This window comes from Delftia sp. BGA-UO-ETr-SB1, assembly GCF_059567865.1.
Genome location: NZ_JCAQOW010000004.1, coordinates 1,578,028 through 2,018,688, shown reverse-complemented (window position 1 = coordinate 2,018,688; position 440,661 = coordinate 1,578,028). Strand labels below are relative to the sequence as shown.

Here is a 440,661-nt window from a genome sequence, read left to right as displayed (position 1 = left end):
CAAGTACAAATATCCGCAGTTCTACGGGAAATCTCTATGAATGGATCGGAGGTGCACTCCATAGACTGCGCTCAATGTTTTAAATTTGTACTTTTATGAAGTTCGCAATACTGGGTGGTGGAATGGTCGGCGCCTGCTACATGCAGGCCTTTGTGGAGCAGGGGCACAGCCTGGTGGGCCTGTGCGACCTGCAGCCCAACGCTGCGGTGGCCGACGCCGTGCAGGCCGCTGGCGCGCAGATGCATACCGCGCCCGGTGCCTGGCTGGCCGAGGCCGACGTGGTGGCGAGCGCCGTGTTCGGCACCGTGGCGCGCAGCCTGTTCGAGGCCTGCCTGCCCCATCTGCGCGATGGCGTGGTCTATGTGGACATGACCACGGCCGACCCGCAGGAGATGCGCGAATGCGGCGAGCTGGCCCGGCGCGTCGCCCAGGGCAGGGCGGTGCACTTCGTGGACGTGGCCATCACCGGCGCGGTCAACCTGGGCGGCAGAAAGACGCCGCTGCTCGTGGCCGGTGGCAAGGCCGGTTTTGTACAGGAATTGTTCTTGCCCCTTGGCGGCTCGGTTCGCGTGGTGGGCGGACAGCCGGGCGATGCCGCCGCGCTCAAGCTCCTGCGCAGCATCTACACCAAGGGGACCGAGGCGCTGGCCGTGGAGTGCCTGGTGACGGCCCAGCAGATGGGCCTGCGCGAGCAGCTGCATGCCGTGCTGCAGGACATCGACGAGACACCGCTGCGCACGCTGATGGAGTCCATGGTGCGCACGCACATCCCGCATTCCGCACGCCGCCGCAACGAGGTGGCCGAGGCCCGGCAGCAGATGGCCCGCAACGGCCTGGCGCCCATCGCCTTGCCCGCTGTCGAGGCGCTGTTCGCCGCCACGGCCCGCGCGCATGCGGCCCAGCCGTTCACCGGCACCTCCACCGACGAGGCCATCGATTGGCTGGGCAGCCACGTGCTCGCCAGCCAAGCCTGATCAACGTACCCCTGCGCCAACCGACACCACCAAAGGAGACATCCGCAATGACGACCCCGACCCGATGCCGCCTGGCCCTCGCCGGCCTGCTGGCACTGACCGCTGCCGCCATGGCCCCGGCCCATGCCCAGGGCACCTATCCGCAGCGGCCCATCAGGTTCATCGTGCCCTTTCCGGCCGGTGGCGGCACCGACAACCTCACGCGGCTGGTCGGCACCAAGCTCACCGAGGCCCATGGGTGGGCCATCGTGGTGGAGAACAAGCCCGGGGCCGGTGGCAACCTGGCTCTGGACCAGGTGGCCAAGGCCCCCGCCGACGGCCTGACCCTGGTGATGGCGCAGACCGACAACGTGGTGCTCAACCCGCTGCTGTACTCCAAGCTCACCTACAACCCCGACAAGGACCTGCGCGCCGTGGCCCTGGTCGCCGCCGGCCCGGCCGTGCTCGTGGTGAATGCCGATTCGCCGTACAAGTCCCTGGACGACATCGTCCAGGCGGCGAAGAAGGACCCCGGGCGCCTGAGCTTTGCCACGCCGGGCACCGGCACCATTTCGCACCTCATCAGCGAGGCCTGGCAGAAAAGCTCGAATGTGAAGTTCACCCACGTGCCGTTTCGCGGCATGGCGCAGGCCATGCCCGACCTGCTGGGCGGGCGCATCGACATGTACATGGGCTCCGTCCCCACGCTGCTGTCGCACATCCAGTCGGGCAAGGTACGCGCCATCGGCGTGACCACCGCGAGCCGCTCCAAGCTGCTGCCCGACGTGCCGACCTACACCGAATCCGGCATCAAGGGCGTGGAGCTGGCCAGCGTGTGGGGCGTGATGGCCCCGGCCGGCACCTCCGACGCCATCGTCAAGCAGCTCAACGAAGCCATCAACAAGGTGGTGAACGCACCCGACACGGCCAGGAAGATCGCCGACTCCGGTGCCGAACTCATCACCGGCACACCGCAGGACATGGCCAGGCTCTACGCCAGCGACCGCGCACGCCTGGCACCCATCGTCAAGAGCTCTGGCACCACGCTCGATTGAGCGGCACGGCTTTCATTCCATCCACTCTGAGCACCACACCATGATCGGTCTTCAAATTCTGAAGCGGCAGCGCGCTGTCAGCCTTGATATTGCCAGGCGCTATCTCGACGTGCCTGTTGCCAACGTCAGCGACTGCATGGCCCGCATGACGGCTGGCGGCGCGCGGTTGCGCCCCATGCACGGCGGCGGGCGCATGGCCGGCCCCGCGTTGACCATCAAGACACGCCCGGGCGACAACCTCATGCTCCACAAGGCACTTCAACTGGCCAGCCCAGGTGACGTGATCGTGGTGGATGCGGGCGGCGACCTCACCAACGCACTCATCGGAGAAATCATGGTCGGAGACGCCATGCGTCGCCAGCTGGGCGGGATCGTGATCAATGGCGCGATCCGGGACGCGGCATGGATTCGTGCTGGCAGCTTCCCGGTATTCGCCGCGGGCGTCACGCACCGCGGACCCTACAAGGACGGCCCGGGCGAAATCAATGTGCCTATCGCCATCGATGGCATGGTGATCGAGCCCGGTGACCTCATGATTGGCGATGACGATGGCTTGCTGTGCGTACCGCATGCGCAGGCGCAGGCCCTGCTGGATGCAGCACACGGAAAGCAGGTGGTTGAGGCCAGGATGGTGGCCGACATCGCTGCCGGTACCTACAGCGCGCCATGGATCGACGAGACGCTCAAGCGTCTGGGGTGCCCGATTCAGCCGTAGGGCCGGCGCTGCATCACCCATACAGCACCCATTCAGCACCCATGGCTCGTCCGCCTCAGGCCTCGGCCAGCGCCTTCAGATGGCTTTCCAGGCCGCCCGTGCCGCTGGCCGCGTTCACATGGTCGAAGTAGCCGTACCAGCCGCTGGCCTTGATGCCCGCCAGCAGGGCATCGCGCGCGGCGGTATCGGGAAAGCGCCAGATGCGCATATCCATATGCGGCAGGCTTGTTTGCGATAGCCGGGCTGGCCTTTAGGCTGGCGCGCTTTGACCACGCCATGTCCAGCCCCGTCGCAACTGTCCATTCCGATTCCCGCCCCGGCGCCTTTGCCATTTCATCCCAACCCGCCACGGCGTTGCACCGCGCAACGCCCGTCACGCTGGCGGCCGTGCTGGAGCAACTGCCCTCGGCCCAGGCCCGATGGGCGCGCGCCGCAGGCTTTGATGCGCAGCCGGGCCGCATGCTGCTGTTGCCCGGCATGCAGAGCGAAGGGCAGAGGGAAAGACAGAGTGAAGGGCAGGGCGAGTGCACTGCCCTCGCTGGCGTGCTGGTCGGCGTGGACCCGGACCAGCCGCTGTGGCAGTTGGCCGGCCTGCCGGCTGCGCTGCCGACCGGCACCTACACACTCACCGATGCGGATGAGGCTCAGAGGCCGCATCTGCTGCTGGGCTGGGCACTGGGCGCGCTGCCATCGACCCGCCAGGCGCGGCAGTCGGATGCGGCAACCGCTCCATCACTCGCTCAGCTGGTGGCAAGCCCCGATGAGCAGGCCGCCGTCGCGCCAATGGCCGCAGCCATTGGCGAGGTGCGGCGGCTGGTCAACCTGCCTGCCAACCAGCTGGGCCCCGAACAGCTGGCCCAGGCCGTGGCCGACCTGGCCGCGCGCCATGGCGCGCGCTACCGGCAATGGGAGGGCGACGAGCTGCCCGCCGCAGGCTTTGCCCTGGTGCACGCCGTGGGTCGGGCGGCGTCCCAGGCGGCCCAGGCGCCGCGCGTGGCCGAGCTGACCTGGGGCGATGCCGCGCTGCCCCATGTGGTGCTCATCGGCAAGGGCGTGTGTTTTGACTCCGGCGGGCTGGACCTCAAGCCCGCCGCAGGCATGCGCTGGATGAAGAAGGACATGGGCGGCGCCGCACACGCCCTGGCCCTGGCCGATCTGCTGATGCAGGCGGGCCTGCCCATCCACCTGAAGCTGCTGGTGCCTGCGGTGGAGAACGCCGTGGGTGCCGGTGCGCTGCGGCCCGGCGACATCATCGAGGCCGGTGACGGCCGGCGCGTGGAGATCGAGAACACCGATGCCGAAGGCCGGCTCCTGCTGGCCGATGCGCTGCACCACGCCATTCGCAGCGCGCCCACGCCTCCCGCGCTGCTGATCGACCTGGCCACGCTCACGGGCGCTGCGCGCACGGCGCTGGGGCCGGACCTGCCCGCGCTGTTCAGCAACCATGACGGCTGGGCCGAGGCCCTGCTGGCCCAGGGCCGCGCGCAGGCCGACCCGCTGTGGCGCCTGCCCCTGTGGGCGCCGTACCGCCGCATGCTCCGCTCCGACCAGGCCGACCTGCTCAACGCCGCCAGCACGCCGCAGGGCGGTGCCATCACGGCTGCGCTGTTCCTGGAGAGCTTTGTGCCGCCCGAGCTGCCCTGGCTGCACCTGGACCTGTTCGCCTGGAATCTGGAGGAGCGCCCCGGCCGGCCCAGGGGCGGCGAGGCCCAGGGCCTGCGTGCGCTGTACGCCCTGCTGTCGCAGCGCTTTGCATCTGCGCGCAGCGCATTTGCATAGGCGCAATCGGGCTTTGCGGCGGGCTGGTGGCTCCACACAATCGGCCGTCTGGTGCAGCCGGCGCGGCACCCGCCGCCGCCTTTCTGCGATCTTGTTCCGGCTGCCAGGACACTTCATGACCCAAAGACGCTTCCTGCCTCGCCTTTCCTTGCTGCGCACCCACTTGCGCACCCTGCGAACTTCCGCACTGCTTGCCGCCCTGGCCGCAGCCTTGCTGTGCGCACCGCCCGCCCAGGCCGAAACCCTGCGCTGGGCGCGCTCCACCGACGCATCCACGCTGGACCCGCATGCGCTGAACAACGGCCCCAACCACAACCTGCTGCACCAGATCTACGAGCCGCTGATCATCCGCACGGCCGATGGCAAGCTGCTGCCCACCCTGGCCACGTCCTGGGCGCTGACTGCCGACCCCTCGGTCTGGGAGTTCAAGCTGCGCAAGGGCGTGAAGTTCCATGACGGCAGCCTGTTCACGGCCGACGACGTGCTGTTCTCGCTGCGCCGTGCGCGCTCGGCCACCTCGGACATGCGCTCGCTGCTGACCTCGATCACCGACGTGACCAAGGTCGATGCCTTCACCGTGCACATCAGGACCAACGGGCCCAACCCGCTGCTGCCGGCCAGCCTCATCAACATCCAGATCCTGAGCGCTGCCTGGGCCAAGGCCCACGGCGCGGAGCAGCCGCAGAACGCGCTGGCCAAGGAAGAGAACTACGCCACGCGCAACGCCAATGGCACGGGGCCCTATGTCATCGCCTCGCGCGAGCAGGACACGCGCACCGTGCTGCGGCAGTTTCCCGGCTACTGGGGCAAGGGGCTGTTCCCGCTGGAAATCGACGAACTGGTCTACCTGCCCATCAAGTCCCAGGCCACGCGCGTGGCGGCGCTGCTGTCGGGCGAGGTGGACTTCGTGCAGGACCTGCCCATCCAGGACATTGCGCGCCTGAGCGCCGACCCGCGCTTTCGCATCAACCAGGCCGCCGAGAACCGCACCATCTTTCTGGGCCTGAACGTGGGCGCCGCCCCGCTGTCGCATTCCGATGTGAAGGACAAGAACCCCCTGGCCGACCTGCGCGTGCGCCAGGCCTTCCAGCTAGCCATAGACCGCCAGGCCATACAGCGCGCCGTGATGCGCGGCCTGTCCGTGCCCACCAACATCATTGCGCCGCCCTTTGTGCACGGCTACGAGAAATCCTTTGGCGCCGTGGGCAAGGCCGACCTTGTCCAGGCCAGGAAGCTGCTGGCCGAGGCCGGCTATCCCAACGGCTTCGGCATCACCCTGCATTGCACGAACGACCGCTACCTGAACGACGAGGCCATCTGCCAGGCCATCGCCGGCTTTCTGGGCCGCATCGGCGTGAAGACCGCCGTGTCGTCCCGGCCGCTGGCCATCCAGACGGCGGCCATCAACAACCAGGAGACGGATTTCTACCTCTACGGCTGGGGCGTGCCCACCTATGACTCGGCCTATGTCTTCGACTACCTGGTGCACACGCGCGGCAAGAATGGCCGGGGCAACACCAATGCCACGCGCTACAGCAATGCCGAGCTGGACAGCCAGATCGTCTCCCTGGCCTCCGAGGGCGATGCGCGCAAGCGCGATGCCACCATCCACTCCATCTGGAGCACGGTGCAAAAGGAGCTGATCTACCTGCCGCTGCACGACCAGATCCAGACCTATGCCATGGTGCGCAAGTTCGACATCCCGGTGAATCCCTCGAACACGCCGTACTTCAAGCTGTTCAAGCAGCCCGGTGCGCGCCAGGCTGCGGTGGCCGGCGCGCAATAGGCTCAGTGTGTCGCAGCCGGCTGCGGCCGGTTGACCTCCACCGTGACGTGGACCAGTTCCTCGTGCACGCCCAGCAGCTGGCGCACGGCATCGGGGTCCACGCCTGCGGGCGCGTCCAGCGCCACGATGCAGGCGTAGCGTGCCTTGCCCACGCGCCAGACATGCAGGTCGGAGATCTGCGCGGCAAACGGCGCCTGGGCGATGGCCTCACGCACCTCGCGGACCACGGGGGCGTGCATCTCGGCGTCCAGCAGCACGCGGCTGCTGTCGCGTAGCAGGCCCAGGGCCCATGCCGCCACCAGCACGGCGCCGGCCAGGCCCATGGCCGGGTCCAGCCATCCCAGGCCCCAGGCCATGCCGCCGAACAGGGCGGCGATGGCCATCACCGAGGTGGCGGCATCGGCCAGCACATGCAGGTAGGCCGAGCGCAGATTGAGATCGCCGTGGTCGTCATGGTCACCGTGGTCGCCGTGATGGCTGTCGCCCGCGTGGCCGCCGTGCGCATGCCTGCCGTGCCCGTGGTGATGTCCGTGGTCGTGACCATGCCCATGACCATGGTGATGCCCGTGCCCGCCCTTCAGCAGCCAGGCGCAGACCAGGTTGACCAGCAGGCCCAGCGCGGCCACGCCCAGGGCCTGCTCGTAGTGGATGGGCGAGGGCGAGAACAGGCGCTGCACCGACTGCCAGGCCATGCCGCCCGCCACCAGCAGCAGCAAGATGGCGCTGGTGTAGCCGGCCAGCACCTCGATCTTCCAGGTGCCGAAGGCAAAGCGCGTATCGCCCGCCAATCTGCGCGCGGCCGCATAGGCGCCAGCTGAGAGCCCCAGCGCCAGCGCGTGCGATCCCATATGCCAGCCATCGGCCAGCAGCGCCATGGAGTTGAATCCGTACCCGCCTGCGATCTCCCCGACCATCATGGCCGCCGTCAGCCCCGCAGCCAGCATGGCACGGCGCTCGCCCAGCGGGTTGCCTTCGTCGAAGCGGTGTGAATGCTGCCTGGGGCTGGCGCCGCCAGCGGTCGAGAGGGATGGAATGCTGCGCATGCAGATACTGTACCCCAGTATATGCAGGCGCCTAGAATGGCCCTCATGGCACATACGATTCAGAACAAGAAGCGCTTGCTCACGCGCATCCGCCGCATCCAGGGCCAGGCCCAGGCGCTGGAGCGCGCGCTCGAGGCCGAGCACGACTGCGCGGCCATCCTCCAGCAACTGGCAGCCGTGCGCGGCGCCGTCAACGGCATGATCTTCGAGGTGCTCGAGGGCCATGTGCGCACCCATCTGGCCGATGGCACGGCCGGCGGCCAGGCCCGTGATGACGACGTGGACCTGGTGCTGTCGGTGATGCGCTCGTACATGAAGTGATGGCCGGCCCTGCCGCGGGGCCGCGCATTCATGAGCGCGATTGCGCAATCGCCGCACAGGTCTCAGCAATGCCTGCAGCCATCGCTCCTACGCTTGCACCCTTGTCAATGCAGGAGTGCAGGCGGATATGGACTGGATGGTGTTGGGGCTGCTGGCCGGCCTGGTGTTGGGGGCATATGACTTTCTGACCAAGCTGGCGCTGGGGGAAAAGTCCGTGCTGGAGGTGGTGTTCTGGTGCTCGGCGCTGGGCGCGCTGCTGTGGCTGCCTTTCGTGGCGATGGGCGATTCCTCGTCTGCCGCGCTGGACCTGCGCCAGCAGATGCTGCTGCTGCCCAAGTCGCTGATGATGGTGGCTACCTGGGTGCTGTCGTACTACTCGGTGAAGGCCTTGCCGCTGTCCATCTCTGCGGGCGTGCGTGCCAGCGGGCCGCTGTGGACGGCGCTGGGCGCGTTGCTCCTGCTGTCCGAGCACCTGGGCTGGTGGCAATGGCTGGGTCTGGCGGTGTCTATGGCCTCGTACTACCTGTTCTCCCTGGTCGGCCGGAAGGAGGGCATAGGCTTTGGCAGCAATCTCTGGGTGCTGTGCATGCTGGCGGCCACCCTGCTGTCCTCGGCCAATGCCCTGTACGACAAGCACATTCTGGCCACGCTGCGCATGGACCTGGTTGCCGTCCAGGCCTGGTCTGCGCTGCAGCGCGGCGCCCTGGCCTTGCTGCTGTTGCCCTGGATCTGGCGCGGGCTGGAGCTGCGCAGCATGCTGGGGCGCAACTGGGCCGTGCCCGCCATTGCGCTGGCCTATGTGCTGGCCGAGTCCATCTACCTGGCCGCCGTGCAGATGGAGGGCGCGCAGATTGCCGTGATCTCGGTGCTGCGCCGCGCCAATCTGGTCATGGTGTTTGCGCTGTCGGCACGGTTCTTTGCCGAACGCCATCTGCGGCCCAAGGCGGCGGCCATGGCGGGCGTGCTGCTGGGCATTGCGCTGACCATGGCGCGCTGAGGATGTAAGGACGTGAACGTGTGAATGTGCGAGGCGTGAACGCGGGTGGCGGGTGGCGGCGCCCGGCTATCCGGCCTCGGCCGCCACCGCACGAATCCAGTCCATGACGGCCGCGCCATGGCGCGAGACCATGGCGCGCTCGGAAGCCAGCAGGAAATAGCTCTGGCTGCAGGGGATGGCCGTGTCCGAGACGCGCACCAGGCTGCGCTCGGCCAGCAGGCGCTGGACCAGGGAGCGGCGGCCCAGCGCAATGCCTTGCAGGTTCAGCGCCGCGTCCAGCATGAAGCCCGTGTCCGAATAGCTGAGCTGGCGCTGGGCTGCCGAGATGCGCAGGCCCGCGGCCTGCAGCCAGGGCTCCCAGGGTTGGCGGCTGTGCGAGAGCAGGTTGGCCCGCCGGAACAGCCCGGCCAGATCCAGGCCCTCGAACTGCTCCAGGTAGCGTGGCGCGGCCACGGCAAACCATTCGTCGTCCAGCAGGCGCTCGCAGTGGAATGCCAGAGGTGCCTGAGGCGCCTGGTGTGCAAAGCGGATGGCGATGTCCGCCTCGCCCTGCTGGAGGTTGACGGTGCGCGTGGTCGGATCGATGGCGATGGAAACGTCCGGGTGGCTGCGCTGAAAGGCCGTGAGCGACGGCACCAGCCGCAGCCGTGCGAACGAGGGCAGGGCGCTGATGCGCACCACGTCGCGCCCCTGCACCAGGCTGCCGAAGGTGGTCTCCAGCGCCTGCAGCGGGGCGCGGGTCTGCTGGTGCAGCCAGGCCCCCTCGGCGCTGAGCGTGACCACGCGCGTGGTGCGGTGGAACAGCGGGGTGCCCAGCAGCTTTTCCAGTTCGCGGATGCGGTGGCTGACGGCGCTGTCCGAAAGGTTCAGTTCTTCGGCCGCCTGCTTGAAGCTCTGGCTTCGCGCCACGGCATCGAAGGCGGCGATGAGGTGAAGGGGCGGGATGTTGCGCATGGCTGGCCGGCATCGTACTGGAGCCGCGCGCGCCGATGGCCGGCACCTTCATCCATGCTCTCATTTTTTGCAAACAGTGACTCCTGAAAACCGCCCATCTCGGACACGGCGCCCCATTCGCAGCGGACAATCGTCGGGCCAGGAATATGACGGGATTTCGACAGTTCCCGCCGCCTGCTGGCCAGCCAAGGACTACCGCGCATGACAGAAGACCCCCGCCGAGATTCCCCCGCAGATGCCGCCCCCGCCGCCGCCCAGGCGCCGCAGACGGCCACGCAGCTGCGCATCGGCACCGTCGCCAAGCTCAATCTCGCCGACTTCCAGAACGCCGTGCCCGCGCTGCTGGAGCTGGCCATCGTCAACGAGGGCGAGCTGCCGCTGCAGGCGCTGAGCCTGCACCTGGCCTCGGAGCCTGCCTTCATCAAGCCGCGTACCTGGCGTCTGGAGTCGGTGGCCGCGCACAGCACCTATGCGCTGACCGACCTGGATGTGGCGCTGGACGGCGCCTTGCTCTCGCGCCTGACCGAGGCCGAGCCTGCCGTGCTGCGGCTGGAGCTGCGCAGCGGCCAGCCGGCAGAGACGGTGCTGGCCCGGCACGAGCACCCGCTGGAACTGCTGGCACGCAACCAGTGGGGCGGCCTGGGGCATTTGCCCGAGATGGTGGCGGCCTTCGTGCAACCCAACGACCCGGCCGTGGACCGCGTCCTCAAGGGCGCGGCGCAGGCGCTGGAGGCGGCGGGCAAGTCCGGCGCCATCAACGGCTATGAACAGGGGCCGCAGCGGGCCTGGGAACTGGCCTCGGCCATCTGGACCTCCGTGCTCCAGAAGAAGCTCAACTACGCGCTGCCGCCGGCCAGCTTCGAGCATGCGGGCCAGAAGATACGCGGCGCGTCCCAGGTGCTGGATGCGGGCCTGGCCACCTGCCTGGACCTGACGCTGCTGTTCGCCTCCTGCCTGGAGCAGGCGCACCTGAACCCGCTGCTGGTCTTCACGCGCGGCCATGCCTTCGTGGGCCTGTGGTTGGGCAGGCAGGAATTCTCGACCGCCGTGGTCGACGACATCACGGCCGTGCGCAAGCGGCTCAAGCTGCAGGAACTGGTGGTCTTCGAGACCACGCTGGCCGCGCAAGGCCAGGCCGTGGCCTTCAGCCAGGCCATTGCCCAGGGCGCGCGCCAACTGGCCGAAGAGCATGAGGACCAGTTCGAACTGCTGGTGGACGTGCGGCGCGCGCGCATGCAGCGCATCCGCCCGCTGGCGCTGGCCCAGCCGCAGGACGCCGTGCCCGAGGCCGGCGAAGGACAGGCCGAGCCACGGCTCACCGTGGAGCCGCCGCCCGAACTCCTGGCGCAGGCGCAGGCACGCGAAGTGCCCACCTCCCAGCTCGATCCCAAGGACAGGCTGGCGCGCTGGCAGCGCCGGCTGCTGGACCTGTCGCTGCGCAATGCGCTGCTCAACTTCAAGCCCGGCAAGAAATCGCTGCTGCTGCAGGTGGCCGCGCCCGCGCTGGAGGACACGCTGGCCCGGGGCCAGGTGCTCAAGCTGCTGCCCAGCCCCGAGCTCATGCAGGGCAAGGACCCGCGCAGCCAGCCATTGCACGAGGCGCGCAGCCTGGAAGACCTGCGCGGCGCGCACGCCGAAGAGGCGCTGCAGCGGCGCGAGGTCTTCATCGACCTGGAGCCGCTGGAGCTGGACAGCCGCTTTGTGGAGCTGTTCCGCGGCGCGCGCAACGCGCTGCAGGAAGGCGGCGCCAACACCTTGTTCGTGGCCCTGGGCTTTCTGGTCTGGAGCCGGCCCGACAAGCCCGATGTGCGCGTGCGCGCGCCGCTGATCCTGTTGCCCGTCACGCTGGAGCGCAAGAGCGCGCGCTCGGGCTTCACGCTGCAGGCGCATGAGGACGAGCCGCGCTTCAATCCCACCCTGGTCGAGATGCTGCGCCAGGACTTCCAGCTGGAGCTGGGCGTGCCCGCAGGCGACCTGCCGCGCGACGAGGCCGGGCTGGACATCACCGGCATCTGGGCCCGCGTGCGCGAGGCGATCAAGGACGTGCGCGGCTGGGAGGTCAGCGAGGACGTGGTGCTGTCCATGTTCTCCTTCGCCAAGTACCTGATGTGGAAGGACCTGGCCGAGCGCGCCGACCAGCTGCGCAGCTCGCCCGTGGTCGCGCACCTGATCGACACGCCGCGCGAGCCCTATCGCTCGGAGATCGCCTTTCCCGACACGCGGCGGCTGGACCAGGAGTTCGCGCCGCAGCAGGTCTTCAGCCCGCTGCCGGCCGATTCATCGCAGCTGTCGGCCGTGATGGCCGCTGCGCGCGGCAAGGACTTCGTGCTCATCGGCCCGCCGGGCACGGGCAAGAGCCAGACCATCGCCAACCTGATCGCGCAGTGCCTGGCCGAGGACAAGCGCGTGCTCTTCGTGGCCGAGAAAATCGCCGCGCTGGACGTGGTCTACCGCCGCCTGCGCGAAGTGGGCCTGGGCGAGTTCTGCCTGGAGCTGCACTCCAACAAGAGCCGCAAGCTCGACGTGCTGGGCCAGCTGCAGAAATCCTGGGACTCGCATGGCCAGGTGGATGCCGAGGCCTGGGCCGCCAAGGCCAGCCAGCTCGGCCGCCTGCGCGAGCAGCTGTCGGCCTATGTGGAGCGCCTGCACCGGCGCCACGCCAACGGCTGGACCATCTACCGCGCCATTGGCGCCGTGGCCGGTGGCGAGGCGCTGCCGCGCCTGGGATTTCACTGGCCCACGCCCCAGGCCCATGACGAAGCGGGCCTGGCCCTTTTGCGTGAGACTGCGGGCCGCCTGCAGGCCAATGCCCAGGCCGTGGGCGCGCAGCATCTGAAGGAAGGGCCGCTGGCCACAGTGCAGGCCAGCGACTGGTCCGTGCGCTGGCAGCAGCAGATGGTGGATGCCGCCCAGGCGCTGCACGATGCAGGCCAGGGCTTTGCCGAGGCGGCGCAGCAGCTGGGCCGGCTGCTGCGCATCGAGTGGCCGGCGCTGGGGCGCCAGGCGCGCTCGGCGCTGGGCGTGATCGCACGCGCGCTGCCTGCGGCCGCAGGCCGCAACCTGGCTTTCTGCGTGCTGCCTGACGGCGCGCGCATTGGCGAATCCCTGCAATCGGGCCTGCAGCTGCTGGCGCAGCACGGTGATCTGTCCGCACAGATTCCGGCGCCCTGGCCGGCCGAGCTGCAGGCGCGCCTGGCCCAGGCGCTTGACCTGCTGGCGCAGCGCCGGCGCCTGCAGGCCGGGCTGGGCACGCCCTGGCCCGTGGCCCTGGGCGACGAGCTGGAGCGCGGCCTGCAGTGCATCGACGAGATCGCGGCGCTGCGCCAGGGCCTGTCCGTGAAGTACGGCGCGGGCGTGGGCCAGCTCAATGTCTCGCAGCTGCAGCGCGAATGGGCCAGGGCCGGCAAGTCCTTGTGGCCGCTGTCCTGGCTGGGCCGGCGCAAGGTGCGCGCGGCGCTGGAGGCCACCATCGAAGGCGCGGGCGAGCCGCGCGTGGCCGATGACCTGGCCGCCCTGGTGCGCATCCGGGGTCTGCGCGAGGAACTGGACCAGATCCAGCCCGGCGCCGCAGCCGACGGCCTGTGGGCCGGACACCGCACGCGCACCGACCATGCGCGCAGCGCCCTGAAGGCCAATGCGGCCCTGCTGGCCGCGCGTGCGCAGAAATCCTTCTCGCTCGACGGCCTGGAGGCCGTGGCCGAAGGCCATGGCGGCGAGCGCTGGGCGGCCGAAGTGCAGCGCCTGCAGGCCCTGTACCAGATCGACCGCCAGCTCGATGGCTACCTGCCGCTGGCCGATGCCAGCCACGGCCTGTGGCGCGGCCTGGAAACCGATGCCCAGGCCTTGCAGGACGCGCTGGCCTTCGAGCGCGAGCGCCTGCAACTGACGCGGCGCGGCAGCCTGATGGCATCGCACGCCGCCGTGGCCCAGGGCCGCTGTGGCGCGGCGCTGCAGCAGGCCCATGCGCAGCTGGCGGCCCGCAGCGCCATCGAGGAACAGCTGCTGGCGCTGGACGATCTGCGCTTGCGCTGCCCCGGCGTCTGGGACGGCCTGGACACGCGCCCGCAAGCCGTGGAGCATGCGCTGCGCCTGCAGGGATCGCTGCAGGCAGGGCTGACCGGGCTGGGCTGGCAGGAGGCCGAGCTGGCCCAGGCACGCCAGGCCCTGCACCAGGTGCTGGCCTTGCGCAGCGCCGAGCTGGGCGAGGGCGCCGCGGTCGGCATGGCCTGCCAGCAGTTGCTGGACAGCCTGGCCGGCCTGCACGCGGCCATAGACCCCTTCAGCGCGGCGGCAGCCCATGGCGAGCCGCAGCAGCGTGCCTTGGCCCAGCGCACGGCCGAGCAGCTGGCGGCCACGGCGGGCGGCGTGCTGGCCGGGCAGGGCGGCCTGCATGCCTGGTGCGCCTGGCGCAATGCCCAGGCCGCGGCCCGCGCGGGCGGGCTGGGTGCGCTGGCCGACGCCATCGAGTCCGGCAGCCTGGAACCGGCTCAGGCACCCAAGGCCTTCGAGGTCAACTACGCGCGCTGGTGGCTGGCGCTGGCCGTGGACGAGGACGAGGTGCTCAAGCGCTTCGTCTCTGCCGAGCATGAGCGGCGCATTGCCGACTTCCGCGCGCTGGACGATGAATTCACCTCGGTCACGCGCCAGTGGATACGTGCGCGGCTGTGCGCGGGCCTGCCGTCGGCCGACAGCATCCAGCGCAACAGCGAGTGGGGCATCCTGCGGCGCGAGATCACCAAGAAGCGCCAGCACCTGCCGCTGCGCCAGCTGCTGGAGCAGATCCCCTCGGCCGTTCTGCGCCTGACGCCCTGCCTGCTGATGAGTCCGCTGTCCATTGCCCAGTACCTGAGCGCCGAGACCAGCAACTTCGACATCGTCATCTTCGACGAGGCCTCGCAGATCCCCGTCTGGGACGCCATCGGCGCCATGGCGCGTGCGAAGCAGGTGGTCATGGTGGGCGACCCCAAGCAGCTGCCGCCCACCAGCTTCTTCGGCCGTGCCGACACCTCCGACACCTTCGACGACGACACGCAGGGCGTGGAAGGCGACATGGAAAGCATCCTGGATGAATGCCTGGGCGCCAGCCTGCCCACGCGCAACCTGTCGTGGCACTACCGCTCGCGCCATGAAAGCCTGATCGCCTTCAGCAACCACCGCTACTACGGCGGCGGGCTGGTGACCTTTCCCTCGCCCGTCACCGATGACCGCGCCGTCAGCTTCCACGCCGTGCAGGGCCGCTATGAAAAAGGTGGCGCCCGCATCAACCAGCCCGAGGCCAAGGCCCTGGTGGCCGACCTGGTGGCGCGGCTGCAGTCGCCGGGGTTTGCGCAGTCGGGTGCCACCATCGGCGTGGTCACCTTCAACTCCGAGCAGCAAAGCCTGATTGAGGATTTGCTGGACGAGGAGCGCCGCAAGGACCCGGGGCTGGAGCCGTTTTTCTCCGATGCGTTGCTGGAGCCCGTCTTCGTCAAGAACCTGGAAAGCGTGCAGGGCGACGAGCGGGACATCATGTATTTTTCCATCACCTACGGGCCCGATATCTCGGGCGCGGTGTCCATGAACTTCGGCCCGCTCAACCGCGATGGCGGCGAGCGGCGGCTGAACGTGGCGGTGACGCGGGCGCGGCAGGAGCTTCGCATCTTCTCCAGCCTGCGCGGCGAGCAGATGGACCTGTCGCGCACCCAGGCGGCGGGCGTGCGCGACCTCAAGCACTTCCTGGAATTTGCCGAGCGCGGCCCGCGCGCGCTGGCCGAGTCGCACCATGGCAGCCAGGGCGATTTCGACAGCCCCTTCGAGGCCAGCGTGGCCCAGGCGCTGGAGCGCAAGGGCTGGCGCGTGCACACGCAGATCGGCGCATCCTCATTCCGCGTGGACCTGGGCGTGGTGCACCCGGACCATGCGGGCAGCTACCTGGCGGGCGTGGAGTGCGACGGCGCCACCTACCACCGCTCGGCCACGGCGCGCGACCGCGACAAGCTGCGCGAGCAGGTGCTGCGCGGCCTGGGCTGGCAGATTCTGCGCATCTGGTCCACGGACTGGTGGGTCAACCCGGGCGGCACGCTGGAGCGCATCCACGCGGCGCTGACCGAGCTGTTGGAGCAGGACCGGCGCAAGCGTGCGGCCGAGGTTGCCGAGATGCCGCAGGCGGCTGCAATCGCCGGGGCAGAGCCGGCGCCAGAGACGCCTGAGGCGTCCGAGGCATCCGTGGAGGACGGCGAGGCGCATAAGGTCTGAAAGTCGGCCGTGCGCATGAAATGGGCACTTGCTGAAGCCAGAGACACCAAGGAAGGGCCGCCCCCGCACCGAGGGTGTCGTCCCCCTCCCCCGCAAAGCGGGTAGAGAGGGGGAAGGCGCGAAGCGCCTCAGGGGGTGTCAGTACTTGTCCGGAACGTACATGTGCTGGGGAACGGGGTTGCGTGTGTATTCGGGATTGCGCGTGCGCTCTGGCAGCACGATGGCCGGGTGCTCTATCTCTTCATAGGGCAGCTGCGTCAGCAGGTGGGAGATGCAGTTGAGCCGGGCCTTCTTCTTGTCCACGGCCTGCACCAGCCACCAGGGCGCCTCGGCGATGTGGGTGCGCTCCAGCATGGCTTCCTTGGCCTTGGTGTAGTCCTCCCAGCGGCGGCGGCTCTCGAAGTCCATGGGACTGAGCTTCCACTGCTTGAGCGGGTCGTGCACGCGGCCCAGAAAGCGCAGGTGCTGCTCGTCGTCGGTGATGGAGAACCAGTACTTCACCAGCGTGATGCCCGAGCGCACCAGCATCTTCTCGAACTCGGGCACGGAGCGGAAGAACTCCTCGTACTCCTCGTCGGAGCAAAAGCCCATCACGCGTTCCACGCCCGCGCGGTTGTACCAGCTGCGGTCAAAGAGAACGATCTCGCCACCCGCGGGCAGGTGGGAGACATAGCGCTGGAAATACCATTGCGTGCGCTCGCGGTCGTTGGGCGCGGGCAGGGCGGCCACGCGGCACACGCGCGGGTTCAGGCGCTGGGTGATGCGCTTGATCACGCCACCCTTGCCGGCCGCATCGCGGCCCTCGAAGAGGATGACCACCTTTTTCTTGTGGTGCTGCACCCAGTCCTGCAGTTTGACCAGCTCGCCCTGCAGGCGCAGCAGTTCGCGAAAGTAGGTCTGGCGGCTCACGGAGTCGGCACCGTCCAGATCGTCGCCACCGCTGCCCAGGCGGGCGTCGTCTATCTCCATCTCCAGTTCTTCGTCGTAGCTGTCGAGCAGATCGCGTTCGATGCGCTGCATCAGCGAATCATGGTGGTCGGGCAGAAGTTCGTCGTACATGGTGGGGAATCCGGGCGTCCAGGAGTTGGCGCCTGGGATGGTGGCGTGGATGTGTGACGCGGCTGTGACGGTGCGGCAGGGTGAATACCCTGGCACCGCTCGCCTTCCCGCCGCCTAAAGCCACCCCGCCTTGCGGAACTTGTAGTAGAGCAGGCCGCAAACACCCAGCACGAACAGCAGTGCGGCCGGATAGCCGTATTGCCACTTCAGTTCGGGCATGTTCTCGAAGTTCATTCCCCAGACGCCGAAGAAGGCCGTGCAGATGGCGAAGATACTGGCCCAGGCTGCCAGCCGCTTGGTGACTTCGTTTTCCTCGATGGACACCATGGACAGGTTCACCTGGATGGCCGTGCCCACGGTGTCGCGCATGGTGTCGATCTGGGCGTTGATGCGGCCCAGGTGATCCATCACATCGCGGAAGTAGTCCCTGGAGCCCACGCAGATCTGGGGGACGCGCCCGCCGTTGAGCTTGCCCACGGCTTCCAGCAGGGGGGCCACGGCGTGCTTGAGGTCCATGGCGCGGCCCTTGAGTTCATACAGCTGCTTGATGTTGTCGCGCGCCGCGCCCTTGGTGAAGATCTGCTGCTCGATCTGCTCCAGCTCCACCTCCAGCGCGTCGATGATGGGAAAGTAGCGGTCCACCACCGCATCCATCAGCGCATACAGCACAAAGCCCGAGCCGTGGCGCAGCAGCTCGGGCTCGCTCTCGCAGCGCTCGCGCACGCCCAGGAAACCGCGCTTGCTGCGATTGCGCACCGACAGCACGTAGTTGGAACCCACGAAGACATCGACCTCGCCGTGGTTGAAGTGGCCGGGCCGCTCGGGCTCGGGCTCCAGCAGGTGCATCACGGCAAACAGCGAGCTGCCGTACTCCTCCAGCTTGGGCCGCTGGTGGCCGTGCAGCGCATCTTCCACGGCCAGGGCGTGCAGGCCGAATTCCTGGCGCATCTCCTCCAGCTCGGCCGGCGTGGCGTCCGCCAGCGCCACCCAGACGAAGCAGCCGGGGCGCTCTATGTAGTTGCTGATGTCGGCGACGGGAATGTCCGCCAGCTTGGCCCCGTTTTCGTAGGCGACGCAGTTGATCAGCATGGGAGTTCCCTCGGTAATTCTGGTGCTGGTGATCCTGCCATAACGGGGGAGGGGGAAAAGCCAGAGGCCAAGGTGCCGGCAAAACCGCCAGCAGCTCAGGTTTGCGCATCTGGTAACAATACGTGTATAACCTGTCACGACACTGCTGGGCGCCGCCCAGCGCTTGCGATCCAAGGACTTCGATGATCTTTCGCCAGTGGGGAATTGCGTTGGGTGCGTTGGGCCTGTCGGCCTTGAGCGGTGTATCTGCAGCCGGTGTGCTGGACAAGGTCCAGGCCGGTGGCGCGCTGGTGATTGCGCACCGGGAATCGTCGGTCCCCTTCTCCTACATCGACACGCGCAGCGGCAAGCCCGTCGGTTACGCGCTGGATCTGTGCCTTCGCCTGGCTGAGGCGGTGCGCAAGCAGACAGGCAGGAAGGACATGAAGGTGGAGTTCCTGATGGTCACGCCCGCCAATCGCATGGCCGCGATTGAGCAGGGCAAGGCCGATATGGAGTGCGGTTCGACCACGAACAACGCGCAGCGGCGCCAGACCGTGGCGTTCACGGTACCCCATTTCATCACCGGCGCCCGGATGCTCGTGAAGGCCGAAAGCACCGTCAACGCGATGGAGGATCTCAAGGGCAAAAAGCTGGTTTCCACCAAGGGCACCAGCCCGATGGCCCTGGTGACGCAGGCCAACAGGCAGCGCCTCATGGGCATCACCATTGTGGAGGCCCCCGATCACGCGAGGGCCCTGGAGATGGTGGAGAAGGGCGAAGCCGACGCGTTCGTGATGGATGACGTGCTTCTCAACGGGCTGGCCGCTGCACGGCCCGATCCACGCGCCCTGAAGGTGGTGGGCAAGTTCCTGTCCACCGAACCCCTGGCGATCATGCTGCCGAAGGCCGATACCGCGTTCAAGAAACTGGTCGATGAAGAGATGAAGCGGATCATCACCAGCCGCGAAATCCACCCCATCTACGAGAAGTGGTTCCTGCAGCCGATTCCACCCAGCTCCACGAATCTGAACCTGCCGATCAGCTACCTGCTGCGCGACTTCTGGAAGTACCCCACGGCGGACATTCTGCTGTAGGCCTGTCTGTGCAGCCGCAGCGCCGCATCGGTCAAGCCGCCAGCGCTTGCTCCCTTGGGCGGGCGGCTGGGGCGCCACCTGCCCCCGTCCCCGCCAGCTCCCCCAGCCCGAAATGCCCGCGCAGCGTGCGGCTTTCGTATTCCTCGCGGAACAGGCCGCGCTTGCGCAGGATCGGCACGACTTCGCTGGTGAACAGTTCGAACTGCTGGTTGAGTATGGGCGGCATGACGTTGAAGCCGTCGGCTGCGCCGTGCTTGAACCAGTCTTCGATGATGTCGGCCACCTGTTCGGGCGTGCCGGCCACGGCCAGGTGGCCGCGGGCGCCGGCCAGGCGCTTGAGCAGGCCGCGCAGGGTGAGGCCGTCGCGCAGGCTGGTTTCCACGTAGCCCACGGCGCGGCTGCGCGAGGCTTCGACTTTGTCGGGATCGGGGAAGTCGTCGCGCGTGAGCAGGCGGTCCAGCGGCACGGCCGAGAAGTCGTGGCCGCCAAAGCGTGCGGACAGGCGGGCCAGGCCGACCTCGATGCTGGTCAGGCTGTCGAGCTCTTCCCAGACCTGGCGCGCCTCGTATTCGGTGGAGCCGATGGCGGCGCTGATGCCGGGCAGGATCACGATGTCCTGCGGGCGGCGGCCCAGCTGCTGCGCCTGTCCCTTGATGTCGGCATAGAAGGCCTGGGCCGATTCCCGCGCGCCGTGGGCCGTGAAGATGGCCTCGGCCCATTGCGCGGCAAAGGCGCGGCCCGATTCGGACTGGCCGGCCTGCACGAAGACGGGCCGGCCCTGCGGGCTGCCGGGCACGTTGAGCGGGCCGCGCGTGCGTATGTATTTGCCCTCGAAGTGGATGGGCTGGATCTGCGATGCGTCGAGGAACTGGCCGGCCGCCGTGTCGTCCAGCAGGGCGCTGGCCGGAAAGCTGCGCCACAGCGCATCGACGGCGGACACGAATTCCTCGGCGATGCGGTAGCGGTCGCCGTGGTCCACGTTGTCGGCCAGTCCGAAGTTCAGGCCCGCGTTGGGCGCCCAGGAAGTGACGATGTTCCAGCCCGCCCGCCCCTTGGACAGATGGTCCAGCGAGGCGAACTGGCGCGCCAGCGTGTAGGCATGGCTGTAGGTGGTGGAGGCGGTGCCGATCAGGCCGATGCGCTCGGTGCGCAGCGCCAGTGCCGTCAGCAGCACCAGCGGGTCCAGCAGGCCCGAGGTGATCTGCTGGCCGTTCTCGGGCCCGACCAGGCTGTCGGCCAGGAAGACGGCGTCGAATTTGGCGGCCTCAGCGATGCGTGCGGCATCGACGTACAACTCCAGGTCGGTGAGCGCCTTGCGGTTGGCGCCGGGATGGCGCCAGGCGCCTTCATGGTGGCCGCGCGTCATGAGGAACAGGTTCAGGTGCAGTTGCCGAGACATGGGAGCAGTCCTTTGTTGTGTGGGTTGTTTCGCGGGCGGGGCCGGCGTCAGGCGATCTCTGTCTCGACGCCCAGGCTGCGCAGCAAGGTGGCGCGCAGCTGCATGAAGGCAGGATGGTCGGGGCGGCGGGGATGGGGCAGGTCCACGGCGTGGTCCTCGGCGATGCGGCCGTCCCTGAGCACCAGGATGCGGTCGGCCAGCAGCAGGGATTCGTCCACGTCGTGCGTGACGAGGATGACCGTGGGCCGTATGCGCTCGACCAGGCGCAGCAGCAGGCCGTGCATGCGCATGCGCGTGAGCGCGTCCAGCGCGCCGAAGGGCTCGTCGGCCAGCAGCACGTGCGGGTCGCGCAGCAGGCTGCGGGCCAGCGATGCACGCTGCTTCTGGCCGCCCGACAGCGTGGCGGGCCAGGCGCCGGCCTTGTCCTGCAGGCCCACGTCGTGCAGGATTTGCCGTGCTGCGGGCAGCACGGCGCGCGCGTCCAGACCCAGCGTGAGGTTGTCCAGCACCGACAGCCAGGGCAGCAGACGCGCGTCCTGGAACAGCACGGAGACGTTGCCCTGCGCACTGGCCGCGCCGCTGGACTGCGCATGCCCGTCCAGCCCGGCGAGCGCGCGCAGCAAGGTGGTCTTGCCCGAGCCGGACTCGCCCAGCAGGGCCACGAACTGGCCCGGGGCAATGTCCAGGTCGATGGCGTCCAGCACGTTCCTGCCGCCAAAGCTGCGCGTGAAGCGCTGCAGCCGCACGGCGCCCGGGGTGGGGTGATGGCTCATGATCCCAGCGACCTCCGGTAGGACAGCACATGCGCCTCGATGCGGCGCACCACGGCGTCGGACAGCAGGCCCAGCAGGGCGTAGATGAGGATGCCCACCACGATCACATCGGTCTGCCCCCAGTCGCGGGCGCGGTTCATGAGGTAGCCGATGCCGGTCTGCGTGTTGATCAGCTCCAGCACCACCAGCGCCGTCCAGCACAGCGACACGGCAATGCGCAGGCCCACGAAGAAGCCCGGCAGTGCACCCGGCAGCGCCACCTTGCGGATGAATTCGGCGCGCGACAGGCCCAGGGTCTGGGCCAGCTCCACATGGCCGATATCGATGCCGCGCAGGGCCGCGTGGGTGTTGATGTAGACGGGCACCAGCACGGCCGTGAAGATCAGAAAGATCTTCATGGACTCGCCAATGCCCAGCCAGATGATGGCCAGGGGAATCAGCGCCAGCGTGGGCACGGCGCGCTTGATCTGCACCAGGCCGTCGAGCAGGGCCTCGCCCGTGCGCGTCAGGCCCGAGGCCAGGGCCAGCAGCACGCCAGCCACCACGCCCAGCAGCAACCCGCTGTAGGCACGGCCTGCCGATGCCAGCAGGTGGGGCAGCAGGCTGCCGTCGGCCACCATGCCGTAGCCGGCGACCAGGGCCTGCGAGGGCGCGGTCAGCGTCTCGGGCGACAGCCAGCCCAGGCGCGAGGCCGCCTCCCACAGCACCAGCAGCAGGCCGGGGCCCACCAGCAGCGCGCCCTGCGACAGGCGCGCGGGCACCAGTTGCACGGCGGCCCGGATGGCGGGCTCGGATTGAGCGGCGGCTGCGGTGGCCGGTGCCAGACCGGCCGTGTTGATGTCCAGTTGCGCTTGCGTCATCGTGTGTTTTCTGGCCGGTTCATCGGTTGGCCACGATCACGCGGTCGTAGGTGGTCACGAAGGAGCCGGCCGCATCCAGCCGCTGCGGCAGGCTGCCGGCGGCGTGCAGGATGTCGATCAGCTTCTGGTGGTGGGGTTGCGCCTCGGCGGCAGTCTGGAACAGCAGGTCGGACTGCGATGCCAGGATGGCCGCCGTGCTCTCCGCATCGATGCGCTGGAACTGCGTGTAGTAGTGGCGGCCCCATTCCTGCTCGTGGCCATTGCTCCACTTGCCTGCGCGCACGAAGGCGCCCAGGAAATCGACGATGGCCTGGGACTTGGCCGGGTCGGCCAGCACGTCGGGCCGTGCGTAGATGTACGAGGTGGCGGGCAGCAGCGCGCGCTCCTGCGGATCGGGCACGGGCCGCGCGCCGATCTGCTTACCCAGGCGCGTGACATGGGGCTCCATGAGCACGGCCACGTCCACCGCCTTGGCGCGCAGCGCGTCGTTGAGTTCGGCCACGCGCAGGTTGACCAGCTTCACGTCGGCCAGTGTCAGGCCCGCGCGTGTCAATGCCTCGATCAGGAAGACCTGGCGGCCCGAGCCTTCCACATAGCTCAGGCGCTTGCCGCGCAGGTCGGCCAGGCGCTCTATGCCTGCATCGGCACGCTGCACCAGCCGGTACTGGGCGCGCTCGCGCGTGAAGGTGGCGATGATGGGCAGCTGCACACCGGCGGCACGTGCCTGGATGGGCGGCGTGTCGCCCACATAGGCAATGTCCAGCGCGCCTGCGCGTATGGCCTCGAAGATGGCCGGGCCGCCCGCGAAGTTGGGCAGCTCCAGCTGAAAGCCCAGGCGCTTGCGCTCACCGCTGGCATCCAGCAGGTGGCGCAGCAGCTCGCTCTGGTCGGCGACGACCAATCGGGTCCGGGGATCCGCCGCAGCCCGCGCGGCGGTGGTGGAAGCCAGGGCGGCAGCGGCCAGCAGAGAAGGGCCGGCCAGCAGGAAACGACGCTTGTTCACGCGCTCCATCCTCAAAAGATTGCAATGGGATGGATGCTAGTTAGCGTGCTTCAGTTGTGAAAATACCGATTCCGTATTTGCAAACGCGCGCCACGCACATGGGCGTGGCGCGGGGGGAGGTTCAGCCGAACACCGGGCGCATGAAGCTGCGCTCGTAGCTGAGGATGCAGCGCGTGTCCTCCGCGTAGCGGAAGGCGGCCTGGCACTCGGGGTCCTGCATGGACTTGATGCGGTACTCCTCGTACAGCGCCATGCTGGGGAAGCTGAACATGGCCAGCGCCACATTGTTGGCGCCTTCGGACGGCAGGAAGTAGCCGTGGTGCTTGCCGCCGAATTTCTCGACCAGAGGAATCCAGGTCTTGCCGTACTCCTCGAATTCCTTGGCCTTGAACGGGTCGATGATGTAGCGCAGGTAGCAGGTGATCATGTCTGAAAAGAGAAGGGAAGCGAAGCCTAGAGTTTGAACGATGCCGTCAGGCGGGAGAGCTTCTCCGACTCCTGCTGCAGCACCTGCGTGGCGGCCGAGGACTGTTCCACCAGTGCGGCGTTCTGCTGGGTCACGCGGTCCATGTCGGTCACGGCATGGCCCACCTGCTCGATGCCGCTGCTTTGCTCGCGGCTGGCCGAGGCGATCTCGGTCACGATGCCTGTGATATTGCGCACCGTGGTGACCACTTCGCGCATGGTCTGCCCGGCCTGGTCCACCAGGGTGGCGCCGGCATCCACACGCTCCACCGAGGCCTGGATCAGCGTCTTGATCTCGCGCGCGGCCGAGGCGCTGCGCTGCGCCAGGGTGCGCACCTCGCCCGCCACGACCGCGAAGCCGCGCCCCTGGTCGCCAGCACGGGCAGCCTCCACAGCCGCGTTCAGCGCGAGGATGTTGGTCTGGAAGGCGATGCCGTCGATCACGCCGATGATGTCCACCACGCGGCGCGACGAGGTATTGATCTCGCCCATCGTGCTCACCACCTGGTCCACCACGGTGCCGCCGCGCTCGGCCACCGCGCAGGCGCCCGAGGCGATCTGGCTTGCCTGCTGCGCGTTTTCCGCGTTCTGGTGCACGGTGGCGGTCAACTGCTCCATAGACGCCGCCGTTTCCTCCAGCGAGCTGGCCTGCTGCTCCGTGCGCTGCGACAGGTCCAGGCTACCCGTGGCGATCTCGCCGGCCGAGCGGTGGATGATGCCCGCCGTGTCATGGATGCGCGTCACCAGTTGGCGCAGCTGCTCGCTCATGCGCTGCACCGCCGCGATCACGCTGCCTTCCGGTGCGTGCGATGTCCCCTCCCGCCCGGTTTGCGACAGATCCCCGGCGGCGATGCGGTTGGCGATCGCTGCCGCCACGGCCGGCTCTCCGCCGATGGCATGGAGCACGCTGCGCGTGGCCATCCAGGCGATCAACGACAGCAGTGCGCCCAGCACCGCCAGCGCCGCCACCGACTTGATGATGGTGGCGATGAAGGCCTGCTGGATGTCGTCCACATAGTCACCCGCGATCAGGTCCCAGTTCCAGGAGGTGGATCGCTTGGCATAGGCCAGCTTCTCGCTGGGCTCCTTCGCGCCGGGACGGGGCCACCAGTAGGTGAGATAGCCGTTGCCCTGGGCAGAAGCGCCCACGGCGGCAATGCTGCGGTAGAGGTAGCTGCCCTTGGCGTCCTGGAAGCCGGCCATGTTCTTGCCGTTGATGCCCGGGCTTGCGGGGTTGTTCAGCACCACGGAATCCGTCGTGATGCTGGTGATGTAGCCCGCACCACCGGCATAGCGCAGCTGCCCCACGCGGGCAATGGCCGTGGCCTTGGCGTCTTCTTCAGGCAGCTTGCCGGCCTTGGCCTCTGCCGCAATGGCAGCAATCAGGCTGTCTGCCGAATCGACAAAGTCCCGCAGCGCCTGCTGCCGGGCCTCATAGGCCTTGCTTCGTGCCTGGTAGGCGTTGAACAGGGTCAGCGCAAGCAGCGCCAGCAGGCAGAAAACCAGCGGAGCCAGCAGTTTCTGGCGAAGGGACAGGGCAGGCATGGAAGCGGGTTCGAAGAAGAGGCAGGGACGCCGTGAATGCTACAGAAACTTCTTCTTTGGTTTCATGTGTTTACAAATTTTTCCGCGCTCGCACAGTGCCGGCGCGGTCCCGTTTCTGCGGGACCTGTCCTGCCGCTGCCAACCACGGCACCAGCGCGTGCACCGCGCCGCCAGGTTTCCGGTCCTGCCATCACAAGGGAGAATCAACCCATGCAAGAAACTCCGCCCCCCGCCGCCCAGCCCCGCAATCCGCTGCACGGCGTCACGCTCGAAGCCATCGTCCGTGCCCTGGAGGCCCGCTATGGCTGGCCTGCCCTGGCACGGCAGGTTCCGGTGCGCTGCTTCACGCTGGACCCCAGCGTCAGCTCCAGCCTCAAATTCCTGCGCAAGACGCCCTGGGCGCGCGAGAAGGTGGAAGCGCTCTATCTGGACATGCTGCGCAAGGACAGGCGCAGCCCCGCTTCCACAGACTGAAGGCGCAAGCCGGATGCCACCGGACAAGATGTCCAGTGCGCAGGCACAGGCTGTGCCTATCATCGGCACCGTCTTCGATCCCGCAACCCTTTCAGACACCACCATGACCCAGAGCCAGAACCCTGTCGCCGTGATTGCCTCCGCCATGAAGACGCACGGCATCGTGCCTGCGGATTTCGACATCGCCTCCATCGAGGACGAGTACGCCTTGATGGCGGCACTGCGCCAGCACACCAAGGCCGCCCAGGTCAAATTGTTCGATGGCGGCATTGGCGAAGACAACGAGGCCGACGAAGACTACGTGGCCCTGCTCAAGCGCTTCGCCAAGGCTTGCGGTGGCGCCATCGGCTATGAGGGCATCGAATCCGGCATGGAGGGCGACACCGTCACGCTGCGCTTCCAATCGGGCGGCCAGGAACACAGCTGGTCCTTCGAGCAGGACGGTGACCGCGTCAGCGAGGAGTTCCTGGACTTCATCATTGACCACTCCAAGTCCTGCACGGCGGGGGAGTTCATCAATCTGCTGGACGAGAACTCGCTGCTGACAGGCTTTGTGCCCAAGGACATCTCCAGGCTGCTGTACGAGCACGACATCGTTTACTGAGTGCGGATGGCGGTGGCGGCACGCCCGCCGCGACTTCACATCACGCGCACGCCCAGCCCGCCCACCAGCTCGGCAGCCTGCTCATGCGAGATCAGGCTGCCCTTGAAATGCTGGCTGAGCGAGGCAATCGTCAAGCCGCGCAAGTCCGCCGAGCGCAGGTCCGCGCCATCGAACCGGGCATTCTTGAGATGGGCATCGCGCAGGCTTGCCTTGTGGAAAACGGCATCGCGGAAATCGCAGCCGGCCAGATCGGCATCGCTGAAGTTCAGGCCCTCCAGCGTTTTCTTGCGGAAGGACATGCCGCGCAGATCGGCACCAATCAGCAGGGACTCATGAAAATCAATACCCAGGGTTTGCGCACCGCCAAACCTGGCGCCGGTCAGCTTGACTTCAAGAAAGCGCGCTGAGGCCAGCTTGGCCAATTCCCAGTTGGTGTTGTTCAGGTCGCTCTGGCAAAACAGGGCATCCGTCAGGTTGGCCAGCCGAAAATCGGCGCGGCCCGCCTTGCAATGCAGCCAGCGGGTGCCGGCCAGTTGGCAGCTTTCAAAGCAGGTGTCGGCAAAACTGCACTCCACAAATTGCGCGCCCTGCAAATCGAGTTGATAGAGATTCAATCCATCGAATTCGCATTGCTCGAAACCCAGGCCATGAGAGGCTTCTTGTTTCAATAGCTCCGATAGACTGTCCTGATCAAGAATCTGATTGACGATGGTTTTTGTGGAAGGCGTTTTTTGCATGGTCAATATCAGGCATGGCGTATTTCAGAAAGGCTGGGCAGTGTATGGCCTTGCCGCGCCCAGGTGTGAAATGTCCTTGGGATTTTCCAAGGGCATGCATTGCGCAGTTTGACGGATGAAAAAACCTGTGAGCAAACCGGTTGCGGGCTGCTTCCGGTGCCGGTTCCGCCCTCCAGGAAGGGCGGAACCGGCGTGCCCGCGTCACCCGTGGCTGCGTACCGGGGGCTTGCTGACCAGGTCGCGGCTTGGCGGACATGCATCTGTCGAAAAACCCTTACAGGAAGATGCTATTTGATATTACAAAATGTGTCTCTCGTGGCGAGGGTGCCAGTAAATAATCTGCAGAAAACATGGTTGGCACGCCAGCTGTATTTTCACCAATGCAGTTCTCTGGCAGCCTCAACGAATAATTTATTTGAAATCCAGCACATATCTATGACCGGAATTATCCAGCAAACACTCCAAAATGATATTGATGCCTTGATCCATGATTGGATGGCCCAGGCCAGCGTGGGTGATTCCACGCCCGGGAAGAATGCTGAAAAAGATGCGCGCGGGATTATCAACGCCATTGTGGGCGCCTTCGCTTCCGGCGCCGATCCGCAAAGGTTTTCGGACGAGGGCTGGAATCCCGCGCGGCGCCTGCTGGCCGAGCTGTCCCGCACCCGCGCCGCCCAGGGCCAGCGTGCCGGTGAAACCAGCCAGTTCATCCTGTCGCTGAAAAAGCCGCTGTTCGCACACATCCAGCGCGGGCTGTCGGGCGATCCTGCTGCGGCCATCCAGGAAATCTGGAGGGCCACCGTGCTGGTGGACAACATGGCCCAGCACACGGTCAGCAGCTTCCAGCAGGCACGCGAGGAGATCATCATCCGCCAGCAGGAAGAGCTGCTGGAGCTGTCCACCCCCGTCGTCAAGCTGTGGGAGGGGGTGCTGGCCATTCCGCTGATCGGCACGCTGGACAGCAACCGCACCCAGGTGGTGATGGAGTCCTTGCTGCAAAGCCTGGTGTCGACCGAGTCGGAGCTGGCCATCATCGACATCACCGGCGTGCCCACGGTGGACACGCTGGTGGCCCAGCACCTGCTGCGCACCGTGACGGCCATTCGCCTGATGGGCGCGGAATGCATCATCAGCGGCATCCGGCCCCAGATTGCCCAGACCATCGTGCACCTGGGCATCGACATGCGCGACATCACCACCAAGGCCACACTGGCCGAGGCGCTCAAGCTGGCCATGGGCAAGACCGGCTGGCGCATCACCCGCCAGACACAGGAGTGAGCCATCCATGGACCGCATTCCAATCCTGCGCATGGGCGATGTGCTGCTGGTTTCCATCCAGATCGACATGCAGGACCAGACGGCGCTGGCGCTCCAGGACGACCTGGCCGAGCGCATCGCGAGCACGGGCGCCAGCGGCGTCATGATCGATATCTCGGCGCTGGAGGTGGTGGACTCCTTCGTCGGGCGCATGCTGGTGACCATCTCGGGCATTGCCCGCATCCTGTCTGCCGCCACCGTCGTGGTGGGCATGCAGCCTGCCGTTGCAATCACCCTGGTGGAGTTGGGCCTGTCCCTTGGTGGGGTCAGGACGGCGATGACCGTCGAGAGGGGAATGGCCCTTTTGCGGGCCCAGCAGTCGGGAGCCACCCTTGGAACATGATCGCAGCGGCCAAATGCCGTTACAAAACGAGCAGCAGATTGTTGCCACGCGCCAAACGGTGCGCTCGCTTTGCCAGATGCTGAAGTTCTCGCTGGTCGATCAGACAAAGATGATTACCGCTGCAAGCGAGCTGTCCCGCAATACGCTGATTCATGGAAAAGGTGGCCACATGAACTGGGCCATCATCGAAGTCAATGGAAAACAGGCCTTGCAATTGATTTTTGAAGACACAGGGCCTGGAATCAAGGATCTGAAAATGGCCATGACCGATGGTTTCACCACCGGCATGGGAATGGGCCTGGGCCTGCCGGGAAGCAAGCGGCTGGTGAATGATTTCAAGATAGAAACCGAGCTGGGCCAGGGCACACGAGTGAGTATCACCAAGTGGAAGTAATCCGGGGCTGGACCCATCGTTCATTTCCAATAGGCGATGCGAGCCGTGTGGGCGAGGTCAGGCGCCATGTGGTTGCACTGGCCTCCGACATGGGCTGGGGCGACGAGGACATGGGCCGTTCGGGGCTGGTGGCGACCGAGCTGGCCACCAACCTGGTGCGGCATGCCCGGGACGCTGAAATCTGGATAGCCGCGCGGCCGCCCCTGCATGACATCGAAATCATCTGTGTCGACCGCGGCCCGGGCATCGAGGACATCGCCACCGCCATGCAGGACGGGGTGAGCACCGGCTCGGGCTCGCCGGGCACGGGCCTGGGGGCCATCTCCAGGGTAGCCGACGACTTCTTTGTCGTCTCCGAAGCCACCGGCACGGTGAGCCTGGCGCGGCTGCGCGAAGGCCGCAGGGCGCCGTCGGCACTGTCGCTGCGCATGGGCGCCGTTTGCCTGGCCGTTGCGCCCGAGACCATCAGCGGCGACGCCTGGGCGGTCAGGTCGGGCGCGGGGCTGGCCGAGGTGCTGGTGGCCGATGGCCTGGGCCATGGACCGCTGGCGGGCGAGGCGGCCCGTGCGGCGGTCGATGTCTTTGCATCGCAGAACGGGAACGTGAACGTGAACGAGAACCGGAACGGCGGTGCCGATGCCGCCATGCCGCTGGACGAGTTCGTGGCCCAGGCCCATGCAGCGCTGCGCGGCACGCGCGGGGCGGCCCTGTTGGCGGTGCGCTTCGGCGCACAGGCCGTGCACAGCTGCGGTGCGGGGAACATCAGTGGCAGGCTTTTCAATGGCGTGGCCAGCCTTTCCCTGAGCAGCCAGCACGGCACGGCAGGTGTACAGATCTCGCGGCCCAGGGTGGCCGACTGCTCCAGCCTTGACCATGGCGTTCTGGTGCTGCACTCCGACGGCGTGTCTGCCCGCTGGAAGCATGAGGACTATGCGGGCCTGCTGGGCAGGGACCCCGGCCTGCTGGCCGCCTGCCTTCTCTGGCACAACACCCGCAGCAGGGATGACGCCACCGTGGTCGTCCTCAAGGCCGAGGAAGAACAATGAACGAAGACGAGCTCAAAGCTGAACTGGAACTGTGCCGCGCCGAGATCAGGTCCTTGCGCGAGGAGCTGGACGAGACCAATCGCGGCGTGGTCGCGCTCTACGGCGAGCTGGATGTGCAGGCCGAGAAGCTGCGCAAGGCCACCGAACTCAAGAGCCACTTCCTCTCCTACATGAGCCATGAGTTCCGCACGCCCATAGGCGCCATCCGCAGCAATGCGCGCCTGCTGCTGGACCATGTGGATGGACCGCTCACCACCGAGCAGACCCGGCAGGTCGGCTTCATCCAGGAAACCGCCGCCGAGTTTTCCGAGATGGTCAACGACCTGCTCGACCTGGCCAAGATCGAGGCGGGCCGCCTGGAAATCTCGCCGGGCTGGTTCGAGATGATGGATTTGTTCGCTGCCTTGCGCGGCATGTTCAAGGCCATGGCGGATAACGTGGAGTTGAGCCTGGTGTTCGAAGAGCCCGGTGATCTGCCGCGCTTCTACACCGACAACCGCAAGCTCTCGCAGATCCTCAGAAACTTCATCTCCAATGCGCTGAAATTCACGCCGCAGGGCGAGATCAAGGTGTCGGCAGAACTGGTGGGGGACATGCTGGTGAAATTCTCGGTGGCGGATACCGGCATAGGCATCGCCTCGGAATTCCACGACGCGATTTTCAATGACTTCACCCAGGTCGATTCACCCATCCAGAAGCGCCTGCGGGGCACGGGCCTGGGCCTGGCCCTGTCCAAGCAGCTGGCGCAGCTTCTGGGGGGCTGGGTGGAAGTGCAAAGCGCCCTGGGCGAAGGCTCGACCTTTTCCGTGATCGTTCCCGCGCATCTTCCGGTCGATACCAAGGATCTGAAGGCCTGATACGGCCAAGCCGGTCTTCATCCCATCAAAAACAACAGGAACATCATGCCCAAGAACACGACTGGAATGATTCTTCCCTCATTCGACCGAAGCCTGCACACCATTCTTGTCGTTGACGACAACCCTGCCACGCGCTACTCCACGGCACGGGTCATCAGGGCGGCGGGATTCCAGACGGTCGAGGCGGAAACCGGGGAAAAGGCCATTGCCCTGTCGGAGACCGGCGTGGCAGCCGTGGTGCTGGATGTGCACTTGCCCGATATCTCGGGCTTCGACGTATGCCGCACCATCCGCGGTGCGCGGCACACCAGCCTGATTCCCGTGGTGCACCTGTCGGCCGAGTATGTGAAAAGCAATCACCAGGTGGCGGGCCTCAACGCAGGGGCTGACGCCTACATGGTGCACCCCGTGGAGCCGCAGCTGCTGATTGCCACGCTGCATGCCCTGATCCGCGCACGCCTGGCGGAAGACGGGCTGCGCCGCAGCGAGTCACGCTTTCGCGCCATCTATGACCAGGCGCCGGCGGCCATGATGCTGGTCAGCGCCGGCGGCCTGATCAGCGATGCCAACTCCCAGGCGCAGGCACTGCTGCAGCGCGGCATTGACGACCTGGCGGGCAAGCCGCTGATCGGCTTTGTTCCGCAGGCCGTTCGGGAAAAAGCTGCGCAGCAATTGGCCGAAGACCCCGAAAAGTCCTGGCGCGGCGAGTTCCCCATCCTCCCGGCAGACGGGCAGGAGCGCCTGATCTCCTGGAAGTTCTCCGATCCCATCGAGCCCGGCATCCGCCTGGCCGTGGCCCAGGACCTGACGGAGTCGCTGGAGTTCGAGAGGCAGCGCCAGCAGATGCTGGAGCAGGAGCAGGCGGCGCGCGTGGCCGCAGAGCGCATCAGCCGCACCAAGGATGATTTTGTCGCCGTGCTCTCGCATGAACTGCGCACGCCGCTGTCCCTGCTCAACGGGGGCACGCATTTGCTCAAGCGCGCCAACCTCAGCGAGGCCATGCTCAAGAAGGGCATAGATGCCATCGAGAAAGGCGTGAAGGCGCAAAGCCGCATCATTGCGGACATTCTGGATATCTCGCGCCTGACGACGGGAAAACTCAATCTGCACCGCGAGGAGGTCAATGTCTGCTCATTGGCCGTGCAAAGCCTGGAGCCGTTGCGCGACAACGCCGCCGACAAGAACATCACCCTGCAGTTCGAGGCGCCGTCCGATGAAATCATGGCGTGGATCGATGTCACGCGATTCCAGCAAATCCTGTGGAACCTGGTCTCCAACGCCATCAAGTTCTCCAATGCGCGCAGCGTGGTGAAGGTGGGCCTTGAAATCAGTGACGAAAGCCTGGTGATGAGCGTGGCGGACGAGGGCGTGGGCATCGCGCCTGAATTCCTTCCCCATGTCTTCGAGCGCTTCTCGCAGGCCTCCGCCCCCGCCACCCGTGGCCATTCCGGCCTGGGATTGGGGCTGTCCATCGTCAAGCACCTGGTGGAGCTGCATGGGGGCACCGTGCGCGCCCACAGCGAAGGCGTGGGCCGTGGCGTCACCATGCGGGTGGAGATTCCGCTGCACGAGGCAAGCGCCTCCCAGGCCGACCCGATGAATGTGCATCTTGAAAATGGCGAATCCCTGGAAGGCAAGGACATCGTCATCGTTGAAGACAATGCGGACACCAGCGAAATGCTGAAAGTGGTGCTGACCGACCAGGGCGCCACCGTCAGGAGTGCCGAGAACTTCGACCAGGCCATGGCCCTGGTCCAGGCGCAGTGGCCCAGCCTCATCGTCAGCGACATAGGGCTGCCGGGAAAGGACGGGTTCCAGCTGGTCAAGGCCCTGCGCGAAGCGGAGGCCGCGCACTTTGGCGGAACAAGACAGGTGAAGATCGTGGCGCTCAGCGCCTTTGCCCGGGAGCAGGACCGCACCCAGGCGCTGCAGGCAGGCTTTGACCACTATCTGGAAAAGCCGCTGCAGCCGCACCTCCTCATCCGGGTGCTGCTGGAGCAGGGCTGATCGTCTGGCCCAGCGCCTGGGCCAGGAACTCGGCCGTGACGCGCACCCGGGCCGTGCGCTGCAGGTCGGGGTGCATGACCTGCCAGACCTCGTAGTCGTCCGAGCGCTGGCGCTGGGGCCAGATGCGCAGCAGGCCTTCGCGCTCGCCCATGCTCACGGGCATTTCGCCCAGGCCGATGCCGGCCGCCACGGCCTTGCGCACCAGCAGGCTGGAGTTGGCGGCCATGGCAATCCGGGCCTGGCGCGCGGGCACATCGACCATGGTGGGAACGGGCCGCTGTTCCAGAAAGGGGCCATAGACCACGAGGTGGTGGCCGCGCAACTCGTCCTCTGCCGACGGCTGGCCAAAGCGCGCCACGTAGGCGGCGCTCGCAAACAGTCCCACGGGCCAGGCGACCACGCGGCGCACCACCAGCTCGGGTGCCTCGGGGCGAACGTTGCGAAACGCGATATCGGCCTGGCGGCGGCCCAGGTTCAGCATGTGCGTGGACACCTCCAGATCCACGCGGATGCCGGGCCAGCGCTGCTGCAGGCGCTCTATGGCGGGCAGCAGGAATTCGGTGGCGATCGAGTCGGTGCTGGTCACGCGCACCAGGCCGGCCGGGCTGTCGTCCAGCCCCTCGATGCGCGTGCGCAGGTCCAGCGCCGCGCCTTCCATGCGCCGCGCGGCGCCCAGCGCGGCCTCGCCAGCGGCGGTGAGCAGGTAGCCATCCCTGGCGCGCAAAAACAGCTTGCTGCCCAGCTCGGCCTCCAGCGCGTTCAGGCGCCGGCCCACGGTGGCCTGGTCCACACCCAGGCTGCGCGCGGCGGCGCGCAGGGAGGGCGTGCGCGTCAGCGCGAGGAAGATGCGGGTGTCATCCCAGTTCATGGCGGTTTTTGTGATGCAGATTTGCAGCACTGTAGAGCGAAATCGCTGCGTTTGAGCGGCTTGGAGCAGTCGTAAGCTTTGGGTATCGGACCTTCAACCCTTTTTTGAATACTCATTGCGCAATGAAAGACAGCACAAGCATGCAAGCCATTGTTTTCGACGACTTCGGCGGCCCCGAAGTGCTCGTGGCCCGCGACGTGGCCCGGCCCGAAGTCCGGCCCCATGACCTTCTGGTGCGCAACGCCGCGATTGGCGTGAACCGTGCCGATGTATCCCACCGCAAGGGCGCCTATGGCCGCGCCCACTTTGGCGAATCCGACCTCATGGGCCTGGAGATCGCCGGCACCGTGGTGGAGGTGGGCGCGCAGGTGCAGGGCTTTGCCGTGGGCGACCGCGTCATGGGCATCGTGGGCGGCGGCGCCTATGCCGAGCTGTCGCGCATCGACTACCGCATGGCCATGCATGTGCCCGAGAGCCTGTCCCTGACCGACGCCGGCGCGGTGGCCGAAGTCTTCGTCACCGCGCATGAGGCGCTGTTCCACCTGGCCAGCCTGCAGCCGGGCGAATCGGTGCTGATCCACGCGGCGGGCAGCGGCGTGGGCTCGGCGGCCGTGCAGCTGGCGCATGCGGCCGGCGCGCGCGTGTTTGCCACGGCCAGCGGCGACAAGCGGGACGCCGTCACGGGCCTTGGCGCCGACGTGTTCATCGACTACCGCAGCGAAGACTTCCAGGCCGTGGTGGCCGACAGGACGGGCGGCAAGGGCGTGGATGTGGTGGTCGATTTCATTGGCGCCCCCTACCTGGAGCGCAATATGCGCTCGCTGGGCATGGGCGGGCGCATGGTCTGCGTGGGCCTGCTGGGCGGCGCGCTGGCGGCGGCCGTGCCCATGGATGTGCTGCTGTACAAGCACCTGCGGATCTTCGGGACGGTGATGAAGTCGCGCCCGCCCGAAGTCAAGCAGGCCATGGTCCAGCGCTTCGCCCAGCGCTGGCTGCCCGCGCTGGCGGCCGGCACCATCCGCCCGGTGATCGACAGCACCTACCCGCTGGCCGAGGCCGCGCAGGCGCACCGGCGCATGGAATCGGGCCAGAGCGTGGGCAAGCTGCTGCTGATCCCCGAGCAGGCCGGGCAGTAAGGCGCCTGCCCGGGGCACGCACCCCCTGGGCAGGAATCCTCAAGTTCTGCAATATTCCAAGTCTCCGGATGCGCGCAGCCCTGCGCGCATCCAGTCTCTCAACCAGGAGCGATGACCCCGGCCGCCCTCCCGCGCCGACATCGAGCCGCCTCTCCAGGAGATATCCATGATTGTTGAAATTGCCGAACTGAGGGTCGATCCCGCCAGGCACGAGGAATTCGGCCAGGCCCTGACCCAGGCCGTGGCCGACGTGCTGTCCAAGGCCGGTGGATACCGTGGGCACAGCATTCTTGCCTGCATGGAAACACCCGGCCGCTACGTGCTGCAGGTGAACTGGGAGACCCTGGAAGACCACACCGTGGGCTTTCGCGAGTCACCCGCCTTCGCGCAGTGGCGCGCCATCATCGGCCCGTACTTTGCGCAGGCACCGCATGTGGAGCATTTCGTGGTGAGGGATGCGCGGGCGAACTGAGCCTGGCATCTGCGGCCGCGCCGCCTGCCCGTCGTGGGCGTGGCGGGCGTGGCAGGCGCTGGGGGCGGGCGTGCGTTGGCTTGCGCAGCGCACCTGGCCCGTGCGAGCAAAGGCTGCGCACGCACTCAGCCCAGCTTGTGCCGTGTCCTGAGCAGTCCCACGCCCAGCGCGATGAAGGTGCCGCCCACGATGCGGTTGAACAGCTTGGCGTGCGCCACCAGGTGGCCCTTGATCAGGGAGATGAGCAGCACGTAGCAGGCGTGCGAGATCAGGGCACAGACCGCGAAGGTGGTGGTCAGCACCAGGTACTGCGTGAGCAGCGGCTCGCCCGGGACGACAAACTGGGGAAACAGCGCCGAGAAGAACAGGATGGCCTTGGGATTGGTCAGCGACACGCCCATGCCCTGGGCCACCAGTTGCCAGTTCTTGCGCTCGCGCCGCTGGGTGGGGGGCAGGCCCGCATCGCTGCCCAGCAAGCCGTCCTTGCTGCGCCAGCGCTTGACGCCCAGCCAGATCAGGTACATGGCGCCCGCCACCTTCATGGCCAGAAATGCATGGGCCGACATGGCGAGGATGGTTCCCATGCCGATCATCGCCAGCCCGGACACCACAAAGATGCCGACCGAGCTGCCCAGCGAGCTCAGTGCCGTTCGCCTTGCGCCCACGTCCACCGAGTTGGAGATGGCCAGCAACACGGCGGGGCCGGGGGTGAAGCACATCAGCAGCGAGACGCCGCAGAAAACAAGCCAGTGGGCGATGGTCATGATCGGGGGGAGGTCGGTGGGGGAAGACAGCCAACATTCTCGTGCAATTGGGGGGTCTTCGCGGCCTTGGCGTTGCCAATGGCACCGGCCCGTGCAAACAGCTGCATGGCCCAGCCCGCGCAGGCCGCCGCACAAGCCCAGACCAGCCCCCAGCCCTGGGCCGACAGCAGATGCGGTATGGCCAGGGGCACCAGAAAGCAGACCGCGAACACGGAGGTATTGGCCATGCCCAGCGCCGTGCCCGCGCGGGCCGCACCGGCCAGCCCGGCCAGCTGCGTGTAGGCCACGCCATGCCAGGCGGACACGCAGATGCCGCAGATGCCCAGCATCACCATGAGAGCCCCACCCATCGCAGCAGACCCGGCCGGGTGGCCGGCCCAGCTCAGAACCGCAAGGCCCGTGAACAGCGCCAGGGTGAGCTGGCAGCAGGCGCGCAGAAAGGCGGGCCTGTTCCGGTGCCTGTCGGTCCAGCGGCCGCTCCAGATCCGCAAGGCCATGGAAGCCAGTTGCACGACCGACATGAGGGCCGCTGCCGCGCCCAGCCCCAACTGGGCATGGTCATGCAGGAACACCGTACCGAAGGACAGCACGGCGAACTGCGGGGCGCACAGGATGCCGATGCCGGCGGCCATGCGCCAGGCCTGCAGATCGCGCAATGGTCCGGACGTGGTGGTTGCGGCGTGGTGCGGCGCGGCGGCCTTGCTTTGAAGCGGTGACTGCGGCGGCTCCTGAATCCACAGCGCGGCGAATGCGGCAGCCCCAAGGCACAGCGCAGCCAGCACGCCATAGACGGCGGCAAAGCCTGCATGCGTGGCCAGGCCGGTCAGCAAGGGTGCGCCGATGGCGCCGCCCAGCGGCACGGCGGTCTGGCGGATGCTCATGGCCAGGCCGCGCTCGCCTTCGGCAAACCAGCCCATGACTGCCCGGCCGCTGGCACCGTTCACGCTGCCGCCCAGCAGCCCCACCAGCACCAGGCCGCCAGCCAGCAAGCCAAACGGAGGGACATGGGCCGGCGATGGCGAAGCCCATAGCGCCATGGCCGCCAGGGCCACGGCCGTGCCGCACAGGCCGAGCAGCAGCACCGGCCGGTCACCCCAGCGGTCCGTCAGCAATCCCCAGGGCAATTCACTGAGCGCAATGCCCAGGCCCATCAGCCCCAGCGCCAGGCCCAGCGTCCGGGTGTCCAGCTGGTAGCCCGAACGCATGAGGATGGCCGTCATGGGAATCCCGCTGAAAGCCACGGAAAACGCGGCATTGGCGATGACGCCTGCCGCCAGCACCTTCCATCGGTGGCGTGGCGGGGAGGACAAGGGCAGGGGGCCCGGATCGGCGCCGGGTGCAGGAGAAGAGGAGGTCATGGGCGGCAGTATGTTGGGCCTCGACCATCCTGATAATCACATAATTTCGTATCTACAATCCATTTTTTCAGCACGATTGGGGGCTTGGCAATGACACGCGTTCTCTATGACCTGGATGTGCTGCGCACCTTTTGCACCGGCGTCGAACTGGGCAGCTTTGCCCGGGCGGCGGACCGGCTGGGCCGCTCCACATCCGCCGTCAGTGCCCAGCTCAAGAAGCTGGAGTCCCAATGCGGCACGCCCTTGCTGCGCAAGTCCGGCCGGGGGCTGGTGCTGACGGAGGCGGGGGAAACCTTGCGCGGCTACGCGCTGCGCCTGCTGGAGCTCAACGACCGCGCCGTGGCGGCCGTGCGCGGCAGCGAACTGCGTGGCCTGGTGCGCCTGGGCCTGCAGGAAGACCTGGGCGAAAGCGTGCTGCCCCATGTGCTGGGGCAGTTCGCACGGGCCCACCCGCACGTGCTCATCGAGGCCAGCGTGGCCCGCAGCGATGAACTGCGCGAACGCATGGCCCTGGGCCAGTTCGACCTGGCGCTGCTATGGGATGTGGGCATGAACCATGCCTGCGTGCATGGCGAGCACATCATGCGGCTTCCGCTTCAGTGGATTGGCCCGGCATCGCTGGATGCGGCCGAGGCCGGCTGGGCGCGCGGCCTCAACGGCGGGGCGCAGGGCGATGAGGCGCTGCCCCTGGCCATGCTTGAGGCGCCTTGCCCCCTGCGGGACATCGTGACGGCCGCCCTGGACAAAAAGGGCCTGGCCTGGCGGCACGCCTTCAACAGCGCCAGCCTGACCGCCGTCTGGGCCGCCACGGCGGCCGGCCTGGGCCTGTCCGTGCGCACGCCGTTCGGCCTGCCCGTCCACGTCAGGCCGCTGGATGCACAGGCCCTTGGCCTGCCGGCCCTGCCGTCCATGGACCTGATCCTGGGCCGCGCCGCGCTGGATGCCCCGGAGCCCGTGGACCGCCTTGCGCGCATCCTGGTCGATGCCGTGCGCGAGCATGTGCGCAGGCAGGAAATCGCAATTTGAATTTATTTCTTCGTGATCAGGCCACTGAAATATTCATTCAGGTCACGAAAATCCTTCACCGTCCAGGCATGGGGCGGTACTTTCACGCCGTTTTCGCGCAAGGTCCTGGGAATCAAATCTCCATTCGGGCGAAGAATGACGGACGAGACAATCACGCCCGGATAATCATGCAGCCTTTTTCTGAAGGCGGCGGTCGTCAGGTCGGGCGTGGGAGGGTTGCTCTTGTTGGCCAGCGGGCCCGTGCCCCTGGCGTCTGCCCCGTGGCACATGGCGCATCTCGATGAATAGAGCTGCTTCCCATTGCTGTTGTCCGCAAAGCAGGGCGATGCCTGAATGGCCAACGATATTCCCAATGAAGCGGCGAGGAGTATTTTCATTTGCTCGTGGATTTTTTGTATGAATCTGATCCGCCGCGATCATATTGCCTTCCACGGCCACTCTGGGCGCTTGCCTGGCTGCCAGCCATGCGCCCACGAAAAAGCCCTGCAGTGCAGGGCTTGTGAAGCTTGTGAATGAGGCGAGAGGGCGCGCCTGGCTTACTTCTTCGCGTATTCGAACTTGGGCAGTGCCTTCAGCGCGTCCTTGGTGGCGCCGGGCAGGGTGATCTTGTTGTTTTCCACGCGGAACTGGTTCACGGGAATGGCCACGTCATGCTTGCCCATGCCCAGGAAGCCGCCTGCGCCGATGATGGCGTACGACACGGCCTTGTCGGGTGCGACGATCACATCGTCGATCTTGCCCACGGCCTTGCCTTCCTCGTTGTAGACGCTCTTGCCCAGCACGGACTTCTTCAGGCTCCAGCCCGTGGCCACGGCCTGGACTTCAGTGGCCGCCACGCCCAGCGTGGTGGTGCCCGCCACGGGCTGGGCCCAGCTGGTGGAGGCTGCGCCTGCGATCAGTGCGGCAGCGATCAAACCCATCTTCAGCGTCTTGTGACCTGTCATAGAGAACTCCTGGAAAACAAAATTTGAAGCCCTCATTAGGAGCGCTGCCCAAGCGCACGGAGATCGGAAAAGCAAGCAAAGGCCTGTCAGCCAATCGAGCGGCGCGGCGAGGAGCCTGCCTACAAGCTCCCGCAACCGTGCGCTGGCGGGGTGCAGGCTCCCAATCAGATGGCGCTCAGATGCTCATACAGAATCACCGAGCCGATGCCGATGAGCAGCACACCGCCAACAGCCTCCGCCCAGCGGCCCGCAATGCTGCCCAGCAGGCGGCCGACCATGACGCCCAGGGTCACCATGGCGAAGGTGGCAAAGCCGATGGCCAGGGCCACGGTGGTGATGCTCACATCCAGGAAGGCCAGGCCCACGCCCACGGCCATGGCGTCGATGCTGGTGGCGAATCCGGTGGCCACCAGCAGCCAGAAGCCGTGCCGGGCGGGCTTGGCCTCTTCTTCGCCGTCAGCGGCCTTGAGGGCGCCCAGCAGCATGCGGCCGCCCAGAACCAGCAGCAGCACGAAGGCAATCCAGTGGTCCCATGCCTTGACGTAGTCGGAAGCCGCATAGCCCAGCGCCCAGCCGGCCAGCGGCGTCAGGGCTTCGATGACGCCGAAGATGGCGCCTGTGCGCAGGGCTTCGGACCAACGGGGTTTGAGCAGGGCGGAGCCCTTGCCCACGGCAGCGGCAAAGGCGTCGGTGGACATGGCAAAGGCCAGGAGCAGGATGGATGCGGCGTTCATCTGGGAGGGGTTCTTCACGGCCGGGCAAGCGCACAACGGCACTTCACCGCTGCCCGACCTTGTGACCTGTGTCGCGGTGAAATGCCGATGGTCTCGCCAACCGAAGAACGGATGCCTGCGCCACAGCATGCAGGATGCCGAGTGTGTTGACGCAGGCGCTTGCAGGTTGCAAGCAGGCTACTCCCCAAGGGATGCGTGATTCTAGGAGCGCAGGGCGTGATCGGGGCCTATGCCCCCATCGGCATGCGGCTCTCTGGAAATGATTCGTATCTTCGTGGCTGCCGCTATTTTCCGTTGGCGTACCGATTGCGCTCTTCAACGAATTTCCTGATTTCCGACGCTTCAATGGGCCTGCTGAAATAGTAGCCCTGTATTTCATCGAAACCCAGGGAAACCAGTAAATCAAAGACTTCGGCGCTGTCAACGCCCTCTGCCACCAGGCGATAGCCAAGATCCGAGGCCATGGTCATGATGGATTTCAATACGGACAGGGCCCGGTCATTGGTATCGATGTCGCAGACCATGGACCGGTCTATCTTCAATATCTCGGCAGGCAGATTCTTGAGCGATGCAAGATTGGAATATGCGGCGCCAAAATCATCCAGTGCAACCTTGATGCCGAGTTTCCTGATCTGTTGAAGCGCCTGAACCGTGCCATGGCCTGTCAGCACATCGCTTTCTGTGCACTCGATCACGATGTTTTTCAGCGGAACGCCGTGCTGGTTGCACATGGCGTTCAGGTAGTCCGGAAAATCGATCTCGTCCAGATTGCGCGGGGAGATGTTGATGGAGACCTGAAGATCGAGTTTCTCGGCTTTCCAGGCCGCCACCTGCGCCAGCGCCGTTTTGATCACGAACCGTGTCAGGCTGTGGATCAACGGCGTGGCTTCAACCAGAGGGATGAATTCGCTGGGCGGGATTTCTCCCATTTGTGGATGCTTCCAGCGTATGAGCGCCTCCAGCCCCTTGCAGCTGAAACTGTGGTTGTCGAATTTGGGCTGGTACACCAGCCGCAGCTGCCCATTGCCCAGCGCATGTCCGAAGTCCCGCAGGAGCCGATAGGATCGTTGCTGGAGACTGTCCTCATTCTCCTCATAGCGGTGAAACGATCGAGCGTTGTATCCGGCCTGCTGCACGCACACCATCGCCTTGCGGATGACATCGTCCACCTCGTCCTGGTTCAGGTAGAACCGCACCACGCCTGCCCTGGGTTGAAGTTCGAACCGCAGATCGGCGCTGGTGATGGGTTTTTGCAGGTACTCCAGCAATTGGTTGACCAATGCCTCCTCATCTTCTTGCCTGCCGGCGCTGATCACCCAGGCAAACCTGGCCAGGCCCACGTGGTAGACGGTTGCGTGCGGCCCCGTCATGTCCGTGACTGCCTTGGCAATGTCACGCATGAGCTGCTCGACATAGTTCAAGCCCAGCGCATTGCTCATTTCCAGCAGGCTGGCGTGGTTGAGCACCTCCATCAATACCAGGCCGCGTGCCGATCCCGGGGCCAGAATGCAAAGGCTCTTCAGGTCCAGCTTGAGTTGCGTGCGATTTGGCAGGCCCGTGACTTCGTTTATTTTTCCAATTCTGTGATGGTAGTGAAGTTGAGCCTGAACGATGGCGGCCATGGCTTGCAGTTGCTGGCCTTGCTCTTCGGAGAATGTCCTGGGCTGGGTATCGATGATGCACAGGCTGCCGATGGCGTGGCCGGATTCCATTATCAAAGGCACACCTGCATAGAACCTGATATTGGGCTTGTGGGTGACCAGGGGATTTTCAGAAAATCTGCTGTCCAGGTGCGTATCGGGAATCACCATGATTCCTTCGTTTCTGATGGTGTGGTCACAGAAGGCATCCGTGCGAAGGCTGCCATCCATATCCACACCCACCGGTGCCTTGAACCATTGCCTGTGCTCGTCCAGAACCGTGATGATGGCAATCGGAGCCATGAACATGCGGCTGGTGAGCTCGGTGATGCGCTGAAATTCCTTTCTGGCATTCAGGTCCAGGATTTCAGCGGTCTGCAGTCCGAGCAGTTGCTCTTTCTCGGATTCGGTAGTCCAACGGGTAAGCATCGATTTCCTGCCTCAGTGAACCCATACTATAAAACTGCCGCGCCTTTGGGGGCAAAGGAATTACTGGGCGTCCAGCAGCGGTAAAAGCTCCTGCAGTTTTTCCAGTGCGCCTGGGCCTTGAAGCTCGGAGATGGTACCCAGCGGCTCCGTGTCTTCCACGATCACATAGGCCATGGACCACTTGGCAAAACGCCTTTGATCAAGGCGTGCCTGCGGAAACAGGGGCGTGAAGTTGATGTGTCTTTCATCGCGCGAGATGGACTCCACCAGCAGCGCCAGTTGCTCTGGCGGCCCTTCGACATACTGGAAGAAGCGTTCACCGTCGAAAACCAGCATGCCCGTGATCCCGGCCGACCAGTTGAAGGTGCGCGCCGCCTTGATGATCGCCGCGATGCATGTGGTGTCAGCCCCTGGGGCCAGCTGGCTGTGATAAAGGAAACATTCGAGAGAATTTTCTTGCATACCCTCCGCCTTTCTGAGTTGTTGGGCGGCGATGGTATGCGTTGCGCGAGGGGGGGTCACGTAGGTGCGCAACCCGTTGTTGCATATGTAACCATACTGCTTGCGCCCTGGGCCTGGGCGGCTGCGGGGCCCAAGGACAACAAGCCCCCACAAGCGCTGGCGGGCAGGGCTTGCGGGAGCTTGTGCAAGAGGAGCAGGGTGCTCCAGGCCTGGATTGACGTGGCCGGCCTCACAGGCGCGGCATCGCCTTCATTGCTGCTGCTTTTGCGGCAAGGGCTGGCCTATCTGTCGCTGGTTGGCCTTGGTCTGCTGCTGGGTGTAGTTGCCATCGCTGATGGGCTGGCCCATCTGCATGGGGACATACGAACGGTGATGGGACCCTGCCATGGGAATGAGCTGCTTCATGGGGAGAACTCCTGATCCGGCGGGTGGCGGCTGGGGCCGATGTGCCGGTCCTTAGGGGTTGCGGGAGGAATGCAGCAAGTGTGTGGCGCGCCGTGAAATCCGGGTGTAGGAAAGATCGGAAGCCGTGTAGTCAAGCCTGCGCAAATGCAAGAAAGCGCTGACCTGCACGAAGGGGAAGGGCTCCCCTTGGCACAGATCAGCGCTGTACAGGCCGCGCCTTGTTTGTCAGAACTTCAGGCTGTCACTGCCTTCGGCGCGCAGCGTCTTGGCGTCGAAGTCCACCGAAAAATGGTCGCTGGGCTTGCCAGAGCCCAGGCCCTTGAGGATGGAGAACACCTGCTTGAAGCTGTACTGGAATGGCTGGCCCGCGGGCGTGCTGTCGGCCAGCTTGTCGCCTGTTTTCTGGGGCGCCGAGGTCAGGGCAGGGAAGGCGCTCATCAGCAGGCGGTACTGGTCCACGCGCTGCTTGCCCATGTCGTTCAGCGACAGGCCGCCCGCGTAGACGGTGCGGTGGAAGTCGCCGTAGAAGGTATAGGCCGACACATTGGCCAGCGCGCTGAAGTCCACGCCCGCGGCCTGGGCCTTGGCGCGGGCGGCGTTCTCGGCCACGCTCCAGTCGGCGGCCCACTGCGCGGCATTGCCGGCCACTGGGCTGCCTTGCAGGCAGCCGGCGCTGGGCTTGAACGGCACGGCAACGCCTTGCGCGGCCAGGCCGGCGAGCTGGGCGTAGGTGACCTTGGTGTCCAGCTGGGCCATGGTCAGCATCTGCTGCAGGTTGAGCTGGCTGACCAGGTCCTTCATGTCGCAGGCCCAGTACTCGTCCAGGAAGCGCAGGCGCGACAGCTCGCCGAAGTAGCGGCTGGTGAAGTCACCATAGCTGGTGCTGGACAGAATGGCCTTGTCCCAGCGGCGCTTGGCGTCCTCGGGCTTGCTGCTGCCTTCCACGTACTTCCATTCCATCTCGTACAGCGGAAAGAGCTCGTTGAAGCGCGGCACGTTGTTCAGCGCCACGGTCTGCACGTCCACCTTGCGCGGCGTGTCGAAGCGCACGATCTTGTAGGCCGCGCCGTAGACGGCCAGCGACGGCGACTGCACGTTCACCAGGTACTTGCCGCTCTTGCTCAGGTAGTCGTTGGTGCCGTTGAAGTGCATGTGGCCGCCGATGTGCAGCGGCAGGCCCGTGGCGGCCACCGCCTCGGCCGTGGCCTGCTCGGGCACGCGCGCCGTCTGGAAGGCGCCGGGCTTGAAGGCGGCCTTGATGGCATCGGTCTGGTTGGCGTAGAAGTCCATGGTCGGGTAGTGCGAGAAGGCCACCAGCTGCTTGCCCTGGGCCTTGGCGCGCGCGCTCACCGATTCGATCCACGCCATCACGCTCTTCTTGTGCGTGGTCATCTTGTTCCAGCCTGCATTGCCGGCGCCGGTGAAGCCCTTGGGCGAGTTGGGCTTGGCGGGGTCCAGCTTGTCCGGCACGAAGACGTTGGCGTCCACCGACAGCAGCCACAGGCCCTTGACGGGCTCGACCAGGTAGCTCACATCGGCAATGCTGGTGCAATTGGTGTAGCCGGCCTGCTTGAACCTGCCGCCTTCGCCTTCCTTGCAGATCTCGTAGCTGCGCTGGCCCAGCTGGGCCTGTCTGGCGGCCTCGGCATAGCTGTACTTGTCCTGCGCGTAGGTGCTGTAGGGGGTCTCCCAGTACACGTCCTTCTCATTGGGCATCAGGCCGTAGGGGGCCAGGTCGCGCAGCAGCGAGGCATAGCCTTGCTCCATCAACTGGTCGGTACAGACCACGTTGGCTTCGGCGTTCAGGCAGCCCTGGTAGTTCTTGGCGTAGACCTTGACCGTGCTGCCGTTGGCGGCCATGAAGTCGTCCTTGCCCTTTTCGTCATCGTCGTAGGGGGCGACAGGGTCATGGTTGCCGGGCGCGATGAAAAAGCGCATGCCCTTTTTCTCGTACTCGGCCAGCACGGCGCGAAAGCCGTTCACGTTCAGCGGCTGGCCGTCGTCGGAGAAGTCGCCGGGAAAGGCCACCAGCTTCACGCCCTTGGCCAGCGAATCGTCCAGCGCGGCGCGGAAGGCGAAGTAGTTCTCGTTGAACAGCCGCGTGGAAGTCAGCTGCGCATACATGGTGCGGATGGTGGCGAACATGCCGTTGGCCGTGGGCACGCCCTTGAAACTGCTGTTCTTGAGGTCGCCGTACACATCCTGGAAGTGCACATCGGCCATGAAGGCCACGGCCTGGCTGTTCGTTCCCCCATCTGCCCTATCGCCATCGCTGCCACCACAACCCGCCAGGGCCAGCGCTGCGGCACCGGCCACCATTCCCAATTTCCAGACTTGCATTCTTCGTGTTGCGCGGGGCGCTCTGATTGACAAAGTCCGGCATTGTCTGCAGCCCATGTTTCATGGGTGTGACAGGGCAACCCAGCCAGGCGTGGTAGACGGCGTCCGGCTTTTGCAGGGGGAGGGCGCGCAGCGGGCACGCCGATTGCTACGTATCCATGGCCTGCAACCACAGGCGGAGAGTGCCCATGAATTCCATGAATCACCCCTTGCTGAGGCTGGCCGATTCAACCTCGGCCCTCAGGCCCGGCAAGTACACGGACCACCGCACGTCGGCCGTCTTGCCGCAGCTGCGCAGAATCGGCGTGTTCCGCGCGCGCCGCTTTGGGGATCTGCTGTGCGCCACGCCCGTTCTGCGTGCATTGGCTGCGGCCTGGCCCAAGGCACGCATCACCCTGGTGGGGCTGCCCGAGGCCGAAGGCCTGGCGCAAAGGCTGTCTTCGGTCGATGACTTCGAGCTGTTTCCCGGCTGGCCCGGTCTGCCCGGCGTGCCCTCGGCCAAGGCCGATGAATACAGCTTCTTCCAGCGCCGCATGCGTTCGCGCCGCTTTGACCTGGTGGTGCAGCTGCACGACTCGGGCCGCAACACCAATGCCCTGGTCGCCAACTTTGGCGCGCGCCGCAACGCGGGCTTTGCGGACCCCGATGACTGGGTGCCCGAGGCGGATGCGCTGCGCTTTGTGCCCTGGCCCGGGCAGGGCAGCGAAGTGCTGGGCCTGCTGGCCCTGACCGACTACATGGGCCTGCCGCGCCGCGGCCTCAAGCTGGACCTGCCGTTGAATGCCGATGACCGCGCCCGCGTCCGCCCGCTGCTGCCCGCAAGCCGCCGCTACGCCATCGTGCACCCGGGCGCGCGGCTGGCTGTGCGCCGCTGGTCCGCCAGCGGCTTCGCAGCCGTGGCCGACCGGCTGGCACAGGCGGGGCTGGAAGTGCTGCTCACCGGCAGCGAGGACGAGCGCTCCCTGGTGGCATCGGTGGCCGCGCAAATGCGCCACCCCGCGCTGGACCTGAGCGGCCGCACCGACATCTGGATGCTGGGCGCGGCGCTGGCATCGGCCAGCGTGGCCGTGTGCAACAACACCACCGTCTCCATGATGGCTGCTGCCCTGGGCACGCGCAGCGTGGTCGCCTCGCAAGCCGGCGAAGTGGACCGGGGCCCGCCGCTGGACCCGCAGCGCCACCGGGTCTTCACCCCCGGCAGCAATGCGCATGCCGCCGAAGTGCTGGCGCAAGCAGCGCTGGCGCTGGCGGATGAAGAGCTGGCGTGAGGCGTGCCCAGGGCCAGGGCACCCTCGGCGCCCTCGGCGCCCTCAGTGCGGCCGCCCGGGCGCAAGCGGGACCAGTTCCATCCGGTCCCGTCCCTTGCGCTTGGAGGTGTAGAGGGCTTCGTCGGCCTGCTTGAGCCAGTGGGACAGCTCCACCCCGGGCTGGTCGAACAAGGTGGCACCGATGCTCAGCGACACCGGTTCCGGCGTCTCGAACAGGGTCCGCGCCTGCTGCGCGAAGGCCTCGCGCAAGTCCTGGCCCAGCGCCTGCGCTGCCGCGTGGTCGACGCTGCGCAGCACGATCACGAACTCGTCCCCGCCCAGCCGTGCGGCCAGTGCGCCGCGCGGCAGCGCGCTGCGGATGAGGTCGCTCAGCGTCAGCAGCAGGCGGTCGCCGGCATCGTGGCCGTGCAGGTCGTTGACCTGCTTGAAGTGGTCGATATCGATCAGCAGCAGGGCGCAGGGGCTGGCCGGTGAGGCCTGCTCCAGCAGCTGGGGTGCGCGCAGATAGAGCGCGCGGCGGTTGTCCAGGGCGGTGAGCGGGTCGCGGGCGGCGATCTGCGCGATGCGTTCCTCGCGGCGATGGCGCTCCGTGCCGGTCATGGACATGGCGAGCAGCATGATCGCCATCACGCCTTCCACCAGCGAGACCAGGATCACCGTGCCGTGGAAATTGGCCAGGTTGATGAAGGTGTCCAGCGCCACGGCCGAGGCGGCCTTGGCGAAATAGAACAGGCCGTGGGCCAGCAGAACGAAGCGCAGCTGCGCCGCGCCCACGCCCAGCGTGCCGCCGTGCGGGCGCAGCAGCAGGCCGGCGCGCAGGCTGATGATGGCGATCAGCAGCGACTGGATGCCCAGCATTGCCCTGGACCACCACGGTCCGCTGGGCATGAACAGCATTGCCAGCCAGACGACGGCCACCAGCCACCACAGGCGCGGCAGCCGGGTGTGCGTGAACGCGGCAACGCCGGCCAGGAACAGCCAGTGCGCGCAGATCAGCAAGCCGTTGGGAAACCAGATGCCCAGCAGCACATGGCCGCTGGAGCGCAGCAGGGCCAGCACACAGCCCACGGCGATGATGGCAAACCCCCCGCTCCACAGCAGCAGCGAGCGTTCGCGCACGCTGCCCCATTCCGCAGCCAGATACAGCGCCGAGGCGGCGGCCATGGCCGTGGTGAGAACGAGCAGGGTGAAGGGATCGAGAACCATGGACGATGAAGATATCGGCGCAGGCAGGCCCCGTGCAATAGCTGCCAGGCAAGGCGCAATGCGGCGCAGGTCGGGGCCGTCGCATTGAAATGGAGCGGAGCGCGCGGGCCGAATTGTCGCAGGATGCGGGCCTTCAGGCCCTGGCTGCGCGGCAGTCCGTTGGGTGGAAGTCACGGATCGGGCGGCCCGTGAACGGGAGCCCGTTGCCTGATTTCCGGCCTGATTTCCGTGATGCAGCCGCCGTGGCGCTGGTCAGCGCGGATGCGGCTGGAGTCTTGAGCAGCCCGCCACAGCGGAGCACCGAGGGAGCGGTGACCGGGAAGCCGGCTGTCAGATGGCCGCTGCGTGCAGGCGGGTATTGAAAAGCGGCCCTTGCGTGAAGGCGGCCAGACGCTTGGCCAGCCACAGCACGGCCAGGTCCACCAGGGGCTCCACCAGCACCACGCACATGTAGGCGGCACCAAAGCTTGCGACCTCGGTCATGGTGGCCAGGCTGGCGCCATGGCCGTAGATGGCCCAGAAGGCGACCCACAGCACGATGCCGCCCTGATAGGTGGTGGACAGGGCCAGGGCCTGCCGGTAGCTGATGTCCACATAGGCCGTGCCGGCCGGAATCAGCCGGCGCGCCAGCTGGCTCACTGCATACAGCGGCACCAGCAAGGTGGTGACGTTCATGCCGTACTGCGGCAGGTCGAAGGGTGCAAAGAACAGGCCCTGGACCAGCAGGCCGCACGCCAGGCCAATGGCCGCAGCACCCGCGCCGAACATCAGCAGCAAGGTCGAGCCCAGAATCAGATGGACCTCGGATACGCCGACCGGCTCGTGCGGAAACACCTCGAAGAAGCTGAACACCAGCGCGGTGGTGATCACGCTGCGCACCAGCAGCGCGAGCGCGCCGCCGTTGTCGCGCAGGCTTTGCCGTGCCAGGGCGGCGGTCAGGCCGAAGGCCGCTGCGGCAGTGACGTAACTGAGGGCGATTTTCTCGGGGCTGACGACGCCGGGTTCGATGTGCATGGAAGGTCCTGAACAGGCAAGGTCCGTTGGAGAGCCGGCGGGCACCGACTGCGCAACGGCAAAGGCACCGAGCATAGCCGGGGACGGTGTGCTGCGCCATGTTCATTTCACGCTGTAGCCACGCTGCCGCACTTCGGATAGCCATCGGTTTCACGCCGGGCTCTCGGCCGCTTTTTCGCATGGCCAGGAATCGCTGTGCTGTTCCGCGCAGATCTCCCGTACGCACCCGCGCAGCCACCGGTGCGCCGGATCGGCATGCAGCCTCGGGTGCCACAGGAGTGAAACCGTGATCTCCGGCACAGGGACCGGGAGGGGGAAGCCGTGCATTCCGGCACGCAGGTTTCCCGTGTGCCGTTCGGGAACACTGGCGATCAGGTCGGAGGCCCGGGCCAAGGCCAGCGCCGCTGAAAAGCCGCCAACGATCGCAACGATCTGCCGTTGCAGGTCGAGAGAACCCAAGGCTTCATCGATGGGCCCCTTGTCCTGCCCTCGCCGGGACACCAGGATATGCCTGCCGGCCGCATAGCGCGCGGGCGTGATCTCGCCCTGGCTCAGCGGGTGCCCCATTCGCACGACGCCAATGAAACGGTCTCGGAACAACGCCTGCGCACGCACCTCCGGACCTATCGTGCTCCCGACAACGCCGGTCTCCAGATCGACCGTGCCGTCGCGAAGCGGGCCGCTCCCTTTGTTTGACTTCTGCACAAAGCAAAGGCGAACGCCAGGCGCTTGCTCGCCGACGCGGGCAATCAGGTCCGGTCCGAAATTCTCCACAAAGCCTTCGCTGGTCCGCAGTGTGAACGTTCGGACCAGCTGCTGGAGGTTGGGCTGCTCGGCAGGGCGCAGAACCGCTTCCGTGTCTTGCACGAGCTGGCTGACCCGCTCGCGGAGTTCGAGCGCCCGAGGTGTGGGAACGAGGCCGCGACCGGCCCGGACCAGCAGCGGATCGCCCGTCGTCTCCCGCAAACGCGCCAACGCCCGGCTCATCGCTGACGGGCTCAGCCGCAACCGTTGGGCGGCGCGCGCCACGTTGCCTTCCGCAAGCAATACATCCAGGGTGACAAGCAGGTTGAGATCGGGTCTTGACATGGATCGACCGTAGCACGGCGTGTGGTGACATGGCGCCACACGCACGAATAAAGTGAAAGTGGTGCGCCTTCCGCCATGCCGGGCAGGGAACTACGCTTCCGATAGCTCAATTTCGGGAGTCACCAACGATGAAAATCACACCAGAATCAGCCACGACAGCAAGAGCTGGGATAGCCGCTGGCAGTGCAGAGCAGACGCCGTCGATTCGGTGGGTGCTTGCCAGCCTTTCGCTATCCATGTTGCTGTCATCGCTGGGCACCAGCATCGCCAATGTGGGGTTGCCGACCTTGGCTCAGGCGTTCGGCGCCTCTTTCCAGCAGGTCCAGTGGGTCGTCCTTGCCTATCTGCTGGTCATCACCGCCCTGATCGTCAGCGTCGGACGGCTCGGCGACGTCATGGGCCGCCGACGGCTGCTGCTGGTCGGCATCTTCCTGTTCACGCTGGCCTCGGTCCTTTGCGGCCTGGCGCCCACGCTCCGGCTGCTGATTGCCGCCCGGGCGGTGCAGGGTCTTGGCGCGGCCATCATGATGGCCCTCACCATGGCGTTTGTCGCCGGGACGGTGCCGAAGGAAAGGACCGGCAGCGCCATGGGACTGCTCGGAACGATGTCCGCAATGGGCACCGCTCTCGGTCCATCGCTGGGCGGCGTTCTGATCGCCGGACTCGGTTGGCAGGCGATCTTTCTCGTCAACGTACCGCTGGGTATCGTGGCATGGGTTCTCGCGCACCGTTACCTGCCCGCCGATTGCCGGGGGGAGAAGACGGGGCGGGCCCGCTTCGACAATCTGGGCACCTTGCTGCTGGCTGTGACGCTTGTGGCGTACGCACTGGCCATGACGCTGGGGCGCGGAAGTTTCGGTCCGCTCAACGGGGCTCTTGCGTTGGCCACTGCCCTGGGTGCCGTGCTCTTCGTGCTTGCCGAGGCGAAAGCCGCATCGCCCTTGATTCGATTGGCGATGTTCCGTGATCCAGGCTTCAGCGCAAGCCTTGCCATGAATGCGCTCGTCTCGACGGTGATGATGTCGACGCTGGTGGTGGGGCCGTTCTACCTCGCCCGCGCGCTCGGGCTCAACGAAGCCCTTGTTGGCATCGTGATGGCGGTGGGCCCGTTGATCGCCATATTGAGCGGAGTCCCCTCTGGCCGTGCCGTCGATTGTTGGGGCGCGCCATCCATGGCCATCGTCGGGCTCATCGCCATGGCGGCGGGGGCATTTGCACTGTCCGTGCTTGCGTCGATGTTCGGCGTGGCGGGATACGTTGCTGCCATCGTCGTCCTGACCCCTGGATATCAGCTCTTCCAGGCGGCCAACAACACCGCCGTCATGGCGAATGTCCATCCAGACCAGCGCGGCGTCATCTCGGGCATGCTCAGCCTGTCGCGCAACCTCGGGCTCATCACCGGGGCATCCATGATGGGGACGGTTTTCGCGCTCGCTTCAAAGACGCCCGACATCGCAACGGCGCATCCCGAGGCCGTTGCCAACGCGATGCGGATCACGTTCGCAGTCTCGGCCGTTCTGATCGTCATTGCCCTGGCCATGGCAATGGCAGTTGCAAGCCGTGCTCTCGCGACAAGCCGTTCGTGACGAGGCTCAGTGCACCGGCCGGCTCAGCCGCCTGCTCGCCCTCGATATCGCGTAGTTCACCAGGCAGTACAGCACCGCCACCACCAGGTACACGGGCACCAGCGCGTGGTAGTTTGCGATGAGCACCTTGGCGTTCTGCATGAGTTCGCCGTAGGTGACGATGTAGCCGAAGGTGGTGTCCTTGACCACGATGACCAGCTGCGCGACCAGGGCCGGGACGATGTAGCGCAGGGCCTGCGGGAAGACGACGAACCGGAAGACCTGGACCTCGGTCAGCCCCAGGCTTCGCGCGGCATCGGTCTGGCCGCGAGGGACGGCCAGCACGCCTGCGCGGTAGACCTCGGCCACCACGGCGGCGGTGCTCAGGCCTATGGGCAGGGTCAGCATCCAGTACGTGCCGAGCTTGATGCCGGCTGCGGGAAGCACCAGAAAGCACACGTAGATGAGCAGCAGCGTGGGCGTGCCGCGCAGGAATTCGATGACGGCGATGCTGGGCCAGCGCACGATGCGGGGCCGCGCCAGGCGCCCCGCCAGCAGCACCAGCCCAAGGCTCAGCGCAATGACGGCGGCCATGGCCGACGATGCCAGCGTGCCGAGCAGGCCCTTGGCCAGAAAGGCCCAGGTGGTGGGCCAGGCGAAGAATTCCCAGAACCGGGCCTCGAGCTGGCCTGCGGAATGAAAACGCCACACGACGCCCGCAGCCAGCGCAATCAGCCCGGCCGCGGCGATCAGGCTGACCACCTGCGTGATCTTCCTGGCCTGCGGGCTGGGCGCGCCAAACAGAATGTCTTCCAGAGAACGGCTCATCGCAGTATCCGCAGCTTCTTTTCCAGGATGGCGCCCACCCAGGCAATGAGCAATCCGGTGGCCACGTACAGGGCGGCGGCCACCGCGAACGCGGCCATGCCGGCGGCGGAGTCGTTGGCGATCTTGGACACGAGCGCCGTGAGCTCCCGGCCCGCCAGCGGCACCTGGGACGCCAGCGAGGTGGACAGCATCAGCGCAATGAGCAGCGACGTCATCGGCTGCACCACCGAGCGCAGTGCCTGCGGCAGCACCACGGCCGAGATGATCTGCATGGGCCGCATGCCCAGGCTGAGCGCGGCCTCGATCTGGCTGCCGGCAATGGTGTTGATGCCCGCGCGCAGATAGTCCGCCGTGAACGCGGAGCAGACCAGGGTCAGGGCCAGGATCACGCTGGGCTCATAGTCGATCACGACATTGAGATCGGGCAGCGCGAACACGATGAAGATCAGCAGCGCCACGCTGGGAATGTTGCGGAAGATCTCGACGTAGCCCGTCAGCACGAAGCGCAGCGGCGGCAGCGGAAGCAGCCTGAGCACCGTCACGACCACGCCCAGCAGGAAGCCGGGCAGGAACGAGAAGGCGGTGAGCTTCCAGGTCAGCAAGAGGGCCTGCCAGAAGGCAGGCCCGTGGTCGGCGAGGAGCCGGGAGATGTCACCCATCGTTCAGGGCAGGGCGGGCGGCGTGGGAACGGCCGTGCTGCCGGTGCGCTGTCCGATGGAGACGGTCCACAGCTTGGCCCAGGTGCCATCGGCTTCGATTTTCTTCAGGAAGGCGTTGATGAAGGCCACGCCGTCCGAGCCCTTGGGCAGGCCGATGCCGTAGGAATCCTGGGCGCCAAAGGGCGCGCCTGCCAGCCGCGCGTCGCCAGTGCCCAGGCTCAGGGTGTTGAGCAGCAGGGTGTAGTCGGTCACATAGGCATCCACACGGCCCTGGCGCAGGGAGTCCAGCGCTTCCTGGTGGGTCTGGAACTCCTGCACGACCGCCTTGGGCGCGTGCTGCGCCAGGATGGCGGGCCCCGTGGAGCCGGCCTGCGTGGCCACCTTCTTGCCTGCCAGATCGCTGTACGACTGCACGGTCTTGTTGCTTGCCTTGACAAGCACCCCGGCCTGCGAGGTGTAGTAGGGGCCGGCAAACGAGATCTTCTCTGCGCGTGCGGGGGTGATGGAGTAGGTGGCGATCACCATGTCCGCCTGATTGTTGATGAGCACCTGCTCGCGCGTGGACGAGGTCACCTGTGCGAACTGGTACTTGGACGCATCGCCCAGGATGTAGCGCGTGAGCAGCTGGGCCAGGCCTGCGTCGAAGCCGCGGATCTTGCCGTCCTTCTCGTTGAGCAGGGAGAACAGATTCGAGGTCTGGGTGCTGCCCAGGCGCAGCGTGCCGGCCTGCTTGATCTTGCTGGCCCACGTGCTGGAGGCGATGGTCGCGGCGTCGGCGACGGGGCCTTGCGCCACCAGGGCGTCAAACGCCGCTGTGTTCAGGGGCGCGCCCTGCGCAAAAAGCGATCCACTGCCCACGATCGCCAGCGTCACCACGGTGGATTTCAGAATGGATTTGATGGGCATGTGGTCTTCCTGCTTGGTCTGTGATGTAAATCTGGGGATGGCTGCCAGGGGCAAGGGCCGATTATGGCGACTCGCGGCCCTTGCTGCCGCACAAGGGCTCAGTCCCTGGTCACGCGCCGGTCATGCGCAGGTCACGTCCCGGCCATGCGCCGACCGGGTGCGATGGTGGGGGCTGCGGCATTGAGCGTCTCGATCGCATAGCCGGCCGCTGCCTTGTAGCTGGCCATGAAGCCCTCGCGCTCCTCGCGCGGCAGCACCTCGTCGATATGGTCGAAGACGCCGCCGCAGCGCTCGTCCACCAGCCCCAGCAGGCCGAAGGGGCCGGCCCCGCGGTTGCGCAGAACCAGGGCCGAGATGTCCTTGCACAGCCTGTCGTCATAGGCGCGCAGCGCCTGCGGGCCCACGCCGTGGTCCAGCAGCTGCGCGCCCAGCACGCGCGCGTCCACGATGGCCTGGCTGGCGCCGTTGGAGCCCACCGGGTACATCACATGCGCCGCATCGCCCAGCAAGGCCACGCGGCCGTCCACCCAGGTGGGCACGGGGTCGCGGTCGATCATGGGGTACTCGAAGACATCCGTGGCGCCGCGCAGCATGGCCGGCACGTCCAGCCAGCCGTAGTCCCAGCCCTCGAAGTGGTGGATGAATTCCTCCAGCGCCACGCGCCGGTTCCAGTCGCCTTGCTGCCAGCCGCCGTCGTTGTCCACCGTGATCTCGGCGATCCAGTTGATGGTGGCCAGGCCCGTGACGGGGTCCGGCGGCGTGATGGGGTACAGCACCACGCGATGGCGCAGCGAGCCCACGCCCACGAAGGACGCACCGGTGCGCACAGGCACGCCCGGCGTGGTGCCGCGCCACATGATGGCGCCGCCCCACTGGATGGGCGGCTGAGCGGGGTGCATCTGCGCGCGCACGGCCGAGTGCAGGCCATCGGCCGCCACCAGCAGCGAGCCCTGCACCTCCAGCCGCTGGCCATCGCGGGTGTCGATGAGCGCGGTCACGCCCTCGGCATCCTGCCGGTAGCCCACCACGCGCCGGCCCAGTTGCACGGCATCGTCGCCCAGGCGCTCCCGCACGGCGTTGAACAGCATCATCTGCAGCTGCCCGCGGTGCACCGCGTACTGCGGCCAGTGGTAGCCCGCCTGCAGCCCGCGCGGCTCGGCATACACCTCGTTGCCGTTGCGGCCCACCAGCGCCCATTCCCGCGCCTGCAGGCCGATGGTGTCCAGCACATCGTTGCCGAAGCCCAGGTCATGCAGTTCCCGCACCGCGTTCGGCTGCAGGTTGATGCCCACGCCCAGCGGCTGCAACTGCGCCACCGACTCGAACACGATGCAGGGCACGCCGATCTGGTGCAGCGTGAGGGCAGTGGCCATGCCACCGATGCCGCCGCCGGCAATGAGCACGGGGCGGGATGGATTGTTGTGTGAAGCAGCAGCAGACATGCCGGGATTGTCCATGCAATGGCTGCGGGCGGATGTCCCATCTGCGGCGCGTGCATGGCGCAAACAATGTATGATGACCATCATGCGAAATACAAATTCCAGCGCCCGGGCTTCCGCCAAGGAGGCCACGCATGAGCGCATCGTCTCCGTGGCAGCGCGTGCCATCCGCCGCAGCGGCTATGGCGGCACCGGGGTGGCGGACATCATGAAGGAGGCGGGCCTGACGCACGGCGCCTTCTACGCCCATTTCGCCTCGCGCGACGCCATGCTGGCCGAAGCGGCGGGCAAGGCCTGCGCCGAGTCCTGCGCCGCCGTCGCCGACGTGGTGGCCAAGGCGCCGCCCGGCATGGTGCTGCAGGCCATGCTGGCCGCCTATCTTTCCAAGGAACATGTCCAGCGCGCCGAGGTGGGCTGCCCCCTGGCGGCCCTGGGCTCCGAGACCTCGCGCCAGGCGCCGGAGGTGCGCCGCGTGGCCACGGGCCACATCAAGGAAATGGTCGATCTCATCGCCCGCCAATCGCCGGACTGGGGACAGCCCGGTGCCCATGAGCGCGCGCTCGTCACCCTGTCCACCATGGTCGGCAGCCTGCTGCTGGCACGGGCGGTGGACGATCCGGCCCTGTCCGACAGCCTGCGCGAGGCAGCACTCAAGCATCTGGTGCCGGCCAGCCATTGATGGCGCATGCCCTGTGCATGTGCCTGGATTTTTTTTTGCCGTTACATATGATGATCATCATATAAAGGAAGGCCATGAAGGCATTCATTCTGGAAAGCCATGGAGCGAACCGCGCCTTGCAGCTGGCAGAGGTGCCCGAGCCGCAGCTGCGTGACGACGAAGTCCTGGTCCAAGTCCATGCCGCAGGCGTGAACCAGCTGGACTCCAAGATCAGGGACGGGCAATTCAAGCTCATCCTGCCCTATCGCCTGCCCCTGATCCTGGGCCACGACGTGGCCGGTGTGGTGGTCAAGGCCGGCCCGCGCGTGCGGCAGTTCAAGCCGGGCGACGAGGTCTATGCACGCACGGACGATTTCCGGATCGGTACGTTCGCGGAGTTCGTGCCGGTCAAGGAGTCGTCGCTGGCGCCAAAACCCAAGGGGCTCACGATGGAAGAGGCCGCCTCCATCCCCCTGGTGGGCCTGACGGCCTGGCAGGCCCTGGTGGAGACGGCGAAGCTGACGAAGGGGCAAAGGGTCTTCATCCAGGCCGGCTCCGGTGGCGTGGGCACGTTCGCCATCCAGCTGGCCAGGCACCTGGGCGCCATCGTTGCCACCACCACGAGCGCGGCCAACTTCGAGCTGGTCAGGAGCCTGGGTGCTGATGTCGTCATCGACTACCGCACGCAGGACTTCGAGGACGTCCTGCACGACTACGACGTGGTGCTGAACAGCCAGGACGGCAAGACGCTTGGCAAATCCCTGCGCGTGCTCAAGGGCGGCGCGAAGCTGGTCTCCATCTCCGGCCCACCCGATCCAGCGTTTGGCAGAAACATCGCGGCGCCTGCATTCGTGCGGCTGGTGATGCGGCTGCTCAGCTCCGGCATCAGGCGCCGGGCGCGAGGCCGTGGCATTGACTACTCCTTCCTCTTCATGCGGGCCAACGGCGGCCAGCTGCGCGAGATCACCCGCCTCATCGAGGCGGGCGCCATCCGCCCGGTCGTGGACAAGGTCTTCGCATTCGAGTCCACCAACGAGGCCCTTGCCTATTCCGAAGCCGGCCATGCCAAGGGCAAGGTCGTCATCAAGATCCGTTGAATCTGTTTTTCCCCACCCCTGGAGTGCTCCATGAAAATTGAAAACGCTGTTGTTCTCGTCACTGGTGCCAATCGCGGCATCGGCCTGGCTTTCGCGCGCGAGCTGCTCGCCCGTGGCGCCCGCAAGGTCTACGCCGGCGCGCGCGACCCCGCCACGGTCACCCAGCCCGGCGTGCATGCCCTGCAGCTGGACGTGAACCGCCCGCAGGACGTGGCCGCCGCCGCCGCGCAGGCGTCGGACGTCACGCTGGTGATCAACAACGCCGGCATCGCCCAGCCCGGCGGCTTCATGGCGCCCGACAGCGAAGAGGTCGCCAGGCGCATCTTCGAGACCAACTTCTTCGCCGTGCTGCGCATGAGCCAGGCCTTCGCGCCGGTTCTCAAGGCCAACGGCGGCGGGGCCTTGCTCAATGTGCTGTCGGTGGCCTCCTGGGTGAACGGCGGCGAGCTGGCCGCCTATTCGGCCAGCAAGTCGGCCGCCTGGTCGCTCACCAACGCCCTGCGCAGCGAGCTTGCAGGGCAGAAGACACAGGTGCTGGGCCTGCACATGGCCTATGTCGACACCGACCTCACGCGCGGGCTTGACGCGCCGAAGTCCAGCCCCGAGGACATCGTCAGGCGCGCGCTGGACGGACTGGAGGCCGGGCTCGATGAAGTGCTGGCCGACGAGCTCACCCAGCAGGTCAAGCGTGGCATGACGGCGGCCCGGCCAAGCTATCTGCCGCAGGGCGCCTGAGGTCGGACCGTGCCAGCCATGGGTGCCCATCCGCATGGATCGGCGTGGGCTGGCACGATCGGTCAGCGCCGGTTTGGCCTATATTTCCATATTTGTTGAAATATCGTATGATTCACCCATGGATGAATCTGAAGTCGTCGAATCCCTGGCCGCGCTTGCCCACCCCTTGCGCCTGCGCATCTTCCGCGCGCTCGTCGTGGCCGGGCCCGAGGGGCTGACGCCGGGCGTCATGGCAGAAAGCCTGGGCGCCGCCAACACCACGCTGTCTTTCCATCTCAAGGAGCTGACCCGCTCGGGCCTGGTGACGCAGGAGCGGGCCAGCCGCAACCTGGTGTACCGCGCCGCCTATGAGCGCATGAACGGCCTGCTTGGCTTCCTGACGCAGAACTGCTGTGCAGGTGCGTCATGCGAGGTGGCCGACATGTCCTGCAAGTCCTGCTGACGCTGCTCCCCCGGTTTCCCCGGCCCTAACACTTCCTGCCATGACTTCCGACAAACCCCTGAACGTCCTGTTTCTGTGCACGCACAACTCTGCCCGGAGCATCCTGGCGGAAGGCCTTCTGAATCACCTCGGCGGCGGGCGCTTCAAGGCCTACTCCGCAGGCAGCAGCCCCCGCGACAACCAGCAGCCCCATCCGCTGGCGATTGCGGCGCTGGAGCAGGCGGGCGTGTGCACCGAAGGCCTGCGCAGCAAAAGCTGGGATGAGTTCGGCGCGCCTGATGCGCCCCCTATGGACCTGGTCATCACCGTCTGCGACAGCGCCGCTGGCGAGGCATGCCCCTATTGGCCGGGCCAGCCCGCCACCGCGCACTGGGGCTACGCGGACCCGTCGCAGGCCGAAGGAAGCGACGAAGGCCGGCAGGCCGCATTCCGCCATACCCTGCTGGCCATGCGGCAGCGCCTGGAGCGGCTCGTCAACCTGCCGCCATCTTCCCTGGCCAGGCACGCGCTGCAGCAGTCTGCCCGCGACCTGGCCCGTGACTGAAGCCTGCCACTGACACCTGCTACCGACGCCTGCCACCGACGCCCGCCACCGAAACCGCTGCGGCCCCCGCTGCCGCCTGCACATCCCCGAAGAAAACAGCACATGCTTGCGGCCCTCCTGATCTTTGCAGCCACCCTTGTCCTGGTCATCTGGCAGCCCGCAGGCCTGGGCATCGGCTGGAGCGCGTCGCTCGGCGCCATCGTGGCACTGGCCCTGGGGGTGGTGCACTGGGCCGATGTCGCCGTCGTCTGGGGCATCGTCTGGAACGCAACCGCCACCTTCGTGGCGGTCATCATCATCAGCCTGCTGCTGGACGAGGCCGGGTTCTTCGAATGGGCTGCACTGCACGTGGCCCGCTGGGGGCGCGCAAGCGGCAGGCGCCTGTTTGCCTTCATCGTGCTGCTGGGCGCCGTGGTGTCTGCGGTTTTTGCCAACGATGGCGCCGCGCTCATCCTGACGCCCATCGTGATGGCCATGCTGGTGGCCCTGGGCTTTTCTGCCGCAAGCACCCTGGCATTCGTCATGGCGGCAGGGTTCATCGCGGACACGGCCAGCCTGCCGCTGGTGGTGTCCAACCTGGTCAACATCGTCTCGGCGGACTTCTTCGGCATCGGCTTCAACGACTATGCATCGGTCATGGTGCCGGTGAACCTGGTTGCCGTGGCCGCCAGCCTGGGCGTGCTGTTCCTGTTCTTCCGCAAGGATCTGCCCCGCACCTACGCCTTGGAGCGGCTGCAGCCGCCATCGGCCGCCATCCGGGACCTGGCCACCTTCCGCGCAGGCTGGGCCGTGCTGGCGCTGTTGATGCTGGGCTTCTTCGGGCTGGAGCCGCTGGGCGTTCCCGTCAGCGCCGTGGCCGCGGCCTGTGCGCTGCTCTTGCTGGCCGTCGCCGCCCATGGCCGGGTGATCAGCGCAGGCCGGGTCCTGAAGGGCGCGCCATGGCAGATCGTCGTGTTCTCACTGGGCATGTACCTGGTGGTCTACGGACTGCGCAACGCTGGGCTGACTGGCGCCCTGGCCAGGGTGCTGGAAGTGTTTGCGGGCGGCGGCGTGTGGGGCGCCGCAATAGGCACCGGCTTTCTGTCGGCGGGCCTGTCTTCCGTGATGAACAACATGCCCACGGTGCTGGTGGGCGCCCTGTCCATCGAGCACTCCGGGGCCACGGGGCTGGTGAAGGAAGCCATGGTCTATGCCAATGTGATCGGCTGTGACCTGGGCCCTAAGATCACGCCCATCGGCAGCCTGGCCACCTTGCTCTGGCTCCATGTGCTGGCCCGCAAGGGCATGACGATTGCCTGGGGCTACTACCTGCGCGTCGGCATCGTCCTGACCCTTCCGGTCCTTGCCGTCACGCTGGCCGCGCTTGCCCTGCGGCTGAGCGTGGGCTGAACGCCGGCCGGCCGGCGCGCTGGCCCATCAGCTGCTGCCGTCCTGCGCAGGCATTGGCACATTGGCCCGGCGTTCAAACAGGTGGGCCATGGCTTTGGCGGCTGCCTCGGCCGCTTCAGCGCGGCGCATCTCGGCCGCGTCTTCAAACCCGCAGCCCATGGCCTGGGCCTCGGTGCCGGCGTAGTCGGCCAGCGTCTCGGCGCTGTCGCGGATGCTTTGCAGGGCGCGGGCCACCACGTCCATGTGGCGGTGGCCCTTGGGGGTCTCCAGCCAGGCCAGGGCCAGCTGGGCGATGGCGGAGATTTCTGCACAGCCTTGCTGCACTAGATGGTCCACCTGGGTGAGCGCATTGGACAGCTGCCGGGCGCTGTGGCTGTCCGTGGTTGGAGCGGGCTTGGTGGGGTTCATGCCGTGGCTCTCCGTAGCGGGCGCTGCGTTGGCGTGCGTGGTGGAGGGTGGGCGCCAGAAGAGGGCGCGCAGGCAAGAGCGAGAGAAACGGCGTTCATGGTTCCGTACTCCTATGCGAGATTTGAAACCACCAGCCCCGTGTTTTGAAGCACGGAAAAGGTGGACGGGATGTTCAAAACACGCGCATAGACGTGCGGGCAGCCTTACGGACAGCCCCATCCCGCCCGTAACCGTATGGACGAGCGGGCGGGAGCCCACTTGCCAGGTGTTCAGACGTGACGAGGCCTTCTTTCGGGAAGGCTCAACCGCTATACGACGGATGTTTTGAAGCATCAGCCCCGGGACAGGGGGCCGGTGCGGATGATAGCGCGGGAGGGGAGGGGGCGAGCCGTTTTTGGGGATGCAGCTCGTAGTGGTGGAGTTGTCTGCTGCCGGACCTGAGTCTGCATTCGCGCAGTTGGTGCAGATGGCAGCTATGCAGCGATAACTGTGCCCACTGCCTCATCGCGAGCGTGCGGTCACAACCACATGCGAATTGATCGGATGCAGGGAGTCCAGCGAGCATCATTCGATGCGAAAGAGACTGCCGAAGCCCTCACCTTGCGCTGGCGCGCCCTCGGTGCAGACAGGCATTGGCAGGCCCTGTGCCCATCCGGCTGCCAAGACCTGCACGTCATGCATCGGATTGGACGCCTTGGCACGCTCATTGCGTATGCGGCAGGCTTCCGGTTCGGTGCCGAACAGCCCGCGTGCGAAGACCCGACCCTGTTCCGTCAGCCTTGCTGTTTTCGGGGCGCGGATTCTCGCAAACGCCTGGAATACATCGTCCAAGCCGCCGCTTGTGGCATCCAGGCACCGGGCCAAATGCCACGCATCTTCCAGCGCCTGGCAGGCACCTTGCCCCGATGTCGGCAACGGCGCATGCGCGGCATCACCCACCAGCAGCACGTTCGCCCGGCTCCATGTGTGCAGCGGCTCCAAGTCATGCACCGCAATCAGCCGGATGGCATTCGCGGGCGTGGCCCGGATGATATGCACGACCGGTTCAGGCCATCCCGCGAACAGGTCATCGACCTCCTTGCGCATATCTGCGGCCGGTCTGGCCTCAGACAGGGGCCGAGCCTGGGCCGCAGCCCAATACACCAGTTCGGGGCGAATCGCCACGCAACCAAAGCGCTCGCCCGCCCCCCAGAAATCCTGAATCGCAATATCGTCCACCAGCGCATGCTGCGCCTGCGCCACGCCGATCCAGTTCACGAAGCCCTGATAGACGGGCGTGTTGTCACCTGCGACAAACTTGCGTGCCACAGAATCCATGCGACCGTCTGCGCCAATGAGCAGGTCCGGGCGAGTGCTCGCACCGTTATCGAAATGGGCCATGGCCCTGCCATTGGCATCCAGCTCAATGGCCACCGCCCGGTGCCCGAACTCCACTGGTATCCCTGCCCGAGCCGCATGATCCAGCAATACCTCCTGCAAGTGCCTGCGCAGCACCGTGTAGGTGGGGTATCCCATCATCCGGTCCAGCAAGGCAATATCGAGGCCTCCCAATGCATTGCCCACGGCATCCTGGCGGCGCATTGTCCGTGGTCGGCCGCCAATGGCCTTGATGTCTTGCAGCAGTCCCAGCTCTTGCAGCACAAAGCTGGCATTGGGCCAAAGCGTCACGCCGGCCCCCATGGTTGCCGGCGCCGTTCGGCGCTCGTAGACCCGAGGGTTGTAACCCTGCCTGCGCAAAGTCAGTGCCACGCTCAAGCCTGCAATTCCACCGCCAAGTATTCCGATTTCCACGCTGAATCTCTCCTGTCGATATGGAGCCCTACGCATAGCCCACCGCGTTGCATCGAGCAAAAGTGCATCTTAAATTTCGCCACTACAGGGAACTAGCATGCAAAATTGGGACGTTTTCATACCTCAAACGGGATAATCAATGCGCGATGCACTCGATCTGAATGCCGTCCGCGTCTATACGGCAGTTGTTGATGAGCAGAGCTTTGCCGGCGCATCGCGTTTTTTGGCCATGCCTTCCTCCAACGTCAGCCGCCACGTTGCAGCACTGGAGCGCAGACTCGGTACACGCCTGCTGGAGCGAAGCACCCGTCACCTGCGTATGACGGAAGCCGGCCGTCTGCTCTATGAACGCGCCAAGCCCTTGCTTGACACCCTGCTCTCCACGGAGGAGGAGCTTGGCGCAGTGCAGCGCGAACTGCGCGGTCCTTTGAAGATCTGCATGCATGGCGAGGCACCCAGGCTGATGGCCCCCATCCTCGCTGAGTTCTGTAGCCTTCATCCGGGGATCGAGCTGGAATGCGATACCCGGATGACCGGACTGGAAGTGCTTCGAGAAGACGTTGACCTTTCCATCGTCTTCCACCGGGGTCCTCAGGAAGACAGTGCTTTCATCACCCGCGAACTGGCCACACTGCCCAGCATCGTGGTTGCCGCCCCCTCCTTGCTGGCCAAAACCGGGATGCCACGCCACGTGCGCGAGCTGAAATCTCTGCCCTGCATCACCACCCTCAGTGCGCTGAAGGGCCAGCCCTGGCAGTTTCAAGACGCAGCGGGAGAAATCGTCAAGGTGCCGGTCCGCAGCCGCTACCGCGTCAACAGCGGAGAGCTGGCCGTTGCAGGCGCACGGCAAGGCATCGGCTTCGCGATTGTGGCGGCCTACCCCTGCCAGGAAGACCTTGCAGCAGGTCGATTGCAGGAAGTGCCACTAGACCTTTGTCCTGCCCCTTTGCAATTGCTGGGGGCATACAGCCATCGCCATTCCGTGACTGCGCGTGTCCGGGCGCTGCTGGAATTGATACAGGTACGGTTGGCTGGATCAGTTAACCCTCCCATGAACCCCCGATCTCATGGGTCGCCCTAGGATCGAAGTGATGCACTGGGCTCAAAGTGGAGACCTTCGGAGCGCGAGCAGTCGCTCGGCATGACGTTTAAATGTCAGCTTGTGGCGGTGCGCGACCTTCGCTGGTCGCGGCCCAGGGTGCCGACCGAAAGGGCCCCGGCTGGCGCCCGCTTTACAGCGATTGCTGTCGCTCATGGTCTCATTCAGTCACGGTCGCATGCCGGTCATCCGAGCACCAAGGCTCAAGCCGGCCCAGCGACGGACTTCAGTTAACTAGCTGACGGTGACCCAAGGGACTCCTGGAAATCCGCTATCGCGGCCCACGAATAGGCGCTGGCGACACAAAGCCGGCGTTCAGCGCATTCCACAGGAGCCGAGGCGACTTCGCAGGTGTGTCCCGTCATACTTCACGCAACGCTGAATCATTTGCAAAGTTGCCATGTACACACTCCGCACATCACGTCCTGAAGATGGCGCCGCTCTGGTTGACCTTTGGCGGCGTTCCGTGGACGCCACCCATCACTTTCTCAGTCCCGATGATCGAAAGGCAATTGATGCCGAAGTGGTCGAGTTTCTGCCTCATGCGCCGGTGACTGTTGCTGTGGATGAACATGACCAGCCCCATGGCTTTATGCTGATCGATGGCACGCACATGGAGGCGCTGTTCATCGATCCGGATGTCCGTGGCACCGGCATCGGCCGCAGGTTGTTGCAGCATGGATTGGCGCTGCACGGGGAATTGAGCACAGACGTCAACATGCAGAACTCCCAAGCGGTTGGCTTCTATCAACGGATGGGGTTCGTTGAAACTGGACGTTCGCAGGTGGATTCGCAGGGACGCCCTTATCCTCTTGTTCACCTGCGATACCAGGGCTAGCTGGAAGCAGGCCGCAGCTCGCATGGGGCCTGCCTTGCAGCAGCAGCAACCCCTTACTGTGGACTGTTGCCCCCTTGGTTGACGCTCAGATACACGGTCGGCAACCACCGTTTTTGTACGCTTTGAATTTGATGGATAGACAACCAGATAAAGGCATGATTTTGAAATTTAAGCGGCTCACTGAAGTTGATCCGGCTCATATTGTTTCGCTGAACAACAATCCAGATGTGCTGCGACAAATGCCGCTTGGAAATGCGGATTTCGACCTGGCGAAAGCAAATGAGTGGGCTCAGCAAAAAGATGCCCAGTGGCAGCAATACGGCTATGGGCCATGGGCGTTTGAAATTGATCAGCAATTTGCCGGCTGGGGCGGCTTGCAGTACGAGGAAGGTGATGCCGACCTCGCTTTGGTGCTTCACCCCAAGTTCTGGGGAAGTGGCAAGGCCATCTATCAAGAGATAGTGAAACGTGCATTCACTGGCTTGGGGCTGAACTCCATCACGATTTTGCTGCCACCTTCAAGAACCAGAATAAAAGGGATTCTCAAGCTGGGATTTCGGCCAGATGGCGCATTGGATATCGAGGGGACTCGTTTTTTGCGCTATCGCCTGCATGCACCCGGCAAACCCGCTTGACCAGATATTTGAGCAGCGCGTCTTGATCCCGCGCGCTCATACCTTGGCGAGGAAGGCCGCCGCATCACCCGCTTCACACTTCCAGTCTGCGAAGACTCCAACCAGATTGCATTCCACGCAGTGGCAAGCGATGTAGTACCAGCGCACGTCATGTGTGCCTTCGTACACGGAGACGCCGGACATCAGTTCGAACGTCTCGTTCTCGCACACGCACTCGTGTGCCTCGGGGGTGGCCTCTTCAACATATTCCGCGCTGTCGCCCATCAGGTGTTCCTGCCCGCAGTCGGTGCAGGTGCGGATGGCCACGCCGGCTTCCTCATCCGTCTGCAGCGCAAAAGTCCGGCACCCGCAATCGCATTTGGACGAGGCAAACCGGACGGCCTCATGGCCATTCGCAACGCTGTAGCTGCGCAGCTCGGCTTGGGTGTCGCCGGAAGTCGTCCCGTACCAGAACTCGCCCTTCTTCGTCAGTGCCATTGATACTGTTCCATTCTTCAAGTTGGGCCTCTCGGCAGACCTGACGCCAAGCGTTCCCGATGTTCCGGATTTTGCCTGATGGCACGGTGAATCGTCGCCAAGGGGCCGGGCCGAGGTGGACGCCGATTCTTGGAGATTGCAGCCAGCGACCATCAAGTTCAACTGTTGATCGCCGCCGATGTTCGATGTTGAAGCTCCTGCGTCCAGCTCTCAGCCTGGGACCAGTGTTCGGAAACCTGCAGCTGCCGGCTGCTCCGCAGCGGTTGCTGCCGCCCAGGGCCTCCTCGCGAGCTCGCTGCCGGTGCCGCGCGTCAGCAGCCGTGAGCACGCTTGTGCGAAAGGAAGAAGCGCAGCATCTCGGCGCTGGCGTCGATTCCTCCTGGCGTGGTGTAGCTGCCCTCTGAGCTGCCGCCGGACCATGCGTGGCCTGCGCCATGCAGTTGCCAGTGTTCAATGGCAGTACTTCCGTCGGCCGCGACATAGGCAGAGCGGGTGAATCGCTGGCGGTTCGGCGCATGGCCCTGGATGACGCGAGGTGCGCCTTGGGGACTTTGCGCGCTGCGTGCAGCATTCACCACGGCCGCGCCGTTGTCGTGGTGCACCGTCGTGTCGGCATCGCCGTGAAACACGATCACCGGACACACGCTGGGACCGCTGGCCGAGCCTGATGCTGCGCCTCTTCGCATCGCCTCGAGGGCTGATGGCAGATTGGACGCAGCACCGGCGGGCAAGCCCGAATGCACGCCCACGGCGGCGAACAGCTCAGGATAGGTGCGTCCCAATATGTCCGCCATTGCACCGCCAGCCGATAGTCCGGCGACATAGACACGCGATGCGTCCGCGCCATGGTCAGCCACCACTTGGCGTGTGAGGCCCGCCAGCAGTGCTGGCTCGCCCCGGCCCCGCTGCTGATGCTGGGCCTTGAACCAGTTCCAGCATTTTTGCGAGTTCGCATGCTGTGTTTGTTCAGGATAGAGCACCAATACACCAGCCCTGCGTGCCTGGTCATTCATGCGCGTGCCGGCGGCGAAGTCTTCCGGCCCTTGGGTGCAACCGTGCAGCATGAGGACGAGCGGCCGAGGCCCCGCTTCAAGTGCACTGCCTGGCGGCACATACAGCCGATAGGCCAGCTGCCGGCCTCCGTGCGAGTAGCTGCCGCGCAGCCATTGCTCGTCGCTGCAGGTGTCTGCCTGCGATGAGCCCGCAGGCACGGCGAGTTCGGGAGCATCGTCGATGAAACGGGCTTCGGCATCGACGATCCAGCCTTCTTCCCTGTGACTGGTTGCGGCTGTCTTGCCGTGGGGCGCAGGCGCGGGCGGGCTTTCGCCTCGCAACGTGCGCTGAATCAGCTCGGTTGCTTCCAGCAAATTGCCAGTGCGCGTCAGGCGTGTAGCCTCGCCCAGCATGTCGTGAAAAAGCTGTTTCATGGAATGGTTCTCAGGTAATGCGGCCGGCCAGAGCGGCACGAACGGCGGGGCTGGCCTGGAGCGCTCCCAGCACCGTGATGGATTCGATGGTTTCTGCGGCCAGCTGCGCAGGCACGTCCTGCGCGATGCTGGCCAAGCCCAGCACCCGGATCTGCAGCTTTTCCCCGGCAGCCTGCACCCGCAGGAGATCGGCCTGGGAGAAATGCTGCATACCCAGGACCAGCATCTTGCGGGCGACGACCTGCTGCAACGCGTCTGCGTGGCTGCGCAGGTGATTGCGTATCGCTGTACGGATGAAATCACTGCGGTTTGCGTAGAAGCCTTCGGCGACCAGCAGGTCGATTTGGCCCAGGTCGACATAGCCCAGATTGATGGTGAGCTTCTCGGATTCGCTCACGCGAGGGGTGGAGGTGGTTGTGGCCATGGAACATCCTTATGCCATCCATATGGATGGTTTGAGGATGGTTTCAAGGCCTGATGTTTCAATTTGGCGCTACACGTCGTGTGGCGTCCGGTGGACGGGCTCTCCAGCGTGTCCGTTGCCATCATTGCCCTGTCACGTCTGGGCCTTAGGGTGGCCGGGCCGGGCCACCGCGCCCGGCGTTGCTCAGCCATGCGCCAGGAGGCTCCATGCAAGATTTGCAGGCAGGCTCGCCGCATGGCCCTTGCGTTTGGGGCCAGCCCGGCGAACGGTTCAATACCTGGAGTCATCTGGCATCCCTGCCCGTGGGCCTGGCAGCCAGTGTGGTTCTCATCTGCGAAACGGTGGCCGGCGGCGATGCGCGCAAGATTGTGGGCGCTGCGGTGTTTGGCCTGTCTCTGGCGGCGCTGTTTGGCGCATCGGCCCTCTTTCATGGCTGTACCGGGGTGCGCAAGGGTTTCTGGCAGCGCGTCGACCACGCCTGCATTTACCTGCTGATTGCCGGCAGCCACACGCCCTTTGCCTTGATGGCGCCCCCTGGCTTGTGGGCTTGGCTGCTGCTTGGCGGCGTATGGGGACTCGCATTCCAGGGTGCGATACGTGCACTGGGTTTCGATTCACCGCCGCGCCTGTCCCTGTACATCAGCCTTGGCTGGCTCAGCTTGGGGGGCGCGGTGCCGGTGGCCTTTCGCCATGGTGCGCAGACCCTGGCCTGGCTGCTCGCCGGCGGACTGCTCTATTCGGCAGGAACGGTGTTCTACCGTCGTCTGGCGAGCATGCGCCACGCGCACGGCATCTGGCATCTGTTCGTGGTTGCCGGCAGCGCCTGCCATACCGTCGCGGTAGCCGGTTTGCTCGCCTGACCTCCTGCCATTCATGGCTTCGACACCCTGCCGTCCTGATGAGGCTGTTTGCTTACGCAATTTCGGCGGGGCGGACCTCATGGAAAATTCTGGCATGGGCTTAAAACATGGTCGAGGCGGGGTGCATCTATCTCTTCCTCATCTTCGAGGAGAAGGCCATGACTGCATCGATTTCACTGAGGTCACTGCTTGGCAGGCCTCAGGACCCTGATCTTGCCGATCAGGCGGTCCCTGGGCACGGCGTTCCTTCGCAGGACACCGACCAGGCAGCACAGATTCGAATGGGCAAGGCAGAGGCCTTGCGGGAGTCCAAATCAACCATGGTGGCCGGCTTCATGATTTTTGGCGCAGCACTGGGGTCTGCACTGGGCGCAGCCGTGGGAGGACCGGTTGGAATATTCGTGGGGGGCGCCGTCGGTGGCCTGGTGGGCGCCGGATGCGGTGAGGCGGCTGGAGCCACGTGGATCAAACACAAGGATTGATGGACCGGCCGAATACAGAAACCCGTCCTTTGCGTCCATTGAAATCAAAAAGGGCCCGAGGGCCCTTTTTCGTTACGGAGCGGCTGGATTACTGCTTCGGTTGCCCTTGATGGGCTTGCTTCTTTTGCTCTTCAGCGGAGCCCGGCTGGTGCTGCTTGGGAGCAGTTTGCTGTGGCTGGGGCTTGCTGGGCTGGCCAACGGGCTGCTGGCTTTTGCCTGGCGTGTTCTGGGAAACGGACATGTGAAACTCCTATGGTCTTCAAAAGCCAAGATGGCTCCTGAAAGTCCACTGTGTTCCTGGTCCAGGCGATGGGATGTAGTCAAACCAGCCGCAGACAAATTATGTTGTAAGCGTGGCAGCACAAGGGTTTTCGGGGGGCTTTCTGGATGCGGGGGCCCGCAGGGCCAGGCACAGATGCCACTGCCGGTATGTGCGGTACCGCACAGAGCTGGTGGGCCTGGCCCGTAAGATGCAAGAGCGTCATTTCTGCTGTCTCCAGACTCTCTTGAAGTGCCGGGATGACTGCACTGGAATTGCCTTTATGCCCTCTTGCGCCGCGTCCACCGGCAATCATTTGCTCGCCTCCTTGCCGCCCGAGCCATGGCAGCGGTGGGAGCCTGCGCTGGAGCCCGTGGAGCTTGCCCTGGGGCAGGTGCTGTATGAAGCGGGCCGGGTCATGAGTCACGTGTACTTTCCCACGACGGCGATCGTCTCCCTGCTGTACGTGATGGAGAACGGTGCGTCGGCGGAGATCGCGGTGGTGGGCAACGAAGGGATTGTGGGCATTTCCCTCTTCATGGGCGGAGGGTCCACGACCAGCAGGGCGGTCGTGCAAAGCGCCGGCAGGGGCTATCGGCTGAAGGTCGGCGCCATGCAGGCGGAGTTCGAGCGCGGTGGCCCGGTTCTTCACCTCTTGCTGCGCTACACGCAGGCGTTGATCACCCAGATGGCCCAGACCGCCGTCTGCAACCGTCACCATTCACTTGACCAGCAGCTTTGCCGCTGGTTGCTGCTGAGCCTGGACCGGCTCCAGGGCACGGACCTGGTGATGACGCAGGAGCTGATCTCCAACATGCTCGGAGTCCGCCGCGAGGGAGTGACCGAGGCCGCGCTGAAGCTGCAGCGCGCCGAGATCATCCGCTATTCGCGTGGCCGCATCAGTGTGCTGGACCGTACGGGCCTGGAGCAGCGCTCCTGCGAGTGCTATGCGGTGGTGAGAAAAGAGTACGACCGGTTGCTGCCGGACATCACCGCTTGCTAGGTCCCGATCGCGGCCTCTTGCACAGGGATGACAAAGCAGCTGTGCGCTGCCAGCTCTGTCCAGCGCAGCCTCTGCGATACCTGCAGCATGACCGCCCCCTCCCCGTCACACCTGGCCGCCAGCGCGTCGGTGCTGCCGCGAATCAGGAGAAAGCGCATGCTGCGGCCCTCCCGTTTCAATACCAGTTCGGCCTGGGGCCAATGGGAAGGAAGGCAGGGGGTGAAGAACAGTTCCCCGGCGTGGATGTGCAGCCCCAGGATGGATTCCACCGCGGCGCGATGCATCCATGCAGCCGAGCCCGTGTACCAGCTCCATCCGCCCCGTCCGACAAAAGGGGGCTGGGTGTATACGTCTGCAGCCATGGCGTAAGGCTCGATGGCGTATTGGCTGCCCCATACGGAATGGCTGGCGCGGTGGGCCGGACTCAGGTAGGTGAAGTACCGGTAGGGTGTGTCCTGGAGGCGCTCGCTGCCGGTGGCGGTGGCGTGCGCCGCCTGGCGCAGGGCCAGCGAAGCGGCGGCCATCACGGCCCACGCTCCGGCATGGGTGTACTGCCCGCCGTTTTCCCGCACCCCTGCCGGGTAGGCCTGGATATAGCCTGCATGCGGAAGGCCATGGACCAGGGGCGGTGCCAGCAGCGGGATCAGGCCTGTATCGGGCTGGACCAGCTCCGTGTCCACCGCTTCCATGGCAATGCGCGGGCGCGAGGTGCCTGACGTGGTGACCAGGACCGACCAGGCCTGCGCAATCAGATCGATGCGCGCCTCGGGCTGCCGGGCCGAGCCCAGCACCGTGCCGTCATCGAAGAACGCCCGCCGGTACCAGCGCCCATCCCAGCCCGCAACATCCAGGGCCTGGCGCCAGCCGGCCAGGGCTGTCTGCCAGGCGTCGGCACGTGCTTCGTCGCCGCAGCCGCGTGCCAGCGGTATCCAGTCCGTGACGATGGCGCACAGGAACCAGGCGAGCCATACCGATTCGCCCCGGCCTTGGTGACCAACAGCGCTCATGCCATCGTTCCAGTCTCCTGCGCCCATCAGGGGCAGGCCGTGCACGCCCACGGCAAGGCTGCGGTCGATGGCGCGCGCCGCATGCTCGTAGACCGATGCCGAAACTTCGCTGATGCCCGGTGTTTCGTAGACATCGTCCACGCCGTCGGCAATGGCGGGCGCCTCCAGGAACGGAACCTGCTGCTGCAGCAGCGCCGTGTCGCCAGTGGCCTGGAGATAGTGCGAGCAGGCGAAGGGCAGCCACAGCAGGTCGTCGCTGCAGCGGGTTCGCACGCCGGCACCCGCAGGCGCATGCCACCAGTGCTGCACGTCCCCTTCGATGAATTGCCGTGAGGCGCACAGCGTGATCTGTTGCCGCAGCACGCCGGGATCAGCCCAGACAAGCGCCATGGCGTCCTGCAATTGGTCGCGGTAGCCGGTGGCGCCTCCCGCCTGGTAGAAACCGGCCTTGGACCACAGCCGCGAGGAGACCGTCTGGTAGGGCAGCCAGCGGTTCACAAGCACGTCCATCAGCGGATCGGGCGTGTGGATCTGCGTGGCCTGGAGCAGGCCATCCCAGTAGTCGCTGTTGGCCTGTTCTCGTGCCTGGGGGGCCAGGACGGTGGCTTGCTCCAGCAACTGGCGCGCCGCATCGGGACTCGTTGCATGGCCGATCAGATAGGTCTGCTCCCAGGTCACGCCGGGCCGAAGCGTGGCCAGGCGCGACAGGGCTGCGCAGGGTTCGAGCCCGTATCCGCTGCGCTGCCCCAGCTGTGCCGGGAGCTGCAAATGTCCGTCGGATGCAAAGAACTCGCTGCGGTCGCAGGTCCAGTCAAGGCTGTCGTGCTTTCCGGCGAGGGTACCTTCGCCGGCATGCGATTCGCAGAAGAAAGCCGTGCCGCCGCCAAAGCCGCCCGCAGCCTCGGTCTGGGTGCATAGCAGGCCCAGAAAGCGCTTGTCGGGTGCCGGTGCCCACAGGGCCATGGTCTCCAGCGTGGCGCGGTCGGCCCGGCGCTCGCCCAGCATCCACTCCACCATGCCCGCCATCCTCAGGTGCATCTTGGAGTTGCCATGGTTGACCACGGTAATGCGCACTTGCTTGACGGCCGTCCTGATGTCCACGCACCAGCGCGCACGGATGCCCAGGTCGCCGTGGCGGTGGGCGATTTCAGTGAAGCCCTGGCCATGCACCACGCTGTAGCGGGCCTGGGCATGCCCCCAGGCGCTGGGGGCCACGCTCCATGTCTCGCGTGTGCGCCGGTTCTGGAGAAAAAACCACTCGGACGGCATGTCGCAGACGGGATCGTTGGACCAGGCCGTGACCTGATTGAGCCGGCTGTTGATCGCCCAGGTATTGCCTGCGCCGCTTTCGGATATCTGCCCTCCGAAGCCGGGGTTGGCCAGGACGTTGATCCAGGGCCTGCCCGGACGCCGGGATGCGCTGACATCGAATTGGAACTGGCCATGGTCGCCGAGGAACTGTCCGGTCGATACGGGGACAGCCGAGCCCCGGCTTGGCTGGACCGGTATTTTCTGGGGCAGATGCGCTGTGCGCCGCCGGCTGGCCTGGGCCTCGAACTGCTCGCTCCAGGCATGGATCTGTTGCAGCAATGCACGGCCATCGGCATGCAGGCGCACACATGCCAGGCGCTCCAGGCAGGCCGCCTGCGCGGGGGTGAGCGTGTCCTGGCCCAGGACATGAAAGCCTGTCGTGCTGAGCCCTGAGCGGGCGTTGCCGGCCGCCTCATGCTGTTCGCCGATGGCGTTCAGCTCGGCCTGCACCGGCATGTAGTAGGAGTGGAACTCGCTGCTGAGCACGACCAGGTCGCAGGCCACGCCGGCGCGCGACCATTCGCCCAGGGCCTGTCCCAGTATGCGCAGCAGGCCCAGGCCCTGGGGCGCCGCGGCACTCACCACGATGATCGGCCTGTCGCCCGAAAGGCCCAACTGCCACAGCACGCGCCGGTCCTGGATCTGCGGCAGGCGGACGGCGCCTGCGCGATGCGGGTGCAGGCCGGGCTGCAGCTTGGGCAGGGTGAACATCAGCGCCGTGCCCAGCAGTTGCAGTGCCGGCAGGTACTCGGGCCGGGGCCGGTGCTGCAGGGCATCCTGGCCCTGCGCCAAGGTGGCGGAGATCACGGAGGTGCGCTCCACATAGCTGGGCTGGCGGTACTTGTCCAGGATGGCCATGAGGGTGCTGGCACTGTCGCAGGCAGCCGTCGCAAACACCACGCTCACTTGTCCGCCAGGGCCCACGCGCATGCGCACGCCCAGCACGGCGACGGGGTCCAGGCCGGTGTCCAGCGCGACAGCTTCACCCGGTGCGGGCTCCAGGCACGCCTGCGGCTGGCTGGCCGCGTGATTGCGGCCGGCCCATTTCGCCCGATCGCTCTGGTAGCGCAGGCCCAGGACCTCCCCCTGCGTGCCGGCCACGAAATGGGCCATCTGCACCACCTTCTCCTCCTTGTGGCGGGCAACCCGCTCAAAACGCATGCCCTGCTGCTGCGCCAGCCACTGCGCCTTCACGAACATGCTGGAGAACGCCGGGTGGGCCTCGTCCGCGCCCGCGCCGGCCAGGACCACCTCCATGGCCGATATCAGCTCCACGTCCATGGGCAGGTTACCCAGGTTGTTCAGCACGACCTTGCGCAACTCGATATCGTCTTCAGGGCTGATCCAGACCGTGGTGCGCACACGCCATTGCGGCCAGCGGGCATCGAAGCACATGCGGTCCGGGTGGAACGTGCTGGTGTAGGCCGCCTGCGGATCGGGTGCCGGGCTGCGGGTCACGGACGCCGGGGCGCTGTCCCGGTCCGTTCGCAGGTAGACAAAGCTCCCGTGCGCATCGCGCAGCAGGTCGTCGCGCCAGCGCGTGATGTGGGTGTTGCCCAGGCGGCTCCATCCGGCTCCGTTGGCGCGCAATGCAACGCTGTAACGCCCATTGCTCAGCAAGAGGGTCGGCTCCAGGGCCCGGGCCCCCGGAACGACGGTGCGGATCGCGTTGGCAGGCCGTCGGGACTGGGCATGCAAAAAGGGTGCGGCCAGCGCGCCGGGCCTCAGGCCTGCAAGCTCGCGGGGGGTGCGCTCCTGCAGCAGCGTGGACATGGCCTGGATGCGGGGGTGGTCAGAGCCCCAGCGCTGTGCAACCCCTTGCAGCAGCACATTGGCCAGGGCCACGATGGTCATGCCCTGGTGATGGGCCATGTAGGTGCTGACGAGCGTGAACCTTCCGCCATGGATTTGCCGTGCGGCAGAAAAGTCCAGGGCCTCGTAGAAGCCATAGCGCCCGCGCGCAGCCAGGGCGGCCAGCGCGCGGAAGTTCGCGCACGCGGGTACTGCAGCCACCTGGCAGGCCAGCGCCGTGGCGTAGGGGGCGATGACTTTCTCTGCCATCGGCGTGCGGCGCAATGCCAGGCAGGGCACTCCCTGGGAGGCGTACTGGTAGGCCAGCGACTGGTCGCGCGCCGCATAGGCGCTTTCCGACATGCCCCAGGGAATGCCCAGGCCCTTGGCAAAAGCCATCTGTTCGCGCAGTGCGCAGCGGTTGGCCTCGTCCAGCGCGCTGCCCGCTGGCTCCACTGCCACCAGCGAAGGCATCAGGTACTCGAACATGGACCCCGACCAGGACCGCAAAATCGCGTTGCGGCCATGGGCGAAGAACGGCCGGCCCAACGCCTTCCAGTGCCTGGCGGGAAGGTCGCCCTTGGCAATGGCCAGCAAGCTGGTGGTGCGGGACTCGGAGGCCAGCAGGTCGTAGAACGATGCGTCGAGCTGCTGCTCCTCGAGCCGGTAGCCTATGTGCAGCAATTGCCGACGCGGGTCGAGCAGGAAACGGAAATCCGCATCCCACGCCAGCTGCTCCAGGGTGTGGGCCATCGTCCGCAGGCGCAGGGAGATCGCATCTTGCTGCCCCGCGCCGACGGCGCTGACGTCCAGGGCCGCCGACTGCAGGGTGGCCAGCAGGTCGGCCAGCAGCCATGGCAAGGGGTCCTGCGGCCCGGGCGGGGTGTCGGCCACTGCCCCAGGTTCCGGCAGATCGAGCGCGTGAAGCTCCGCAAAGGCGTCGCGCAGCAATCCCTGCAGCATCATCTGGGCCGATATGTCTGCGGGATCGGCCAGGGGGCTGTCCAGCAACTGGCCGATCGCCGTCTGCTGCAGCGGGCGCTGCAACAGGCGCGCTGCGCCCGCCAGGCAGGGTTTCAACCGGCGCCTGGCCGCATGGATCGCCTGCTGGCTGGCCGCAGGATCCAGCGGGGCGCGGGCCAGCTCAAGGCAGGCGCGGGATACGGCAAGCAGATGGGTTCCGAGGTTGCCGCTGTCCACGGTGGAGACATAGCGAGGCAGCAGCGGCTGCAGGCTCTGGGTGTCATACCAGTTGAGGAAGTGGCCGTTGTGGCGCTCCATCCTGGCCAGCGTGGCCGAGGTCGCTTCCAGGCGCATCAGCAGATCCTGGGTGCCGATCCAGCCGAACTGCCGCGCACAGGCGGCGCTGAGCAGATAAAGGCCGATGTTGGTGGGAGAGGTCCGGTGGGCGAGCACCTCGAACGGCGCCGTCTGAAGGTTGTCCGGGGGCAGGTGGTTGTCGCCTTCGCCCATGCAGCGCTCGAAAAGCCGCCAGGTGTCACGCGCAATGTCCTGCAGCAGTTCGCGGTCTGTGGTCTGCAGCCCTGCATGGCTGAAAGGGGCCCGCCACGGGGCATTGCACAGCCAGACCAGGGCCGGGGTGAAAACCCAGGCGGACAGCAGCAGCCATGCCGCGGCTGGCAGCGGGGCGGGCAGCAGCCACAGGGCCGCCAGCAGCGCAAGCGCGAGCACGGTGCTGTGCCAGTGCCTTGACAAGGCCGGCGCCCAGCCGGGCCGGATGGCGGCATGGGATGCTTCGGCGGTGGTCCATTCCAGCAGATGCCTTTTGCTTACGGCCATGCGGTACAGCGTGCGGGCCACGGCATCCGCGTGGAGCATGGCCTGCGGCAGCAGTTGCGCCAGGTACCACGCGCCGGAAAGTGCCACCTGCAGCAACTGCCGTGCGCACTGCAGTGCGAAGCGGCTGCCCACGAATCGCGCATGGTGCGGAAGGGCACCGGCGATGGCGCCTATCAACGGCCCGGTGATGCAGGCCGCCGCCGCCAGTGCCAGGGACAAAGGCAGGGCCAGGCCATGTCCTGCCATGGACAGCACGATCAGCAGCAGCGACACGGGCGCAACCAGGGAGCGGCGCAGGTTGTCGAACAGCTTCCATCGGTGGATGGCCGCCAGTTGCCAGTACCTGCCGTGCCACAGCACGGGCAGCAATTGCCAGTCCCCGCGCACCCAGCGATGCAGCCGGGCTGCTGCCGTGTCGCTGTGCAGCGGGTCCGACTCCATCACGGTCACATCGGAGATCGCCGCGCAGCGGGCCAGCGAGCCTTCCAGCAGGTCATGGCTGAGGATGCGGTCCTCGGGCAGGCGCTGCGACAGCACGGCGTGCAGGGCCTGCACATGGAGAAGGCCCTTGCCGATGAAACTGCCTTCTCCAAAGAGGTCCTGATACACATCCGAAGTGGCTGCGCTGTAGGGGTCCATGCCCCGCTGTCCGGAAAAAAGCCACTGCCAGGCAGAGGTTTGCCGCGTAAGCGGCAAGGGTGCCACCACGTGCGGCTGCAGGATGCCGTAGCCGCGTATGACCTTGCGCCCGGTGGCATCCAGTTCAGGCTGGTTGTGCGGGTGCTCGGCGATGCCCACCAAGGCCCTGACCTGGCCCGGCGGCAGTTCGGTGTCGCTGTCCAGCGTCAGCACATAGCGCACGCCGGCAGGCAGGTCGGACAGCACGCCCATCTCCAGGAAGGGGGCCGGCATTTCCGTCGCCAGCGCGGCCACCAGTTGCTCTAGCTTGCCGCGCTTGCGCTCCCAGCCCATCCACAGGCCTTGCGTCGCGCTGAAGGACCGGGGGCGGTGCAGCAGCAAAAAGCGCTGCGCCTGGCCCTCGCCGGCGGGGTAGCGCAGGTTGAGCGCCTGTATCTGTTCGCGTGCCTGCGCGAGCAGCGGCTCATCGTCGGCCGTGCCCTGCAGGTCCGCATCCGCCCAATCGCTCAGCAGCGCGAAATGGACACAGTGCTCGGGATTGGCGAGATAGTGCAGCTGCAGGCGGTGTGCCAGTTCGGAGATGGCAGCAGGCTTGCTCAGCAGCGCAGGAATGACGACCAGGGTGCGCGCCGAGGGGCCGATCCCCTCCTTCAAGAGAAAGCGCGGCAGATGCGCTGGAGTGGCGGACTCGCATATGAGCCGGTTCACCAGGGCCAAAACCGCCTCGGAGGCCGGGAAAAACATGAGCAGTCCCAGCAGGGCCAGGCCTGCATGGCCCACCCATGCGTCCAGCGGGCCCAGGGGACCCAGCGGACCCTGTATCGCAGCAGCATTGCCTGCGCCGTTGAGGTGCAGCATCCATGCCACCAGGGCCAGCGAAGCTGCCACAACGGCGCCGATGTAGGTGACCGTGCGCGACAGCAGGAGGATGGCATACCAGCGGTCCGCCAGGGGCCGTCGCGCGCCGAACATGTCCTCCAGTTGGGCGCGTCCCTCGCCCTGCAGCCAGTACCCGGCCAGTTGGGCTGCGCCCTGCGACTGGCCCATCAACCGGATGAGGGCCCTGGCCACAGCGGCTTCGGAGCGATCAGGGCTGCGCGCGGCCAGGCGCTCTATGCCATGCAGCGTAGTGTTGCGGCTGGCATCGTCCTCGGCCAGGAAAACGGGCGATGCCTGCAGTGCGCGCACAACCAGGCTGGTCCTGCCCACGATACCGGGCCAGTCCCCGGCGCCCACCAGCCGCAGCGAGGCCACCGCATTGCCCACGCTCAGGTGGTCGGCCGCGCTGTCGGCATGCTGCTGCACCTGCAGTGCCGCCAGATCGGGCACTGCACTGCGCAGCCACTCTTCGATCTGCATGTACGCGCCGTCGCTGAAGACCGAGCGATGCCCGAAGAGTGTTTGCGCCAGATGGGACAGGAAGACCTGGCCTACGCCGCGCAATTGCATCAAGCGGTGGATTTCGTGGAAGCCGGCGGCATCGAGCCTGTCGATATGGCCCGCAGCCAGGATGGCCACCTCCTTGGCCGCCGCCTGGCACGCAATCCGCTCCGCCAGGCGCCTCAAATTCTCGACCAGAATCACCCGCAGCGTGGTGGGCAGCGCCCAGAGCTCACCCTGGCTGAGTTCGCTCTTGCTCTGGTATGCGTCAAGAAAGCAGGTCAATAGCGATTCATCGAAGGCACCATCGGTGTGGGCGACAAAGGACCATGCCACCTGGTAGATGCGTGGAAGGCCTGTGAGCGGGGCCTCCTGCAAGACGGGCAGCGAGCGGTAGTAGCGGATGGAAAGGCCTTCGCTGATCTCCCGCAGCTGATCCTCGATCAGGTGGAAATTGTCGAAAAGCCACTCTGCGCCGGATCCCAGCTCATGGCCCTCCTGGTGCAGGCCGGCGATGTACCTGAATGAGGTGCGCAGGGATCTGAGATTGTTTTCAAGACGTGGATAGAACGTCGCCTGGCCAAAACGGGGGCGGCCCACGGCATGCGCGCCCCCCAGGGTCATCCCATACTGTTCAAAGTGTGCGCAGCCAAAAAGCTCCGACCTGATGGGTGCCAGGACTTCTCCATGGCGGGCATCCAGCAGGTGGCTGATATGTGGCGGTATCCATTTCCAGCGCTTGCGCATTTGCATTCATGGCTTCCGGGCAGCGCACTACAGAGCAAGCCACACGACGGCGGCCAGGGTTGCGATCAGCAGCATTCCCGTCAGCGTGCGCTCGCCCAGCATGCGGTGGATGGCCGTGAATCCCGTCCAAAGCGCGAGCAATGGCCTTCTCAGCGCATCGCAGTGCGCCAGGTGCTCGGTGAGCATGAGGCGATCCATCTGGGACAGGCTGGCAGGCCCGCCGACGCAGGAGGTGTCCCAGGTCGGGACGAGGTTGGAAAAGCGGGGCATGGGCGGAACTCCTGGTGCGGATTGCGCGGATGCAATCCCTTGGACACATGCCCTCTTGTAGGGGGCGCAGGCCGCGGCGTCTGTGCGCAGACGAACATTCACGGGCAACACGCGGCGATGTGCCCTACCGCACCGACGGCGATGTGCGAACAGGCCACTGTGGGATGGCATGGCAGGCACAGCGCAGCGCGTGGGTGCGGTGGACGGCGTTCCTGACCAGGGCGGGCAGCCTCCACGCCATGCGCCAGTCCACTACGTTTCAAAGAGGTTCTCCCATGAAAAAAATCAAGGTCAATGCGCTCGCCCTGGCGGCGACAGTCCTGCTGATGGGCATGGCCGGCTGCGGCAATATGTCCAAAAGGGATCAAAGCACGGCGATCGGTGCGGGTGCAGGAGCGATCGGCGGGGCCGTGCTCACAGGAGGCAGCGCTGTGGGAACGGTCGGTGGTGCTGCGGTCGGTGGAGTCATCGGCAACCAGGTCGGCAAGGACAAGAAGTAAACCGTGCCATGCAGGCTTGGCATCCTGCATGGCCATGTAGAAATCGCTGGCGGATCAAGGGCTTGTCTGTGAAATGGTGAGGCGATATTCATCTTCCGGATCTGCGAATCATCCGTTTCCCCCAAGCATGGCGAATTCTGAGGAACACCATGGCTCAAAGGTATCCAAGGCACATCGGATCAAGAAGAACAGGTCCTTTTTTTGCAGACGAAGCAGGCCTTCGCCCCCACGCCATCCAGTCGGATTTCGAGCGAAATCACTGGCTGGGCATCTCCGTGGAAAACCGAATGCGCAAGGGGCTTGAAGCCTGTTTGCAAGGCCTGCAGCGGCAATGCGACTCACTGCGCGAGGAGTTGCACAACACGCGTATCGCCCTGGGAAAAGCGCATTTCGAGCTTGACAGGACCAAGGCGGATGAACGCGCAGCGCATCACCTGGCGACACATGACCATCTGACCTCCCTGCCGAACAGGTTCTCATTCCTGGATCGGCTTTCCAGGGCGATCGGCTTTGCCATGCCCCAGGCCATTCCCATCGCGGTGTTGTATATGGATCTGGATGGCTTCAAGACAATCAACGATCTCCATGGCCACAGTGCAGGAGATGAAGTCCTCAAGGTCGTATCGGGCCGCCTGAGATCCTTCATCCGCCGCGAGGATCTGGTGTGCAGGCTGGGAGGCGACGAGTTCGCATGCCTGCTGGAGCCCTCTCCGGAAATGGAGCAGCTGCGCGCCCTGGCCAGAATGATCTGCAGGGAAATAGCCAACCCCATTCACTGCAACGGGCTGGAGCTGAAAGTGGAGGCCAGCATGGGCATCGTGATCGCACACGAATGGCCTGTGTCTGCGGAGCAATTGATTGCTGATGCGGATCGCGCCATGTATCGGGCCAAGCGCATGCGCAGTGGCTATCAGTTCAGTGTTTTTGAGGGCACTTAGGCCCGCCCCGTAAGCAGCAATACCACGACCACCACCACCAGCAGGCTTATCGCGATGCTGGGAGCGTATCCCCAGTTGCGGCTGTGGGGCCATGAAGGCAGAGCGCCTACAAGCACCAGGATCAGGATGATTAGAAGAATGGTGGTCAGACTCATGATGCTCTCCAAGGCGCTTTGCAATGCACGGCGTAGAGTTGCATTGCATCGTGTTTCCAAGCGATGGTCTGTGCGCTGGCGCACGTCCTTGGATTTTTGACTTGTTGACTTTTGGCCTTTCAGGCCGGGGCGCCCATGATTCTTGAATAGATTTGTCTGTCTGCCGCGTAGCAGCTGCACGCCCTGTTTTCCAGCGCTGCGCGGTTCAATACCATCATCTCACCACGTTTGTAGGCAATCATGCCGTCGTTCTGAAATCTGCTGGCGATGTTGGTGATGCTGACACGCCGTACGCCCAGTATCAATGCCATGAATTGCTGTGTGACATGAAAGCTGCCGGCACATCGGTCGCTGCTCATCAACAGCCATCGGGCCAGGCGGGAGGCTGCCGTATGGTAGTTCAGGCAGACTGTGAAACGTGCCTGTTGATGCAAGCGCACAAGTATGAATTTTTTAATCAGTTCACCGAGCATGGGGATCTCTGTGCACTGCTTTTCTAAATCCGTGCGGCTTATTCGCCAGCAGGTACCAGATTGCTGTACCAAGATCTTCCAAGGAAGAGGTGTTGCATGGCCTAGAATGATTTCTGACCCGACCATCGCCTCATTCCCTACCATGCCTATTCCCAGGGAATGTGCCAGGGAATGTCCCAGGGAATGGTTGCTGTTGATTTCCATGACCAAAGAGATGCATCCGCTTTCAGGAAAGTAAGCGTGCTCCAAAGGGTTGCCTGCTTTGCTCAATTCTGATAATGCGATCAATTCGAAGATTTCACAGTGCTCAACAAAGTGATCTGCCGATGCAGGATAAAGCAGGCGTATTATCCTGTTTTCAATATTGGCATGATGGGCGCCCGAATTTTTCATACAATTCCAATGAAATGAGTTTCGTTCATTTCTCGTGATGGATACCTTGATGACTGACGCTGAAGCCAGGTCATCAGATGATTTTTCTCTTCAAGCAGGCCGCACTATTGATCATGGTGCTTTTTTGATTCCATGTATGTGCGGCTGCGTACGCAAAGCCCGCTGCCGGGAAAGCGGCTTTTTCATATGAAACTCAGTTCTGCTGCCGAATCCGAGATGAGGTCATTTAATTGCGCATCCAAAATATTTTTTCCATGATGTGCGCTGGCGAACAGAAAAATAGCAAAAATAGATCCAAAAATAACGCTGGCCGGCCTACGCAACTAAAAAAACGAAGAAATGCCACGCACGGAAGGCGCCATGACCGCCAATTCAAAAATCTCGGAACTTGGGCGCCGGCAGCGCCTTGCAGAACAACCAGCGAGTGACCGGTCTTGACCGTTGCAGCCACTCACGCACTGCGCCGTGAATGTCGCAGGTCAGCCTGAAGCAGCCAACCCAAGCGGGCGTCGCAAGCAGCCGCTCCTGGCCGAACCAGCCCCCGATCACCCCATCCCAAAATCCACCCACCCCATCCCCACCCCCCGATTCACATGCCGCTGCCCACCCACCACCAACTCCGAATCCAGCGTGGCCAAAGCAACAGAGATCCAGACGCCCTCTGCGTAATGCGCGCTGTGCCACGTCAGCGATGAGCCGCATTGCTGGCAAAAGCAGCGCGTGATGCCGGGCGATGAGGCAAAGGAGCGCAATTGCTCCTGGCCCTGGGTGAAGACAAGGTCCTTTGCCGGCACGCTGCCGTAGGTGGCGAATGCGGCGCCGTGGGCCTTCTGGCAGATGCGGCAGTGGCAGTGCGAGACGGCCTTGGGGCTGGACCGCAGTTCATAGGCGATGGCGCCGCACAGGCAGCTGCCGGTCAGGGCAAAAGGGGGGCTATCCGGGGCGTTGCTCATGGTCGGTCGGGCGCAAAAAAGGCGCATGCAATTGTGCATGCGCCCCAATGCCGCGACAGGGACGCGCGGCAACCCCAGGAGTCATCCGTTTCGTCAGTCGCCGATGACCTGCAGCCCGCTGCCGTCCCCATGCGCCTGCAGGCACATTCTTCCGAGGTCGTTGAGAAAGCGCAGCACGGGCATCTCGCCCACGCAGGCGGGGATGGCGGCCATGATGTCGTTGTGCAGTTCCAGCAGCTGGTCGGAGGCGACGAACATGGCGGCGGATTCGCCGTAGTAGTGCCGCCAGAAGTCCTGCAGCAGGCCGTGGCGGGCCTTGCCTACGACCAGCGGATAGCCGTTTTCCCAGACCTGTGCGTCCATGGAAAGGCTGGCCAGGCCAGGGTCAACAGGCCGCGCGCTGGCGGGGATCAACAGTACACGTCGCATGTCCATGCTCATTTGCGTCTTCCAGGTGCGCCAGTGGACTCGGGCAACCCGGTCCGGGAGGAGGGTGAGAGGGTTCGCACCGCAGGCGGCAAGAACCGGTTCCACTTTATTCACGTGTGCACAACAAGAAAATTACAGCTGATTACATGCGGCGAGCGATGCGCCGTGTGCCTGCCGTTCTCCGTTGCAGTTCGCCGTTCAGGCGCTGCGCGCCCCGCCTTCGATCTCGAACGCAAAGTCCCCGAAGCGCAGGCTGCCGCGCCGCCGCTCTACCAGGGCGGGCGAGGCAGCGCATTCGGGCAGGGCGCTGAGGATCTGGTGCTTGGCGCGGAAGATCTGGATGTTCACGTACGAGGGCTCCACGCCCAGCATGCGTGAGAGTGCATCCAGTTCTATCCAGCCCTGGCTTGCGGGGGCCAGGCCTTTTTCTGCGTCCTGCTGGCGCACGCGGGCCAGGGTGACCAGGGTGTAGTGGTGTATGCGTTCGCCCAGCGCAATGGGCTTGCCGTCGCTCATGACGGTCAGGCTGGCGTGCTCTTCGTTCTGGCTGACGGTGAAGCGAAAGGACACCTCCGGCGGCTTGGGCGCACGCGGGTCGAAGCTGCTTTCCCGCGTGGATTCCAGGTCGTCGCATTGCACGAATTCCCAGCTGCCTGCGGAGGTGTGGATCATGGCGCCATCGACCAGGGGCTCGGTGCCGTCGCCGGACTCCTGCAGCCAGCGGCCGTCCTCGAAGAAGACGTTGGCTTCGGGCTCCTGCGCGTCGGGCAGCAGGGTGCCGCGCGGGTTCAGGGCCAGGGGGCCGTCCTGGGGCAGTCCCGGGCCGGGGCTCAGGCAGGTGATGGGCGGTCCCAGGTCTTCCACGGTCCAGGCCGCTTCTGCGCCTTCGCCCATGCTGAGCTTGGCGCCCACCGCCAAAACGGTCCAGCGGCCGGCGACCAGGCGCACGCCGTTGAGCATGGTGCCGTTGCGGCTCTGGTCCACGATTTCCCAGGTCTGCCGGTTCCAGCGGAACAGTGCGTGGACCTGGGAGACGTCAGGCGCCTTCATGACGGTCTGGCAGACCGAGGGATGGCGGCCGAAGGTATGCAGGGGCCGCAGCACGACGATGCGGCCGTCGAGTTGGTTACGAAAGAGGGCCATCGCCTCGAATTCTCCTTGGGGCTTGTGTGAACAGGGGGTGGGCTGAGGGCGCATTGGCCCGGAGCCGGCAGCCTGTTGCCAAGCTGAGAGAGTACATGCCCGCTGCGCGTTTCAGTTTGTCAAACGTACAGAGCCTGCGGATTCAGTTCGGATTCCTGCAGCGGCCGGCTGTGCCAGCCCAGGGCCACGGGTACGTTGCGCAGCCGTGGATTGCCCAGTTCCGGCCAGATATGGCACAGGCCGGGAATCACGACTTTGACGGTGTGCACAGGGATGTCGGGGCGCGAGTGGTCGTAGACGATGGTTTCCAGGCCCAGGCCGCGTGCGATGTCCACGCAGCGCGCAATGGCCTGGGCAATGTCCGGCGGCGCGGTGTCCGGCGTGTGCCCAGACAGTGGCGCAGGCTGTTGCGGCGGCGCATCGGCGCTGTCCGCAGGGTGCAGGAAGGCCTGCAGTGGCTCGGGCACGGCAAAGCTTTTGCCGGCCGCGATCAGCTGGCTGATTTCGGTGAGGGCGCGTTCGCAGGCCAGGGCGCGGTCCAGGCTGCAGCCAAAGCCCACGGCCCATTGGCCGGTGTCAGCGTGGCGGCCCACGGAGACGACCACCGGTATGCCGAAGTCATGCGTGATGTCCAGCAGCCAGTACGACCATTGCGGGCCGCAGCTGCGGTCCAGGCGCTGGCGTATGGCCTGGTCGACGCCTTGCAGCGCAATGGCGGGCCTGCGGATCTGGCCGTACCACCAGATGGCGGCGGCGTCGCGTTCCACCAGTTCCATGAAGCCTTGGAGGATGGCCTCTTCCCGTGTGTTGCCTGCGGCGCAGCCGTTGGAGGTCCAGCCCACGTGGTGCTGGCTTTGCGCGGGCGCATGGGCCAGGCAGAAGGCCAGCGGCAGGTAGCGGCGCGCATCGGCGGTCACGGACCAGGCGGGAGCCCACCACAGGGGCTCGCCCTGGCCGGCGCTGGGGGCCACGGCATGCGGTGGCTTGTCGGTGGCAAAGCCGGCGGTTTGCCGCTCGCTGAAGCGGGCCAGTTCCGTGGGCGCGATGCAGGGCGCGTCCAGCTGCGCGGCGGGGGCGATGACCACGGCTTCGTCGCCCTGGTGGAAGGCGGCGTAGCGTTCCACCGCTTCGCACATGGCGCTGGCGCGGGCCTGCACGGCCGACAGGCCCTTGCCCAGGCACAGCTGTGTTCCGGAGCCGGCCAGGCTGGTGCTGCCGGGGGCCGGTGTTCTGAAGATTTCGCTGCGGTAGACGGTGAGCGCTTCGTCGGTCTCGGCCGTCAGCGGCGTGACCCGGGCAATCACGCCGGTCAGCGGGCTGACGTGCTGCGACAGGCGCTGCACCGTGGTCTCGGCCGGCACGCTGCGCCAGCCGCCATCGGCGCGCGCGGCATGCGTGCCGGGAACTGGCGCAATGCGTTCGCGCTGGCGCAGGGCCATCAGCCCCGGCGTGCCGCAGTGCGGGCATTGCGGGCGGGCGGCCACCGGGTGGGGCTGCTCAGGCTCCAGCGTCCACACGGTTTGCGCCGCATCGGTGTGCGCCAGCAGGCGCTGCACCGTGGGCAGCAGGGCCTGCAGCCGCGTGGCGATGAGGTCGGCGCCGGCGCGCACGGGCGGGCAGCGGTCGCTGTCCTGAGGCTGGCCGTGCTTGCCGCCGCGTGCGGGATGGTTGCGTTGCCAGCGGTGTGCGAGGCAATGCCAGCAGGCCGCTGCCTGGGGTTTGAAAAGCGGTCCCGCCATGGCCTGCTCGCCTGTTGGCCGCACCAGCAGCCAGGGCCGGCCTGCGGCACGCTGGTTGGCGTCAATGGCGCCCAGGCGCGGGTCCAGATAGTCGTCGCAGAAAACGATGGTGAGCGGGGTGGGGGTGGGGGCGGGTGCCTGCGTGGCCACGGCCCCGGCAACGGCAACAGCCCAGTGGCAGGCGGCTGTGCTGTCCAGCGCTGCAGTCAGCATGACGATGTCGATCTGCTCCGATGCCTGCAGGCGCACGGGCGGGGCCGAGAAATCCGGTTGCAGATAACCGTGGCCGTTCACGTCGCTGTGCTGCACCGGCTGGACCAGGCCCTGGCGCAGCAGGGCGCCCAGGGCGTGCAGCATCTGTGCAAGCGGCGCATCGGGCGCTGCGGCGCAGTGCTGCATGAGGCTGGTGCCGGCCTGCAGCGGGGCGTTCAGCGCCAGCACGGCGGCGGAGCCCAGGGCCAGGGTGTCGCGTTCGCTGGCCAGCAAAAGGCGGTCGCCCTGCTGCACGGGCGGCAGGAATTTCTCGTGCCAGCGAAAGGCGTGGGCGAACAGGTCCGGGGCCGTGGGCTCAGGCAAGAGACGGTGCTCCGAGTTCAAGGCGGACGACGGCATAGGGGTGCTGGCCGGTGGTGGCGTGGAAGGCGGTCTCGAACAGCTGGTGCTGCTGCGAGAAGCGGGCATACAGGTGCTCTTGCAGGCTGATGCGGATGGCGGGGTGGATGCGCTCTATCTGCGCGCCGTCCGCAAAGCCCGAGACGACGGGCAGACGCATTCCGCCCACCTGCATGGGCAGCCGCGCAAAGGCCGGGTGCACATGGTCGAGCACGACGGTGCACGGCGGGCTGCCGGGCGCGGCAAAGCGCTGGGCCAGCTGCTGCAGCATGGCCTCCAGCGCAGCCTGGGGAAGATAGGGACAGACGCCTTCCAGCAGCACCAGAACGGGCTGGTTGCCGGGCAGGGCGGCGGTGTCCAGCCAGGAGGTGTCGAGGATGGAGCAGGCGAGGTTGGCTTCAGGGCCTGCAATGTATTGCGCGCGCAGGGCGATGGCGTCGGGCAGGTCCACGTTCAGCCAGCGTGCGGTGCCGGCCTCGGGGGCCAGGCGGTTGCGCCGCGTGCACAGGCCTGCACCCAGCGCAATGCACAGGCCGGATGGATGGGCGGTCAGAAATTCGGTGGTGAGCCGGTCGAACAGCTGCGAGCGCAACACCACGCTGCGTACAAAGGCGGGGTCGGCCGCATGGGCCTCGCTGGCCTGGGGCAGGGCGGCGGCAATGCGGCGCGCCTCGGGGTCGGAAAAAGGCGGCAGGTCCGGCAGTTCCGAGGAAGCTGCCGGACCTGCCGCCCGGGCACGTGCCGCCAGCGTCAGCAGCAAGGTGGCCGTGGCCCCTTGCAGCTGCGCCGGTGCCGTATCAGCAGGTGAAGGGGTAGGCGTCACCGGTGTTGTTGTAGGAGGTGAGGGCGATGGCCCACAGGTCCTGCTCGGCGGGTGCCACCGGGTAGTTCAGCACGATGCCGTTCTTGATGGCCGTGCCGTCTGCGCGCTGCAGGTTCCATTCGCCGCGTGCCGCATCCCAGGTGAAGGCCTGCTCGGTCTCGAAACGCACCTGGAAGTTGAACGGGTTGTTGTAGCCCAGCCATTGGCTCAGCACGGGGGCCTTGTCCTTGCCGTCGTCACGCGTCAGCTCTGCGTGGAACTCGGGCGACTGCCAGGCCAGGGCGATGGCGCGCAGCACCACGCCGCCAAAGGCCAGCAGCGAGTCCGGGCCGCCGCCGGGGATGCCCAGGCCCGTGGGCAGGGCGGCCCTGAGCGTGCCGTTGCTCGGTTCCTCGAACGAGGTGCTGACGCCCATGAAGTTGGGGAACAGCTGGTAGTAGGCGGCAAGCGCTTCGGAGGCGTGGGTCTGGGGCGCCTGGGGCAGGACGATGACGAATTCATCGTCAGGACCGATCCAGCCGGCCGTGAGCACGGGCTTCCATTCGGCGCGCTGGGTGGGGTCGTCGCTCAGGCGCAGCGACACATCGACCTGGGGCCACTGGGTCGGCAGGCTGAAGTCGCGGTGCAGCATGGGCTGGATGTCGCGCTGCCCCAGCAGATCACGGCGGTAGGCGTCATCCTGCCAGGAGCGGGCGATGGCCCGCAGGTAGGCAAGGCGGAATGCGAGCAACGGTTCAGTATTCTGCAGCTGGGTGGTCATGTGACTTCATCCTCGGTTCAAGAAAAATGCGCCTGGCCGGGCAGGGGCCCGGACAGGTGCACGGACAGTTCAGGCCGCAGCGCGGCCAGCTCACTCAGGCGCGCGGCCACGTCCGGCCTGGCGGGTGCCAGGGCCTGCGACAGGGCCAGCGCCTCGGTTTCGGTGCGGTACTTGCCGGCGGTGCGCGCAGTCCCTGCCGCCTGGGCCAGGCTGTCCTGCACGGCTGCGTGGTCGGCGCCCATGGCCAGCAGGAAGCGGGCCTTCTTCAGGTGCAGCTCGCTGCTGTGCAGCCGCTCGTCCAGTACGTCGGCCAGGCGCAGGCATTCGTCGATCTTGTCCAGGGCCTCGGCCCAGCGCCCGCTGGCCGCCAGCATTTCAGCGACGAAAGAGCGGTAGTAGGTCTGGCAGTAGCGGCAGCCCATGTCCCAGAGCAGCTGCGCCGTGCCGCTGGCGCGCTCAATGCCCTCGGCGCTGGCGCTGCCTGCGCCGTCACCCAGCGCCCAGCAGCGGATGATGTCCGCATAGCCCGAGAACGCGGGCAGGCCGTAGCGGGCCGTGATGTCCAGCAGCTCGCCCGTGGTGGCCAAGGCGCTTTCCTTGTCGCCACGCGCCTGGTGGACCAGGGCCTGGTAGAGCAGGGCCATGCTCAGGGAGGGGATGTGCGAAACCTCGTGCGCCAGGCGCACGGCGTCGTTCGCATCGGCCAGCGCGGCCTGGTCGAAGCCGGCGAACCAGCGCACCAGGGCGCGCCCGCAGGTGGCCCAGACGCGCGTGTCGAAGCCGAACTCGGCCGCATGGTGGGCATGTGCCACGGGGTCGTAGCGGGTGATGGCGTCGGTCAGCGCTTCTTCGGCCTGCTCGAATCGGCCGTCGGAGTAGTGGGCCAGGCCCAGGTAGGTCTGCGCGGCCACCAGCACGCCCGTGTCCTGCTGGCGCACGGCCTGCTCCAGCAGGCGGTGGCTGAGCTGGCGCACTTCCTCGCGGTTGCTGGCCACGTGGTGGTAGGTGATCAGCATCCACAGGTGCTGCACCTGCTTGTAGTCGGCCACCGCGTTGGCGCCGGGGCCGGCCAGCAGCTCCTGCGACAGCGCGATGCTTTCCACCACCTGGGCATGGGCCCAGCCGTGCTTGTTCATCAGCGCCTGGGTCACGTAGCTGTTGACGTCCAGCCGCGCCTCGCGCTGGGCCACGCCCTGGAGCTGGTGCAGCCAGTCGTCGATGTGGCGCGCGTAGGCAATGGTTTCATCGTTGAGCGAGCGCAGCTGCGTGATGCGCAACTGCCGCACCGCAAGCGCCACGGCCTGGGCATGGTCGCCCGCGTCTGCCCAGTGCTGGGCCACGCCTGCGGGTTCTGCTGCAACGCGCTGGGGCTGGTGCTGCATCAGGGCCAGGGCCACGTCGCGGTGCAGCAGCCGGCGCTGCGATGCCAGCATGCATTCGTAGGCCGTGTCGCGGATCAGCGCGTGGCGGAACATGAAGGCGCCGGCGCCCGCACGTTCATCGGCAATGACCAGGCCGGCCTGGCCCAGCTGCGCCAGTTCCTGCTCGACCTCGCCTTGCGGGCGTTCCACGCAGGCGCACAGCAGGCCGAAGTCGAAGTGCCGGCCCATGGTGGCGGCCAGTTGCAGCAGCGGCTTGAGCGGGCCGATGCGGTCAAAGCGGCTGACCAGCGAGTCGCGCAGGGTCAGCGGAATGGCGGCCGGCAGCCCGGCATGGCGAAAATCCCAGACGCCGTCCTGCTCCACCAGGTGGGCGTCCAGCAGCATGCGCGCCATTTCCTGGATGAACAGCGGCACGCCGTCGGTGCGCTCCACCACGTGGCGGATCACGGCGGGGCTGAGCCTGCGCGGCGCCAGCGTCTGGCGGGCCAGCTCGGTGGCCTGTGCGTCTTCCAGGCGCCGCACGTCCACGCACTCGGCTTGCAGGCCTTCGGGCGGCTGCCACTGCGGCCGCGCCGTGAGCACCAGCAGCACGCGCCGCCCGGGCAGGCGCGCTCCCAGTTGCTCCAGCAGTTCGATGCTGGTGGGGTCGGCCCAGTGCACGTCTTCGACGACCAGCAGCAAGGGCTGGGCTTCGGACATGTGCAGCAGCCATTGCGCGGTGGACTGCAGCAGCAGCGCCCTTTGCATGACGGCCGAGATGCGGCTGGGCTCGCAGTCGCCCAGGGGCAGCGAGAGCCAGGCGCACAGAATGGGCAGGGCGGCCTCGGCATCGCAGCCTGCGGCGCGCAGGGCTTCGCGCATCTGCTCGCGGTGGTCCTGCGGGGGATCGGCCGCCTCCAGCCGCTGCCGTATCAGGCCCAGGAAAGGGGTCAGCGCGGTGTTGCGGTGCTCGGGCTGGCATTGCAGCACCACGGTGTTCGCGCCCTGTGTCCTGGCGTGGACGAGCAGCATGTCGGCCAGGCAGGATTTGCCGATGCCCGGCTCGCCGCGAATCCACAGCGCATTGCCCCCGGCTTCGCGGGCCCGCGCCCATGCGTCGTTCAGGCGCTGCAGTTCGGGTTCGCGGCCTATGCACTGCAAGGCCGCATCGGACACAGGCCCTGGCAGTGGCTCGGCCGGCTGCTCCAGCTCCAGGCGATAGGTCTGCATGCCCGTGGGCTGGCCGGGCAGGCGCAGGCTGCCGGCTTTCTCGAAGCGCGCATGGCGGGCCAGCAGGCGATGGCTGCTTTCGCTGGCCAGCAGGGTGCCCGCATCGGCGATGGCCTCCAGCCGCATGGCCACGTTGACGGCATGGCCCGAGGGTGCTTCGCCGCCGACCACCACGGCCATGCCGGTGTGCAGGCCCATGCGGATTCCGAGGTGCAGTCCGTGGACCTGCTCGATGGCGGCCGCGCGGCTGCGGCTGAGCGTCAGCAGCTCCTGCGCCGTCATGCCGGCCTGGCGGGCATCGGTGTCGCTGGTGTGCGGGTAGCCGAAGAGCACCAGCATGCGGTCGCCCAGCGTGCCCGCCAGCATGCCTCCGCGCCGGGTGGCAACGTCGGAGAACAGCGTGAGCTCTTCGCGCTGCAGCAGTTCGATGTCTTCGATGTTCAGCCCCTGCGAGGGCTGGCCTGCGGTGCGTGCCGCGCTGTCCATGCCGTGGATGTCGCTGCCCGGCCACAGGGAGACGCTGCAGCACAGCACGGTGAGCTGGCGCACTTCGGAGAACACGCGTGTGGTGGCCACGGTGCGTGTCAGGTCCGCCTGCTGCACCTGGGCGGCGGCGGGCAACTGGCCCACCAGATCGTCCAGCCGCACGCGCATGAGGTCCCTGAGCAGGGCCGCCGCCGAGTCGCTGCGCTCCGCAGGCCGCTTCTTGAGCGCCTTGCGCAGCAAGGTGGCGATGGGGTGGGTGGAGATGGCCGGCGGCAGCTGCACTTCCTGCGGGCTGAGCTGGCGGTGCACGATCTCGGCCACCGAGGCGCCCTGCACGGCGGGCGTGCCCGTCAGGCATTCGAGGAACATCAGCCCCCAGGCATACAGGTCGGTGCGGGCGCTGGGCGGCTCGCCGCGCAGCTGCTCGGGCGCGCTGTAGGCCGGCGTGCCCAGGCACTCGTCGCCCATGGTGAGCTGCGAGACCTGCGGGCCGGCAAACTGGGGAATGACGGTGCCGATGCCGAAGTCCAGCACCATGGCGTGCCGCACGGCGCCCGTGGAGGTGACCATCACGTTGTCGGGCTTGAGGTCGCGGTGCACGATACCGGCGGCATGCGCGCAGTCCAGCGCATCGAGCACCTCGGCCATGAGGCGGCCGGCCTCGGCCGCCGTCAGCACGCCCTGGCGGCGGATCAGGCTTTTGAGGGTCTCGCCGGGCACATATTCGAAGACGCCGTAGACGCAGTCGCCTTGCTCGCCCTTGTCCAGCAACTGGACGATGTGCGGATGGTGCAGGGACGCGCACAGCATGGTCTCGCGGTGGAAGCGCTCCACCTGGCGGCCGCCTTCCTGCAGCCTGACGACCTTGATGGCCACCGATGCACCCGTGCGCCGGTGGCGCGCGCGGTAGACGGTGCCGTAGCCACCCGATCCCAAGGTTTCCAGCAGTTCGTAATCGGGTATTTCCAGGGGGGCTGGCGCCACCGGGGTCACCGCAGCTTGCGTGGGGTTGGTGATGGCATCGTGCATTTCAGCCTCGGTTGGGGGTCCTCCTGGAGGGTATCCAGTCGTCCATTTGTCATACGGCAGACCGTGCTTTTGATACCGTTCGTTACTATAGCGTACGTCCGAATGCAATTGACTGTTTTTGCCTACGTGCTTGCCTATGGTTGCCGTCGCCGTGGCGTCCGGCGCTCAGTCCAGTTGCAGCAGTGCGCTGACGGCGGTCTGCAGCATGTCCACCAGTTCCGGGTCCATGTAGCGGTACTCGTCAGGGATATCGAGCACATGCACGCGCTTTTGCGCCAGCAGCCGGCCGAAATCGACCTTGAGGCGGGACTGGTGCCTTTCCTCCATCACGAGAATCACGTCGGCCCAGGCCACATCGTCGGCCGACACGCGGTGGCGGGCGCCCGCACTGGTGCCGCCCGAGCGCACCTGCAAGGCAGGGTGCCTGCGCCAGACCTGCTCTGCCGTGGGACTGCGCCACTGGTTGCGGCTGCAGACGAAGAGGACCTTGAGGCGGTTGTCATTGCGGGGCATGTTGGAAAGAGGCGTTGGTCTTTGAATGCAAGTGCGCTCAGGCCCAGCTGGCCGCATTGCGCAGCCGTATGCCGCTGGCATGCAGCGAGCTGTCCCAGACGCCGCGCAGCGGCTGCAGCGAATCGACGATGCGCAGCTCGGTGCCGCATTCCGCTAGCGCTTGCGGCAGATCGACCAGCAGGTCCCGGCGCAGGGGCTGCACGGCCTGCCGGCTCACGTACATGCCGGCGTCCTCCAGGCTTTCAAACGTATCGGCCGGCAGCTCGTACCGGTGTATCCGGGCCGCTTGCAGGCGCGCGGCCCAGGCAGTCTCCACATAGGCCACGGCCAGCGCTCCATCGGGCAGGGCGTTCAGCCATTGGGCCCTGTCTTCGCTGGTGCTGTGCTCGTGCGGCCATATGACGATGCGCGGGCATTCGCGCGGAAACAGGTACAGCCGCTGATGCGTCTGGGCGATGGCCCACACCAGGGGGCCGTTGAGCCACTCCTGCCCCTGGCGGCGGGGTGCCGCCTTCAGGACCGGGCGGGGCTGGAATTGCCGGATATCTCCGTCTTCGCTGAAGTGAAAAAGCTGCATGGCGCGCAGTGTAGGGCGCCGCGGTTTGCAGGTGCTGCGCCATCGCCTATGATGCGCGGCACCTGTGAATAATCACAGCTACTTGCAACCCACGGAAAGGTCCACGCACCATGAACGGTCATTGTCTTTGCGGCGCAGTCAGCTTTGTCTCTCCCCAGGCCCGGGAAATCGGGGCCTGCCACTGTGGATACTGCCGGCGCTGGGGCGGTGGCCCCATGCTCGCGGTGCATTGCGGGCCTGATGTGAAGTTCGAGGGCGGCGAGCACATCGGCACCTATGCCTCCTCCGAATGGGCCGAGCGCGCCTTCTGCAGGCAATGCGGCACGCACCTGTACTACCGGCTGCACGCCACGGGCGAGTACTTTGTGCCGGCCGGCGCCTTCGAGTCGCAGGACTTCGAGCTGGCCACGCAGATCTACATCGACAAGAAGCCCGGCTACTACGACTTCGCCAACCAGACGCCGACCATGACCGAGGCCGAGGTCATCGCCCAGTACGCGCCCCCGCAGGAATGAGGCACAGCCCCATGCCCCTGCACGATGACTCCAGCGGCCTGGCAATGGAGCCTGCCGCACGGCCCGGCGATCCGCTCGACCGGGTCGATACACCCAGCCTGGCGCTGGACCTGACCGTCTTCGACGCCAACCTGCGCACCATGCAGGACTGGGCCGACCGCCACGGCGTGGCGCTGCGCCCGCATGCCAAGGCGCACAAGTGCCCGCAGATCGCGCTGCGCCAGCTGGCGCTGGGCGCGCGCGGCATCTGCTGCCAGAAGGTGAGCGAGGCCGTGCCCTTTGTGGCGGCCGGCGTGCGCGACATCCTGATCAGCAACGAGGTGGTGGGACCCGCCAAGCACGCGCTGCTGGCCCGGCTGGCGCGCACGGCGCGCATGGCCGTGTGCGTGGACAACGCGGCCAACCTGGTGCAGTTGTCCGAGGCCATGTCGCAGGCGGGCGTGGAGATCGACGTGCTGGTAGAGGTGGACGTGGGCCAGGGCCGCTGCGGCGTCACGGGCCCCGAGGCCGTGCTGGCCCTGGCGCGGCAGGCGCATGACCTGCCGGGCGTGAATTTCGCGGGCCTGCAGGCCTACCACGGCGCGGTGCAGCACCGGCGCAGCCGCGAAGAGCGTGCGCAGGTTAGCCGGGAGGCGGCGCGCCAGGCGGCGGAATGCGCGCAACTGCTGCGCGACAACGGCATGGCCTGCCACACCATCACGGGCGGCGGCACGGGCAGCGTGGAGTTCGACGCGGCCAGCGGCGTCTACACCGAACTGCAGCCGGGCTCCTATGCCTTCATGGATGGTGACTACGGCGCCAACGAGTGGGACGGGGCACTGGCCTTTCGCAGCAGCCTGTTCCTGCTGTCCACGGTGATGAGCACGCCCGCGCCGGACCGCGTCATCCTGGACGTGGGCCTGAAGTCCACCTCGGCCGAATGCGGGCCGCCTGCCATGTACGGCACGCCGGGCCTGCGCTGCGTGGCCATCAACGACGAGCACAGCGTGGTGCGCGTGGAGCCGGGCGCCCAGGCGCCGGCGCTGGGCAGCGTGCTGCAGCTGCTGCCCTCGCACGTGGACCCGACATTCAACCTGCACGACGAGCTGGTGGTGCTGCACGACGGCGTGGTGCACGCGCTGTGGCCGATTGCGGCGCGCGGGCTGTCGCGCTGAAGACGGCATGAAAGAAGCCGCCGGCCTTGCGGCGCGGCGGCTTTTTTGCGTCTGCGGCCTGCTGTGGCCTGTGGCTTACAGCTCGATCTTGGCGCGGCGGATCACGTCGCCAAAGCGCTTGTTCTCTTCGACGATGAAGGCCTTGAACTCCTCGGGCGTGGGGAAGTAGTTCTCGTAGCCGAAGGTCTGGAACTTGGGCTGGATGTCGGGCTCGCGCAGGACTTTCATGGTGTCCTGGCGGATCTTCTCGACCACGGCCGGTGGCGTGGACTTGGAGACGGCAAAGGCATTCCAGCCGGTGACCACGGCGTCGGCCGGGCCGCCCGATTCGGCCACGGTGGGCACGTCTTCATAGCCCTTGAGGCGATGGGGTGCCAGCACGGCCAGGAAGCGCAGCTTGCCCGAACGCATCAGCGGGCCGGCCGTGCCCGAGGAGCCCAGCGCAAAGGCCAGCTCGCCCGTGGCCACGCTGGTGTACAGCTGGCTGGTTTCCTTGTAGATGACGTGTTCCATCTTGGTGCCTGTCAGCGACTCCAGCAGGGCCGAGCCCAGGTGCACCGGGTTGCCCACGGACCACGAGCCGTAGTTGAGCTTGCCGGGGCGCGCCTTGGCGTCGGCAATCAGGTCGGCCACGGTCTTGTAGGGGCTGTTGACCGGCACGCAGACGAAGAAGAAGGTGCGAAACAGCGGCAGGACGACCTCGAAGTCCTTGTCGATGTTGTAGGGCAGCTTCTTGAACAGGTGGGGATAGGCGGCCAGGTGGACGTTGTCCAGCTGGATGATGTCCGTGCCGTCGGTGGCGCCGCGCTTGAAGGCCTCGATGGCGATGAAGCCGTTGCCGCCGGGGCGGTTTTCCACGATGACGGGCTGGTTCCACAGGCGCGCCAGCTTGTCGGCCACCAGGCGCGAAGTGCCGTCCGGCCCGCCGCCCACGGGGAACGGATTGATGATGCGCACCTGCTTGGTGGGCCAGTTGGCGGCGGCACCCGACTGGGCACGCGCGGGCGCCAGCGCGCCCAGGGCCAGGGCGCCAAGGGCGAGGCCCGCCTGGCGGCGATTGATGCTGAAGGCGCTGTCTTTCATGGTTTGTCTCCGAGTCGCTGTTGGGCTTGCTGGGTGGCTTGGCCCTATGCCGGGAATGCACGGGCCGCTCTTGTTTTCTACGCTCTCTTGCGGGAGCGGCTGGATCATCCAGTCGCCGCATTGTGTCAGTTCGCTGCAAAGCACCTAGCCATGGCTGCCGCTAGCAGCTATAGCAAAATGGCATAAGTGAGGAGACGATAGAACATGAATTTGCAGCAGATAGAGACCTTTGTGCATGTGGCCGAGACCGGCAGCTTCAGCAAGGCGGCCGTGCTGCTGGAGACGGCCCAGCCCGCACTGAGCCGCCAGGTGCGGGCGCTGGAGACCGAGCTGCGCGAAACCCTGCTGATCCGCACCGGCCGCGGCGTGACGCTGACCGACGCGGGCCGCCGCCTGCTGGAGCACGGCCACGCCATCATGCAACGCGTGGCGCTGGCCAAGGAGGATCTGGGCAGCCAGCGCGACGAGCCCGTGGGCCGCATCGTGGTGGGCCTGCCGCCCAGCCTGGCGCGGCGCCTGACGCTGCCGCTGATCGACCTGTTCAGCAAGGACATGCCCAAGGCCCGCCTGGCCGTGGTCGAGGGCTTTTCCATGAACATTGCCGAATGGCTGACTTCGGGCCGCATGGACCTGGGCCTGGTCTATACGCCCGAGCCGCATCCGCACATCGAGGTCACGCCCGTGCTGGAAGAGCGCCTGTGCCTGATCGGCCCGGCGCGCACCCTGGGCGGGCGCAGCGGCGTGCGCTTTGACGAGCTGTCGCAGTTTCCGTTGATCATGCCGCAGCACGGCCAGATCTTCCGCAAGCTGATGGAAGCGCAGGCCACGCTGTCCCAGGTCAAGCTCAACGTGGTCTGGGAAGTGTCCAGCGTGCCGGCCATCCTGGACCTGGTGCGCGGCGGCTACGGCTACGCCGCGCTGACCGACAGCGCCATGCGCAGCCACCTGACCGATGCCGAGCTGGTGGGCATTCCCATCGAGTCGCCCCATGTGGTGAGCACGCTGTGCCTGGCGCAGTCGGCCAAGAAAAAGGCCACGCCGCTGATCCGCAAGACCTCGCTGGCCCTGCGCGAACTGAGCCAGCAGGTGTGCGCGCCGCTCTGAGCGGTTGCAGCGACGGCGGCAGGCCGCAGGTCAGCAGGCCTCAGAGCAGCGGCCGCAGCTCCCGCGCCGCCTCCTGCAGCAGCGGCAGCAGCTCGGCCGCCATGTCGGCGGGCGCCATGCGCTGGGGCGAGGTCACGATGTTGAGCGCGGCCACCGTGCGGCCCTCCATGTTGCGCAGCGGCACGGCCAGGGCCTGCACGGCCAGCTCATGCTCTTCCAGGGCCAGGCAGAAATCCTGGCGGCGCACTTCGTCCAGCACGCCTTCCAGCGCGGCGCTGTCCGTCACCGTGTGGGCGGTCAGGCGCCGCAGATCGTGCGATGCCAGCCATTGCCTGAGCTCGGCCGCAGGCAGGGCGGCCAGCAGCACGCGGCCCGTGGAGGTGGCATGGGCGGGCAGGCGGCTGCCCAGGTGCAGGCCGTGGGCCATGAGGCGCTGGCCGCGCTCGTGCAGGGCGCTGCGCGCGACGATGACCACCTCGTGGCCATCGCGCACCACGCAGGAAAACGACAACTGGGTCTGCGCCGCCAGCCGGTAGAGCACGGGCTGGACGATGCGCGGCAGCCGCGCCGAGGCCAGGTAGCTGCCCGACAGCCGCAGCACCTTAGGCGCCAGCCAGAAATGGCTGCCGTCCGTCTCCAGATAACCCAGGTGCGTCAATGTCAGCAGATGGCGGCGCGCGGCCGTGCGCGTGATGCCAGAGCGCTCGGCCGCCATGGTGGCGTTCAGGCGCTGGCGCTCGGTGTCGAAGCTCTCCAGCACGGCCAGGCCCTTAGCCAGGCCGGCGATGAAGTCATCCGGGTCGATGGGAAAGGGCTGGTTCATGGGCGGGGAGGGCGGGGAGGGCGGGCATGCAGGTAGTGCGCGATTGTCGCGCAGATTGCGCGATCACCGCGCAACGCGTGCTGCAGCCCCTCGTCTTTGCGCTGCCTCAAAACTAATCTTGGGCGCAGGCCATGGCATGAACCGGCCATGACATCGAACAACGCAACGGAGACAAATCAATGCGTACCCAAGTCGCCATCATCGGTGCAGGCCCTGCCGGCCTGCTTCTCGGCCAGCTGCTGTACCGCGCGGGCATAGACAACGTCATCATCGAGCAGCGCAGCGCCGACTACGTGCTGGGCCGCATCCGTGCCGGCGTGCTCGAACAGGTCACCGTGGACCTGCTGGAGCAGGCCGGTGCCGACGCCCGCATGCGCGCAGAAGGCCTGCCGCACGACGGCATCGAGCTGCTGTTCGGCGGCCAGCGCCACCGCATTGACCTGCATGGCCTGACCGGCGGCAAGCGCGTCATGGTCTACGGCCAGACCGAGGTCACGCGCGACCTGATGGAAGTGCGCGCCGCCGAGGGTCTGACCACGGTCTACGAGGCCGCCAACGTGCAGCCCGTGGGCTTCGATGGCGACAGCCCCGTCGTGCGCTACGAAAAGGACGGCCAGGTCCATGAGCTGCAATGCGACTTCATCGCCGGCTGCGACGGCTTTCACGGCATCTGCCGCGCCAGCGTGCCCCAGGACAAGGTGCGCACCTTCGAGAAGGTCTACCCCTTCGGCTGGCTGGGCCTGCTGTCGGACACGCCGCCCGTCTCGCACGAACTGATCTACGCCCAGACCGAGCGCGGCTTCGCACTGTGCAGCCAACGCAGCGCCACGCGCAGCCGCTACTACCTGCAGGTGCCGCTGACCGAAAAGGTCGAGGACTGGAGCGACGAGGCCTTCTGGAACGAACTGCGCCTGCGCCTGGATCCCGAGGCCCGCGAGCGCCTGGTGACCGGCCCCTCGCTGGAAAAGAGCATTGCCCCGCTGCGCAGCTTCGTGACCGAGCCCATGCGCTTCGGCCGGCTGTTCCTGGCCGGCGACGCGGCCCACATCGTGCCGCCCACGGGCGCCAAGGGCCTGAACCTGGCCGCCTCGGACGTGGGCTACCTGTCCAGCGCCTTCGCGCAGTACTACCGCGACAAGGCGCCCGAAGGCATCGACGGCTACTCCGAGCAATGCCTGCGCCGCGTCTGGAAGGCCGAGCGTTTTTCGTGGTGGATGACCTCGCTCATGCACCGCTTCCCCGATGCGGGCGGCTTCGACACCAAGGTGCAGGAGGCGGAACTGGACTACATCGTCAACTCCCGTGCAGGCTCGACCTCGCTGGCGGAGAACTATGTGGGGCTGCCGCTGGTGTGATTCAGCAACGTTGGGTTGCTCAGAACTTTGCTATATGGTGAACGGTTCGGAAGCTAGCGAGAGTAGTCGGAAGCATCTGCCTCGCATAGCTCGAATTTTGAACGCACAGCCTATGTCAGGACGGAATAACACTTGCTGCAAGTGTTATTCCCGAATTACACAGGATTTGTTATTCCATGGTTCCATATGAAACGTCTTCGCGATCACCCCATTCTTTGCAAGCCTGTTTGCCAAAAATAGTAACGGATTTATCCTGCATCTGTGCGGCTAGAAGCATGACGTAGATGGATTTGCCTTGCGCCGTTCCCAGGTTGATTGCCCATTGATTATTATTGCCGCAGGCAGGTGAGCCTGTTTTTATTCCCGCGGTGAAAAATAGGTAATTATCCGCGTTCACGATCAAGGTAGTTACCTTGCCGGAGGATGTTCCAGCTGTTGCTGCAACGGCCTGGGTTATAAAGAAAATAGCGGCGAGGGTCTTTTTCATTTTATTCCTTTGTATTGATTGGGTTTTGCAGGCTGCATTTAATCCAGCAACAGCATGAATAGCGGAGCTATAAGTTTTTTTGTTTCATTGCCAATTTGGTAGCTGACAATTAAGCTTGTGCCCATATAGCTATAAAAACCATGAATCATGATATGGTAATTTCCTGGCGAAGGTGATGGAAAATTGCATTGTTCATTGTTTCCACTAACCCAAGGGCGGCAGTCCCAAGTATCCAAAGTTGGCTGTTGTGCATATCTGACATAAAGATCCAAATCGCCGGAGCCACCACGTGTTTCAATTCGCAAATTCTTGGCGCCGGGTGGAATTGAAGCCGAATAGTACGCAGTCGAGTTTTGTGCGCCTGAGAGATTGGAGATTGTGATTGGAGTTACATATTTCAAAGAACCAGTGGCAGCCGGGTCAAAGGTTGCAGTAATAGTGACGCTGCTATCGGCCGTAATGGCGCAGATGCCGGTACCAGAGCAGTTTCCGCCACTCCATCCGGAAAAAATGCTGCCAGATGCAGGAGATGCCGTGAAATTCAATATGGTGCCCCTGGGAACCGTGAAGGTGCACACGGCCTGATTGCAGGATTGTATATTGCTGGATATGGATCCCTGTCCTTGGCCCGCTTTCGCCAAGGTGATTTGCACATTCGTTTCCACGAATTTGGCAGCTACGCTAACAGTACTATTCATCATGACAATGCAAGTACCCGGTTGGCCAGTGCAAAACTGTGTCCATCCTGCGAAAGCGTATCCGGTATTGGGTGTCGCTGTGAGGGAGACATATGAGCCATGGGGGAAGCTTGCTGCGCAAGAACTGCCGCAATCTATCCCTGCTGGAGAGCTTGTAATTCTTCCCCCTCCCAATGTCTGTACGTCCAGGACATGGTATTGGGTGCTGCCACCCGTGATGCCGAGAGCGGCAGCCAGGTTGATGCGTGGCTTGATGATACCGTTGCGGGGGTCAGCCACAGGTGTTCCTGTGTTTTTGAATGTGTTCAGTATTTCTGTGACAGTCGCACTGGGATTTTTCTGCTTCAGGATGGCCCAGCCGCCCGCAACATGGGGTGCTGCCATCGAAGTTCCATCACGGAATCCATAGGTATTGTCGAGAAGGGATGAATATACTTGAGAGCCGGGAGCCAACAGGCTGAGGAAATGGGCTGAATTGGAGTAGCAAGCGACAGAGTCTAATGCTGATGTTCCAAGGTAATTTCCTTCGCAGTTGTTGCCGGAGCCTGATCTGGCCCAGCTGGCTCCAACGCTGACTGCTGTTGAGATGCAGGCAGGTGCAGACACTCCTCCTGGATAACCGTTGTTCCCTGAGGCAACCACTGTGGCAATGCCCGCACTGGCTAATTGATCGATGATGGCCTTGACGCTGGATTGCTGGGAATCGCAGAACCCGGTGTAGTATCCTCCCCCTAGACTTACATTGACGGAGGCAATTTTGTAAATGCCTCTAAGGCTATATACGCGTTCGAGGGCTTTGATTTGATCTGCGCTGTGCGATGCGGTGCAAGGAGCAGATTTTCCTAGTCCGGCGCAAACGGAAAAATCATTGATTCTGGAGAAAACCTGTATTGCAATGATCTTTGCATCCTTCGCGACTCCAGAGAAACCACTGGTTCCAGAACCTGCAACAATGCCTGCAACATGGGTTCCGTGATCGCAGCCTTCCAAGCTGCAAGGCAGGGCAGAGTCGATGGCCGTTGACTGCGTAACCCCTCCCGGACACAGCGATTGTACGGAGCTGCCAGAGGTCGAAGAGTAACAGGCCTCGGAAACGACTTTGCCTTGAAGAAAGGGATGGCTTTTGAGAACGCCTGAATCCAGAACCGCCACGGTCTGGCCGGCGCCGCTATATCCGGATGCCCAAGCGGTATTTCCACCAATGTGGGGGACGCTGCTATACACGCTAGGGATGGCGAGCTGGTCCCGTTCAATGCTGATGACTTCGGGGGAGTTGGCCAGATCGGCCAATTCACCGGGAGTCACGGTCAGACCCATGAAGGGAATGGTCTCGAAACGGCTCACGGCGTCAGGCGTTGCCGCCAGCGAGGGAAGGCGTTGCAGCATCGACGATTGCATCAGAGCAATTTCGTCACGCTGTTGAGCCACCGCTGAGGCTGACAGCCAAGCTTCTCGAGAAAACGGTACACGCAAGCCCACGATAACCTTTACGTGGCCTGCTTGTGCTGCAGTTTCTTGGAGCCCGCTCAGAGTGGCTATCGTCGATTCATCATTACGTTGAGCAACGGGAGTGTCAGCCTGCGATGCAAGCAGTACGCGTTCCTGGGCACTGGCAGCCAGCGAGAGTGTCAAGGCCAGGCTAAAGACGGAAAAGATCCTGGCGCTGATGACGGCGAATGTTTTTCCCTTGGGATTTCTGTTGGCTGCTGTGTTCACAATGCCCTTTCTTGAGGACGGAGAAGGTGCTGAAGATTTTACGGTCCGCTACTTATCCCGATTGTAGGTGACAAAATGTTTCTTGCGATGGGCTTGTGGCTTCGCTGTCTGGTTCGACAATGGCTGCGAACGGTGACCTCGAAGCCAGCCAGGTGTGCAAGACGTCATCCAATCTTTGCGGTGCAGCTGCTGCCTTTAATCTGCCTGCGTTAGGTATATCCGGTTGATGTATTGCAGCGATTGATGGGAAAAAGAAGGTGGCCTTCGATCTTAGGATGGGTGCGATCCGGTGCCCATAGCTCTGTGTAAAATTGCGCTGTAGATCGCCGCGCGGGCCGCGCACCAAGAGTAAGCTTGCCGGCCATGGCGCACATCACGTTTCCCCCTCCCTATATCGCCCCCCAGAATGCAGCGCAGTCGCTGCGCGACGCAGGCTATGCGGTGCTGCGCCCCGATGAGTTCGCGGCCTGGGCAGGCGTGTCATTGACCGAGCTGCATGCGCTCGATGCCGACTGGGCCCAGCTGCCGCCCGATGCCTTTCTGAAGGACGGCGGGCGCTACCGGCGCCGCCGCCATTCCTGCTTCATCGCGGGGCACAACCAGCTGCAGCAGGTGGAGCACCGCGCGCACTGGCAGCCGGTGGAATACAACGCCCTGCATGGCGGCATGCTGCGCATGTTCGATCCCATGCGCGACGCCACGGCGCAAAGCGCCACCTGGAGCCGGCTGCTGCTGGCGCTGGCGGGCCTGTCCGACCAGGTGTTCTGTGCCCAGGGCAACGATGTGCAGCACGAGCGCTGGTTCATCGAGTCCCACCAGTTCCGCATCGACACCACGGACGGCATTGGCCGGCCCACGCCCGAAGGCGCGCACCGCGACGGCGTGGATCTGGTGGCCGTGATCCTGGTCGGGCGCGAGGGCGTGAAGGGCGGCGAGACACGCATCTTCGAGGCCACGGGCCCCAGCGGCCAGCGCTTCACGCTGACCGAGCCCTGGTCGGTGATGCTGCTGGACGATGCCCGCATGATCCACGAGACCACGCCCATCCAGCCCGAGCAGCCGGGCGGCGTGCGCGATACCCTGGTGCTGACCTATCGCCGCCAGGGTTTCCAGGGCTCGGAGCTGACGCGTCGCCGCAAGGATTGATGCAGCTCAAGACGCTGGCGCATGATGGGCGCACACTTTGGTTCATCGACCCGGCCGCCTCCGATTGTTGACGGCGGCCAAGCACAAAGGAGAAAACGCATGTTCAAGCACATCCTGGTTCCCGTGGACGGCTCCAACAGCTCGATGCTGGCGGTTCACAAGGGCGTGGAGCTGGCCAAGGCCTTTGGCAGCACGCTGACGGCGGTCTACGTGGTGGACCCCTATCCGTTCACGGGCGTGGGCGCCGACTTCGCCTACGGCCAGTCGCAGTACCTGAGCGCGGCCACGGCCGAGGCCAACACCACGCTGGACGCCGTCAAGAAGATCACCGACGAGGCCGGCATCACCGCCACCACCGTGGTGGGCGAAGGCCATGCGGTGCACGAAGGCATCGTGCGCGTGCTCGAGAGCACGGGCGCCGACCTGATCATCATGGGCTCGCAAGGCCGCCGTGGCCTGGAAAAGCTGATGCTGGGCAGCGTGACCCAGCGCGTGCTGGGCGCCGTGCGCGTGCCGGTGCTGGTGGTGCGCGAGTAATCACCGGGCCGCTCGGCCCTTCGCCGGGTGAAACGTCAACGGCTCCCTCGGGAGCCGTTTTTGTTGGTGCGCTGCAAGGGGAGAGGGCGATCAGCGATTGAGCAGCCGTGCCAGCCAGCCTTTTTTCTTGCGCTGCAGTTCCAGCTCCTGCAGCACTTCGTTCTTGAGCCTTTCCTTCTCGGCGGCAGGACTGGACTCGCGCGCCATGCGCAGATAGGCCTTGGCCGAGTCCACGTAGCCGGTGTCTTCGTTGCGGATGTGGTTGAACAGCCAGCGCGAGAGCATGCCGTGCAGCTCGGCGGCCACGTCCTCGCCCGCATCGAAGCGGGTCTGCATCTCGATCACGCGGCGCGTGAACAGCTCGTGTACCTTCTTGTGCGGGCCGGCGAACATGTAGCCGGCGCTCTCGATCAGGCTTTCCTCGAACACGAAGTGCGAGACGGTGTAGTCGATCATCTCGCCGATGACATCGCCCAGGGCCTCACGGTCGGGCGACGAGCGCAGCTCGTAGAGCTTGTTAATGTAATCGACGATGCGGCGGTGCTGCCGGTCGATTTCTGCAATCCCGGTGTCCAGCTCGGGGACCCAGACCAGCAATGCCATGACGTTCTCCAGGAATTCGGTACTTTCATGCAGAGTATTGACCGCCTGCACTTTTCGTTTCTTGACCCAGATCATTGTCTTGTTGAGAGCGTCAATCTGGGGAGAGGTCGGTGAATTGGAGCGAAGGTGCCCTTTGGTGCCAGAAATTGCTGTGGTCATCAGCGTCCGAACGGAGTTATGCTTGGCAGTTTGTGTCCGCGGCCTTGGGGTAGCGGCAGCATTGACTTCTGAAGTGTTTGAGCTTGGGGGAGCTTCAATGCAATGAAAATAATGTAGGGAGAACCCTGGGATGCAACCCAAAAATAACGTCCAAACAATTGATTGGATCCAGGCCTTGCGGGGCGTGGCAGCCGTGCTTGTAGTGCTCACGCATGCCAGAGTGGTGTTCAGCCAAGGTGCTGGTCAAGAGATTGCGTGGAAGTTCTTGGTACACGGGGCTGTAGGGGTTGACCTGTTTTTCATCATCAGTGGGTTCATCATGGTTCTCACTACTCAGAACTGTGATGGATCAGCCAGATACTGTACGGATTTCGTCATTAAGAGATTCTCCCGCATCTGGCCTTTGCTTTTTGTCGTTAGCGTTATTTATTTCTTCATCGCATGGAGACATGCTGGTGATATTTCAAAACCCTACGTCCAGGCATTGCTGAGTCAATTGATCTTCAAGCCTGTCAGTCCCAGTGCCGCCAACTTCTATTCCATGCCTGTGGATTTGGCGTGGACACTTTGTTTTGAGGCATTTTTTTATTTTGTGATTGCCATTTCTCTTTGTTTTGGAAAGTATCGCTGGTGGGTGGCGCTGACTATTTTATCCATGGGGTTGGTGATTTATCCTGCTGTGAATCAGGGGTTTAATTTTAATTTTTATACACAACCGATAATTGAGTGGAATCATTATCTGAATCTGGCAATTCATCCGGTCGTCTGGGACTTCGTTTATGGATTGATTGCAGGGAAACTCTATATTTCCTTGAGAAGAGGGCCGCCGGTGCCCGTGGCAATTTTTCTTCTGTTGCTGGCGCTGCTGGCTTTCATCTCAATACCCTACACCCATCAGGCTGGAATGTACGGCCCCACCATTGCTGGCGGTGGGATGACAATGTTCTTTGCTTTTGTGATGATTTTGCTTGCCAGTAAGAGCATCAAGATACCTGTGGCGGCATGGATGATATGGCTCGGAACGATTTCCTACTCTCTGTATCTCACGCACAGGATAGGGTTTATTTTTGCAAAAGAAATTTCCAGATGGCTGCAGTACACAGGTATGGATGAAATTGCGCGCGAGTGGGTTACTTTTTCTATTTATGTGTTCTTCGGCGTTTTGGCGGGGGCTTTGTTCCACAAATTTGCTGAAGTTCCCTTGTCGGACTTCATCCGGCGAAGATTGAAAAATTTGGTGTCGCTGTTTTTCAATCGGAAAAGAAATGCTGGACTTGAAGAGAAAGTATTGGCTGGAAAGACAGGAGCTTGAGACCAAGGGATGCGGAGGAAGCATCCCATTGTAATTATTCCGATATAGGGGAATTTACTTGAGATGGTTTTTGGGCAGAGGATGCCTGAAGTTGGCTGTGCCAATATCGTCAGTCAATGTTGCTCATTGACCCGGACTGGACCGGCCAATGCATTGGATGGCGCGCATGGCGCGCCATCTCTTTTCACTCGATCTTGGCGCCCGAGGACTCGACGATCTGCTTGGACTGCTTGAAGTCGGCCTGGAACATCTTGTCGAAGTCGGCCACGCTCATGGACTGGGGTTCGGCGCCTTGGGTCTGGATGGCGTCGCGCACTTCGGGCATGGCCAGCAGCTTGTTCACTTCGGCGTTGACCTTGGTCACGACGGCCGTGGGCGTGCCCTTGGGCATGAACAGGCCGTACCAGGTGCTCACGTCAAAGCCCTTGAGGCCCGCTTCGGCCAGCGTGGGCGTATCGGGCAGCGAGGACGAGCGCTTGGCCGATGTGACGGCGATGGCGCGCAGCTTGCCGGCCTTGATCTGGCCGATGGCCGAGGGCACGGAGGACACCAGCAGGTCCACGTTGCCGGCAAGCGCATCCATCAATGCCGGGTTGGATCCCTTGTAGGGCACGTGCACCAGCTGGATGCCTGCCGCCTTCTCCAGCAGCACGCCCGAGATGTGGATGCTGGTGCCATTGCCCGGCGAGCCGTAGGTCACCTTGCCCGGGTGCTGCTTGGCAGCGGCCACGATGTCGGCCAGGGTCTTGTAGGGCGAGTTCACGCTGGTGGCGATCACGATGGGCGTGTAGGCCACGTGGGCCACGGGCACCAGGTCCTTGACCGGGTTCCAGGGCAGGTTCTTGTAGAGGTAGGGGCCCAGGACCACGTTGTCCTTCTGGCCCATGACCATGTCGTAGCCCGTGGGCGCTGCCTTGGCGGCCTCGGTGATGCCGATGGTGCCGCCTGCGCCCGCGCGGTTGTCGGGCACCACGGTCCACTTGCTGACTTCGGTGAGCTTGTTGGACACCACGCGCGCGAGGATGTCGGTGCCGCCGCCGGGCGGGAAGGGCACGATCATGCGCACGGGCTTGTTCGGATAGTCGGCAGCCGCACCTTGGGCGGCTGCGGAAAAGCTCAGGCCCATGGCGGCGGCCACGGCGGTGCAGGTGATCAGTTGGCGGAACATGAAAGAAGAAACTCCAGGGTCTGATGGGGCGGTGCAACCCTCTCGCAGCGGACCGGCAGTGCCGGGCCGCCCATGCGGTGGGTTGTCGATGATCGGGGAGGGTGGTTCCGCCATCTTGCATTGGGAAACCCGCTATTTGGGCGGATTTCCGCAATCTGTGCCACAGGGGCTTCCACCAAGGAGCAGCTTGTGCCTGCTCCAGAGGGAAGCGGGCTATTTTATGCCGCCTTGGTGCCTGGCCGCAGGCCAGGCGCTCAGGCCTGCGCCAACTGCCTGTCCAGCACGCGCACCGTCTCGTACAGCACGCGCGTGCCGTCCAGCAGCTGGGCGGGTTCTATCCACTCCTCGGGCGCGTGGCTGCGGCCGTGGAGGCAGGGGATGAAGATCATGCCCATGGGTCCGGTGGGCGCCATGTAGACGGCGTCATGGCCGGCGCCGCTGGGCATGCGCATGTGGGCGTAGCCCAGGTTGTCGCAGGCCTGCTCCACGCCCTGCATGACGGGCGCGGCGCAGTCCGTGGGCTGGGAGCGGCTCACGTCGGCCATCTCGGCACGCACGCGCAAGGCGGCCAGGCCGGGCAGGACTTCGGCCAGCAGTTCCTCGGGGAAGCGCTCCAGCACGCCGGCGTGGTCGCTGCGCACTTCCATCATCATCTCGACCAGGCCGGGCACGGCATTGGAGGCATTGGGCGTGAGCGATAGCCGGCCCACGGTGGCCACCACATAGTGGGGTTGGCCGCTGAGCGCGGCGGCCTTGCGGTTGGCCGCATCGATGATGCGCGCCGCGCCCACCAGCGCGTCCTGGCGGATGTCCATGGGCGTGGTGCCTGCGTGGTCGGCCTGGCCGCGCACGGTGAAGCTCACGCGGCGTATGCCCACGATGTTCGTCACCACGCCGATCGGCAGGCCGCGCTGCTCCAGCACCGGGCCCTGCTCTATGTGCAGCTCCACGAAGGCGGCCGTGCCGCCGGCGCTGCGCAGCGGGCGGTCCAGTGCCTCGGGCCGCGCGCCGATGCGGCGCATGCCTTCGGCCAGGGTTTCGCCTTGCGGGTTGCGGGCGGCCAGCATGGCGGCGTCCAGCTTGCCCGACAGCGCGCGGCTGCCTATGCAGGAGATGCCGTAGTCGCTGGGTTCTTCGGACAGGAAGTCGATCACCTCGAACGGGTGCTGCAGGGCGATGCCGTTTTCGTGCAGGCAGTGCGCGACCTCGATGCCGGCCAGCACGCCGATGATGCCGTCGAAGCGCCCGCCCATCATCACGGTGTCGCAGTGCGATCCGGTGGAGATGGGGGCGCGTTGCACCGGGCCTGGGGCAGCCGGCAGGCGGCCCACCAGGTTGCCGCCTTCATCCAGATGGACCTGCATGCCCGCTGCCTCGAACTGCCCGCGCAGCCAGGCACGGGCCTGGTCGAATTCAGGGGAGAAGGCGCGGCGGGTCCACGGCACGTCGGGCAGGGTGAAGGTGGACAGGGTCTCCACGCGGCGCCACAGGCGCTCGGCATTGATGGGGGGAAGGTTGGGGGCGGAGGAAGCGGGCAGGGCGGTCATCGGTCTCGGTGGCGTCTGGGGCAGCTGGGATCGGGCAGCCCGAATTCTCGCGCGAAAAAAGCAGTCCTCACGGCAGGGGGCGCAGGCCCGCCAGCAGACGCTCGAGCGTGTCGAAGCTCACGGGTTTGACCAGGTGGTGGTCCATGCCGGCTTCCCGCGATCGTCTCAGGTCCTCCTCCTGGCCCCAGCCCGTGAGCGCGATCAGCACGACCTGGTCGCGGCCGTGCTCTGCACGGATGCGGCGGGCGACCTCCAGGCCGTCCATGCCGGGCAGGCCGATGTCCAGCAGCACCACTTCGGGCCTGAACGCCGCGTGCATGGCCAGGGCGCCGGGGCCGTCGCGGGCAATCTCGACTTCGGCGCCCAGCAGCCTGAGCAGCATGGCCAGGGTGTCGGCGGCGTCGATGTTGTCATCGACCACCAGGATGCGGCCGAAGGCCGTTGCATCCTCGGGTTGGGCATTCGGTGCCTGTCCCGCCAGGGGCTGAGCCTGGGTGGGCAGGGGCAGGTGCAGCCTGAATTCGCTGCCCTGGCCCTTGCCTTCGCTGAGCGCCTGCACGCTGCCGCCGTGCATCTCGACCAGGCTGCGCACCAGGGTCAGCCCGATGCCCAGGCCGCCCTGTCCACGGCGGCCGTTGCGGTCCACCTGCATGAACAGATCGAACACCTTGCCCAGCAGGGCGGGCGGGATGCCGATGCCGTTGTCGCGTACCGAGACCACGGCCTGCGCGCCATCGGTCCAGGCGGCCAGAACGATGTGGCCGCCGGAGTGCGAGTACTTGGCGGCATTGTTGAGCAGGTTGGAGACCATCTGCGCCAGCCGCATCGGGTCGGCCAGCAGCGACACGGGCGCGGCGGGCAGTTCCAGGCGCAACTGGTGGCTGCCTGCCTCCATGACCGCGCCGCTGGCCGCCACCACGCCTTGCAGCACATCGTTCAGGTCCACCAGTTCCTTGCGCAACTGGACCTTGCCGGTGGTGATGCGCGAGACCTCCAGCAAGTCGTCCACCATGCGGATCATGTGGTTGACCTGGCGCTCCAGCATCTCGTGGCTGTGGCGCACGCTGTCGTCGCCGCTGGCGGTGCGCTTGAGGATTTGCAGGCCGTGGCTGATGGGTGCCAGTGGATTGCGCAGCTCATGCGCCAGCGTGGCCAGGAATTCGTCCTTGCGTCGGTCGGCTTCCTTGAGGTGGTACTCGGCCTGTTTGAGTTCGGTGATGTCCTGGATGACGGAGCAGGTACCTATGAGCTGGCCGTCGTCATCGCGCAGCGGCGCGCAGCTGACGCGCATCCACCATTCGCGGCCATCGTCGTCGGTGTACAGCATCTCCAGCCCGGGCATGACCACTTCGCCGCGCAGCGCGCGCTTGCCGGGCCAGTTCTCGGGGGCAATGGGCTGGCCCTTGTCATCCCATCCCTTCCAGCGCGGCATGCGGTCCGCCAGGGTGGAAGGAATGGCGCGCGGCACGAAGCGGTCCATGAGCGCATTGCTCAATACCATGGTGCCGCTCATGTCGGAGACGCCCACGCCCGCAGGCATCTGGTCGATGATGGCGCGCAGCTTTTTCTCGTTGGCCTGCACGGCGGCGTGGACCTGTTCGCGCACACGCACCAGCTGCAGCAGCGATGCGATGCGCGCCAGCAGCTCGCGCGCCGAAAAGGGCTTGACCAGGTAGTCGTCCGCGCCCGCGCGCAGGCCTTCGACCTGGGCCTCCTGGCCGGCCCGCGCGGACAGCATGATGACGGGAATGGCGCGCGTGGTCTCGTCACTGCGCAGCGCATGCAGCAGCTCGAAGCCGTCGAGCACGGGCATCATCACGTCGGCCAGCACCAGGTCGGGCCGCTGGCGGTGGATGCTGGCCAGCGCGGCGCGGCCATCGCCCACGATCTCCACTTCATACAGCGGCTCCAGCAACTGGCCGATGTAGCTGCGCATGTCGGCGTTGTCATCGGCGCAGACGATGCGGGCACGCGGGGGCAGGGCACCACCGTGCATGTTCCGCTGCATGTCCCGCTGCATGGGCCTGGCTTCGTCGCTGGCAGCCGGGGCGGGCTCGCCGGGCAGCCAGCGCAGGGCCTCATCCACCTGCGGGTGCGATGCAGGCGGGCGCGCGGGCCGGTGCTCGGCCGGAAGATGCGCATGCCCCCTGGGCAGGCGCACGGTGAAGCGGCTGCCTTCGCCCTCCGTGCTGCTGACCGTGACGGTGCCGCCATGCAGCCGCGCCAGCTCCTGCACCATGGCCAGGCCGATGCCCGTGCCCTCGTGCGTGCGGGCCGGCTTGCCGGGGATGCGGTGAAAACGCTGGAAGAGATGGGGCAGGTGCTGGGGCGCAATGCCCGATCCGGTGTCGGTGACGGACAGCTCCACCGCACCATCGGCCCCGCCCGCGCCGTGCGCATGCACATCGCGCAACGCCACTGCGATTTCGCCTTGCAGCGTGAACTTGAAGGCGTTGGACAGCAGGTTGAGCACGATTTTTTCGTACATGTCGCGGTCCACATGGACCGGTCCGTCCAGCGGCGGGCAATCCACGCGCAGCCGCAGGCCGGCTTGCTCCACGGCCGAGCGGAACATGCTGGCCAGCTCGGCCGTGGTGCGGGCCAGGTCCGTGGGCTCGTAGCTGGCCTGCATGCGCCCGGCCTCGATGCGCGAGAAGTCCAGCAGGGCGTTGACCAGTTTTTGCAGGCGCAGCGCGTTGCGGTGGATCATCTGCGTCTGCCCGGCCGGCACCTGGCCGCCGTGCTCGCGCAGTGCATCTTCCAGCGGGCCCAGGATCAGCGTCAGCGGGGTGCGCAGCTCGTGGCTGACGTTGGAGAAGAACACGGTCTTGGCGTGGTCCACCTCGGCCAGGGCCTTGGCGCGCCGCGCTTCCTGCTCGTAGGCCTGTGCGTGCGCGACCACGCTGCCCGTGTGGCTTGCCACCATGTCGAGGAAGGCGCAATAGTCCACATCCAGCGGGCGGCGCGGGCTGACGCCCAGCACCATCACGCCCGATACCTGGCCGTCGCCCGACCAGCGCACAGGCACGATGCGCGCCAGGCGCGAGGCCTCGGGCCACGGGCCACCCGGCAGGGACAGGCCCAGGGACGCCAGTTCCACATTGGCGGGCTGGGCCGCCTGATCCGCCTGATGCGCCTGGTCCGTTCGGTCCGATGGATCGGATTGCACGGCCCGGTCCAGCGGCCAGCGCGAGGGGTCGGCCGCCAGCTCCATGTCCAGATCCATGCCCGTGGCGCAGAGCATCCTGAAGGCCGGGCCGCTGGCGCCTGCGCTGCCCGCGGCAGGGGTGTCCACGCATTCGTAGATGATGGCGAAGGGCACGTCATAGGGGTTCTCGTCCAGCACGGCGCAGACTTTCTGGGCGGCGTCCCTGGCGTTGTGCATGTCCAGCGTACGTATGCCCAGGCGGTGCAGCGTCTCCAGGCGCCTGCGGCTGACGATTTTTTCCGTGGTCTCGGTGCAGGGGCAGAACACGCCCTGCACGGTGACGCCGTCATCGGCCAGGATGGGGCCGTAGGTGAAGGTCACGAAGACCTCTTCCTGCGGCAGGTCGCGGTCGAAGAAGTAGCGGGCGTCGGTGGACCAGGTGGCCTCGCCGGTACGCATCACGCCTTCCAGCATGGGGCCGATATCGCTCCAGATCTCGCTCCAGCAGTGCGCGCCGGCCTGGCCCAGCGCCTGGGGGTGCTTGCTGGTTCCCAGGAAGGGGATATAGCCATCGTTGTAGATCAGGCGGAAGTCTTCGCCCCACCAGATGGTGATGGGAAAGCGCGAGCCCAGCGCCAGGCTCACGGCGTTGCGCAGGGTCTGCGGCCAGCCGTCCGGCGCTCCCAGGGGCGTGGCCGCCCAGTCGTGGGAACGCACGCGTGCCGGCATTTCGCCGCGCTGCGGCAGGAATCGAAAACTGTCTTCTGAGTTCACACTTTCTCCCACGGCAATTGCGGGTCTCGGGTCTCGGGCCTGGCCGCAGTCGCGGCTATTTTGACTTGGACTGGCCCGCTTGCCTGCCGCGGCCCGATCCCGACAGCTTGCCGCCGCCGCTTTGCCTGTTCACGGTGGCCCAGGCGCGCTTTTCAGCTTCTTCGTGGCCCACGCCGCGCCTCACACCGTGCGTTTCGTAGCTGTCTTCGATATGTCGAGCCTGGCGCTTTTGCTTATCGGTATAGGCCGATTTGTCACCTTGTGGCATGTCACTCTCCCTTGCGCGTCTGTTCCTGCTCCGGGGACGGTGGCAGCTCGATGGGCGGCGCCGTGGTGGGCGGGTCTATGGGCTCGGGCCCGCGCGGGCGGCCGGGCTGGCGGTTGGGATCATCGGGGGCCACGGGGTCGTTGGGCGTGGTCGGCACCTGGGGAATATTGGGTGCGTGGGGCAGGGGGTGGTTCATGGTGCGTGTCCTTTTGGGGGTGTGTGGTGATGGGGGGTGCATGCCCTCTCAGCGCGCAGGCGTGGAGGTGGGGGCAGGGGCCGTGGCCGGATCAGCCTGCTGCGGCGCGGCGGAAGGCGCGGGCGGCGACGCGGGCTGTGTCGCGGGAGACGGTGAGGGCGAAGGCGTTCCAGTCGCTCCAGTGGCGCTGGGTGCATCCAGCCGGCCCTTGGGGGCCATGAAGTTGAACATCAGCACCAGGATCAGTGCGACGGCGGCGGTGAGTGCGCCTATGCGCAGGGGCCAGCGTCCGTCGCGGATGTGGTTGTTCTCGCTGCGCTGGCGTTCGAGGGGGGCATGCATTCGGCGGGGTGAGTTGTCCATGGCGGGCTCCTTCAGTCCATGAGCTTTCACCTTAGGCCGGGCGGCGGCCTGCAACTGTCGGACAAGGCATGCCCTGCGGGAGCGACAAGCCGCTGCACGGCGGTGGGGCTTGGCAGGACGGGCCGGACAGGCTTTTGGACAGGCACGCCGCTTGCCACCAAGCCAGGTTTCAGGCGTGGCGCCTGCGCCGGTCGGCCGGTTCTATGCGCAGCAGCTGGCGGTACTTGGTGACGGTGCGGCGCGCCACGACCAGGCCCTGGGCACCGAGCTGGCGTGCGATTTCAACATCCGACAGCGGCCGGGCATCGGACTCGGCCGCGATGATGTCGCCGATCAACTCGCGGATGGCCGTGGCCGAGCAGGCATTGCCGCTGGCGCTGAGCATGGGACGCGAGAAGAAATGCTTGAGCTCGAACACGCCCGTGGGCGTGGCCATGTATTTGTTGTTGGTCACGCGCGAGACGGTGGACTCGTGCACGCCCACTTCCTCGGCAATCTCGCGCAGCACCAGCGGCTTCATGGCCATGGCACCGAACTCCAGGAACAGCTGCTGCTTGCGCACGATGGCCTGCGCCACGTCGAGGATGGTGGAAAAGCGCTGCTCCACGTTGCGCACCGTCCAGCGCGCATCCTGCAGGTGGTCGGCCAGTTGGTTCTGGCCGCTGCGGCGGTGGCGCTGAAACAGCTGCTCGTAGACGCGGTTCAGGCGCACGCGCGGCACGACCGCGGGGTTGAGGTGCACGTTCCAGCCGTTCTGGCCCCGGCGCACGATCACGTCGGGAACGATGTAGTCCACGTGGGAGGAGCCGAAGTTCCAGCCCGGCCTGGGGTTCAGCCGACGTATGCAGTCCAGCGCCTGCGTGATCTGCGCGGGCGGCACCTGCAGCGCCCGGGCCAGCCGGGGCACGTCGCGGGCGGCCAGCGCATCCATGTGGTCCTGCACCATGGCCTGGGCCAGCTGGCGCAGGTGGGCATCGCCGATCTGCGGGCATTGCAGCAACAGGCATTCGCCCACGCTGCGGGCCGCCACGCCGGCCGGGTCCAGCGATTGCACCAGGCGCAGGGCAATGAGCATTTCCTGCGCGTCAGGTGAGGGGCTGAGGGCCAGCAGGCCGGCCAGTTCCTGCAGGTCGGTGCGCAGATAGCCGTCGTCGTCCAGCGACTCCACGATGGCGCGGGCCATGCACAGGTCGCGCGGCGTCATCGCCATCACATTGAGCTGGCCGTGCAGGTGCATGGCCAGCGTGGTCTCGCAGGCCGCCAGATCCATGGCCGTGCCTTCTCCATCTACCCCCTGGCGCGAGCCCGTATGCATATCGGCCAGCCACAGGTCGCGGTCGTCGGCGGGTTCGGTGGCGGGGCCGGGCAGGTGGTCGGCCGGGTCGGGCGGGTGCTGCATGCCGGGGAGATCGCGGTCCATGTCCAGACCGATGCCCATGCCGATGCCTTCATCCATGCCCGTATCGGAGGTCAGGCCTGCCTCCGGGGCCAGCCTGCCCATGCCGCCTTCCCTGTCCTCTTCACCCAGCTCCCTGCCGTCGAGCAGCCCCTGTTCGTACTCGCCGTCCTGCGCATCCTGCGGGTCTTCCAGGAACGGGTTGTCCTCCAGCTTGCTGCGCACCACGGCGGCAAAGTCCAGCGAGGACATCTGCAGCATCCGCACTGCAAGCTGCAGGCGGGGAGAAAGCGTCTGGGACTGGCGTATGTCCGCCCTGAGGTGCATGGAACCCATTTCATCTCCTTGGTGCGATGACCCGAAGACGCAAGCTCCATGCCGCACTGCGGGCGGCGAATCGTCTGGATACACTTTGGGCACGAAACCTGCTGTGGTCTCCCTGCGCAGGCGGCACGGGGCCCAGGGTTTTGCCGCCGCTGCGGGGGATCGGTTCTGGAACAGCGGGGCCGGTCATGGCGTCCACGGCAGAAATTGCCGTTTGGGCGCAAGGTTTTCTGCAAACTTTGCCATGTACCAGTCCACCAGCTTCCACACGGTCCCGCCCCCGGGGGCCCAGAATTCCGTTCCACGGGAGGCGCCGCGTGATGCCCTGCCCGAAGATCCCATGTCCATACGCCTGAGGTTGGTCCTGCTGCTGCTGGCCTTGCTGGTCTTTGTGCTGGCGGCCTCGTCCTGGCTGCTGTTGCGCGCCTACCAATCCGAGCATGCGGCGCAGGAGCAGGCCGCGCGCGTCAGCAGCATGGCCGTGGCCCGTCTGCTGGACAAGGAGCCGCGCACGGCCGGCGCCGACCAGGTGCTGGCGGCCTTGCGGCCCTTGCTGGACTCCGGCTGGCCCGGCTTTCTGGTGGACAGCACAGGCCGCGCCCTGCCGGCCGGGCCCGGCGCGGCAGCCGACCTGCCTGCCTTGCCCGCCGATTTCAGCGAGCGGCTGGCGGCCAGCCTGGCGCAGGCTGCGCCCGGCGTGAGAAGTGCGGGGCAAGGCGGAGAGCAAAGCGCTGGGGAGGGCGCAGGGCAGGGCGCTTCGCAGGGCTGGCTGGATCTGCCGGATGCGCAGGGCGGGCCGCTGCGGGCCTTCTTCAGCAAGTCCGCCCAGGGCTGGACCTGGGTGAGCTGGGTCCCCTGTTCTGCGCTGGACCCCGCATGCTCCCGGCCCCTGAAGGGGGTGATCTGGGTGGCCATCGTTTTGTTCGCGGTGGCGGGCCTGGGATTGGCGCGGCTGGCGCTGCGGGGCAGCACGGCCCTGGTGTTGCCGGCAATGGGGGGCAAGGCGCAAGACCAGGGCCAAGGCCAGGGCGGTGGTGATGCCGGCCTGTCCGAAGGCGCTGCGGTGGACGCTGCCGGTCTCGAAGCGGCCGCTGCCCGTCTCCAGAGCGAACGCCTGCAGGTGGTGGGGCGGCTGGCAGGCCGGTTTTCCCATGAGTTCAACAACCAGCTGGGCATTCTGAGCAACAGCGCCTATCTGATAGAGCGGCGCTCCGAGGACCCGGGCCTGCGCCTGCCCGCCCAGGCCATGCTGCGCTCGGTGGACACGGCCAGCCGCCTCACGCAGCAACTGTTGCGTTTTGGGGCGCACCATTGCACGCATGCGCTGGTGGTGGACCTGTACCGCTGGCTGCCCGGCCTGCAGGGCACGCTGGCCGTGGTGCTGGGCAAGCGCATGTCGCTGGAGGTGGCGGAGCCTGCCGAGGCCAGTCAGCCCGGCCAGCCGGCGCCGCGATTGGGCGTGCATGTGGACCCGGATGAGCTGGAACTGGCGCTGATCAGCATTTTTCTCGCCATCCGCGAAGCGATGACCGATGGCGCGCAGGTGCACATGGCCGCCCGGCCCCTGTCCGAGGACCAGGACCACGCCGCAGGTTCTCGCGGGGATGCGCTGGTGGAGATCCGCATCGAGGCCATGGCCCACGGGGCGGGCGCCGCCAGCACCGGCTCCGGTACCGGCGAGTCGGGCGCGCCACGGCTGGAACGTGTGGAAAGGCAGGATCCGCCGCCTGTCTTCACTCCATTGAACGATGCCGATGCGGACGCCACCTGCGGCCTGAGCCTGGCGCGCCGCCTGTGCCTGGAGCGCGGTGGCGTGGTGCGGGCCGAGGGTGAGCATGGCCGCTGCCTGGCGGTCTCACTGGTGCTGCCGCGCGTGGCCATGGCGGCGCAGGACTGCCTGGCGCAAAGGCTGGACTGACAGGCTGCCTGGCCGCTTTCAGCGCGGCACGCTCCGCTTGAACAGGTTGAAGATGGCCAGCAGCGCAACGGCGCAGGCCAGAGAAACGAAGATGGACATGGAGGTGGCCGGCGCCTCCGTCTGCGCATTCATGGCCGAAGGCCCCAGCATCGGCGCCAGCAGCCAGCCGCCCAGCAGTGCGCCTATGGCGCCTATGACCACGTTGAGCAAAATCCCTTGCTCGGCCTGGGTGTTCGTGACCATGCTGGTAATCCAGCCGATCAGGCCACCCACCATCAGCCAGATGAGGAAGTCCATGGCATCGCCCTTGAAAAAAAGTTACGGTTGGTGGTCAAGGGCAATCGGCGTGCCCGGCTCCTGCAGGCCGTTCAGAGCCTCGGCTTGTCAGGGGCGGTGTCTTGGCCCGAGGCAGGACGAATCTCTGCACGCTCCGCCTCATGGCCCGAAGGCGTCTGGGCATCCAGGCCCCGGTCGGGTGACTCGCTGACCTGGGGCAGGTCGGCGGCGTGCTCTATCAATTCCTCGATGATGAAGCGGCCATAGAGTTGGGCGCGCTCGGCGCCGGCGGCCTTCAGGGCATCGGCGGCCGTGCGTGCGGCCTCGTCGTTGTCCACGCGCACCACCAGCCAGTGGTAGCCGCGTTCGGCCAGGGCCTGGTGGGCCTTGACCAGGTTGAGCTCCTGGCCCACGGCGGCAACGGGGCTGGCCTGGCGCAGGTCTTCATCGATCTGGGCCAGCATTTCCCGGTCGGAATAGCGCTGGATGTCCTGGGTGGGCAGGTCCAGCGCCTGCAGCGCGGCCACGCCGTCGTCGGCCTGCGCAGCTGTGGGAAACGAGACCACCATGTGGCCCACGGGCTTGAAGACACCGTAGGCGCGGGGAGGAGAGGAGTCCATGGGCTTGTCCTTGGTTGCACGAAGGTGCAAGCAAGGTGGCAAGCAGCGTGCCTGCCGGCGGGTATCAGCCGTGCTCGGCGTCCGTCTCGCCCTTTTTGCCGCCCGCATAGTCCCTGAGCCGGTTGTACAGGGTCTTGAGGCTGATGCCGAGCACGGCCGCCGTGCGTTCCTTCTGGTACTTGCACTGCTTGAGCGTGGCCTGGATGAGCAGCCGCTCGGCCTGCGCCATGGTCATGCCGATGGGCAGCTGTATGGTGGCCGGCTCCGTGTCGGGCAGGTCGTAGGTGGCGGCTGCATGCGCGTGGTCGGCGGGCGCATGCGCTGTGATGGTGGGGGTAATGGGCGTGGTCGATGGCGATGTCAGTGGCGCGGTCAATGGCGCGCTCATTGGCATGGACCCCGCCTGCGGCATATGTGGCATTTGCGGCAGGTGCAGGGCGTGGGCGGCCGGATGCACCGGGGCCGGCTGCTGGACAATGGCCACGGGCGGCCGGGGCAGCCATTCCTGGCTCACCAGCGGGCCGGGCTCCATCACATAGGCGCGCTGCACGGCATTGCGCAACTCGCGCACATTGCCGGGCCAGCTGTATTGCGCAAGCTGCTTGAGGGCCGATGCCGTGAATTGCTTGGCCTGGCCCTCGCGCTGGGAGATGGCCTCCATGAAATGCTGCGCAAGCAGGGGAACGTCGGTCAGGCGCTCGCGCAGCGGCGGCAGCTCGATGGGGAAGACATTCAGGCGGTACAGCAGGTCTTCGCGCAGCTTGCCGCTGGCCACGGCCTCGTAGGGGCAGCGGTTGGTGGCGGCGATCACGCGCACATCGGTCTGCAGCGTCTGGGTGGAGCCCACCCGCATGAAGCGCCCGGTCTCCAGCACGCGCAGCAGCTTGACCTGCAGCTCCATCGACATTTCCGTGATTTCGTCCAGAAACAGCGTGCCCGTGGCCGCGCGCTCGAAAAAGCCCTGGTGCTGGCGGTCGGCGCCGGTGAAGCTGCCCTTTTCGTGGCCAAAGATCTCGCTTTCGATCAGGTGCGGAGAAATGGCACCGCAGTTGACCGCCAGGAAGGGCCGGCTGCGCCGCTGGCTCAGCTCATGCAGGGTCTGTGCCACGACTTCCTTGCCGGTGCCGCTTTCGCCCGTCAGAAAGACCGTGACCGAGGTGCCCGCCACGCGCTCCATCTGCTGGTACAGCCGCTGCATGGGGGCCGAGCCGCCCCACAGCCGGCCAAAGCGCCCTTCCTGGGCGCAGTAGCCGGCGCCGGGCCTGTCTTGCGGGGTGATCTGGTCGAAGGCCGCGCCCGTGACGGTGCTGGTGCCCGTCTCCGGCAGGCCGGCCGTGGGGATCAGAAAGCGCGAAAGAATGTCCTCCAGCCGCCCGATGCCCACGGGCTTGACCAGATAGTCCATGGCGCCGCGGCGCAGGGCCTCGATGGAGGAGTCCAGGCTGGCGTGGCCGGTCACCAGCACGATCTGCGAGTCCTGCGGCACCTGCTGGTCGCCAAAAAGGTCCATGCCGTTGCCATCGGGCAGTTGCAGGTCCAGCAGCACCAGGCTGGGCGGCTGCATGGCCATCTGCCGGCGCGCGTCGCGCAGGGTGTGGGCCACGGCGACCGAGAAGCGGTCCACGCCCACGAGTTCGCGCATGGTCGCTGCGGAATCCGCATCGTCATCGACGATCAGCACGTGGTTCATCGCATGGCCTCCAGGGGTCCTCGCCGCAACGCGTTTTGACAAAATTTCATGATCTGCCAGTTTAAGGGCGAGCATGCAGGCGTCTTTGTCAGTCCACAGGCACAGTGTTTGCCGGGCGTGCGGGAGGCGGGATCAGGGAGGCGGCTGGCGGCTGGCGCGCCGGCCGCTGCGGGGCTGCAGCAGCCCCAGGAACAGGCATTCCTTTGCGCTCAGTCCGCGCGGGCGCCTGTCCGGTGCGGTGGGAATGTCCTGTCCAGGTTGCTCGCACAGGGCCAGCACCTGGGGATGGATGTAGAACTTGCGGCAAACCGCACAGGTATTGCCCAGGCGCCGGGCGACCTGCGTGACCAGAGCGTTCAGCGCCGCCGCACTGGTGCCTGCGCCTTCTTGCGGCGCTGCCTTGCCTGCGGTCAGAGCCAGTTCCAGCGCAAGTTCCAGCGCGTACACGCTGGCATGCCAGGTGCGGAAATCCTTGGCGCTGAAATCCGGGCCGTCTGCGGCATCTCCGACATCTGCGGCATCAGCCCCATGGGCCGCAGCCTTGCCGCAAATCCTGCGGATGTAGTCGTTCACATGCTCGGATCGCACATGGTGGACTTCGCCTTCATCGTCGATGAACTGGAACAGCCGCTGGCCCGGCAGCTCCTGGCAGCGCTTGACGATACGGGCCACGGCCCGGTCGGACACGCGGGCCTGCTGCAGCACGCCGCTCTTGCCCTTGAAGCTCAGCGTCAGCTCACCTGCGTGCACCTGGGCATGGCGGTTTCTGAGCGTGGTGAGGCCGTAGGAGCCATTGCTCTCGGAATACTCGTCATTGCCTATGCGCAGGGCCGTGCAGTCCAGCAGCCAGACGATGGCGGCCACCACGGTGTCCAGCTGCGGCCGGCCAGGCTTGAGGTCCCGCGCCACCGCCCGACGGATGGCGGGCAGGTGGCGGCCAAAGGCGTGCATGCGGTCGAACTTGACCTGCTTGCGCTGTTCCTGCCACTGCGGGTGGTAGCGGTACTGCTTGCGGCCCCGGCCATCGCGGCCCGTGGCCTGCAGGTGGCCCTGGGGATCGGGGCAGATCCAGACATCCACATAGGCCGGTGGAATGGCGAGTTTGCGGATGCGCGCCAGCGCCTGGGCATCGCGCACTGGCTTGCCGTCCTGTGCCACGTAGGAAAAGCCCTTGCCGCGCCGCACGCGGCGCCAGCCGGGCATGCGGTCGTTCACATAGGTCAGGGCAGGGCCGGGGCCGTCTGCGTTCGCTGCCCTGCCCCTGGCTGGCGCGGAGCTCAGTGCACCCCCTGCGGCGGCGGTGGCGGCGGGGCAATGGGCGGGTCGGAATAAGGCGAAGGTGCCGGGGCCGGTGGCGGGTCGCCCACGGGCGGAACCAGCGGCTCGGTGGGCGGCGGGTTGACGGGGGGCGCGACAGGCGGGGCGACAGGCGGGGCGACAGGCGGGGTGACAGGGGGTGCAGGTACCGAAGTGATCATGGGAAGTTGCTCCTGTAGGGGTGGCAGGCCGGGCCGGCCTTGGTGTTGCCATGGCAAGCGCCATGCCTGGGCCCGAGGGAAATGGCCCGGGTACAAGGTTGGTTGAAGTCCGGCGCGGTGCCATCTGGTGGCAATGATGTGGCTCACGCCGGGACGGGGGTCAGGCCAGCGTTCTCAGCTTCGCTTCGCGGGCCCAGAAGCGCTTCTTGGCGCCTTCGATGAAGGGTTCGGGCTTGTCGATGGGAAACACGCCCTCGTCCGGTGTGATGCCGGCCGTCTTCATGATGTGCTGCGTGGCCTTGCAGGCGGCAATGGCCTTGAGGTGGCCGAAGGCGTCGCGGAACCAGTCCTGCGCGGCTGCCTCATGGGCCAGCGCCTGGCCGCGCTCCAGCGTGATGATGGACACCACGGCATCGAACTGCGCGGATGGCGATCCGGCCAGCTGGCCGTCGGCCGGCAGGTGGCTGCCGTCGTCCAGCGTGGCGCCGCCGATCTTGGGCGCAATGATCTTCACGCTGGCCTTTTGCGCCACCAGCGCCTTGTGGAAGGCGGCAACGTGCCGGGCGCTGGAGCCTTCGTCCACCAGGATGGCAACGCAGCGGCCCTGCAAGGTGGGTTTCATGCGGTCGATGATGCGCGTGGCCGGGCTGGGCGGCAGCTTTTGCGGGGGCACGGCAGGCTTGGCGGCAGGCGGCAACTGGGGCAGGCCCAGGCCGTCGGCCACGCGCTTTGCCAGGTCGGCGTCAATCACCTGCAGGTGGCCGACCACGGCCAGGCGCACATGCGGCGTCTGTACCTTGGACAGCTCGAACACCAGGGCGCTGGCGATGTGGGCCTGCTCCTGCGCGCTCTGGCTTTGGTAGAACATGCGCGCCTGGCTGTAGTGGTCGGCAAAGCTCTCGGGGCGGATGCGGCCCTTGGCGCCCTCCTGCGCGGGCTGCGCAAAGTGCCGCAAGCCGCGGGCTGTCGAGGCGCGCGGGCTGTCGGCCTGCAGGCTGGAGGGCTCATAGGCCACGCGGCCCTTGGGCACCTCGGTCTGCATGTGGCCGTCGCGCTGGTGGTGGGCGAACGGGCATTTGGGCGCGTTGATGGGCAGCTGCGTGAAGTTGGGCCCGCCCAGGCGCGACAGCTGGGTGTCCAGGTACGAGAACAGGCGGCCCTGCAGCAACGGGTCGTTGCTGAAATCGATGCCGGGCGGGATATTGGCCGGGCAGAAGGCCACCTGCTCGGTCTCGGCGAAGAAGTTGTCGGGCCAGCGGTCCAGCACGAAGCGGCCGATCTTGCGCAGCGGAATTTCCTCTTCGGGGATGAGCTTGGTGGGGTCCAGGTGGTCGTAGGGCAGGGCGTCTGCCTGCTCCTGCGAGAACAGCTGCACGCACAGCTCCCAGGCCGGGTAGTCGCCCGCCTCGATGGCCTCGAACAGGTCGCGGCGGTGGTAGTCGTTGTCTGCGGCCTGCAGCTTGAGGGCCTCGTCCCAGACCGTGGACTGGATGCCCAGCTCGGGCCGCCAGTGGAATTTCACGAAGGTGCTTTCACCCTGGGCATTGACCAGCCGGAAGCTGTGCACGCCAAAGCCCTCGATCATGCGCAGGCTGCGTGCAATGGTGCGGTCGCTCATGATCCACATGACCATGTGCATGGACTCGGGCATGAGGGAGATGAAGTCCCAGAACGTGTCGTGCGCCGTGGCTGCCTGCGGAAAACCCCGGTCAGGTTCCATCTTCACGGCATGGACCAGGTCGGGAAACTTCATGGCGTCCTGGATGAAGAAGACCGGGATGTTGTTGCCCACCAGGTCCCAGTTGCCCTCTTCGGTATAGAACTTGATGGCAAAGCCGCGCACATCGCGCGGGGTGTCCACCGAGCCTGCCCCACCGGCCACGGTGGAGAAGCGCACGAAGATCGGCACTTGCTTGCCGGTTTCGGTCAGGACCTTGGCGGTGGTGTATTGCTCCAGCGAATCTGTCAGCTGGAAATAACCGTGGGCGCCTGTGCCGCGTGCATGGACGATTCGCTCTGGAATGCGCTCATGGTCGAAATGCGTGATTTTCTCGCGCAGGATGAAATCTTCCAGCAGCGTAGGGCCTTTTTCCCAGGCGGTGAGAGAGTTCTGATTATCAGGAACCGGAATGCCTTGCTGCGTGGTCAATCCGGGGTGCTGTCCGTCGGCCTGTTGCTGTAATTCTCCGCCATGGCCTGTGGGGGATTGCTTGGACGATTTCTTTTCACCAGGGGATTTCTTAGCCACGATTTACTCCTTGAAAGAAAGAGGATGGCCTGTTGTATGAGGCAATAATTATTGGAAGAGGCGATTGGCTGAACCAAAGGGCATCGTCAGCAAAGCTCTGGAGATAAAAAAAGGGCCCAGGGGGCCCTTTGCCAGTTCACGCTATCGGCAGCTTAACGCTGCTGATGGCTGCCCTGCTTTTGCTGTTCCCCTGGTTGGTTGCGCTGGGGATTGCTCTGTTGCTGCTGTTGGTTGGGATTGTTCGGGTTGTTGGGATTGCTTTGCTGCTGCTGCCCCGGATTGTTCTGTTGCTGCTGCTGCTTGTTCTTGTCGTTTTGCTGGTTGCTGGCCGTGTTGCCTTGAGGGTTGTTGGTCTGTTGCGTCATTTCCGTACTCCTTAAGTAAACAGCGATGCCGTCATCACTGCAATTTCATTGTGCGACCGTGAAAATGGCCGGCTTGTAGGATATTTGGAAGATTACTTTTGGTAAAGCATTGGAATTTGCTATGGAGTAGCTTTGTTCCATTTTGTCGGTACAAATGGATGTATTTCTTATAATGAAATTGCTTTTGTAAAAAATGCAGCCAGGCCAAATATGGGGTTATTTGGCGGCGGGGCGTTTTGCAGGGGCCCTGGCCGGGGTTTTTGTGGATTTTGTCGATTTTCTGGATGCTGGGGTCTTTGCATTTTTTACCGTTGACGCGGTATTTTTTTCCTTGGCTGCGGTGGCAGATGGTCCGCCTGCGCCCTTGCCCAGGCTGTTCTTGAGCAGGGCCGTCAGGTCCAGCACGGCCGCGTTGGCCGGCGCGGCGGGTGGGGTCTCCTGTTTTTCCACGTTTTGGACATCGCCCGCATGCGCCTTGGCCTGCACGAGCTGGTGGATTTCCTCGCTGAAGGAGTTGCGGAACTGGTCGGCGTCCCAGGCCTGGCTCATGTCCTTGATGAGGGCCATGGCCATGGTCATCTCGGCGCTCTTGATGCCGGCGGCCTTGGCGTCCAGAGGCGGCAGGTCCAGTTGCTCGAAGGAGCGGATCTCGCCGCCCCAGCGCAGCAGGTTGAGCACCAGCGCCCGGCCGCAGGGGATCAGGATGGCCAGATGCTGCTTGGTCTGGATGACCACCTTGGCCACACCCACCTTGTTGCTCTTGCGCAGGGCCTCGCGCAGCAGGGCGTAGACCTTCTCGCCACGGTGCAGGGGGGCGGTGTAGTAGGGGCGTTCCAGGTAGATGAAGGGGATGTCCTGGGCATCGACAAAGGCCTCGATCTCGATGGTCTGCGTGGTCTTGGGAAAGGCGGCGGCAATCTCTTCAGCGCTCAGCACCACGTAGCGGCCCTCCTCGAATTCCACGCCCTTGACGATGTCGGCCGTGGCCACTTCCTTGCCCGTGACCTTGTTGATGCGCTTGTAGCCCACGGGCTGCATGTTGCGCTTGTCCAGCCAGTCGAAGTCGATGTCCGAGCTGGCCGTGGCTGCGTACAGGCCGATGGGAATGTGCACCAGGCCAAAGCTGATGGCGCCCTTCCACATGCTGCGCGCGGAGGTGGACGGGCTGGATTTGGGGGAGGCGGCTTTCTTCATGGCGGTGCTTTCTTCGATCCCTGCAGGACGGTGCTCAACGCTGCGCCTCGAAGCCCAGCGCCTTCATGGCGCGGCCCAGGCCCACGGCGGCCGTGCCGTAGTGCTCCCAGGGGGAGTTGCCCAGGCGCAGGCGCTGGTCTACCGAGCGAACGGTCCAATGCGCGCCGCCCGTGAGCCTGTCCAGCTCGTTCCAGGCCACGGGCACGGAGATGCCCATGCCCGGCCGCGCCCGGGCCGTCCACGCGCAGGCCGTGGTGGCGCCGAAGCCGTTGCGCAGGTAGTCCACAAAAATCTTTCCCACGCGGTTGCGCGGCCCGCTTTTGGCCACGAAGCGCTGGGGCACGGCATGGGCCAGGTGCTGGACCACGGCCTGCGAGAAGGCCTTGACGGTGTCCCAGTCCAGCAGCCGCTTGATGGGCACGACCACGTGCAGCCCCTTGCCGCCGCTGGTCTTGAGGAAGGCCGGCAGCTCCAGCTCCTGCAGCAGCACATGCAGCAGGCTGGCGGCCTCCTGCACCTGCTGCCAGGGCACGCCTTCGCCGGGGTCCAGGTCGAAGGTCATGCGGTCGGGCCGGTCGATGCGGTCCTTGCGCGCGTTCCAGGTGTGCCATTCGATGGTGTTCATCTGCGCCGCCGCCACCAGGCCTTCGCGCCGGGACACCTCCATCAGCGGGGCATGGCCGGGGTCCAGTTGCGGCGACAGGGCGGCGATGCCCTGCAGCGGCGCCTGGTCGAGGTGCTTTTGGAAGAACAGCTCGCCCTCGATGCCGTCCGGCGCCCGCACCATGGCCACGGGCCGGGACTTGAGGTGGGTGATCATGAAGGGCGCCACCGTGGCGTAGTAGCGCGCCAGATCCATCTTGGTGATGCCGGTGGAGGGATCGATGACCCGCTCGGGATGGGTGATGGTCATCGAGGCGGGCAGTCGCGCCGCCCTGGCATTGCGGGTTTTCGGTCGTGCGGCGCCAGGCGTGGCTGCAGCGCTGGCGGAAGATGCGGTCGATGGCACGTGCTGTGGCTCCTCTTTGACAATGCTGCGTGCAGGCTTGTCCGCACGCAGGCCCTGGAATACGGCATGGCGGACCTGGCCGTCCTCGGTCCACTGCGCGAACGAGACCTCGGCCAGCAGCGTGGGGCGCACCCAGTGCACCCCGCTGCCAAGGCCCCGGCTGTCCGCCAGCGGCGAGGTGCCGGTGGCAAGGCGCTCCAGGCGCTGGCGCAGGTCGGCCAGGGTGCGCCTGTTGAACCCCGTGCCCACCTTGCCTGCCGCGAGCAGCTGGCCGTCCTCGCCATGCACGGCCAGGACCAGGGCGCCCAGGCCCGTGCGCGTGCCCTGGGGATCGGTGTAGCCGGCGATCACGAATTCCTGGCGCAGGCCGCACTTGAGCTTGATCCAGTCCGCACTGCGCCGCGAGGCATAGGCGCTGCCGCGCCGCTTGCCGATCACGCCCTCCAGGCCCAGCTTGCAGGCGGCGGCCACCAGGTCGGCGGGCGGGGCGTCAAAGGCCTCGCTGAAACGAAGGCGCTCCGAAGGCGCCTTGTGCAGCAGGGCCCGCAACTGCTGGCGGCGCTGCTCCACGGGCTGGAGCCGCAGGTCCTGGCCGTCCTGCCACAGCAGGTCAAACGCGAAGAACACCAGGTGGTCGGTGCGCTCGCCGTCAAAGGCGTTTTGCAGGGCCTGGAAGTCAGGGCGGCTGTCGCTGTCCAGCATCAGCACCTCGCCATCCACCCAGCCCGATTGCAGGGGCAGCGCGGCAAAGGCGCGGGCCAGGGCGGGCATTTTGGTGGTCCAGTCCTTGCCGTTGCGCGTGAAAAGGCGAACGGCGCCGTCCTCGATGCGCGCCAGCAGCCGGTAGCCGTCGAACTTGCTCTCGAAGATCCATTGCCCGGCATCTGCAGGTGCATGGTCCACCAAGGTTGCCAGCTGCGGGGCGATGCTCTGCGGCATGGACGCGGTGACGTGCGTAGCGACGGGCGTGGTGACGGGTGTGGTGGCAGGCGCTGTGGCGGTGGGCAGGGGAAGGCCGGCCACGCTGTCGGGCATGTCCTCGACCACGTTGAATTCGCTGGCAGCACGTTCCAGGCCATCGTGCTCTTTGATCAGCAGCCAGGCGGGCTTTTTGGCGTCGTCCTTGCCGCGCATGCGCACCAGGGTCCAGCGGCCCTGCAGCTTGTGGCCGCGCAGTTCGAACTTGAGCTTGCCCTTGCGATAGCCTTCGGCCGCATCGCCCTCGGGTAGCCAGGTGCCACGGTCCCAGATGATGACCTTGCCCGCGCCGTACTGTCCTGGTGGAATCTGGCCCTCGAAGCGGTTGTAGGCCATGGGGTGGTCTTCCACCTGGACGGCCATGCGCTTGTCGGCCGGGTCGTAGCTGGGGCCCTTGGGCACGGCCCAGCTTTTCATGCTGCCGTCCAGCTCCAGCCGAAAGTCGTAGTGCAGGTGGCTGGCCCAGTGCTTTTGAATGACGAATTGCAGGGCGCCCGCGCCGGGCTGCCCTGCAATCGTCTCACTGGAAGGTTCTGCCGAAGGTTCCGGTGTGCGCGTGAAGTCGCGCCTTTGCCGGTACAGCGCGAGCGAGGCCTGGGGTGTCGCCGCCTTGGCCGTCCCTTTGGTGGGGCGGGCCTGGCGGGATGCCTGGGACTTGCTGCGCGTGGCCGGCATGGCGGCATCCGTCAGTGGATGAGCGCAATCAGGATGATGATGGGAATGGGAACGCCCAGGAGAAAAAGCAGTATGGATCGCATGGCAAGCCTCCGTTGAATGGATTGAATTGGATTGATTGGGTTTCAGTGCCGGGGATTATCAAAAGGCATCGCGTTGACGACCACCCCAGGTGGCGCACAGGCTGCCCACAAAAGCGCCCAGCATCAGCGAAACAAACAGCCAGAGCATGGAATGGGCCGTGGCCTTGCGCGCCTCTTCGGCTGCCTGCTTGGCCTTTTGTTTGGCTTCTTCAGCCTTTTGCTCGGCCTGCTTTATCTGCATTTGCACGGAATCAAAGGTGCTTCGCACTTTCTTTTGCGCATCTTCCACGGACATATCGGAGTTGCGCGCAATCAGCTGGGCCAGGTATTGCTCGTCGGCGGGAGACAGCTGGCCGGTGCGCAGCGACTGGGCAAAGATCACGCCGGCCTCGCGGGTGGCGCTGGCCAGGTCGGCGGGGGTGGCATTGCTGGTGGAGGTAGTGGCGCCGGAGTTGCGGAACAGGCTGCCGGTCCAGTAGGCCAGGCCCTGGGGCGAGGCATCGGCGCCCGAGGCACCGGCCATGGCTGCGGCACCGCCAGCAGCCGCACCGCCGGCGGCGCCGATCGCGCCGCCCACCACGCTGGAGGCGCTGGTGGCCACGGTCTGCGCGGCCTTGAAGGCGCCGGAGACGGCACCGCCTGCAGCGGCGCCCATCAGGGCCACCATGGCGAGCGTGGCCAGTGCCCAGGACAGAAAGCCGTGGGCCGTGTCGCGGAAGTAGACCTCGTCCGTGTGCACGCCTTGCCAGCGTGTGCGCAGCCGCCCGGCCAGATAGCCGCCCACGCCGGCCGAGGCCAGCTGCGTGAAGGCGATCCAGGCCACGGCCGTCAGGCCCAGGGCGCCGGCATCCAGGCCTTCGCCGGACCATACCGACACCGACGACAGGCCCAGGCCCGTGCCCAGAATGAACAGCAGCAGCGACAGCGATGCCGCCGCCATGGCGCCGGCAAATATCGCGGCCCATGAAACGCCGCTGCGTGAGGTATCTACGGTGGCGACCGTGTTGACCACTGGCGCTTCAGCCAGGGGCGCGGATTCGGAATAGGCAATGGACATGGCCGACTTTCTTGGAGTTGAGTGCCCCATTCTTGCCAGTCGCAATAGACGCCGCTGTAGGAGGATTGGAAATGCAGGACTGGCAAACGCAGATGAAAAACGTCATCCTTTGCCAGATGACGCTTTTCAAGCGAATGCGCAGGCCGGATATGGAAAATGCTGCCTGCAATCGGTAATTCTTGCAGAACATTTTCCAGGGCGGGTATTCGGATTATTCAGGTCAGTGCAGCGATGCCTTTTCCATTGCCGGATATTCATCGCCGCATTGAAGCTGCCATCCGGAAAATGCTCAGGGCTGGCGCACGTCGGCCACCACCTGCTCGCCAAAATTGGCACGCTGCAGCCAGCCCAGCACCAGCGCTGCCGCCTGCTCGGGCGTGGACAGCTTGCCGCCCTCCTTGAGCTGGGCGAAGTTGCCTGCATCGGGGAAGGCGGCGGTATCCGCGCTGCGCAACTGCACCTGCATGTCGGTGTCGATGACGCCGGGCGCCAGCGAGCAGATGCGCGCGCCGTGGGGCTTGAGCGCCTCGTCCAGCGCCACGCTGCGGCTGAAATGGTCCATGCCGGCCTTGGCCGCGCAGTAGGAGGCCTGCGAGGCAATGGCGCGCCGGCCCAGGCCCGAAGAAATGTTGAGCACCTTGCGCGGCACGGCCGTCCAGCTTTCGGTGGCGGCCAGGAAGGCGGCCGTCAGCAGCATGGGCGCCTCCAGCCCCACTCGCATGGCCTGGGCAATGTCGGCGGGCTGCAGCTGCGACAGCGGCGCAATCTGCGGAATCACGCCCGCGTTGTTGATCAGGGTGACGCTGGCGTAGCGCGCGGCGTCCAGGCCGGCCAGCCAGTCGCCCAGCCTGCGGGCCGCGGCCTCGGGCTCGCCCAGGTCCACGCTCCACTGCTGCAGCGGCGCGCCCGCCGTGGCGGCCGCCCGGGCCAGGTCTTCGCTGGTGGAGCGCGACAGCGTGACCAGTTCATGGCCGGCATCCAGCAGTTGCCGGGCCATGGCCAGGCCCATGCCGCGCGAGGCGCCGGTAAGAATCGTCAGGGAAAGAAGAGGCGATGCATTGTTCATGCGGGCGATGGTATCGCTTGTGCCCGTGCTGCCGGCCCGGCCGCTGCCTGGGCGGCGACAGGGTCCGATGGCAGCAGCAGCTCGGCGCTGTGCGCCTGCCGGGTGCGCTCCAGCGCCTGCACGATGCGTTCGCAGGCACGCTCGGCCGCCTCGTGCAGGCTGGCGCCCTGCAGCCAGTGCCCGGTGAGCGCGGCACTGAACAGATCGCCCGTTCCCTTGGGCACCGCATCTACCCGCGCGTGGGTGATCACGTGCACGTCATCGCGCGTGACCAGGGCCACGCGCATGCGCTGGGCAGGCTCGCCGTCCAGCTCGGGCGATGCGCTGGTCACGGCCACCCACTGCGTGCGGCCCTTGAGCAGGCTGCGCGCGGCCTGGACCACATCGTCCATGCCGCGCACAGGGCGCGCGGTCAGCCGCTCCAGCTCGAAATGGTTGGGTGTCAGCCCGTCGGCCAGCGGCAGCAGGTGGCGCTGGTAGGCCTCGACCATGGCGGGGTCCACATAGATGCCGCTGTCGTGGTCGCCGATCACCGGGTCCACCACCACGCGCAGGCCGGGCCGCTGCGCCAGCAGGCCGGCAACCCAGTCCGCCAGCAGCGTGGCCTGGGCCGGCCCGCCCAGGTAGCCGGCCAGCACGGCCTGCAACTGCCGCAGCCCGCCGCGCGCGCCCAGGTCCTGCAGATAGCCCGCAAACCACTCGGCGGCAATCGCCCCGCCGTGGATGCTGGGATAGTGCGGCGTGTTGCTGAACACCACCGTGGGCACGGCCGCCGCCGCCAGCCCCAGCGCCTGCAGCGTGGGCATGGCCACGTTGTTGCCAACGCGGCCGTAGACGACCTGGGACTGCACGGACACCACGTCGATGGCCAGGGGTTGCAGCATGTCTTGGGGGGCGCAGGCGTTCATGGGCGTGGGGGAGCAATGAGAGGCAGGGACGTGTTTTATAACGCCTGCGCCCAGGCCGCAGACCCCACAATCGGCCGCGCATGACCAGACCACTGTGCGATCTGCGCGTGAAAAGAAAAAGGCCCGCCAAAGGGCGGGCCCGTGGAGCGCCAGGCGCCTGTGCGTTGTCAGGCGCCCAGGTAGGCGCGGCGCACGGCGTCGTTGGTCAGCAGGTTGGCGCCGGTGTCTTCCAACACCACCTTGCCGGTTTCCAGCACATAGCCGCGGTCGGCGATCTGCAGGGCGCGGTTGGCGTTCTGCTCGACCAGGAAGACCGTGACGCCGGCCGTGCGGATGGTCTGGATGATCTCGAAGATCTGCGCAATGATCAGCGGCGCCAGGCCCAGCGTGGGCTCGTCCAGCAGCAGCAGGCGGGGCTTGCTCATCAGCGCGCGGCCGATGGCCAGCATCTGCTGCTCGCCGCCCGACATGGTGCCGGCGCGCTGGTGGGCGCGCTCACGCAGGCGCGGGAAGAGGCCGAACACATGTTCGATGCCGGCCTCGATCTGCGGCTTGTCCAGGAAGAATCCGCCCATCTTCAGGTTGTCCGTGACCGTGAGGTCCGAGAAGATGCGCCGTCCCTCGGGCGAGACCGCGATGCCCTTGCGCATGATGTGGTGCGAGGGCAGCTGGGTGATGTCCTCGCCCTCGAACGAGATGCGGCCCGAGCTGGCGCGCGGGTTGCCGCACACCGTCATCAGCAGCGAGGTCTTGCCGGCGCCGTTGGAGCCGATCAGCGAGACGATTTCGCCCTGGTTGACGTGCAGGCTCACGCTGTCGACCGCGCAGATGGCACCGTAGTGGGTGGAGATGTTCTCCAGTTGCAGCATGGCAGGCATCAGGCTTCTCCCAGGTAGGCCTTGATGACCCGTTCATCGTTGCGGATGGCGTCCGGCAGGCCCATGGCGATGGGCTTGCCGTACTCCATGACCAGGATGCGCTCGGACACGCCCATGACCAGGCCCATGTCGTGCTCGATCAGCAGCACGGCAATGCCGTACTGGCGGCGCAGCTGGTCGATCAGGCCCTGCAGGTCCTTCTTCTCCTGCGGGTTCAGGCCGGCGGCGGGTTCGTCGAGCATGAGCACGCGCGGCTTGGTGATCATGCAGCGCGCGATCTCCAGGCGGCGCTGGTGGCCGTAGGCCAGGTTGCCGGCCTCGCGGTTGACGAACTCGCGCAGGCCCATGACGTCCAGCCAGTGCAGGGCGCTCTCGATCTTTTCCTCTTCGCTGCGGCGGTAGCTTGCCGTGTTGAACAGGCCCGACAGCAGGTTGACGCCCGAGCGGCGGTGCTGTGCCACCAGCAGGTTTTCCAGCACCGTCATGGACTTGAACAGCCGCACGTTCTGGAAGGTGCGCACCACGCCGTGGTTGGCCACGTGGTGGCTGCTGCGGCCCTCGATGGCGCTGCCGTCCAGCGTGACGGAGCCGCTGCTGGGCTGGTAGAAACCGCTGATGCAGTTGAACACCGTGGTCTTGCCGGCGCCGTTGGGGCCGATGATGGCAAACACTTCCTGCGGGCGCACGTTGAAGCCCACATGGTCCACGGCCAGCAGGCCGCCGAAGCGCATGCACAGGTCTTTGACTTCTAGCAAATACTCGCTCATTGCCGGCCCTTGCTGCTTTCTGTTGTCCCAAAAATCATGGTGTCGGCATGCCTCATGAGCGCACCTCCACATGGTGGCGGCGCATGGGCAGCAGGCCCTGCGGGCGCCAGATCATCATCAGCACCATCACCAGGCCGAAGATCAGCATGCGGTACTCGGAGAACTCGCGCGCCAGCTCGGGCAACACCGTCAGCAAGATGGCCGCGATGATCACGCCCAGCTGCGAGCCCATGCCGCCCAGCACCACGATGGACAGGATCAGCGCCGATTCGATGAAGGTGAACGATTCGGGGTTGACGATGCCCTGGCGCGCCGCGAAGAAGGCGCCGCCCAGGCCGGCGAACATGGCGCCCAGCGTGAAGGCGGACAGCTTGATCTTCATGGGGTTCAGGCCCAGGGAGCGGCAGGCGATCTCGTCCTCGCGCAGCGCCTCCCAGGCGCGGCCTATGGGCATGCGCACCAGGCGGTTGGAGATGCACAGCGTGATCACGGCCAGCAGCAGCGCCATCAGGTACAGGAAGATCACCATGTGCAGCGAGCTGAACTCCAGCCCCAGGAACTGGTGGAAGGTCGTGCCGCCCTCGGTGGAGGGATTGCGCGTCATCTCCAGGCCCAGCACCGTGGGCTTGGGGATGCTGGAGATGCCGTCCGGCCCGCCCGTAATGCTGGTCAGGTTGACCAGCATCAGGCGGATGATTTCGCCGAAGCCCAGCGTCACGATGGCCAGGTAGTCACCGCGCAGCCGCAGCACCGGAAAGCCGAGCACGAAGCCGAACATCGCGGCAGCGGCGCCAGCCAGCGGCAGCGCTTCCCAGAAGGACCAGCCGGCCCAGTGGAACAGCAGCGCATAGGTGTAGGCGCCCACGGCGTAGAAGCCCACGAAGCCCAGGTCCAGCAGGCCGGCAAAGCCCACGACGATGTTCAGGCCCAGGCCCAGCATCACGTAGATCATGGCCAGCGTGGCGATGTCCACCGCGTTGCGGCCCGCGAAGAAGGGCCAGGACACGGCGATCAGCAGGGCGGCCAGGATCAGGCCGTTGCGGTGGCTGGGGCGTGCGTGCGGCAGCGAGGGCAGCGAGACCTTGGGCATCTTCGCCGCGATCAGCGGGCGCAGCAGCTGCACCAGGAAGACCAGGGCGCAGGCCCAGGCCACCACCGTCCAGTCGGGGTTGATGATGGTGCGGGTGCCGGCGCGCTCCAGGTGCAGGCCGAAGATGGGCGTGACGACCACGGCCGTCATCACCGTGGCGATCAGGGCGTCGCGCAGGTTCAAGGTGGGTTTGGCTTTCATCAGACCTTCTCCACTTCAGGCTTGCCCAGCAGGCCCGTGGGGCGGAACAGCAGGATCAGCACCAGCAGGCCGAAGGCCACGATGTCCTTGTACTCGGACGAGATGTAGGCCGCAGCAAAGGTCTCGGCCACGCCCAGCAGCACGCCGCCCAGCATGGCGCCAGGGATGGAGCCGATGCCGCCCAGCACTGCCGCCGTGAAGGCCTTGATGCCGGCCAGAAAGCCGATGAACGGGTTGAGCTTGCCCACGGCCAGCGCGATCAGCACGCCGCCCACGGCCGCCAGCATGGCGCCCAGCACGAAGGTGAACGAGATCACGCGGTTGGTGTCGATGCCCAGCAGGCTGGCCATGTGCATGTCCTGGGCGCAGGCGCGCGAGGCACGGCCCATGCGGGAATGGCGGATGTACAGCGTCAGCAGCACCATGAGCACGATGGCGACCACGATGATCAGGATGCGCGAGTAGGGCACATAGATCTCGAAGCCACCTTCGGCGCCGAAGCGCAGCGCGCCCGGCAGCAGCGAGGGCACGGCCATGTCGCGCGCGCCCTGGCCCAGGGCCACCCAGTTCTGCAGGAAGATGGACATGCCGATGGCCGAGATCAGGGCCACCAGGCGGGGGCTGCGGCGCAGCGGCTTGTAGGCCACCTGTTCCACCACCAGGCCGTAGACGCCGGTGACGAAGACCGACACCACCAGCATCAGGCCGATGATGGCCCACACGGGCAGGCCGCTTGTCGTGCCGATGGCCGACAGCGTGACCAGGCCGATGTAGGCGCCGATCATGTAGATGTCGCCGTGGGCGAAGTTGATCATCCCGATGATGCCGTAGACCATTGTGTAGCCGATGGCGATCAGGGCATAGATGGCGCCCAGGGACAGTCCGTTGAACAGCTGCTGTATCAGCTGAGGTAAGAGTTCTGACATGGTGTAATGCCGCCCCAAAACAGGAAAAGGCCTAAAAGGCCAGGATGCAGACAACCGGGACACGCGCAAGCGTGCCCCGGCCAGTCAACGAGGGGGATTACTTGGCAGCGACCGACTTGCTGCCGTCCTTGTGCCATTCGAACACCTGGAAGTCGAAGGACTTCAGGTCGCCCTGCTTGTTCCAGCCCACCGAGCCCAGAACGGTCTCGAAGTTGGACTTGTGCAGGTGGTCAGCCACCTTGGCGGGGCTGTCGCCCACGGCCTTGATGCTGTCCAGCAGCACTTGCGTGGCGGCAAATGCGGTCAGCTGGAAGGCGCCCGAGGGATTGCGCTTCTTGTCCTTGAAGGCCTTGACCACGGCGGCGTTCTTGGGGTTGGCCGAGAAGTCTGCAGGCAGGGTCACCAGCATGCCTTCGACGGCGTTGCCGGCGATGGCGTTGACTTCGGGGTTGCCCACGCCTTCGGGGCCCATCATGCGGACCTTCAGGCCCTGCTCGGAAGCCTGGCGCAGCAGCAGGCCCATTTCAGGGTGGTAGCCGCCGTAGTAGACGAAGTCCACACCGGCGCTCTTGAGCTTGGTGATGACGGCGGAGTAGTCGCTGTCGCCGGCGTTGATGCCTTCGAACAGGGCCACTTCCACGCCGGCCTTCTTCAGGTCGTCACGCACGGAGGATGCAATGCCCTGGCCATACGACTGCTTGTCGTGCAGCACGGCAACCTTCTTGGGCTTGGCCTTGTCCAGGATGAACTTGGCGGCGGCCGGGCCCTGCTGGTCATCGCGGCCGATGGTGCGGAAGATGAAGTGGTAGTTCTTGCCGTCGGTCAGGGCCGGGGAAGTGGCCGAGGGGGTCACGACGACCACGCCTTCGTTGTTGTAGATCGGGGCGGCGGCAATCGATGCGCCCGAGCAGACGGGGCCGATCACGTAGCCGATCTTGGCGTTGACAACGCGGTTGGCGGCCACGGGGCCTTGCTTGGGTTCGCAGGCGTCATCGACGGACACCAGCTCGATCTTCTTGCCATTGACGCCGCCAGCCGCATTGGCCATTTCCACGGCGGTGTTCACGCCTTCCTTGACCATGTCGCCGTACTGCGTCAGCGGGCCGGTGGTGGGAACCACCATGGCGATCTTGATTTGCGCATGCGCTGTGGAGAACAAGGCGGCACCAGCCAAACCCAGGGCGGCGACGACGGTGTGCATGCGGAACGGAATGCTCATGAGTACTTCCTTCAACTTTGGGTAAAGCGTTCTGAAAAACGCGGTGGCTCCTGTAGGGGCGATCCGCGCAAAGAAGCACAGATTAATCTCCTGGTTACCAATGGCAACAGGGTATCCCGGGGCTGGCGCGCATGCAGGCTTTTCGCTAAGGGCTGGATGCCATCGCAGGCCGCTTGTCAACGCTGGTTTTGGGCGACGAAAACGCCTGATGCCGACGGTGCACCCAGACGGTGCTGCATGAAACCAATATGACCGACTGCAAGAAGGGGAAACACGTACACGGAATGTTGCATTGCAGCAACGCGCCAGAGGGCGCCGGTTTGCGTGTTTCTGCGGTGGATCAAAACGGCACGGCGGATTCGAAACGCAGCGTTTGGCCCGACAGGGGATGGGCCAGCTCCAGCTGGTGCGCATGCAGCAGCAGGCGCGGCGACAGGGCTTGCACGGCGGCATCGGCATAGAGCGCATCGCCCAGGATGGCATGGCCCAGCGCCGCCATGTGCACGCGCAACTGGTGGGTGCGGCCCGTCACGGGCTGCAGCTGCACCCGCGTGGTGGGTGTGCCCTGGTCTTCGGTGGCTGCGGGCATGGCGCGCCACAGGGTCTGGCTGGGCTTGCCCTGCAGGGCGTCGATGATGCGCAAGGGGCGCCGCTCCCAGTCGGCGGCTATCGGAAGGTCGATGCTTTGCCAGGCGTCGGCCTGCTGCGCGGCAGGGCGGCCGGCGACCACGGCCACATAGCGCTTGTGCACGCGGCGCTGCGCAAAGGCTTCGCTCAGGAGGCGCTGGCTGGCCAGGCTGCGCGCCATGACCACCAGGCCCGAGGTGGCCTGGTCCAGCCGGTGCACGACCAGTGCATCGGGCCAGCGCTGCAAGGCGCGGCCGCTCAGGCAGTCCTGCTTGTCGGGGCCGCGCCCGGGCACGCACAGCAGGCCGGAGGGCTTGTCCAGCACCAGCAGCTCGGCGTCCTCGTACAGGCAGCAGACACCTGCATCGGTATCTGCATCGGCATCGGCATCGGCAGCAGTACCAGCACCGATGCACTCCTGCGGCGTTTCAGTGTTCAAGCCGCTCACCGTTCATTCAGGAGCCTGTGCACGGTGGCGCACAGCTCCTCCACGTCATTGGGCTTGTGCACCAGGGCCCGGGCGCCAGCGGCCATGGCGGCCTGCTCGATCTCGGCAGTGATGTAGCCCGAGGCCAGGGCGATGGGCAGCAGGGGCTGGATGGACAGCGCCTCGTACACCAGGTCGATGCCGCTATAGCCGGGCATGTTGTAGTCGGTGACCAGCAGGTCGTAGTCCTGCGGGGCGGCGCGCAGCGCCTCGGTGGCCTCGTGCGGATCGGTGAAGCCGCTGACCTGGTAGCCACGACGGCGCAGCAGGCGCTGCACGAGGAAGACCAGGGCCTGGTCGTCGTCCACGTACATCACATGCTGCTGTGCGGCCTGCGGGTCGGGCAGCAGGGCGAACTGCGGGCCGGTCGGGGTTTCTGCGGCTGCCAGCGGCTCCGGCAGGCTGGGCGGCGTTTCGGCCGCGGGCGCCTGGGCAGGTGCGTACTCGGCGGGCGCCAGGGCGTCGGCCGGGGGAAAGTACAGCGTGAAGCGGCTGCCTTGTCCTGGAATGCTGTACACGTCCACGGCGCCGCCGTGGTTGCGCATGACGCCGTGCACCACGGGCAGGCCCAGGCCCGTTCCCTGGCCCACGGGCTTGGTGGTGAAGAAGGGCTCGAAGATGCGCTGCAGCGTGCGCGCATCCATGCCGGGGCCGTTGTCCTGCACCGACAGCGCCACGTAGCTGACGGGTGGCAGGCCCAGGCGCTCGCACAGGCGCTGGTCGGGGCGCACCAGGTCGGCGTCCATCTGGATCAGGCCGCGCCGCTCACCCAGGGCGTGCATGGCGTTGGTGCACAGGTTGAACAGGGCCTGCTCCACCTGCATGGCGTCGGCCAGCATGGGGGGCAGCTGCGGCGGCACATGCACCTGCAGCTCCACGGCGGGCGGCAGGGTCACGCGCAGCAGCCGCGCCGTGTCGCCCATGACTTCGCGCGCCTGCACGGGCTTGCGCTGTGGCGGCTCGTTGCGGCTGAAGGTCAGGATCTGGCGCACCAGGTCGCGCGCGCGGCGGCCGGCCTTTTCGATCTCCTGCAGGCTTTCGATGGCCGCGGCATTGCCGCCGCAGTCGGCCTTGGCCAGCTCCACGTTGCCCAGGATGGCGCCCACGATGTTGTTGAAGTCGTGCGCAATGCCGCCGGCCATGGTGCCCAGGGCCTGCATCTTGTGCGATTCGCGCAGCTGGTCTTCCAGTTCGTTGCGCTGGGCCTCGGCCTTCTTGCGGCTGGTGAGGTCGCGCGCGAACACGGTGGTGGTCTCGCCGCCGCTGTGGTGCTCGAAGGAGACACTGACCTCGACCGGAATCTCGCGGCCGCTGGCCGTGCGCGCCGTCATCTCGCCCAGCACGGCCTGCGTGGTCAGCGGTGCAAAGGACAGGGCCTGTGCCGCATCGGGCAGGAAACGCTCCAGCGGGCTGCCCAGCGCGTCGTGCGGCGGGCACAGGAACAGGGCGGCTGCCGTGGGATTGAAGACGGTGATGCGCTGGTCCGAGTCCAGGCAGATGATGGCGTCCAGCGCCGAGTTGATGACCGATTCCAGCCGCCGCTCGCTCAGGAACAGCTGGTGGTTGCGCTGCTGCAGCGCCAGGCGCTCGGCCAGCAGCGGGCCCTGGTCCACCACGGCGCACAGGTACTGGGCAATGGGCGGGCCGCTTTGCTGGGGGATGGCGATGCAGGCCACGTGCAGGTCGGCGCGCAGCTGGTGCTGCTCGGTGATCTCGAAGCAGACCTCGTGGGCCTCGGTGCGGCCCAGCTCGCGTGCGGCGGAGAAGGTCTCGCGCACGCGCTCGGCGTCGTCCGGGTGCACGAAGGGCGCGAAGTTCACCAGCAGCCGGTCATGCTCGGAGGGCTGGAAGGCGCTGTGCGCCATGGCGTTGGCCTGCACCACCATGTCGTGCTCGTCCACCACCAGCAGGGGCAGGGGAATGCTGGCGAACAGGGCCTCGAAGCGCTCGGAGGCGCTTTCGGCCACGGCCTGGCTGTAGTCCAGCACGCGGTTCTGGATTTCCAGTTCGCGCTGGTAGTTGCGCAGCTCGGCCACCAGGGCCTGCAGCGGGTCGTCTTCGGGCTGGAAGGGGGGGAAGCGTTCGACGGGGGGCAGGTCGGCGCCGGGCGCCAGCAGCGCATGCAGGGGCAGGTGCTCGTCGTCGCGAGGCGGATCGGAATGGTCTGGGCTGCTCATCGCGGGCTGGCGCTGTGGAAAGCGGCACATGCCGCACAAATCCTGGTGGCCCGCGCCCGGCGTCCGGCAGATTACCGGAGCCCGGCGCGGGCAGGGCCGCAGTGTACGCGCGCCAGGCGGGGCGCCACAAGCGCCCCTTTCGGTGGCAGGTGCTTCAGCTCAGGTAAGCGTCCACGGGGATGCAGCTGCAGTACAGGTTGCGGTCGCCGTAGACGTTGTCCACGCGGCCCACCGGGCACCAGTACTTGGACTGGCGCAGGGCGGCCACCGGGTAGGCAGCGGCCTCGCGGCTGTAGGGGTGGGCCCATTCCGAGGCCAGCAGCGTCTCGGCCGTGTGCGGCGCGTTCTTGAGCGGGTTGTCGTCCTGGGGCAGGCGGCCCTGCTCGATGGCGCGGATTTCCTCGCGGATGGCGATCATCGCGTCCACGAAGCGGTCCAGCTCGTACAGGCTTTCGCTTTCGGTGGGCTCCACCATCAGCGTGTTGGGCACGGGGAAGGACAGCGTGGGCGCATGGAAGCCGTAGTCGATCAGGCGCTTGGCCACGTCCTCGGCCATGACGCCCGTGCTTTCCTTGAACTGGCGCAGGTCCAGGATGCACTCGTGCGCCACATGGCCGTGCTCGCCCGCGTACAGCGTGGGGTAGTGGTCGCGCAGCCGGGCGCTGATGTAGTTGGCGCTGAGGATGGCGGTCTCGGTGGCCAGGGTCAGGCCCTGGGCACCCATCATGCGGATGTACATCCAGCTGATGGGCAGCACGGCCGCATTGCCCAGCGGCGCGGCACTGATCGCACCCGTGCCGCCCGCAAGGCCCGCCGTGGCATGGCCGGGCAGGAAGGGGACGAGGTCCTCGACCACGCAGACGGGGCCCACGCCCGGGCCGCCGCCGCCGTGCGGAATGCAGAAGGTCTTGTGCAGGTTCAGGTGGCTGACATCGCCGCCGAAGCTGCCCGGCGCGGCCAGGCCCACCAGGGCATTCATGTTGGCGCCGTCCACGTACACGCGACCGCCGTGGTCATGCACCAGCTTGCACAGCTCCTTGACCTGGGTCTCGAACACGCCGTGCGTGCTGGGGTAGGTGATCATGATGCAGGCCAGGTTGGCACTGTGCTGCTCGCACTTGGCCGCCAGGTCCGCCATGTCGACGTTGCCGTTGGCATCGCAGGCGGTGACCACCACCTGCATGCCCACCATCTGCGCGCTGGCGGGGTTGGTGCCGTGGGCGCTGCTGGGAATCAGGCAGACGTTGCGGTGCGACTGGCCCCGGCTCGCATGCCAGCCCTTGATGGCCAGCAGGCCCGCGTACTCGCCCTGGCTGCCGGCATTGGGCTGCAGGCTGATGCCGGCGTAGCCCGTGGCCTGGCACAGCCAGTCGCGCAGCTGCTTGTCCAGTTCCGCATAGCCCTGCTGCTGGTCGGCCGGGGCAAAGGGGTGCACCTGGGCGAACTCGGGCCAGGTGATGGGAATCATCTCGCTGGTGGCGTTGAGCTTCATGGTGCAGGAGCCCAGCGGGATCATGCTGCGGTCCAGCGCCAGGTCCTTGTCCGACAGCTGGCGGATGTAGCGCAGCATGGCGGTCTCGGAGCGGTGGGTGTTGAACACCGGGTGCGTGAGGAAGTCGCTGCTGCGGCGCAGGCCGTCAGGGATCAGCGGCTCCACGCCCTTTTCGAAGGCGGCGAAGCTGGGCAGGGCCTGGCCGTCCCGGGCGAAGATCTTCCACAGCAGCTCGACATCGGCGCGCGTGGTGGTCTCGTCCAGCGAGATGCACAGGTATTCCTTGAAATACACGCGCAGGTTGGCGCCCAGGGACACGGCACGCTCCACGATGGCCTGCGTGGCCGCACCCGTGTGCAGGCTCAGCGTGTCGAAGCTGGGCACCTCGCGCAGCGGCGCGCCCAGCTCGGCCAGGCCGCGCGCCAAGATGGCCGTGTACGAGGCCACGCGGCGGGCGATGCGCTCCAGGCCCTCGGGGCCGTGGTAGACGGCATACATGCTGGCCACCACGGCGGGCAGCACCTGGGCCGTGCAGATGTTGGAGGTGGCCTTTTCGCGGCGGATGTGCTGCTCGCGCGTCTGCAGTGCCAGGCGGTAGGCGGGCTTGCCGTGCACGTCCACGCTCACGCCGACCAGGCGGCCGGGCAGGGAGCGCTTGAACTCGTCGCGGCAGGCCATGAAGGCGGCATGCGGGCCGCCTGCGCCCATGGGCATGCCAAAGCGCTGGGTGGTGCCCACCACGATGTCGGCACCCCATTCGCCGGGCGGCGTGATCAGGGTCAGCGCCAGCAGGTCGGTGGCCACGATGAAGGCGGCCTGCTTTGCATGGGCCTTGTCCACGTCGGCACGCAGATCGTCGATGCGTCCGCTGGTGGCGGGGTACTGGGCCAGCACGGCGAAGTAGTCGCCCTCCATCAGCTGGTTCCATTCTTCCAGCGAGTTGGCCAGCAGCACCTCGATGCCCAGCGGCGCGGCGCGCGTCTGGATGACTTCGATGGTCTGGGGGTGGGCATCGCCCGCCACCACGAAACGGTTGCTCTTGCTTTTGACGGAGCGCTTGGCCAGCGTCATGGCCTCGGCGGCCGCCGTGGCCTCGTCCAGCATGGAGGCGTTGGCAATCGGCATGGCCGTCAGGTCGCAGACCATGGTCTGGAAGTTGACCAGGGCCTCCATGCGGCCTTGCGAGATCTCGGCCTGGTAGGGCGTGTAGGCCGTGTACCAGGCGGGGTTCTCCAGAATGTTGCGCAGGATGACGCCGGGCGTGTGCGTGCCGTAGTAGCCCTGGCCGATGAAGCTTTTGAGCAGCTGGTTGCGGCCTGCCAGCGCCTTGAGTTCGGCCAGCGCCTGTGCCTCGGTGGCCGCTGGCGGCAGCGCCATGGGCTGGTGGCGCCGGATGGAGGGCGGGACGATGGCGTCGATCAGCGCATCGCGCGATGCCGCGCCAATGGCGCTGAGCATGTGGGCCTCGTTTTCGGGCGCAATGCCGATATGGCGGGCCACGAATTCGGTGGCGTTCTCGAGGGCGGCAAGGGGCTGGGTGGAGGACATCAGCATGGAGGGACCTGTCTCAAAAGCTGAAAAGCGCCAGGGCGGGCCCTGGCGCCCGTCCTGGCCGGAAAGTGGCGTCAGTTGCTCTGTGCGAAGGCCGTGTAGGCGGCTTCGTCGAGCAGCGCGGCCAGCTGGCCTGCGTCGCTGAGCTTGACCTTGAAGAACCAGCCTTCGCCCAGCGGGTCGCTGTTGGCCAGGGAGGGGTCGTCGCGCAGGGCTTCGTTGACTTCGACGATCTCGCCGCTGACGGGCATGTAGACATCGGCGGCGGCCTTGACGGACTCGACCACGCCGGCCACATCGCCCTGGTTGAAGCTGGTGCCCACGGCGGGCAGATCGACGAACACCACGTCGCCCAGCGCATCCTGCGCGTGGAGGGTGATGCCGACGATGGCCGCGTCAGGGTTGGCGGCGTTGATCCATTCGTGGTCCTTGGAATACTGGATGCTCATGGCTTGCTCCGATAGAAACTGAAAAGAAACCTGTGAAAGGCGGTTTGAGAAAGGTCAGTGCGCACTGTAGCGGCATGCGATGGCAGGAAAAACGAATCCGCCGAACTCGTTCCACGCCAAGCGCGCAGGCTGTCCTCAACCGCGGTGATAGCGGGGCGCCACGAAGGGCGTGGCCTGCACCTGCATGGGCACGGCCTTGCCGCGCACCATGGCCTGCAGCGTGGTGCCGATGGCGGCGCTGCCCGGCTCCACATAGGCCAGTGCCACGGGCTGGTTCAGGGTGGGCGACAGCAGGCCGCTGGTGACCTGGCCGACCTTGCGGCCGCTGGCGTCCAGCAGCTCCGTGCCTTCGCGCACGGGTACGCGCTCCAGGGCCACCAGGCCCACGCGCTTGCGCGTGAGCAGCTCGGGCGACTGCAGCTGGGCCAGCACGGTGGCCGCGCCGGGAAAGCCGCCTTCGCGCTCGCCACCGATGCGGCGGATCTTCTGCACGGCCCAGTTCAGGGCGGCCTCGGCCGGGGTGGTGGTCGTGTCCAGATCGTTGCCGTACAGGCACAGGCCGGCTTCCAGGCGCAGCGAATTGCGCGCGCCCAGGCCCACGGGCCTGACTTCGGGCTGGGCCAGCAGGGCACGGGCAAAGGCCTCGGCGTGGCTGGCGGGCAAGGAGATCTCGAAGCCGTCCTCGCCGGTATAGCCGCTGCGCGTGATGTACAGCTCGGCGCCTTCCCAGTCGAAGTAGCCGCCCGTCATGAACACCAGCCCGGCCGTGTCGGGCAGCAGGCGCTCCATGGCGGCTGCTGCCTGCGGGCCCTGCAGCGCCAGCAGGCCCCGGTCGAACTGGGGCTCGATTTCACAGCGCTGGCCGATGCGGGCCTCTATGTGCGCCAGGTCTTCATGCTTGCAGGCGCCGTTGACGATCAGGAACAGGTCGTCCTCGCGGCGCACGAACATCAGGTCGTCCAGAATGCCGCCCGCGTCGTTGAGCAGCAGGCCGTAGCGCTGGCGGTGTTCGCCCAGGCCCAGCACGTCCATGGGCAGCAGCGATTCCAGCGCCGCGCCGGCATCCGGGCCGCGCAGGCTGATCTGGCCCATGTGCGAGACATCGAACAGGCCTGCCGCCTCGCGCGTGTGTAGGTGCTCGGCCATCAGCCCCTGCGGGTATTGCACGGGCATGGAGTAGCCGGCAAACGGCACCATGCGCGCGCCCAGTTCCTGGTGCAGGTCGAACAGCGGGGTCTTGAGCAGATCGGTGGTGGAGGCAGCGGTCAAGGAGGGACTCTCTTTTCGGCAAGGGGCAAGGCACAACGCCATCCCGGAATCCCGGGATGTCCTGCCCTGCTGTCCGCTTTACCTGAGAGATTCACCCGCACCTTCCATGCGTGGGGCTTGCTCCTTCGGTGGATGGGGCACACCGCCGTGCCCTGCATCTCTCTCCAGCTAGGAACGCCTGCGGCCGTGGCGGCAGGCGGTGCCAGTCCTTTTGCCTGAGCGTTCGGGACGAACCCTGCGCCTTCGGCGGTGCCGCTGCCTGTGACCATTGCGGCCGGGCGGGCACTCTCTCCTGACCGGCGCATTCTAGCTGCGGCCAGCGTCCGCGCGGCTTCGGGATTTCCGCGGGCCGGCCGCTACTCCATGCGCTTGCCTGCATGGATGCATTTGCAAATTGCATAACTGTCTAAAAAATCTCCTACATTGAGATGCATCGATATATGAAATCTCGTGAGCGAGAAGGAAGAAGCGCACATGCAGCAGACGCTGGGAGACACATTGGCCTGGCCGGCACGTTACCTGCCGAACAAGGAAGCCCTGGTCGCTTGGGAGGGCGGCGAGCGCCGCGCCTGGACCTACGCCCAGCTCGATGCCGAAGTCAACCGCCACGCCCACGGCCTGGCCGAGCTGGGCATAGGCCATGGCGACGTGGTCGCGGCCTTTCTCTACAACACGCCGGCCTTTGTCTTCACCATGCTGGCGGCCGCGCGCCTGGGCGCCATCTTCAACCCCATCAACTACCGGCTGGCGGCGCAGGAGCTGGCCTTCATCCTCAAGGACGGTGCTGCGCGCGCCCTGGTGTTCGAGCACGAGGGCGGCGAGGTGGCCGCACGCGCCCAGGCCCTGCTCAAGGCCGAAGGCGGGGGTGGCACTGGCGCAGGCACCGAGCACTGGATCTTTGCCGACGATGCCCCGGCCGACCCGCTGCCGGTCTGGGCCACGCAGCGCCTGTCCGCACTGGCCAGGGGCCGCAGCAGCGCGCCGCCCCAGGCCCATGTGCGCGAGAGCGACCCCTGCATCCTCATGTACACCAGCGGCACCACGGGCCGGCCCAAGGGCGTGCTGCATACGCACCGCAGCAAGCTGGCGCACAACGCCCTCATGCACCAGACCATGCAATTCACGCGCGACGACGTGGGCCTGGCCATGGCGCCGCTCAACCACACGGCCGAGCTGCACACCAGCTTTTTGCCGCGCCTGCAGGCCGGGGCCACCCAGGTGCTGCTGCGCCGCTTTGACGTGACCGAGGCCTGGCGCCTGATCCGCGAAGAGCGCGTGAGCTTCTTCTTCGCGGCGCCCACCATGGTCACCATGCTGCTGGCCGACCCCATCGCCTCGCCTGAGCAGGCGCCCGCGCTGCGGCTGGTGGAGTACGGCGGCGCCTCCATGGCTCCCCACCTGATCCGCGAATGGACGCGCAAGGTCGGCAGCGACCTGGTCCAGGTCTACGGCACCACCGAGATGGGGCCCTGCATGTCCATCCTCCTGCCGCGCGAGCAACTCTCGCACGCGGGCTCGGCCGGGCTGCCTTCCATGGGCCATGACCTCATCGTGGCGCGCCTGCGCGAAGACAACGCCCCCACCGATCCGGCCGAGGCCTGCCTGCCAGGCGAGGTGGGCGAGATCCTGGTGCGCGGCCCCTGCATGATGGCCGGCTACCTCAACCGCCCCGACGCCAACACCCGCGCCCTGGCGCACGGCTGGTACCACACGGGCGACCTGGGCCACATCGACGACGACGGCTATCTCTGGATCCGCGACCGCATCGACTACATGATCAATTCGGGTGCCGAGAACGTCTATCCGCGCGAAGTGGAAGACGCGCTGGTCGAGCATGCCGACGTGCTCGAAGTCGCCGTCATCGGCGAGGATGATGAGCGCTGGGGCCAGATCGTCGCCGCCCACGTGGTCGCCAAGCCTGGCGCCACGCCCACGGCCGAGGCGCTGGACGCCTTCCTGGTCCACGGCGACCGCCTGGCCGCCTACAAGCGCCCGCGCCGCTACCACTTCCGCGAGGCCCTGCCCAAGACGGCCAGCGGGAAGATACAGAAGCAGTTGCTGAGGGTGGTGGTGGCGGCCTGAGGCTGCGGCCTGCACTTACTTCTGTGTTTGCCCCTGCGCAGTGCAGCACTGCGCCATCGAGTTGCGCAGCCACCGGTGCATGGCATCCCCCTGCTTGCGCACATGCCAGGCCTGCTGGTAGGCGAACCGGGGCAGCTTCAGCGGTGGCGTGAAGCGGCGCAGCGTTTTGTGGCGGCGCAGGTCGCCAATGGCGCGGCTGCCCACGGTCAGCACGAGGTCGGTGCCTGCCAGCACCTCCAGCGCCGCGCTCCAGTGGGGCAGGGCCAGCACCACGCGGCGGCTCAGGCCTTGGGCGGCCAGCGCCTTCTCGATTTCCTCGCTGGCGTCGGGCCGCATGGCCAGCATGACGTGCGGGCGCTGCAGCCAGTCCTGCAGTGACAGCCCGCCGCGTGCCGGCAGCACGGCCTGGTCGGCCACGCTCACGAATTGTTCCTGGAACAGATCCTGCACCTCGATGCCTTCGGGCAGGTCGGGTGCGTCGGGGAAGGGCCCCAGTGCCAGGTCCAGTTCGCCATCGGCCAGCTGGGCCAGCATCACCTCGCGCGTGGACTGGCTGATGGCCAGGTCCAGCCCGGGTGCGTGCTGGCGCAGATGCCGCATCAGCGGCGGCAGCACGATGCGCGATGCGTAGTCCGACAGTGCCAGCCGCAGCCGTCCGCGTGCGTGGGCCGGGTCGAACTCCGCCTGTGCCAGCAAGCCGTTGAGGCTGCCCAGCGCATCCGCCAGCGGTTGCACCAGGCCTTGCGCGCGTGCCGTCAGCGCCATGCGGCCACCGCGCCGCACCAGCAACGGGTCGCCCAGATGCTCGCGCAACTGCGCCAGCGAATGGCTCATGGCCGGCTGGCTCTTGTGCAGGCGCAGGGCCGCGCGCGTCACATGTTTTTCGGCCAGCAGGGCGTGCAGGGCCAGCAGCAGGTTGAGGTCGATCCGGCGCAGTTCATCCATGCCATGAATATAGACCGTGCACACAAACGATTTCCATCAACAAGCTGGATGCGAGAGCATGCAGGCATCGATTGACAGAAGAAGAAAGGTCTTGCCGCATGACAGGTAAAAGCACATTCACCGCCCTTGCTCCCGTGGCCCTGGCGCTGCTGGCGGGGGCCATCCTGCCATTCCAGGCCGCCAGCAATGCCCTGGTGGGCCGCCTGCTGGGCCACCCGCTGTGGGGCGCGCTGGTCTCGCTGGCCGTGAGCGTCATGGTCGTGGTGCCTGCACTGTGGGTGCTGCGCGCGCCCGCTCCGGCCATGGCCCAGGCGGCAGCGGGGCCATGGTGGCTATGGATAGGCGGTGTGCTGGGGGCCATCTATGTGGCCAGCGCGGCCGCCGTCACGCCCAGGCTGGGCGCAGGCGGATTCCTGGTCTGTGTGGTGGCGGGGCAGATCGTGGTCTCGGTGCTGGTGGACCACTTTGGCCTGATGGGCCTGGGTGCACGGCCGGTCAATGCGACGCGCCTGGCCGGCGTGGCCTTGATCCTGGGTGGCGTGCTGCTGGTGGTGCAGGGCGGGACGGCCCGTGCAGCGGCGGCCCCATGAGCGCCGCGAGCACGCCCTGCTTCAGCGGCGAAGGCCCCGGCCTTGCCCGCGTCAGGCGGGCATGCCCGGCGGCACGGCGGCCGGCCTTGCCGCTGGCGGACGTTCCTGGCGGGCATCTGCCGTGCCGGGCAGGAACCGGCCCAGCCGGATGACAAAGCAGGCCCCGCCTCCGGCAGCCGGCTGGAAGAACGCGTCGCCTGCGTGCAGCCTGGCGATACGCCTCACCACGGACAGGCCCAGACCATGCCCGTTGACGTGCCGGGTGGCGCTTGCGCGCTCATAGGGCTCGAAAACCTGTCCTGCCGCTTCGGGCGCAAGGCCCGGTCCCTGGTCGCTGACGGAAATCAGCAGGTCACCGGACGCATCGCAGCGGGCGGCCAGGGTGATGTCGCCCGCCTTGGCATATTTGATGGCGTTGCCGACAAGGTTGGAGATGGCGATGCGCACCAGGACAGGGTCGCATTGCCATTGCTGCGGGCCGTGTTCCAGATCCAGTTTCAGGCGATGCCGCCGGGACCAGCCGACGAGCTCTGCAGACTCCTCCAGGAGTTCATCCAATGGCGTCTGCTCCAGTTGCAGCCGGAACGCGCCCGCGTCCAGCCGGTCGTTGATCAGGCAGGTGTCCACCAGGGTCATCAGCCGGCGCGAAGCCCTGCGTATTTGCGACGCCTGCTCGATGAGGGAGTCCGCGTCCGTCGTCGGGAACGTCTGCAGCTCGGTCGCGGCGCCGTCCACGATGGTGAGCGGGGTGCGGAACTCGTGGTTGATCATGTTGAAGAACTGGCGCTGCTCCAGCCGCATCTCCCGCTCGCTGTGCAAGGCCGTCTGCAAGGCCTGCTGGGCCGTTTGCAGTTGTGCGGTGCGCTGCAGGACCTTGGACTCCAGCTCGCGCTCGGCAGCCTGGGCGCGTGACAGGGCCTGCATCCGCTCACTGCGCAGGGCGCGCTCCGCCACCCGCGTGCGGTTGGTCACCGCCATTCCCAGCAGGATGGCCTCGGAAACACGCCCGGCAAACCACAGCATCTGTGCCGATGGCAGCGCAACATCCGGCAGCAGGCCCTGGGTTCTCAGCAGGTTCAGGATGCCCAGGGCGGAAGGCACCGCAAACGCCAGCGCGCCCGGCAGGTATTGCCACTGCCTTCGGACCACCAGCAGGTACAGCACGAAGACCGCACCGAACGATGTGGACACCAGGGCCGTGAACACCACGGCACGCGAGATCTGCGCATAGCCACCCAACAGTGCCAGGCCCAGTGCGATGGCATTCAGCCAGGCCACTACGCTGAAGAGGTGCGCAGCCCAGATCCAATGGCGGCGGAACTCGAACAATTGGCTGAAAAACACCGTCGCCACCACACAGAAGCTGCAGTAGGCGATGGACAGCGCATGCTGGGGCTGGTCGGCGCCGGGCAGCCACAGGCCTTCGGGCCGGTAACGGAAAGCAGCGTAGGCAAAGCCGGCTGCCAGGAGCGCGGCGCAAAGAATGTAGAGCCTTTCCCTGAGCCAGCACCACAGGATCAGGCTCATCAGCGTGATGGCCAGGGCCGAGCCCATGTACGCGTAAAGCAGCATGGCGGCCGGCGCCATGCTCCTGCCGGGAAAGACCGCAATGCCCTGGTCTGCCTGGGGGTTGGGCAGCAAGCGGGTGAGCAGTGCCAGAAGCGCTGCAGCTGCCAGGGCCTGCACCAGGGTCTGCACGAGCCATTGCGCTGCAGCACCTGTTTGCCAGTGCCCCCGGCCGCCTTCGGTGGGGTTGTCTTGCGTGTGGATCAAGGGTCCGATTGGTTGATGTGGCGTGCGCCCGTATATGTCCGCCGTGCAGGCTTGCGGGGGGCCATTGTGCACCGGCGGCCATTGCGGGAAAGCGCTGTCTGCCGTCTGCCAGGTGCCCCAATGCAACAGGCCGCCCCGCTGCGGATAAGCGGGGCGGCCTGTAACGGGCTCCTGGTCTGGATCACGCATCCGGGCGCTGGCGGTAGTCGGCGGGGCTGGGTGAATGGTTTTGCTGCGCCGGTAAGCGTGCTCCCATGCAGACAAGTGTGCGCGTTTGGTCTCAGAAAATGCTGCTTTATTTCTTCAAAACAGGCGTTGCTACAGAAAATTATTCTGCGCCTGCCTGTTTTGCAGTAGATTGCCGGCCATGGACATCCTCGACAGAAAGATTCTTTCCGCCCTGCAGGCCAACGCGCGCGCCAGCCTGCAGGAAATCGGCGCCGCCGTGGGCCTGAGCGCCTCGCCCTGCTGGGCGCGCATCAAGAAGCTGGAAGAGGCGGGGGTGATCGAGGGCTATACCGTGCGCCTGAACCCGCTGGCGCTGGGCCTGGGCGATACGGTGCTGGTGCAGGTCACGCTGGACAGCCATTCGGACAACACGCTGGAGAAATTCGGCGAGATGCTGGCGACCATTCCCGAGGTGGTGGAGGCGCATCTGGTCTCGGGCGAGTACGACTACCTGCTGCGCGTCGTCGTCAAGGACACGCGTGACTACGAGCGCCTGCTGCGCGAGAAGCTCTACAAGATCAAGGGCATACGCCACAGCCAGTCCAGCTTTGTGCTGCGCACGCTGAAGAAGGCCGACCTGCCGTTGGGAGTCTGAAATCCATGCCCTCTGGCCAGGCGCCGCCGCCCGCCCCCTACCGCGAACACTCCCCGCCGCCCGCCCTGCAGCCGCACTTCCAGTGCCTGTGGAGCAGCACCGTGGCCCCGGACTATGCCGGTGGCTTTCTCGTGGTGCCCGATGGCTGCGTGGACATCGTCTGCAAGGGCGGGCGGCTGCTGGCCGTGGGGCCTGACAGGATGGCTGCGCGGCCCGCGCTGGTGCCGGGGTCCGAGGTATGGGGGGCGCGCTTCGGCCCCGGTGCGGCCAGCGCCTGGCTGGGCCTGCCCATGGACGAGATCGTGGGGCAGGCGGTGGAACTGGGCGATCTGCTGGGGCCGCGCGCGCGGGAGTGGGTGCATCGCATCAACGATGCGCAGCCGGGCGCAGGGCAGGCCGTGTTCATCCATGGACTGGTGCAAATGGGCCGCGACGCCCCAGCGCCGGACCGGCAGGCCATGCAACTATTCAGTGTGGCGGCTGCAGCCGGGCGGGATGAATCCGGTGTGCTGGCCGCCATGCGCGCGCAGCTGGACATGCCGGAGCGCAGCCTGCGCCGCTTGTGTCACGCGCAGTTTGGCTACGGCCCCAAGACCCTGGAGCGCGTGCTGCGCTTTCAGCGCCTGCTGGCCCTGGCACGGTCGGACCGGCAGGCAGGTCTTGCGGCGCTGGCGGCGGACGCCGGCTATGCGGACCAGGCGCATCTGTCGCGCGAAGTGAGGGCGCTGTGTGGCATCACGCCCCGCGCTGCCATGGCGCAGCTGCTGGATTGAGCAGTCCGGCTGGCCGTTTTGTTCAAGATGCCGTGCCCCTGCGTGGCCGATGATGGCGGCCTACCGACATTCAATGGAGCATCACATGGGCATCAGGGGCAAGAACCACCAGATCGACAACATCGAGTTCAACGTGGCCGACATCGCACGCAGCAAGGCGTTCTACGGCGAGGCCTTCGGCTGGACCTTCACCGACTACGGGCCGTGCTACACCGAGTTCAGCGACGGCCGGCTGACCGGCGGCTTCACCACCGGCGAGGAGGTGCGGCCCGGCGGCCCGCTGGTCATCCTCTACGCCGACGATCTGGCCGAGGCACAGCGCCGCGTGGAGGCGGCCGGGGCCGTGATCAGCCGTGCGGTGTTCGCGTTCCCGGGTGGCCGCAGGTTCCACTTCACCGATCCGGACGGCTACGAACTGGCCGTGTGGTCGGCAGAGGCCTGAAAGCCAACAGCCCGCATCTGCGGGCTGTTTTTCATGGGGACTGGGCCGGGCGTCAGTCGACGTTGGAGCCCAGTTGCATGTCCTTGTACTTCACGATGTGCGTGCCCTTGACCAGGCGGTAGCCGCCCCAGATCAGCAGGAACAGCGGCAGGCCGATGTAGGTGGCGACCACGCCGGTCCAGTCGATGCGGTCGGCCATGAAGGCCTCGTAGTTCTGGCCCAGCGTGATCACCATGCACAGCACGAAGGCGAAGATGGGGCCGAACGGGAACCAGGATGCGCGGTAGGGCAGCTGGTTCAGGTCCAGGCCCTGGGCCTCGAAGCCCTTGCGAAAGCGGTAGTGGCTGATGGCAATGCCCAGCCAGGCGATGAAGCCTGTCATGCCCGACAGATTCAGCAGCCAGATGTAGACCAGTTGCGGGCTGAAGATGTTGGTCAGGAAGCACAGCGCCGCCACCACGGTGGTGGCCAGCAGGGCCAGCGTGGGCACGCCGCGCTTGTTGACATACGAGAACATGCGCGGCGCCATGCGCTGGCAGGCCAGCGTGTAGAGCATGCGCGTGGAAGCGTACATGCCCGAATTGCCGGCCGACAGCACCGAGGTCAGCACCACAGCGTTCATCACGGCGGCGGCCGACAGCAGGCCCGCGCGCTCGAAGACCAGGGTGAAGGGGCTCACGCTGATGTCGCCCAGATCATTCTTGAGCAGGTGCGGATCGGTGTAGGGGATCAGCAGGCTGATGACCAGAATGGCGAAGACGTAGAACAGCAAAATGCGCCAGAACACCTGGCGCACGGCGCGGGGCACGTTCTTGGCGGGGTTCTCGGATTCGCCAGCGGCAATGCCGATCAGTTCCGTGCCCTGGAAGGAAAAGCCCACGATCATGGCCACGCCGATCAGCGCCGAGAAACCGCCCGCAAAGGGCGCGTCGCCCTGGCTCCACAGGGCAAAGTTGCCCCAGACGCCTTCAGGCGCGCCGCCCCGCACGATGCCCAGGATCATGAGCACGCCCACGCCGATGAAGAGGATGACGGTGGTCACCTTGATGGCGGCGAACCAGTACTCGGCCTCGCCGAAGCCTTTGACCGAGATGGCGTTGAGGCCGAACATGATGGCCAGGAACAGGGCGCTCCACAGCATGCCGTTGCCGTCGGGGAACCAGTAGGCCATGACCAGCTGGGCGGCCACCAGGTCCACGGCAATGGTGACGGCCCAGTTGTACCAGTAGTTCCAGCCCAGCGCGAAGCCGAAGCCTTCGTCCACATAGCGCGCGCCGTAGGTGGCGAATGAGCCCGAGACGGGAAGGTTCGCGGCCATTTCGCCGAGGCTGGTCATGAGGAAGTAGACCATCAGGCCCACGATCATGTAGGCCAGCAGGGCGCCGCCGGGGCCGGCCTGCGAGATGGTGGCGCCCGAGGCAACGAAGAGGCCGGTGCCGATGGAGCCGCCGATGGCGATCATGGACAGATGCCGCGCCTTGAGTTCGCGCCTGAGCGCGGTGGGAGCGGCATTCTTGGAGTTTTCTGCTGCCATGGATGTGTCGATTGGTGGATCAGATCCCGCGCGGCCGCTGGCCGGCGCGGGGGCAGGAATGCAAAACAGGAAAAACAAAAGAGCCGCTGTGTCGCGGCCCCATCAAGGTGCATGCACCACGAAAAGGCGTGATTGTCCGAGAACGCTGCCATCGTGGAAAGGCAGGAGTTTAATCCCCCTTCACCCACATAAGCGGAACTGAATCCGAACCCACTGTGTGCATGGCGCCACGCCGTCTGCGGCCCGCCTGCCTGCTTACCACTGTGTCTGCGCCAGCAGCAGCTGGGCCAGTGCCTTGATGCGCGGCGAGGCCTGGCGCGTGCGCGGGTAGACCAGGGACAGTTCGCGGGCGCGGCCCTCGTGCTGGGGCAGCAGCCGCACCAGCCGGCCCGCCTGCAGGTGCTCGCGCACCGCGAACTCCATGACCTGGGCCACGCCCAGGCCGCCCAGCGAGCCTTCCACCAGCGGATCGCCGCTGTCGAAGGTCACGGTCTGTGGCGCAGGCCAGTCCAGCATCTCGCCATTGCCGGCCAGGAACTGCCAGGGCACGCGCCGGCCCAGGTAGTGGTTGTAGACGGCCATGCAGCTGTGCTGCGCCAGCTCCTGCAGCGTCTGCGGCGTGCCGCGCGCCGCCAGGTAGGCGGGCGAGGCCACGGTCACCCAGCGCAGCGGCGGCAGGGCGCGGGCAATCATGCGGCTGTCTGCCAGCGGGCCTATGCGCACGGCCGCGTCAAAGCCTTCCTCCACCATATCCACCATGCGGTCGGTGAAGCTGGTGTCGATCTGCAGCTGCGGATGCTCGCGCAGCAACTGTCCCAGCAGCGGCACCAGCACGATGCGGCCCAGCATGGACGGCGCCGTCATGCGCAGCACGCCGCTGGGGGCGCAGCGCCGGTCGCTGACCAGCTGGCGCGCCTCTTCCAGCCCGGCAATCAGCGGGGCGCAGCGGTCCACCAGCGCACAGCCATCAGGCGTGAGCGAGACGCTACGCGTATTGCGGTGCAGCAGCCGCGTGCCCAGGTCTTTCTCCAGCTGCGCCACGGCGCGCGAGATGCGTGGCTGGCTGGTGCCCAGCAGCGTGGCGGCCTGGGTGAAGCTGCGGCTTTCGGCCACCTTGATGAGCAGGTGCACGGCGTTGAGATCCATGGCATGTCTCCAGATTCGATTAATGCAGTTTTGCATAAGAAAAATGAAAATCTGCTGTTTATCTTCACAAGTGCATTAATTAGGATCGGCGCCATGCCAATGACCGATTCCCCCGGCGCCCTGCGCCATCCGCGCGCCGCGCTGGCGCTGCTGTCCCTGTCCCAGCTGCTGATTGCGCTGGATGCCACCATCGTCTTCGTCGCGCTCGACGCCATGGGCCAGCAGTTGCAGATGGACGCGCACCATCTGCAATGGGTGGTCAGTGCCTACAGCGTGGCCTTTGGCGGCTGCCTGCTGCTGGGCGGGCGCTGCGCGGACCTGCTGGGCAAGCGGCGCATGTATGTGGCGGGCATGGCGCTGTTCGGCCTGGCCTCCCTGGTCGGCGGCTTTGCCTCGCAGCCCTGGCAGCTGGTGCTGGGCCGCGCAGGGCAGGGCGTGGCCGGGGCGCTGCTGTTTCCGGCCACGCTGTCGCTGATCAACACCTTGTATGCGGCAGGGCCCGAGCGCAACCGCGCCCTGGCCGTGTGGAGCATGGCGTCGGCCGGCGGGCTGGCGGCCGGTGCGCTGCTGGGCGGCGTGCTCACGCAGACACTGGGCTGGAACTGGGTGCTGTGGGTGCTGGTGCCCGTGGCCTGGCCGTGTGCCATGGCGGCGCTGCGCTTTCTGCCGCCCTCGGCCCAGACCGGGCGCGCCGCGCCGGGCCAGGGCTTTGATCTGGCCGGCTGCCTGAGCGTGACCGTGGGCAGCAGCCTGCTGGTGACGGCTCTGGTGCAAGGTCCTGAATGGGGCTTTGCCAGCGCCGCCACGCTGGGGACGCTGGCCGTGGCCATGGCGGCGCTGGCCCTGTTCTGGCGCATCGAGGCGCGCATTGCCTCGCCGCTGATGCCGCTGTCCCTGCTGCGCGTGCCCAGCCTGCGCGCGGCCATGCTGCTGACCATGCTCTTCATGAGCAGCTTTGGCGTGCAGTACTACTTTCTGGCGCTGTATTTCCAGCAGATCTTCGGCTGGAGCCCGCTGCAGGCCGGCATGGCCTTTTTGCTGCCCACGGCGGTCTGCACGCTGGGCATCCGCTGGGCCGAACACTGGCTGCACCGCTCCACGCCGCGCGCCGTGCTGATGGGGGGCTGGGCCGCAGGCACCATCGGCCTGGCCTATATGGCCTGGGCGCTGCCGCTGGGCGGCAGCTATGTCTGGCTGGTGCCCGGCTTCGTGGTGCTCAGCCTGGGCCAGGGCGCGTGCTGGACCGCCATGTGGGTGGTGGCCGGCCAGGGCGTGGCGGCTGCGCAGCAGGGCGTGGCCTCGGGCATTGCGGCCACGGCCCAGCAAGTGGGCGCGGCGCTGGGGCTGGCCCTGCTGGTCATGGTGGCCACCGCGCCGCTGGCCGGAATCACGGCGCCCGATGCGCTGCGCGAGGCCACCGCCCGGGGGCTGCAGCAGGCCGAATGGGGTGCTGCACTGATCGCGCTGCTGGGGTGGGTGGTGTCGGCGGGCATGCGCCGCGCACCGGCAATCCAGGCCGTGCCGGGCGCGGAGCAGCCAGCCTGCTCGCCTTGAGGTCACCAGCCCGCAGTTACCATCTGCGGCTGCTTTGCACACCCCTCACCACCAACCCACATGGCAGAAACGAGCATCTCCAGCGACTGGGTCCGGCATTCGCAGCTGGGCGCAGGCCTGGAGCGCATCGAGGCCTACTTCGGCGGGCACGGCTATGCGCCCCACAGGCACGACACCTATGCACTGGGCCTGACGCTGTCCGGCGTGCAAAGCTTTGCCTACCGCCGCAGCCAGCGGCACAGCCTGCCGGGCGGCGCCATGGTGCTGCACCCCGACGAATTGCATGACGGCCACGCGGGCACCGACGCAGGCTTTCGCTACCGCATGGTCTATGTGGAGCCGGCCCTGATCCAGCAGGTGCTGGGCGGCAGGCCCTTGCCCTTTGTCGAGGGCGGGCTGTCTGCCGACCCGCGGCTCAAGGCCGCGCTGCTGCCGCTGCTGCAGGGCCTGGATGAAGACCTGGAGCCGCTGGCCCGCGACGACGCCATCTACGACCTGGCATGGGCGCTGGACGCCGTGGCGGGCCGCCGCAACGTCCGGCGCCTGCCCGACCTGGGGGCCGTGGAGCGCGCCCGCGCCTGCATCCATGATTCGCTGGAGCAGGGCGTAACCCTGGAGGCGCTGTCTCAGGCCAGCGGCCTGGACCGCTGGCGGCTGTGCCGTGACTTCCGCGCGCTCTACGGCACCAGCCCCTACCGCTACCTGACCATGCGCCGGCTGGACACCGTGCGGCGCCTGCTGCTGGCGGGGCAGGGCGTGGCCGATGCTGCACTGCAGGCCGGCTTCTTCGACCAGAGCCACATGGCGCGCCAGTTCGCCATGGCCTATGGCGTGCCGCCGGCGCGCTGGCTCAGGCGCCTGGGCGCGGCCTGAGCTGCACGATCGTGCAAGACCGAAGGGATGGCGCTTCCTAGCATGGAGGCTTCACACGCTTTCATAAGGTCTGCCCATGACGTTCCCCGCTGGAAACCGCCCCTACGAGGCCATCAACTTCCCCGAGAAATTCAGCCGCTTCACCGGCCAGTGGAGCCCCCGCGTCGTCGCCGAGATGAACGACTACCAGTTCAAGATCGTGCGCGTGCAGGGCGAGTTCATCTGGCACTCGCATGCAGAAACGGATGAAGCCTTCCTGGTGCTGGACGGCGAGCTGCGCATCGACTTCCGTGATGGCCATGTGCTGCTGCGCCAGGGCGAGCTCTACGTGGTCCCCAAAGGCACGGAACACAAGCCCAGCGCCGAGCGGGAAGCACGCCTCATGCTGATCGAGCCGCGCGGCGTGCTGAACACCGGGGAGGAAGGCGGCGAGAGGACGGCGATGAACGATGTGTGGGTATAGCCAGCCCGCAGCCATCCCATGAACAAGGGGCGCCGCAGCGCCCCTTGTTCCCGGAAGTGCGGAGCGCTCAGCCCAGCAGCAGCGCGTCGTCGGCCAGCTTTTCGCCGCGCACCTTCTCGAACATGTGCAGCAGATCTGGCACGTCCATGCGGGCGCGTTCTTCGCCGCTGACGTCGAGCACGACCTGGCCCTGGTGCAGCATCACCGTGCGCTCGCCCACGTCCAGCGCCTGGCGCATGCTGTGGGTGACCATCATGGTGGTGAGCTTGGCCTCGGAGACGATGCGCGCCGTCAGCTGCAGCACGAAGTCGGCCGTGCGCGGGTCGAGCGCGGCGGTGTGCTCGTCCAGCAGCAGGATGCGCGAAGGCTGCAGCGCCGCCATCAGCAGGCTCACGGCCTGGCGCTGGCCGCCAGAGAGCAGGCCGATGCGGTCGGTCAGGCGGTTTTCCAGACCCAGGCCCAGGATGGACAGGCGCTCGCGGAAGTTGTCGCGCATCTCGGCCTTGACGGCGCGGCTCAGGCGGCGGAAGGTGCCGCGGCGCTGGGCCAGGGCCATGTTTTCCTCGATGGTCAGGTCCTCGCAGGTGCCCGCCATGGGGTCCTGGAAGACGCGGGCCACGCGCTCGGAACGTGCCCACACGGGCAGGCGCGTCATGTCCTGGCCGGCGATCTCGATGCGGCCCTTGTCCACGGACAGGTCGCCCGAGACGGCGTTCAGGAAGGTGGACTTGCCGGCGCCGTTGGAGCCGATGACGGTGACGAACTGGCCGTCGGGAATGTCCAGCGACATGCCGCGCAGCGCCCGCGTTTCGATGGGCGTGCCGGGGTTGAAGGTGATTTCGAGTTGTTGTGCGCTCAGCATGAGGGTTCTCCGGCGATCAGGACTTGCGCTGTGCAAATTTGCGCTTCAGTTGGGGGATCACCAGGGCGACGGTCACCAGCAGGGCGGTGACGAGGTTCAGATCCTGGGCCTTGAGGCCGATGAAATCGCTGTTGAGGGCCGCTGCAATGAAGAAGCGGTAGACGATGGCGCCCACCACCACGGCCAGCGTGGCCCAGACGATGCGGCGCGAGGGCAGGATGGACTCGCCCACGATCACGGCAGCCAGGCCGATGACGATGGTGCCGATGCCCATGGAAATGTCCGAGCCGCCCTGGGTCTGCACGAACAGCGCGCCGGCCAGGCCGACCAGGCCGTTGGAGATCGCCATGCCCAGCAGGATCATGGCGCCGGTGTTCACGCCCTGCGAGCGTGCCATGCGGGCGTTGGAGCCCGTGGCGCGGATGGCCAGGCCCCGCTCGGTGGCGAAGAACCAGTCCAGGCCCAGCTTGGCGATCACGACGATCACGAACAGGATCACCGGGCGCATCACATAGTCAGCCACGCTGTCGGGCTGCAGCAGGGTGAACAGCGTGGTCTCGTTGATCAGCGGCACGTTGGGGCCGCCCATGATGCGCAGGTTGACCGAATACAGGCCGATCATCATCAGGATGGAGGCCAGCAGGTCCATGATCTTCAGGCGCACATTGAGCCAGCCCGTGATCAGGCCCGCGACGGCGCCTGCGGCCGTGCCGGCCAGCGTGGCCAGCCAGGGATTGGTGCCCGTGGAAATCAGGATGGCGCAGACGGCGCCGCCCAGCGGGAAGCTGCCGTCCACCGTGAGGTCGGGAAAGCGCAGCAATCTGAACGAGATGAAGACGCCCAGCGCCACCAGGCTGAAGATCAGGCCGATCTCGACGGCACCGAGCAATGAGAAAAGAGACATAGGAGGAGCGACAGGCGCGTGGGACAGAAAACGACTTAAAAAAAGGGCAGGGCCATGTTGCCATGGCGCCTGCCACCGTGGGCGCACTGCCCGGGTTGGTCCCGGGCAGGCAAACCCCGGGTATTACTTGATCACCTGGGCGGCCGACTTGACCAGCGCGTCGGACAGCTTGACTCCTTGCTTCTCGGCGGCGCCGGGATTCACGAACAGCTCCATCTTGGTGCTGACTTCGGTCTTCATGTCGCCGGGCTTTTCGCCCTTGAGGATGCGCACCACCATGCGGCCGGTCTGCTCGCCCAGATCGCGGTAGTTGATGCCCAGGGCAGCCACGGCGCCGCGCTTGACGGAGTCGGTGTCCGAGGCCACCAGCGGGATCTTGGCGTCCTGGCCGACCTTGACCAGCGACTCGTAGGCCGAGACCACGTTGTTGTCGGTGTTGGTATAGATCACGTCGACCTTGCCGACCAGGCTGCGCGCGGCGCTGCTGACGTCCACGGAACGGGGTGCGGCGGCTTCCACCAGGGTCATGCCCAGCTTGGGCAGCAGGGCCTTGAGTTCCTTGACCACCACGGCGGAGTTGGCCTCGCCGGGGTTGTAGACCATGCCCACGCGCTTGGCGTTGGGCACGACCTGCTTGACCAGATCCATCTGCTTGTCCAGGGCCAGCAGGTCGGACACGCCGGTCACGTTGTTCTTGGACGGCTCCCAGCTGGGCACCAGCTTGGCGGCCACGGGGTCGGTCACGGCGGAGAACACCACGGGCACGGTCTTGGTCGAGGCGACCACGGCCTGGGCCGAGGGCGTGGCGATGGCCACGATGGCGTCAGGCTTGTCGCCCACGAACTTGCGTGCGATCTGCGCGGCCGTGCCGGTGTTGCCCTGGGCACTCTGGTACTGCCACTTGAGGTTCTTGCCGGCTTCGTAGCCTGCTTCCTTGAGCGCGGCCTGCACGCCGTCGCGCACGGCGTCGAGTGCAGGGTGCTCGACGATGGCGGTCACTGCGACCGACTTCTCGTCAGCGGCGTGGGCGCCGCCCGCGATGGCGGAAATTGCCAGGGCCAGCGCGCCCAGGGGCGCCCAAGACAAGTGCTTCATACGTGTATCTCCAACGTGCTTGTGTTTGTTCCTGTTTGCTCAGCAGAAGGCCGCACAGGACGGTCGCGGCGCTTCGCGGCAAAGTCTACTGCAGCCGCCCTGTACGCCTTGGCGTTTGGACGACCCGGTTTTCACCTATAGGTTTGTATCTAAAAATTGGCATGAAATCTGCGGGGAATGCCCTAGGTGCAACTTTTTCATGCGTGTTGGACAGGTTTGGCGGTGCAGGTTTGCGTCTTCAGGGGCTTGTTTTGGGCTTTGTCGTGCATTTTTATTGCGTGCAAGTGCCTTTCGGATGGCCTTCTATGCTTTCTGGGCCTGCATGGCTTTGACGGCGCTCAAAGAAAAAGCCTGCACAAGCAGGCTTGGGCAGGCTTCAGAGGAAGGCCGGTGTGGCGTGCGGATCACATGCCCGCGTAGTTTGGCCCGCCGCCGCCTTCGGGCGTGACCCAGACGATGTTCTGCGTGGGGTCCTTGATATCGCAGGTCTTGCAGTGCACGCAGTTCTGGGCGTTGATCTGCAGGCGCTTGCCGCCCTGGGCCGTGTCGTCCACGAACTCATAGACGCCGGCCGGGCAGTAGCGCTGCTCGGGGCCTGCGTACTTGGCCAGGTTGATGGCCACGGGCACCGAGGCGTCCTTGAGCGTCAGGTGGGCGGGCTGGTCTTCGGCGTGGTTGGTGTTGCTGATGAAGACGCTGGACAGTCGGTCGAAGGTCAGCTTGCCATCGGGCTTGGGATAGTCGATGGGCTTGCACTCGGCCGCAGGCTTCAGGTAGGCGTGGTCGGGCTTGTCGCGGTGCAGCGTCCAGGGGATGTTGCCCTTGAGCACGAACTGCTCGATGCCGTTCATCAGCGTGGCCGTGGTCAGGCCCTTCTTGAACCAGGCCTTGAAGTTGCGCGACTTGTTCAGCTCTTCGTACAGCCAGCTGTTCTCGAAGGCCTCTACATAGGCGCCCAGCTCGTCGCCCTGGCGGCCCGCGACGATGGCGTCATAGGCGGCCTCGGCGGCCAGCATGCCGGTCTTGATGGCGGCATGGCTGCCCTTGATGCGGCTGACGTTCAGGAAACCTGCGTCGCAGCCCACGAGCGCGCCGCCCGGGAACACGAACTTGGGCAGGGACAGCAGGCCGCCGGCCGTGATGGCGCGCGCGCCGTAGCCCAGGCGCTTGGCCGGCTTGATGCCCTTGGACTCGTCGCCTTCCAGGTAGTAGCGGATGTTGGGATGGGTTTTCCAGCGCTGGAATTCCTCGAAGGGGCTCAGGTAGGGGTTGGCATAGTCCAGGCCCGTGATGAAGCCCAGCGTGACCTTGTTGTCGTCCAGGTGGTAGAGGAAGGCGCCGCCGTAGGTCTTGCTGTCCATGGGCCAGCCGGCCGTGTGCATCACGAAGCCGGGCTTGTGGCGTGCCGGGTCGATTTCCCACAGCTCCTTGATGCCCAGGCCGTAGCTTTGCGGGTCCTTGCCGGCGTCCAGCTGGTACTTGGCAATGATCTGCTTGCCCAGGTGGCCGCGTGAGCCTTCGGCAAAGATCGTGTACTTGGCGTGCAGCTCCATGCCCAGCTGGAAGTCGCCCGTGGGCTCGCCGTCCTTGCCGATGCCCATGTTGCCGGTGGCCACGCCCTTGACCGAGCCGTCCTCGTTGTAGAGCACCTCGGCGGCAGCAAAGCCCGGGAAGATTTCAACGCCCAGTGCCTCGGCCTGCTCGCCCAGCCACTTGACCACGTAGCCCAGGCGAACGATGTAGTTGCCGTGGTTCTGAAAGCAGGCCGGCAGCAGGAAGTTGGGCGTGCGCAGGGCGGATTTCTCGCCCAGGAAGACCATGGCGTCATCGGTGACGGGCTGGGTCAGGGGCGCGCCCTTTTCCTTCCAGTCAGGGATCAGCTCGGTCAGCGCACGCGGGTCCATGATGGCGCCCGAGAGGATGTGGGCACCGGGCTCCGAGCCCTTTTCCAGCACGACGACGGAGACATCCTGGCCTTTTTCGGCCGCCAGCTGCTTGAGGCGGATGGCCGTGGCCAGGCCGCCGGGGCCGCCGCCAACCACCACCACGTCGTATTCCATGGCTTCGCGCGGCCCGTACTGGGCCAGGATTTCTTCGTTCGTCATCGGGGTGTCTCGCTTGGATATTGAAAAAACAGGATGTTCGGCAGACCGAACGTTCGTTCGGCTGCAGCGCAAATGCCGCAATGCGGTGGATTCTATGACGTGCGTGGACCCCGTCGTTGCTGATAGGTGACAGCGCGGGAATCCGCCCTGCTGCACAGTGACCGGGGGCTGCGGGGCATGGTGCCTTGCGGTGGCGCTACAACAAGGAGACTGCAGGCATGCGCATAGAGATTCCAGAATATAAAAAATGGGTTCACGAGATGCGATTCAAAGTGCGCTGGGGCGACATGGACGCCATGGGCCATGTCAACAACGCCATGTACTTCCGCTATCTGGAGACTGCCCGCATCGACTGGATGGTTGAAGCGGGCATGGCGCCTACGCCGGGCGGGCAGGGGCCGGTCATCGTCAATGCGTTCTGCAACTTCCACCAGCAGCTGGCCTATCCCGACGAGGTGCTGCTCAAGATGTACGTCAGCGACCCCGGCCGCACCACCTTCGAGACCTGGGGAACCATGGAACGCATCTCCGAGCCCGGCGTCATCTGCGCCGCCGGCGGCGGCACCGTGATCTGGGTGGACTTTCCCAGGCAGAAGGCCATCGAGTTGCCGGGCTGGGTGCGGGAAATGGTGGGATAGCGGCCCTGGCGCCCTTCAGATGATGTGCCTGTGCACTGCACGCCAGGCCATGGCGCCCGGAGTGCCTGCGGGCGAGGGAGCCTCGCGGATCATCGGGTGAACGACACATGCCGTGTCGTCCATGCCCGCATTCCCCCGGAGGTTCGATATGGATTGGTTGCAAAAGCTGCTGTGCCGGCTGTTTGGCTATCGCTGCCCGTTGAGCATCGAGCTCAACGGCGACAGCATTCTCAACGGCTACGGCGTGGACATCACGCCGGTGCAGCGCATCCAGGCGGCACGCCCCTGGTGGACGCTGGATGACAGGTGCATCAACGGCCTGCGGCTGCAAAAACTCATGCTGACGTTTGCCGACGTGCCGCACAACAGCCGCGTCACGGTCATCGCCCTGGGCGCCAATGACGGCTTCGGCCTGGTCCCGCCAGACGAGTACCGGGCCGACCTGCTGGAGGCCGTGCGCATCAGCCGGGAATGTGGCTCCACTCCCGTGTTCACGGGCCTGCCCGGCATGCCGCTGGGGCGCTTTCCCGTGGAATGGACGGACAACCTGGACGCCCTGAACGCGGTGATGCACGACATCGCCACGCAACAGGGCATACCGCACGCCGGCTGGGATGCCGATTTTCGCGGTGACGAGGACCTGAACCCGGATGGCGTGCACCGCACCCAGGCCGCCAGCGACAGGTTGGCGCAACTGCTGATCCAGACGATTGACGGGCTACCGCGCTGAGCCTGCAGAGCCGGGCCGCCGAGCAGCACAGTTCAGGCCGACTGGCGCAGGACCCGCTTCGGTCTGGCTGGCAGCAAGGCGGCGGCCAGCTCGCCGCGCTCGGCAGGGCGCGCATGCCCCTTTGCTCAGAGGGGGAGGGGAATTCGCGACGGATTCGTTGAGCCGTGGAGCATCGGCTGCAGCCCGAGCATCAGATCAAGGTTCTGCACCGCCGCGCCGGCGGCGCCCTTGCCCAGGTTGTCGAACACGGCGGTCAGCAGCACCTGCTGCTCCTGCGGCTGTCCGAACACCGCGAGCCGCATCCGGTTGCTGCCATTGAGCGCGCGCGGATCGAGCCGTTGCGCATCGGCGTCCGCCACCAGGGGTTGCAGCTCGATGCAGGGCTGGCCCTGGTACCGCGCCTGCAGGGCAGCGTGCAGGCTGCGGGCGGTCACACCAGCGGGCAGCAGCCGCAGATGCAGGGCGATGGTCAGCACGATGCCTTGCCGGTAGTGGCCATAGGCCGGCACGAACACCGGCGCATGGGCCAGGCCGGCATGCTGCTGGATCTCGGGCACGTGCTTGTGGTGCAGTCCCAGGCCATAGACCTGCAGGGGCACGGCAGTCGCTTCGGCAGCGCCCTCATGGTCCAGCAGTCCTGCGCGGCCCCGTCCCGAATAGCCCGATACCGCGTGAATGGCCAGCGGGTAGTCGGGCGGCAGCAGGCCCGCGTCGATCAAGGGCCTGAGCAGTGCCAGCGCACCTGTCGGATAGCAGCCGGGATTGCTGACGCGCCGGGCATGGGCGATGCGTTCAGCCTGGCCTGCCTCCAGTTCCGGCAGGCCATAGACCCAGCCCGGCGCGGTGCGATGCGCAGAACTCGCATCGATCACGCGCACGCCGGGCCGGCGCACCAGCGCCACGGCCTCGCGCGCAGCCTCGTCCGGCAGGCACAGCAAGGCGATGTCGCAGTCGTTGAGCGCCTCGGCCCGGTGCGCCGTGCTTTTGCGCAGGTCGGCCGGCAGCTGCAGCAGGCGCAGGTCGGTCCGATCCGCCAGCCATTCGCGCACCTGCAGGCCGGTGGTGCCTTGGTCGCCGTCGATGAAAACAAGAGAGGTCATGGGTTGCTCCGATTGGGTGTGGAGCGCATGTTGCAGCGCCTGCCGCATGCAGGCCAGTTGAATCTGACAAACTACGGATTCATGATTCCTGAATTGCTGGCAACCTGGGACACCGCACCATGCGCGAAATCAATCTGGACCGTCTGCGCACCCTGCTGACGGTGGCCGACCTGGGCTCATTCGCCGCCGCCGCCAAGGTGCTGCACCTGGCGCCGCCCACGGTGACGCTGCATGTGGCGCAGCTCGAAGAGCGTCTGGGAACACGTCTATTGCACCGCGCACCGGCCGGCGTCACCGCCACATCGGCGGGCAGCCTGCTGATAGACAAGGCGCGCCAGCTCCTGGCCGAGGCCGACGATCTCCTGCAGACCGTGCAGCGCCAGATCGCCACGCGTGGGGGCCGCGTGCGCCTGGGCGCCTCCACCGGCGCACTCGCGCACCTCTTGCCCCAGGCGCTGGAAACCCTGGCCGCCCGGCATCCCGAGATCGATGTGCAAGTGGCGGTGATGACCAGCGAGGAAGCCCTGGCGCGCCTGGCTGCCGGCAGCCTGGACATCGGCATCGTTGCCCTGCCACAGCCCGTGCTGCGCGGGCTGCAGGTGCAGGCCTGGCGCCAGGACCCCGTGCTGGCCTTCATCCCGGCCGCCTGGAAGCCGCCGCGGCACATCACGCCCGCCTGGCTTGCGGCCCGTCCGCTGATCGCCAACGACCGTGGCACCCGGCTGTCGCGCCAGACCGCCGAATGGTTTGCCGCAGGCGGCGCCCGGCCGCAGGCACGCATCGAGCTGAACTACAACGACGCAATGAAGAGCCTGGTGGCAGCGGGCTACGGCGCCGCGCTGCTGCCCCATGAGGCCGGCGCACCGCAGCCTGACCCCCGCATCACCACGCGGCCCCTGCGGCCGGCACTGTCAAGGGCGTTGGGCATCGCGCATCGCAAACGGCTGGATGACGACGCGACGACGGTGACGATTGAGGTTTTGATGGGGATGCGGGGGCGTTGAAGGGGGAGGGGGCGCCGTGCGTTCGGGGCAATGGCTGATGTTGCTTGCGCCGCATCAAGCGCGGCCTGGTCGCCCGACTTTGCCCCGGAGCTCGCTGGGGTTGAGTACGTACTCCGGGCTGTCCGCCAGACGTTGAACGGCCAAATCGATGAATGCACGGGCTCGTACTGGCTGGGACGACCTGCTTCCGAAGTAGACGAAGTAGCTGGCGTAGTCCGGCATGTGGTCCACGAGGATCGGGATCAGCTTGCCGGAGCGGATAAACGGTGCCGCGGTGACGCCCGCGAGCTGGGCCAGCACCTTGCCGGCCAGGACGGCTTGCAGCTCAAACAGCTCGTCGTTGCTGCAGATCGTCGGGGCAACTGGCTGGTCGGCGGCCTGGCCGTCGATCTTCACCCGCCACGGCAGCACTTTCCCCGTGCTCGGATGCCGATAGGCGCTGCAGCGGTGTGTGGCCAGGTCAGCCAACGACTCGGGCACACCGTGCTTCGCGAAGTAAGAAGGCGCGCCGCAGATGGGCAACTGAACCGGGAACAGCCGTCGTGCAATCACGCCCTCATGGGGCGACGGGCCGAGGCGAAAGCCCACGTCCACACGATCCTCCACCCAGTTGCCGATACGGTCGTCCAGCAGGACGTCGGGCTGGATCCCTGGATGCATAACGCAAAACTCGTCGACCAGGCGCCAGAGAATCGGCTGGAACGTGGTGCGAGGTCCCGTGATGCGCAGCGGGCCCGCAAATTCATCCCGTGCCGACTTGGCGGACTGCAGCGCTCTGTGCATTCCCGTCACGGCCGGCCGCACGTCTTCGAACAGCCGCTGTCCTGCATCGGTCAGCGACATCACACGCGTTGTCCGATGGAACAGGCGCACGTCCAGATGGGCTTCCAGCTGGGCCAATGCCTTGCTTGCCGCCTGGGGGCTGATGCCAAGGTCTGCTGCAGCTTTGCGCAGGCTGCCAAGTTCCGCTGCCTTGATAAAGGTCGTGATGGATCGAAGCTCGTTGATCGCCATGAATGGCCTCCTCGCGGCTTTCATTGTCATTGAATTGATGCTAATTCAACAACTCAAATGCATCTATTCAGATGCCAGTCCGTTGCCTAAAGTTCGTGCCATCGAACCTCTACAAGGCAAAGCTCATGCAACACGTCGTTCTGAACAACGGTCTTCACATGCCCATGGTCGGGTATGGCGTCTTCCAGATCGCCGATGCCAATGAGTGCCAGCGCAGCGTCGTCGATGCCATCGAAGCCGGCTACCGGCTGATCGATACCGCAGCCTCCTACATGAACGAAGAAGCGGTCGGCAAGGGATTGCGCTCCAGTGGCGTGCCGCGTGACCAGCTCTTCGTCACCAGCAAGCTCTGGGTGCAGGAGACCGGCTACGAGCGCACGCAGCAAGCCATCGACAAGTCCCTGCGTCGGCTGCAGCTCAGCTATCTCGACCTGTACCTGATTCACCAGCCCTTCGGCGACGTCCACGGGTCGTGGCGCGCGATGGAGGACGCCTACCGCGCGGGCAAGCTGCGCGCCATCGGCGTCAGCAACTTCCAACCGGACCGCCTGATGGACATCAAGGCGTTCAACGAGATCGCACCGGCGGTCAACCAAGTCGAAGTGAATCCCTTCCAGCAGCAACTGGAAGCCGTGCCGTTCATGAGAGAGATGGGTGTGCAGGCCGAGGCCTGGGCTCCGTTTGCCGAAGGCCGCAACGGTCTCTTCCAGAACGAAGTGCTGATCGGCATCGCCCGGCACTACGGCAAGTCGGTCGGCCAGGTGGTGCTGCGCTGGCTGGTACAGCGCGGGATCGTCGCGCTCGCCAAGTCGGTCCGCAAGGAGCGCATGGCAGAGAACATCGCCATCTTCGACTTCGCACTCAGCGACGCCCACATGGCAAGCATCGCCACGCTCGACACCAACACGAGCAGCTTCTTCTCTCACCGCGACCCGGCCATCGTCAAGTGGATGTCCGAGCGCAGGCTGGACATCTGAGTGACCGCGATGAACGCCGCGCAATCCTGCCCCATCCGCAACGAGAACAAGGTCCTGGCCATCATCGTTGCCAGCTACCTGATGATCGTCGTGGACATTTCCATCGTCATCACGGGTCTGCCCCGCATCCAGGCAAGCCTGGGCTTCACTTCGGCGCAACTGTCCTGGGTGACCAATGCCTACACGCTGGCTTTCGGTGGCTTGCTGCTCCTGGGTGCCCGCGCTGGCGACATCCTGGGCCGCCGGCGGATGTTCATCCTGGGGCTGGCGCTGTTCACACTCGCCTCCGTCTCCATCGGCCTGGCGCCAGGCGCAAGCTGGTTGCTGGTGTCCCGCGCTATTCAAGGTGTAGGCGCCGCCGTCCTTGCGCCGTCCACGCTCGCACTGCTGTCCACGCATTTCGCGGAGGGGCCAGGCCGCACCCGGGCGCTCTCGCTGTACGCGGCGGCTGCCGGTGTCGGCGCAACCCTGGGCCTGGTCCTGGGTGGCCTGTTCGCTGATTTGGTGTCCTGGCGCGCAGGCTTTTTCATCAACCTGCCGATAGGGTTGCTGTTGATCGTCGCTGCGCGTGGCCACATTGCCGAGACCCAGAAGCAGGAAGGCCAGTTCGACGTGGGCGGCGCCCTCAGCTCGACCATAGGGATGACGGCGCTGGTCTACGGCCTGGTTCGAGCAGCCGAAGCTGGCTGGCACGATGGCCTCGCTCAGGGGGCCCTGGTCGGGGGCATGCTGATGATCCTGCTCTTCATCGGCATTGAGCGCCGGGTCCGGCAACCCATCCTGCCGATGCGCCTGCTCACCAGTCCGCAGCGAGCCGGTGCGTACATCACGCGCATGCTCTTCCTGGGCGGCGCCGTTGGCTTCTGGTTCTTCTGTACGCAGTTCCTGCAGGGCGTGCTGCATCTGCGGCCCATGCAAGCCGGCATTGCCTTCCTGCCCGTGACGCTGCCCAACTTTGCCTTGGCCATGGCCGTGCCCGGGCTGGCCCGCCGCTTCGGCAACGAGACGCTGCTTCTCGCCGGCCTGCTGCTCGGGGTGGTGGGCCTTGCCTGGTTGGGTCAAGCGCATGCGCTATCGAGCTATTGGACGGGCATCGCCCCGCCCATGGTCCTGATCGGACTGGGCCAGGGCTTGTTGCTGGCACCGCTGACCGCGGCCGGTGTGGCGGGAGTGGCGCGTGAGGACGCGGGTGCTGCCTCCGGCCTGGTCAACGTGGCTCACCAGTTGGGGGGAGCACTGGGGCTTGGGCTGCTGGTTCTTGTCTTCGCCAGCGCTGGTTCGTCCATCGAGCAACAAGACAGTGCTGCCCTCGCGCATCGCATTGCTGCCGTCATGGACGTGGCTGCTTTGTTGCTCGGCCTGGCGCTGATCGTCTCGTGGTTCTTTATCGTCAAGCCGCACCGCCGCCATCAGGCGAAACAACAGGAGGCGCTCTCGTGAAATCACTGCTTTCAATGGCCCTGAGCGGTGCGGTGACAGCCGCTGCGGCGCAGTCAGCCGGTCCTGGCGCAATGCCGCCCGTCGTCGAAGTTCGCCCCGCGTCTGCGCAGCAGGTCAGCGTTGGATCGGCCCAGACGTTCACCGGCGACGTCCGCATCAGCTCACCCTTTCAGGCGCTGCTCCCCGCAACGGCCGGTGGAGCGACCGTCACGTTCACGGCCCGTGCGCGGACGGCCTGGCATACCCATCCGCTCGGTCAGACGCTGATCGTCACCGAGGGACAGGGCCTTGTGCAACAACAAGGCCAGCCGGCGCTCATCATTCGCCCGGGCGATGTCGTGACCATCCCGCCCAACGTGCGCCACTGGCATGGCGCCGGGCCGTCAGGCTCCATGACCCACATCGCCATTGCCGAGAAAGAAAACGGCAGCGCTGTGGCCTGGCAGGACAAACTCTGCGAGCAGGACTACCAGGCCGCCGTGGTGAGCGCAGGCCTTTCCGCGATGACCGGCCAGAGGGCACAGCAGCCACAGCAGCCACAGAAGCCACAGGAGCCACAGAGGGTCGTGCAGCCTGCGTCCGATTCGCTGAGCCCCAGGCAACGCGCCATTCCGCTCATGGCCGCCTTCACGGCAATCAGTGACATGCCCCGGCTGGGCATGGCACTGAACCAGGGGCTGGACGCGGGCATGACAGTCAGCGAGGCCAAGGAGGTCCTGGTGCAGCTCTACGCCTACGCGGGCTTCCCCAGAAGTCTCAATGCGCTCGGCGAACTGCTCAAGGTCGTCGAGCTGCGCAAGCAGCGCGGCCTGCAGGACGCTCCGGGTCACGACCCCAGCCGAGCCGTGTCCACCGGCCGTGAGTTGGTGCTGGCCGGCCAGGCCAATCAGACCGAGATTTCCGGTGGACCGGTCCAGGGCCCGGTGTTCGAGTTCGCGCCGATCATCAATCAGTTTCTGCAGGCTCACCTGTTTGGCGACATTTTCGAGCGCGACAACCTCGATTGGCGCAGCCGCGAGCTGGCCACGGTCGGAGCGCTGGCTGCGACACCGGGTGCAGAGAACCAGCTGCGGTCCCACATGCGAGCCAGCCTGCGCGTGGGTCTGACCGCATCGCAACTGCGGCAGCTGAGCCAAGCGCTGGCGCAAGAGGTCGGCCCCGAGGTGGCAGCCCGCGCCAATGACGCACTCGTGCAGGCCCTCGACGCTGCATCCAAAGGCAGATGATGAGCATCACCCGCATCTTCCGCGCAGGAGCACTTGTCTTGGCTGTATCGCTGGCAGGTTGCGCCTCTCATTCGGACAGTTCGCCGAGGCCCCTGGCCATTCAGCGCCAGGGCAGCTTCGCGGTCGGTGGCGTTGTGAAGACGGTGCCCGGCGTCTACGACAACGACAAGCCGACAAGCGCAGGGCAAAGCTTCCACGGCGATCACCTCTACGCCTTCTATCAGGTCCCGCAGAATCCGAGGCCTTTGCCCATCGTGATGCTGCACGGCGCCTTCCAGTCGGCTCGGAGCTGGGAAACGACGTCGGATGGCCGCGAGGGCTTCCAGAACCTGTTCCTGCGCCGCGGCTTCCCGGTCTACCTTGTCGATCAGCCGCGCCGAGGCCGGGCCGGCAACAGCACCGTCGCCACGACGACCGAGCCGACGCCCTACGACCAGCTGTTCTTCGACCAGTTCCGTTTTGGCAAGTGGCCGAGCTATTTCGACAACGTGCAGTTCGACCGCCAGCCGGAGACACTGAACCAGTTCCTGCGCTCGGTGACGCCGAACACCGGTGCCTATGACGCCAACGTGATCGCCGAGGCGATGGCTGCGCTCTTCACCAAGACAGGCCCGGCCATCCTCTTCACGCACTCACAGGGCGGCGGACCTGGCTGGCTGACAGCCATCAAGAGCGCCAACGTCAAGGGCGTCGTGGCGTTCGAGCCGGGCAGCGGCTTCATCTTCCCGCCGGGGGAGTTGCCGGCCGCCATGCCCAGCGCTGCGGGAACCCTGGCGCCGGAGGCTGTCTCGGCACAAGACTTCCAAAAGCTCACCCGCATCCCCATCGTCATTTACTACGGCGACAACTTTCCCACTGAGCCCACCACCGAGCGCGGCCAGGACAACTGGCGCGTCCGGCTCGCCATGGCTCGCCTTTGGGTGGACGCCGTCAACAGGCACGGCGGAGATGCGCAGCTCGTGCATCTGCCTGAGGTGGGCATACGCGGGAACACCCACTTCATCATGTCCGACCTGAACAACGTCCAGATCGCGGACCTGGTGTCTTCCTTCCTCACCAGGAAGAGGCTCGATTGACCCTTTCGCCTGGTTCGCAAGAACCGCACAGATGTCTCAGTAGATCGGACGACCCATGACCCACGTATCCATTGACACGAAGCGCCGCGAGTTCCTGGGCACTTCGGCCATCGCAATTTCTGCAGCAGCCCTCGGAGCTACAGCCATGGCCTTTCCCTCGCCGTCAACAGCGGCCGATTACAAGAAGAACCCCTTCACGCTCGTCTATGGCGACGCCATCACGCAGAACCTGCCTGGCAAGGTGAACATCCACCCGGTGAAGTACAAACTTGGCGGCTTGGACATCGTGGCCAATGTCTATACGCCGGCGAACTTCGACCCGGCAAGGAAGTACCCCGCTGTCGTCGTTGCACACCCCAACGGTGGTGTGAAAGAACAGACCGCCGGTCTGTATGCCCAACGCTTGGCCGAGCATGGCTACGTGGCGATCACGGCCGATGCAGCCTATCAAGGCGGCAGCGGTGGCCTGCCGCGTTCAGTGGACACGCCGATGAACCGCATCGAGGACATTCATGGCATGGCGGACTTCATCACCACCTACGCGGGCGTCGATGCGGATCGTCTCGGCCTCCTCGGCATCTGCGGTGGCGGCGGCTATTCGCTGGCAGCGGCGAAGACGGACAAGCGCTTCAAGTCCGTTGCAACGCTGAGCATGTTCAATTCCGGCAGGGTCCGCCGCAACGGTTTCGCAGACTCGCAGCTATCCACGATCCAGCAGCGCCTGAAGCAGGCCTCGGATGCCCGTGCTCAGCAGGTGGCCGGTGGCAAGATCCTCTACTCGGGCGACGCGGACATGACGGACGAGCAGATCGCAGCGCTGCCCTTCGAGATGTACCGACAGGGCTATGAGTACTACTGGCGCACGCATGCCCATCCCGGCTCGACCTTCAAGTACACGACGAGCAGCCTGCTGGACCTGATGCGCTGGGACGCCACTGACCAGATCGAACTGATCGAGCAACCCTTGTTGATGATTGCCGGCAGCAAGGCGGACAGCCTCTACATGACCGAGGAGGCGTTCGCCAAGGCCAGCGGTGCCAAGGACAAGGAGCTGTTCAAGATCCAGGGCGCAACCCACATTGAAACCTATTGGGTCCCTGAATACGTTGAGGCCGTGGTGGCCAAGCTGGTCCCGTTCTACGGGAAGAACATTTGACAGGGCGGGGGGAAACACTCCGATGCAATACGGGCGTGTGAAGGCGGCTGAGTCCAATGACAGTGAACGCCAATGCAGCCTGGCGGCTGCTGGAGGGCCGTTCTCGCGGCTCATGGATGGGCGCTGCCGGCCCGAACCGGGCCTTCACCAGGTGCACCAAAGCAGGTCGCAGTGTCCAGGCCCCAGGCCCCAGGCTCCCCGGCATGATGGAGACGCCGGGGTTTTGCAGACAGCCATTTGTCTTTGACCTGGTATCAGGGATCTGTAGTTTGCCGCTTGACCTTCAACTCAAGTTGAAGCTTAAGCTCCATATCCTCTCATCACACAAGATGCTGCAAGGATCGATATGCAAACCATTTTGGGCGCCAATGGCCAGATCGCTGTGGAGCTGGCGCGCGAGCTCCAGCGCAACTACACGCAGAACCTGCGCCTGGTCAGCCGCAAGCCGCGCAAGGTGAACGATACGGACGAGCTGGTGTCCGCCGACTTGATGAATTCCGCGCAAACCCTGGAGGCCGTGCGTGGCAGCGAGGTCGTGTACTTCACCGCTGGCCTGCCACCAGACACCGAGTTATGGGAGGGGCAGTTTCCTGCCATGCTGCGCAACGCGCTCGATGCCACGCGGGCAGCGGGGGCCAAATTTGTCTATTTCGACAACACCTACATGTACCCGCAAAGCGCGCAGCGGCAGACCGAGGAAACCGCCTTTGCCCCGGTGGGCCGCAAGGGGCGCGTGCGCGCCTTGATGGCCGAGATGGTGCTGGCCGAGATGCAGCGCGGCGATATCCCCGTCGCCATTGCCCGCGCGCCAGAGTTCTACGGCCCCGGCAAAACCCAAAGCATCACCAACACCCTGGTGCTCGGCCCGCTCAAGGCGGGCCAGAAGGCCAAAGTGCCGGTCCGTGACGACAAGCTGCGCACCCTCATCTGGACGCCCGATGCAAGCCGCGCCATGGCTGCCATTGGCAATGCGCAAGATGCGTATGGCCAGACCTGGCATCTGCCTTGCTGGGACGAGCGGCTGACCTATCAGGCCTTTGTGAACCTGGCGGCTGCAACCTTTGGGGTTGAGCCGCGCTACAAGGTACTGAGCCACCTGGCCATGGTGGTTGCTGGCTGGGTCTCCAAGCCTGTGCGCGAACTGCGTGAACTACTGCCACGCTACGCACACGACAATGTGTTTGATTCGTCCAAGTTCAAGCGCCGCTTTCCCGACTTTGCTGTCACCAGCTACGCACAGGGCCTCAAGCAAATCGCGCAGGAGTCTTCATGAGTACGCCACGTGTCTTGCATGTCGTCACCAATGTCGCCCATTACGACGACCCTGCGCACGCCACAGGGCTGTGGCTGTCGGAGCTGACCCATGCCTGGGATGTGTTTGCTGCGCAAGGGTACCCGCAGCAACTGGTGAGCCCGCTGGGTGGCGCCGTACCACTGGAGCCGCGCGCACTCCAATGGCCTTTCTTCGATGCCTCGGCCAAAGCCTGGCTCGATGATCCCGCGCGCATGGCCCTGCTGGCGAACACTGCAGCACCTGCCGATATCGATGCGAACGATTTCGATGCCATCTACTTCACTGGAGGGCATGCGGTGATGTGGGATTTTCCCGATAGTGCGGGGCTGCAGCGCATCACACGCAGCATCTGGGAGCGAAGTGGCATCGTTGCATCGGTTTGCCACGGCTACTGCGGCCTGCTCAATACGCAGCTCAGCGACGGCTCTTTGCTGGTCGCGGGCAAACGGGTCACGGGTTTTTCATGGACGGAAGAAATCCTGGCCGGAGTGGCCCGGTCCATGCCCTACAACGCCGAGCAGGAAATGAAGATGCGCGGTGCGCGCTATCAAAAAGCCTTGCTGCCTTTTATCTCGTATACGGTGGCCGATGGCCGCCTCATCACCGGGCAAAACCCGGGGTCGGCCAAAGCGACTGCAAAGCAGGTGGTGCAGGCTCTGGCAAGGCGCTAGGGCCGCGTGCCAAACTGCCGAAGGCCTATGCCACGCTTGCCCGCTTCCTGTGTCCGGTGCGCATGAGCTTGCCCATTTTTTCTTCAGCCGCTGCTTCAGAGGCCAGGGATTCGGATTGCTGGGCCAGTACATGGGAGAGCACACGGCGTGCGTTGTCGTGGCAATCCATGTTGTCTGGCCGCGCTTCAATATCGGTCAACAAAGCCTGCAACTGCTTTTTGCTGGTCTGCAGCTTTTTCTCCATGGCCTTGATATCGGCAATTTTTTGGCGCAGCGCGCCCACGACCGCCTCATGGTCCCAGCCTTGCAGGCCGGGCGGCAAGAGTGCACGAATTTCATCCAGGCTGAAGCCCACGCCCTGCGCCATCGCAATCAGCTCCAGCATCTGCACCATCTCAGGCGGATAGCTGCGGTAGCCATTCAAGCCACGCTCAGCCGCTTGCAGCAGGCCGCTTTGCTCATAAAAACGAATGCGTGATGTGGACAGGCCTGTGCGTTTGCTCAGTTCACCAATGTTCATGCGCAACCTTCGGCAAGGGGTCCTTGACCTTCAACAAGGCTTGAAGCTTATCGCATTCGCAAGCCCTTCGTTGCGGCGGCAATTTGCGGCGAGCGCGACGTGCCCTTGTCGAAGAATGCGTGCTGGCGGCCATTCAAGGGCCAAGACACCTACCTCGCATCGCCTGGCTTCCTTGTTCCACTGCGTCGCATACAGACGTACGGCAGCACGAAGAGGTACAGACCGCTCAACAGCAAGAGAAAGAGCGGGGGCAGCGGCGAGTAGCTGACCCAGGAGGGAGGTTCCCCCTGCGCCCGGACAATGAAGTTGGCGAGGACGGTGACCGTGAAGGCGACGGACAGCCAGCGGTGGATCTGCCGGATCCGGTGGTTCCAGTTCAAGGCGGCCTCCCTTAGCGGCGCGCCTGGATCATCTTCCACCCGTTCCCCGACGGATCGCGGAAGCCTGCGTCCACGGTGCCGTACCGTGCCACGGGTTCCTGCGTGAATTCCACCCCGCTTGCGAGCATTCGGTCATAGGCCGCGCGGCAGTCATCCACGGTCAGTACGAGGGGCGGCATGGCGCCTTTGGCCACAATCGCGCGCACTGCCTGCGCCGTTGCTGCGTCGAGCACGGGCGGGCCGGGTGTGAACAGGCCGAGCTGGAACGACGGCTGTTCCGGGTGCTGCACCGTGAGCCAGCGATAGTCGCCGTTTGCCACGTCCGTGTGGACGCGGAACCCGAGTTTGTCGACATAGAACGCGAGTGCTTCGTCTTGATCGCGCACATACAAACCAACCACTTCAACGCCTTGAATCATGGGATCTCCTGTTGTTCGGGTTCGTTTGTATCGCTTGTTGCCCGGCGTCGCTTCTCCGAAACTGCGGTCGTGAGGTCGGGGCGGTGCGCGGCGCTGACGATGCAGGCGGGCACGCGGCCCAGCTCGCGCATCGTCGCCCGGGCGCGCACCCGGACTGCGCTGGGACTGTCGCCTGTGATATCGCGGAAGGTGCGCCCGAAGGTGCCCAGGCTTGCCCAGCCTGTATCAAAGGCGATGTCGGTAATGGCCAGATCGGTTTCGCGCAGCAGCGTCATTGCCCGCTCGATGCGCCGCGTGAGCAAGTACCGGTGCGGCGGACTGCCGAAGGCCTGCTTGAACGACCGGGCGAAGTGCGCTTCGGACACGCCACTGACCTGCGCCAGTCGCCCGACAGGCCAGGCCTCGTGCGATGCGGCGTCAATGCTGTCCTTCGCGCGCAGCAGCCGGCGCAACAGTTCAGGATCCTGGTGTGCAAGGTCGTTGTTCATGCCGTCTCCGGTGCCATCGGGAAGCATTTTCGTCTCTTGGGAGTCCACGGTTTGGGAATAGACCCCTGCGCGCGAACTGTATGGATGGACAGTAGAATTTCGGGCTCGATAGTTTCCACAAGGGAAGGGTCTGGACATGTCCGCAGAACTCGAACAAGAAGTCGTCTCAATCTTCGAAGACCGCCTTTGGCATCACAACGGCTGGGAGGCCCGCGTCATCAAGAATGAAGACGACGATGGCTGGGCCGTTGCCATGACCCAGGACGGCCAGGTGGAGCCAAGCCTGGTCGGCCCGTGGACCATGGGCCGCGACAAGAAAAATCCCAAGCCGCTGGACGTTTCCGCCTTCAACACGCTGGTGAAGACGGCGCACGAGGTGATGCGCCGGCATGAGCAGCATCTGGCAGCGCAGTTGCACAAGGATGTGCAGATCGTGGTGGGCGGGTCACGCGTGACCGTCTCTCTGGATATCGAGCCCGATGAGGACAATCCCAGCGCCACGCTCACCGCCACTGCCGCCGACGGCAGCGAGCTGGCCAAGGTGGGAGTCAGGCCGGACCATCAGCTCACCCGGACGTCTGCGCAAGCCTGGGCAGAGGCTGGCTACCCCCGTCCCAGCGAGGACTGAGCCGCGGGCAAGGCCGGGGAATCAGGGGGCTGCTTCACAGCTGCCTTCCAAGGCGGATATGCGGCTTTGCGGCTTTGCCACACGCTCTAGATGTGCAGCATGGCCAGCCCGCCCACGCCAAGGCCTAGCGCTGCCACGCCGAGCATGGCGTATTCCAGCCATTTCTTCTTGGTCAGCAGCGCGATGGCTGCAAGGGCAATGGCGACCTGCAGCGCGGTGGTGGCCTGCGCCCAGCGGTGATGCAGGTGCATCTGCATCTCGGACTTCTCGTCCCATTGCCGGGCCTCGGCTTCCAGGCGGTCGGCATCGCGCTTGATGTCGTCCTTTTCCTTTTCGTAGCGCTCCACCTTGGCCTGGTAGGCCGCCCGCCTGTCCTCCGTGGTCGCCAGATCACGCGCGAACTCGGACAACGATTGCTTGGTGCTCTTGGCCTGGAAGAAGGCCCATTGGTTGGCCGCTTCGGTCTTCTTGATGGCTGCGTCGTTCTTGTACAGCCCGGCATTGGCCTGGGTGGCGCCGCCCATGTACGCGAAGATGGCGCCCACCGTGGCGATGACTGCCGTGCACATGGCGATCTGGTTGGTCAGGCTGCCGCCGCCGATGCCGTGGTGGGCGGTTTGGCCATGCTCGCCCTGGGCAGCATGTTCGAGTTCGTGATCGTGTGGGCCGTGGACGTGAAAGCCGCCGGAAGACATAGGTGCCAATTCCTTGATGCAATGGGGTGGCGCATTATGGGGCCGGCCTGGCGGCAATCCAGGGCTCCCAGGATGTGCGGGGCGCATGGCCCGCTTGGAGGTCAGCGCCTTGGCTGGCGGCCTGCAGATGGGGGAGTGGGATCAGGCGGCAGTCGCGCGGTGCGGCAGCGCTGCGAGCAGTATTTGACCTCGTCCCAATCACGTGCCCATTTTTTGCGCCATGTGAACGCAAGACCGCAGCACGCGCACAGCTTGGAGGGCAGGTGGGGCTTCTTGTGCATGGTGCGGGCGTTCCTGTGGTTCAGCGCGTCAGCGTGGCCAGGGCGCGCCGGGCCAGCGCCCGTCCGCTGAGCCAGGCGCCTTCGACGCCTGCGCCGCACATCCAGTCGCCGCACAGGCCCAGGCCCGCAGGCGCGTCCCACCAGCAGCGGTTGACCAGGTGCGGTGCCGGCAGCGCATAGCGCCAGCGGTGGGCTGTGACGCGCAGGCCGCCTGGCAGAGAGCCGGACAGAGAGCCGGACAGTGGGCCGGCCAGGGCCTCGAATGCCTGCAGCAGTTGCCGGGCCACGGATTCGGCGTCCGACTCGATGTGATCCTGGCTCCACCGCGCACTGGCATGCAGCACCCAGGTCTGAGGTCCTTGCAGCACTTGCGGCCCCTGCCGCCCTGGCTTGGCGCTGTCGCGTGCCACCCAGCACAGCGGGCCATCCGTGATTTCTGCCGCATCCCAGTCCAGCGGCAGGGGGGCGTCGGTGCGCAGCATGGCCACCCAGCAAGGCTGCATGCGCGCGCTGGCAGCCAGTGCCGACGCATAGGGCGAGACCGGCTCCAGCAAGGCTGCCGCCTGCGGTGCAGGCACTGCCAAAACCAGGGCGCAGTATTCCGATCCGATCTGCCCGTGTTCGGCACAGTGCACAGTCCAGCAGGCAGATTCGTACTGCAACTGCTGAACCGTGGTTTGCAGGTGCAGCCGTGCGCCATGCCCCTGTTGTGCAAGCCGCTGGACAAGAAACGCTGCGGGAGAGGTCATGCGCGGCACGCCCACCCAGCGGTCGGGGCCTGCATCTGCTGGCACCACGTGTGTGCCCTGCAGGCGCACTGCGCGCGGACGCCAGGTGGCGACAACGCCGTGCTGCTCCCACTGGCGCACCTCCTGCACAAACTCCGGGTCCTGGGCCGCAAACGATGGCGCGCCGTGATCGCACTGCCACGCACCCTGCGGATCCTGCGCGCGCCGCGTGCTCATGCGCCCGGATGGGCCTCGGCTTTTCTCGAAGATATCCACGCGGCAGCCAGCCTCGGCCAGCAGCTGTGCACATGCCAAACCCGCCATTCCCGCGCCGATCACCGCGACGGGGGGCGCGCCGTTCACAAGGCCTCCTGGCTGTGCGCTTCCTGGTGGCGCTCATGGCTGACCCAGATCAGCGCGCCGGTATCGACGCCCAGTTCCGCGGCCTTGGCGACGATGGATTGCAGCGTCTGCGGGGGCAGTTTCGGCTCTCTGGCCAGTATCCAGCAGTACTGCGTGTCCGGCCCGAGGACCAGCGCCCAGCGGTAGTCAGGGTCCAGGGCGGCCACATGGTAGCCGCCGTAGAACGGGCCGAAGAAGGAGACCTTGAGCGAAGCCGTGTCCGGCTTGCCCGTGAACAGGGCCTTGCCGACGGCGCGCTGCCACTGGCCCCGGGGCACGGAAAACCCCCGGTTCACCACCTTCACGCTGCCGTCTGCCTGCGGCGTGTACTCGGCGCTCACATCGGTCATGCCCCGCTCGAAACCATGGTCCAGCCGTGCCAGTTCGTACCACAGGCCCTGGTAGCGCTGCAGATCGAACGGTGAGACGGGCGTGACCGAGCCGGGCGGGCGCATGCTGGCGCAACCGCTTGCCAGCAGGCCGGCGCCAAGGGCCGTTGCCAGCAGGGTGCGCCGCCTGGCGGTGAAGACAGGGCGGGGGGCGGGAAAGTTCATGCGTATGTCCTTGATGTTCTTGTCGCCTGCCGCCATCGGGCGACCAGCGGTGGCAGATCCGTGAGATGGCGCACCGGCGTCATGCCCGCGACCGGGCTGGAATAAAGCGCCGGGCATGCTCCACCGGCCCACAACTCGATCGACGGCGGCAGGTGGCTGCGCAGCTCGCCCAGGCAAGCCTGCGCCATCGCTCCGTTGTGTGCGCTGCTGAAGCTCAGCCCCACGATGTCGGCGCGATGCGCCCGCGCGGCCTGTGCCACGTCGCCGATGGGCGTCTGGGTGCCCAGCGATACGCAGTTGCAGCCTTCCAGGGCCAGCAGGGCTTCGACCATGAGCAGCCCAAGTCCATGCATCTCCTGCGGCAGCGTGGTCAGCAACACCTTGGGCGCGGGCGGCGGGGAAGGAGGGGCGAGCGAGGCGATCGCCTGCCTCAGGACGCCGGTGAGCACCTCGGTGTACAGGTGCTCTTCGAACACTTCAAAACGCCCCTGTGCCCAGAAATCGCCGACCGCCGTGGTCAGCGGGGCCACGAGCGTGATCACGAAACCGGCCAGGCCCATGCGCGACTGGGCCAGGCTCAGGCAATGCCTGAGCTGGGCGGGATCATGGGCGGCAATGGCGTTGAGCATGGGGGCGAAGCGGTCAGAGTCCGCTGCATTCTCTGGATTTGTCCTGGACAAATTCTTGCCCGGCGAGGTGTCGGCGCGTGCCAGCAGCGCCTGCAGGCCGTCCAGATCCACGCCCATCAGCTTGCTGGGGCGCAGCCCCGTATCCATGAGCCGCCGGATCAGGGTCAGTTGTCGAACCTGGTCTGCCGGGTAGCGGCGATCGCCTGCCGAATCCCGTTCAGGCCTTGGAAAGCCGTAGCGTCTTTCCCAGACACGCAGGGTGTCCTTGGCAAGTCCGGTCTCGCGTTCGACGGCCGAGATGGGCAGCCCGGGGCCAGGCGCCAAAGGCAGGGGGGCAGAAAGTGGCGTCATTGATCTGAAGGGGACAAAACGTCCGGTCATGGCCGGGATGTTTTGAGGGATTTTGCGAATTGTCTAGGACAAAAATATGTTTTGTCCAATATATTACATAGAGAAACAAAACGCAGACCCGCTGGCCGCCACCCGGCAGCCGCTGGCGCGAGTGCTTTGTAGATCCCGGCCAGGAGATGACGGCCCCAGGCGCAGGCGAGGCTTCACACCACGATCGCCGCGCCCTTGTGCAGTCTTTCCGGCCACGCAGTTCGTACCGATGATCATCATGAATTTGTCCAACTGGCCACTGGCCCGCCGTCTCGCAGCTGCCTTCGCATGCGTCATCGCCACTTTTCTTCTTGTCATCGCGCTGGCCGTGAGCAGTCAGTCCCGGCTCAAGGAGGCCCAGCAATGGAACGAGCACACCTTCAAGGTCATGTCCCAGGGACAGCGCATGCTCACGGGCATGGTCAACATGGAGACGGCCTCGCGGGGCTATCTCCTGTCGGGTGACTCCCGTTTTCTGGCCCCCTGGGATGAAGGACTCAAGGAGTTCGAGGCCTCCTGGCAGGAGGCCGTACGCCTGACCGAGGACAACCCCGCCCAGCAGCGCCGCCTCGACGGTATCCGGCTGCGCCACCGTGAATTCGTGCAGGCGGTGCAGCCGCTGCAGGCTCTGCGGCGGCAAGTTCAGGATGGCACGGCGACGGTCGAGGATCTGGTCCGCGAGTTCTCCCTGGGGCGCGAGAAGGCGGCCATGGATGGGCTGCGCGCACTGCAGGCGGACTTGGTGCGTGAGGAGGAGCAGCTCATGGCCGAGCGCCTGACGCGCACCGAGTCGCTGGCGGCAATGACGCTGGCGTTCGAGCTGGGCGGCGCGCTGGTGGCCGTCGTGCTGGCCGCTCTGCTGGGTACCTGGGTCACGCGCTCCATCACCGGCCCCATCGGCCGGGCCATCCAGGTGGCGCGCGCGGTGGCATGCGGGGATCTGACGCAGCGGGTGGAGGCCACCACCCACGATGAAGTGGGGACCCTGCTGCGCAGCCTCGGCGATATGAGTGATGCGCTATCGCAGGTCGTGGCCGTCGTGCGCAGCGGCAGCGAATCCGTGGCAAGTGCAAGCACGCAGATTGCCCAGGGCAACACCGACCTGTCCTCGCGGACCGAGAGCCAGGCCAGCGCGCTTGAACAGACGGCGGCCTCCATGGAGCAGCTCGGAGCCACCGTGACCCAGAACGCGGATGGCGCGGGCAAGGCCAACGCGCTCGCGCAGCGGGCCAGCGGCGTGGCCGGGCAGGCGGGCGAGGTGGTCACCCAGGTCGTGGACACGATGAAGGGCATCAGTGAAAGTTCGCGCCGCATCGCCGACATCATCAACGTCATCGACGGCATCGCGTTCCAGACCAACATCCTGGCGCTGAACGCTGCGGTGGAGGCTGCGCGTGCCGGAGAACAGGGCCGTGGCTTCGCTGTGGTGGCCTCCGAGGTCCGCAGCCTGGCCGGCCGCAGCGCAGCGGCGGCCAAGGAGATCAAGGCCCTGATCTCCGACAGCGTCGAGCGGGTCGAACAGGGCTCTGTGCTGGCCGACCGTGCGGGGGGCACCATGGCTGAAGTGGTGACGAGCATACGCAGCGTCACCGACCTCATGGGCGAGATCAGCGCGGCTTCCGCCGAACAACGCAGCGGCGTTGCGCAGGTGGGCGAGGCGGTCATGCAGATGGACCAGGCGACGCAGCAAAACGCGGCCCTGGTGGAGGAAATGGCGGCGGCAGCCACGAGCCTGCGCCAGCAGGCGCATGACCTTGTGCAGTCCGTGAGCGTTTTTCGCCTGGGGCCCCAGGCGCAGGGTTGAGGCAGGGTTGGCGCAGGGTTGACGCACCGGTGAAGACACGGTGCGGGACCCTGGGAGAGCGGGCCCCTCTACAGACGCCGGAGCATCAGCTGCTGCTGCCGTCCTGCCCGGACATCGGCCGGCGTTCAAACAGTTGTGCCATGGCTTTGGCGGCTGTCTCGGCCGCTTCCGCGCGGCGCATCTCGGCCGCGTCTTCAAACCCGCAGCCCATGGCCTGAGCCTCGGTGCCGGCGTAGTCGGCCAGCGTCTCGGCGCTGTCGCGGATGCTTTGCAGGGCGCGGGCCACCACATCCATGTGGCGATGGCCCTTGGGCGTCTCCAGCCATGCCAGGGCCAGCTGGGCGATGGCGGAGATTTCTGCACAGCCTTGCTGCACGAGATGGTCCACCTGGGTGAGGGCATTGGACAGTTGACGGGTGCTGTGGCTGTCCGTGGCGGGAGTGGGCTGGGTGGTGGGGTTCATGCCTTGGCCCTCCGTGGGGAAGGGGCGGCGCCAGCAGAGGGCGCGCAGGCGAGTGCGAGGAAAACGGCGTTCATGCTTGATGCTCCATTGCAAAGCGAATTCACTGGCCTTTGCGATTGCATTGATCCGTGAATTGCATTGACAGACCTCGCTTTCGAAGAGGTTGTGCCGCTGTGTGATGGAGGTGTTTTGAAGCACCGGCCCCGTGACAGGAGGCCGGTGCGGATGATAGCGCCGGCCGGGAGGGCCGGAGGCGGCAGGCCCGGCTATCCGGTTTTCCGAACGACGCAGGCGTTCCATCGTTCGGATTTCCGTGCCACCTTATGCATAAAAGTAAGGTCGATATAGGCGAATCAAGCAGTTAGCGCGGGGTGCAGGTGCCGGATGCGGCTGGCACGGTCTGTGCACTGTCAGGCGCAGGCCACGTGCATCGTGGTTGTGTATGCAGGGAGACAAGCCCGTCTTCGCTGTGGCATCCGGCCCGTGGCCGGCAGCCGTGGTGGCCGGGCTCGCTTGCAAGACCGAAATACGTCCAACGAAAAAATCCGCATGAAATTCAACCGCTTGACCACCATGGTGCTCGTGGCCATGGTCCTCGGCGTGCTGGTGGGCTATGCCTGCAACAGCTACGCACCCACGCCCGAGGCCGCCAAGGAAATCGCCAGCTACTTCGGCATCCTCACCGATGTCTTCCTGCGCATGATCAAGATGATCATCGCGCCCCTGGTGTTCGCCACCCTGGTGTCGGGCCTGGCCAACATGGGCGACGCCAAGGCCGTGGGCCGCATCGGCGGCCGCGCGCTGGGCTGGTTCATCGTGGCCTCGTTCTGCTCGCTGGCCATCGGCCTGATCTATGCGAACGTGCTGCAGCCCGGCCATGGCCTGAGCGTGGCCCTGCCGTCGTCGGCCGAGGGCCTGAACCTCAAGACCTCGGCGCTGAACCTCAAGGACTTCATCGCCCACGTGTTCCCCAAGAACATCTTCGAGGCCATGGCGACCAACGAGGTGCTGCAGATCCTGGTGTTCGCGCTGTTCTTCGGCATTGCGCTGGGCAACCTGCACAACCAGGCCGCGCGTTCCATGGTGGGCCTGATGGACGAAGTGGTCCACATCATGCTCAAGGTCACCGACTACGTGATGCGCTTCGCCCCCGTGGGCGTGTTCGGCGCCGTGGCCGGCACCATCACCATCCATGGCCTGGGCATGCTGTCGGTGTTCGGCAAGTTCATGCTGTGCTTCTACCTGGCCCTGGCCACGCTGTGGGTGCTGCTGATCGTGGCCGGCTACTGCGTGCTGGGCCGTGACATCTTCCGCCTGCTGAACCTGATCCGCGGCCCGCTGCTGGTGGGCTTTTCCACGGCCAGCAGCGAATCGACCTATCCCAAGCTGATGGAGCAGCTGGAGAAGTTCGGCATCAAGCCGCGCATCATCGGCTTCGTGCTGCCGCTGGGCTACTCGTTCAACCTGGACGGCTCGATGGTCTACACCACCTTCCTGGCCATCTTCATCGCCCAGGCCTACGGCATCGACATGACGCTGACGGCCCAGATCACCATGCTGCTGGTGCTGATGGTCTCCAGCAAAGGCATTGCCGGCGTGCCGCGCGCCTCGCTGGTGGTGGTGGCCGCCGTGCTGCCCATGTTCGGCCTGCCCGAGGCGGGCATCCTGCTGATCCTGGGCATCGACCATTTCCTGGACATGGGCCGCACCCTGACCAATGTGCTGGGCAATGCGATCGCCACGGCCGTGGTGGCCAAGTGGGAAGGCGCCGTCGATCCGACCGCGGCCACGGATGACGACGAGTCCCTGCTGCCCACGGACCATTCCGAGCAAGGGCGGCCCGCTGTCTCGGCCTGAGGCCCAGGCGGCGCTGGGGGGCACTGATAACATCGGTGCCTTCACCATGCCCGCCCGCCGCCCCCTGCGCCAGCTCATCCTGCTTTTGCTGTGGCTTGCCCTGAGCGGGCTGAGCGGCTGGGGTGCGTACCTGCTGGCGCAGCGGCTGGGCATCGCCGATCTGCGTGCCACGGGCATGCACCGGCTGGAGCTGTACGGCGCCAGCCTGCAGCGCGAGATCGGCAAATACGCCTTCCTGCCCGACGTGCTGGCACTGGAAGGCAATGTGCAAAGGCTGCTGGCCGAGCCCGGCGACGAGCAGCTCACCAATCGCGTCAACGCCTACCTGGAGCAGCTCAACGACCGCGCGGGCACGCTGACCGCCTACCTGGTCGATGCGCGCGGCCACGTCGTGGCCTCCAGCAACTGGCGGCGCACCGACAGCTACATGGGCGAGGACCTGAGCTTTCGCCCCTACTACCGCACGGCCATGGCCACGGGCAGCGCGCGCTTCTTCGGCATAGGCACCACGCGCGGCGAGCCCGGCTACTACCTGGCCTCCACCCTGGGCGACGACACCCACACGCTGGGCGTGGCCGTGGTCAAGGTCAGCCTGGACCAGCTGGAGCAGTCGTGGTCCACGGTGGAGGCGCCTGTGCTGGTGGGCGACGAGAACGGCGTCGTCATCCTGGGCACGGTCTCCGACTGGAAGTTCACCACCCTGCGCACGCTGGACGAGGGCACGCGCGCCGCCTTCGACCACACGCGCCAGTACAACCGCCGCGCGCTGGAGCCGCTGGGCCTGCAGGTGCTGCGCGACCTGGGCCAGGGCGCGCGCCTGGTGCGCATTGCCCGCCATGGCGAGGAATCGCCAGGCTCGGTCTACCCGGTCAGCGGCCGCTTCCTGGCCCAGTCGCGCCAGCTGCCGGGCACGCCCTGGACGATCACCGTGCTCTCGCACCTGGAGCAGGTCGACCAGCTGGCCCAGAGCCGCGCGCTGGCCGCGGCCGTGGGCGCGGCCTTTGTGCTGCTGCTGGCCATGATGGTCAACGAGCGCCGCCGCCACCTGCGCGACCGGCTGGCCGCGCGCGAGGCGCTGCAGGCCGCGCACGACGAGCTCGAGCGCAAGGTGGAGCAGCGCACGGCCGACCTGTCGGCCGCCAACGAGGCGCTGCAGGCCGAGGTGGCCGAGCGCACCCACGCCGAGGCCACGCTGCGCGCCGCCCAGGACGAACTGGTGCAGGCCGGCAAGCTGGCCGTGATAGGCCAGCTGTCCACGGGCGTCGCCCATGAACTCAACCAGCCGCTGACGGCGCTGCGCACCCTGGCCGGCAACAGCCAGCGCTTTCTGGAGCGCGGCGATACCGAAACCACGCGCGTGAACCTGGAGCGCATGGCGCAGCTGGCCGACCGCATGGGCCGCATCACGGGCCAGCTGCGCAACTTCGCGCGCAAGTCCAGCGGCGCCAGCCAGGCCGTGCCGCTGGCGCATGCGCTGGACAATGCGCTGGCCGTGCTGGAGTCGCGCGTGGCCGAGACCGGCGCCCGCATCCTGCGCGATGACGGCGTGCCCGAGGCCGTGGCCTGGTGCGACCGCAACCGCATCGAGCAGGTGCTGATCAACCTGATCAACAACTCCCTGGACGCCATGCGCGGCCAGCCCGCGCCCTGCCTGGAGCTGGCCTGCGCCGTGGCCGATGGCCGCGCCCAGGTCACCGTGCGCGACCACGGCCCGGGCCTAAGCGAAGCGGCGCAGGCCCATCTGTTCCAGCCGTTCTTCACCACCAAGGAAGAGGGCGTGGGCCTGGGCCTGGGGCTGGCGCTGTCGGCCGGCATCGTGCGTGAATGCGGCGGCACGCTGACGGGCAGCAACCATCCGGGCGGCGGCGCCGTCTTCACGCTGAGCCTGGCCCTGGCACCCTCCACACCTTCTGCCGACACACCATGACCGACGCCCTCAAAGTCCTGATCATCGAGGATGACCCCGACATCGTGCTCGGCTGCGAGCAGGCGCTGCAGCTCGAAGGCATCGCCTGCGAAAGCGTGGGCAGCGCCGAGCAGGCGCGCCGGCGCCTGTCGCGCGACTTCGCGGGCATCGTGGTCAGCGACATCCGCCTGCCGCGCATGGACGGCATGGCCTTTCTGCGCGAACTGGTGGCCATGGACCCGGAACTGCCCGTGGTGCTGATCACCGGCCACGGCGACATCTCCATGGCCGTGCAGGCCATGAAGGACGGCGCCCAGGACTTCATCCAGAAACCCTTCGCCCCCGAAACCCTGGTCGGCGCCGTGCGCCGCGCCCTGGAGCGCCGCCGCCTGGTGCTGGAAGTGCGGGCGCTGCGCCAGCAGCTGGACCAGCGCGACAGCCTGGAGCACCGGCTGATAGGCCGCGCGCCCAACATGCGCCAGCTGCGCCAGATGCTCACGGGGCTGGCGCAGAGCGCGGCCGATGTGCTGATCCAGGGCGAGACCGGCACGGGCAAGGAACTGGTGGCGCGCTGCCTGCACGAAGCCAGCGCGCGGCGCGAGGGCAACTTCGTGGCTGTCAACTGCGGCGGCCTGCCCGATACGCTGTTCGACAGCGAAATGTTCGGCAGCGAGGCCGGCGCCTATACCGGCGCGGGCAAGAAGCGCATCGGCAAGCTGGAGCACGCCAGCGGCGGCACGCTGTTCCTGGACGAGATCGAGAGCATGCCCCTGCCCATGCAGATCAAGCTGCTGCGCGTGCTGCAGGAGCGTGTGCTGGAGCGCCTGGGCTCCAACACCCTGATCCCCATCGACTGCCGCGTGATCGCGGCCACCAAGGTCGATCTGCTCGAACTCAGCAGGCAGGGCCTGTTCCGCGCCGACCTCTACTACCGCCTGAACGTAGCCACCGTCTCGCTGCCGCCGCTGCGCGAGCGGCGCGAAGACGTGCCGCTGCTGTTCGAGCATTTCGCGCTGCAGGGCGCGGCGCGCCACCAGCGGCCCGTGCCCGAGCTGACCACGGCGCGCGTGCAGCAACTGCTGGGCTATGACTGGCCCGGCAACGTGCGCGAGCTGCGCAACGTGGCCGAGCGCACGGTGCTGGGCATCGAGACCGGCTCGCCCCCCTTCGGCCAGCCGGCCGGCACCACCGCGCAGGACGCCGCCCCCCGGCCGCTGTCCGCTGCTGTCGAGGCCTTCGAGCGCGCCCTCATCGCCGACGCCCTGCGCCGCCACGCCGGCAGCCTGGCGCGCACGGCCGAAGCCCTGTCCATGCCCAAGACCACGCTGCACGACAAGATCCGCAAGTACGGGCTGGATGGATAGGCACCCTCAACCCCGCTCCCCGAACTCCACGCTTTCGCGCGTCCAGCGCCGCGCCTGTTCGCTCAGGCTCAGTCCCAGGCCGGGGCGCGTGGGCACGAGCATGCGGCCATTGGCGATTTCCAGGCGTTCGTTGAACAGCGGCTCCAGCCAGTCGAAGTGTTCCACCCAGGGCTCGTTGGCGCAGGTGGCGGCCAGGTGCACGTGCAGTTCCATGGCGAAGTGGGGCGCCAGGCTCAGGTGGGCCAGTTCGGCCTGGGCCGCGATCTGCAGGAAGGGCGTGATGCCGCCCACGCGCGGCGCGTCGGGCATGAGGAAGTCGGCGCTGCGGTGGCGTATGAGATCGCCGTGCTCGGCGGCGCTGGTCAGCATCTCGCCGGTGGCGATCGGCGTGTCGAAGCGCGCGGCCAGCGCGGCGTGGCCTTCGTGGTCGTAGGCGTCCAGCGGCTCCTCGATCCAGACCAGGTTGAATTCCTCGAAGACACGGCACATGCGCTGGGCCGTGGGGCGGTCCCATTGTTGGTTGGCATCGACCATGATGGGCGCGGCATCGCCCAGGTGGGCGCGCATGGCCTCCACACGCCGTATGTCCAGCGCGCAGTCGGGCTGGCCCACCTTGAGCTTGATGCCGCCAATGCCGCGCTCCAGCGAGGCGCTGGCGTTGCGCTTGAGCTCATCGAGCGGCGTGTGCAGAAAGCCGCCCGAGGTGTTGTAGCAGCGCACGGACTCGCGCTGCGAGCCCAGCAGCTTGGACAGCGGCAGGCCCGCGCGGCGCGCCTTGATGTCGTACAGCGCCACGTCAAAGGCCGCGATGGCCTGCACGGCCAGCCCGCTGCGGCCCACGGAGGCGCCGGCCCAGCACATGCGCGTCCACAGCCGCGCGATGTCGCTGGGGTCTTCGCCCAGCAGCTGGGGTGCGATCTCGCTGGCATGGGCGAACTGGCCGGGGCCGCCTGCGCGCTTGGCGTAGCTCAGGCCCAGGCCCCGGCGGCCGTCGCGGGTCTGGATCTCGGCGAACAGCATGGCGACCTCGGTCATGGGCTTTTGGCGGCCCGTGAGCACCTTGGCATCGCTGATGGGCCGGGCCAGGGGGAGGTAGCAGGACGACAGGCGTATCCACTGGATGCGGTCCTGGCTGGTGGTTTCGGAAAGCGCGGAAGAAGTCATGGCTGCGGGAGTGCGGTGGTTGGAAAAAGGACAGGGGCAGGCATCAGTCGATGCTGATCTTTCCGGCCTCGATGACCGTCTTCCAGCGCGCGTATTCCTGGCGCTGGAATTCGGCGAACTGCTGGGGCGTGCCGGCCACCATCTCGTAGCCGATGGAGACGAACTGCTCGCGCACCCGGGGATCGTTGAGCGCTTCGACAAAGGCCGCATGCGCCTTGTCGCGCAGCGCAGGCGGCAGGCCCTTGGGCGCGACGATGGCCTGCCAGGAGGCGACTTCCACGTTCTTCACCCCGGCCTCGGCCAGCGTGGGCAGGTCCGGCAGCACGGGCGAGCGGCGCGGGCTGGTCACGGCCAGGGCGCGCATCTTGCCGGCCCGGATGTGCTGGATCACGGCATTGATGTTCTGGAACGAGGCATCGACCTGGCCGCCGATCAGGTCGGCATGGGCGGGCGCGCCGCCCTTGTAGGGGATGTGCACGCCCTGGGTGCCCGTCTGCTGCCAGAACAGTTCGGCCGTCAGGTGGTCGCTGGAGCCGTGGCCGGCCGAGGCAAAGCTCATCTTGCCCGGATGGGCCTTGAGGTGGGCGACCACGTCGGCCACGCTTTTGTGCGGCGAGGCGGCAGGCACGACCAGCACGTTGGGCGACTGCACGGCCACGGTGATCAGGTCGAAGTCCTTGAGGGCGTCGTAGGGCAGGTTCTTGATCAGGTGGGGCACGATGACCAGCGGGCCCAGCGAGGTGACGAGAAAGGTCTGCCCGTCCGCCGCCGCGCGCTGCACGAAGGCTGCGCCGATGGTGCCCGTGGCGCCGGCCTTGTTCTCCACCACGAAGGACTGCCTGAGCTTCTCGCCCAGCCTGGGCGCCACGGCGCGCGCGACCTGGTCGGTGGAGCCGCCGGCAGGGAAGGGCACGACCAGGGTGACGGGCCTGTCGGGCCAGGCCTGGGCCGATGCAGAAAAGGCAGCGAGCGCGGCCAGGGCCAGCGCCATGGCACGAAGAATGTGATTCATCTTGTCTCCTGATTTGTGAATGACATCGTTGTCATTTCCGGAGAAATGAAAAAGCGCCGATGCCAATTTGTAGATGCAAGGATTTGCGCTTTCAGCAAAATGATATCGTTGTCATTTTGGCTGTCAATCATGATTTCTTCGATGCAGGGCAGGCCTGGCGCCCGTGCGTGGAGGACGGTCTGCTATCTTCAGGCCCGTCCCCGATACCAGCCCGCGATCGCGCTTGCCCATGAACACACCCACACCACCCAGGCCCGCCACGCTGCACGACGTGGCCGAGGCGGCCGGCGTCTCGCTGATCACGGCCTCGCGCGCCCTGGGCAATCCTTCCATCGTTTCGGAGAAGACGCGCGAGCGCGTGCGCCAGGCCGTGGAGGCCACGGGCTATATCCCCAACCTGCTGGCGGGGGGGCTCAAGTCCAGGCGCAGCCGCATGGTGGCGGGCGTGGTGCCTGCGCTTTCGGTGTCGCAATTCCTGCCCACGGTGCAGTCATTGACGGCCACGCTGGCGCAGGAGGGCTATCAGCTGCTGCTGGGCCAGACCTTCTACGACGAGCAGCGGGAGGAGGAGGTACTCAACGCCATGATCGGGCGCCAGCCCGACGGCATTGTGATGATGGGCCTGGTGCAGTCCGACAAGGCGCGCGAGCGGCTGCGCAGGACCGGCATTCCCGTGGTGGAAACCTGGGACTTCAGCGACCGGCCGCTGGACATGGTGGTGGGCTTCTCCCACCTGAAGGTGGGCAGCGCGCTGGCCGGCTATTTCCTCTCGCGCGGCCTGCAGCGCGTGGGCATGGCCACAGGCAGCGACCACCGGGCCCAGCAGCGGCGCGAAGGCTTTCTCGCAGCCTGGGGCCGCGAGGTGCCCACGGTCACCGTGTCCGCGCCCGGCAGCCTGGAGCTGGGCCGGCAGGCGCTGGGCCAGTTGCTGGCGCAGCAGCCTGATCTGCAGGCCGTGGTCTGCAGCTCGGACATGCTGGCCCACGGCATTTTGGTGGAAGCCCAGGCGCGCGGCCTGCGCGTGCCCGTGGACCTGGCCGTCTCGGGCTTCGGCAATGCCGATTTCGCGGCCCATCTGCTGCCGTCGCTGACCACCGTGCATGTGGACGGGCCGGGCATAGGCCGCCTGGCCGCCGAACTCGTGCTGGCACGCTGCAAGGGCCACAGTGCCGGGCGCTCGGCGTTCGACCTGGGGTTCGAACTGATCGAGCGGGATTCGACCCGCCGAGCTTAGAGGGTCAGCACACGGCAGCTGCCTGGCGCTCGGTCGCCAGCCCGAACAGGCTGCCCAGCGCGTGCTGGATTTCATCAGGCGCCAGCTGCCTGGTCTCGGTGCCGCTGGCCGTGATGGTCTTGAGCGCGTCGCCCACCAGGATCATGCGGCCGGCCGGCTGGTGCAGCACCACCACCCGCTTTTGCACAAAGATGGCGTCCGGGTGCGTGGAGTTCAGGTAGTTGGCAGGAGCGAAATCCACCCACTCCTGGGGCGACAGGTTGAAGGCGTACTGGTTGGCCCATTCACCGTCCACGCGGGCCTGCAGCAGGTATTCGCCCTGGTCGTCCAGGCTCAGGCGGAAGGTGTCGCCGTCCTGGCGGACCTCGGTATCCAGCTCGTCCAGGGCCATGGGGGCGCGTATGCCGTAGCTGCCAAAGCCCAGGTCGCACAGCCAGCGCCGTCCCTCGACCTCGGCCACCAGGGCTATGTGGGTGCGGGGGCGGCGGGCCGGATAGAACATGGGCCGCGCCGCCACAAAGCGGTAGGCAATGCCCAGGGCCTGCAGTGCCATGGCGAACAGGCCGTTCACCTCATAGCAGTAGCCGCCCCGGGCGCCGCCGAGGATCTTGCCCGCAATGTCTTCGGGCACCAGAGAGACGATCTTGCCGGCCTGCACGTCCAGGTTCTCGAAAGGCACGGAAAACAGCTGCTGGCGCATCAGCGCATGCAGGGTGGCGGCATTCGCCTGGGCGGAGTCCCCGGCACTGAAGCCGATGCGGCGGAAGTAGGCCTGGAGATCGAAATTGCTGGCTTGCATGGGTTTCCTCGGGTTGCTTGATGGCTGCAACGATAAATCGGGGCCATCAATGCCTGTATAAGCAGAATCCAAGAAAACTGACCTGTACAGATTGGCATGCCCACCACCAACGAACCCTTGCCCCAGTACCGCCGCATTGCCCAGGCCCTGCGCCAGACGCTGGCCTGTGGCGCACTGCGCCCCGGCGACAGGCTGATCTCCGCCCGCAGCCTGGCCGAGCGCGAGCAGGTCAGCCTGCCCACCGCATTGGAGGCGCTGCGCTGCCTGGAGGCCGAGGGCCTGATCGTGGCGCGCCCGCGCTCGGGCTACTTTGTGCGGCAGGCAACCGGTGGCGCGGCGCTGCAGGCGTCCCGCCCGTCGTCACGCCCCGTGCCCGTGACTCTGTCGGCCCTGGCGCGCTCGCTGTTCAGCAGTCCCGACACGCGCCTGATCCCGCTGGGTGCGGCATTGCCCGATCCGGCCTGGCTGCCCACGGCCCGGCTGCAGCGCGCGCTGCAGACCGCCGGGCGCCGCCTGGACGCGCACGGGCAGACCTACAGCATGCCGCCGGGCCGTGCCGACCTGCGCGGCCAGATCGCAGCCCGGGCCGCGCAATGGGGTGCGCGCTTCGGCCCCGATGACCTGGTCCTGACAGCCGGCGCCACCCAGGCCGTGCGGCTGGCCCTGCGCGCCGTGTGCAAGCCCGGCGATGTCGTGGCCGTAGAGCGGCCCGCCTATTTCGGCAGCCTGCTGCTTCTGGAGGACCTGGGCCTGAAGGCGCTGGAGATTGCCACCGATCCCCGCGAAGGCCTGCTGCTGGAGCCGCTGGCCGAGGCCATTGCCCGCCACCGGCCGGCTGCCGTGCTGGCATCGCCCACCGTGCAGAACCCGCTGGGCGCCAGCATGCCGGTGGAGCGCAAGCAGGCCCTGGTGGCGCTGCTGGAGCGGGCGGGCATTCCCTTGATCGAAGACGATGTCTATGGCGACCTTGCAGGCGACGGCCAGCGCCCGCCGGCCTGCAAGGCCTTCGACGCCAGCGGCAACGTGCTGTATTGCGGCTCCGTGTCCAAGACCCTGGCGCCGGGCTGGCGCGTGGGCTGGATTGCGGCGGGCCGCTTCCATGCCCAGGTGCTGCAGGTGCGCCTGGCGGGCGACTGGGCCGGTGCGCCGCTGCTGGAGGCTGCCGTGAGCGAGGTGCTGGCCAGCGGCGACTACGACCGGCACCTGCGCCGTCTCAAGTCCCGCGTGCAGGCCGGGGTGCAGGCCGTCACGGCCAGGGTCGAGGCCAGCTTTCCGCCCGGCACCCGTGTCTCGGCCCCGCGCGCGGGCTTTCTGCTGTGGGTGGAATTGCCGCGCCAGGTGAATGCACTGGAGGTGCACCGCCGCGCGCTGGAGTTGGGCATTGGCGTCAGCCCCGGCCCGCTGTTCTCATCGCGCTCGGATCTGCCCAACCACCTGCGCCTGAACTGCGCCAACGAGCCCACGCCGCGCCTGCTGGGGGCCGTGGGGCAGGTGGGGGAGATATGCCGGGGTTTGGTCGAGGGTGCTGCGGCGCGCCAGGGGGCGCAGGTCGGCCAGACTACTTCTTCTCGCGCGGCACGCGCCCCATGAGGAAGAACTCGGGATTGGGCTGCATGCCGGCAAAGCTGGCCATGCGGTTGGACAGACCGAAGAAGGCGGTGATGGCGGCGATGTCCCAGATGTCCTCGTCGTCGAAGCCATGCGGGTACAGCGCCTCGAAGTCGGCCTCGCAGATTTCATGGCTGCGTTCGCAGACCTTCATGGCGAAGTCCAGCATGGCGCGCTGGCGGGCGCTGATGTCGGCCTTGCGGTAGTTGACCGCCACCTGGTCGGCCACGTAGGGCTGCTTTTCGTAGATGCGCAGGATGGCGCCGTGGGCCACCACGCAGTACAGGCACTGGTTGGCCGCGCTGGTGGTGGTGACGATCATCTCGCGCTCGCCCTTGGTCAGGCTGCCTTCTTCCTTGAGCATGAGGGCATCGTGGTAGGCGAAGAAGGCGCGCCACTCGGCGGGGCGGCGCGCAAAGGCCAGGAAGACGTTGGGGATGAAACCGGCCTTTTCCTGCACTTCAAGGATGCGGGTGCGGATGTCCTCGGGCAGGCTGGACAGTTCGGGCTGGGGGTAGCGGGCGGTGGCCATGTGTCTTGTCTCCTGGGTGTGGTGGTTGTCGTTGCGGGCCATGTTCGCATGGCCTGCGCTGCGCGGGGTGAACGCGCATGACAGCCTGTCTGCCGCCGAGGTTGCAGATTGCGCCCGGGCTCAGGCGGGCGCCATGTCCGGCTCAGGCCGTTGTGCAAACCAGTCGCCCAGAAAGCCGGTGAGCGCGCGGATCCTGGCCGACATCTCGCTGCGCGTGGCGTGCACCAGGTAGATGTCGGCCGCAGGCAGCTGCCATTGGGGCAGGACCTCGCGCAGCGCGCCTGCGGCCAGCGGCGCGGCCACGTCCCAGAGCGAGCGCTGCAGGATGCCGTGGCCGTCCAGCGCCCAGGTCAGGGCTGCAGCGCCGTCGTTGGTGCTCATCACGCCGTTGACCTTGATGTTGTGCTCGCTCAGGCCCTGGCGCGTGCGCCGGCTCAGGCGCCAGCTGCCGTAGGTTTCGTCGCTCTCGCGGATCACGATGCAGCGGTGGGCCTGCAGGTCGGCGGGCTGGCGCGGCTCGCCATGGGCGTTGAGGTAGGAGGGCGCGGCGCACAGCACGCGGCGGTTGGGCAGCAGCAGGCGGGCGGTGAGGGCGGAGTCGGGCAGGGCGCCAAAGCGCACCACGGCGTCAAAGCCCTGCTCGACCAGGTTGACGGGCCTGTCCGTCAGCTGCAGTTGCACCTGCACCTCGGGATAGGCGCGCGCAAAGGCCGACAGCGCGGGCGCCAGCCGCTGGCGGCCAAACCCCAGCGTGCAGGCAATGGACAGCGGGCCGCGCGCCGTGGCGCGCGTGCCCGAGATGCTGCGCTCCAGGGCCTCCAGGTCGGCCAGGATGCGCGCGCCGTCCAGCAGGTAGGCTTCGCCCTCGGGCGTCAGGTGGATGCGCCGTGTCGTGCGCTGCAGCAGGCGCACGCCCAGGCGCCGCTCCAGCAGGGACAGGCGGCGGCTGACGGCGGGCGGTGTCACGCCCATCTGCTGGGCCGCAGCGGCCAGGCTGCCTTCGCGGATCAGCAGCGAGAAGAAACGCAGGTCGGAAAAGCCGTCCATGGTGGATGCGGTGGATGGTTGATTCGTAAATTGAACTGATGGATCAATGCAGTATTTTGCTATTTATGCAGCCTGGTTTACTGATTAGCATGGCAGGCTGACAGTCATGAACAACGTAGAAGGAATCTCCGGGATGCACACAGATCCATGGATGCCGGGCCTGCGCCAGCAGCGCATCACGGTCGATGACGGGGTGGAGATCAATGCCTGGGTGGGTGGCCAGGGGCCGGCACTGCTGCTGGTGCACGGCCACCCGCAGACCAGCGCCATCTGGCACCGCGTCGCGCCCCGGCTGGCGCAGCAGTTCACCCTGGTGCTGGCCGACCTGCGCGGCTATGGCGACTCCTCGCGCCCGGCCGGCGACCCCGAGCATGTCAACTACAGCAAGCGCACCATGGCCCGCGACCTGCTGCGGCTGATGGCGCGGCTGGGCCATGAGCATTTCAGCGTGCTGGCGCATGACCGGGGCGCGCGCGTGGCGCACCGGCTGGCCATGGACTATCCCGCCAGCGTGCAGCGTCTGGTGCTGCTGGACATTGCGCCCACGCTGGCCATGTACGAGCAGACCGGCGAGGCCTTTGCGCGCGCCTACTGGCACTGGTTCTTCCTCATCCAGCCCGCGCCGCTGCCCGAGCGCCTGATCGAGGCCGATCCCGCCGCCTATGTGCGCGAGATCATGGGCCGCCGCAGCGCCGGCCTGGCGCCGTTCGACCCGCGTGCGCTGGCCGAGTACCAGCGCTGCCTGGCGCTGCCGGGCAGCGCGCACGGCATGTGCGAGGACTACCGCGCATCGGCCGGCATCGATCTGGAGCATGACCGCGAAGACCGCCGGTTGGGACGCAGGCTGCCCATTCCGCTTCTGGTGCTCTGGGGCGAGGAGGGCGTGGTGCACCGCTGCTTCGATCCGCTGCGCGAGTGGCAGCTCGTGGCCGACGATGTGCGCGGCCGGCCGCTGGCCTGCGGGCACTACATCGCCGAGGAGGCGCCCAATGCACTGCTGGACGCGGCCCTGCCATTTCTGCTGCAGGCCGGGTGAGTGCCGTCATTGGAGGTACTCGGTACGGCATTCGGGCAAGCCGGCAAAGACGGGAAAGGTGCATTCACGCCATATCCGTGACGCCATATGCATGACGCCATAGCGTTTTCCTCCGAATTCAATTGGCATGCGAATCATGTGCGGCAATGGTAAGCAATTGAAAAATCCGGGTGCCTGTCTTGCGCGGGCAATGCCGGGGGCGCAGATCTTGAAAACCGCTGCAGGCAAGGCCCGGCAAGCCCTGGGCAAGGGCCTGCGTCCATGCGTGCCTGCGACAGGAGGCATGGCTGCGTCAATGCGCAGCCCATTGCCGATCTGTGGTGAAACGCCGAACTGATACAGTCGCGCGGCCCGCCCGAGGGGGAGGGTCTTATTCATCACGGGATATTCACAATGAGCAACAAGAAAACCGTAGTGGCCGCTGCCGTGGCATTGGCCGTCGTGGGCTATGGAGGAACCACCTGGTATACCGGCCAGCGGGCCGAGGCTGGCTACAAGGAGGCCGTGGCCGAATTGCGCAAGGTGCTGGGCGAGAAAGTCGTCGTGACCGACGAGTACCACAAGGGATTCCTCTCCTCCCAGGCCAAGCTGGTGCTGCAGTGGCCTGCGGCGGAAGCTCAGGCCGCCGAAGCGGCTGAAACGGCTGACGCGGCAAAAGCAGCCGACACAGCTGAAGCGCCCGCCGCAGCAGAGCCGGTCGCTGCGTCCAAGCCCGTGCGCCTGGTGGTGGACACCACGGTGCGCCACGGCCCGCTGGCCGGTGGCCGACTGGCGGCAGCGGTTTCCGAGACGCGCTTTGCGCTCGACGGCCTGGACGAAAAGAGCACTCAGATGCTGGCCAAGGCCGCAGCCCCCACGCTGACCAGCGTGCACCACTTCACGGGCGGCCAGGATGTGCGCCTGCTGCTGCCCGCCGGCGAGCTGGGCGACCAGGAAGTCACCATGCGCTGGCAGGAAATGGTGCTGGACACGGCCCTGGGCGGTGGCAGCGTCAAGGGCACCTGGCGCTGGCCCGAGGTGGCCCTGCTGGGCCTGCCCAGCCGCGACAAGTCCATGGGCGTGGAAGAGGAAGAGGGCGAGGAGGAGGAATCCGACAACGACGAGGCCCTCCCCACCGAGCCGGCCGCAGTGCCGGTGGAGCGCACCAGCATCATGCTCACGGGCCTGGAGAGCAGCTTCGAGAACAAGGTCATCGACGGCCTGTGGGGCCTGGGCCCCGGCAAGGCCAGCGTGCGCATCGCCCGCTTCGGCATGAGCAGCACGCCCGCCGAAGGCGGCGAGGCCAAGACGCTGCTGGACCTCAAGAACGTGGACGGCAGCTCGGTCATCGAGTCCGATAAGAGCACGCTGGGCATGACCACCCAGGTCAAGGGCACGGGCCGCATCGGCCCCATCGATTTCGAGTCCGTGGGCTACGAGGAAAAGATCCAGCGCCTGGACATCGAGGCGCTGCGCGGCTTCCAGCGCGTCATGGTCGAGGGCTACCGCAAGGAGGGCCTGGCCAAGGCGCTGGAATCGCTGGAAGAGCAGGGCATGGGCGTGCTGATGCAGAACGCCCCGCGCCTGGTGGCGGCCCTGCCGGCCTACTCCATGAAGCTGCAGGCCACCTACCAGGGCCAGACCGGCCACCTGGAGTACGGCGCCGAAGTGCAAAGCGCGCCCACGCAGGAGCAGGTCGCCCAGGCCGGCTGGATGCCGGCGCTGCTCAAGACCTCGGCACTGCAGGCCAATGCCAGCCTGCCCAAGGCCTGGCTGGAGCCGCTGATCAAGGCATCGGGCAAGCCCGATGTCTCGGCCGAGGATGTGGAAGGCATGCTGGGCATGGCCCAGGCCACGGGCTATGCCCGCCTGGAAGGCGACAAGCTGGTCAGCGCGCTCAAGATGCAGGCCGGCCAGGTCACGCTCAACGGCAAGCCCATCGCCCTGCCGATGGGCGCGCTGCAGTAAGCGGCCATCCACCTTCCGGGCGTCGCCCCGGAAGGGGTTCTCAGGGGTGCCACTGGCTGGCGCGCACCACAGGGGCCTGTGTGCTGGCGCTGCCCGCCAGCGCATAGGACAGCTGGTTGGCCGCCGCCACCACGGTCTGCGCCATGGCTTCCAGCCGGGACTCGGGCAGGCGCGATGCCGGCCCCGAGATGCACACCGACCCCATCAGCCGCCAGTGCATGCCGAACACCGGCGCCGACACCGTGGCCACGCCCTGTTCGCGCTCGCCGATGGACCAGTGGTAGCCGCGCTGGCGGATCTGCTCGTACACCGGCCCCGGCTCGCCTGAAAACGCCAGGATCACGCGCCCCGGCGAGCCCTGGTCCAGCGGCAGCCCCTCGCCCATGCGCGCATGGTGGCGCAGGGCCTGCGGCCCTTCCACGCGCACGAGGCAGGTGCGCACATTGCCTTCGCGCACATAGAAGGCCGCGCTCTCGCCGCTGGCCTGCGTGAGCGCGCGCAGCGCGGGCTCCAGCACGTTCTGCACATCAAAGCCCGCCTGGTAGCGCGCACCCAGCCAGCCTGCCGCCGGGCCCAGGCGCCAGTCCCCATCGTCCCTTTGCACCATGAAGCCCGACTGCGCCAGCGTGCGCGCCAGCCGCAGCACCGTGGTCTTGTGCAGCGCGCAGCGCCGGCTCAGTTCCGCCAGGGACAGGTGCGACTCCCCGAGGGCGAAGGCGCCAAGCAGCTGCAAGGCACGCGTGACGGCGATGACGCCGCCGTCCTTGGCCGGGCTGGCCTTGTCATCGGATGGCTGCGCCGGGGAAGGGGTGCTGGGGGGCTTGTTCATGGTGCAAGGCGTGCAATTGGTTGCGCTGTATGAAACGGCATTGTATGGGTTGAAACGTTTTCATAAAGTTCGTCCCACGCACCGCAGCCATGCGGGCGTTGGACACAACAAACGGAGACAAACCGCCATGCCGATTCCCTCGCTTTCGCGTTGCCTCAACGCACGCCTTCTTGCCGCCCTGGTGGGCGTTGCCGCCATCGTGCCCATGGGCGCTGCCCAGGCCCAGGACACCTATCCCCGCAAGCCCATCCGCCTGGTGGTGCCGTTCCCGCCCGGTGGCGGCACGGACATGATCGCGCGCACCGTGGCCCAGCGGCTGGCGGACCACAACAAGTGGACCGTGGTGGTGGACAACCGGCCTGGCGCCGGCGGCAACCTGGGCGTGGATGCCGTGGCCAAGGCCGCGCCGGACGGCCATACCCTGGTCATGGGCCAGACCAGCAACCTGGCCATCAACCCCTCGCTGTACGCCAAGCTGCCCTATGACCCACTGAAGGACCTGGTGCCCGTGGCGCTGGTGTCCTCGGCGCCCATCGTCATGGCCGCGCCCGCCAACTCGCCCTACAAGACCTTTGACGACCTGGTCAAGGCCGCCAAGGCCAAGCCCGACGGCCTCACGCTGGGCTACTCGGGCAACGGCACGGTGGCGCACCTGGCCGGCGAACTGGCCGAGAACGCGGCCGGCATCAAGCTGCGCCATGTGCCCTACAAGGGCGCAGCCCAGGCCATGACCGACCTGGTGGGCGGGCAGATCGATTTCTACATGTCCGCCGTGCCCACGCTGCTGGGCCAGGTGCGCAACGGCAAGCTGCGCGCGGTGATGGTCACCTCGCTCAAGCGCTCCGCCCAGCTGCCGCAGACGCCCACGCTGGCCGAGTCCGGCTACCAGGACTTCGAGGCCGTCACCTGGTTCGGGGTGCTGGCGCCGGCGGGCACGCCGCAGGCCATCGTGCAGCAGTTGAACAAGGCCATCAACGACGCGCTGCTTGTGCCCGAGGTGGCCGAGAAGCTGCGCTCCGAAGGCGGCGAGGTGCTGGGCGGCTCGTCCGAGAAGTTCGCCGCGCTGCTGCGCGCCGAGGTGCCGCGCTGGGCACGCATCGTCAAGGACTCGGGCGCCAGCCTGGACTGAGCCCGGGGGCAGGGGCGCCAGCCCTTTCGCTTCCTTCTCGCTCCCACCTCCCTTCCTTTCCTTTCCTTTCCTCCATCGAGATCTCGCCATGGACTGCGACAGCCTTGCCGTGCCCGTCCGTTTCTCGCAGGGCAGCGCCCGGCCCCGTGCCACGCTGCCCCCGGATGCCTGCGACTGCCATGTGCATGTCTATGACGGCCGCTACCCGGCAACCCCGGGCGCGCGGCTGCTGCCGCCCGACGCCTCGGCCGGCGACTACCGCGCGCTGCAGCGGCGCCTGGGCACCTCGCGCTGCGTGCTGGTCACGCCGTCCACCTACGGCAGCGACAACCGCTGCATGTTGGATGGGCTGGCCGCCCTCGGCCCGCAGGCGCGAGGCGTGGCTGTGATCGATGGCAGTGAAAGCGATGACCAGCTGCAGCGCCTGCACGGCCTGGGCGTGCGCGGCGTGCGGCTGAACCTGTCGCTGGGCGTGACGGGCACGGCCGAGCTGCTGGTGCCGCTGGCCCGCCGCATCGCGCCGCTGGGCTGGCACCTGCAGCTGCTGATGGCGCCGGACCTGCTGGCGTCCCTGGCCGGCGTGCTGCGGCAATTGCCGGTGCCGCTGGTGTTCGACCACTTCGGCCGCATCGCCCCGGTGCAGGCGGGGCGCCATGCGGGCCATGCGCTGCTGCTGGAGCTGCTGGAGGGCGGCAGGGCCTGGGTCAAGTTGTCCGGCGGCTACATCGTCAGCGCGCTGCAGTCGGTCGAAGACCCGGCGCTGGATGCCCTGGCCGCCAGCTTTCTGCGCTGCGCGCCCGAGCGCGTGCTCTGGGGCAGCGACTGGCCGCATGTCAGCGCCTTGGCAGGCATGCAGCCCCTGCCCGATGACGCCCGCCAGATCGACCGCCTGGCCGACTGGACCTCCCATGCCGGCGGTGCCGCCACGCTGCAGCGCGTGCTGGTGGACAACCCCCGGGCGCTGTACGGCTTCGAGACGGCAGCGCCGACATCGCTTTGCACACAAGCAGGAGACAAACCATGAACACCTTCCATCCCGCGCGCCGCGCCCTGCTGGCCGCAGGCGGCGCCGCCCTGCTGGGGCCGCTGTGCAGCCCCGCCGTCCACGCGCAGCCCGCATGGCCGGCAGGCAAGCTCATCACCTGGGTCGTGCCTTACCCGCCCGGCGGCAGCACCGACGTGCTGGGCCGCCAGGTGGCACTGCAACTGGGCAAGGCCCTGGGCAGCACCGTGATCGTGGACAACCGCGCGGGCGCCACGGGCACCATCGGCGCGGCCTATGTGGCCAAGGCGGCACCTGACGGCCACACGCTGCTGGGCACCTCCATCGGCCCGCAGGCGATCGCGCCCCACCTCATGGGCAAGCTGCCCTATGACCCGATTGCGGGCTTCGAGCCGGTCATCACCATAGGCACCATCCCCCATTTGCTGGTGGTGGGCGCGGCCCAGCCCTTCCAGTCGGTGGCCGATCTGCTGGCCGCCGCCAAGGCGCAGCCGGGCCGGCTGGCCTTTGCCTCGGGCGGCAGCGGAACCATCTTGCAGATGCAGGGCGAGCTGCTGCAAAGAAAGGGCGGCGTGCGCTTCATCCATGCGCCCTACAAGGGCGACACGCCCGCGCTGCAGGACACGCTGGCGGGCCAGGTGCAGTTCATGTTCGCCCCCGTGGCCGCGGCGCTGCCCCATGTGCAGGGCGGCAAGCTGCGTGCGCTGGCCGTGACCTCGGCGGCGCGCCTGAAGGCCCTGCCTGACGTGCCCACCATGGCCGAAGCCGGCATCGGCGACTTCGTGGTCGAGCAGTGGCAGGCCGTCTTTGCGCCGGCCAGGACGCCGGCCGCCATCGTGCAGCGGCTGAACCAGGAGATCGGCCAGGCGCTCAAGGACCCGGCCGTCGTGGCACTGGCCGAGCGGCTGGGCGTGGCCCTGGTCGGCGGCACGCCGCGGCAATTGGGCGAGCTGCAGAAATCCGACTCCGCCAAGTGGGCCCAACTCATCCGCGAGGCCGGCATCAAGGCCGACTGACGCGCTTGCTTCTTCCTGTTTTCCTTCACCTCATCTCACTGGACCATCATGAGCCAACTCCCAGAAATCATCCGTGACATAGAGCGCGTGGACGCCCAAGTCGTGCAACGCGCAGCAGGCTTTCAGGCCGCCATCCTGGCCGACGTGGCGGGCCGCCGCGGCACCATGCATGCGCGCGTGGCGCCCGTGCACCAGGGCATGAAGGTGGCCGGCCCGGCCTTCACCGTCGAGGTGCGCCCCGGCGACAACCTCATGATCCACGCCGCCATCGCGCTGGCCCGGCCCGGCGACGTGCTGGTCATCGACGGCAAGGGCGACCAGACGGCCGCGCTCATGGGCACGCTGATGCTCAGCGCCTGCAAGAAGCTGGGCCTGGCCGGCGTCATCGTGGACGGCGCCATCCGCGACCGGCTGGAGCTGCTGGAGCTGGACTTCCCCGTGTTCAGCGCAGGCTTCAATCCCGCAGGCCCGACCAAGTTCGTGCCGGGCCGCATCAACCACGCCATCTCCGCTGGTGGCACGACGGTTCACCCGGGCGACCTGGTGGTGGGCGATGCCGATGGCGTGGTCGTCATCGAGCGCGCCAAGGCCCCCGCCATGCTGGAGCTGGCCGTGAAGAAGGTGGCGGACGAAGCCGCCCGCATCGAGGCCATTGCGCGCGGCGACACCGCATCGAAATGGCTGCCCGCCGCCTTGCGCGCGGCCGGCGTGCTCAAGGAAGGGGAATCGCTGTGAGCACCATCATCGTCACCGGCGCCGATCTGGCGCAACAGGCGCTGGAGCTGCTGGCGCAGCACGACATCGTCTATGCGGGCAAGACGCCCACCGAAGAGGACCTGGTCGCGCTGTGCCGCGCCCATGATCCCGTGGCCATCATCGTGCGCTACGGCAAGGTGGGCGCGGCCGTGATGGATGCGGCGCCCTCGCTGCGCGTGATCTCCAAGCACGGCAGCGGCACGGACACCATCGACAAGGCGGCCGCCGCCGAACGCGGCATTGCCGTGGTGGCTGCGGCCGGCGCCAACGCGGCGGCCGTGGCCGAGCAGGCACTGGCCCTGCTGCTGGCCTGCGCCAAGTCGGTGGTGGCGCTGGATGCCCGCATGCACGCAGGCCACTGGGACAAGGCCACGCACAAGAGCCTGGAGCTGGGCGGGCGCACCGTGGGCCTGGTGGGGCTGGGCGCCATCGGGCTGCGCTTTGCGCGCATGGCCGATGCGCTGGGCATGCGCGTGATCGGCTTCGATCCCTTCGCAAAGAACCTGCCCGCCTACGTGCAGCCCGTGGACCTGGAGACCATCTGGCGCGAGTCCGACGCGATTTCGCTGCACTGCCCGCTGACCGAGGAAAACCGGGGCATGCTCGGCGCCTCCACGCTGGCGGCCTGCAAGCGCGGCGTGATCGTGGTCAACACCGCACGCGGCGGCCTGATCGACGAGGCCGCGCTGCTGGCCGCCGTGCGCTCGGGCCAGGTCTTGGCCGCAGGGCTGGACAGCTTTGCGGTGGAGCCCATGGTGGCCGGCCACCCGTTCCAGGGCGAAAGGAACTTCGTGCTCAGCCCCCATATCGGCGGCGTGACCGGCGATGCCTACGTGAACATGGGCGTGGGCGCGGCCCGCAATGTGCTGGAGGTGCTGGCCCGCGTGCCTGCGGCGGCCGGCGCCTGAGCCAGGGCAGGGGCGCCGTGCGCGCCCTTGGCCCATGCATGTGCATGCATGTGATTTGAGGAGACAAGCGATGTCGAGGAATTTCCAAGAGGTCCGCCGCCTGGCCTTGCGCGGCAGCCTGCTGGCCGCCGTGGGGCTGGCCGCGCTGGGCGCCCAGCCCGCGCTGGCGCAGAAGGACTATCCGGCCAAGCCCGTGCGGCTGGTCGTGGGCTTTGCGGCGGGCGGCCCCACCGACGTGGTGGCACGCGCCTTTGCCGACCATGCGGGCAAGGCGCTGGGCCAGCCCTTCGTGGTGGACAACAAGCCCGGGGCCAACACCATCGTGGCCGCGCAGGCCGTGGCTGGTGCGCCGGCCGATGGCTACACCCTGCTGTTCGGCGCCACCAACCACAGCATGATCCCGGCGCTGTACCAGGGCCGCGTGAAGTTCGACGTGGTGCGCTCGTTCCGGCCGCTGTGCACGGTGGCCAGCAGCCCCACGGTGCTGGTCGTGGGGCCGGGCATGCCGGCGCGCAGCCTGCAGGAGTACATGGACCAGGCGCGCAGCCGGCCCGGCAGCGTCACGGCCGGCACGGCGGGCATGGGCAGTTCGGGCCATTTCGCCACCGAGATGTTTGCGCGGGCCAAGGGCCTGAAGCTCAACCACGTGCCCTACAAGGGCGCGGCGCCCGTGGTCACGGATCTCATGGGCGGCCAGCTCGACAGCTCCTTCGCCACGCTGGGCTCGGTGCTGCCCCAGGTGCGCAGCGGCAAGCTCACGGCGCTGGCCGTGGCCTCGCCCAGACGCGCGTCCCTGCTGCCCCAGGTGCCGACCTTTGCAGAAGCGGGGGGCGGCGACTACTCGGCCGATGTCTGGTATGGCGTGCTCGCGCCGGCCGGCATTCCCGACAGCGTGGCCCAGGCGCTGGAGCGCGTGGCCGTGGAGTTTGCCAAGAGTGCATCGGCCGCGGACAAGCTGCACGGCCTGGGCATGGATGCCGAGTCGAGCTGCAGCAGCGCCTTCGCGCAGCGCGTGGCAGGCGAAGTGGCGTCCTATGCGCAGATCGCCCGCGAACTGAACCTGAAGGCGGATTGATTCGGCCGCCGCCCCCTCGAAAAAATCTGGAGACAAGCCATGAAATTCCTTGCCGGAACCCTGATCGCGGCCTGCGCCCTGGCCGCCGCCGTGGCCCAGGCCGCCTTTCCCGAGCGTCCCATCACCCTGGTCGTGCCCTATGCGCCCGGCGGCGGCGCCGACGCGGCCGCGCGCCTGCTGGCCACGCGCATGGGCGCGCGGCTGGGTACCAGCATCATCGTGGACAACCGGCCCGGGGCCAGCGGCACGATTGGCGCCAGCCAGGTGGCCAAGGCGCGCGCCGACGGGTACACGGTGCTCTACGACGCCACGCCGTTTTCCATCAACCCGCATCTGTTTGCCAAGCTGCCCTATGCGCGCAGCGCGCTGCAGCCGCTGTCGCTGGTGCTGCTCATGCCCAATGTGGTCGTGGTCAAGGCCGACTCGCCCGTGCGCAGCGTGGCCGACCTGGCGGCCAGGGCCAAGGCGCAGCCGGGCAAGATCAACTTTGCCTCGGGCGGCAGCGGCACGGTGCAGCGCCTGGCGGCCGAGCTGTTCCGCCAGCGGCTGGATCTGGACATGGTCCATGTGCCCTACAAGAGCGGCGGGCCGGCCATTGCCGATGTGATGGGCGGGCAGGTGGACTTCATGTTCGGCACCATGGCGGCCACCTATCCGCTGGTCACGGGTGGCAAGCTGCGCGCCCTGGCCGTGGCCGCGCCCCAGCGCTCGGCCCGCCTGCCCGATGTGCCCACCGTGTCCGAGACCGTGATTCCCGGCTACGAGGCCTATGAGTGGAACGGGATCTTCCTGCCCACGGGCACGCCCGAGCCCGTGGCCGCGCGCCTGCACCAGGCGCTGTCCGAGGTGCTGCAGGAAGCCGAGGTGCGCCAGCGCCTGAGCGACCTGGGCGCACAGCCCATGGGAACGACGCCGGCCGAGTTCGCGGCCTTCCTCCAGAAGGAAGACGCCAAGTGGGGCGAGGTGGTGCGCAAGGGCGCCATCGTGCTGGACTGAGCGCATGGGCATGAACGCATCGACCATCGCCGTTGCGCATTCGGCCGGCACGAGCCGGCCTGCGCGCACGCTGCCGCCGCTGGCCTGCGACAGCCACATGCACATCTTCGATGCGCGCTTTGCACCGTCGCCGCACTGGCCGCGCACGCCGCCGCATGCCGACGTGGCCATGTACCGTCAACTGCAGCAGCGCCTGGGCACTTCGCGCGCCGTGGTGGTCACGCCCTCGACCTATGGCACGGACAACGCCTGCACGCTCGATGCGCTGGAGCGCCTGGGCGATGTGGCGCGCGGCGTGGCCGTGGTCGCCCACGACGTGGCCGATGCCGAGCTGGACCGGCTGGCCGCGCACCGCGTCTGCGGGCTGCGCGTGAACTTTGTCTCGCCGCAGTCCTGGGGCGAGACCACGGCCCACATGCTGGTCACGCTGGCGCACCGGGTCGCACGGCTGGGCTGGCATGTGCAGGTCTTTGTGCAGCCCGAACAGCTGGTGGCGCTGGCGCCCGTGCTGGGCGCGCTGCCCGTGCCCCTGGTCGTGGACCACCTGGGCCGCATCGACCCGGCCGAGGGCATGGAGGGCATGGAGGGCGTGGCTGGCGTGGAGGGCGCGGCCCATGCTGCGCTGCGCCGGCTGCTCGACGGCGGCAACACCTGGGTCAAGCTCTCCGGCGCCTATATGCGTTCATCGGTGGGCGGCCCTTCCTATGCCGACACGCTGCCGCTGGGCCGCGACCTGGTGCGCGCCGCGCCCGAGCGCCTGGTCTGGGGCAGCGATTGGCCGCACACCACCGAGGCGCCGGGCTCCGTCAATGACGCCGACCTGGTGGACCTGCTGCAGGCCTGGGCGGGCACGGACGAGGCCATGGACCGCATCCTGGTGGACAACCCCGCAAGGCTGTATGGCTTCGACGGCGCGGCCTGACACTCCAAGAAAGACAGACACCATGTTCCTGCTGCAAACCCCCCAGGTCTGCGAACTCGAATCGTTCACCACCATGCCCGACGCCCTGCGCCGCCCCGAGCGCAGCGACTGGGCCGATGCCAACCGCAGCGGCGCCGTCACCGATTCCTTCCTCGAAGGGCCGGTGTTCGACGCGGCCGGCCATCTGTACGTGGCCGACATTCCCTGGGGCCGCGTCTTCCGCATCGATCCGCAAGGCGCCTGGACGTTGGTGGCCGAGTACGACGGCGAGCCCAACGGCATGAAGTTCCTTGACGAGCGCACGCTGCTGATCACCGACTACAAGAACGGCCTGATGTGCCTGGAGGTGGCCACGGGGCGCGTCAGCCCCTATCTGCAGCGGCGCAACAGCGAGCGCTTCAAGGGCGTGAACGACCTGGTCTTCGATGCCGAGGGCAACCTCTACTTCACCGACCAGGGCCAGAGCGGCCTGCACGACCCCAGCGGCCGCCTGTACCGCCTGCGGCCGGACGGCCGGCTGGACCTGCTGCTGGCCAACGTGCCCAGCCCCAACGGCGTGGCGCTGTCGCCCGATGGCCGCGTGCTGTACCTGGCCGTGACGCGCGGCAACTGCGTCTGGCGCGTGCCCCTGCTGCCCGATGGCAGCGTGGCCAAGGTGGGGCAGTTCTTCACCTCCTACGGCCCCAGCGGCCCCGACGGCTTGGCCGTGGATGACCAGGGCCGGCTGCTGGTGGCCAACCCGGGCCTGGGCCTGGTGTGGGTGCTCAACCACCGTGCCGAGCCCGTGCAGGTGCTGCGTGGCGTGCCGGGAAGCTCGCTCACCAACCTGGCCTTTGGGGGCGTGGACCGCCGCACGCTGTATGTGACGGACTCCACGCACGGGCGCATTCTGCGTGCCAGGCTGGAAGCGCCGGGGCTGGCGCTGCACGGCTTGAACAAGGGCTGAGGCGGCCGTCGCGACCGTCTCAACCGTCTCAGTCGTCGCAACCGCTTCTCAGGGCCTGGCCGGCATGTCCAGGATCTCCCGGGCTTCCTGCAGCAGGCCTATCCACAGCTGCTCCTGCTGTATGCCGGCCTTGAGCACCAGGTGCTGCAGCCGCCGCTCGCGCGTGGGCGGCTTGTCCAGGAAGTCGCGCTGCTCCAGCCGCTGGTAGACGTCCAACTGCGCCTGGTGCAGTGCCAGCAGCCGCTGCACTTCGTCCTGCAGTCCGCAGGGGCCCACCACCGCCTCGGCACGCAGGCGGACCATCCATTCCTCGCGCAGCGGCTTGGGGTCTTCCTGCTCGGCCACCCAGCGCTTGAGCTCCTTGCGGCCCGTGGGCAGGATGCGGTACTGGCGCTTGCGGCCCCGGCCGGATTCGGCGGGCAGGGCCTCGATCCATTGCGCCTCTTCCAGCCGGGCGAGTTCGCGGTAGATCTGCTGGTGCGTGGCATTCCAGAAATAGCCGATGGAGCGGTCGAAGCGCTCGGCAAGTTCCGAGCCCGAGCAGGGGTGCTCGACCAGGGCAGTGAGAAGGGCGTGTGGCAGGGACATCGGCAACAAAGGGACTGGCGCTGGGCGCCATCTTACGGGCCTGCATGGAGGTGTGGCCAAGCGCTGCAGTCATTTCTGCAATTTTTTGCGCAACCAGTTGCATAAATAAAGGAGGCTGACTACATTCATGCAATCAGTTGCATAAAAAAGCGAGACAGGCATGACCCACTACCCCCACCTGAATGCCGAACTGGACCTGGGCTTCACCACGCTCAGAAACCGCGTGCTCATGGGCTCCATGCACGTGGGCCTGGAAGAGGCGCCCAATGGCTTCGAACGCATGGCCGCCTTCTACGCCGAGCGGGCGCGCGGCGAGGTGGGCTTGATCGTCACGGGCGGCATCGCCCCCAATGAGTGCGGCCGGCCCATGAAGGGCGGCGCCATGATGGTCAATGAGCACGAGGCGGACCAGCACCGCATCGTCACGCAGGCCGTCCATGCCGAGGGCGGCAAGATCGCCATGCAGATCCTGCACTTCGGCCGCTATGCCTACCAGCCCGGGCTGGTGGCGCCCAGCGCGCTGCAGGCGCCCATCAACCCCTTCGTGCCGCATGCGCTGACGGGCGACGAGGTGGAGCAGACCATCGAGGACTTCGTGCGCTGCGCAGCCCTGGCCCGCCATGCGGGCTACGACGGCGTGGAGATCATGGGCTCCGAGGGCTATCTGATCAACGAGTTCATTGCGGCGCGCACCAACCACCGCGATGACGAATGGGGCGGCAGCTACGCGGGCCGCATGCGCTTTGCGGTGGAGATCGTGCGGCGCACGCGCCAGCGTGTGGGGCCGGACTTCATCATCATCTACCGCCTGTCCATGCTGGACCTGGTGGAAGGCGGCTCCACGCTGGAGGAAGTGATCGCGCTGGCCCAGGCCATCGAGGCCGCGGGCGCCACGCTGCTGAACACGGGCATAGGCTGGCACGAGGCGCGCATCCCCACCATCGCCACCAAGGTGCCGCGCGCCGCCTATGCCTGGGTCACGCAGCGCGTGATGGGGCAGGTGGGCATCCCGCTGATCACCTCCAACCGCATCAACACGCCCGAAGTGGCCGAGCGCCTGCTGGCCGAGGGCTATGCCGACATGGTCTCCATGGCACGGCCGCTGCTGGCCGATGGCGACTTCGTGCGCAAGGCGCGCCAGGGCCGTGCCGACGAGATCAACACCTGCATTGCCTGCAACCAGGCCTGCCTGGACCATACCTTTGGCGGCAAGATCACCTCCTGCCTGGTCAACCCGCGCGCCTGCCATGAGACCGAGCTGGTGATTGCGCCCGCGCCCGCCGCCAAGCGCATCGCCGTGGTGGGCGCCGGCCCGGCGGGCCTGAGCTTTGCCGTCACCGCCGCGCAGCGCGGCCATGCGGTGACGCTGTTCGATGCGGCCAGCGAGATCGGCGGGCAGTTCAACATTGCCAAGAAGGTGCCCGGCAAGGAGGAGTTCCACGAGACGCTGCGCTACTTCCGCCGCCAGCTGGAGCTGGGCGGCGTGGACCTTCGCCTGGGCCACCGCGTGGATGCGGCCCAGCTCATCGAGGGCGGCTATGACGAGATCGTGCTGGCCACGGGCATACGGCCGCGCGTTCCCGCCATCGACGGCGTGGACCATCCCAAGGTGCTCGGCTACCTGGACGTGCTGCAGGGCGACAGGCCCGTGGGCGAGCGCGTGGCCATCATCGGCGCGGGCGGCATAGGTTTCGATGTGGCCGAGTACCTGACCCACGCCGGCGACAGCGGCGCCGTGGCGCCCGGCAAGTTCTATGCGGAGTGGGGCATAGACACGGACTACGCCCGGGCCGGCGGCCTGGCGCAGCCGCAGGCCGAGCCCTCGCCGCGCCGCGTGCACCTGCTGCAGCGCAAATCCACCAAGGTGGGCGACCAACTGGGCAAGACCACGGGCTGGATACACCGCACCTCGCTGAAGGCACGCAGTGTGGCCATGGGCTCGGGCGTGGCCTATGAGCGCATCGACGACGCCGGCCTGCACATCACCGTGGACGGCCAGCCGCAACTGCTGGAGGTGGACAACGTCGTGCTCTGCGCGGGCCAGGAGCCGCAGCGCGAGCTGCATGCGGCCCTGAGCGCGGCGGGCTGCAGCGTGCACCTGATCGGCGGCGCCGACGTGGCGGCCGAACTCGACGCCAAGCGCGCCATTCTGCAAGGCACCACGCTGGCGGCCAGCCTTTGAGGGCGCCGCCCGATTCCGTTTTCCACCTCAACCACCAGGAGACAAGCATGTCCCAGCCCCCGAAGAACGCCCATCCCGCAGTCGCCCGCTCCCTGGAGCTATGGCATCGCATGGTTGCCGCCAGCGACCTGGGCGAGCTGCACACCATCGTCCATCCCGATGCAGTGTTCCGCTCGCCCATGGCGAACACGCCCTATGCCTCGGCTCCCGCGCTGCTGCTGGCGCTGTCCACCGTGGTTCAGGTGTTCGAGAACTTCACCTACCACCGCCAGATGGCCAGCGATGACGGCCTGGACGTGGTGCTGGAGTTCAGCGCCAGCGTGGGCGGCAAGAACCTCAAGGGCATCGACTTCATCCGCTTCGACGAGCAGGGGCTGATCCGGGAATTCGAGGTCATGGTGCGCCCCATGAGCGGCCTGCAGGCCCTGGGCACGGAGATGGGCAAGCGGCTGGGCGACAAGCTTCCCGCCTTCAAGGCCGTGGCCTGAGGGCAGGGCGCGCCATGAAAAACGCCCCCGAAGTTTCGGGGGCGTTTTGCCGTGGGCGTCAGCCGGTCAGAGCGTGCCGGCCTTCTGGCGGGCGATGGCATCGGCCACGCCCTTGCCGTAGGCGGGGTCGGCCTGGGTGCAGTGCGCTATGTGCTTTTGCACGATGTGCTCGGACACACCGGCGATGTTGCGCGCCGTGTTCTCGAACAGGCGCTGCTGCGCATCGGGCGTGAGCAGGCGGAACAGGTCGCCAGGCTGGGTGAAGTAGTCGGCATCGTCCTCGCGGTAGTTCCAGCGGTCGGCCGCGCCGTGCAGGGCCAGCGGCGGCTCGGCGAAGGCGGGCTGCTCCTGCCACTCGCCCTTGGTGTTGGGCTCGTAGGCGATGGTGCCGCCGTAGTTGCCGTCCACGCGCATGGCGCCGTCGCGGTGGTAGGCGTGGTAGGGGCAGCGCGGCGCGTTCACGGGGATCTGGTGGTGGTTCACACCCAGGCGGTAGCGCGCGGCATCGCCATACGAGAACAGGCGCGACTGCAGCATGCGGTCGGGCGAGGGGCCGATGCCCGGCACCAGGTTGGCCGGCGTGAACGAGGCCTGCTCCACATCGGCGTGGTAGTTGCGCGGGTTGCGGTTGAGCTCCATCACGCCCACTTCGATCAGCGGGTAGTCCTTCTTGCTCCAGACCTTGGTCAGGTCGAAGGGGTGGAAGCGGTAGGTCTCGGCTTCATGCTCGGGCATGATCTGCACGCACAGCTTCCAGCGCGGGAACTCGCCGCGCTCGATGGCTTCGAGCAGGTCGCGCTGGCTGCTTTCACGGTCGGAGGCGACCACGGCGGCGGCCTCGGCATCGCCGAAGTTCTCGATGCCCTGCTGGCAGACCCAGTGGAACTTGACCCAGTGGCGCTCGTTGCTGGCGTTGATGAAGCTGTAGGTGTGCGAGCCGAAGCCGTGCATGTGGCGGTAGCCGCGCGGAATGCCCCGGTCGCTCATGACGATGGTGATCTGGTGCAGCGCCTCGGGCAGGCCGGTCCAGAAGTCCCAGTTGTTCTCGGGCGAGCGCAGGTTGGTGTAGGGATCGCGCTTGACGGCCTTGTTCAGGTCGGGGAACTTGAGCGGGTCGCGGAAGAAGAACACCGGCGTGTTGTTGCCCACCAGGTCCCAGTTGCCTTCCTCGGTATAGAGCTTGACGGCAAAGCCGCGGATATCGCGCTCTGCGTCGGCCGCGCCGCGTTCGCCAGCCACGGTGGAAAAGCGCGCGAACACTTCGGTCTGCTTGCCGATGTCGGAGAACACCTTGGCGCGGGTGTAGCGCGTGATGTCACCCGTCACGGTGAAGGTGCCGAAGGCGCCCGAGCCCTTGGCGTGCATGCGGCGCTCGGGAATCACTTCGCGGTTGAAGTGGGCCATTTTTTCCAGATGCCACAGGTCCTGCAGCAGCATCGGGCCACGCGGGCCGGCCGTGAGCGAGTCCTGGTTGTTGGCAACCGGGGCGCCTGCGGCGGTGGTGAGCTTGTGGGTCATGGTCTCTCCTTGATCGAGGGGTGGTAGCGGCGCCGGCTTGCACGCAGGCAGCGCGGCGCTTGGAAAATCAATAGCTGCGTGCTATCGAATTGCTTTTATTGTTGTTTCGTTCTATGGATGCGGCAAGGCTTTGGCGATTGGCAAATCTCAACTGCGCCATAGCCAAAAAATTTCACCGCCTCCCGCATGCGCCATGCCGGGCATGCTTTTTGCCAAGGCATTGTGTTGCGTGGGCGGATACGGCCCGTGTAGGCCGTCGCCCTGTCAGCCAGAGACCAGCTTGTGGACCAGATCGGCGGCAGTGGAGGCGCCGTACTTGCGCATCAGCCGTGCGCGGTAGATCTCCACCGTGCGGTGGCTGATGGCCAGGGCGCGGCCGATTTCCTTGGAGGTCAGCCCCTCCAGCAGGCGGGCGGCCACCTCGCGCTCGCGCCCCGTGAGCTCGGCCTTGACGGGACGGTGGGCGCTGAGGTCCTCGAAGCTCCAGATGCCCGAGGCATGCGGGTCGCTGCGGTCCAGCGTGCGGCCCGTGACATGGCACCAGAACGTTTCGCCGTTGGCGCGCTTCATGATGCGGTTGTCCGAGTAGAACCCCCGGGCGTTGAGAATGGGCGCGATGCGCGCGCCCAGCCGCTCGTACTCGTCGGCGCTGGGGTAGAGGATCTGGAAGGTCTGGCCGATCAGCACCTCGCGCGAGGCCTCGAACATCTCGCAGACCTGGCGGTTGCAGTCGATCATGGTGCGATTGCGCGAGATCACGAGGCCGACGGGGGCGGCTTCGAACGCCAGCCGGTAATCTATATCCATGGGCAAATCTTTACGAAAAACTACCTATGCAAGTACGTAGTATCGTAGCGCATCCAATCTGAAGGAGACATGTGTGAAAAAGCTCTACCCCTCCGCGGAGCAGGCGCTCCAGGGCGTCGTGGCCGACGGGCAATTGCTGGCTGTAGGCGGCTTCGGCCTGTGCGGCATTCCCGAGGCCCTGATCGACGCGCTGCGTGATAGCGGCGCCAAGGGCCTGACGGTGATTTCCAACAACGCGGGCGTGGACGGCTTTGGCCTCGGCAAGCTGCTGGAGACGCGCCAGATCAAGAAGATGATCTCGTCGTATGTGGGCGAGAACAAGGAGTTCGAGCGCCAGTACCTGGCCGGCGAGCTGGAGCTGGAATTCACGCCCCAGGGCACGCTGGCCGAGAAGCTGCGTGCAGGCGGCGCCGGCATTCCCGCCTTCTTCACCAAGACCGGCGTGGGCACCATGGTGGCCGAGGGCAAGGAGCTGCGCGAATTCGACGGCGAGACCTATGTGATGGAGCGCTCGCTCGTGCCCGATGTCTCCCTGGTCAAGGCCCACCGTGCCGACAAGAGCGGCAACCTGCAGTTCCGCCTGACGGCGCGCAACTTCAACCCTGCCGCCGCCACGGCCGGCAAGGTCTGCATCGTGGAAGTGGAAGAGGTGGTCGAGGTCGGCGAGATCGCACCGGACGACATCCACCTGCCCGGCATCTACGTGCACCGCATCGTGCACAACCCGAATCCCGAAAAGCGCATCGAAAAGCGCACCATCACAGAAAAACAAGGAGCCTGACCATGCCGTGGACCCAAGACCAGATGGCCGCCCGCGCGGCCCAAGAACTCGAAGACGGCTTCTACGTCAACCTGGGCATCGGCATTCCCACCCTGGTGGCCAACCACACGGGTGACAAGGAAGTGTGGCTGCAGTCCGAGAACGGCATGCTGGGCATCGGCCCCTTCCCGACCGAGGATGCCGTGGACGCCGACCTGATCAACGCAGGCAAGCAGACCGTGACGACGATTGCCGGCTCGTCCATCTTCGGCAGCGACCAGTCGTTCGCCATGATCCGCGGCGGCAAGATCAACCTGTCCATCCTGGGCGCCATGCAGGTGTCCGAGAAGGGCGACCTGGCCAACTGGATGATTCCCGGCAAGATGGTCAAGGGCATGGGCGGCGCCATGGACCTGGTGGCGGGCGTCAAGCGCGTCATCGTGCTCATGGAACATGTGGCAAAGAAGAAGGACGGCACGATCGACCTCAAAATTCTTCCCGCCTGCACCCTGCCTTTGACCGGCGTGGGCGTGGTGGACCGTATCATCACCGACCTGGGAGTGATGGACGTGACGCCGCAGGGCTTGAAGCTCGTGGAACTGGCCCCCGAAGTGAGCTTCGAGGACATCCAGTCCAAGACCGGCGTGACGCTGATTCGCTGATGTTGCCGTGCACGGCCTGCCTTGGCAGGCCTGCGCAACGAGAGCCCGCCTTGCGCGGGCTCTTTTGCTTATATTTCAGATTTCGAGCCAATGGGAGCCTCTATGACGGATGTCGCGGCCGTGCGCAATCCACCGACAGCGCAGGGATGGAAGGACGAGGGCGTGCATTTCCTGCGCGCCGTCACCGACATGGCCGAGCATTGCAACGTGGTCACCGGCGAGCCCATCTTCAACGACAAGGGCGTCAAGCTCGTGGACAAGGGTGCGCGCATCGACGGCAACATGTACGAGCGCCTGGTCAAGCACAAGCTGCGCGACCCCATCGACAAGCACCTGGGCGTGGACAACCGCGTGGACGTGCTGGCCATCGAGGCCCAGGCCATGGTGCAGTGCGAAACCGTGGACCTGATGCGCCGCCTGGTGCAGTCGCTGGGCGGCACGGACCGGCTGCTGGCGCCGCTGCGCCTGATGGTGCTGCCGCCGCAGATCGCCTTCAAGCTCACGGTCATGCGCGAGCAGCGGCCCGAGCTGTTCGCCCACAGCCTGCAGATGATGCTGGTGGCCATCTACCTGGCGCTGCAAAGCGAATGGAGCGAGCGTGAATGCGGCCCGCTGGCCACGGCGGCCCTGCTGCACGACGTGGGCATGCTCTACATGGACCCGGCCTGGACCGACCCCAACTACCGGCTCACGGGCGCCGAGCGCAAGCACCTGGTGGCGCACTCGGTCACGGGCATGCTCATCATGCGGGGCGCGGGCGCGTATTCGCAGGACGTGGAAATGGCCGTGCTCGAGCACCACGAGCGCATGGACGGCACGGGCTATCCGCGCGGCGTGCATGGCGAAGCCATCTCCAAAATGGGCCGTATCCTGTTGCTGGCCGAAGTGGTCTCGGCCTTCTTCGACAAATTCCAGGACCTGCCCGGCCAGCGCCTGTCGCTGATGCTGCGCATGAACCACCGCCGCTATCCGGCCGATCTGGTCGGCATCCTGCTGCCGCTGCTCTACGACGAGATCTCGCCGGGCACGCCGCTGCCGCCGCTGCAGGCCGAGGTCACGCACAGCGTGGCAGCGCTGTCTGCCGCCTTCCAGATGTGGGACACGTTCAGCCAGGCCTTTCCCGAGCGCTGGCAGGCCATGCCCGACCACCAGGCGGCCGTCTACATCGACTCCAGCATCGGCGGCCTGCAAAAGCAGCTGGCCGAGGCCGGCCTGCATCCCAGCCAGCAAACCGACCTGCTGGCCTACCTCAAGGACGATGTGCAGGGCATGAGCGAGCTGGCCCTGCTCAGCCGCGAGGCGCTGTGGCAACTGCAGGCCATCGTCAACGCCTGCCTGCGCCGCTGGCCCGCCATCAATGCCCGCACCCACGCCGTGGACACAGCGGTCGCGCAATGGTGCGAAGCCTGCATGCAGATCGACGCCACACCCCCAGCGGGCGGCGCAGCGAGAGCGCCAGCGCACTGAGACAGCCGGGCTTGCCCGGCTTTTTTACATCCGTGGATCTCTTGGAAATCAAGAGTGCTGTATATTCATACAGTATTTGAGATTTTCCCCATGACCACGCCCCACGCCTCCCAACCTGCGCAGCCCGCCCCCATGGCGGGTGCGGCGCGTGTGCTGCCTCAGTTGCAGGGCGTGTGGCGTGGCGATGGCTGGCAGCAGGCGCTGCAGCAGCGGGTCCAGCCTTCGGGCCATGCGCTGCTGGATGCGCAATTGCCGGGCGGGGGCTGGCCGCTGGGGGCCATGGTCGAGCTGCTGCAACCCGCCCATGGCCATGCCGAATGGCCGCTGCTGCTGCCGGGCCTGGCGGCCCTGATGCAGCGCAGCGCGGGCCAGGTGGTGCTGGTGGCGCCGCCTTGCAGGCCTTTTGCACCGGGACTGGAAGCGGCGGGCGTGGCGGCGCACCGGCTGTGCTGCGTGGAGGCCGACACCTACCCCGGCGCCCACCCCGGCGCCCACCCGGCAGGCGATGGGGCAGGGCTGGCCTGGGTCTGTGAGCAGGCACTGCGCTGCCGCGACGTGCTGGCCGTGCTGGCCTGGCTGCCAGCCGGTCTGCCCATGGCCACGCTGCGCCGGCTGCAATGGGCGGCCGCTGCGCAGGGGCGCATTCTGTGGCTGTGGCGCGAGGCCTCGGCCGCCCTGCAGACGGTGGCCTCGCCCGCGCCGCTGCGGCTGCGCGTGGAGACAGAGTTGGGGGAGCCGGGCGAAGGCGGCACGCCAGCCTGCCTGCGCGTGCAGTTGCTCAAGCGCCGGGGGCCTGCGCTGGAGCATCCCTTGAAGCTGCCGCTGCACCACTGGGCCTGGCAGGACGTGCTGCAGGCCCAGGCCCAGCGGCGCACCCGGCAGGCGGACGAGGCGCAGCGCTGGCTTCATGGACACGGGCAACTGCTGCCCGCCGAGGCGCCCGCCCTGCAGGCGGCAGCGCACACCCTGGGGTGAGATGCCATGGCACAGCCGAATCAAGCACTGCACTGGATTGCCTGGCCGCTGCATGCCGCGCAGGGCGATGGCCAGGGCAACGGCGACAGTGATGGCGAAGGCAGTGCCTGCGCGCAGCAGGCCTGGTGGGCCCTGCGCTGGACGCCGCGCGTGGCTCTCTGGTACGGGGCAGGGCAGGCCGTGGCGTTGATGGAGGTGGGCAGCGTGGAGCGCCTGTGGGGCGGTCGCCAGGCCATGCTGCTGGGCCTGCTGCGCGCGCTGCGCGAACAGCAGCCCGAGGATGGCCAGGCGGGCGGCCCCCGGATGCCGTCCTGGGCCCGGGGCGCCACGGCATGGCAGGCGCTGGCGCGTCTGCGCTGGCGCATGCAGGGCGCGGATTCGCGCCAGCCCTGGCCGTCTGCCGACGCACTGCCCATCTGGACACTGCCCGCACTGGAGCCGTATGCGCCGGCCCTGGAGCGCATGGGCTGCCGCCGCTGGGGCGAGCTGCGCGCCCTGCCGCGCGCGGGCCTGGCGCGGCGCATCGGGCTGCCGGCCCTGCTGGCGCTGGACCAGGCCTATGGCAGCAGCCCTCATGCGCTGGACTGGCTGGAGCTGCCCGAGCACTTTGCATTGCGCGCCGACCTGGGCTATCCGGCCAGCGACGCCCAGGCCCTGCTGCAGGCCGCCCGGCCCCTGCTGCGTGCGCTGCAGGCCTGGCTGCAGGCCCGCCACCAGGGCGTGCTGGGCCTGCAGCTGCGCTGGCACCACGATCTGCGGCGCGTGGACGGCACGGAACTGCCGGCCTGGGAAGCGCTGGACATCCGCACGGCCCGCCCCGCCCAGGCGCTGGAGCACATGGAGCGCCTGCTGCGCGAACGCCTGGCCCACACGCCCTGGCGCGCGCCTGCGGACATGCTGGAGCTGGTGGCGCTGGACACCGCGCCTTTCGCGGCCGATGCCGGCAGTTGCCTGCCACCGGCCGCGCCCGGCCCGGCGCCGCTGGGCGAGGCGGCAGGCGCGGCAGACGCAGCCGGCGGCATGGCCTGGCATGAATGGGTGGAGCGCGTCTCGGCCCGCCGTGGTGCGCAGGGCGTGCGGGTGGCGCAGCTGCAATCGGACCACCGGCCCGAGGCCATGCAGCGCTGGACCCCGGCCTGCGAGGCCTTGCAGACCCCGCAGGCCCCGCGGCGGCCCGCGCACGCGCGCAAGGCGGCCAACCCCTGGCAGGGCCTGCTGCCGCCCTGGCTGCTCGATCCGCCCCAGCCGCTGCTCCTGCAGGGCAGCCGCCCCTGCTGGCAGGGGCCGCTGCAATTGCTGGCCGGCCCCTATCGGCTGGAGGCCGGCTGGTGGGGAGAGCCGCAGGCCGATGCGGCGCTGGCCGTGCGTGACTATTTCGTGGCGAGCAACGCGGCTGTCGGCCATGTCTGGATCTACCGCGAGCGCACGCCTGCATCGGAGCGGCTGCCAGGCATGCCGGCCCTGCTGTCGCCCGCCGCCTGGTTTGCGCAAGGCATCTATGGCTGAACAGGACATCCTGCTGGAGCCGCCGCCCCCGCAGCTGCAGCGGCTGCAGCCCCCGCCCCAGGCCACCGGGCCGGTGTCCGGCATGGCATCGGGCCCGGGCCTGCCCGGCTATGCGGAGCTGCACTGCCTGTCGAACTTCAGCTTTCTGCGCGGCGCCTCTTCACCCGCCCAACTGGTGCAGCGCGCCAAGGCCCTGGGCTACCAGGCGCTGGCCCTGACCGACGAATGCTCGGTGGCCGGCGCCGTGCGCGCCTTCGAGGCCGCACGCGACTGCGAGATGGCCCTGATCCATGGCAGCGAATTCGCCTGGGGGCCGCTGCGCGTGGTGGCGCTGGCGCGCGATCTGAACGGCTGGGGCAACCTCTGCGAATTCATCAGCGCAGCGCGCGCCCGTGCCGAAAAGGGCCGGTACCTGGTCGATGCCGACAGCCCCTGGCATCTGCTGCGTGAAGGCTGCGAATGCATCGTTGTGCCGCAGCGTGCGCAGCTGTTGCCCGGCGATGTGCCCGCCATGGCCGAGGCCGTGCAGGCCGCCGTGGCGCAGCTGGGGCAGGGCTGTTGGCTGGGCGTGGAGCTGCTGCTGGCGCCCGACGACAGCCTGTGGCTGCAAAGCCTGCAGGACGTGGCAGGGTTGCTGGGCCTGTCCTGCGTGGCCTGCGGCGACGTGCACATGCATGCGCGCTCGCGCAAGCCGCTGCAGGACCTGGTGACGGCGCTGCGCCTGGGCTGCACGGTGGCCGAGTGCGGCTTCGAGCTGCACCCCAATGCCGAGCGGCATCTGCGCTCGCGGTTTCGGCTGGGCGGCATCTATCCGCGCGCCATGCTGGATGCAACCTTGCAGATTGCCGCGCGCTGCGATTTCAAGCTCAGTGAGATCAGCTACCACTATCCGCAGGAAAGCGTGCTGCCCGGCATGGACGCGCGCCAGACATTGGCCTGGCATACCTGGCAGGGAGCGGCGGGGCGCTATCCGCAAGGCATTCCCGAATCGGTCGCCAAGCAGTTGAAGGATGAGCTGGAGCTGATCGCCGAATGCCGCTACGAGATGTACTTTCTCACCGTGCACGACATCGTGCGCTATGCGCGCAGCGAAGGCATCCTGTGCCAGGGCCGTGGTTCGGCCGCGAACTCGGCCGTCTGCTATTGCCTGGGCATCACGGCCGTGGACCCGAACAAGACCACGCTGCTGATGGCGCGCTTCATCAGCCGCGAGCGCAGCGAACCCCCAGATATCGACGTGGACTTCGAGCACGCGCGGCGCGAGACCGTCATCCAGTACATCTACGAAAAATACGGCCGCGGCCGTGCGGCGCTGACGGCCGTGGTCAGCTGCTGGCGCACGCGTGGCGCACTGCGCGACGCGGGCAAGGCCCTGGGCGTGGATGCGGTGCTGATCGACGCCATGGCCCGGCAGCACCACTGGTTCAGCGATGCCGAGGACCAGGCGGCCGAGCCGGAGCCCGAACCCGATGACCCCGCCCTGGGCTGGGTGCGCTCCAAGCTGCTGCGCCTGGCCCGGCTGCGCGAGCGGCTGGGCGACGACTGCCCGCAACTGTCGCCCCAGCGTGCGCGGCTGTGGCTGGAGCTGGCCTTGCAGCTGCGCGACAGCCCGCGCCACCTGAGCCAGCACGTGGGCGGCTTTGTGCTGACCGACGGGCCGCTGACGCGGCTGGTGCCCGTGGAGCCGGCCGCCATGGAGGGCCGCTCGGTCATCCAGTGGGACAAGGACGATCTGGACACCATGAATCTGCTCAAGGTCGATGTGCTGGCCCTGGGCATGCTCACCGTGCTGCGCGGCAGCCTGCACGCGCGCGCCGCGCTGCGCGGCCCGCGCTGGGAGCTGGCCGACATTCCCAAGGAGGACGCCGCCACCTACGACATGATCTGCCGCGCCGACACCGTGGGCACCTTCCAGATCGAGAGCCGCGCCCAGATGAGCATGCTGCCCCGGCTGCGGCCGCGCGTGTTCTACGACCTGGTGGTCGAGGTCGCCATCGTGCGGCCCGGCCCCATACAGGGCGGCATGGTCCATCCCTATCTGCAGGCGCGCGAGCGTCGGCGGCAGGGCGGCGAGCTGGTCCTGGAAAAGCCTGCGCTCGAGAAGGCGCTCAAGCGCACGCTGGGCGTGCCCATCTTCCAGGAGCAGGTGATGCAGATCGCCATGATCGCGGCGAACTTCTCGGCGGGCGATGCCGACGAGCTGCGCCGCTCCATGGCCGCCTGGCGGCGCAAGGGCGGCGTGCACCGCTTCGAGCGCCCATTGATCGACGGCATGCTGGCCAACGGCTACAGCGCTGATTTTGCCCAGGCCATCTTCCGCCAGATGCTGGGCTTTGGCGAATACGGCTTCCCAGAAAGCCATGCCTACAGCTTCGCCATGCTGGCCTATGCCAGCGCCTGGCTCAAGCGCCATGAGCCGGCCTGTTTTCTGATGGCCTTGCTCAATGCCCAGCCCATGGGTTTCTACACCCCCTCGCAACTGATCCAGGACGCGCGCCGCCACGGCGTGCGCGTGCTGCCCGTCGATGTGCGCCACAGCGACTGGGACTGCACGCTGGAGGCGCCGCACGAGCGCATTGCCGGCGTCGAGCTGCCGCAGCCGGCCGTGCGCCTGGGTCTGTGCATGGTGGCGCAGTTGCCAAAGACTTCGGGCGAGCGCGTGGCGCAGGTCCGCGCGCAGGCGCCGTTCAGGAGCACCGAGGACCTGGCCCTGCGCGCCCGGCTGCAGCGCGCCGAACTGCAGGCCCTTGCGGCGGCCGATGCGCTGCAGGGCCTGTCAGGCCACCGCCGCCAGCAGATGTGGGATGCAGCGGCCCTGCAGGTGCAGCCCCCGCTGTTCGCGGGCGTGCCCGTGCATGAGGCGCCCGTGCAACTGGCTGCTGCGCCCGAGGGCGAGGAAATCCTGTTCGACTACGCGGCCACGGGCCTGAGCCTGCGCCGCCACCCGCTGGCCCTGCTGCGTGACCGCCTGCGCCGCCACGGGCTGCGCACGGCGCTGGAGCTGCGCGACACGCTGGCGGGCATGCGCGTGCGGGCCTGCGGCATCGTCACCGTGCGCCAGCGCCCGCCCACGGCCAAGGGCACCCTCTTCATCACGCTGGAGGACGAGACGGGCACGGTCAACCTGGTGGTCTGGCCCGATACCGTCACGCGCTGGGGCGAGCCCTTGCTGGGCGCGCGGCTGCTGGCGGTGGAGGGCATCTGGCAAAGCAGCTCGGATTGGGGCGGCGGCAAGGACTGCGGCGAGCCAGCGCCTGCAGAGCAGGCCAGCCAGGAGGTGCCCGCCGTGCGCCATCTCATCGTGCACCGCGCCCGCGACATGAGCCGCTGGCTGGGCCGCCTGGGCGGCGCCGGCGTGGCAAGCCGCAATTTCCACTGAGGGCTGTTGCCGTTGCTGCCGAAGCAGGCTCAGGCCATGCGGTCGTCCGCGCGGATGTCGGGCATCTGGTCGATACGCTTGCCGAACCAGCCTATGCGCTCGGTCTGGCGCACATCCAGCCTGGGCACGTAGGGCTTGATGTCGAGCACGGGCGTGCCGTCCAGCATGTCGTTGCCCAGGAAATGCAACAGCAGTCCTTCGCGCCGAACCAGGCGCACGATGGACAGGCCCAGCCGGTTGGGCCGCGCCGGGGCGCGCGTGGCGAACACGCCGTGGCTGCTGTCGTCCATGAAGGGCACGACTTCCAGCTTTTCCACGGCCTGGTGCAGGTGGGTGATGAGGATCAGGTAGTCAAAGCCTTCGATGTCGCGCAGCCCGGCCTCGAACTCGGGCAGCAGCTCCACGCGGCCGGCCTCGTCGGCCGCGCCCGCCGTCTGTATGGGCATGCCCACCGGGTCGGTGAAGCGGCTGCGCACATGGCCGATGGGGCGGCAGGCGACGGCCTGCGCCGTGGAGCCGGTCGCGCTCATGCGCTCGTTCCCTGGGGATTGAGCAGGCGTGTCAGCGCGGCGATATCGGCCGCCGCCGCCATGCGCGCCGTGGTCTCTATGGAGCGGTAATGCCTGACGATGGCTTCGCCCGTGGAGGTGAGCGAGGCGCCGCCGCCATGGGCGCCGCCGGCGCTGGTGTTGACGGCCGGCGTCTGCAGCGCGCGGTTCATCTCGTCGACCAGCACCCAGGCGCGCCGGTAGGACATGCCCAGCGATCGCGCTGCAGCCGAGATGGAGCCCGCCTCGGCAATGGCTTCGAGCAACTGCACCTTGCCGGGACCGATGGCAATGGTGCTGTCGTTGTATACGCGCAGGCGGAACTGGACTTTGGAGGACATGGGGAAAGGACTTGGCACAGGAGAAAAGCGAACGTCAAGGTTAAGCGAAATCAACGGCTTGCGCCGTCACAGGGGCTAAGGGGAAATACGCAATGCATGGATCGCTACAGCGAAGGGGTGCTCTGGCAGGGCGTTCCTGCACACTGGCCGTCGGGGCCGGCGCGCTGGCGCTGCCGCCAGGGCGCCCGCTGCCTGCGCATCGTCTGCGAGTGCATTGGCGAGGCTCTTGACCTGCCGGCGCCGCGTCTCGATGCCTGTGTGCTGCGGCGCTATTTCGTCACATTGCCACCGGGTTTGCTAGCCTTTTTGCGCCAATGCAGCGCGGCGCTTGCCGCGCATCCGGGCCACGCGTTTACTTCTTGCTGCTTTCTGCCAGCAGGCGCTGGCATTGCGCATCTTCCTCGGCGGCCGGCACCGTCAGCGGCACCAGCGCCAGGGCGGCGGGTGCCACCACGGCGGCGGCCACGGCCGCGCCCGCGCGCAGCAGCAGCGGGCCGGGCTCCACGCCCACCTTGGGGTTGGCGAAGCTGCCGCGCACATACAGGGGCGTGCGCAGAGAGAAGAACTTCCACTTCAGCGACTCGGGCACGATGCGCAGGTCCATGGTCTCCTGCGCCAGGCTGATCTGTCCGGTGGCCTCGATGATGGCCTCGGGCGTGGCCAGCTTGACGTTGCGGGTGCGCGCAATGCCCTGCTTCACGGTCAGGTCGGCAACGGCGCAGTTGAGCTGCACTTCCTTGTCGGCGCCGAACAGCTTGGTGACGATGACGCTGCCCAGGTTCAGCGCGGCCAGGTCCAGGAGCTGCTTGCTGAAGCGGCCATCGCGCACATACAGGCGGATGTCGCCCGAGCTGGTGCCCAGCCATTCGGCAATGGACTGGCCCCGGCCCTCCAGGCCCAGCGCGCCATCCATGCTGCCCAGGCTTTTCTTCATCAGTTCGATCTCGGGGAACAGGGCCGACAGCTGCAGCCCCTGCACCTTGCCCTGGAGGCTGGCCTTGGGCGGCTTGGCGCCGCTGTCCACCACGGCCTCGATGTCCAGCCGGCCCTTGGCCATGCCGAAGCGCAGCGGGGACAGGCGCAGCACGCCGTTGTCCATGACGGCATGCACGCTGAAGTCCTCGATGGGCAGGGCCTGGGGGCGCTCGATGCGGTCGCTCTTGAAGCGCACATCCATGTCCATGGCATTCCACTTGCTGGTGTCAAAGCGCTGCGTGGGCAGGGCCTTGCCGCTGGCTGCCTGCCGGGTCTTCTGGCCCTGCCTGGTGGACGGTGCTCCCACCACCGGCCCCAGGTCGGCCAGGCGCAGCTTGCGCGAGGCCAGATCGCCGCTGAGCTTGGGGCGCGGCTTGCCCGATGCGTAGTGCAGCGTGCCGCGCAGATCGCTCTGGCCCACGCGGCCATCGAATTCCTCGTAGTCCCAGACGGCGCGCCCCGGCTCCAGGCTGCCGACCAGATGGCCATTGGTGTCGAAGGGCGGTGTGCGCGGCAGCAGCAGACCCGTCAGCGGGAACAGGTCGGCCATGCTGGAGCCGCGCAGGCGCACCTGCAGGTCCATGCCCTTGAGCGCCCTGGGATTGTCGAGAATGCCCTCGGCCCGGGCGCGCAGGCTGCCCGCATGGGCCCACAGCTTCACGGGAAAGCGTGCCTGTTCGCTTTGCAGGTCCAGCACGGGGCCGATGAGGCCCTGGGCCTCGACCGTGGCCTTGGCGATGCGGCCAGTCAGGCCGACGCGCATGCCATACGGAAAGTCTGGACTGGGCGGCTGCACAAGGCTGTCCAGACGTGCGCGCACCGCCATCTGGCGCACGCCATCGCTCCAGCCCACCAGGCCGCCGCGCAGGCTCAATTGCGCTACCTGAAAACGCCAGCGCGGCCCTGTGTGCTCGGGGCGCTTGAAGGTCCAGTTGTTGCTGCCATCCTTGCGCCGGGCAAAGACCAGGTCAGGGCCTTCCAGTTGCAGATGGTCCAGCAGCACATGCCGGCCCAGCAGCGGCCACAGCCGCAGGCTGGCCGTGGCGCGCGCGGCCGTGGCCATGGTGTCGGCGTCGCGCGGGGGTGGGGCCATTTTCTCGTCGGCCAGGACGATGCTGTCGCTGTCGATCTTGGGCGCGGAAGGGCTGGCCTGCGAGTCCTTGTCCTTGCCTTCATCCTTGTCCTTCGCCTTTCCCTTGGGCTGTTCCTTGGCTTTCTCCTCGGGCAGGCGGCCCTTGTTCAACTGGTCGGGCGGCGCAGGCAGGGCGGGCAGCTCGGCACTGCCCTTGGCCGGCTCCTGCTCAACCTCCCAGCCCTCGGGCTGGCCCAGGGTCAACTGCTCGGCCTGGACGGTGACGCCAGGAATCCAATGGCGCCAGCCCTGGTCCAGGGGCTGTGGCCAGGTCCAGCGCAGGCGCAGGTCGCCTTCAATGGCGAAGTGGCGGCCGGTGCTTTCGCTGACGCGCTCGTTCACCCAGGGCTTGGCCCGGTTCCAGTCGAAGGTGGCAATCAGGACCACAACCGCGGCGAGCAGCAGCACCAGGGCCGACACCGTCCACAAAAGGGCGCGCAGCCAGCGGCGGCGGGCTGGGCGGTGGGGTGCTGGTGTGGCGGGGCTGTGGTTCGCTGTGTCGGTCGCTGTGTCTGTCATGGCGCAGGGGGGCCGCTAAATGGGGTTCGGTCCATCCTATCGCCATGAAAACGCTTGCCAAGGCCCGGGACGCGCTGGCGGGCAGCCGGCAGGCCCGCATACAGGAGATTGACCTACAGCGCGGCCTGCGGCGGGGAAGGGGCCGTCATCACGGCGTCTCCTGGCCCTGGCGCAGCCGGGTGGATGCCAGGGCGGCCACCACCAGCAGGCCCGCCATGATGAACAGGCCGTTGCGCGTGCTGCCCGTGGCCTGTTCGATCATCCCCATCACCGTGGGGCCGATGAAGCCGCCCACCAGGCCGCAGGTATTGACCAGGGCTATGCCGCCCGCCAGCCCCGCGCCCGCCAGCCGCGAGGCGGGAAACAGGAAGACCACGGACTGCACCACGAAGAACATCAGCGCCGTCAGGCTGAAACCCAGCAGGCCCAGGGCGGGCGAGGCCTTGCCCGCCAGCGCGGCCACCAGCAGGCCGGCGGCCATGGTGGCCAGGCCCGCCAGCAGCATGCGCCGGCAGCGCTGCGGGTGGGTGGCAAAGCGCGGCAGCCAGGCCGCACCGATGGCCGCTGCGATCCAGGGCACGGAGTTGAGCGTGCCGATCTGCAGCGGCGAGAGCTGGCCGTAGGTGCCGATGATGCCCGGCAGGAAGAAGATCACCGTGTAGATGCTGATCTGGTGGCAGAAGTAGACAAGGATGGCCAGCCAGATCTGGCGGTCGCGCAGGCAGTCCCTGAGCGAGTGGCCCACCTGGCCGGCGCTGGCCTGCTGGTCCTGCTCGGCCTGCAGGCGTTGCAGTACCTCGCGCGATTCGGCGGCCGTCAGCCAGGGTGCGCTGGCCGGGCCGTCTGGCAGCTTCTTCCAGACCACCCAGGCCAGGGCCACGGCGGGCAGGCCCTCGATCACGAACATCCATTGCCAGCCGTGCCAGCCCAGGAAGCCGTCCATCTGCAGCAGCGCGCCGCCCACGGGGCCGCTGAGGATGTTGGCAATGCACACGCCCAGCAGGAAGTAGCCGATGGCGCGGGCCCGTTCCTCGCGGCCGAACCAGTAGGTCAGGTACAGCATCACGCCGGGGAACAGCCCCGCCTCGGCCGCGCCCAGCAGCACGCGCATCACGTAGAACGAGGTCTCTCCGGTGATGAAGGCCATGCCGGCCGACAGCAGGCCCCAGGTCACCATGATCCGTGTGATCCAGAACCGCGCGCCCACCCTGTGCATGATGAGGTTGCTGGGCACTTCCAGCAGGGCGTAGCTCAGGAAGAACAGCCCCGCGCCCAGGCCGTAGGCGGCCGCCGAGATGCCCAGGTCCACCTCGATGTGCGACTTGGCCAGCGCAATGTTGGTGCGATCTATGAAGCTGATCACATAGGACAGCACCAGCAGCGGCATCAGCCTGCGGAAGATGCGGGCGTTGAGCAGCGACTGCCTGTCGCCGGCGGCCGGCTGGGGCCGTGCGGGCGGCGCGTGAACAGGGGAGGGCGATGGGTGATGGACCATGGCAAATCCTTGGAAAGATGGGTGGATGAAAGCGGAGTCAGGCGGTGGCGGTGGAGGCGGCGTTGCCGCGCGTGCCCAGCTGCAGGGCCACGCCGCCCAGCGCGCAGCCGGCCATGACCAGGAAGCACAGGGCATAGCCGCCGGGGCTGGTCCAGCCGCCGCCCAGGGCGATCAGGCTGCCCATCAGCACGGGCGCGATGCCGCCGCCCACGAACATGGCGGTGGTGATGATTCCGTTGGCCGTGGAGGTGGCCGCAGGCTGGGCGCAGTCCGAGGCCACCGCGTAGTAGATGGGCCAGACCGCATTGGAGACCAGGCCGAACAGCAGCTGCATCACCACGACCAGGGCCATGGTGTCGGCGAAGTAGAAGGCGCCCACGCTGGCGGCCATCCACAGGCCGCAGATCACCAGGGTGACGCGGCGCCCGATCACGTCCGACAGAGCCGGCCAGACCAGCTGGCCCACGATGCCGGTGAGCGTGAACACCACGCTCATGCCTGCCGATTCGGCCAGCGACAGGCCCATGATGTTGTAGAGGTAGGCCGGCAGCACCACGTTGATGCCCATGTAGACCACCTGCGTGAGCAGGGTGTTGCCAGCCGTCAGGGCGATGCTGCGGTTGGCCAGCGTGCTGCGCAGGGTGCGCCAGGCCTGGCCTTTTTCCACCTGCGCCGCCACGCTGGCCTGCGGCGGGGTCATGCCCCGGGCGGCGATGTCGGCATACAGCAGTTCCATCTTCTGCGGCGTGGAGTAGCGCGCCCAGAACCACATCAGCGGGATGGCGACGACCAGCGCGACAAAGAACACATAGCGCCAGTTCTCCTCGCCGAAGGCGTACAGCACAAAGCCGGCGACCAGGCCGCTGAGCATGGCGCCCACCGGATAGCCCGTGTGGTGGGCGCCCAGCGCGAAGCCGCGCCGCTCCACCGGCCACCACTCGGCGGTGTTGCTCACGCCCACGGGCTCGCCCCAGCCGGCGCCCAGGTTGACGCCGACGCGCAGCGCCACGAAGCCCGCCAGGCTGCCGCTCAGCGCCTTGAAGCCCGAGGCGAACGACAGCGCCGTATAGCCCAGCACCAGGGGCACCTGAAAGCGTGCGCGCTTCCAGCCCGCGCCGTAGCGGTCGCTCCAGATCGCCCCGGGAATGTCCAGCACGGCCAGGGCCAGCATCACGATGGTGGCTACCGTGCCCCATTCGTCGGCCGACAGGCCGAAGTGCCGGGAGATGGTCGGCCCCAGTCGCAGCACGATCTCGCGGTCGTAGGCATTCAGTACCCAGATCAGCCAGCAGACCAGCAGGGATACCCATGAATAGCGGTGGATCTGGCGCAGCGAAGCGCGCGGGGGCTGGGCCATGACAGTCTCCCGGGCACCAGCGGTGGGTGCCGTTTCATTGTTGTGTGGATGAAGGCGCCGCGGCGGCGTTGCGGTGCGAAGGCTCCGGGCCTGCATGCCCGGCTCCGTGCTCAGGCGCCGAAGCGCTGCTCGGGCAGGCCACGCACGCCCAGCCCCTTGACGGAGAACAGCGCGCCGCGGGACTGGCCGTCGCCCGGGAAACGCGGCAACGGCGGCTTGCCCATGGAGGTGACGTACAGCGTGTCGAGCCCGGGCCCGCCGAACATCACGCTGGTCACCTTGCGCACCGGCATCTCTATCACCCGGTCCACCCGGCCGTCCGGCGTGTAGCGCACCAGCTGGCCCGCGTACACCAGGGCCTGCCACAGGCAGCCTTCGGCATCGACCGTGGCCCCGTCGGCCGCGCCGCCACCGCTGGTGTCGACTGGGGCAAAGGTCCGGCGGCCGCTGGCATGGCCCGTGGCCGTGTCGTAGTCGTAGGCCCGGATCTCGCCGCTCCACGTGTCCGAGAAATAGAGCGTCGTGCCGTCCGGGCTCCAGCACGGGCCGTTCGAGCAGATGATGCCCTCGTCCAGCACATGCAGGCTCAGGTCCGTGTCCAGCCGGTACAGCCGCGCCGAAGGCTGCTCCTCCAGGGTGTCCATGGAGCCGAAGACGAAGCGGCCCTGCCGGTCCACCTTGCCGTCGTTGAGCCGGTTGCCGGGAAGGTGGGACTCGGGGGCGACGACCAGCTCCAGCTCGCCGCTTTCCAGGTCCAGCGTGTGCACGCCGCCGTGCAGCGCCACCAGGGCCGAGCGGCCGTCGCGGCGCAGTGCCATGGAGCCAATCTTCTGGCCGACTTCCCAGGCGCGCAGTTCCCGCCCGTCGGCCGTGCAGCGGAAGATGCGGCCGTCGAAGCTGTCTATCCAGTACAGGCGCTGCTGCCCGACGTCCCACAGCGGGCCTTCGCCCAGCGTGGTCTTGAGGTCGGCGACGATATCGATCTGCATGGGAGTCTCCTGTTCGGTGGCATGGGGGCTGGCCCGGGAAGGCGATTCAGAAGGCGACGTTGGCTGCACCCTTGAGGCCCAGCATGCTGCGCGCCTCGTCAGGCGTGGCGACGTCGACATTCAGGGCCTCGAGCACGGTGCGGATGCGGCGCACCTGCTCGGCGCTGGAGGTGGCCAGCTGCCCCGGGCCTATCCACAGAGAGTCTTCCAGCCCCACGCGCACATGCGAGCCCATGGCCGCGCCCATGGTGGCCAGCGGCAGCTGGTTGCGCCCGGCGCCCAGGATGGACCACTGGTAGTTGCTGCCCAGCAGGCGGTCGGCCGTGCGCCGCATGTGCATCAGGTCCTCCGGGTGGCCGCCGATGCCGCCCAGGATGCCGAACACCGACTGCACGAACACGGGCCCCTGCACCAGCCCCCGGTCCACGAAATGCGCCAGGTTGTGCAGGTGGCTGATGTCGTAGCACTCGAACTCGAAGCGCGTGCCCTGGGCCTGGCCCAGGCGCAGGATGCCTTCGATATCGGCAAAGGTGTTCTTGAAGACCAGGTTGCGGCTGTTTTCCAGGTGCTCGCGCTCCCAGGCGTGTTCCAGGTTCTTGAAGCGCTCCAGCATGGGGAACAGGCCGAAGTTCATCGAGCCCATGTTCAGCGAGGCCAGCTCGGGCTGGAACTCGGTCACGGGCCGCATGCGCTCTGGCACCGTCATGTGCGGGCTGCCGCCCGTGGTGATGTTGACGATGGCATCGCTCTCGGCACGGATCGCCTTGAGAAAGGGGCGGAACAGCTCCGGGTCCTGCGAAGGGCGCCCGTCGCGGGGATCGCGGGCATGCAGGTGCACGATGGCGGCGCCGGCCTCGGCGGCATCGATGGCGGCGCGCGCAATCTGCTCGGCCGTCACGGGCAGATGGGGCGACATGCTGGGCGTGTGGATGGCGCCCGTGGGCGCGCAGGTGATGATGGCTTTGGTGCGGGTGGCCATGGAAGGTCCTTGCGAACGGTGAAAAAGGCGAGAGGAGTAGAGGGGGAGAGGAGGACGAGAGGGCGCTCAGCTCAGCGCCTGGGTCAGCCCATCGACGGCCAGCTCCTGGCCCGTGACATGGCCGGCCAGCGGGCTGGCGGCAAACACGGCCATGTTGGCAATGTCGCGCGCCGTGGCCATGCGGCCCAGCGCGGCCTGGTGCGTATAGCTGCGCGTGACGTCTTCCAGCGGCAGGCCGCGTGCCTGCGCCTTGGCGGCAATCACGTCGCGGATGCGCGGGCCGTCCACGGCGCCCGGCAGGATGGCGTTCACCCGGATGCCGTCGGCGCCCAGCTCCAGCGCCAGCGACTTGGTGAAGCCGATCACGGCCCACTTGGACGCCGAATAGGCCGAGCGGCCCGGCATGCCCAGGTGGCCTGCCGCCGAAGACAGGTTGACGATGGCCGCCTGCCGGCCCTCGCGTGCCGATTGCCGAAGCCGGGGCACGGCCAGCCGCGTGCACAGGAAGGCGCCGGTGATATTCACATCCAGCGTGCGCTGCCAGTCGGCCAGGTCCAGCGTCTCCACCGCGCCCGTGGGGCCGGCCACCCCGGCGTTGTTGACGAGGATGTCCAGGCCGCCCAACTCGTTGTCCACGGCCTTGAACAGGGCCTGCACCTGCAAGGCATCCGACACATCGGCAAGACGGCTGCTGGCGCCGGGCAGGGCGGCAGCCAGCGCATCCAGGCTGGCCTGGGCCACGTCACAGACCATGACGCGCGCGCCGGCCTCGGCAAAGGCGCGGCTGATTTCCAGGCCGATTCCGGCGGCGCCCGCCGTCACCAGGACGCGCTGGCCGGCCAGAAGATCGTTTTTCCACATGAGGGGACTCCTTGGGAACTCAAACAAAGGTGAAAGGGATTTGGGTTGGGTTTGGATTTTGTATCTGTGATCACAGATCAAATATGGTGAATACCCTATGCGGCATGACAGCGGCGGCGCCGCGCTACCATCGCCGCCATGGCCATCAACGAACTAGTCACCCCACTCAAACGGCAGACCCTCAGCAGCGATGTCTATGCACAGCTCAGGGAATTGCTGATCACGGGCCAGATGATTCCGGGCGAGCAGATCTCGCTGCGCACCACGGCCAGCGCGCTGGGCGTCAGCGTCATGCCCGTGCGCGAGGCCGTGCACCGGCTGGTGGCCGAGCAGGCGCTGGAACTCACGCCCAACCGCGCGCTGCGCGTGCCGTTGATGACGGAAAGCGCCTTCCGCGAGATCACGCGCATCCGCGTCAACCTCGAAGGCCTGGCCACGGAGCAGGCGGCCCGGCAACTGCCGGCTGCCGAGCTGGAGCGCATCGCCGCCCTGCAGGACCGCTTTGCGGCCGAGATGGCCAGCGCCTCGCCGGACGGTGCGCGGCTCATCGCCTTCAACAAGGATTTCCACTTCGCCGTCTACAGCGCGGCCGGCATGCCCATGCTGCTGCAGATGATCGAGGCGCTGTGGCTGCGCATAGGTCCCATCCTCAACCATGACATGCGCTCGGGCTCGCGCCGCGTGAGCGAACAGGTGGCGGTCGGCCACCACGCGCGCCTGGTCGAGGCGCTGCGGCGCGGCGATGCGCCAGCCGCCAAGGAGGCGCTGCGCGGCGACATCGAAAGCGCGGCCGACTACATCGTTTCGGCGGGCGTGCTGGTGACGGCGGACAGCGGGTTGAACGGCGTGAGTGGACTGAGCGGGCCAGCCTCGCAAGGTGAAGAGGCCCGGTGAGACGCAGAGGAATGAGGTAAGGAAGTAAGATTTCCGTGTTTTCTCTCATTTGCAGGAGCCGTCCATGCTTGCCAAATTGACGTCGAAGAACCAGATCACCCTGCCCAAGGCCGTGGTGTCCGAGGTGGAGGCCGCAGAGTATTTCGAGGTGGCCGTGGAAAACGGCCGCATCGTGCTCACGCCCGTGCACGTGCAGCGTGTCCAGCGCGCACAGGCCGTCCGCGACAAGCTGCAGCAGATGGGCATCACCGAAGAGGATGTGCAGGAGGCGACCTCCTGGGCGCGCAAATGATGCGTGTCGTCCTGGACACCAACGTCGTGCTCTCGGCATTGCTGTTCACGTCGGGCCGTCTTGCGTGGATACGCCGGGCCTGGCAGCACCAGCAGTTGAAGCCCCTGGTCTGCAGGGAAACGGCCAGCGAATTGCTGCGTGTGCTCGCCTACCCGAAGTTCAAGCTGTCAACGGCCGAGCAACAGGCCTTGCTGGAGGATTTCCTGCCCTGGGCCGATGTCGTCACACTGCCGCAGCCCTGGCCTGCATTGCCGTTGTGCCGGGACGACAAGGACCAGGTGTTCCTGGTGCTGGCGCATGTGGGCCGGGCCCAGGCGCTCATCACCGGCGACGGCGACCTTCTGGCGCTGCGTGACAGCTTTCCCGGCCTGATCGTGACGCCCGATGAGTGGGCAGCGCTGCACAAGCGCTGAGGGCAGGAATCCATGCACAACGCCCACGACCCCAAGGTTCTTCCCATACGCGACGGCGTCAGCCCCAGCTGCGTGGTGCTGCCCAGCCAGGGCGGCGGGTTGCTGATCGATTTTCTGGCCGAGCGCCTGCCGGCCGTGGCGCGCGAAGACTGGCTGCGGCGCCTGGCGCTGCGCGAGGTGGTGGACGAGCATGGCCGCGCCGCCGATGCAGGCACGGCCTTTGCGCCGGGCCTGCGCTACTACTACTACCGCGAGCTGCAGGCCGAGCCGCCCATCCCCTTCGAGGCCGAGGTCCTCCACCGCGACGCGCATCTGCTGGTGGCCGACAAGCCGCATTTCCTGCCCGTGGTGCCGGCCGGCAAGTACCTGCAGCAGACGCTGCTGGTGCGGCTCAAGCGCGAGTTCGACCTGCCCGAGCTGTCGCCCATCCACCGCATCGACCGCGACACGGCGGGACTGGTGGTGTTTTCGGTGCAGCGCGCCACGCGCGGCATCTACCAGGCGTTGTTCCGCGACCGCGCCATCCACAAGACCTACGAGGCCGTGGCCCCCTGGCGCGAGGACGTGGTTTTCCCGCGCACGCATGAAAGCCGCATGGAGGAAAGCGGGCACTTCTTCCGCATGCACGAGGTGGCAGGCGCGCCCAACACCCGCACCCACATGCAGGTGCTGGAGCAGCACGGCCGCTGGGCGCGCTACCGGCTGGAGCCCGAAAGCGGCAAGCGCCACCAGCTGCGCGTGCACATGGCCGCCCTGGGCCTGCCGCTGTGGGGCGACGGCTTCTATCCCGAAGTGCATGACATGCCCGAGGGCGACTACTCGCGCCCGCTGCAGCTGCTGGCGCGCAGCCTGGCCTTCACCGATCCTCTGGACGGCCAGTCGCGGCGCTTTGACAGCCGCCGCCAGCTGCTGCCGCTGACCGACCTGTAGAGGCTTTTCCACTGCCGGAAACCGCTGGTTTTTTGCCCATGGCCCCGCCATGGGATAGGCCGGTTGCGGACATTTAACGGACAACTTTGTCCGATAATTGTCCGCATGACTTCCAAAAGACCCAGTGCCGATATCCGCCGCGCCCAGCTGCTGGACGCGGCCGATGCCGTGTTCTCCGAGCATGGCGTGACCGCGCCGCTGGACCTGGTGGTCGAGCGCGCCGAGGTCGGCCGCGCCACGCTGTACCGCCAGTTTCCTGACCGGCGCGCGCTGATGCTGGCGCTGCTGGAGCGTTCGCTGGACAACATGCGCAGCGCGGCCGAAGCCATGGCCGAGGATGACGATGCCTTCTACAAGCTGCTGTCGCGCCTGGCCGAGCGCATTGCGGTCTCGGCCCCCATCACCGATTACTGGCGCACCGTGGAGCGCGGCGACGAGGTCATCGCCCAGGCGCGCGTTGCCATGTGGCAGATCTTTCGGCCGGCCATGGACCGGGCCGTGGCCTGCGGCCATTGCCGCCAGCCGCTGACGCAGGCCGAGCTGTCCCTGGTCTTCGGCATGCTGGGCGCCTCGCTGCGCGGCGAGACGCCGCAGCAGCGGCGCACGCTGGCGCGCAAGGCGCTGCAGATCGTCTGGCAAGGCCTGAAGGCCTGACATGGCCACCACACCCACTCCACCGGGGCCCGTGCTGCCCCCGTCGCCCCCCGTCGTCTACCTCAAGCCCCCGCCGGACTGGGAAGAGCATGAAAAGCCCAGCCTGCCGGGCTCGCCGTCCATGCCGCTGCACCAGCCGGCCGTGCGCGCCGCCTATGGCCTGATCGCCGTGCTGGTGGCGTTGACGGGCGGCCTGGGCAATGCACTGTTCACGGCCAACCTGCCCACCATCCAGGGCCAGATGGGGCTGACGTCTTCCGAGGCCGCCTGGCTGACCGGCGCCTACGTCATGCTCAACATGACGGCCAACCTGCTGGTCTACAAGTTCCGCCAGCAGTTCGGCATGCGGCTGTTCGCCGAGATCGGCCTGGGCCTGTATGCGCTGCTGACGCTGCTGCACCTGGTGCTGGGCAGCTACACCAGCCTGCTCATGCTGCGCGCGGCCAGCGGCCTGGCGGGCGCCACCTGCAGCACGCTGGGCACGCTCTACATGCTGCAGGCCGCGCCGCGCAAGCATGTGCTCAAGATGCTGGTGATCGGCGTGGGCCTGGGGCAGATCGCCACGCCGCTGGCATGGATCCTGTCGCCGGGCCTGCTGTTCAACAGCGAGTGGCACAACCTCTACCTGTTCGAGGCCGGCCTGGCCCTGATCTCGTTCGCGGGCGTGGTGGTGCTCAAGCTGCCGCCGGGCGTGCACATCCGCAGCTTCGAGCGGCTGGACTTCCTGACCTTCTTCCTGATGGTGCCCGGCGTGGGCCTGCTGATCGCCGTGCTGGTGCAGGGCTACAACCACTGGTGGCTGGACACGCCCTGGCTGGCCTGGATGCTGATCGGCTCCATCGTCCTGCTGAGCGTGGCGCTGTACATCGAGCACCACCGCCGCAACCCCATGCTGCAGACGCGCTGGTTCGTGCTGGCGCCCACGGTGCGCTTCGTGATCGGTGCGCTGCTGCTGCGCTTTCTGACCACCGAGCAGACCTATGGCGTGATCGGCATGCAGCGCATGCTGGGCATGACGGTGGACCAGATGCAGCCGCTGTTCATCGTCATCCTGCTGGGCACCATCGCGGGCATTGCCGTGTCGGCGCTGACCTTCGGGCTGGAGAACATGGGCAAGCAGATCGTGGGCTCCATCGTGCTGTTCGCGCTGGCAGCCTGGCTGGACCACAGCCGCACCAGCCTGGCCCGGCCCGAGGACTTCTTCGGCAGCCAGTTCCTCATGGCCGTGGGCGCGGGCCTGTTCATGGGGCCGCTGATGCTGATCGGCGTGGTGCAGGGCCTGAAGTTCGGCGCGCACTACATGCTGACGGCCATCGTCACCATCTCCATGACGCAGGCCATGGGCGCGCTCATGGGCTCGGCCCTGCTGAGCACCTACCAGATGCACCGCGAGCAGGTGTATTCGGCCGCCATCGTGGCCGACGTCGATCCCACCGACCCCATCGTGGCCGACCGCCTGCGCCTGCAGCAGCAAAGCCTGGCCCGCGTCATCGCCGACCCGGCCCTGCGTGCGGCCCAGGGCACGGCCCAGCTGGCGCAGGCCGCACGCCGCGAGGCCAATGTGCGCGCCTACAACGACGTGTTCGCCCTCACGGCCGGCGTGGCCGTGCTCTACCTGCTGTGGATGCTGGCCCTGGCTGGCCGCGCACGCCAGCGCGCCTTCGTGGAGCGCATGCGCGCCGCCGCAGCCGATGCCTCGGCCATGCGCGGCACCGATGCCGCCGCGCCGCAGGACGCGCCGGGCCAGCCGCCCACCCAACCCGTCGCCCGCGCCTGAAACCGTTCGCCCAGAGAAAAGACAACAACATGAGTGACTCCGAAAATTCCAATGGCGGCACGGCCGCCTCTGCCTCGCCTGCGCCGGCTCCCGCTGCGGCGCCTTCGCCTTCACCTTCGCCATCGCCCAAGCTCATCAAACCCTCGCTGCGCAGCGTGCTGGTGATGCTGGTGGTCGCCCTGGCCGGCGTGCTGCTGGTGCTGCGTGCCTGGAACCTGTTCCCCTTCGCGGGCACCGTGGTCAGCACAGACAACGCCTATGTGCGCGGCGCCGTCACCGTGCTCGCGCCCCAGGTCAGCGGCTATGTGACCGAGGTGCTGGTGCAGGACTACGAGAACGTCAAGGCCGGCCAGCCCCTGGTGCGCATCGACGCACGCACCTACGAAGCTGCCCAGGCACAGGCGCAGGCCCAGCTGGCCAATGCCCGCGCACAGCTGGCCAATGCCGACCAGACCCAGGCCCAGAACCGCGCCACGCTGGGCGCCAGCCGCGCCGGCCTGGCGGCGGCGCAGGCCGAATCCGACCGTGCCGCAGCCGAGCTGCAGCGCGTGCAGGCGCTGTCCGAGCGCGGCTCCGTCTCGCTCAACGAGCGTGACAAGGTGCGTGCCACCGCGCGCCTGGCGGCCACCAACGTGGCCAAGGCCCAGGCCGACATCGAGATCAACGCCCAGAAGATCAAGGCGACGACGGTGAACCGCGCCTCGCTCGAAGCCCAGGTCCAGATGGCCGAGGCCCAGCTGCGCCAGGCACAGATCAACCTGGACAACACCGTGGTGCATGCGCCAGGCGATGGCCAGGTCAGCGAGGTGGGCGTGCGCCGGGGCCAGTACGTCACGGCCGGCTCCCAGCTCATGTACGTGGTGCCGCACACGCTGTGGGTGGTGGCCAACTTCAAGGAAACCCAGACCGCCCAGGTGCGCATAGGCCAGGCAGTGCGCTTCAGCGTCGATGCGCTGGGCGGCGCCCACCTCACGGGCCGCGTGCTGGAGATCGCGCCGGCCACGGGCTCGGAATTCAGCGTGCTCAAGGCCGACAACGCCACGGGCAACTTCACCAAGGTCGTGCAGCGCCTGCCGGTCAAGATTGCAATCGATCCCGACCAGGAACTGGCCGCCAGGCTGCGCGCGGGCATGTCGGTGGTGGTGCGGCTGGATACGGCGCAGCCTGAGCCCCAACCCACACAGCAGCCCGCACCCCAACCGGAGGCCCGCCCATGACCGCCCGCGCACTGGCCATGGCCATCGCCTGCGCCACCGCGCTGGCCGGCTGCAGCGTGCCGCCGCTGAGCACCGCGCCTGAAGCGGCCCGGCCCGCCATGCCCGCCCAGTGGAGCGGAGCAGGGCAGGAGCCGGCCGCCGCCGTCCAGACATCGTGGTGGCAGGCCTTTGGCGATCCGCTGCTCACGCGCTGGGTGGAACTGGCCCAGTCCCGCAACAACGATGTGCTGCTGGCCCTGTCGCGCGTGGATGAGGCGCGGGCCAACCTGGATGTGGCAGGCGCTGCGGGCCTGCCCCAGCTCTCGGCCACGGCCGGCGCCTCCACGGGCCGCAGCCTGGGCGCGCGGGGCCTGGCGCACACGCGCTCGGTTCAGCCCGGCCTGCAGGCCAGCTGGGAGCCTGATCTGTGGGGCCGCATCGCCCACCTGGAAAAGGCCGCCGCCCTGCGCCTGCAGGCCAGCGAGGCCGACCGCGACGCCGTGGCCCTGGCCGTGGCCGCCACCACGGCCCAGGCCTATGTGGGCCTGCGCTCGCTGCAATCGCAGCTGCAAGTGGCCCAGGCCACGGCCCGCTCGCGCGAACAGGCCCTGCGCCTGGCTGACGATCAGGCGCGCGTGGGCTACACCTCGCAGCTGCAGCTCACCCAGGCGCAGGCCGAGCTGCAATCCGTGCAGCAGGCCGTGGAGCAATTGGAGCTGTCGCTGGCACGCCAGCGCACGGCGCTCCTGCTGCTGGCCGGCGGCGAGGGTGACGAGCAGGCAGCCGCGCTCATGGCAACAACCGACGGCCAGTCCGCTGCGCTGGGCGCACCGCCGCCTGCGCCGGCCGCCGGCCTGCCTTCTGCCTTGCTGCAGCGCCGCCCCGACATTGCACGGGCGCAGCTGCAGCTGGCGGCCGCCGACGAAAGCCTGGCCGTGCAGCGCACCGCCTTCCTGCCCCAGGTCTCGCTGACGGCCAGCGCCGGCAGCCTGCTGGTCAACGCCCTGCAATACCACCCGGCCACGGTCTGGGCCCTGGGCGGCAGCGTGCTGGCGCCGCTGTTCACGGGCGGCCGGCTGCAAGGGCAGTTCGACGCCGTGACCGCCCAGCGCGACCAGGCCGCCTATGCCTATCGGGGCGTGGTGATCAAGGCCCTGGCCGATGTGGAAAACGCCCTGGTCGGCACCCGGCGCCTGCAGTCGCAGTGGCAGCACGCCAGCGAGCGCGAGGCGGTGCTGCAGCGGTCCCTGGGCTTTGCCAAGGACCGCTACGAGGCCGGCTACGCCAGCTACCTGGAAGAGCTGGACGCCCAGCGCAATCTCTACCAGGCCCAGCAGGAAGTCATACGCCTGCGGCAGAGCCAGCTGGAAAACGCCATTGCGCTGTACCAGGCGCTGGGGGGCGGCTGGCAGGCCGACGCTGCACCTGTCGCCAGCTCCGCCCGCTGATCAGACCTTCTCGATGCGCGCAGGCAGGCCCTGGCGCACCGTGGCGCCAGACACCCAGTCCACCCACACGTTTTTGCAGCCGGGCCGCGTGGGATCGGCAAAGCCCAGGTCGTTGAGGTTCACGCCATTGGCATGCTCGGCGTTCACCGGCATGGGCTGGCCGTCGATGCTGTGGCGGCCCGCGCCCAGCTCGCGGTGGCCGTAGCCGTGCTCGATGGCCACGGTGCCCGGCATCACGCCGTCGCGCACCATGGCCACGGCCGTCACCGCGCCGCCCGGCGTGCGGATGCGCACCGTGTCGCCGTTGGCGATGCCCAGCCGCTCGGCGTCATCGCGGTGCAGGGACACCGGGTTGTGCGGATGCACCTGGCGCAGCCGCGAGACGGCAATCGACATGGAACTCATCAGGTTGGACTTGTACGAGGTCAGCAGCAGCGGCCATTGCTGCTCGCCGAAATGCGTGCGCATGGCGCTGCCGTCGGCCAGCCGCGCCGGATACCAGGTGGGGCAGCCGCTGTAGCGCTCGCCCGTCATGGCGTGGCGCATGCGGGCCAGCTCCTCGCTCCAGACCTGCAGGGCAGGCGCGTGGGCCTTGCGGGTGTGGCCGTCCTTCCAGGCGTCCTCGATGCGGTCGAAGCGCCCGCCGCGCGTCAGCAGCATGGCCACCTGGCGCCATTCATCGTCCTTCAGGCGCTGGCGCAGCGCGGGCACCAGCCTGTCCACGCCGGTGATGGCGATGTCGTCATCGCTGGCCGCCGGCACGGGCTTGCCGCCTGCCCAGGCCACGTTGGCCAGTGCATGGATGAAGAAGTCCTCGGCCGAGCGCAGCGCATGGGGCTGGCCCTGGGCGTCCTTGATGGCGGCCTCGCCAAAGCCGGGCAGGCCCAGCCGGTCTGCCACGGCGAAGAGGAAGCTCTCCACATTCACGGGCTGGCCGCCGGCCGTGCGCGCCACGGCGGGCTGCACCACGGGCCAGCGCACGGTGGAGCTTTTGGCCACCACGTCGGCCCAGGGCGCCGAGATGCCCCAGCTCTCGTAGGTCACGGTATCGGGCACGATGAAATCGGCCAGCGCGCTGGTCTCGTTGATGAAGGGATCGATGGAGACGATCAGCGGCAGCTTCTTCGGGTCCTTGAGATCGTCCACCAGCGCGTTGCGAAAGCCCGCAATGCCGTAGACGGGGTTGCTCATGTGGTTGATCCAGGCCTTGGCGCGATAGGGGTAACCGGCCAGCGCGCTGGCCAGCATCTCGCTGGACAGGCCGCCCACGGCCGGGTACCACGGGGCCTGGGCGGCGGGGTAGTTCTTCGCGCCCTCGGGCTGGCCCTCGCGCTTGCGCTGGAATTCCGCGCTTTTCTCGTAGGGCTGGCGGTGGCGTGACAGCGCCAGGCCGCGCGGCTTGACCTTGCCGTCGAAGTTGGCGAAGTCGTAGCGCGGGCCCGGGCCGAAGGGGCCGAACGGGCCGGCATCCAGCACCAGGCCGCCCTGCACGTTGAGGTTGCCCACCAGGGTGTTGAGCATGCTGATGGCGTAGGCGGTGTAGAAGCCCGCGCCGCTCATGGTGCCGCCATGCGCATCGGCTACGGCGCGCTTGCCATGGCTGGTGAACTCGCGCGCCAGCGCCTCGATCTCGCCGCGCGCCACGCCGCACAGCGCCGCGTACTCGTCCAGTGTCTTGAGGCTGGCCTGCTCATGCAGCTTGGCCAGCGAGGAGCAGACCGACAGCTCGGGGGCCTGGTCCGCGCCTTCGGCCTTCAGGCCGGGCACCGCCACGCGGGTGCGCACCATCAGCTGTGCAGGCTCGGCCTGGGTGTGCGGCGCCAGGCTGCCATCGGCACGCTGCACCACGAACACATCCTGGGACGGCTTGCCGTCTTCGGCTGGCGCGGGCAGGGCCCAGCCCAGGTCGGCGCCACGCAGAAAGCTGCCGTGGCGCGGGTGGCCGGGCTCGTTGACCAGCAGGTGCGTGGCATTGCTCCAGGACGCCTCGCCCGCGGCCTGCATGGCGGCCGGGCCGGGCTGGGCGAGAAAGCCCGTGTCATGGCGCGCCTCGTCCAGGATGACGCGGATCAGCGCCATGGCCAGGGCCAGGTCGCTGGCCGGCTTGACGGCCAGCCAGCGGTTGCCGCTGCCCGCAGCCAGGCTGGAAGAAGTGGGCAGCACGGGCGAGACCACCACGTAGCGGAAACGGTTGTCCTCGCGCGAGCGGGCCTCGGCCAGTTCGCGGCCCTGGCGCTGGAAGGGGTTGCCGGACTGCGCGGGTGCCGCGCCGATGAACAGGCCGAAGCTGGCATGGCTCCAGTCGGGCTTGCCGTGCGGCATGCCGGGCAGGTCGCCCAGGGCCGCTGCCGCACCCACGCGAAAGCTCTGGCCGCAGTAGGCGCCGTGGTTGCTGACGTTCACGGTGCCGAAGGACGGCCCCGCAAAGCGGCGCAGCAGCTGGGCGCGGCCTTCGTTGGAGGCGTCGGTCACCAGCAACTGGTTGGAGCGCGGGCCGAACTCGGGGTTGTCGGCGTCCAGCGGCGTCTTGGTGTCCCAGATGGCGCGCAGGCCCTCGACCTGGCCTTCACCGAACAGATCGCCGCCCTCGCAGACTTCCTGCACCAGCTGCTCGAAGGAAATGCTCTGCCAGCGGCCGCTGCCGCGCGGGCCCACGCGCTTGAGCGGGGTGAGCACGCGGTGCGGTGCGTTCTGGTGCTCCAGCATGGACGAGCCGCGCGCGCAGGCCGTGGCCCGGCCCTCCAGGCCCAGCTCCTTGCCCAGTTTGGCGTAGACCTCGCGCACGGGTTCTTCCATGGCGGCTGGCCGCGTGGTGGCCAGCGGGTGGTAGGGGTTGCCTGCCACGCGCAGGATGCGGTTGCTGGCGGTATCGACACGCACGCGCACGCCGCACTGCGTCCAGCAGCCCAGGCAGCTGGAGGGGCTGACCACCTGGCCGGGCTGGGTGGCGAGCGCGCCCGTGGCCGGGTCGATGCGGAACTCCGGCGTCAGCGAATTGCCGCGCGTGGCGCTGGCCGTGGGCGTGCCCGAGGTGCCTGCGACCAGGCCCTTGGCGCCACGTGCCAGCGTCTCGCCGTAGCCGGCCGCAAAGGCGGCCAGCCCACCGGCGGTGAGGCCACCGCGCAGCAGCAGGCGGCGGCGGGCGGCCTCGGCATCCAGGGAATCTTCGGGAGCTTGGGGGAGTTTCTTCTTGTCGGTCATGAAAGGCTTTCTGTGGCGCGGCCGGCCGGTGGCGGGCCGCGCTCCGTGAATGGGTGAGGGGTCGTCAGGGCGGCGGTGTCAGACGGCGCGGGCCGCGGCCGAACGCGCGGGAAACAGCTCCAGCGCCCAGGTGGCCAGCGTCACCAGTGCAATGCACAGGCCGGCCACGCCCAGCATGCCCAGCAGGCCGTCGCCGCCCAGCGGCATGTGGTAGATGTACAGGCCCGCGCCGTACTTGGGCACGCCTTGCACGCCCATGAACAGCGCCCAGCGGAAGGCCCAGGCCGCGGCGGCCAGGCCCAGCCCCAGGGCCAGCGTGTAGCGCGGGCAGGCCATGCGCTGCCCACCCCGCACCAGGGCCCACAGCAGGGCGGCACCGGCCACGGCCGAGCCCAGCATGCTCAGGCGCCAGACCGGAAACTGCTGCCACAGCTGCAGCGCTGCCAGGAAGGAGCGGCCCTGGCCCAGCCAGCCGGCAACGGCCCAGACCGCCACCATGGCCAGCAGGCACAGCGCCAGCGCCAGGCCCAGCACGCGCAGGGCCTGCAGGGCGCCGGCATCGGGGCGGTGGCGGGCGGGCAGAAAGCGCGCCGTCAACAGCATGCAGCCCACGGTGGCCAGCCAGCCCGTGAGTGCCAGGTTCAGCGGCACCCACAGCGTGTTCCACAGCGGGCGCGAGCGCACGGCCATCAGCTCGGCGCCGGTATAGGCGGTGATGGTCAGCGCCGACACGGCCAGCAGCGGCGCCAGCCAGCGCAGCCACTGCGGCCGGCCCAGCCACCAGGCCAGCACGAAGGCCAGCGCCAGTCCCACGAAGGCCGGCAGCAGCAGGGCGCCCACCGACATCCACGACCACGGCGTGAAGTGCGCATAGAAATGCCAGAAGCGCGCAGGCTGGTGCAGGTCGGCCAGCAGCGACACGGGCGCGGCGATGGCGCTGACGGCCAGCACCAGCACGGCGGCCGGCAGCAGGCGCGCCATGGCGCTGGCACGCGGCGCCCAGGCGCAGGCGGCGGCCAGCAGGGCGGCGCCCGTGGCAATGCCGGCCAGGAAGAAGTACTGCACGGCCCAGGGCAGCCAGGCCGATTCGTAGGCGGGGGTCAGGAGTTCGACGATGTGCATGGGGTGCTCCTTGCGTTCAGTGGGAAGTGACCAGCCGCACGCTGGCCTGCCCGTCCACGCCGTCGACGAAGGCGTCGGGCAATCCCAGGTAGTACACATGCGGGTCCGTGCCCATGGCGGGCTTGAGCACCTTGAGGTCCTTGGCGTGCTCGCGCATGCGCTGGCGGATCTCGCTGCCCTCGTCGTTGAGGTCGCCGATCACGCGGGCGCCGCCCACGCAGCTTTCCACGCAGGCCGGCAGCAGGCCGGCTTCCAGGCGGTGCTCGCAGAAGGTGCACTTGTCGGCGGTCTGCGTCTCGTGGTTGATGAAGCGCGCGTCATAGGGGCAGGCCTGCACGCAGTAGCCGCAGCCCACGCAGCGCTCGTTGTCCACCAGCACGATGCCGTCGCTGCGCTGGAAGGTGGCCTGCACCGGGCAGACCGGCACGCAGGGCGGGTTGTCGCAGTGGTTGCACAGGCGCGGCAGGTTGAGCATGGCCGGCGGCAGGTCCTCGTTGCCCGCGTGCTGCACCTCGTACTGCAGCACCGTGGTGCGGAACTGGCCCAGCGGCGGCAGGTTCTCCATGGAGCAGCTCACCGTGCAGGCCTGGCAGCCTATGCAGCGGCGCAGGTCCACCAGCATGCCGTAGCGCCTGCCGGCCTCGCCGGGGCGGCGCGGCGGCTGGAAACCCGGGGTGCCGGGCGCAGCCGCCGCCACGGGCAGGGCCACGGCCGCCATGGCGGCGGCCAGCAGGTCCTGCAGGAAGCCGCGCTTGCCGGCGGCGGGCTGCGCATGGGCGGCGGTGCGGGCGGGGATGTCCTGGGAGGAGGGCTTGCAGCTGCAGTCGTTGCAGCCGCTGCCGGCGCGGGATGTTTTTGGCATGGCCTGTCTTTCATCGTCCTGCGGCCACGGAGGGTGGTCGCTCAAACTCAATAAATCATTAAAAATATGCTTTTTATATTGAATTTAATATATGAAATTCAGGGCCTTGGCGGCTTGATGTGAGTCAAGCAATGGGCTTTCCAAGTGCCTGCCGAGTGCTTGCAAAGCGCCACCGACTGCCTGCCATGGACAGGCGTCCAAGGCAGTCCATAGCGTGTGGCGCAGGGATTAAGACGGGGTTAACAGGGTGACTGCATTCCTCGGGAATGCGGGGCGCGTATCGGAAATCACCCTCTTGTTTCCGCGCGCGGCCCCGGTCTACGCTGCTTGTGTCGCCACTGCCAAGGAGTTCTCCATGAACCATGCCCTGAACAGCCTTGCTTCGGAACTGGACCTTGCCGCCGAAGCCGGCGAGCACCTGAGGCTGCAATTCACACAGGCCTGCGTGGACCGCATCGCGCACCTGCTGGAAGACCCGGACGTCATCCGCTGCGCACAAGGCCTTCGCCGCTACCTGGACGGCCAGATCGACAGGCAGGAGCTGGACCGCCTGGCCCGCGAGGCCGCCAGCCTGGCCAACCACCACCAGGGATCACGCTCCCTCGACGGCTGCGGCCATGCCGCCGTGTCCGCCACCTATGCCACGGCCCATGGGCTGGCGGGCCGGGCGCTGCAGGCGGCCGACTATGCGGCCTACGCCATGGTCTATGGCGAGGGCGGCCACGGCGCCGTCACGGACCGCGAATCGTTCGAGCCCGAGTACCAATGGCAGGCGCGCTGCCTGGCCTCGCTGGCGCAGGCCGCTCAGCAGCGCACGTAGCACCAGGCCGACTGCTGCAGCAGGGCCAGTGACTCGATGCCGCCCTGCGGCAGCACGCGCATGCCGGCAGGCGCCTCGCGGCCCAGCTTCCTGAGCGTGTTCGGGCAGACCAGCGCATGGGCCAGGGCGGCCGCATCCAGATGCTGCGGCGTGCCCGGCGCGGCGTCCAGCAGCGCCTCGACGGCTGGGCCGTTGATGACGATGCGGACTTCGGCACCGGGCCGGTCCTGGCGCAGGTTGGCCAGATTGCTGCGTGCACGGGCCAGGGCGCCGGGCGTGGGCGCATGCAGCACGATGCGCAGCGGCGGCGCATCCGGCCGGGCGGGGAACAGGTCGCTCCAGTCGTTGGAGGCGGTGGAAGCGGCGGGACAACGGCTTGTGCTCATGGTCGTCCTCGTCATTTCCTGCCACGCGGCCCCATGACCTCTTCCAGCAGGCCCGGCGGCAGGCCGGTGCGCACCTGCACCAGCCCCTTGTCATCCTTCCAGACCAGGGCCGGCGTGGCACGCAGGCCCCAGGTGGACATCAGCGAGGCATGGCTGGCCAGCACCTGCCGCGTGGCCTGCGGCACCGGGGCCAGCGGCGTGGCGCCCGCGCCCTCTGCGCTGGCGCGGCCGGCCTTGGCATAGGCGCGTGCGTGCTCGGCCAGGGCCTGCTCGGGCTGGCGCGCGGTCAGCAAGGCGGCGGCCTTGCCCTCGCTGCTGGGCTTGAGGATGCCGACCAGAATGTGGCGCAACTGCACCTGGCCGCTCTCCACCCAGGGCCGGGCATCGTTCCACAGCTGGTTGCAATAGGGGCAGTTGGGGTCGGTGAACACATAGACCGTGCGCGGCGCGTCGGCGCGGCCATCCGGTATGGACTGGGCGCGCTGCACATCGCCCCACAGTTGCTCGCCCATGGGCTTTTGCACGGCGGCCTGCAGGGCCTGGGCGTTCACGTCGCGGCCCTGGGCGTCGATCACCGTGCCCAGCACCCAGTGCTTGCCGTCAGGCATGCGGTAGATGGGCACGGGCTGGCGGTCGCGGTAGGCGGCCCAGGCCTTGAGTCCGCCCACGGCCGGCAGCGGTCCCACCAGGGTCAGTCCCTGCTGGGCCAGGAAATCCTCCGATGGCAGCTCGGACGCCGCGGCCGGCAGGGCCAAGGCTGCCGACAGGGCCAGGGCTCCTGCCAGTGCAGGCAGGGGAAACAGGGGGGAAGCGCTCATGAACATTCCTTCAGATGCTGGGCCAGGCTGGCGCGCGACAGCTCGCCCATGCGCATGCCGCACAGCCGGCCGTCGGCGCCATAGAAATAGGTGGAAGGCAGGCCCTGCTGGCGCCAGTGCCGGCCGGCCTGCTGCTGCGGGTCGAACAGCACCTGGGCCAGCGGCAGCGGGGCCGTCGCCTGCTCGCGCTGCAAATAGCCCATCACGGTCTCGGCAGGCTCGCCCTGGTTGATCCAGATGAAACGCACATCGGGCCGCTGCTGCTGGGCCTGGGCCAGCACCGGCATCTCGCGCCGGCAGGGCGGGCACCAGGTGGCCCAGAGGTTGATCACCATGGGCTTGCCATCGGCCTGCTGCAACTGCTGCAGCGAGACCGGGTGCGCCTGCCCGTTGACCAGGGTGAAGGCCGGCAGGGCCGGTGCATCTGCGGACGGCAGCGCCTGCAGCAGGCTGCCCAGCACCAGCAGGGCAGCCCCCGCGCCCAGCGCCAGCCCTGTGGCGCGGCGCAGCACCGGGGAGCGGCGGCTGCGCCACAGCATGTACAGCAGCGCGGCCAGCAGGCCGGCCCAGAGGTTCCATCCCCCGTCGCGGATATCGATGATGCGGCCTGCGAAGGCCGGCATCCCGCTCCAATCCCAGGGGGCCGGCGCGACCTCGGTCCACCACTGCGCGACATAGGCCAGGCGCGCCGCCACCAGGCCGGCCAGGGTGCTTTGCCACAGCAGCGCATCCACGGCCTGGCCGGTGCGCCTTTCATTCCTGCGCGCCAGCCACTGCGCCAGCAGCCAGGCCAGCATGGCCACCACCACGCCCATCGGCAGGGCCAGCGGCCCCAGCGCCAGGCTGGCAGGCAGGTGCAGCCAGGCGCCCGCCGCCGATAGCGCTGACGGCCCGCCAGGCTCTGCCGCTCCGGCAAGAACAGGCGAAGGCGCCAGCAGCAGGCCAGCAAGCAAGGGCAGGAAGGACGAAAGAAGAGGGGATGACCGGAGATGCATGGAAGGGAGTTTCAGCCATGCGGGCTGACAGGCCGTGGATGCTGGCAGCGGGGAATTAACGGGGGGTTAACGGCCTCATGGCCATCAGGCTGCGACCGGTCCATTTCGCCCAACCAATCCCATGGCCGCAGACAGCAGCAAGGCCGCAGCGGCAAATCCGCCAGACAGCCAGAGCGTGGCGTGCAGCCCCCAGCCATCGACCAGTTGGCCGCCTGCCCATGAGCCCAGCGCAATACCGATGTTGAAGACGCCAACGTACAGCGCCGTGGCAATTTCCACGGCGCGTGGCGCAGCCTGCATCATCCAGGTCATCAGTCCCACCGATACGCCGCCGTAGGCCAGGCCCCAGACCAGCAGCACGGCGCCACCACCGGTTGGCGAGTCGCCCACGGACAGGAACAGCACAGGCGCCAGCAGCAGGCCCAGGGCGATCGCCGCCAGACTCGGCGCCGTGCGGCGCGCCGCGATGATGCCCGCCAGGAAGTTGCCCGCAATGCCCGCGATGCCGTAAGCCAGCAGCAGCGCGCTCATCCATTGCGCATCGAACCCCGACACCGTCAGCAGCAGCGGGCGCACGAAGGTGAAGGACATGAAATGCCCGGCCACCAGCAGCAGCGTCAGTGCCAGCCCGGCCTGCAGCCTGCGGTTGGCCAGCTGATGGCTGAACTGGCGCAGGTTGGCCGAGCCTGTGGCAGGCAGGGAGGGGAGAACGGCCACGTGCAGCGCCAGCACCAGTGCGCTGAAGCCTGCCATGCCACCGAATGCCCAGCGCCATCCCGCGAAATCGCCGATCAGCGCGCCCAGCGGCACGCCCAGCACCGAGGCCGCCGCCACGCCGCCAAAGATGACGGAAGTTGCCAGGCCCATCGACGCCTGGGGTACCAGCCGTGCCGCCAGCCCGCCCGCGATTGCCCAGATGCCGCCCATGCAAAAGCCCACCAGGACGCGCGCGGCCAGCAGCCAGATCAGCGACGGCGCCAGCGCCGAGGCCAGGTTGGCCAGCACGAGCAGGGCCAGCAGTCCGCACAGGATGCGGCGCCGGTCCATGCCGCCCGCCGCCATCACCACCAGCGGCGCGAACAGCGCGGCCAGCAGCGCCGGCAGCGAGAGCATCAGGCCGGCCCTGCCCATGGAGGTGCCCAGGCTGCCGGCAATCGATGTGAGCAGGCCGACCGGCAGCATTTCCGTGGTCACCACGGAAAAGGTGGCCAGGCCCACGGCGGACACGGCCAGCCACGGGCGGCGCGCGGCGGGTTCGGGCCGCGTGGAGGAAGACGAATTCATGGTCCAGATCCCTTCAAACAGGTGGGGGGTGTTGCACCGCCGTCGCGGGACAGAGAAAATACATACGCTGCGTATGAATAGAATCCTATATACATACGTAGCGTATGTAAATAATCATGCACGCCGTATGCAAGGAGATTGGCCATGGTTCGCCGCACCCGCGCCGAGATGGAAGAAACCCGCGCCACGCTGCTGGCCACGGCCCGCAAGGCCTTTGGAGAGCAGGGCTACGCCGATGCCTCCATGGACGATCTCACCGCGCAGGTGGGCCTGACGCGGGGCGCGCTGTACCACCATTTCGGCGACAAGCAGGGCCTGCTGGCGGCCGTGGTCGAGCAGATCGATGCCGAGGTGGATGAACGCCTGAAGGCCATCACCGCCCATGCCCAGGATCCCTGGCAGGGCTTTCGCAGCCGCTGCCGGGCCTACCTGGAAATGGCGCTGGAGCCTGAAATCCAGCGCATCGTGCTGCGCGATGCGCGAGCGGCTTTGGGCGGTGCGCTGCCGCAATCGCAGCGCCACTGCATTGCGTCCATGCAGGCACTGATTGCGGACCTCATGGCGCAGGGCATCGTGGCCCGGGCCGATCCGCAGGCGCTGGCATCGCTGATCTACGGCAGCCTGGCCGAAGCGGCTTTCTGGATTGCCGAGGGCGAGGACGCCGACCTGCGGCTGGAGCGCGGCGCGGCGGCGCTGGACCTGCTGCTGGGCGGGCTGCTGGCCCGGCCCTGAGCGGGCCACCTGGCCGCATTCTTGTGCGCGTGCCTGCGAGATTCGGCATGCTGGCGCACACCTCGCTACAAATCTGCGATGCTCAGTCGCTTTTCGTTCCCGACTTGGATACAGACGGCGGGGCCTGGCGCCAGGCCCTGCGGACAACAACATGCATGTTCTCTTGGTGGAAGACAACGCGCTGGTGGCCAGCGGCGTGCGAGCCGGCCTGCAGCTGCAGGGCTTTGGCGTGGATACCGTGGCCTCGGCCGGGCAGGCGGATGCGGCCATCCGCTCCTCGCATTTCGATGCCTGCGTGCTGGACCTGGGCCTGCCGGACGAGGATGGCCTCTCGCTGCTGGCGCGCTGGCGCGGCCAGGGCCTGCAGGTGCCCGTGCTGGTGTTGACGGCGCGCGATGCCGTGTCACAGCGCATCGAAGGCCTGCAGACCGGCGCCGACGATTACCTGGTCAAGCCCTTTGACCTGCACGAACTGGCGGCGCGCCTGCATGCGCTGCTGCGCCGCGCGGCCGGCCGCAGCGTGGACTGGATCGAGCTGGGCGAGGTGCGCATCAACCCCGCTGCAGGCCACATCCAGCGCCAGGGCCGCACGGTGGAGCTGTCGCGCCGCGAGTGGTCGCTGCTGCGCGCGCTGCTGCAGTCGCCGGGCCGCATCCTGAGCACCGAGCAACTGCGCGACAGCCTCTACGGCTACAGCCAGGACGTGGAGAGCAATGCCGTCAACGTGCATGTGCACCACCTGCGCCGCAAGCTGGGCCATGAACTGGTGGAGACGGTGCGCGGCGAGGGCTATCGCCTGGGCCTGCACCCATGATGCGCAGCCTGCGCGTGCGCCTGCTGGCATGTCTGTGCCTGGCGCTGTGCACGCTGTGGGGCGGGGTGGCGGCCTGGATGTTCTCGGACATGCGCAACGAACTGCGCACCGTGCTGGATGACCGGCTGATCGCCTCGGCGCGCATGGTGGCAGGCATCGTCCACCAGTTCCGGCCTGCCCGGGAGCTGCCGCAGGACTGGAGTCCCATGCTCAACGTGATCGCGCGCGACGGCGTGGCCTGCGAGGTCAGCCTGGTGCGCGGCGAGGTCCAGCCCGTGCGGCCCGAATCGGCCCTGCCGCAGGTACTGGCCAAGACCGAGGGCAGCCCCGTGTTCCCGCAGAGCATGCCGCTGGGCTTCTCGACCATCATCAAGGGCGGCAAGCCCTGGCGCACCTATGTGCTGGAGGACCACGGCGTGCGCATCGCCACGGCCGACCGCATCGATGTGCGCGAGGGCCTGATCCACGGCTTTGCCTACACCATCGTCCTGCCCTTCGTGCTGGCGCTGCTGGCCAGCATGGGGCTGATGTGGTGGGCCGTGACCCAGGGCCTCAGGCCGCTGGAGGCCCTGCGGCGCGAACTGGCGCGCCGCCCGCCCGGCGACGACTCGCCCGTGGCCCAGGGCCTGCAGACGCGCGAGCTGGCGCCGCTGGTGGGTACGCTCAACCAGCTGCTGCATCGCGTGCGCGCGGCCATCGACCGCGAGCGCCGCTGGAGCGACGACGCCGCCCATGAGTTGCGCACGCCGCTCACCGCCATCAAGACCCATGTGCAGGTGGCGCAGATGGCGCTGGCGGCGCCCGGCATGCCTGCCGGCCTTCTGGCGGCGCCGCCCGGCTCCATGGCCCGCGATTCGCTGGCCCAGGCGGGCGAGGGCGTGGAGCACCTGCAGCACACGTTGGAGCAATTGCTGCTGCTGGCGCGGCTGGAGCAGCATGAACCTGGCGCTGCCTCCGTGCTGGCCTGCGGCGATGCGCCTGCCGATGCGCTGCAGGCGCTGGACAAGGCCTGGCAACTGGCTGTGAATGCCGTGAGCTCCCAGGCCCCAGCGCCCGCGCTTCGTACATGGCTGGACAACGGCCAGCCCGTGCAGGACTGGCCTCTGGCCATCTCCGAGCCCCTGCTGGTCTCGGCCCTGCGCAATCTGCTGGAAAACGCCCTGCGCCATGCGCCGCAGCATCCCGTGGAACTGGCCGTGCGCCCCATTGGCGCCATGCCGGGCAAGACACAGCAGCCGGGCACAGGCTATGTGGAGTTCACCGTGGCCGACCACGGCCCGGGGCTCAGCGCCGAGGAATGCGAAGAGGCCACGCGCCGCTTCTGGCGCAAGCGTCCCCAGGAGCATGGCAGCGGCCTGGGACTGCCCATCGTGCAGCGCATCGCCGAATGCGCAGGCGGCTGCCTGCTGCTGCAGCCGCGCAGCCTGTGGCGGCCCGAGGAAGGCCAGGCCAGCGGCCTGGTCGCGCGCCTGTACCTGCCGCTGGCGGACGGCCCGGGCCCGCAGGCCCCGGCCCCCGGCCCATTAACGCCTGCCCATTAACGCCGGCTTAATCTCGGTTTCGTATCGTGCGGGCCTGGCTGGCCAGCCCTGCGGGCATTGCGCCTTGCGGGGCGGCGGCCGGTATCCCTATTCGATCCTGTCCGCCGCAGCCGCGCGCTCCTGGGTGCGTGGCGCGGACGCATGGCAGGGCAAATGCCTCTTCCCACGATGATCCGCATGAACAAACAGACCCTGTCCCGGTCGTGCATCGCCATCGGCATCTGCATGCTGATGGGCAGCGCCTGGGCGCGAGACGCCGCGCCCAAGGCACCAGCGCCCGCAGCGGCGCCCACAGCTGCGGTGCAAGGCAGTGCAGCAGTCGGCCAGAAAATCGCCCAGTCGGGCACGCCCCAGGGTGCGGCGGCATGTGCCACCTGCCACGGCGCCAAGGGCGAGGGCATGGCGGGCTTTCCCGCCCTGGCCGGCCAGCACGCCGGCTATCTGGCGCGCCAGCTCCAGCACCTGGCCGACGGCAGCCGCCAGGCCCCCGTGATGGCGCCCATGGCCAAGGCCCTGTCGGCCCAGGACCGTGCCGACGTCTCGGCCTATTACGCCAGCCTGCCGCTGCCCATCCAGCCCGTGCGCGGCCCCCTGCCCAAGGGCAAGGACGATGACGGCGCCTGGCTGGTCGAGCGTGGCCGCTGGGCGGACGGCATTCCCGCCTGTGCCCAATGCCACGGCCCGGGCGGCGTGGGCGTGGGCGCCGATTTCCCGGCCATCGGCCACCTGACGGCCGACTACATGCAAAGCCAGGTCGCCGCCTGGAACAAGGGCCAGCGCGAGGCCGGCCCGCTGGGCCTCATGGGCAAGGTCGCGCAAAAGCTCACGCCCGCGGACATCCAGGCCGTGGCGGCCTACTACGCCCGCCTGCATGGCGCCAGCACCAGCACCAGCACCGCAGCCACGGCCTCCGCGCCAGCCAAACCCTGATGGACCGGGAGCCGAACATGTCCGACACACAACCCACCCGCGCCTCTCAAAACTCCAATACCGCCGAGTACGTCGTCGTCGCCTGCCTGTTCGCCGGCCTGGCGGGCGCGCTCGCCTATGGCATGTACATCAGCCAGCCAGACATGCCACCTGCGCCGGCCCGCGTGGGCGCGGTCCCCGCTGCGGCTGCCACCGCAGCCAGGGCCGATGCAAATGCGAATGCCCAGGTCACCTCCCAGGCCGGGAAAGTGGCTGCCGACGGCGAAGCCTTCACACCCCCCGGCGCCCGCGACATCCCCGACACGCCCATGGGCGAGTGGATTCGCCGCGGCGAGGCCATCTTCCTGCGCACGCCGGCCAACGCCGTGGGCTTTTCGGGCAACACCCTCAACTGCGTGAACTGCCACCTGGACGCAGGCCGGCTCAAGGGCGCCGCACCCATGTGGGGTGCCTACCCGCTGTACCCGGCCTACCGCAAGAAGACCAACCACGTGGACACCTTCGCCGAGCGCGTGCGCGGCTGCTTCATGTACAGCATGAACGGCAAGGCCCCCGACGACGGCCACGACATCCTCGTGGCGCTGGAGGCCTACGCCTACTGGATGGCCCAGAAGGCGCCCACGGGCGAGAAGCTGCCGGGTGCGGGCTTCACCAAGGTGGGCAAGGCCGCGCAGGAGCCCAGCTTCGAGCGCGGCGCCAAGGTCTACGAGGCCAAGTGCGCGCTGTGCCACGGCGCGCAGGGCCAGGGCCAGGAAGCGGGCGGCGTGACCGTGTTCCCGCCGCTGTGGGGCAAGCAGTCCTACAACTGGGGCGCGGGCACGCACGAGGTGGACAAGGCTGCCAGCTTCATCAAGGGCAACATGCCCTACGGCAACCCCACGCTGGACGACCAGGAAGCCTGGGATGTGGCCACTTACATCAACAGCATGGAGCGCCCCCAGGACCCGCGCTTCACCGGCAACGTGGCCGACACGCGCAAGCAGTTCCACGACACCCCGTTCTCGCTGTACGGCACCGAGGTCAACGGCCGGCTGCTCAAGGGTCTTTGAGCAGGTCGGACAGGCAACGGCAGGCCGGGCGCAGGCCTGCGTTGCCGTGCATGGCAGGGCGCTGACGGCCGCCCTGCAAGCGCATCTGCGCCGGTGCGGCCTTTGCACCAGACGGCGTACGGTCATCGGTTTGACGGCCGGTATTTCATGATTTAATAAGAATCATTCTCACTGATTTGCCAGCGCATCCGGCTTGCATCGCAGCACACCGCCTTGCCGGCAAGCCAGGCCCGTGCCGCACAGGGCCATGCGCAAAGGCCTTCGCGCGACCACCGCGCAATGCTCAGGTTTGCCGAGGAAACCATGACCCAGACCTTGGACGACATTCAGCAACTGGCGCATGAGCACCAGGTGCTGCTGCGTGGCTACGGCCACGCCCAGTTGCGCAGCAGCGAGCTGCTGTGCCTTCAAGCCCAGGAAATAGAGAGGCTGCAAAGGCTGGTGATCCGCCAGCGCGCGGCCTTGATGGCCAAGGAAACCCAGCTGCTGTGGGCGCGCGAGGAGCGCGAGGCGCTGGAGAAGGCCATTCCCGGCCTCTCGCGCCGCGTCACATTGGCACGGCGCGTGGAGTCGCTGCTGGTGCGCGTGCAGGACCTGTTGCGCGAGCGCGCACGCTGGCAGCGCCAGACGGCCGCGCCCCTGGCGCAGCCCGCCATGCCTGCGCGGGAGCCCGAGCAGGACGCCGAGGCCTTCGAGGCCAGCCTGCGCGAGGCCGATCTGGTGATCTGCCAGACCGGCTGCCTGAGCCACGGCGAGTACTGGCGCGTGCAGGACCATTGCCAGCGCACGGGCAAGACCTGCGTGCTGGTGGAGCAGCCCGATGCGCTGCGCATCGTCCGCATACACCGGGGTGCCGAAGGCGGCGACAACCCCGCCATGACACTGACACACGGAGACACCACCGCATGACACGCAGCAAGATGCCCCTGAGCCCGGGTGGCGAACCCGAACTGCGCAGCGTCGGCCTGAAGGCCACGCTGCCGCGCATGCAGGTGCTGGAAATCTTCAGGCAGAGCGCGTCGCGCCACCTGCATGCCGAGGACGTGTTCCGCCTGCTGGCCGAGCGGCGCGCCGAGGTGGGCCTGGCCACCGTCTACCGCGTGCTGTCGCAGCTGGAGGCCGCAGGCCTGCTGCTGCGCCAGACCTTTGAAAGCGGCAAGGCGGTGTTCGAGCTCAATGAGGGGCCGCACCATGACCACCTGATCTGCCTGCAATGCGGACGCGTGGATGAATTCAGCAACGACCACATCGAGGCGCTGCAGCACCAGGTGGCCCAGGCCCACGGCTACCGCCTGGCCGACCACCGCCTGGCCCTGTACGGCCATTGCGGCGCGTGCTCGCAGCTGCCACCCGAATCACCGGCACAGCCCGAGCAGGCAAGACAGCCTGCGCTGCAGGACAACGAATGAGCACCAACGACAGATCCCTGACCCCCGAGCAGCGCGCCGCGCTGGACCTGCTGATGTCGCGCCAGTCACGCTGGCCGCTGCAGGAGCCGGCGCCCGGCCCCGGCGTGATCGACACCGTCATCGACGCGGCCTTGCGCGCCCCCGACCACGGCCAGCTGCGCCCCTGGCGCTTCGTGCTGGTGCAGGGCGATGCGCGCCATGCGCTGGGCGAGGTGTTCGTGCAGGCCGCCAAGGCGCGCGACCCGCAGGCCGACGCCGAGCGATTCCGCGCCAAGGCCCTGTCGGCCCCGCTGATCATCGCGCTGGGCGTGCACCTGCAGCCCGAGCACAAGGTGCCCGAAAGCGAGCAGCTGCTGGCCGGAGGCGCTGCCGCCATGAACATGCTCAACGCCCTGCACATCCTGGGCTTTGGCGGCTTCTGGGCCAGCGGCGCCAACAGCCACGATGCCCGTGTGCGCGAGGCCCTGGGATTCGAGCCCCATGACCGGCTCGTCGGCCTGCTGTATGTGGGCACGCCCGTCTCGGCCGGCCGCGAAGCCCTGCGGCCGCCGCGCAACCGCTTTGTCCGCGAATGGCAGCCAGGGCAAGGCCTGGTGCAAGGCCGGGCCCTGGCCCTGTCCTCCAGCGCGGCCGACGAAGGCTGATCCTGGTTCCCTGAAACAAGGATGCCCGGCTTGACCGGGCATCCTTCGTTGCGGCTGCGCAATCGGCCTAAGCCGCCGTCTCGACCGACTTCAGCTGGTAGATGGCATAGAAGTGCACGCCATAGGTCCAGCGGAATGCCGGCCCCACCAGCGAGTAGGGCGGGCCGTAGCCTTCCATCACCTGGTGCGCGGCCACCAGCTGCAGGCGCGGATGGGCTTGCGCCAGATCGGCCTCGCGGCGCAGGCCCCAATGGAACTGGGCCTGGGTGAGCCGGACCGAGGGGTGCTGGCTTGCGCGCCCGGCGGCCAGCCAGCACATGGCGTCGAACACCAGTTCCGAACCCGGCGGGCTGCATTGCGCAAACGTGGTCCACAGCGCCTGTATCTGCTCTTTTTGCAGGTACATGGAAACGCCTTCGGCCATCATGAAGACGGCAGGCCCTGACCTGTCGGCCGGCAGTCCCAGCCGGTGCCACCAGTCGGCGTCGCCCAGGTCGAATTCGCGGATCTCCTGGCGCTCCGATGGCCAGGGCAGCAACTGCCTGCGCAGTGCAACGACCGGCCCCAGGTCCGCATCCGTCATATGCATCTGCCCGTTGTCCAGCCATTGGAAATAGTCGCTGAGGCCGCAGCCCAGGTTCACCACATGGCCCTGCGGCTGGCGCCGGAGAAAGTCCTGCGCCAGCGCGCGAAAGCAGTGCGTGCGCGCCAGCACGCCGTAGATGCTCTGCCTGTCCTGCAGCCAGCGGCTGCCGTCGTCGCCCAGCTGGGTCAGGGTGTCCAAGGCATGGGCATCGCTGACGGCCATGTCCGGGAACAGCCGGTCGCCCAGGGCGCGGGCGGTCAGCGGAATGCGCAGCGTCTCGCTGACGTCGGACAGTTTTTCCTGCCGGGGCGTGGAGGGCGGCGCATCGGTGAAAGCCGGGCCGGCCGACGGTGCAAGAGGTTCGGGCATTGCTCGCTCCTGTGGTGCGCTGCAGGCCAGCATGCCAGGCCTGCGCACGTCATGAACCAGTTAACGGAAATCATTCATATTGGTTTGATGCAAGGCTGCCACGGCACGACCCGCGACGCTTCCAGGGCCATCATGCGCGAAGTCCGTTCAGAACCGGCAGTCCGCAGTCTGCACCAGTTGCGCAAAGGCGCCGCCCAGCGTGCGGTTGTGGTGGCCGATGATGAGCTCGGCCTGCAGCAGCGGCGAATCGGTGGTGGTATGGGCATCCGCCACCAGCACCGGGCGAAAGCCCAGGCCGGCTGCGGCACGGCAGGTGGTGTCCACGCAGAACTCGGTCTTCATGCCGGCGATGACCAGTTCGGCAATGCCGGCTTCGGCAAGCCAGGTGGCCAGGCCGGTGCCCTCGAAGCAGCTGGGCCGTGTCTTGTCGAAGACGCGGTCCCGCTGCGCCTCGATGCCCAGCTGCGGCAGCAGCTGCGTGAGCGGGCTGCCCGGGGCGATCGGCGAGCCTGCAGGGCCGGTGTGGCGCGCAGCGAAGATGGGCGCGCCGGCTTCACGGGCGCGGGCGATCAGTTGTCGGGTGTTCGCCAGCACGCGGTCCTTGTCGAACGGCGCATCGCTGCCGTTGAAAAGACCTTGCTGCATGTCGATGACGAGCAGGGCACGCCGTGGGGCGTCCGGTGCGGCCGTCGAGGATGGGGAGGAAGCGGCGGATGGGGCGGAAGCGGTGGAAGGGGGAATCTGCATGAAGTCTCTCCGGTGATGCCCTGGATGCACGGAGAAACGCAAAGGCCCCGTCCATCGTGGGCGGGGCCTTGGGGGATGGTGGCTGCCTTGCGGCGCTCAGGTATCCGTCCACGGTCCGCCGTTGGCGGTCGTGGTGGTGGTCGTGAGGCGGTGCGTGGCAAAAACCATCCGCGCATCCTGAGGCCGGCGATGCGGCCTGTCAACCCTTGCGTGCGCGGGCCTGGCCCTCACGACTTGTTGACCTTGTGGTCCTCGCCCTTGGCTTCTTCCATGGCCTCGGGCTCCAGTTCCTCGGCAGAGCGATTGAGGTGGATGAAGGCGCCCCAGCCCAGCAGCAGGACACCCACGGCGCTGACCAGGGCGGCGGGGTAGAGCAGGTGGGCGGGTTCTTCCTGCGTCTTGAAGGCGGCGACCAGTGCTTCGACGGCCAGCGCGACGACCAGCACCACCAGAAAGCGCGAGAGAAAGCGGCGCACGCGCGTGGGGCCGCTGATGTGGGCCTCGCGGATGACTTCCTCTTCGGTGATGGTCTGGGCGATCTGCAGCGCAACCACGCCGGAGGCCAGGATGCCCAGCGCCTCGACGATGCGCAGGCCCGATTCGCCATCCACGCCATGCGCCATGGCGTTCCAGCCCTTCAGGCCCGCGATCCAGAGCAGGGCCACGGCGGCCAGCGAAAACAGCAGCGCGATGAGGGCGTGCAACACGGTGAAAAGGGTATGGATGGCTTTCATGGCAGAGGGCGGAGAGTGGGCCGTGGCGCATGTTTCCACGGCGCCGGCGCGCCGCTTGTAGGAAGCGGCGAACAGCGGTGGACAGGCGGCCTGCCTGTCTGCGGTTCACGGGCATGGATAGAATCCGAGGACCATGTCCAGATGGTTCATCGCGGTTTTCTCCCTGCACTTCGTCGTCAGCGTGGCCTTGTCCACGCTGGGGCTTGCGCCATGGCGCGCCCTGCCGGACGAGCCATGCGAGCCGCCCGGTGTCCACCCGCGCGCGGCCTGCGCCGGCCCGGAGCGCGCGGCGGCGCCGCGGGTGGACACGGTCTCCCTGCTCGATGACTTCGACCACGCGCTGATGGACGATCAGCAGGACCTCCCCGATGTCGTGCACGCCGTGGACGGCATGCCGGCACCCCGCCTGCAGGCCGGGCGCCACATCACCGCCAGCCTGCGCGAAGGCCCGTGGCGCAGCCTGGCACCGCCCGACCGGCCTCCCCGGGCAGCCTGATCCCCCATTGCCTTTTTCTGACCTGCAGTGCCCTGCGCCTGCGGTGCCTCTGCCGCTTCGGGACCCTGTCCTGAATGCCCGGCCGCCGGGTTGGCCCCTGGCTTTCCTTCTTCCCGGACCCATCGCCGCATGGGCCCTTTCTGCCGCAGCTGCGGCTCCCGGTTCCCACAACACGCATCATGGAAATTGCCATACTTTTTGCGCTGATCCTGCTCAATGGCGTCTTCGCCATGTCCGAGATCGCGCTGGTGACGGCGCGCAAGGCGCGCCTGCAAAAACTCATTGACGAGGGCGATGCCGGCGCCGCCGCCGCCGCGCAGCTGGGGGCCGACCCCACGCGCTTTCTGTCCACCATCCAGATCGGCATCACCTCCATCGGCGTGCTCAACGGCATCGTCGGCGAGGCCGCGCTGGCCGCTCCCCTGGCCGAGTGGCTGCAGCGCATGGGCGTGCCCGCGCCCTATGGCGGCTACACGGCCACGGCGCTGGTGGTGGTGCTGATCACCTATTTCTCCATCGTCGTCGGCGAGCTGGTGCCCAAGCGCATCGGCCAGACCTACCCAGAGACTTTTGCGCGCCTGATCGCACGCCCAGTCAACTGGCTGGCCCATCTGACCAAGCCCTTCGTGGTGCTGCTGTCCGTGTCCACCCATGCGCTGCTGCGCCTGCTGGGCGTCAAGGAAAACAGCGGCAGCGCCGTCACCGAGGAAGAGATCCACGCCATGCTGGCCGAAGGCACGACGGCCGGCGTCATCGAATCGCACGAGCACACCATGGTGCGCAACGTGTTCCGCCTCGATGACCGCCAGATCGGCTCGCTCATGGTGCCGCGCAGCGACGTGGTCTGCCTGGATGCCGATGCGCCGTTCGAGGACAACCTGCGCGTGATCGAGCAGTCCGACCACGCGCGCTTTCCCGTGGTGCGCGGCGGCATGGACTCCATCATCGGCGTGCTCAACGCGCGCCAGTGGCTGTCGCGCGCGCTGCAGGGCAAGGAGCAGGGCCTGACCGACCAGCCCATGCAGACCGCGCTCTATGTGCCCGAGACCATCACCGGCATGGAACTGCTGGAGAGCTTTCGCCTGTCCGACGTGCACATGGCCTTCGTGATCGACGAGTACGGCGAGGTCCAGGGCATCGTCACCCTGCAGGACCTGGTGGAAGCCATCACGGGCGAGTTCCAGCCGCGCGATCCGCGCAACTCCTGGGCGCTGCAGCGCGAGGACGGCAGCTGGCTGCTGGACGGCCACATCCCCGTACCCGAACTCAAGGACCGGCTGGAGCTGGCCACCGTGCCCGAGGAAGAGCGCGGCCGCTACCACACGCTGGCCGGCATGGTCATGCTGCTCACGGGCCGGCTGCCGCGTGTCACCGACACCGTGCAATGGGAAGGCTGGCGCTTCGAGGTGGTGGACATGGACGGCAAGGCCATCGACAAGGTGCTGGCCATGCGCGTGGACGTGTCGCTGCAGGTACCGGGTGATGAAGACGGTGGTGCGGCCCATGCCGCGCGCTGAACGCCGGGGCCCGCGCGGCGCATGGAAACTGCTGGCATGCGCAGGCGCCGTGGTCTTCATGGCCGCCTGCCTGGACGGCGTGCAGGGCTACCCGCAGCAGCAGGCGCCCATCATCAGCCCCTACGACATGACCCAGGAGCAGCGGCTTGCCGAAATGAACGCCATGGGCGCGGCCGGCCATGCCGACCACCGCTGGACCTACGAACTGCGCCCCGGCTGCGTGCTGCGCGTGGACCTGGACGGCCCGCAGGGCCCCAGGCCTTCGCATGACATCGCGCTGCTGGGCAGCGTGGTGGCCGTCACGGCCCAGCGCGAACGCGGCAGTTTCCGCGTGGAGCTGCAGCCCGGCGACGGCCTGCAGGCCGCGCGCTCCCTGGTGCTGGAAAGCGCCAAATGGGCCGACGCCAGCTGGACCCAGCTGCTGTTGCGCCTGATGCAAAAGGGTTGCGTGGAAATGCAGGGCCTCTCGCATGGCCGGGCCGCAAGCCGGCACTGACACTGGCGTTGAAGGCGGCATCGCCATGGCACGGAGCGCGGCAGGCAAGCCGCTTTGCGCGCGCTTGAAAACAAAAGGCGGCACCGAAGTGCCGCCGGTTTGAACGCGGGACGAGAGCCCCGCGCACAAGGCAGATCGCCGGCTTACTTGGCCAGCGTCAGCGTGCCCTTCATCAGCGCGGAGTGGCCGGGGAAGGAGCAAAAGTAGCTGTAGGCCTCGCCGGCCTTCAGGGCGGCGGTGGAGAAGGTGACGGAATCGCTCTCGCCGCCGCCGATCACCTTGGTGTGGGCGATCACGCGGGCATCCTTTTCCTTCACGAAGTCCTTGGCCGCACCAGCGGCGATGCCGTCATTGGCCACGGGCTGCAGGTCGGCCGTCTTGCTCAGCACCCAGTTGTGGCCCATGGCCGTCTTGGGCAGCTTGCCCACATGCTTGAGCTTGACCGTGAACTGCTTGCAGCTGGCGGGCACGCTGATGGTGGGCTTGTTGAACTGCATGGCGTCATTGCCTTCGATCTCGACGGCGCAGTCGGCGGCCAGCACAGGCGCGGCGACGGCAGTCATTGCGAGGGCCAAGAGGACGGGCTTCCATTGCTTTGCCATTGTTTTCTCCTTGAAAAGCGGGTGAGGTGGCTGGCATCCGAGGGCCATGGACCGGCAGGCGGTCTGTCGCCATGGATGCCTTGTATGGCTGCCCCAAGCATAGACAGGATCGGGGGCGGCAGGTTGATTTGAATCAAGTCAAAAGAGTTCGAAGACTTGCGCTTGGAGCATGCGGTATGGCGTTGCGCATGCAGGGCATGCATTCGGGCTGCCGCAGGAAAACGGTTTTGCCGCCCGTGGTCTTTTGGCGACGGGCAACCCCACAGCTCGCATGCCTCTACTCACGTCAGTCACATTTGGGTACGATTGCGGGAAATAGAGGGAATGTATGAGATTGCTTGTTTTCATAGGCTCAATCATTGGCGCCATCTTTCTGCTGACGGCGTTCTTCGTCGACAGCTCCCATCAACAGGCGGCGCTGGCGGCCATGGCCTGCGCCAGCGTCCTCATTCCCTATGTGCTGTTCAGATTGCACTCGATCGCCGTCGAGCATGACCAGCTCGACCAGATCCTGCAACTGGTGCGAAAGTCCGGTAGCCAGGGCGAGGGGCTGGCGCAGGGAGGCGATGGGCCCCCTGAGGCGAGCGGGCCTGTGGCGCCCAGGTCCTGGATGTCCTGAGGCCTGGCATCGACAGGTCTGGGGGGTGTCAGGCGAACTGCACCACCACGCGCCGGTTGGTGCGGCTTTTCTTCTCGATCTTGGTGACGGCCACCGTGCCTATCTCGGCCGTGCTGCGCACATGCGTGCCGCCGCAGGGCTGGCGGTCCAGGCCGGGGATGTCGATGATGCGGATCGTCGCCGTGCCGCCCGGGGGCGCTGCGCCTGCGGTGCGCACCAGGTCGGGCTGTGCAGCCAGTTGCTCGGGCGTGATGCGGTCCACGTTCACGGCATGGCTGGCGGCGATCAGGGCGTTCAGGCGCTCCGTCAGATCGGTCTTGTCCAGCGTGGACTCGGGCAGGTCGAAATCCAGGCGTGCCGAGTCCGGCGAGATGCTGCAGCCCGTCACGGGCACAGGCACCAGCACGCCCAGCAGGTGCAGGCAGGTGTGCAGGCGCATCAGCCGGTGGCGCCTGTCCCAGTCGATCACCACCTGGACACGTTCACCCACCTGGGGCGGGGCATCGGTCTGCAGCACATGCAGGATGCGCTGCCGGTCATCGGCATAGACGGTGTCGATCAGGGCCAGGCTGCGGCCATCGGCCAGGGTCAGCGTGCCGGTGTCGCCGGCCTGGCCGCCGCTGCGGGCATAGCAGACGGTGGCATCGAGCTCGATGCCCTCGGCGCTGACGGCCGTCACGGTGGCTTCGCAGCGGTCCAGGTAGGCGTCGTCATCAAAGAGCTTGTGCGTCTGGGGCATGGGGTGTCTCCGGGGTCCTGGTTCTTGGGTTAGGGGCTTCAGCGCAGGGCGCACAGGCCCTGGGCGGTTTCCATCTGGGGATCTGGGGGCGTGGGAGCCGCCGGCCCGGGGTGCAATGCCCCGCAGGTCGGCCGCATGCTGGGCGCCGCGGTCCAGACCGGCTGCGGCGGCGATGAGATGGGCAGGCTCCCGTGTCATGTCGCGGTCCATGGTATCGGCGGCATGGCGGGGCCGGGCAGTACGCCTGGGCGAAAAGTCCCCAGTACAGTCCATGGCCCGCAGCGGTGGCAGTCGCCTGCTTGACAGCCTGTCAAGTGGCGGTGCCCGCGACCTGACAATATCGGCGCCCGCACCGCGTGCGTGCCGGGGAACAATGGCGTGGCCGTTGCGGATGGCGCTACAGATTTTTCCAAAGCTGACGACATACGCAGGGCATGAATCTGTGAGTTTTCCTAGGGACTGTCCGGATGGATCAAGAACTTTTGCTTCCGTCCGGTGCAGGCTCCACCCCCGTCTCCATCCCGGCAGGCCCTGGTTTGCGGCTGCCCACATTGTTCATCTCCTCATCTTTATGAGCACTACCGATCTTCACGCAGCTTCCCTGAGCGATCTCTATGACCGGCTGCATGAAAGCCTCAGCGACGAGGCCTTTGCCGCCGAACTCGACGCCCGCCTGCATGACGGGCGGGCCGACGAGGCATGCACCTTCCTGCGTGGCTGCGAGGAGCGTTGTCTCAACATCCTGGGGCATCTGAGCGGCAGCGACGCACCCTGGTCGCGTGACGGCGATCGCTGGCTGGCCTTTGCGCGGCTCACCGTGCCGCGCGGCCATGTGCTGTCGGGCCGCAGCGAGGAGCTGACCAATGCCCATGTGGCTGCCGAAGTGCGGGTGCTGGCCGAGCAATGGCTGGCCCACGCCCGCAGCGCCGACCTGCCTGTGTACAAGGGCATAGGCTTGGTGCTCGGCAGCCTGCTGCCCTGGCTCAGTTATCCCGGCATGCCCTATGACGAGGTGACGTCCACGCTGGACTGGGCGCTGGCGCTGCGCGAGGAGGCCGGGTTCCGCCGCAACCATGAGTACCACGCGGCCTGGAAGCCCCTGGTCGCCCAGCTGAACGATGCCGACCTGCTGCGCTACGCCGCCGTGGGCGGCAAGCTGTTCGACGATGTGCTGGACCACTACCGCAACGATCGCCAGCCCGGGCAACCCAAGGGCCAGGGCTGGAAGGACTGGCTGCCTTTCTTTGCCGAGCATCCCCAGCTCTTCGACAAATCCTACATAGATGATCCCGACCTGATCGGGCAACGCTGGGCCAGTGCCGGCGCGCCCCGGCGAGAGGAACTGGCCGCGCTGCTGCTCAGCCAATTGACCTACTCCCAGCGCGCCGAGCGGACGAGCGCATTGCAATTGCTGGACCGCCTGATGGCAGAGGATCCCGCGCCCTTTGCCAAGCAGCTGCGTGAGAACGGCCGCTACCAGATCAGCCTGGCGCTGGCCATGCATGTCATGAAGCACGACGATGCCGCCTTGCTGCCCCTGCTGCTGCCCGCCATGGCCCAGCGCTGCGACCGCGAGGACGAACTGCGCCGCTACCGCAGCGTGATCCGCGAACTGGTGACCCGCCGCCCGGCCGATCTGGCCGAGGTGCCTGTCAAGGACCTGGTCAATGTGCTGCCCGTGCTCGACACCGCCAGCCTGAAGGCCGCGCTGCCCACCTTGACCCCGCTCATCGCAGGCAGCAGCGCAAAAGGCCTGCGCGCCGCCATGGCCGGTCTGGCCGCCCATATTCCGCTGGCCAGCTTGGTGGATGCCGGCTGGCTGAACAAGCCGCCCAAGAACCTGCTGCTGACCTGCCGCGACGTGCTGCTGGCCCACCCCGACCCCGCTGTCGGTCCCTTGCTGGCGCAGTTGCTGGCCGGCGGCAAGCTGGATGCGGCCTCGGCCAGCAGCGTGCAGCAGCGGCTGCAGCAGTTGGGCCTGACAGGGCAGGGCGCCTCGACATCGGAAGAAAGCCAGGCAGATGCCGCATCGCCAGCGTCTGCCGCTGGCGGCGTGGATCTGGAAGCCCAGCTCGCCTCCATCAAGCGCCTGAGCGCGGCCATCAAGCCTTTTGACACGCCCGAGCTGCTGGCGCTGTGCGCGCCGCTGTCCGAACACGCGGCCCGCGTGCTGCTGCACGTATCCGCCATTGCCGAAGGCGGCCTGCCGCCGCTGGCCGGCGAGCTGCTGGCGCGCATTCCGGCCGACAACCGTGCCCGCCTGGCGCTGGCCATGGTGCAGCAATGGATTGCTTCCGAGGGCGAGCCCAAGCAGCGCTGGGCGCTCAGGCTGCTGCCCGGCCATGCCGATGACCGCGTGGTCGATGCGCTGGTGTCCGCCGTCCAGGCCTGGAACCGCCCGCGCCTGCAGCGCGCGGCCGCCGCCGTGGAGCATCTGGGCGAGGTGGACAGCCTCTACGCTCTGCTGCGCGTGCAGGAGATCTCCGAGTCGCGCTCGCTCAAGGACCAGGTGCAGCGCACGGCGCGCAGCGCCCTGCGCGCTGCCGCCGCGCGCCGCAAGATGAGCGTGCCCGAACTCTTCGACGAGCTGACGCCGGACTTCGGCCTGGGCCAGGGCCTGACGGTCACGGTCGGGCCGCAGAGCTACCGCGTGGAGCTGCAGGGCGATCTGAGCCTGCGCGTCATCAACGACAAGAACAAGGCCAGCAAGACCATTCCTGCGGTCAAGGACGAGGCGCTCAAGCCCGAATGGGAGGCCGCCACCGCGCAGCTCAAGACCCTCGCCACCAGCCTCAAGACCGTGGTCAAGCAGCAGGCGCCGCGCATGCTGGCGGCCCTGGTCAGCGGCAAGCGCTGGCCGCTGGATCGCTGGCAGCGGCTGTTCGTGGCCCACCCGCTGCTGCGCATCGTGGGGCGCAGCCTGATCTGGCGCGCAGAGGATGCGCCGGGCCTGGCGCGCACCAGCTTCCGCCTGGCCGAGGATTTCTCGCTGGTCGATGTGGAGGATGAAACCGTGGCCCTGCCGGCAGGCTGCAGCATCAGCCTCTGGCATCCGGCCACGGCCCAGCCCGGCGAGCGCGAAGCCTGGCAAACCTACATGGCCGACTATGAGCTGGAGCCCCTGGTTGACCAGCTGGGCGCCTGCGCCGAGCAGCCCGCGCCAGGCCAGTTCAAGAACGGCATGCTGCTGCCGCCCGCGCCGATCACGCTGGCGCAGGAGCAGCTCGGCGGCCTGCTCAAGAAGTTCGGCTACCGGCCCGGCCCCGTGGGCGATGGCCCCAGCATCAATGAGCATGTGTGGCGCCTGCCCGCGCTTGAGCTGAGCCTGGAGCTGTCGCACGGCTATTTCCCGCCCTACCTGGACCTGGGCCTGCCCGTGGCCGTGGAAGGCCTGCGCGTGCACGACCTGAGCAAGGAATACGGGGCCAGCGCCGACCCGGCGCGGCTGCCCAAGCCGCTGCTGGCCACGCTGCAAGGCCAGTGGCTGGCCCTGGCGGCCAAGGCGGCTGCCTGAGCCTTTGTGAACCTTTGCTCCCTTGAAACGTTGGCCGCCCGACCGCCCATCACCCAAGACTCCACAGACCATGAGCAACAACGAGACAGCAGTGCTTCCCCTGCAGGCTTTGTACGAACTGCACACGGCCGCGCCGGCCGGGCGCGAGGGCATGCCGGCCTTTGCCGCCGAACTGGCAAAGCGCCTGGCCCAGGGGCGCGATGCCGAGGTGGCGGACTTCCTGCGCGACAGCAGCAGCCTGTGCCAGGAACGGCTGCACCAGCTGCCCGGCGAGCATGCGCCCTGGCAGCGCGACCACGCGCTGTGGCTGGCGCTGGCGCGCATCAGCCTTCCGCTGGGACAGTTCTATGGGGGCAACTCGGGCGTGCCCCGGCGCAGTGCCGAGCTGACCGCAGAGCTGACGGCACTGGCCCGCGCCTGGCTGGATGACTGGGGCAGCCGCACCCACCAGCCCTGGAGATTGCGCGATGGCTACGACCTCGTGCTCAGGCAGGTGTTTGGCATGCTGGGCCATGAAGGCATGTCCAGTGCCGAGATCACCGGCCTGCTGCGCTGGGCGCGGGAACTGAGCGCAAAGGCCGGCATTGCGCCCGGCGCGCAGTACTACTGCCACTGGCAGCACCTGCTGCACCAGCTGCCCGAGCCCGAACTGCTGGCCATGGCCATCGAGGACGGCGGCGGCCAGCTCAGCCGCGACATCGTCCAACGCCAGCTGCCGCTGCAGCGCACGCGGCCTGCAGCGCAGCGCTGGGCGCTGTGGCGGGATTTTTTTGCGCAATTCCCCACCGTGCTTGACCAGCTGCGCCTGCCCGAACCCGTGCTGATCGCATCGCGCTGGGAAACGGCCGATGCCGCGCGCCGCGACCTGCTGGCCCAGGACCTGTTCAAGGCCTTGTGCTTTGCCTCGGACGATGACTGGCCGCATGACCGTGCCCTGGTGGAGCGCATGCTGCAGACCGATGCCGCACCGCTGGTCGCCTGGTTCAAGCAACTGGGCCACCTGGCGATCAATCCCGTCGTGGCGCAGCGGCTGTGGGACGCCCGGTGGCCGGCCCTGCTGCCGCTGCTATTGCCGGCCTGCGCAGACGGCTGCAAGCACGAATCCGACCGCGCCGGCTACGCCCCGGTGGCCGAGACCCTGCTGGCCGATCGCCCTGGCGACCTGGCCCGGCTGGCCGCCGGCCCGCTCACGCACCTGCTGCCCGCGCTGCGCGTGGACACGCTGCAGCGGCTGCTGCCGCAACTGGGCAAGGCCGCCTCCAGCAGTGCCTCCAAGGGCTTGCGTGCGGCGCTAGCCCAGGCCCTGTCTGCCCTGCCCGTGGATGCGCCCCAGGCCGCCGGCTGGCTGGCCAAGCCCAACAAGAACCTGGTGCTGGCCTACCGCGATGTGCTGGTGGCCCATCCTGATCCGGCGTCTGGCAGCCTGCTGTCGGCACTGCTGTCCGGTGGATTGCTGGAGGTGGCCGAGCAAGGCCCGGTGCAGGCGCGCCTGAAGGATCTGGGTGCCGCAGCCCCGGTTGCGGACGCAGCCAGGCCACCTGCCGGCGAGGCCGCGCCGGCAGGCAGCTATGGTGCCGGCTCCCTGGCAGAGCTTGAAGCCCAGGCCGCCAGCCTGCAGCGCCTGTCGCCCGCCATTGCCGCGCTGGACCAGCCGGCGCTGCTGGACCTGCTCGCGCCCCTGTCGGCCCAGGCCGCGCGCGCGCTGCTGCACCTGGCGGCCACCAGCCCGCAGGAGCTGCCGGCGCTGGCCCACCACCTGCTGGCCCAGGCCAGCGCCGAGAATCGCGCGCGGCTGGCCCAGGCCCTGGTCCAGCACTGGGTGGCTGCCGATGGCGCGCCCGAATCGCGCTGGGTGCTCAAGCTGCTGCCCGGCGCGGCGGACGACCGCATCGTCGATGTGCTGTCCTCGGCCGCCCTGGCCTGGCACAAGACGCGCAAGGAGCGTGCCGTGGTCGCGCTGCAGCAGCTGGGCCGGCTCGACACCGTCTACGCCCTGTCCTGCGTGCAGGCCCTGGCCACCGGCAAGACGCTCAAGCCCAGCGTGCTGGCCGCCGCGCAGGCCGTGCTGGCCGAGGCCGCCACGCGGCGCGGCATGGCGCTGGCCGACCTCAGTGATGAGCTGACCCCGGACTTCGACCTGGGCCGGGGCGTGCAATTGCAGGTGGGCGCGCAGACCTATGACGTGCTGCTGCAGGGCGACCTGTCGCTGCGCCTGCGCACGCCGGCCGGCAAGCTGGCGCGCAGCCTGCCGGCCCTGGCCGACGAGGGCCTGCGCACGGAGTGGGAGGCGGCCGCCGCGCGGCTCAAGACGCTGTCCAAGGGCATCAAGGCCGTGCTGCAGCAGCAGGCGCCGCGCCTGCAGTCCTGCCTGATGCTGGGCCGGCACTGGCCGCTGGACACCTGGCGCCGCCTCTTCCTGGAGCACCCGCTGCTGCGCGTGGTGGCGCAGGGCCTGGTCTGGCGGGTGGAGCCCGCGGCCGGCCAGCCGTTCAGCCTGCGCATTGCCGAGGACCTGTCCCTGGTCGATGCCGAGAGCGACGCGGTGCAACTGCCGGCCGAGGGCCGCATCGCCCTGTGGCACCCCGCGCAGGCCACCGACCAGGAGCGTGCGCAGTGGCGCGAATGCCTGGCCGACTACGGCCTCAAGGCCCTGGTCGAGCAGGTCGATGCGCCCGCCGACCTGCCGCTGGCCAGCCAGTGGCAGCAGGAGCTGCTGCAGCCCCTGGCACCGATACGGCTCACGCAGCAGGCGCTGGACGGCTTGGCAGGGCCATGGCGCTTTCATGCCGGCCCCGTGTGCGATGGCCCCGGCATCTACCTGCACCTGCGGGACTTTGCCGTGCAGCGCTGGCGCGTGGAACTGCTGCACAGCGCGGCCATGCCGTACTACGAGCCCGGCCATGAGATCGACATCGAAGGCTTTGCCCTGCGCGACATGGCCGCCGACCGCCTGCTGCCCCCGGCCGAATGGCCGCTGCCGCTGCAGGCATCGCTGTGCGCCATGCTCCAGGCCCTGGCCTCGCGCGCTGCGGGCGCGGCAGCCGCAGCAGGTGCAGCCCAGGTTTGACTCCCTCCAGAACCCCTGAATCCATGACCTCTTCGACCCTAGAACACACCGACCAGGCCACGCTGGAGGAAATGAGCGCCTCGCTGCCGCCCGCCGAACTGGTCCAGGTGCTGGCCAGCCGCATGCGCGCGGGCCGGCATGACGAAGTGGGCGCCTTCACGCGCAAGGCCTTCGACGACTATTCCAACCCCATCCGCGCCCTGGGCAACTTCGATCTGCCCTGGACCCATGACCATGAACTGTGGCTGGCCTTCGCGCGGCAGACCATCCCCTTCGGGCGCAGGATCGACGGCAGCCTGGACGGCGACATTCCACGCCACAGCCCCGAGCTTGCGGCCGAGTTCGAGCAGATGGCGCGCGCCAGCCTGGCCCGTCCACCTGCGCCGGACGGCGACAACGACTACCGTGAAATCCGCATCCTGGACATGTTCGGCTGGCTCTGGTACCCGGGCATCAGCCGCGAACGGGTGATGCAGCTGCTGGACTGGGCCGCGGAGCTGAACGTCCAGTCCGGCGCCAGGTATGACAGAGCCGACTGGAAGCTGCTGCTGGGCAGCCTGGACGACCAGGACCTGATGGAGCTGGCCGGGCGCGGCGGCGCGCTCTATGCCGACATCCGCGATGTCTACATGAAGCGGCACCGCGACGTTCCGCACCCGCAGCGCTGCGCGCCCTGGTACGACTTCTACCGCCGCCATCCCGACTGGTTCGACGACAAGCCCATCAACGAAGACCCGGGCCTGATCGCGCTGCGCTGGGACCTGGGCGCCGACGCCCAGCGGCGGCTGGAACTGGTCAACCTGCTGCTGGGCAGGGCGGACCGCGAGCCGGCTGATTACTTCATCCCCATTTTCGACCGCCTGGTGCGTGAGGATGCCGCGCCCTTCGTCGCCTGGATCGAAGGATGGCAGCCCAAGTACCACTTCGATGCGGTGGTCGCCCGCCAGATCTGGACGGCACGCTACCCGGAGCTTTTGCCCCATCTGCTGCGCTGCATATTGCAGGTATCGCGGATTGAGCCCTTCATCGGCCTGCTCAACCAGATGCTGGCCGAGCAGCCCGACTATCTGCGCGAGATTCCCACCGTGCGCCTGGCCCCGCTGCTGGCGCAGCTGGACCCGGCCATGCTGCATGCCCGGCTGCCCCTGCTGGGCGAACTGCTGGCGGCCAGCAGCTCGCGGGCGCTGCGCGAAGCGGTGGCGCGCTTCATGCAAGGGCTGGATGCGCAGGCCGTAGGCGCTGTCTTCGAGTCCAACGCCTGGCTGCAGCGGCGCGAGAAGGCGATGCAGCTGGCCTGCCGCGACATCCTGCTGGCCCATCCCGATCCCGGGGTCGCGCCGCTGCTGCAGGCGCTGCTGCGCACGGGCCTGGACCTGGGCTCCGAAAGCATGGTCGAGGGCCGGCTGCTGGCCCTGGGTGTCCCAGTGCCGGGCGCTCTGACCGTGGCGCAGGGGGAGGGGGGCCGGGTCCCGCTCGATGCGCTGGAGTCCCGCGTGGCGCGCTTCAAGCGCTTTTCCAGCAGCATCAAGGCCTATGACCAGCCAGAGACCCTGGCGCTGTTCGCGCCGCTGTCCGGGCATGCGGCCCGCACCGTGCTGCACCTGGTGTCCACGGCCGAGGAAGAGCTGCCGCCGCTGGTGGAGCAGTTGCTGGCCCATGTGCCGGCCGAAAGCCGCGCCCAGCTGTCCCTGCACCTGGTCAATGCCTGGGTGGCCCTGGAGGGCGAGCCCAAGGCGCGCTGGGCGCTGCGACTGGCCAACGGCCATGTCGACGACCGCCTGGTGCAGACCCTGGTGGCCGCCGTGAAGGCCTGGGGCTGGAGCAAGAAGCTGCGCGCCATCATCGCCGTGGAGCAGCTCGGTGCGCTGGACACGCTGTATGCGCTGTCCCAGGTCCAGACCCTGTCCACCTCGCGCAAGCTCAAGGACCTGGTGATTGAAGCCACGCATGACGCGCTCAAGGCGGCCGCCCAGCGGCGCGGCCTGAGCCTGATCGAGCTGTATGACGAGCTGACGCCCGATTTCGGCCTGGGCGGCGAAGGCCTGGTGCTGGAGGTGGGCTCGCAGCGCTACCGCCTGCAGCTGCAGGGCGACCTGAGCCTGCGCGTGGTGGGCGACAAGGGCAAGGCCTCCAAGACCCTGCCTGCGCTCAAGGACGAATCGCTGCGCCTGCAGTGGAATGCGGCCCAGGCCGAATTCAAGACCGTTGCCGCTGGCGTCAAGGCCATCGCCAGGCAGCAGGTGCCGCGCCTGGGTACCGCCTTCATGACGGGCCAGCGCTGGTCCGTCCCGCGCTGGCGCAGATTGTTCCTGCTGCATCCCCTGCTGCGCATCGTGGGCCGCAGCCTGATCTGGCGGCTGGAGCAGGGCGCGAGCTTTCGCATTGCCGAGGACTTTTCCCTGCTCGACGCCAAAGACGATGCCGTGGAGCTGCCCGACGATGCGCAGGTGCTGCTCTGGCATCCGGTCGATGCCGCAGCGGGCGAGGTTGAGGCCTGGCGCACCTGCCTGGCCGACTACGAGCTGCAGCCGCTGATCGACCAGCTGAACGCAGGCGCACAACTGCCCGAAGCCGGGCAGTGGAAGAACCATGCCCTGCACCCCGCCGGCCCGCTGCAGATACGCCAGGGCGCGCTGTCCGGCCTGCTGGCCAAGTGGAACTACCGCCCCGGCCCCGTGGGGGACGGCCCCGGCATCTACGAGCACAAGCTGGACCTGGCAGGCCCGCAGCTGTACATCGAACTCCACCACGGGCGCTACCTGCCGTTCATGGACCTGGACAACCGCGTGGACATCACCCATGCCGTGGTCTACGACAGCAGCCATCGCGGCGAAGATGGCCGCTGGCCCCGGCTGCAGCCGCAGCAGTGGCCGCGCGCGCTGCAGGCCACGCTGATGGCGCAGTTCGCGGCCATCGCCGCCAAATCGGCCAGCACCAAAGAGAGCGACTGATGGCCACCAAACGCATTGCAGCGGCCACCCCGGAGCCTGCCGCCCAGCGGCTGCCGGCCGAGATGGCCCACGCCCAGGAACTCGCGGCCCTGCAGGCCGCCGACCAGGGCCCGCGCCCCGACGGCTGGCGCTTGAGCCCGCGCTCCGTGCGGCGCTTCATCCTGGGCGGTGCGGAACCTGACGGCGGCGGACCGGCCATCGCGCGCAAGATCCACGGCAACGATGCCCTGGTCGAGCGCGCCATCGTCACCCTGGCCGGCCAGCGCGGCCTGATGCTGGTGGGCGAGCCGGGCACGGCCAAGTCCCTGCTGTCCGAGCTGCTGGCCGCCGCCATCAGCGGCGACAGCAAGCTCACCGTGCAGGGCGGTGCCGGCGTGGTGGAGGAGCAGATCCGCTATGGCTGGAACTACGCCCTGCTGCTGCGCGACGGCCCTGGCCCCGAAGCCCTGGTGCCCGGCCCGCTGCACCGCGCCATGGGGGAAGGGCGGCTGCTGCGTTTCGAGGAAATCACGCGCTGCTCCACCGAAGTGCAGGACTGCATGGTGCCCGTGCTCTCCGAGCGGCTGCTGCAGATTCCCGAACTCAAGCACGAGCAGCCCTGGCTGCTGGCACGGCCGGGCTTCAATGTGATTGCCACGGCCAACCTGCGCGATCGCGGCGTCAACGAGATGTCGGCCGCGCTCAAGCGCCGCTTCAACTTCGAGACCATGCGCCCGCTCGAAGGCGTGGCCGCGCAGGCCGCGCTGATAGGGCAGGAGGTGGGCCGCGCACTGGCGCAGCAGCGCATCGGCACCACCGTCGCGCCCGATGTGCTGGCCCTGCTGGCCACGGCCTTCCAGGAGCTGCGCAGCGGCAGCGTGGAGGGCACGGCCGTGGAGCGGCCGGGCACCGTGCTGTCCACGGCCGAGGCCATCGACGTGGCCTTCAACGCCGCCTGCCAGTGCTGGTACTTCGGGCAGGAGCAGGTGGGACCGGCCCACCTGGCGCGCCACCTGCTGGGCACGGTGATCAAGGACGACGACGAGGACCGGCGCCGTTTCGCCGAATACCTGCGCGTGTTGGCACGCCAGCGCGCAGGGCAGCCGCAGTGGCAGGACTTTGTCGCAGGCGGCCGTGAGCACTGACGCTGCCGCGTGGCTGGCGCCGCTGCCGCAGCTGCGCCTGGTGCCCGTGCGCCACCACAGCCCGCGCTGCGCCCACCACCTGCGCGCGCTGATGCGCGAGTTCAAGCCCACCCACGTGCTGATCGAAGGCCCGGGCGAGCTCGATGCCCTGCTGCCCGCGCTGCAGCACGCCCAGGCGCGTCCCCCGCTGGCCGCCTACCTGCATGCGGCCATGGCCGGGCCCGGCGCGGCCGAGCAAGACTGGCGCTGCCGTTGCTATGTGCCCTTTGCCGCCTTCTCGCCCGAATGGGTGGCCCTGCGCGAGGCGGCGCGGCTGCGCAGCGCCGTGCGCTTCATCGACCTGCCCTATGCCGACAGGCTGGCGCAGGCCGCGCAGCTGGACTACTTCGCCTGCGCGCCCGAACCCCTGCTGGCCGACGAGCCCGCGCGGCGCGCGCCCGACGTGCTGGCCGGCCTCATCCAGGCCAGCGGCTGCCGCGATTTCGACGAATGGTGGGACCGGCATTACGAATCAGGCAACGAGGACGCCTCGCCCCAGGCGTACTTTGCCGGCGTGCTGGCCTTCAGCCAGCTGCTGCGCGAGCAAGGCGCGGACGGCGGCGGCATGGATGCCGAGGACCTGGCGCGCGAGGCCCACATGGCCGCCCAGGTCAGCGCGGCCCTGGCCGAAGGCGGGCGCTGCCTGGTGGTCTGCGGCGGCTTCCATGTGCCCGGCATCGTTGCCGGCCTCTCGGCCCCCGCCCGGCCTGCGGACGCCAGGCCCGCCATCGATGTGGGCGTGCACCTCATTGCCTACACGCTGCAGCGGCTGGAGCGCGCCAGCGGCTACGCGGCCGGCATGCCCATGCCCGGCTACTACCAGGGCGTATGGCAGGCGCTGGAGCAGGGCGCTTCGCAACCCGATGCCCAGGCCTGGCCCGAGATGGCGGCACGCACCGTGAACAGCCTGCGCGCCCGGGGCATGCCCGCCAGTCTGCCCGATGCGGCCGAGGCCGTGCGCCTGGCCCATGGCCTGGCCGCCTTGCGCGCCTGCCGCGGCGGCCGGGCCGAGCTGCTGGAAGCGCTGGACAGCGCCGTGTTCAAGGAGCATGCCCAGGCCCTGCGACCGCAGCCTATGGTGCAGCAGACCGGGCAGCAGATTGGTCAATGGCTGCTGGACGCCGACGACTACGGCCAGCTGCCACCCAACGCGCCGGCCGCCCCGCTGCTGGTCGATGTGCAGGCTTTCTGCCTGCGCCACCGCCTGCCCGTGCGGCCTGCCGCACCCGTGCGCAAGGAGCTGGACATCTACCGCAGCGCGCGCCACCGCCGGCTGTCGCAGGGGCTGCACCGCCTGTGCTACCTGGGCGTGCCCTATGGGCAGCGCCTGGCCGGGCCGGACTTCGTGGCGGGCACGGGCCTGGCGCGTGTGCGCGAGGTCTGGACGCTGGGCTGGCAGGTCGAGACCACGGTGGCCCTGACCGAGGCCATGTGCCACGGCTCCAGCCTGGAGGAAGCCGCGGTGCACCTCGTGCGCGAGCGCCTGGCGCAGACGGCCCACACGGAGCCCGCGCAGCGCGTGCTGGAGGTGCTGGTCATGGGGCTGGACGGCATCGCCCAGCAGGTGCTGGACACCGTGCAGGCCTGGATGGAGCGCAGCCACGACGCGCTGGCCCTGGCCCGCGCCACGGGCTGCCTGGCCCTGGCCTACGAGGCCCGCCATGCGCTGGGCGGCGTGGGCCTGGCGCTGCTGCGGCGCTGCTTTGCCCAGGCCTGCCTGCGCCTGCCCTGGCTGGGCGAGGGCGATGCATCCCAGCAGGCACAGTCCCTGGATGCCCTGGCCGATCTGCACGGCATGGTCTGCCGCCACGCGCCCTGGGCCGACGCCGGCCTGTTCCATGATGCCTGTGCCGCCCTGCATGAGGCAGGCGCCGACAGCACGCCCGCGCGCGTGCGCGGCGCCACGGCCGGCATTCTGAGCATGGCCGGCCGCTGGCAGATCGCGCAGACCGATGCCGCCCTGCGCGCCATGCTGGGCCTGGCGCAGGTCGATGGCGCCGCCATGGGCGAATACCTGCAGGGCTTTGTGCGCGTGGCCAAGGGCTGGCTGCTCAGCCATCCGCCGCTGCTGCGCCTGCTCAGTGACGGCATTGCGCACTGGCCGGAAGACGCCTTCCTGGCCGGCCTGCCGGCCTTGCGGCTGGCCTTTGCCCAGCTGACCCGTGCCGAACTGCGGCAGCTGGCCGGGCGGCTGGCGGGTCTGTCGGGCGCGGCCACGCCACCCGGCGCAACCACACTGGCCTCCGTGCATCTGCCAACGGACGAGGCCCTGGCGCACAGCCGCGCCTTGGCGGCCCAGGTGGGCCGGCTGCTGCAACCCTGGGGACTGTCATGAGCCGGGAAGATCCGCCAATGCACGAGCCGCCAATGCAGGAACAGGCAATCGATGCCGCCACCCTGCGGCGCTGGCGCCTCATCCTCGGGCCCGAGGCCGCCCAGCCCTTGGCTGCCGCGCAGCCGCTCGATGACGCCGATGCGCGCCGCGACGCGGCACTGGACTATCTCTACCAGCGCGAGCACCGCCTGCGCGAGCAGCCCGACGGTGCAGGCACCGACGCCTGGCAGGGCACAGGCGGGCTGTCCGCGCGCCAGGGCGGCAGCGGCGTGCCCGAGCCCCAGGCCGTGCACTGGCTGGGCGAGGTGCGCGACCTGTTCCCGCGCAGCGCCGTGGAAACGCTGCAGCGCGATGCGCTGTCGCGCTATGGGCTCCATGGCCTGCTCAGTGATCCCCTGGTCCTGGCCGAGGCCACGCCCAGCATCGAGCTGGTGGCCGCCTTGATGGCGGTGCGCGCCAGCCTGCCCCCCGAGGTGCTGGCCGAGGCCCGCCGGCTGGTGGCGCGCGTGGTGGCCGATCTGCAGGCGCGGCTGTCCTCGCGCGTGCACTCGGCCCTGGGGCGGCGGCGCAGGCGCCGCAGTAGCCGGGGCCAGGGGCAGATGAGCGATCTGGACTGGCCGCGCACCCTGCGCCACAACCTGCGCCACTACCAGAGCGAGGAGCAGGTGCTGGTGCTGGAGCGCCTGTTCTTCAGGGAGAACGAAGCACAGCGCCTGACCTGGGACCTGTGGCTGGTGGTGGACCAGAGCGGGTCCATGCATGAATCCGTCATCCACAGCGCCGTCATGGGCAGCATCTTTGCGCGCGTGCGCGCCCTGCGCACCCATGTGCTGCTGTTCTCCGATGCGGTGGCCGATGTCACCGGCCAGCTGCATGCGCCCGAAGAGCTGCTGCTGGGCGCGCAACTGGGCGGGGGCACCAACATCGGCGCGGCACTGGCGCATGTGGCCGGGCAGCTTGCCGCGCCGCGCCGCAGCGTGATCGTGCTGATCACCGACCTGTACGAAGGCCATGACGAGGCCCGCGTCGTCGCCGAGACCGAGCGGCTGGTTGCCAGTGGTGCCCGCGTGCTGGTGCTGGCTGCGCTGGACCGCCGCGCCCACCCCGACTATGACCGCGACCTGGCCGCGCAACTGGTGGCGCGCGGCGCCCAGGTTGCCGCCATGACGCCCGACCATCTGGTGGATTGGCTGGCCCGGGCCATGCAGGGAGGGCGGCCCTCATGATGCAGGAATGGCTGCGCACCCTGGACGATGACGCCATTGCCGACTGGGCCAACAAGGGCCTGCTCAAGCGCGGGGCCAAGGCCCTGGCGGCGGTGGATGCAGGGCAGTGGGAACTGGCGGCCAACCAGGCCCGCGCCGGCATCGAAGGCCATGTCCAGACCCTGGCCGGCGCGGGCTTTGCCACGCTGCAATGCAGCTGCCCCGCCTTTGGCCCCTGCCACCATCTGTGCGCCTTGCTGCTGGGCCTGCGGGCGCGGCTGGCCCACGAGACCCCGGCCGATGGCATGGCCCAGGCGCCCGCTGCCCCTTGGCTCGACGGCGATGCCGGCGCCGTGGCCCAGGCCTTTGGAATGGCCGCCCAGCGCAAGGCCCTGCGCTGGATGGCCCAGGGCTTCGAGGCAGTGCTGGAAGAGGCCCCGGCCACGCTGATTGGCGAACTGTCCAACCCCGACGAAGTCACCGTGCGCCTGCCGCGCGCCGGTGGCCTGGCAGCGGCCAGTTGCAGCTGCAAGGCAGCGGCCTGCGCCCACCGCGCCCTGGTGGCTTTGCAGGCCCGGCGCCTGGCGGGCGCACCCATGCCGGAGCTGCCGGCGCATGCGCTGGAAGCCGGCGCACTGCAGCGGCTGGCCCAGGCGCGCCAATGGCTGACCGGCTGGGTGCTGCAGGGCCGTGCCGGCATGAGCCCGGCCTTCCTCGACCAGGGCGAGGCACTGGCCACCGAACTGCGCCAGGCCGACCTGCCGCGCCCTGCCAGCGTGCTCAACCTGCTGGTACGCGCCTTGCGTGACGAGCGCGCAGGGCGTGCCGGTGCGGCCGAACGCGTGGCGCCCTTGCTGGCCGCGCTGTGGATGCTGCTGCGCGGCCTGGCGCAACAGACCATGCCACGGCCCCTGAGCGAACTGGCGGGCGTGCACAGGCGCAGCTACCGGCGCGTGCAAGGCCTTTGCCTGCACGCCGTGGCAGCCGAGCTATGGCATGCGCGCGGCGGGCAGCGCGGGTTTTCCGTGCATTTGCAGGACGCGGCCAGCGGTCGGTATCTGACCTGGTCCGCATCGCGCGCCGAAGGCTTCGACCCGGAGTGGGAACCGGCCGGGGCGCTGGACTCGGAAACCCTGGGCGGCCTCACCGCAAGGCAGCTGCTGCAAGGCCCCCATGTGCTGCTGGACGGCTGGGCCAGCGACGATGGCCGCCTGTCGGCGCGCGACGCCACGCGGCTGGCACCGGCCCAGACGACCGGCCCGCTGCCGATCCAGGTGACCAGCCCGCTGCCGGTGGCCGACGATCCCCAGGCCCTGCTGCAGCGCCATCTGCAGGAGCTGCATGCCGACCCCTGGCGCCAGCAGCCGCCCCTTTGGGCACGGCTGCAGGTGGCCGGCAGCGGCCTGGCGCAGCGTGACGAGCTGCTGCAGCGCTGGACGATTGCATTGCAGTCGCCGGTGCCCGGGCCTTCCTTGTCCCTGGTGGGCGATCTGCACGGCATGCAGGGCAGGGCGGGTGAGGCACTGCGCAGGGAGCTGGCGCGCGGCCGCGTGCTGCAGGAAGTCTTTGGCCGCGTGGAATTTGTGGCAGGGCAGCTGCAGATTGCCGTGGCTTCCGTGCGCTGGCAGGACAGCGTGGACTGGCACCATCCCAGCACGGCCTGGCCGGCGCCGCTTGCCGAAGTCGGTTTGGAGAAGGCTCCATGAGCAATTCAAGCAAAGCAAGCAACGGGAGCACCACCGCACCGCTGCGCCATTGGCTGGCACAAGGCCAGGCCTGGCTGGCCGACATGCAGGCCGCAGGCCTGGCGGGTGCTGGCGCACCGCTGCTGGCCGCAGGCCGGGCCTGGGCCGACGAGGGCGCGCTGCTGGGCTGGGGCGCCCTGGCAAGGCAGATGGACGGCGTGCTGGACCCGCAGCTGCCGCCGGCGGAGCGCGCGGCCGCCCTGCTCGATATCGCGGTCTGGGTCATGACCGCGCAGCGGCTGCAGGCCGGTGCGGATCAGTCCTTGCCCTGAAAAAACCCATTGAGTTCGGCGCCCGGCGTGGCCTGGGCGAACGCGTCGAAGCGCCCCGTCTCGGCAATGGAGCGCGCCGCATGCAGAAAGCCGCCCCAGGCTGCGCGCGCCAGTGCGCCGCCCACGCTGATGCGGCGCACGCCCATGGCCTCGGCATCCTGCAGGCTCCATTCGCTGGCCCCTCCGATCAGCAGATTCACCGGCTTGGGCGCCACGGCCGCCACCACGGCACGGATCTGCTCGGCGCTGCGGATGCCGGGTGCGTACAGGCAGTCCGCGCCGGCCTCGGCATAGGCCTTGAGCCGGGCCATGGTGTCGTCCAGATCGGGCCGGCCCACGAAGAAATTCTCCGCACGCCCGACCAGCAAGGTGCCGCCACCGGCCTCGTCGATGGCGGCACGGGCGGCGCGCAGCCGGGCCACGGCTTCCTCGATGCTGCGCAAGGGGTTGGCTGCATCGCCCGACGAGTCTTCGATGGACAGGCCCGCCACGCCGGTGTCCACGGCCATGCGCACGCTTTCGGCGACCTCCTGCGGACCCAGGCCGAAGCCGCTTTCAAAGTCCGCATTCACGGGCAGATCGGTGGCCGCGACCAGGCTGCGCAGATGCTCCAGCGTCATCTCGCGGGAGATGGCGCCATCGGGCTGGCCCAGCGACCAGGCATGGCCCGAGCTGGTGCTGGCCAGCGCCTTGAAGCCCAGGCCCTGCAGCATGCGGGCGCTGCCCGCATCCCAGGGATTGGGCAGCACAAAGCAGCCCTGGCGGTGCAGGGCGTGGAAGGTGGCGCGCTTTTGTTCGGTGGTGGGGGTCATGGGGGCACTCCGTTGCGGGGTCAGGGCGCTGGTGGAAACAGCAGGGGCCGCGCGGCCAGGGACGGCAGCACGCAAGCCACATCATGGGCGCAGTCCGGCACCACGACGAAGCGGCGTGGCCGCTGCGGCGCAAGCAGCTCGCGCTCGTAGGCCGCGAAGGCGTGGCCTCGCTGCAGCCGGAACGGGCCTTGCAGCATGGCGGCGCAGGACTTGTCGAGGATGGGATAGAACGCGCCCTTGTCCGCGCTGCTGTCCAGGGCGCCTTCCAGGTAGTCGATCTGCGCGGCCGCATAGCGGGCCCGCGCGGCAGCCGCATCGCGCCCCAGGTGGCCGGGCAGGTCCTGCAGGCCGTACTTCCAGCGGTCATGGCCTGGACAGGCGCTGGCGGCGGGCGGCACCTGGAAGACATAGCTGCACGCCCCCGGAAACGCCGCGCCTGTGCCGCAGGCTGCCCAGTCGGTGCTCTGCCCGGCCATCTGCGGCTGTGGCCGCACGGGATCGAAATACAGCCAGGTGCCCGGGTCGGCGATCACGTAGCGCAAGGTCACGGAGCCCGGCGCATCGGCAGCAAAGGCCACGCTGTGCTGCAGCATCTGCGCCCCTGCCGAAAACCCCGCCAGGGTCACGCTGCGCAGGCCGGGCCAGCGCTGCAAGAGCTCGGCCACCAGCGCATCCAGCGCGGCGAAAGAACCTATCGGATGCGGCCCCAGCGAGGGTTCGCCGGCCAGCCAGCCCGCGCAGGTCCATGCCGCGTCTGCGCTTCCGGCTGCGGGCACGCCACGGCTGTGGCAATGCGCAGCCTGGTCTTCGGGCACCTGGTACAGCGGGGCGATGACCAGGGTGTCCTGCAGCCGCTGCGCGCCTTCGGCGGCCCGCAGGCCGGCCTCGAAGCTGCGGTTGGCATCGCGCGGATGCCCGTGCATCACCACCAGCGCGGACCGGGGCATGGCGCCCTTGCTGGCCCCCGGCGCCTGCGATGCGTAGTAGCGCATGCGCCCCGCATCGCCGGGCAGGTTGAAGGATTGCAGGCAGGCGGTGTCGGCCCGGTGCCTGCAAACGGAAGCATCGGCGGAAGCATCGGCGGATGCAGTGGCAGACGCAGCCGCGGTGACAGGTTCGGGAGCTGGCGCTTGCGCCAGCGCCTCGACCGAGATCGCCAGAAACAGCAAAAGCAGGGAGCGCAGAGGACGGATGGACGGCATGTGCGGGACGTCATTCGCAGGGGTGGGTCGGCCTGCTAGTATGCGGGCGGCCGCAAGCCATGGCCTGGCTTGTTTCTCAAGACCCACTCCCTTGTCGCATATGCCACTTCTGCCGCGTTTCAGCCTTGTCCTTGCCTGTCTCGCACTGCCGGCCTTCGTTCACGCCGCAGACTTCGACAAGAAAAACTGCACCTACAAAGGCATCCGCCTCTACGGCAAGGTCCAGATCGTGCACTCCTTTCCCGACATCAAGGTCCAGGCCACCAGCTCTTTCCCGGACCTCAAGGTCAAGGTGGTGGACTCCTTTGCAGACAGTTGCGGGGAGTGGAAGATCGTCACCTCCTTCCCCGACTTCAAGGTCCAGATGGTCAGTTCCTTCCCGGACCTGAAAGTCGACATGGGCAGCTCGTCGCCCGGCGTGCGATAGCCGCCTGGCACTGTCCAGCATTGCCCCACCGCAGCACCGTGACCTCCTCCACACCCGACGAATTCGAAGCCCTGCACGACCAGGCCTATGCAGACATGGAATGCGGCGCGCTGGCCGAGGCCGCCCAGGCCTTCGAGGCGCTGGCAGCCCACATGCCGGACAACCGCCACTACCACTACATGCTGGGCCTGGCGCGCAAGTACCAGCGCGATTGGCAGCCATCGCTGGAGCACAACCTGCGCGCCATTGCACTGGCCGGGGAAGACGATGAAGCCAGCCTCTGGAATGGCGCCATCGCGGCCACGGCGCTGTCCGACTGGACCACGGCGCGCAGGCTGTGGAAGGCCTGCGGCATCCAGGTGCCCGGTGAGCAGGGCCCCATCGAGGGTGACTACGGCGTGGCCGTGGTGCGCCTGCACCCCTGGCAGGGCGGCGAGACCGTGTTCATGCGCCGCATCGACCCCGTGCGCGCCCAGTTGCTCAACGTGCCGCTGCCCGAAAGCGGCCATCGTTTCGGCGACATCGTGCTGCACGACGGCGCCTCCACCGGCCAGCGGTTCAACGGCCAGCGCGAAGTGCCGGTCTTCAACGAGCTGCAGCGGCTGGAGCCCTCGGCATTCCAGACCTTCGTGGTCTTCATCACCTGCGCCAATGCGCAGGACTTGCAGGAATTGCTGGGTACCGAAGCCCCGGGCATCGGCTATGCCGAGGACTGGACGGCCAGCATCCGCCACTACTGCATGCGCTGCAGCTACGGCACGCCCCACCAGCATGCCGAGGCAGCTTCGCCACGCGAGGGCGAACCGTCCTGGCAGACCGATCGCAACCTGGGCATCGCCGCAGTGGACCGCGCCGCCGTCGATGCCTTGCTCAACGCATGGCAAGCCGGGGGCGCCGGGCGCCGTATCGACGCAGTGCAGACCCGCGAACTGCCCGTGCCCGACGAGGAAGAAAGCTGGGCCTGGTGGGTAGGGCCGGAGGGCGCGGAGGATGAGGCGCCGTAGCTGAGCAATGCGAGCGAGCATGGCCCGCATCGATCACCGACCCTGTGCGCGGGCCCCCTCAAGTCCGGGCGCGTGAAGCCGGACCCTGAAGCCTTCCGACACGCTGTAGCGAGGGATGCCGTGCCCCTCATACCGCCGCATCAGGCAAAGAAAGCGGTGCTTGAGCTGCATGGCCGCGCTGAACTCTTCCCAGGCGATCAGCGCACAGGGTGAATCGCCGTAGGTACTGCAGATGCGCACCTGGCGCTGGTCCGGCTCCATCTGCGCCCAGCCGTCCTCACGCAGGCTGACTGCGCGCACCTGAGGATTGCGCAGATCCAGAAGCTCGGCGAGATAGGGCAGGTCCAGGTCGTTGAGCCAGAAGTAATTGAAGAAGTGGTGCATCACGTCCAGTGCATCGGGCGAGCCCCGGGCTTCGAGATCCATGTGCATGCGTGCGATGCCATCGCAGACGCTCATGCCCCGCACACGCACTGCGCTCAACTGGATGTCTTCGGTGGTGTTCTCGCAAGAGAGGGTGTGCTGCATGCTGCCTGGTGAGGTGGGACGGATACGGTGCTTGCCAATGTAGCGTGCACGGCCCCGGATGGACGATGGACTTGCTTGATCCGCGACGGATTGGCCTTGGCCGTGCGTTGAAGTGATGTGGCAAGCCGGCATCGGCTTTCTGCAAGCAACGTCCGTCCACATCCTTTCAAGGAGAAACACCATGTCCCTGCGCAAAGCCTTCATGCTCGTCATTGCCACTGCTTCGTTGGCCGGCCTCGGCAGTGCCGCATCCGCCGCCACCTGGGACCAGGCCCATCCGCGCCGTGCCGAGGTCAACGGCCGCCTGGCCAACCAGGATCGGCGCATCCACAACGAAGTGCGCAAGGGCGAGATCAGCCATGGTCAGGCGGCTGCGCTGCACCAGCAGGACCACAGGATCCGCCAGGAAGAACGCCTCATGGCCAGCCAGAACGGCGGTCATATCACGCGCAGCGAGCAGCATGTGCTGAACCAGCAGGAGAACCAGGTCAGCCGTGAGATCGGCCACTGAGCAGGCACCGAGCAGCCACCGGTCAGATCTCGCCAGATCTTGCGCACATGACACAAGGGCCGGCCGCCTTGAGGCGCCGGCCCTTTTTCATGTTGGCGTGCGGCCCGCGTTCAGGACCTCAGCAATGGCGGCAGCGACCGCGCCGGGGCACCGCCTGGTAGGGCATGGCCTTGGGGGAACAGGTTGCGCGCCAGCCGCTGCGGGTCGATGCCGAAGCACTCGCCGGCTGCCGAGGCAATCAGCGCATCGACGCTGGTGGTCGGTTTCAGATCCCGGTTCTCCAATAGCTGGCCGGGCTGCAGGCCAGGCCAGTCGGCCAGCACGCGGCCGCCCTGAACCGCGCCGCCCATCAGCATGGCGACGGCGCCTGTTCCGTGGTCGGTGCCGCCGGTGCCGTTGGCCGCGGCCGTGCGGCCGAACTCGGTGGCCACCAGCACCACGGTCTGCGACCAGGTATCGCCGAGGCCGTCATGCAGCGCCGCAATCAGTGCATCGAGGTTCTTGAGCTGGGCTGCCAGCCGGTTGTTTTGTGCACTGTGCGTGTCCCAGCCGCCGGTTTCGATCATGGCGATGCGCGGCCCGTCCTGGCGGGCAAGAAAGCCGGCTGCCAGCTTGCCCAGGCTGGCGCCATCCAGGCGCGGCCGGTTGTTGCCACCGTCCATGGCCACGCCGCGCGTGTCCATGGCGGAAGTCCAGAGAGCATGCAGCTGCGCATCTCCCTCGTAGAGCCTGGCCACGCGCAGCAGCAGGTCGTCACTGGCCTGGGGCAGGGAGGAAGGCGCGTAGGAGGCCACTTCCGCCGCCCCGCGCAGCGCCATGGGCACGGTGGGCGCGAAGGCAATGGCCTCTTCCCGGTGCGGCAACTGGGCGACCAGGCGGTTGAGCCAGCCGTCCTTGACCTGGTAGGGCGCGCTGCCTCCGGTTTCCAGCACGTTCTGACCGTCGAAATGCGAGCGGTCGCTGTAGGGCGATGCGACCGCGTGCACGAACAGCGCCTGGCCCTGGGCGTAGAGCCTGCCGGTCTCGGCCAATGAGGGATGCAGCGCGAACATGCCGTCCAGCCGCGTGGCCGCAGCCGTGTCCACGGCGATGGCGCCGCGCAGGCGGGCGTAGCCGGGGTCGGCATAGGGAATCAGGGTCTCCAGCCCGTCGGCCGCGCCGCGCTGGATGATGAACACGAAGCGGCGCTCGGTGGCAGCACGCGCCAGCGCCAGGTGGGGCGCGGCCAGTGCCAGCCCGGTTCCTGCGGCCAGCAGGCCCAGGAAATGTCGGCGATTGCGCCTGGCCATCGTGGTGGCCGCGATCGCCGTGCTGGTCGCGATGTTCGTGGCGGTCGTATGGATCGTGGTCATGGTGTTCACCTGCGCAGGAAGTCGGGCGAGACCAGCAGCAGCGCGAGTGCGCCGCTGCCGCTTTCGGATCGGGCAATGGCCTCGGCCGTGCCCGCGCCCAGTGCATCGCCGGGCAGCAATCGGGGTGCCAGCGCGCGCGCATCGACGCTGTTGCCGGCCTGGGCTGCGAGCCGCTGCGCCAGCTCGACACGGCGCACCAGCGCATCGGGCGCAGCCCAGCTGGCGGCGATGTCGTCGTAGCCGGCCGGCGAGCCGGGGCGCCACACCGGCTGGCCGAGCTGGTTGAACAGGCCGGCGGCCTGAGCACCCTTCAACTCGCGCCGGCCCAGTGCGCGCATGGAAGAGACGGCCCATTCCCAGGGTGTCTTGAACTTCGTGGCTGGCGCGGCCCAGGGTTCTGGCGAATCGATCAGCGCGCGGTAGACGGCTGGCAGGTCCCCGCCGCTGCGCTGGTAGGCGGCCGCAAGGCGCTGCACCAGCGCGGGCGGCGGATCGTCGGCGACGAAGTGCCGTGCCAGCTTGGTCGCGACATGGAGCGCGGTAGCGGGGGAGGCCGCCAGGTCGCGCAGGATGGCCAGCGCCTGCTCCTGCCCGCCTGCGGCATAGCTGCGGCCCAGCAGGCGGCGCGGTCCGGGCTCGTGCAATGCCGGGCGGTACTGGAAGCCGGCACCGGCGGCCGGGCTGCCTGCGTCATTGCCCAGGCTCCAGCCAGTGAGCGCGCGGGCGAACTCGGTCACGTCCTGCTGGGTGTAGCCGCTGCGCACGCCCAGGGTGTGCAGCTCCATGATTTCCCGCGCCAGGTTTTCGTTCAGGCCGCGTGTCTTGTCCGGGTTGCGCCGGGCGGCGCGCTGTGCAGCGGGGCTGGCGGGTCCCACCGACTGGGCCTGGTCCAGATAGACGAGCATGGCCGGGTGGCGCACGGCGGCAAGCAACAGGTCCTCGAATCGGCCCAGCACGTGCGGGCGTATGGCCTCGGCCTCGTAGGCGCCGGCCAGGTCGAGCACCACGGGCTTTTCCACCGAGACCGCGAAGTGGTTCGACCAGAAATGCACCAGGCGTTCCACAAACGGCGCGGGTGTGTCGATGGCGCTGGCCAGGCGCGCGTTCACTGCGTCCAGGTAGCCGTTGCGTGCGCCACGGCGCAGCTGCTGGCGGGCGGCGGCGCGCTGGTCTTCAGGCAGGCTGCGCAGCTCGCGCTGCCGGGACTGGTAGTCGGACAGCAGCGCGTCCGTTTCCGTGTGACCGGCCCAGGCAGGGGGCTGTGGCTGGTAGCGCGCGAACTGGTCCAGCAGCCAGCGCTGCGGGTCGGCAGGCAGTGCTTCGTCAGGGCGGGCGCCCAGGCCGAAGCGGTTCAGGGCGATGGCGACAGAATTCATGGCTTCACCTCGAAAATCGCGGGCGTGGCGGGCGTGGCGGGCGTGGCGGGCGTGGCAGGCGTGTCCTGTGCTCCTCAGCGTCTGGCCGGGGATGCGGGCACATGGAAGGGGCCTTGCTGCGCTGCCAGCCCCTGCACCAGTGTCTGTCGCTCGGCCGGCGTGAGCTGGGCCGCGAAGTCGACCACGTGCGCCTCCACGCGCTCGCGCACCGCCGTGTCGGCGGCCCGGGTGCGTGCCAATGCAGCCTCGACGGCAGCGCGATCGAACTGCGGCGCAGCCAGCAGGCGAACCACCTCGGCGCGGCCTTCGCGGCTGCCTTGGGTCAGCGCAGCAGCCTCGCGCCGCACTTCACGCAGTCCTGTGCGGAAAGCCTGGCGCCGCTCGGGCGGCAGGCCGTCTGCGGCAAAGCGCAGTCCGCGCGCAGTGGCCGGGGGGCTGCCTGCCTGTGCTCCGGTGGGCGTTCCTGTCTGCGTGGACGTGGCTACCGACCTGGCCTCGGCCTGGTGTGCCCACCAGCGCCAGGTGCCACCGGCAATGCCGCCCACCAGAAACAGATTCAGCAGAGCAGAGGCCCACAGCCAGCGGCGCAGGTGCGTCGTGCGGGGGGCATCGCCGGTGGGGGATTCGTTCATCGTCATTCCTCGCTTCCTTCCACCAAGGCGCCGCCCGTGTCGAAGGCGGTGCCGGGCCACCAGCCGCCTTCGGACTGTGCCGGCCGGGTCGTGGGCAAGACCGTGCCTATCAGCAAGGCCACGGCCAGGGCGCCTGCGGCCACACCGGCCAGGCCCGCACCGGCGATGCTGGCGCCGGACCACCAGCCATGCCAGGGCTTGCGGCCGCTGGCGCGCACCGGCCGTGCGGGCGCAGTACCACGGGGCTGCGGCCATGCATGCGGCGATGGTTTGCCTGGCGCAGTCGCCATGCCTGGGCGCGCTTGCAAGCCGGCCAGCACTGCGCTTGCCAGCGCTGCGCTGGGGGGCGCGACGGCATGGCTGCCCAGCAGCGTGTCGAGTTCATTCGCACGGGCGAGCAAGGCCCGGGCCGCAGGCGCAAAGGCCGGCTGTTCCATCAGCGCGCGTGCCGCCGCCTGCTCCTGTGCCGGCCAGCGCCGCAGGTCGGCGCCCCAGGCGTCGGCCAACTGTTCAAAGCGATCTGGCGTCATGGTGGTGATCCTCCAGGGTCTGCGGGTGCAGCGATTGCGCTCGTGCTTGCGTCCTGCAGGCGGGCGCGCAAGCTGCGCCGCGCACGGGCCAGCAGGCTTTCCAGGGCATCCACGGAGACGCCCATGAGTGCTGCCGCCTCGGCCTGGGGCAGTGCCTGGTAATAGTGCAGCACCAGCGCCTCGCGCTGGCGCGGCGGCAGTGCATCCAGGGCAGCGGCGACCCGGGCGCTGTGCTGCGCGTGGTCCAGCTGCTGCTCCGGTGTGGGGCCGGGGTCGGCGAAGGCGGCGGCTTCGGCGTGCTCGTCCAGCGCTTCTTCGCGCCGCACCGCGCGCCGGCGTAGCCGGTCGCGGCACAGGTTGAGCACCACCTCATGCAGCCAGGTGTCAAAGCGGGCCTGGCCCGGCCGCCAGTGGCCAACCTGCTGCCAGGCGCGCACCAGGCCTTCCTGCGCCACCTCTTCAGCCTCGGCCCGGTTGCCCAGCAGGCGCTGGGCCAGACCCAGCATGCGTGGCAGCTTGCGCTCCACCAGTTCGCGGGCGGCCTGCGGCTCACCGCGGGCCAGTCTCGCCAGCAGGTCGGCATCCGGGTCATCGATTTCAGCCAAAGGGCATCGGTGTAGTGGCGGGGTCAGCCAGTGTCGCGCGGCTCAACGCCAGCCGCGATGCCAGCCGTAGACCGGATGGTGCCAGCCCCAGCCGTAGCGCGGGTGGTATTGCCACACGAAGCCGACGCTGGGCATCGGATAGGCAGGCGCCACATAGGCGACGCCCGGCGGCACCACATAGGGCCCAGGCGCCACGGGCGCAACAGGCGCTACCACGCAGCCGGCCAGCGCGGCCAGGCTGCCGGCGGCAAGCGCCAGCGCAAGCGGACGGACAGCGCGGCGAACAGTCAAACGCAATGAGGACATGAAAGACTCCTGCATCGGCCACATCAGGTGGCCTTATTGCGTTCAACGCGCGGGCAGCACAGATCCGTCGCGGGGGAGCGAAAAAATGTCGCGGAGAAAAGCGGGGGAGAGGTCGGCGGAGGGATAGATCGGGCCCGCGCGGAAGGCGGTCCGTGGGATATCAGTGGCGGATGTGTATCCGGGACTGATGGGCTTTGCTCCAGGAAATCTGGAGCGGGCGAAGGGAATCGAACCCTCATCATGAGCTTGGGAAGCTCAGGTCCTGCCATTGAACGACGCCCGCTTTGGCTAAGTCATTGTCAAGGCACGAATTTCCTCGCTAAGTGCTTGTTCTTCTTCGAAATCTCGCGCCGTTCTTGCCGCAAAACTTCAACTTAGCACCCAACGAAATCTATCTACACTTAGGACTTTGGCGTAGGTTCTGGCGTAGGTTTTTGCTTCCCCTACGCCTTTGGCAATAAAGCCTACGCCATGACTCTGGGGGAATTCTAGTGCTATTCGATTCGCGGTCCGCAAAGCAGCTTCAGCCAGGCTCGCATCTGCTCGTGCAGGGATGCGATGGATTGCGATTGGTCGCGTCCCAATCGCGCAAGACGTGGACCTATCGCTACAAGGACTCTGCTGGACTCATGAAACAGGTCAGGCTCGGCCATTGGCCAGAGATGTCGCTGGCTGAAGCCGTTTCGGCTTGGGGAGAAAAGCGAGATGGCCGCAGTGCTGGAGTTGATCCCGTTGCAGCGCGGCGCCAGGCAACCATGGCCAAGAATGGCCCAGCAGTGGCTACGACCGTGCGTGCGCTGCTGGAAGGCTTCCGCGATCACCTTGCTGGGCTACGCCAAGCCGAGGGCGCGGCCAGGGCTTGGAGCGCGTTGGAACGGATGCTGGATGAGGAGCCGGTGCTTGCAAAGACGGCGCCGCGTGACGTGACCCGCGCCCAGGCCTACGACGTGCTCGACAAGCGGCGAGACCTTCCTGCGGCAGCCAAGAAGCTACGGGCACTGCTGGGGCAGGCGTGGGATTGGGGGCTCGATGCAGGGAAGATCGATGGCGCGGCGCCGAACTGGTGGCGTAGCCTTCTCAAGGGCCAACTGCGTTCAAAGGGGAAAATCGTCGGGGGGGAGCATGTGGGGTTTCGGCGCCGGGTGCTGTCCCAGGCGGAGCTGCGCAAGCTCCTGCCGTGGGCCCGGGCCAATATGTCGCAGAGCGCGCTGGATGGGCTGCTGCTGTACCTCTACACCGGCATGCGGGGTGTCGAGATTTTTGCATTGCGCACTGAGTACGTGTCGCAGGAGGAGGATGGCTGGTGGATCACGTTCCCCGCACACCTGCTGAAGATGGAACGGGATGCAGACACTGTGGATCACCGTGTTCCGCTGTTCGGAGAGGCGCTGGAGATCGTGCAGCGCCGCGTGTCCGGAGCCTGGGAGGGATGGTTGTTCTTCACGGGCCGGGGCGGGAAGTTCCGGCCGTATCACCGCAACACGTTTTCCAGCTACGTCTATTCGTTGATGCCGGAGTCGGCCAAGGCCAAGCGGCGTGCCGGCGATGGGCTGATCTGCCCTGTGGCGGATTGGTCGCCCCACGCACTTCGGCGCACGGCGCGCACGCTGCTCAGCGCCATTGATTGCCCGGAGGATGTGGGCGAGGCCATCATCGGTCACAAACCCGGAGTCATGGTGGCCAGCTACAACCTCCACACCTTCGATGCCCAGAAGCAGGTCTGGGTGAAGAGGCTGTACCAGACCGTGCGCAAGCTTGAGGGTCTGCCTGCTTAGCCAGGTGGTGAGGCGGACTTGCCAGGTTTCCCTGCGCGGCCGTAGCCGCTGTCTGGCGCCGGCAGGCACTCGGACGGTGGCCGCGACATCACCCAGGCCTCCACCTCTGCAACGATGAAGCCCACGCGGCGCGCACTGAGCTGCCGAGGCCTGGGGAAATCGCCGGTCTGCACCAGCTTTTGTATCTGCGACTCGGACAGATCCACCGCCCGTGCTGCCTCTTGAAGGCTGATCGAGATGGGGCGCATCGTCACGATGGCCAGTGCATCACCGCCGCTGGCAGCTTCGATTTTTTCTTTCTTGGTCATGGCGTGTTCCTCGCGTGCCTGCGGTTGGTGCCAGGCGTGAAAAGGCCCGCGGGTGCGGGCCAGGTGATTGGTTCTTCGTCGCGGTGTGGCGCGCGCTTGTCGTGCCAGCCGTGTCGCTTCTTGCTGGCCATGGTCAGGTTTCCTTGATGCCTGGCAGCGGCTTGCGCGCCTCCAGCGCTGCTCTGGCCAGCCCGGTGCTCATGTTGTCGATCTGCGATATGACGCCGCGCAGCTCGTCGCAGAGGCCGAACTTCACCGCGCCACTGGCGTAGTCCGGATCGCTGCTGTAGTGCTTCTGGAAGAGGCTCATCGCAAGGCTGCTTGCCTCGCTCATGGCCTGCGCCTGGTCGGCCTGCAGGCGCTCGTTATCGGCCTGCACTCGGGTTAGCTCAGGCTCCAGGGCCTCAACTTTGCATAGGGCGTCGTGGCGCTCTGTGCGGAGGCGGTCGTTTTCTCGCTCCAGGCGTTGTAGTGCTGCAGCGGCTTCCAGCGCATCGATGCGGGGGATCGTCACTTGCGGCATGTCGGGCAGCGCGGCTGCAATCTCCAGCGCGCACGACAGCCGCCAGACCTGCTCGGAGGGTGTTGGTGCTGTGGTCACGGGGTCTGTCCTTTCTCGGCAGCCGGATCGATCTGCTTCAGAGCCTCGCGCACGGCATTGCAGATGCGCTCCAGGTAGCCGTACTCCGGGTTTGGCTCCTCGGATTCAGGGCCAAGCGCGTACCACCACTCCTGGTGGAAAACTTCTTCGAGGAGCTTGGAATGGCTCCAGCAGGAGCCCTGTGTTTCGCAGTCACTGAGATCGTCGGCTTCGTCAAACAGCTCGCGCGCCTGTTCTTTGTCTAGGCTCCCGTATTTCATCTGCGTGCGATGGTCCCGGAATCGGCGGCGCAGGCAGATCGTCTTGCGCGCGAACTTCGCCAGCGCCTCGCCGTTGAACCGCGTGGAGTTCAGGCCAGGCGCGAAGTTCTTGATCAGGTAGTGGTTGTCGCAGCTGGCGAAGAACTGCGCGATGCCCTGATCGCCCATGGCGCCCCAGTACGACGCCCAGGCTCTGCCGTAGCACTCGATGGTGATTCGGCCGCGCCCTGGCTCGATGTCATCCAGCGTGACGCGGATCGGGTCCAGCCGGTGGGATTCCATGATGTCGCTGATCGTGATGTGCACGACCGCGTTTGAGCGCTCAACCTTCATGTGGTCCTTTCTGCTGCGCCTGGGCGCGCTGCTCTCGAAAGTCCGCCACTGCCTTGATGGCCTCGGCCGTGGCCTGCTCGGCGAGGTCGGGGCGGCCGAAGAGCGCGAGGGTCCGAGCCAGTTCGCGCTGTGCGCTGGCAAGGCCCTCGAACGGGTCACGGCACATCGGGTTGCGGTTCCCAGCGCCGAAGTGCACTTCGCTGGAGTACCCGTCATCGCTGGTGTATGCGATGACGACGCGGATTCGTTTCAGTTTCGGGTCTGCCATGTGTCAGCTCTCCTTGTGCGCTGCGGGGCGCTGTGGCATGTGCACGCTGACGGTGAGTCCCGGCTCGTCCGTCAGGTCACGCAGCAGGGCTTCGGTCAGCAGGACGAGGCGGGGCAGGGCCTGCTCGGTGGGGCGGCGCACGATCTCCTGGGCGGTGGCCAAGTACTCGCGGCGCAGTGCCATGGGGTGAGTGGGGATCGCATCAGCCATTGCCGTGCTCCCCCTTGGCTGCTGCCTGGGCTGCGAGGCGGGCGTCGATGGTCGAGTCCAGTTCATCGCCACGCAGTACATCCCCCTTGCCATCGATCACGCTCCAGTGCTGGCCGCGACGGAGAAGGCGATAGCGGGCATCGTTTTGAACGATCAGCTCCGTATCGCGCACGACGTCCCCAATGACCGTCCCTGGCGCGAACAGCGGTTCCGCATCCACTGCAGGCGCAGCAGGTGCTGCCTGTGCACGCAGTACACGCGCTGCTCGGGACGGCCCGCTCAGAATCACGCCTTCCTCTTCTGGTGCGTCTGGCAGGCTGTCGAAGAATTCGAGGATGGCTTCCATCTTGTCGGCCTCGTCCTTGTGGAACTTGACCTCGCAGGAGCCATCCGGGAACGACTCGCCCCAGTCCTCCACTGCCGTGTTCACGATGCGGGCCAGCTGCAGCAGGTTCTCGATGACCTGCGTTGCGAGGGCCGAGGGCGCAGTAGGTGCTGCCAGCAGATGGTCCAGGTACTCGGATGGAGACATGGGCGGGGCGAGTTTTTCTTCCCGCTTGTTGACCGAGGGCGCAGCAGGTGCCTGGGGCGCTGCCTCGGCTGCCCGCAGAGGCGATCCCTGCAGGCCATTGCGCTTCAGGTAGTTCAGCGCATGGCCCGCGAGATCGTTGTCAGGTGCGGCCGCGCTCAGAGCCTGGGCGAGGTTCTCCACGAGCGCGACCAGGTCGTCCGTATATGCCGCAGGTGGCGGTGTAATGGTTGCCAGCATGCGGCTCCACATCTCCTTGCGCGCCCATTCCTCCTGAATGCTCACGCTGTCCGCGCCAGACCGCCGGCCTGCGTTCAGCATCTCCTGCGTTGGCTCAATCGGCACCAGCGCGAAGCCGGTCGGCACGGCCGGGGCTGCAGGCGCTTCCTGCGCTGGAGTCTGGGGCGCTGCTGCCAGCATGCGGTCTATCTCTTCATCCGCTTCGAGCGCCCGCGTGCGCAGCTCGCTGTCGTCGTAGGTCTTGCCGATGGCGTGGAGCGCGCGCCGGGCACGGTGCAGCGCTTGTACCTGCGCAGAGGTAGCCGGGGCTGCAGGCGCATCAAGGGCGGGCGCGGCGGCGCGGGCCATCCATGCGGCCCGCGCGAACTCCCACATGCCCTGATATGGCGTTCCCTGCTGGCATTGGAACCACTTCGTGAAAGCGACCTCCTCATTGCCAGCAGGGGCTGCAGGCGCTTCCAGGGCGGGCGCTGCCGGGGTGACGCGCATGTAGGCCAGCGGCATGCCGGGCTCCGTCGCAGCGTCCAGTGCGATGCCTGCCACATCGAAGTCCAGAAAGGGGCGGCGCGCCAGCCCCAACAGCAGCGTTGCCAGGGAGTCGCGCGTCTTGTCCCAGGCTACCCCAGCCACAGCGGCTGGCTGCGAAAGCGCGTGCTCCAGCACTCGCAGCGTCTCGGGCAAGTCGAGCTTTGTCTGGGCAAGGTCGCTGCCAGAGTCCTCGCCATTGATCAGGCGGCGGGCCTCGGCCTGAGCGGTACGCACAATGCCCAGCAGATCGCGCGCCCGGGGCGCCCCATCGGCAGGAGCTGCCCCGGCGTAGAGCGGCTGCGTGAACTTGCCGCCCGGGGTCACGCGCGCAGGCAGGTAGCGGCCAGCTTTCTCGCTCTCTGGGCCTTCGGGGTTGCTGTGGTTGGCCAACTGCCCAGGGCTCACGTACAGCACGGGCTGGGCCGGCTCCTCGATCTGGGCCAGGCACTTCGAGTCGCGCGCTGCGGCAAACACGTCCCTGCCGTAGGCCAGCAGTGCCGCGCGATCTGCGCCCGTCACGAAGTTCAGGGAGTGGGGCGCCATCAGCGACGTCAGGTGCAGGTCGTCGCCGGGCTGGATCTTTGTTGCTGTCATGCTGCTTCCTTGAGGATGCGCCAGTGGCTGGCAGTGGTGTTGATGACGTGGCCTGCGCGCTTCTGCAGCTGCTGGCAGGTCGGGGGCGGGGTCGGGGTCATGGGGTGCGGAAAAAGCAAACCCGCCGAAGCGGGCGGGTCAGTTGCGGAGCGCTCTGGCGAGCCGGGCGCCGATCCAGCGCACGACAGGCACTGGCCAGCTGTTGCCCAGAGCCTTGTATCGGGGGCCGTCTGGGCAGGCGTCAGCGGGCTTGCCGCGCCAGGGGATAGCCGTGTAGCCATCAGGAAATCCCTGCAGGCGCTCGCACTCGGTGGGCGTGAGGCGGCGGACCTGCATGGCGGTGATCAGCGCAGGCGGCGGGCTATTCGCATCAAGGCACGTCGTGCGCTCTTCAAAGAATTTCCCGGCGTTGTTGCTGCCGGTGTTGTGCAGCTTGGTCGTGTAGGCCACGCCGGTTGGATTGGTCGCTCCCAGGGCCGGGCTCAGGTTCTCGGTACTGGCATGCTGGGTCGCGGACATGCGTGCCGTGGCGACATCGATGGCGCCGCTCTGGTTGTTGCCGCCGTAGGCCTGAATCAGCCCGCCATCGCAGTCGAAGTCGGTTCCGAGGTCACCGCCGCCAGTGCTGCGTGAAGGGATCGCGGGAGCGACTTTCCCCGCTTCTCGGCTCGGCGCAGTATCCCGGCGCATGCCGTCCCACTCAAAAAGAACCGCTGCGGGATCGAACCCGTTTCGAGCGCTTGCGACAACGAACACACGGCGGCGTCGTTGGGCCACTCCGAAATATTGGGCGTCCAGGGTCCGCCATGCGACTGAGCGCGCTGGTCCATACACAGCACCAGCGTTTGCCCAGCGGCCCCCTGGTGGCTGAAGCGGCTCATCTTCTCCGGCAAGGCCTGCCAGAAAGCACCCGAATGCGTTGTCCTTTGTGCTGAGGACGCCCGGGACGTTTTCCCAGAGGATGCCGGCTGGAGGCTTTCCAGCGGCAAGTCGAACATGGTCAATTGCATCTGCAAGCTCCACGAATTTGAGGGTGAGATTGCCGCGGGCATCGGCAAGGGAATTGCGCAGGCCCGCGACGCTGAATGCCTGGCAGGGCGTGCCGCCACACAGGACATCGGGCGCGGACACCTCGCCGGAGAGCACGCGCCGCGCGATGGTGGTCATGTCGCCCAGATTCGGCACGGCCGGGTAGTGGTGGGCCAGCACTGCGCTGGCAAAGGGATCGATCTCGCTGAGCCAGGCGGGCACGAAGCCCAGCGGACCGAGCGCCACGCTCGCGGCCTCAATGCCGCTGCAGACGCTGCCGAATGTGATGGGTGGCGCGTTCGCCATGCAGGGTTCCTTTGGGCCAAAAAAAAGCCCTCGTGGCATACCGGGAGGGCTTTGGGGGAGGGGAGGTATCAGGGAAGGAGCCGCACGGCCCCTTCGCTCATGCATCGTTCAGTCGGGTGTGATCTGGAAGGGAGTGCGGTCCTTGCCGTTGATCCAGTTCGGCGGCTTGCCCCGGCCGGTCCAGGTGGAGCCGGTGGCGGGGTCGCGGTACTTCGGGGCGCCCACGCTGCCCTTGGCCTTGCCCTGGGGGAAGACATCGGCAGCGGTCAGGCCGTGCTCTGCGATCAGCGCGCGGGCCGCGGCGATGCCCTCGGCTTTGCGCTCGGCCTGGGCCTTGGCGATCTGGTCGTCCAGTTCGGCCTTGCGGGCCAGCAATTCGGTGTAGGAGGTCATGGGTTTCCTTTCGTGGCGCCGCGCGGGCGCCGTGGGTGGTTCAGTGGATGGTTCAGGCCTGGTCGCCGGTCACGGCCGCCGCGAATGCGTCCTCGGGCGTCTGGTTCACAGGGTGGTTCGGGTCGGTGGGCGGTTCGTCCTCGCCACCCACCTTCAGCTCCTGCTGGTCCTCGTTGTCCGGCTGGCTGGCGGGCGTGTCCGGCTTGCCGGCGCGGTAGCCCTTCTTGGCTTGCTGCAGCTCGGCCGGGGCCAGCAGCTTGATGTAGATCTCGCCCTCGGCTGCCAGGCCGGACAGCTCGCCGAAGACATCGTTGTCCTGCAGCTCGTCGCCGTTGTATTGGATGGTGCCCTTGATGGTGACGCTGCCGCCTTCGCTCAGCTCGTAGTGCAGGCCGGTCAGTACGGCGTCCATGAAGTCCACGTGGGCGTCTTCGATGCCCCAGTCCCAGATGAAGCGGTAGCCGCGCCACTTCTGGCCCTTGCCGTAGTGGTAGAGCAGGGGCAGCTGTGGGTGCCGCAGGTTCGGCAGCGGGATCAGCACGCCGGGCAGTTCGACCTGGCCGGCCGTGGCCGCCTTGTTGCAGTAGTGGTGCTCGCGCAGCCCAGGCTCCAGCAGGTCCAGCAGGGTGTTCTCGCCCGTGAGCGTGAACGAGATGTCGATTGCGCGCACCTTCTCTTCGCCGTGCAGCTCGCGCCGCGGGTTTGCGTTGGTAATGGTGACGGCCGTGGATTCGGCAAGTTCAAAGGCCATGGTGGTCCTCGGTGGTGGTGGTGGAAACAGGGATGGTCTGGCCCAGGGCCTGGGCGGCGTACTCGCGGCCGAGCTTCTCGGCCTCCAGGGAGACGCGGAAGAAGGCGCCGGAGACCTGCTCAGGGGTGAGGCTGTCCGCGCCGATGGGCAGACCTGTGATCAGGCCAGCCAGCCGCTGGGCGAACTCGGCGGCCGGGATGGTGGCGGCGGTCATGCCCCGGGCATCTCCGCGCGCAGGGCCTCGTACTTGGCATTGAGGTTCCTGCGGTCTTCCTCGACAGGCAGGTCGCCGATGAAGCTGGCCACCTCGTCCAGCTTCTCCGGGCTCTTGGCCTTGAGCATCTGGGCGAGCAGCTCGGGCGCGCTGTAGCCGATGGCGGGCGGCTGTGCTGGAGCCTGGGCGGACGCGGCCGGCGCTGCAGCGGAATCGATCGCGCCGTCCTGCTGCTGGTCGTCGCCGTGCGGCATGTCGTCCGGCATCATGGTGAACTCGCCGTCGATGATGTTGCTGTTGTCCAGGTTCTGGTCCTTGCCGGCCTCGGCCATTCCATCCAGCGCCGCGGCGGTCTGGAACTCAATGGACAGCGGCAGGTACTTGGCCAGGCGGCGGATGACGGTTTTGCGGCCCATCTCCGTGAAGTTGTCCTTCCAGGGGCCGTATTTGCCCTTGCTCTGGGTGCCGGCCATGATCTGCTCGACCTGCAGACGGCTCATGAACTCGAAGCAGTGGCCGCCATCCTTGAGCTTGGCCACGGCGTAAAAGCCGATCACCTCGCCGCGCTCGCCCATGGCGGGCCGGTGCTCCAGCTTCTCGTCCAGGCCGTAGACCAGATCGAAGGTATCCTGCTCGCAGACCTCGTGCGCCGCGATGCTCACGATCTGCCCGCTGCGCCGGGCCAGGTCGATCAGGCCTTTGTAGCCGATGATCACCTGCACGCTGTTGACCCAGCGCTCGACACCCTGCGCATCCTTGCGCTTCGTGTTGAAGGGCACGAGGTAGGCGTGGCCCAGTACCGTGTTGGGCTCCAGGCCCATCTGGGCGCACTGGCCGATGGCGCCGACCAGGCTGGCCACGTCGCACTTGGCCAGGGCCGGCGTGGTGGTGGCCGCGATCTGGGCTACCTTCAGCAGCCGCTCGGCGTTGAGGTGCTTGGGCAGCATCTTGGCGATCTCGCCGCGCTTGCTCTGCAGTAGGTGCGCGATCTGCTCCTTGGGCTTCATCTGCGCCAGGGGGCGGGCGGCGGCGGGCGCCGGAGGAATGGTGGTGGTCATGCAGGTTGCTCCTGGGTGTTGCCGCGCAGGGCGGCTTCGTACTGGTCCACCAGCTGCTTGAACTGCAGCAGCTCGGCTTCCATGGTTTCGATGTAGTCGTCGTCGCGTGGCACGCGCCAGCGCGTGAAGTCGCGGCCCATGGCGGCCAGGGCTGGGCAGTAGATGCAGAAGTCCCACCAGCGCCTGCCGGTGATCCACATCCCGCCTTGCACCTGGTCCATGAACTCGCTGATGTCGTTGTCCAGCAGGCTGGCGCGCAGGCGCAGCGGGTCGATGAGGCACTTGTATTCGGCGCCGCCGTCCGGCTCGATCAGGCCGTCTGCGCTGGCACCGAAGAAGCGGTCGGGCGTGGTGATGAAGCCGCAGGGCAGCACCTCGACGTCGGCATGCACTTCGTGCGCGGCGCGCGCCATGGGCTCCAGCTCGTGCCCGCGCCGCATGGCGTAGGTCTCGAAGCCTTCGTCCAGCGGCTCGCGGCTGCCGCGCTCGATGGCCAGGCGCAGGGCATAGCTCTTGGCGGCCTCGCTGAAGTCGCCGATGGGCAGCCCGTCGATGGCGCGCTGCACGGTCTCGGTGAGCTTGGGGCGCGTCTTGTAGCCGGCCTGCGCCGCCGCGGCATCCATGGCCATGCCGGCGCGGATGCCTGCCACCAGGGCCGCCTGTTGCTCCGTCAGGCCACCAACGCGCTCGCGCGCAGTGGAGAACATGCTGGCCGTGATGACGCCGGAGCGGTCGCGCTTCCATTCGTCCGTGCCCTGGGCGCTGTAGTGGACGATGAACTGGGGGGCGTCGGCCAGCGTGGTCATGCCAGCCCCGCAGCCACGCCCGCCAGGGCCAGCATCAAGGCGCTGATCCCGAGCCACAAGAAGAGATAGAACAGGACGTTCATGGCGTGGCCTGCTCCTCGGCCTCCGCATCCGCCTTCTTGGCCGCAGCCACACGCTGCGCAGCCTCCTTGGCGACCGCCTCCTGCACGAACTCCAGCACGGCCAGGGGGCGGTATTCCTGGGTGAGGTGGCCTTCACCGTGCAAGCGCTTGATGGGAAGAGGGAAGCCCTTGGGCTGCTGGCCGTTGCGCAAGGTGATGGACATGTAGGCGTTGCGCAGGAGGTGGTTCACTGCTCCATTGGCCAGCAGCTGGATGTCGTCGTCGGCGTAGTACTTGCTCATGCTTTTTCTCCCGTGGATTTCTTGAGAGCCTTTTCGGCGAGGTCCACTTCCCAGAAGTGGCTCCAGGATGTGGTGTGGCCGACACCCTTGAAGCCGGCCACGCCCGCGCTGTCTTTGACGATGGCCAGCAGGGCCTGCAGCGCGTGCGCCAGACCACCGTTGATCTCGGCCATGCGCAGCAGCTCGTCGGTGTTGGGGTGCTCGCGCTTCATGGCGTGCTCCAGGTGCAGGCCATGGCCGCCAGGTGGCGGGCCGCAGCCTTGTCGATCACGGACTGCACGGCGGCGCGTGCGCTTTGCGCCATCACGTCAAGCACCGAGTCCTTGATGGCCTTTTCATAGTCCCAGTACGGGAAGACGCACCCCTCGTAAGCGGACCTCAGCGCGGCAAGTGCAGCCTCTTCACAGAGTGCGCTGCTGAAGACATAGCACCGCTTCAGTGACTGCACGTCGGAGCGGATGCACTGCCGATACCCATCCATGGACCCGCTCCACCAGTGGTCTTTGAGTTTTTTCGTGGTGCCGTCCTTCATCGGGATCGTCAGTTCGCGGCCGGCGAAGGCTACGAATCGGCCGCTGCCGCGCGAAAAGACGAGCGCGTCACGGAATGGGCCGTCGGAACCGATGTAGTCATTGCCTACGCGCTCATATGTCAGCTGCAGCGGACGGTTGAGCACCAGGGCCTCTTCATCGTTGAACTGGACCACGGCCACGACGGACAGCGGCGCCAGGGTTGTCGCTTCAGGCATCTATCTCTCCTTGAAACACGAAACTGATCCGGCCTCGAAGACCGGGGTGAGGCCCTCGCAGGCACGGGCCGCGGCGCGCGCCATGCGCTGCTCCTGCGCCGTGGGCTGGGGCTCCTGGGCTTCTGCGGGGCTGCCGCCGGCCATGGCCAGCGCGACCAGCAAGCCCAGCACCAGTGCGAGCCAGCGGCCGTAGCGCGGCGGGCGCGACACGTCGAAGAAGGCAACTGCCTGCCGGGCATCGCACGGGAAGGCCTCGGCCAGCGTGCGGCGGTAGCGGGCGTCGGGGTCGGGGTTGAAGGGCTCTGCCGGGGTCACGCGCTGCATGGGGCATCCTCCAATTGAGAAGGCCTCCCGGAGGAGGCCTGCTGAACACGCTTGAACTCGACCACCCAGACCCAGGGGTTCTGGGCCCAGGAGCCGGGGCCGTTGATCTTTTCCCAAAGGGCGCGATAGGCATCAATGGCGCCATCGCCGCAGCCCTGCGCATCACACTGTTGCGGTTCGCCGCCGATGCACAGCCAGCCGCAGTCCCCGCACCGTTCGCACGATTCGGACTCCTCGGGGATGCCCTCGGCAATCGCATCCGCCTCGCTGATGTCATGCAGGCGCTCCACGCGCACACTGGTGATCTCCAGCAGGATGCGGCTGGCCCAGCGGGGCATGTGGATGCTCGGGCGCCAGCCGTGCCGGGTGGTTTCGCCGTCGGCCCTGTATTCCACGTCATCGGCGGTCAGGGCTGGCGGGTAGTAGCCCGTCTCGTGGTCGCATTCGTCCTTGAACCACCAATGCGACTCGCGCACCCACAGCCGGTCGCACACACCTCCATAGGGCGACGTGAACTGGATGCTGCCTTCTTCATCGCCGAAGGTGGTCCCGTTGTAAATCTGGCCGCGCTCCTGCGGGTCTGGCACTTCGACAACGTGGCTCAAGTTGTGGGCCATCGCTGGCTTGCAGATCCGGCGCGTCTGCGTCTTCGTGCCGGCCAGCAGGGCGCGAACCATGCTTCCTGAAAACAGGATCGGTCGTTCTTTCATGGCGTCCTCAGATTGCATCGGCGCAGTGCTGCAGCGCCTGGGGTTGGGTTGCGAGCGCAGCGCGCAAGGCTTCGGGTGCCAGCGGCTCAGGCCGGGCCAGCAGGGCGCGCAGGGATGCCTGCAGCCCGGCGTTGCTGGCCTGCAGTTGCTCGATCACGAACTCGGCCACGGCAGGGTGGCGCGCGGCCATTGCGGGGTCAGGCAGCATTGATGCCCTCCGGATAGCGGCTGGCGATGTGGGTCATGACGGCGGTGCGCACGTGGCGCGCGGCATCGCTGACCATCAAGGCGCCCAGTGCGACCAGGCTGTCGTGGTCACCGTCGGCGATGGCCTCGGCCAGCATCTCGTCGAAGGACATGGGCAGTCCAAACGGGCCGGGCATGCGCTCGTGGAACCAGTCCACCGGCGTCATGAAGGCCGCCGCGCGCTGCAGCTTCTGCATGGCGCGGGCCCTGTCTTCATCAGCCGCAGCGGCGCGGTGGTCCATCTCGCTCTCCCAGCGCTCCGCATCCGCGCAGGGGTTGGCGGTCATCAGCATGGCTGAATCTCCTGTGGTGGTGGCCGCTGCGGGCCGGGAATGAAAAAGGCCCGGAGCGGTGAAGCTGCGGGCCAGTGGAAAGAGCCGGCGCCTTTCGGCACGCCTGGGGAGTTGAAGGTTGGGAGGAGACAGTCCCCCAGGGCCCGGCTGGAAAGCTAGTCCGCGTGCTACGTGCGGACGGCGTCAGTAGCAGTTCACGCAGTACAAAGCGAGGACAGCAAAGACGAGTACAAAACGGCAGATACGCACTTGAAGCTCCTTGAAAGCGAGATGTTGGTTCTCGTATAGCTTCAAGCACGGTTTTTTGATCAAACCTCAGCACCCTCTCGGAAGACGCTGAGGTTTGGACCCTTGCGGACCCAATCGCGACGCACCCACGCCGCTGGTTTTTCTTGCTCTTGGGTTCCACCCTCACCGGAGGATTGGCTTGCATCCGGGCGCCCCGGGACTGAGTCCCTGGCGACTTGCAGCTTTGGCCTGCTTTGGAGCAGGTGGCTGGGTCGTTGAGGTGGATTCTTTCCCAAATGTGGGATGCAAGTCAACCCAAATTTGGGAATTCAGTGCAAATTTTTTCCCGCAATTGGGCGTTGCAGGGTGTTCTCGGGTGTTGCGGGGGCACAAAAAAGCCCGCTGGTGCGGGCATTCGGTTTTGAACTTCTTGGGGCGAGCGGCAGCGATTCTATGGAGCCCCATCCTTTTTCGAAGCTTCCCACTCCTGATAGACGTCCATAGCTTTGGCCTCGATCATCCCTTTTCGCCGGTCGGGCAGCGCGGCAAATTGCTGCGGAGAGATGTCCTCGAATGGCCAGGGCGACGTGCCCACTCCGCTCAATGGATCGAACTCCTCAGAGAGCAAGGCCCATATGGGTATTTGAAAGGCGCGCGCAATTCCAGCCAAGTGATCAACGCCAGTGTTGGTCTCGGCCTTGGTCATCCGCTCGACCACCCCCTTAGATACACCAGAGGCTTCCGACAGTCGCACGATCGTTCCGAGACGTGGATTGGCCTGCATCAGCGCGCGCACGTTTTTGGCAAGGATGTGTCGTGGTTCCGAACTCATCCTCCGAGTGTGCCGAAGGCTGTATCCCAGGAATGGGATTGACTGTGTCCCAAATTTGGGATTATGCTCGGCAGCCATGGAACCCATCATCTCTTTCCTCAAGCGTCGTCTTCGCGAGGCGGGCGCCGCGCGCTGGGAGTTGATTGCGGCGGATGCCGGGGTAGCAAAAACGCTGCCCCGGAAGATCGCTTGCAACGACCGAGACAACCCCGGCGTGCAGACCATCCAGCCTCTTCTGGACTACTTCCGCCTCGTTGACCTCGGCGAACGGAAACTTCCCGAACTGCCATCTGCAGCCCCGGCCCCCGCCCCCCAGGAGGCCGCATGAAGCTCTTCTCCTTCACCAAGCGCCAGAGGCCCGACCCTGTGCCGGAAGACTTTCCAACGCTCTCCGAGGTTGACGAGAAGGCCATTGAGATCCTGAAGTCGCTCAAGGGCATGCGGATGTGCGACGCCGAACAGGCCTTGTTCGGCGCCCACAACGTGCTGCTGCATTGGCATGAAAGGGCTCCTTTCGCCTGCCTTCCTCCGTCGATGAGCCTGGCGCCCAAGGGTGCCAAGCCCGCCCAGGAGCCCGGCCATGCGTAGCCGCACCGCCAAGAGGCCGGGCCCGCTGCAGCACCAGCAGCGCCTGCACCGTGCCCGTGAACAGCGCCGCATGGAGGCCTGGCACCAGGCCAGCCTGAACCTGCACGCTGCCATGCAGACCCTGAAGTCGCATCAGGCCTTGATCCAGGGGCTGAGCCATGCGTAGCCGCACGATCACCCTGCGCCCTGGCGAGTCCTTCGTCACGGCCGATGGCCTCACGGTGGAAGCGCGCACCGAAGAGCAGGAGCGGCGCGAGCAGGCCTCGCTGGGAGCGATCGAGAAGGCCCGCGCCGACACGGCGGCCGATCTGGTTCGCAGCGCTGGCGTAACGAGCCTCCCGCGCGACGTGGCCATCACCGATTTGGACGACCGCGTGGTCATCACGGTGGGCGATGTCGTGCTGCGCCTGACCCCGGAGGAAGCGGCCTGCCTGTTCTCCCTGGGATCGGTCTATGGCCGCAAGCCGCAGGCGTAGGGGACTGCAGTGCCATCCCGCTACGCCCGCCGCCGCGCCAGCCCATACAGCAACGCATCCAGCTCCCTGCGGCTGACGTCCCATTCGTCCGCTTCGCAGTCCTCCACCACCACAGCCAGGACCGAGAAATGAACCAACAGCAGCCTGCCTTCGCGCGCAGTCGCAACCCTGAACTGGACCGCACTGACCTGCGCGCCACGGTCCGCAAATTCACCATGGACGTCATCGATGCCGAGGTGAACCACCGCATCCGCCACACCGACGCGGGCGCGAGCCGGAACATGGTCATCAACGAGATCCTGGAAGCGTGGGCGTCTGAGCAATGGCATAGGGCAACTATGACCGTAGCCCTGGCGCCTATCAATCCGTTGCTGCAGGAATCGGAGCAGGGCGGGGAGGGCGGCAATGTCTGAAGTCGTCAGCCTCGACCGCATCAAGGCCCTGGCGCATGCAGCTCGCGCCGCTGGCCAGCCCCTCGAACAGGCATGCCCTTGGCCCGTGGAATCGCTCGCTGGCCAGGTCTTCGCTGCCGCCTATGAAGGGCACGCGCAGTGACTGAAGCCACCGAAAAAACCAAGCGTCCGGCGTTCCAGTTCTACCCTGCGGACTGGCGCAAGGATGTCGAGCTGCAGTCGTGCTCCATGGCCGCCCAAGGCCTGTGGATCAACGCCATGTGCATCGCACACGAGTGCGAGCCCTACGGCCACCTGATGGTCAACGGCCGCCCCATGAACACCGCGCAGCTGGGCCGCCAGGTCGGTCTTTCCGTGAAGGAATGCGAGGGCCTGGTCTCCGAACTTCTGGACGCTGGCGTGGCCCGCCGCACCGAGGAAGGGGCGTTGTTCTCCAAGCGCATGGTGCAGGACGAGACCACCCGAAACGCCCGTGCTGCTGGTGGAAAGACTGGCGCAGAGCACGGCGCGAAGGGGGCTTCTCATGGAAAGAAAGGGGGGCGTCCTGCTCAACCGAAGGGGGGTTCTGAAACCCCCCTTGCTGGAAACGAAACTACCCCCCTTCTAGGCTTCGAAGAACCCCCCCCTTCTTCTTCATCTTCTTCTTCACCTTCGGGGTTTAAAGAAGGAGCTAACGCTCCTCTGTCGAAAGCGAGGCTTCCGACCTGCCCGAAGCAGGCCATTGTCGACCTGTACCACGAGGTGCTGCCCGAGCTGCCCGGCGTGCGGGTCATGGACAAGGACCGGGAGAAGGCCCTGGCCGAGATCTGGCAGTGGGTGCTGACCGTGCCGAAGAAGGACGGTCAGCCCCGTGCCACCGACGCTGCAGGTGCATTGGCCTGGCTGCGCGGCTACTTCCTCCGTGCCCGCAGCAACGACTTCATCATGGGTCGCGGTTTCCGCTCTGCTGAGCACCAGAACTGGCGCTGCACGATCGAATACCTCGTGTCGAGCCGTGGCCGGAAAAAGGTCATCGAGGAGACGCAGGAGGTCGCAGCATGAACGCCCGCTCCATGCCCCCCCTGGACGAAGATTTCGACGGTGGCAGCACGATGCCGCTGGCCAGCTTCGAGGCTGAGCACGCCGTGCTGGGCTCCCTGCTGCTGAGCAGCGGCCTGTACGACGTGGTGGGCGACATCCTGCAGCCTGCGGACTTCGCCGACGAGACCCACGGCGCGATCTACGGCGCCATCTCCGCGCTGGCCGTGGCCGCCAAGGCTGTGGACCCGCTGACCGTGTACGAGCAGCTGCGCTGCGCGGTAGAGCTGACCTACCTGAACGACCTGGCGCAGGCTGGCTCCGTCTCAGGCTCGTCTGCCCGGCGCTACGCCGAGATCGTCCGGGAGCGTGCGCTGAGCCGCCAGCTGCTGGGCGTGGTGGACAAGGCCCGAGAGCTGGCGCGCGACCATGCGCTGCCCATCGGTGACCGCATCGAGCAGGTCTCGGCGCAGCTGGCCGGCCTAGCCTCCGATGGCCCGGGCGACGAGTGGATTGGCGCAGACGCTGGCGTCGTGTCGTTCCTGGAAGACCTGGACCAGCGCAGCGTCGGCATCGAAGAACCGTTCCTGCCCACGGGCCTGCGCGACCTGGACCGCATCCTCGACGGCGGCACGCGGCCGGGCGACTTGGTTGTCATCGGCGCGCGCCCCTCCATGGGCAAGACCGCGCTGGCCCTGGCCATCGGTGAGCACGCCGCGAAGCTGGGCCAGACCGTCGCCATGTTCTCGCTGGAGATGTCGTGCGCAGCGCTGTACGAGCGCCGCATCGCAATGGAGTCCGAGGTGTCGATGAGCATCATCCGGCAGCCCAAGGGCCGCATGACCGACAGCGACTATGCGGCTGTGTGCAGGGCAGGGGAGTGCATCCGCCAGCGCCCGTTCTACGTCAACGACCGCACAGGCCTGAACATCAACACGCTGCGCACCAAGGCCCGGGCCCTCAAGCGCCGGCACGGCCTGCGCCTGCTGATCGTGGACTACCTGGGCCTGATGGAGGGCACGAACCCCAAGGACACGCGCACCGCGCAGCTGGGCGAGGTCACGCGGAACCTGAAGAAGCTGGCCAAGGAGCTGGGCATCACCGTGCTGCTGCTGGTCCAGCTGAACCGCGAGGTCGAAAAGCGTGTGGACCAGATGCCCATGATGTCCGACCTGCGCGACTGCGGCGAGATCGAGCAGGACGCGGACATCATCCTCTTCCCCCACCGCCCCATCCACCTCAAGCCCAGCCTGGGCGATGCCTGGCGGTACTACGCCAGCCTGCGCGTGGCCAAGCAGCGCGGCGGCGCCACGGGCGATCTGAACCTCAGGTATGTGGGCCACCTGGTCCGCTTCGAGAACTGGAACGGCGACAAGCCGAGCACCACCCCTGGCCGTTCGGCCGACTTCGAGTGAAAGCCCCATCCATGATCACCCTCACTCTCCCGTACCCCATCAGCGCGAACCGCTACTGGCAGACCCGCGTGATCCGCAAGGGCACGACCAGCATGGCCATGACCTACGTGAGCACCGAGGCCAAGGCCTTCAAGGAGCGCGTGGGCTGGCTGGCCAAGGCCGCAGGCGTGCGCAGCCCCATCGCTGGCCGTGTGGCCATCGCCTACACCCTGCACCCGCACCGGCCCCAGGACTGGGCGCGCCGGGCGAAGCGCGACCCCATGGCCTGGGACGACACCGTGCAGTGCATCGACCTGGACAACGCCCAGAAGGTGCTGCTGGACGCGCTCAAGGGCGTGGCCATCGAGGACGACCGCTGGGTGCGCAGCATCAACGCCCAGCGTGGCGAGCCGGTGGAGGGCGGCAAGCTGGTCGTGACCATCACGTCGCTGGCTGTGGCCACCGCGCCCGTGCCGGAGCAGGGCGACCTGCTGGGAGCGCTGGCATGACCACGACCATCACCCTGGGCGAAATCAAAGCCCGGTGCGAAGAAGTCGGGGAGTGCTGGCTCTGGCAAGGCGCGACCAGCGACAACGGCTATCCCATCATGAAGCGCGGCGGAGGCCCATGCCTGCTTGTGCGCCGCGTGGTGGCTGGCATCCGGGGCACACCTCCCGCGGCCCGCCAGCCTGTGGTCGTGACCTGTGGCGAGAAGTGCTGCTGCAACCCGGCACACGTCCGCCTCTCGACCGTCAAGAAGGTGGCTGAAGCAGCCGCGAAGGCTGGCGCGTATTCGAGCATTGACCGCTGCGCGAAGGTTGCCAAGGCTCGCCGCACAGCGCCTGGCGCAAAGCTGGACGAGGGAAAGGCGCGCGACATCCGCCTGTCCGCGAAGACCAGTGCGGCGCTGGCCACGGAGTACGGGGTCAGCCTGAGCCTTATCAAGTCCATCCGAGCAGGACGCGCATGGAAGGACTACGCCAGCCCCTTCGCCCGCCTGGGCGCGAGGCCTCAGCAGGTGCGCCAGCCCCTGGCGCGTGGGGCGTCTGTATGAACGGACTGAACCGCCGCCCCTTCGGCCGCCGGCCCGCCTCCGCGCCAGCCCAGGACCGCGAGGAGCGCCTGGCCCAGCGTGCCGCGCGCGCCCTGGCTAGCGCCCGCGCCACGGCCGGTATGGCGTGCGCCAGCGCCGTGACCATGGGCTCGGCCACAGGCCAGGCCCAGCCCAAGGCCGAGATTCTCGAATGCGAAGCCTACCGCCGCGCAGTCGCTGCGCTGCCTTGCATCTGGTGCGGCATCGCCGACTACAGCCAGCACGCCCACCTGAACCTCGGCAAGGGCTTCGCGCTCAAGACCGACGACCGCACCGGCTTTCCGCTGTGCTGCACACGCCCGGGCATTGAGGGCTGCCATGCCGCTTATGACCAGTACCGCCTGGTTGAAGGCGGCAGGGAAGGGCACCGCGCCTACGGCCTCGAATGGGGCCGCATCACTCGCCACACGATCCAACAGCGCGGCCTCTGGCCTGCGCGCCTGCCTCTCTGTAAGGAAGACCAATGAGCGAACACCTCACCATCCTGCTGAAGGACACCGAGCAGGCCCACGTGGCCGTGACGAGCGCGTGGCGGCGCGCCAAGGGCTGGCTGGCCGACGGCAAGCGCCTGGTGCTGGAGATCCGACCTGAGCGCCGGCAGGAGCGGCACAGCCGCCACTTCCACAGCCTCATCAACCAGATCAGTGCACAGGTCGGCGGCGACCTGGCCGACACCGACGACGCCAAGCGCATCCTGATCAGCGCCTTCCGCCTGGACACCCTGCGCGATGCCCAGTTCTGCGACGAGTGGGCCCGCTTCGGCGAGGCACGCATGGGGCGCGGCCTGCGCGGCGAGGTCGTGGTGCTGGGGACGCAGACGAAGAACTTCACCGACAAGCTGGCCAAGGGCTTCGTGGAATGGCTGTACGCCTTCGGCGCCGAGGCAGGCGTCACCTTCAAGCCCTGGGAGGACCGGCCATGAAGCGGCACCACCAACACCGCGCGCCGGCGCAGCTCCCGAAGTTCTGGCGCCCGAAACTGGCCGAGTCCACAAAGCTCGAGGCCAAGCTCGTGCACCACGACCTGCTGCAGACCATCGCCCAGGGCGGCGCCACCTTTGCGGTTCTTCTCGATTGGATGGAGACCGGCACCACCTACAGCCGAATGATGTGGTTGCTCCAGCAGGATGGCGAGCCGCTGACCGAGGAGGCCGCCCAGGCCGTCAATGCGCAACTGGAGCTGTACGAACCGGTGTGCGCCCGCTGGGCACGCTGGGGGAAGGTGCAGCTGACGCAGCCAGAGCTGGAAATCGCGCTGCAAGCTGCCCAGGTGTTCGACCAGTTGCTGGAGATCGACCGCAATGGCATTGCCGTCGAGGCCGCGCACTGGTCAATGAAGGAGATGCTGAAGTTCCGGCAGATCCGGCCCGGATAAAGGAAAGCCCGCGCGAGGCGGGCGATCCCGGTCCTGTGACCTGAGCAATCGCAGTTTACCGGGAGAAGCCATTGACCACCACCACCACCACGCCGCAAATCGACGACCGCACCAGCGCCGACATCATCTGGGCCACCATCCAGGACCTGCACACCCAGGGCCAGGTCTGCGCACGCAGTGAGCTTCAGTCCATCACAGGCCTGAAGATGACCATCATCGACGACCACGTCTCGCGCCTGATCGATGACGGCCGCCTGCGCCGCATTCGGGATGGTGTCTTCGCGCCGATGATGGGCCGTCCCGAGCCCGAGGCAGTGTCGATGACGGAATTGCCGGAGGGGCTGGTGATCATTGAGGCCGGTGACCAGCAATTGCGCGTCAATGAGGCCACAGCCCGGCGCATTGCCCGTATGTTTCAGGGCTACGCAATGCAGTTCTCCAACATGCAGACCCAGCACGATATGGGCGCCATCCTGACGGAGTTCACAGTGCGCAATCGGCACCAGGCCGACGAGATCCTGGAGCTGCGCAAGGTGGTGCAGCAGCTGCAGAAGAAGGTGCAGGATGGGGATGCGGGGCAGATGTCGCTGATTGGGTGATGCGTTGATCTGAATTAGCCATTCTTTCGCTTCTGAGTTTGAAGTTATGCTGCTGCTTCCAATTCAACCACCTTAAAGGAAAGATGACGTGAATCTTACGAATGCAGAGAAGCTGATTGTCAGCATGCTTGCCGATGTGCAATTGAAGATTGGTGTTGAGAACGGAAATGCTGAGTTCATTAAGGCGGCAGTTCTTGAGGGGCAGACATGGGCGTTAAGCTGGGTACTGAAAGGCGTGGTAGGAGACACGCCAGATGACACGCCGGAAGAGGTGTCTGAAGTTGTTGCTCTGCTCGATATGTGGTCACGCCTTGAGCGGGTTATAGAGAAATTTGGCCCTGGAGAGAAAGAGGCATTCGATTCATGGTGGGGAGGCGGCCGCAAGTTCGAAGGATTTGATGGCAACAATGAGGCCGAGGAGATGGGTATAGCGAACTTCTTGATCCATCGAATGGATCGATTTACGGAATTCAAGGATCGTGAAATTAACAGTCGCGCGCCAACATTGGAGCGCTATCGAAAAATCTATGAAGCTTACAAGCCATTCAAGGATGGCTTGATGGCTGGCGCCCCCATGTCGCCAACCTCACTCGTCGAGATACTTCGTGCAGGGGCACCCCGCTAGGGTTCGCCTAAAAGACACGCGCCCGGGAGACTCCGGGCATGCCATCTTCACCGCATCCCGACCAAGCCCCCAGCGCAGGGGGCGTAGCCCCCGGCCCCCGCTCCCCTGACTGGGAGCGCATCGAGCTGGACTACCGGGCCGGCATCAAGAGCCTGCGCGAAATCGCCGAAGGCTCCGGCACCAGCCATGTCAACATCTCCAAGCGCGCCAAGAAGCTGGGATGGACGCGAGACCTCACAGCCAAGATCCAATCCAAGGCCGACGCACTGGTTAACGCGGCCCTGGTTAACACCCCGGTTAACAATGCGTCTCCAGCGGCAGAGCGGGAGACGGTGGACGCGGCTGCCACGACTCAGGCGGCTGTGCGTCTGGCCGAGCGTGGCGACATCGTGCGGTGCCGGCGCATCTGTATGGGCCTCATGGATGAGCTGGAGCAGCAGAGCGCGAGCCCGAAGCTGCTGAGCGATGTGGCCGCCATCCTGCGCAGCGCCCCGGCCGAGGAACTGACCAAGGAGCAGCGCGGCAAGCTGGCCGAGGCGGCGGGCAAGGCTTCCAGCCTGGCAAACCGCAGCAGCACCATGCGCTCCCTGTCCGAATCCCTGCGCGTGCTCATCGGGCTGGAGCGCCAGGCCTATGGCATCCGTGACGAGATGCCCGAGCCACCGGCCAAGGGGATGGAGAGCGTGACCACGGCCGAGCTGCTGGCCATGCGCGATGCGGTGAGGGCGCGCGCATGAACCTCTCCCCTGAGAAGCAGGCCGCCATGCTGGCCATGATCGAGCGGGAGCTGGCGGCGCGGCAGCTGGACCAGTACGGCCCCTACGGCAAGCAGCGAGAGTTTCACCGTGCTGGCGCGTCGTTCAGCGAGCGCCTGTTCATGGCCGGGAACCAGCTCGGCAAGACCAAGGCCGGCGGCGCCGAATGGGCCATGCACCTGACGGGCCGGTATCCGGACTGGTGGGACGGTGCCACCTTCGCCAAGCCGGTGACCTTCTGGGCGGGCTCTGTGACCAGCGAAGCCACGCGCGACAACCCGCAGCGCATGCTGCTGGGCCCGCCGGCCACGGTGGATGCCTGGGGTACGGGTATGGTGCCGCGCGATGCCATCAAGGCCACCACGCGCGCCATGGGCGTTGCCAACCTGCTGGACAGCGCCGTGATCCGCTGGGGTGGTGGTGGCGATGTGCAGGCCGGCGAATCCATCATCGCCTTCAAGTCCTACGAGAAGGGCCGCGAGAAGTGGCAGGGCCCCACCGTGGATGGCGTCTGGTTTGACGAGGAGCCGCCGCAGGACATCTATGCCGAGGGACTGACCCGGACCAACAACGGCCAGCGCGGCCAGTTCGCACAGACCACCTTCACCCCGCTGCTGGGCATGTCGGACGTGGTGATGCGCTTCCTGATGCCCGAGGCAGACGACCCTGGCGCCAAGGCCCGGCACGTCACCAGCATGACCATCTGGGACGTGGACCACTACTCGCTGGAGCAGAAGCAGTCCATCGTCGCCAGCTACCCGGCGCACGAGCGGGAGGCGCGCTCCAAGGGCATCCCGACGCTGGGTAGCGGCCGGATCTTCCCCGTGGAAGAGGACAGCATCAAGGTGCAGCCCTTCCCGATCCCTGCTCACTGGGTGCGCATCAACGGCCTGGACTTCGGCTGGGACCACCCCACGGCTGCCGTACAGCTGGCTTGGGACAGGGACAGCGACTGCCTCTATGTCACGCAGGGCCACAGGCAGAAGGAGTCCACGCCCATCCTGCACGCCGCAACCATCAAGGCATGGGGCGAATGGGTGCCCACGGCCTGGCCCCATGACGGCCTGCAGCACGACAAGGGAAGCGGCGAGCAGCTGGCCGTCCAGTACGCGAAGACCGGGCTGAAGATGCTCAAGGATCGCGCCACCTTCGAGGACGGCAGCAACGGCGTCGAGGCCGGCCTGATGGAGATGCTGCAGCGCATGCAGACCGGCCGGCTCAAGGTGTTCGCGCACCTGGAGGACTGGTTCAGCGAGTTCCGCCTGTACCACCGCGAGGACGGCAAGGTCGTGAAGAAGCAGGACGACCTAATGAGCGCCACCCGCTACGCCGTGATGATGAAGCGCAAGGCCATCGTGCGGCCGGCCCCGGCCCGCGCTGCAGCCTCGGCCTGGCAGCCACTGGACAACGAGATAGGGTACTGACATGCAAGCCACCACCAACCATGGGGGCCTGCTGGCCCAGCAGCACGACGACAGCGGCGAGCCTCAGCGCGACCTGCGCGCCGAGTTCGTCCTGACGCTCCTTTCCAAGCGCCGCGAGGCCATTGCCGGCCGCGCCGGCTCCGGTATCGAGGAGGAGTGGACCGAGGACGAGGAGCACTACCAGGGCATCGACGACGCCAACCGCAATTTCCAGAACGCCAACCAGCTGTACCGCAGCAGGAAGATGGCCATCGTGGGCGGCCAGCCCAAGCAGCAGGGCCCGGCCCGGTCGGTGGTGTTCCTCAACATCACGCGCCCCTATACCGATGCGGCCAGCGCCCGCGTGGCGGACATGCTGCTGCCTACGGATGACAGGGCCTGGGAGATCAAGGCCACGCCTTTGCCGACGCTCAGCCCAGCATTGCGCCAGCGGCTGATGGATGCCATGGGCGGGATCTACAAGCAGAAGACCGTGGAGGAATTCGTCCAGGAGCAGATCCACAATGCGGCCGAAGCCGCCAAGGGCATGCAGCGCGCGATCGAGGATTCGCTGGTCGAGAGCAATTGGCATGGAGAGATGCGACAGCTGATCGAGGACTCGGCGCGCATCGGCTCCGGTGTCTTCAAGGGGCCCTATCCCGTGATGCGCACCAGCCGGATGGCAATCAAGGACCCGGTGACGCAGACCACGCAGTTCGTCAAGTTCGATGAGATCAAGCCCGGCTCCAAGCGCATTGACGCCTGGAACTTCTTCCCGGACCCGGCCTGCGGGGAGAACCTCCACAACGGCAGCTACACGTGGGAGCGCGAGCACATCGGCCGGCGCCAGATCAAGGAGATGGCGGCCGATCCCAGCTATGAGACTGCCGAGCTGCTGGCCGCGCTGCGCGAAGGCCCGTCCCGAACCCGCGAGGGCACCGAGGCCGTTTACCGGCCGGGCGAGGACGAGTTCGAGATGTGGATCTTCTACGGCCACTGCGCCCGCGAGCACCTGGCGCGCCTGGGCGTGGAGATGGAGGAGGGCGACGAAGACCGCGTGCCCACCATGGCGGTGATGATCAACGACCGCCTGGTCAAGGTCGTGCTCAGCCCCCAGGAGGACGGCGAGTTTCCCTATGATGTGCTGGCCTGGCAGCGCCGCCCCGGCATGCCCTGGGGTGTCGGCATCAGCCGGCAGATCCGCACGGCACAGCGCATGCTCAATGGCTCGGCCCGCGCCATGATGGACAACGCCGGCCTGTCGGCCTCGCCGCAGATCGTCATCGGCAACGGCATCACCCCGCAGGACAACAGCTTCTCGCTGCGCCCCGGCAAGGTCTGGCGCGCCGAAGCCGATGCAGACGCCTCCGATGTGCGCGCCGCCTTCAATGCCTTCGTCGTGCCCAGCGTGCAGGCCCCGCTGATGAACATCATCAACTTCGCCCTGAAGATGGCCGAGGACACCACGGGCATGCCGGCCATGCTGCAGGGTATCCGCGGCGATGCACCCAACACCCTGGGCGGCATGCAGATGCAGAACAACAACGCCACCAGCGTGCTGCGGCGCCTGGCCAAGCGTTTCGACGACTACATGACCCGGCCGCACATCCAGCGGTACTTCGACTGGATGATGACCTACTCGGACGATGAGTCCATCAAGGGCGACTTCCAGATCGACGTGCGCGCCAGCTCGGCCCTGGTGGAGCGTGACGCCCAGCAGCAGTTCCTGATGACGCTGCTGCAAGTGTCGGCCAATCCCATCTACGAGCTGGACCCGGCCAAGCTGGCGGCCGAGCTGTGCAAGGGCCAGCGCCTGGACCCGGCCAACTTCCAACTCACGGATCAACAGAAGGCCCAGCGCGCCCAGCAGGGCCAGGACCCTACGGTGCGGGCCAAGGCCCAGCTGCTGGCCGCCCAGGCTCGCAAGGCCGATGCCGACGCCACCAACATCGGCATGGAGACGCTGTACAGCAGCGTGCAGACGGGCATGGGCATCGCTGGCAATCCTGCTGTCGCCCCTCTGGCCGACGGCTTGGCCAGGTCTGTGGGGTTCAAGGACCAGGACGCCGCGCCCATCGTGCCGCAGGGCGGATGGATCACACCCCAACAGCAGCCTGATCCTGGCGCCATGCCCAACAACACCGACCCGCTGACACCGCTGCGCCCGGACAGCCCGCTGCTGGGCGTGCGCCAGGGCATCGAGACACCGGCCGCTGACGGCGCGCGGGGCTGACCCCCGGCCAGGGTTCGCTCCAGAGGGCGTTCCTCTGGACACTGCAGCCATGACAAACCCGGGCCTGGACTTCACCTCACCGACATGGCGCGCCATCGAGCGCCATGCCAACGCGCAGATCGACACCCTGCGCAAGAAGAACGACAGCCCAACCATGGACGCGCTGCGCACCGCCGAACTGCGTGGGCGCATCGCGGCCTGGAAAGAACTGCTTGCGCTGGCCCCGTCAGCCCAGGCACAACCCGCCGACGCTGGTGGCGAAAGCTACTGACCTTGGCATGACACACAGGAGTGCATGACGCATGGATCCGCAACAACAGCAGGAACAGGCGCAGGAGCGGGCAGCTTTCGAGCAGGCCTTTGCCAGCGTGACCGGAACGGAACCGCCGCCAGCCCCCGCCGCAGCATCTTCGGATGCCTCGGCCGAGACTGGTGCAGCGCCCGCGCCGGCACCTGCAGAAGCCCCCGCACCAGCGCCCGCAGCCGCAGCGCCCCAGGCCAGCGTTGCACCACAGGACGGCTCCGATGCGCCGCCCGCACCCGAGGGGCAGCATGCCCAGCCGGTGCCCGCAGCAGTCGATGACGACCCCGTGGTGTTCGAGGGCTACAAGCGCAGCGAGATGCAGCGCCTGCTGGGCAGTGCAGCCAAGGTGGAAACGCTCGAGCAGCAGCTGCGCAAGGCCAACGGGAAGATCGGCGAGCTCAACAGCCGCATCCAAGCCCCGGCGCCCGCGCCAACTCCGACGCCAGCCCCGGCGCCCGAGTTGCCTCCGGAGCTCAAGCAGCTGGAGCAGGACTACCCCGATGTCGTGCAGTTGGTTCGCCACATGGTCGCAGGCCAGCAACCCCGCCAGGAAGCCCCGCCGGCTGAAGTGCAGCAACCCGTGGCCACGGGCGGCGCACATGCAGCTCAGGCCGAGCTCGACCCCATGGTGGTGGAGATGGCAGTGCTGGACCGCACAAACGCAGGTTGGCGCGAAAAGATCGACTCACAGGAATTCAACCTGTGGCTGACCTCCCAGGGGGAGCAGGTGCAGCAGGAGTTCGCCGAAGTGGCCACGGCCGACGGCATGGGCTCCCTGCTCGGCAAGTACGACGCATGGACCAACGCTCGCGCCACCGCCGCCGACAAGGCCGCGAAGGGGCAGGCACGGCTCAAGGCCGCCGTCACGCCCACAGGCAACGCACAGCGCCCCCAGACCGCGCCGACCGAACAGGAAGCATTCATTGCCGGCTTCAAGTCGGTGGTTGGCCGATAAGGCCGAAAGGAGAACATCGTGACTTTCACGACCGGAAATCCCGCCGAGCGAATCGGCAAACTCAAGGGTGAGATCCTGGGCCACGCCGTCGGCGTCGAAGTCCTGGGTATCACGGGCAAGCAGAGCGCCATGCCGCGCAATGTGGGCCAGACCATCGTCTATCGCCGTTACCTGCCCTACGGCGCGACGGCGGCGGACTTCAACACCATCAACCGCCCTCTGGTGAGCGTCAATGCCCACGAGCTGCAAGAAGGTGTGACGCCCTCGGCCGACTCCCTGGTGCCGCAGGACATCGAGGTGAAGCTGCGCGAGTTCGGCTGCCTGTACCAGCTGACCAACCGCGTGGCCGACACCTACGAGGACGACGTGCCCGCCGAGATGAAGAAGCAGTGCGGCGAGCGTGTGGGCCTGCTGCGCGAGATGATCCGCTACGGCGTGATCAAGAGCTGCGCCAACGCCTTCTATTCGGGCGGCTCCTCGCGCAATGCCGTCAGCGGGAAGATCACCTCGAACCTGCTGCGCAAGATCAGCCGCAACCTGCAGGCCAACCACTCCAAGCGAGTGACGGGCATTCTGGCTCCGTCGGCCAACATCAGCACGTCGCCTGTCGAGGCCTCGTATCTGGTGTTCGTGCACACCGATGCCGACTCCGATGTGCGTGATCTGCCCAAGTTCACGCCCGTGGCCGAGTACGGCAGCCGCAAGGTAGTGAGCCAGTACGAGCTGGGCAGCGTGGAGAACTTCCGCTTCATCACTTCTCCCGAGCTGGCTCCCTACGCCAACGCTGGCGCGGCCATCGGCAGCACCGGCCTCATGGGCGGCACCAATGTGGACGTCTACCCGTTCATCGTGGTGGGCGAAGACGCATGGGGCCAAGTGGCTCTGCGCGGGGACAACGCGCTGGACCCCACCTACATCCCGGCCGGCCAGAAGGACAAGAGCGACCCGCTGGGCCAGCGCGGCTACGTGGGCACGCGGTTCTACATGAACTGCACGCTGCTCAACGAGGGCTGGATGGCGGTGGCCGAGGCCGGCGTCTCTGCGCTGACCTGAAGCCACGGCGGCGCGAAAGCGCTCCCGCTTCCAACCCATTGAACCGACAAGGAGCACATCATGGCTGACAACGTTGCGGGCCAGACCCGCACCCGCTCGGACGACCAAGGCACGCCTGGCTTTGCCCAGGGCAAGGTCGTCTTGGACGCCACCACCATCGTGGCCGGTGACGATCTCTTCTTCCCTGTGGGCTTCAAGCCGCGCTATGTGCGGCTGCAAAGCTCCAGCGGCGTCTGCATCGAATGGTATGCAGGCATGGCAGAGAACTCGGCCTTCAAGGCTGCTGCTGACGGCGCACGCACGCTGTCCGCATCGGCTGGCGTGAAGACCGACCCGCGCGGCTTCCGCGTTTCTCAGAACGCCACGTTGGCGGCCGTGGTCGCGTCCCAGACGCTGTACTACGTCGCCCAGGTCTGATCCAAAGCCCGGCCCAGTGCCGGGCGCAACCCCCTCATTTCAGGAGAAACGCATGGCACGCAACACCACCGCAGTGGATGCAACCAACCAATACCTCGGCAAGGAGTCCACGGTCCAGATCGGCGAGATCGGCCAGGGCGACGTCGAGGTCGTCGACAAGCCGCTGCCCTCTGGTGCGCTGGAGCTCGAAGCCTTCATGAACGAACCCGTCACGGTCATGGTCTACGAGTCCACCGACGAGAACGACATGGACATGGTGCTGGTGGGCGTGAATGGCGTTTCCCAATACTTTCGCCGCGGCGTGGCCCAGACCGTGAAGCGGAAGTTCGTGGAGCGTCTGGCACGCGCCAAGCGCACCGACTTTGACCAGAAGCTCGATGACCGTTTGGGTGAGGCCATGAACAACCTGCGTCAGCGCCACGGCCTGCGCTACCCCTTCACCGTCGTCGAAGACCGCAACCCCCGTGGCGGCGCGTGGCTGAAGGGCGTGCTGGCTGAAACCCAGTAATCGAGCCGAGGCCCGCCATGAACCTCCAGGAGATGATCCAGCTGTATCGAGCCCAGGCCGACGATGCCGAGCCCGATCCGCTGTGCCGGGACCCGATCCTGACGATCTACGCCAACGAGGCCCAGGAGGAGGCGTGCCGCCGCGCCCAGCTGCTGCGCGATTCCACCTCTCCCATGTGCAAGGTGGCATTCGCAGCGGGCGACGAGTCTGTGGGCCTGGCTCCACAGGTGGTGCGCGTGCTGCGCGCCTTCGTGGTCGGCCAGGCCGTGGAAGTGCTCAACGTGGAAGAGATGGACTGCGCCATGCCGGGCTGGCAGTTCCAGGAACGCCAGGACGTGCCGCAGCGCCTGATCACCGGCATGACCACGGGCCGGCTGCACCTGTGGCCTACGCCAGCAGCAGCCGGCGAGATCCAGCTGACCGTGCAGCGGCTGCCCCTCAAGCCCCTGCGCTGCGACATCGACAAGCCCGAGATCCGCCCGGAGCTGCACAAGGCCCTGGTCGAATGGATGCTCTACCGGGCCTACAGCACCCAGGACACCGAGCTGTACAACGATGCCAAGGCGGCTGTCTGCATGCGCCGCTTCGAGGAAGAGTTCGGGCGCAAGGCCAGCGGGCGCAATGAGGAATGGGTGCGGACAATGGACGCGGGATTGGGTCCCGGACCCATTGCATAGGCTATTTCCTGCAGTTCATCAAGCTTTGCCAATCAGTTCCCAATCGTCTGAGTCGTCTCGCTTGTCTGCGCCTGAAACGTAGTAATCATTCACCTCACGAAAGACTAAGAGTGGATGCTTGCAATGAGGACAATTCAACTTGATGTCCTCTTTGCCCTTGAGCAAGTCGACTTGCTGCATAGCTTCTTCCATCAGATCTTCAGACAACTCTTTGGCGCAGTTGGGGCAGGTGGCTTTCATCAGGCATTTCCTTGGTTGAAGTGGGGAGGGCGATTCTATGTTTGTGCGTATGTGTGTCAATGAGCAGCTTGTAAACGGATATGCTTCACCCACCCAAGGTTGGAGTTCCAAGGTTGCTATCCGCACACTGCCATGAAGCAACCAAGGAACGCTCATGGCCACCAATCCTTTCCTCGAAGAAGCCCGCCGACGTGACGCTCTGGTGGGTCAGATCCCAACCGGCGGCCAGCGTCAGGCCCCGGCAGCGGACGGCTCGCAAGGCAACATCCTGAACAACGACCTCGGCCGTAACCTGGCCGCGCTACCCAGCGTGGGCAACATCCCAGGTGCGGCACTGCGTGGCACCGGGCTGGTCGCCCGGGCCTTCGGTGCTGCACAGCCTGCAATGTCCGGCGTGGGCCAGGCCGCGCAGGCAGCAGCACCCTATGCGCCCGTGGTGGCCGGCGGTGCCGCACTGGCCGGCGCCGCGAATGCCGACAGCCCAAGCACCACGCCGCCGCCCATGGCCCGGCCTGTGGCGCCCCTGGTGCAGGCTGCGCTGGACAACCCGGTGACGCCCACGCCCGCACCTGCTGCTGCACAAGCACCCGCTGCAGCACCGGCCACCACCTCCAACGTCTCCCGCATCGGCAACAGCTACTCGGGCACCAACGTGGCTGGCGACATCTCGATCAACGGCTCCGCGCCGCGTGGCTCCGTCACGACGCTGCCGGCCGGCGCCGCGCCCTCTGGCTTCGGCGGCCCCCTGGTCCAGGCCGCTGGCATCAGGCCCTGGGGCAGCGACCCGCCCGGCTTCAGCATCATGGACAACCCCCTTGTGGCGCGCGCCCTGGGCAATGGTCCCAGCGCGCAGAACATGGGTGCCGCAGACAACCTGGCCGCCCAGGGCAACATCGAATCCATGGCCCGCCTGCGTGCCTCGGGCCAGATCGCATCGCCTGGCCCCGGCCCGTCCATGAGCCTGTCCGGTGGCACCCTCGGTATCCGCCGTGCCCCGAGCATCGTGGCTTCCGAGCTGGGCGCACAGCGTGGCTTTGACCGTGCCGAGGGCCGCGACCCCGCATCCCTGCAGCGCGCCACTTCCATCTACCAGGCGCTGCTCCAGCAGCAGGGGCAGAACCAGCGGGCCGGCATGCAGGCCGGGCTGGACCAGCAGCGGATCAACATGGACCGGGAAACGCAGGGCTTCACGAACCGCCGCCAGAGCATCGTGGAAGCGTTGCGCAGCCAGGTGGCGCAGGAGCCGGACCCGACCAAGCGCCGCAGCATCGTGCAGTACATGCGCGACGTGGAGGGCGCGCAGACCCCCAGTGATTGGGATGTGAAGGTCACGCCGACCACGAAGAACGTCGATGGCTCAACAACCATGGGTAGCGTCATCCGCCACAACAGGGCTACAGGACAGGTGGAGCAGGTGCCGATGGGGCAGGGGGGCGGCCAGCCTCCGTCGCGCGACAGCCTAGTGCGCGGCCAGATCTACCAGACCCCACGCGGGCAAGCACGCTGGAACGGCACGGCATTCGATCCAGTGTGATCAGTTGCGAGCGGGTGGCAGGCCGTAGGCCTCTTCGTAGGTGAAGGACTTTTCATACAGCCTCCTGCACGCCATCCCAATGAGCTCCGCTGCCCTGGTGCTGCGCGTATCTCCCGCCTTCTTCGCTGTGCACTCTGGCCCGGACTTGAACCCCAGCATGCCCCGGCCATCTCCCTGGGGCACGGCCTGAATCCCGCCCGGGTGCTCAGCGCTGCAGACCTGGAACACTGCCTGGGCTGCGACATCGTTCTGCGTGCCGGGGAGCTTGTCCAGCAGGCAAGTGGCCATGTTGGCGGCCAGGGCGGGGGCGGCGAGGAAGAGGGCGGGAAGGAAGAGGAGGGGGCGCATGGGCGGAATGTAGCAGGAGAAGGATTCGCACAATGGGGAGAAATGGGGCGCTCTTCAATTGCTACGCTAATGTACAGTGCTGGCTTCTATTGACAGGAGGAGCAGTGATGGCAGAGAAAGACAGCACGCAAGAAGGCGCTCAGATTTTTGTGGCTTCTGACTACAAAAACATTCCAGCAGAAACAATGGGCGTTGCGCTCATGAATGATCGATCTCTTGCGCGCCGCATAGTTCTCAATGTGTTCAACAATGTTCCGACCCCCGATGGCATCGGTGGGAGCAACTACGAAGTCGACATGCGACTCACGGCGATGGCGGGGGTGAGCATGGATGTTCCAGTGGCGAAAAATCTTGTTGATGCGCTCAATCGAGCGATTGTTGCGATTTCCAAAGAAGAGCCAGAGTCGTCAGGAGCCGTCGACGCATCAATTCCTGCAAAAGAGTAGTGCAATGGCCGCGCCGAATAAGATTCATGGCTTTGAACTAATTGAAGGCGGAAAGGGGCGGATGGTTGGTCAGGGCGGCTCCGGATCTGCTCATGACCAATCAACGTCGGTTGGGGTCCTAGACGCTGGGCGACCGATGAAAATCTTTGGCGAATTCCGCCCCGCGAGGGGTTGGCTCAGCGGAAGTGCAGTTGGCGATGATCGGGCTGCATCTGAGCCAGGGTCTTCTGAAGATTTCGACACTGCACGGCTCAAAGCAAGCCTGGAGCAAATGGAGCAGAGGTTGGTATCGTCCTTTAAGGCGGCTGTCGACGTGACTAACGCCCGCACGACCGCCCCTAATCCTGAGGTACCCCCACAAGTTGAAAAAGCGCACAATCCACCCATGACCGAAGTGACCCGTGAACTCCTCGATGCGAAGCTCGACAGCGTGCGCGCTGAGGTGCGTGCGTCCATCGCCGAGTCATCCAAGGAGACTGTCGCTGCCATGGGCCAGCTCAACACGCAGATGGCCACCATGCAGGGCGAGATGCTGACCCAGATGCAGGGCCTGCGTGCCGACTTCGCCAACATGTTGAAGGACGTAGCCAAGGAGATGGCGGCAACCAGTGTTGCTGTGGCGGGTCAGGGCGAAAAAGTTGCCAACCTTGACGCCAAGCTCGCAGAGACACGGGGCGCGATACAGGGCGTCAATGGCTCAATTGATGGCCTCAAGTCGTCTATCACCACGCTCCAATGGGTGGTTGGTATTGCTGCGGCAGTTGCGGCAATCGTGATTGGCATCTTGCAGTACGACATCGCAAAGAACCCGCCTACTAATGCAGCCCCGGCTGCTGCTGCGACCCAGCCAGCAAAGTAGCCATCCACACCCCCAACTAAGCCCGCCCCGAGCGGGCTTTTTCACGCCCCCGCCCAGGGTTCGCGCCCCAGCCCCTGTGTGGGAACACTGGGGGCAAAGAAAAAGCCCGCTGGGCGGGCTTGGGTCTGAAATCAGGCCGTGGCCATTACATGCTCTACCTGTCGTAGCACGGGCTCATAGCCCTCAGTGGCAACGGCGAGCAAACGCCCAAATCGACACTGGCGACTGAACGAGTTCTCGCACAAGGTCAAGAGGGCCTTGAGTTGCTTCCATCCGTAGAGCAGCTCGTCACAGGAAGGCGACGTGTTGCGTAGTGCCCGCACCGATTGCAGTGCAAGCTGGACTGAGAGCAGCACATCTGTCTCGTGCTCCTCCCACTCCTCGTCCACGCGGGATGCCTCAACGGTAGAGGCCAGGTCCTTTTCGGCTATCGCCAAAGCCAAGCTCATCAGCTGCTCTGGGGTGATGGGCTGCGAAGGTAGCGCAGCCGGGGGGGCACAGGTATCATCCATGCTGAATTCCGTTCTGTGATGGTTCGGGTTCACCTTGAAAGCCTCGACGGGTCCAAGCGTCGGGGCTTTCTCCTTTTTGGGGCTGCCTACGACAGCAACAGCTTTTGCACCATGTCCAGCTGAGGGGACTCGCCGTGCAGCTTGGCCTGGTTGTCTGTGATGCGCTGCCAGTCGTTGCGCGTGTCCTGACCCAGCATGAAGCGGTCGCAGAAGTCAGCTACCTCAGCAGACTGGGCCTTAGTCATCTCCCGGAAGCTGAGCGACCCGGCGTATAGGTTCAAGAAGGCGTAGACCTTGGAGAACATCAGCCGGTGCTTGACCATCGCCTCGACAGCGAAGTGGTACAGCGGCAGGCGGTCCTGGATGTTGCTTCGCTTGTTCCCATCAACCATCGGCTGCCGGGCCTTGGTCGTGAAGTAGCAGTCTTCCAGTTGCTCGAAGACCTCCCAGGCTGCGTCGGTCTCCAGCATCTTGGCGTGCCGCGCCGCGCCGCGCTCGGTCCACAGGATGAGATGTGCGGCGCGCTTGGCAACCACACGACTATCAGTCGGTTGGTTGTTTTTGAATTCGCGCAGCTCGTCGCCCTCGATCTTGAAAAAGTGCTTCCCTGCTTCAAAGCGATCAGCATTGCGCTCGAAGTTCTTCTGGATGCTCCCCTGGTCGCTTCCGTACAGCTTCGCCAGCAGTTCGGTCGTGATGACCTTGGTGCCTTGCCACACGATGGCAGGCAACGCCTGCGGGGTGACGGGGTCGGTTTGGTTAGAATCGCGCACGATACTTTCCTCTTTCACATTGGTTGTGTCACTCGACGCCTCAGGACTCCTACCTCCTGGGGCGTCTCCTTTTGTGCCGCTCATGCGGCTGCGCCTTGCGGGCGCATGTTGCCGGCTTGTAGACGCCGGCTCTCCTCCAAGCGATAGACGACCTCCTGTTGAAGGGTGCGACCGTTGTCGATCGCTGCATGCTTCAGCCAAGTCTTGAGGTCAGTCTCGATGCGCACTTGCGTCATAGGGGTGGGTTGGGGTGTCTGCTTCATAGTTCCTCGGTTGCTTCACACCGCATCGGTGTAACTAAAATATGCCACGTAGTATGAGACATTACAACATGTTTGATGCAATCTGTGGGCGCGAACATGGTCCTGTACACTCTGTGGTCCATAGTTGCGATCAGAGGTATATATGGCGGAAGACAAGCGCAAGACGGCTGGGGGCAAGCTCTCTCGGTCGGAGGTGGTCACCGTGCGCTTCGATCAGAAGCTTCGCTACCTTGCCGAGCTGGGTGCGCGCAAACACCGTAGAACTCTCTCCAGCTACATTGAATGGGCCGTAGAGCAAAGTCTGAAAGAGGTGCTGCTCTATGACGGCGAACCCTACGACACGGATAACAGGCGCAGCGTCGCAGATGAAGCAAGCGCCCTCTGGGACATAGATGAGTCCGAGCGGTTCATCCGGTTGGCGATCAACTACCCAGAGTTGCTCACGCACGAAGAGCAAGAGCGCTGGAAGATGCTGTCGGATAGTGACTTGCTTGGACCCGCAAAGGGCCCTCGGGATCCTAGCGGCCATCTCTCGTGGAGCCGTGCAACCATGGACGATGAGGTTTATCCAATGGTCCGGCGCTACTGGCAGGGACTTCTTGACGCGCACAGCGGTGGCGCTGAAAGTCAGCGCAGATGGATTGATGAGACACTTGTGGCGGTACGTGCAGGCAAGGTCTACCCCGGCTACAAGTCGCCTCAGCAAAGAGCACCACGCTCTGGCTTCGATGATCTGGACGACAAGATCCCCTTCTAGTCCACGTTCCTGAAGTCATCCAACAACGCCCGCACCTGCGGGCTTTTTTTCGCCCGCGCGTACCCCCTACAGGGTTCGCCTGCCTTGGTCTCTGTGGCGAGACTGAGGCATGGCAAATGGCTCTTTCTCCTATGAGGAGGCCTTCGGTCCTCCATCCGCCGGCGGCAGCACTGCACAACAGCAGGGCAGTAGCTTCTCCTATGAAGACGCGTTCGGGCTTCCTCCTGCCCAGCCCAAGTCCCGCAACCCCCTGGCCGTCCTGAACGACACGGCCATTGAGGCGGCGAACGCGGCGGCCGGCGGTGTCTCGGCGGCGGCCAACTTCGTCAAGCCCGGCAACGATGTCTCGGGCTGGATCGACAAGAACATCATCCAGGCCGGCGAGGCTGCGCAGAGTGATGTGGTCAAGGCCTCGAAGCAGCAGTTCCGGCAGGAGGTGCAGGACGCTGATGGTGTAGGCGGCGAGTTGGCGGCCGTGGGCAAGTACGTGGCGCAGAACCCGCTGCTGGCTGCGGCGCAGGCTGCGGGCTCGTTCGCTGGGCCGGGCCTGGCGGTGAAGGGTGCCGGGCTGGCGGCGCGTGCTGGCGGCCTGGCTGGCAAGGCGGTGGAGACGGCGGGCCGCGCGGGTGGCGTTGCTGCTGGTGCTGCGCTGGCTGGCGGTGATGCCGCTGGCACGGCCTACGACCTGGCGAAGCAGGGCGGCGCCACCGAGGACCAGGCTGTTTCTGCTGCGCGCGGGGCCAGCGTGCTGCCGGCCGTGGTTGGTGGTGCTGGCGGTGCCTTCGGTGCCGAGCGGCTGCTGGCCGGCGGCAAGGGTTTTGCTGGTGGTGCTGCTGCGCGTGCCGTGAAGACCGGGGCCAGCGAGGCTGCGCAGGAAGCAGTCGAAGAGGGCGTCACCCAGTACGAGGGCCAGCGGGCGGCCATGCCGTTCGACCCGAGCATCGACCCCTCGAAGGGTGTGGCGGCTGCGGCCGGCATGGGCGCGGCCCTGGGCGGCGTCACGGGCGCCGGCACGTCGCTGCTGACGGGCGGGCATACGCGCGGCCAGCAGCCGCAGCAGGGCGACCAGCAAGCACCTGCCGAGGAAGCTGCCACGCAGGCCCCGCTGCTGCTGGGCAACCAGACGCCCGAGCGCCTGATCTCCTTCCCTGATGGCAGCGTGGGCCGCGTGGGTGAGGTCGAGAGCTACCTGGCCAACCTGCCCGAAGACCAGCGGGAGGAAGCCCGGGCCAAGATCATGGGCCAGTCCATCCGCGAGGTGAACGATCCAGCCGCGCAGCAGGCCCGCCGCTGGTGGGAGAACTACGGCGACGGAGCGCCCCAGGCGCCAGGCCCCGACTACCTGGCCGAAGTCCAAGCCGCCGTGCGCAGCGGCACCCAGTTCTCCACCCAGCAGACGGTGGACACGGTGCGCGATGCGATGGAAGACGCCTGGCTGGCCCAGAACGTGGGTGCCGATCCTGCTGATGCGCCAGCCCCTGGTGCCGGGCTGCAGGCGGCTGATGCCATGGGCGTGCAGCTGCAGGGCCAGTTCCAGCAGGCCAGCGAGGACGCCGGCATTGCCGCCGTGGACGCCCGCGTGCGCACCGGTCGCATCCTGTCCGGGCTGCAGAACCTGCTGGATGGCGGAGCCGAGAACAGTGCCCAGGTGCTGGGCGGCCTGAACGAGGGCCTGGCCCGCATCAACGAGCAGCCGCTGGACACCGCCGAGACGCAGCGCGTGCGCCGCATGGTGGATGCCTACATGGGATTCCGGGGTGTTGGCGAGCCGGCACCGCTGCCGGCCGACCGCGCACCAGCGGTGGACCCCTTCGCAGACAACGCCGCCATGGAGGCGCTGATCCCCCAGCGCCCGCTGCAGCGCCCGTCCGAGCGCATGGGCATCAACCCCGCAGACGGCCCGCTCTCGCGCGGCGCGGCCATGGCTGTGGATGCCGGCTTCGACGCCACCCAGCAGGCCGCCCTGCAGGCCCAGGAGATCGCAAATGCCCAAGGTGCCCAGGCACAGGCTGCCGCCGTGGCCGCCCCAGCAGCCATTCCCCCAACCGGACCCGGCGCCCTGGAAGCCGCTGGGCCTGGCCCCCTGACCCAAACCACAGGAGCCACCTTTGCCCCGCAAGCCGATCAAGCCCAGCAAGCTGGCGCGCAACCTCCGCAAGCAACTGGAGCGCCAGGCGCGCCGGCTGCTGGTGCTGCTGCAGCGCAGGAAGGTCTGACGAATGCCAGCACCACGACTTTCAACGATGGCGCGCAAGGCGGCCCGGCGCCAGGCCCGCAAGGACAAGCGCAGGCAGCAGCAGCCCGCCCGGCCAACTGGCGATCCAGCGCGCTTCCTGCCGGCCGCGTGGCCAGGAGTCTGGGAATAGATCCCAAGGGCAAGAGGCTGGCGCAGATCCTGGCTGAGGTGGATGCTGCTGATGCGGCGCGCGCCGGCCAGCAGCAGCCCAGCCTGCAGTTCAGCCGTGGCCCTGGTCCGGACAGCGAAGGAACGGCGCCGGCTGCAGCGCAGCCGCCGGCCATGCGCCGTGCCACCACGTTCGCCGAGGCACGCCTGGCGGCCAAGGCCTTTCAGGGTAAGCAGCTGACGAACGGGCAGACGGGTCTGCAGGCGGTGGTCTCGCGCAACAGCCTGGACAAGATGCTCAGCAGCAAGGCTGTCGGCAAGTCCTCGGGGGCGCCTGCGCACTCCACCGCCGTGGCCAGCGTGGATCGTCTGTTCGAGGGGGCAATACTGGGCTGGTCGAAGGAGGATCGAGACAGCAATTCGAACTTGGCCGCCGTGCATCGGTTCTTTGCGCCCATGGTGTTCGATGGGCGCCAGATGCTGGCCAAGATCACGGTGAAGGAGACGGTTGACCCGAATCACTCGAATCCGGTCTACACCGTGGAAGCCGTGGACTTCAACGAAAAATCCCCCGCAGCTCAATGGGTGGACGCATCTGCCAGGGCCGATGGCCTTGACCTGACTTCCATCCGCTCTGCGGGGGACGTGGTCAGTTTAGCGCAGGCCATCGAACAGCGCAACGCAGGGGGTCCCCAGCAGCGGGTGTGGGCCGGCGAGATAGCTGGCGAGACCGCCAGCCCTAGAGCGACCCTCACGCAGCCCCGCGACGTGAATCCGGGCCGCTCTACCGAGGACGGCGCCAGTGTAGGCCAGACCGGCGCGGAGCCCGAATTCAGCCGCAACATGCCCGAGGAGCTGGCCCAGGCCATCCGCCGCCTGCGCCCGCCGCCGGCTGCCGCCACGAATTCCTCTGTGCGCCAGGCCGTGAACCAATTGGTGGGCGGTATGGGTGTGCTGCCCAACAGTCTGGGCCGCATCGTGGTCACCACCTCAGACGACATCCGTGCCAACTGGGAGCCGCTGATCGGCCCGGTGGCCATGGGAGCCGAGGGCGGCGGCAAGGCCCAAGGCTTCTACGACCCCAACACCAAGACCGTGTTCATCATTTCGGACCACATCGTGGCCGGCGACGAGTTGGGCGTGGTGGCGCACGAGCTGATGCATAAGCACGGCCCTGCGGTGCTGGGCGAGGAGGGCTGGAACCAGCTGCATGGCGCCATCGGCGGCTGGGCCCGTGCGCCCGAAGGCAGCCTGGAGCGGCAGGTCTACAACGAGGCCACCGCCCGCGTGCAGGCCTCCGGCCCGGAGCTGTCCACCCAGGAGCTGTTCCCCTATGCCGTGCAGGTCGCCCTGGAGATGGGCGTGCGCCCCAGTCCCCTGGCCAAGCCTGGCACCGTGGCGCGCTGGCTGGACCAGGTGCGCAAAGCACTGCGCCAGGTCTGGGCCAAGATCACCGGCAACCGCAGCGACTTCGCCAGCCAGGACCTGGTGAACCTGGCCTTCGGCATCGCGCAGCGGGAGAATCCCGCCTTCGCTGGCGAACTGGACGGCGCTGCCACAGCCCAGGAGGCATCGAGCCCAACCGCAGCCCCGGCGCCATCGGCGCCCACGCCAGCGCCTGCCCGCCAGGACGTGCAGTTCAGCCGGGCCGCGCCCACGGCCAGCGACTACACCCCCAAGCAGGCCCGCGCCGCAGAGCGGGTCTTTGGCGCACAGGTCAAGCAGACGCTCGCCGAGAAGGCCCTGGCCATGCGCCACAACATCGGCACGAGGCTACGCCAGGGCCTGGTGGACCAGTTCGCACCTCTCAAGGAGATCAGCGAGAAGGCCTACATCCTGGCGCGCATGTCCAAAGGTACGGACGGCGCCGTCGAGGCTACGCTGCTCTACGGCAAGATCTACCTGCGCGATGGCATCTATGACGTGGACATCAAGGACGGCGGTTTCGCCAAGGCGCTGGCCAGCCTCAAAGGCGAGCACGACCGCTTTTTCCAGTGGGTGGCGGCGGTCCGTGGTGAAAGGCTGAAGGCGGAGGGTAAGGAGAATCTGATGTCCAGTGAGGATATCTCGGACCTCAAGACGCTCAACGCTGGCCGCATGGCCGACGGCACGGCACGCATGCCGCTGTACGCCGCGGCCCTGCGGGAACTCAATGCCTACAACGAGGCGGCTTTGAAGGTCGCCCAGGAATCGGGCCTGATTGATCCTGCAGCGCTGGAGATCATGAAGGGCCAGCCGTATGTGCCGTTCTACCGCCTCATGGAGGATGGCGACATGAAGGGACCGCGTTTCAGCGCAGGCCTCACGAGCCAGGAGTTCTCCAAGAAGCTCAAGGGCGGCACCCAGCAGCTCAATGCAGACCTGCTCCAGAACACACTGCTGAACTGGAGCCACCTCTACGCCGCTGCGGCGCGCAATCGGGCTGCCCTGGAGACCATGGCTGCAGCAGACAAGATGGGTGTCGCACATTTGGCGGTGCGTGCCGACAAGGACGGCAACTACCTCCTGGCAGGGCAGGAAAAGGGCATGATCAAGGTGATGCGCGATGGTGTGGCCGAATACTGGACTGTCGAGGATCCCTATCTGCTCGATGCCATCTCGGCCATGAGCTACACCCCCAGCGGCGCGGCCAAGGCCATGGCGCCGTTCAAGCGCCTGCTGACCTTCGGCGTGACGGTGAACCCCACCTTCAAGATCCGCAACCTGATCCGCGACAGCCTCTCGGCCATCGCCCAGAGCGACCTGAGCTACAACCCGCTGGAGAACGTCGCCAAGGGTTGGAAGGCCACGGACAAGAACAGCCAGACCTACGCCTCCATGCTGGCCAGCGGCGGCATCATCAAGTTCGGCACGCAGGAGAACACCAACCAGCTGCGTGGCCAGATCGAGCGCCTGGGCGGCACCATGCTGGACAAGCAGGGCTTCGACAAGCTCAAGGACCAGATGCGCTCTCTGTGGGAGGTGTATGAGGAATTCGGCGACCGCACCGAGAACGTGAACCGCACGGCGCTGTACGAGCGCCTGCGCGCCAAGGGCCTGAGCCATGCCGAGGCCAGCTTCCAGGCCCGGGACCTGATGGACTTCAGCATGTCCGGCAAATGGGAGACGGTGCGTTTCCTGGCCCAGACGGTGCCGTTTCTGAACGCCCGCCTGCAGGGCCTGTACAAGCTGGGCCGTGCTGCCGGCGAGGACCCGCGCCGCTTCGCCGCCATGGCCGGCGCCGTTTCCATGGCCAGCCTGGGCCTGCTGGCCGCCTACGCCGATGACGACGACTGGAAGAAGCGCGAGGACTTCGACCGCGACAACTTCTGGTGGTTCAAGATCGGCGACAAGGCCTTCCGCATCCCAAAGCCCTTCGAGGTGGGTGCCATCGGCACGGTTGCCGAGCGCACGGCCGAGCTGATGATGAGCGAGGAGATGACGGGCAAGCGCTTCGGACAGCGCATCAGCGACATGGTGTTCAACACCTTCGCCATGGACCCGACGCCCCAGGCCATCAAGCCCTTCCTGGACGTCTACGCCAACAAGGACAGCTTCAGCGGCCGGGCCATCGAGGGCATGGCCGACGAGCGCCTGCGTCCGCAGGACCGCTACAACGAGCGCACCTCGGAGGTGGCGCGCCTGCTCGGCTCCTGGGGTCTGCCCGATCCGGTGCGCCTGGCCAAGGGTGAGTACTCGGGCCTGAGCCCCAAGCAGGTGGACTTCCTGCTGCGCGGCTACTTCGGCTGGCTGGCCACGGTCAGCACGACGGCCACGGACACCATCGCGCGCCCGATGCTGGACCGTGGTGAGCGCCCGTCCATGCGCCTGCGCGATACCTTCCTGGCCGGCAACTTCGTCGAGGAACTGCCCACGGGCTCCAGCCGCTACGTGACCACGATGTACGAGCAGGCCAAGGGCGTGGAGCAGGCCTGGGCCAGCCACCAAGCCGCCATCAAGTCGGGCGACATCGAGCTGGCGCGCAGCATCCAGGAAGAGGAAGGGCCGAAGCTGCGCAACCGCATGGCCATCAATGCCGCCAAGCAGCAGATGGCCGAGCTGGGCCAGCGCGCCAAGAAGATCGAGGGGGATCGGCTCATGACCGGCGAGATCAAGCGCGAGCGCCTCATGCAGATCGAGCAGCAGCGCAACGCCATCGCGCAGCGCGTGGCCAAGCTCACAGACTGATGGCGCCGCGCCGGATGAACTGCCAGATGAAGCCCACGGCGCCGAGCCCGATGATGATCAGCCAGTAGGTCTCGATCATCGAGCGACGCTCGGCGGGCGTGGTCAGCTTGAAGAAGAGGATGGCTGCGATCACGAGCAGCCAGAAGATGATGCCGGGCATGCTGCGCATCGTAGGCGGCCTGGGGCGCCAGGGCAATCCTGGCAGCCCGGCATGACCCCCGCCCAGGGTTCGCCCAAATAGCGCACTCTCGGGAGACTGCAGTCCATGGCTGCAATCCGCTCCTTCCGAGGCTTGAACAACGTCACCGACCCGCTGCGGCTCGGCATGTCGTGGTTCACCCGCGCCGACAACGTCGATGTGACGGAATCGGGCGGGGTGCAGCGGCGCGCCGGATATGCGTTGGCCCAGGCTGGCGCACCGACCGGCATCTACGCCACCAAGGATGAGACCCGCCTGTATGTGATCGACGGCGGCGAGCTGCGCCAAGTCCTGGACGACATGACCGTGCGCCCCTTGGCGCAGGGTCTGGGCCGCGATGCGTACTGGACCGAGATCAACGACCAGGTGCTGTACGTGGCCGGCGACGCGGCCGGGATCATCACCGCCGAGGGCGAGGCGCTGCCCTGGCGCCTGCCCGTGCCGGCCGAGCCGCGCGTCCAGGTGGGCGAGGGTGGCCAGCTTCCGGCGGGCCAGTACCGCGTCTGCGCCACCTTCGTCATGCCCGACGGCCGGGAGACACCTGCCAGCATGGCGGCCGAGGTCGTGGTGGAGCAGGGCGCTGCACTGCAGATCAGCGGCATTGAGCAGCTGCCCGGCTGCGTGACGCGCGTCTATGTGGCGGCGGCCGACAGCACCGCATTTCAGCTTGCCTTTGGCGATGCCGGCCCGGCAGCAGTCTGGGCGCAGCCGCCCGAGGCTCTGGGCCAGGAGCTGCTGACCGATGGGCTGGACCCGCTGCCGCTGGGCGTGGACGTGATCGCCGAATGGCGCGGCCGTATTTTCGCCGCCCAGTACCTGCCCGAGGACGACAAGACCGTGGTCTGGCGCAGTGAGCCGCTGGCGCCGCACCTGTGGGATCTCTCCGAAGGCTTCTTCATGGTGCCGGGCAAGGTTTTGGCCCTGGCGCCGAACGACGCCGGCCTGGTGGTGGGCACCGACCGCGCCATGCACGCCTACACGCCCGAGGGCCTGGCCCTGCTGGCCGACTACGGCACGGTCCCGGGCCTGCCCTGGGCGCTGGACGGCAAGCGGACGCTCATCTGGTCTCAGCGCGGCCTATGCCAGTTCCCCGAATTCGCCAACCTGACCGCCTCGCGCGTGAGCGTGGCGCCCGGCCTGCAGGCTGGCGCGGCCGTGCTCGAGCTGGATGGTCAGACCCGTTTCCTTGCCTGCCTGCACGCGGGCGGCACCCCTTTCAACCAACGACGCGAGGTATCTCCATGACCGTCAAACTCTCTACCGGCCTGCGCAACGCCATGGCCGGCCTGGTCGGCTTTGCCGGCGCAATCAATGGCGGCGTGATCGAGGTCTACACCGGCCCCCAGCCGCTGACCGCTGATGCGGCGCCCACGGGCACACTGCTGGGCCGCGCCACGCTCAACGGCGCAGCCTGGAACGCTGGCGACCCCACGAACGGCCTGGTGCTGGATGCGGCCACGGGCGGTGGCGTGGCCAAGCCTTCAGGAGCGACCTGGAGGCTTGTGGGCCTGGCCGCGGGCAATGCTGGCTGGTTCCGCTTCCGCGCCAACGCCGTGGATGATGGCTCGGTCTCCACCACGCTGGTGCGCATCGATGGCGCCATTGCGGTGGGCGGCGGCGATGCCAAGTTCAGCACCGTGGCCATCACCGTGGGCCAGCCGGTGACCATCGACGTCTTCTCCTTCTCGATCCCGGCCCAGTAAATGGCCGAGCGCCTGCTGGTCACGTCGGCGGAGGCGGCGCAGTTCGTGCCGTTCGCCCGTGGCCGTGTGCGCACGCTACGTGCTGCAGGCTTCGAGTACATCACCCAGCGCTACGAGGTCGAGGGCTACCGCATCCGCGTCACGCTGCACGGGCAGGACGAGGTGATCGAGATCCAGGGCGGCACTGCGGGATATGAGTTCTGGGTGAACGACGACTTCCGCATCTACCCGGACGGCATCGGCTCGCAGGGCGAGGTCGGCGTGCGGCCCACGGACAGCGATGGTGTCGAGATCCCGGGCGAGGAGCCCAGCGACTTCGCAGCCGGGCATGCCGTGGCGCTGTCGCGCAAGGGCGAGGCCAAGGCCCGGTACAGCACGAACATCGAGCCCACCGACGACGGCCCGCAGTGGCCTGTGGTGTCGCCCCGGCGGCTGACCACGCTCACGCCGTCAAGCGGCACGGTGGCCGAGAAGGGCTGGTTCTACACGAAGTGGTCGTGGCAGGACCAGAAGCTCTTCGAGCACAGCTGGTGGAAGGACAACAAAGGCCCCTGGCTGATGACATCGGCCATCGGCACCAACTACGGACTGGCCACGAATGCGCCCCAGCGCGGCCCAGGCACCACGGCGTACAGCTACCGCTCCAACTTCCTGCTCAAGATGGGCGGCGACCGCCAGACCGACCCGCTGATGGGCGATGAGGGCTTCGACATCAAGACCTGCTGCTACTCGCGCGCCGGCGGCGTGCAGGTCGGGGCCAGCCGGCAGCAAGGGCCGAACGTCTGGTACCGGCGCGCGGCCGTGCAGACGGTGACGCTGCCCAGCGGGGCGAAGCGCGACTATGTGGTGCACTCCGACACCCATGGCCGCTTCACCATCTGGCCGCTGGGCGAATACCAGAACGTCCAGAAGTACCCGGAGCTGTACGAGCAAAACCCCATCGCCTATGCCGACCTGCCGTCCAGCGTGGCCCGGGTCTTCCTGCCGGCCTACCCGGCCTGGGTGGCCGTGCCCGACACCTCCAAGGCCGTGGCGACAGAGCACTGGACATGGCAGTTCAACAAAACCGGCACGCACGCGGCGACCGTGGCGCACGAGAAGGTCGAGGCATGGGTCTGGGTGTGGGTCAAGCCCGGCGAGACCAATGGCTTCGTCTACTACCTGGTGGACGGCAAGGCCCTGATGCCTGGGGCGCAGTTCAACAACTTCTATGCCACCCTGGGCGAGACGCCCGGCTATTACGACATCACTGCGCCAGGCCGCGAGGCGGACGGCTCGTTCCGGCCAGACCCCAATGACGACACCTGGGAATACATGCGGGTGCGCGAATACCGCCTGCCGCGCAGCTCCCAGAGCGACCAGGCTTTCGGCCGGGCCTACATGATCAACGGCGTGCTGGTGGCCTGCTCCACCGAGACAGGCGCGGACTCTGGCAGCCCGCGAGCTTGGCGCGCCGTGTCCACGCCTGAGCAGTACGAGCCGGCCTTTACCTACCTGCCCGGCCTTGTGGAGGTCGGCATCACGGTCTCATCGACCAACGAGACCGACCCCAACGATTTCACCGCAAGCTTGCAGGTGCTGCGCGACGAACCCTACAGCGCGACGAAGCGCTACCGCGTGGACGCTGCCTACTATGTCGCCACGCCGCGCACCACGGCATTGGACGCGGCCCAGGGCCTGGCCGACGACGATCTGCTGGTGGCCGAGGTGGAGGTCTACTGGCGCCCCGGGCAGGGCATCACGGACGACGGCCCCGGATTCCCAGCCGACCCCGTGGGCAGCAACACCTTCCGCCACCTGATTGCCGGCTGCCAGCACGCGCAGGGCGGCTCGCTGCTGGAGGGCATCCCAGGCCCGGCCGGCACGTCGAGCGGGCGGCGCTTCCATGACCACATCGACGAGCCATATCTGGAGAGCGCGCTGACCGCGCGCTTCAGGGCCGAGGGGGTGCACGCCTACTACACCGTTCGCAAGCACGACAGCCAGGCCATCGTGCAGCGCCTGTGCCTGGCGCACAACGAGCGCTGGGAGTGGGACGGATTCGACATCCTGACCGAGTTCCTGATGGCTGGGCAGGACCAGGCCCGGTCCTTCTTCCAGGCGGACGGCACTTCGGCGCCCTACGGTGGGCGCATCTTCATGCCGCGCACGACCATGAACACCGGCAGCGATGCGTTCGAGGTCGGGCTGGCGCGTGCGCAGATGATCAGCACAGAACGCATGCCGGCCACCTGCGTGACCATGATCGATGTGGCGGACTTGCGGTTTCTCAACTTTGTGACGCGGACCTACCAGCGCGCGGCGGCCACGCCCAGCAGCTACCAGCGCTCAACGATCCCGGGCACGAGCACCGTGGCATGGCAGACGACCGGGGCCAGGCGGCGCTACCTGAGCACGGTCTACCCGAACCACCACCTGCGCATTCACGGGTTGCCGGCCCGAACCATCCTGTACGCGCCCGATGTGGCAGAGCTGGGGCCGGACCCGGCCGCCAACCTGAACACGCCACCCGACGACGTGGTGCTGCTGCCCAGCATCCCGCGCGGCACGGCGCCCTGCGGCAACGAGGGCGCGGCCCTGGCCATGCAGCAGGAGTTCGCGGCCCGGCTTATCACCCCGAGCCTGATGCCGGGCAACAGCATTCCAGCGCACCCGGGCGGGCACTGGTCGGCCTGCCTGAACTGCACGCAGGGCGGCATCGAGTTCGTTGGTGATCTGCAGCCGCCCATCGCTACAGGGGAGCTGATTTCCCCCCTCCAGGGTTCGACCGAAGGGGGGCTGTCCTGGTTTGATGTGATCCATGTCCAGGGGCGCTCTGCAGAGACCTCGCACAAGGCGGCATTCAATGCCGCGTTCGGTCAGCAGCGCGACTACGGGCACTACGCCGATCCCGATGGGATTGGTGACGACGAGGAGTTTGGCGGCTTCATGGCCGGCGCCCTCTGGATCATGAATTGAGCGAGGACTGCCATGACATTCAAAGTTTCCACCGGCCTGCGCAACCACATGCTGGCCACTGGCTCGGCCCAAGCCGCTTTGGCTGGCGGCAAGATCAACATCTACAGCGGCCCGGAACCTGCGACTGCTGACGCGGCTGCCACGGGCACACTGCTGTGCGTCATCGACAAGGACGGCGCCGGCGCGGGCTTCTCGCTGGACACCACGGCGGTGGGTGGCGCGATCGCCAAGGTGCCCGCCGACGTGCTGCGCGGCACGGTGCTGGCCAGCGGCACGCCGGGCTACTACCGGCACGTCGGAGCCAGCGACACCGGTGCGGAATCCACAACGGAGCCGCGCCTGCAGGGCCGCATCGCCCAGTCCGGCGCTGAGGGCAACATCACCAACATCCCGATGGTGTCCGGCGCAACGCAAGACGTTGACGAATACAGCTTCGCGCTGCCCACGTTCTAAGCGGGGCGCATATGGCCGAGTTGGCTGGGTACGCCTATTGCAGTCGCACGGAGGTGCAATACACGCCTCCAGGTAGCCCCAATTCCTGGCAGGCCCAGGTGCATGTCCATGCGGTCAGCAACGATGGCAGCGTCGCATACCTCGGGGTTGCGCTCTACAAGGCCTCCTATGTCGATGCCGAGGGCATCACCTATGGCTACCGCCCCGAGCCGGATATCGACAATCCAGCCTATGAGGGGTACTACGACCTGAACCCCTCCTCGTTGCGCCACATCCGCCTGTCGCCTGAGCAGCCTCGCGCGTACCGCTATGCCTCCAATGCCACTGGCAGCTTTTTGCTATCTGGCGAGCCATACGATATCAGCGAACTGTCTGGTATTGACCCAGATACCGAATACATGGTGTGGTGCTATTGGGAGCAGCCGGACGAATGGGGCAGCTTTCCAAGTCCTGCACGGGCCGCCTTCATCGTGCCCATCACGCCCGCGCTTTGGCATGGCATGTATGTCGAGCAGGAGTGGCACCGGTTCGCCATTGGCTCGGATGCGGGCGGGCAATTGCCGACATTTTGGACTGACCTGGTCGGCGTCTCCGAGGTGCTGTGATGGCCAACGACCTGAAAAAACGCACCTTCATCTCCTACCAGCCCGAGATCCAGGCTCAGGCAGCAGTCCCGTACAGCCCGGCGCGCGCGGCATGGACAGAGGTCAAGACCACGCGCGTCTGCGAGATCGTGACCAAGCCGCAGGGCGGCACGACGGGCGGCCTAGTCAAGGTCGTCACGTACAAGGACGGCAAGCTGACCGTCACATGGGAGTACGCCGATGCCGTGCCGCCCACGTTGGTACGCACGCGCGTCTGCCAGGACGTCACGACGACCATCCACCACCCAGCCGTGCCAGAACAACTGGCGCGCCCGGCGGTGGGCTATCGGCCGGCAGGCCTCGTGCACGACTTCGGCCTGGGCTGGAATGCTGGCGCACGCTCGGTAAAGTTCCTGGTGGCCAGCGGCTACGCCGAGTTCAGTCTGGCTGGCGTGGGCGTGGCGGCCGGCTTCGCGCAGGACCCCGAGGGCCAGCTGTGGACCGACATCGAGCACGGGTTCTATGCGACCCGCCGCACGCTCAAGATCGTGGAGCAGGGCGTCGAGAAGTTCGCTGCCGGCAGCTTCGAGCCCACGGACGTGCTGCGCATCGAACGCATCGGCTCCCGCGTCCAGTTCCGCAAGAACGGCACGCTGCTCTACACCAGCACCCAGCCCAGCACGCGCCCGGTGTACCTGGATGCCTCGCTCTATTCGGGCGGCGACCAGGTGTCGAGCCCGAAGCTGGAGACCTTGAACGCCAGCAATGGCCGCATCGTTGCTTCCATGCGCCCGCCGCAGGGCATGCTGTCCGACCGGCCCTATGCCGTCTTCCGGGCCGAGATGGCCGCGCCTACAGGCGAGCTGTCGGCGCTGCGCACGCGCTTCCACGGCGCCATGCGCCCGGCCACTGCGCTGTGGGCTGATCGCCCCTATGCGCGCTTCCGTGCAGAGATGCGAACGCCGTCCGGGCGCCTGGTCACCGGCCTGCCGCCGCCGGCCTACGCACTGTTCAGCGCCCTGATGTATCCGCCCGTCGGCACCATGAACATGCTGTCGGGCGGCCTGCTGTCCATCAACACGATCATGGTGCCGCTGGACACGCTGTGGGCTGACCGGCCCTATGCCGCGTTCCATGCGGAGATGGCGCCAGCGATTGGGCAGTGGGTCGATTCCGGTTTCACCCAGCGCCCGGTGGCCCGTCTGCCGCGCGCCGGCCTGTTCCTGGCCACGGGCGTGCACGTGGAGCTGACCGGCCCACGCGCGCAGATGCTCATGGAGGCGCACGACGTCTCCAGCCGCGTCGAGCTGGTTATGCCGGCTGCATCACTGCAGTTGCAGACCGGCGCCCATGTGGCCCTGGCTGCGCCTGCGGCACGCATGGCTCTTGAGGCCGACGTCGCGGCCATCGCGCGCTTCGAACTGTCCGCCCCGGCAGCCAACATGCACCTGGAGGCCATGGTCGACGCCCTGGCCGAGATCACCCTGCAGGCACCGGCCATCCGCGCCGAGATCGTGACGGGCGGCCTGATCAGCATGCAGGGTCCTGTGCCCACCATGCACGCGGAGGCAACCACCGAGGTGCTGGCCGAGATCAGCATGGTGGCCCCGGCCGCGCGCTTGCTGCTGGAGGCCCAGGGCGAAGCCACCGCCGAATTCGTGCTGCGCGCCCCGGCCATGGTGGCGAACGGCTGGGTTGAGGCGGTGCTGTTCATGCCCCTGGCACGCGCACGCCTGGAGGCCACGGTGGTGGTGCCGGTCTCCTACGAGGCCTATGCCATCAACCTGCGCACTCAGGTGGAGGCCGGAGGCAATGAGGTCACGCGCTACACGGCTTTCCCCTTCACGCGCATCGTGCGCTGGCGCGGCCGCTACGTGGCCATGGCCGCCGATGGCCTGTATTTCCTGGGTGGCGACACCGACTCCGGCCAGCCCATCGCCTGGCACCTGCACACCGGCACCACCGACTTCGGCAGTGCGCAGCGCAAGGCGTGGGTCAGCTGCTACGTCGGCGGGCGCATGCCGCCCTGCAGTCGCTTCACCGTGGCTGTGGGCGAAAAGTGCGAGGAGCGCTACCCCTACGACACGCCACGCGGCGCAACGGCGCAGAACTACCGCCAGAAATTCGGGCGCGGCATGGATGCCCGGTATTACGCCCTGGAGCTGTCCGGCCGTGGCGCGCTGACCATCGACGACCTTGATTTCGAGGTCATCGCCAAGACACGGAGGATCTGACCATGGCGACCGCAGAAGAAATCATCGACGACGCCCGAGGCTACGCCGCCGGGGTACTGACAGACGCTCAAGCTGCGCTGGCCTCGGCCACGAGCACGATCACAGGCATCGGCTATGTCTCGCCCAACGTGGACGCGCCGACGCTGGACCAGCCGCTGGACCTTCCGGTGATCCGGTCTGTGCCAGGCCTGTCGGATGTGGTGTTCGACCTCCCGGCGCGGCCAGGAGATGCACCCGAGTACCAGGACATCGGCACCATCGACATCAACGGCGCGCCCACCAGCACCGTCACAGCGCCAACCCTGGTGATGCCGTCCATGCCCAGCAGCATGGAGGCGTTCCAAGGGGAGATGCCCATGGTCTTCACATCCATGGCTTTCCCCGACGCGCCGGATCAGCTGACGAACCCGGCGCCCAGCGAGCCCACCATCGTGGACCGCCAAGCGCCTACGGCCCCCAACATCGTGCTGCCCACCTTCGACGCTGATGCGCCGATCTTCTCGGCCGTGGCGCCCACGGACCTGGCTGGCAAGATGGAGCAGAGCTACTACGGGGCCAGCCCGGCCATGGTCAGCATGCTGGATGGCCAGGTCGATGCGCTGCTGGCGAAGTACTGCCCCGGCTACCAGGCCGGCATGGCCGCCATGGAGTCCAAGCTGGCCCAGTTGATGGCAGGCGGCTCGGGCTTCACGCCCGATGTGGAGCGTGCAGTCATGGAGCGGGCGAAGGACCGAAACCTGGGCGAGTATCGGCGTACGCGCGACGCGGCCTGGGCGGATGCTGCTGATCGCGGCTTCACGCTCCCCACCGGCGCGCTGCTGTCGGTGGCAGCCAAGGCGCGCCAGGCCGCCGCCGACAACAACGCCCGCGCCAACGTCGAGCTTGTGGCCAAGCAGGCCGAGCTGGAGCAGCAGAACCTGCAGTTCGCAATCAGCACATCGCAGGCCCTGCGCCAGGGCGTGCTGTCGGCCATGCTGGGATTCCACGGCAACCTCATCCAGATCAACGGCCAAGCTTTGGAGCACGCCCGCAGCGTGGCGAACCTGCAGGTGGAGACCTACAACGTCCAGGTCAAGGCCTATTCCGCGCAGCTGGATGCGTGGAAGGCAGAAGCCGGCGTCTATGAGGTGCGCCTGCGCGCCGCCACCGCCATGATCGACGTCTACAAAGCCGAGATCGACGCCCTGCAGGCGCTGTCGCAATACGACGTGGCCAGAGTGAACGTGTACCGGGCGCGCATCGACGGCATGCAGGCCCTGGCAAATGTCTACCGGGCTCGCATCGATGCCGTGGTGAGCCAGGCCCAACTGGAGCGCGTGAAGATCGACCGCTTTTCCGCCCAGGTCCAGGCATACAGCGCCCAGGTGCAGGCCAAGGCAAACGAGTGGCAGGGCTACCGCGCCGCGCTCGACGGCGAGCAGCTCAAGGTCCAGATCTTCGACAGCCAGGTGCGTGCTGAGGGCCAGGCCGCCCAGGTCTGGAAGACCAAGGTGGAAGCCATGGGCGAGGCCGTGCGCGCGGCGGCCCTGACCAATGACGCCCGCGCGCGCCAGTACGAAGTCCGGTGGCGCGCCTACACGGCCGAGGTGGCTGCGAAAGGGGAGGTGGCCCGGACGCAGCTGGAGAGCGATCGGCAGCAGCTGCTGGCATTCCAGGCTGAGACACAAGCCGCCAGCACGTATGCGCAGGTCCAGGCCACGCATTACAAGGCCAAGGCAGATGTGGAGATCAGCTACATGGGCATGAAGCTGCAGGCCCAGATGGGTCAGATCGACAGCATGCGGAACTTCCAGAGCGTGCTGGCAGGTCTTGCCAACGTGAATGCTGATCTGAGCGGTCGCTTGGCGGGGATGGCTATGGGTGGTATCAACACCCTAGCAATCAAAGACCAGTGACCAAGTTTCGCCCCCCGCTACTACCAATTCGTATTTTCACTGGACACTACCCTGGCGGATGCCTGACTTCCCATCGATTCGGAGTGAAAACGGAAACGTATTGCTCCGTGTCGCTGCAATAGCTTCCATCTGCTCGTTTTATAGCAGTTTTAGCTTCTGGTTTGATGCGTAGCACGTATTGATCCGAGGTGTAGGAGTAGTACCGAAGCCGCTCATAGAGAGTCGCTACGGCTTGCTGCAAGGGGGCATCAAAACGATGAAAGATTGCTTCGTCATTGAGTGGTGCATCTCCCCCGTCGAGGAACGCCCGATATGCATAATTATTGTGGTGGCGCACCATGCCCTGATCAATCTGCTGGAACAGATCAGAAAATACCGGTAGATAGTCGGTGGTATGCATGTCGACGATATGGGCGGTCTCACCTTGCCGAGTATGCGGCCAACGTGGTGGCTGATTCATTGAGGATCACCTTCACTTTTGAAAACTTAGTGTTTCATAGTGTATCAGTGAATTAATGAGACCTCTTTTATAAAGCATCAGTACTTTTAGCCGCGGAATGCGCCAGAGCATTTGTCCCCCCGGCTAGGGTTCGCCTCACGCGTCCCTGCCGGGAACACTGCGGGGCATGACAACCCCGGCATGCCTCGACTTCACCATCTACCAGGGCGCAACCTTCCGCACCGCCCTGGAGCGCTACAGCGTGGCCTATCCGGTGCGCGAAGAATGCGATGGGGTGGTGAAGGCCTGCAGCGGCGAGCCGGTGCCGGATGCCGACAAGGTGCCCGAGGACTACACCGGCTGCACGGCCCGCATGCAGCTGCGGCGCGAGATCGATGACCCGGAGGTGCTGCTGGAACTGAGCACTGCGAACGGCGGGATCGAGCTGGACGGCGCCTGGCTGCGCCTGCTGATGACGGCCGAGCAGACTGCCGCCTTTGAGTACGGCCCCGTTGCGCCCGGCTGGACATCGTGCATCGGCCAGATCGAAGTCACGCGCCCCAGCGGTGACGTGGAGCGGCAGTACGAGCTGCGCTTCGTCCTGTACCCGGAGAGCACCCGGTGACCACCGTCGTCTCTTCCGATCCCTCGGCCGCCGTCATCGAGCGGCAGACCTCGGTCGTGGTGACGCGCGAGGGTGGCAAGACCCATGTGGTTCAGCAGCCGGCGCCGCCCGCTGTCGTCGTGACGCGGGGCATCCCTGGTCCCCAGGGCCCCCAAGGCCCGCCCGGCGGCGGCGCTGGCGCGACCTACACCCACATCCAGAGCGTCCCGGCAGCCGTCTGGACCGTTGCCCACAACCTGGGCCGCTACCCCTCCATCACCGTCGTGGACAACCTCGGCGGCCAGCTCTACCCCGATGTCCGCTACGTGGACGCCGACATCGTCCAGATCACCCACAGCGTGCCGCTGACCGGCCGCGCCTATTGCAACTGAGGGCCCAGCCATGAAGATCACGAACAACCTTGACGCCTCGGGCAACCGGGTCATCAACCTGGCCGACGCGGTCAACCCGCAGGATGCTGTCACGAAGGCCCAGCTTGACGCTGCAGTGCAGGGCTACAAATGGAAGGAGCCCGCGCGCGCGGCCACCACGGCCAACATCACGCTGTCCGGTGCCCAGACCATTGACGGCGTGTCCATCGTGGCCGGCGACCGGGTGCTGGTGAAGAACCAGACCACGGGCTCGGCCAACGGCGTCTACCTGGCCGCTGCCGGTGCCTGGACGCGTGCCACGGACTTCGACGCCGCCAGCGAGGTGCTGGGCGCCGCGGTCTTTGTCTCCGAGGGCACGACACAGGGCAATCAGGTCTGGCTGATGACCACGGATGCACCAATCACCATCGGCTCCACGGCGCTGACGTTCGCCCAGGTCGGTGGCGGTGCCAGCTACACGGCGGGTAACGGCATCACCATCAGCGCCGGCGTCATCGCTGTTGATACCGGCGTGGTGGCGCGCAAGGCCTCGGCCACCGTGGGCGACGGCACGGCCACGACCATCACCGTGACCCACAGCCTCAACACCCAGGACGTAGTGGTCAGCGTGCGGGAGACCACGACGAATGCTGGCGTGCTGTGCGACTGGGTCGCCAACGGCGTGAACACGGTGCAGCTGACCTTCGCTGTGGCGCCCACCACGGGCCAGTACCGAGCCACCATCACGGGCTGATACTATGAAGCACGTCGGCCGCCGCACAGATCCCAAGGACATCGTGTCCCGGGACCAGCTTGTTTTCCGCGAGCTGCTCACCGCTGCGCGCACCTACTACGTCCGCACCGATGGCAGCGACAGCAACACCGGGCTGAGCAATACGGCGGGCGGGGCATTTAAAACTCTTCAGCGAGTTGCTGAAATTGTTGTGCCTATAGATTTCGGCGGATACACAATCACCGTGCAACTCGCTGACGGCACTTACACTGACTCTGCCGTATTCACCAAAACATTGAACGGTAGGGTGTCGATTGTCGGGAACGCGTCGAGTCCAAGCAACGTCGTCATATCGACATCTGCAAGCTGCATCACGTCCTCCGGTGCAGGTACTGACGTGACGGTCTCGAAATGTCAGCTTCAATCGTCATCTGTTTCTGCGCTGGTCGGCACAAATGGTGCGTACATCACCGGTACCGACAACATCTATGGGGTGTGCGCCTTCGCGCATGTAGCTGCACTGCTCCGGGGGCAAGTCGTCATCACGGGCACGGCGCAAATCATTGGCAACGCCCCATCCTTTGCAAACCTCGATAACGGCTTCCTCGACACCACACTTGTGGCGTTCACTCTTACTGGCTCTCGATCCTTTGCGGCGGCATTTATCTACGCTGGCTCGCTGAGCTATGCGCGCGTCGTACTTCCTACATTCACAGGTTCTGCAACCGGCTCACGTTTCACCACTGCGGGCAATTCGATGATCAACGTGAATGGGGCGGGGGACAGCTTCCTGCCTGGCAATGCGGCGGGGACTAGAACCAGCGGGGGTGAATACGCATGATCAGCTACCAGTTGTCGACCGAAGCGGGGCATGTATTTCTGTGGCGTGACGGCGTGCGCTCCACGATTCCGCTGGCTGACGTCTTGGGCTTGCCAACGAACACACACGCCGTGGAATACCGCGCCTGGCTCGCAGCCGGCGGCGTGCCGCTACCTGCCGAACTGCGGCCGGCCGCCGAGATCGCTGCGGGCCTGCGTTTGGCCTTGGCTGCCGAGTACCGCAAGCACATCCAGGTGATCGCCGCAGGCTATCCCCTGAGCGAGCGCGAGAGCTGGCCCGTGCAGACGGAGGAGGCGAGGGCGCTCGAGGCTGACCCCGCAGCCGCAACGCCGTGGATAGACGCTGCAGCGCTGGCGCGCGGGCTGGACCGCCTGGTGCTGGCCGATCGCATTCGGGCCAAGGATGACGCATATCGCCAAGTGCACGGCCTTCTGACGGGCACGCGCCAGCGCATCGAGGACCAGATCGACGCTGTGGCCGACGACGCCCTAGCGCTGTCCCAGATCGACGTCGGGGCCAGCTGGCCTGCGGCCCCCGTGTAGGGTTCGCCAGCGCGGCCCTGCCCCGGAATCATCGGGGGCATGAAAACTGAAACCCTCGACACGCTCGCAACGGCAGGCAGTCGCACCACCGGCGGCGGGGCTGTCGTCGGCTTTCTCGGCTGGCTCGCCTCTTCCCAGGCCATAGGCTTACTGGGCATCTGCATTGCGCTTCTGGGCACATTGGTGAACTGGTACTACAGGCGGGAGGCCAGCAGGCGTGCCACTGCCAGCCGGCAAGAGGAAGCTGCCGAGCATGCGCTGCGCATGGAGCTGATGCGCAAGACCGGCATCCCGCTCCGGCCAGTGCATGACGAGCCAGATACCTCTCCAACCGACATGGGGGTGTTGTGAGCAAGGCCCCGCGCACCGCCGTCGCCGCGCTCACCATCTCGGCGGCTGGGCTGCTGGCCACGCTGGGCGTTGAGGGCTTCCGGCCTGACCCGCACATCCCGACGCAGGGCGACCGACCGACCATCGGCCACGGCTCCACGGTCTACGAGGACGGCACGCCCGTGCAGCTGTCGGACCCACCGATCACCCGCGAGCGAGCGCTGCAGCTGGCGCGCAGCCACACCTCCAAGGACGAGGCCATGTTCCGAGCCAGCCTGCCGGGCGTGGCCCTGTATCAGGCGGAATACGACCTCTATCTGGACTTCACCTACCAGTACGGCATCGGCGCCTGGCGGACCAGCCTCATGCGCACCCGGCTGTTGGCCGGGCAGTTCGCCCCCGCCTGCGAGGCCCTGCTGGGCTATCGCTTCATGACCAGCCCGAAGCGCGAGGGACCGGGATGGGAGCCTCACCAATGGGACGCGGCAGGCCGGCCGAAGCGATGGCGCTACGACTGCAGCACGCCCGGCAATCGCATCTGCCGCGGCGTCTGGACCCGTCAGCAGGCTCGGCACGCCGCGTGTATGGAGGCCCAGCCATGAACGCTCTCTGGATCGCGATGTGGTGGTACTGGTGGAGGGGCGGGCGATGAAATGGCTCAGCCGCGACACGGTGCGCTTGCCGTACATGACCCTGTGCCTATCTCAGGCCGAGTTCTTGAAGGTCGCCACTCGCTGCAACGTGCCAGATCCAGGGGTCTGGATGGATGTCGATCGCCAATTGGCGGTTGTACACACATGGGAAAACGACAGCGGCTTGTTCTGCGTGGTTTGTTTGAACCAATCGGCCGCAGAGGCGGACCCCATATCCGTCGCATGCGCTTTGGTCCACGAGTCGGTTCACGTCTTCCAGAGACTGTGCGACAGCATTGGCGAGGAGAAGCCTTCGAGGGAGTTCGAAGCCTATTCCATCGAGCGCATCTCTGAAGCACTGATGCGCGAGTACGCCAGGAGGGTGTGCACATGATCCCCGCGCTCTACACCCATGGGGCCGCCGCCGCTGTGGCCGCCGTGCTGGCGTGGCAGTTCCAGGGCGCGCGCCTGGGCGCCGAGCTAGCCGAGGCCCGGCTGGAAACGACCACCCAGCAGCTGGCCACCAGCACCGCTCAGCGCGCGGCCGACGCCCGCGTGCGACAGGCCGAGAAGGCAATGACCACCAAGTATCAAGGAGCTCTCAATGCCGCCCGTGACCGCGAGGCGCTGCTGCGCCGTGATCGTGACCAGCTGCTCGCTATTGCTGACGGCCTGCGCGAGCAATCCGCAGATGCCGCCCGCCGACTTGCCAGCGCTCCCCCTGCTGCCGTCCTTGAGTACGCCTCTGCCCTCGGAGTCGTATTTGAAGACTGCCGCGCAGCGTATGGCGACATGGCAGCAAAGGCTGCAGGGCACGCAGCTGATGTCCAAACCCTCGGCGCCGCCTGGCCCGTGATCCCGAGCCTGCCGGCCGCAGGCACCACCACAGAGAGCCACCCATGACACAACACACCTGCGGCAGCAATGGCTGCGGCCATGCCTCCGATTGCGCTATCCACAACGAGCCCGCCATGCCGGCTGGGCCCTGCGACTGCGCCACCCGCATGCCTGGCACACTGGAGTCCAAGGCCTATGTCGATGGCACAACAGCCACCGGCCCAGGCCCTCTGCCCGAGCTCTCTCCGGCTGAGCAGTCCATCGAAGACGAGATCCAGGCCAAGGGCCTGACCGCGCCGCGCGTCACGCCGGATGACATCCTGCGGGAGATCGTCAGCGAGCACTATTTCACTGCGGCGGAGGGCGTTGCAGGTGAAGCGAGCCTCCGACGTGGCCTGGTTGTGGTCGGCGATACGACCCCGCCGCCAACCCTGGGCCTGCTGACCTTCTGTGTACTGGTCCTGCGGAACGGCGCCAAGGCGGTCGGCGTCAACTACGGCACCATCGATCCCGCGCAACACAGTGCGGAGCGCGGCCGTGAAGAAGCACGCGCGCAGGCCGTGGAGAAGGTTTGGGAGCTGCTGAACTTCCGGCTGCGCGACAAGCTTGCGGGCATCAACGACCCCAGCAAGGCGGAGCAGGTCTTGGAGGAAGTGCTGTCTGTCGTGCAGCACTTCCTCCCGCCGGATGGCGGGACGGTCCATGAAGCGATGGACAAGATCATCGGGCTGGTGGATCCCTGGCCATTGCATGCCCGGCCATTGACCTGTGGCGCGCAGACACGCACAACACAGTCGCCCATCGACGTGGCAGCTGAAGAATATGCCCGCGCCGAGCAGAACCTGAGCATGTCCAAACTGCACAGCCGCGAGGCACAGGATGCGGCCACAGCCGCCTTTGAAGCTGAGCGCGCCTCAGAAGAGGCCTGTAAAGCCGCACTGGTCAAGCTGGCCGAGGCGGCGTTACCGGCGCATCCTGACGCCATACAGGGCTGAGAGACAGTCCGCGGCGTGGGTCAGAACGGCGCAGGCGAGCGGATTACTTCGACAGGCCCGAAGCCACGGTAGACGACATTGCCGTCCGGGTCCAAGACGATGGACCACCACGGGGTTGTGTGAACAACCCGGTAGCACTCGGGGGCGAGCGGCAGGATCTCCTGCCCGCAAACCGCAGTCCACCCTGATGGCCACACAACTGTCGGGTGCAGGCAGTTCAGCGGATCGTCATCGTCATACATCGCGGGCCGCCAGAATCTGAACCGGCCCGAGGCCGCTGTACACCAGGGCCCCGCCCGGCCCACGGACTTCAAACCACCCAGGCTGCGCTTCCACGATCCGATAGGCCTCCGGCGGCGCTGGGAGGGCCTCCAGTTCGGGCACGCCGAACCACTCAGGCATGCTCAAGAGAGAGAATTTCGGGGATGGCTGCGGGGTGATCATCTGGACCTCCTGGAGATCGGGTTTGCATAATAACTGTACATTCATACAGTGAAAATGTCATGACCCACGATTCAACAGGGTTGCCCGATCTACCGGGCCGATACCGCTCAGAGGGCTGTGCGCCAGGCAGCGAACGGGAGCGCCAGGGTCAAGTCGATGCCGGCTGGCGCACGACGATGCTGCGTTTGCGCTTTTGCGGCGTCTACCTGTCCGTGCCGATGTTGCGGAGCGTGCACTGCGTCACAGGACTGCTGGTGACCACCCGGGCATACGAAAATGACCGTGTAGACATCGTTGACCCCGGAGGCTCGGGGCCCATCACGCGCGGGCTGGGGCAAGTTGAGATGCTGCGCATGCGCGAAGATGGGTCAATGCTGCTGAGGGGCTTGGAGTGGGATGAGGGCGATCTGAGGCGATGGCCGCAGACATGGTTGTGTTGCCCGGATCGCGCCGGCATCGACGCGGCACTCGTGCCTATGGCCAGTTGGCTGGGGCAGCGTTACGCTGCGGCCAAGGCTGCAATCGAGCGGCCCACCAAAAGGTGGCCCTATGTGTAATAGATACCAGTCGCCGCGAGAGACGGAGATCGAGCGTGCCTTCGCCCTGGGGCGGCAGGCTCCGAATAGGTGGTGGAAGCCGCACGTCACACCACTGGCCCTGGGTCCGTACATCAAGCCTGGCGGAGAGATGGAGGTGGGGCAGTGGGGAATGATTCCGCGCAGCTCACCGACGCGCCGGCCTATGACGGCCGACGGCAAGCCGATGAGCACGAACAACGCGCGGCGCGAGACCCTGGCGAAGTCCTGGACCTATGCGCCGGCATGGCGCGCGGGCCAGCGCTGCCTCATCCCCGTCGAGTCCTGGGTGGAGCCGTACTGGGGCTTGGGCAGCCGCAATGTGTGGTGGTCGTTCCAGCGGGCCGATGGGGAGCCCGCGGCTCTGGCCGGGCTCTACAGCGAGTGGACGGACCCAGAAACCGGCGAGCTGGTGCCGAACTACACAATGATCACGCAGCCCGCGGACGGGCACCCGGTGCTGTCGCTGATGCACCGGCCCGGCAAGGAAAAGCGCGGGGTTGTGATGCTGGAGCCCAGCGACTGGGACGCCTGGCTGCATGGTACGGCCGCGCAGGCGGATGCACTGATCAAGCTGCCTCCGCTGGGCGCGCTACGGTCAGGCGCGGAGAAGCCCGAAGAGGAGGCGTTGCTGCCGGCCGAGCAGCTGCAGGCGCTGCGTGCGGAAACCTGAAGCGACCCGAAGTCTCACCAAAAAGACGGCCCGCGATGCGGGCTTTTGGTGTCCAGTTTGGCGTAGGTTTTGGCGTAGGTTTTCGGGAATTCTCGCTGTTTTCAGAGGAGGCTTACGTTCTGCCATTGAACGACGCCCGCTTCTACTGGTGGATCAGCATCTTACGCGATGCCGGCATTTGACCCAATGCGGAGCGCTCCGCATTTTCAATGTCCTGTACTTGATGCCGCACCGGCACAAGCCTCTGCTTGGTCGCCTGAACCTTGGCGCCGCTGGCGCTTCGCTGTGCGCACCCGATGTATGAGCGCCTTGCATCTCTACAAAGCGGGCCAAAGCCGCAAGCGGCCCCCACAGAAAAGAAGCCCGCCAGCGGTGCTGCGAGCTTGTGAATGCCTGCGAAGTGCAGGCACGGAGAAGAAAAAGTCCGGTGCCCTTTTCAGGGCATGCCTATGAATTCCAGGAGGAGAACCATGAGTCAACCATAGGCCCGGCTGTTAACCGCATTTCAGCTCGTGACGGGGAACATCGGCCCTGCCAGCGTGGAGATGTACAGCGAGATGAGGGTCACCACGGACCAGAAAAATGTGAGGAAAATATGTCGCATCACAATCTCCTTCAAGTCATTGAACAAGTGCGCGAACCGCCCGAATGCAAGCCTTCGCAAAACGTCGCAAGGGGCTGCGAGATCTGGTGCTGCGCAACTGAATGAGCTGGTAGCTGCCCCTTACCGGAAAGGCATCCAGGAGACTCCGGTGGTAGCGGGCATCAGGGTCCGGATTGAAAGACTCACTCGGTACGACTTGACTCATGCTTATCTCCATCAGCAGGGCATTGCGGGCCTCGAATAGACGTTATTTCAACTGCTTGTGAGGCTTCCCTGTGCGAGCCAAGTAAGGGTGCTCATGTAGGTCGAGCATGCCCCGTATGTATGAGTTCTTTCGACACGGTGTCCGCTTGGAGCTGCGGCCGTTGAAGGGGCAACGAAAAGGGCCCGCAAGCGGCGAAGCTGCGGGCCCTGGAAGAAAAATGCCGATGCCGTGGTGGCGTGCCTGGGGAAGGGATTTGAGAGGGAGGGAGGAGAAAGCTCGCAGGCTCGGCGGAATCCGTTGCTGGCCAGTATGCAGACCTTTTCTGAAGGAAAGCTTTACGTCGTGTAAAGAAGTTGCAGGTCTGCTGTGTGATGCAGTTGGGCCGTGGCTTGAAGGCGGCCGTGTTCGCGCCTGCTCCGCGCGTAGGATGTTCAGGACGCGGCCAAGATCCCCTCCAGTCGTCGCGGCGTCAGGCCACTGATTGCCGCCATTCTATGCAGGACCTGGCTGCACCCTTCTTTAGGGTGTCCAGCGCGGGTCTCGTCATTTAAGGGGCGGCTGGTGCGCCCTGGGAAGAGCTACTTTCACACCCTGGAGTGATGCTGACCAGTGAGCCGCTGAGGTCACCACGAGCTGCCTACAATGGGCCTGGCCCTAGATATTTCCCAGAAGATCACGCACTGCCAGCCGCCCCACATATGAGCCGTCCAACTCCAGCACCGCACCTGCGAGACCCAAACTTGAACAATCCGCTGAGCTTCGAAGAGGCTTGGCATCAGGCCCATACGCAGCCCGAGCGGATCTACCATACCGCGAGAGGGTCAGCTTTTCGCGTGCGTGCCGCCTTGGCCGGCAGAGGGCCGCGCAAAGGCCAACGGGTTCTGCGGTTCATGCGCCCGTCTGGCGAGAGTAGCCGGGCATATCAAGAATGCTGGGGCTGCGTCTCCAACGTGAACCGCACCTATATCGACGTCTACACGCAGGCAATGCACCCGTAGTCGCAGGTCACCGCTCGTTCCTCAAGCCCGCCCCGCGCGGGCTTCGTCTTTTCAGGGCGCTGGTGCCACGAGCCAGCAACTGTGACAATGCCCCGCATGCACGAATGCGTCTTCACTCACAACGGCGTTGAGTTCAGCGCAGACTACGAGGCCTGTGGCGACGTGCTTCTGGTCTTCTTGCCGGACGACTCTGCCAGGGAATCGCCGTTGAGAGGTCGTGACCCGCACGCTGTAGCTCTGGATCACCTCATGTTCTACGTGGACACGCTGGGGACGAGGTAAAGCGCTGGGTCTCTGCCTATCCGTTGATCAGCAGCGTCAGCACACCCAGCACCACAGCCAGCCGAACGATGGCCAGCGCGGCCAAGCCAACGGTCACGGCTGGGCTGTTGTCGTCGTCTTCGTCCCGCTCCCTGTCTCGGCCTTCCATCGTTCCTCCGGTGCACGGCCATTGGGTGATCCTATGCACCAGCATGGGGCCGCCGCATTGGGATCATTCCTGTGGCGAGGGAGAGAGCGACACACGAAAAAGGCCCGTTGTACGGGCCTATTCGTCAGTAGTCGCCAGGCTTCGTCCCTGGCTTGCCTGTGTGCGGATTCACGTTCCCCTGCGTGGTCCAGTTATTGTTCTTTGTGTCGTCTCGATTGGTGGCGTGGTGGGGGGCGACATAGGTGCCATCTTTGCGGGTGTAGCCCTGAACAGAGTGGCTGCTTGACGAGCCACCGCTGTGCGAACCGGAGTAGCTGTGGGAACTGCTGCTTCCCCGGCTCGAAGACCCTCCGCTGTGGCCACCTCCGCCTTTGGCCAGCGCCAATGTGCATGCCGAAATTGCCGCTATCAGGATCACTGTTTTCTTCATTCTGACTTCCTTTAAACGTTCGGGTAGACGCACCGGTATGGGGCGTCTGTGACATTCTGCTACAGGTGTCGGATGAGAGCTGTTGGCCTTTTACGATGCGGGAATGGCCATGTCGACAGACGGTGTCAGCTGCTGCTGAGCGCCTGCGCTGAGCATCAGTTACACCAGCGCGATTCCAGAGAGTTCGAGTGCTTTGGTCGTGGGGTAGCTCTATGTGCCCTCTGAGCGCTACTGGGGCGGTGGTTGCCGACATGTGCGATCGCCAGCGCTCCAGAGGGGGTTCGGACAACCCCTAACTCGGCGCTTGATTTTGGGGCGTGCCTGTGGGGTACAACAGGTTCAGCGCATTTTTTCGCACAGTTTTACCCGGGGTGTCGCCATGCCAGATTCCATCCAAAGTCCATGCCCCTTGTGCAATCTTCCCTGTATCGCCTATCTCGAAGACTATGGAAAGTGGATGCACTTTTCCTGTCGCTGTTGTCACGAACTGAAGGTGAGCAAGATGGTGATCAGCAAACTGCGTGCCGAATCTGTCGATGTGCGCGAGCAGCTGTCGCAGCGTGCGCGGGCCCTAAGGGATGGCGAATACCTTCACATCGCTGCGACGGATCAGGGCTCGTTACAGCCCAGAGGGCAATCTGCCTGGACAGCTGAGGTGCGGACGCGGCCGATTTGAGCATTGCCCAAGAAAAAGGCTGCATGGGCGGGCCTGGCTGCCTGTGCGGCAGATGAGCGGGCTGAGCACTCGAAGAAGGAGGGCTCGATTTCTGAACTGCCTATGCGGCAGCGCACTCTCTGATCATCACCATCATCTCCATCGCCCTTTTCTGAGCAGCCTCATTGGCGGTGCCCGAAGCGTACCACTCCACGCCGGACGGGCACCCGCCTACGCCAGCGTGGCAGCGATCAACGCTGCTTACAGCCGAAACTGATATGTGCGGTACTCCAGACTCCGGTCACCAGCGATGTGCGTAAAGTCAAAACTGATCATCGCCAGCGTCAGGCATTCTGCGAGCGCAGAGCAGTGCACAGCCAAGGACTCAGCAGGAATGTCGTATCCATCGCCGTGAATCTCAAATGGCGCCTTGGGGTCGATGTTGCCCACATATCCAATCTCGAATTGTTCAAAGCGCAGTGCCCATTGACCGACTTCCACGGCGAATCCGGCAGACGTGAGGACCTCTGCCAAGGCCTCCTTGGAACCAAAAAAGTAGACAGTTCCCGCTGCATAGGATTCTTGATCGATCATTGCTTGTCTGGTTTCTGAAATACCTGCTTGGCAGTGCGCAGAGCCTACCATCTGCGACCCCGCCCTGGGTTCGCGCGATCCCGCACCGGTGCTGAGTCGGGGTAAAAAATGCGCACATCCGGTAAGCACCATGCACGGCTCAGCTATAGTTCGGCCGGTCCCGCTTTCTCACCTGGATACCAATGCGCAGTCGCTTTTCGTTGCTTGCAGTTGTTTGCACGGTTCTGTTCTGCGACGGAGCGGCGGCGCAATGTAGTAGCCCTGAAAAGATCGACGCGACCGCGAACCAAGCGCTAGATCGCTTGCAGAGCCTAGTGAATGCTCAGGAAAAACAGGGTGAGAGCCTAAAGAGCATCGCCATGGAGAAGGCACGGGAGAACAACTGGGATGCGGCCAAAATCCGTGAAGAGGTGCAGCGGTACCTCTCCTCTCCAGAATATCTGGCAATGGAGAGAGAAAGGGTGCCTCACCTGCAGCAGATTAGTGAGATTAAAGCGCTCCTCAGAACTGGACTGCAGCCGGGCAAGCGGTCTCAGGTTGAGCAGCAATTCTGCATGGACAGCGAACGGCTGATGGAGGCGATCGAAGCGAGTTTTGCGATCAACACGCGCGAAGTCGCTCTCGGCGCGAAGTTCTTTTCGGTTGAGAAGTAGCCACGCCTACGTCGCCGAGCTCCGGGACAAAGTGGCGCGACATGTACCTATGAGATAGCCCCCTGATTCCCCGGCGCCGGCCTATCGCTTATCTTTGAAGATAGGAACAGGACTGTGCATATGACTAGGCATATGGAGTCAATCGAGGTAGTCGTGAAGGACCAGCGCCGCAGGCGCTGGTCCCTCGCAGATAAGGCGGCGCTGGTGCGCTGAACCTACGAACAGGGCATGAGCGTGTCATTGGTCGCTCGGCAGGAAGGCGTTTCGCTAGACTGCTGTTCCAGTGGCGGAAGCTCGAACGCCAGGGTGCTTTGACCGCCGTCTCCGCTGGCGAGGCAGTCGTGCTGGCATCCGAGCTGGCGGCTGCCCGCGCGGAAATCGCCAAGCTGCAGCGCGTGCTCGGCAAGAAAACCTTGGAGAACGAAATCCTCAAGGAAGCCGTGGAGTACGCCGCAGAAAAAAAGTGGATTGCGCGCTCGCCATTGTCGCCCGGGGAAGACCAGTGAAAACGGTCTGCCGGGCGATGGGGCTGGCGCGCTCGTATGTGCGCGACCTGCTTGGGCGTGGTGAAGACTGGGCCGATGGCCGCAGCCATCGCACACCCAGCGACGATGCGGGGCTGCTCGCCGAACTGCGCCAGGAAATTGCCGACTTGCCCAGCTATGGCTACCGACGTGCCTGTGCTTTGGTGACGGTACTGGCGCAACTGCCAGTGGCCTTCGAGCACTTCAACGAGGTGCATCCGCATTCTTCGCTGAAAATGCGGTCGCCTCGGGAGTTCAGGCGGCAACAGGCTGCAGGGGTTGACCAGGCGTTTTATTGCGAACAGGACGGGGTCGGGAATACGGGGGCAAGATCACCTGGCCGGCAACTTCGTCGAGGAACTGCCCACGGATCCCAGCCGCTACGTCACCACCATGTGCGAGTAGGCCAAGGGCGTGGAGCAGGCCTGGGTCAGCCACCAGGCCGCCATCAAGTCGGGCGACATCGAGCTGGCGCGCAGCATCCAGGAAGAGGAGGGGCCGAAGCTGCGCAACCGTGTGGTCATCAACGCCGCCAAGCAGCAGACTGCCGAGCTGGGCCAACGCGCCAAGAAGATCGAGGGGGACCGGCTCATGACCGGCGAGATCAAGCGCGAGCGCCTCACGCAGATCGAGCAGCAGCGCAACGCCATCGCGCAGCGCGTGGCCAAGCTCAAAGACTGATCGCGCCGCGCCGAATGAACTGCCAGATGAAGCCCACGGCGCCGAGCCCGATGATGATCAGCCGTAGGTCTCGATCATCGAGCAGCGCTCGGCGGGCGTGGTCAGCTTGAAGAAGAGGACGGCTGCGGTCACGAGCAGCCAGAAGATGATGCCGGGCATGCTGCGCATCGTAGGCGGCCAGGGGCGCCAAGGCAATCCTGACAGCACGGCGTTCGCGAGATGAACAAGGACCGCACGGATCGAATCGCCGACGCGTCACCCAAGGCGCTGAGGCAGCAGATGCGGGAGATGGCTGCGGGAGTGGGCTGATTCTCCCGCAGACAAACTGGCAAATGAAGCGAACGACGTCGAGCCGCCCGGCGTTCAGTCAAATAGAAAATCTGCGATTATTTTAACCGCCATAGTCCTTGCGAAGTCTAAACACCCCGCCACCATCGAAATATCCGCAACGTCCTAGCCTCGGTTGGATTCCATCGTATAGAGGCCGCCCATTTGAATCGATCCAACTCCATCCATCCATTCCATAACTGGAGCAAACATATACTTCTGCACCCTTCGGAAGATTGCGAGTATCCCTTATGTGAAAGATGGTGTTAGAGGAATAGCCCGGGCAGCTGCCAGTAGATGTTTTATATACGGCCATTCCTCGTGGCAGGCTTAGATGGCAACTCGTTGAAAGGTCGCCTCCGTCATACACTTGGAACTCGCGCCAAGCCACCCAGGATGGGCTTGCAGTGGTTTGAAGAATGATTGTTCTGACAGGAATTTCCTTGGTGTTTTTGTATTCAAACCATTTGTTGTCCTCTGTTATTTCTCCAATTTCACCAAAGTCAAACCACTGTCCCGCGTTATTTCTACCCCAAACATGATGGATAGTTCGGCCAGCTGGACTTTGCATCGGAAGCATACGCAGTATAGAGAACACCCGCTCTGAACCAAGGTCAATGTCTATCCACTGTGTAGGTCCGCCACCGGCATTCCATGCGGTGTATGGGTTGTTATCGGCTGCCTTGCTCATGTCGGCTACGTTAGCCGACGCATTTGTGATAGTTATCGGCAGCAAAACTCCATGGCTTTGTGCAGCAGCTCCAGTCGTGAACAAAGTGGTGGCTGCAAAAAATGCGGCCGAGGCTATCTTGAATAATTTCATTTGCAACTACTCCTCCAGTGTGTGAAGCCATGCATGCTAATAGAGTTTTGCTTGAGAATTTGAAGAAATGCTCTATTGGAACTGTGAATGTGTTTCTTATTCATTCGTTATTGAGCAAACTATTACTCTGCTAACGATTTAAGATTTGGCAATGTAATTAATCGCACACTTCTGCGGAGCATGTGCCCCGGCTAGGGTCCGACGCATTCAGAGCCGCTCGGCAAAGTCGCGGTATGCCAGCAATCCGCTCCTTCCGAGGCCTGAACAACGTCACCGACCCGCTGCGGCTTGGCATGTCGTGGTTCACTCGCGCCGACAACGTCGATGTGACGGAGTCGGGCGGGGTGCAGGTTCGTGTCGGCCGCTCGCTGGCGATGGCATGCACGCCCACGGGCCTGTATTCCACCCGCGATTTCAGCCGGCTGTGTACGATCGACGGCGGCGAGCTGCGCCAAGTTCTGGACGACATGACCGTGCATCCCCGGCGCAGGACCTGGGCCGCGATTAATGATCGGGTGCTGTAAGTGATCGGCGATGCGGCCGGGATCATCACCGCCGAGGGCGAAGCGCTGCTGCGCCGTGATCTTGACCAGCTGCGTGCTGTCTTTGACGGCCTGCGCGAGCAAGTCAGGGATGCCGCCTGTAGATTTGCCGGCGCTCTCCCCGCCGCCGTCCTTGATGGCGTGACTCTTCCTTCTGGGACAGCGGCCACTCGGGCGGGGAAAAGGCCGAATCACGGATCTCGGGATTGGCCGACGAATCTGTGCCAACGATCTTGCCGGCCGATCTGGGCCAGAGTCCCAGGCTTCTGAACGCGGAGGTACCGGCCTCACCGTATGACGAGCATTACGAGATGGCGCTTGTTTATTGCGTGGACCGCACGGCGAACTATGTGTTCTGGCTCACCCGTTTCCCCGATCAGGATGAGATCGAGCTGATGGTGCTGGACCAGTTGGTAACGAGGGTGCGAGATCTTGAAGTCACCCTGGATGACCAAGTGCTGCGCGCTGATTTACCGCCTGAGGTAGCGCGCGATTTGGACGGAACACGCCAGTACGTGGTGACCCTGATGGCCACCGAGGTGGAACTGTAGCAGGTGAAGGATGCATTGGCGAAGATCTTCGAGGGCAAGGCCGGGCTGTTCATTGCCTCGTGATCGGAGCCCACGCAAGAAAAAGGCTCGCTGGGGGGTATCACTGCCTGCGCGGCCGTGAGCTGTGCATTTGCGCAGTGACGGCTGGGCGTTAACGGCTTGCTTGTCGTTCGTGCAGAGCGCTATCCCACTACTTGGCCGGATGGTCCTTGCGGTACAGCGTCCACTCTTCCATTTCCGTCCCGTTCGGCAGCACGCAGATGCCTTCCTGGCCCTGGGGCGTCTTCTCCATCCGGACTTGTCCGCCGATTTCACCGCAATAGACCGATGCGGGATTGGCCATGCCCACGGAGGGTGCCAGCTTCTGTTGGGCGCATGCGCTGAGTGCCAGTGCCACCAGGGCCACCAGCGCGATTCCTGAGAGTTCCAGTGCTTTGTTCATTGCGCCACTCTATACCTCTGGAGGTTGGGAGTGTTGTTGCATCCGCAACCTTCGGTTTGCGATGCAAAGGTATGTCAGCGCGGCATTTTGTGCATAGAATACTGACTCGCTAGCATACAACCCAAGAAAAGTCCATGACACCTGATTACAAGACGCTCCTGCAGCAAAAGGCAGAGATCGAAGCACGCATTGCCGAAGTCCTGAAAGCCGAAAAAGGCGGGGCCATCGCCAAGGTTCGCGAGCTCGTCCAGCAATTCCAATTGACCCAGGAAGATGTGTTCAGCACGGGCAAGCGCAAGTCGCCCGTCGGTGCAGGCGTGGCCAAGTACCGTGATCCGTCCACCGGCGCAACGTGGACCGGCCGGGGCAAGCCTCCTGCGTGGATCAAGGATGCAGTGGACCGCACTGCCTTCGAAATCTGACCAGCAGCCCGCACCCGCGGGCTTTGTCTTTTCTGGCCACTTGCGCTCAGTGGGCCCACGGCAGTTCACAAGCGTCACCTTGCGCCAAGGCCGACGCCCTTGTCATGCTCTGCGCTGATTGCCTTAGCTGTGCTTGTCCGACAGGGCCGGTCCCGGGCGGCGACCATGCTTGAGGCCATGAACAAACCTACTCCCAATACCCCGGGCCAAGTGCCCACCTCGTCTTCCCGCAACCGGTTCGCCACCAAGAGAACCATGTACATCGTTGCCGCTATCGTGGCTGTGGCACTGGTGATCATGTTTGTGCCCTGGTAGGCGCGCATCGACGTCCCGCTCCCGCGCCCGCTCATGTCCGCAAGGGCATGAGAAAGCCCGCCATCTGGCGGGCTTTCGTTTTGGGGAATCGCTTGCCTCAGTGCGCGTGGTGCGCCGTGGGTGCTTGCGCCGGGGGGAGTTGGGCCAACTTCTGCGAGCAGTCGCTGCACACATGCCACGCGTGGAATTGGCGGGCTCCTGTGGCGGGTTTTTCCTGTTCGCACTGGATGCAGAAGACGGCGGGGGCCAGGTCCATGAGCCGGATCGGCTCTCGGCCTTTCTTGGGACTACGCATAGCTCTCCTTCAAAGTGTTGCTCCTCGGTATCCATTGGGCGCCGGGTTGGAAAGGCCGGTCGTCAGCGGGCGCGCCATGGCGCAGCAGAAGCCAGCGCCATCGAGGGTGCGTGTTCAACTTACAGCCAAGCCGTCTCACGGTTGTGACTTCCGCATGACCGTGTGGGGAACGCGCCGCAGTGGTTTGACAGTGCAATTTGCGCAGTCTTAGAATTTGCCTCTTCCATTCCTGCGACCGCTGCGAGCCTGACATGAACCTGTGACGCCTTCGGACCCTAGTCCGACCGATCCCCCCGAAGCCCATTCCCGGCCCACGGCGGACGCCCGCGTCACCACCTGCATGCCCGTTGACTGCTCCGCGTTTTCTGAACGCAACCTCGCGTCGCCGTGCGGCCTCTTTATGAAAGAGTGCCCATGACAGAACCCATCGACATCCTTGCCCACAACACCGCCGCCTGGAACCTGCAGGCAGCGAAAGACTGCGACTGGTCGCGCCCGGTCGACAGCGCTGAAATAGCCCGGGCCCGTGCCGGAAGCTGGCAGGCGCGGCTCACGCCAGGCCCCTTGCCAGCGGGCTGGCTGGATGATGTGCGCGGCCTGCGCATCCTCTGCCTTGCCGGCGGCGGCGGCCAGCAGGGGCCCATTCTTGCGGCGGCGGGTGCGCAGGTCACCGTGTTCGATGCCTCTGCCGGGCAGCTTGCACAGGACCGTCATGTGGCGCAGCGCGAAGGCCTTGCGCTGACCTGCGTGCAGGGCGACATGCGCGATCTGGGCGTTTTTGCAGATGCCGGCTTCGATGTGATCTTTCACCCCATCTCCAACCTCTACGTGCCTGATGTGCGGCCCGTATGGCGTGAATGCGCGCGGGTGCTCGCGAAGGGTGGGCGCCTTCTGTCCAGCTTCTGGAATCCGGTGGTCTTCGTGGAGGACCGCGATCCCGCGTTGCGCGAGCAAGGGCTCATGCGGCCTGCGCGGCGCCTTCCGTATTCCGATGTGGTGGATTTGCCGCCCGCAGCGCTTGATGCCAAGCGGGAGCGCAATGAGGCGCTGGTGTTCGGCCATACGCTGGCCGATCAGATCGGCGGCCAGCTGGATGCGGGGCTGGTGCTGACGGGCTTTCATGAAGACTGGCAGCCCCATGCCCGTTTTGTGATCGAGAAGTTCGTGCCGACCTTCATTGCGACACGTTCGGTGAAACTCTGAAGGTACTGCTGCCTGGCCTTGACGCCCTCAGGTCGGCCTTAGGTCGCCCTTAGGTGCGCAAGGCCGGCGTCCAGGTCTGTTGCTGGGCGGGTTCGGTCACGGGCTGCGCCGGCTTCGGTCGGGGAGCCGGGCCCTTGGCCTGGGACGAGGGCTGGGCCTGCCGTGCTTGCTCGGCGCCGGATTTGGCCAACAGCATCATCACGGCCATGCAGATCAGCGTCAGCATGAGCACCACGCAGATGGGGCCCAGATCCACGGAGGCGATGTCCAGCCCCTTCAGCGACTGCCAGCGTTCTGAGCGTACTTCCAGTGGTTCTTCGGGATCGGCCATGGCACCTCCACTGCGTTGAGTGTGGACACATGCTAGGCGTAAGTGAGCATGCAAACAATATGGGGACTTCGCCAGGATGTGAGGGTATACAGCAGCCCCGGCTCGGTTGGCTTCACGCTGGAAGGCTCTTTCCGCTGCTGCCGTGTGACAGCTACTTGACCCACATCAACTGCACCGCCACGGCCAGGGCGATGGCCAGCAGCCCGAGCAGCACGGCCACTGCCACGACGGTGACCGCCCTGCGGCGCTTTGCCTTGCGGGGGTTGCGCAAACGGGGCGGGGTGGGAGGGGGCTGCGTGGCATCCAGGGCCGCAATTCTTGCCAGCCAGTCTTCGGCTGTGGGCAAGGTGGGGGTGGGCAATGCGCAGGGTGAGGCGGGGGGCGATGCGGGTGGTGAGACGGGCTTGCCACGGTTCATGGCCCCAGCTCCTGACGCATCTCTTCAAGCACCTGCACGGCGCCCTGGATCATGGCCAGCCTGTGCTGCAGCGCAGCCTTTTGGGCCTGCAGCCGGTCCAGCTGCTCGGCGACCAGCGCCTCGTCGGCCCGCAGCTTCTTCAGCCGCTCCTGTATGGCCTCCATTTCCGGGGCGCTCATCTGCCAATCCTCCAGCATCGAAGGGCGCCGAGCGTGGCCCGGACCCTTCTCACAATTCACACGAATGCCGGCAATTATCTGTGCGCCTTAGTGATTGGCTATGAATGAATTGACATAGATTGTCATCGACCGGCGCAGAAGGCCGAAGGCTGTGCAGTTGTTCAAAGCAGCCAGGTCCGGTTGGGCCGGTTGCCGTCGATTTCCACAAGTCCTGCGTCCTGCAGTATGGGCAGGATGTAGGTGATCACCACGGCTGCGTTGTCGTTGGCCTGTTTGGCCGCAAAGCCCAGAAAGCCGGGCCGGTGCTGGCTGGAGGCCACGATGCAGGGCCGCTCGGCGCCGTGATGCTCCTGGGCCAGATGGCGCAGCACGGCGCCGAAGGCTTCCCGCCTTATGCGCACCGTGTTGCCCTTGTGCGTTCTGACTTCCAGGCCGCTGTCGCTGCGGCGGATGACAGTGAAGGACGCGGTGCGTCCCTTGTCGGGCGTCTTCAGGGGCTTGTCCTGGGCGATGCCGTCCCAGAAGGCATTGAAATCGTTATTGGAGAGCACGCGCACGAAAAAGAGGTCCATTGCCTGGAGGTTTTCTTGGACGTGGAGTCTCCCTGGCTTCGACTGGCCGAAGATGAGCAAATCTGAGCAGTTCCGCTCAATGCGCGAGAAATTTGAGGAAGATCCGGCCTTGCCGCGTTCTGACCTCGGTCCCTTCGATAAAGCCCATCAGTCTGGCCGAACCGTCCATGGAGTACAGCGCCGGTCCATCGATGCGGTAGATGGGCCTGGTCCCGCAACGGACGAATTCATCGCCTTCGACACGCCCGATTTCGTTTCCGTGCCCATCAAGCACAGTCCACGAGCCTCCTGCAATCATGGCCTCACCCGGCAGTTGCCGGTTCCCAAGTGAAACCACCAATCTAAGGAACGCGAGGTGTCTGAATCTGAGCGAATCTGAGCAGTCGTGTAAAGCTGGGCCGCCGATGCCTTGGACAGGGTCCTGTGGAAATTCGTGTGCGCCAGGCCCAAGTCGCATCGCACCGGCCAAAAGAAGCTGGCTGCGATCTAGGGGCACTGCATGCGTGGGCGATTGAGCGGTTCGCAGCCAAGTAGAATTGTTTCATATCAAAGACATGCTGCTCTGAAAGTTGCAGCGACCGGGCCCGCTTGGCGGGCCTTGTGCATGGGGCGCGGTCCCGCAGCCGGTATCTGGGTGCATGTCCTGATTCTCTGTAGGCCCGGCCTGCGATCCAATCTCGCGCATGGGGCTGAGCCTTCTCGTCAAATTGCTCTCATTTATGAAGATCTGCTGTCGCCAACCGGATGCGCCTGCGGCATTGCCTTTCGGCTTGCCCGGGGGCCATGCCGTGTGGTGCACGCCGCGCTGCGGAGGGCGGGCGTGAGCGAACAGGCGCTGTACGATCTGGCCCCCGTTCTGGAGCTGATGCTGCTGGGCCTGTTGCTGGCGCTGGGCCCCCTGGCCTGGGTGTGGCTGCGCAACCGCAGCGGCGGCTCGCTCAAGCGGCTGCAGGCGCTGTCGGTGCTCACGCTGTTCCTGACCTTCGATCTGGTACTGTTCGGCGCCTTCACCCGCCTGACCGATTCCGGCCTGGGCTGCCCCGACTGGCCGGGCTGCTATGGCAGCGCCAGCCCCATGGGCGCCCGCGCGCAGATTGCCGAGGCCCAGGCCGCCATGCCCACCGGGCCGGTGACGCATGGCAAGGCATGGATAGAGATGGTCCACCGCTATCTGGCAACCACCGTGGGCGTGCTCATCATCGCCATGACCATCATGGCCTGGCGGCGCGCGCGGCGCCTGGGCAGGGCGGGTGGCGCAGGGGCCGAACGTACAGGGGCGGAGGGCGCAGGCGGTGCCCTGAGTCCGTGGTGGCCCACGCTGGCGCTGTTCTGGGTCTGCCTGCAGGGCGCCTTTGGCGCCTGGACCGTGACCATGAAGCTTTTTCCGGCCATCGTGACCCTGCACCTGCTGGGCGGCACGGGGCTGCTGGCCTTGCTGTGCGTGCCCGCCGTGGGGTTGAGCCGTGCTGCGCGTCAGCAAGGGGCGACCGTGATTTCGCCCGCGCTGCGCGCGGGGCTGTGGCTGGGTCTTGCGCTGCTGGTGCTGCAGGTGGCGCTGGGCGGCTGGGTCAGCACCAACTATGCGGTGCTGGCCTGCAGCAGTTTCCCGACCTGCCAGGGCAGCTGGTGGCCGGCCATGGATTTTTCGCAGGCGCTGCAGATCTGGCGTCCGTTGGGCCTGCTGCAGGACGGCAGCAACATCAGCTTTGCGGGCCTCACGGCCATCCACTATCTGCACCGCCTGGCGGCCTATGTGGTGGTGGCTGCGCTGGCCGGGCTGTGGTGGCGTTTGGGTGAAGTGCCCGCACTGGCGTCGCAGCGCCGCGTGCTGGGTGCGTTTTTGGTGCTGCAGGTGCTGACAGGCCTGTCGAACGTGGTGCTCGATTGGCCGCTGGTGGCCGCGGTGCTGCATACGGGCGGCGCAGCTGCGCTGGTGACAGTGATTGTTTGGTGCCTGGCGGCCAGCCGCCCGGGCGCACTGCGGGACGGTCTGCCGGTTGCCCGTGGAGAGATTGCATGAGTAAACAAGCTTCCCTGAGTGTCGAGCCCTCGCGCTGGACACAGTTCTATGCCCTGACCAAGCCGCGTGTGGTGCAGCTGATCGTGTTCTGCGCACTGATCGGCATGGTGCTGGCAGTGCCGGGCTGGCCCAACGCCGACCAGTGGCTGCACATGGCGCTGGCCTGCCTGGGCATCTGGCTGGTGGCGGGCGCGGCTGCCGCCTTCAACTGCCTGGTGGAGCGCCATATCGATGCGCGCATGAAGCGCACCTCCTGGCGGCCCACTGCGCGCGGCGAGCTGAGCAGCCAGCAGGCGCTGGCCTTCTCGGCCATCCTGTGCACGCTGGGCGCGCTGGTGCTGCTGCTGTGCACCAACCCGCTGACCATGTGGCTGACGCTGGCCACCTTCGTGGGCTATGCCGTGATCTACACGGTGATCCTCAAGCCTGCCACGCCGCAGAACATCGTGATCGGCGGCGCCTCCGGTGCCATGCCGCCCGTGCTGGGCTGGGCCGCGATGACGGGCCAGGTCGGTCCCGAGGCGCTGATTCTGTTCCTCATCATCTTCCTGTGGACACCGCCCCATTTCTGGGCGCTGGCGCTGTATCGCGTGGAAGACTACCGCCAGTCCGGCCTGCCCATGCTGCCCGTGACGCATGGCAGCGAGTACACGCGGCTGCAGATCCTGCTGTACACGGTGATTCTGTTTGCGGCCTGCATGCTGCCCTTCATGTACGGCATGAGTTCCTGGCTGTACCTGGTGGTGGCCGTGGTGCTGAGCGTGGGCTTCTGTGCCTATGCCTTTGCACTGTGGCGCAATTACTCGGACCAGCTGTCGCGCAAGACATTCCGCTTCTCGCTGATCCACCTGAGCGTGCTGTTCCTGGCGCTGCTGGTCGATCACTACCTCTGGCTGGGCTGATGGGTTGATGGCCTGAGGGCCATGGCCGCGCAATGACAAACCGGGCCCTTGAGGCCCGGTTTGCCTTTTGGTGCCTGCCGCCTTACTTGATCTGCCGCTTCTCCAGCTTGCGCGCCAGCGTGCGCCGGTGCATGCCCAGGCGACGGGCGGCTTCGGAGATGTTGAAATCGCTCTCGGCCAGGGTTTCGTGGATGTGTTCCCACTCCAGCGTCTTGATGGAGGTGGGGTTGCGCGACAGTTCCACGTCGGTGCGGCCTTCGAGGCGGCCGAAGGCGGCCTCGATATCGTCGGTGTTGGAGGGCTTGGCCAGATAGTGGCATGCGCCTAGCTTGACCGCCTCCACGGCCGTGGCAATGCTGGCATAGCCTGTGAGCACGACGATCAGCGCCTCGGGGCTGTGCTGGTGCAGCATCTGCACGCAGCTCAGGCCCGACGCGTTGCCCGCCAGCTTGAGGTCCATGACGGCGTATTGCGGCGAGTGCGTCTGCAGCAGCTCGCGCACTTCCTCGGCGCTGGCGGCCTGCAGCACGCGGTAGCCGCGCCGCTCGAACGAGCGCGTCAGCGTGCGCGCAAAGGTCGCATCGTCTTCAACCAGCAGCAGGAGGCGGGAGCTGTCCATGGGCGATTCGGGTTCCTGTGGGCGCCGCTTCAGGCGCCGGGTTCAATGGCAATCGATGACAGGGGCAGGCGGATCTCCACCTCACTGCCCCGCGGCGGGGTGTTCCTCACCTGAACGCGTCCGCCCAGCGAGCGCGCAACGTTGAGCACCAGGAATAGGCCCAGCCCCCGGCCCGGGCGCTCCGTCTTGGTGGAGATATGGCGCTGGCCCAGCTGTTCCAGCACGGCGGGTGCAAAGCCCGGTCCCTTGTCGCGCACGGTGATGCACAGCATGCCGGTGCGCACGGCCAGGTGCAGCGCCACATGGCGGGGTGAGGCTTCGGCCGCATTGTCGAGCACATTGCAAACCATTTGCTGCAACGCGGTATCGGAAAGAATGGGGAAGTCCTCGCCGGCCTGTACATAGTCGAAATGCTCCACGGCATGGCGTGACTGCCAGTGCGCGACCACGCCGTCCATGAAGGCGCGCAGCGTGGTGGCCTGTGGCGCATCGGCGCGGGTCTCGCCGGCCGACATGAGCACGCTGGAGACGATGGACTTGCAGCGCAGCAGCTGCTGCTGCATTTCCTGCAGGTCGGCCAGCAGGTCGGGGTCTTGCGTGATGGCGGGCATGCGCTGCCAGTCGCCCAGGATGACGGACATGGTGGACAGCGGCGTGCCCAGCTCGTGCGCCGCGCCCGTGGCCAGCAGGCCCATGCGCACGATGTGCTCCTCTTCGCTGGCACGCTGGCGCATGTTGGCCAGCCGTGCGTCACGCCGGCGCAGGTTGGAGACGATGCGGCGCAGGAAGACCACCAGCAGCACCGTGGTCAGCCCGAAGCTGATCAGAATGCCGCTCACATACAGGCCGGGCAGCCCGTCCGGTCCCGCCGCGCCAATGGGCAGGGGCCAGTGCACGATGGCCAGCACCAGGGTGCACAGCGAGGTGCTGGCAACGATGATCCAGGCGTGCACGGGCCTGAGCAGCACGGCGCCCAGAATGCCCTGCAGCAGGAACAGATAGATGAAGGGATTGCTGGCGCCGCCGCTCAAATACAGCTGTATGGCTAGGGCCAGCACGTCGGCCAGCAGGGCCAGGAACAGGTTGCGCGCCGAGATCTGGCGGCGGTGGCTGCGGTACCAGTAGATGTAGCCAAGATTGGTGAAGACGCTGGCCATCAGCACCAGGGCCATGGCCGGCAGCGGCAGGGTGATGCCGAAGCCGTAGTGCACCAGGGAGATGGTGATCACCTGCCCGACCACGGCAAACCAGCGCAGCTGTATCAGCAGCTGCATGTTCTGGCGTTCGGTGGTGCGCTCGACGCGGAACAGGGACTCTGAAGGCGAATTCACGCGGGCGATTGTGCGCTACCGCAGGCAGCCGTGGCGCGGCAGGGTCTTGTAGAGGACTGGCGTAAAAAAGGCCACCGATGTCATCGGTGGCCTTGTTGCCTGGAGCGACGGCTCTACGGCTCTACGGCTTTACGGCTTTACGGCTTGCTGCTTGCCTGCCGGTCATTGCGCCTGACCAGCCAGGCCGCGCCGACCACCATCAGCGCCAGCCCGTACCAGGTCAGCGCATAGACCAGGTGGCTGTTGGGGAAGCGGATCACGGTCATGCCCGGGCGCGGCCAGGTGCCGTCTGCCACGGGCTGGCCCGGCAGGCCTGCGTCGATGAAGTAGGGGGCTGCATGGTCCAGGCCCTGGGCCTGTGCAATGGCCGCCACATCGCGCGAGAACCAGCGCTGCTGCGCGGGATCGTTCTCTCGCAGGAAGCCGCCGCGCGGCTCGCTGATGCGCAGCAGGCCGGCCACCGTCACCGGGTCCTGGGGTGCCTGTGCGGGCTGATCCTGCCAGCGCGCGCGCTGCGCTGTGGGAATGAAGCCCCGGTTCACCAGCACCTGGTTGCCGTCGTCCATCTGCAGCGGCGTCAGCACCCAGAAGCCGGCGCCCAATTCGGTCACGGCCTGGGTCAGCACGGTCTTGCCGGCCAGCCAGTGGCCGCTGGCCTGCACGGCGCGGTACTCGTGGTCGGCGGCCGTGATCTGCGGCCATTCGGCGGGCGGGGGCAGGGCAGCGGGCGCGGCGTGCACGCGCTGGTCCACGCGCTCTATCAAGTCCAGCTTCCAGGCACGGCGCTGGACCTGCCAGCTGCCCAGGAAGATGAAGCCCAAAAACAAGGCGATGCCCACCGAGATGAGCATCGCCTGAGCGAGTGGGCCACGCCGGCGCGATGCGCCGGCGTGGCTGGAGGGCCCGGAGTTTCCGGATGCGGTCAAGGCGTGACCGAGGCCGGAGCCGTCTGCGCGGCGGGGTCGGCCGGCATGGTGTGCTGGGGCATCATGTTGGTGTTCATGTGGAACATGACCCACAGGGTGCCCGCAATGCCGATGGCCACGAAGACCACGGTGAAGATGGTGGACAGCAGGGTCCAGCCGCCTTCGATCTTGCCGTTCATGTGCAGGAAGAAGACCATGTGGACCAGGATCTGCACCACGGCGAAGCCGCCGAGCACCATCACGGCCGTTGCACGGTCCGAGATGACATTGCTCATCACCAGCCAGAACGGGATGGCCGTCAGGATGATCGAGAGCACGAAGCCCCACATATAGCCCGAGAACGTGCTGTGCGGGCCTGCGTCGTGGTGGTGATCGTCATGGCCATGATGGTCGTGGTGACCGTGGCCATGGCCGGCGTGGATGTCGTGTGCAGCCATTTACAGCACCCCCATCAGGTAAACAAAAGTGAAGACGCCGATCCAGACCACGTCCAAGAAGTGCCAGAACATCGACAGGCACATCAGGCGGCGGTTGTTCTCGTGCGTCAGGCCGTGCTTGTTGATCTGGATCATCAGCGTGACCAGCCAGATCAGGCCGAAGCTCACGTGCAGGCCGTGGGTGCCCACCAGCGTGAAGAACGAGGACAGGAAGGCGCTGCGCTGCGGGCCCGCGCCCTCGTGCAGCAGGTGGGAGAACTCATAGAGTTCCAGGCCCAGGAAGCACAGGCCGAACAGGCCGGTGATGGCCAGCCACAGCTGGGTGCCGCCCAGCTTGCCCTGCTGCTTTTGCAGCATGGCGAAGCCGAAGGTGATGGACGACAGCAGCAGGAAGGCCGTGTTCATCGCCACCAGGGGCAGGTCGAACAGCTGGGCGCCCGTGGGGCCTGCAGCGTAGTTGCGGCCCAGCACGCCATAGGTGGCGAACAGCGCTGCAAAGATCAGGCAGTCGCTCATCAGGTAGAGCCAGAAGCCCAGAGCGGTGCCGTTTTCGGGATGGGGCTCCTCGGCGAGGTGGTACTCGCGCGGGGCCAGGGCGGCAGCGCCGCCTGCGGTGTAACGGGTATCAGACATGACGTGCCAGCTGTTGTGTGCGCAGTTCTTCCGTGGCCGCGACTTCCGCGGCGGGGATGTAGTAGTCGCGCTTGTAGTTGAACGTGTGGATGATCGACGCCAGCACGGTGGCGGCGAACGACGCAATGGCCAGGGGCCACATGTGCCAGATCATCGCGAAGCCGAAGACCGTGGACAGCGCGGCGATCACGACGCCGGCGCCGGTGTTGGACGGCATGTGGACGGGCTTGAAGCCGGTCAGCGGACGCTGGTAGCCGTGCTTCTTCATGTCCCACCAGGCATCGATCTCATGCACCACGGGCGTGAAGGCGAAGTTGTACTGGGGAGGGGGCGAGGAGGTGGCCCACTCCAGCGTGCGGCCTTCCCATGGGTCGCCGGTCACGTCACGCAGCTGGTCGCGCTTGAAGTAGCTGACCACCAGCTGGATCAGGAAGCTGCCGATGCCCAGTGCCACCAGGCCGGCGCCCAGGGCCGCGATCACGAACCAGATCTGCAGCGAGGGGTCCTCGAAGTGGTTGGCACGGCGTGTCACGCCCATCAGGCCCAGCACGTACAGCGGTGTGAAGGCGACCCAGAAGCCGACCAGCCAGAACCAGAACGAGCACTTGCCCCAGAACTCGTCGAGCTTGTAGCCGAAGGCCTTGGGGAACCAGAAGTTGATGCCGGCGAACACGCCGAACACCACGCCGCCGATGATCACGTTGTGGAAGTGGGCGATCAGGAACAGGCTGTTGTGCAGCACGAAGTCGGCCGGGGGAACGGCCAGCAGCACGCCGGTCATGCCGCCGATGGCGAAGGTGCACATGAAGCCCACGGTCCACAGCATCGGCACCGTGAAGCGGATGCGGCCGCGGTACATGGTGAACAGCCAGTTGAAGATCTTGGCGCCCGTCGGGATCGAGATGATCATCGTCGTGATGCCGAAGAAGGTGTTCACGCTGGCGCCGGAGCCCATGGTGAAGAAGTGGTGCAGCCAGACCAGGTAGGACAGGATGGTGATACACACCGTCGCGTACACCATGGAGGTGTAGCCGAACAGGCGCTTGCGGCTGAAGGTCGAGACGATCTCCGAGAAGATGCCGAAGCAGGGCAGGATCAGGATGTAGACCTCGGGGTGGCCCCAGATCCAGATCAGGTTCACGTACAGCATGGGGTTGCCGCCCAGCTCGTTCGTGAAGAAGTTCGTGCCGACGTAGCGGTCCAGCGACATCAGCACCAGGGCTGCGGTCAGGATGGGGAACGAGGCCACGATCAGCGCGTTGGTGCACAGGGCGGTCCAGGTGAAGACGGGCATCTTCATCAGGTTCATGCCGGGTGCGCGCATCTTGATGATGGTCACGATCAGGTTGATGCCTGACAGCGTGGTGCCGACGCCGGCCACCTGCAATCCCCAGATGTAGTAGTCAAGCCCGACCCCGGGGTTCTGCGCCCCCAGGTTGGACAGTGCCAGCCAGCCGGAGGTGGAGAACTCGCCCAGGAACAGCGAGATCATCACCAGCACGGCGCCGCCCGTGGTCATCCAGAAGCTGAAGTTGTTCAGGAACGGGAAGGACACGTCGCGGGCGCCGATCTGCAGCGGCACCAGATAGTTCATCAGGCCGGTAACGAAGGGCATGGCCACGAAGAAGATCATGATCACGCCGTGGGCCGTGAAGATCTGGTCGTAGTGGTGCGGAGGCAGGTAGCCCAGGTTGTCGCCGAAGGCCATGGCCTGCTGCAGGCGCATCATCAGCGCGTCGGCAAAGCCGCGCAGCAGCATGACCAGACCGAGGATCATGTACATGATGCCGATCTTCTTGTGGTCGATGCTGCACAGCCAGTCGCGCCACAGCGGGCCCCACAGGCGGAACTTGGTGAGCAGGCCCAGCACGGCAAGGCCGCCGAGCACCACGGCGATGAAGGTCGCCAGCACGATGGGCTCATGCGCCATCGGGATGGAGTCCCAAGTGATGCGTCCCAGCAGCCAGTGGGCCTGTGCCGGGGAGGTATGTTCAGACATATCGAGTCTCTTAGGTCGTGATGGGAGCGGGCGGCGGTCTGGCCGTCGTCCGCGTCCGCTAACTGCTTATTGCTGCGCAGCGGCTGCGGAGCCGTCGCGCTGGTCCAGGAAGGCCACGACGCGGTCGGCGTTTTGCACCGTGCACACATCCTGGGGCAGGTTCATGCCCACGGCCTTGAGATAGGCTTCGCCGCCGGCAGCGTCGATGGCCATCATGTGATGCATGCACATCTTGCCTTCTTCGACACAGCGGTTGAGCACCTTGTCGTACAGGCCTTCGTCCACCGTGGCGAAGCGCTCGACCGGGTTGCGCTCGCTGGGCTTGACCAGGTTCAGGTAGGTATCGCGCGTCAGGGCCTTGCCTTCGGACTTGGCCTTGGCAACCCAGTGGTCGAACTCTTCGTTGCTCAGGCCATGGAACTTGAACGTCATGCCCGAGAAGCCGGCGCCGCTGTAGTGCGATGCCAGGCCGTGGAACACGCCGGGCTTGTTGATCACGGCGTTCAGCTCGGTCTGCATGCCGGGCATGGCATAGATCATGCCGGCCAGGTCAGGCACGTAGAAGGAGTTCATCGTCGAGGTGGCGGTCAGCTTGAAGTGGATGGGACGATCCACGGGAGCGGCCAGCTCGTTGACGGTGGCGATGCCTTTTTCAGGGATGAAGAACAGCCACTTCCAGTCCATGGCCACGACCTGCACCTCCAGCGGCTTGACATCGGTGCTCAGCGGCTTGGTGGCCGAGACGCGGTCCAGCGGACGGTAGGGGTCCAGCTTGTGGGTGCTGATCCAGGTGATGGCGCCCAGCGCGATGATGATCATCAGCGGCACGGACCAGATCACCAGCTCCAGCGTGGTGGAGTGGTGCCATTCGGGGTCGTAGTGGGCCTCGGTGTTCGACTGGCGGTATTTCCAGGCGAAAAGCAGCGTGAGGATGATCACCGGGATGATGATGATCAGCATCAGCAAGGTGGCCGTGACCACCAGGTTGCCTTGCTGCGCGGCGATGTCGCCGGCGGGGTTGAGCACGACGGCTTTGCTGCAGCCAGTGAGACTGGCTGTCAAAGCGGCCGCGGTGAGCCACGCAGGCCCACGGAGTTCCTTGATTTTTAGCATGCTAGGGGCGCAACAAGAGCGCGTTTACATAGAAACGCGGATTACAAGATCCGGGCAAATGTATTACGAAGTATAAATTTGTCCATTGGACATTTTGTCCAACGTCAAGGAGAACCCGGGAACTTTCTGCTACCTGGGCGGGTGCACGGCAGGCGCCTGGCGGTCCGGAGGCCGCATTTTCGCGTCGCGCGCAGCAGGACAAACACCGAGGCCGGTCGAGGTGGAAACCGCCTTGCGCCAGATCAAGCGAGGGCGTAGAACAGAGCTGTCAGTGAGACGAGACAAGGAGCATCCATCTATGAGCGGCCTCGACACAACTGCAAGCTTCCCCGGCGGAAGCTATGAGAGCAAAGAATCTCTGTCCCGCGCCGACACCCACGAAGATGTCACGCCCAACGAAATCGCCGTCGGCGTGATCATCGGGCGATCCTCGGAGTACTTCGACTTCTTCGTGTTCGGCATCGCCTGCGTGCTGGTCTTCCCGGCACTGCTGTTTCCCTACCTTTCCAAGCTCGACGGCACGCTGATGTCGTTCGCCATCTTCTCGCTGGCTTTCGTAGCCCGGCCGCTGGGCACGGCGCTGTCCATGGCCGTGCAGCGGCGCTGGGGGCGGGCGACCAAGCTGACACTGGCGCTGTTTCTGCTGGGCGTGTGCACCGTGGGCATGGCCTTCCTGCCCAGCTACCAGCAGGCGGGGGTGAACGCCATCATCGTGCTGGCGCTGCTGCGCATAGGCCAGGGCATTGCGCTGGGCGGCTCGTGGGACGGCCTGCCGTCGCTGCTGGCCATGTCGGCGCCCAAGAACCGGCGGGGCTGGTATTCGATGATGGGCCAGTTGGGCGCGCCGCTGGGCTTCGTGCTCGCGGCAGGGCTGTTTGCCTTCATCTACGCCCATGTGGGAGCCGACGAGTTCCTCAGCTGGGGCTGGCGCTATCCCTTCTGCGTGGCCTTTGCCATCAACGTCGTGGCACTGTTTGCCCGGCTGCGCCTGGTCGTGGGCCAGTCCTACACCGAACTGCTGCAGCAGCGTGAGCTGGAGCCCATGGGTGTGCTGCCGCTGATGCGCGACGAGGGTCGCAACGTGGTGATCGGCGCGTTTGCCGCCCTGGCCAGCTTTGCGCTGTTCCACCTGGTGACCATCTTCCCGCTGTCCTGGATCTCGCTGTACTCGGACCAGTCGGTGACCCATGTGCTCGGGGTGCAGATCGTGGGCGCCTTCTGTGCGGCTGCCGCCATCATGGTCTCGGGCTGGCTGGCCGACCGTGTGGGCCGGCGCAACACGCTGGGCACCATGGCCTGCCTGATCGGCATCTTCAGCTTCCTGGCGCCCTGGCTGCTGGGCAGCGGAACGATGGGGAACAACGTGTTCATCATCGTCGGCTTCATCCTGCTGGGCCTGTCCTATGGCCAGGCGGCCGGCACGGTGACGTCCAACTTCCCCTCACGCTATCGCTACACGGGTGCTGCTCTGTCCTCGGACATGGCCTGGCTGGTGGGCGCGGCATTCGCTCCGCTGGTGGCCCTGGGCGTGTCCTCGCGCTTCGGACTGGTGGCGCTGGGGATCTATCTGCTGTCGGGTGCGCTGTGCACGCTGGCGGCGCTGGGCATCAACCGCGCCATCGAGACGCGCGACTGAACGGGCGCAGCAAATCAAAGGCCGGCTCTGCCGGCCTTTTTCGTTGTGACTTCGCCTCAGGGGTTTTCACCGTAGCGCTGCTTGAAGTCGAATTCGAGCCTGTCGCAGTCCTGCACCGATTCAAACTGCTGCGTCTTGCGCTCGGCCTCTGGCCGCGCGGTTTCCTTGCGGCAGATCTTGATGGTTTCGCGCTCCACCCAGCGCGCCTCACCTTCGGGCGTGGACAGCAACTGGCCAGCCAGCATGAGCACAGCGAAGAAGGCCACGGGCAGGCCGATGAGCCAGGGCACGATGCGGCTTTTTGGTGGCTTGGGCGGTTTCGGCGGTGTTGGCGGTTTGGCCGGATCGGATCCGTTGGCGCTGGCAGCGGTGGCCGGTTCGCTGGAATGGGGCTCGGGTGTCTGTGGTTGCGCCATGGTGTGCTTGCTGTGGTTCCGGCTGGCGATTATCCAGGGCGCCCATCGCGCGCAGTCTGAGCGGGATCAGGGAACGGCGAGATCGCCTGTGCTAGCCATCTCCCCCATCTCCTGCACCAGCCATTTCTCCAGCGCAAGAATGTCGGCCCTGCGGCCCGGATGGGGCGCCACCCACAGCTGCAGGCGCCGTGGACCGGCCAGTCGCGCGCCGCTGTTGCGCGCTCGGGCAGATGGGAGGAGAGGCCTTCTTTGGCCACGTGCGTGATGGAGGCCAGGCAGGGCTCGCTGCCGCAACCATGGGGCAAACCTATAATGCGCGTTGGTCCCGACGGGACACCCTCCCGCCAGGGACAGCGCCCCGCGTGCGCGCTCCGAACTCCTAGACACCATGAGCACACCCACTTTCACCGTTGCCGACATTCGCAAGAGCTTTCTGGACTTTTTCGCATCCAAGGGCCACACCATCGTGGAGTCGAGCCCCCTGGTGCCCGGCAACGATCCGACGCTGATGTTCACCAACTCGGGCATGGTCCAGTTCAAGGACGTGTTCCTGGGCACCGACAAGCGCCCCTACAAGCGCGCCACCTCGGTGCAGACCTGCCTGCGCGCAGGCGGCAAGCACAACGATCTGGAAAACGTGGGCTACACGGCCCGCCACCACACCTTCTTCGAGATGCTGGGCAACTGGTCCTTCGGCGACTACTTCAAGCGCGAGTCGCTCAAGTGGGCCTGGGAGCTGCTGACCGAGGTCTACAAGCTGCCCAAGGAACGCCTGCTGGCCACGGTCTACGCCGAGGACGACGAGGCCTATGACATCTGGACCAAGGAAATCGGCCTGCCGCCCGAGCGCGTGATCCGCATTGGCGACAACAAGGGCGGCCGCTACAAGAGCGACAACTTCTGGATGATGGCCGACACCGGTCCCTGCGGCCCCTGCTCGGAAATCTTCTACGACCACGGCGCGCACGTGGCCGGCGGCCCTCCGGGCAGCCCTGACGAAGACGGCGACCGCTTCATCGAGATCTGGAACAACGTGTTCATGCAGTTCGACATGGACGAGCAGGGCAACGTCAAGCCGCTGCCCGCGCCCTGCGTGGACACCGGCATGGGCCTGGAGCGCCTGGCCGCCATCCTGCAGCATGTGCACAGCAACTACGAGATCGACCTGTTCCAGGCGCTGATCAAGGCCGCTGCGCGCGAGACGCACATCACCGACATCGAGACCCCCTCGCTCAAGGTGATCGCCGACCACATCCGCGCCACCGCCTTCCTGGTGGCCGACGGCGTGATTCCCTCCAACGAAGGCCGCGGCTACGTGCAGCGCCGCATCGTGCGCCGCGCCATCCGCCACGGCTACAAGCTGGGCCAGAAGACCCCGTTCTTCCACAAGCTGGTCAAGGACCTGGTGGCCGTGATGGGCGATGCCTATCCCAAGATCCGCGAGCAGGAAGCGCGCATCACCGAAGTGCTGCGGGTCGAGGAAGAGCGCTTCTTCGAGACCCTGGCCAACGGCATGGAAATCCTGGACGCAGCGCTGGCCGGTGGCGCCAAGGTGCTGCCCGGCGACGTGGCCTTCAAGCTGCACGACACCTACGGCTTCCCCCTGGACCTGACCAACGACGTCTGCCGCGAGCGCGGCCTGAGCGTGGACGAGGCGGGCTTCCAGACTGCCATGGAAGAGCAGAAGAACAAGGCCCGCGCAGCAGGCAAGTTCAAGATGGACCGCGCCCTGGAGTACACGGGCGATGCCAATGCCTTCACGGGCTACCAGAAGCTGGCCGAGGCCGCCAAGGTGGTGGCACTGTATGCCGAAGGCAGCGCCGTGCAGGAACTCAAGGCAGGCCAGAGCGGCGTGGTCGTGCTCGACACCACGCCTTTCTACGCCGAGTCCGGCGGCCAGGTGGGCGACCAGGGTGTGATCAGCACTGCGGGCGCACGCTTTGCGGTCGAGGACACGCTCAAGATCAAGGCCGATGTGTTCGGCCACCATGGCGTGCTGGAGTCCGGCAGCCTCAAGGTGGGCGATGCCGTGCAGGCCGAGGTGGACACGCAGCTGCGTGCCGCCACCATGCGCAACCATTCGGTCACGCACATCATGCACAAGGCCCTGCGCGAAGTGCTGGGCGATCACGTGCAGCAAAAGGGCTCGCTGGTCAACGCCGAGCGCACGCGCTTCGACTTTGCCCACAACCAGCCCGTGACCGCTGAAGAGATCCGCGAGATCGAACGCCGCGTGAACGCCGAGATCCTGGCCAACACGCCCACCGATGCGCGCGTGATGGACATCGAATCGGCCAAGGCCACGGGCGCCATGATGCTGTTCGGCGAGAAGTACGGCGACTCCGTGCGCGTGCTGGACATCGGCAGCAGCCGCGAACTGTGCGGCGGCACCCACGTGCAGCGCACGGGCGACATCGGCCTGTTCAAGGTGGTGGGCGAAGGCGGCGTGGCCGCCGGCGTGCGCCGCATCGAGGCGGTGACCGGCGAGAACGCGCTGGCCTACCTGCAATCGCTGGAATCCACGGTGGACCAGGCCGCCGCCGCGCTGAAGGCGCCGACGGCCGAGCTGAACACCCGCATCGGCGGTGCGCTGGAGCAGATCCGCGCGCTGGAGAAGGAAGTGGCTGCGCTCAAGGGCAAGCTCGCTTCCAGCCAGGGCGACGAGCTGGCCGGCCAGGCCGTGGACGTCAAGGGCATCAAGGTGCTGGCCGCCAGGCTGGAAGGCGCCGACGCCAAGACCCTGCGCGACACCATGGACAAGCTCAAGGACAAGCTGGGCGCCGCAGCCATCGTGCTGGCCGCCGTCGATGGCGACAAGGTGCAACTGGCCGCAGGCGTGACCAAGGCCGAGACCTCGCGCCTCAAGGCTGGCGATCTGGTGAACTTCGTGGCCAGCCAGGTCGGCGGCAAGGGCGGCGGCAAGCCCGACATGGCCATGGCCGGCGGCACGGACGCTTCGGGCCTGCCCGCGGCGCTGGCCGGTGTGCAGGCCTGGGTGGCAGAGCGCGTCTGACCCAGCTGCGCGGCAGATGATTCCTGCTGCCCCTTCTTCGGGACGCCCCGGTGGACTCCACCGGGGCGTCTTGCCGTGGGCGCTGCGTATGACCTACATGGCCTGGGTGATGGGCGTGCTGGCGCAGTCGGCCGCTGCCGCCGCGCAAAGCGTGGTCTTCATCAACCCCGGCCGGTCCGATGAGCGCTACTGGACCACGGTCAGCGAGGCCATGCAGGACGCGGCCAGCAGCCTGGGCATGCAGCTGCAGGTCCGCTATGCCCAGCGCGACCACCTGCGCCCCATCGAGATTGCGCGCCAGATTGCCGCCTTGCCCAAGGCGCAGCGGCCCCGGTACGTGATGTTTACCAACGACTACAGCGTGGCGCCGGAAATCCTGCGCACGCTGGAGGCCGCAGGCATCGACAGCTTCATGGCCTTCAGCGGCGTGCCCGAAACATTGCGCGGCCAGACCGGCGTGGCGCGGGAGCGCTATCGCCACTGGCTGGGCAGTCTGGAGCCGGGCGCCGAAGAGGCCGGCTACCTGACCGCCAAGTCACTGTTCGCCGCTGCACGGGCATCGGGCCAGGCGCGTGCGGCCGATGGCCGGCTGCACATGGTGGCCATTGCCGGGGACCGCTCCACGCCCTCCTCGGTGGAACGCAATGCCGGCATGCGCCGCGCGGCGGCCGAGGCCAGCGACGTGGTGCTGCAGCAGGAAGTCTTTGGCGAATGGCGCCGCGAACGCGCCGAGCAGCAGGCGGCCGTGCTGTTCCAGCGCTATCCCGAGGTGCGCCTGGTCTGGGCGGGCAACGACGAGATGGCCTTTGGCGCCATGCAGGCCTGGCGCGCGCGGGGCGGCTCGCCGGGGCGTGATGCCTTCTTCAGCGCCATCAATTCATCGGCCGCCGCCATGACGGCGCTGCGCACGGGCGAGCTGTCGGCACTGGCGGGCGGCCATTTCCTGACCGGTGCCTGGGCCCTGGTCATGCTCTACGACCATGCGCACGGAACCGATTTCGCCTCCGAAGGGCTGGAGCAGGTGCGGCCCATGTTCACGCTGCTGGACAAGTCCCAGATCGACCGCTACGAGCACAGGATCAGCGCGCCGCTGGCCCCTCTGGACTTTCGCAGCTACAGCAAGCACCTCAATCCCCGGCTGCGGCGCTACGGATTCGAGCTCAAGCACCTGCTGCGCTGAGCGCCTTCCATGCCCCGCTTCCGTTCGATCGCCTCCCTGCTGATCCTGCGCATCATGCTGCTGGCCGTGGCCTGCATGCTGGTGTTTGGCGGCGCCCACGCCTGGTGGGAGTACCGCAAGGGGCAGCAGGAGTTTCGCCGCTCCATGGAGACGCTGGTGGCCAACAGCATGATCTCGCTGTCCGCCGCGCTGTGGGACATCGAGCCGGCCCTAGTGCGCGAGCAGGTGCAGTGGCTGGGCAAGCTGCCCCTGGTGGGACATGTGCAGCTGCGCGTCACCTCCACGGGCGAGATGTACGAGGCGGGCGAGCCCAGGGATGGCCGCGCGCCCGCCGTGTCCATGCTCATTCCGGCACCGCGTCACAGCCAGTCCAGCCTGCCGCTGGGCGAACTGCAGGTCTGGGAGAACCGGGGCCACTACCTGGAGGTGCTGCGCGACTCCACGCTGCGCGTGCTGCTGGGCTATGCGCTGTTCACGGCCCTGGTCTGCCTGATGGTGGCCTGGGTGATGCGCAGGGAGCTGCGCCAGCCGCTGCAGCAGATTGCGGGCTTTGCGGCCAACCTCAAGCCCAATGAGTTGTCGAGGCCCTTGGTACTGGAGCGGGCGCGGCGCGGGCAGCGCGACGAGATCGACATGGTGGTGCAGGGCTTTGGCCAGTTGCAGCATGACCTGCGCGGCCACATCGAACATCTGGACCTGCTGGTGGCCCAGCGCACGGCCCAGCTGGAGGAGCTGGTGGAGGAGGTCAAGCGCATGTCGCTGACCGATGCGCTGACCGGATGCCTCAACCGCCGCGCCATGGACGAGCGCCTGGCCTCCGAGGTCGCCCAGGGCCAGCGCCTGGGTGCGGCCCTGAGCGTGATGTTCGTGGACGTGGACCGCTTCAAGCAGGTCAATGACAGGCACGGCCATGCCGCAGGCGATGCCGTGCTGCGCGAGGTGGCACGGCGTTGCCGGCACGCACTGGAGCGGGAGCCTTCGGCGCAATGGATGGCGCGCTATGGCGGGGAGGAGTTCCTGATCGTGATGCCCGGTGTGGCTGCGGCCCAGGCCTGGGCGCTGGCCGGGCAGCTGCGCGAGGCCATACGCTCCACGCCCATACAGGTCCATGGCCTGGAGCTGGCGGCGACGGCCAGCTTTGGCGTGGCGCAACTGCAGGGTGCCGAGAGCGCGCAGGAACTGCTGCAGCGCGCCGATGCCATGCTCTACGAGGCCAAGCACGCCGGGCGCGACTGCGTGCGCGTGGCCGGCCTCACCTGAACGGCACGGCGCCGGGCCGGCTCAGAACAGTTCGATGTCGTTGCTGTTCACCTGGGGGGCCAGCAGCCCCTGGGTGATCAGATCACCGTAGTACCAGGTCTGGTTGCGGCCATGCTCCTTGGCGTGGTAGAGGGCCTGGTCGGCATGGCCCAGCACCTCCACGGGTGCGCCCGTGCCCATGGCGGCAAAGCCCGTGCTCACGGTGATGCGGCCGACCTGGGGGAACTCGTAGCTCTCCACGTCGTGGCGCAGGCGCTCCAGCGCCTTGCGGGCATTGACCAGGCTGACCGAGCGCAGCAGCACCACGAATTCCTCGCCGCCGAAGCGGAACACACGGTCCTTGGCGTCGAAGCAGCTGCGCAGGATGTTGGCGACCAGGATCAGCACCTCGTCGCCATACAGGTGGCCAAAGCGGTCGTTGATGCGCTTGAAATGGTCGATGTCGATGGCGGCCAGCCACTGGCCGGGAACGTCTTCCGTGGCCACGCCCGGCATGGCCATCGGCGCCTCCTGCAGCGACAGGCGCAGGAACTGCTCGTCGAAGGTCTTGCGGTTGAGCAGGCCGGTCAGCGCATCGCGTTCGCTGTAGTCCAGCAGGCTCTGGTAGTTGTGATAGACGCCGAAGATGCCCTGGATCACATCGAGCCGGCTGGGCGAGAAGGCCGTGGACTGCGTGATCTCCAGGCAGTGGTAGGCCGTCTCCTGGCGCCACAGCGGCAGCCACAGCACGTGCTGGCCATCGGGCTGCACGGCCGAGGCGATGAGGGCGCGCTGCTGCAGCGCCTGCTGCAGCGCGGGCATGGAGGCCAGCTCCACGCTTTGCGGGTCGTACAAGGCCTCGGCATCGGTGGACATGACCTGATCGCCCTGGCTCCAGGTGCGCGCACGCACGCAGTGCCTGCCGTCGGGCATGGCGAACAGCTCCAGCGCCCGGACCTGCACCACGCCATTGAGCTTGAACAGGGTGGACAGCACCGAGATTTCCAATCGCAGATGGTCCCTGTGGGCCGTCATCTCGACCAGATTCTGTAGCAATGGCTGCATGCGAGGCCTTGTATTGGAAGAGGGCGCGACCGGCTCAGCGGCGCTCAAACACCAGATCCCACACACCGTGGCCCAGGCGGATGCCACGGTTTTCGAACTTGGTCAGCGGCCGGTAGTCGGGCTTGGCGGCATAGCCTTCGGCCGTGTTGGCCAGCAGGGGTTCCGCGCCCAGCACTTCCAGCATCTGCACCGCATAGGGCTCCCAGTCGGTGGCGCAGTGGATGTAGCCACCGGGACGCAGCCGGCGTGCCAGCTTGGCCACCAGAGGCTCCTGGATCAGGCGGCGCTTGTTGTGCTTTTTCTTGTGCCAGGGATCGGGGAAGAAGATGTGTATGCCGTCCAGGCTGGCCTCGGGCAGCATGTTGTCGATGACTTCGACGGCGTCGTGCGGCAGGATGCGGATGTTGGAGATGTCCTGCTCGCCAATGCGCTTGAGCAGGGCGCCCACGCCGGGCTCGTGCACCTCGCAGCACAGGAAGTTGTCATCGGGGCGCACGCGCGCGATGTGGGCCGTGGCCTCGCCCATGCCGAAGCCGATCTCCAGGATCAGGGGGGCCTGGCGGCCATAGGTGGCCGAGGCGTCCAGCGGCGCGGCCTGGTAGCTCAGCACGAAGCGCGGACCCAGCTCCTCGAAGGCCTTGGCCTGGCCTGTCGTGGTGCGGCCGGCGCGGCGCACATAGCTCTTGATGGTCTTGGGATGGGCCACGCCCTCGGGCGGCTGGCCTGTACGGGCGGCCGCAGGTGTGGAGGGCGAAGAGGAATCGTGCGGCGCACCGGGGGCAGCGGACATGGTGTTCGGGGTATCGCCGTCCATGGACTGCTCGGCTTGGGGGGAAGAAATTGGGTTCACGGGCTCAATTGTATGTATGGCGCCAGCCCCTGACCCAGAACTGCAGCGCTTCGCCCAATGCGGCCTGGGGTGATGGCTGGGGCAGTCCCAGGTGGGCGGCTGCGGTACGCAGCGCGGCCACGGGGGCGCTCAGGTCCAGTGCGGGGGCGCCGTGCTGCTTGGAAAGCTTTTCGCCGTCGGGCATGAGTACCAGCGGCGTGTGCAGGTACTGCGGGTGACCTATGCCCAGGGCGCGCTGCAGCAGCATCTGGCGGGGCGTATTGTCGGCGAGGTCGGCGCCGCGCACCACATGGGTGATGCCCTGCAGGCCGTCATCGACGACCACGGCGAGCTGGTAGGCCCACAGGCCGTCGGCCCGGCGCAGGACAAAGTCGCCCACGCCGTGGATCACATCCTGCTGCTGGGCGCCCAAGCGGCGGTCCTGCCAGTGCAGCACGGGGTCGTGGCGGGTGAAGCTGTCCAGCGCAAAGCGCCAGGCCCGGGCGCTTTTGCCGTGCAGGCCGTCGCGGCAGGTGCCGGGGTAGGGCCGTTCCACATGGCGCTCATGGGCCCAGCCCAGGTTTTCCCAGGCTGCCTCGATGTCCTTGCGCGTGCAGCCGCAGGGATAGGCCAGGCCGCCGGCCTTGAGCCGCTCCAGTGCGCTTTCGTAGAAGGTGTGGCGGCGGGACTGCCAGACAGGCTCTTCATCCGGCAGCAGGCCGCAGGTGGCAAGCTGGTTCAGGATGGCGGTGTCGGCACCGGGCTGGCAGCGCGGAGGGTCTATGTCCTCGATGCGCACGAGCCAGCGGCCGCCATGGGCGCGTGCATCCAGCCAGCTGGCCAGCGCCGCCACCAGGGAGCCTGCATGCAGCAGGCCCGTGGGTGAGGGCGCAAAGCGGCCGACATACGGGGATGGGGCGGGTGCGGAGCCGGTTTCGGCGGATTCAGGGGCGGCGGGAATCATCGGGGCCGGATGTTAAGGCCTTGCGCCGCCCCCTGCCAGGACCTGGTGGCCTGGTTCAGTCCGCAACCAACGCCAGGGCCATTTCCAGTCCCGAGACAAAGGCATCCTCCACGCGGCGGCCAATGCACCAGTCGCCGCACAGGCCAAGGCCCGCATCCTTGTTGCGCAAATGGCTGCGGCCCAGCGGCGACAGGGTCTGCGCATGGGGCCAGAGGTAGACGCTGGCATGGCGGGGAGGGATGCGGATGCGCGTGATCTCGCCAAAGGCCTTCTGCATCTTGGCCAGCACGCGCGGGGCGTCGTCGGCGCGGTGCTCCTGCGACCATTGGGGGCTGGCCAGCACGGTCCAGCGTTCGCTTTGGGAGCGGCCCGGCTTGGAGGATTCTCGTGCCACCCAGACCGCGCGCTCATGCGTGGTGCGGGCCGCATTCCACTGCGGCCCCAGGGTGGACAGGCCGGCCTCGGTGGCCATGGGGTAGGACAGCGTCAGCGCCCAGCAGGGCGCCATTTCCACGGCCGCCATGCCCTGCACCAGCGACAGGGCCAGGGGCGTGGTCTGCAGCAGCTGGCGCGCCTGTGGAGCGGGCAGGGCGAGTATTACTTCATCGAAGCCTGCGCGGATCTGCGTGGTCGGCTCGGTCGTCTCCACATGCAGGCTCCAGCCGCGCGAGCCGGGCTGGCGTTCGAGCTTGGTCACGCGCTGGCCCAGGTGCAGGCGGTCGGCATCCCACAGCGGCGCGGCCCAGGCCAGCGGCAGGGCCTGCATGTCGGGCGTGGCCACCCAATGGGCTTCGGTGGGTGCGGGGGCAGCGCTGGACTGGCGGCCCTGCGCATCCAGCACGCGCAGCGTGCTCACGCTCCAGGGGCGGCACAGGCCGGGCACGGTCTGCAGGGCCAGCTCGAAGCGCTTGTCGCGCACGGTGAAATACTGCGCGCCGATGTCGAAGGCGCCATGCGCGGCGTTGACAGAGCGCATGCGCCCGCCCACCTGGGGCAGCCGCTCGTAGACATGGACATCGTGGCCGGCCTGCATCAGCGTGCGTGCGCAGGCCAGGCCCGCCATGCCGGCGCCAATCACGGCAATGCGGCGTGCGCCGGCCTTGGGGCGCGCCTTGGAGGCTTCGGGGGGCTTGGTGGCCTTTTTCTTGACCGTGGACTTGGAGGCAGCGCGGGAAGCGTTCATGGAGCAGACCTTTGCGGGCAGTGGCAGATTCCGGGAAGCATGTCCTTTCCGGCCTGCTCCACCGCAGCGGCGTGGCAGGCCGGGACCTGTAACCACTCTACACCCGCGAAGACCGCCCGGCGGCGTGCGCCAGCTCAATGTCGGTGATGATTTTCCATGAGAGCGCGGCGCGTGGCGGGGCTCTCCAACTGCTGCAGCCACCACTGCAGCGCGCGCGGCGGAACCTGCTGCGGCGCGCCGGACCATGCGTAGTGCACGCGCACATTGCGCGAGGGCCGGGCGACCTGGCGCGTCACCAGCAGGCCGGCCTGCACATACACATCGGCCATGAAATGGGGCAGGAAGCCGCAGCCTATCCCGCGCACCTGGGCCTCGATCTTGGCCTGCATGGAGTCCACGGTGAAGATGTCCTGGCCGCTGAGCAGGCCCATGCTGGCGCTGTCGCGCAGGCCTGAATCGGCCACGGCGATGATGCGGTGCTGCAGCAAGGTGGCGTCGGTGATGGGCTCGGGCGCCGTGGCCAGCGGATGGTGGGGCGCCACGGCAAAGACAAAGTCCAGCTCGCCCAGCTCGCAGGCCTGCAGGCCTGCCACGTTGCTGGAGTTGACCGCCACCCCGATGGCCAGGTCGGCGCGGCCCGAGGTCAGCGTCTCCAGCGTGCCGGTGAGGATGCCGTCGCGCAGCTTCAGCCGCGTGGGTGGCTGCATGGCGTAGAAGGCCTCGACCAGCTCCAGCATCGGCGTGCGCGCCACGGCACCATCGACCACGATGGTCAGGTGCGGCTCCCAGCCCGTGGCCACGCGGCGTACGCGATGCGCCACGGTGTCGATCTCATGCAGCAGGCGCACCCCCTCGCGCAGCAGTTCCCGGCCGGCCTCAGTGGGCTGGGCGTGGCGCGAGCGGCGGTCGAACAGCAGCACGTCCAGCGCATCTTCGATCTGGCGCACACGGTAGGTCAGGGCACTGGGCACCAGGCCCAGCTGGCGTGCAGCGGCGGCAAAGCTGCCGGCCTCGGCAATGGCCTGGAGCATGGCCAGGCTGTCGGGGGTGAGCACGTCACGGGGGCTGGGCATGGGGCGTTATGGCTTCAAAAGCTTTGAATGATGCCATCAATCCTGCTGCGCCTTGCCTGCGGCAGCGGCTTCTACAGTGGAGCCATCGACGCAAGAGTTTCGAAGATCTGACACGTTGGAAAGGGACAAAAACATGATCGCCCTGCGCAAATCCCGGGAACGCGGCCATGCCGACCATGGCTGGCTGCGCTCGCACCACAGCTTCTCGTTTGCGGGCTACCACGATCCGCGCCACATGGGCTTTGGCAACCTGCGCGTGATCAACGAGGACCACATCGCCCCGGGCACGGGCTTCGGCTCCCATGGCCACAAGGACATGGAGATCATCAGCTACGTGCTCGAAGGCCGGCTCTCGCACAAGGACAGCATGGGCAACGAGCAGACCATCTCGCCCGGCGAGGTGCAGCGCATGAGCGCCGGCTCGGGCGTGGTGCACAGCGAGCACAACCACGCACCGGGCCAGACCACGCATTTCCTGCAGATCTGGCTGCTGCCCAGCGAGACGGGCATTGCGCCCGGCTATGCGCAAAAAGCCTTTGCCGACGAGGAAAAGCGCGGCCGGCTGCGCCTGGTGGCCTCGCCCGATGGCGCGGATGGCTCGGTCAGCGTCCATGCCGATGCCCGCCTCTATGCAGGCCTGTTCGACGGCGATGAGCAGGCCGAACTGGAACTGCCCGCCGGCCGCAAGACCTATGTGCACCTGGTGCGCGGCACGCTGAGCGTCAATGGGCAACGGCTGACAACGGGCGATGCGGCCCTTGTGGAGAATGAACCGCGACTGCGCCTGCACGACGGGGAACAGTCCGAGGTCCTGGTCTTCGATCTGCAAGCCTGAGAGCGTGCGCAGCACGCTCTGAAGATTCACGAGGAGTACCCATCATGTTGAACCGTCTGAGCAACCCGCTGGCGCTGGCCGGCCGCATCCTGATCGCGCTGATGTTCGTGCCTGCGGGCTTTCAGAAAATCGGAGGCTTCGCCGGGACCGTGGGCTATGCCGCATCGGTAGGCATGCCCATGCCGCAGATCGGCGTGGCGATTGCCCTGGTGGTGGAGATCGTCGGCGGCCTGGCCTTGCTGCTGGGCTGGTGCACGCGCTGGGCGGCCCTGGTGCTGGCGTTCTTCACGCTGGTGGCCAGCTTCTTCTTTCACGCCTACTGGAGCGTGCCGGCCGACGCGGCCATGATGCAGCAGCTGCTGTTCTGGAAGAACATCGCCGTGACTGGCGGCCTGCTGGGCTTTGCCGCCCACGGTGCCGGTGGCTGGAGCGTGGATGCGCGCCGCCATTGAGTGGGTCGGGCAGCGTTGGCCATGCCCTGATTTTTGTTAGGCTACTGTCTTGAGTGGGCCCCGCAGCAGCGCTGCGGGGCCCTTTGGCGTGGATGGATTGATGAATGCGGCGCTGGCTGGCCTGTGGCTGCGCAGGGCGTTCGAGGATTGGATTTCTTGTATGGCAGATATCGTGGTGGTCTACCACTCGGGTTACGGACACACCCAGCGCATGGCCCAGGCCGTGGCCGACGGCGCAGGCGCGCGCATGCTGTCGATCGACAGCGACGGCCAGCTGCCTGCGGGTGGCTGGGAGTTGCTGGCGGCGGCAGACGCCATCATCTTTGGATCGCCCACCTACATGGGCGGGCCGAGCTGGCAGTTCAAGCGCTTTGCCGATGCCTCTTCCAAGCCGTGGTTCGTGCAGGCCTGGAAGGACAAGCTGTTCGCCGGCTTCACCAACAGTGCCAGTGTCAACGGCAACAAGCAGACCACGCTGGACTATCTGTTCCAGCTGGCCATGCAGCATGGCGGCCTGTGGGTGGGCAGCGGCATGCTGCCGTCCAACGCGCGCGCCGCGCAGCGCAATGACCTCAACTGGATAGGCGCCTTCAGCGGCGCCATGGCGCAATCGGCCTCGGATGCCTCGGCCGCCGAGATGCTGCCGGGCGACCTGGAGACGGCGCGCGTGTTCGGCGAGCGCGTGGCGCAGCAGGCGCTGCGGCTGAAGGCTTAAGCCTTGCCTGGCGGGCTTGTCGGCTGTATCGGCTCCAGCGGCTCTGCCGGAGCCAAGGGCGTGATGGCCAAGTCTGCACCCACGGCCCGGCGCTCGTCAAAGACGAAGCAGCCGCCGTTATAGAAGGCGCCGTCGGTTTCCTCGAAGTACTTGAGGATGCCGCCTTCCAGCTGGTAGACATGCTCCAGGCCTTCGTCCCGCATCAGGATGGCGGCCTTCTCGCAGCGTATGCCGCCCGTGCAGTAGCTGACCACGGTCTTGTCGGCCAGCTCGGCCTTGTGGGCGCGCAGCGCGGGCGGGAACTCGGTGAACTTGGTGATGCGCCAGTCGATGGTGTCCTTGAAGGCGCCGGCATCGACCTCGAAGTCGTTGCGCGTGTCCAGCGTCACCACCTCGCGGCCCTCGTCATCGTGGCCCTGTTCCAGCCAGCGGCGCAGCGTGGCGGGGCTGACCGATGGCGCGCGGCCCTCTGCCGGGCGGATGGTGGGGTGGTCCATGCGGATGATCTCGCGCTTGACCTTGACCAGCATCTTGCGAAATGGCACGGTGTCGGACCAGCTTTCCTTGGGGGCCAGGTCGGCAAAGCGCTCATCGGTGCGCAGCTGGTCAACGAAGCTGTGCACCGCCTGGGCGGGGCCGGCCAGGAAGAAGTTGATGCCTTCCTCGGCCAGGAGGATGGTGCCCTTCAGCGCCAGGGCCTGGGCGCGTTCGGCCAGGGTGTCGCGCAGCGCCGCTGCATCGGGCAGCGGCGTGAACTTGTAGCAGGAAATATTGAGAATGTCGGACACGGGCAGGCAGGCGGGTGCGGCACAGGCCGCGGGTTGGATCGGGGTGCCGGCGAGAGGCGACCCGATCAGCCGCCCGACACCAGCAGGGCCTTGATTTTATTGGCCAGCTGGGCCACTGCCAGCGAAGCCGGTGCGCCGGGCATGGATTGCAGCAGCAACTGGCGGCGCATCACCGCCTCGCGCACGGCCGGGTCGGATGGAATATCGCCCAGGTGCGTGAGCCGCAATGGCTCGCCGGAGGCCGTGTTGACAAAGCGGTTGAGCACCTGCTGCAGCTGGCCCGTGATGGCGCGGCCATCTCCGGGGCGTGCCGCCTGGTTGATGGCCAGGCGGATCTGCTGGCGCTTTTGCTGGATGGCCAGCACCTTGATGGCCGCATAGGCATCGGTCAGCGAGGTGGGCTCGGGCGTGGCGATGACCAGCACCTCGGTGGCCATGGACACGGAGAACAGCACCACGTCCGAGATGCCTGCGCCGGTGTCCAGCAGCACGATGTCGTAGCGCGGGGCCAGTGTCTCGATGGTGTGCGTGAACTGCTGGCGGATCTCGGGCGTGAGCCGCGAGTACTCGATCATCCCGGAGCCGGCCAGCAGCACCGAGTAGCCGCCGGGCGCGGGCAGGATGGCTTCCTCCAGCGAGGAACGGCCGGTGAATACATCGTGCAGCGTGACCTTGGGGTAGAGGTTGAGCACCACATCCAGGTTGGCCAGACCCAGGTCGGCGTCAAGCACCAGGACCTTGAGGCCATGGCGTGTCAGCGCTGCGGCCAGATTGGCCGAAACGAAGGTCTTGCCCACGCCGCCCTTGCCGCTGGTCACGGCGATGATGTGTCCGCGCGGCTTGGCGCGCACGGCATCGCTCATCGGAACGGCAGCGGGCAGGGAGGGGTGGGGAATGGCGTTGTCGCTTACCACCTGGCTATCAGCGGAGTCCATCTTCGGGGTCCACATCGGTTGCAATATCTGGATTCAGCCCATTGTCAAACGGGGACGGGGCATACAAAGGTCCGAAAAGCAGGCTTTTTTCCTCCGCGCTTACCGTACTGTCAGGTTGTTCTTCAATGTGCACGCGGTTGCGGCCGGCGGATTTGGCCAGGTACAACTGTTTGTCGGCACGCTCGGTCCACAAGGTTGTGGTGCTGCGTATCCACTGCAGCGCATAGGCGCCGCCGATGCTGATGGTGATCTGCAGTGTCAGCGTGGGTGAGATGACGACCGGCATGCGCTCGATGGCGCTGCGTATGCGTTCGGCCACGGAGACACCGAAGGTCGCAGGGCAGGCGGGCAGCACGATGGCGAATTCCTCTCCTCCGTAGCGGGCCAGCGTGTCCATGGGGCGCACGCAATTGGTCAGGGTACGGGCCACCGACTGCAGAACCCGGTCGCCCACGATATGGCCGTGCTGGTCGTTGATCTGCTTGAAATGGTCGATGTCCAGCATCAGCATCAGGGCCGCTTCGCCAGACCGCGCCACGCGGTCGATCTCGCGCTCGGCAATGGTGCGGAAATGGCGGCGGTTGGCCAGCCCCGTAAGCGGGTCGCGCAGCGACAGCGAGCACAGTTCATCGATCAGCGCCTGCAGATATCGCGTCGGCGAATCCGTGGGCAGATGGACCGCCCCACCAGCGTGGGTAACCAGCGCGTGGGCTGTGGCCAGGCGCAGGTCGCGCAGGTATACGGATTGGTGGGATGCGGGGGCAGTCACGGAGGGCTGAATGAAAAGCCAGTGAAGTGTATCAGTGTGTAGGCTCGATTGTCGCCGCGCCGGCATCGACTTTTGCACCATCGGTGGTAACAGATGTTGATCCTGGTGCAGGCACGAACGGCGGCAGGGCAAGGGCGGCGAGGAATTCCGCATCGGTGCGGTACAGCCTCAGGTGCGGTCCGCGGTGCAGGGCGCCCGCCCGCCGCAGCACCTGTTCGGCCGGCAGCTTCAGGCCCACCACATGCAGCACGCCGCTGCGCTTGGCCGCCAGCAGTTGCAGGCGCACGAAGGTCTCCACGCCCGTCACATCGATGCGGTTGATTGGCTGGGCCAGCAGGCACAGATGGTGTGTCTCCGGGCGCAGCGCCCATTCGTCACCGATACGACGCTCCAGGGCCGAGGCCGAGCCGAAGTCCAGCTCGGCATCCATGCGCAGGGCCAGCAGGCCCGGCGCCAGCGGCGGCAGTTGCCAGAGGTTGCGGTCGCGCAGGCTGCCGTCGGGATGCTGGCCCACTTCGATGATGCGCGGATGCAAGCGCTGGTAGAGGAAGTAGCCCAAGCTCAGCACAATGCCCGCGAACACGCCCCAGTACATGCGCGGCGCCGTGACGATGGTCAGCAGCAGCGTGGCCAGCGCAATGCTGCCCTCCACGCGCGACACCTTGAACAACTGCAGCAGCACGCGCGGCTTGACCAGGTTGACCACGGCCGTGATCACGATGGCCGCCAGTGCCGCCTTGGGCACGTGGTACAGCGCCGGGATGAACCACAGCACCACGATGACCACCAGCAGGATGGAGAACACGTTGGACCAGCCCGTCTTGGCGCCGGCCAGCAGGTTCACGGCCGAGCGCGAGAACGAGGCGCTGGTGGCAAAGCTGCCGAACAGGCCCGCACTGATCTTGGACAGCCCCTGGGCGACCAGGTCCTGGTTCTCGTTCCAGCGCGTGCCGGCCTGCTGGTGCTCCACCTGGGCGCTGGAGGCCGTCTCCAGAAAGCTCACCAGCGAGATCACCAGCACCGGCATCACCAGGGCGCCGAACTCGTCCCAGCTCAGCAATCCCGGCAATTGGAAGCTGGGCAGGCCTGCCGGCAGGTGGCCGACCACGGCGCCACCGTCATCGGCAAAGTCCGTGGCCCAGCTGATCACGCCGGTCAGCGCAATGATGAAGATGGCCGAGGGAAAGGCCGCGCGCCAGCGCTTGGCCAGCACCAGCAGCGCAATGCTGGCAATGCCGTAGAGGATGGACTGCCAGTCGAAAAGCTGCAGTGAAGGCGTGTTCCAGACCGCGCTCCAGGTCGAACGCAGTCCCAGCAGGGTGGGCAACTGCGAGGCCAGGATCAGCAGCGCTGCCGCCTGTGTGAAACCCGTGAGCACGGGCGAGGTCACCAGGTTGAGCAGCCAGCCGGCGCGCATCAGGCCCAGCGACCACTGCACCAGGCCCGAAAGAATCGCCATCCAGGCGGCCAGGGCCACCCAGTGCGCGGAGCCGGGTTCGGCCAGGCCCGTGAGGGAGGCGCCGATCAGCAGTGCACTCAAGGCCGTGGGCCCCACACCCAGGCGCGGCGAGCCGCTGAACATCACGGCCACCAGGGCAGGGACGATGGATGCGTAAATGCCGGTGATCAGCGGCATGCCGGCAAGCGCCGCATAGGCCACGCCCTGGGGCAGAAGCATCAGACCAACGGTGAGACCTGCCCAGAACTCCCCGCGCAGCACGGCTGCCGAGGGTTTGGGCCATGCCAGGAAGGGAAACCAGCGCGCCAGGGAATGCATGGCCGCTATTGTCATGCTAACTGGATGGTGCCGGGATGTTCGGGCTTGTCCTACAGGCGCTTGCGTCGGCGTCGTATGGGTTTGTCCCAGGGCCATAAATAAAGTCGAGGCCTGTGTTGACCGCCTCACAACTATTCAAGGAGTAACCGCATGACTTTCATCACCCAACGCTGCTGCCACATCCTCGCCGTGTCCGCCCTGGCCTTCGGCCTCGCCGCATGCGGCAAGACCGAAGACACTGCCGGCCAGAAGCTCGACTCCGCCGTCCAGCAGTCCCAGCAGGCCGCGCAAAGCGCAGGCCAGAAGATCGACAACGCCATGAGCAGCGCCGGCACCAAGATCGAGGAAGGCGCGATGAAGGCCGAGACGGCCACCAACAACGCCATGAGCCAGGCGGGCGCCGCGCTCGACGATGCTGGCATCACCGCCCAGATCAAGGCCGACCTGATCAAGGAACCCGATATCTCCGCCCTCAAGATCGACGTGGACACCAAGGCCGGCGCCGTCACGCTGACCGGCTCGGTGCCCAGCGATGCGCTCAAGATGCGTGCCGGCGACATTGCCAAGGCCGTCAAGGGCGTGAACAACGTCAGCAACATGCTGGAGATCAAGGCCAGCTGATCGCAGCCACCGGCTTTGCTCCCCCAATGAAAACCAGGCGCTTCGTCCGCCTGGTTTTTTTATGCCTGAACGCCGTGGCCCAGCGCATAAGATGCGCTGCATGAGCACACCCGACCTGCAGATCAGCACCCATCTCATCCACCATCCCTACCAGCCGCCCGAAGGCTTTGTCGCACCGCAGCCGCCGGTGCACAAGGCCTCGACGGTGATCTTCGAGAACGTGGCGGCCATGCGCCGCCGCCAGTGGCTGGACAAGAGCAGCTACACCTACGGCCTGCACGGCACGCCCACCACCTTCTTGCTGGAAGAGCGCCTGAGCGCGCTGGAAGGCGGCCTGCAATGCCTGCTGGTGCCCAGCGGCCTGGCGGCCATCGCCACCACCTCCCTGGCCCTGCTGCGCACCGGCGACGAGATGCTGCTGCCCGACAACGCCTACGGTCCCAACAAGACCCTGAGCGAGGGCGAGCTGGCCCATTTCGGCGTGCGCCACCAGTGCTACGACGCCATGGATGTTGCCGACCTCGAAGCCAAAATCACGCCCAAGACGCGTTTGGTCTGGCTGGAGGCGCCGGGCTCGGTGACCATGGAGTTCCCCGACCTCATCGCCATGGTGCGCCTGTGCCGCGCGCGCGGCATCACCACCGTGCTGGACAACACCTGGGGCGCGGGCCTGGCCTTCAATCCCTTCGACCTGCTGGGCGACGGCTCGCACAGCCTGGGCGTGGACGCCACCGTCCATGCGCTCACCAAGTACCCCAGCGGCGGCGGCGATGTGCTCATGGGCAGCATCATCACGCGCGACCAGGCGCTGCACATGCGCATCAAGCTGGCCCATATGCGCCTTGGCCTGGGCGTGGGCGGCAACGACACCGAGGCCGTGCTGCGCTCGCTGCCCAGCATTGCGCTGCGCTACCACGCACAGGACCGTGCCGCGCGCGAGCTGGCGCGCTGGCTGCAGCAGCAGCCGGCCGTGGTCCAGGTGCTGCATCCCGCGCTCGAGGGCGCTCCGGGCCACGAGAACTGGAAGGCCCTGTGCGGAGCCGGCGGCGGCGGCGAGGGCGTGGCGGCCGGCCTGTTCAGCGTGGTCATCGACCCGCGCCACGGCCAGCCGGCCGTGGACCGCTTCTGCGACAGCCTGCGCCTGTTCAAGATCGGCTACAGCTGGGGCGGTCCCATCAGCCTGGTCGTGCCCTATGAGCTGCCGTCCATGCGCAGCTGCCCCACGCCCCAGCTGCGCAGCGGCACCGTGGTGCGCTTTGCCATCGGCCTGGAGGCCGTGCAGGACCTGCGTGCCGACCTGGAGCAGGCCCTGGCCGCTGCGTTCGCATAGTTGAGCGCCAGGCGCCGGTGACATGTGCCTGTCACCGGCAGCACCGATGCTCGTTGGCTTCATACCATCCCACGGGGGCCTCCAGGCCCTGGTCCAGCATGAAGCACAAAGAGAGCATCACCAATATCCTGCAGCACGCGAAGACCGCGTCCAATGGGTCCGGCATCGTGGCCAGCCGCCGCCATTTCGTGCGCGGCATGGGCGCATCGGCCCTGGCGCTGCCACTGGCCGGCTGCGGCGGCTCCGATGGCGACAGCAGCATTCCCGTCGAGTTCCGCCACGGCGTGGCCAGCGGCGACCCGTTGAGCGACCGCGTCATCCTCTGGACCCGCGTGACGCCGCCCCAGGGCCATTCCAGCGACATCGAGGTGGAGTGGGAGCTGGCCTCGGACGCCGACTTCAAGACCATCGTGGTGTCGGGCAAGGCCATGGCGCGCGCCACCCAGGACTTCACCTTCAAGGCCGACGCCACGGGCCTCAAGCCCGCCACGCGCTACCACTACCGCTTTCGCTGCCAGGGCATGACCAGCGCCACGGGCCGTACGCGCACCCTGCCCGTGGGCGCGGTGCAGCAGGTCAAGCTGGCCGTGTTCTCCTGCGCCAACTACCCGGCGGGCTACTTCAACGTCTACGCGCATGCCGCGCGCCAGGGCGACCTGGATGCCACCGTGCACCTGGGCGACTACATCTATGAATACGCACGCGGAGGCTATGCCAATGGCAAGGCCGAAGCCATGCAGCGCCAGAGCCTGCCGGCCAACGAAATCGTCAGCCTGGCCGACTACCGCCAGCGCCATGCCCAGTACAAGAGCGATGCCGACCTGCAGGCCCTGCATGCGGCGGCTCCCATGATTGCCGTCTGGGACGATCACGAAATCTCCAACGACACCTGGATGCACGGCGCCGAAAACCACCAGCCGGCCACCGAGGGCGATTTCGAACTGCGCAAGGTGGCAGCGCTCAAGGCCTATCACGAGTGGATGCCCACGCGCAACGCGCAGCCCGAGATCATCTACCGCAGCTTCGCCTTCGGCGACCTGCTGGCGCTGCATATGCTGGACACGCGCGTCATCGGCCGCGACGAACAGCTGGACTACGCCGACTACTTCACCGCCCAGGGCCTGGACGCGGCACGCTTCACCTCCGACATGGCCAATCCTGCGCGCCAGCTCATGGGCGCCACCCAGACCCAGTGGCTGGGCCAGCAGCTGGCAGCCTCGCAGGCCACCTGGCAGGTGCTGGGCCAGCAGGTGCTGATGGGGCGCATGGAGCTGCCGGCGCCCTTGCTGATGGACATCCTCAGCCCCGGCAGCGGTGTCTCGCTGCCGGCCTACGCGGCGCTGCTGGCCAAGGCGCAGGCGAACCCGGCCAGCCTGACGGCGGCGGAAAAGGCCATCCTGGCCCAGCCCAGCATTCCCTACAACCTCGATGCCTGGGACGGCTATGCCGTGGCACGCGAGACCGTGCTGGCCACGGCGCGCAGCCTGGGCAAGAACCTGGTCGTGCTGGCGGGCGACACCCACAATGCCTGGGCCAGCGAACTGCGTGACCGCAGCGGGCAGGCCGTGGGCGTGGAGTTCGCGACCTCGTCCGTCAGCTCGCCGGGTTTCGAGGAATACCTGTCGGGCCAGGACCCGGCCCAGCTGCGTGGCGCGCTGCTGCAATTCATCTCCACGCTCAAGTACTGCGATACCTCGCGCCGTGGCTACATGATCGTCACGGCCACGCCGCAGGCCTGCCAGGCCGAGTGGATCTACGTGGACACCGTGTTCAGCCGCCAATACCAGGCTGTGCGCGATGCGGCCTGGAAGGTGCTGCCCGGCCAGCCGGGCAAGCTGGTCCAGGCCTGAGTGCAGACTCGGGTACAGACCTGGGGGTCTGGGCGGGCCTCGGTAGTTTCCGCCATGGCAGCAGTGCCATGGCTGCGATAACTTTGGACTCGCTGATCCAGGAGGTCCAGGCATGCAGGCACCCCCCGCTCCCGAGAAAGCTTCCGACAACCCGGCCGGCATGCTGCAGGTGCAACTGCTGCGCATGGCCGATCCCTGGCGCTGGCTGGCCCTGGGCTGGCGCGATCTGCGGCGTGCGCCCGGCGTGGCGCTGTTCTACGGCCTGTGCTTCTGGGCCATGGCCCTGCTGATCGGCTGGGTGTTCCGCGCCAGCCCGGAATACAGCATGGCCATGGCCAGCGGCTGCCTGCTCATCGGCCCCTTCCTGGCCATGGGCCTGTACGACACCAGCCGCCGGCTGGAGCGGGGCTTGCCGCCCCAACTGAGCAGCTCGCTGACCTGCTGGGACACGCAGATGGGCAGCATGGGCATGCTGGTCATGGTGCTGCTGGTTCTGGAGATGCTCTGGGCGCGCGCCTCCATGGTGGTCTTTGCTGTGTTCTTCGATACCGGCATGCCCACCACGGCCGGCATGCTGCAGGCCGTGGCCCGGCCCGAGAACTGGGAATTCCTGGCCATTTACCTGCTGGTCGGCGGCGCCTTCGCGGCCCTGGTATTCGCCAGCATGGTGGTGGCGCTGCCGGCCATGCTGGACCGGGGCAGCGATGCGCTCACGGCCTGCATCACCAGCATGCGCGTGGTCGGCCTCAACCTGGCCGTCATGCTGCAATGGGCCGCGATCATCACCGTGCTGGTGGCTGCTGCGCTGTGGTGGCACGGCACGGGCCTGCTGCTGGTGGGGCCTTTGCTGGGCTGTGCCAGTTGGCATGCATACCGTTGCAGCGTGGGCGATTCCGCCGTGCCTGCGTCCACCATATCCTGAGGTTTTCCTGGCATGCCCCGTCTTGCGGCTACAGTGGGGCTTGCAACAACAGAGGAGTCCACCTGTGGCGACACCCAATTACGCCTATGAAAAACGCCAGCGCGAACTGGCCAAGAAGCAGAAGAAGCTAGAGAAGGAGAAGGCCAAGGCCGAAAAAAGACCCGACGACCATGAGGGCGGCGGCTCAGAAGGTAACGCGCAGGCATCTCCTGCAGCAGCCCGTCCCGGCGAGGAAGGCCGCGGCAGCTGACACCCTGCCTGCCCTGAGCTCAGGGCAGCAGCTTGCTGAGCTGGGGCCAGACGTTGTCCAGCATGCGCGGCTGGGCCTTGGCCGTGGGGTGGATGCGGTCGGCCTGGAACCACTGGGCCGAATCGGCCGCATCACCGATGCCGGCCAGCAGGAAGGGCACCAGCGGCACCTTCTGCTCCTGCGCCACCTTGGCAAACAACTGCTCGAACTGGCGCGTATAGCCGCTGCCATAGTTGGGCGGCACCTGCATGCCCACCAGCAGTACCTTGGCTCCGGCATCCCGGGCCGCGCGCACCATGGCGTCCAGATTGCCCTGCGTGCTTTGCAGCGGCAGACCCCGCAGCGCATCGTTGCCACCCAATTCGATCACCACCACCGATGGCTTGTGCTGCTTGAGCAAGGCAGGCAGGCGAGAGCGGCCGCCCGAGGTGGTCTCTCCACTCACGCTGGCGTTGACCAGCGGCACATTCTTTGGGCTCTCCTGCAGGCGCTTTTGCAGCAGTGCCACCCAGCCCGTGCCACGGGCCAGTCCGTATTCGGCACTCAGCGAGTCGCCCAGCACCAGCAGCGGGCCCGTCTCGGCTGCCCACGCGGACGTGGCCGTCCAAGTACCCAGCAGGCCGAAGGCCAAGCCGGCCGATATAAAGTGGCGGCGTCGGCGCATTGCGCGCAGCTTGTCTTGCATCGTCTTCCCATCCTCCATGTCACAAAGCACTGCCCAGCCCCTGATCGAAGTCGAGCATGTCTTCAAGTCGGTCAGCGATTCGACCGGAACACTGGATATTCTGCGGGATATCGATCTGCGTTTTGCCGCAAGGGAAACCGTGGCCATCGTCGGTGCCTCGGGCTCGGGCAAAAGCACGCTGCTGTCCATTCTTGCCGGCCTGGATACGCCCACGCGCGGCACGGTGCGGCTGCAGGGCCAGGACATGTTCGCGCTGGATGAGGATGCACGCGCCGCCGTGCGCGCGCAAAAGCTGGGCTTTGTGTTCCAGAGCTTCCAGCTGCTGGGCAATCTGACGGCGCTGGAGAACGTGATGCTGCCGCTGGAGCTGGCGGGCAGCCGCGAGGCCCGCCGCCGCGCCACCGAGATGCTGGAGCGCGTTGGCCTGGGGCAGCGCCTGGGCCACTATCCCAAGCTGCTGTCGGGCGGCGAGCAGCAGCGCGTGGCGCTGGCCCGCGCCTTCGTGGTCGAGCCCGCCGTGCTGCTGGCCGACGAGCCCACGGGCAGCCTGGACTTTGCGACCGGCGAAACCATCATGGAGCTGATGTTCGCGCTCAACCGCGAGCGCGGCACGACGCTGGTCATGGTCACCCATGACCGAGCCATCGCCGCGCGCTGCGAGCGCCGCGTGACCATCGAGGCCGGCCGCGTCGCCAGCATCGAAGAGGGGCAGGCGCTGGCGGCCTGATCGGGGCGCCAGCAAGGGGTGGCGCTCAGGCCGCCACGGCCTCACGGCGCCCGGCTGCCTCGCAGGCAGCTGCCGTGAAGATCACGTCGGTCGAGGAGTTCAGCGCGGTTTCGGCCGAGTCCTGGATCACGCCGATCACAAAGCCCACGCCCACCACCTGCATGGCCAGATCGTTGGAGATGCCGAACAGGCTGCAGGCCAGCGGAATCAGCAGCAGCGAGCCGCCGGCCACGCCCGAGGCGCCGCAGGCGCAGACCGCGGACACCACGCACAGCAAGATGGCGGTCAGCAGATCGACCTCGATGCCCAGCGTATGGGCCGCAGCCAGCGAGAGCACGCTGATGGTGACGGCGGCGCCGGCCATGTTGATGGTGGCGCCCAGCGGGATGGAGACGCTGTAGGTGTCCTCATCCAGGCCCAGGCGCTTGGCCAGCGCCAGGTTCACGGGGATGTTGGCGGCTGAGCTGCGCGTGAAGAAGGCCGTCACCGCGCTCTCGCGCAGGCAGGTCAGCACCAGCGGATAGGGGTTGCGGCGCGTCTGTGTCCAGACGATGAGCGGGTTCACCACCAGGGCCACGAAGAGCATGCAGCCCAGCAGCACGGCCAGCAGGTGCGCGTAGTCCAGCAGCTTTTCCAGGCCCGACTGGGCAAAGGTGCCCGCCACCAGGCCGAAGATGCCCAGCGGCGCCAGCCGGATCACACCCTGGATCACGCGGGTGATGGCCTGGCCCAGGTCCTGCATCACGGTGCGCGTGGACTCCGAGGCATGGCGCAGGGCCATGCCCATGGCCAGTGCCCAGGCGAGGATGCCGATGTAGTTGGCATTCATCAGCGCACGCACGGGGTTGTCGAAGGCGCTTTGCACCAGGGCCATCAGTACTTCGCCAATGCGCCCGGGCGCGCCCTGGGCCGGGGCGGCATCCTTGAACTGGATGGTGGAAGGGAAGGCCATGCTGGCCGCCACGGCGACCACGGCCGCCGCAAAGGTGCCCAGCACATACAGCCACAGGATGGGGCGGATCTGCGTGGCCTGGCCAGGCCGGTGGTTGCTGGTGGCCGAGACCACCAGCAGCAGCACCAGCACGGGCGCCACGGCCTTGAGGGCGGAGATGAACAGCGTGCCCAGCAGGGACACGGACTGGGCGGCCTCGGGCCAGAGCCAGGCCAGCAGGCCGCCAGCGACCAGGCTGATGGCGATCTGGCCGACCAGGCTGGTGCGGGCAAGCCGGGCGAAGAGGGCTTTGAGCATGATGGTTGGCAAAGAAAAGGAAAAAACTCAAGCGATGGAAAAATGCAAAGCGGCATGCCCGTGGCTACGGTGCATGCCGCAATGTGCAGGGCTGCTGGAAGGCGGCCAAGCCGCGCAGTGTAGCGGCTACGTAAAAACCACAGGAGCCGTTGCGCGCAGACGGGCTTCGCAAGGCGGGGCCCGGGGCACCGCTCAATTGGCGGGATAATTACGCCCCATGTCGTCCCCCAAAGTTCTCTTCGGCTTCCACGCCGTCGGCGTGCGCATGAAGACCGCGCCCCAATCCATCATCGAGGTCTACTACGAGGCCACGCGCCGCGATGCGCGCATGCGCCAGTTCCTCGACCGCGCCAAGTCGGCCGGCGTCCGGCTGATCGAGGCCGACGGTGAACGCCTTGCCAAGCTGGCCGGCAGCCACGGCCACCAGGGCGTGGCCGCTCGCGTGGAGGCGGTGGCCCAGGTGCATTCGCTGGACGAATTGCTGGAGCAGCTGGAGGCAGACGGCATCAGCAAGCCGCTGCTGCTGGTGCTGGATGGCGTGACCGATCCGCACAACCTGGGGGCCTGCCTGCGCGTGGCCGATGGCGCCGGCGCCCATGCGGTGATTGCGCCCAAGGACCATGCGGTAGGCGTGAACGCCACCGTGGCCAAGGTGGCCAGCGGCGCGGCCGAGACCGTGCCCTATTTCATGGTCACCAACCTGGCGCGCACGCTCAATGAGCTCAAGGAGCGCGACATCTGGATCATCGGCACCAGCGACGATGCGCCCAAGACCCTGTACGAGGTGGACCTCACGGGCCCCACGGCCCTGGTGCTGGGCGCCGAAGGCGACGGCATGCGCCAGCTCACGCGCAAGACCTGCGACGAGCTGATCGGCATCCCCATGATGGGTGCCGTCTCCAGCCTCAACGTGTCCGTGGCCAGCGGCGTGTGCCTGTACGAAGCGCTGCGCCAGCGCGGCCAGGGCACCACGCCTGCCGTGTCTGCCGCCCCGGCTGACCAGATCTAGGCCGGCGCGCCGCTGGCGCCCGCACTTGCACCCTCGCCCGTGCCCAGTTCCACCACGCTCTCGAAGCCGCCCCAGAACATGCGCTTGGCGTCGAAGGGCATGGTGGCCGGGTCCATGGAGGCAATGCGCGGGTCCTTCATGACGGCGGCATTGATGCGATCGCGCTCCGCGCGCGACGCATAGATGATCCATGAGAAGAACACGATCTCGCCTTCCTTGAGCTGCACGGCCTGTGGAAACGAGGTCAGCTTGCCCATGGGCACGTCATCGCCCGCGCATTCCCAGTACTGCAGCGCGCCGTATTCCATCCATACCTTGCCTGCGGCCTGCGCCACCTCGCGGTAGGCCTGCAGGTTGGCCCGGGGAACGGGCAGCACGAATCCGTCGATGTAGTGCATGGCTCTCTCCTGGTGAAATCCGGCTTCAGAGCCGGGCTGCGAGCTCGGCCAGCTGGTCAGTGCACTGGCCCCAGCCGGTGTGAAAACCCATGGCTTCGTGCTGGGCGCGGTCGGCAGCACTCCAATGGCGCACCCGGGCGGTATAGCGGGTCTGGGCGCCCTCGGGATCGAAGCTGACGATGCCCGTCATGAAGGGCTTGTCGGCAGGCACCCAGCCTTGGGTGTATGCGTCGGTGAAGACCAGGCGGCGGTTGGGAATGACTTCCAGATAGACGCCGCGCCCGGGCATCTCCTGGCCTTCAGGGCTGCGCATGACGATGAGGCTGTGGCCGCCGGGCCGCACATCGTTGTCCACGCGGGACACGCTCCAGGGGCTGGGCGCAAACCATTGCTGGATCAGCGCGGGTTCGGTCCAGCAGCGGTAGAGCCTGTCGGCGGGAATGTCCAGCAGGCGCGTGAGCACCAGGTCGTTGGCGTGTTCGGGAAGGTCTTGTGCTGTCATGGCGCTTCTCATTGCATGGAATGCAGGCCGATTCGGTTGCCCTCTGTGTCCACCACGACGGCGCAGTGCCCGTGGGGGCCTATGGAGAATTTGGCCTGCTCGATGCGCCCGCCTGCGGCCTCGACGCGGCCCTGTTCGATGGCGCAGTCCTCGCAGCCGAAATAGACCAGGGTGCCGCCGCCGCCGGAAGGTGCGCCGTCCATCCGCACCAGCATTCCGCCCGCGCCGGGGCCTGTCATGTCCATCGGAAAGGACAGCATCTCCTGGCTGTCGGAGCCATCGGGCGCGGGCAGATGCTCCAGCTTGCCCTGGAAGACGGTTTCATAGAACCGGCGCGCACGCGCCATGTCCTGCACATGGATCTCGAACCAGACGACGGGATTGGCGTTCATGAAGACTCCTTCTTGGGTGACAGAGGCAATGTGTCGGCCGGCCTTGTTCAGGCCTCGCCCTTGACGTTGACCATCCAGGGTGTGTTGAAGCGGTCCGTCACCATGCCAAAGCCCGGTGACCAGAACGTGGCCTGGAAGGGCATGGTCACCTTGCCGCCTTCGGCCAGCGCGTTGAAGATGCGGCCGCCTTCGGTGGCGTCGTCCACGCCGATCGAGATCCACATGCCCTGGGCCTGCTGGTAGCCACCGCCACCGCAGTTGTCGGTGGCGTCCGAGGCCATGAGCGCCTGGTCCTTGATCTGCAGGTGGGCATGCATGATGAGCCCCTTGGCGGAATCGGGCATCTGCTCCATGCCCGGTGTCTCGCCAAAGGTGCTCTGGTGCACGATGGTGCCGCCGAACAGCCTGGCGTAGAAGGCAAAGGCCTCGGCGCAGTTGCCGTTGAAGTTCAGATAGGGGATGAATTGCATGGAACGCTCCTGAAGTGGATGGGGCGAGGGGAGGGGGAGAGGAGTGGGGGGATGGGCGCAGGAGGCCTCAGCGGCCGTCATGCGCGCGCTCAAGAGCGGCGATGTCCAGCTTTTGCATGCCCAGCAGGGCCTGCATCACGCGCTGGGCGGCGGCCATGTCGGGGCCCCCCATCCAGCCCGCCATCTGGGCCGGAACGATTTGCCACGACAGGCCATGGCGGTCCTTGAGCCAGCCGCATTGACGCGCCGCCGGGTCGCCGCCCTCGGACAGTGCGCCCCAGTAGTGGTCTATCTCGTCCTGCGTATCGCAACTGACCATCAGCGAGACGGCCTCGTTGAAGCGGAACATCGGGCCGCCGTTGAGCGCCAGAAAGGGCTGGCCGTCCAGCTCGAACTGCACCGTCATCACGCTGCCCGCCGGCCTGCCGTGGATGTCGTGGCCGGCTTCGCCATAGCGGGCAATGGCCGTGATGCGGGAATCGGGAAAGACTTCCGTATAAAAGCGCGCCGCCTGCTCGCCCTGGTTGTCAAACCAGAGGCAGGGCTGGATGCGGCCGGTGTGCAAAGCCATGCTTGTCTCCTTGGTGACGGTGAAAACCGTTTTTGCCGTTCGATGCCGGCTTTTTATCGATTTCTGCCCGGCGTGTGTACGCCGTTCACATATGCTAGGGACTAAAATGGACGCTGTCCACATCAGGCGCTGTCAGCTTCGGTGTCAAGCTGTAAATCGGCGGGGCAGGGCTGTCGTCCCTTGCGTGTGACGTGGTCATGCAGAAAGAAAAAGGAACTAAAACAGTGACGCAGCGACGTGTCAGGCGTGAGTCATACCACCATGGCGACCTGCGCCAGGCCCTGGTCGAGGCTGGCCTGGCACTGGCGCGTGAAGGTGGTCCCCAGGCCATCGTGCTGCGCGAGGCCACGCGCCGGGCGGGCGTGGCGCCGAATGCCGCCTATCGCCACTTTGCCAATCGCCAGGCCTTGTTTGATGCCGTGCGCGCCGCCGCCCTGGGCGCACTGGCCACAGCCATCGAGGCCGAAATGGCCCTGGCCCACACCCTGCCCGATGTGCTGCAGCGCTCACGCGCCTTGCTGGCTGCCGTGGGCCGGGGCTACCTGGGCTTTGCCCAGACGGAGACCGGCTGGTTCCGCACGGCCTTTGCCTCCGTCGAGTACGACGTGGACCTGCCGCCCGACACCACGCGTGCGGCGGCCATGGGCCTGAACCCGTTCGAGCTGCTGGGCTACGCGCTGGACAGCATGGCCGAGGCCGGCGTGCTGCCGCCCGAGCGCCGTCCCCAGGCCGAGTTCCTGGCCTGGTCGGCCGTGCACGGCATGGCCTTGCTGGTGATCGACGGCCCGCTGCGCCGTGCCACACCCGAGCAGCGGCGTGCGCTGGCGCTGCGCCTGCTGGAGATGGTGGAAAAAGGCATTTGATGCGCCCTGGGGCGGCGCTGCCGCACAATGGCCTGCTTTTTTTCCTTCGCCCTCCGATGCCCGACGAACCTTCCCCCACTTCGCTGCCTGCGGCTGCCGCCGAACTGCCCGGCCAGGGTGAGCTGCACGAGCTGCGCGAGCGCATCGCGCATGCAGCGCACATCGCCGTGCTCACGGGCGCAGGCGTCAGTGCCGAGTCCGGCGTGCCCACGTTCCGCGATGACAAGAACAGCTACTGGGCGCAGTTCAACCCGCAGGACATGGCCAGCGAGGCGGGCTTTCGCGCCCATCCGCAGCGCGTGTGGCAGTGGTATGCGCACCGGCGCGAGGCCGTGGCGGCAGTGCAGCCCAATGCAGGCCACCATGTGCTGGCGCAGTGGGCCTTGCAGCACCCGGGCCGCATGACCCTGGTCACGCAGAACGTGGATGGCCTGCACCAGCGCGCGGGCAGCCCCGGCGTGCTGTGCCTGCATGGCGAGTTGATGCGCGACCGTTGGCTCGAGCGGCCCCGCGCCTGCTGCGACCTGGCAGGGCTGAACCCTGGCGAGCCTCCGCAGTGCCCTGTTTGCGGCAACCTGGTGCGCCCGGGCGTGGTCTGGTTCGGCGAGTCCCTGCCCATGGGCGTATGGCAGGCCGCCGAGGCTGCCGTGCAGCGCTGCGAGGTGCTGCTGGTGGTCGGCACCTCGGGCGCCGTGTATCCGGCAGCGGGGCTGGCCCGAATCGCGCGCCGGGCAGGCGCGCACGTGGCCGTCATCAATCCGGCGCCTTCCGAGCTGGATGACGCAGCGCACCAGTGCCTGCGCGGCCCATCGGCCCAGATCCTGCCCGCGCTGCTGGCGGGCTGAGAGGCCCCGGGCCAGGGCGGGCAGGCTGCCCTGGCCTGCGCAGGTCAGTCCCTTGCGCCTTCTTCCTGACTGGCCTGGTTGAGCTCGGCCACGTCCTGAGCCGACAGCTGCAGGCGCGTGGCCTGCACCAGTTGCTGCAACTGGGCCAGCGAGGTCGCGCTTGCGATGGGAGAGGTCACAAACGGGCGCTGCATCTGCCAGGCCAGGGCCACGCACGCGGGCTGGCTGTTCAGGCGCGCGGCCACGGCGTCCAGGGCCTGCACAATGCGCAGGCCGCGCGGGTTCAGGTAGGTGGCCACGGTCTTGCCGCCGCGCGCACTCTTGGCTGCGTCTTCGCTGCTGCGGTACTTGCCCGTCAGAAAACCTGCTGCCAGCGCATAGAAGTTGATGATGCCCACCTGCTCGGCCGCGCACAGCGGCGCCAGATCGCGCTCCAGCACGGCGCGGTCGTACAGGTTGTACAGCGGCTGCAGGCTCTCGTAGCGCGGCAGGCCCAGCTCGGCGCTGGTGCGCAGGGCCTCGGCCAGGCGCGGCGCGCTGTGGTTGGAGGCGCCGATGGCCCGCACCTTGCCTGCGGCGATCAGGTCTGCAAAGGCGCCCAGGGTATCGGCCAGCGGCACGCTGGCGTCGTCGTCATGCGACTGGTACAGGTCGATGTAGTCCGTCTGCAGGCGCTGCAGCGAGGCATCCACGGCCTGGCGGATGTACTCGGGGCGCAGGCCCACCCGGCCCTCGCCCATGTCCTTGCCGACCTTGGTGGCCAGCACGATGTCGGCGCGCCGTCCGCTGCGCTTGAGCCATTTGCCGATCACGGTCTCCGACTCGCCGCCCGCATGGCCCGGCGCCCAGCGCGAGTACACGTCTGCCGTGTCGATGAAGTTCATGCCGGCATCCAGCCAGGCGTCGAGCAGCGAGAACGACGTGGCCTCGTCCACGGTCCAGCCGAAGACATTGCCGCCAAAGCACAGCGGCGAGACCTGCAGGCCGCTGCGGCCCAGGGAACGAAGGGAAGGGGCTTGCGCCATGTACGGCTCCTTTTGACGAAAAAACCAGGGTAGTCCTCAGGACCTCTCAGATCCAGCCCAGCGCACCCAGCAGCGCGCCCGCGCCCAGCAGCCACAGCAGGTGGATGCGCGTGCGCCACACCAGCAGGGCGCAGGCCAGGGTCAGCAGCCACAGGCGCCAGTCCTGGGCCGGGCGGCCGCTGGCGCTGCCCAGCAGCCAGCCCGTGGCCAGCAGCAGCCCGATGACCAGCGGCCCCATGCCCTGCTTGAAGGCACGCACGCCGCGCCGGTTCTTGTTGCGCTGGCCCCAGCGCGAGGCCTGCCAGGCCAGCACGGAGCTGGGCAGCAGGATGCCGACCATGCAGATGGTCACGCCCAGCGCGCCAAAGGTCCATGCCAGCGGCCCGGTGCCCCCGCCCGCGTTCAGGCCCAGGTTCCAGCCCAGCAGGGCGATGAAGAGCACATTGGGCCCGGGCGCCGCCTGGGCGATGGCGATGGAGCTGCTGAACTGCGCCTCGCTGAGCCAGCCGTGGCCATCGACCAGGAAGCGGTGCATGTCAGGCGCCGTGGCAATGGCGCCGCCCACGGCCATCAGCGACAGCGTCAGGAAATACAGCAGCAACTGCAGCCAGTCGGCGGGCTGCAGGTTCAGGGCGATCTGATGGGCGGCGTTCATGGGGCGAGCTTTCTCCAGGTCAGCACGCAGCCGGCACCGCCGACCACCAGCAGCACCCAGGCCAGCGGCACGCGCAGCACGGCCATGGCAATGAACGAGGCCAGCGCCAGGGCCGCGCTGCACCAACGCCCCAGCGGGTGGCGGCTCAGCGTGCTCGTCAGCTTCAGCCCCATGCCCGCCACCAGGCCGGCCGCGACGGCGCCCATGCCGCGCAGCGCCCCGGCCATGGCGGGGTGGTCGGCCAGCTGCGAATAGATCACGGTCAGCGTCAGCACCAGCAGCATGGGAAAGCACAGCATCCCGCACACGGCGACCACGGCGCCACGCCAGCCGAAGTAGCGCTCGCCAATGGTGATGGACAGGTTGACCACATTGGGCCCGGGCATGATCTGGGCCACGGCCCAGTCCTCCACGAACTCGTCGTTGGTCAGCCAGCGCTTTTTTTCGACCAGCTCGCGCTGCACCACGGCCAGCACGCCGCCAAAGCCCTGCAGGGCCAGCCAGGTGAAGGACCAGAACAGGTCGCGCAGGTTGGCCGGGGCGGGGCGCTGGGCAGGCACATCGGCGGGGTCGTGTGGCGGGTGGGCCTGGGGCGGCGATGCGGGCATGTTCTGGCTTGTATCTGGGCCGCCCGGGCAGGGCCCGGGGACGGCATCGCTGTTGTCATGGGGTGGAACCGTGCGGGCCGGTCCTGTCTCCGTGCCTGCCTCGGGGTGGCACGCACGGAATATTAATCCTGCGCAGCGGCCTCGTCGGCAGCGGCCCCATCGGCAACGGCGATGGGGGCATTGCAAGCGCAGATGGCTTGCTGCCGGCATGCACCCGGGCCTGCCCGCCGGCCTGCCTGAACAGGAGTAGATTCTCTCCACCCACACAACCCGAGGATCTCCGGCATGGACATGGATTGGAGCAAGGCGCTGCAGGAAAGCCTGGTCTGGCTGGCGGCGGCCTCAGTGATCACCGTCGTGGCTTTCGCGGCCGTGGCGCTGCTGGTGGTGCGATTCACCCGCTGGGGTCGGCAGTTCTGGCAGCTGGCCGGCCCGTTCCTGCACCCCAGAAACAGCTGGTGGCCGCTGCTGGTGTTCACGCTGCTGCTGGTGCTGGCCCTGGTCTCGGTGCGCATGAACGTGCTGTTTTCCTACTGGTACAACGGGTTCTACAGCGCGCTGCAGGAACTGGACCAGAAGGGCTTTTGGCGATTCCTGGGCATCTTCGCGGTGCTGGCCACCATCCATGTGATGCGCGAGCTGTTCAATTACTACGTGAACCAGGCGTTCCGCATCCGCTGGCGGGTCTGGCTCAATGAGCGCGTGACCACCGACTGGATGCGCGGCGATGCCTACTACCGCAGCCACTTCCTGGACGAGCCGGTGGACAACCCCGACCAGCGCATCGAGCTGGATGTGAACACCTTTGTCTCGAACTCGCTGACCCTGGCGCTGGGCGCCGTCAGCGCCGTGGTCTCGCTGGTGGCGTTCACGGGCATTCTCTGGGGGCTGTCCGCGCCCATTGCCGTGGCGGGCGTGGAGGTTCCGCGGGCCATGGTCTTTGCGGTCTACGTCTATGTGATCATCGCCACGCTGATCGCCTTTCGCCTGGGCCAGCCGCTGATCCGGCTGAACTTCCTGAATGAGAGGCTGACCGCCAACTTCCGCTATGCCCTGGTGCGCGTGCGCGAATACGCGGAGAACATCGCCTTCTACCAGGGCGCGGCCATCGAGCGCAACACGCTTTTGACGCGATTCTCGGCGTTGATCGCCAATGTCTGGGCCCTGGTCTACCGCAGCCTGAAGTTCGACGGCTTCAACCTCACCGTCAACCAGGTGGCCGTGGTCTTTCCCTTTCTGCTGCAGGCGCCGCGCTTTTTCAGCGGTGCCATCAAGCTCGGTGATGTGATGCAGACCTCGCAGGCCTTTGGGCAGGTGCAGGATGCGCTGTCATTTTTCCGAACCTCGTACGACACCTTCGCCCAGTACCGCGCTGCGCTGGACCGCCTGTGCGGCTTTCTGGATGCCAATGCCCAGACCCGCGAACTGCCCCAGGTCGTCCACAAAGAGCAACCCGGCGCCCTGGACATCGAGGGTCTGCAGGTCAGCCGCCCTGATGGCCACCACCTGCTCAGCGGCCTGCAACTGAAGCTCATTCCCGGCCAGGCGTTGCTGATCAAGGGGCCTTCGGGCAGCGGCAAGACCACCTTGCTGCGGTCCATTGCCGGCCTGTGGCCGCACGCCGAAGGCACGGTGGGCCGCCCGGGCGGCCACCAGGCGCTGTTCCTGTCTCAGCGTCCGTATCTGCCCCTGGGTGACCTGCGCACGGCCATTGCCTATCCCGCCGATGCATCGCCGCAGGACGACGAGCGGCTGCAGCAGGCGCTGCGCCAGGTCAGCCTGGCCCACCTGGCCGACAAGCTGGATGTCAACCAGGATTGGTCCCGCATCCTGTCGATTGGCGAGCAGCAGCGCCTGGCCTTTGCCCGCGTGCTGTTCAACCGGCCCGCCATCGTCTTTCTCGATGAATCCACCTCGGCCATGGACGAGGGCCTGGAGCATGCGCTGTACAACCTGCTGCGCGAGCAGATGCGCTCGACCATGCTGGTGAGCGTGGGCCACCGCAGCACGCTGGCGGGTTTCCATACCCACGCGCTGGCGGTCGATGGCAATGGCGGCTGGACGCTGTCGGAAGGAAGCGCACCGCAGAGCGCGCCCCGGGCTTGATCCGCGTGCGGCCCTGGGCCGCGCGCGATCAATCGTCCATGGGCAAGGGATCGCAGTTGCCCAGGTCGGAGGGCGGCGGCTCGCGCAACTGGCTTACCGCGTCGCGCAGGGCGGTGCGCAGGCCCTCTTCCAGCACGGGGTGGTAGAAGGGCGCACGCAGCAGCTCGTGCACGGTTAGTTGCTGCTGCACGGCCAGGGCCAGCAGATGGGCCAGATGCTCGCCGCCCGGTGCGCACATTTCCGCGCCCAGCAGCAGGCCGCTGGCCGGGTCCGCATAGACGTGAAGCAGGCCCGCGTTGCGCTGCGCAGCACGGGCGCGTCCCTGGTGCGCAAAGTCCACACGGCCCACCACAAAGTCCTGACCCAGCAGCGCCTTCATGGGCTGGCCCACGACGGCTGCCTGGGGCGAGCTGAAGACGATGGACAGCGGCGTGCGCCGCTCGAAGCAGGCCACGTTCTCTGCCATGGCATTGGTGCCCGCGATATGGCCTTCGTCCACGGCCTCATGCAACAAGGGGCGGTCGCCATTGGCATCGCCCGCGAGGAACAGCGGCAGCTCGCCGACCTGCAGTGTCTCGCGGCTCACGGGCGGCTGCCCATGCTCGTCCAGCTCAAGCCCCAGCGTCTCCAGCCCCAGGCCTTCGAGCTGCGGGCGCCGACCCATGGCGGCCACCACGTGGTCCACGACAATGCGGGTGTCGCCTGCACGCACGACGATGCTGCTGTCCGGGCCCTTGCTCAACTGCACTTCATGGTCGGTGATCACCGTCATCTCTTTCTCAAGCAGATGCCGCAATGCATCGGTAACGTTCGGATCGGACAATCCCGCCAGCTTCGGGCCGCGTCCCAGTGCGGTGACCTCCAGTCCCAGCCGTGCCAGCGCCTGTGCAATCTCCACGCCCAGCGGACCCAGGCCGACGACGGCCACGCGCGGGCCCAGCGTCTTGCGTTCGAACAAGGTGTCCGTGGTCAGGATGCGCTTGCCAAAGCGCTTCCATTCCTCGGGCACCACGGGGCTGGAGCCCGGAGCGAGGATGAGCTTGCGCGCAGCCAGCACCTTGCCGTTGACCTCGATCCGATTGGCTGCCAGCAGCCTGGCACGCCCGTCGATGGCCCGCCAGCCCAGGCCCTCCGTGGCCTTGATCGTGCTTGCCACGAACTCGTCTCGCAGCTTGCGCACGCGGCGCAAAACGGCGGGCAGGTCCAGCTGCAGCCCGCTCGCGCCGCGTATGCCGAAGGTATCGAAGTGATGGCGCGCATGGAAGGCGTTGGCCGCCTCGATCAGGAGCTTGGACGGCATGCATCCCACCCGCGCACAGGTCGTTCCCCAGGGCCCGTCGTTGACGATGGCGAAATGCTCCGTGTGCTTGCGCACCTCGCGCAATGCCGACAGTCCGGCCGAGCCGGCACCGACGATGATCACGTCGAGGGCGGTGGTGGGTGGGTTTTTCATGCTGTCTGATTCCTTTGACTGTGGCACCAGGTCCCGAGGAGGTATCCGCTGCCGGTGGATGTGCCGAAAGGTGTGCCGACGGGAGTGCCGACAGATGGTCGAGATGACTGCCTCGCCTGCCATGGGACATGCGTGCCAGTCTGCATGCTGGCGCTCGCGGCAGTCGTAGGCGAAGGGCCGAAACCGCTGCTGGACATTCAGGCCCGGCCCGTGCCGCGCAGGGGCTAGCCGGATGCCCAGTGTTGCCATGCCGCGTCCGTGCGGCTGCCTGATGCGCCGAAATCCGCTTCCCGCGCAAAGCGCCTGAGGGATGTCTCGGTAACCCTCAAATGGCTGACACGGCACAAGCGGCTTTGTGCCGTCTGCAGCCAGCGGCGCAGGGACCAATCAAGCTGCGCCACCACCCCGCCGTGCACCTGTGCGCTGTGCAGGCGCAGGCGGCCATCGAGGATGAAGGCCTTCACCGTCCGGGCGGACAACTGCAGGTCCTCGCAGACCTGCCGCAGCCCGACGCCCTCGCGGACCCGGGTGCTCAGGCCGCGCCTGTGCATCTGGCAGCGAACGGAGCGCTCGCTGCGGTTCAGCCGGCGGCAGATCACCTGCACGGGCAGGACGCCGGCCCAGCGTTCGAGTGCAAGCAGTTCTGCGGGACTCCAGCGGCGGCGAATTGCGCCATTCGGCCATGCGCTGTCGGATGTCAGGCAGTGTTTGATTGCCATGGAAAGCTCCCATTCATATGGCGCTGCGCTGTGGCATGGCCTGAATCCCGGATGCCGATGAGACAATTATTGATGGGGGATTCTTTTGCAAGCTTTTGATTTTGTTGATTGTTTTTGTTGTTTTGATTGCTGCTCGGATGGACGGCTCCATACCGCGATGCCTATCGTGGAGCCGGGACGCGGATCACGGAAATAGCGTCTGCACCGGCGCGCATATGCCAAGCCCCATGCGGATTTCCTGTTCGGCGCCCTATTTCCATGAACGACTTCTTTGCTTTTTCAGGAGAACCCTTCATGCGCCTTCAGCCAAAGCATTTGAATTTTTCCGTTGCGTGCCTTGCGTTGCTGGCGCTGCCGGCCGCGCAGGCCCTGCCCATGCAGGACGTGGGCACGTCGGCAGGCCCGCAATGCGTGGGCCTGGACATCAACAACAGCGGCCACGTCGTGGGCTCCTGTGCAGAGAGCGACGGCTCGTCCGCAGGCTTCGTGTCGCTGGCGCCGGGCAGTGCGGCAGACCTTGTGCGCCTGTCGCCGGGGCGCAACTGCAACGCGGCGGCCATCACCAACAGCGGCCAGGTGGTGGGCAGCTGCCTGGACGGCAATTCGGTGTCCGTGGGCGTGTTCTGGAATGCGGCCACGCCGGCCACGGTGCAGACACTGCAGCCGCTGACGCTCGATGTGCGCAGCATGCCCACGGCATTCAACCAGGGCGGCTATGTGGCTGGCGTCAGCCTGAGCGGCAGCAACACGGCCCGCCCTGTTATGTGGCGCAACAATGAAACCACGGCACGCGCGCTGCCGGCGGGCCTGCTGGGCCTGAACAGCACCAACTGCATTCCGTCCGATGTGGACAATTTCGTGGTGGGCGGCAACATGCCGGGCATCGTGGGCAACTGTCCCGACAACAGCGGGCATCCGCGTCCTGTCTATTGGTCTGCCGCAGTCCTGGGCGGCTATATGGCCACGGCCCTGAACCTGCCTCTCAATGCCGTCTTCTGCCGCGCAAAGACCGTCGTCAATACCCGCATCATGGGCTACTGCGATTTTGGTGCCCAAGGTGGACGCACCGTCGTCTGGCTCAACTCGTCCTCCAGTCCGCAGGTGCTGTCCATATCGTCCCCGCCCGCGCGAAACAGCGGCGTCGATCTCAACATCCTCGGCGAGGTGATTGGGCACTACCAGTTGGCAGACGGGCGCAGCATGCCCTATTACTGGAACAGCCAGACCGGTGTCATCCGCGATATTCCTCCGCTGCCTGGCGGCATGAATGCACGTGTGGTGGATATCGGTGACAACGGAACGGTGGCGGGTCGCAGCGAGCTTGGCGATGGAAGTTCCCACGCTATCACTTGGACGCCGACGGGCGGCACGGTGGACCAGGGAACCCTCGCAGGCGGCGAGAACAGTGCGGCCTCGGCACTGAGCCAGGATGGCTGCTATATGACAGGCAAAAGCGAAGTCACGCAGCTTGCGACGCACGCTTTCATACAGAACCTGTGTGCGCCATGAAAGCCTGAAATCATTTCAAATCCAAAAAAGGTGATTTTATGAAAAAGCGATATGCAAGATTTACAGCGGCAGTGTCAGTTGCCATTGCGGCTTTTTGGTCATGTGGAGTCCAAGCAAATAGTATAGGGATGTGGTCATTGGAAAATCCAATTTACTCTTTTGGTGGATATTCTTCATTGGTTGGAATGGGTAAAGATGTCCAGCAAAAACTGATCGATGATCATTTTCTGTTTTGAGCACAACTGCCTTCGTTTCAAGCCGATTTCGCATATCCCTGGTGGCCGACCCAAGACCGCCGCTGAAGCGCTGCCTGTGGTCCTTGTCGGCCCTTGCAGAGGCCTCAGCCCGGCCGGGCAGGGCAGAGGCCTTGCCTATGCGACGGCTGGAGGGCCATCGCACATCAAATCGACCATCAGGCCTCGCAGGATTGCCAGCGTCGGCGCCTCGCTGCGCTGACGCAGCGTGACCAGTCCGAAGCGGGCGGTGCTGCGCATGGGCGGGTCCATGGGCAATTCGGCCAGGTCCGGGGCGACGGCGCGAACGGCCAGCAGCACGGTGTCGCTGTTGCGCGCAACGTCCACGAGGCTGGGCAGCTCCTCGCACTGCAGTGTGACGAACCGCGCCGGGTGGGCCATGGCGCCATAGGTCTCCACCAGCAGCCAGGCCACCTGGTCGCTCAGCGGGGTGGAGGCGACGGGGTAGCGCTGCACATCCTCGAAGCGCAGATCCCGCTGCAGGCGGGCCAGTGGATGGTCGGTGCGGCACATGAAGGCGGCGCGCATTTCGTGCACGACGTCCAGCGCAAGGTCGGGTGCGGGCCTCAGCGCGCGCAGGTCCACGACCAGGGCGTCGAGCAGGCGCTCGCGTAGCGAGTGCACCAGCAGATCGGTGCTGCCGCGCGCCACCTCGGTTCGCACGCCGGGATGGTGCACGGTCATGTGCTGCAGGAACGGCGTCATCAATATTGCGCCGGGGCCCGATCCCAGGCCCACACGCACGGTGCCGGCCGCACCCTCGCGCAATTGGCGCCCCCTGTCACGCAGCTCGTCGGCTTCAGCCACCAGGGCGCGCGCCCGTCCCAACATCTCGCGGCCGAAGGCTGTGAGTTCGCTGTGGCGGCCGATGCGGTCGAACAAGGGTATGCCCAGCTCCTGCTCCAGCGCGCGCACGCTGCGGCTGAGGGCCGGCTGTGTCAGATGCATGGCCTCGGCCGAGCGGCTGAAGGAGCCGGTCTGCGCCACCGATATGAGATGCCTGAGCTGCACCAGCGTCATGATTTTTCGCGCCCTGAAGTCTGCATGAAACTCATGCTAATGCAGCCAACAATGCATTGGACGTTCGATGACCCGGCTCCTAGGATGCCGCGTATCCGGCCGACCGAGCCGGAGCCATCCACCAAGGAGACATGATGAGATTTTTGTTCCAGCGCGTTTGGCTGACGGGCGCCGGCCTGCTGCTGAGCGCGGGCCTGGCCTGTGCGCAGAGCCCGTCCTCCAGGCCCGTGAGCCTGATGGTTCCCTATCCGGCCGGCGGCCCTTCGGATGCCATTGCCCGCATCTTCAGCGTGCCGCTGTCCAAGGCACTGGGCCAGCAGGTCATCGTGGAGAACCTGGGCGGCGTGAGCGGCGCCATGGCCGCGCAGAAGGTGCTGGCCGCTCCGCCTGACGGGCACTACGTCTTCCAGGGCTCGCCCAACGAGGTGATCCTGTCGCCCCTGGCCAATGCGGCCGTGCGGCTCAAGACGGAGGATTTCCGCCTGGTCCATCCCGTGGCCGAGGCCGTGATGGTGTTTGTCGCCCGCAAGGACCTGGAGGCCGGCAATGTGGACGAGCTGATCGCGCTGGCCCGCAAAAGCGCCAGCCGGCCGCTGTCGTACGGCAGCGTCGGGATTGGCTCGCTCTACCACCTGATTCTGGAGAAGGTGCAGCAGGACGCTGGCATACAACTCATGCATGCGCCCTACAAGGGCAACGCGCCGCTGCTGCAGGACATAGGCAGCGGGCAAGTCGATTTCGCTGTGCTCGTCTACAGCGCAGCCATGGGCGCGCTGGCCGAGCAGGGCCGGCTCAAGATCCTGGGCCAGCTGGGGGAGCAGCGATCGGAGTTGCTCAAGAATGTGCCCACGGTGCGTGAGGGCCGGGAGCTGAAAAACTTCGCCTACAAGACCTGGACCAGCTTTCTGGTGCGCAAGGACACGCCGCAGGAGGTGGTGCAAAGGCTGCACCAGGCGATAGGCGCCATGCTCAAGGACCCGGGTGTGCGCGAGCAATTGGCCCTGCAGACGCAGCTGGCCGCAGCGCCCATGTCGCTGGCCGAAGCCGCGCAGTTCTATGAGGCCGAGACCGCCCGCTACCGCAGCATTGCCCGCTCCATCCGCCTGCAACCCCAGTGAGACGCCGCACATGAACACCCTTCTGGACACTTTGCGCGGCTCGGCCGCAGCTTTCGTCGATGTGCGCCGCGACATCCACAGGCACCCCGAACTGGGTTTCGAGGAGCACCGCACCAGCGCCCTGGTCGCGCAGCAACTGGAGCAATGGGGATACCAGGTGGAGCGCGGCCTGGGCGGCACGGGCGTGGTGGGGCGGCTGGTGCGCGGCAGCGGCAGCCGGCGCCTGGGCCTGCGCGCCGACATGGACGCGCTGCCCATCGCCGAGACCAATGCCTTCGCCCACGCCAGCAAGCATGACGGCGTGATGCATGCCTGCGGCCATGACGGCCATACCGCCATGCTGCTGGCAGCGGCCCGGCATCTGGCCGAGCACGGCGGCTTCGACGGAACGCTCACGCTGATCTTCCAGCCTGCGGAGGAGGGCGGCGGCGGTGCCCTGCGCATGATGGAAGACGGGCTGTTCGAGCGCCACCCCTGCGACGCCATCTTTGCCATGCACAACATGCCGGGCATGCCCCAAGGGAGGCTGGCGCTGCGCGAGGGCGCAGCCATGGCGTCCTCCGACTACGCCACGCTCACTCTCACCGGCGTGGGAGGGCATGGCGCCATGCCGCACCGCACGGCCGATCCCATCGTGGCGGCCGCCAGCATCGTCATGGCCTTGCAGACCATCGTCTCGCGCAACATCGATCCGCTGCAGATGGCGGTGGTGACCGTGGGCGCCATCCATGCGGGCAAGGCCAACAACGTGATTGCCCACAGCGCTGTGCTGGAGTTGAGCGTGCGTGCGTTGGATGCCGATGTGCGCAGGCTGCTGGAGCAGCGCATTCGCGAACTGGTGAGTGCGCAGGCCGAGAGCTTCGGCGTGCAGGCGCAACTCGAGTGGCGACCCGGCTATGCGGTGCTGGTCAACACGCCCAAGGAGACGGACTTCGCGCGCCAGATCGCGCTGGAGCTGCTGGGTCCGGAACATGTCACGCTGCAGGCGCCACCCTTGCCGGGCAGCGAAGACTTTGCCTTCATGCTGCAGCGCGTGCCAGGCAGCTATCTGCTGATTGGCAATGGCGAGGGAAGCGAGCAAGGCGCCTGCATGGTGCACAACCCGGGCTATGACTTCAACGACGACAACATCGCCGTGGGCGCCGCCTATTGGGTGCTGCTGGCGCAGCGGTTTCTGGTGGCCGGTTGAACTGCTTGAGCCCGGCGCATCTCATTCGCCGTGGTGGACTTCCATCCAGCCCACGCGTCCTTGACCGCTCTCGTTGAGGCGGCTCACAAAGCCTTCAGCCTGCGACTGCGGCAGGCGCAGATCGAACTGCACCAGGGAGCCATGCTCGACCTGGAGCAGTTCGGCGCCTGCTGCATCGATCTCGCGGCGCACCAGGCCTTCCAGCGCATAGGGCACGGCGCAGCGCAGCGATTGCATGCGCTGCAGTGTCACTTTCTCGGCGGTCAGCAAGGCCTGGGCCACGGCATCGGTGTAGGCGCGCACCAGGCCACCTGCGCCCAGCTTGACGCCGCCGAAGTAGCGCACCACGGTGGCCAGCACGCCTTCCAGGTCCTGGTGGCGCAGCACGTCCAGCATGGGGCGGCCTGCCGTGCCGCTGGGCTCGCCATCATCGACGGCTGCCGACTGGCCGCCTGCCAGCAGCGCCCAGCAGACATGGGCGGCGCCGGGGTGCTCGCGCCATAGCGCATCGACCACCGCCTGGGCGCTGGCGCGGTCGGCCATCGGCTGCACGCAACCGATGAAGCGGCTTTTCTTGATGATGAGTTCGCTGTGCGCGGGCGCGCGGAGTGTCTGTGGCATGGAGGGCGGCAAGCTTACCCGATCGCCCCTGGCCCGGGGTTTGGCGCATGGATTCATTACGCCTTTATTACGAAGCGCTACACATTTGTGAGCATGCGTACCTTGTGTCATTTCAGCTTCAGAGGGTTGCATCCAGGTTTGTCCTACAGAAATCGTGAAAGATTCGCAGTAAGCTTTCTGTCAAGGAGGCGCAACCATGAACACCCCACCTTCCCGCGATCCCGTTCTCACCGAACACACCTTTGGCCGCGATCATTTCAGTCCCCCGCCCATGGCGCTGGAGCAAGCTGGTCAGGACCATGAAGCCGCTGGCGGCGGCATTCCTCTGGATCTGGACCAGCGCATCCGCAACGTCGGCGAATGGTGATGGCAGGTGCCGCCTGGCCAAGGGCCTGCAGCGGCATCAGTGCTGTCAGGTCCGGCTGGACCGTGCAGCGGCCCGCCGACAGGCGGTGACCCTCAAGCGAACAGGCCGCGAACCAGGCGCAGCAGGCTCTTGCCTCGCTGCGCTGGATTTATCATTCCAGTTTCCACATACCCACCCAGGCCGGCTGCGCGAAGCGCCGGCCTTTTTGCATTCCTGCAGGAACCATGAGCGCTGACACAGGGCGCAGCCATTGGCTGCTGGCGCCTGCCTCCGCCAGCGACGCCAGCCTGCCCGTGCCCCTGGGCGATGTGACGGCGTTGCTGGAGCAGGTGGGCCGCTCCAGCGCCAGCAGCGACGAGGTGGCCGGGCAGTTGCTGCATTTGCTGGGCCGGCACGTGCCGCTGGCGCAGTGCACCATCTTCTCGTTCCAGGGCCGATCGCGGCCGCGCATCGTGGGTTTTGGCGACCGGGCACGCACGGGGGCGCTGCCCATGATTTCGCAGGACTACAGCGAGCGCTTCTATCCGCTCGACGGCGCGCAGCGCGTGATGCAGGCGGAACTTGCGCGGCAGCAGCGCGACCCCCAGGCTCCCGCGCGCGTCTGGCTGCACCGCCAGCGCCCCTGCGATGTCAGCCATCCCGAGTACCGCCATGTCTGCTATGGGTTGCCGCGCCTGGTGGAGCGGCTCTCGCTGCTGACCCTGCAGCCTGGCGCGCGGTGGCTGGCAGTGAACCTGTACCGGGGCGAGGAGCACGGCTGCCTTGATGCGCAGTCCATCGCACGCATCGAAGCCTTTGCGCCCCTGGTCATGCAGGCCATGCGCCTGCACTATGCGGGCCAGGCGCTGCAGGACGATCTGGCGGGGCTGGTGCTGGCGCGCCTGGCCGGGCGCTTTGCCCATCTCACGCAGCGCGATCTGGACGTGGTGCGCTGCGTGATCGAGGGACTTGATGCCGAGCGGCTGGCGCAGCGCCTGGGCATCACCGTGTCCAGCGCGCGAACCTATCTCAAGCGGGTCTGCGCCAAACTGGGCGTGCAGGGGCAGCGTGAGCTGTTTGCCTTGTTGATGGCGCCCGAGTCGCTGTCCTGAGCCCCGGAGGCGGGCGCCGCAGTCTGTCCCCATCTGGGGACATCGCCATGGCCGGTGCTGCCTACACTGCGCCCTGAACAAGACGCACGACGGAGACCCCCATGCACCAGCCCCATGCCCAGCCCAGGCAGTCCATCTACTACCGCTACCAGGTGCATCGGCCCTGGCTGCCATCGGAGCATCCGGGGGTGCAGCGGCACCCCGTCGTCATCGTCGGAACGGGGCCGGTAGGCCTGACCACGGCACTGGAGCTGGCGCGCCACGGGCAGCGATGCGTGCTGCTGGAGTCCGAGCTGCAGGTATCCGAAGGCAGCCGCGCCATCGTCTTCACGCGCCGCTCCATGGAGATACTCCAGCAGGTGGGCGTGGCCGGGCGGGTCAGCGACAGCGGGCTGCCATGGCGCTTTGGCAACTCCTTCTACCGGGGCCAGCGCGTGTTTCGCATGGAAGCACCGCACAGCGAGGACGACCGCTTCTTCCCCATGACCAACCTGCAGCAGCAGTACCTGGAGGAGTACCTGGTCGATGCCGTGCTGGCCCATCCGCTGATCGAGTTGCGCTGGGGCAACCGCGTGGAGCGGGTGGAGCAGGCTGGCGAAGGCGCCGCTGCAAAAGCGCGGCTGCAGGTGGACACGCCCGAGGGGCCGTATGCGCTGGAATCCGACTGGCTGGTCGCAGCCGATGGCGCACGCTCGGGCATACGCACGGCCATGGGCCTGGTCATGGAAGGGGCGTCATACGAAGGCCGCTTCGTGATTGCCGACATCCGCATCGACCTGCCGCTGCCCACCGAGCGCCTGGCCTTCTTCGATCCGGTGTGGAACCCCGGCAACACCATCCTCATGCACCGCGAGCCGCACGGCATCTGGCGCGTGGACTACCAGTTGCCTGCGGGCGAAGATCCGCAGCAGGCACTGCAGCCCGAATCGCTCAAGGCGCGCATCGATGCGCAACTGGAGATGATCGGCTTTGGCGGCACCCCCTGGGAGATGGACTGGAGCTCGGTCTATTCGGCGCGCGCGCTGACCTTGCCGGACTACGTGCACGGCCGCGTGGTCTTCACGGGCGATGCGGCCCACCTGCTGCCCATCTTCGGGGTCCGCGGCGCCAACACCGGTTTCCAGGACGCCCAGGCCCTGGCCTGGCGCCTGGCCCTGGTGGCGCGCGGCGTGGCGCCGGCCCGCTTGCTGGACAGCTACAGCAGCGAGCGCGTGGGCGCGGCGCGCGAGATTGTCGAAGAGGCCGGCAAGAGCACGCGCTTCATGGCGCCGCCTTCGCGCGGCTTCCGGCTGCTGCGCGATGCCGTGCTGTCGCTGTCGCTCACCCAGGCCTTCGTGCGCCCGCTGTACCACTGGCGCACATCTCGCCCCCATGAGTACGCCCGCTCGCCCCTCAACAGCAGGGACGACGACAACCATTTGTTCAAGGGCGGTCCTGCCCATGGCGCGCCGCCGCAGAACGTGTGCCTGGCGCCGGACGACTATCTGCTGGACCACCTGGGCGGCGGATTCGACCTGCTGTATTTCACCGATGGCTCGGCCGTGCCGCCCGCGTTGAGCGAGGTTGCCCGCGTGGTGCGCGGCCGCGGCGTGGGCCTGCGCATCGTGGCCATCTCCAGCCAGGCGCAGCCGCAGCCAGTTCAGGGCGCTGACCTGACCCTTTCCGATAGTCAGGGCCGCTGCCGCGAACGCCATGGCGTGCCCGCTGATCCACCTTCTGGCGCCGCCTACCTGCTGCGGCCCGACCAGCACGTCTGCGCACGCTGGCTGGCGCTGGATGCGCGGCGCCTGCAATCCGCACTCGACAACGCCACCTGCACGCAAGGAGCCCAGGCATGAGCCCAGCACACACATCGCCAGACACGCTTGAATCGCCCGGCACCCTGGATATCGCCGGTCTGGAGGCCGTCTACGACCAACTGGCCACGGCCATTGACGCGGCAGGCCCGCAGCAGTCCGAGCTGTTTCTGGTCAAGCTGGCACTGCTGGCTGCCGAGCGGCTGGGCAGCGCCCGGCAGTTCTCCGAGCTGGTGCAGGCGGCGCAGCAGGATCTTCAGCCTAGGGTAAACAGCTAGCCCTGCCGGGTGGTTGCGAGGCCGGCGCTGGCTAACATCGGCCCGGAATCAAGGATGCCACGACCCCATGGATGTGCTGAGCGAAGTTCTCGATATTTGCCGGTCAGAGCGCGCCGTGACGGCGCGTTTTGCGCTGACCGCGCCGTGGAGCCTGAAGTCCACGGGCGTCACGGGCGCCATGATCCGCATGGCGCGCGGCGCGCCCTACTGGATACAGGTGGAGGGCATGCAGCCGCTGCGGGTCGAGCCGGGCGACCTGGTCATGCTGCCCATGGGTGCGGCACATGTGGTGGCCTCGGACCTGGGCATGGCCTGCGAGCTGTTCTCGCGGCTGATCTCCCGACATGCCGAAGGCCCGCAGGACGAGAATCCGCTGGTCTTCAGCCATGGCGGCGGGGGCGAGGCGACCGACATGTTTTCGGCCCTGCTGTGGTTTTCAGCCTATTGCCGGCATTCGGTGTTCCGCATCCTGCCGCCGCTCATCCACATACGTGCAAGCGATCTGCCACTGGCCGATTGCCTGGCCGCCACCATGCAGTCGCTCACGCTGGAGACGCTGGCGCGGCGCCCGGGCTGGCGCCTGTCGGCCGCGCGCATGGGCGAGCTTTTGCTGGTCAACATCCTGCGCGAGCACCTGGCGCGCGAGGCCGCCGTGGGTGAAGGCTGGCTGCGGGGCCTGGGCGATGCCTGCATTGCCCGCGCCATCGTCTGCATGCACCGGGAGCCGCAGCGCAGCTGGAGCGTGGAGACGCTGGCGGCCGAGGCCGGCATGTCGCGCACCCGCTTCAGCATGCGTTTCAAGCAGCTGGTGGGCGCCACGCCCATCGGCTACCTGACGGCGCACCGCATGGCGCTGGCCGCCCAGCAGATGGAAGCCGGCGGGCTGTCATCGGCCCGCATCGCAGAGAACGCGGGCTACGACTCTCCCAAGGTGTTTGCGCGGGCCTTCCGCCGCTGGTCCGGGCACACGCCCAAGGCCTATCTGGCGCAGGAGGCCGCAAAGAGGTCGGGCTGGCAGCAGCAGGAAGGCCGTATCAGGGGGCTGGAGCAAGACCCTTAGCCAGCAGGGTTGAGTGCCGAAACGTACACTGGCCGGTTCCTTCCGCACAGGCTCCCAGAAGCCGAACCGCCCATCATGAACGCCCCCGTTGACGTTTCCTTTTTCCATCGCGCTGCCAAGCCGCTGACCAGCTACCGACCGTACTGGGCCAAGCGCTTCGGCACGGCCCCGTTCCTGCCGATGAGCCGGGCCGAGATGGACCAGCTTGGCTGGGACAGCTGCGACGTGATCCTGGTGACGGGCGATGCCTATGTGGATCACCCCAGCTTCGGCATGTCGGTGATCGGCCGGGTGCTGGAGGCGCAGGGCTTTCGCGTGGGCATCATCGCCCAGCCTGACTGGCAAAGCGCCGAGGCCTTCAAGGCCCTGGGCCGTCCCAACCTGTTCTGGGGCGTGACGGCGGGCAACATGGATTCGATGATCAACCGCTACACGGCCGATCGCAAGATCCGCTCCGACGATGCCTACACGCCGGGCGACGTGGGCGGCAAGCGCCCTGATCGCGCGGCCATTGTGTACAGCCAGCGCTGCCGTGAGGCATACAAGGACGTGCCCATCGTGCTCGGCGGCATCGAGGGCAGCCTGCGCCGCATCGCCCACTACGACTACTGGAGCGACAAGGTGCGCCGCTCCATCGTGGTGGACAGCAAGTGCGACATCCTGCTGTACGGCAACGCCGAACGCGCCCTGGTCGAGGTGGCCCACCGCCTGGCCGCGCGCGAGCCCGTGGAGAGCATTACCGATGTGCGCGGCACGGCCTTCTTCCGCCGCGAGTCGGAAGCGGGCTGGTTCGAGCTGGATTCCTCCGTGGTGGACGAGCCTGGCGTGGTCGAGCCCCACATCAACCCCTACATGACCACCAGCGAGCAGGCCGAGGCCCAGGGCCAGACCTGCTCCAAGGAAGAGGGTGATGCCGCCGCGAAGCCGGACGGTGCCTCGGTCGCCGCCGTTCAGACCATCCAGTTCGTGCCCAACCCGTCGCTGCGCGGCAAGGGCAAGCAGCCGCCGCGCGACAAGACCGTGCTGCGCCTGCCCAGCTACGAGCAGGTCAAGGCCGACCCCATCCTCTACGCCCATGCCAACCGCGTGCTGCACCTGGAAACCAACCCCGGCAATGCCCGCGCCCTGGTCCAGGCCCACGGCGAGGGCGTGACCGCACGTGATGTGTGGCTGAACCCGCCCCCCATTCCGCTGACCACGGCCGAGATGGACTGGGTCTTCGGCCTGCACTATGCGCGCAGCCCCCATCCCAGCTATGCCGACGCCAGCGGCAGCCATGAAGGCGAGACCAAGATCCCGGCCTGGGAGATGATCCGCACCTCGGTCAACATCATGCGTGGCTGCTTTGGCGGCTGCACCTTCTGCTCCATCACCGAGCATGAGGGCCGCATCATCCAGAGCCGTTCCGAGGAGTCCATCATCCAGGAGGTCGAGGACATCCGCGACAAGGTCAAGGGCTTCACCGGCACCATCTCCGACCTGGGCGGCCCCACGGCCAACATGTACCGCCTGGGCTGCAAGAGCCCCGAGATCGAGGCCGCCTGCCGCAAGCCCAGCTGCGTGTTCCCCGGCATCTGCCAGAACCTGCACACCGACCACGCCCCGCTGGTCAAGATCTACCGCCGCGCGCGCAATCTGCCGGGCATCAAGAAGATCCTGATCGGCTCGGGCCTGCGCTACGACCTGGCCGTGAAGTCGCCCGAGTACGTCAAGGAGCTGGTGCAGCACCATGTGGGCGGCTACCTGAAGATTGCGCCCGAGCACACCGAGTCCGGGCCGCTGACCAAGATGATGAAGCCCGGCATCGGCAGCTATGACCGCTTCAAGCAGATGTTCGAGCAGTTCAGCGAGGAAGCGGGCAAGAAGCAGTACCTGATTCCGTACTTCATCGCGGCCCACCCGGGCACCAGCGACGAGGACATGATGAACCTCGCCATCTGGCTGAAGAAGAACGGATTCCGCGCCGACCAGGTGCAGACCTTCTATCCCAGCCCCATGGCCACGGCCACGGCCATGTACCACTCTGGCCGCAACACGCTGACCAAGGTGCGCCGCGAGATGCGCGACGTGAACGAGGAGTCGGTGGACATCGTGCGCGGTGAAAAGCGCCGGCGCCTGCACAAGGCGTTTCTGCGCTACCACGACCCGAACAACTGGCCGCTGCTGCGCGAGGCCTTGAAGGCCATGGGCCGTGCCGACCTCATCGGCAACGGCAAGCAGCACCTGATCCCCACCTTCCAGCCCCTGGTCGATGGCGGCTACCAGAGCGCGCGCCGCAAGAACAGCACGCAGGGCACGGGTGTGGCCGCACGTGCCGTGGTGTCCCAGCAAGGCAAGGCCTACGCCCTCAACAAGGCCGGCGGCAAGAATGCCGGGCCGGGCAAGGTGCTGGCAGAGTCGCGCGAGCCTGCGGGCGATGTGCGTTTCCGTTCCAGCCAGCCCCAGCCGGGCCGCATGCTGACCCAGCACACGGGCCTGCCGCCGCGCCCCGGTGTGGGCGGTCCTGCCCGTTCTGCGGGCGCTGCCGGTTCAGGCCGCAAGGCGGCGCCGGGCGGTCGCAAGCCGCGCTGACGCGTCTTTGCCTCTAGCTGGCGGCCGGCGCCAGCGTGCCCTGCCATTCGCGGCGGGCAGCCTGGGCGCCGCTTTCAAAGTAATGCGTGTCCAGCGGCACGGGCCGTGCCAGGGCAAAGCCCTGTGCATAGTCCACGCCCACGGCCTGAAGGGCCTGGGCGATCTCGCGGGTTTCCACATACTCGGCCACGGTGCGCTTGCCCAGAATGTGGCCTATGCGGTTGATCATCTCCACCATGGCGTGGTTGCTGGGGTCCTGGAGCATGTCGCGCACAAAGCCGCCGTCGATCTTCAGATAGTCCACGGGCAGTTGCTTCAGATAGGTCAGCGAGGACATGCCCACGCCAAAGTCGTCCAGCGCAAAGCGGCAGCCCAGGGTGCGCAGGGCCTGGATCAGCCGGGTGGCACTGGACAGGCTGGCGATGGCGCTGGTCTCCGTGATCTCGAAGCACAGCAGCTGCGGCGCAATGCCATGCGTGCTCAGCTGTTTCTGCACGAAGTCCAGCAGCCCGTCGTCATCCAGGCTGGGGCCTGACAGGTTGATGGCGCAGGTGTCGATGTGGCGCAGTGCGGCCGGATGCTGGGCCAGCGTGGCCAGCGTTCTGGCGATCACCCAGCGGTCCACCGTGGGCATGATGCCGTAGCGCTCGGCCGCGGGAATGAAGGTGGCCGGCGAGATGATCTGGCCCTGCTCGTCGCGCAGCCGCAGCAGCACCTCGAAATGCAGGCCCCGCTGGCCGTCGGGCTGCAGCGGTGCAATGCTTTGGGCGTACAGGCAAAAGCGCTCCTGCTCCAGCGCCATGCGTATGCGTGTCACCCATTCCATCTCGCTGACGTGGCGGGTGTACTCGCCATCGTCGCTGCGGTAGACGTAGATGCGGTTGCGGCCGCGCTCCTTGGCGCGGTAGCAGGCCATGTCGGCCATGCGCAGCAGGTCCTGGGCCGACTGGACCTCGCCGCCGATGTGCACCAGGCCGATGCTCAGCCCCGTGCGCAGCACCTGCTTGCCCCAGTGCACGTGCAGGGCCTCGGTGGCCTGGCGCAGCTTCTCGGCAATGCGCAGGGCGGGCTCGGGCGGGCAGTTCTCCAGAAGAACGCCGAATTCATCTCCGCCCAGCCGCGCGAGGGTGTCGGTCTCGCGCAGGTTGTGCAGCAGCAGGCGGCTGACCTCGCACAGCATCTCGTCGCCCGCCGGGTGGCCACAGGTCTCGTTGATGAGCTTGAACTGGTCCAGGTCCATGTACAGCACGGCCGAGGGCCGCAGCCTGTGCTGGCCCTGGTTGAGCAGGCGCTGCAGGCGGCGCTCGAACTCGACGCGGTTCTCCAGCCCGGTCAGCCCGTCGTGGCTGGCATGCCAAGACAGTTGGTCCAGATACTGCTGCTCGCGCGAGACATCCCTGAGCACGATCACCGCACCGGCCGGGCGCTCCCCGCCGCCGCTGATGGCCGACCCCATGAGCTTGACCGGCACGATGCTGCGGTCATGGCGCCGCAGCCAGCGCGTATGCTCCTCGCGCAGTTGCTGGCCCGACAGCAAATGGGCCAGCAGGCTTTCCGCGGTCTGGGTGGTGTCAATGCTGTTGAAATGCAGGCCCTTGGCCAGGTGCTGGCCCTTGAGCTGCTGCTCGCTGCTGCCCAGCAGGCCCAGCGCGGCGGGGTTGGCATAGTCCACCACGCCCTGGGCGTCCGTGGTGATCACGGCGTCGCCCAGCGAGGCCAGCGTGGTCTGGGCCCTTTCCTTTTCCGTCAGCAGGTCGTTTTGCACCTGCTGGCGCTGCTGCAGCATGCGCCGCGTATGCCAGAGCGCCACCAGGATCAGCGCCACACCCAGCACCAGATGGATGCCCTGCAGCCACATCACCATCTGCCGTGAACTGCGGCCCAGCGAGGCGCTGAACTGCTGGGTGGCCGGTGTGACGCCGGCGTTGATCTGCTCGATCTCGCGTTTCCAGGTGATTGCGTCCTCGGCGCTGACGCTGCCAACTGCGTGGCGCTGCTCTATCTCCTGGGCCAGCCTGTCGAGCTGCTGCAGATACTGATCGCCTTGTTTCCAGTAGCGATAAGGCTCTTCCAGAAGCTCGACATGGCGGAAGGTCTGCATGAGCCAGATCAGCGCCTCGGCATCGTCAGGGTGGTTGCCTCCCAGAAGAATGCCGGCACGCGCATCCTTGACCCTGGCTGGCACATCGTCCAGCGCCATGCGCGCCTGCCAGTCGCCCGCGGGAATGGCCATGGCCTGCTCGAAGCGCGCCATGTCGCGCGCCGAGCCGCTGTCCACATAGCGGCTCAGGGCGTAGATGGCGTCCTTCTGTGCCTTGGACCACAGGCTTTCCCCGGCCACGAAGGCGCGCACAGCAGACACAAGGTAGAGACTGCCGCTGGCCATGACCACCAGCACCACGACCACCAGCACTAGGGGCCAGATGCGCTGCACCAGCTGCAGTACCGGCACATGGGCTGGGGGCTGGCTTTGCATGGGTGGAGCAGGGGAGGGTTGGCCGTGTGGGCGGCTCAGGCGCTGGCGCCAATGCGCCGCAGAACTGGCGCCAAATGGCTGGGTGGCTGACGCGTCCCGGATATCCAGGCGGTTGATGGATGTTCTCGAACCATGGGGCTGCCTCCAGATAAGCCGATTATGGGTGTTTCCAGATGTGTTCGGGTTGTCCGGTTGTATGCGCAACTCCGATTTAAGAGGAGCGGGCTATTACGGTAAAGAGGGTCATTGGCCGCAGCATGCCCGCATACTGCGGCCAGCCATGACCTGCGCGGCTTGTAGGTTGCGGACAGGTGGTGCTTTTAGGTGTCCGCCTACAAGCGAGGCCGTGCCTGGGGTTGGCCGGGAAGAGGATGCAGGGGCAGATCGTGCTGCTCGGCCAGGTCTGCCAGCTCGGCGCAGGACAAGGGGGCCAGGAAGGCTTGCAGGGCTGCGTGCATGGCGGGGCTGCGCATGCTGGCGATGCTGCCATCGCCATTCACCGACGCCACGGCGCACAGGCGGGCCGCGAAATGCGGCTCCAGGGCCGCCACGGCCACCGATCCATCGGCGCAGGCGTAGACGCGATAGCCTGCGTGCGCACCGCCCACATCGCCATCGGGCCGGGTCAGGCCCCAATGCCAGGGTAAAGCCAGCCACTGCGCGGCCTGGGCCAGGCCTGTTTCCTGGAGACTGCCGTGGCCGCTGCGCTGGCGCAGCAGCCACGCCTTGAGCACGGCTTCGCTGGCCATCAGCGCACCGGCCATGTCGGCAAACAGGCTGGGTGGCATGGCGCCGCCCTGTACCAGCCCCGCCTCGGCCTGGTAGGTCAGGTCATGGCCCGGCACATCGGCCAGGGCTCCCGCGCTGCCGACGATGCGCACCAGCGACAGCCGCGGATGGCGCTGCTGCAGCGACGCCCAGTCCAGCCCCAGCTTGGCCAGTGCGGCGGGGCGGAACGAGGTGAGCAGGATGTCGGCCGCATCCAGCGCATCGTGCAGCGCCGCCTGTCCTTCCTCGCTCTTGAGCTGTGCCTGCCAGACCGCAACGCCCTGGTGCATATCGGCATAGGCTTGCGGGCTGTAGTGCGCCATCGGATCCGCGCCGGCCGCAGCGGGCTGTGCAGACGGAGGCTCCAGCTTGCTGCACTGCGCGCCCATGGCGGCACAGCGCATAAGGGCGGCGGGGCCGGGCAGATTCAGGGCCAGACTCAGGATGCGCACGCCCGACAAAGGCAGCCCGTTGGTGGGGGAAGAGGAGAGGGGCGCTTGTAGCGCAATGGGTTCAGGAGGCGCGTGATCGGGCATGGGAATGGAGCGTCTCGTTGTGCATTCGGTGTTTCAACTGCACGCATGATCGCACCCATGCCTCCCAGGGCCTGGCGCATACCGGACGGTGAGGGTGCAAAAGCCGCCCGGAAAAAGAAAATGCCGCCAGGGCAATGCACCGTTGGCGGCATGTCTGCAAACCCGGCGCATGGCCGGGCAGCCGGGGTGGGGGTCAGACCACCTTGGCGATCGACTGGCAGACGTAGTCGATGTTCTTGCTGTTGAGCGCGGCCACGCACATGCGGCCCGTATCCGTGCCGTAGACGCCGAACTCGGTGCGCAGGCGCACCATCTGGTCCTTGCTCAGGCCGGAGTAGCTGAACATGCCGATCTGGGTGGTGATGAAGCCCATGTCCTGCTGGACACCGGCAGCCTTCAGGCCGTCAACCAGCTTCTGGCGCATGGCCTTGATGCGCACGCGCATCTCGCCCAGTTCCTTTTCCCACAGTGCGCGCAGCTCGGGGTTGTTCAGCACGGCGGCCACCACGGCGCCACCATGGGTGGGCGGGTTGGAGTAGTTGGTGCGGATGACGATCTTGAGCTGGCTCAGCACGCGGGCCGCTTCTTCCTTGTCGTTGGCCACCACCGACAGCGCGCCCACGCGCTCGCCGTACAGGCTGAAGCTCTTGGAGAACGAGGTCGAGACGAAGATGTTCAGGCCGGCGGCCACGAACTTGCCGATCACGGCGCCGTCTTCGGCAATGCCGTGGCCAAAGCCCTGGTAGGCCATGTCGAGGAAGGCCACCAGACCCTTGGCCTTGACGGCGGCGATCACCTGGTCCCACTGCTCGGCCGTGATGTCATAGCCAGTCGGGTTGTGGCAGCAGGCGTGCAGCACCACGATGGTGCCGGCGGCCGCTGCGTTCAGGTCGGCCAGCATGCCTTCGAAGTTCACCTTGCGGTTGACCGCGTCGTAGTAGGCATAGGTGCCCACTTCGAAGCCTGCATTGGTGAAGATGGCCTTGTGGTTTTCCCAGCTCGGGTCGGAGATCAGCACCTTGGCGGCGGGGCTGATCTTCTTGAGGAAGTCGGCGCCGATCTTCAGGCCGCCGGTGCCGCCGATGGCCTGCACCGTGGACACGCGGCCGGACTTGACGACGTCGGACTCGGCGCCGAACACCAGGCCCTTGACTGCGGCATCATAGGCAGCGATGCCGTCGATGGGCAGGTAGCCGCGGGCCGTGGGCTTGTCCATCATCGCCTTCTCGGCGGCCTGCACGCATTCGAGCAGGGGCAACTTGCCGTTGTCGTCGAAGTACACGCCCACGCCCAGATTCACCTTGCTGGGGTTGGTGTCGGCAGCGAACTGCTCGTTCAGACCCAGGATGGGGTCGCGGGGGGCCATTTCGACGGCGGTAAACAGAGACATGAAGCGTCCTTGGGATGTCTTGGGAGGTGGAAAAAACGCGGCTAGCCCCAAGCTACGGTAGGCTTTCGGGTTAACCCATGAATTCTAGCGATCTCGCCGGCCGATACTCACTTTTGCGAACCCACGTCATGCACGAAGTCTCTGATTCCTCTCCAGCACCTGAGGCCTCCGGCCAGTTCGTGCATTTCGCGGACTCCCCCTTCGAGCTGTTCCAGCCCTATCCGCCGGCCGGCGATCAGCCCGCCGCCATTGAAAAGCTGGTCGAAGGCATCCAGGACGGCGAATCCTTCCAGACCCTGCTGGGCGTGACGGGCTCGGGCAAGACCTTCACCATGGCCAACGTGATTGCCCGCCTGGGCCGCCCGGCCATTGTCTTCGCGCCCAACAAGACGCTGGCAGCGCAGCTGTACAGCGAATTCCGCGAGTTCTTTCCCAAGAACTCCGTCGAATACTTCGTCAGCTACTACGACTACTACCAGCCCGAGGCCTATGTGCCACAGCGCGACCTGTTCATCGAAAAGGACAGCGCCATTAACGAGCACATCGAGCAGATGCGGCTGTCGTGCACCAAAAGCCTGATGGAGCGGCGCGACGTGGTCATCGTCGCCACGGTCTCGGCCATCTACGGCATCGGCGAGCCCGAAAGCTACCACCGCATGATCATGACGCTGCGCACCGGCGACCGCATCAACCAGCGCGACGTCATCGCGCAACTGATCCGCATGCAGTACCAGCGCAACGACCAGGACTTCAGCCGGGGCAAGTTCCGCGTGCGCGGCGACACCATCGACGTCTTCCCTGCCGAGCATTCCGAGCTGGCCATCCGCATCGAACTCTTCGATGACGAGGTCGAAAGCCTGCAATTGTTCGACCCGCTGACGGGCCGCGTGCGCCAGAGCATTCCGCGCTTCACCGTCTACCCCAGCAGCCACTACGTCACGCCGCGCGACAAGGTCCTGGCCGCCGTGGAAACCATCAAGCTGGAACTGGCCGAGCGGCTCAAGCAACTGGTGGGAGACGGCAAGCTGGTCGAGGCCCAGCGCCTGGAGCAGCGCACACGCTTCGATCTGGAGATGCTCACCGAGGTCGGCCACTGCAAGGGCATCGAGAACTACACCCGCCACCTCTCAGGCGCCGCACCCGGCGAGCCGCCCAGCACCCTGACCGACTACCTGCCCGGCGACGCCCTCATGTTCCTGGACGAGAGTCACCAGATGATCGGCCAGCTCAACGCCATGTACAGCGGCGACCGCTCGCGCAAGACCACGCTGGTGGAATATGGCTTTCGGTTGCCTTCGGCGCTGGACAACCGGCCGCTCAAATTCGAGGAATTCGAGCAGCGCATGCGCCAGGTCATCTTTGTCTCCGCCACGCCGGCAGACTACGAAAAGACCCACTCGGGCCAGGTCGTGGACCAGGTCGTTCGCCCCACAGGCCTCATCGATCCTGAAATCGAAGTACGCCCGGCCACCAATCAGGTGGACGACGTGCTGCAGGAAATCCGCCTGCGCGTCGAACGCACGGAGCGCGTTCTCATCACCACGCTGACCAAGCGCATGGCCGAGCAACTCACCGACTACCTGAGTGAAAACGGCGTCAAGGTGCGCTATCTGCACTCCGACGTGGAAACGGTGGAGCGCGTGGAGATCATTCGTGACCTGCGCCTGGGTGTCTTCGACGTGCTCGTGGGCATCAACCTGCTGCGCGAGGGGCTGGACATCCCCGAAGTCTCGCTGGTCGCCATCCTCGATGCCGACAAGGAAGGCTTTCTTCGCGCCGAACGCAGTCTCATCCAGACCATCGGCCGCGCCGCGCGCAACCTGCATGGCAAGGCCATCCTCTATGCAGACCGTGTCACGGAGTCCATGAAGAAGGCCATTGGCGAGACCGAGCGCCGCCGTGCCAAGCAAATAAGCTTCAACGAGGAAAACGGAATCGAACCCAAGCAGATTGTCAAGCGGGTGAAAGACCTGATTGATGGTGTCTACAGCGAAAAAAGTGGCAAGGAAGCGGAACGCCTGCAGGCCAATCAGCTCGAAAGAGCGCGTGTCGAGGACATGTCCGAAAAAGATGTGGCCAAGGAAATCAAGCGTCTGGAGAAGCAGATGCTCGAACATGCGCGCAGCCTGGAGTTCGAACAGGCCGCGCGGGTACGCGATCAGCTGGCGCTGCTCAAGGAGCAACTGTTCGGGGGCTCATCCGTGCAGGTTTCCTGAGGCGGCGCCTGGTCTGAAGCCCGTTAGCTCCTGTTACCCGACAAAATTGATGGGGAATGTGGTACACTAAGGGTCAACACTCAACAACAACAAAAACTTCGATGAAAAGAAGGGCTCTGAACCTTTTGAACAGGACGGAGTAAGGGCGGAGACTGTGCCCAACTCCAGTCAAATCGCTGGAGCGGGTGTTTCTGTAACGTACAAGCCTGACTGAAGGAGCTCGTAATGCGTCTCACCACCAAAGGCCGTTTTGCGGTCACTGCCATGATCGATCTGGCCCTGCGCCAGAACAATGGCCCTGTCACGCTGGCAGCCATCAGCCAGCGGCAACAGATTTCCCTGTCGTATCTGGAACAGCTGTTCGGCAAGCTGCGCCGCCATGAACTCGTCGAGTCCACCCGTGGACCCGGCGGCGGCTACACACTCGCCCGCAAGGCTGGCGACATCACCGTGGCCGACATCATCGTCTCCGTGGACGAACCCATTGACGCTACCCAGTGTGGCGGCAAGGAAAATTGCCTGGGCGAAGCCGGCCGCTGCATGACGCATGAGCTGTGGGCCGCACTGAACCAGCGCATGGTCGAGTTCCTCGATTCCGTGACGCTGCAAAAGCTTGTGGACGAACAACTGGCCAAGGGCATCCAGATCGAGGACAAGCCCGTGGTGCGTCGCGCGATTTCCACGGCTCCCGTGGTCAAGCCCATCCGTGTGAATGCCCCGAACTCGGTATTCGCGCTGGGCAACGCCTTCGCCAAGTCCTGATCGACTTTTGACACCCTGAGGGCAGGGCACCGCCGCGCATGGCTGTGTGGCGCGGTGTTGTCCGCCTGGATGGATTCACCGGAGTTCATCGCCTTCCCGTTTTTTGCCAGCCTGAACCTTGATAAGAGCCAGTCATGGACATGACCCCGCATTTCCCCATCTATCTCGACTATGGCGCGACCACCCCCGTGGACCCTCGCGTGGTGGACGCCATGATTCCTTGGCTGCGTGAGCATTTCGGCAACGCCGCATCGCGCAGTCATGCCTGGGGTTGGGAAGCCGAGGAGGCCATCGAGAAGGCCCGCGGCCAGGTCGCAGACCTGATCGGCGCGGATCCCCGTGAGATTGTCTGGACCAGCGGTGCCACCGAGTCCATCAATCTGGCCATCAAGGGCGCGGCGCATTTCTACCAGGGCAAGGGCAAGCACCTGATCACGCTCAAGACCGAGCACAAGGCCGTGCTCGACACCATGCGTGAACTTGAGCGCCAGGGCTTTGAGGTGACCTACATGGACGTGCAGCCTGACGGCCTGCTCGACATCGAGGCATTCAAGGCCGCGCTGCGCCCCGACACCATTCTGGTCAGCGTGCTCTTCGTGAACAACGAAATCGGCGTCATCCAAGACATTCCCACCATCGGCGCGCTGTGCCGTGAGAAGGGCATCCTGTTCCATGTGGATGCCGCGCAGGCAACGGGCCGCGTGGAGATCGACATGTCCAAGCTGCCGGTGGACCTGATGAGCATGACCGCGCACAAGACCTATGGCCCCAAGGGCGTGGGTGCCCTGTATGTGCGCCGCAAGCCACGTGTGCGTCTGGAAGCTCAGATCCACGGTGGTGGCCATGAGCGCGGCATGCGCTCGGGCACGCTGCCTACGCACCAGATCGTCGGCATGGGCGAGGCCTTCCGCATTGCCAAGGAAGAAATGGCTGAAAGCAACGCCAAGGCCTACGCGCTGCAGCAGCGTCTGCTCAACGGCTTGAAGGACTTGGAGCAGGTCTTCATCAACGGCAGCATGGAGCACCGTGTGCCGCAGAACCTGAACATGAGCTTCAACTTCGTCGAAGGCGAGTCGCTCATCATGGGCATCAAGGGTCTGGCGGTGTCCTCGGGATCGGCCTGCACGTCGGCCAGCCTGGAGCCCAGCTATGTGCTGCGTGCACTTGGCCGCAGCGACGAACTGGCGCACAGCAGCCTGCGCATGACGATCGGCCGCTTCACGACCGAAGAGGAAATCGACTACGCGATCAGCACCATCCGCACCAATGTGGTCAAGCTGCGCGAACTCAGCCCGCTGTGGGAGATGTTCAAGGACGGCATCGATCTCAGCACCATCCAATGGGCGGCTCACTGAGCATTGGCCGGCACGCGAATCAAGTATTGAAGAGGTAGACATCATGGCTTATTCCGACAAAGTGGTAGACCACTACGAAAATCCCCGCAACGTGGGCTCGTTCGACAAGAATGACGAATCGGTGGGCACCGGCATGGTCGGCGCTCCTGCCTGCGGCGACGTGATGAAGCTGCAGATCAAGGTCAACCCCGAAACCGGCGTCATCGAGGATGCGCGTTTCAAGACCTATGGCTGCGGTTCCGCGATTGCCTCGTCTTCGCTGGTGACCGAGTGGGTCAAGGGCAAGACGCTGGATGAGGCGGCTGCGCTGAAGAACAGCCAGATCGCCGAAGAGCTGGCTCTGCCTCCCGTCAAGGTGCACTGCTCCATCCTGGCCGAAGACGCCATCAAGGCAGCAGTCGATGACTACCGTGCCAAGCGCACTGCGGTGGTGGCCGCCTGATATGGCGATCTCGCTGACCGATTCTGCGGCACGCCACGTGAGCCGCTACCTGTCGCGACGCGGCAAGGGCATCGGCGTGCGCCTCGGGGTCAAGACCACGGGCTGCTCTGGCCTGGCCTACAAGCTGGAGTATGTGGACGAGCAATTGCCCGAGGACGTGATCTTCGAGGACCACGGCATCAAGGTGCTGGTCGATCCCAAGAGCTTGGCCTATATCGACGGCACGGAGCTGGATTTCGTGCGTGAGGGCTTGAACGAAGGCTTCAAGTTCCACAACCCCAACGAGCGTGATCGCTGCGGTTGCGGCGAGAGCTTTCGCATCTGACTGGCATCTGCCGGGCGGCCGGGCCTTTATGGCCTGGCGGCATGCCCGGCAGGCCCTGATTTCTTCTACTCCCTCAAGAGGCCGCCTTCGCTTCGGTGCTGGCGGCTTTTTATCGACATGAACCTGCAATCGGACGATTTCGAGCTGTTTGCGCTGCCGCGCCAATTTGCGCAGGAGCGCAGCACCATTGACGCGCGCTGGAAGGAGTTGCAGCGCGAGGCCCACCCTGACCGCTTTGCTTCGCAGGGAGCCGCCGCGCAGCGCGTGGCCATGCAATGGTCGGTGCGCATCAACGAGGCCTACCAGCGGTTGAAAGAACCACTCAGGCGCGCAGCGTATCTCTGCGAATTGCTGGGTGCACCCGTGCGTGCCGAGGACAACACGTCCATGCCCACCGCCTTTCTGATGCAGCAAATGGAGTGGCGCGAGGCGTTGGAAGAGGCGCAGGACGAGGCCGCCCTGGATGCGCTGGACGACGAGGTGCTGCAGGCGAGAAAGAGCATGCTGGCTGAATGCGGTCGTCAGCTGGATGAGCTGCACGATGCGCAGGCGGCTGTGCAGCAGGTCAGAGCCCTCATGTTTGTTGCGCGATTTGCGCAGGACATAGAGCGTCGCCGCGATCAACTGGGACAATAACCCGCGATCCGCACCTCCCACGAGAGACCCTCATTCACAAGGCAGGCCGGCCGGCCCGGACCTGCAATTTCCCCGAGTATTTTCATGGCGCTTTTGCAGATTTCCGAACCCGGTCAGTCCCCCGATCCCCACCAGCGGCGCATTGCCGTGGGCATCGACCTGGGCACCACGCATTCGCTGGTCGCCGCTGTCCGCAATGGCGTGGCCGAATGCCTGCCGGATGACCAGGGCCGAGTGCTGCTGCCTTCTGTCGTGCGCTATCTGCCCCAGGGCCGCCGTGAGATCGGCCACGCCGCCCAGGCGGCACTGTCTACCGATGCGGGCAACACCATTGCCTCGGCCAAGCGCTTCATGGGCCGCACGCTGGCTGACATTGATGCGCCGGAAAAGCTGCCTTACCGCTTTGCGGAGCAGGAGGCCGGCCGTGGCGTGATCGGGATCGAGACCGTCGATGGCACCAAGACAGCCGTGGAGGTCAGTGCCGAGATCCTGGCCACGCTGCGTTTCCGTGCCGAAGACACCTTCAATGACGACATCCATGGCGCCGTCATCACCGTGCCCGCCTACTTTGACGATGCACAACGCCAGGCCACCAAGGATGCGGCAAAGCTCGCCGGCATCAACCTGCTGCGCCTGATCAACGAGCCCACGGCTGCCGCCATTGCCTACGGCCTGGACAACGGCTCCGAAGGCGTCTACGCCGTCTACGACCTGGGTGGCGGGACCTTCGACATTTCTATCCTGCGTCTGTCCCAGGGTGTGTTCGAGGTCGTCTCCACTGGCGGCGATTCGGCCCTGGGGGGTGACGACTACGATGCGGCTTTGGCCGAGTGGGTGGCCCAGCAGACCGGCGTGATTCCCCAGACGGCCGAGGACAAGGCGCGCTGGCGCATGGCGGCACGCCTTTGCAAGCAGGCATTGACGGATGCACAGGTCGCAACGCTCACGGCCGAGCTGTCTACCGGCGCTGTGCATTTCGATGTAAAGCGCAGCGATTTCGATGCGAGCACGGCCCATCTGACGGCACGTTCGCTGGCGGCCGTGCGCCGCGCGCTCAAGGACGCAGGGCTGGCGCGCGACGAAGTGCAGGGCGTGGTGCTGGTCGGCGGTTCCACCCGCATGCCCCAGGTGCGCGAGGCCGTGGCCGAGTTCTTTGGCCGCGATCCTCTCATCAATCTCAACCCCGACGAAGTCGTCGCGCTGGGGGCCGCCATCCAGGCCAACCAGCTCGCTGGCAACAGCTCCAGCGGCGACATGCTGCTGCTCGACGTGATTCCTCTGTCCCTGGGCGTGGAGACCATGGGCGGCCTTGTCGAGCGAATCATCAGCCGCAACGAGACCATTCCCACAGCCCGTGCCCAGGACTTCACCACCTACAAGGATGGTCAGACGGCCCTGGCCGTCCATGTGGTGCAGGGCGAGCGCGACCTGGTGGCGGACTGCCGCAGCCTGGCGCGTTTCGAGCTGCGCGGCATCCCGCCCATGGCGGCTGGCGCGGCCCGCATCCGTGTGACCTTCACCGTGGATGCCGACGGCCTGCTGTCGGTAGGCGCCAAGGAGCAGACCAGCGGCGTCGAGGCCCATATCCATGTCAAGCCGTCGTACGGCCTGTCGGATGACGAGGTTGCCCGCATGCTGCAGGACGGCTTTGCCACGGCCCAGCAGGACATGCAGGCCCGCGCACTGGTGGAGGCACGTGTCGACGCCGATCGCATGCTGATGGCCACCGAAAGCGCTCTGCAGGCCGATGGCGATGTGCTCGCCGCAGACCAACGTGCAGCCATCGATGCGCTGATCGACGCCCTGCGCGCCAGCGTGGGCTCCGAGGATGCCGCCGTCATCGAGGCCGCGACACAAGCGCTGGCCAAGGGCACGGAGTCCTTTGCCGCCGAGCGCATGAACCGCAGCATCCAGCAGGCCCTGGCCGGCAAGAGCGTGCAATCCCTTTCCTGATTTCTGATCCGACAGCAGATCCGTCATGCCCGTTATCAAAATACTTCCCCACGCCGAATACTGTCCCCAGGGTGCCGAAATCGAGGCGCCCGCCGGAACCTCGATCTGCGAGGCCCTGCTGGACAACAACATCAAGATCGAACATGCCTGCGACATGAGCTGCGCATGCACCACCTGCCATGTGGTGGTCAAGGCGGGCTACAACTCGCTGAACGAGGCCGAGGAAGAGGAGGAAGACCTGCTGGACCGTGCCTGGGGCCTGCAGCCGCAGTCCCGCCTGTCCTGCCAGGCCATCCTGGCACGCGAGGACGTGACCATCGAGATTCCCAAGTACTCGCTCAATCACGCCAAGGAAAACCACTGAGGGCCAGCACATGTCGCGTCAAATCATTCTCGACACTGAAACCACTGGCCTGTCAGCCGACAATGGCGACCGGCTCATCGAGCTGGGCTGCGTGGAGATGGTCAACCGCAAGCTGACCGGCAACAACCTGCATCTGTATTTCAATGCGGGGCGCGACAGCCATCCGGACGCGCTGCGCGTGCACGGCATCACCACCGAATTCCTCAAGGACAAGCCGCGCTTCGAGCACAAGGTCGAGGAGATCTGGGAGTACCTGCAGGGCGCTGAGCTCATCATCCACAACGCGCCCTTTGACCTGGGGTTCCTGAACAAGGAGCTGGAGCTCGCCAACCGCCCGCCGATCCGCCAGTGCGTGAGCGGGGTCATCGACACCCTGGTCATGGCCAAGGAGATGTTCCCTGGCAAGCGCAACTCGCTCGATTCGCTGTGCGATCGCCTGGAGGTGGACAACTCCGGGCGCACGCTGCACGGCGCCTTGCTGGATGCGGAGCTGCTGGCCGATGTCTACATCAACCTCACGCGGGGCCAGGAAGCCCTGTTGATGGCGGAAGAGCCTGTCCAGTCCGAGGGTGGGCTGGTCGTGGCGCAGGTGGATCTGGCCAGCTTCAAGCTGCGCGTGGTGCACGCCAATGATCAGGAGCTGGCCGCACACGAGGATGTGATGGTGCAGATGGACAAATCGAGCGGCGGCAAGACAATTTGGCGCGGCTTCGAAAATCAGTCCTAGAAGTTATGACATAATCTAAGTCTTGTCGCAGTAACGACATATGGGTGATTAGCTCAGCGGTAGAGCACTGCCTTCACACGGCAGGGGTCACATGTTCGATCCATGTATCACCCACCATTTTTTCCAAAGAGGTTGGCCTAGCAGCCAGCTTCGCGGGTGATTAGCTCAGCGGTAGAGCACTGCCTTCACACGGCAGGGGTCACATGTTCGATCCATGTATCACCCACCAGTTTTTTCCAAAGAAGTTGGCCTAGCAGCCAGCTTCGCGGGTGATTAGCTCAGCGGTAGAGCACTGCCTTCACACGGCAGGGGTCACATGTTCGATCCATGTATCACCCACCATTTTTTCGAAGAAGTTGGCCTTGCAGCCGGCTTCGCGGGTGATTAGCTCAGCGGTAGAGCACTGCCTTCACACGGCAGGGGTCACATGTTCGATCCATGTATCACCCACCAATCAAGCCCTCCTGAAATCTGTTCAGGAGGGCTTTTTCATTTCCGCTCGGTGCATGGTTTTCAGGCCCTGGAAATTCCAATGCGCCCAGATGATCTGTGGCGCATTCGTGTCTGACGCCGTCTGATAATCGGCTGCTGGACGGCGAAAGGGCAGGCAAGATGAGCGAACAGGTCGATTGCGTGGTGGTGGGTGCGGGCGTGGTGGGGCTGGCGGTGGCCAGGGCGTTGGCGTTGCAGGGCAGGGAGGTCATGGTGCTGGAGGCAGCTGAAGCCATTGGCACGGGCACCAGCTCGCGCAACAGCGAGGTCATCCATGCCGGCATCTACTATCCCGAAGGTTCGTTGAAAGCCCGTTTGTGCGTCGAAGGCCGGCAGCGCCTCTACGCCTACTGCGGTGAGCGCGGCATTGCCCATCAGCGCTGCGGCAAGCTCATCGTGGCAACGGATGAGGCGCAGCGCGGCCAGCTCCAGACCATTGCACGCAAGGCCGAAGCCAATGGCGTCCATGACCTGCGCTGGCTTGAAGGTGCCGAGGCACGTGCCATGGAGCCCGCGCTGCACTGTGCGGCGGCACTGCACTCCCCCAGCACCGGCATCATCGACAGCCACGCACTGATGCTGGCCTTGCAGGGAGATCTCGAAAACGCAGGCGGCATGGTGGTCTGCCATGCCGAGGTGCAGGAGGCAGCCATCCATCCAGGCGGCGTGTGGCTGCGCACGGCCGATGGGACGGAACTGACGGCCCGCACCCTGGTCAATGCGGCAGGTCTTCAGGCGCCATTGCTGGCGGCCCGTTTGCAGGGGTTTCCGCAGCAGTTTGTTCCGCAGGCCTTCTATGCCAAGGGCAACTATTTCACGCTGTCCGGGCGGGCACCGTTCTCGCGCCTGATCTATCCCGTGCCCGAGGCGGCGGGCCTGGGCGTGCATCTCACGCTGGACATGGGTGGCCAGGCCAAGTTCGGCCCCGATGTGCAGTGGGTCGAGAGCCCAGGTGATCTGCAGGTCGATCCCGTGCGCGCCGATGCCTTCTACGCAGAGATCCGCCGGTATTGGCCGGGTCTGGCCGATGGCGCGCTGGTGCCCGGCTACGCCGGCATCCGCCCCAAGATCAGCGGCCCCGGCGAGGCCGCCGCAGACTTCGTGATTCAGGGGCCTCAGACCCACGGCGTTGCGGGCGTGGTGCAGCTGCTGGGTATCGAGTCACCGGGATTGACCAGCTGCATGGCCATTGGCGCGCACGTGGCGCAATTGCTGGCCTGAGGATCTGCCGGTTCACGACACACGGCCACGGCAGGCCTTGTCTGACAAGGCTCAGGCCCTCTCGCTTCCCGGAAGCCCCGGAACAATTGGATAAGATGCTTGCATGTAACAAGGGCCTTGCCCATGTTGCGTGACAGGTATCGGGCGACATGATTGCCTGCTCCCCGCTGTATTTGTTTTCACCTCAATAGAAAGGCTCATCATGACGAAATCGATCACTGACACCGTCTCCACCGCACAAGCCGATCTTGAAAAACTGGTCGGCGACCTGCGTGGTCTGCTGTCTGCCAAGGAGCTGGATGCCGTGCCGGAAATCCATATGCTGCGCCAGCGTATCGATGATGGCATGTCCAATGTGCGTGAGTCCGCGGTGCGTGCGGCGCAGGAAGCGGCCCGCCAGGCCAAGGATGCCGCCTACGCTGCCGATCGCTACGCCCACGATGAGCCGTGGCGCGTTGCAGGCGCGGCCCTTGCCATGGGCGCCTTGCTGGGCTTCCTGCTGGGTCGTCGCTGATCAACGGCATGCCTGACCAGAAAAGGATGCCTGTGAATTGGATTTCCCTTCTGGGTTTGGATGCCTGGGTGGCGCGCTGGCGCGCTTCCGTGATCGAGCTGGCCATTGCCGCAGAAGACCGCACGGACCTCGCGCGGCTTGAATGGGCCGAGCACAAGCGCAGCATGCAGACGGTGGTCGTGCTGCTGATTGCGCTTGCTGGACTCAGCGTCGTGGTCATGCTCACGCTGTCGGTGGCCTTGCTCGTGCAGTTCTGGGACACCGAGCACCGCGTGCTGGTGGGCTGGCTGGTGGGCGGTGGCTGGCTGGCGGTCTGGGCCATTGCCCTGTGGCAATTGCTGGCTGCCGTGCGCCGCCTGGCCCGCCCCTTCATCCTTACCCGCAACGAGCTGAGCCAGGACTGGCAGGCGCTGAAGAAGAGGCTGTAGCCATGGTCGATGCTTCCAACGCTTCCCCGTCCCGCAACGCTGTCACGCCACCCGCGCCCACGGGGCTCAATGCGGAGCTCTGGGTCACATCCACCGTTGAGCAGCAGCAGGTGATGCAACGCATTGCCCAGCAACGCGAGCGCCTCAAGGCGCGCTCTGCGGCCGTGGCCCAGGCCCGGGCATTGAGCCGCTCTGCCACCCAGGTGCAGCCTGATGCACCGCTGGTGGAGCGTGCCATCACCTTTGCGCGCCTGCATCCCGTGGCTGTGGCCGTAGCGGCCGGTGCCGCACTGATGGTGGGCCCGCGCAAGCTGCTGCGATTCGGCACCACCGTCATGCCCCTGATCCTGCGCTGGCAGCAGCGCAGGGGGTGAGGGCCGAGAAGCCTGCTTCTCTCCCAAAGAAAGAAAACGCCCGGCATGCCGGGCGTTTTCGCGTTCAGCGTTCAGTGCGCCAGCACTGGCTGTGTCTTGACTCAGCTGCCTTGGCTCGAAACGCCAGGCAGCCACCTGTCTGGCACGGGCCTCAACGCAGCTGGGCTATGGCGCGTGCGGTCTCGGGCACCAGGGCAGGGCCTCGGTAGATCAGGCCGCTGTAGATCTGGACCACGTCGGCGCCTGCGCGGATTTTGCTGACGGCATCTTCGCCGCTGAGAATGCCGCCCACGCCGATGATGGGGTAGCGACTGCCCAGGGCGGAACGCAGTTGGCGGATGACCTGGTTGCTGGCCTCCAGCACTGGCGCACCGGACAGGCCGCCCGTTTCCTGCGCGTGGGGCAGGCCCTTGACGGCTTCCCGGCTGATCGTGGTGTTGGTGGCGATCACACCATCCATGCCATGGCGCTGCAGCGTGGCGGCGATGACGCCGACCTGCTCTTCATCCAGGTCGGGTGCAATCTTCACGAACACCGGCACCCGATTGCCATGCTGCGTGGCCAGATGCTCACGGCGCTCGGCAATCGCACCCAGCAGGGCGTCCAGCGCTTCGTCGCTTTGCAGGGCGCGCAGGTTCTTGGTGTTGGGCGAGCTGATGTTCACCGTCACGTAGTCGGCATGCGGGTACACGCCGTCCAGCGCCTTGAGATAGTCGCTGGTGGCATCTTCGATGGGAGTGGTGGCGTTCTTGCCGATGTTCAGCCCCAGCAGCATGGGTTTGCCCTGGGCGCGGGCCTGTGAGCGCTTGACGTTGCTCAGAAAGGCATCCAGGCCTTCGTTGTTGAAGCCCAGGCGGTTGATCAGCGCATTGCGTTCGGGAATGCGGAACATGCGCGGCTTGGGGTTGCCCGGTTGGGGGCGGGGCGTCACGGTGCCCACCTCGACGAAGCCGAAACCCATGGCGGCCAGCGCGTCGATGCAGCGTGCATTCTTGTCCAGACCCGCTGCCATGCCCACGCGGTTGGGGAACTTGAGGCCGGCAAGCTCGACGGGGTCACTCACCATGGGCTGTGCCCATGCCTGCTGCAGGAGCGTGTTCTGCCCCTTTGCCATCAGGTTCATCGTGAGATCGTGGGCGGATTCGGGGTCCATGCCGAAGAGAAAGGGACGGGTCAGGGCGTAGGGGATCAGAGACATGGGGATAATCAAAGGATTACCTGGATTTTCCCTCATGACGACATCTGCTGCCTCTTTTTCCCAAGATGAACTCAAAGCCCTGGTCGGGCAAGCCGCTCTGGCCTATGTGGTGCCCGGCGAAATCGTCGGCGTTGGCACCGGCTCCACGGTCAACAAGTTCATCGATGCACTGGCCACCATCAAGGACCAGATCCCGGGCGCCGTGTCCAGCTCCGTGGCCAGCACCGAGCGCCTGAAGGCGCTGGGCATCAAGGTGCTGGACGCCAACGAAGTCGCCAGCCTGTCGGTCTATATTGACGGCGCCGACGAGATTGACGGCCGCGGCTACATGGTCAAGGGCGGCGGCGCCGCGCTGACGCGCGAGAAGATCGTCGCTGCGCTGGCCGAGCGCTTTGTATGCATTGCCGATGCCTCCAAGCGCGTCGAGGTGCTGGGAGACTTTCCGCTGCCTGTGGAGGTGATTCCCATGGCAGCTGCCCAGATTGCGAACCGTTTCAAGGCCATGGGTGGCTGCGCCGAGATCCGCATGAAGGACGGCGCGCCCCTGGTGACGGACAACGGCCAGCACATTCTTGATGTGCGCGGCCTGAAGATCGCAGAGCCTCTGGCCTTCGAGTCCGACGTCAACCAATGGCCTGGCGTGGTGACCGTGGGAGTGTTTGCGCACCAGAAGGCATCGGTCTGCCTGCTGGGCACGCCCGAGGGCGTGCAGACGCTCAACTATTGAGCGAAGACCTTCCGGCCTCGGCTAGCCGAGGCTCTCGAACGCCACGGCGCCTGTGATCCAGGCGAGCAGGGCCAATGCACCCAGGCACAGCGCGCGCAACGAAGCTTGCGCGCGTTGTTTTTTGTGGCGCTGCATGAGCAAGGCGATGGCCGCCAGCCCCGTGTAGACGGCAAGGAACGCAGCCGTCGCCATGTAGTAGGCCAGACGGTTGAGGCCATTGCCCAGGCCTCCGTCATGCATGAACCACAGCGTGATCAGGCAAGGCACCAGCGCCAGGATGGCCAGCCTGAAAGGCTCGCGCCATGAAGGCCTTGCAACCAGGGTCCACGCGATGAGCGCGGGCAAGCCGACAAGCGTGGCAAGCCTTGCCATGGTCCAGACCACATCGGACAGCATGGAATCCACTGCCGGGCTCCTGATTGCGGCAGGCGCTTGCCTAGAAGCTCAGGCCTGCCGGGTTGTCGTTGGTGCGTGCACCAGGCGCTGGGGCGGGCATGGGGGTGCGTCTGCTGCCCGGGTCCTCGGCAGCGGCGGGTGCTGCTGCGGGCGCCGATGCCGCCGATGCAGCGGGCGTAGGCGTGGTCAATGGCTGTGCCGATGGCCGCTTGTACTGGGCAGGCAGTTGCGAGGTCGCAGGATAGCCTGCGGCATCCAGGTATTGGGTCCATTCGCTGGACGAGAAGCCGCTGAGGAACTGCTTGCCAACGGTGGCAAACGGCAGGCTGTTCTGGCCGCTGAGCTTTTGCAGGGCAGAGGCGTCCGCCTCGGTCTGCACCAGGCGTTCAGCATAGGGAATGCCTCTGGATTGGAGCAACTGGCGCGCGCTGTCGCAGGGCGCGCAGTCGGACGAAGTGTACAGCGTCACCGGAAAGCGGCCTGCGATCTGGCGCAACGCATAGGGCAGGG

The 440,661-nt window shown here is 66.7% G+C and carries 429 protein-coding genes, 5 tRNA genes, 1 pseudogene and 3 riboswitches (1 of these 438 only partly in view); of the genes and pseudogenes, 223 read left to right on the top strand and 212 right to left on the bottom strand.

Translation table 11 applies throughout. From position 1 onward, the window contains the following. Positions 1-95 precede the first annotated feature (95 nt). From AC57B5_RS09875 to AC57B5_RS09865, 3 genes are read left to right on the top strand one after another with little or no spacing between them, the layout of a single operon-like run. A complete protein-coding gene (locus AC57B5_RS09875) occupies positions 96-974 on the top strand; it encodes an NAD(P)-dependent oxidoreductase (RefSeq protein ID WP_496399392.1) in 879 nt (292 codons plus the stop codon). A gap of 47 nt (positions 975-1,021) precedes the next feature. Further along, positions 1,022-2,008: a Bug family tripartite tricarboxylate transporter substrate binding protein gene (locus AC57B5_RS09870; RefSeq protein ID WP_496399391.1), complete on the top strand. Its 987-nt coding sequence runs from the start codon at positions 1,022-1,024 to the stop codon at positions 2,006-2,008. Between the two features lie 40 nt (positions 2,009-2,048). Further along, positions 2,049-2,723: an RraA family protein gene (locus tag AC57B5_RS09865; protein ID WP_063325658.1), complete on the top strand. Its 675-nt coding sequence runs from the start codon at positions 2,049-2,051 to the stop codon at positions 2,721-2,723. Positions 2,724-2,778: 55 nt separating this feature from the next. On the opposite strand, the gene AC57B5_RS09860 is transcribed toward AC57B5_RS09865, so the two are convergent. Further along, entirely contained in the window at positions 2,779-2,937 is a 159-nt protein-coding gene (locus AC57B5_RS09860; protein WP_170961986.1) for a DUF6616 family protein, read from the bottom strand. 62 nt (positions 2,938-2,999) lie between these two features. Between AC57B5_RS09860 and AC57B5_RS09855 the strand changes: the two genes are divergently transcribed. After that, entirely contained in the window at positions 3,000-4,502 is a 1,503-nt protein-coding gene (locus AC57B5_RS09855; RefSeq protein ID WP_496399390.1) for a leucyl aminopeptidase family protein, read from the top strand. Between the two features lie 115 nt (positions 4,503-4,617). Beyond that, the gene (locus AC57B5_RS09850; RefSeq protein ID WP_496399389.1) at positions 4,618-6,288 is read left to right on the top strand and encodes an ABC transporter substrate-binding protein; all 1,671 of its coding nucleotides are present in this window, start codon (positions 4,618-4,620) and stop codon (positions 6,286-6,288) included. A 2-nt stretch (positions 6,289-6,290) separates the two neighbouring features. On the opposite strand, the gene dmeF is transcribed toward AC57B5_RS09850, so the two are convergent. Continuing rightward, complete coding sequence (dmeF, locus tag AC57B5_RS09845) at positions 6,291-7,331, bottom strand: CDF family Co(II)/Ni(II) efflux transporter DmeF (RefSeq protein WP_496399388.1); 1,041 nt, start codon at positions 7,329-7,331, stop codon at positions 6,291-6,293. Positions 7,332-7,376: 45 nt separating this feature from the next. Here dmeF and AC57B5_RS09840 point away from each other — a divergent pair, with 45 nt between their 5' ends. Further along, positions 7,377-7,652, top strand: a complete 276-nt coding sequence (locus AC57B5_RS09840) for a metal/formaldehyde-sensitive transcriptional repressor (protein WP_026062191.1) — start codon at positions 7,377-7,379, stop codon at positions 7,650-7,652. Positions 7,653-7,779: 127 nt separating this feature from the next. Then, positions 7,780-8,649: an EamA family transporter gene (locus AC57B5_RS09835; protein ID WP_496399387.1), complete on the top strand. Its 870-nt coding sequence runs from the start codon at positions 7,780-7,782 to the stop codon at positions 8,647-8,649. 66 nt (positions 8,650-8,715) lie between these two features. On the opposite strand, the gene AC57B5_RS09830 is transcribed toward AC57B5_RS09835, so the two are convergent. Beyond that, positions 8,716-9,603 (bottom strand): LysR substrate-binding domain-containing protein, encoded by an 888-nt coding sequence (locus AC57B5_RS09830; RefSeq protein ID WP_088164358.1) that lies wholly within the window; start codon positions 9,601-9,603, stop codon positions 8,716-8,718. A 201-nt stretch (positions 9,604-9,804) separates the two neighbouring features. Here AC57B5_RS09830 and proA point away from each other — a divergent pair, with 201 nt between their 5' ends. Then, on the top strand, positions 9,805-15,837 hold the full coding sequence (proA, locus tag AC57B5_RS09825) for an anti-phage protein ProA (protein WP_496399386.1): 6,033 nt from the start codon (positions 9,805-9,807) through the stop codon (positions 15,835-15,837). A 138-nt stretch (positions 15,838-15,975) separates the two neighbouring features. Here the strand turns inward: proA and ppk2 are convergent, their stop codons facing one another. Both ppk2 and corA read right to left on the bottom strand, forming a co-directional pair. Continuing rightward, the gene (gene ppk2 / locus AC57B5_RS09820) at positions 15,976-16,896 is read right to left on the bottom strand and encodes a polyphosphate kinase 2 (protein ID WP_374617573.1); all 921 of its coding nucleotides are present in this window, start codon (positions 16,894-16,896) and stop codon (positions 15,976-15,978) included. Between the two features lie 114 nt (positions 16,897-17,010). Then, positions 17,011-17,985 carry a magnesium/cobalt transporter CorA gene (gene corA / locus AC57B5_RS09815; protein WP_012206223.1) on the bottom strand — a complete coding sequence of 325 codons (975 nt, stop codon included), beginning with the start codon at positions 17,983-17,985 and terminating at the stop codon, positions 17,011-17,013. A gap of 182 nt (positions 17,986-18,167) precedes the next feature. Here corA and AC57B5_RS09810 point away from each other — a divergent pair, with 182 nt between their 5' ends. Further along, positions 18,168-19,061, top strand: coding sequence for an amino acid ABC transporter substrate-binding protein (locus AC57B5_RS09810; protein WP_088164361.1), 894 nt, complete (start codon positions 18,168-18,170; stop codon positions 19,059-19,061). 31 nt (positions 19,062-19,092) lie between these two features. Here AC57B5_RS09810 and AC57B5_RS09805 read toward each other — a convergent pair whose 3' ends face one another. The 6 genes from AC57B5_RS09805 to AC57B5_RS09780 all read right to left on the bottom strand — a co-directional run bounded on the left by AC57B5_RS09805 (position 19,093) and on the right by AC57B5_RS09780 (position 25,106). Further along, positions 19,093-20,460, bottom strand: a complete 1,368-nt coding sequence (locus AC57B5_RS09805) for an LLM class flavin-dependent oxidoreductase (RefSeq protein WP_496399385.1) — start codon at positions 20,458-20,460, stop codon at positions 19,093-19,095. Positions 20,461-20,507: 47 nt separating this feature from the next. After that, complete coding sequence (locus tag AC57B5_RS09800; protein ID WP_496399384.1) at positions 20,508-21,233, bottom strand: ABC transporter ATP-binding protein; 726 nt, start codon at positions 21,231-21,233, stop codon at positions 20,508-20,510. Further along, a complete protein-coding gene (locus AC57B5_RS09795) occupies positions 21,230-22,093 on the bottom strand; it encodes an ABC transporter permease (RefSeq protein ID WP_496399383.1) in 864 nt (287 codons plus the stop codon). Before AC57B5_RS09795 ends, AC57B5_RS09800 begins: the two co-directional genes overlap by 4 nt. Before the next feature lie 19 nt (positions 22,094-22,112). Beyond that, the gene (locus AC57B5_RS09790) at positions 22,113-23,105 is read right to left on the bottom strand and encodes an ABC transporter substrate-binding protein (RefSeq protein WP_496399382.1); all 993 of its coding nucleotides are present in this window, start codon (positions 23,103-23,105) and stop codon (positions 22,113-22,115) included. Positions 23,106-23,217: 112 nt separating this feature from the next. Next, positions 23,218-23,523 carry an NIPSNAP family protein gene (locus tag AC57B5_RS09785; RefSeq protein WP_012206218.1) on the bottom strand — a complete coding sequence of 102 codons (306 nt, stop codon included), beginning with the start codon at positions 23,521-23,523 and terminating at the stop codon, positions 23,218-23,220. Positions 23,524-23,549: 26 nt separating this feature from the next. Then, entirely contained in the window at positions 23,550-25,106 is a 1,557-nt protein-coding gene (locus tag AC57B5_RS09780; RefSeq protein ID WP_496399381.1) for a methyl-accepting chemotaxis protein, read from the bottom strand. 210 nt (positions 25,107-25,316) lie between these two features. Between AC57B5_RS09780 and AC57B5_RS09775 the strand changes: the two genes are divergently transcribed. Both AC57B5_RS09775 and AC57B5_RS09770 read left to right on the top strand, forming a co-directional pair. Next, on the top strand, positions 25,317-25,580 hold the full coding sequence (locus AC57B5_RS09775; protein ID WP_034395743.1) for a VF530 family protein: 264 nt from the start codon (positions 25,317-25,319) through the stop codon (positions 25,578-25,580). Between the two features lie 103 nt (positions 25,581-25,683). Next, on the top strand, positions 25,684-26,184 hold the full coding sequence (locus AC57B5_RS09770) for a hypothetical protein (RefSeq protein ID WP_143290011.1): 501 nt from the start codon (positions 25,684-25,686) through the stop codon (positions 26,182-26,184). A gap of 35 nt (positions 26,185-26,219) precedes the next feature. Here AC57B5_RS09770 and AC57B5_RS09765 read toward each other — a convergent pair whose 3' ends face one another. Beyond that, positions 26,220-26,921 carry a pentapeptide repeat-containing protein gene (locus tag AC57B5_RS09765; protein ID WP_496399380.1) on the bottom strand — a complete coding sequence of 234 codons (702 nt, stop codon included), beginning with the start codon at positions 26,919-26,921 and terminating at the stop codon, positions 26,220-26,222. 435 nt (positions 26,922-27,356) lie between these two features. Between AC57B5_RS09765 and AC57B5_RS09760 the strand changes: the two genes are divergently transcribed. The 6 genes from AC57B5_RS09760 to AC57B5_RS09735 are packed head-to-tail and all read left to right on the top strand — an operon-like array spanning position 27,357 to position 32,885. After that, positions 27,357-28,199: an STAS domain-containing protein gene (locus AC57B5_RS09760; protein ID WP_496399379.1), complete on the top strand. Its 843-nt coding sequence runs from the start codon at positions 27,357-27,359 to the stop codon at positions 28,197-28,199. Between the two features lie 7 nt (positions 28,200-28,206). After that, entirely contained in the window at positions 28,207-28,581 is a 375-nt protein-coding gene (locus AC57B5_RS09755) for an STAS domain-containing protein (RefSeq protein WP_012206213.1), read from the top strand. Further along, entirely contained in the window at positions 28,571-28,975 is a 405-nt protein-coding gene (locus AC57B5_RS09750; RefSeq protein WP_012206212.1) for an anti-sigma regulatory factor, read from the top strand. Before AC57B5_RS09755 ends, AC57B5_RS09750 begins: the two co-directional genes overlap by 11 nt. Positions 28,976-29,022: 47 nt before the next feature. After that, positions 29,023-30,021, top strand: coding sequence for an ATP-binding protein (locus tag AC57B5_RS09745; RefSeq protein ID WP_496399378.1), 999 nt, complete (start codon positions 29,023-29,025; stop codon positions 30,019-30,021). Continuing rightward, complete coding sequence (locus AC57B5_RS09740) at positions 30,018-30,878, top strand: sensor histidine kinase (RefSeq protein ID WP_043821193.1); 861 nt, start codon at positions 30,018-30,020, stop codon at positions 30,876-30,878. Before AC57B5_RS09745 ends, AC57B5_RS09740 begins: the two co-directional genes overlap by 4 nt. Positions 30,879-30,923: 45 nt before the next feature. Then, entirely contained in the window at positions 30,924-32,885 is a 1,962-nt protein-coding gene (locus AC57B5_RS09735; protein WP_496399377.1) for a hybrid sensor histidine kinase/response regulator, read from the top strand. On the opposite strand, the gene AC57B5_RS09730 is transcribed toward AC57B5_RS09735, so the two are convergent. Continuing rightward, positions 32,857-33,753 (bottom strand): LysR family transcriptional regulator, encoded by an 897-nt coding sequence (locus AC57B5_RS09730; RefSeq protein ID WP_034398816.1) that lies wholly within the window; start codon positions 33,751-33,753, stop codon positions 32,857-32,859. The genes AC57B5_RS09735 and AC57B5_RS09730 overlap by 29 nt on opposite strands. Positions 33,754-33,893: 140 nt before the next feature. On the opposite strand from AC57B5_RS09730, the gene AC57B5_RS09725 reads away from it, so the two are divergent. Together AC57B5_RS09725 and AC57B5_RS09720 are read left to right on the top strand one after the other, a co-directional pair. Then, positions 33,894-34,889, top strand: a complete 996-nt coding sequence (locus AC57B5_RS09725; protein ID WP_097202034.1) for an NAD(P)H-quinone oxidoreductase — start codon at positions 33,894-33,896, stop codon at positions 34,887-34,889. 166 nt (positions 34,890-35,055) lie between these two features. Then, the gene (locus AC57B5_RS09720; protein WP_043821188.1) at positions 35,056-35,361 is read left to right on the top strand and encodes an antibiotic biosynthesis monooxygenase family protein; all 306 of its coding nucleotides are present in this window, start codon (positions 35,056-35,058) and stop codon (positions 35,359-35,361) included. Positions 35,362-35,486: 125 nt separating this feature from the next. Here AC57B5_RS09720 and AC57B5_RS09715 read toward each other — a convergent pair whose 3' ends face one another. Both AC57B5_RS09715 and AC57B5_RS09710 read right to left on the bottom strand, forming a co-directional pair. Next, the gene (locus AC57B5_RS09715) at positions 35,487-36,125 is read right to left on the bottom strand and encodes a LysE family translocator (RefSeq protein ID WP_097202036.1); all 639 of its coding nucleotides are present in this window, start codon (positions 36,123-36,125) and stop codon (positions 35,487-35,489) included. After that, positions 36,122-37,483 carry an MFS transporter gene (locus AC57B5_RS09710; protein WP_496399376.1) on the bottom strand — a complete coding sequence of 454 codons (1,362 nt, stop codon included), beginning with the start codon at positions 37,481-37,483 and terminating at the stop codon, positions 36,122-36,124. The genes AC57B5_RS09715 and AC57B5_RS09710 overlap by 4 nt, the downstream gene beginning before the upstream one ends. 90 nt (positions 37,484-37,573) lie before the next feature. Between AC57B5_RS09710 and AC57B5_RS09705 the strand changes: the two genes are divergently transcribed. Then, positions 37,574-38,509 (top strand): LysR family transcriptional regulator, encoded by a 936-nt coding sequence (locus AC57B5_RS09705; protein WP_496399375.1) that lies wholly within the window; start codon positions 37,574-37,576, stop codon positions 38,507-38,509. 2 nt (positions 38,510-38,511) lie between these two features. Here the strand turns inward: AC57B5_RS09705 and AC57B5_RS09700 are convergent, their stop codons facing one another. The 7 genes from AC57B5_RS09700 to AC57B5_RS09670 all read right to left on the bottom strand — a co-directional run bounded on the left by AC57B5_RS09700 (position 38,512) and on the right by AC57B5_RS09670 (position 45,463). Further along, positions 38,512-38,886, bottom strand: a complete 375-nt coding sequence (locus tag AC57B5_RS09700; protein ID WP_043782271.1) for a cytochrome c — start codon at positions 38,884-38,886, stop codon at positions 38,512-38,514. 159 nt (positions 38,887-39,045) lie between these two features. Further along, the gene (locus AC57B5_RS09695) at positions 39,046-39,453 is read right to left on the bottom strand and encodes a PRC-barrel domain-containing protein (RefSeq protein WP_034395775.1); all 408 of its coding nucleotides are present in this window, start codon (positions 39,451-39,453) and stop codon (positions 39,046-39,048) included. A gap of 164 nt (positions 39,454-39,617) precedes the next feature. Continuing rightward, a complete protein-coding gene (gene mntP / locus AC57B5_RS09690) occupies positions 39,618-40,187 on the bottom strand; it encodes a manganese efflux pump MntP (protein WP_043824905.1) in 570 nt (189 codons plus the stop codon). 16 nt (positions 40,188-40,203) lie between these two features. Continuing rightward, positions 40,204-40,385: riboswitch (yybP-ykoY riboswitch) on the bottom strand. An 86-nt stretch (positions 40,386-40,471) separates the two neighbouring features. Continuing rightward, positions 40,472-42,256 (bottom strand): putative bifunctional diguanylate cyclase/phosphodiesterase, encoded by a 1,785-nt coding sequence (locus tag AC57B5_RS09685; RefSeq protein ID WP_496399374.1) that lies wholly within the window; start codon positions 42,254-42,256, stop codon positions 40,472-40,474. Between the two features lie 60 nt (positions 42,257-42,316). Next, positions 42,317-42,718, bottom strand: a complete 402-nt coding sequence (locus AC57B5_RS09680; RefSeq protein ID WP_034395786.1) for a BLUF domain-containing protein — start codon at positions 42,716-42,718, stop codon at positions 42,317-42,319. A gap of 249 nt (positions 42,719-42,967) precedes the next feature. Continuing rightward, entirely contained in the window at positions 42,968-43,123 is a 156-nt protein-coding gene (locus tag AC57B5_RS09675) for a hypothetical protein (RefSeq protein WP_012206197.1), read from the bottom strand. A 225-nt stretch (positions 43,124-43,348) separates the two neighbouring features. Further along, complete coding sequence (locus AC57B5_RS09670; RefSeq protein ID WP_496399373.1) at positions 43,349-45,463, bottom strand: metallophosphoesterase; 2,115 nt, start codon at positions 45,461-45,463, stop codon at positions 43,349-43,351. Positions 45,464-45,651: 188 nt separating this feature from the next. On the opposite strand from AC57B5_RS09670, the gene AC57B5_RS09665 reads away from it, so the two are divergent. Then, positions 45,652-46,731, top strand: a complete 1,080-nt coding sequence (locus tag AC57B5_RS09665) for a glycosyltransferase family 9 protein (protein WP_496399372.1) — start codon at positions 45,652-45,654, stop codon at positions 46,729-46,731. 42 nt (positions 46,732-46,773) lie between these two features. Here AC57B5_RS09665 and AC57B5_RS09660 read toward each other — a convergent pair whose 3' ends face one another. The 3 genes from AC57B5_RS09660 to AC57B5_RS09650 all read right to left on the bottom strand — a co-directional run bounded on the left by AC57B5_RS09660 (position 46,774) and on the right by AC57B5_RS09650 (position 50,040). Then, positions 46,774-47,937, bottom strand: a complete 1,164-nt coding sequence (locus AC57B5_RS09660; protein ID WP_496399371.1) for a GGDEF domain-containing protein — start codon at positions 47,935-47,937, stop codon at positions 46,774-46,776. A gap of 330 nt (positions 47,938-48,267) precedes the next feature. Then, positions 48,268-48,951 (bottom strand): energy-coupling factor ABC transporter permease, encoded by a 684-nt coding sequence (locus AC57B5_RS09655; RefSeq protein WP_034395797.1) that lies wholly within the window; start codon positions 48,949-48,951, stop codon positions 48,268-48,270. A gap of 150 nt (positions 48,952-49,101) precedes the next feature. Continuing rightward, positions 49,102-50,040 (bottom strand): LysR family transcriptional regulator, encoded by a 939-nt coding sequence (locus tag AC57B5_RS09650; protein ID WP_496399370.1) that lies wholly within the window; start codon positions 50,038-50,040, stop codon positions 49,102-49,104. 128 nt (positions 50,041-50,168) lie between these two features. Between AC57B5_RS09650 and AC57B5_RS09645 the strand changes: the two genes are divergently transcribed. Next, a complete protein-coding gene (locus tag AC57B5_RS09645) occupies positions 50,169-51,626 on the top strand; it encodes an MFS transporter (protein WP_496399369.1) in 1,458 nt (485 codons plus the stop codon). 6 nt (positions 51,627-51,632) lie between these two features. Here AC57B5_RS09645 and AC57B5_RS09640 read toward each other — a convergent pair whose 3' ends face one another. The 4 genes from AC57B5_RS09640 to AC57B5_RS09625 all read right to left on the bottom strand — a co-directional run bounded on the left by AC57B5_RS09640 (position 51,633) and on the right by AC57B5_RS09625 (position 55,440). Then, entirely contained in the window at positions 51,633-52,433 is an 801-nt protein-coding gene (locus AC57B5_RS09640) for an amino acid ABC transporter permease (protein ID WP_013801876.1), read from the bottom strand. Beyond that, positions 52,430-53,092, bottom strand: a complete 663-nt coding sequence (locus AC57B5_RS09635) for an amino acid ABC transporter permease (RefSeq protein ID WP_096916659.1) — start codon at positions 53,090-53,092, stop codon at positions 52,430-52,432. Before AC57B5_RS09635 ends, AC57B5_RS09640 begins: the two co-directional genes overlap by 4 nt. A 3-nt stretch (positions 53,093-53,095) precedes the next feature. Then, on the bottom strand, positions 53,096-53,998 hold the full coding sequence (locus AC57B5_RS09630) for a glutamate ABC transporter substrate-binding protein (protein WP_319073623.1): 903 nt from the start codon (positions 53,996-53,998) through the stop codon (positions 53,096-53,098). 131 nt (positions 53,999-54,129) lie between these two features. Next, positions 54,130-55,440, bottom strand: coding sequence for a flavin-dependent oxidoreductase (locus AC57B5_RS09625; RefSeq protein ID WP_496399368.1), 1,311 nt, complete (start codon positions 55,438-55,440; stop codon positions 54,130-54,132). Between the two features lie 70 nt (positions 55,441-55,510). On the opposite strand from AC57B5_RS09625, the gene AC57B5_RS09620 reads away from it, so the two are divergent. The 6 genes from AC57B5_RS09620 (at position 55,511) to AC57B5_RS09595 (ending at position 60,302) form a co-directional block, all read left to right on the top strand. Further along, positions 55,511-56,116, top strand: coding sequence for a TetR/AcrR family transcriptional regulator (locus AC57B5_RS09620; RefSeq protein WP_496399367.1), 606 nt, complete (start codon positions 55,511-55,513; stop codon positions 56,114-56,116). 74 nt (positions 56,117-56,190) lie between these two features. Continuing rightward, a complete protein-coding gene (locus tag AC57B5_RS09615) occupies positions 56,191-57,192 on the top strand; it encodes an NADP-dependent oxidoreductase (RefSeq protein ID WP_496399366.1) in 1,002 nt (333 codons plus the stop codon). 30 nt (positions 57,193-57,222) lie between these two features. Further along, positions 57,223-57,927 carry an SDR family oxidoreductase gene (locus tag AC57B5_RS09610; protein WP_097202048.1) on the top strand — a complete coding sequence of 235 codons (705 nt, stop codon included), beginning with the start codon at positions 57,223-57,225 and terminating at the stop codon, positions 57,925-57,927. 118 nt (positions 57,928-58,045) lie between these two features. Next, positions 58,046-58,369 (top strand): ArsR/SmtB family transcription factor, encoded by a 324-nt coding sequence (locus AC57B5_RS09605; protein WP_013801883.1) that lies wholly within the window; start codon positions 58,046-58,048, stop codon positions 58,367-58,369. A gap of 40 nt (positions 58,370-58,409) precedes the next feature. Beyond that, positions 58,410-58,913, top strand: coding sequence for an arsenate reductase ArsC (locus AC57B5_RS09600; protein WP_496399365.1), 504 nt, complete (start codon positions 58,410-58,412; stop codon positions 58,911-58,913). A gap of 102 nt (positions 58,914-59,015) precedes the next feature. Continuing rightward, positions 59,016-60,302 (top strand): arsenic transporter, encoded by a 1,287-nt coding sequence (locus AC57B5_RS09595; protein WP_496399364.1) that lies wholly within the window; start codon positions 59,016-59,018, stop codon positions 60,300-60,302. A 27-nt stretch (positions 60,303-60,329) separates the two neighbouring features. Here the strand turns inward: AC57B5_RS09595 and AC57B5_RS09590 are convergent, their stop codons facing one another. Next, positions 60,330-60,710: a hypothetical protein gene (locus tag AC57B5_RS09590; RefSeq protein ID WP_496399363.1), complete on the bottom strand. Its 381-nt coding sequence runs from the start codon at positions 60,708-60,710 to the stop codon at positions 60,330-60,332. Between the two features lie 564 nt (positions 60,711-61,274). Beyond that, positions 61,275-62,501, bottom strand: coding sequence for an FAD-dependent monooxygenase (locus tag AC57B5_RS09585; RefSeq protein WP_496399362.1), 1,227 nt, complete (start codon positions 62,499-62,501; stop codon positions 61,275-61,277). 139 nt (positions 62,502-62,640) lie between these two features. Between AC57B5_RS09585 and AC57B5_RS09580 the strand changes: the two genes are divergently transcribed. The 3 genes from AC57B5_RS09580 (at position 62,641) to AC57B5_RS09570 (ending at position 65,073) form a co-directional block, all read left to right on the top strand. After that, positions 62,641-63,582, top strand: coding sequence for a LysR family transcriptional regulator (locus AC57B5_RS09580; RefSeq protein WP_278537993.1), 942 nt, complete (start codon positions 62,641-62,643; stop codon positions 63,580-63,582). Positions 63,583-64,000: 418 nt separating this feature from the next. Further along, on the top strand, positions 64,001-64,438 hold the full coding sequence (locus tag AC57B5_RS09575) for an acetyltransferase (RefSeq protein WP_496399361.1): 438 nt from the start codon (positions 64,001-64,003) through the stop codon (positions 64,436-64,438). A gap of 155 nt (positions 64,439-64,593) precedes the next feature. Continuing rightward, positions 64,594-65,073, top strand: a complete 480-nt coding sequence (locus AC57B5_RS09570; RefSeq protein WP_496399360.1) for a GNAT family N-acetyltransferase — start codon at positions 64,594-64,596, stop codon at positions 65,071-65,073. A gap of 36 nt (positions 65,074-65,109) precedes the next feature. Here AC57B5_RS09570 and AC57B5_RS09565 read toward each other — a convergent pair whose 3' ends face one another. From AC57B5_RS09565 to AC57B5_RS09555, 3 genes are all read right to left on the bottom strand, one after another. Further along, positions 65,110-65,550, bottom strand: a complete 441-nt coding sequence (locus AC57B5_RS09565) for a hypothetical protein (protein ID WP_043825141.1) — start codon at positions 65,548-65,550, stop codon at positions 65,110-65,112. A 311-nt stretch (positions 65,551-65,861) separates the two neighbouring features. After that, positions 65,862-66,977 (bottom strand): extracellular catalytic domain type 1 short-chain-length polyhydroxyalkanoate depolymerase, encoded by a 1,116-nt coding sequence (locus AC57B5_RS09560; RefSeq protein ID WP_496399359.1) that lies wholly within the window; start codon positions 66,975-66,977, stop codon positions 65,862-65,864. A gap of 10 nt (positions 66,978-66,987) precedes the next feature. Then, positions 66,988-67,401: a CopG family transcriptional regulator gene (locus tag AC57B5_RS09555; protein WP_034394959.1), complete on the bottom strand. Its 414-nt coding sequence runs from the start codon at positions 67,399-67,401 to the stop codon at positions 66,988-66,990. 206 nt (positions 67,402-67,607) lie between these two features. On the opposite strand from AC57B5_RS09555, the gene trhA reads away from it, so the two are divergent. The 3 genes from trhA to AC57B5_RS09540 all read left to right on the top strand — a co-directional run bounded on the left by trhA (position 67,608) and on the right by AC57B5_RS09540 (position 70,005). After that, positions 67,608-68,261: a PAQR family membrane homeostasis protein TrhA gene (gene trhA, locus AC57B5_RS09550; RefSeq protein WP_496399358.1), complete on the top strand. Its 654-nt coding sequence runs from the start codon at positions 67,608-67,610 to the stop codon at positions 68,259-68,261. Positions 68,262-68,419: 158 nt separating this feature from the next. Further along, on the top strand, positions 68,420-68,743 hold the full coding sequence (locus tag AC57B5_RS09545; RefSeq protein WP_199962451.1) for a bacteriocin: 324 nt from the start codon (positions 68,420-68,422) through the stop codon (positions 68,741-68,743). 542 nt (positions 68,744-69,285) lie between these two features. Continuing rightward, positions 69,286-70,005 (top strand): Crp/Fnr family transcriptional regulator, encoded by a 720-nt coding sequence (locus AC57B5_RS09540; protein WP_013801895.1) that lies wholly within the window; start codon positions 69,286-69,288, stop codon positions 70,003-70,005. Here AC57B5_RS09540 and AC57B5_RS09535 read toward each other — a convergent pair. After that, positions 70,002-78,557: a glycoside hydrolase family 94 protein gene (locus AC57B5_RS09535; RefSeq protein ID WP_496399357.1), complete on the bottom strand. Its 8,556-nt coding sequence runs from the start codon at positions 78,555-78,557 to the stop codon at positions 70,002-70,004. The genes AC57B5_RS09540 and AC57B5_RS09535 overlap by 4 nt on opposite strands. 150 nt (positions 78,558-78,707) lie before the next feature. Beyond that, positions 78,708-78,950 (bottom strand): hypothetical protein, encoded by a 243-nt coding sequence (locus AC57B5_RS09530; protein WP_013801897.1) that lies wholly within the window; start codon positions 78,948-78,950, stop codon positions 78,708-78,710. Positions 78,951-79,225: 275 nt separating this feature from the next. Between AC57B5_RS09530 and AC57B5_RS09525 the strand changes: the two genes are divergently transcribed. Further along, positions 79,226-79,450 (top strand): YMGG-like glycine zipper-containing protein, encoded by a 225-nt coding sequence (locus tag AC57B5_RS09525; RefSeq protein WP_496399356.1) that lies wholly within the window; start codon positions 79,226-79,228, stop codon positions 79,448-79,450. 287 nt (positions 79,451-79,737) lie between these two features. Then, positions 79,738-80,388, top strand: a complete 651-nt coding sequence (locus AC57B5_RS09520; RefSeq protein WP_049801383.1) for a GGDEF domain-containing protein — start codon at positions 79,738-79,740, stop codon at positions 80,386-80,388. Here AC57B5_RS09520 and AC57B5_RS09515 read toward each other — a convergent pair. The 11 genes from AC57B5_RS09515 to AC57B5_RS09465 form a co-directional block, all read right to left on the bottom strand. Then, complete coding sequence (locus tag AC57B5_RS09515) at positions 80,385-80,543, bottom strand: DUF3309 family protein (RefSeq protein ID WP_013801900.1); 159 nt, start codon at positions 80,541-80,543, stop codon at positions 80,385-80,387. The genes AC57B5_RS09520 and AC57B5_RS09515 overlap by 4 nt on opposite strands. A gap of 119 nt (positions 80,544-80,662) precedes the next feature. Then, positions 80,663-81,409, bottom strand: a complete 747-nt coding sequence (locus AC57B5_RS09510) for a Crp/Fnr family transcriptional regulator (protein ID WP_496399355.1) — start codon at positions 81,407-81,409, stop codon at positions 80,663-80,665. Between the two features lie 545 nt (positions 81,410-81,954). Beyond that, the gene (locus AC57B5_RS09505; RefSeq protein ID WP_496399354.1) at positions 81,955-82,362 is read right to left on the bottom strand and encodes a GFA family protein; all 408 of its coding nucleotides are present in this window, start codon (positions 82,360-82,362) and stop codon (positions 81,955-81,957) included. Positions 82,363-82,455: 93 nt separating this feature from the next. Continuing rightward, positions 82,456-82,791 (bottom strand): hypothetical protein, encoded by a 336-nt coding sequence (locus AC57B5_RS09500; protein WP_223275358.1) that lies wholly within the window; start codon positions 82,789-82,791, stop codon positions 82,456-82,458. Positions 82,792-82,989: 198 nt separating this feature from the next. Beyond that, positions 82,990-83,934 carry an FHA domain-containing protein gene (locus AC57B5_RS09495; protein ID WP_065346240.1) on the bottom strand — a complete coding sequence of 315 codons (945 nt, stop codon included), beginning with the start codon at positions 83,932-83,934 and terminating at the stop codon, positions 82,990-82,992. A gap of 119 nt (positions 83,935-84,053) precedes the next feature. Then, entirely contained in the window at positions 84,054-86,285 is a 2,232-nt protein-coding gene (locus tag AC57B5_RS09490) for a TOMM precursor leader peptide-binding protein (RefSeq protein WP_496399353.1), read from the bottom strand. Continuing rightward, entirely contained in the window at positions 86,242-87,108 is an 867-nt protein-coding gene (locus AC57B5_RS09485) for a class I SAM-dependent methyltransferase (RefSeq protein WP_496399352.1), read from the bottom strand. The genes AC57B5_RS09490 and AC57B5_RS09485 overlap by 44 nt, the downstream gene beginning before the upstream one ends. Beyond that, a complete protein-coding gene (locus tag AC57B5_RS09480; RefSeq protein ID WP_013801906.1) occupies positions 87,083-87,868 on the bottom strand; it encodes a BMA_0021/BMA_0022 family TOMM bacteriocin in 786 nt (261 codons plus the stop codon). Before AC57B5_RS09480 ends, AC57B5_RS09485 begins: the two co-directional genes overlap by 26 nt. Positions 87,869-87,885: 17 nt before the next feature. Further along, positions 87,886-91,974, bottom strand: a complete 4,089-nt coding sequence (locus tag AC57B5_RS09475) for a TOMM system kinase/cyclase fusion protein (protein WP_496399351.1) — start codon at positions 91,972-91,974, stop codon at positions 87,886-87,888. 165 nt (positions 91,975-92,139) lie between these two features. Beyond that, entirely contained in the window at positions 92,140-92,487 is a 348-nt protein-coding gene (locus tag AC57B5_RS09470; RefSeq protein WP_013801908.1) for a low molecular weight protein tyrosine phosphatase family protein, read from the bottom strand. A gap of 37 nt (positions 92,488-92,524) precedes the next feature. After that, positions 92,525-93,064, bottom strand: a complete 540-nt coding sequence (locus AC57B5_RS09465) for a DUF6886 family protein (RefSeq protein WP_043825556.1) — start codon at positions 93,062-93,064, stop codon at positions 92,525-92,527. Between the two features lie 110 nt (positions 93,065-93,174). Here AC57B5_RS09465 and AC57B5_RS09460 point away from each other — a divergent pair, with 110 nt between their 5' ends. Both AC57B5_RS09460 and AC57B5_RS09455 read left to right on the top strand, forming a co-directional pair. Further along, on the top strand, positions 93,175-93,579 hold the full coding sequence (locus AC57B5_RS09460; protein ID WP_013801910.1) for a GFA family protein: 405 nt from the start codon (positions 93,175-93,177) through the stop codon (positions 93,577-93,579). A gap of 11 nt (positions 93,580-93,590) precedes the next feature. Beyond that, the gene (locus AC57B5_RS09455; RefSeq protein ID WP_496399350.1) at positions 93,591-94,733 is read left to right on the top strand and encodes a DSD1 family PLP-dependent enzyme; all 1,143 of its coding nucleotides are present in this window, start codon (positions 93,591-93,593) and stop codon (positions 94,731-94,733) included. 75 nt (positions 94,734-94,808) lie between these two features. Here the strand turns inward: AC57B5_RS09455 and AC57B5_RS09450 are convergent, their stop codons facing one another. Continuing rightward, positions 94,809-95,816 (bottom strand): Bug family tripartite tricarboxylate transporter substrate binding protein, encoded by a 1,008-nt coding sequence (locus AC57B5_RS09450; RefSeq protein WP_013801912.1) that lies wholly within the window; start codon positions 95,814-95,816, stop codon positions 94,809-94,811. A 204-nt stretch (positions 95,817-96,020) separates the two neighbouring features. Here AC57B5_RS09450 and AC57B5_RS09445 point away from each other — a divergent pair, with 204 nt between their 5' ends. Continuing rightward, entirely contained in the window at positions 96,021-96,920 is a 900-nt protein-coding gene (locus tag AC57B5_RS09445; protein WP_013801913.1) for a LysR family transcriptional regulator, read from the top strand. Positions 96,921-96,960: 40 nt separating this feature from the next. Here AC57B5_RS09445 and AC57B5_RS09440 read toward each other — a convergent pair whose 3' ends face one another. Beyond that, entirely contained in the window at positions 96,961-97,743 is a 783-nt protein-coding gene (locus AC57B5_RS09440; protein ID WP_012206162.1) for an IclR family transcriptional regulator domain-containing protein, read from the bottom strand. A 179-nt stretch (positions 97,744-97,922) separates the two neighbouring features. Between AC57B5_RS09440 and pobA the strand changes: the two genes are divergently transcribed. Beyond that, a complete protein-coding gene (gene pobA, locus AC57B5_RS09435; protein WP_016446365.1) occupies positions 97,923-99,098 on the top strand; it encodes a 4-hydroxybenzoate 3-monooxygenase in 1,176 nt (391 codons plus the stop codon). Positions 99,099-99,267: 169 nt separating this feature from the next. On the opposite strand, the gene AC57B5_RS09430 is transcribed toward pobA, so the two are convergent. Both AC57B5_RS09430 and AC57B5_RS09425 read right to left on the bottom strand, forming a co-directional pair. Further along, positions 99,268-99,585 carry a hypothetical protein gene (locus AC57B5_RS09430; RefSeq protein ID WP_192366633.1) on the bottom strand — a complete coding sequence of 106 codons (318 nt, stop codon included), beginning with the start codon at positions 99,583-99,585 and terminating at the stop codon, positions 99,268-99,270. Positions 99,586-99,623: 38 nt separating this feature from the next. Continuing rightward, positions 99,624-101,999, bottom strand: a complete 2,376-nt coding sequence (locus AC57B5_RS09425) for a S8 family serine peptidase (RefSeq protein WP_192366634.1) — start codon at positions 101,997-101,999, stop codon at positions 99,624-99,626. A 363-nt stretch (positions 102,000-102,362) separates the two neighbouring features. Here AC57B5_RS09425 and AC57B5_RS09420 point away from each other — a divergent pair, with 363 nt between their 5' ends. Next, positions 102,363-103,145 carry a 2OG-Fe dioxygenase family protein gene (locus AC57B5_RS09420; protein WP_096916640.1) on the top strand — a complete coding sequence of 261 codons (783 nt, stop codon included), beginning with the start codon at positions 102,363-102,365 and terminating at the stop codon, positions 103,143-103,145. Positions 103,146-103,244: 99 nt separating this feature from the next. Next, positions 103,245-103,682: a universal stress protein gene (locus AC57B5_RS09415; protein WP_012206159.1), complete on the top strand. Its 438-nt coding sequence runs from the start codon at positions 103,245-103,247 to the stop codon at positions 103,680-103,682. 90 nt (positions 103,683-103,772) lie between these two features. Here the strand turns inward: AC57B5_RS09415 and AC57B5_RS09410 are convergent, their stop codons facing one another. Further along, positions 103,773-104,285, bottom strand: a complete 513-nt coding sequence (locus AC57B5_RS09410) for a bacteriohemerythrin (protein ID WP_016451486.1) — start codon at positions 104,283-104,285, stop codon at positions 103,773-103,775. 289 nt (positions 104,286-104,574) lie between these two features. Between AC57B5_RS09410 and AC57B5_RS09405 the strand changes: the two genes are divergently transcribed. Further along, positions 104,575-105,756, top strand: coding sequence for an acyltransferase family protein (locus AC57B5_RS09405; protein ID WP_496399349.1), 1,182 nt, complete (start codon positions 104,575-104,577; stop codon positions 105,754-105,756). 184 nt (positions 105,757-105,940) lie between these two features. Here AC57B5_RS09405 and AC57B5_RS09400 read toward each other — a convergent pair whose 3' ends face one another. The 7 genes from AC57B5_RS09400 to rpoN form a co-directional block, all read right to left on the bottom strand. Next, positions 105,941-106,924 carry a Bug family tripartite tricarboxylate transporter substrate binding protein gene (locus AC57B5_RS09400; protein ID WP_099750693.1) on the bottom strand — a complete coding sequence of 328 codons (984 nt, stop codon included), beginning with the start codon at positions 106,922-106,924 and terminating at the stop codon, positions 105,941-105,943. 254 nt (positions 106,925-107,178) lie between these two features. Then, positions 107,179-108,471 carry an N-carbamyl-l-glutamate amidohydrolase ErtE gene (gene ertE / locus AC57B5_RS09395; RefSeq protein ID WP_313235762.1) on the bottom strand — a complete coding sequence of 431 codons (1,293 nt, stop codon included), beginning with the start codon at positions 108,469-108,471 and terminating at the stop codon, positions 107,179-107,181. A 67-nt stretch (positions 108,472-108,538) separates the two neighbouring features. After that, the gene (locus AC57B5_RS09390) at positions 108,539-112,393 is read right to left on the bottom strand and encodes an ATP-binding protein (RefSeq protein WP_496399348.1); all 3,855 of its coding nucleotides are present in this window, start codon (positions 112,391-112,393) and stop codon (positions 108,539-108,541) included. Between the two features lie 55 nt (positions 112,394-112,448). Beyond that, a complete protein-coding gene (locus AC57B5_RS09385) occupies positions 112,449-112,661 on the bottom strand; it encodes a hypothetical protein (protein WP_192366636.1) in 213 nt (70 codons plus the stop codon). 1 nt (position 112,662) lies between these two features. Then, positions 112,663-112,857 (bottom strand): hypothetical protein, encoded by a 195-nt coding sequence (locus AC57B5_RS09380; protein WP_012206153.1) that lies wholly within the window; start codon positions 112,855-112,857, stop codon positions 112,663-112,665. Positions 112,858-112,905: 48 nt separating this feature from the next. Further along, entirely contained in the window at positions 112,906-113,220 is a 315-nt protein-coding gene (locus tag AC57B5_RS09375) for a hypothetical protein (protein ID WP_063325606.1), read from the bottom strand. 169 nt (positions 113,221-113,389) lie between these two features. Beyond that, positions 113,390-114,952, bottom strand: coding sequence for an RNA polymerase factor sigma-54 (gene rpoN, locus AC57B5_RS09370; RefSeq protein WP_496399347.1), 1,563 nt, complete (start codon positions 114,950-114,952; stop codon positions 113,390-113,392). Positions 114,953-115,280: 328 nt separating this feature from the next. Here rpoN and AC57B5_RS09365 point away from each other — a divergent pair, with 328 nt between their 5' ends. Continuing rightward, the gene (locus AC57B5_RS09365) at positions 115,281-116,858 is read left to right on the top strand and encodes a nitrogen regulation protein NR(II) (RefSeq protein ID WP_496399346.1); all 1,578 of its coding nucleotides are present in this window, start codon (positions 115,281-115,283) and stop codon (positions 116,856-116,858) included. A gap of 18 nt (positions 116,859-116,876) precedes the next feature. Here AC57B5_RS09365 and AC57B5_RS09360 read toward each other — a convergent pair whose 3' ends face one another. The 21 genes from AC57B5_RS09360 to gcvT form a co-directional block, all read right to left on the bottom strand. Then, on the bottom strand, positions 116,877-117,155 hold the full coding sequence (locus tag AC57B5_RS09360; RefSeq protein ID WP_496399345.1) for a GlsB/YeaQ/YmgE family stress response membrane protein: 279 nt from the start codon (positions 117,153-117,155) through the stop codon (positions 116,877-116,879). Between the two features lie 71 nt (positions 117,156-117,226). Beyond that, on the bottom strand, positions 117,227-117,754 hold the full coding sequence (locus tag AC57B5_RS09355; protein WP_496399344.1) for a hypothetical protein: 528 nt from the start codon (positions 117,752-117,754) through the stop codon (positions 117,227-117,229). Between the two features lie 64 nt (positions 117,755-117,818). After that, positions 117,819-119,444 carry a sigma-54-dependent transcriptional regulator gene (locus AC57B5_RS09350; RefSeq protein WP_496399343.1) on the bottom strand — a complete coding sequence of 542 codons (1,626 nt, stop codon included), beginning with the start codon at positions 119,442-119,444 and terminating at the stop codon, positions 117,819-117,821. Positions 119,445-119,576: 132 nt separating this feature from the next. Beyond that, on the bottom strand, positions 119,577-120,647 hold the full coding sequence (locus tag AC57B5_RS09345; protein WP_496399449.1) for a DNA topoisomerase IB: 1,071 nt from the start codon (positions 120,645-120,647) through the stop codon (positions 119,577-119,579). Between the two features lie 435 nt (positions 120,648-121,082). Then, on the bottom strand, positions 121,083-123,170 hold the full coding sequence (locus AC57B5_RS09340; protein ID WP_496399342.1) for a catalase: 2,088 nt from the start codon (positions 123,168-123,170) through the stop codon (positions 121,083-121,085). Positions 123,171-123,322: 152 nt separating this feature from the next. Next, positions 123,323-123,535, bottom strand: a complete 213-nt coding sequence (locus AC57B5_RS09335) for a hypothetical protein (RefSeq protein ID WP_012206144.1) — start codon at positions 123,533-123,535, stop codon at positions 123,323-123,325. Positions 123,536-123,751: 216 nt separating this feature from the next. Next, positions 123,752-124,729: a non-homologous end joining protein Ku gene (ku, locus tag AC57B5_RS09330; protein ID WP_496399341.1), complete on the bottom strand. Its 978-nt coding sequence runs from the start codon at positions 124,727-124,729 to the stop codon at positions 123,752-123,754. Between the two features lie 34 nt (positions 124,730-124,763). Next, positions 124,764-127,391 carry a DNA ligase D gene (gene ligD / locus AC57B5_RS09325; RefSeq protein ID WP_496399340.1) on the bottom strand — a complete coding sequence of 876 codons (2,628 nt, stop codon included), beginning with the start codon at positions 127,389-127,391 and terminating at the stop codon, positions 124,764-124,766. A 141-nt stretch (positions 127,392-127,532) separates the two neighbouring features. Then, positions 127,533-128,531, bottom strand: a complete 999-nt coding sequence (locus AC57B5_RS09320) for a hypothetical protein (RefSeq protein ID WP_496399339.1) — start codon at positions 128,529-128,531, stop codon at positions 127,533-127,535. Positions 128,532-128,820: 289 nt separating this feature from the next. Continuing rightward, positions 128,821-129,597 (bottom strand): SDR family NAD(P)-dependent oxidoreductase, encoded by a 777-nt coding sequence (locus AC57B5_RS09315; RefSeq protein ID WP_496399338.1) that lies wholly within the window; start codon positions 129,595-129,597, stop codon positions 128,821-128,823. Then, positions 129,594-130,505, bottom strand: a complete 912-nt coding sequence (pdxK, locus tag AC57B5_RS09310; protein WP_013801933.1) for a pyridoxine/pyridoxal/pyridoxamine kinase — start codon at positions 130,503-130,505, stop codon at positions 129,594-129,596. The genes AC57B5_RS09315 and pdxK overlap by 4 nt, the downstream gene beginning before the upstream one ends. A gap of 167 nt (positions 130,506-130,672) precedes the next feature. Next, complete coding sequence (locus tag AC57B5_RS09305; protein WP_034398706.1) at positions 130,673-131,374, bottom strand: ABC transporter ATP-binding protein; 702 nt, start codon at positions 131,372-131,374, stop codon at positions 130,673-130,675. Positions 131,375-131,382: 8 nt separating this feature from the next. Next, complete coding sequence (livG, locus tag AC57B5_RS09300; protein ID WP_012206137.1) at positions 131,383-132,150, bottom strand: high-affinity branched-chain amino acid ABC transporter ATP-binding protein LivG; 768 nt, start codon at positions 132,148-132,150, stop codon at positions 131,383-131,385. A gap of 52 nt (positions 132,151-132,202) precedes the next feature. Then, positions 132,203-133,441, bottom strand: a complete 1,239-nt coding sequence (locus AC57B5_RS09295; protein WP_043824703.1) for a high-affinity branched-chain amino acid ABC transporter permease LivM — start codon at positions 133,439-133,441, stop codon at positions 132,203-132,205. Then, the gene (gene livH, locus AC57B5_RS09290) at positions 133,441-134,367 is read right to left on the bottom strand and encodes a high-affinity branched-chain amino acid ABC transporter permease LivH (protein ID WP_012206135.1); all 927 of its coding nucleotides are present in this window, start codon (positions 134,365-134,367) and stop codon (positions 133,441-133,443) included. Before livH ends, AC57B5_RS09295 begins: the two co-directional genes overlap by 1 nt. Positions 134,368-134,464: 97 nt before the next feature. Continuing rightward, entirely contained in the window at positions 134,465-135,586 is a 1,122-nt protein-coding gene (locus AC57B5_RS09285; RefSeq protein WP_012206134.1) for a branched-chain amino acid ABC transporter substrate-binding protein, read from the bottom strand. A 340-nt stretch (positions 135,587-135,926) separates the two neighbouring features. Next, positions 135,927-136,625 carry an RluA family pseudouridine synthase gene (locus AC57B5_RS09280; RefSeq protein ID WP_496399448.1) on the bottom strand — a complete coding sequence of 233 codons (699 nt, stop codon included), beginning with the start codon at positions 136,623-136,625 and terminating at the stop codon, positions 135,927-135,929. Positions 136,626-136,657: 32 nt separating this feature from the next. Continuing rightward, positions 136,658-138,877 (bottom strand): PAS domain-containing hybrid sensor histidine kinase/response regulator, encoded by a 2,220-nt coding sequence (locus AC57B5_RS09275; RefSeq protein ID WP_141832499.1) that lies wholly within the window; start codon positions 138,875-138,877, stop codon positions 136,658-136,660. 154 nt (positions 138,878-139,031) lie between these two features. Beyond that, positions 139,032-141,923 carry an aminomethyl-transferring glycine dehydrogenase gene (gcvP, locus tag AC57B5_RS09270; RefSeq protein WP_496399337.1) on the bottom strand — a complete coding sequence of 964 codons (2,892 nt, stop codon included), beginning with the start codon at positions 141,921-141,923 and terminating at the stop codon, positions 139,032-139,034. 71 nt (positions 141,924-141,994) lie between these two features. After that, the gene (gene gcvH, locus AC57B5_RS09265; protein WP_012206130.1) at positions 141,995-142,369 is read right to left on the bottom strand and encodes a glycine cleavage system protein GcvH; all 375 of its coding nucleotides are present in this window, start codon (positions 142,367-142,369) and stop codon (positions 141,995-141,997) included. 135 nt (positions 142,370-142,504) lie between these two features. Further along, entirely contained in the window at positions 142,505-143,638 is a 1,134-nt protein-coding gene (gcvT, locus tag AC57B5_RS09260; protein ID WP_455905940.1) for a glycine cleavage system aminomethyltransferase GcvT, read from the bottom strand. 59 nt (positions 143,639-143,697) lie between these two features. Next, a riboswitch (glycine riboswitch) is annotated at positions 143,698-143,816 on the bottom strand. A gap of 15 nt (positions 143,817-143,831) precedes the next feature. After that, positions 143,832-143,943: riboswitch (glycine riboswitch) on the bottom strand. A 169-nt stretch (positions 143,944-144,112) separates the two neighbouring features. Here gcvT and AC57B5_RS09255 point away from each other — a divergent pair. Beyond that, positions 144,113-145,720 (top strand): fatty acid--CoA ligase, encoded by a 1,608-nt coding sequence (locus tag AC57B5_RS09255; RefSeq protein WP_496399447.1) that lies wholly within the window; start codon positions 144,113-144,115, stop codon positions 145,718-145,720. 15 nt (positions 145,721-145,735) lie between these two features. Here AC57B5_RS09255 and AC57B5_RS09250 read toward each other — a convergent pair whose 3' ends face one another. Next, positions 145,736-146,665, bottom strand: a complete 930-nt coding sequence (locus tag AC57B5_RS09250; protein ID WP_013801942.1) for a LysR family transcriptional regulator — start codon at positions 146,663-146,665, stop codon at positions 145,736-145,738. A 98-nt stretch (positions 146,666-146,763) separates the two neighbouring features. Here AC57B5_RS09250 and AC57B5_RS09245 point away from each other — a divergent pair, with 98 nt between their 5' ends. Beyond that, positions 146,764-147,255 (top strand): DMT family transporter, encoded by a 492-nt coding sequence (locus AC57B5_RS09245; RefSeq protein WP_046985421.1) that lies wholly within the window; start codon positions 146,764-146,766, stop codon positions 147,253-147,255. Between the two features lie 51 nt (positions 147,256-147,306). Here the strand turns inward: AC57B5_RS09245 and AC57B5_RS09240 are convergent, their stop codons facing one another. Continuing rightward, on the bottom strand, positions 147,307-149,028 hold the full coding sequence (locus AC57B5_RS09240; protein WP_375708210.1) for a sensor histidine kinase: 1,722 nt from the start codon (positions 149,026-149,028) through the stop codon (positions 147,307-147,309). A gap of 367 nt (positions 149,029-149,395) precedes the next feature. On the opposite strand from AC57B5_RS09240, the gene AC57B5_RS09235 reads away from it, so the two are divergent. The 3 genes from AC57B5_RS09235 to AC57B5_RS09225 all read left to right on the top strand — a co-directional run bounded on the left by AC57B5_RS09235 (position 149,396) and on the right by AC57B5_RS09225 (position 151,066). After that, positions 149,396-149,851, top strand: a complete 456-nt coding sequence (locus tag AC57B5_RS09235) for an Lrp/AsnC family transcriptional regulator (protein WP_012206124.1) — start codon at positions 149,396-149,398, stop codon at positions 149,849-149,851. 5 nt (positions 149,852-149,856) lie between these two features. Beyond that, positions 149,857-150,624: a DUF6597 domain-containing transcriptional factor gene (locus tag AC57B5_RS09230; protein ID WP_496399336.1), complete on the top strand. Its 768-nt coding sequence runs from the start codon at positions 149,857-149,859 to the stop codon at positions 150,622-150,624. A gap of 85 nt (positions 150,625-150,709) precedes the next feature. Then, positions 150,710-151,066, top strand: coding sequence for a VOC family protein (locus AC57B5_RS09225; protein ID WP_496399335.1), 357 nt, complete (start codon positions 150,710-150,712; stop codon positions 151,064-151,066). A 52-nt stretch (positions 151,067-151,118) separates the two neighbouring features. Here the strand turns inward: AC57B5_RS09225 and AC57B5_RS09220 are convergent, their stop codons facing one another. Together AC57B5_RS09220 and AC57B5_RS09215 are read right to left on the bottom strand one after the other, a co-directional pair. Further along, the gene (locus tag AC57B5_RS09220) at positions 151,119-152,600 is read right to left on the bottom strand and encodes an amino acid permease (protein ID WP_034394868.1); all 1,482 of its coding nucleotides are present in this window, start codon (positions 152,598-152,600) and stop codon (positions 151,119-151,121) included. A gap of 255 nt (positions 152,601-152,855) precedes the next feature. Then, positions 152,856-153,746: a LysR family transcriptional regulator gene (locus tag AC57B5_RS09215; protein WP_012206120.1), complete on the bottom strand. Its 891-nt coding sequence runs from the start codon at positions 153,744-153,746 to the stop codon at positions 152,856-152,858. Positions 153,747-153,839: 93 nt separating this feature from the next. On the opposite strand from AC57B5_RS09215, the gene AC57B5_RS09210 reads away from it, so the two are divergent. The 3 genes from AC57B5_RS09210 to AC57B5_RS09200 all read left to right on the top strand — a co-directional run bounded on the left by AC57B5_RS09210 (position 153,840) and on the right by AC57B5_RS09200 (position 156,636). Then, the gene (locus AC57B5_RS09210; RefSeq protein ID WP_496399334.1) at positions 153,840-155,300 is read left to right on the top strand and encodes an MFS transporter; all 1,461 of its coding nucleotides are present in this window, start codon (positions 153,840-153,842) and stop codon (positions 155,298-155,300) included. A gap of 60 nt (positions 155,301-155,360) precedes the next feature. Continuing rightward, positions 155,361-156,173, top strand: a complete 813-nt coding sequence (locus AC57B5_RS09205) for an AraC family transcriptional regulator (protein ID WP_097202092.1) — start codon at positions 155,361-155,363, stop codon at positions 156,171-156,173. A gap of 76 nt (positions 156,174-156,249) precedes the next feature. Further along, entirely contained in the window at positions 156,250-156,636 is a 387-nt protein-coding gene (locus tag AC57B5_RS09200; protein WP_496399333.1) for a cupin domain-containing protein, read from the top strand. Between the two features lie 67 nt (positions 156,637-156,703). Here AC57B5_RS09200 and AC57B5_RS09195 read toward each other — a convergent pair whose 3' ends face one another. From AC57B5_RS09195 to AC57B5_RS09180, 4 genes are all read right to left on the bottom strand, one after another. Then, a complete protein-coding gene (locus AC57B5_RS09195) occupies positions 156,704-157,498 on the bottom strand; it encodes an ABC transporter ATP-binding protein (protein WP_012206116.1) in 795 nt (264 codons plus the stop codon). Between the two features lie 16 nt (positions 157,499-157,514). Continuing rightward, positions 157,515-158,402 (bottom strand): ABC transporter permease, encoded by an 888-nt coding sequence (locus tag AC57B5_RS09190; RefSeq protein ID WP_043825488.1) that lies wholly within the window; start codon positions 158,400-158,402, stop codon positions 157,515-157,517. A 123-nt stretch (positions 158,403-158,525) separates the two neighbouring features. Next, positions 158,526-159,497 carry an ABC transporter substrate-binding protein gene (locus AC57B5_RS09185; protein ID WP_012206114.1) on the bottom strand — a complete coding sequence of 324 codons (972 nt, stop codon included), beginning with the start codon at positions 159,495-159,497 and terminating at the stop codon, positions 158,526-158,528. Positions 159,498-159,901: 404 nt separating this feature from the next. Next, a complete protein-coding gene (locus AC57B5_RS09180) occupies positions 159,902-161,602 on the bottom strand; it encodes an electron transfer flavoprotein-ubiquinone oxidoreductase (RefSeq protein WP_063325586.1) in 1,701 nt (566 codons plus the stop codon). 218 nt (positions 161,603-161,820) lie between these two features. Between AC57B5_RS09180 and AC57B5_RS09175 the strand changes: the two genes are divergently transcribed. Together AC57B5_RS09175 and AC57B5_RS09170 are read left to right on the top strand one after the other, a co-directional pair. Then, positions 161,821-162,240, top strand: a complete 420-nt coding sequence (locus AC57B5_RS09175; RefSeq protein WP_141831558.1) for an acyl-CoA thioesterase — start codon at positions 161,821-161,823, stop codon at positions 162,238-162,240. Positions 162,241-162,388: 148 nt separating this feature from the next. Next, positions 162,389-162,970, top strand: a complete 582-nt coding sequence (locus AC57B5_RS09170) for a GDSL-type esterase/lipase family protein (RefSeq protein WP_013801954.1) — start codon at positions 162,389-162,391, stop codon at positions 162,968-162,970. A gap of 125 nt (positions 162,971-163,095) precedes the next feature. Here the strand turns inward: AC57B5_RS09170 and argC are convergent, their stop codons facing one another. After that, a complete protein-coding gene (gene argC, locus AC57B5_RS09165; protein WP_496399332.1) occupies positions 163,096-164,070 on the bottom strand; it encodes an N-acetyl-gamma-glutamyl-phosphate reductase in 975 nt (324 codons plus the stop codon). A gap of 119 nt (positions 164,071-164,189) precedes the next feature. On the opposite strand from argC, the gene AC57B5_RS09160 reads away from it, so the two are divergent. Continuing rightward, positions 164,190-165,074 carry a LysR family transcriptional regulator gene (locus tag AC57B5_RS09160; protein ID WP_496399331.1) on the top strand — a complete coding sequence of 295 codons (885 nt, stop codon included), beginning with the start codon at positions 164,190-164,192 and terminating at the stop codon, positions 165,072-165,074. Between the two features lie 54 nt (positions 165,075-165,128). Here AC57B5_RS09160 and AC57B5_RS09155 read toward each other — a convergent pair whose 3' ends face one another. Then, positions 165,129-166,088: a LysR family transcriptional regulator gene (locus AC57B5_RS09155; RefSeq protein WP_496399330.1), complete on the bottom strand. Its 960-nt coding sequence runs from the start codon at positions 166,086-166,088 to the stop codon at positions 165,129-165,131. 125 nt (positions 166,089-166,213) lie between these two features. Between AC57B5_RS09155 and AC57B5_RS09150 the strand changes: the two genes are divergently transcribed. The 7 genes from AC57B5_RS09150 (at position 166,214) to AC57B5_RS09120 (ending at position 173,928) form a co-directional block, all read left to right on the top strand. Beyond that, positions 166,214-167,065, top strand: a complete 852-nt coding sequence (locus AC57B5_RS09150; RefSeq protein WP_454708614.1) for an aldo/keto reductase — start codon at positions 166,214-166,216, stop codon at positions 167,063-167,065. 9 nt (positions 167,066-167,074) lie between these two features. Then, complete coding sequence (locus AC57B5_RS09145) at positions 167,075-168,505, top strand: MFS transporter (RefSeq protein ID WP_496399446.1); 1,431 nt, start codon at positions 167,075-167,077, stop codon at positions 168,503-168,505. Next, positions 168,502-169,731, top strand: a complete 1,230-nt coding sequence (locus AC57B5_RS09140) for a (R)-mandelonitrile lyase (RefSeq protein ID WP_496399329.1) — start codon at positions 168,502-168,504, stop codon at positions 169,729-169,731. Before AC57B5_RS09145 ends, AC57B5_RS09140 begins: the two co-directional genes overlap by 4 nt. Beyond that, positions 169,728-170,807, top strand: a complete 1,080-nt coding sequence (locus AC57B5_RS09135) for an alpha/beta hydrolase (RefSeq protein ID WP_496399328.1) — start codon at positions 169,728-169,730, stop codon at positions 170,805-170,807. The genes AC57B5_RS09140 and AC57B5_RS09135 overlap by 4 nt, the downstream gene beginning before the upstream one ends. Positions 170,808-170,862: 55 nt before the next feature. Further along, a complete protein-coding gene (locus AC57B5_RS09130; protein WP_496399327.1) occupies positions 170,863-171,963 on the top strand; it encodes an alpha/beta hydrolase in 1,101 nt (366 codons plus the stop codon). A gap of 346 nt (positions 171,964-172,309) precedes the next feature. After that, positions 172,310-173,236 (top strand): NAD-dependent epimerase/dehydratase family protein, encoded by a 927-nt coding sequence (locus AC57B5_RS09125; protein WP_496399326.1) that lies wholly within the window; start codon positions 172,310-172,312, stop codon positions 173,234-173,236. Next, the gene (locus tag AC57B5_RS09120; protein WP_496399325.1) at positions 173,233-173,928 is read left to right on the top strand and encodes a type 1 glutamine amidotransferase domain-containing protein; all 696 of its coding nucleotides are present in this window, start codon (positions 173,233-173,235) and stop codon (positions 173,926-173,928) included. The genes AC57B5_RS09125 and AC57B5_RS09120 overlap by 4 nt, the downstream gene beginning before the upstream one ends. A gap of 25 nt (positions 173,929-173,953) precedes the next feature. Here AC57B5_RS09120 and AC57B5_RS09115 read toward each other — a convergent pair whose 3' ends face one another. The 3 genes from AC57B5_RS09115 to AC57B5_RS09105 all read right to left on the bottom strand — a co-directional run bounded on the left by AC57B5_RS09115 (position 173,954) and on the right by AC57B5_RS09105 (position 175,735). Further along, the gene (locus AC57B5_RS09115) at positions 173,954-174,448 is read right to left on the bottom strand and encodes a MerR family transcriptional regulator (protein WP_043821582.1); all 495 of its coding nucleotides are present in this window, start codon (positions 174,446-174,448) and stop codon (positions 173,954-173,956) included. A 391-nt stretch (positions 174,449-174,839) separates the two neighbouring features. Further along, positions 174,840-175,247 carry a VOC family protein gene (locus tag AC57B5_RS09110; RefSeq protein ID WP_013801980.1) on the bottom strand — a complete coding sequence of 136 codons (408 nt, stop codon included), beginning with the start codon at positions 175,245-175,247 and terminating at the stop codon, positions 174,840-174,842. Beyond that, complete coding sequence (locus tag AC57B5_RS09105) at positions 175,244-175,735, bottom strand: helix-turn-helix domain-containing protein (RefSeq protein WP_088165458.1); 492 nt, start codon at positions 175,733-175,735, stop codon at positions 175,244-175,246. The genes AC57B5_RS09110 and AC57B5_RS09105 overlap by 4 nt, the downstream gene beginning before the upstream one ends. Before the next feature lie 136 nt (positions 175,736-175,871). Here AC57B5_RS09105 and AC57B5_RS09100 point away from each other — a divergent pair, with 136 nt between their 5' ends. Continuing rightward, on the top strand, positions 175,872-176,363 hold the full coding sequence (locus tag AC57B5_RS09100; RefSeq protein ID WP_012206106.1) for a hypothetical protein: 492 nt from the start codon (positions 175,872-175,874) through the stop codon (positions 176,361-176,363). Between the two features lie 86 nt (positions 176,364-176,449). Here the strand turns inward: AC57B5_RS09100 and AC57B5_RS09095 are convergent, their stop codons facing one another. The 5 genes from AC57B5_RS09095 to AC57B5_RS09075 all read right to left on the bottom strand — a co-directional run bounded on the left by AC57B5_RS09095 (position 176,450) and on the right by AC57B5_RS09075 (position 180,003). After that, positions 176,450-177,058 (bottom strand): DUF4337 domain-containing protein, encoded by a 609-nt coding sequence (locus AC57B5_RS09095; protein ID WP_012206105.1) that lies wholly within the window; start codon positions 177,056-177,058, stop codon positions 176,450-176,452. 101 nt (positions 177,059-177,159) lie between these two features. Next, positions 177,160-177,339 (bottom strand): DUF2256 domain-containing protein, encoded by a 180-nt coding sequence (locus AC57B5_RS09090; RefSeq protein WP_013801983.1) that lies wholly within the window; start codon positions 177,337-177,339, stop codon positions 177,160-177,162. A gap of 20 nt (positions 177,340-177,359) precedes the next feature. Further along, the gene (locus AC57B5_RS09085) at positions 177,360-178,430 is read right to left on the bottom strand and encodes an NAD(P)/FAD-dependent oxidoreductase (RefSeq protein WP_496399324.1); all 1,071 of its coding nucleotides are present in this window, start codon (positions 178,428-178,430) and stop codon (positions 177,360-177,362) included. Next, positions 178,427-179,059: a lipocalin family protein gene (locus AC57B5_RS09080; protein WP_496399323.1), complete on the bottom strand. Its 633-nt coding sequence runs from the start codon at positions 179,057-179,059 to the stop codon at positions 178,427-178,429. The genes AC57B5_RS09085 and AC57B5_RS09080 overlap by 4 nt, the downstream gene beginning before the upstream one ends. After that, positions 179,020-180,003 (bottom strand): MerR family transcriptional regulator, encoded by a 984-nt coding sequence (locus tag AC57B5_RS09075; protein ID WP_496399322.1) that lies wholly within the window; start codon positions 180,001-180,003, stop codon positions 179,020-179,022. The genes AC57B5_RS09080 and AC57B5_RS09075 overlap by 40 nt, the downstream gene beginning before the upstream one ends. Before the next feature lie 259 nt (positions 180,004-180,262). Between AC57B5_RS09075 and AC57B5_RS09070 the strand changes: the two genes are divergently transcribed. After that, positions 180,263-181,837 (top strand): methyl-accepting chemotaxis protein, encoded by a 1,575-nt coding sequence (locus AC57B5_RS09070; RefSeq protein ID WP_496399321.1) that lies wholly within the window; start codon positions 180,263-180,265, stop codon positions 181,835-181,837. Positions 181,838-181,922: 85 nt separating this feature from the next. Here AC57B5_RS09070 and AC57B5_RS09065 read toward each other — a convergent pair whose 3' ends face one another. Beyond that, entirely contained in the window at positions 181,923-182,300 is a 378-nt protein-coding gene (locus AC57B5_RS09065) for a hypothetical protein (protein ID WP_202760158.1), read from the bottom strand. A 549-nt stretch (positions 182,301-182,849) separates the two neighbouring features. Between AC57B5_RS09065 and AC57B5_RS09060 the strand changes: the two genes are divergently transcribed. Genes AC57B5_RS09060 through AC57B5_RS09050 form a run of 3 tightly spaced genes read left to right on the top strand, consistent with a single transcriptional unit; the run spans position 182,850 to position 187,427 of the window. Next, a complete protein-coding gene (locus tag AC57B5_RS09060; protein ID WP_043821572.1) occupies positions 182,850-184,157 on the top strand; it encodes a dicarboxylate/amino acid:cation symporter in 1,308 nt (435 codons plus the stop codon). Between the two features lie 46 nt (positions 184,158-184,203). Next, positions 184,204-186,084, top strand: a complete 1,881-nt coding sequence (locus AC57B5_RS09055) for a sensor histidine kinase (protein WP_034394780.1) — start codon at positions 184,204-184,206, stop codon at positions 186,082-186,084. Further along, positions 186,081-187,427 carry a sigma-54-dependent transcriptional regulator gene (locus AC57B5_RS09050; RefSeq protein WP_043821568.1) on the top strand — a complete coding sequence of 449 codons (1,347 nt, stop codon included), beginning with the start codon at positions 186,081-186,083 and terminating at the stop codon, positions 187,425-187,427. Before AC57B5_RS09055 ends, AC57B5_RS09050 begins: the two co-directional genes overlap by 4 nt. A gap of 6 nt (positions 187,428-187,433) precedes the next feature. Here the strand turns inward: AC57B5_RS09050 and AC57B5_RS09045 are convergent, their stop codons facing one another. Beyond that, the gene (locus AC57B5_RS09045; RefSeq protein ID WP_496399320.1) at positions 187,434-188,591 is read right to left on the bottom strand and encodes an L-talarate/galactarate dehydratase; all 1,158 of its coding nucleotides are present in this window, start codon (positions 188,589-188,591) and stop codon (positions 187,434-187,436) included. 43 nt (positions 188,592-188,634) lie between these two features. Continuing rightward, positions 188,635-189,603: a Bug family tripartite tricarboxylate transporter substrate binding protein gene (locus AC57B5_RS09040; RefSeq protein WP_047216940.1), complete on the bottom strand. Its 969-nt coding sequence runs from the start codon at positions 189,601-189,603 to the stop codon at positions 188,635-188,637. 229 nt (positions 189,604-189,832) lie between these two features. On the opposite strand from AC57B5_RS09040, the gene AC57B5_RS09035 reads away from it, so the two are divergent. Next, positions 189,833-190,837, top strand: a complete 1,005-nt coding sequence (locus AC57B5_RS09035) for a LacI family DNA-binding transcriptional regulator (RefSeq protein WP_012206091.1) — start codon at positions 189,833-189,835, stop codon at positions 190,835-190,837. Positions 190,838-190,841: 4 nt separating this feature from the next. Here the strand turns inward: AC57B5_RS09035 and AC57B5_RS09030 are convergent, their stop codons facing one another. Then, on the bottom strand, positions 190,842-191,636 hold the full coding sequence (locus AC57B5_RS09030) for an arylamine N-acetyltransferase family protein (RefSeq protein ID WP_496399319.1): 795 nt from the start codon (positions 191,634-191,636) through the stop codon (positions 190,842-190,844). A gap of 96 nt (positions 191,637-191,732) precedes the next feature. Between AC57B5_RS09030 and AC57B5_RS09025 the strand changes: the two genes are divergently transcribed. After that, the gene (locus AC57B5_RS09025; protein WP_496399318.1) at positions 191,733-193,226 is read left to right on the top strand and encodes an aminotransferase-like domain-containing protein; all 1,494 of its coding nucleotides are present in this window, start codon (positions 191,733-191,735) and stop codon (positions 193,224-193,226) included. Here the strand turns inward: AC57B5_RS09025 and AC57B5_RS09020 are convergent. Further along, positions 193,195-193,776, bottom strand: a complete 582-nt coding sequence (locus tag AC57B5_RS09020; protein ID WP_013801997.1) for a peroxidase-related enzyme — start codon at positions 193,774-193,776, stop codon at positions 193,195-193,197. The two genes, AC57B5_RS09025 and AC57B5_RS09020, sit on opposite strands and share 32 nt — an antisense overlap. A gap of 120 nt (positions 193,777-193,896) precedes the next feature. Further along, positions 193,897-194,823, bottom strand: a complete 927-nt coding sequence (locus AC57B5_RS09015; protein WP_123693728.1) for a LysR family transcriptional regulator — start codon at positions 194,821-194,823, stop codon at positions 193,897-193,899. Positions 194,824-194,956: 133 nt separating this feature from the next. On the opposite strand from AC57B5_RS09015, the gene AC57B5_RS09010 reads away from it, so the two are divergent. Beyond that, positions 194,957-195,859, top strand: a complete 903-nt coding sequence (locus AC57B5_RS09010) for an alpha/beta fold hydrolase (protein WP_496399317.1) — start codon at positions 194,957-194,959, stop codon at positions 195,857-195,859. Positions 195,860-195,865: 6 nt separating this feature from the next. On the opposite strand, the gene AC57B5_RS09005 is transcribed toward AC57B5_RS09010, so the two are convergent. Continuing rightward, positions 195,866-196,237, bottom strand: coding sequence for a hypothetical protein (locus AC57B5_RS09005; protein WP_496399316.1), 372 nt, complete (start codon positions 196,235-196,237; stop codon positions 195,866-195,868). A 15-nt stretch (positions 196,238-196,252) separates the two neighbouring features. Here AC57B5_RS09005 and AC57B5_RS09000 point away from each other — a divergent pair, with 15 nt between their 5' ends. Further along, positions 196,253-197,806, top strand: coding sequence for a YdgA family protein (locus AC57B5_RS09000; RefSeq protein WP_496399315.1), 1,554 nt, complete (start codon positions 196,253-196,255; stop codon positions 197,804-197,806). A gap of 40 nt (positions 197,807-197,846) precedes the next feature. Here the strand turns inward: AC57B5_RS09000 and AC57B5_RS08995 are convergent, their stop codons facing one another. Then, positions 197,847-198,635 (bottom strand): IclR family transcriptional regulator, encoded by a 789-nt coding sequence (locus AC57B5_RS08995; protein WP_065346651.1) that lies wholly within the window; start codon positions 198,633-198,635, stop codon positions 197,847-197,849. 127 nt (positions 198,636-198,762) lie between these two features. On the opposite strand from AC57B5_RS08995, the gene AC57B5_RS08990 reads away from it, so the two are divergent. The 9 genes from AC57B5_RS08990 to AC57B5_RS08950 all read left to right on the top strand — a co-directional run bounded on the left by AC57B5_RS08990 (position 198,763) and on the right by AC57B5_RS08950 (position 207,386). Then, positions 198,763-199,764: a Bug family tripartite tricarboxylate transporter substrate binding protein gene (locus AC57B5_RS08990; protein ID WP_496399314.1), complete on the top strand. Its 1,002-nt coding sequence runs from the start codon at positions 198,763-198,765 to the stop codon at positions 199,762-199,764. Between the two features lie 88 nt (positions 199,765-199,852). Next, on the top strand, positions 199,853-200,788 hold the full coding sequence (locus tag AC57B5_RS08985) for an amidohydrolase family protein (protein ID WP_496399313.1): 936 nt from the start codon (positions 199,853-199,855) through the stop codon (positions 200,786-200,788). Continuing rightward, entirely contained in the window at positions 200,785-201,783 is a 999-nt protein-coding gene (locus AC57B5_RS08980; RefSeq protein ID WP_279212784.1) for a Bug family tripartite tricarboxylate transporter substrate binding protein, read from the top strand. The genes AC57B5_RS08985 and AC57B5_RS08980 overlap by 4 nt, the downstream gene beginning before the upstream one ends. A 48-nt stretch (positions 201,784-201,831) precedes the next feature. Continuing rightward, positions 201,832-202,518, top strand: a complete 687-nt coding sequence (locus AC57B5_RS08975; protein ID WP_047216950.1) for an RraA family protein — start codon at positions 201,832-201,834, stop codon at positions 202,516-202,518. Then, positions 202,515-203,447: an NAD(P)-dependent oxidoreductase gene (locus AC57B5_RS08970; protein ID WP_496399312.1), complete on the top strand. Its 933-nt coding sequence runs from the start codon at positions 202,515-202,517 to the stop codon at positions 203,445-203,447. The genes AC57B5_RS08975 and AC57B5_RS08970 overlap by 4 nt, the downstream gene beginning before the upstream one ends. A gap of 70 nt (positions 203,448-203,517) precedes the next feature. Continuing rightward, positions 203,518-204,522, top strand: a complete 1,005-nt coding sequence (locus AC57B5_RS08965) for a Bug family tripartite tricarboxylate transporter substrate binding protein (protein ID WP_496399311.1) — start codon at positions 203,518-203,520, stop codon at positions 204,520-204,522. Between the two features lie 39 nt (positions 204,523-204,561). Continuing rightward, positions 204,562-205,518: a tripartite tricarboxylate transporter substrate binding protein gene (locus AC57B5_RS08960; protein WP_099733413.1), complete on the top strand. Its 957-nt coding sequence runs from the start codon at positions 204,562-204,564 to the stop codon at positions 205,516-205,518. 4 nt (positions 205,519-205,522) lie between these two features. Continuing rightward, a complete protein-coding gene (locus tag AC57B5_RS08955; protein ID WP_496399310.1) occupies positions 205,523-206,440 on the top strand; it encodes an amidohydrolase family protein in 918 nt (305 codons plus the stop codon). 22 nt (positions 206,441-206,462) lie between these two features. Further along, positions 206,463-207,386: an SMP-30/gluconolactonase/LRE family protein gene (locus AC57B5_RS08950; protein WP_496399309.1), complete on the top strand. Its 924-nt coding sequence runs from the start codon at positions 206,463-206,465 to the stop codon at positions 207,384-207,386. A 48-nt stretch (positions 207,387-207,434) separates the two neighbouring features. Here AC57B5_RS08950 and AC57B5_RS08945 read toward each other — a convergent pair whose 3' ends face one another. Beyond that, positions 207,435-207,974, bottom strand: a complete 540-nt coding sequence (locus AC57B5_RS08945) for a PadR family transcriptional regulator (RefSeq protein WP_016446262.1) — start codon at positions 207,972-207,974, stop codon at positions 207,435-207,437. Positions 207,975-208,134: 160 nt separating this feature from the next. Between AC57B5_RS08945 and AC57B5_RS08940 the strand changes: the two genes are divergently transcribed. Then, entirely contained in the window at positions 208,135-210,156 is a 2,022-nt protein-coding gene (locus AC57B5_RS08940; RefSeq protein ID WP_496399308.1) for a 2,4-dienoyl-CoA reductase FMN-binding domain-containing protein, read from the top strand. A 47-nt stretch (positions 210,157-210,203) separates the two neighbouring features. After that, positions 210,204-210,644: a nuclear transport factor 2 family protein gene (locus AC57B5_RS08935; protein ID WP_013802009.1), complete on the top strand. Its 441-nt coding sequence runs from the start codon at positions 210,204-210,206 to the stop codon at positions 210,642-210,644. Between the two features lie 66 nt (positions 210,645-210,710). On the opposite strand, the gene AC57B5_RS08930 is transcribed toward AC57B5_RS08935, so the two are convergent. Both AC57B5_RS08930 and AC57B5_RS08925 read right to left on the bottom strand, forming a co-directional pair. Further along, the gene (locus AC57B5_RS08930) at positions 210,711-212,162 is read right to left on the bottom strand and encodes a catalase (protein WP_013802010.1); all 1,452 of its coding nucleotides are present in this window, start codon (positions 212,160-212,162) and stop codon (positions 210,711-210,713) included. 264 nt (positions 212,163-212,426) lie between these two features. Beyond that, positions 212,427-212,969: a PAS and helix-turn-helix domain-containing protein gene (locus tag AC57B5_RS08925; RefSeq protein ID WP_012206070.1), complete on the bottom strand. Its 543-nt coding sequence runs from the start codon at positions 212,967-212,969 to the stop codon at positions 212,427-212,429. Between the two features lie 73 nt (positions 212,970-213,042). Between AC57B5_RS08925 and AC57B5_RS08920 the strand changes: the two genes are divergently transcribed. The 6 genes from AC57B5_RS08920 to dnaE all read left to right on the top strand — a co-directional run bounded on the left by AC57B5_RS08920 (position 213,043) and on the right by dnaE (position 221,718). After that, a complete protein-coding gene (locus AC57B5_RS08920; protein ID WP_013802011.1) occupies positions 213,043-213,750 on the top strand; it encodes a CoA transferase subunit A in 708 nt (235 codons plus the stop codon). 2 nt (positions 213,751-213,752) lie between these two features. Next, positions 213,753-214,391 (top strand): 3-oxoacid CoA-transferase subunit B, encoded by a 639-nt coding sequence (locus AC57B5_RS08915; RefSeq protein ID WP_496399307.1) that lies wholly within the window; start codon positions 213,753-213,755, stop codon positions 214,389-214,391. Positions 214,392-214,493: 102 nt separating this feature from the next. Then, complete coding sequence (locus AC57B5_RS08910; RefSeq protein WP_013802012.1) at positions 214,494-215,858, top strand: HD-GYP domain-containing protein; 1,365 nt, start codon at positions 214,494-214,496, stop codon at positions 215,856-215,858. Positions 215,859-215,948: 90 nt separating this feature from the next. After that, positions 215,949-216,833 carry a translesion DNA synthesis-associated protein ImuA gene (gene imuA / locus AC57B5_RS08905; RefSeq protein ID WP_496399306.1) on the top strand — a complete coding sequence of 295 codons (885 nt, stop codon included), beginning with the start codon at positions 215,949-215,951 and terminating at the stop codon, positions 216,831-216,833. Positions 216,834-216,839: 6 nt separating this feature from the next. Next, positions 216,840-218,339 carry a Y-family DNA polymerase gene (locus AC57B5_RS08900; protein WP_496399305.1) on the top strand — a complete coding sequence of 500 codons (1,500 nt, stop codon included), beginning with the start codon at positions 216,840-216,842 and terminating at the stop codon, positions 218,337-218,339. Continuing rightward, the gene (dnaE, locus tag AC57B5_RS08895; RefSeq protein ID WP_496399304.1) at positions 218,332-221,718 is read left to right on the top strand and encodes a DNA polymerase III subunit alpha; all 3,387 of its coding nucleotides are present in this window, start codon (positions 218,332-218,334) and stop codon (positions 221,716-221,718) included. Before AC57B5_RS08900 ends, dnaE begins: the two co-directional genes overlap by 8 nt. 29 nt (positions 221,719-221,747) lie before the next feature. On the opposite strand, the gene tsaA is transcribed toward dnaE, so the two are convergent. From tsaA to AC57B5_RS08855, 8 genes are all read right to left on the bottom strand, one after another. Continuing rightward, positions 221,748-222,248, bottom strand: a complete 501-nt coding sequence (gene tsaA / locus AC57B5_RS08890) for a tRNA (N6-threonylcarbamoyladenosine(37)-N6)-methyltransferase TrmO (protein ID WP_043821536.1) — start codon at positions 222,246-222,248, stop codon at positions 221,748-221,750. Further along, positions 222,245-222,607 (bottom strand): winged helix-turn-helix domain-containing protein, encoded by a 363-nt coding sequence (locus AC57B5_RS08885; protein ID WP_013802017.1) that lies wholly within the window; start codon positions 222,605-222,607, stop codon positions 222,245-222,247. The genes tsaA and AC57B5_RS08885 overlap by 4 nt, the downstream gene beginning before the upstream one ends. A gap of 352 nt (positions 222,608-222,959) precedes the next feature. Continuing rightward, positions 222,960-225,233, bottom strand: a complete 2,274-nt coding sequence (locus AC57B5_RS08880) for an AsmA family protein (protein ID WP_496399303.1) — start codon at positions 225,231-225,233, stop codon at positions 222,960-222,962. Positions 225,234-225,381: 148 nt separating this feature from the next. Further along, entirely contained in the window at positions 225,382-226,728 is a 1,347-nt protein-coding gene (locus AC57B5_RS08875; protein WP_013802019.1) for an MFS transporter, read from the bottom strand. A gap of 37 nt (positions 226,729-226,765) precedes the next feature. Further along, complete coding sequence (locus tag AC57B5_RS08870; RefSeq protein WP_496399302.1) at positions 226,766-228,085, bottom strand: MFS transporter; 1,320 nt, start codon at positions 228,083-228,085, stop codon at positions 226,766-226,768. A gap of 110 nt (positions 228,086-228,195) precedes the next feature. Further along, positions 228,196-229,074, bottom strand: a complete 879-nt coding sequence (locus AC57B5_RS08865) for an SMP-30/gluconolactonase/LRE family protein (protein WP_013802021.1) — start codon at positions 229,072-229,074, stop codon at positions 228,196-228,198. Between the two features lie 46 nt (positions 229,075-229,120). Further along, the gene (gene kce / locus AC57B5_RS08860; RefSeq protein WP_279495170.1) at positions 229,121-230,053 is read right to left on the bottom strand and encodes a 3,5-dioxohexanoate:acetyl-CoA acetone transferase; all 933 of its coding nucleotides are present in this window, start codon (positions 230,051-230,053) and stop codon (positions 229,121-229,123) included. 66 nt (positions 230,054-230,119) lie between these two features. Next, entirely contained in the window at positions 230,120-230,914 is a 795-nt protein-coding gene (locus AC57B5_RS08855) for an SDR family oxidoreductase (protein WP_496399301.1), read from the bottom strand. 138 nt (positions 230,915-231,052) lie between these two features. On the opposite strand from AC57B5_RS08855, the gene AC57B5_RS08850 reads away from it, so the two are divergent. The 8 genes from AC57B5_RS08850 (at position 231,053) to AC57B5_RS08815 (ending at position 238,518) form a co-directional block, all read left to right on the top strand. After that, positions 231,053-231,808 carry a GntR family transcriptional regulator gene (locus tag AC57B5_RS08850; protein WP_496399300.1) on the top strand — a complete coding sequence of 252 codons (756 nt, stop codon included), beginning with the start codon at positions 231,053-231,055 and terminating at the stop codon, positions 231,806-231,808. A 64-nt stretch (positions 231,809-231,872) separates the two neighbouring features. After that, entirely contained in the window at positions 231,873-232,100 is a 228-nt protein-coding gene (locus AC57B5_RS08845; RefSeq protein WP_012206056.1) for an AbrB/MazE/SpoVT family DNA-binding domain-containing protein, read from the top strand. Next, positions 232,097-232,513, top strand: a complete 417-nt coding sequence (locus AC57B5_RS08840; protein WP_012206055.1) for a putative toxin-antitoxin system toxin component, PIN family — start codon at positions 232,097-232,099, stop codon at positions 232,511-232,513. The genes AC57B5_RS08845 and AC57B5_RS08840 overlap by 4 nt, the downstream gene beginning before the upstream one ends. A 12-nt stretch (positions 232,514-232,525) precedes the next feature. Beyond that, complete coding sequence (locus AC57B5_RS08835) at positions 232,526-233,443, top strand: pseudouridine synthase (protein ID WP_065347944.1); 918 nt, start codon at positions 232,526-232,528, stop codon at positions 233,441-233,443. Positions 233,444-233,548: 105 nt separating this feature from the next. After that, positions 233,549-234,097: a TetR/AcrR family transcriptional regulator gene (locus tag AC57B5_RS08830; RefSeq protein WP_034394679.1), complete on the top strand. Its 549-nt coding sequence runs from the start codon at positions 233,549-233,551 to the stop codon at positions 234,095-234,097. Between the two features lies 1 nt (position 234,098). Further along, positions 234,099-235,874 (top strand): MFS transporter, encoded by a 1,776-nt coding sequence (locus AC57B5_RS08825; RefSeq protein WP_012206052.1) that lies wholly within the window; start codon positions 234,099-234,101, stop codon positions 235,872-235,874. Positions 235,875-235,903: 29 nt separating this feature from the next. Next, positions 235,904-237,091, top strand: coding sequence for an HlyD family secretion protein (locus tag AC57B5_RS08820; RefSeq protein ID WP_496399299.1), 1,188 nt, complete (start codon positions 235,904-235,906; stop codon positions 237,089-237,091). Next, positions 237,088-238,518: an efflux transporter outer membrane subunit gene (locus AC57B5_RS08815; protein WP_496399298.1), complete on the top strand. Its 1,431-nt coding sequence runs from the start codon at positions 237,088-237,090 to the stop codon at positions 238,516-238,518. Before AC57B5_RS08820 ends, AC57B5_RS08815 begins: the two co-directional genes overlap by 4 nt. Here AC57B5_RS08815 and AC57B5_RS08810 read toward each other — a convergent pair whose 3' ends face one another. From AC57B5_RS08810 to dsrO, 3 genes are all read right to left on the bottom strand, one after another. Continuing rightward, complete coding sequence (locus AC57B5_RS08810; protein ID WP_496399297.1) at positions 238,519-241,719, bottom strand: tetrathionate reductase subunit A; 3,201 nt, start codon at positions 241,717-241,719, stop codon at positions 238,519-238,521. 78 nt (positions 241,720-241,797) lie between these two features. Continuing rightward, complete coding sequence (gene nrfD / locus AC57B5_RS08805; protein WP_496399296.1) at positions 241,798-242,841, bottom strand: NrfD/PsrC family molybdoenzyme membrane anchor subunit; 1,044 nt, start codon at positions 242,839-242,841, stop codon at positions 241,798-241,800. A 16-nt stretch (positions 242,842-242,857) separates the two neighbouring features. Then, positions 242,858-243,703: a sulfate reduction electron transfer complex DsrMKJOP subunit DsrO gene (gene dsrO, locus AC57B5_RS08800; protein ID WP_012206047.1), complete on the bottom strand. Its 846-nt coding sequence runs from the start codon at positions 243,701-243,703 to the stop codon at positions 242,858-242,860. A gap of 355 nt (positions 243,704-244,058) precedes the next feature. Between dsrO and AC57B5_RS08795 the strand changes: the two genes are divergently transcribed. After that, the gene (locus AC57B5_RS08795; RefSeq protein ID WP_012206046.1) at positions 244,059-244,523 is read left to right on the top strand and encodes a hypothetical protein; all 465 of its coding nucleotides are present in this window, start codon (positions 244,059-244,061) and stop codon (positions 244,521-244,523) included. Here the strand turns inward: AC57B5_RS08795 and AC57B5_RS08790 are convergent. The 4 genes from AC57B5_RS08790 to AC57B5_RS08775 all read right to left on the bottom strand — a co-directional run bounded on the left by AC57B5_RS08790 (position 244,508) and on the right by AC57B5_RS08775 (position 248,006). Continuing rightward, positions 244,508-244,909 (bottom strand): DsrE family protein, encoded by a 402-nt coding sequence (locus tag AC57B5_RS08790; RefSeq protein WP_180319322.1) that lies wholly within the window; start codon positions 244,907-244,909, stop codon positions 244,508-244,510. The genes AC57B5_RS08795 and AC57B5_RS08790 overlap by 16 nt on opposite strands. An 11-nt stretch (positions 244,910-244,920) precedes the next feature. Then, positions 244,921-245,727, bottom strand: a complete 807-nt coding sequence (gene dsbG, locus AC57B5_RS08785; protein ID WP_202759812.1) for a thiol:disulfide interchange protein DsbG — start codon at positions 245,725-245,727, stop codon at positions 244,921-244,923. Next, positions 245,724-246,722: a TlpA family protein disulfide reductase gene (locus tag AC57B5_RS08780; RefSeq protein WP_496399295.1), complete on the bottom strand. Its 999-nt coding sequence runs from the start codon at positions 246,720-246,722 to the stop codon at positions 245,724-245,726. Before AC57B5_RS08780 ends, dsbG begins: the two co-directional genes overlap by 4 nt. Positions 246,723-246,806: 84 nt before the next feature. Further along, positions 246,807-248,006 carry an MFS transporter gene (locus tag AC57B5_RS08775; protein ID WP_496399294.1) on the bottom strand — a complete coding sequence of 400 codons (1,200 nt, stop codon included), beginning with the start codon at positions 248,004-248,006 and terminating at the stop codon, positions 246,807-246,809. 144 nt (positions 248,007-248,150) lie between these two features. Here AC57B5_RS08775 and AC57B5_RS08770 point away from each other — a divergent pair, with 144 nt between their 5' ends. The 8 genes from AC57B5_RS08770 (at position 248,151) to AC57B5_RS08735 (ending at position 255,125) form a co-directional block, all read left to right on the top strand. Then, positions 248,151-248,738: a TetR/AcrR family transcriptional regulator gene (locus AC57B5_RS08770; protein WP_088164477.1), complete on the top strand. Its 588-nt coding sequence runs from the start codon at positions 248,151-248,153 to the stop codon at positions 248,736-248,738. A gap of 151 nt (positions 248,739-248,889) precedes the next feature. Beyond that, complete coding sequence (locus tag AC57B5_RS08765; RefSeq protein WP_012206042.1) at positions 248,890-249,552, top strand: response regulator; 663 nt, start codon at positions 248,890-248,892, stop codon at positions 249,550-249,552. Next, positions 249,549-251,093, top strand: coding sequence for an ATP-binding protein (locus AC57B5_RS08760; protein WP_496399293.1), 1,545 nt, complete (start codon positions 249,549-249,551; stop codon positions 251,091-251,093). The genes AC57B5_RS08765 and AC57B5_RS08760 overlap by 4 nt, the downstream gene beginning before the upstream one ends. Before the next feature lie 168 nt (positions 251,094-251,261). After that, positions 251,262-252,023, top strand: a complete 762-nt coding sequence (locus tag AC57B5_RS08755) for a c-type cytochrome (protein ID WP_496399445.1) — start codon at positions 251,262-251,264, stop codon at positions 252,021-252,023. 17 nt (positions 252,024-252,040) lie between these two features. After that, positions 252,041-253,072 (top strand): c-type cytochrome, encoded by a 1,032-nt coding sequence (locus tag AC57B5_RS08750; protein WP_496399292.1) that lies wholly within the window; start codon positions 252,041-252,043, stop codon positions 253,070-253,072. Positions 253,073-253,375: 303 nt separating this feature from the next. Beyond that, complete coding sequence (locus AC57B5_RS08745) at positions 253,376-253,981, top strand: DUF2325 domain-containing protein (protein WP_013802042.1); 606 nt, start codon at positions 253,376-253,378, stop codon at positions 253,979-253,981. Then, positions 253,978-254,481, top strand: a complete 504-nt coding sequence (gene fur, locus AC57B5_RS08740) for a ferric iron uptake transcriptional regulator (RefSeq protein ID WP_043821391.1) — start codon at positions 253,978-253,980, stop codon at positions 254,479-254,481. The genes AC57B5_RS08745 and fur overlap by 4 nt, the downstream gene beginning before the upstream one ends. Then, positions 254,478-255,125 (top strand): nitroreductase family protein, encoded by a 648-nt coding sequence (locus tag AC57B5_RS08735; RefSeq protein ID WP_315533422.1) that lies wholly within the window; start codon positions 254,478-254,480, stop codon positions 255,123-255,125. The genes fur and AC57B5_RS08735 overlap by 4 nt, the downstream gene beginning before the upstream one ends. Positions 255,126-255,192: 67 nt before the next feature. Here AC57B5_RS08735 and AC57B5_RS08730 read toward each other — a convergent pair whose 3' ends face one another. The 3 genes from AC57B5_RS08730 to AC57B5_RS08720 all read right to left on the bottom strand — a co-directional run bounded on the left by AC57B5_RS08730 (position 255,193) and on the right by AC57B5_RS08720 (position 257,561). Further along, positions 255,193-256,080, bottom strand: coding sequence for a class I SAM-dependent methyltransferase (locus AC57B5_RS08730; RefSeq protein ID WP_496399291.1), 888 nt, complete (start codon positions 256,078-256,080; stop codon positions 255,193-255,195). A gap of 147 nt (positions 256,081-256,227) precedes the next feature. After that, on the bottom strand, positions 256,228-256,827 hold the full coding sequence (locus AC57B5_RS08725) for a cysteine hydrolase family protein (RefSeq protein ID WP_496399290.1): 600 nt from the start codon (positions 256,825-256,827) through the stop codon (positions 256,228-256,230). Positions 256,828-257,054: 227 nt separating this feature from the next. Beyond that, complete coding sequence (locus tag AC57B5_RS08720; protein ID WP_012206033.1) at positions 257,055-257,561, bottom strand: hypothetical protein; 507 nt, start codon at positions 257,559-257,561, stop codon at positions 257,055-257,057. A 133-nt stretch (positions 257,562-257,694) separates the two neighbouring features. On the opposite strand from AC57B5_RS08720, the gene AC57B5_RS08715 reads away from it, so the two are divergent. The 3 genes from AC57B5_RS08715 (at position 257,695) to AC57B5_RS08705 (ending at position 260,070) form a co-directional block, all read left to right on the top strand. Next, positions 257,695-258,057, top strand: a complete 363-nt coding sequence (locus tag AC57B5_RS08715) for a hypothetical protein (protein ID WP_013802046.1) — start codon at positions 257,695-257,697, stop codon at positions 258,055-258,057. A gap of 179 nt (positions 258,058-258,236) precedes the next feature. After that, the gene (locus AC57B5_RS08710; protein ID WP_088164486.1) at positions 258,237-259,574 is read left to right on the top strand and encodes a hemolysin family protein; all 1,338 of its coding nucleotides are present in this window, start codon (positions 258,237-258,239) and stop codon (positions 259,572-259,574) included. Beyond that, positions 259,561-260,070, top strand: coding sequence for a hypothetical protein (locus AC57B5_RS08705; protein WP_496399289.1), 510 nt, complete (start codon positions 259,561-259,563; stop codon positions 260,068-260,070). Before AC57B5_RS08710 ends, AC57B5_RS08705 begins: the two co-directional genes overlap by 14 nt. A 143-nt stretch (positions 260,071-260,213) precedes the next feature. Here AC57B5_RS08705 and azu read toward each other — a convergent pair whose 3' ends face one another. After that, positions 260,214-260,672, bottom strand: a complete 459-nt coding sequence (gene azu, locus AC57B5_RS08700; protein WP_012206029.1) for an azurin — start codon at positions 260,670-260,672, stop codon at positions 260,214-260,216. Between the two features lie 328 nt (positions 260,673-261,000). Between azu and AC57B5_RS08695 the strand changes: the two genes are divergently transcribed. After that, positions 261,001-261,291: a hypothetical protein gene (locus AC57B5_RS08695; protein ID WP_043821386.1), complete on the top strand. Its 291-nt coding sequence runs from the start codon at positions 261,001-261,003 to the stop codon at positions 261,289-261,291. A gap of 28 nt (positions 261,292-261,319) precedes the next feature. Here AC57B5_RS08695 and AC57B5_RS08690 read toward each other — a convergent pair whose 3' ends face one another. After that, a complete protein-coding gene (locus AC57B5_RS08690) occupies positions 261,320-262,030 on the bottom strand; it encodes an alanyl-tRNA editing protein (protein WP_496399288.1) in 711 nt (236 codons plus the stop codon). 571 nt (positions 262,031-262,601) lie between these two features. On the opposite strand from AC57B5_RS08690, the gene AC57B5_RS08685 reads away from it, so the two are divergent. The 8 genes from AC57B5_RS08685 (at position 262,602) to AC57B5_RS08650 (ending at position 278,282) form a co-directional block, all read left to right on the top strand. Continuing rightward, complete coding sequence (locus tag AC57B5_RS08685; protein ID WP_496399287.1) at positions 262,602-265,544, top strand: DUF4132 domain-containing protein; 2,943 nt, start codon at positions 262,602-262,604, stop codon at positions 265,542-265,544. A 70-nt stretch (positions 265,545-265,614) separates the two neighbouring features. Next, the gene (locus AC57B5_RS08680) at positions 265,615-268,611 is read left to right on the top strand and encodes a DUF4132 domain-containing protein (RefSeq protein WP_496399286.1); all 2,997 of its coding nucleotides are present in this window, start codon (positions 265,615-265,617) and stop codon (positions 268,609-268,611) included. 23 nt (positions 268,612-268,634) lie between these two features. After that, entirely contained in the window at positions 268,635-271,562 is a 2,928-nt protein-coding gene (locus AC57B5_RS08675; RefSeq protein WP_496399285.1) for a DUF4132 domain-containing protein, read from the top strand. Then, complete coding sequence (locus AC57B5_RS08670; protein ID WP_496399284.1) at positions 271,562-272,686, top strand: ATP-binding protein; 1,125 nt, start codon at positions 271,562-271,564, stop codon at positions 272,684-272,686. Before AC57B5_RS08675 ends, AC57B5_RS08670 begins: the two co-directional genes overlap by 1 nt. Beyond that, positions 272,676-275,060, top strand: a complete 2,385-nt coding sequence (locus tag AC57B5_RS08665; protein WP_496399283.1) for a DUF5682 family protein — start codon at positions 272,676-272,678, stop codon at positions 275,058-275,060. Before AC57B5_RS08670 ends, AC57B5_RS08665 begins: the two co-directional genes overlap by 11 nt. 32 nt (positions 275,061-275,092) lie before the next feature. After that, complete coding sequence (locus AC57B5_RS08660; protein WP_496399282.1) at positions 275,093-276,286, top strand: VWA domain-containing protein; 1,194 nt, start codon at positions 275,093-275,095, stop codon at positions 276,284-276,286. After that, positions 276,283-277,971: an SWIM zinc finger family protein gene (locus AC57B5_RS08655; RefSeq protein WP_496399281.1), complete on the top strand. Its 1,689-nt coding sequence runs from the start codon at positions 276,283-276,285 to the stop codon at positions 277,969-277,971. The genes AC57B5_RS08660 and AC57B5_RS08655 overlap by 4 nt, the downstream gene beginning before the upstream one ends. Continuing rightward, positions 277,968-278,282, top strand: coding sequence for a hypothetical protein (locus tag AC57B5_RS08650; protein ID WP_447915563.1), 315 nt, complete (start codon positions 277,968-277,970; stop codon positions 278,280-278,282). The genes AC57B5_RS08655 and AC57B5_RS08650 overlap by 4 nt, the downstream gene beginning before the upstream one ends. On the opposite strand, the gene AC57B5_RS08645 is transcribed toward AC57B5_RS08650, so the two are convergent. Further along, a complete protein-coding gene (locus tag AC57B5_RS08645; RefSeq protein WP_496399280.1) occupies positions 278,267-279,094 on the bottom strand; it encodes an isocitrate lyase/PEP mutase family protein in 828 nt (275 codons plus the stop codon). The two genes, AC57B5_RS08650 and AC57B5_RS08645, sit on opposite strands and share 16 nt — an antisense overlap. 20 nt (positions 279,095-279,114) lie before the next feature. After that, a complete protein-coding gene (locus AC57B5_RS08640) occupies positions 279,115-280,296 on the bottom strand; it encodes an alpha/beta hydrolase family protein (RefSeq protein ID WP_496399279.1) in 1,182 nt (393 codons plus the stop codon). A 100-nt stretch (positions 280,297-280,396) separates the two neighbouring features. On the opposite strand from AC57B5_RS08640, the gene AC57B5_RS08635 reads away from it, so the two are divergent. Then, positions 280,397-280,723 (top strand): 7(1) septoil knot domain-containing protein, encoded by a 327-nt coding sequence (locus AC57B5_RS08635; RefSeq protein ID WP_225971107.1) that lies wholly within the window; start codon positions 280,397-280,399, stop codon positions 280,721-280,723. A 38-nt stretch (positions 280,724-280,761) separates the two neighbouring features. Beyond that, positions 280,762-281,727: a hypothetical protein gene (locus AC57B5_RS08630; protein ID WP_496399278.1), complete on the top strand. Its 966-nt coding sequence runs from the start codon at positions 280,762-280,764 to the stop codon at positions 281,725-281,727. A 33-nt stretch (positions 281,728-281,760) separates the two neighbouring features. Here the strand turns inward: AC57B5_RS08630 and AC57B5_RS08625 are convergent, their stop codons facing one another. Beyond that, positions 281,761-282,255, bottom strand: coding sequence for a hypothetical protein (locus AC57B5_RS08625; protein WP_496399277.1), 495 nt, complete (start codon positions 282,253-282,255; stop codon positions 281,761-281,763). A 181-nt stretch (positions 282,256-282,436) separates the two neighbouring features. On the opposite strand from AC57B5_RS08625, the gene AC57B5_RS08620 reads away from it, so the two are divergent. Beyond that, entirely contained in the window at positions 282,437-282,766 is a 330-nt protein-coding gene (locus AC57B5_RS08620; protein ID WP_034394585.1) for a hypothetical protein, read from the top strand. 110 nt (positions 282,767-282,876) lie between these two features. On the opposite strand, the gene AC57B5_RS08615 is transcribed toward AC57B5_RS08620, so the two are convergent. The 7 genes from AC57B5_RS08615 to AC57B5_RS08585 all read right to left on the bottom strand — a co-directional run bounded on the left by AC57B5_RS08615 (position 282,877) and on the right by AC57B5_RS08585 (position 287,850). Continuing rightward, on the bottom strand, positions 282,877-284,055 hold the full coding sequence (locus tag AC57B5_RS08615) for a DUF1501 domain-containing protein (protein WP_496399444.1): 1,179 nt from the start codon (positions 284,053-284,055) through the stop codon (positions 282,877-282,879). A gap of 68 nt (positions 284,056-284,123) precedes the next feature. Further along, the gene (locus AC57B5_RS08610; RefSeq protein WP_496399276.1) at positions 284,124-285,494 is read right to left on the bottom strand and encodes a DUF1800 domain-containing protein; all 1,371 of its coding nucleotides are present in this window, start codon (positions 285,492-285,494) and stop codon (positions 284,124-284,126) included. Positions 285,495-285,568: 74 nt separating this feature from the next. Then, positions 285,569-286,126, bottom strand: coding sequence for a periplasmic heavy metal sensor (locus tag AC57B5_RS08605; protein ID WP_496399275.1), 558 nt, complete (start codon positions 286,124-286,126; stop codon positions 285,569-285,571). A gap of 2 nt (positions 286,127-286,128) precedes the next feature. Then, on the bottom strand, positions 286,129-286,656 hold the full coding sequence (locus AC57B5_RS08600; protein ID WP_496399274.1) for a hypothetical protein: 528 nt from the start codon (positions 286,654-286,656) through the stop codon (positions 286,129-286,131). Next, positions 286,653-287,261 carry an RNA polymerase sigma factor gene (locus AC57B5_RS08595; protein ID WP_279214254.1) on the bottom strand — a complete coding sequence of 203 codons (609 nt, stop codon included), beginning with the start codon at positions 287,259-287,261 and terminating at the stop codon, positions 286,653-286,655. Before AC57B5_RS08595 ends, AC57B5_RS08600 begins: the two co-directional genes overlap by 4 nt. A 42-nt stretch (positions 287,262-287,303) precedes the next feature. Continuing rightward, positions 287,304-287,567, bottom strand: a complete 264-nt coding sequence (locus tag AC57B5_RS08590; RefSeq protein WP_071957157.1) for a hypothetical protein — start codon at positions 287,565-287,567, stop codon at positions 287,304-287,306. 209 nt (positions 287,568-287,776) lie between these two features. Further along, positions 287,777-287,850 (bottom strand) — tRNA-Gly (locus tag AC57B5_RS08585). 208 nt (positions 287,851-288,058) lie between these two features. Between AC57B5_RS08585 and AC57B5_RS08580 the strand changes: the two genes are divergently transcribed. Continuing rightward, positions 288,059-289,342: a tyrosine-type recombinase/integrase gene (locus AC57B5_RS08580; protein WP_496399273.1), complete on the top strand. Its 1,284-nt coding sequence runs from the start codon at positions 288,059-288,061 to the stop codon at positions 289,340-289,342. On the opposite strand, the gene AC57B5_RS08575 is transcribed toward AC57B5_RS08580, so the two are convergent. The 20 genes from AC57B5_RS08575 to AC57B5_RS08480 all read right to left on the bottom strand — a co-directional run bounded on the left by AC57B5_RS08575 (position 289,339) and on the right by AC57B5_RS08480 (position 301,515). Then, complete coding sequence (locus AC57B5_RS08575; protein WP_080736915.1) at positions 289,339-289,650, bottom strand: helix-turn-helix transcriptional regulator; 312 nt, start codon at positions 289,648-289,650, stop codon at positions 289,339-289,341. The two genes, AC57B5_RS08580 and AC57B5_RS08575, sit on opposite strands and share 4 nt — an antisense overlap. 133 nt (positions 289,651-289,783) lie before the next feature. Then, the gene (locus AC57B5_RS08570) at positions 289,784-290,251 is read right to left on the bottom strand and encodes a hypothetical protein (RefSeq protein ID WP_496399272.1); all 468 of its coding nucleotides are present in this window, start codon (positions 290,249-290,251) and stop codon (positions 289,784-289,786) included. Continuing rightward, on the bottom strand, positions 290,248-290,844 hold the full coding sequence (locus AC57B5_RS08565) for a phiTE_072 family protein (RefSeq protein ID WP_496399271.1): 597 nt from the start codon (positions 290,842-290,844) through the stop codon (positions 290,248-290,250). Before AC57B5_RS08565 ends, AC57B5_RS08570 begins: the two co-directional genes overlap by 4 nt. Further along, complete coding sequence (locus AC57B5_RS08560; RefSeq protein WP_496399270.1) at positions 290,834-291,112, bottom strand: hypothetical protein; 279 nt, start codon at positions 291,110-291,112, stop codon at positions 290,834-290,836. Before AC57B5_RS08560 ends, AC57B5_RS08565 begins: the two co-directional genes overlap by 11 nt. Before the next feature lie 3 nt (positions 291,113-291,115). Further along, positions 291,116-291,322 carry a hypothetical protein gene (locus AC57B5_RS08555; protein WP_496399269.1) on the bottom strand — a complete coding sequence of 69 codons (207 nt, stop codon included), beginning with the start codon at positions 291,320-291,322 and terminating at the stop codon, positions 291,116-291,118. Next, positions 291,315-293,213 carry a hypothetical protein gene (locus AC57B5_RS08550; protein WP_496399268.1) on the bottom strand — a complete coding sequence of 633 codons (1,899 nt, stop codon included), beginning with the start codon at positions 293,211-293,213 and terminating at the stop codon, positions 291,315-291,317. The genes AC57B5_RS08555 and AC57B5_RS08550 overlap by 8 nt, the downstream gene beginning before the upstream one ends. Before the next feature lie 138 nt (positions 293,214-293,351). Next, positions 293,352-294,548, bottom strand: coding sequence for a DNA cytosine methyltransferase (locus AC57B5_RS08545; RefSeq protein WP_496399267.1), 1,197 nt, complete (start codon positions 294,546-294,548; stop codon positions 293,352-293,354). A gap of 108 nt (positions 294,549-294,656) precedes the next feature. Beyond that, positions 294,657-294,941 (bottom strand): H-NS histone family protein, encoded by a 285-nt coding sequence (locus tag AC57B5_RS08540; protein WP_496399266.1) that lies wholly within the window; start codon positions 294,939-294,941, stop codon positions 294,657-294,659. 52 nt (positions 294,942-294,993) lie between these two features. Continuing rightward, positions 294,994-295,692: a hypothetical protein gene (locus AC57B5_RS08535; RefSeq protein WP_496399265.1), complete on the bottom strand. Its 699-nt coding sequence runs from the start codon at positions 295,690-295,692 to the stop codon at positions 294,994-294,996. Then, positions 295,682-295,906, bottom strand: coding sequence for a hypothetical protein (locus AC57B5_RS08530; protein WP_496399264.1), 225 nt, complete (start codon positions 295,904-295,906; stop codon positions 295,682-295,684). Before AC57B5_RS08530 ends, AC57B5_RS08535 begins: the two co-directional genes overlap by 11 nt. Next, on the bottom strand, positions 295,903-296,964 hold the full coding sequence (locus AC57B5_RS08525; protein ID WP_496399263.1) for a recombinase RecT: 1,062 nt from the start codon (positions 296,962-296,964) through the stop codon (positions 295,903-295,905). Before AC57B5_RS08525 ends, AC57B5_RS08530 begins: the two co-directional genes overlap by 4 nt. Next, positions 296,961-297,770 (bottom strand): lambda exonuclease family protein, encoded by an 810-nt coding sequence (locus AC57B5_RS08520; protein WP_496399262.1) that lies wholly within the window; start codon positions 297,768-297,770, stop codon positions 296,961-296,963. Before AC57B5_RS08520 ends, AC57B5_RS08525 begins: the two co-directional genes overlap by 4 nt. 79 nt (positions 297,771-297,849) lie before the next feature. Then, positions 297,850-298,134, bottom strand: coding sequence for a hypothetical protein (locus AC57B5_RS08515; RefSeq protein WP_496399261.1), 285 nt, complete (start codon positions 298,132-298,134; stop codon positions 297,850-297,852). Beyond that, positions 298,131-298,346 carry a hypothetical protein gene (locus AC57B5_RS08510; protein ID WP_496399260.1) on the bottom strand — a complete coding sequence of 72 codons (216 nt, stop codon included), beginning with the start codon at positions 298,344-298,346 and terminating at the stop codon, positions 298,131-298,133. The genes AC57B5_RS08515 and AC57B5_RS08510 overlap by 4 nt, the downstream gene beginning before the upstream one ends. Then, a complete protein-coding gene (locus AC57B5_RS08505) occupies positions 298,343-298,882 on the bottom strand; it encodes a hypothetical protein (protein ID WP_496399259.1) in 540 nt (179 codons plus the stop codon). Before AC57B5_RS08505 ends, AC57B5_RS08510 begins: the two co-directional genes overlap by 4 nt. Further along, positions 298,883-299,206, bottom strand: a complete 324-nt coding sequence (locus AC57B5_RS08500) for a hypothetical protein (RefSeq protein ID WP_496399258.1) — start codon at positions 299,204-299,206, stop codon at positions 298,883-298,885. Then, on the bottom strand, positions 299,194-299,916 hold the full coding sequence (locus tag AC57B5_RS08495) for a hypothetical protein (protein WP_496399257.1): 723 nt from the start codon (positions 299,914-299,916) through the stop codon (positions 299,194-299,196). Before AC57B5_RS08495 ends, AC57B5_RS08500 begins: the two co-directional genes overlap by 13 nt. A 7-nt stretch (positions 299,917-299,923) precedes the next feature. Beyond that, positions 299,924-300,124, bottom strand: coding sequence for a hypothetical protein (locus tag AC57B5_RS08490; protein WP_496399256.1), 201 nt, complete (start codon positions 300,122-300,124; stop codon positions 299,924-299,926). After that, the gene (locus AC57B5_RS08485; RefSeq protein WP_496399255.1) at positions 300,114-300,455 is read right to left on the bottom strand and encodes a hypothetical protein; all 342 of its coding nucleotides are present in this window, start codon (positions 300,453-300,455) and stop codon (positions 300,114-300,116) included. The genes AC57B5_RS08490 and AC57B5_RS08485 overlap by 11 nt, the downstream gene beginning before the upstream one ends. A 679-nt stretch (positions 300,456-301,134) precedes the next feature. Then, positions 301,135-301,515 (bottom strand): helix-turn-helix domain-containing protein, encoded by a 381-nt coding sequence (locus AC57B5_RS08480; RefSeq protein ID WP_496399254.1) that lies wholly within the window; start codon positions 301,513-301,515, stop codon positions 301,135-301,137. 76 nt (positions 301,516-301,591) lie between these two features. On the opposite strand from AC57B5_RS08480, the gene AC57B5_RS08475 reads away from it, so the two are divergent. From AC57B5_RS08475 to AC57B5_RS08365, 23 genes are all read left to right on the top strand, one after another. Continuing rightward, complete coding sequence (locus tag AC57B5_RS08475) at positions 301,592-301,843, top strand: hypothetical protein (protein ID WP_496399253.1); 252 nt, start codon at positions 301,592-301,594, stop codon at positions 301,841-301,843. Beyond that, positions 301,840-302,103: a hypothetical protein gene (locus tag AC57B5_RS08470; RefSeq protein ID WP_496399252.1), complete on the top strand. Its 264-nt coding sequence runs from the start codon at positions 301,840-301,842 to the stop codon at positions 302,101-302,103. The genes AC57B5_RS08475 and AC57B5_RS08470 overlap by 4 nt, the downstream gene beginning before the upstream one ends. Beyond that, positions 302,096-302,269 (top strand): hypothetical protein, encoded by a 174-nt coding sequence (locus tag AC57B5_RS08465; protein WP_496399251.1) that lies wholly within the window; start codon positions 302,096-302,098, stop codon positions 302,267-302,269. Before AC57B5_RS08470 ends, AC57B5_RS08465 begins: the two co-directional genes overlap by 8 nt. After that, complete coding sequence (locus AC57B5_RS08460; protein ID WP_496399250.1) at positions 302,262-302,579, top strand: hypothetical protein; 318 nt, start codon at positions 302,262-302,264, stop codon at positions 302,577-302,579. The genes AC57B5_RS08465 and AC57B5_RS08460 overlap by 8 nt, the downstream gene beginning before the upstream one ends. A gap of 128 nt (positions 302,580-302,707) precedes the next feature. Then, entirely contained in the window at positions 302,708-302,992 is a 285-nt protein-coding gene (locus AC57B5_RS08455) for a hypothetical protein (RefSeq protein ID WP_016449960.1), read from the top strand. A 138-nt stretch (positions 302,993-303,130) separates the two neighbouring features. Continuing rightward, positions 303,131-304,033, top strand: a complete 903-nt coding sequence (locus tag AC57B5_RS08450) for a hypothetical protein (protein ID WP_496399249.1) — start codon at positions 303,131-303,133, stop codon at positions 304,031-304,033. Further along, the gene (locus AC57B5_RS08445; protein ID WP_496399248.1) at positions 304,030-305,424 is read left to right on the top strand and encodes a replicative DNA helicase; all 1,395 of its coding nucleotides are present in this window, start codon (positions 304,030-304,032) and stop codon (positions 305,422-305,424) included. The genes AC57B5_RS08450 and AC57B5_RS08445 overlap by 4 nt, the downstream gene beginning before the upstream one ends. Before the next feature lie 11 nt (positions 305,425-305,435). Then, entirely contained in the window at positions 305,436-305,912 is a 477-nt protein-coding gene (locus AC57B5_RS08440; RefSeq protein ID WP_496399247.1) for a RusA family crossover junction endodeoxyribonuclease, read from the top strand. Continuing rightward, positions 305,909-306,457, top strand: a complete 549-nt coding sequence (locus AC57B5_RS08435) for a hypothetical protein (protein ID WP_496399246.1) — start codon at positions 305,909-305,911, stop codon at positions 306,455-306,457. Before AC57B5_RS08440 ends, AC57B5_RS08435 begins: the two co-directional genes overlap by 4 nt. Further along, on the top strand, positions 306,454-306,963 hold the full coding sequence (locus AC57B5_RS08430) for a hypothetical protein (protein ID WP_496399245.1): 510 nt from the start codon (positions 306,454-306,456) through the stop codon (positions 306,961-306,963). Before AC57B5_RS08435 ends, AC57B5_RS08430 begins: the two co-directional genes overlap by 4 nt. Further along, the gene (locus tag AC57B5_RS08425; RefSeq protein WP_198820359.1) at positions 306,960-307,418 is read left to right on the top strand and encodes a recombination protein NinB; all 459 of its coding nucleotides are present in this window, start codon (positions 306,960-306,962) and stop codon (positions 307,416-307,418) included. Before AC57B5_RS08430 ends, AC57B5_RS08425 begins: the two co-directional genes overlap by 4 nt. Then, the gene (locus AC57B5_RS08420) at positions 307,415-307,870 is read left to right on the top strand and encodes a hypothetical protein (RefSeq protein WP_496399244.1); all 456 of its coding nucleotides are present in this window, start codon (positions 307,415-307,417) and stop codon (positions 307,868-307,870) included. Before AC57B5_RS08425 ends, AC57B5_RS08420 begins: the two co-directional genes overlap by 4 nt. 71 nt (positions 307,871-307,941) lie before the next feature. Continuing rightward, positions 307,942-308,469, top strand: coding sequence for a hypothetical protein (locus tag AC57B5_RS08415; protein ID WP_496399243.1), 528 nt, complete (start codon positions 307,942-307,944; stop codon positions 308,467-308,469). 88 nt (positions 308,470-308,557) lie between these two features. Beyond that, positions 308,558-309,094: a YfbU family protein gene (locus AC57B5_RS08410; RefSeq protein WP_496399242.1), complete on the top strand. Its 537-nt coding sequence runs from the start codon at positions 308,558-308,560 to the stop codon at positions 309,092-309,094. Between the two features lie 38 nt (positions 309,095-309,132). After that, on the top strand, positions 309,133-309,831 hold the full coding sequence (locus AC57B5_RS08405) for a hypothetical protein (RefSeq protein WP_496399241.1): 699 nt from the start codon (positions 309,133-309,135) through the stop codon (positions 309,829-309,831). Then, the gene (locus AC57B5_RS08400) at positions 309,828-311,273 is read left to right on the top strand and encodes a terminase large subunit domain-containing protein (RefSeq protein WP_496399240.1); all 1,446 of its coding nucleotides are present in this window, start codon (positions 309,828-309,830) and stop codon (positions 311,271-311,273) included. The genes AC57B5_RS08405 and AC57B5_RS08400 overlap by 4 nt, the downstream gene beginning before the upstream one ends. Before the next feature lies 1 nt (position 311,274). Continuing rightward, positions 311,275-313,485 (top strand): portal protein, encoded by a 2,211-nt coding sequence (locus tag AC57B5_RS08395; RefSeq protein WP_496399239.1) that lies wholly within the window; start codon positions 311,275-311,277, stop codon positions 313,483-313,485. A gap of 49 nt (positions 313,486-313,534) precedes the next feature. Further along, complete coding sequence (locus tag AC57B5_RS08390) at positions 313,535-313,756, top strand: hypothetical protein (protein ID WP_496399238.1); 222 nt, start codon at positions 313,535-313,537, stop codon at positions 313,754-313,756. A 31-nt stretch (positions 313,757-313,787) separates the two neighbouring features. Then, the gene (locus tag AC57B5_RS08385; RefSeq protein WP_496399237.1) at positions 313,788-314,744 is read left to right on the top strand and encodes a hypothetical protein; all 957 of its coding nucleotides are present in this window, start codon (positions 313,788-313,790) and stop codon (positions 314,742-314,744) included. A gap of 18 nt (positions 314,745-314,762) precedes the next feature. Next, on the top strand, positions 314,763-315,797 hold the full coding sequence (locus tag AC57B5_RS08380; protein WP_496399236.1) for a N4-gp56 family major capsid protein: 1,035 nt from the start codon (positions 314,763-314,765) through the stop codon (positions 315,795-315,797). Between the two features lie 60 nt (positions 315,798-315,857). Further along, on the top strand, positions 315,858-316,214 hold the full coding sequence (locus AC57B5_RS08375; protein WP_016449980.1) for a hypothetical protein: 357 nt from the start codon (positions 315,858-315,860) through the stop codon (positions 316,212-316,214). 52 nt (positions 316,215-316,266) lie between these two features. Further along, the gene (locus tag AC57B5_RS08370) at positions 316,267-316,722 is read left to right on the top strand and encodes a hypothetical protein (protein WP_016449981.1); all 456 of its coding nucleotides are present in this window, start codon (positions 316,267-316,269) and stop codon (positions 316,720-316,722) included. 17 nt (positions 316,723-316,739) lie between these two features. Then, positions 316,740-317,399, top strand: a complete 660-nt coding sequence (locus AC57B5_RS08365; protein ID WP_496399235.1) for a phage adaptor protein — start codon at positions 316,740-316,742, stop codon at positions 317,397-317,399. An 18-nt stretch (positions 317,400-317,417) separates the two neighbouring features. Here AC57B5_RS08365 and AC57B5_RS08360 read toward each other — a convergent pair whose 3' ends face one another. After that, a complete protein-coding gene (locus AC57B5_RS08360) occupies positions 317,418-317,639 on the bottom strand; it encodes a hypothetical protein (RefSeq protein WP_496399234.1) in 222 nt (73 codons plus the stop codon). A gap of 154 nt (positions 317,640-317,793) precedes the next feature. Here AC57B5_RS08360 and AC57B5_RS08355 point away from each other — a divergent pair, with 154 nt between their 5' ends. After that, positions 317,794-319,173 carry a hypothetical protein gene (locus AC57B5_RS08355; protein ID WP_496399233.1) on the top strand — a complete coding sequence of 460 codons (1,380 nt, stop codon included), beginning with the start codon at positions 317,794-317,796 and terminating at the stop codon, positions 319,171-319,173. Here the strand turns inward: AC57B5_RS08355 and AC57B5_RS08350 are convergent, their stop codons facing one another. Beyond that, on the bottom strand, positions 319,174-319,521 hold the full coding sequence (locus tag AC57B5_RS08350; protein WP_496399232.1) for a hypothetical protein: 348 nt from the start codon (positions 319,519-319,521) through the stop codon (positions 319,174-319,176). A gap of 107 nt (positions 319,522-319,628) precedes the next feature. Between AC57B5_RS08350 and AC57B5_RS08345 the strand changes: the two genes are divergently transcribed. Together AC57B5_RS08345 and AC57B5_RS08340 are read left to right on the top strand one after the other, a co-directional pair. Next, on the top strand, positions 319,629-319,967 hold the full coding sequence (locus AC57B5_RS08345) for a hypothetical protein (protein WP_496399231.1): 339 nt from the start codon (positions 319,629-319,631) through the stop codon (positions 319,965-319,967). Positions 319,968-320,352: 385 nt separating this feature from the next. Then, positions 320,353-320,826, top strand: a complete 474-nt coding sequence (locus AC57B5_RS08340) for a hypothetical protein (RefSeq protein ID WP_496399230.1) — start codon at positions 320,353-320,355, stop codon at positions 320,824-320,826. A 131-nt stretch (positions 320,827-320,957) separates the two neighbouring features. On the opposite strand, the gene AC57B5_RS08335 is transcribed toward AC57B5_RS08340, so the two are convergent. The 3 genes from AC57B5_RS08335 to AC57B5_RS08325 form a co-directional block, all read right to left on the bottom strand. Continuing rightward, on the bottom strand, positions 320,958-321,338 hold the full coding sequence (locus tag AC57B5_RS08335; protein ID WP_496399229.1) for a hypothetical protein: 381 nt from the start codon (positions 321,336-321,338) through the stop codon (positions 320,958-320,960). A gap of 86 nt (positions 321,339-321,424) precedes the next feature. Further along, on the bottom strand, positions 321,425-322,111 hold the full coding sequence (locus tag AC57B5_RS08330) for an ORF6N domain-containing protein (RefSeq protein WP_496399228.1): 687 nt from the start codon (positions 322,109-322,111) through the stop codon (positions 321,425-321,427). Positions 322,112-322,191: 80 nt separating this feature from the next. Then, the gene (locus AC57B5_RS08325; protein WP_496399227.1) at positions 322,192-322,374 is read right to left on the bottom strand and encodes a hypothetical protein; all 183 of its coding nucleotides are present in this window, start codon (positions 322,372-322,374) and stop codon (positions 322,192-322,194) included. 142 nt (positions 322,375-322,516) lie between these two features. Between AC57B5_RS08325 and AC57B5_RS08320 the strand changes: the two genes are divergently transcribed. Beyond that, positions 322,517-323,131: a hypothetical protein gene (locus AC57B5_RS08320; RefSeq protein WP_496399226.1), complete on the top strand. Its 615-nt coding sequence runs from the start codon at positions 322,517-322,519 to the stop codon at positions 323,129-323,131. Between the two features lie 109 nt (positions 323,132-323,240). Beyond that, complete coding sequence (locus AC57B5_RS08315) at positions 323,241-329,642, top strand: LPD38 domain-containing protein (RefSeq protein ID WP_496399225.1); 6,402 nt, start codon at positions 323,241-323,243, stop codon at positions 329,640-329,642. Here AC57B5_RS08315 and AC57B5_RS08310 read toward each other — a convergent pair. Further along, on the bottom strand, positions 329,632-329,802 hold the full coding sequence (locus AC57B5_RS08310; protein ID WP_170962017.1) for a hypothetical protein: 171 nt from the start codon (positions 329,800-329,802) through the stop codon (positions 329,632-329,634). The two genes, AC57B5_RS08315 and AC57B5_RS08310, sit on opposite strands and share 11 nt — an antisense overlap. Before the next feature lie 105 nt (positions 329,803-329,907). Here AC57B5_RS08310 and AC57B5_RS08305 point away from each other — a divergent pair, with 105 nt between their 5' ends. From AC57B5_RS08305 to AC57B5_RS08275, 7 genes are read left to right on the top strand one after another with little or no spacing between them, the layout of a single operon-like run. Beyond that, on the top strand, positions 329,908-331,086 hold the full coding sequence (locus tag AC57B5_RS08305) for a hypothetical protein (RefSeq protein ID WP_496399224.1): 1,179 nt from the start codon (positions 329,908-329,910) through the stop codon (positions 331,084-331,086). Then, a complete protein-coding gene (locus tag AC57B5_RS08300; RefSeq protein WP_496399223.1) occupies positions 331,083-331,544 on the top strand; it encodes a hypothetical protein in 462 nt (153 codons plus the stop codon). The genes AC57B5_RS08305 and AC57B5_RS08300 overlap by 4 nt, the downstream gene beginning before the upstream one ends. After that, positions 331,545-334,502: a hypothetical protein gene (locus AC57B5_RS08295; protein ID WP_496399222.1), complete on the top strand. Its 2,958-nt coding sequence runs from the start codon at positions 331,545-331,547 to the stop codon at positions 334,500-334,502. Between the two features lie 12 nt (positions 334,503-334,514). Further along, positions 334,515-334,955, top strand: a complete 441-nt coding sequence (locus tag AC57B5_RS08290; RefSeq protein WP_496399221.1) for a hypothetical protein — start codon at positions 334,515-334,517, stop codon at positions 334,953-334,955. Between the two features lie 11 nt (positions 334,956-334,966). After that, a complete protein-coding gene (locus tag AC57B5_RS08285) occupies positions 334,967-335,560 on the top strand; it encodes a hypothetical protein (protein WP_496399220.1) in 594 nt (197 codons plus the stop codon). Continuing rightward, positions 335,560-337,773, top strand: a complete 2,214-nt coding sequence (locus AC57B5_RS08280; RefSeq protein WP_496399219.1) for a hypothetical protein — start codon at positions 335,560-335,562, stop codon at positions 337,771-337,773. Before AC57B5_RS08285 ends, AC57B5_RS08280 begins: the two co-directional genes overlap by 1 nt. Positions 337,774-337,775: 2 nt before the next feature. Next, positions 337,776-339,668, top strand: coding sequence for a hypothetical protein (locus AC57B5_RS08275; protein ID WP_496399218.1), 1,893 nt, complete (start codon positions 337,776-337,778; stop codon positions 339,666-339,668). 46 nt (positions 339,669-339,714) lie between these two features. Here the strand turns inward: AC57B5_RS08275 and AC57B5_RS08270 are convergent, their stop codons facing one another. Beyond that, positions 339,715-340,068: a hypothetical protein gene (locus AC57B5_RS08270; protein WP_496399217.1), complete on the bottom strand. Its 354-nt coding sequence runs from the start codon at positions 340,066-340,068 to the stop codon at positions 339,715-339,717. A gap of 226 nt (positions 340,069-340,294) precedes the next feature. Here AC57B5_RS08270 and AC57B5_RS08265 point away from each other — a divergent pair, with 226 nt between their 5' ends. The 10 genes from AC57B5_RS08265 (at position 340,295) to AC57B5_RS08220 (ending at position 345,992) form a co-directional block, all read left to right on the top strand. Beyond that, positions 340,295-340,732 carry a hypothetical protein gene (locus AC57B5_RS08265; protein WP_496399216.1) on the top strand — a complete coding sequence of 146 codons (438 nt, stop codon included), beginning with the start codon at positions 340,295-340,297 and terminating at the stop codon, positions 340,730-340,732. Beyond that, a complete protein-coding gene (locus tag AC57B5_RS08260; protein ID WP_496399215.1) occupies positions 340,729-341,103 on the top strand; it encodes a hypothetical protein in 375 nt (124 codons plus the stop codon). Before AC57B5_RS08265 ends, AC57B5_RS08260 begins: the two co-directional genes overlap by 4 nt. A gap of 10 nt (positions 341,104-341,113) precedes the next feature. Beyond that, the gene (locus AC57B5_RS08255) at positions 341,114-341,836 is read left to right on the top strand and encodes a head decoration protein (RefSeq protein WP_239971209.1); all 723 of its coding nucleotides are present in this window, start codon (positions 341,114-341,116) and stop codon (positions 341,834-341,836) included. Between the two features lie 4 nt (positions 341,837-341,840). After that, positions 341,841-342,656 (top strand): hypothetical protein, encoded by an 816-nt coding sequence (locus tag AC57B5_RS08250; protein WP_239971210.1) that lies wholly within the window; start codon positions 341,841-341,843, stop codon positions 342,654-342,656. Positions 342,657-342,745: 89 nt separating this feature from the next. Continuing rightward, positions 342,746-343,198 (top strand): HI_1402-related protein, encoded by a 453-nt coding sequence (locus AC57B5_RS08245; protein ID WP_496399214.1) that lies wholly within the window; start codon positions 342,746-342,748, stop codon positions 343,196-343,198. Between the two features lie 39 nt (positions 343,199-343,237). Continuing rightward, positions 343,238-343,549, top strand: a complete 312-nt coding sequence (locus AC57B5_RS08240; protein ID WP_016453337.1) for a holin — start codon at positions 343,238-343,240, stop codon at positions 343,547-343,549. Next, positions 343,546-344,130: a glycoside hydrolase family protein gene (locus AC57B5_RS08235; RefSeq protein WP_496399213.1), complete on the top strand. Its 585-nt coding sequence runs from the start codon at positions 343,546-343,548 to the stop codon at positions 344,128-344,130. Before AC57B5_RS08240 ends, AC57B5_RS08235 begins: the two co-directional genes overlap by 4 nt. 46 nt (positions 344,131-344,176) lie before the next feature. After that, on the top strand, positions 344,177-344,554 hold the full coding sequence (locus AC57B5_RS08230) for a hypothetical protein (protein ID WP_496399212.1): 378 nt from the start codon (positions 344,177-344,179) through the stop codon (positions 344,552-344,554). Then, complete coding sequence (locus AC57B5_RS08225; protein ID WP_496399211.1) at positions 344,551-345,063, top strand: hypothetical protein; 513 nt, start codon at positions 344,551-344,553, stop codon at positions 345,061-345,063. The genes AC57B5_RS08230 and AC57B5_RS08225 overlap by 4 nt, the downstream gene beginning before the upstream one ends. After that, a complete protein-coding gene (locus AC57B5_RS08220) occupies positions 345,060-345,992 on the top strand; it encodes a Gp49 family protein (RefSeq protein ID WP_496399210.1) in 933 nt (310 codons plus the stop codon). Before AC57B5_RS08225 ends, AC57B5_RS08220 begins: the two co-directional genes overlap by 4 nt. 234 nt (positions 345,993-346,226) lie before the next feature. On the opposite strand, the gene AC57B5_RS08215 is transcribed toward AC57B5_RS08220, so the two are convergent. Continuing rightward, positions 346,227-346,436, bottom strand: a complete 210-nt coding sequence (locus AC57B5_RS08215) for a hypothetical protein (protein ID WP_496399209.1) — start codon at positions 346,434-346,436, stop codon at positions 346,227-346,229. A gap of 59 nt (positions 346,437-346,495) precedes the next feature. On the opposite strand from AC57B5_RS08215, the gene AC57B5_RS08210 reads away from it, so the two are divergent. Both AC57B5_RS08210 and AC57B5_RS08205 read left to right on the top strand, forming a co-directional pair. Continuing rightward, entirely contained in the window at positions 346,496-346,993 is a 498-nt protein-coding gene (locus AC57B5_RS08210) for a hypothetical protein (protein ID WP_486705496.1), read from the top strand. Next, positions 346,986-347,684, top strand: a complete 699-nt coding sequence (locus AC57B5_RS08205; protein ID WP_496399208.1) for an SOS response-associated peptidase — start codon at positions 346,986-346,988, stop codon at positions 347,682-347,684. Before AC57B5_RS08210 ends, AC57B5_RS08205 begins: the two co-directional genes overlap by 8 nt. A gap of 2,105 nt (positions 347,685-349,789) precedes the next feature. Here AC57B5_RS08205 and AC57B5_RS08200 read toward each other — a convergent pair. Continuing rightward, positions 349,790-349,921 carry a hypothetical protein gene (locus tag AC57B5_RS08200; RefSeq protein ID WP_496399207.1) on the bottom strand — a complete coding sequence of 44 codons (132 nt, stop codon included), beginning with the start codon at positions 349,919-349,921 and terminating at the stop codon, positions 349,790-349,792. Positions 349,922-351,267: 1,346 nt separating this feature from the next. Next, entirely contained in the window at positions 351,268-351,600 is a 333-nt protein-coding gene (locus AC57B5_RS08195) for a hypothetical protein (RefSeq protein ID WP_496399206.1), read from the bottom strand. Between the two features lie 182 nt (positions 351,601-351,782). Here AC57B5_RS08195 and AC57B5_RS08190 point away from each other — a divergent pair, with 182 nt between their 5' ends. The 3 genes and pseudogenes from AC57B5_RS08190 (at position 351,783) to AC57B5_RS08180 (ending at position 353,458) form a co-directional block, all read left to right on the top strand. Continuing rightward, a complete protein-coding gene (locus tag AC57B5_RS08190; protein WP_496399205.1) occupies positions 351,783-352,253 on the top strand; it encodes a hypothetical protein in 471 nt (156 codons plus the stop codon). Positions 352,254-352,373: 120 nt separating this feature from the next. After that, positions 352,374-352,944 (top strand): annotated as a pseudogene (locus AC57B5_RS08185) (transposase); the annotation flags it as partial. 247 nt (positions 352,945-353,191) lie between these two features. Next, on the top strand, positions 353,192-353,458 hold the full coding sequence (locus tag AC57B5_RS08180; protein WP_496399450.1) for a hypothetical protein: 267 nt from the start codon (positions 353,192-353,194) through the stop codon (positions 353,456-353,458). Positions 353,459-353,849: 391 nt separating this feature from the next. Here AC57B5_RS08180 and AC57B5_RS08175 read toward each other — a convergent pair whose 3' ends face one another. Next, positions 353,850-354,608, bottom strand: a complete 759-nt coding sequence (locus AC57B5_RS08175) for a discoidin domain-containing protein (protein ID WP_496399204.1) — start codon at positions 354,606-354,608, stop codon at positions 353,850-353,852. A gap of 233 nt (positions 354,609-354,841) precedes the next feature. On the opposite strand from AC57B5_RS08175, the gene AC57B5_RS08170 reads away from it, so the two are divergent. Next, positions 354,842-355,132, top strand: coding sequence for a hypothetical protein (locus AC57B5_RS08170; RefSeq protein ID WP_496399203.1), 291 nt, complete (start codon positions 354,842-354,844; stop codon positions 355,130-355,132). A gap of 224 nt (positions 355,133-355,356) precedes the next feature. Beyond that, positions 355,357-355,701: a transcriptional repressor gene (locus AC57B5_RS08165; protein ID WP_496399202.1), complete on the top strand. Its 345-nt coding sequence runs from the start codon at positions 355,357-355,359 to the stop codon at positions 355,699-355,701. Positions 355,702-355,891: 190 nt separating this feature from the next. On the opposite strand, the gene AC57B5_RS08160 is transcribed toward AC57B5_RS08165, so the two are convergent. Further along, positions 355,892-356,143, bottom strand: a complete 252-nt coding sequence (locus AC57B5_RS08160; RefSeq protein ID WP_013802146.1) for a putative hemolysin — start codon at positions 356,141-356,143, stop codon at positions 355,892-355,894. A 134-nt stretch (positions 356,144-356,277) separates the two neighbouring features. Here AC57B5_RS08160 and AC57B5_RS08155 point away from each other — a divergent pair, with 134 nt between their 5' ends. Then, entirely contained in the window at positions 356,278-356,565 is a 288-nt protein-coding gene (locus AC57B5_RS08155; RefSeq protein WP_013802147.1) for an H-NS histone family protein, read from the top strand. A gap of 1,024 nt (positions 356,566-357,589) precedes the next feature. Then, complete coding sequence (locus tag AC57B5_RS08150; RefSeq protein WP_013802150.1) at positions 357,590-358,378, top strand: class I SAM-dependent methyltransferase; 789 nt, start codon at positions 357,590-357,592, stop codon at positions 358,376-358,378. Between the two features lie 49 nt (positions 358,379-358,427). Here the strand turns inward: AC57B5_RS08150 and AC57B5_RS08145 are convergent, their stop codons facing one another. The 4 genes from AC57B5_RS08145 to AC57B5_RS08130 all read right to left on the bottom strand — a co-directional run bounded on the left by AC57B5_RS08145 (position 358,428) and on the right by AC57B5_RS08130 (position 359,878). Then, positions 358,428-358,709, bottom strand: a complete 282-nt coding sequence (locus AC57B5_RS08145; protein ID WP_012205894.1) for a flagellar basal body-associated FliL family protein — start codon at positions 358,707-358,709, stop codon at positions 358,428-358,430. Between the two features lie 151 nt (positions 358,710-358,860). After that, complete coding sequence (locus tag AC57B5_RS08140; RefSeq protein ID WP_496399201.1) at positions 358,861-359,127, bottom strand: hypothetical protein; 267 nt, start codon at positions 359,125-359,127, stop codon at positions 358,861-358,863. Then, positions 359,124-359,306 carry a hypothetical protein gene (locus tag AC57B5_RS08135; RefSeq protein ID WP_225613976.1) on the bottom strand — a complete coding sequence of 61 codons (183 nt, stop codon included), beginning with the start codon at positions 359,304-359,306 and terminating at the stop codon, positions 359,124-359,126. Before AC57B5_RS08135 ends, AC57B5_RS08140 begins: the two co-directional genes overlap by 4 nt. 161 nt (positions 359,307-359,467) lie before the next feature. Next, positions 359,468-359,878: a hypothetical protein gene (locus AC57B5_RS08130; protein WP_013802153.1), complete on the bottom strand. Its 411-nt coding sequence runs from the start codon at positions 359,876-359,878 to the stop codon at positions 359,468-359,470. A gap of 52 nt (positions 359,879-359,930) precedes the next feature. Here AC57B5_RS08130 and AC57B5_RS08125 point away from each other — a divergent pair, with 52 nt between their 5' ends. The 3 genes from AC57B5_RS08125 (at position 359,931) to cyoE (ending at position 362,800) form a co-directional block, all read left to right on the top strand. Beyond that, entirely contained in the window at positions 359,931-360,209 is a 279-nt protein-coding gene (locus AC57B5_RS08125) for a hypothetical protein (protein WP_172642954.1), read from the top strand. A 489-nt stretch (positions 360,210-360,698) separates the two neighbouring features. Beyond that, positions 360,699-361,898, top strand: a complete 1,200-nt coding sequence (locus AC57B5_RS08120) for a COX15/CtaA family protein (RefSeq protein WP_319073723.1) — start codon at positions 360,699-360,701, stop codon at positions 361,896-361,898. Further along, on the top strand, positions 361,895-362,800 hold the full coding sequence (cyoE, locus tag AC57B5_RS08115) for a heme o synthase (RefSeq protein ID WP_099733458.1): 906 nt from the start codon (positions 361,895-361,897) through the stop codon (positions 362,798-362,800). The genes AC57B5_RS08120 and cyoE overlap by 4 nt, the downstream gene beginning before the upstream one ends. A gap of 82 nt (positions 362,801-362,882) precedes the next feature. Here the strand turns inward: cyoE and AC57B5_RS08110 are convergent, their stop codons facing one another. The 7 genes from AC57B5_RS08110 to cyoA all read right to left on the bottom strand — a co-directional run bounded on the left by AC57B5_RS08110 (position 362,883) and on the right by cyoA (position 369,858). Beyond that, positions 362,883-363,419 carry a response regulator transcription factor gene (locus AC57B5_RS08110; RefSeq protein WP_013802156.1) on the bottom strand — a complete coding sequence of 179 codons (537 nt, stop codon included), beginning with the start codon at positions 363,417-363,419 and terminating at the stop codon, positions 362,883-362,885. A gap of 29 nt (positions 363,420-363,448) precedes the next feature. Next, a complete protein-coding gene (locus AC57B5_RS08105) occupies positions 363,449-364,750 on the bottom strand; it encodes an ATP-binding protein (RefSeq protein WP_496399200.1) in 1,302 nt (433 codons plus the stop codon). A gap of 137 nt (positions 364,751-364,887) precedes the next feature. Further along, positions 364,888-365,601 carry an SURF1 family protein gene (locus AC57B5_RS08100; RefSeq protein ID WP_065346354.1) on the bottom strand — a complete coding sequence of 238 codons (714 nt, stop codon included), beginning with the start codon at positions 365,599-365,601 and terminating at the stop codon, positions 364,888-364,890. 71 nt (positions 365,602-365,672) lie between these two features. Further along, positions 365,673-366,113: a cytochrome o ubiquinol oxidase subunit IV gene (cyoD, locus tag AC57B5_RS08095; protein WP_012205885.1), complete on the bottom strand. Its 441-nt coding sequence runs from the start codon at positions 366,111-366,113 to the stop codon at positions 365,673-365,675. Then, positions 366,114-366,746, bottom strand: coding sequence for a cytochrome o ubiquinol oxidase subunit III (gene cyoC / locus AC57B5_RS08090; protein WP_012205884.1), 633 nt, complete (start codon positions 366,744-366,746; stop codon positions 366,114-366,116). Next, positions 366,739-368,745, bottom strand: coding sequence for a cytochrome o ubiquinol oxidase subunit I (cyoB, locus tag AC57B5_RS08085; RefSeq protein ID WP_013802159.1), 2,007 nt, complete (start codon positions 368,743-368,745; stop codon positions 366,739-366,741). Before cyoB ends, cyoC begins: the two co-directional genes overlap by 8 nt. Before the next feature lie 66 nt (positions 368,746-368,811). Continuing rightward, positions 368,812-369,858, bottom strand: a complete 1,047-nt coding sequence (gene cyoA / locus AC57B5_RS08080) for a ubiquinol oxidase subunit II (protein ID WP_496399199.1) — start codon at positions 369,856-369,858, stop codon at positions 368,812-368,814. 298 nt (positions 369,859-370,156) lie between these two features. Between cyoA and AC57B5_RS08075 the strand changes: the two genes are divergently transcribed. Next, positions 370,157-371,494, top strand: a complete 1,338-nt coding sequence (locus AC57B5_RS08075) for an MFS transporter (protein ID WP_013802160.1) — start codon at positions 370,157-370,159, stop codon at positions 371,492-371,494. 56 nt (positions 371,495-371,550) lie between these two features. On the opposite strand, the gene AC57B5_RS08070 is transcribed toward AC57B5_RS08075, so the two are convergent. Further along, the gene (locus AC57B5_RS08070) at positions 371,551-371,910 is read right to left on the bottom strand and encodes a hypothetical protein (protein WP_099733460.1); all 360 of its coding nucleotides are present in this window, start codon (positions 371,908-371,910) and stop codon (positions 371,551-371,553) included. A gap of 388 nt (positions 371,911-372,298) precedes the next feature. Here AC57B5_RS08070 and alaS point away from each other — a divergent pair, with 388 nt between their 5' ends. The 3 genes from alaS (at position 372,299) to AC57B5_RS08055 (ending at position 377,363) form a co-directional block, all read left to right on the top strand. After that, complete coding sequence (gene alaS / locus AC57B5_RS08065; RefSeq protein ID WP_099733461.1) at positions 372,299-374,923, top strand: alanine--tRNA ligase; 2,625 nt, start codon at positions 372,299-372,301, stop codon at positions 374,921-374,923. 88 nt (positions 374,924-375,011) lie between these two features. Next, on the top strand, positions 375,012-376,103 hold the full coding sequence (locus AC57B5_RS08060; RefSeq protein WP_013802163.1) for an ABC transporter substrate-binding protein: 1,092 nt from the start codon (positions 375,012-375,014) through the stop codon (positions 376,101-376,103). Between the two features lie 9 nt (positions 376,104-376,112). Continuing rightward, positions 376,113-377,363, top strand: a complete 1,251-nt coding sequence (locus tag AC57B5_RS08055) for a GGDEF domain-containing protein (RefSeq protein WP_099733462.1) — start codon at positions 376,113-376,115, stop codon at positions 377,361-377,363. Positions 377,364-377,384: 21 nt separating this feature from the next. Here AC57B5_RS08055 and AC57B5_RS08050 read toward each other — a convergent pair whose 3' ends face one another. The 5 genes from AC57B5_RS08050 to AC57B5_RS08030 form a co-directional block, all read right to left on the bottom strand. Further along, positions 377,385-378,407 (bottom strand): GGDEF domain-containing protein, encoded by a 1,023-nt coding sequence (locus tag AC57B5_RS08050; RefSeq protein WP_013802165.1) that lies wholly within the window; start codon positions 378,405-378,407, stop codon positions 377,385-377,387. A 34-nt stretch (positions 378,408-378,441) separates the two neighbouring features. After that, positions 378,442-379,221, bottom strand: coding sequence for a tRNA (guanosine(46)-N7)-methyltransferase TrmB (gene trmB / locus AC57B5_RS08045; RefSeq protein WP_496399198.1), 780 nt, complete (start codon positions 379,219-379,221; stop codon positions 378,442-378,444). A gap of 40 nt (positions 379,222-379,261) precedes the next feature. After that, positions 379,262-380,200 carry a tRNA glutamyl-Q(34) synthetase GluQRS gene (gene gluQRS, locus AC57B5_RS08040; RefSeq protein WP_043822980.1) on the bottom strand — a complete coding sequence of 313 codons (939 nt, stop codon included), beginning with the start codon at positions 380,198-380,200 and terminating at the stop codon, positions 379,262-379,264. Between the two features lie 55 nt (positions 380,201-380,255). Beyond that, positions 380,256-381,383: an NAD(P)/FAD-dependent oxidoreductase gene (locus tag AC57B5_RS08035; protein WP_034394361.1), complete on the bottom strand. Its 1,128-nt coding sequence runs from the start codon at positions 381,381-381,383 to the stop codon at positions 380,256-380,258. Between the two features lie 134 nt (positions 381,384-381,517). Further along, positions 381,518-382,456 carry a LysR family transcriptional regulator gene (locus AC57B5_RS08030; protein WP_013802168.1) on the bottom strand — a complete coding sequence of 313 codons (939 nt, stop codon included), beginning with the start codon at positions 382,454-382,456 and terminating at the stop codon, positions 381,518-381,520. 133 nt (positions 382,457-382,589) lie between these two features. On the opposite strand from AC57B5_RS08030, the gene AC57B5_RS08025 reads away from it, so the two are divergent. The 3 genes from AC57B5_RS08025 to AC57B5_RS08015 all read left to right on the top strand — a co-directional run bounded on the left by AC57B5_RS08025 (position 382,590) and on the right by AC57B5_RS08015 (position 384,458). Next, positions 382,590-383,291, top strand: a complete 702-nt coding sequence (locus AC57B5_RS08025) for a pirin family protein (protein WP_496399197.1) — start codon at positions 382,590-382,592, stop codon at positions 383,289-383,291. 44 nt (positions 383,292-383,335) lie between these two features. Then, complete coding sequence (locus AC57B5_RS08020; protein ID WP_013802170.1) at positions 383,336-383,743, top strand: DoxX family protein; 408 nt, start codon at positions 383,336-383,338, stop codon at positions 383,741-383,743. A gap of 160 nt (positions 383,744-383,903) precedes the next feature. After that, positions 383,904-384,458 carry a flavodoxin family protein gene (locus AC57B5_RS08015; protein WP_043822976.1) on the top strand — a complete coding sequence of 185 codons (555 nt, stop codon included), beginning with the start codon at positions 383,904-383,906 and terminating at the stop codon, positions 384,456-384,458. On the opposite strand, the gene AC57B5_RS08010 is transcribed toward AC57B5_RS08015, so the two are convergent. The 4 genes from AC57B5_RS08010 to AC57B5_RS07995 all read right to left on the bottom strand — a co-directional run bounded on the left by AC57B5_RS08010 (position 384,455) and on the right by AC57B5_RS07995 (position 388,727). Beyond that, the gene (locus AC57B5_RS08010; RefSeq protein ID WP_496399196.1) at positions 384,455-385,246 is read right to left on the bottom strand and encodes a sulfurtransferase; all 792 of its coding nucleotides are present in this window, start codon (positions 385,244-385,246) and stop codon (positions 384,455-384,457) included. The two genes, AC57B5_RS08015 and AC57B5_RS08010, sit on opposite strands and share 4 nt — an antisense overlap. A gap of 65 nt (positions 385,247-385,311) precedes the next feature. Beyond that, entirely contained in the window at positions 385,312-386,181 is an 870-nt protein-coding gene (locus AC57B5_RS08005) for a MinD/ParA family protein (protein WP_013802173.1), read from the bottom strand. Next, the gene (locus tag AC57B5_RS08000) at positions 386,168-387,031 is read right to left on the bottom strand and encodes a GGDEF domain-containing protein (protein ID WP_013802174.1); all 864 of its coding nucleotides are present in this window, start codon (positions 387,029-387,031) and stop codon (positions 386,168-386,170) included. The genes AC57B5_RS08005 and AC57B5_RS08000 overlap by 14 nt, the downstream gene beginning before the upstream one ends. Next, positions 386,982-388,727 carry a SulP family inorganic anion transporter gene (locus AC57B5_RS07995; protein WP_496399195.1) on the bottom strand — a complete coding sequence of 582 codons (1,746 nt, stop codon included), beginning with the start codon at positions 388,725-388,727 and terminating at the stop codon, positions 386,982-386,984. Before AC57B5_RS07995 ends, AC57B5_RS08000 begins: the two co-directional genes overlap by 50 nt. Positions 388,728-388,877: 150 nt before the next feature. On the opposite strand from AC57B5_RS07995, the gene AC57B5_RS07990 reads away from it, so the two are divergent. From AC57B5_RS07990 to AC57B5_RS07970, 5 genes are all read left to right on the top strand, one after another. Then, positions 388,878-389,348: a BON domain-containing protein gene (locus AC57B5_RS07990; protein ID WP_013802176.1), complete on the top strand. Its 471-nt coding sequence runs from the start codon at positions 388,878-388,880 to the stop codon at positions 389,346-389,348. A 100-nt stretch (positions 389,349-389,448) separates the two neighbouring features. Continuing rightward, positions 389,449-390,678 carry a PLP-dependent transferase gene (locus AC57B5_RS07985; protein ID WP_496399194.1) on the top strand — a complete coding sequence of 410 codons (1,230 nt, stop codon included), beginning with the start codon at positions 389,449-389,451 and terminating at the stop codon, positions 390,676-390,678. 98 nt (positions 390,679-390,776) lie between these two features. Beyond that, complete coding sequence (locus AC57B5_RS07980; RefSeq protein WP_496399193.1) at positions 390,777-392,528, top strand: alkaline phosphatase D family protein; 1,752 nt, start codon at positions 390,777-390,779, stop codon at positions 392,526-392,528. A gap of 112 nt (positions 392,529-392,640) precedes the next feature. Further along, positions 392,641-393,450, top strand: a complete 810-nt coding sequence (locus AC57B5_RS07975; RefSeq protein ID WP_496399192.1) for a DUF2189 domain-containing protein — start codon at positions 392,641-392,643, stop codon at positions 393,448-393,450. A 64-nt stretch (positions 393,451-393,514) separates the two neighbouring features. Beyond that, on the top strand, positions 393,515-393,700 hold the full coding sequence (locus tag AC57B5_RS07970) for a hypothetical protein (RefSeq protein ID WP_016451670.1): 186 nt from the start codon (positions 393,515-393,517) through the stop codon (positions 393,698-393,700). 19 nt (positions 393,701-393,719) lie between these two features. Here AC57B5_RS07970 and AC57B5_RS07965 read toward each other — a convergent pair whose 3' ends face one another. Then, entirely contained in the window at positions 393,720-394,385 is a 666-nt protein-coding gene (locus AC57B5_RS07965) for an arylesterase (RefSeq protein WP_043782090.1), read from the bottom strand. Positions 394,386-394,401: 16 nt separating this feature from the next. Here AC57B5_RS07965 and AC57B5_RS07960 point away from each other — a divergent pair, with 16 nt between their 5' ends. Then, the gene (locus tag AC57B5_RS07960; RefSeq protein WP_013802182.1) at positions 394,402-395,112 is read left to right on the top strand and encodes an ABC transporter ATP-binding protein; all 711 of its coding nucleotides are present in this window, start codon (positions 394,402-394,404) and stop codon (positions 395,110-395,112) included. A gap of 25 nt (positions 395,113-395,137) precedes the next feature. Here AC57B5_RS07960 and sstT read toward each other — a convergent pair whose 3' ends face one another. Further along, on the bottom strand, positions 395,138-396,361 hold the full coding sequence (sstT, locus tag AC57B5_RS07955; RefSeq protein WP_013802183.1) for a serine/threonine transporter SstT: 1,224 nt from the start codon (positions 396,359-396,361) through the stop codon (positions 395,138-395,140). A gap of 217 nt (positions 396,362-396,578) precedes the next feature. Here sstT and rlmB point away from each other — a divergent pair, with 217 nt between their 5' ends. Next, positions 396,579-397,370, top strand: a complete 792-nt coding sequence (gene rlmB / locus AC57B5_RS07950; RefSeq protein ID WP_012205857.1) for a 23S rRNA (guanosine(2251)-2'-O)-methyltransferase RlmB — start codon at positions 396,579-396,581, stop codon at positions 397,368-397,370. Here rlmB and AC57B5_RS07945 read toward each other — a convergent pair. The 5 genes from AC57B5_RS07945 to AC57B5_RS07925 form a co-directional block, all read right to left on the bottom strand. Beyond that, on the bottom strand, positions 397,367-397,768 hold the full coding sequence (locus AC57B5_RS07945; RefSeq protein WP_034394298.1) for a DUF1428 domain-containing protein: 402 nt from the start codon (positions 397,766-397,768) through the stop codon (positions 397,367-397,369). The two genes, rlmB and AC57B5_RS07945, sit on opposite strands and share 4 nt — an antisense overlap. Positions 397,769-397,793: 25 nt before the next feature. Then, entirely contained in the window at positions 397,794-398,270 is a 477-nt protein-coding gene (locus AC57B5_RS07940) for an SRPBCC family protein (protein ID WP_496399191.1), read from the bottom strand. Between the two features lie 8 nt (positions 398,271-398,278). Beyond that, on the bottom strand, positions 398,279-398,662 hold the full coding sequence (locus AC57B5_RS07935) for a VOC family protein (RefSeq protein ID WP_013802186.1): 384 nt from the start codon (positions 398,660-398,662) through the stop codon (positions 398,279-398,281). Positions 398,663-398,709: 47 nt separating this feature from the next. Next, positions 398,710-399,132 (bottom strand): VOC family protein, encoded by a 423-nt coding sequence (locus AC57B5_RS07930; RefSeq protein WP_034394280.1) that lies wholly within the window; start codon positions 399,130-399,132, stop codon positions 398,710-398,712. A 67-nt stretch (positions 399,133-399,199) separates the two neighbouring features. After that, complete coding sequence (locus tag AC57B5_RS07925) at positions 399,200-399,703, bottom strand: VOC family protein (RefSeq protein ID WP_013802188.1); 504 nt, start codon at positions 399,701-399,703, stop codon at positions 399,200-399,202. Positions 399,704-399,927: 224 nt separating this feature from the next. On the opposite strand from AC57B5_RS07925, the gene AC57B5_RS07920 reads away from it, so the two are divergent. Both AC57B5_RS07920 and AC57B5_RS07915 read left to right on the top strand, forming a co-directional pair. After that, complete coding sequence (locus AC57B5_RS07920; RefSeq protein WP_202758923.1) at positions 399,928-400,566, top strand: TetR/AcrR family transcriptional regulator; 639 nt, start codon at positions 399,928-399,930, stop codon at positions 400,564-400,566. Beyond that, positions 400,566-401,411 carry an SIR2 family NAD-dependent protein deacylase gene (locus AC57B5_RS07915; RefSeq protein WP_496399190.1) on the top strand — a complete coding sequence of 282 codons (846 nt, stop codon included), beginning with the start codon at positions 400,566-400,568 and terminating at the stop codon, positions 401,409-401,411. The genes AC57B5_RS07920 and AC57B5_RS07915 overlap by 1 nt, the downstream gene beginning before the upstream one ends. 44 nt (positions 401,412-401,455) lie before the next feature. Here the strand turns inward: AC57B5_RS07915 and AC57B5_RS07910 are convergent, their stop codons facing one another. The 3 genes from AC57B5_RS07910 to AC57B5_RS07900 are packed head-to-tail and all read right to left on the bottom strand — an operon-like array spanning position 401,456 to position 403,699. Further along, on the bottom strand, positions 401,456-402,436 hold the full coding sequence (locus tag AC57B5_RS07910; protein ID WP_202758924.1) for an aldo/keto reductase: 981 nt from the start codon (positions 402,434-402,436) through the stop codon (positions 401,456-401,458). A gap of 46 nt (positions 402,437-402,482) precedes the next feature. Next, complete coding sequence (locus AC57B5_RS07905; RefSeq protein ID WP_096916451.1) at positions 402,483-403,091, bottom strand: chromate transporter; 609 nt, start codon at positions 403,089-403,091, stop codon at positions 402,483-402,485. Continuing rightward, complete coding sequence (locus AC57B5_RS07900; protein ID WP_496399189.1) at positions 403,088-403,699, bottom strand: chromate transporter; 612 nt, start codon at positions 403,697-403,699, stop codon at positions 403,088-403,090. Before AC57B5_RS07900 ends, AC57B5_RS07905 begins: the two co-directional genes overlap by 4 nt. Positions 403,700-403,984: 285 nt before the next feature. Between AC57B5_RS07900 and AC57B5_RS07895 the strand changes: the two genes are divergently transcribed. Further along, positions 403,985-405,805, top strand: coding sequence for an ABC transporter ATP-binding protein/permease (locus AC57B5_RS07895; protein WP_496399188.1), 1,821 nt, complete (start codon positions 403,985-403,987; stop codon positions 405,803-405,805). A gap of 28 nt (positions 405,806-405,833) precedes the next feature. Here AC57B5_RS07895 and AC57B5_RS07890 read toward each other — a convergent pair whose 3' ends face one another. Further along, positions 405,834-407,258, bottom strand: coding sequence for a dihydrolipoyl dehydrogenase (locus AC57B5_RS07890; protein ID WP_496399187.1), 1,425 nt, complete (start codon positions 407,256-407,258; stop codon positions 405,834-405,836). Positions 407,259-407,482: 224 nt separating this feature from the next. Next, positions 407,483-407,977 carry a hypothetical protein gene (locus AC57B5_RS07885; RefSeq protein WP_199960358.1) on the bottom strand — a complete coding sequence of 165 codons (495 nt, stop codon included), beginning with the start codon at positions 407,975-407,977 and terminating at the stop codon, positions 407,483-407,485. Between the two features lie 294 nt (positions 407,978-408,271). Here AC57B5_RS07885 and AC57B5_RS07880 point away from each other — a divergent pair, with 294 nt between their 5' ends. Both AC57B5_RS07880 and AC57B5_RS07875 read left to right on the top strand, forming a co-directional pair. After that, entirely contained in the window at positions 408,272-409,486 is a 1,215-nt protein-coding gene (locus AC57B5_RS07880) for an HAF repeat-containing protein (protein WP_496399186.1), read from the top strand. A 38-nt stretch (positions 409,487-409,524) separates the two neighbouring features. Further along, positions 409,525-409,722: a hypothetical protein gene (locus AC57B5_RS07875; protein ID WP_133073094.1), complete on the top strand. Its 198-nt coding sequence runs from the start codon at positions 409,525-409,527 to the stop codon at positions 409,720-409,722. Between the two features lie 135 nt (positions 409,723-409,857). On the opposite strand, the gene AC57B5_RS07870 is transcribed toward AC57B5_RS07875, so the two are convergent. Beyond that, positions 409,858-410,760, bottom strand: a complete 903-nt coding sequence (locus AC57B5_RS07870; protein WP_496399185.1) for a LysR family transcriptional regulator — start codon at positions 410,758-410,760, stop codon at positions 409,858-409,860. Positions 410,761-410,894: 134 nt separating this feature from the next. Between AC57B5_RS07870 and AC57B5_RS07865 the strand changes: the two genes are divergently transcribed. Together AC57B5_RS07865 and AC57B5_RS07860 are read left to right on the top strand one after the other, a co-directional pair. Next, the gene (locus tag AC57B5_RS07865; RefSeq protein ID WP_496399184.1) at positions 410,895-411,878 is read left to right on the top strand and encodes a tripartite tricarboxylate transporter substrate binding protein; all 984 of its coding nucleotides are present in this window, start codon (positions 410,895-410,897) and stop codon (positions 411,876-411,878) included. Positions 411,879-411,888: 10 nt separating this feature from the next. Beyond that, the gene (locus AC57B5_RS07860; RefSeq protein WP_496399183.1) at positions 411,889-413,067 is read left to right on the top strand and encodes a M20 aminoacylase family protein; all 1,179 of its coding nucleotides are present in this window, start codon (positions 411,889-411,891) and stop codon (positions 413,065-413,067) included. 21 nt (positions 413,068-413,088) lie between these two features. On the opposite strand, the gene AC57B5_RS07855 is transcribed toward AC57B5_RS07860, so the two are convergent. Continuing rightward, positions 413,089-413,688, bottom strand: coding sequence for an IMPACT family protein (locus tag AC57B5_RS07855; protein ID WP_319073749.1), 600 nt, complete (start codon positions 413,686-413,688; stop codon positions 413,089-413,091). A gap of 196 nt (positions 413,689-413,884) precedes the next feature. Between AC57B5_RS07855 and AC57B5_RS07850 the strand changes: the two genes are divergently transcribed. The 6 genes from AC57B5_RS07850 (at position 413,885) to AC57B5_RS07825 (ending at position 420,851) form a co-directional block, all read left to right on the top strand. Then, entirely contained in the window at positions 413,885-414,055 is a 171-nt protein-coding gene (locus AC57B5_RS07850) for a hypothetical protein (protein WP_012205835.1), read from the top strand. A 224-nt stretch (positions 414,056-414,279) separates the two neighbouring features. Beyond that, positions 414,280-415,146, top strand: coding sequence for a helix-turn-helix transcriptional regulator (locus AC57B5_RS07845; RefSeq protein WP_496399182.1), 867 nt, complete (start codon positions 414,280-414,282; stop codon positions 415,144-415,146). Between the two features lie 101 nt (positions 415,147-415,247). Beyond that, a complete protein-coding gene (locus tag AC57B5_RS07840; RefSeq protein WP_496399181.1) occupies positions 415,248-416,984 on the top strand; it encodes an FAD-dependent monooxygenase in 1,737 nt (578 codons plus the stop codon). Then, entirely contained in the window at positions 416,981-417,220 is a 240-nt protein-coding gene (locus tag AC57B5_RS07835) for a DUF2783 domain-containing protein (RefSeq protein WP_099733488.1), read from the top strand. The genes AC57B5_RS07840 and AC57B5_RS07835 overlap by 4 nt, the downstream gene beginning before the upstream one ends. Positions 417,221-417,287: 67 nt before the next feature. Beyond that, the gene (locus AC57B5_RS07830; protein WP_043822934.1) at positions 417,288-418,280 is read left to right on the top strand and encodes an AraC family transcriptional regulator; all 993 of its coding nucleotides are present in this window, start codon (positions 417,288-417,290) and stop codon (positions 418,278-418,280) included. A gap of 75 nt (positions 418,281-418,355) precedes the next feature. Continuing rightward, positions 418,356-420,851, top strand: a complete 2,496-nt coding sequence (locus AC57B5_RS07825) for a YgiQ family radical SAM protein (RefSeq protein ID WP_192366751.1) — start codon at positions 418,356-418,358, stop codon at positions 420,849-420,851. A 13-nt stretch (positions 420,852-420,864) separates the two neighbouring features. Here AC57B5_RS07825 and AC57B5_RS07820 read toward each other — a convergent pair whose 3' ends face one another. The 3 genes from AC57B5_RS07820 to AC57B5_RS07810 all read right to left on the bottom strand — a co-directional run bounded on the left by AC57B5_RS07820 (position 420,865) and on the right by AC57B5_RS07810 (position 426,021). Then, entirely contained in the window at positions 420,865-423,327 is a 2,463-nt protein-coding gene (locus AC57B5_RS07820) for an EAL domain-containing protein (RefSeq protein ID WP_013802207.1), read from the bottom strand. 332 nt (positions 423,328-423,659) lie between these two features. After that, a complete protein-coding gene (locus AC57B5_RS07815) occupies positions 423,660-424,631 on the bottom strand; it encodes a CoA transferase (RefSeq protein ID WP_496399180.1) in 972 nt (323 codons plus the stop codon). Between the two features lie 193 nt (positions 424,632-424,824). Continuing rightward, positions 424,825-426,021, bottom strand: coding sequence for an amino acid aminotransferase (locus AC57B5_RS07810; RefSeq protein WP_012205827.1), 1,197 nt, complete (start codon positions 426,019-426,021; stop codon positions 424,825-424,827). A 128-nt stretch (positions 426,022-426,149) separates the two neighbouring features. Here AC57B5_RS07810 and uvrB point away from each other — a divergent pair, with 128 nt between their 5' ends. The 17 genes from uvrB to AC57B5_RS07725 all read left to right on the top strand — a co-directional run bounded on the left by uvrB (position 426,150) and on the right by AC57B5_RS07725 (position 437,830). Then, entirely contained in the window at positions 426,150-428,237 is a 2,088-nt protein-coding gene (gene uvrB, locus AC57B5_RS07805; protein ID WP_043782068.1) for an excinuclease ABC subunit UvrB, read from the top strand. Between the two features lie 225 nt (positions 428,238-428,462). Then, on the top strand, positions 428,463-428,999 hold the full coding sequence (gene iscR, locus AC57B5_RS07800; protein WP_012205825.1) for a Fe-S cluster assembly transcriptional regulator IscR: 537 nt from the start codon (positions 428,463-428,465) through the stop codon (positions 428,997-428,999). A 134-nt stretch (positions 429,000-429,133) separates the two neighbouring features. Beyond that, positions 429,134-430,354 (top strand): IscS subfamily cysteine desulfurase, encoded by a 1,221-nt coding sequence (locus tag AC57B5_RS07795; protein ID WP_012205824.1) that lies wholly within the window; start codon positions 429,134-429,136, stop codon positions 430,352-430,354. 43 nt (positions 430,355-430,397) lie between these two features. Next, positions 430,398-430,796 carry a Fe-S cluster assembly scaffold IscU gene (iscU, locus tag AC57B5_RS07790; protein WP_012205823.1) on the top strand — a complete coding sequence of 133 codons (399 nt, stop codon included), beginning with the start codon at positions 430,398-430,400 and terminating at the stop codon, positions 430,794-430,796. Between the two features lies 1 nt (position 430,797). Then, positions 430,798-431,121, top strand: coding sequence for an iron-sulfur cluster assembly protein IscA (iscA, locus tag AC57B5_RS07785; protein ID WP_012205822.1), 324 nt, complete (start codon positions 430,798-430,800; stop codon positions 431,119-431,121). Between the two features lie 117 nt (positions 431,122-431,238). Beyond that, positions 431,239-431,757, top strand: coding sequence for a Fe-S protein assembly co-chaperone HscB (gene hscB / locus AC57B5_RS07780; RefSeq protein WP_012205821.1), 519 nt, complete (start codon positions 431,239-431,241; stop codon positions 431,755-431,757). Between the two features lie 84 nt (positions 431,758-431,841). Beyond that, positions 431,842-433,710: a Fe-S protein assembly chaperone HscA gene (gene hscA, locus AC57B5_RS07775; RefSeq protein WP_238002627.1), complete on the top strand. Its 1,869-nt coding sequence runs from the start codon at positions 431,842-431,844 to the stop codon at positions 433,708-433,710. Positions 433,711-433,735: 25 nt separating this feature from the next. Further along, complete coding sequence (gene fdx / locus AC57B5_RS07770; RefSeq protein WP_013802212.1) at positions 433,736-434,074, top strand: ISC system 2Fe-2S type ferredoxin; 339 nt, start codon at positions 433,736-433,738, stop codon at positions 434,072-434,074. A gap of 10 nt (positions 434,075-434,084) precedes the next feature. Next, the gene (gene dnaQ, locus AC57B5_RS07765) at positions 434,085-434,801 is read left to right on the top strand and encodes a DNA polymerase III subunit epsilon (protein WP_034394212.1); all 717 of its coding nucleotides are present in this window, start codon (positions 434,085-434,087) and stop codon (positions 434,799-434,801) included. A 42-nt stretch (positions 434,802-434,843) separates the two neighbouring features. After that, a tRNA-Val gene (locus AC57B5_RS07760) sits at positions 434,844-434,918 on the top strand. Between the two features lie 37 nt (positions 434,919-434,955). Continuing rightward, positions 434,956-435,030, top strand: a tRNA-Val gene (locus AC57B5_RS07755). A 38-nt stretch (positions 435,031-435,068) separates the two neighbouring features. Beyond that, a tRNA-Val gene (locus AC57B5_RS07750) sits at positions 435,069-435,143 on the top strand. 36 nt (positions 435,144-435,179) lie between these two features. Further along, positions 435,180-435,254, top strand: a tRNA-Val gene (locus AC57B5_RS07745). Positions 435,255-435,413: 159 nt separating this feature from the next. Next, on the top strand, positions 435,414-436,514 hold the full coding sequence (locus AC57B5_RS07740) for an NAD(P)/FAD-dependent oxidoreductase (RefSeq protein WP_496399179.1): 1,101 nt from the start codon (positions 435,414-435,416) through the stop codon (positions 436,512-436,514). Between the two features lie 202 nt (positions 436,515-436,716). Next, the gene (locus tag AC57B5_RS07735) at positions 436,717-437,028 is read left to right on the top strand and encodes a DUF883 domain-containing protein (protein WP_012205816.1); all 312 of its coding nucleotides are present in this window, start codon (positions 436,717-436,719) and stop codon (positions 437,026-437,028) included. A gap of 8 nt (positions 437,029-437,036) precedes the next feature. Then, entirely contained in the window at positions 437,037-437,456 is a 420-nt protein-coding gene (locus AC57B5_RS07730) for a phage holin family protein (RefSeq protein ID WP_012205815.1), read from the top strand. Between the two features lie 2 nt (positions 437,457-437,458). After that, the gene (locus tag AC57B5_RS07725) at positions 437,459-437,830 is read left to right on the top strand and encodes a hypothetical protein (protein WP_012205814.1); all 372 of its coding nucleotides are present in this window, start codon (positions 437,459-437,461) and stop codon (positions 437,828-437,830) included. Between the two features lie 151 nt (positions 437,831-437,981). Here the strand turns inward: AC57B5_RS07725 and AC57B5_RS07720 are convergent, their stop codons facing one another. After that, positions 437,982-439,028 (bottom strand): quinone-dependent dihydroorotate dehydrogenase, encoded by a 1,047-nt coding sequence (locus AC57B5_RS07720; protein ID WP_496399178.1) that lies wholly within the window; start codon positions 439,026-439,028, stop codon positions 437,982-437,984. Positions 439,029-439,062: 34 nt separating this feature from the next. On the opposite strand from AC57B5_RS07720, the gene rpiA reads away from it, so the two are divergent. Beyond that, on the top strand, positions 439,063-439,755 hold the full coding sequence (rpiA, locus tag AC57B5_RS07715; protein ID WP_192366757.1) for a ribose-5-phosphate isomerase RpiA: 693 nt from the start codon (positions 439,063-439,065) through the stop codon (positions 439,753-439,755). Positions 439,756-439,776: 21 nt separating this feature from the next. On the opposite strand, the gene AC57B5_RS07710 is transcribed toward rpiA, so the two are convergent. Together AC57B5_RS07710 and AC57B5_RS07705 are read right to left on the bottom strand one after the other, a co-directional pair. Next, positions 439,777-440,151 carry a hypothetical protein gene (locus AC57B5_RS07710; RefSeq protein ID WP_496399443.1) on the bottom strand — a complete coding sequence of 125 codons (375 nt, stop codon included), beginning with the start codon at positions 440,149-440,151 and terminating at the stop codon, positions 439,777-439,779. Between the two features lie 40 nt (positions 440,152-440,191). Next, positions 440,192-440,661, bottom strand: partial view of a glutaredoxin family protein gene (locus AC57B5_RS07705; protein WP_496399177.1) — the 3' portion only. Its footprint extends 232 nt past the window's final position; 470 of the gene's 702 nt are visible here — the last part of the coding sequence; the start codon falls outside the window, past its right edge; its stop codon occupies positions 440,192-440,194.

Bases quoted from the DNA above. Each gene is read 5' to 3' on its own strand.
- AC57B5_RS09875 (WP_496399392.1), top strand. From the start codon at position 96: ATGAAGTTCGCAATACTGGGTGGTGGAATGGTCGGCGCCTGCTACATG.
- AC57B5_RS09870 (WP_496399391.1), top strand. From the start codon at position 1,022: ATGACGACCCCGACCCGATGCCGCCTGGCCCTCGCCGGCCTGCTGGCA.
- AC57B5_RS09865 (WP_063325658.1), top strand. From the start codon at position 2,049: ATGATCGGTCTTCAAATTCTGAAGCGGCAGCGCGCTGTCAGCCTTGAT.
- AC57B5_RS09860 (WP_170961986.1), bottom strand. From the start codon at position 2,937: ATGGATATGCGCATCTGGCGCTTTCCCGATACCGCCGCGCGCGATGCC.
- AC57B5_RS09855 (WP_496399390.1), top strand. From the start codon at position 3,000: ATGTCCAGCCCCGTCGCAACTGTCCATTCCGATTCCCGCCCCGGCGCC.
- AC57B5_RS09850 (WP_496399389.1), top strand. From the start codon at position 4,618: ATGACCCAAAGACGCTTCCTGCCTCGCCTTTCCTTGCTGCGCACCCAC.
- dmeF (WP_496399388.1), bottom strand. From the start codon at position 7,331: ATGCGCAGCATTCCATCCCTCTCGACCGCTGGCGGCGCCAGCCCCAGG.
- AC57B5_RS09840 (WP_026062191.1), top strand. From the start codon at position 7,377: ATGGCACATACGATTCAGAACAAGAAGCGCTTGCTCACGCGCATCCGC.
- AC57B5_RS09835 (WP_496399387.1), top strand. From the start codon at position 7,780: ATGGACTGGATGGTGTTGGGGCTGCTGGCCGGCCTGGTGTTGGGGGCA.
- AC57B5_RS09830 (WP_088164358.1), bottom strand. From the start codon at position 9,603: ATGCGCAACATCCCGCCCCTTCACCTCATCGCCGCCTTCGATGCCGTG.
- proA (WP_496399386.1), top strand. From the start codon at position 9,805: ATGACAGAAGACCCCCGCCGAGATTCCCCCGCAGATGCCGCCCCCGCC.
- ppk2 (WP_374617573.1), bottom strand. From the start codon at position 16,896: ATGTACGACGAACTTCTGCCCGACCACCATGATTCGCTGATGCAGCGC.
- corA (WP_012206223.1), bottom strand. From the start codon at position 17,985: ATGCTGATCAACTGCGTCGCCTACGAAAACGGGGCCAAGCTGGCGGAC.
- AC57B5_RS09810 (WP_088164361.1), top strand. From the start codon at position 18,168: ATGATCTTTCGCCAGTGGGGAATTGCGTTGGGTGCGTTGGGCCTGTCG.
- AC57B5_RS09805 (WP_496399385.1), bottom strand. From the start codon at position 20,460: ATGTCTCGGCAACTGCACCTGAACCTGTTCCTCATGACGCGCGGCCAC.
- AC57B5_RS09800 (WP_496399384.1), bottom strand. From the start codon at position 21,233: ATGAGCCATCACCCCACCCCGGGCGCCGTGCGGCTGCAGCGCTTCACG.
- AC57B5_RS09795 (WP_496399383.1), bottom strand. From the start codon at position 22,093: ATGACGCAAGCGCAACTGGACATCAACACGGCCGGTCTGGCACCGGCC.
- AC57B5_RS09790 (WP_496399382.1), bottom strand. From the start codon at position 23,105: ATGGAGCGCGTGAACAAGCGTCGTTTCCTGCTGGCCGGCCCTTCTCTG.
- AC57B5_RS09785 (WP_012206218.1), bottom strand. From the start codon at position 23,523: ATGATCACCTGCTACCTGCGCTACATCATCGACCCGTTCAAGGCCAAG.
- AC57B5_RS09780 (WP_496399381.1), bottom strand. From the start codon at position 25,106: ATGCCTGCCCTGTCCCTTCGCCAGAAACTGCTGGCTCCGCTGGTTTTC.
- AC57B5_RS09775 (WP_034395743.1), top strand. From the start codon at position 25,317: ATGCAAGAAACTCCGCCCCCCGCCGCCCAGCCCCGCAATCCGCTGCAC.
- AC57B5_RS09770 (WP_143290011.1), top strand. From the start codon at position 25,684: ATGACCCAGAGCCAGAACCCTGTCGCCGTGATTGCCTCCGCCATGAAG.
- AC57B5_RS09765 (WP_496399380.1), bottom strand. From the start codon at position 26,921: ATGCAAAAAACGCCTTCCACAAAAACCATCGTCAATCAGATTCTTGAT.
- AC57B5_RS09760 (WP_496399379.1), top strand. From the start codon at position 27,357: ATGACCGGAATTATCCAGCAAACACTCCAAAATGATATTGATGCCTTG.
- AC57B5_RS09755 (WP_012206213.1), top strand. From the start codon at position 28,207: ATGGACCGCATTCCAATCCTGCGCATGGGCGATGTGCTGCTGGTTTCC.
- AC57B5_RS09740 (WP_043821193.1), top strand. From the start codon at position 30,018: ATGAACGAAGACGAGCTCAAAGCTGAACTGGAACTGTGCCGCGCCGAG.
- AC57B5_RS09735 (WP_496399377.1), top strand. From the start codon at position 30,924: ATGCCCAAGAACACGACTGGAATGATTCTTCCCTCATTCGACCGAAGC.
- AC57B5_RS09730 (WP_034398816.1), bottom strand. From the start codon at position 33,753: ATGAACTGGGATGACACCCGCATCTTCCTCGCGCTGACGCGCACGCCC.
- AC57B5_RS09725 (WP_097202034.1), top strand. From the start codon at position 33,894: ATGCAAGCCATTGTTTTCGACGACTTCGGCGGCCCCGAAGTGCTCGTG.
- AC57B5_RS09720 (WP_043821188.1), top strand. From the start codon at position 35,056: ATGATTGTTGAAATTGCCGAACTGAGGGTCGATCCCGCCAGGCACGAG.
- AC57B5_RS09715 (WP_097202036.1), bottom strand. From the start codon at position 36,125: ATGACCATCGCCCACTGGCTTGTTTTCTGCGGCGTCTCGCTGCTGATG.
- AC57B5_RS09710 (WP_496399376.1), bottom strand. From the start codon at position 37,483: ATGACCTCCTCTTCTCCTGCACCCGGCGCCGATCCGGGCCCCCTGCCC.
- AC57B5_RS09705 (WP_496399375.1), top strand. From the start codon at position 37,574: ATGACACGCGTTCTCTATGACCTGGATGTGCTGCGCACCTTTTGCACC.
- AC57B5_RS09700 (WP_043782271.1), bottom strand. From the start codon at position 38,886: ATGAAAATACTCCTCGCCGCTTCATTGGGAATATCGTTGGCCATTCAG.
- AC57B5_RS09695 (WP_034395775.1), bottom strand. From the start codon at position 39,453: ATGACAGGTCACAAGACGCTGAAGATGGGTTTGATCGCTGCCGCACTG.
- mntP (WP_043824905.1), bottom strand. From the start codon at position 40,187: ATGAACGCCGCATCCATCCTGCTCCTGGCCTTTGCCATGTCCACCGAC.
- AC57B5_RS09685 (WP_496399374.1), bottom strand. From the start codon at position 42,256: ATGCTTACCCGTTGGACTACCGAATCCGAGAAAGAGCAACTGCTCGGA.
- AC57B5_RS09680 (WP_034395786.1), bottom strand. From the start codon at position 42,718: ATGCAAGAAAATTCTCTCGAATGTTTCCTTTATCACAGCCAGCTGGCC.
- AC57B5_RS09675 (WP_012206197.1), bottom strand. From the start codon at position 43,123: ATGAAGCAGCTCATTCCCATGGCAGGGTCCCATCACCGTTCGTATGTC.
- AC57B5_RS09670 (WP_496399373.1), bottom strand. From the start codon at position 45,463: ATGCAAGTCTGGAAATTGGGAATGGTGGCCGGTGCCGCAGCGCTGGCC.
- AC57B5_RS09665 (WP_496399372.1), top strand. From the start codon at position 45,652: ATGAATTCCATGAATCACCCCTTGCTGAGGCTGGCCGATTCAACCTCG.
- AC57B5_RS09660 (WP_496399371.1), bottom strand. From the start codon at position 47,937: ATGGTTCTCGATCCCTTCACCCTGCTCGTTCTCACCACGGCCATGGCC.
- AC57B5_RS09655 (WP_034395797.1), bottom strand. From the start codon at position 48,951: ATGCACATCGAACCCGGCGTCGTCAGCCCCGAGAAAATCGCCCTCAGT.
- AC57B5_RS09650 (WP_496399370.1), bottom strand. From the start codon at position 50,040: ATGTCAAGACCCGATCTCAACCTGCTTGTCACCCTGGATGTATTGCTT.
- AC57B5_RS09645 (WP_496399369.1), top strand. From the start codon at position 50,169: ATGAAAATCACACCAGAATCAGCCACGACAGCAAGAGCTGGGATAGCC.
- AC57B5_RS09640 (WP_013801876.1), bottom strand. From the start codon at position 52,433: ATGAGCCGTTCTCTGGAAGACATTCTGTTTGGCGCGCCCAGCCCGCAG.
- AC57B5_RS09635 (WP_096916659.1), bottom strand. From the start codon at position 53,092: ATGGGTGACATCTCCCGGCTCCTCGCCGACCACGGGCCTGCCTTCTGG.
- AC57B5_RS09630 (WP_319073623.1), bottom strand. From the start codon at position 53,998: ATGCCCATCAAATCCATTCTGAAATCCACCGTGGTGACGCTGGCGATC.
- AC57B5_RS09625 (WP_496399368.1), bottom strand. From the start codon at position 55,440: ATGTCTGCTGCTGCTTCACACAACAATCCATCCCGCCCCGTGCTCATT.
- AC57B5_RS09620 (WP_496399367.1), top strand. From the start codon at position 55,511: ATGATGACCATCATGCGAAATACAAATTCCAGCGCCCGGGCTTCCGCC.
- AC57B5_RS09615 (WP_496399366.1), top strand. From the start codon at position 56,191: ATGAAGGCATTCATTCTGGAAAGCCATGGAGCGAACCGCGCCTTGCAG.
- AC57B5_RS09610 (WP_097202048.1), top strand. From the start codon at position 57,223: ATGAAAATTGAAAACGCTGTTGTTCTCGTCACTGGTGCCAATCGCGGC.
- AC57B5_RS09605 (WP_013801883.1), top strand. From the start codon at position 58,046: ATGGATGAATCTGAAGTCGTCGAATCCCTGGCCGCGCTTGCCCACCCC.
- AC57B5_RS09600 (WP_496399365.1), top strand. From the start codon at position 58,410: ATGACTTCCGACAAACCCCTGAACGTCCTGTTTCTGTGCACGCACAAC.
- AC57B5_RS09595 (WP_496399364.1), top strand. From the start codon at position 59,016: ATGCTTGCGGCCCTCCTGATCTTTGCAGCCACCCTTGTCCTGGTCATC.
- AC57B5_RS09590 (WP_496399363.1), bottom strand. From the start codon at position 60,710: ATGAACCCCACCAAGCCCGCTCCAACCACGGACAGCCACAGCGCCCGG.
- AC57B5_RS09580 (WP_278537993.1), top strand. From the start codon at position 62,641: ATGCGCGATGCACTCGATCTGAATGCCGTCCGCGTCTATACGGCAGTT.
- AC57B5_RS09575 (WP_496399361.1), top strand. From the start codon at position 64,001: ATGTACACACTCCGCACATCACGTCCTGAAGATGGCGCCGCTCTGGTT.
- AC57B5_RS09570 (WP_496399360.1), top strand. From the start codon at position 64,594: ATGATTTTGAAATTTAAGCGGCTCACTGAAGTTGATCCGGCTCATATT.
- AC57B5_RS09565 (WP_043825141.1), bottom strand. From the start codon at position 65,550: ATGGCACTGACGAAGAAGGGCGAGTTCTGGTACGGGACGACTTCCGGC.
- AC57B5_RS09560 (WP_496399359.1), bottom strand. From the start codon at position 66,977: ATGAAACAGCTTTTTCACGACATGCTGGGCGAGGCTACACGCCTGACG.
- AC57B5_RS09555 (WP_034394959.1), bottom strand. From the start codon at position 67,401: ATGGCCACAACCACCTCCACCCCTCGCGTGAGCGAATCCGAGAAGCTC.
- trhA (WP_496399358.1), top strand. From the start codon at position 67,608: ATGCAAGATTTGCAGGCAGGCTCGCCGCATGGCCCTTGCGTTTGGGGC.
- AC57B5_RS09545 (WP_199962451.1), top strand. From the start codon at position 68,420: ATGACTGCATCGATTTCACTGAGGTCACTGCTTGGCAGGCCTCAGGAC.
- AC57B5_RS09540 (WP_013801895.1), top strand. From the start codon at position 69,286: ATGCCCTCTTGCGCCGCGTCCACCGGCAATCATTTGCTCGCCTCCTTG.
- AC57B5_RS09535 (WP_496399357.1), bottom strand. From the start codon at position 78,557: ATGACCCTGGGGGGCGCGCATGCCGTGGGCCGCCCCCGTTTTGGCCAG.
- AC57B5_RS09530 (WP_013801897.1), bottom strand. From the start codon at position 78,950: ATGCCCCGCTTTTCCAACCTCGTCCCGACCTGGGACACCTCCTGCGTC.
- AC57B5_RS09525 (WP_496399356.1), top strand. From the start codon at position 79,226: ATGAAAAAAATCAAGGTCAATGCGCTCGCCCTGGCGGCGACAGTCCTG.
- AC57B5_RS09520 (WP_049801383.1), top strand. From the start codon at position 79,738: ATGCGCAAGGGGCTTGAAGCCTGTTTGCAAGGCCTGCAGCGGCAATGC.
- AC57B5_RS09515 (WP_013801900.1), bottom strand. From the start codon at position 80,543: ATGAGTCTGACCACCATTCTTCTAATCATCCTGATCCTGGTGCTTGTA.
- AC57B5_RS09510 (WP_496399355.1), bottom strand. From the start codon at position 81,409: ATGAAAAATTCGGGCGCCCATCATGCCAATATTGAAAACAGGATAATA.
- AC57B5_RS09505 (WP_496399354.1), bottom strand. From the start codon at position 82,362: ATGAGCAACGCCCCGGATAGCCCCCCTTTTGCCCTGACCGGCAGCTGC.
- AC57B5_RS09500 (WP_223275358.1), bottom strand. From the start codon at position 82,791: ATGCGACGTGTACTGTTGATCCCCGCCAGCGCGCGGCCTGTTGACCCT.
- AC57B5_RS09495 (WP_065346240.1), bottom strand. From the start codon at position 83,934: ATGGCCCTCTTTCGTAACCAACTCGACGGCCGCATCGTCGTGCTGCGG.
- AC57B5_RS09490 (WP_496399353.1), bottom strand. From the start codon at position 86,285: ATGCCGTCGTCCGCCTTGAACTCGGAGCACCGTCTCTTGCCTGAGCCC.
- AC57B5_RS09480 (WP_013801906.1), bottom strand. From the start codon at position 87,868: ATGACCACCCAGCTGCAGAATACTGAACCGTTGCTCGCATTCCGCCTT.
- AC57B5_RS09475 (WP_496399351.1), bottom strand. From the start codon at position 91,974: ATGCACGATGCCATCACCAACCCCACGCAAGCTGCGGTGACCCCGGTG.
- AC57B5_RS09470 (WP_013801908.1), bottom strand. From the start codon at position 92,487: ATGCCCCGCAATGACAACCGCCTCAAGGTCCTCTTCGTCTGCAGCCGC.
- AC57B5_RS09465 (WP_043825556.1), bottom strand. From the start codon at position 93,064: ATGCAGCTTTTTCACTTCAGCGAAGACGGAGATATCCGGCAATTCCAG.
- AC57B5_RS09460 (WP_013801910.1), top strand. From the start codon at position 93,175: ATGAACGGTCATTGTCTTTGCGGCGCAGTCAGCTTTGTCTCTCCCCAG.
- AC57B5_RS09455 (WP_496399350.1), top strand. From the start codon at position 93,591: ATGCCCCTGCACGATGACTCCAGCGGCCTGGCAATGGAGCCTGCCGCA.
- AC57B5_RS09450 (WP_013801912.1), bottom strand. From the start codon at position 95,816: ATGAAAGACAGCGCCTTCAGCATCAATCGCCGCCAGGCGGGCCTCGCC.
- AC57B5_RS09445 (WP_013801913.1), top strand. From the start codon at position 96,021: ATGAATTTGCAGCAGATAGAGACCTTTGTGCATGTGGCCGAGACCGGC.
- AC57B5_RS09440 (WP_012206162.1), bottom strand. From the start codon at position 97,743: ATGAACCAGCCCTTTCCCATCGACCCGGATGACTTCATCGCCGGCCTG.
- pobA (WP_016446365.1), top strand. From the start codon at position 97,923: ATGCGTACCCAAGTCGCCATCATCGGTGCAGGCCCTGCCGGCCTGCTT.
- AC57B5_RS09430 (WP_192366633.1), bottom strand. From the start codon at position 99,585: ATGAAAAAGACCCTCGCCGCTATTTTCTTTATAACCCAGGCCGTTGCA.
- AC57B5_RS09420 (WP_096916640.1), top strand. From the start codon at position 102,363: ATGGCGCACATCACGTTTCCCCCTCCCTATATCGCCCCCCAGAATGCA.
- AC57B5_RS09415 (WP_012206159.1), top strand. From the start codon at position 103,245: ATGTTCAAGCACATCCTGGTTCCCGTGGACGGCTCCAACAGCTCGATG.
- AC57B5_RS09410 (WP_016451486.1), bottom strand. From the start codon at position 104,285: ATGGCATTGCTGGTCTGGGTCCCCGAGCTGGACACCGGGATTGCAGAA.
- AC57B5_RS09405 (WP_496399349.1), top strand. From the start codon at position 104,575: ATGCAACCCAAAAATAACGTCCAAACAATTGATTGGATCCAGGCCTTG.
- AC57B5_RS09400 (WP_099750693.1), bottom strand. From the start codon at position 106,924: ATGTTCCGCCAACTGATCACCTGCACCGCCGTGGCCGCCGCCATGGGC.
- ertE (WP_313235762.1), bottom strand. From the start codon at position 108,471: ATGACCGCCCTGCCCGCTTCCTCCGCCCCCAACCTTCCCCCCATCAAT.
- AC57B5_RS09385 (WP_192366636.1), bottom strand. From the start codon at position 112,661: ATGCCACAAGGTGACAAATCGGCCTATACCGATAAGCAAAAGCGCCAG.
- AC57B5_RS09380 (WP_012206153.1), bottom strand. From the start codon at position 112,857: ATGAACCACCCCCTGCCCCACGCACCCAATATTCCCCAGGTGCCGACC.
- AC57B5_RS09375 (WP_063325606.1), bottom strand. From the start codon at position 113,220: ATGGACAACTCACCCCGCCGAATGCATGCCCCCCTCGAACGCCAGCGC.
- rpoN (WP_496399347.1), bottom strand. From the start codon at position 114,952: ATGGGTTCCATGCACCTCAGGGCGGACATACGCCAGTCCCAGACGCTT.
- AC57B5_RS09365 (WP_496399346.1), top strand. From the start codon at position 115,281: ATGTCCATACGCCTGAGGTTGGTCCTGCTGCTGCTGGCCTTGCTGGTC.
- AC57B5_RS09360 (WP_496399345.1), bottom strand. From the start codon at position 117,155: ATGGACTTCCTCATCTGGCTGATGGTGGGTGGCCTGATCGGCTGGATT.
- AC57B5_RS09355 (WP_496399344.1), bottom strand. From the start codon at position 117,754: ATGGACTCCTCTCCTCCCCGCGCCTACGGTGTCTTCAAGCCCGTGGGC.
- AC57B5_RS09350 (WP_496399343.1), bottom strand. From the start codon at position 119,444: ATGAACCACGTGCTGATCGTCGATGACGATGCGGATTCCGCAGCGACC.
- AC57B5_RS09345 (WP_496399449.1), bottom strand. From the start codon at position 120,647: ATGCCCGGCTGGCGCCGCGTGCGGCGCGGCAAGGGCTTTTCCTACGTG.
- AC57B5_RS09335 (WP_012206144.1), bottom strand. From the start codon at position 123,535: ATGACGCAACAGACCAACAACCCTCAAGGCAACACGGCCAGCAACCAG.
- ku (WP_496399341.1), bottom strand. From the start codon at position 124,729: ATGAAGAAAGCCGCCTCCCCCAAATCCAGCCCGTCCACCTCCGCGCGC.
- ligD (WP_496399340.1), bottom strand. From the start codon at position 127,391: ATGCCGGCCACGCGCAGCAAGTCCCAGGCATCCCGCCAGGCCCGCCCC.
- AC57B5_RS09320 (WP_496399339.1), bottom strand. From the start codon at position 128,531: ATGTCCATTGCCTATTCCGAATCCGCGCCCCTGGCTGAAGCGCCAGTG.
- AC57B5_RS09315 (WP_496399338.1), bottom strand. From the start codon at position 129,597: ATGAACAATGCATCGCCTCTTCTTTCCCTGACGATTCTTACCGGCGCC.
- pdxK (WP_013801933.1), bottom strand. From the start codon at position 130,505: ATGAACGCCTGCGCCCCCCAAGACATGCTGCAACCCCTGGCCATCGAC.
- AC57B5_RS09305 (WP_034398706.1), bottom strand. From the start codon at position 131,374: ATGCTGCAACTGGAGAACATCTCCACCCACTACGGTGCCATCTGCGCG.
- livG (WP_012206137.1), bottom strand. From the start codon at position 132,150: ATGAGCGAGTATTTGCTAGAAGTCAAAGACCTGTGCATGCGCTTCGGC.
- AC57B5_RS09295 (WP_043824703.1), bottom strand. From the start codon at position 133,441: ATGAAAGCCAAACCCACCTTGAACCTGCGCGACGCCCTGATCGCCACG.
- livH (WP_012206135.1), bottom strand. From the start codon at position 134,367: ATGTCAGAACTCTTACCTCAGCTGATACAGCAGCTGTTCAACGGACTG.
- AC57B5_RS09285 (WP_012206134.1), bottom strand. From the start codon at position 135,586: ATGAGCATTCCGTTCCGCATGCACACCGTCGTCGCCGCCCTGGGTTTG.
- AC57B5_RS09275 (WP_141832499.1), bottom strand. From the start codon at position 138,877: ATGAGCAGCCCAGACCATTCCGATCCGCCTCGCGACGACGAGCACCTG.
- gcvP (WP_496399337.1), bottom strand. From the start codon at position 141,923: ATGCTGATGTCCTCCACCCAGCCCCTTGCCGCCCTCGAGAACGCCACC.
- gcvH (WP_012206130.1), bottom strand. From the start codon at position 142,369: ATGAGCATCCAGTATTCCAAGGACCACGAATGGATCAACGCCGCCAAC.
- AC57B5_RS09255 (WP_496399447.1), top strand. From the start codon at position 144,113: ATGCAGCAGACGCTGGGAGACACATTGGCCTGGCCGGCACGTTACCTG.
- AC57B5_RS09250 (WP_013801942.1), bottom strand. From the start codon at position 146,665: ATGGATGAACTGCGCCGGATCGACCTCAACCTGCTGCTGGCCCTGCAC.
- AC57B5_RS09245 (WP_046985421.1), top strand. From the start codon at position 146,764: ATGACAGGTAAAAGCACATTCACCGCCCTTGCTCCCGTGGCCCTGGCG.
- AC57B5_RS09235 (WP_012206124.1), top strand. From the start codon at position 149,396: ATGGACATCCTCGACAGAAAGATTCTTTCCGCCCTGCAGGCCAACGCG.
- AC57B5_RS09230 (WP_496399336.1), top strand. From the start codon at position 149,857: ATGCCCTCTGGCCAGGCGCCGCCGCCCGCCCCCTACCGCGAACACTCC.
- AC57B5_RS09225 (WP_496399335.1), top strand. From the start codon at position 150,710: ATGGGCATCAGGGGCAAGAACCACCAGATCGACAACATCGAGTTCAAC.
- AC57B5_RS09220 (WP_034394868.1), bottom strand. From the start codon at position 152,600: ATGGCAGCAGAAAACTCCAAGAATGCCGCTCCCACCGCGCTCAGGCGC.
- AC57B5_RS09215 (WP_012206120.1), bottom strand. From the start codon at position 153,746: ATGGATCTCAACGCCGTGCACCTGCTCATCAAGGTGGCCGAAAGCCGC.
- AC57B5_RS09210 (WP_496399334.1), top strand. From the start codon at position 153,840: ATGCCAATGACCGATTCCCCCGGCGCCCTGCGCCATCCGCGCGCCGCG.
- AC57B5_RS09205 (WP_097202092.1), top strand. From the start codon at position 155,361: ATGGCAGAAACGAGCATCTCCAGCGACTGGGTCCGGCATTCGCAGCTG.
- AC57B5_RS09200 (WP_496399333.1), top strand. From the start codon at position 156,250: ATGACGTTCCCCGCTGGAAACCGCCCCTACGAGGCCATCAACTTCCCC.
- AC57B5_RS09195 (WP_012206116.1), bottom strand. From the start codon at position 157,498: ATGCTGAGCGCACAACAACTCGAAATCACCTTCAACCCCGGCACGCCC.
- AC57B5_RS09190 (WP_043825488.1), bottom strand. From the start codon at position 158,402: ATGTCTCTTTTCTCATTGCTCGGTGCCGTCGAGATCGGCCTGATCTTC.
- AC57B5_RS09185 (WP_012206114.1), bottom strand. From the start codon at position 159,497: ATGAAGCACTTGTCTTGGGCGCCCCTGGGCGCGCTGGCCCTGGCAATT.
- AC57B5_RS09180 (WP_063325586.1), bottom strand. From the start codon at position 161,602: ATGACGAACGAAGAAATCCTGGCCCAGTACGGGCCGCGCGAAGCCATG.
- AC57B5_RS09175 (WP_141831558.1), top strand. From the start codon at position 161,821: ATGCGCATAGAGATTCCAGAATATAAAAAATGGGTTCACGAGATGCGA.
- AC57B5_RS09170 (WP_013801954.1), top strand. From the start codon at position 162,389: ATGGATTGGTTGCAAAAGCTGCTGTGCCGGCTGTTTGGCTATCGCTGC.
- argC (WP_496399332.1), bottom strand. From the start codon at position 164,070: ATGACCTCTCTTGTTTTCATCGACGGCGACCAAGGCACCACCGGCCTG.
- AC57B5_RS09160 (WP_496399331.1), top strand. From the start codon at position 164,190: ATGCGCGAAATCAATCTGGACCGTCTGCGCACCCTGCTGACGGTGGCC.
- AC57B5_RS09155 (WP_496399330.1), bottom strand. From the start codon at position 166,088: ATGGCGATCAACGAGCTTCGATCCATCACGACCTTTATCAAGGCAGCG.
- AC57B5_RS09150 (WP_454708614.1), top strand. From the start codon at position 166,214: ATGCAACACGTCGTTCTGAACAACGGTCTTCACATGCCCATGGTCGGG.
- AC57B5_RS09145 (WP_496399446.1), top strand. From the start codon at position 167,075: ATGAACGCCGCGCAATCCTGCCCCATCCGCAACGAGAACAAGGTCCTG.
- AC57B5_RS09135 (WP_496399328.1), top strand. From the start codon at position 169,728: ATGATGAGCATCACCCGCATCTTCCGCGCAGGAGCACTTGTCTTGGCT.
- AC57B5_RS09130 (WP_496399327.1), top strand. From the start codon at position 170,863: ATGACCCACGTATCCATTGACACGAAGCGCCGCGAGTTCCTGGGCACT.
- AC57B5_RS09125 (WP_496399326.1), top strand. From the start codon at position 172,310: ATGCAAACCATTTTGGGCGCCAATGGCCAGATCGCTGTGGAGCTGGCG.
- AC57B5_RS09120 (WP_496399325.1), top strand. From the start codon at position 173,233: ATGAGTACGCCACGTGTCTTGCATGTCGTCACCAATGTCGCCCATTAC.
- AC57B5_RS09115 (WP_043821582.1), bottom strand. From the start codon at position 174,448: ATGAACATTGGTGAACTGAGCAAACGCACAGGCCTGTCCACATCACGC.
- AC57B5_RS09110 (WP_013801980.1), bottom strand. From the start codon at position 175,247: ATGATTCAAGGCGTTGAAGTGGTTGGTTTGTATGTGCGCGATCAAGAC.
- AC57B5_RS09105 (WP_088165458.1), bottom strand. From the start codon at position 175,735: ATGAACAACGACCTTGCACACCAGGATCCTGAACTGTTGCGCCGGCTG.
- AC57B5_RS09100 (WP_012206106.1), top strand. From the start codon at position 175,872: ATGTCCGCAGAACTCGAACAAGAAGTCGTCTCAATCTTCGAAGACCGC.
- AC57B5_RS09095 (WP_012206105.1), bottom strand. From the start codon at position 177,058: ATGTCTTCCGGCGGCTTTCACGTCCACGGCCCACACGATCACGAACTC.
- AC57B5_RS09090 (WP_013801983.1), bottom strand. From the start codon at position 177,339: ATGCACAAGAAGCCCCACCTGCCCTCCAAGCTGTGCGCGTGCTGCGGT.
- AC57B5_RS09080 (WP_496399323.1), bottom strand. From the start codon at position 179,059: ATGGCGGCAGGCGACAAGAACATCAAGGACATACGCATGAACTTTCCC.
- AC57B5_RS09075 (WP_496399322.1), bottom strand. From the start codon at position 180,003: ATGACGCCACTTTCTGCCCCCCTGCCTTTGGCGCCTGGCCCCGGGCTG.
- AC57B5_RS09070 (WP_496399321.1), top strand. From the start codon at position 180,263: ATGATCATCATGAATTTGTCCAACTGGCCACTGGCCCGCCGTCTCGCA.
- AC57B5_RS09065 (WP_202760158.1), bottom strand. From the start codon at position 182,300: ATGAACCCCACCACCCAGCCCACTCCCGCCACGGACAGCCACAGCACC.
- AC57B5_RS09060 (WP_043821572.1), top strand. From the start codon at position 182,850: ATGAAATTCAACCGCTTGACCACCATGGTGCTCGTGGCCATGGTCCTC.
- AC57B5_RS09055 (WP_034394780.1), top strand. From the start codon at position 184,204: ATGCCCGCCCGCCGCCCCCTGCGCCAGCTCATCCTGCTTTTGCTGTGG.
- AC57B5_RS09050 (WP_043821568.1), top strand. From the start codon at position 186,081: ATGACCGACGCCCTCAAAGTCCTGATCATCGAGGATGACCCCGACATC.
- AC57B5_RS09045 (WP_496399320.1), bottom strand. From the start codon at position 188,591: ATGACTTCTTCCGCGCTTTCCGAAACCACCAGCCAGGACCGCATCCAG.
- AC57B5_RS09040 (WP_047216940.1), bottom strand. From the start codon at position 189,603: ATGAATCACATTCTTCGTGCCATGGCGCTGGCCCTGGCCGCGCTCGCT.
- AC57B5_RS09035 (WP_012206091.1), top strand. From the start codon at position 189,833: ATGAACACACCCACACCACCCAGGCCCGCCACGCTGCACGACGTGGCC.
- AC57B5_RS09030 (WP_496399319.1), bottom strand. From the start codon at position 191,636: ATGCAAGCCAGCAATTTCGATCTCCAGGCCTACTTCCGCCGCATCGGC.
- AC57B5_RS09025 (WP_496399318.1), top strand. From the start codon at position 191,733: ATGCCCACCACCAACGAACCCTTGCCCCAGTACCGCCGCATTGCCCAG.
- AC57B5_RS09020 (WP_013801997.1), bottom strand. From the start codon at position 193,776: ATGGCCACCGCCCGCTACCCCCAGCCCGAACTGTCCAGCCTGCCCGAG.
- AC57B5_RS09015 (WP_123693728.1), bottom strand. From the start codon at position 194,823: ATGGACGGCTTTTCCGACCTGCGTTTCTTCTCGCTGCTGATCCGCGAA.
- AC57B5_RS09010 (WP_496399317.1), top strand. From the start codon at position 194,957: ATGCACACAGATCCATGGATGCCGGGCCTGCGCCAGCAGCGCATCACG.
- AC57B5_RS09005 (WP_496399316.1), bottom strand. From the start codon at position 196,237: ATGAATAAGACCCTCCCCCTCGGGCGGGCCGCGCGACTGTATCAGTTC.
- AC57B5_RS09000 (WP_496399315.1), top strand. From the start codon at position 196,253: ATGAGCAACAAGAAAACCGTAGTGGCCGCTGCCGTGGCATTGGCCGTC.
- AC57B5_RS08995 (WP_065346651.1), bottom strand. From the start codon at position 198,635: ATGAACAAGCCCCCCAGCACCCCTTCCCCGGCGCAGCCATCCGATGAC.
- AC57B5_RS08990 (WP_496399314.1), top strand. From the start codon at position 198,763: ATGCCGATTCCCTCGCTTTCGCGTTGCCTCAACGCACGCCTTCTTGCC.
- AC57B5_RS08985 (WP_496399313.1), top strand. From the start codon at position 199,853: ATGGACTGCGACAGCCTTGCCGTGCCCGTCCGTTTCTCGCAGGGCAGC.
- AC57B5_RS08980 (WP_279212784.1), top strand. From the start codon at position 200,785: ATGAACACCTTCCATCCCGCGCGCCGCGCCCTGCTGGCCGCAGGCGGC.
- AC57B5_RS08975 (WP_047216950.1), top strand. From the start codon at position 201,832: ATGAGCCAACTCCCAGAAATCATCCGTGACATAGAGCGCGTGGACGCC.
- AC57B5_RS08965 (WP_496399311.1), top strand. From the start codon at position 203,518: ATGTCGAGGAATTTCCAAGAGGTCCGCCGCCTGGCCTTGCGCGGCAGC.
- AC57B5_RS08960 (WP_099733413.1), top strand. From the start codon at position 204,562: ATGAAATTCCTTGCCGGAACCCTGATCGCGGCCTGCGCCCTGGCCGCC.
- AC57B5_RS08955 (WP_496399310.1), top strand. From the start codon at position 205,523: ATGGGCATGAACGCATCGACCATCGCCGTTGCGCATTCGGCCGGCACG.
- AC57B5_RS08950 (WP_496399309.1), top strand. From the start codon at position 206,463: ATGTTCCTGCTGCAAACCCCCCAGGTCTGCGAACTCGAATCGTTCACC.
- AC57B5_RS08945 (WP_016446262.1), bottom strand. From the start codon at position 207,974: ATGTCCCTGCCACACGCCCTTCTCACTGCCCTGGTCGAGCACCCCTGC.
- AC57B5_RS08940 (WP_496399308.1), top strand. From the start codon at position 208,135: ATGACCCACTACCCCCACCTGAATGCCGAACTGGACCTGGGCTTCACC.
- AC57B5_RS08935 (WP_013802009.1), top strand. From the start codon at position 210,204: ATGTCCCAGCCCCCGAAGAACGCCCATCCCGCAGTCGCCCGCTCCCTG.
- AC57B5_RS08930 (WP_013802010.1), bottom strand. From the start codon at position 212,162: ATGACCCACAAGCTCACCACCGCCGCAGGCGCCCCGGTTGCCAACAAC.
- AC57B5_RS08925 (WP_012206070.1), bottom strand. From the start codon at position 212,969: ATGGATATAGATTACCGGCTGGCGTTCGAAGCCGCCCCCGTCGGCCTC.
- AC57B5_RS08915 (WP_496399307.1), top strand. From the start codon at position 213,753: ATGCCGTGGACCCAAGACCAGATGGCCGCCCGCGCGGCCCAAGAACTC.
- AC57B5_RS08910 (WP_013802012.1), top strand. From the start codon at position 214,494: ATGACGGATGTCGCGGCCGTGCGCAATCCACCGACAGCGCAGGGATGG.
- imuA (WP_496399306.1), top strand. From the start codon at position 215,949: ATGACCACGCCCCACGCCTCCCAACCTGCGCAGCCCGCCCCCATGGCG.
- AC57B5_RS08900 (WP_496399305.1), top strand. From the start codon at position 216,840: ATGGCACAGCCGAATCAAGCACTGCACTGGATTGCCTGGCCGCTGCAT.
- dnaE (WP_496399304.1), top strand. From the start codon at position 218,332: ATGGCTGAACAGGACATCCTGCTGGAGCCGCCGCCCCCGCAGCTGCAG.
- tsaA (WP_043821536.1), bottom strand. From the start codon at position 222,248: ATGAGCGCGACCGGCTCCACGGCGCAGGCCGTCGCCTGCCGCCCCATC.
- AC57B5_RS08885 (WP_013802017.1), bottom strand. From the start codon at position 222,607: ATGTCCTCCAAAGTCCAGTTCCGCCTGCGCGTATACAACGACAGCACC.
- AC57B5_RS08880 (WP_496399303.1), bottom strand. From the start codon at position 225,233: ATGACAGACACAGCGACCGACACAGCGAACCACAGCCCCGCCACACCA.
- AC57B5_RS08875 (WP_013802019.1), bottom strand. From the start codon at position 226,728: ATGGTCCATCACCCATCGCCCTCCCCTGTTCACGCGCCGCCCGCACGG.
- AC57B5_RS08870 (WP_496399302.1), bottom strand. From the start codon at position 228,085: ATGGCCCAGCCCCCGCGCGCTTCGCTGCGCCAGATCCACCGCTATTCA.
- AC57B5_RS08865 (WP_013802021.1), bottom strand. From the start codon at position 229,074: ATGCAGATCGATATCGTCGCCGACCTCAAGACCACGCTGGGCGAAGGC.
- kce (WP_279495170.1), bottom strand. From the start codon at position 230,053: ATGGCCACCCGCACCAAAGCCATCATCACCTGCGCGCCCACGGGCGCC.
- AC57B5_RS08855 (WP_496399301.1), bottom strand. From the start codon at position 230,914: ATGTGGAAAAACGATCTTCTGGCCGGCCAGCGCGTCCTGGTGACGGCG.
- AC57B5_RS08850 (WP_496399300.1), top strand. From the start codon at position 231,053: ATGGCCATCAACGAACTAGTCACCCCACTCAAACGGCAGACCCTCAGC.
- AC57B5_RS08845 (WP_012206056.1), top strand. From the start codon at position 231,873: ATGCTTGCCAAATTGACGTCGAAGAACCAGATCACCCTGCCCAAGGCC.
- AC57B5_RS08840 (WP_012206055.1), top strand. From the start codon at position 232,097: ATGATGCGTGTCGTCCTGGACACCAACGTCGTGCTCTCGGCATTGCTG.
- AC57B5_RS08835 (WP_065347944.1), top strand. From the start codon at position 232,526: ATGCACAACGCCCACGACCCCAAGGTTCTTCCCATACGCGACGGCGTC.
- AC57B5_RS08830 (WP_034394679.1), top strand. From the start codon at position 233,549: ATGACTTCCAAAAGACCCAGTGCCGATATCCGCCGCGCCCAGCTGCTG.
- AC57B5_RS08825 (WP_012206052.1), top strand. From the start codon at position 234,099: ATGGCCACCACACCCACTCCACCGGGGCCCGTGCTGCCCCCGTCGCCC.
- AC57B5_RS08820 (WP_496399299.1), top strand. From the start codon at position 235,904: ATGAGTGACTCCGAAAATTCCAATGGCGGCACGGCCGCCTCTGCCTCG.
- AC57B5_RS08815 (WP_496399298.1), top strand. From the start codon at position 237,088: ATGACCGCCCGCGCACTGGCCATGGCCATCGCCTGCGCCACCGCGCTG.
- AC57B5_RS08810 (WP_496399297.1), bottom strand. From the start codon at position 241,719: ATGACCGACAAGAAGAAACTCCCCCAAGCTCCCGAAGATTCCCTGGAT.
- nrfD (WP_496399296.1), bottom strand. From the start codon at position 242,841: ATGCACATCGTCGAACTCCTGACCCCCGCCTACGAATCGGCCTGGCTG.
- dsrO (WP_012206047.1), bottom strand. From the start codon at position 243,703: ATGCCAAAAACATCCCGCGCCGGCAGCGGCTGCAACGACTGCAGCTGC.
- AC57B5_RS08795 (WP_012206046.1), top strand. From the start codon at position 244,059: ATGAACCATGCCCTGAACAGCCTTGCTTCGGAACTGGACCTTGCCGCC.
- AC57B5_RS08790 (WP_180319322.1), bottom strand. From the start codon at position 244,909: ATGAGCACAAGCCGTTGTCCCGCCGCTTCCACCGCCTCCAACGACTGG.
- dsbG (WP_202759812.1), bottom strand. From the start codon at position 245,727: ATGAGCGCTTCCCCCCTGTTTCCCCTGCCTGCACTGGCAGGAGCCCTG.
- AC57B5_RS08780 (WP_496399295.1), bottom strand. From the start codon at position 246,722: ATGCATCTCCGGTCATCCCCTCTTCTTTCGTCCTTCCTGCCCTTGCTT.
- AC57B5_RS08775 (WP_496399294.1), bottom strand. From the start codon at position 248,006: ATGAATTCGTCTTCCTCCACGCGGCCCGAACCCGCCGCGCGCCGCCCG.
- AC57B5_RS08770 (WP_088164477.1), top strand. From the start codon at position 248,151: ATGGTTCGCCGCACCCGCGCCGAGATGGAAGAAACCCGCGCCACGCTG.
- AC57B5_RS08765 (WP_012206042.1), top strand. From the start codon at position 248,890: ATGCATGTTCTCTTGGTGGAAGACAACGCGCTGGTGGCCAGCGGCGTG.
- AC57B5_RS08760 (WP_496399293.1), top strand. From the start codon at position 249,549: ATGATGCGCAGCCTGCGCGTGCGCCTGCTGGCATGTCTGTGCCTGGCG.
- AC57B5_RS08755 (WP_496399445.1), top strand. From the start codon at position 251,262: ATGATCCGCATGAACAAACAGACCCTGTCCCGGTCGTGCATCGCCATC.
- AC57B5_RS08750 (WP_496399292.1), top strand. From the start codon at position 252,041: ATGTCCGACACACAACCCACCCGCGCCTCTCAAAACTCCAATACCGCC.
- AC57B5_RS08745 (WP_013802042.1), top strand. From the start codon at position 253,376: ATGACCCAGACCTTGGACGACATTCAGCAACTGGCGCATGAGCACCAG.
- fur (WP_043821391.1), top strand. From the start codon at position 253,978: ATGACACGCAGCAAGATGCCCCTGAGCCCGGGTGGCGAACCCGAACTG.
- AC57B5_RS08735 (WP_315533422.1), top strand. From the start codon at position 254,478: ATGAGCACCAACGACAGATCCCTGACCCCCGAGCAGCGCGCCGCGCTG.
- AC57B5_RS08730 (WP_496399291.1), bottom strand. From the start codon at position 256,080: ATGCCCGAACCTCTTGCACCGTCGGCCGGCCCGGCTTTCACCGATGCG.
- AC57B5_RS08725 (WP_496399290.1), bottom strand. From the start codon at position 256,827: ATGCAGATTCCCCCTTCCACCGCTTCCGCCCCATCCGCCGCTTCCTCC.
- AC57B5_RS08720 (WP_012206033.1), bottom strand. From the start codon at position 257,561: ATGAAAGCCATCCATACCCTTTTCACCGTGTTGCACGCCCTCATCGCG.
- AC57B5_RS08715 (WP_013802046.1), top strand. From the start codon at position 257,695: ATGTCCAGATGGTTCATCGCGGTTTTCTCCCTGCACTTCGTCGTCAGC.
- AC57B5_RS08710 (WP_088164486.1), top strand. From the start codon at position 258,237: ATGGAAATTGCCATACTTTTTGCGCTGATCCTGCTCAATGGCGTCTTC.
- AC57B5_RS08705 (WP_496399289.1), top strand. From the start codon at position 259,561: ATGCCGCGCGCTGAACGCCGGGGCCCGCGCGGCGCATGGAAACTGCTG.
- azu (WP_012206029.1), bottom strand. From the start codon at position 260,672: ATGGCAAAGCAATGGAAGCCCGTCCTCTTGGCCCTCGCAATGACTGCC.
- AC57B5_RS08695 (WP_043821386.1), top strand. From the start codon at position 261,001: ATGAGATTGCTTGTTTTCATAGGCTCAATCATTGGCGCCATCTTTCTG.
- AC57B5_RS08690 (WP_496399288.1), bottom strand. From the start codon at position 262,030: ATGCCCCAGACGCACAAGCTCTTTGATGACGACGCCTACCTGGACCGC.
- AC57B5_RS08685 (WP_496399287.1), top strand. From the start codon at position 262,602: ATGAGCACTACCGATCTTCACGCAGCTTCCCTGAGCGATCTCTATGAC.
- AC57B5_RS08680 (WP_496399286.1), top strand. From the start codon at position 265,615: ATGAGCAACAACGAGACAGCAGTGCTTCCCCTGCAGGCTTTGTACGAA.
- AC57B5_RS08675 (WP_496399285.1), top strand. From the start codon at position 268,635: ATGACCTCTTCGACCCTAGAACACACCGACCAGGCCACGCTGGAGGAA.
- AC57B5_RS08670 (WP_496399284.1), top strand. From the start codon at position 271,562: ATGGCCACCAAACGCATTGCAGCGGCCACCCCGGAGCCTGCCGCCCAG.
- AC57B5_RS08660 (WP_496399282.1), top strand. From the start codon at position 275,093: ATGCAGGAACAGGCAATCGATGCCGCCACCCTGCGGCGCTGGCGCCTC.
- AC57B5_RS08655 (WP_496399281.1), top strand. From the start codon at position 276,283: ATGATGCAGGAATGGCTGCGCACCCTGGACGATGACGCCATTGCCGAC.
- AC57B5_RS08650 (WP_447915563.1), top strand. From the start codon at position 277,968: ATGAGCAATTCAAGCAAAGCAAGCAACGGGAGCACCACCGCACCGCTG.
- AC57B5_RS08645 (WP_496399280.1), bottom strand. From the start codon at position 279,094: ATGACCCCCACCACCGAACAAAAGCGCGCCACCTTCCACGCCCTGCAC.
- AC57B5_RS08640 (WP_496399279.1), bottom strand. From the start codon at position 280,296: ATGCCGTCCATCCGTCCTCTGCGCTCCCTGCTTTTGCTGTTTCTGGCG.
- AC57B5_RS08635 (WP_225971107.1), top strand. From the start codon at position 280,397: ATGCCACTTCTGCCGCGTTTCAGCCTTGTCCTTGCCTGTCTCGCACTG.
- AC57B5_RS08625 (WP_496399277.1), bottom strand. From the start codon at position 282,255: ATGCAGCACACCCTCTCTTGCGAGAACACCACCGAAGACATCCAGTTG.
- AC57B5_RS08620 (WP_034394585.1), top strand. From the start codon at position 282,437: ATGTCCCTGCGCAAAGCCTTCATGCTCGTCATTGCCACTGCTTCGTTG.
- AC57B5_RS08615 (WP_496399444.1), bottom strand. From the start codon at position 284,055: ATGGCCAGGCGCAATCGCCGACATTTCCTGGGCCTGCTGGCCGCAGGA.
- AC57B5_RS08610 (WP_496399276.1), bottom strand. From the start codon at position 285,494: ATGAATTCTGTCGCCATCGCCCTGAACCGCTTCGGCCTGGGCGCCCGC.
- AC57B5_RS08605 (WP_496399275.1), bottom strand. From the start codon at position 286,126: ATGAACGAATCCCCCACCGGCGATGCCCCCCGCACGACGCACCTGCGC.
- AC57B5_RS08600 (WP_496399274.1), bottom strand. From the start codon at position 286,656: ATGACGCCAGATCGCTTTGAACAGTTGGCCGACGCCTGGGGCGCCGAC.
- AC57B5_RS08590 (WP_071957157.1), bottom strand. From the start codon at position 287,567: ATGTCCTCATTGCGTTTGACTGTTCGCCGCGCTGTCCGTCCGCTTGCG.
- AC57B5_RS08575 (WP_080736915.1), bottom strand. From the start codon at position 289,650: ATGACCAAGAAAGAAAAAATCGAAGCTGCCAGCGGCGGTGATGCACTG.
- AC57B5_RS08565 (WP_496399271.1), bottom strand. From the start codon at position 290,844: ATGAAGGTTGAGCGCTCAAACGCGGTCGTGCACATCACGATCAGCGAC.
- AC57B5_RS08560 (WP_496399270.1), bottom strand. From the start codon at position 291,112: ATGGCAGACCCGAAACTGAAACGAATCCGCGTCGTCATCGCATACACC.
- AC57B5_RS08555 (WP_496399269.1), bottom strand. From the start codon at position 291,322: ATGGCTGATGCGATCCCCACTCACCCCATGGCACTGCGCCGCGAGTAC.
- AC57B5_RS08550 (WP_496399268.1), bottom strand. From the start codon at position 293,213: ATGACAGCAACAAAGATCCAGCCCGGCGACGACCTGCACCTGACGTCG.
- AC57B5_RS08545 (WP_496399267.1), bottom strand. From the start codon at position 294,548: ATGGCGAACGCGCCACCCATCACATTCGGCAGCGTCTGCAGCGGCATT.
- AC57B5_RS08540 (WP_496399266.1), bottom strand. From the start codon at position 294,941: ATGACCTCCTACACCGAATTGCTGGCCCGCAAGGCCGAACTGGACGAC.
- AC57B5_RS08535 (WP_496399265.1), bottom strand. From the start codon at position 295,692: ATGGCCTTTGAACTTGCCGAATCCACGGCCGTCACCATTACCAACGCA.
- AC57B5_RS08530 (WP_496399264.1), bottom strand. From the start codon at position 295,906: ATGACCGCCGCCACCATCCCGGCCGCCGAGTTCGCCCAGCGGCTGGCT.
- AC57B5_RS08525 (WP_496399263.1), bottom strand. From the start codon at position 296,964: ATGACCACCACCATTCCTCCGGCGCCCGCCGCCGCCCGCCCCCTGGCG.
- AC57B5_RS08520 (WP_496399262.1), bottom strand. From the start codon at position 297,770: ATGACCACGCTGGCCGACGCCCCCCAGTTCATCGTCCACTACAGCGCC.
- AC57B5_RS08515 (WP_496399261.1), bottom strand. From the start codon at position 298,134: ATGAGCAAGTACTACGCCGACGACGACATCCAGCTGCTGGCCAATGGA.
- AC57B5_RS08510 (WP_496399260.1), bottom strand. From the start codon at position 298,346: ATGAAGCGCGAGCACCCCAACACCGACGAGCTGCTGCGCATGGCCGAG.
- AC57B5_RS08505 (WP_496399259.1), bottom strand. From the start codon at position 298,882: ATGCCTGAAGCGACAACCCTGGCGCCGCTGTCCGTCGTGGCCGTGGTC.
- AC57B5_RS08500 (WP_496399258.1), bottom strand. From the start codon at position 299,206: ATGCAGCGCGTGACCCCGGCAGAGCCCTTCAACCCCGACCCCGACGCC.
- AC57B5_RS08495 (WP_496399257.1), bottom strand. From the start codon at position 299,916: ATGAAAGAACGACCGATCCTGTTTTCAGGAAGCATGGTTCGCGCCCTG.
- AC57B5_RS08490 (WP_496399256.1), bottom strand. From the start codon at position 300,124: ATGCTGCCTGACCCCGCAATGGCCGCGCGCCACCCTGCCGTGGCCGAG.
- AC57B5_RS08485 (WP_496399255.1), bottom strand. From the start codon at position 300,455: ATGCTGATGACCGCCAACCCCTGCGCGGATGCGGAGCGCTGGGAGAGC.
- AC57B5_RS08480 (WP_496399254.1), bottom strand. From the start codon at position 301,515: ATGAGTTCGGAACCACGACACATCCTTGCCAAAAACGTGCGCGCGCTG.
- AC57B5_RS08475 (WP_496399253.1), top strand. From the start codon at position 301,592: ATGGAACCCATCATCTCTTTCCTCAAGCGTCGTCTTCGCGAGGCGGGC.
- AC57B5_RS08470 (WP_496399252.1), top strand. From the start codon at position 301,840: ATGAAGCTCTTCTCCTTCACCAAGCGCCAGAGGCCCGACCCTGTGCCG.
- AC57B5_RS08465 (WP_496399251.1), top strand. From the start codon at position 302,096: ATGCGTAGCCGCACCGCCAAGAGGCCGGGCCCGCTGCAGCACCAGCAG.
- AC57B5_RS08460 (WP_496399250.1), top strand. From the start codon at position 302,262: ATGCGTAGCCGCACGATCACCCTGCGCCCTGGCGAGTCCTTCGTCACG.
- AC57B5_RS08455 (WP_016449960.1), top strand. From the start codon at position 302,708: ATGAACCAACAGCAGCCTGCCTTCGCGCGCAGTCGCAACCCTGAACTG.
- AC57B5_RS08445 (WP_496399248.1), top strand. From the start codon at position 304,030: ATGAACGCCCGCTCCATGCCCCCCCTGGACGAAGATTTCGACGGTGGC.
- AC57B5_RS08440 (WP_496399247.1), top strand. From the start codon at position 305,436: ATGATCACCCTCACTCTCCCGTACCCCATCAGCGCGAACCGCTACTGG.
- AC57B5_RS08435 (WP_496399246.1), top strand. From the start codon at position 305,909: ATGACCACGACCATCACCCTGGGCGAAATCAAAGCCCGGTGCGAAGAA.
- AC57B5_RS08430 (WP_496399245.1), top strand. From the start codon at position 306,454: ATGAACGGACTGAACCGCCGCCCCTTCGGCCGCCGGCCCGCCTCCGCG.
- AC57B5_RS08425 (WP_198820359.1), top strand. From the start codon at position 306,960: ATGAGCGAACACCTCACCATCCTGCTGAAGGACACCGAGCAGGCCCAC.
- AC57B5_RS08420 (WP_496399244.1), top strand. From the start codon at position 307,415: ATGAAGCGGCACCACCAACACCGCGCGCCGGCGCAGCTCCCGAAGTTC.
- AC57B5_RS08405 (WP_496399241.1), top strand. From the start codon at position 309,133: ATGCCATCTTCACCGCATCCCGACCAAGCCCCCAGCGCAGGGGGCGTA.
- AC57B5_RS08400 (WP_496399240.1), top strand. From the start codon at position 309,828: ATGAACCTCTCCCCTGAGAAGCAGGCCGCCATGCTGGCCATGATCGAG.
- AC57B5_RS08395 (WP_496399239.1), top strand. From the start codon at position 311,275: ATGCAAGCCACCACCAACCATGGGGGCCTGCTGGCCCAGCAGCACGAC.
- AC57B5_RS08390 (WP_496399238.1), top strand. From the start codon at position 313,535: ATGACAAACCCGGGCCTGGACTTCACCTCACCGACATGGCGCGCCATC.
- AC57B5_RS08385 (WP_496399237.1), top strand. From the start codon at position 313,788: ATGGATCCGCAACAACAGCAGGAACAGGCGCAGGAGCGGGCAGCTTTC.
- AC57B5_RS08375 (WP_016449980.1), top strand. From the start codon at position 315,858: ATGGCTGACAACGTTGCGGGCCAGACCCGCACCCGCTCGGACGACCAA.
- AC57B5_RS08370 (WP_016449981.1), top strand. From the start codon at position 316,267: ATGGCACGCAACACCACCGCAGTGGATGCAACCAACCAATACCTCGGC.
- AC57B5_RS08365 (WP_496399235.1), top strand. From the start codon at position 316,740: ATGAACCTCCAGGAGATGATCCAGCTGTATCGAGCCCAGGCCGACGAT.
- AC57B5_RS08360 (WP_496399234.1), bottom strand. From the start codon at position 317,639: ATGAAAGCCACCTGCCCCAACTGCGCCAAAGAGTTGTCTGAAGATCTG.
- AC57B5_RS08355 (WP_496399233.1), top strand. From the start codon at position 317,794: ATGGCCACCAATCCTTTCCTCGAAGAAGCCCGCCGACGTGACGCTCTG.
- AC57B5_RS08350 (WP_496399232.1), bottom strand. From the start codon at position 319,521: ATGCGCCCCCTCCTCTTCCTTCCCGCCCTCTTCCTCGCCGCCCCCGCC.
- AC57B5_RS08345 (WP_496399231.1), top strand. From the start codon at position 319,629: ATGGCAGAGAAAGACAGCACGCAAGAAGGCGCTCAGATTTTTGTGGCT.
- AC57B5_RS08340 (WP_496399230.1), top strand. From the start codon at position 320,353: ATGACCGAAGTGACCCGTGAACTCCTCGATGCGAAGCTCGACAGCGTG.
- AC57B5_RS08335 (WP_496399229.1), bottom strand. From the start codon at position 321,338: ATGGATGATACCTGTGCCCCCCCGGCTGCGCTACCTTCGCAGCCCATC.
- AC57B5_RS08325 (WP_496399227.1), bottom strand. From the start codon at position 322,374: ATGAAGCAGACACCCCAACCCACCCCTATGACGCAAGTGCGCATCGAG.
- AC57B5_RS08320 (WP_496399226.1), top strand. From the start codon at position 322,517: ATGGCGGAAGACAAGCGCAAGACGGCTGGGGGCAAGCTCTCTCGGTCG.
- AC57B5_RS08315 (WP_496399225.1), top strand. From the start codon at position 323,241: ATGGCAAATGGCTCTTTCTCCTATGAGGAGGCCTTCGGTCCTCCATCC.
- AC57B5_RS08310 (WP_170962017.1), bottom strand. From the start codon at position 329,802: ATGCCCGGCATCATCTTCTGGCTGCTCGTGATCGCAGCCATCCTCTTC.
- AC57B5_RS08305 (WP_496399224.1), top strand. From the start codon at position 329,908: ATGGCTGCAATCCGCTCCTTCCGAGGCTTGAACAACGTCACCGACCCG.
- AC57B5_RS08300 (WP_496399223.1), top strand. From the start codon at position 331,083: ATGACCGTCAAACTCTCTACCGGCCTGCGCAACGCCATGGCCGGCCTG.
- AC57B5_RS08295 (WP_496399222.1), top strand. From the start codon at position 331,545: ATGGCCGAGCGCCTGCTGGTCACGTCGGCGGAGGCGGCGCAGTTCGTG.
- AC57B5_RS08290 (WP_496399221.1), top strand. From the start codon at position 334,515: ATGACATTCAAAGTTTCCACCGGCCTGCGCAACCACATGCTGGCCACT.
- AC57B5_RS08285 (WP_496399220.1), top strand. From the start codon at position 334,967: ATGGCCGAGTTGGCTGGGTACGCCTATTGCAGTCGCACGGAGGTGCAA.
- AC57B5_RS08280 (WP_496399219.1), top strand. From the start codon at position 335,560: ATGGCCAACGACCTGAAAAAACGCACCTTCATCTCCTACCAGCCCGAG.
- AC57B5_RS08275 (WP_496399218.1), top strand. From the start codon at position 337,776: ATGGCGACCGCAGAAGAAATCATCGACGACGCCCGAGGCTACGCCGCC.
- AC57B5_RS08270 (WP_496399217.1), bottom strand. From the start codon at position 340,068: ATGCATACCACCGACTATCTACCGGTATTTTCTGATCTGTTCCAGCAG.
- AC57B5_RS08265 (WP_496399216.1), top strand. From the start codon at position 340,295: ATGACAACCCCGGCATGCCTCGACTTCACCATCTACCAGGGCGCAACC.
- AC57B5_RS08255 (WP_239971209.1), top strand. From the start codon at position 341,114: ATGAAGATCACGAACAACCTTGACGCCTCGGGCAACCGGGTCATCAAC.
- AC57B5_RS08250 (WP_239971210.1), top strand. From the start codon at position 341,841: ATGAAGCACGTCGGCCGCCGCACAGATCCCAAGGACATCGTGTCCCGG.
- AC57B5_RS08240 (WP_016453337.1), top strand. From the start codon at position 343,238: ATGAAAACTGAAACCCTCGACACGCTCGCAACGGCAGGCAGTCGCACC.
- AC57B5_RS08230 (WP_496399212.1), top strand. From the start codon at position 344,177: ATGAAATGGCTCAGCCGCGACACGGTGCGCTTGCCGTACATGACCCTG.
- AC57B5_RS08225 (WP_496399211.1), top strand. From the start codon at position 344,551: ATGATCCCCGCGCTCTACACCCATGGGGCCGCCGCCGCTGTGGCCGCC.
- AC57B5_RS08220 (WP_496399210.1), top strand. From the start codon at position 345,060: ATGACACAACACACCTGCGGCAGCAATGGCTGCGGCCATGCCTCCGAT.
- AC57B5_RS08215 (WP_496399209.1), bottom strand. From the start codon at position 346,436: ATGATCACCCCGCAGCCATCCCCGAAATTCTCTCTCTTGAGCATGCCT.
- AC57B5_RS08210 (WP_486705496.1), top strand. From the start codon at position 346,496: ATGACCCACGATTCAACAGGGTTGCCCGATCTACCGGGCCGATACCGC.
- AC57B5_RS08205 (WP_496399208.1), top strand. From the start codon at position 346,986: ATGTGTAATAGATACCAGTCGCCGCGAGAGACGGAGATCGAGCGTGCC.
- AC57B5_RS08200 (WP_496399207.1), bottom strand. From the start codon at position 349,921: ATGGAAGGCCGAGACAGGGAGCGGGACGAAGACGACGACAACAGCCCA.
- AC57B5_RS08195 (WP_496399206.1), bottom strand. From the start codon at position 351,600: ATGATCGATCAAGAATCCTATGCAGCGGGAACTGTCTACTTTTTTGGT.
- AC57B5_RS08190 (WP_496399205.1), top strand. From the start codon at position 351,783: ATGCGCAGTCGCTTTTCGTTGCTTGCAGTTGTTTGCACGGTTCTGTTC.
- AC57B5_RS08175 (WP_496399204.1), bottom strand. From the start codon at position 354,608: ATGAAATTATTCAAGATAGCCTCGGCCGCATTTTTTGCAGCCACCACT.
- AC57B5_RS08170 (WP_496399203.1), top strand. From the start codon at position 354,842: ATGCCAGCAATCCGCTCCTTCCGAGGCCTGAACAACGTCACCGACCCG.
- AC57B5_RS08160 (WP_013802146.1), bottom strand. From the start codon at position 356,143: ATGAACAAAGCACTGGAACTCTCAGGAATCGCGCTGGTGGCCCTGGTG.
- AC57B5_RS08155 (WP_013802147.1), top strand. From the start codon at position 356,278: ATGACACCTGATTACAAGACGCTCCTGCAGCAAAAGGCAGAGATCGAA.
- AC57B5_RS08150 (WP_013802150.1), top strand. From the start codon at position 357,590: ATGACAGAACCCATCGACATCCTTGCCCACAACACCGCCGCCTGGAAC.
- AC57B5_RS08145 (WP_012205894.1), bottom strand. From the start codon at position 358,709: ATGGCCGATCCCGAAGAACCACTGGAAGTACGCTCAGAACGCTGGCAG.
- AC57B5_RS08140 (WP_496399201.1), bottom strand. From the start codon at position 359,127: ATGAACCGTGGCAAGCCCGTCTCACCACCCGCATCGCCCCCCGCCTCA.
- AC57B5_RS08135 (WP_225613976.1), bottom strand. From the start codon at position 359,306: ATGAGCGCCCCGGAAATGGAGGCCATACAGGAGCGGCTGAAGAAGCTG.
- AC57B5_RS08130 (WP_013802153.1), bottom strand. From the start codon at position 359,878: ATGGACCTCTTTTTCGTGCGCGTGCTCTCCAATAACGATTTCAATGCC.
- AC57B5_RS08125 (WP_172642954.1), top strand. From the start codon at position 359,931: ATGAGCAAATCTGAGCAGTTCCGCTCAATGCGCGAGAAATTTGAGGAA.
- cyoE (WP_099733458.1), top strand. From the start codon at position 361,895: ATGAGTAAACAAGCTTCCCTGAGTGTCGAGCCCTCGCGCTGGACACAG.
- AC57B5_RS08110 (WP_013802156.1), bottom strand. From the start codon at position 363,419: ATGGACAGCTCCCGCCTCCTGCTGCTGGTTGAAGACGATGCGACCTTT.
- AC57B5_RS08100 (WP_065346354.1), bottom strand. From the start codon at position 365,601: ATGCTCATCTCGGTGGGCATCGCCTTGTTTTTGGGCTTCATCTTCCTG.
- cyoD (WP_012205885.1), bottom strand. From the start codon at position 366,113: ATGGCTGCACACGACATCCACGCCGGCCATGGCCACGGTCACCACGAC.
- cyoC (WP_012205884.1), bottom strand. From the start codon at position 366,746: ATGTCTGATACCCGTTACACCGCAGGCGGCGCTGCCGCCCTGGCCCCG.
- cyoB (WP_013802159.1), bottom strand. From the start codon at position 368,745: ATGTCTGAACATACCTCCCCGGCACAGGCCCACTGGCTGCTGGGACGC.
- cyoA (WP_496399199.1), bottom strand. From the start codon at position 369,858: ATGCTAAAAATCAAGGAACTCCGTGGGCCTGCGTGGCTCACCGCGGCC.
- AC57B5_RS08075 (WP_013802160.1), top strand. From the start codon at position 370,157: ATGAGCGGCCTCGACACAACTGCAAGCTTCCCCGGCGGAAGCTATGAG.
- AC57B5_RS08070 (WP_099733460.1), bottom strand. From the start codon at position 371,910: ATGGCGCAACCACAGACACCCGAGCCCCATTCCAGCGAACCGGCCACC.
- alaS (WP_099733461.1), top strand. From the start codon at position 372,299: ATGAGCACACCCACTTTCACCGTTGCCGACATTCGCAAGAGCTTTCTG.
- AC57B5_RS08060 (WP_013802163.1), top strand. From the start codon at position 375,012: ATGACCTACATGGCCTGGGTGATGGGCGTGCTGGCGCAGTCGGCCGCT.
- AC57B5_RS08055 (WP_099733462.1), top strand. From the start codon at position 376,113: ATGCCCCGCTTCCGTTCGATCGCCTCCCTGCTGATCCTGCGCATCATG.
- AC57B5_RS08050 (WP_013802165.1), bottom strand. From the start codon at position 378,407: ATGCAGCCATTGCTACAGAATCTGGTCGAGATGACGGCCCACAGGGAC.
- trmB (WP_496399198.1), bottom strand. From the start codon at position 379,221: ATGGACGGCGATACCCCGAACACCATGTCCGCTGCCCCCGGTGCGCCG.
- gluQRS (WP_043822980.1), bottom strand. From the start codon at position 380,200: ATGATTCCCGCCGCCCCTGAATCCGCCGAAACCGGCTCCGCACCCGCC.
- AC57B5_RS08035 (WP_034394361.1), bottom strand. From the start codon at position 381,383: ATGAACGCTTCCCGCGCTGCCTCCAAGTCCACGGTCAAGAAAAAGGCC.
- AC57B5_RS08030 (WP_013802168.1), bottom strand. From the start codon at position 382,456: ATGCCCAGCCCCCGTGACGTGCTCACCCCCGACAGCCTGGCCATGCTC.
- AC57B5_RS08025 (WP_496399197.1), top strand. From the start codon at position 382,590: ATGATCGCCCTGCGCAAATCCCGGGAACGCGGCCATGCCGACCATGGC.
- AC57B5_RS08020 (WP_013802170.1), top strand. From the start codon at position 383,336: ATGTTGAACCGTCTGAGCAACCCGCTGGCGCTGGCCGGCCGCATCCTG.
- AC57B5_RS08015 (WP_043822976.1), top strand. From the start codon at position 383,904: ATGGCAGATATCGTGGTGGTCTACCACTCGGGTTACGGACACACCCAG.
- AC57B5_RS08005 (WP_013802173.1), bottom strand. From the start codon at position 386,181: ATGGACTCCGCTGATAGCCAGGTGGTAAGCGACAACGCCATTCCCCAC.
- AC57B5_RS08000 (WP_013802174.1), bottom strand. From the start codon at position 387,031: ATGGTGCAAAAGTCGATGCCGGCGCGGCGACAATCGAGCCTACACACT.
- AC57B5_RS07995 (WP_496399195.1), bottom strand. From the start codon at position 388,727: ATGCATTCCCTGGCGCGCTGGTTTCCCTTCCTGGCATGGCCCAAACCC.
- AC57B5_RS07990 (WP_013802176.1), top strand. From the start codon at position 388,878: ATGACTTTCATCACCCAACGCTGCTGCCACATCCTCGCCGTGTCCGCC.
- AC57B5_RS07985 (WP_496399194.1), top strand. From the start codon at position 389,449: ATGAGCACACCCGACCTGCAGATCAGCACCCATCTCATCCACCATCCC.
- AC57B5_RS07980 (WP_496399193.1), top strand. From the start codon at position 390,777: ATGAAGCACAAAGAGAGCATCACCAATATCCTGCAGCACGCGAAGACC.
- AC57B5_RS07975 (WP_496399192.1), top strand. From the start codon at position 392,641: ATGCAGGCACCCCCCGCTCCCGAGAAAGCTTCCGACAACCCGGCCGGC.
- AC57B5_RS07965 (WP_043782090.1), bottom strand. From the start codon at position 394,385: ATGCAAGACAAGCTGCGCGCAATGCGCCGACGCCGCCACTTTATATCG.
- AC57B5_RS07960 (WP_013802182.1), top strand. From the start codon at position 394,402: ATGTCACAAAGCACTGCCCAGCCCCTGATCGAAGTCGAGCATGTCTTC.
- sstT (WP_013802183.1), bottom strand. From the start codon at position 396,361: ATGCTCAAAGCCCTCTTCGCCCGGCTTGCCCGCACCAGCCTGGTCGGC.
- rlmB (WP_012205857.1), top strand. From the start codon at position 396,579: ATGTCGTCCCCCAAAGTTCTCTTCGGCTTCCACGCCGTCGGCGTGCGC.
- AC57B5_RS07945 (WP_034394298.1), bottom strand. From the start codon at position 397,768: ATGCACTACATCGACGGATTCGTGCTGCCCGTTCCCCGGGCCAACCTG.
- AC57B5_RS07940 (WP_496399191.1), bottom strand. From the start codon at position 398,270: ATGACAGCACAAGACCTTCCCGAACACGCCAACGACCTGGTGCTCACG.
- AC57B5_RS07935 (WP_013802186.1), bottom strand. From the start codon at position 398,662: ATGAACGCCAATCCCGTCGTCTGGTTCGAGATCCATGTGCAGGACATG.
- AC57B5_RS07930 (WP_034394280.1), bottom strand. From the start codon at position 399,132: ATGCAATTCATCCCCTATCTGAACTTCAACGGCAACTGCGCCGAGGCC.
- AC57B5_RS07925 (WP_013802188.1), bottom strand. From the start codon at position 399,703: ATGGCTTTGCACACCGGCCGCATCCAGCCCTGCCTCTGGTTTGACAAC.
- AC57B5_RS07915 (WP_496399190.1), top strand. From the start codon at position 400,566: ATGCGCCCTGGGGCGGCGCTGCCGCACAATGGCCTGCTTTTTTTCCTT.
- AC57B5_RS07910 (WP_202758924.1), bottom strand. From the start codon at position 402,436: ATGGCGCAAGCCCCTTCCCTTCGTTCCCTGGGCCGCAGCGGCCTGCAG.
- AC57B5_RS07905 (WP_096916451.1), bottom strand. From the start codon at position 403,091: ATGAACGCCGCCCATCAGATCGCCCTGAACCTGCAGCCCGCCGACTGG.
- AC57B5_RS07900 (WP_496399189.1), bottom strand. From the start codon at position 403,699: ATGCCCGCATCGCCGCCCCAGGCCCACCCGCCACACGACCCCGCCGAT.
- AC57B5_RS07895 (WP_496399188.1), top strand. From the start codon at position 403,985: ATGGACATGGATTGGAGCAAGGCGCTGCAGGAAAGCCTGGTCTGGCTG.
- AC57B5_RS07890 (WP_496399187.1), bottom strand. From the start codon at position 407,258: ATGAAAAACCCACCCACCACCGCCCTCGACGTGATCATCGTCGGTGCC.
- AC57B5_RS07885 (WP_199960358.1), bottom strand. From the start codon at position 407,977: ATGGCAATCAAACACTGCCTGACATCCGACAGCGCATGGCCGAATGGC.
- AC57B5_RS07880 (WP_496399186.1), top strand. From the start codon at position 408,272: ATGCGCCTTCAGCCAAAGCATTTGAATTTTTCCGTTGCGTGCCTTGCG.
- AC57B5_RS07875 (WP_133073094.1), top strand. From the start codon at position 409,525: ATGAAAAAGCGATATGCAAGATTTACAGCGGCAGTGTCAGTTGCCATT.
- AC57B5_RS07870 (WP_496399185.1), bottom strand. From the start codon at position 410,760: ATGACGCTGGTGCAGCTCAGGCATCTCATATCGGTGGCGCAGACCGGC.
- AC57B5_RS07865 (WP_496399184.1), top strand. From the start codon at position 410,895: ATGAGATTTTTGTTCCAGCGCGTTTGGCTGACGGGCGCCGGCCTGCTG.
- AC57B5_RS07860 (WP_496399183.1), top strand. From the start codon at position 411,889: ATGAACACCCTTCTGGACACTTTGCGCGGCTCGGCCGCAGCTTTCGTC.
- AC57B5_RS07855 (WP_319073749.1), bottom strand. From the start codon at position 413,688: ATGCCACAGACACTCCGCGCGCCCGCGCACAGCGAACTCATCATCAAG.
- AC57B5_RS07850 (WP_012205835.1), top strand. From the start codon at position 413,885: ATGAACACCCCACCTTCCCGCGATCCCGTTCTCACCGAACACACCTTT.
- AC57B5_RS07845 (WP_496399182.1), top strand. From the start codon at position 414,280: ATGAGCGCTGACACAGGGCGCAGCCATTGGCTGCTGGCGCCTGCCTCC.
- AC57B5_RS07840 (WP_496399181.1), top strand. From the start codon at position 415,248: ATGCACCAGCCCCATGCCCAGCCCAGGCAGTCCATCTACTACCGCTAC.
- AC57B5_RS07835 (WP_099733488.1), top strand. From the start codon at position 416,981: ATGAGCCCAGCACACACATCGCCAGACACGCTTGAATCGCCCGGCACC.
- AC57B5_RS07830 (WP_043822934.1), top strand. From the start codon at position 417,288: ATGGATGTGCTGAGCGAAGTTCTCGATATTTGCCGGTCAGAGCGCGCC.
- AC57B5_RS07825 (WP_192366751.1), top strand. From the start codon at position 418,356: ATGAACGCCCCCGTTGACGTTTCCTTTTTCCATCGCGCTGCCAAGCCG.
- AC57B5_RS07820 (WP_013802207.1), bottom strand. From the start codon at position 423,327: ATGCAAAGCCAGCCCCCAGCCCATGTGCCGGTACTGCAGCTGGTGCAG.
- AC57B5_RS07815 (WP_496399180.1), bottom strand. From the start codon at position 424,631: ATGCCCGATCACGCGCCTCCTGAACCCATTGCGCTACAAGCGCCCCTC.
- AC57B5_RS07810 (WP_012205827.1), bottom strand. From the start codon at position 426,021: ATGTCTCTGTTTACCGCCGTCGAAATGGCCCCCCGCGACCCCATCCTG.
- uvrB (WP_043782068.1), top strand. From the start codon at position 426,150: ATGCACGAAGTCTCTGATTCCTCTCCAGCACCTGAGGCCTCCGGCCAG.
- iscR (WP_012205825.1), top strand. From the start codon at position 428,463: ATGCGTCTCACCACCAAAGGCCGTTTTGCGGTCACTGCCATGATCGAT.
- AC57B5_RS07795 (WP_012205824.1), top strand. From the start codon at position 429,134: ATGGACATGACCCCGCATTTCCCCATCTATCTCGACTATGGCGCGACC.
- iscU (WP_012205823.1), top strand. From the start codon at position 430,398: ATGGCTTATTCCGACAAAGTGGTAGACCACTACGAAAATCCCCGCAAC.
- iscA (WP_012205822.1), top strand. From the start codon at position 430,798: ATGGCGATCTCGCTGACCGATTCTGCGGCACGCCACGTGAGCCGCTAC.
- hscB (WP_012205821.1), top strand. From the start codon at position 431,239: ATGAACCTGCAATCGGACGATTTCGAGCTGTTTGCGCTGCCGCGCCAA.
- hscA (WP_238002627.1), top strand. From the start codon at position 431,842: ATGGCGCTTTTGCAGATTTCCGAACCCGGTCAGTCCCCCGATCCCCAC.
- fdx (WP_013802212.1), top strand. From the start codon at position 433,736: ATGCCCGTTATCAAAATACTTCCCCACGCCGAATACTGTCCCCAGGGT.
- dnaQ (WP_034394212.1), top strand. From the start codon at position 434,085: ATGTCGCGTCAAATCATTCTCGACACTGAAACCACTGGCCTGTCAGCC.
- AC57B5_RS07740 (WP_496399179.1), top strand. From the start codon at position 435,414: ATGAGCGAACAGGTCGATTGCGTGGTGGTGGGTGCGGGCGTGGTGGGG.
- AC57B5_RS07735 (WP_012205816.1), top strand. From the start codon at position 436,717: ATGACGAAATCGATCACTGACACCGTCTCCACCGCACAAGCCGATCTT.
- AC57B5_RS07730 (WP_012205815.1), top strand. From the start codon at position 437,037: ATGCCTGACCAGAAAAGGATGCCTGTGAATTGGATTTCCCTTCTGGGT.
- AC57B5_RS07725 (WP_012205814.1), top strand. From the start codon at position 437,459: ATGGTCGATGCTTCCAACGCTTCCCCGTCCCGCAACGCTGTCACGCCA.
- AC57B5_RS07720 (WP_496399178.1), bottom strand. From the start codon at position 439,028: ATGTCTCTGATCCCCTACGCCCTGACCCGTCCCTTTCTCTTCGGCATG.
- rpiA (WP_192366757.1), top strand. From the start codon at position 439,063: ATGACGACATCTGCTGCCTCTTTTTCCCAAGATGAACTCAAAGCCCTG.
- AC57B5_RS07710 (WP_496399443.1), bottom strand. From the start codon at position 440,151: ATGCTGTCCGATGTGGTCTGGACCATGGCAAGGCTTGCCACGCTTGTC.